Origin of the sequence: Enterococcus sp. DIV2379, from assembly GCF_050542965.1 — a bacterium.
Taxonomy (GTDB): domain Bacteria; phylum Bacillota; class Bacilli; order Lactobacillales; family Enterococcaceae; genus Enterococcus_D; species Enterococcus_D entomosocium.
On the sequence record NZ_CP172938.1, the window covers coordinates 1,231,856 to 1,622,500 of the forward strand.

The 390,645-nt window shown below is 41.9% G+C and carries 345 protein-coding genes, 1 tRNA gene, 2 rRNA genes, 1 pseudogene, 4 riboswitches and 3 other annotated features (2 of these 356 only partly in view); of the genes and pseudogenes, 269 read left to right on the forward strand and 80 right to left on the reverse strand.

From position 1 onward, the window contains the following. The 5 genes from IGI92_RS05740 to IGI92_RS05760 form a co-directional block, all read left to right on the forward strand. Positions 1-249 carry the end of a haloacid dehalogenase-like hydrolase gene (locus IGI92_RS05740; protein ID WP_430608260.1) on the forward strand. Its footprint begins 684 nt before the window's first position, so only the last 249 of its 933 coding nucleotides appear in the window; its start codon lies off the left edge, out of view; it ends in the stop codon at positions 247-249. Positions 250-346: 97 nt separating this feature from the next. After that, positions 347-1,042, forward strand: a complete 696-nt coding sequence (locus IGI92_RS05745) for a ThuA domain-containing protein (RefSeq protein ID WP_074536760.1) — start codon at positions 347-349, stop codon at positions 1,040-1,042. 107 nt (positions 1,043-1,149) lie between these two features. Further along, positions 1,150-2,274: a hypothetical protein gene (locus tag IGI92_RS05750; protein ID WP_005229492.1), complete on the forward strand. Its 1,125-nt coding sequence runs from the start codon at positions 1,150-1,152 to the stop codon at positions 2,272-2,274. Positions 2,275-2,551: 277 nt separating this feature from the next. Further along, a complete protein-coding gene (locus IGI92_RS05755) occupies positions 2,552-2,752 on the forward strand; it encodes a cold-shock protein (RefSeq protein ID WP_003126918.1) in 201 nt (66 codons plus the stop codon). Between the two features lie 109 nt (positions 2,753-2,861). Then, positions 2,862-3,494, forward strand: coding sequence for a YfbR-like 5'-deoxynucleotidase (locus tag IGI92_RS05760; RefSeq protein ID WP_081116204.1), 633 nt, complete (start codon positions 2,862-2,864; stop codon positions 3,492-3,494). A gap of 99 nt (positions 3,495-3,593) precedes the next feature. Here the strand turns inward: IGI92_RS05760 and IGI92_RS05765 are convergent, their stop codons facing one another. Continuing rightward, positions 3,594-4,364, reverse strand: coding sequence for an SDR family oxidoreductase (locus tag IGI92_RS05765; RefSeq protein ID WP_005236936.1), 771 nt, complete (start codon positions 4,362-4,364; stop codon positions 3,594-3,596). 212 nt (positions 4,365-4,576) lie between these two features. Between IGI92_RS05765 and IGI92_RS05770 the strand changes: the two genes are divergently transcribed. The 17 genes from IGI92_RS05770 to IGI92_RS05850 all read left to right on the forward strand — a co-directional run bounded on the left by IGI92_RS05770 (position 4,577) and on the right by IGI92_RS05850 (position 25,938). After that, positions 4,577-7,333: a helicase C-terminal domain-containing protein gene (locus tag IGI92_RS05770; RefSeq protein ID WP_430608262.1), complete on the forward strand. Its 2,757-nt coding sequence runs from the start codon at positions 4,577-4,579 to the stop codon at positions 7,331-7,333. Positions 7,334-7,381: 48 nt separating this feature from the next. Continuing rightward, positions 7,382-7,882, forward strand: coding sequence for a DUF5590 domain-containing protein (locus IGI92_RS05775; protein ID WP_005236934.1), 501 nt, complete (start codon positions 7,382-7,384; stop codon positions 7,880-7,882). A 50-nt stretch (positions 7,883-7,932) separates the two neighbouring features. After that, positions 7,933-9,126, forward strand: coding sequence for a pyridoxal phosphate-dependent aminotransferase (locus IGI92_RS05780; RefSeq protein WP_034872200.1), 1,194 nt, complete (start codon positions 7,933-7,935; stop codon positions 9,124-9,126). A gap of 43 nt (positions 9,127-9,169) precedes the next feature. After that, on the forward strand, positions 9,170-10,468 hold the full coding sequence (gene asnS, locus IGI92_RS05785) for an asparagine--tRNA ligase (protein WP_086332213.1): 1,299 nt from the start codon (positions 9,170-9,172) through the stop codon (positions 10,466-10,468). A gap of 264 nt (positions 10,469-10,732) precedes the next feature. Next, entirely contained in the window at positions 10,733-11,521 is a 789-nt protein-coding gene (locus IGI92_RS05790; protein WP_005229506.1) for a glycosyltransferase family 2 protein, read from the forward strand. Beyond that, positions 11,521-12,351 (forward strand): glycosyltransferase, encoded by an 831-nt coding sequence (locus IGI92_RS05795; RefSeq protein ID WP_430608263.1) that lies wholly within the window; start codon positions 11,521-11,523, stop codon positions 12,349-12,351. Before IGI92_RS05790 ends, IGI92_RS05795 begins: the two co-directional genes overlap by 1 nt. Beyond that, a complete protein-coding gene (locus IGI92_RS05800; RefSeq protein ID WP_430608265.1) occupies positions 12,348-13,052 on the forward strand; it encodes a glycosyltransferase family 2 protein in 705 nt (234 codons plus the stop codon). The genes IGI92_RS05795 and IGI92_RS05800 overlap by 4 nt, the downstream gene beginning before the upstream one ends. A 106-nt stretch (positions 13,053-13,158) precedes the next feature. Then, positions 13,159-14,025: a glucose-1-phosphate thymidylyltransferase RfbA gene (gene rfbA / locus IGI92_RS05805; protein WP_016621264.1), complete on the forward strand. Its 867-nt coding sequence runs from the start codon at positions 13,159-13,161 to the stop codon at positions 14,023-14,025. 15 nt (positions 14,026-14,040) lie between these two features. Continuing rightward, a complete protein-coding gene (gene rfbC, locus IGI92_RS05810; RefSeq protein WP_010749348.1) occupies positions 14,041-14,613 on the forward strand; it encodes a dTDP-4-dehydrorhamnose 3,5-epimerase in 573 nt (190 codons plus the stop codon). Between the two features lie 12 nt (positions 14,614-14,625). Next, positions 14,626-15,654, forward strand: coding sequence for a dTDP-glucose 4,6-dehydratase (gene rfbB, locus IGI92_RS05815; RefSeq protein WP_430608266.1), 1,029 nt, complete (start codon positions 14,626-14,628; stop codon positions 15,652-15,654). Positions 15,655-15,696: 42 nt separating this feature from the next. Continuing rightward, positions 15,697-16,548 (forward strand): dTDP-4-dehydrorhamnose reductase, encoded by an 852-nt coding sequence (gene rfbD, locus IGI92_RS05820; RefSeq protein WP_430608267.1) that lies wholly within the window; start codon positions 15,697-15,699, stop codon positions 16,546-16,548. A 16-nt stretch (positions 16,549-16,564) separates the two neighbouring features. Then, a complete protein-coding gene (locus IGI92_RS05825) occupies positions 16,565-17,731 on the forward strand; it encodes a nucleotide sugar dehydrogenase (RefSeq protein ID WP_430608268.1) in 1,167 nt (388 codons plus the stop codon). Between the two features lie 209 nt (positions 17,732-17,940). Next, positions 17,941-18,741, forward strand: coding sequence for an ABC transporter permease (locus IGI92_RS05830; protein ID WP_005229524.1), 801 nt, complete (start codon positions 17,941-17,943; stop codon positions 18,739-18,741). Between the two features lies 1 nt (position 18,742). Next, positions 18,743-19,984, forward strand: coding sequence for an ABC transporter ATP-binding protein (locus tag IGI92_RS05835; RefSeq protein ID WP_430608269.1), 1,242 nt, complete (start codon positions 18,743-18,745; stop codon positions 19,982-19,984). A gap of 36 nt (positions 19,985-20,020) precedes the next feature. After that, positions 20,021-23,092 (forward strand): rhamnan synthesis F family protein, encoded by a 3,072-nt coding sequence (locus tag IGI92_RS05840; RefSeq protein WP_430608270.1) that lies wholly within the window; start codon positions 20,021-20,023, stop codon positions 23,090-23,092. Beyond that, positions 23,092-24,663 (forward strand): DUF2142 domain-containing protein, encoded by a 1,572-nt coding sequence (locus IGI92_RS05845; protein ID WP_430608271.1) that lies wholly within the window; start codon positions 23,092-23,094, stop codon positions 24,661-24,663. The genes IGI92_RS05840 and IGI92_RS05845 overlap by 1 nt, the downstream gene beginning before the upstream one ends. Before the next feature lie 21 nt (positions 24,664-24,684). Then, a complete protein-coding gene (locus tag IGI92_RS05850; RefSeq protein ID WP_430608272.1) occupies positions 24,685-25,938 on the forward strand; it encodes a glycosyltransferase family 4 protein in 1,254 nt (417 codons plus the stop codon). 122 nt (positions 25,939-26,060) lie between these two features. Here the strand turns inward: IGI92_RS05850 and IGI92_RS05855 are convergent, their stop codons facing one another. After that, positions 26,061-27,356, reverse strand: a complete 1,296-nt coding sequence (locus IGI92_RS05855; protein ID WP_430608273.1) for an ISL3-like element ISEfa11 family transposase — start codon at positions 27,354-27,356, stop codon at positions 26,061-26,063. Between the two features lie 542 nt (positions 27,357-27,898). Next, on the reverse strand, positions 27,899-29,704 hold the full coding sequence (locus IGI92_RS05860; protein WP_430608274.1) for an LTA synthase family protein: 1,806 nt from the start codon (positions 29,702-29,704) through the stop codon (positions 27,899-27,901). Between the two features lie 241 nt (positions 29,705-29,945). Here IGI92_RS05860 and IGI92_RS05865 point away from each other — a divergent pair, with 241 nt between their 5' ends. The 16 genes from IGI92_RS05865 to IGI92_RS05940 all read left to right on the forward strand — a co-directional run bounded on the left by IGI92_RS05865 (position 29,946) and on the right by IGI92_RS05940 (position 45,330). After that, a complete protein-coding gene (locus IGI92_RS05865; protein ID WP_074535122.1) occupies positions 29,946-30,728 on the forward strand; it encodes a glycosyltransferase in 783 nt (260 codons plus the stop codon). Positions 30,729-30,748: 20 nt separating this feature from the next. Then, a complete protein-coding gene (locus IGI92_RS05870; protein ID WP_005229540.1) occupies positions 30,749-31,474 on the forward strand; it encodes a glycosyltransferase family 2 protein in 726 nt (241 codons plus the stop codon). Further along, a complete protein-coding gene (locus IGI92_RS05875; RefSeq protein WP_430608275.1) occupies positions 31,474-31,830 on the forward strand; it encodes a DUF2304 domain-containing protein in 357 nt (118 codons plus the stop codon). Before IGI92_RS05870 ends, IGI92_RS05875 begins: the two co-directional genes overlap by 1 nt. Further along, entirely contained in the window at positions 31,827-32,921 is a 1,095-nt protein-coding gene (locus IGI92_RS05880; RefSeq protein ID WP_074535124.1) for a glycosyltransferase, read from the forward strand. The genes IGI92_RS05875 and IGI92_RS05880 overlap by 4 nt, the downstream gene beginning before the upstream one ends. Continuing rightward, a complete protein-coding gene (locus IGI92_RS05885) occupies positions 32,921-33,919 on the forward strand; it encodes a glycosyltransferase family 2 protein (RefSeq protein ID WP_260668351.1) in 999 nt (332 codons plus the stop codon). Before IGI92_RS05880 ends, IGI92_RS05885 begins: the two co-directional genes overlap by 1 nt. A 16-nt stretch (positions 33,920-33,935) precedes the next feature. Further along, positions 33,936-34,835, forward strand: a complete 900-nt coding sequence (locus IGI92_RS05890; RefSeq protein ID WP_074535125.1) for a glycosyltransferase — start codon at positions 33,936-33,938, stop codon at positions 34,833-34,835. Then, positions 34,836-36,257 carry a lipopolysaccharide biosynthesis protein gene (locus IGI92_RS05895; RefSeq protein ID WP_142968285.1) on the forward strand — a complete coding sequence of 474 codons (1,422 nt, stop codon included), beginning with the start codon at positions 34,836-34,838 and terminating at the stop codon, positions 36,255-36,257. 76 nt (positions 36,258-36,333) lie between these two features. After that, the gene (locus IGI92_RS05900) at positions 36,334-38,661 is read left to right on the forward strand and encodes an N-acetylmuramoyl-L-alanine amidase (protein WP_074535127.1); all 2,328 of its coding nucleotides are present in this window, start codon (positions 36,334-36,336) and stop codon (positions 38,659-38,661) included. A 153-nt stretch (positions 38,662-38,814) separates the two neighbouring features. Beyond that, positions 38,815-40,089: an endolytic transglycosylase MltG gene (gene mltG, locus IGI92_RS05905; protein WP_373193034.1), complete on the forward strand. Its 1,275-nt coding sequence runs from the start codon at positions 38,815-38,817 to the stop codon at positions 40,087-40,089. A gap of 115 nt (positions 40,090-40,204) precedes the next feature. After that, positions 40,205-40,684: a transcription elongation factor GreA gene (greA, locus tag IGI92_RS05910; protein WP_005229556.1), complete on the forward strand. Its 480-nt coding sequence runs from the start codon at positions 40,205-40,207 to the stop codon at positions 40,682-40,684. Positions 40,685-40,836: 152 nt separating this feature from the next. Beyond that, on the forward strand, positions 40,837-41,568 hold the full coding sequence (gene liaF, locus IGI92_RS05915) for a cell wall-active antibiotics response protein LiaF (RefSeq protein ID WP_010749367.1): 732 nt from the start codon (positions 40,837-40,839) through the stop codon (positions 41,566-41,568). Then, entirely contained in the window at positions 41,565-42,632 is a 1,068-nt protein-coding gene (locus IGI92_RS05920; protein ID WP_005229561.1) for a sensor histidine kinase, read from the forward strand. Before liaF ends, IGI92_RS05920 begins: the two co-directional genes overlap by 4 nt. 3 nt (positions 42,633-42,635) lie before the next feature. Then, complete coding sequence (locus IGI92_RS05925) at positions 42,636-43,265, forward strand: response regulator transcription factor (RefSeq protein ID WP_074535129.1); 630 nt, start codon at positions 42,636-42,638, stop codon at positions 43,263-43,265. A gap of 86 nt (positions 43,266-43,351) precedes the next feature. Then, entirely contained in the window at positions 43,352-44,017 is a 666-nt protein-coding gene (locus IGI92_RS05930) for a potassium channel family protein (protein WP_005229566.1), read from the forward strand. 11 nt (positions 44,018-44,028) lie between these two features. Beyond that, positions 44,029-44,328, forward strand: a complete 300-nt coding sequence (locus tag IGI92_RS05935) for a HesB/YadR/YfhF family protein (protein WP_005229567.1) — start codon at positions 44,029-44,031, stop codon at positions 44,326-44,328. A gap of 57 nt (positions 44,329-44,385) precedes the next feature. Further along, positions 44,386-45,330 (forward strand): glycosyltransferase family 2 protein, encoded by a 945-nt coding sequence (locus IGI92_RS05940; protein ID WP_074535130.1) that lies wholly within the window; start codon positions 44,386-44,388, stop codon positions 45,328-45,330. A gap of 64 nt (positions 45,331-45,394) precedes the next feature. Here the strand turns inward: IGI92_RS05940 and IGI92_RS05945 are convergent, their stop codons facing one another. Together IGI92_RS05945 and IGI92_RS05950 are read right to left on the reverse strand one after the other, a co-directional pair. Beyond that, entirely contained in the window at positions 45,395-46,390 is a 996-nt protein-coding gene (locus tag IGI92_RS05945; protein WP_428217021.1) for a phosphoglycerate dehydrogenase, read from the reverse strand. 26 nt (positions 46,391-46,416) lie between these two features. Further along, positions 46,417-47,226, reverse strand: a complete 810-nt coding sequence (locus IGI92_RS05950) for a DUF1189 domain-containing protein (protein ID WP_430608276.1) — start codon at positions 47,224-47,226, stop codon at positions 46,417-46,419. A gap of 114 nt (positions 47,227-47,340) precedes the next feature. Between IGI92_RS05950 and IGI92_RS05955 the strand changes: the two are divergent. From IGI92_RS05955 to IGI92_RS06005, 11 genes and pseudogenes are all read left to right on the forward strand, one after another. Further along, positions 47,341-47,803, forward strand: a pseudogene (locus IGI92_RS05955) (GtrA family protein). Between the two features lie 76 nt (positions 47,804-47,879). Next, positions 47,880-48,485 (forward strand): superoxide dismutase, encoded by a 606-nt coding sequence (locus IGI92_RS05960; protein ID WP_430608277.1) that lies wholly within the window; start codon positions 47,880-47,882, stop codon positions 48,483-48,485. Positions 48,486-48,629: 144 nt separating this feature from the next. After that, positions 48,630-48,830, forward strand: coding sequence for a cold-shock protein (locus tag IGI92_RS05965; RefSeq protein ID WP_196044631.1), 201 nt, complete (start codon positions 48,630-48,632; stop codon positions 48,828-48,830). 257 nt (positions 48,831-49,087) lie between these two features. Further along, positions 49,088-50,113: an LCP family protein gene (locus IGI92_RS05970; RefSeq protein ID WP_430608278.1), complete on the forward strand. Its 1,026-nt coding sequence runs from the start codon at positions 49,088-49,090 to the stop codon at positions 50,111-50,113. A 407-nt stretch (positions 50,114-50,520) separates the two neighbouring features. Further along, positions 50,521-52,641 carry a peptidoglycan D,D-transpeptidase FtsI family protein gene (locus tag IGI92_RS05975; RefSeq protein ID WP_430608279.1) on the forward strand — a complete coding sequence of 707 codons (2,121 nt, stop codon included), beginning with the start codon at positions 50,521-50,523 and terminating at the stop codon, positions 52,639-52,641. A gap of 190 nt (positions 52,642-52,831) precedes the next feature. Then, complete coding sequence (locus tag IGI92_RS05980; RefSeq protein ID WP_008379625.1) at positions 52,832-53,113, forward strand: hypothetical protein; 282 nt, start codon at positions 52,832-52,834, stop codon at positions 53,111-53,113. A 3-nt stretch (positions 53,114-53,116) separates the two neighbouring features. Then, positions 53,117-55,153, forward strand: a complete 2,037-nt coding sequence (locus IGI92_RS05985) for a cation:proton antiporter (protein WP_430608281.1) — start codon at positions 53,117-53,119, stop codon at positions 55,151-55,153. Between the two features lie 204 nt (positions 55,154-55,357). Further along, complete coding sequence (locus tag IGI92_RS05990; RefSeq protein WP_430608282.1) at positions 55,358-57,265, forward strand: ABC-F family ATP-binding cassette domain-containing protein; 1,908 nt, start codon at positions 55,358-55,360, stop codon at positions 57,263-57,265. Between the two features lie 16 nt (positions 57,266-57,281). Then, the gene (locus tag IGI92_RS05995; protein ID WP_005236877.1) at positions 57,282-58,229 is read left to right on the forward strand and encodes a thymidylate synthase; all 948 of its coding nucleotides are present in this window, start codon (positions 57,282-57,284) and stop codon (positions 58,227-58,229) included. Positions 58,230-58,272: 43 nt separating this feature from the next. After that, positions 58,273-59,019, forward strand: a complete 747-nt coding sequence (locus IGI92_RS06000) for a hypothetical protein (protein ID WP_430608283.1) — start codon at positions 58,273-58,275, stop codon at positions 59,017-59,019. 5 nt (positions 59,020-59,024) lie between these two features. Then, the gene (locus IGI92_RS06005) at positions 59,025-59,513 is read left to right on the forward strand and encodes a dihydrofolate reductase (RefSeq protein ID WP_430608284.1); all 489 of its coding nucleotides are present in this window, start codon (positions 59,025-59,027) and stop codon (positions 59,511-59,513) included. Between the two features lie 63 nt (positions 59,514-59,576). Here the strand turns inward: IGI92_RS06005 and trhA are convergent, their stop codons facing one another. Continuing rightward, positions 59,577-60,230 (reverse strand): PAQR family membrane homeostasis protein TrhA, encoded by a 654-nt coding sequence (gene trhA, locus IGI92_RS06010; RefSeq protein ID WP_005236874.1) that lies wholly within the window; start codon positions 60,228-60,230, stop codon positions 59,577-59,579. 126 nt (positions 60,231-60,356) lie between these two features. On the opposite strand from trhA, the gene IGI92_RS06015 reads away from it, so the two are divergent. From IGI92_RS06015 to lepB, 7 genes are all read left to right on the forward strand, one after another. Beyond that, positions 60,357-61,199, forward strand: coding sequence for a DegV family protein (locus tag IGI92_RS06015; protein WP_034872242.1), 843 nt, complete (start codon positions 60,357-60,359; stop codon positions 61,197-61,199). 214 nt (positions 61,200-61,413) lie between these two features. Then, positions 61,414-62,400: an SGNH/GDSL hydrolase family protein gene (locus IGI92_RS06020; RefSeq protein ID WP_086317054.1), complete on the forward strand. Its 987-nt coding sequence runs from the start codon at positions 61,414-61,416 to the stop codon at positions 62,398-62,400. Continuing rightward, the gene (locus IGI92_RS06025) at positions 62,397-63,047 is read left to right on the forward strand and encodes a YpmS family protein (RefSeq protein ID WP_430608285.1); all 651 of its coding nucleotides are present in this window, start codon (positions 62,397-62,399) and stop codon (positions 63,045-63,047) included. The genes IGI92_RS06020 and IGI92_RS06025 overlap by 4 nt, the downstream gene beginning before the upstream one ends. Further along, on the forward strand, positions 63,047-63,568 hold the full coding sequence (msrA, locus tag IGI92_RS06030; RefSeq protein WP_430608286.1) for a peptide-methionine (S)-S-oxide reductase MsrA: 522 nt from the start codon (positions 63,047-63,049) through the stop codon (positions 63,566-63,568). The genes IGI92_RS06025 and msrA overlap by 1 nt, the downstream gene beginning before the upstream one ends. Continuing rightward, positions 63,561-63,782, forward strand: coding sequence for a YozE family protein (locus IGI92_RS06035; protein ID WP_005236867.1), 222 nt, complete (start codon positions 63,561-63,563; stop codon positions 63,780-63,782). The genes msrA and IGI92_RS06035 overlap by 8 nt, the downstream gene beginning before the upstream one ends. A gap of 76 nt (positions 63,783-63,858) precedes the next feature. After that, positions 63,859-65,289, forward strand: coding sequence for a S41 family peptidase (locus tag IGI92_RS06040; RefSeq protein WP_086299603.1), 1,431 nt, complete (start codon positions 63,859-63,861; stop codon positions 65,287-65,289). A gap of 32 nt (positions 65,290-65,321) precedes the next feature. Then, the gene (lepB, locus tag IGI92_RS06045) at positions 65,322-65,870 is read left to right on the forward strand and encodes a signal peptidase I (protein WP_008379649.1); all 549 of its coding nucleotides are present in this window, start codon (positions 65,322-65,324) and stop codon (positions 65,868-65,870) included. Between the two features lie 134 nt (positions 65,871-66,004). On the opposite strand, the gene IGI92_RS06050 is transcribed toward lepB, so the two are convergent. Continuing rightward, entirely contained in the window at positions 66,005-67,498 is a 1,494-nt protein-coding gene (locus IGI92_RS06050) for a helix-turn-helix domain-containing protein (protein ID WP_005236849.1), read from the reverse strand. 344 nt (positions 67,499-67,842) lie between these two features. Between IGI92_RS06050 and IGI92_RS06055 the strand changes: the two genes are divergently transcribed. From IGI92_RS06055 to IGI92_RS06125, 15 genes are all read left to right on the forward strand, one after another. After that, a complete protein-coding gene (locus tag IGI92_RS06055) occupies positions 67,843-71,418 on the forward strand; it encodes a SpaA isopeptide-forming pilin-related protein (RefSeq protein ID WP_430608287.1) in 3,576 nt (1,191 codons plus the stop codon). A gap of 54 nt (positions 71,419-71,472) precedes the next feature. Beyond that, positions 71,473-73,344, forward strand: coding sequence for a SpaH/EbpB family LPXTG-anchored major pilin (locus IGI92_RS06060; RefSeq protein ID WP_430608288.1), 1,872 nt, complete (start codon positions 71,473-71,475; stop codon positions 73,342-73,344). 22 nt (positions 73,345-73,366) lie between these two features. Further along, entirely contained in the window at positions 73,367-74,272 is a 906-nt protein-coding gene (locus IGI92_RS06065) for a class C sortase (protein WP_016613220.1), read from the forward strand. Between the two features lie 426 nt (positions 74,273-74,698). Continuing rightward, positions 74,699-75,565, forward strand: a complete 867-nt coding sequence (gene ylqF / locus IGI92_RS06070) for a ribosome biogenesis GTPase YlqF (protein WP_005229614.1) — start codon at positions 74,699-74,701, stop codon at positions 75,563-75,565. Then, entirely contained in the window at positions 75,549-76,313 is a 765-nt protein-coding gene (locus IGI92_RS06075) for a ribonuclease HII (RefSeq protein ID WP_016621295.1), read from the forward strand. Before ylqF ends, IGI92_RS06075 begins: the two co-directional genes overlap by 17 nt. Before the next feature lie 68 nt (positions 76,314-76,381). Beyond that, positions 76,382-77,260 carry a DNA-processing protein DprA gene (gene dprA / locus IGI92_RS06080; protein ID WP_430608289.1) on the forward strand — a complete coding sequence of 293 codons (879 nt, stop codon included), beginning with the start codon at positions 76,382-76,384 and terminating at the stop codon, positions 77,258-77,260. A 142-nt stretch (positions 77,261-77,402) separates the two neighbouring features. Continuing rightward, complete coding sequence (gene topA, locus IGI92_RS06085; RefSeq protein WP_016621297.1) at positions 77,403-79,481, forward strand: type I DNA topoisomerase; 2,079 nt, start codon at positions 77,403-77,405, stop codon at positions 79,479-79,481. A 152-nt stretch (positions 79,482-79,633) separates the two neighbouring features. Then, positions 79,634-80,935 carry an FADH(2)-oxidizing methylenetetrahydrofolate--tRNA-(uracil(54)-C(5))-methyltransferase TrmFO gene (gene trmFO / locus IGI92_RS06090; protein WP_005236828.1) on the forward strand — a complete coding sequence of 434 codons (1,302 nt, stop codon included), beginning with the start codon at positions 79,634-79,636 and terminating at the stop codon, positions 80,933-80,935. Between the two features lie 119 nt (positions 80,936-81,054). Continuing rightward, positions 81,055-81,480, forward strand: a complete 426-nt coding sequence (locus IGI92_RS06095; RefSeq protein WP_008379668.1) for a hypothetical protein — start codon at positions 81,055-81,057, stop codon at positions 81,478-81,480. Between the two features lie 13 nt (positions 81,481-81,493). Continuing rightward, positions 81,494-82,930 (forward strand): flotillin family protein, encoded by a 1,437-nt coding sequence (locus IGI92_RS06100; protein ID WP_005236824.1) that lies wholly within the window; start codon positions 81,494-81,496, stop codon positions 82,928-82,930. Positions 82,931-83,126: 196 nt separating this feature from the next. Continuing rightward, on the forward strand, positions 83,127-84,065 hold the full coding sequence (gene xerC / locus IGI92_RS06105; RefSeq protein ID WP_081487925.1) for a tyrosine recombinase XerC: 939 nt from the start codon (positions 83,127-83,129) through the stop codon (positions 84,063-84,065). A gap of 22 nt (positions 84,066-84,087) precedes the next feature. Beyond that, on the forward strand, positions 84,088-84,630 hold the full coding sequence (hslV, locus tag IGI92_RS06110) for an ATP-dependent protease subunit HslV (protein ID WP_005229630.1): 543 nt from the start codon (positions 84,088-84,090) through the stop codon (positions 84,628-84,630). Between the two features lie 14 nt (positions 84,631-84,644). Continuing rightward, positions 84,645-86,042, forward strand: a complete 1,398-nt coding sequence (hslU, locus tag IGI92_RS06115) for an ATP-dependent protease ATPase subunit HslU (protein WP_005236820.1) — start codon at positions 84,645-84,647, stop codon at positions 86,040-86,042. Positions 86,043-86,055: 13 nt separating this feature from the next. Then, positions 86,056-86,847: a GTP-sensing pleiotropic transcriptional regulator CodY gene (gene codY / locus IGI92_RS06120; RefSeq protein WP_005236817.1), complete on the forward strand. Its 792-nt coding sequence runs from the start codon at positions 86,056-86,058 to the stop codon at positions 86,845-86,847. 11 nt (positions 86,848-86,858) lie between these two features. Continuing rightward, positions 86,859-87,734: an aldose 1-epimerase family protein gene (locus tag IGI92_RS06125; RefSeq protein ID WP_430608290.1), complete on the forward strand. Its 876-nt coding sequence runs from the start codon at positions 86,859-86,861 to the stop codon at positions 87,732-87,734. 52 nt (positions 87,735-87,786) lie between these two features. On the opposite strand, the gene plsY is transcribed toward IGI92_RS06125, so the two are convergent. Beyond that, positions 87,787-88,425 (reverse strand): glycerol-3-phosphate 1-O-acyltransferase PlsY, encoded by a 639-nt coding sequence (gene plsY / locus IGI92_RS06130; protein ID WP_008379676.1) that lies wholly within the window; start codon positions 88,423-88,425, stop codon positions 87,787-87,789. Positions 88,426-88,709: 284 nt separating this feature from the next. On the opposite strand from plsY, the gene parE reads away from it, so the two are divergent. From parE to efp, 18 genes are all read left to right on the forward strand, one after another. After that, a complete protein-coding gene (parE, locus tag IGI92_RS06135) occupies positions 88,710-90,737 on the forward strand; it encodes a DNA topoisomerase IV subunit B (protein ID WP_034872209.1) in 2,028 nt (675 codons plus the stop codon). 11 nt (positions 90,738-90,748) lie between these two features. Further along, a complete protein-coding gene (gene parC, locus IGI92_RS06140) occupies positions 90,749-93,211 on the forward strand; it encodes a DNA topoisomerase IV subunit A (protein ID WP_005236805.1) in 2,463 nt (820 codons plus the stop codon). 270 nt (positions 93,212-93,481) lie between these two features. Then, on the forward strand, positions 93,482-95,710 hold the full coding sequence (gene pflB / locus IGI92_RS06145) for a formate C-acetyltransferase (protein WP_008379680.1): 2,229 nt from the start codon (positions 93,482-93,484) through the stop codon (positions 95,708-95,710). A 104-nt stretch (positions 95,711-95,814) separates the two neighbouring features. Continuing rightward, positions 95,815-96,570, forward strand: coding sequence for a pyruvate formate-lyase-activating protein (gene pflA / locus IGI92_RS06150; protein ID WP_005229643.1), 756 nt, complete (start codon positions 95,815-95,817; stop codon positions 96,568-96,570). 94 nt (positions 96,571-96,664) lie between these two features. Beyond that, positions 96,665-97,594, forward strand: coding sequence for a manganese-dependent inorganic pyrophosphatase (locus IGI92_RS06155; RefSeq protein WP_430608291.1), 930 nt, complete (start codon positions 96,665-96,667; stop codon positions 97,592-97,594). Between the two features lie 88 nt (positions 97,595-97,682). Next, positions 97,683-98,501 carry a DUF1803 domain-containing protein gene (locus tag IGI92_RS06160; protein ID WP_430608292.1) on the forward strand — a complete coding sequence of 273 codons (819 nt, stop codon included), beginning with the start codon at positions 97,683-97,685 and terminating at the stop codon, positions 98,499-98,501. Between the two features lie 188 nt (positions 98,502-98,689). Next, positions 98,690-99,136: a hypothetical protein gene (locus IGI92_RS06165; RefSeq protein WP_005236794.1), complete on the forward strand. Its 447-nt coding sequence runs from the start codon at positions 98,690-98,692 to the stop codon at positions 99,134-99,136. Between the two features lie 94 nt (positions 99,137-99,230). Then, positions 99,231-99,638, forward strand: coding sequence for a hypothetical protein (locus IGI92_RS06170; RefSeq protein ID WP_005236791.1), 408 nt, complete (start codon positions 99,231-99,233; stop codon positions 99,636-99,638). Positions 99,639-99,812: 174 nt separating this feature from the next. Then, entirely contained in the window at positions 99,813-101,747 is a 1,935-nt protein-coding gene (gene glgB / locus IGI92_RS06175) for a 1,4-alpha-glucan branching protein GlgB (RefSeq protein WP_016613231.1), read from the forward strand. Between the two features lie 42 nt (positions 101,748-101,789). Beyond that, on the forward strand, positions 101,790-102,932 hold the full coding sequence (locus IGI92_RS06180) for a glucose-1-phosphate adenylyltransferase (protein WP_016613232.1): 1,143 nt from the start codon (positions 101,790-101,792) through the stop codon (positions 102,930-102,932). Beyond that, a complete protein-coding gene (gene glgD / locus IGI92_RS06185) occupies positions 102,922-104,073 on the forward strand; it encodes a glucose-1-phosphate adenylyltransferase subunit GlgD (protein ID WP_016613233.1) in 1,152 nt (383 codons plus the stop codon). The genes IGI92_RS06180 and glgD overlap by 11 nt, the downstream gene beginning before the upstream one ends. Next, positions 104,070-105,503 carry a glycogen synthase GlgA gene (glgA, locus tag IGI92_RS06190; RefSeq protein WP_430608293.1) on the forward strand — a complete coding sequence of 478 codons (1,434 nt, stop codon included), beginning with the start codon at positions 104,070-104,072 and terminating at the stop codon, positions 105,501-105,503. The genes glgD and glgA overlap by 4 nt, the downstream gene beginning before the upstream one ends. A 117-nt stretch (positions 105,504-105,620) precedes the next feature. Further along, positions 105,621-108,074 (forward strand): glycogen/starch/alpha-glucan phosphorylase, encoded by a 2,454-nt coding sequence (locus IGI92_RS06195; protein ID WP_218193333.1) that lies wholly within the window; start codon positions 105,621-105,623, stop codon positions 108,072-108,074. Between the two features lie 81 nt (positions 108,075-108,155). Beyond that, a complete protein-coding gene (locus tag IGI92_RS06200; protein WP_035006818.1) occupies positions 108,156-108,917 on the forward strand; it encodes a hypothetical protein in 762 nt (253 codons plus the stop codon). A 410-nt stretch (positions 108,918-109,327) separates the two neighbouring features. Beyond that, positions 109,328-112,345, forward strand: coding sequence for a WxL domain-containing protein (locus IGI92_RS06205; protein ID WP_430608295.1), 3,018 nt, complete (start codon positions 109,328-109,330; stop codon positions 112,343-112,345). 342 nt (positions 112,346-112,687) lie between these two features. After that, a complete protein-coding gene (locus tag IGI92_RS06210) occupies positions 112,688-113,257 on the forward strand; it encodes a DUF2179 domain-containing protein (RefSeq protein WP_005229664.1) in 570 nt (189 codons plus the stop codon). A 104-nt stretch (positions 113,258-113,361) separates the two neighbouring features. Beyond that, positions 113,362-114,300: a cation diffusion facilitator family transporter gene (locus tag IGI92_RS06215; protein WP_034872243.1), complete on the forward strand. Its 939-nt coding sequence runs from the start codon at positions 113,362-113,364 to the stop codon at positions 114,298-114,300. 74 nt (positions 114,301-114,374) lie between these two features. Then, entirely contained in the window at positions 114,375-114,935 is a 561-nt protein-coding gene (gene efp, locus IGI92_RS06220; protein WP_005229668.1) for an elongation factor P, read from the forward strand. A 62-nt stretch (positions 114,936-114,997) separates the two neighbouring features. Here the strand turns inward: efp and IGI92_RS06225 are convergent, their stop codons facing one another. Beyond that, the gene (locus IGI92_RS06225) at positions 114,998-116,209 is read right to left on the reverse strand and encodes a chloride channel protein (protein WP_008379710.1); all 1,212 of its coding nucleotides are present in this window, start codon (positions 116,207-116,209) and stop codon (positions 114,998-115,000) included. Positions 116,210-116,303: 94 nt separating this feature from the next. Further along, positions 116,304-116,376, reverse strand: a riboswitch (Fluoride riboswitch). A gap of 231 nt (positions 116,377-116,607) precedes the next feature. Between IGI92_RS06225 and IGI92_RS06230 the strand changes: the two genes are divergently transcribed. Further along, the gene (locus tag IGI92_RS06230; protein ID WP_086338085.1) at positions 116,608-117,300 is read left to right on the forward strand and encodes a hypothetical protein; all 693 of its coding nucleotides are present in this window, start codon (positions 116,608-116,610) and stop codon (positions 117,298-117,300) included. Positions 117,301-117,383: 83 nt separating this feature from the next. On the opposite strand, the gene IGI92_RS06235 is transcribed toward IGI92_RS06230, so the two are convergent. After that, positions 117,384-117,662 carry a GIY-YIG nuclease family protein gene (locus IGI92_RS06235; RefSeq protein ID WP_005236776.1) on the reverse strand — a complete coding sequence of 93 codons (279 nt, stop codon included), beginning with the start codon at positions 117,660-117,662 and terminating at the stop codon, positions 117,384-117,386. Then, entirely contained in the window at positions 117,652-118,386 is a 735-nt protein-coding gene (locus tag IGI92_RS06240) for a tRNA1(Val) (adenine(37)-N6)-methyltransferase (RefSeq protein WP_005236774.1), read from the reverse strand. Before IGI92_RS06240 ends, IGI92_RS06235 begins: the two co-directional genes overlap by 11 nt. 137 nt (positions 118,387-118,523) lie before the next feature. On the opposite strand from IGI92_RS06240, the gene IGI92_RS06245 reads away from it, so the two are divergent. Beyond that, positions 118,524-119,159 carry a lysophospholipid acyltransferase family protein gene (locus IGI92_RS06245; RefSeq protein ID WP_430608296.1) on the forward strand — a complete coding sequence of 212 codons (636 nt, stop codon included), beginning with the start codon at positions 118,524-118,526 and terminating at the stop codon, positions 119,157-119,159. Positions 119,160-119,212: 53 nt separating this feature from the next. Here IGI92_RS06245 and IGI92_RS06250 read toward each other — a convergent pair whose 3' ends face one another. The 3 genes from IGI92_RS06250 to anmK form a co-directional block, all read right to left on the reverse strand. Next, the gene (locus tag IGI92_RS06250; RefSeq protein ID WP_005236769.1) at positions 119,213-120,304 is read right to left on the reverse strand and encodes a DUF871 domain-containing protein; all 1,092 of its coding nucleotides are present in this window, start codon (positions 120,302-120,304) and stop codon (positions 119,213-119,215) included. Positions 120,305-120,422: 118 nt separating this feature from the next. After that, positions 120,423-121,718, reverse strand: coding sequence for a PTS sugar transporter subunit IIC (locus IGI92_RS06255; protein WP_430608297.1), 1,296 nt, complete (start codon positions 121,716-121,718; stop codon positions 120,423-120,425). A gap of 21 nt (positions 121,719-121,739) precedes the next feature. After that, positions 121,740-122,900 (reverse strand): anhydro-N-acetylmuramic acid kinase AnmK, encoded by a 1,161-nt coding sequence (gene anmK, locus IGI92_RS06260; protein ID WP_034872212.1) that lies wholly within the window; start codon positions 122,898-122,900, stop codon positions 121,740-121,742. Positions 122,901-123,154: 254 nt separating this feature from the next. Between anmK and IGI92_RS06265 the strand changes: the two genes are divergently transcribed. From IGI92_RS06265 to IGI92_RS06275, 3 genes are read left to right on the forward strand one after another with little or no spacing between them, the layout of a single operon-like run. Further along, positions 123,155-124,276, forward strand: a complete 1,122-nt coding sequence (locus IGI92_RS06265) for an exonuclease SbcCD subunit D (protein ID WP_005236763.1) — start codon at positions 123,155-123,157, stop codon at positions 124,274-124,276. A gap of 2 nt (positions 124,277-124,278) precedes the next feature. Further along, positions 124,279-127,407, forward strand: coding sequence for an AAA family ATPase (locus IGI92_RS06270; RefSeq protein ID WP_430608298.1), 3,129 nt, complete (start codon positions 124,279-124,281; stop codon positions 127,405-127,407). A gap of 16 nt (positions 127,408-127,423) precedes the next feature. Then, complete coding sequence (locus IGI92_RS06275; RefSeq protein WP_086332239.1) at positions 127,424-130,588, forward strand: DEAD/DEAH box helicase; 3,165 nt, start codon at positions 127,424-127,426, stop codon at positions 130,586-130,588. A 47-nt stretch (positions 130,589-130,635) separates the two neighbouring features. Here IGI92_RS06275 and IGI92_RS06280 read toward each other — a convergent pair whose 3' ends face one another. Continuing rightward, the gene (locus IGI92_RS06280) at positions 130,636-131,370 is read right to left on the reverse strand and encodes an HAD family hydrolase (protein ID WP_034872213.1); all 735 of its coding nucleotides are present in this window, start codon (positions 131,368-131,370) and stop codon (positions 130,636-130,638) included. Positions 131,371-131,614: 244 nt separating this feature from the next. Between IGI92_RS06280 and IGI92_RS06285 the strand changes: the two genes are divergently transcribed. The 5 genes from IGI92_RS06285 to pepF all read left to right on the forward strand — a co-directional run bounded on the left by IGI92_RS06285 (position 131,615) and on the right by pepF (position 138,236). Continuing rightward, positions 131,615-133,351: an ABC transporter ATP-binding protein gene (locus IGI92_RS06285; RefSeq protein ID WP_086332240.1), complete on the forward strand. Its 1,737-nt coding sequence runs from the start codon at positions 131,615-131,617 to the stop codon at positions 133,349-133,351. 705 nt (positions 133,352-134,056) lie between these two features. Beyond that, a complete protein-coding gene (gene spxA, locus IGI92_RS06290) occupies positions 134,057-134,455 on the forward strand; it encodes a transcriptional regulator SpxA (protein ID WP_003127030.1) in 399 nt (132 codons plus the stop codon). Positions 134,456-134,607: 152 nt separating this feature from the next. Further along, a complete protein-coding gene (locus IGI92_RS06295; protein ID WP_005236753.1) occupies positions 134,608-135,258 on the forward strand; it encodes an adaptor protein MecA in 651 nt (216 codons plus the stop codon). 101 nt (positions 135,259-135,359) lie between these two features. Continuing rightward, on the forward strand, positions 135,360-136,358 hold the full coding sequence (locus IGI92_RS06300) for a competence protein CoiA (RefSeq protein WP_430608300.1): 999 nt from the start codon (positions 135,360-135,362) through the stop codon (positions 136,356-136,358). A 60-nt stretch (positions 136,359-136,418) separates the two neighbouring features. Continuing rightward, entirely contained in the window at positions 136,419-138,236 is a 1,818-nt protein-coding gene (pepF, locus tag IGI92_RS06305) for an oligoendopeptidase F (RefSeq protein WP_430608301.1), read from the forward strand. A 137-nt stretch (positions 138,237-138,373) separates the two neighbouring features. Here pepF and IGI92_RS06310 read toward each other — a convergent pair whose 3' ends face one another. Both IGI92_RS06310 and IGI92_RS06315 read right to left on the reverse strand, forming a co-directional pair. Then, positions 138,374-139,030: a DsbA family protein gene (locus tag IGI92_RS06310; RefSeq protein WP_034878650.1), complete on the reverse strand. Its 657-nt coding sequence runs from the start codon at positions 139,028-139,030 to the stop codon at positions 138,374-138,376. A 105-nt stretch (positions 139,031-139,135) separates the two neighbouring features. After that, positions 139,136-139,714, reverse strand: a complete 579-nt coding sequence (locus tag IGI92_RS06315; protein WP_005236734.1) for a CYTH domain-containing protein — start codon at positions 139,712-139,714, stop codon at positions 139,136-139,138. A gap of 196 nt (positions 139,715-139,910) precedes the next feature. Here IGI92_RS06315 and IGI92_RS06320 point away from each other — a divergent pair, with 196 nt between their 5' ends. From IGI92_RS06320 to mgtE, 4 genes are read left to right on the forward strand one after another with little or no spacing between them, the layout of a single operon-like run. Then, the gene (locus IGI92_RS06320) at positions 139,911-140,579 is read left to right on the forward strand and encodes a GTP pyrophosphokinase (protein WP_430608302.1); all 669 of its coding nucleotides are present in this window, start codon (positions 139,911-139,913) and stop codon (positions 140,577-140,579) included. A gap of 5 nt (positions 140,580-140,584) precedes the next feature. Next, complete coding sequence (locus IGI92_RS06325) at positions 140,585-141,382, forward strand: NAD kinase (protein WP_301280263.1); 798 nt, start codon at positions 140,585-140,587, stop codon at positions 141,380-141,382. Between the two features lie 4 nt (positions 141,383-141,386). After that, positions 141,387-142,286: an RluA family pseudouridine synthase gene (locus tag IGI92_RS06330; RefSeq protein ID WP_034872214.1), complete on the forward strand. Its 900-nt coding sequence runs from the start codon at positions 141,387-141,389 to the stop codon at positions 142,284-142,286. A 17-nt stretch (positions 142,287-142,303) separates the two neighbouring features. Beyond that, positions 142,304-143,668, forward strand: a complete 1,365-nt coding sequence (mgtE, locus tag IGI92_RS06335; protein ID WP_005229714.1) for a magnesium transporter — start codon at positions 142,304-142,306, stop codon at positions 143,666-143,668. Between the two features lie 59 nt (positions 143,669-143,727). On the opposite strand, the gene IGI92_RS06340 is transcribed toward mgtE, so the two are convergent. Then, the gene (locus tag IGI92_RS06340) at positions 143,728-144,564 is read right to left on the reverse strand and encodes an AraC family transcriptional regulator (RefSeq protein WP_430608303.1); all 837 of its coding nucleotides are present in this window, start codon (positions 144,562-144,564) and stop codon (positions 143,728-143,730) included. Positions 144,565-144,708: 144 nt separating this feature from the next. On the opposite strand from IGI92_RS06340, the gene IGI92_RS06345 reads away from it, so the two are divergent. Beyond that, positions 144,709-146,460, forward strand: coding sequence for an ABC transporter ATP-binding protein (locus IGI92_RS06345; RefSeq protein WP_061053974.1), 1,752 nt, complete (start codon positions 144,709-144,711; stop codon positions 146,458-146,460). Beyond that, complete coding sequence (locus IGI92_RS06350; RefSeq protein ID WP_005236718.1) at positions 146,447-148,228, forward strand: ABC transporter ATP-binding protein; 1,782 nt, start codon at positions 146,447-146,449, stop codon at positions 148,226-148,228. Before IGI92_RS06345 ends, IGI92_RS06350 begins: the two co-directional genes overlap by 14 nt. A 75-nt stretch (positions 148,229-148,303) precedes the next feature. On the opposite strand, the gene IGI92_RS06355 is transcribed toward IGI92_RS06350, so the two are convergent. Beyond that, the gene (locus IGI92_RS06355; protein WP_016613255.1) at positions 148,304-148,945 is read right to left on the reverse strand and encodes a copper homeostasis protein CutC; all 642 of its coding nucleotides are present in this window, start codon (positions 148,943-148,945) and stop codon (positions 148,304-148,306) included. Positions 148,946-149,047: 102 nt separating this feature from the next. Here IGI92_RS06355 and IGI92_RS06360 point away from each other — a divergent pair, with 102 nt between their 5' ends. Further along, a complete protein-coding gene (locus IGI92_RS06360) occupies positions 149,048-149,890 on the forward strand; it encodes a methyltransferase domain-containing protein (RefSeq protein ID WP_430608304.1) in 843 nt (280 codons plus the stop codon). Positions 149,891-150,143: 253 nt separating this feature from the next. Here IGI92_RS06360 and IGI92_RS06365 read toward each other — a convergent pair whose 3' ends face one another. Further along, positions 150,144-151,445, reverse strand: a complete 1,302-nt coding sequence (locus IGI92_RS06365) for an ISL3 family transposase (protein ID WP_430608306.1) — start codon at positions 151,443-151,445, stop codon at positions 150,144-150,146. Positions 151,446-151,756: 311 nt separating this feature from the next. Between IGI92_RS06365 and trmL the strand changes: the two genes are divergently transcribed. The 4 genes from trmL to IGI92_RS06385 all read left to right on the forward strand — a co-directional run bounded on the left by trmL (position 151,757) and on the right by IGI92_RS06385 (position 155,936). Then, a complete protein-coding gene (gene trmL, locus IGI92_RS06370; protein WP_008379765.1) occupies positions 151,757-152,260 on the forward strand; it encodes a tRNA (uridine(34)/cytosine(34)/5-carboxymethylaminomethyluridine(34)-2'-O)-methyltransferase TrmL in 504 nt (167 codons plus the stop codon). Between the two features lie 17 nt (positions 152,261-152,277). Beyond that, positions 152,278-152,931, forward strand: a complete 654-nt coding sequence (locus tag IGI92_RS06375) for a histidine phosphatase family protein (protein ID WP_008379766.1) — start codon at positions 152,278-152,280, stop codon at positions 152,929-152,931. Between the two features lie 20 nt (positions 152,932-152,951). Next, entirely contained in the window at positions 152,952-155,612 is a 2,661-nt protein-coding gene (gene recD2 / locus IGI92_RS06380; RefSeq protein ID WP_086372734.1) for an SF1B family DNA helicase RecD2, read from the forward strand. 96 nt (positions 155,613-155,708) lie between these two features. Continuing rightward, a complete protein-coding gene (locus tag IGI92_RS06385) occupies positions 155,709-155,936 on the forward strand; it encodes a cold-shock protein (protein ID WP_430608307.1) in 228 nt (75 codons plus the stop codon). A 99-nt stretch (positions 155,937-156,035) separates the two neighbouring features. On the opposite strand, the gene IGI92_RS06390 is transcribed toward IGI92_RS06385, so the two are convergent. Next, the gene (locus tag IGI92_RS06390; protein ID WP_008379771.1) at positions 156,036-156,659 is read right to left on the reverse strand and encodes a response regulator transcription factor; all 624 of its coding nucleotides are present in this window, start codon (positions 156,657-156,659) and stop codon (positions 156,036-156,038) included. Next, positions 156,656-157,765, reverse strand: a complete 1,110-nt coding sequence (locus tag IGI92_RS06395; RefSeq protein WP_005236702.1) for a sensor histidine kinase — start codon at positions 157,763-157,765, stop codon at positions 156,656-156,658. Before IGI92_RS06395 ends, IGI92_RS06390 begins: the two co-directional genes overlap by 4 nt. A gap of 86 nt (positions 157,766-157,851) precedes the next feature. Between IGI92_RS06395 and IGI92_RS06400 the strand changes: the two genes are divergently transcribed. Genes IGI92_RS06400 through IGI92_RS06410 form a run of 3 tightly spaced genes read left to right on the forward strand, consistent with a single transcriptional unit; the run spans position 157,852 to position 161,102 of the window. Beyond that, on the forward strand, positions 157,852-158,784 hold the full coding sequence (locus tag IGI92_RS06400) for an ABC transporter ATP-binding protein (protein ID WP_005236700.1): 933 nt from the start codon (positions 157,852-157,854) through the stop codon (positions 158,782-158,784). A 13-nt stretch (positions 158,785-158,797) separates the two neighbouring features. Continuing rightward, positions 158,798-159,943 (forward strand): ABC transporter permease, encoded by a 1,146-nt coding sequence (locus IGI92_RS06405; protein ID WP_430608309.1) that lies wholly within the window; start codon positions 158,798-158,800, stop codon positions 159,941-159,943. Further along, on the forward strand, positions 159,930-161,102 hold the full coding sequence (locus IGI92_RS06410) for an ABC transporter permease (RefSeq protein WP_430608311.1): 1,173 nt from the start codon (positions 159,930-159,932) through the stop codon (positions 161,100-161,102). Before IGI92_RS06405 ends, IGI92_RS06410 begins: the two co-directional genes overlap by 14 nt. A 52-nt stretch (positions 161,103-161,154) precedes the next feature. Here the strand turns inward: IGI92_RS06410 and IGI92_RS06415 are convergent, their stop codons facing one another. From IGI92_RS06415 to IGI92_RS06425, 3 genes are all read right to left on the reverse strand, one after another. Further along, the gene (locus tag IGI92_RS06415; RefSeq protein ID WP_430608312.1) at positions 161,155-162,126 is read right to left on the reverse strand and encodes a diacylglycerol/lipid kinase family protein; all 972 of its coding nucleotides are present in this window, start codon (positions 162,124-162,126) and stop codon (positions 161,155-161,157) included. Positions 162,127-162,587: 461 nt separating this feature from the next. After that, the gene (locus tag IGI92_RS06420; protein ID WP_005236692.1) at positions 162,588-162,836 is read right to left on the reverse strand and encodes a hypothetical protein; all 249 of its coding nucleotides are present in this window, start codon (positions 162,834-162,836) and stop codon (positions 162,588-162,590) included. A gap of 16 nt (positions 162,837-162,852) precedes the next feature. Beyond that, positions 162,853-163,365: a membrane lipoprotein lipid attachment site-containing protein gene (locus IGI92_RS06425; RefSeq protein WP_142425319.1), complete on the reverse strand. Its 513-nt coding sequence runs from the start codon at positions 163,363-163,365 to the stop codon at positions 162,853-162,855. A gap of 393 nt (positions 163,366-163,758) precedes the next feature. Between IGI92_RS06425 and bsh the strand changes: the two genes are divergently transcribed. Further along, on the forward strand, positions 163,759-164,733 hold the full coding sequence (gene bsh / locus IGI92_RS06430; RefSeq protein ID WP_005236690.1) for a choloylglycine hydrolase: 975 nt from the start codon (positions 163,759-163,761) through the stop codon (positions 164,731-164,733). Between the two features lie 58 nt (positions 164,734-164,791). On the opposite strand, the gene IGI92_RS06435 is transcribed toward bsh, so the two are convergent. Continuing rightward, on the reverse strand, positions 164,792-165,319 hold the full coding sequence (locus tag IGI92_RS06435) for an FUSC family protein (protein WP_016621330.1): 528 nt from the start codon (positions 165,317-165,319) through the stop codon (positions 164,792-164,794). Between the two features lie 367 nt (positions 165,320-165,686). Here IGI92_RS06435 and IGI92_RS06440 point away from each other — a divergent pair, with 367 nt between their 5' ends. Together IGI92_RS06440 and IGI92_RS06445 are read left to right on the forward strand one after the other, a co-directional pair. Then, positions 165,687-166,385, forward strand: a complete 699-nt coding sequence (locus IGI92_RS06440) for a hypothetical protein (RefSeq protein WP_430608316.1) — start codon at positions 165,687-165,689, stop codon at positions 166,383-166,385. A gap of 628 nt (positions 166,386-167,013) precedes the next feature. Then, positions 167,014-167,523: a QueT transporter family protein gene (locus tag IGI92_RS06445; protein WP_008379785.1), complete on the forward strand. Its 510-nt coding sequence runs from the start codon at positions 167,014-167,016 to the stop codon at positions 167,521-167,523. A gap of 83 nt (positions 167,524-167,606) precedes the next feature. Here the strand turns inward: IGI92_RS06445 and cbpA are convergent, their stop codons facing one another. Then, positions 167,607-168,245 carry a cyclic di-AMP binding protein CbpA gene (gene cbpA, locus IGI92_RS06450; RefSeq protein ID WP_008379786.1) on the reverse strand — a complete coding sequence of 213 codons (639 nt, stop codon included), beginning with the start codon at positions 168,243-168,245 and terminating at the stop codon, positions 167,607-167,609. Between the two features lie 155 nt (positions 168,246-168,400). On the opposite strand from cbpA, the gene rpmG reads away from it, so the two are divergent. The 4 genes from rpmG (at position 168,401) to IGI92_RS06470 (ending at position 171,018) form a co-directional block, all read left to right on the forward strand. Continuing rightward, positions 168,401-168,553, forward strand: a complete 153-nt coding sequence (rpmG, locus tag IGI92_RS06455) for a 50S ribosomal protein L33 (protein WP_005229764.1) — start codon at positions 168,401-168,403, stop codon at positions 168,551-168,553. Between the two features lie 12 nt (positions 168,554-168,565). Beyond that, positions 168,566-168,736: a preprotein translocase subunit SecE gene (gene secE, locus IGI92_RS06460; protein WP_005229766.1), complete on the forward strand. Its 171-nt coding sequence runs from the start codon at positions 168,566-168,568 to the stop codon at positions 168,734-168,736. Positions 168,737-168,855: 119 nt separating this feature from the next. Then, the gene (gene nusG / locus IGI92_RS06465; RefSeq protein ID WP_005229769.1) at positions 168,856-169,398 is read left to right on the forward strand and encodes a transcription termination/antitermination protein NusG; all 543 of its coding nucleotides are present in this window, start codon (positions 168,856-168,858) and stop codon (positions 169,396-169,398) included. A 129-nt stretch (positions 169,399-169,527) separates the two neighbouring features. Further along, positions 169,528-171,018 (forward strand): DUF1576 domain-containing protein, encoded by a 1,491-nt coding sequence (locus IGI92_RS06470; RefSeq protein WP_008379789.1) that lies wholly within the window; start codon positions 169,528-169,530, stop codon positions 171,016-171,018. 154 nt (positions 171,019-171,172) lie between these two features. Here IGI92_RS06470 and sdaAA read toward each other — a convergent pair whose 3' ends face one another. Then, a complete protein-coding gene (sdaAA, locus tag IGI92_RS06475; protein ID WP_430608317.1) occupies positions 171,173-172,045 on the reverse strand; it encodes an L-serine ammonia-lyase, iron-sulfur-dependent, subunit alpha in 873 nt (290 codons plus the stop codon). Positions 172,046-172,058: 13 nt separating this feature from the next. Beyond that, positions 172,059-172,724: an L-serine ammonia-lyase, iron-sulfur-dependent subunit beta gene (gene sdaAB, locus IGI92_RS06480; RefSeq protein WP_005229781.1), complete on the reverse strand. Its 666-nt coding sequence runs from the start codon at positions 172,722-172,724 to the stop codon at positions 172,059-172,061. A gap of 318 nt (positions 172,725-173,042) precedes the next feature. On the opposite strand from sdaAB, the gene rplK reads away from it, so the two are divergent. The 4 genes from rplK (at position 173,043) to rplL (ending at position 175,443) form a co-directional block, all read left to right on the forward strand. After that, complete coding sequence (rplK, locus tag IGI92_RS06485; protein WP_005229787.1) at positions 173,043-173,465, forward strand: 50S ribosomal protein L11; 423 nt, start codon at positions 173,043-173,045, stop codon at positions 173,463-173,465. Between the two features lie 100 nt (positions 173,466-173,565). Continuing rightward, on the forward strand, positions 173,566-174,255 hold the full coding sequence (gene rplA, locus IGI92_RS06490; RefSeq protein ID WP_005229790.1) for a 50S ribosomal protein L1: 690 nt from the start codon (positions 173,566-173,568) through the stop codon (positions 174,253-174,255). A 63-nt stretch (positions 174,256-174,318) separates the two neighbouring features. Next, positions 174,319-174,445: a sequence feature (ribosomal protein L10 leader region), on the forward strand. Between the two features lie 65 nt (positions 174,446-174,510). Beyond that, a complete protein-coding gene (gene rplJ / locus IGI92_RS06495) occupies positions 174,511-175,011 on the forward strand; it encodes a 50S ribosomal protein L10 (protein ID WP_005236672.1) in 501 nt (166 codons plus the stop codon). A gap of 60 nt (positions 175,012-175,071) precedes the next feature. After that, positions 175,072-175,443, forward strand: coding sequence for a 50S ribosomal protein L7/L12 (gene rplL / locus IGI92_RS06500; RefSeq protein WP_003127081.1), 372 nt, complete (start codon positions 175,072-175,074; stop codon positions 175,441-175,443). A 119-nt stretch (positions 175,444-175,562) separates the two neighbouring features. Here rplL and IGI92_RS06505 read toward each other — a convergent pair whose 3' ends face one another. After that, positions 175,563-175,736: a hypothetical protein gene (locus IGI92_RS06505; protein ID WP_005236653.1), complete on the reverse strand. Its 174-nt coding sequence runs from the start codon at positions 175,734-175,736 to the stop codon at positions 175,563-175,565. Positions 175,737-175,885: 149 nt separating this feature from the next. Continuing rightward, positions 175,886-176,905 (reverse strand): branched-chain amino acid aminotransferase, encoded by a 1,020-nt coding sequence (locus tag IGI92_RS06510; RefSeq protein WP_008381617.1) that lies wholly within the window; start codon positions 176,903-176,905, stop codon positions 175,886-175,888. A 210-nt stretch (positions 176,906-177,115) separates the two neighbouring features. Here IGI92_RS06510 and IGI92_RS06515 point away from each other — a divergent pair, with 210 nt between their 5' ends. Further along, positions 177,116-178,084, forward strand: a complete 969-nt coding sequence (locus tag IGI92_RS06515) for a pyridoxal-phosphate dependent enzyme (RefSeq protein ID WP_086332249.1) — start codon at positions 177,116-177,118, stop codon at positions 178,082-178,084. A gap of 95 nt (positions 178,085-178,179) precedes the next feature. Here IGI92_RS06515 and IGI92_RS06520 read toward each other — a convergent pair whose 3' ends face one another. From IGI92_RS06520 to IGI92_RS06540, 5 genes are all read right to left on the reverse strand, one after another. After that, positions 178,180-178,617 (reverse strand): helix-turn-helix domain-containing protein, encoded by a 438-nt coding sequence (locus tag IGI92_RS06520; RefSeq protein WP_008381614.1) that lies wholly within the window; start codon positions 178,615-178,617, stop codon positions 178,180-178,182. A 9-nt stretch (positions 178,618-178,626) separates the two neighbouring features. Beyond that, positions 178,627-180,177: an ATP-binding cassette domain-containing protein gene (locus tag IGI92_RS06525; protein WP_430608318.1), complete on the reverse strand. Its 1,551-nt coding sequence runs from the start codon at positions 180,175-180,177 to the stop codon at positions 178,627-178,629. 97 nt (positions 180,178-180,274) lie between these two features. Beyond that, positions 180,275-181,096, reverse strand: coding sequence for a TPM domain-containing protein (locus IGI92_RS06530; RefSeq protein WP_430608320.1), 822 nt, complete (start codon positions 181,094-181,096; stop codon positions 180,275-180,277). Continuing rightward, positions 181,093-182,214 carry a TFIIB-type zinc ribbon-containing protein gene (locus IGI92_RS06535; protein WP_430608321.1) on the reverse strand — a complete coding sequence of 374 codons (1,122 nt, stop codon included), beginning with the start codon at positions 182,212-182,214 and terminating at the stop codon, positions 181,093-181,095. Before IGI92_RS06535 ends, IGI92_RS06530 begins: the two co-directional genes overlap by 4 nt. Positions 182,215-182,230: 16 nt before the next feature. Continuing rightward, a complete protein-coding gene (locus tag IGI92_RS06540; RefSeq protein WP_086299567.1) occupies positions 182,231-183,457 on the reverse strand; it encodes an SPFH domain-containing protein in 1,227 nt (408 codons plus the stop codon). Positions 183,458-183,740: 283 nt separating this feature from the next. On the opposite strand from IGI92_RS06540, the gene dnaX reads away from it, so the two are divergent. The 13 genes from dnaX (at position 183,741) to IGI92_RS06605 (ending at position 194,217) form a co-directional block, all read left to right on the forward strand. Continuing rightward, positions 183,741-185,462: a DNA polymerase III subunit gamma/tau gene (dnaX, locus tag IGI92_RS06545; RefSeq protein WP_430608323.1), complete on the forward strand. Its 1,722-nt coding sequence runs from the start codon at positions 183,741-183,743 to the stop codon at positions 185,460-185,462. 20 nt (positions 185,463-185,482) lie between these two features. Further along, on the forward strand, positions 185,483-185,797 hold the full coding sequence (locus IGI92_RS06550) for a YbaB/EbfC family nucleoid-associated protein (RefSeq protein ID WP_430608325.1): 315 nt from the start codon (positions 185,483-185,485) through the stop codon (positions 185,795-185,797). Between the two features lie 14 nt (positions 185,798-185,811). Continuing rightward, positions 185,812-186,408: a recombination mediator RecR gene (gene recR / locus IGI92_RS06555; protein ID WP_005229813.1), complete on the forward strand. Its 597-nt coding sequence runs from the start codon at positions 185,812-185,814 to the stop codon at positions 186,406-186,408. A 20-nt stretch (positions 186,409-186,428) separates the two neighbouring features. After that, positions 186,429-187,076 (forward strand): dTMP kinase, encoded by a 648-nt coding sequence (gene tmk / locus IGI92_RS06560; RefSeq protein ID WP_005229815.1) that lies wholly within the window; start codon positions 186,429-186,431, stop codon positions 187,074-187,076. A 32-nt stretch (positions 187,077-187,108) separates the two neighbouring features. After that, complete coding sequence (locus tag IGI92_RS06565) at positions 187,109-187,438, forward strand: cyclic-di-AMP receptor (protein ID WP_005229817.1); 330 nt, start codon at positions 187,109-187,111, stop codon at positions 187,436-187,438. A gap of 14 nt (positions 187,439-187,452) precedes the next feature. After that, on the forward strand, positions 187,453-188,385 hold the full coding sequence (gene holB / locus IGI92_RS06570) for a DNA polymerase III subunit delta' (RefSeq protein WP_005236622.1): 933 nt from the start codon (positions 187,453-187,455) through the stop codon (positions 188,383-188,385). Between the two features lie 29 nt (positions 188,386-188,414). Beyond that, the gene (locus tag IGI92_RS06575) at positions 188,415-189,215 is read left to right on the forward strand and encodes a PSP1 domain-containing protein (RefSeq protein ID WP_430608327.1); all 801 of its coding nucleotides are present in this window, start codon (positions 188,415-188,417) and stop codon (positions 189,213-189,215) included. Positions 189,216-189,234: 19 nt separating this feature from the next. Then, positions 189,235-189,582, forward strand: coding sequence for a DNA replication initiation control protein YabA (locus IGI92_RS06580; protein WP_077452675.1), 348 nt, complete (start codon positions 189,235-189,237; stop codon positions 189,580-189,582). 74 nt (positions 189,583-189,656) lie between these two features. After that, entirely contained in the window at positions 189,657-190,517 is an 861-nt protein-coding gene (rsmI, locus tag IGI92_RS06585; protein WP_430608329.1) for a 16S rRNA (cytidine(1402)-2'-O)-methyltransferase, read from the forward strand. Between the two features lie 172 nt (positions 190,518-190,689). Beyond that, on the forward strand, positions 190,690-191,907 hold the full coding sequence (locus IGI92_RS06590; protein WP_005236611.1) for an ammonium transporter: 1,218 nt from the start codon (positions 190,690-190,692) through the stop codon (positions 191,905-191,907). Between the two features lie 16 nt (positions 191,908-191,923). Beyond that, on the forward strand, positions 191,924-192,265 hold the full coding sequence (locus IGI92_RS06595) for a P-II family nitrogen regulator (protein WP_005229830.1): 342 nt from the start codon (positions 191,924-191,926) through the stop codon (positions 192,263-192,265). Between the two features lie 150 nt (positions 192,266-192,415). Continuing rightward, positions 192,416-193,540, forward strand: coding sequence for a DNA polymerase IV (gene dinB, locus IGI92_RS06600; RefSeq protein ID WP_005236610.1), 1,125 nt, complete (start codon positions 192,416-192,418; stop codon positions 193,538-193,540). 20 nt (positions 193,541-193,560) lie between these two features. After that, positions 193,561-194,217, forward strand: a complete 657-nt coding sequence (locus tag IGI92_RS06605) for a DNA alkylation repair protein (protein ID WP_430608331.1) — start codon at positions 193,561-193,563, stop codon at positions 194,215-194,217. 136 nt (positions 194,218-194,353) lie between these two features. Here IGI92_RS06605 and nrdG read toward each other — a convergent pair whose 3' ends face one another. Next, the gene (nrdG, locus tag IGI92_RS06610; protein ID WP_005236608.1) at positions 194,354-194,950 is read right to left on the reverse strand and encodes an anaerobic ribonucleoside-triphosphate reductase activating protein; all 597 of its coding nucleotides are present in this window, start codon (positions 194,948-194,950) and stop codon (positions 194,354-194,356) included. 80 nt (positions 194,951-195,030) lie between these two features. Next, positions 195,031-197,226, reverse strand: coding sequence for an anaerobic ribonucleoside-triphosphate reductase (gene nrdD, locus IGI92_RS06615; protein ID WP_005236607.1), 2,196 nt, complete (start codon positions 197,224-197,226; stop codon positions 195,031-195,033). Between the two features lie 286 nt (positions 197,227-197,512). Between nrdD and IGI92_RS06620 the strand changes: the two genes are divergently transcribed. The 6 genes from IGI92_RS06620 (at position 197,513) to IGI92_RS06645 (ending at position 204,305) form a co-directional block, all read left to right on the forward strand. After that, entirely contained in the window at positions 197,513-198,277 is a 765-nt protein-coding gene (locus tag IGI92_RS06620) for an ABC transporter ATP-binding protein (RefSeq protein ID WP_005236606.1), read from the forward strand. After that, on the forward strand, positions 198,267-200,321 hold the full coding sequence (locus tag IGI92_RS06625; protein ID WP_005236604.1) for an FtsX-like permease family protein: 2,055 nt from the start codon (positions 198,267-198,269) through the stop codon (positions 200,319-200,321). The genes IGI92_RS06620 and IGI92_RS06625 overlap by 11 nt, the downstream gene beginning before the upstream one ends. A 135-nt stretch (positions 200,322-200,456) precedes the next feature. After that, a complete protein-coding gene (locus tag IGI92_RS06630) occupies positions 200,457-201,539 on the forward strand; it encodes a M42 family metallopeptidase (protein WP_008381585.1) in 1,083 nt (360 codons plus the stop codon). Positions 201,540-201,548: 9 nt separating this feature from the next. After that, positions 201,549-202,334: a DUF975 family protein gene (locus IGI92_RS06635; RefSeq protein ID WP_430608333.1), complete on the forward strand. Its 786-nt coding sequence runs from the start codon at positions 201,549-201,551 to the stop codon at positions 202,332-202,334. Between the two features lie 207 nt (positions 202,335-202,541). Continuing rightward, a complete protein-coding gene (locus tag IGI92_RS06640) occupies positions 202,542-203,282 on the forward strand; it encodes an MBL fold metallo-hydrolase (protein WP_005236590.1) in 741 nt (246 codons plus the stop codon). A gap of 18 nt (positions 203,283-203,300) precedes the next feature. Next, positions 203,301-204,305, forward strand: a complete 1,005-nt coding sequence (locus IGI92_RS06645; RefSeq protein ID WP_005236575.1) for a lipoate--protein ligase — start codon at positions 203,301-203,303, stop codon at positions 204,303-204,305. A gap of 47 nt (positions 204,306-204,352) precedes the next feature. On the opposite strand, the gene proS is transcribed toward IGI92_RS06645, so the two are convergent. Continuing rightward, a complete protein-coding gene (gene proS, locus IGI92_RS06650) occupies positions 204,353-205,786 on the reverse strand; it encodes a proline--tRNA ligase (protein ID WP_016621221.1) in 1,434 nt (477 codons plus the stop codon). A gap of 41 nt (positions 205,787-205,827) precedes the next feature. After that, positions 205,828-206,032: a binding site (T-box leader), on the reverse strand. 96 nt (positions 206,033-206,128) lie between these two features. Next, on the reverse strand, positions 206,129-207,970 hold the full coding sequence (locus IGI92_RS06655; RefSeq protein WP_254907491.1) for a hypothetical protein: 1,842 nt from the start codon (positions 207,968-207,970) through the stop codon (positions 206,129-206,131). Between the two features lie 178 nt (positions 207,971-208,148). Here IGI92_RS06655 and IGI92_RS06660 point away from each other — a divergent pair, with 178 nt between their 5' ends. Then, the gene (locus tag IGI92_RS06660) at positions 208,149-208,667 is read left to right on the forward strand and encodes a signal peptidase I (RefSeq protein WP_016613282.1); all 519 of its coding nucleotides are present in this window, start codon (positions 208,149-208,151) and stop codon (positions 208,665-208,667) included. 62 nt (positions 208,668-208,729) lie between these two features. Here the strand turns inward: IGI92_RS06660 and IGI92_RS06665 are convergent, their stop codons facing one another. The 4 genes from IGI92_RS06665 to IGI92_RS06680 are packed head-to-tail and all read right to left on the reverse strand — an operon-like array spanning position 208,730 to position 211,964. Then, a complete protein-coding gene (locus IGI92_RS06665) occupies positions 208,730-209,410 on the reverse strand; it encodes an energy-coupling factor transporter transmembrane component T (RefSeq protein WP_430608335.1) in 681 nt (226 codons plus the stop codon). Next, positions 209,337-210,749: an ABC transporter ATP-binding protein gene (locus IGI92_RS06670; RefSeq protein WP_430608336.1), complete on the reverse strand. Its 1,413-nt coding sequence runs from the start codon at positions 210,747-210,749 to the stop codon at positions 209,337-209,339. Before IGI92_RS06670 ends, IGI92_RS06665 begins: the two co-directional genes overlap by 74 nt. Continuing rightward, positions 210,746-211,348: an ECF transporter S component gene (locus IGI92_RS06675; RefSeq protein WP_005236560.1), complete on the reverse strand. Its 603-nt coding sequence runs from the start codon at positions 211,346-211,348 to the stop codon at positions 210,746-210,748. Before IGI92_RS06675 ends, IGI92_RS06670 begins: the two co-directional genes overlap by 4 nt. Next, positions 211,341-211,964: a YkoF family thiamine/hydroxymethylpyrimidine-binding protein gene (locus IGI92_RS06680; protein ID WP_005236559.1), complete on the reverse strand. Its 624-nt coding sequence runs from the start codon at positions 211,962-211,964 to the stop codon at positions 211,341-211,343. The genes IGI92_RS06675 and IGI92_RS06680 overlap by 8 nt, the downstream gene beginning before the upstream one ends. A 94-nt stretch (positions 211,965-212,058) precedes the next feature. Beyond that, positions 212,059-212,158: riboswitch (TPP riboswitch) on the reverse strand. A 323-nt stretch (positions 212,159-212,481) separates the two neighbouring features. Here IGI92_RS06680 and IGI92_RS06685 point away from each other — a divergent pair. After that, the gene (locus tag IGI92_RS06685; protein WP_430608337.1) at positions 212,482-214,020 is read left to right on the forward strand and encodes a metal ABC transporter solute-binding protein, Zn/Mn family; all 1,539 of its coding nucleotides are present in this window, start codon (positions 212,482-212,484) and stop codon (positions 214,018-214,020) included. Positions 214,021-214,084: 64 nt separating this feature from the next. Beyond that, entirely contained in the window at positions 214,085-215,095 is a 1,011-nt protein-coding gene (locus IGI92_RS06690) for a plasmid pRiA4b ORF-3 family protein (RefSeq protein WP_008381564.1), read from the forward strand. 93 nt (positions 215,096-215,188) lie between these two features. On the opposite strand, the gene IGI92_RS06695 is transcribed toward IGI92_RS06690, so the two are convergent. Further along, positions 215,189-216,304, reverse strand: coding sequence for an NAD(P)/FAD-dependent oxidoreductase (locus tag IGI92_RS06695; RefSeq protein ID WP_430608338.1), 1,116 nt, complete (start codon positions 216,302-216,304; stop codon positions 215,189-215,191). A gap of 118 nt (positions 216,305-216,422) precedes the next feature. Between IGI92_RS06695 and recQ the strand changes: the two genes are divergently transcribed. The 15 genes from recQ (at position 216,423) to IGI92_RS06770 (ending at position 236,097) form a co-directional block, all read left to right on the forward strand. After that, complete coding sequence (gene recQ, locus IGI92_RS06700) at positions 216,423-218,189, forward strand: DNA helicase RecQ (RefSeq protein WP_005236551.1); 1,767 nt, start codon at positions 216,423-216,425, stop codon at positions 218,187-218,189. 57 nt (positions 218,190-218,246) lie between these two features. Continuing rightward, positions 218,247-218,666, forward strand: a complete 420-nt coding sequence (locus tag IGI92_RS06705; protein WP_430608339.1) for a GNAT family N-acetyltransferase — start codon at positions 218,247-218,249, stop codon at positions 218,664-218,666. A 57-nt stretch (positions 218,667-218,723) separates the two neighbouring features. After that, positions 218,724-219,464, forward strand: a complete 741-nt coding sequence (locus IGI92_RS06710) for a MurR/RpiR family transcriptional regulator (protein ID WP_005236546.1) — start codon at positions 218,724-218,726, stop codon at positions 219,462-219,464. Positions 219,465-219,891: 427 nt separating this feature from the next. Further along, positions 219,892-220,257, forward strand: coding sequence for a hypothetical protein (locus tag IGI92_RS06715; protein ID WP_430608340.1), 366 nt, complete (start codon positions 219,892-219,894; stop codon positions 220,255-220,257). A 45-nt stretch (positions 220,258-220,302) separates the two neighbouring features. Next, positions 220,303-222,627 (forward strand): WxL domain-containing protein, encoded by a 2,325-nt coding sequence (locus IGI92_RS06720; RefSeq protein WP_430608341.1) that lies wholly within the window; start codon positions 220,303-220,305, stop codon positions 222,625-222,627. A gap of 303 nt (positions 222,628-222,930) precedes the next feature. Continuing rightward, complete coding sequence (locus IGI92_RS06725) at positions 222,931-225,075, forward strand: glycoside hydrolase family 3 N-terminal domain-containing protein (protein WP_430608342.1); 2,145 nt, start codon at positions 222,931-222,933, stop codon at positions 225,073-225,075. A gap of 223 nt (positions 225,076-225,298) precedes the next feature. After that, on the forward strand, positions 225,299-226,300 hold the full coding sequence (locus IGI92_RS06730; protein ID WP_008381553.1) for a LacI family DNA-binding transcriptional regulator: 1,002 nt from the start codon (positions 225,299-225,301) through the stop codon (positions 226,298-226,300). Between the two features lie 13 nt (positions 226,301-226,313). Beyond that, positions 226,314-227,231: an ROK family protein gene (locus tag IGI92_RS06735; RefSeq protein ID WP_008381552.1), complete on the forward strand. Its 918-nt coding sequence runs from the start codon at positions 226,314-226,316 to the stop codon at positions 227,229-227,231. Positions 227,232-227,288: 57 nt separating this feature from the next. Beyond that, a complete protein-coding gene (locus tag IGI92_RS06740; protein WP_005236531.1) occupies positions 227,289-228,236 on the forward strand; it encodes an ABC transporter permease in 948 nt (315 codons plus the stop codon). Positions 228,237-228,248: 12 nt separating this feature from the next. Further along, positions 228,249-229,124, forward strand: coding sequence for a carbohydrate ABC transporter permease (locus IGI92_RS06745; RefSeq protein ID WP_005236529.1), 876 nt, complete (start codon positions 228,249-228,251; stop codon positions 229,122-229,124). A gap of 18 nt (positions 229,125-229,142) precedes the next feature. After that, positions 229,143-230,786, forward strand: a complete 1,644-nt coding sequence (locus IGI92_RS06750; RefSeq protein WP_086332268.1) for an ABC transporter — start codon at positions 229,143-229,145, stop codon at positions 230,784-230,786. 15 nt (positions 230,787-230,801) lie between these two features. Beyond that, a complete protein-coding gene (locus IGI92_RS06755; RefSeq protein WP_005236526.1) occupies positions 230,802-231,380 on the forward strand; it encodes a hypothetical protein in 579 nt (192 codons plus the stop codon). Positions 231,381-231,544: 164 nt separating this feature from the next. Further along, entirely contained in the window at positions 231,545-233,173 is a 1,629-nt protein-coding gene (locus IGI92_RS06760) for a PTS transporter subunit EIIC (RefSeq protein WP_430608343.1), read from the forward strand. Continuing rightward, positions 233,173-234,504, forward strand: a complete 1,332-nt coding sequence (locus IGI92_RS06765; RefSeq protein ID WP_077453863.1) for a 6-phospho-alpha-glucosidase — start codon at positions 233,173-233,175, stop codon at positions 234,502-234,504. The genes IGI92_RS06760 and IGI92_RS06765 overlap by 1 nt, the downstream gene beginning before the upstream one ends. Before the next feature lie 219 nt (positions 234,505-234,723). Then, positions 234,724-236,097: a gluconokinase gene (locus tag IGI92_RS06770; protein ID WP_430608344.1), complete on the forward strand. Its 1,374-nt coding sequence runs from the start codon at positions 234,724-234,726 to the stop codon at positions 236,095-236,097. Positions 236,098-236,115: 18 nt separating this feature from the next. Here IGI92_RS06770 and IGI92_RS06775 read toward each other — a convergent pair whose 3' ends face one another. Continuing rightward, the gene (locus tag IGI92_RS06775) at positions 236,116-236,856 is read right to left on the reverse strand and encodes a MurR/RpiR family transcriptional regulator (protein ID WP_086299548.1); all 741 of its coding nucleotides are present in this window, start codon (positions 236,854-236,856) and stop codon (positions 236,116-236,118) included. Positions 236,857-237,006: 150 nt separating this feature from the next. On the opposite strand from IGI92_RS06775, the gene IGI92_RS06780 reads away from it, so the two are divergent. From IGI92_RS06780 to IGI92_RS06800, 5 genes are all read left to right on the forward strand, one after another. Then, on the forward strand, positions 237,007-237,759 hold the full coding sequence (locus IGI92_RS06780; RefSeq protein WP_016621204.1) for an IclR family transcriptional regulator: 753 nt from the start codon (positions 237,007-237,009) through the stop codon (positions 237,757-237,759). A 110-nt stretch (positions 237,760-237,869) separates the two neighbouring features. Then, positions 237,870-238,517 (forward strand): bifunctional 4-hydroxy-2-oxoglutarate aldolase/2-dehydro-3-deoxy-phosphogluconate aldolase, encoded by a 648-nt coding sequence (locus IGI92_RS06785; RefSeq protein ID WP_016621203.1) that lies wholly within the window; start codon positions 237,870-237,872, stop codon positions 238,515-238,517. A gap of 1 nt (position 238,518) precedes the next feature. After that, entirely contained in the window at positions 238,519-239,517 is a 999-nt protein-coding gene (locus IGI92_RS06790; RefSeq protein WP_430608346.1) for a PfkB family carbohydrate kinase, read from the forward strand. A 12-nt stretch (positions 239,518-239,529) separates the two neighbouring features. Continuing rightward, on the forward strand, positions 239,530-240,372 hold the full coding sequence (gene kduI, locus IGI92_RS06795; RefSeq protein WP_430608347.1) for a 5-dehydro-4-deoxy-D-glucuronate isomerase: 843 nt from the start codon (positions 239,530-239,532) through the stop codon (positions 240,370-240,372). 22 nt (positions 240,373-240,394) lie between these two features. Next, on the forward strand, positions 240,395-241,201 hold the full coding sequence (locus IGI92_RS06800; RefSeq protein ID WP_005229917.1) for a gluconate 5-dehydrogenase: 807 nt from the start codon (positions 240,395-240,397) through the stop codon (positions 241,199-241,201). A 258-nt stretch (positions 241,202-241,459) separates the two neighbouring features. Here the strand turns inward: IGI92_RS06800 and IGI92_RS06805 are convergent, their stop codons facing one another. The 5 genes from IGI92_RS06805 to IGI92_RS06825 all read right to left on the reverse strand — a co-directional run bounded on the left by IGI92_RS06805 (position 241,460) and on the right by IGI92_RS06825 (position 247,529). After that, positions 241,460-242,131: a rhamnogalacturonan acetylesterase gene (locus IGI92_RS06805; RefSeq protein ID WP_430608348.1), complete on the reverse strand. Its 672-nt coding sequence runs from the start codon at positions 242,129-242,131 to the stop codon at positions 241,460-241,462. Positions 242,132-242,141: 10 nt separating this feature from the next. After that, the gene (gene uxaC, locus IGI92_RS06810) at positions 242,142-243,530 is read right to left on the reverse strand and encodes a glucuronate isomerase (protein WP_430608349.1); all 1,389 of its coding nucleotides are present in this window, start codon (positions 243,528-243,530) and stop codon (positions 242,142-242,144) included. Between the two features lie 20 nt (positions 243,531-243,550). Further along, positions 243,551-245,062: a UxaA family hydrolase gene (locus IGI92_RS06815; RefSeq protein WP_430608350.1), complete on the reverse strand. Its 1,512-nt coding sequence runs from the start codon at positions 245,060-245,062 to the stop codon at positions 243,551-243,553. Positions 245,063-245,074: 12 nt separating this feature from the next. Beyond that, positions 245,075-246,478, reverse strand: coding sequence for a tagaturonate reductase (locus IGI92_RS06820; protein ID WP_430608351.1), 1,404 nt, complete (start codon positions 246,476-246,478; stop codon positions 245,075-245,077). Positions 246,479-246,548: 70 nt separating this feature from the next. Beyond that, the gene (locus tag IGI92_RS06825) at positions 246,549-247,529 is read right to left on the reverse strand and encodes a LacI family DNA-binding transcriptional regulator (RefSeq protein WP_061053994.1); all 981 of its coding nucleotides are present in this window, start codon (positions 247,527-247,529) and stop codon (positions 246,549-246,551) included. Between the two features lie 162 nt (positions 247,530-247,691). Here IGI92_RS06825 and IGI92_RS06830 point away from each other — a divergent pair, with 162 nt between their 5' ends. Continuing rightward, positions 247,692-249,905, forward strand: a complete 2,214-nt coding sequence (locus IGI92_RS06830) for an AraC family transcriptional regulator (RefSeq protein WP_430608352.1) — start codon at positions 247,692-247,694, stop codon at positions 249,903-249,905. Positions 249,906-249,967: 62 nt separating this feature from the next. Here the strand turns inward: IGI92_RS06830 and IGI92_RS06835 are convergent, their stop codons facing one another. Beyond that, entirely contained in the window at positions 249,968-250,855 is an 888-nt protein-coding gene (locus IGI92_RS06835) for a carbohydrate ABC transporter permease (RefSeq protein ID WP_008381527.1), read from the reverse strand. Positions 250,856-251,114: 259 nt separating this feature from the next. Here IGI92_RS06835 and IGI92_RS06840 point away from each other — a divergent pair, with 259 nt between their 5' ends. From IGI92_RS06840 to IGI92_RS06895, 12 genes are all read left to right on the forward strand, one after another. Next, positions 251,115-252,083 carry an ABC transporter permease gene (locus IGI92_RS06840; protein ID WP_008381525.1) on the forward strand — a complete coding sequence of 323 codons (969 nt, stop codon included), beginning with the start codon at positions 251,115-251,117 and terminating at the stop codon, positions 252,081-252,083. Positions 252,084-252,098: 15 nt separating this feature from the next. Further along, positions 252,099-252,776, forward strand: a complete 678-nt coding sequence (locus IGI92_RS06845) for a YesL family protein (protein WP_301388339.1) — start codon at positions 252,099-252,101, stop codon at positions 252,774-252,776. Between the two features lie 166 nt (positions 252,777-252,942). Beyond that, entirely contained in the window at positions 252,943-254,064 is a 1,122-nt protein-coding gene (locus IGI92_RS06850) for a glycoside hydrolase family 88/105 protein (RefSeq protein ID WP_301388340.1), read from the forward strand. Beyond that, positions 254,061-255,377, forward strand: a complete 1,317-nt coding sequence (locus IGI92_RS06855) for a glycoside hydrolase family 28 protein (protein ID WP_301388342.1) — start codon at positions 254,061-254,063, stop codon at positions 255,375-255,377. Before IGI92_RS06850 ends, IGI92_RS06855 begins: the two co-directional genes overlap by 4 nt. Continuing rightward, positions 255,374-256,264 carry a dienelactone hydrolase family protein gene (locus IGI92_RS06860; RefSeq protein ID WP_430608353.1) on the forward strand — a complete coding sequence of 297 codons (891 nt, stop codon included), beginning with the start codon at positions 255,374-255,376 and terminating at the stop codon, positions 256,262-256,264. The genes IGI92_RS06855 and IGI92_RS06860 overlap by 4 nt, the downstream gene beginning before the upstream one ends. Next, positions 256,225-257,142 (forward strand): pectinesterase family protein, encoded by a 918-nt coding sequence (locus tag IGI92_RS06865; protein WP_301388345.1) that lies wholly within the window; start codon positions 256,225-256,227, stop codon positions 257,140-257,142. Before IGI92_RS06860 ends, IGI92_RS06865 begins: the two co-directional genes overlap by 40 nt. Then, complete coding sequence (locus tag IGI92_RS06870) at positions 257,139-257,585, forward strand: DUF4064 domain-containing protein (protein WP_429961834.1); 447 nt, start codon at positions 257,139-257,141, stop codon at positions 257,583-257,585. The genes IGI92_RS06865 and IGI92_RS06870 overlap by 4 nt, the downstream gene beginning before the upstream one ends. Beyond that, positions 257,582-259,174 (forward strand): glycoside hydrolase family 43 protein, encoded by a 1,593-nt coding sequence (locus tag IGI92_RS06875; protein ID WP_430608355.1) that lies wholly within the window; start codon positions 257,582-257,584, stop codon positions 259,172-259,174. Before IGI92_RS06870 ends, IGI92_RS06875 begins: the two co-directional genes overlap by 4 nt. Before the next feature lie 3 nt (positions 259,175-259,177). After that, positions 259,178-260,671: an extracellular solute-binding protein gene (locus IGI92_RS06880; protein ID WP_430608356.1), complete on the forward strand. Its 1,494-nt coding sequence runs from the start codon at positions 259,178-259,180 to the stop codon at positions 260,669-260,671. A 149-nt stretch (positions 260,672-260,820) separates the two neighbouring features. Then, positions 260,821-261,654, forward strand: coding sequence for a sugar phosphate isomerase/epimerase family protein (locus IGI92_RS06885; protein ID WP_315038001.1), 834 nt, complete (start codon positions 260,821-260,823; stop codon positions 261,652-261,654). A gap of 165 nt (positions 261,655-261,819) precedes the next feature. Further along, positions 261,820-262,692 (forward strand): VOC family protein, encoded by an 873-nt coding sequence (locus IGI92_RS06890; protein WP_086317257.1) that lies wholly within the window; start codon positions 261,820-261,822, stop codon positions 262,690-262,692. Between the two features lie 64 nt (positions 262,693-262,756). Beyond that, complete coding sequence (locus IGI92_RS06895; RefSeq protein ID WP_005229963.1) at positions 262,757-262,984, forward strand: hypothetical protein; 228 nt, start codon at positions 262,757-262,759, stop codon at positions 262,982-262,984. Between the two features lie 92 nt (positions 262,985-263,076). Here IGI92_RS06895 and IGI92_RS06900 read toward each other — a convergent pair whose 3' ends face one another. From IGI92_RS06900 to IGI92_RS06915, 4 genes are all read right to left on the reverse strand, one after another. Continuing rightward, on the reverse strand, positions 263,077-264,348 hold the full coding sequence (locus IGI92_RS06900) for a hypothetical protein (protein ID WP_086338128.1): 1,272 nt from the start codon (positions 264,346-264,348) through the stop codon (positions 263,077-263,079). A gap of 144 nt (positions 264,349-264,492) precedes the next feature. After that, positions 264,493-264,840 carry an Ltp family lipoprotein gene (locus tag IGI92_RS06905; RefSeq protein ID WP_430608357.1) on the reverse strand — a complete coding sequence of 116 codons (348 nt, stop codon included), beginning with the start codon at positions 264,838-264,840 and terminating at the stop codon, positions 264,493-264,495. A 15-nt stretch (positions 264,841-264,855) separates the two neighbouring features. Further along, positions 264,856-265,728 carry an Ltp family lipoprotein gene (locus tag IGI92_RS06910; RefSeq protein WP_430608358.1) on the reverse strand — a complete coding sequence of 291 codons (873 nt, stop codon included), beginning with the start codon at positions 265,726-265,728 and terminating at the stop codon, positions 264,856-264,858. Between the two features lie 404 nt (positions 265,729-266,132). Next, positions 266,133-266,215 (reverse strand) — tRNA-Leu (locus IGI92_RS06915). A 196-nt stretch (positions 266,216-266,411) separates the two neighbouring features. Here IGI92_RS06915 and IGI92_RS06920 point away from each other — a divergent pair. The 4 genes from IGI92_RS06920 (at position 266,412) to IGI92_RS06935 (ending at position 271,007) form a co-directional block, all read left to right on the forward strand. Beyond that, entirely contained in the window at positions 266,412-267,524 is a 1,113-nt protein-coding gene (locus IGI92_RS06920) for a hypothetical protein (protein ID WP_144330947.1), read from the forward strand. Beyond that, the gene (locus IGI92_RS06925) at positions 267,521-268,735 is read left to right on the forward strand and encodes an ABC transporter permease (RefSeq protein ID WP_430608360.1); all 1,215 of its coding nucleotides are present in this window, start codon (positions 267,521-267,523) and stop codon (positions 268,733-268,735) included. The genes IGI92_RS06920 and IGI92_RS06925 overlap by 4 nt, the downstream gene beginning before the upstream one ends. Positions 268,736-268,745: 10 nt before the next feature. Continuing rightward, positions 268,746-269,621 (forward strand): ABC transporter ATP-binding protein, encoded by an 876-nt coding sequence (locus IGI92_RS06930; RefSeq protein WP_016613316.1) that lies wholly within the window; start codon positions 268,746-268,748, stop codon positions 269,619-269,621. 168 nt (positions 269,622-269,789) lie between these two features. After that, on the forward strand, positions 269,790-271,007 hold the full coding sequence (locus tag IGI92_RS06935) for a pyridoxal phosphate-dependent aminotransferase (RefSeq protein ID WP_005236450.1): 1,218 nt from the start codon (positions 269,790-269,792) through the stop codon (positions 271,005-271,007). A 55-nt stretch (positions 271,008-271,062) separates the two neighbouring features. Here IGI92_RS06935 and IGI92_RS06940 read toward each other — a convergent pair whose 3' ends face one another. Beyond that, positions 271,063-271,242 carry a hypothetical protein gene (locus IGI92_RS06940; RefSeq protein WP_005236448.1) on the reverse strand — a complete coding sequence of 60 codons (180 nt, stop codon included), beginning with the start codon at positions 271,240-271,242 and terminating at the stop codon, positions 271,063-271,065. Between the two features lie 160 nt (positions 271,243-271,402). Between IGI92_RS06940 and IGI92_RS06945 the strand changes: the two genes are divergently transcribed. The 5 genes from IGI92_RS06945 (at position 271,403) to IGI92_RS06965 (ending at position 278,709) form a co-directional block, all read left to right on the forward strand. Further along, a complete protein-coding gene (locus IGI92_RS06945) occupies positions 271,403-272,248 on the forward strand; it encodes a helix-turn-helix domain-containing protein (RefSeq protein ID WP_008381491.1) in 846 nt (281 codons plus the stop codon). A 68-nt stretch (positions 272,249-272,316) separates the two neighbouring features. Continuing rightward, positions 272,317-273,462, forward strand: a complete 1,146-nt coding sequence (nagA, locus tag IGI92_RS06950; protein ID WP_005236444.1) for an N-acetylglucosamine-6-phosphate deacetylase — start codon at positions 272,317-272,319, stop codon at positions 273,460-273,462. Between the two features lie 122 nt (positions 273,463-273,584). Further along, a complete protein-coding gene (locus IGI92_RS06955; protein WP_429960056.1) occupies positions 273,585-274,424 on the forward strand; it encodes an SDR family oxidoreductase in 840 nt (279 codons plus the stop codon). A 160-nt stretch (positions 274,425-274,584) separates the two neighbouring features. Further along, on the forward strand, positions 274,585-275,286 hold the full coding sequence (locus tag IGI92_RS06960) for an ABC transporter ATP-binding protein (RefSeq protein ID WP_008381485.1): 702 nt from the start codon (positions 274,585-274,587) through the stop codon (positions 275,284-275,286). Next, positions 275,287-278,709, forward strand: coding sequence for an FtsX-like permease family protein (locus IGI92_RS06965; RefSeq protein WP_430608362.1), 3,423 nt, complete (start codon positions 275,287-275,289; stop codon positions 278,707-278,709). A 44-nt stretch (positions 278,710-278,753) separates the two neighbouring features. On the opposite strand, the gene IGI92_RS06970 is transcribed toward IGI92_RS06965, so the two are convergent. Next, on the reverse strand, positions 278,754-279,353 hold the full coding sequence (locus IGI92_RS06970; protein ID WP_005236440.1) for an FUSC family protein: 600 nt from the start codon (positions 279,351-279,353) through the stop codon (positions 278,754-278,756). Between the two features lie 98 nt (positions 279,354-279,451). Between IGI92_RS06970 and IGI92_RS06975 the strand changes: the two genes are divergently transcribed. Next, positions 279,452-280,414, forward strand: coding sequence for an aromatic acid exporter family protein (locus IGI92_RS06975; protein WP_086332307.1), 963 nt, complete (start codon positions 279,452-279,454; stop codon positions 280,412-280,414). Between the two features lie 32 nt (positions 280,415-280,446). On the opposite strand, the gene IGI92_RS06980 is transcribed toward IGI92_RS06975, so the two are convergent. After that, a complete protein-coding gene (locus IGI92_RS06980) occupies positions 280,447-281,403 on the reverse strand; it encodes a Gfo/Idh/MocA family protein (RefSeq protein ID WP_016613320.1) in 957 nt (318 codons plus the stop codon). 123 nt (positions 281,404-281,526) lie between these two features. On the opposite strand from IGI92_RS06980, the gene IGI92_RS06985 reads away from it, so the two are divergent. From IGI92_RS06985 to purB, 9 genes are all read left to right on the forward strand, one after another. Continuing rightward, on the forward strand, positions 281,527-282,030 hold the full coding sequence (locus IGI92_RS06985; RefSeq protein ID WP_061054010.1) for a hypothetical protein: 504 nt from the start codon (positions 281,527-281,529) through the stop codon (positions 282,028-282,030). Positions 282,031-282,062: 32 nt separating this feature from the next. Beyond that, complete coding sequence (locus tag IGI92_RS06990) at positions 282,063-283,073, forward strand: M15 family metallopeptidase (RefSeq protein ID WP_016613322.1); 1,011 nt, start codon at positions 282,063-282,065, stop codon at positions 283,071-283,073. Continuing rightward, positions 283,070-283,675 carry a glycoside hydrolase family 73 protein gene (locus IGI92_RS06995; protein ID WP_005236425.1) on the forward strand — a complete coding sequence of 202 codons (606 nt, stop codon included), beginning with the start codon at positions 283,070-283,072 and terminating at the stop codon, positions 283,673-283,675. Before IGI92_RS06990 ends, IGI92_RS06995 begins: the two co-directional genes overlap by 4 nt. Positions 283,676-283,695: 20 nt before the next feature. Next, positions 283,696-284,373, forward strand: a complete 678-nt coding sequence (locus IGI92_RS07000) for a hydrolase (protein WP_008381475.1) — start codon at positions 283,696-283,698, stop codon at positions 284,371-284,373. An 82-nt stretch (positions 284,374-284,455) separates the two neighbouring features. Next, positions 284,456-284,553: riboswitch (purine riboswitch) on the forward strand. A 76-nt stretch (positions 284,554-284,629) separates the two neighbouring features. Next, on the forward strand, positions 284,630-285,211 hold the full coding sequence (locus tag IGI92_RS07005) for a xanthine phosphoribosyltransferase (protein ID WP_016613323.1): 582 nt from the start codon (positions 284,630-284,632) through the stop codon (positions 285,209-285,211). Next, complete coding sequence (locus tag IGI92_RS07010) at positions 285,211-286,515, forward strand: nucleobase:cation symporter-2 family protein (protein ID WP_016613324.1); 1,305 nt, start codon at positions 285,211-285,213, stop codon at positions 286,513-286,515. The genes IGI92_RS07005 and IGI92_RS07010 overlap by 1 nt, the downstream gene beginning before the upstream one ends. Before the next feature lie 331 nt (positions 286,516-286,846). Next, entirely contained in the window at positions 286,847-287,335 is a 489-nt protein-coding gene (gene purE, locus IGI92_RS07015) for a 5-(carboxyamino)imidazole ribonucleotide mutase (protein ID WP_005236418.1), read from the forward strand. After that, a complete protein-coding gene (purK, locus tag IGI92_RS07020; RefSeq protein ID WP_016613325.1) occupies positions 287,319-288,446 on the forward strand; it encodes a 5-(carboxyamino)imidazole ribonucleotide synthase in 1,128 nt (375 codons plus the stop codon). Before purE ends, purK begins: the two co-directional genes overlap by 17 nt. Before the next feature lie 13 nt (positions 288,447-288,459). Next, positions 288,460-289,758, forward strand: a complete 1,299-nt coding sequence (gene purB, locus IGI92_RS07025; RefSeq protein WP_034878615.1) for an adenylosuccinate lyase — start codon at positions 288,460-288,462, stop codon at positions 289,756-289,758. A gap of 48 nt (positions 289,759-289,806) precedes the next feature. Here purB and IGI92_RS07030 read toward each other — a convergent pair whose 3' ends face one another. The 3 genes from IGI92_RS07030 to IGI92_RS07040 form a co-directional block, all read right to left on the reverse strand. Continuing rightward, entirely contained in the window at positions 289,807-291,855 is a 2,049-nt protein-coding gene (locus IGI92_RS07030; protein ID WP_430608366.1) for a penicillin-binding transpeptidase domain-containing protein, read from the reverse strand. Between the two features lies 1 nt (position 291,856). Then, on the reverse strand, positions 291,857-292,462 hold the full coding sequence (locus IGI92_RS07035; RefSeq protein ID WP_430608367.1) for a DUF1054 domain-containing protein: 606 nt from the start codon (positions 292,460-292,462) through the stop codon (positions 291,857-291,859). 101 nt (positions 292,463-292,563) lie between these two features. After that, complete coding sequence (locus tag IGI92_RS07040) at positions 292,564-292,998, reverse strand: hypothetical protein (RefSeq protein WP_086332312.1); 435 nt, start codon at positions 292,996-292,998, stop codon at positions 292,564-292,566. 214 nt (positions 292,999-293,212) lie between these two features. Here IGI92_RS07040 and purC point away from each other — a divergent pair, with 214 nt between their 5' ends. The 19 genes from purC to IGI92_RS07135 all read left to right on the forward strand — a co-directional run bounded on the left by purC (position 293,213) and on the right by IGI92_RS07135 (position 318,588). Then, on the forward strand, positions 293,213-293,938 hold the full coding sequence (purC, locus tag IGI92_RS07045; RefSeq protein WP_016620872.1) for a phosphoribosylaminoimidazolesuccinocarboxamide synthase: 726 nt from the start codon (positions 293,213-293,215) through the stop codon (positions 293,936-293,938). Then, positions 293,929-294,201 (forward strand): phosphoribosylformylglycinamidine synthase subunit PurS, encoded by a 273-nt coding sequence (gene purS, locus IGI92_RS07050; protein ID WP_005230018.1) that lies wholly within the window; start codon positions 293,929-293,931, stop codon positions 294,199-294,201. Before purC ends, purS begins: the two co-directional genes overlap by 10 nt. After that, positions 294,198-294,875, forward strand: coding sequence for a phosphoribosylformylglycinamidine synthase subunit PurQ (purQ, locus tag IGI92_RS07055; RefSeq protein WP_016620871.1), 678 nt, complete (start codon positions 294,198-294,200; stop codon positions 294,873-294,875). The genes purS and purQ overlap by 4 nt, the downstream gene beginning before the upstream one ends. Next, complete coding sequence (gene purL / locus IGI92_RS07060) at positions 294,868-297,096, forward strand: phosphoribosylformylglycinamidine synthase subunit PurL (protein WP_430608368.1); 2,229 nt, start codon at positions 294,868-294,870, stop codon at positions 297,094-297,096. Before purQ ends, purL begins: the two co-directional genes overlap by 8 nt. Next, entirely contained in the window at positions 297,081-298,505 is a 1,425-nt protein-coding gene (gene purF / locus IGI92_RS07065; RefSeq protein ID WP_016613330.1) for an amidophosphoribosyltransferase, read from the forward strand. Before purL ends, purF begins: the two co-directional genes overlap by 16 nt. Positions 298,506-298,629: 124 nt before the next feature. Next, a complete protein-coding gene (gene purM / locus IGI92_RS07070; protein WP_005236392.1) occupies positions 298,630-299,676 on the forward strand; it encodes a phosphoribosylformylglycinamidine cyclo-ligase in 1,047 nt (348 codons plus the stop codon). Continuing rightward, the gene (gene purN / locus IGI92_RS07075) at positions 299,673-300,257 is read left to right on the forward strand and encodes a phosphoribosylglycinamide formyltransferase (protein ID WP_086317291.1); all 585 of its coding nucleotides are present in this window, start codon (positions 299,673-299,675) and stop codon (positions 300,255-300,257) included. Before purM ends, purN begins: the two co-directional genes overlap by 4 nt. After that, positions 300,250-301,785, forward strand: coding sequence for a bifunctional phosphoribosylaminoimidazolecarboxamide formyltransferase/IMP cyclohydrolase (gene purH / locus IGI92_RS07080; protein WP_430608369.1), 1,536 nt, complete (start codon positions 300,250-300,252; stop codon positions 301,783-301,785). Before purN ends, purH begins: the two co-directional genes overlap by 8 nt. Before the next feature lie 16 nt (positions 301,786-301,801). After that, on the forward strand, positions 301,802-303,088 hold the full coding sequence (gene purD, locus IGI92_RS07085) for a phosphoribosylamine--glycine ligase (RefSeq protein ID WP_430608370.1): 1,287 nt from the start codon (positions 301,802-301,804) through the stop codon (positions 303,086-303,088). A gap of 168 nt (positions 303,089-303,256) precedes the next feature. Next, a complete protein-coding gene (locus IGI92_RS07090) occupies positions 303,257-304,171 on the forward strand; it encodes an aldo/keto reductase (protein ID WP_005236385.1) in 915 nt (304 codons plus the stop codon). Between the two features lie 210 nt (positions 304,172-304,381). Beyond that, on the forward strand, positions 304,382-305,359 hold the full coding sequence (gene guaC, locus IGI92_RS07095; RefSeq protein ID WP_081487946.1) for a GMP reductase: 978 nt from the start codon (positions 304,382-304,384) through the stop codon (positions 305,357-305,359). Positions 305,360-305,481: 122 nt separating this feature from the next. Further along, positions 305,482-306,582, forward strand: a complete 1,101-nt coding sequence (gene wecB, locus IGI92_RS07100; protein ID WP_008381437.1) for a non-hydrolyzing UDP-N-acetylglucosamine 2-epimerase — start codon at positions 305,482-305,484, stop codon at positions 306,580-306,582. Between the two features lie 398 nt (positions 306,583-306,980). Continuing rightward, positions 306,981-307,152, forward strand: a riboswitch (M-box (ykoK) riboswitch). Positions 307,153-307,339: 187 nt separating this feature from the next. Next, entirely contained in the window at positions 307,340-309,931 is a 2,592-nt protein-coding gene (gene mgtA / locus IGI92_RS07105) for a magnesium-translocating P-type ATPase (protein WP_005236382.1), read from the forward strand. Between the two features lie 434 nt (positions 309,932-310,365). Beyond that, positions 310,366-311,475: a pyruvate dehydrogenase (acetyl-transferring) E1 component subunit alpha gene (gene pdhA / locus IGI92_RS07110; RefSeq protein WP_005231936.1), complete on the forward strand. Its 1,110-nt coding sequence runs from the start codon at positions 310,366-310,368 to the stop codon at positions 311,473-311,475. A gap of 2 nt (positions 311,476-311,477) precedes the next feature. Beyond that, on the forward strand, positions 311,478-312,455 hold the full coding sequence (locus IGI92_RS07115) for an alpha-ketoacid dehydrogenase subunit beta (RefSeq protein WP_005230047.1): 978 nt from the start codon (positions 311,478-311,480) through the stop codon (positions 312,453-312,455). Positions 312,456-312,480: 25 nt separating this feature from the next. Next, on the forward strand, positions 312,481-314,127 hold the full coding sequence (locus IGI92_RS07120) for a dihydrolipoyllysine-residue acetyltransferase (protein WP_005236379.1): 1,647 nt from the start codon (positions 312,481-312,483) through the stop codon (positions 314,125-314,127). Positions 314,128-314,134: 7 nt separating this feature from the next. Next, positions 314,135-315,541 (forward strand): dihydrolipoyl dehydrogenase, encoded by a 1,407-nt coding sequence (gene lpdA, locus IGI92_RS07125; RefSeq protein ID WP_005230052.1) that lies wholly within the window; start codon positions 314,135-314,137, stop codon positions 315,539-315,541. Between the two features lie 109 nt (positions 315,542-315,650). After that, positions 315,651-315,904 (forward strand) — a binding site (T-box leader). A gap of 50 nt (positions 315,905-315,954) precedes the next feature. Continuing rightward, positions 315,955-317,226 carry an O-acetylhomoserine aminocarboxypropyltransferase/cysteine synthase family protein gene (locus IGI92_RS07130; protein WP_430608371.1) on the forward strand — a complete coding sequence of 424 codons (1,272 nt, stop codon included), beginning with the start codon at positions 315,955-315,957 and terminating at the stop codon, positions 317,224-317,226. Positions 317,227-317,388: 162 nt separating this feature from the next. Next, the gene (locus IGI92_RS07135) at positions 317,389-318,588 is read left to right on the forward strand and encodes an MFS transporter (RefSeq protein WP_086332318.1); all 1,200 of its coding nucleotides are present in this window, start codon (positions 317,389-317,391) and stop codon (positions 318,586-318,588) included. A 72-nt stretch (positions 318,589-318,660) separates the two neighbouring features. On the opposite strand, the gene IGI92_RS07140 is transcribed toward IGI92_RS07135, so the two are convergent. Beyond that, on the reverse strand, positions 318,661-319,185 hold the full coding sequence (locus IGI92_RS07140; protein ID WP_005236373.1) for a type 1 glutamine amidotransferase domain-containing protein: 525 nt from the start codon (positions 319,183-319,185) through the stop codon (positions 318,661-318,663). Positions 319,186-319,373: 188 nt separating this feature from the next. Between IGI92_RS07140 and IGI92_RS07145 the strand changes: the two genes are divergently transcribed. From IGI92_RS07145 to IGI92_RS07240, 20 genes are all read left to right on the forward strand, one after another. Further along, entirely contained in the window at positions 319,374-320,279 is a 906-nt protein-coding gene (locus IGI92_RS07145; protein ID WP_005236371.1) for a hypothetical protein, read from the forward strand. A 207-nt stretch (positions 320,280-320,486) separates the two neighbouring features. Next, positions 320,487-320,759, forward strand: a complete 273-nt coding sequence (locus tag IGI92_RS07150) for a UPF0223 family protein (RefSeq protein WP_008381425.1) — start codon at positions 320,487-320,489, stop codon at positions 320,757-320,759. An 8-nt stretch (positions 320,760-320,767) separates the two neighbouring features. Further along, entirely contained in the window at positions 320,768-321,535 is a 768-nt protein-coding gene (locus IGI92_RS07155) for an inositol monophosphatase family protein (protein WP_086332319.1), read from the forward strand. 130 nt (positions 321,536-321,665) lie between these two features. After that, on the forward strand, positions 321,666-323,495 hold the full coding sequence (gene typA / locus IGI92_RS07160) for a translational GTPase TypA (protein WP_005236363.1): 1,830 nt from the start codon (positions 321,666-321,668) through the stop codon (positions 323,493-323,495). A 244-nt stretch (positions 323,496-323,739) separates the two neighbouring features. After that, complete coding sequence (rlmD, locus tag IGI92_RS07165) at positions 323,740-325,107, forward strand: 23S rRNA (uracil(1939)-C(5))-methyltransferase RlmD (protein WP_010749606.1); 1,368 nt, start codon at positions 323,740-323,742, stop codon at positions 325,105-325,107. Positions 325,108-325,529: 422 nt separating this feature from the next. Continuing rightward, complete coding sequence (locus tag IGI92_RS07170) at positions 325,530-327,191, forward strand: phosphoenolpyruvate carboxykinase (ATP) (RefSeq protein WP_429946643.1); 1,662 nt, start codon at positions 325,530-325,532, stop codon at positions 327,189-327,191. Between the two features lie 74 nt (positions 327,192-327,265). After that, the gene (locus IGI92_RS07175) at positions 327,266-327,694 is read left to right on the forward strand and encodes a VOC family protein (protein WP_086332321.1); all 429 of its coding nucleotides are present in this window, start codon (positions 327,266-327,268) and stop codon (positions 327,692-327,694) included. Between the two features lie 331 nt (positions 327,695-328,025). Next, the gene (locus IGI92_RS07180; RefSeq protein WP_430608374.1) at positions 328,026-328,856 is read left to right on the forward strand and encodes a prenyltransferase; all 831 of its coding nucleotides are present in this window, start codon (positions 328,026-328,028) and stop codon (positions 328,854-328,856) included. Between the two features lie 107 nt (positions 328,857-328,963). Further along, complete coding sequence (locus IGI92_RS07185; protein WP_086332322.1) at positions 328,964-329,656, forward strand: response regulator transcription factor; 693 nt, start codon at positions 328,964-328,966, stop codon at positions 329,654-329,656. Continuing rightward, the gene (locus IGI92_RS07190; RefSeq protein WP_086317327.1) at positions 329,649-330,632 is read left to right on the forward strand and encodes a sensor histidine kinase; all 984 of its coding nucleotides are present in this window, start codon (positions 329,649-329,651) and stop codon (positions 330,630-330,632) included. The genes IGI92_RS07185 and IGI92_RS07190 overlap by 8 nt, the downstream gene beginning before the upstream one ends. A gap of 93 nt (positions 330,633-330,725) precedes the next feature. Continuing rightward, the gene (locus tag IGI92_RS07195) at positions 330,726-331,484 is read left to right on the forward strand and encodes an ABC transporter ATP-binding protein (RefSeq protein ID WP_086332323.1); all 759 of its coding nucleotides are present in this window, start codon (positions 330,726-330,728) and stop codon (positions 331,482-331,484) included. Between the two features lie 3 nt (positions 331,485-331,487). Continuing rightward, complete coding sequence (locus IGI92_RS07200) at positions 331,488-333,461, forward strand: ABC transporter permease (RefSeq protein ID WP_086317329.1); 1,974 nt, start codon at positions 331,488-331,490, stop codon at positions 333,459-333,461. A gap of 302 nt (positions 333,462-333,763) precedes the next feature. After that, positions 333,764-334,447, forward strand: coding sequence for a M23 family metallopeptidase (locus IGI92_RS07205; protein WP_430608376.1), 684 nt, complete (start codon positions 333,764-333,766; stop codon positions 334,445-334,447). A 142-nt stretch (positions 334,448-334,589) separates the two neighbouring features. Continuing rightward, positions 334,590-335,126, forward strand: a complete 537-nt coding sequence (locus IGI92_RS07210; RefSeq protein ID WP_086372841.1) for a CDP-alcohol phosphatidyltransferase family protein — start codon at positions 334,590-334,592, stop codon at positions 335,124-335,126. 140 nt (positions 335,127-335,266) lie between these two features. After that, positions 335,267-336,250, forward strand: a complete 984-nt coding sequence (locus IGI92_RS07215) for a serine hydrolase domain-containing protein (protein ID WP_430608378.1) — start codon at positions 335,267-335,269, stop codon at positions 336,248-336,250. 283 nt (positions 336,251-336,533) lie between these two features. Further along, entirely contained in the window at positions 336,534-336,881 is a 348-nt protein-coding gene (locus tag IGI92_RS07220; RefSeq protein WP_430608379.1) for a hypothetical protein, read from the forward strand. A 171-nt stretch (positions 336,882-337,052) separates the two neighbouring features. Beyond that, positions 337,053-337,184: a hypothetical protein gene (locus IGI92_RS07225; protein WP_008381400.1), complete on the forward strand. Its 132-nt coding sequence runs from the start codon at positions 337,053-337,055 to the stop codon at positions 337,182-337,184. 231 nt (positions 337,185-337,415) lie between these two features. Continuing rightward, positions 337,416-337,880 (forward strand): hypothetical protein, encoded by a 465-nt coding sequence (locus IGI92_RS07230; RefSeq protein ID WP_008381399.1) that lies wholly within the window; start codon positions 337,416-337,418, stop codon positions 337,878-337,880. Positions 337,881-337,923: 43 nt separating this feature from the next. After that, on the forward strand, positions 337,924-338,403 hold the full coding sequence (locus tag IGI92_RS07235; RefSeq protein WP_430608380.1) for a DUF3788 family protein: 480 nt from the start codon (positions 337,924-337,926) through the stop codon (positions 338,401-338,403). Positions 338,404-338,696: 293 nt separating this feature from the next. Continuing rightward, complete coding sequence (locus IGI92_RS07240) at positions 338,697-339,110, forward strand: VOC family protein (protein ID WP_008381397.1); 414 nt, start codon at positions 338,697-338,699, stop codon at positions 339,108-339,110. An 87-nt stretch (positions 339,111-339,197) separates the two neighbouring features. Here the strand turns inward: IGI92_RS07240 and IGI92_RS07245 are convergent, their stop codons facing one another. Then, positions 339,198-340,082, reverse strand: coding sequence for a LysR family transcriptional regulator (locus IGI92_RS07245; protein ID WP_429961848.1), 885 nt, complete (start codon positions 340,080-340,082; stop codon positions 339,198-339,200). A gap of 341 nt (positions 340,083-340,423) precedes the next feature. Here IGI92_RS07245 and IGI92_RS07250 point away from each other — a divergent pair, with 341 nt between their 5' ends. The 3 genes from IGI92_RS07250 (at position 340,424) to IGI92_RS07260 (ending at position 342,621) form a co-directional block, all read left to right on the forward strand. Further along, positions 340,424-341,395, forward strand: coding sequence for an alpha/beta hydrolase (locus IGI92_RS07250; RefSeq protein ID WP_217808621.1), 972 nt, complete (start codon positions 340,424-340,426; stop codon positions 341,393-341,395). 124 nt (positions 341,396-341,519) lie between these two features. Then, positions 341,520-342,029, forward strand: coding sequence for a cyclophilin-like fold protein (locus tag IGI92_RS07255; RefSeq protein ID WP_016613361.1), 510 nt, complete (start codon positions 341,520-341,522; stop codon positions 342,027-342,029). A 22-nt stretch (positions 342,030-342,051) separates the two neighbouring features. After that, the gene (locus tag IGI92_RS07260) at positions 342,052-342,621 is read left to right on the forward strand and encodes a sugar O-acetyltransferase (RefSeq protein WP_005236324.1); all 570 of its coding nucleotides are present in this window, start codon (positions 342,052-342,054) and stop codon (positions 342,619-342,621) included. Positions 342,622-342,699: 78 nt separating this feature from the next. Here IGI92_RS07260 and IGI92_RS07265 read toward each other — a convergent pair whose 3' ends face one another. Together IGI92_RS07265 and IGI92_RS07270 are read right to left on the reverse strand one after the other, a co-directional pair. Beyond that, the gene (locus IGI92_RS07265; RefSeq protein ID WP_430608382.1) at positions 342,700-344,154 is read right to left on the reverse strand and encodes a flotillin family protein; all 1,455 of its coding nucleotides are present in this window, start codon (positions 344,152-344,154) and stop codon (positions 342,700-342,702) included. A 25-nt stretch (positions 344,155-344,179) separates the two neighbouring features. After that, complete coding sequence (locus tag IGI92_RS07270) at positions 344,180-344,725, reverse strand: NfeD family protein (protein WP_016613363.1); 546 nt, start codon at positions 344,723-344,725, stop codon at positions 344,180-344,182. Between the two features lie 411 nt (positions 344,726-345,136). Between IGI92_RS07270 and IGI92_RS07275 the strand changes: the two genes are divergently transcribed. After that, a complete protein-coding gene (locus tag IGI92_RS07275) occupies positions 345,137-345,265 on the forward strand; it encodes a hypothetical protein (RefSeq protein WP_005236316.1) in 129 nt (42 codons plus the stop codon). Between the two features lie 76 nt (positions 345,266-345,341). On the opposite strand, the gene spxB is transcribed toward IGI92_RS07275, so the two are convergent. The 3 genes from spxB to IGI92_RS07290 form a co-directional block, all read right to left on the reverse strand. Continuing rightward, on the reverse strand, positions 345,342-347,075 hold the full coding sequence (gene spxB, locus IGI92_RS07280; protein WP_430608384.1) for a pyruvate oxidase: 1,734 nt from the start codon (positions 347,073-347,075) through the stop codon (positions 345,342-345,344). A 127-nt stretch (positions 347,076-347,202) separates the two neighbouring features. Continuing rightward, positions 347,203-347,895, reverse strand: a complete 693-nt coding sequence (locus IGI92_RS07285; protein WP_430608385.1) for an N-acetylmannosamine-6-phosphate 2-epimerase — start codon at positions 347,893-347,895, stop codon at positions 347,203-347,205. Between the two features lie 175 nt (positions 347,896-348,070). Then, positions 348,071-348,556 (reverse strand): MerR family transcriptional regulator, encoded by a 486-nt coding sequence (locus tag IGI92_RS07290; RefSeq protein ID WP_430608387.1) that lies wholly within the window; start codon positions 348,554-348,556, stop codon positions 348,071-348,073. Positions 348,557-348,693: 137 nt separating this feature from the next. Here IGI92_RS07290 and IGI92_RS07295 point away from each other — a divergent pair, with 137 nt between their 5' ends. Then, entirely contained in the window at positions 348,694-350,172 is a 1,479-nt protein-coding gene (locus IGI92_RS07295; protein WP_034872230.1) for an MDR family MFS transporter, read from the forward strand. After that, positions 350,169-350,876, forward strand: coding sequence for a DUF4811 domain-containing protein (locus IGI92_RS07300; RefSeq protein ID WP_008381376.1), 708 nt, complete (start codon positions 350,169-350,171; stop codon positions 350,874-350,876). Before IGI92_RS07295 ends, IGI92_RS07300 begins: the two co-directional genes overlap by 4 nt. A gap of 154 nt (positions 350,877-351,030) precedes the next feature. Here the strand turns inward: IGI92_RS07300 and IGI92_RS07305 are convergent, their stop codons facing one another. From IGI92_RS07305 to IGI92_RS07315, 3 genes are read right to left on the reverse strand one after another with little or no spacing between them, the layout of a single operon-like run. Then, on the reverse strand, positions 351,031-352,185 hold the full coding sequence (locus tag IGI92_RS07305) for a pyridoxal phosphate-dependent aminotransferase (protein WP_375819664.1): 1,155 nt from the start codon (positions 352,183-352,185) through the stop codon (positions 351,031-351,033). A gap of 17 nt (positions 352,186-352,202) precedes the next feature. Further along, positions 352,203-352,925 (reverse strand): amino acid ABC transporter ATP-binding protein, encoded by a 723-nt coding sequence (locus IGI92_RS07310; RefSeq protein WP_005230134.1) that lies wholly within the window; start codon positions 352,923-352,925, stop codon positions 352,203-352,205. Continuing rightward, a complete protein-coding gene (locus IGI92_RS07315; RefSeq protein ID WP_005236308.1) occupies positions 352,918-354,399 on the reverse strand; it encodes an ABC transporter permease subunit in 1,482 nt (493 codons plus the stop codon). The genes IGI92_RS07310 and IGI92_RS07315 overlap by 8 nt, the downstream gene beginning before the upstream one ends. A 393-nt stretch (positions 354,400-354,792) precedes the next feature. On the opposite strand from IGI92_RS07315, the gene IGI92_RS07320 reads away from it, so the two are divergent. The 5 genes from IGI92_RS07320 to IGI92_RS07340 all read left to right on the forward strand — a co-directional run bounded on the left by IGI92_RS07320 (position 354,793) and on the right by IGI92_RS07340 (position 359,751). Then, entirely contained in the window at positions 354,793-355,455 is a 663-nt protein-coding gene (locus tag IGI92_RS07320; RefSeq protein ID WP_008381373.1) for a 2,3-bisphosphoglycerate-dependent phosphoglycerate mutase, read from the forward strand. A 103-nt stretch (positions 355,456-355,558) separates the two neighbouring features. Continuing rightward, positions 355,559-355,825, forward strand: coding sequence for an ACT domain-containing protein (locus tag IGI92_RS07325; protein WP_005236306.1), 267 nt, complete (start codon positions 355,559-355,561; stop codon positions 355,823-355,825). An 8-nt stretch (positions 355,826-355,833) separates the two neighbouring features. After that, on the forward strand, positions 355,834-357,183 hold the full coding sequence (locus IGI92_RS07330; RefSeq protein WP_086299497.1) for a PFL family protein: 1,350 nt from the start codon (positions 355,834-355,836) through the stop codon (positions 357,181-357,183). A gap of 173 nt (positions 357,184-357,356) precedes the next feature. Then, entirely contained in the window at positions 357,357-358,916 is a 1,560-nt protein-coding gene (locus IGI92_RS07335) for a TPM domain-containing protein (RefSeq protein WP_430608390.1), read from the forward strand. 217 nt (positions 358,917-359,133) lie between these two features. After that, positions 359,134-359,751, forward strand: coding sequence for an HAD-IA family hydrolase (locus tag IGI92_RS07340; protein WP_400450261.1), 618 nt, complete (start codon positions 359,134-359,136; stop codon positions 359,749-359,751). Between the two features lie 72 nt (positions 359,752-359,823). Here IGI92_RS07340 and IGI92_RS07345 read toward each other — a convergent pair whose 3' ends face one another. Together IGI92_RS07345 and IGI92_RS07350 are read right to left on the reverse strand one after the other, a co-directional pair. Continuing rightward, positions 359,824-361,266, reverse strand: coding sequence for a HAMP domain-containing sensor histidine kinase (locus IGI92_RS07345; RefSeq protein WP_430608391.1), 1,443 nt, complete (start codon positions 361,264-361,266; stop codon positions 359,824-359,826). Next, positions 361,256-361,924: a response regulator transcription factor gene (locus IGI92_RS07350; protein WP_086372848.1), complete on the reverse strand. Its 669-nt coding sequence runs from the start codon at positions 361,922-361,924 to the stop codon at positions 361,256-361,258. The genes IGI92_RS07345 and IGI92_RS07350 overlap by 11 nt, the downstream gene beginning before the upstream one ends. Before the next feature lie 170 nt (positions 361,925-362,094). On the opposite strand from IGI92_RS07350, the gene IGI92_RS07355 reads away from it, so the two are divergent. Continuing rightward, entirely contained in the window at positions 362,095-363,894 is a 1,800-nt protein-coding gene (locus tag IGI92_RS07355) for a penicillin-binding transpeptidase domain-containing protein (RefSeq protein ID WP_430608392.1), read from the forward strand. Positions 363,895-364,090: 196 nt separating this feature from the next. Continuing rightward, the gene (locus IGI92_RS07360; RefSeq protein WP_005236295.1) at positions 364,091-365,131 is read left to right on the forward strand and encodes a CAP domain-containing protein; all 1,041 of its coding nucleotides are present in this window, start codon (positions 364,091-364,093) and stop codon (positions 365,129-365,131) included. Between the two features lie 118 nt (positions 365,132-365,249). Here IGI92_RS07360 and IGI92_RS07365 read toward each other — a convergent pair whose 3' ends face one another. After that, the gene (locus IGI92_RS07365; RefSeq protein WP_155115770.1) at positions 365,250-366,275 is read right to left on the reverse strand and encodes an AraC family transcriptional regulator; all 1,026 of its coding nucleotides are present in this window, start codon (positions 366,273-366,275) and stop codon (positions 365,250-365,252) included. A gap of 167 nt (positions 366,276-366,442) precedes the next feature. Between IGI92_RS07365 and IGI92_RS07370 the strand changes: the two genes are divergently transcribed. From IGI92_RS07370 to holA, 6 genes are all read left to right on the forward strand, one after another. Next, positions 366,443-367,732, forward strand: a complete 1,290-nt coding sequence (locus IGI92_RS07370; RefSeq protein ID WP_430608394.1) for a PTS sugar transporter subunit IIC — start codon at positions 366,443-366,445, stop codon at positions 367,730-367,732. 19 nt (positions 367,733-367,751) lie between these two features. After that, positions 367,752-370,346 (forward strand): family 78 glycoside hydrolase catalytic domain, encoded by a 2,595-nt coding sequence (locus tag IGI92_RS07375; protein WP_430608395.1) that lies wholly within the window; start codon positions 367,752-367,754, stop codon positions 370,344-370,346. An 87-nt stretch (positions 370,347-370,433) separates the two neighbouring features. Further along, positions 370,434-371,075 carry a helix-hairpin-helix domain-containing protein gene (locus tag IGI92_RS07380; RefSeq protein WP_008381358.1) on the forward strand — a complete coding sequence of 214 codons (642 nt, stop codon included), beginning with the start codon at positions 370,434-370,436 and terminating at the stop codon, positions 371,073-371,075. Between the two features lie 93 nt (positions 371,076-371,168). Next, positions 371,169-371,666, forward strand: coding sequence for a ComE operon protein 2 (locus IGI92_RS07385; protein WP_005236270.1), 498 nt, complete (start codon positions 371,169-371,171; stop codon positions 371,664-371,666). Continuing rightward, the gene (locus IGI92_RS07390) at positions 371,638-373,881 is read left to right on the forward strand and encodes a DNA internalization-related competence protein ComEC/Rec2 (protein ID WP_430608396.1); all 2,244 of its coding nucleotides are present in this window, start codon (positions 371,638-371,640) and stop codon (positions 373,879-373,881) included. Before IGI92_RS07385 ends, IGI92_RS07390 begins: the two co-directional genes overlap by 29 nt. Before the next feature lie 31 nt (positions 373,882-373,912). Next, complete coding sequence (gene holA, locus IGI92_RS07395) at positions 373,913-374,932, forward strand: DNA polymerase III subunit delta (RefSeq protein ID WP_286088808.1); 1,020 nt, start codon at positions 373,913-373,915, stop codon at positions 374,930-374,932. Positions 374,933-374,984: 52 nt separating this feature from the next. Here holA and rpsT read toward each other — a convergent pair whose 3' ends face one another. Further along, complete coding sequence (rpsT, locus tag IGI92_RS07400; protein ID WP_005230162.1) at positions 374,985-375,239, reverse strand: 30S ribosomal protein S20; 255 nt, start codon at positions 375,237-375,239, stop codon at positions 374,985-374,987. A 236-nt stretch (positions 375,240-375,475) separates the two neighbouring features. Here rpsT and IGI92_RS07405 point away from each other — a divergent pair, with 236 nt between their 5' ends. Both IGI92_RS07405 and IGI92_RS07410 read left to right on the forward strand, forming a co-directional pair. Further along, positions 375,476-376,531, forward strand: a complete 1,056-nt coding sequence (locus tag IGI92_RS07405; protein WP_430608397.1) for an inorganic phosphate transporter — start codon at positions 375,476-375,478, stop codon at positions 376,529-376,531. A 12-nt stretch (positions 376,532-376,543) separates the two neighbouring features. Further along, complete coding sequence (locus IGI92_RS07410) at positions 376,544-377,167, forward strand: DUF47 domain-containing protein (protein WP_430608398.1); 624 nt, start codon at positions 376,544-376,546, stop codon at positions 377,165-377,167. 74 nt (positions 377,168-377,241) lie between these two features. Here IGI92_RS07410 and IGI92_RS07415 read toward each other — a convergent pair whose 3' ends face one another. The 3 genes from IGI92_RS07415 to IGI92_RS07425 form a co-directional block, all read right to left on the reverse strand. Further along, positions 377,242-378,075 (reverse strand): undecaprenyl-diphosphate phosphatase, encoded by an 834-nt coding sequence (locus IGI92_RS07415; RefSeq protein WP_005236259.1) that lies wholly within the window; start codon positions 378,073-378,075, stop codon positions 377,242-377,244. A gap of 148 nt (positions 378,076-378,223) precedes the next feature. Beyond that, complete coding sequence (locus IGI92_RS07420) at positions 378,224-378,928, reverse strand: histidine phosphatase family protein (RefSeq protein WP_005236258.1); 705 nt, start codon at positions 378,926-378,928, stop codon at positions 378,224-378,226. Between the two features lie 34 nt (positions 378,929-378,962). Then, positions 378,963-379,583, reverse strand: a complete 621-nt coding sequence (locus tag IGI92_RS07425) for an MBL fold metallo-hydrolase (protein WP_005236256.1) — start codon at positions 379,581-379,583, stop codon at positions 378,963-378,965. 98 nt (positions 379,584-379,681) lie between these two features. Between IGI92_RS07425 and IGI92_RS07430 the strand changes: the two genes are divergently transcribed. The 3 genes from IGI92_RS07430 (at position 379,682) to IGI92_RS07440 (ending at position 383,659) form a co-directional block, all read left to right on the forward strand. Continuing rightward, a complete protein-coding gene (locus IGI92_RS07430) occupies positions 379,682-380,095 on the forward strand; it encodes a GNAT family N-acetyltransferase (protein ID WP_244733589.1) in 414 nt (137 codons plus the stop codon). Positions 380,096-380,373: 278 nt separating this feature from the next. Next, entirely contained in the window at positions 380,374-380,910 is a 537-nt protein-coding gene (locus IGI92_RS07435) for a hypothetical protein (RefSeq protein ID WP_005236248.1), read from the forward strand. Positions 380,911-381,169: 259 nt separating this feature from the next. Further along, complete coding sequence (locus IGI92_RS07440) at positions 381,170-383,659, forward strand: ATP-dependent DNA helicase (RefSeq protein ID WP_196044658.1); 2,490 nt, start codon at positions 381,170-381,172, stop codon at positions 383,657-383,659. A gap of 91 nt (positions 383,660-383,750) precedes the next feature. Here the strand turns inward: IGI92_RS07440 and IGI92_RS07445 are convergent, their stop codons facing one another. Further along, the gene (locus IGI92_RS07445; RefSeq protein ID WP_008381345.1) at positions 383,751-384,242 is read right to left on the reverse strand and encodes a YajQ family cyclic di-GMP-binding protein; all 492 of its coding nucleotides are present in this window, start codon (positions 384,240-384,242) and stop codon (positions 383,751-383,753) included. A gap of 153 nt (positions 384,243-384,395) precedes the next feature. Here IGI92_RS07445 and IGI92_RS07450 point away from each other — a divergent pair, with 153 nt between their 5' ends. The 7 genes from IGI92_RS07450 to IGI92_RS07480 all read left to right on the forward strand — a co-directional run. Beyond that, on the forward strand, positions 384,396-385,331 hold the full coding sequence (locus IGI92_RS07450; protein WP_005236241.1) for a YitT family protein: 936 nt from the start codon (positions 384,396-384,398) through the stop codon (positions 385,329-385,331). A gap of 74 nt (positions 385,332-385,405) precedes the next feature. Beyond that, positions 385,406-385,735: a metal-sulfur cluster assembly factor gene (locus IGI92_RS07455; RefSeq protein ID WP_005231940.1), complete on the forward strand. Its 330-nt coding sequence runs from the start codon at positions 385,406-385,408 to the stop codon at positions 385,733-385,735. Positions 385,736-385,937: 202 nt separating this feature from the next. Next, positions 385,938-386,876: a dihydroorotate oxidase gene (locus IGI92_RS07460; RefSeq protein ID WP_430608399.1), complete on the forward strand. Its 939-nt coding sequence runs from the start codon at positions 385,938-385,940 to the stop codon at positions 386,874-386,876. 57 nt (positions 386,877-386,933) lie between these two features. Next, the gene (locus tag IGI92_RS07465; RefSeq protein ID WP_430608400.1) at positions 386,934-387,455 is read left to right on the forward strand and encodes a GNAT family N-acetyltransferase; all 522 of its coding nucleotides are present in this window, start codon (positions 386,934-386,936) and stop codon (positions 387,453-387,455) included. Between the two features lie 138 nt (positions 387,456-387,593). Continuing rightward, a complete protein-coding gene (locus IGI92_RS07470; RefSeq protein ID WP_005236216.1) occupies positions 387,594-387,779 on the forward strand; it encodes a hypothetical protein in 186 nt (61 codons plus the stop codon). Between the two features lie 542 nt (positions 387,780-388,321). Beyond that, positions 388,322-389,881, forward strand: a 16S ribosomal RNA gene (locus IGI92_RS07475). 229 nt (positions 389,882-390,110) lie between these two features. Continuing rightward, positions 390,111-390,645, forward strand: a 23S ribosomal RNA gene (locus tag IGI92_RS07480); it runs 2,380 nt beyond the window's last position. The 16S and 23S rRNA genes sit together here, the layout of an rRNA operon.

Below are 390,645 nucleotides of genomic sequence, written 5' to 3' on the forward strand. Positions count from 1 at the left end.
GCTGTTCAAATTGCCAAACAATATGACTTATTGACGATGTCAGCGATCGGAACGAGTCAAGAAAGCGCGCGTCCAGAAACGTTGCGACAATTAGCCATCATCAACAAAACTTGTGGGGTCGATCTGCAGCATATTGGTGATGCCGGCTATGGCGGCATGGCACCGACTGAAAATATTTTCGAAACATCGGTTGCAATTAGAGGCATGCGCCATACGATCAATCGTGTCGGGCGTTCAATCAACCGTTAAAATCAGAGAAAACTACTAGCGAAGGAAAACGAAGAATCGTTCTGCTTCGCTTTTTGCATTTTTTTCGCTAAGTTAGAAAGAAAGGAGGGAACACAAAATGAAACAAGCATTGATCATTTACGGAGGTTGGGAAGGACACGCCCCAAAAGAGACCAGTCAGTTTTATCAAACGTTGCTGGAGTCAGAAGGATATCAGGTGACACTCGCCTCAGATTTTGAACCTCTCTATCATAAAGAAGAATTAAAAAGGCTGGATCTGTTGATCATGAATTGGACACGAGGAGAATTGCCTGATGAGCCGCTGCAAAATGTCACTCAGGCTGTAGCAGAAGGATTGGGATTAGCAGGGGTTCATGGCGGCTTTGCCTCGGCTTTTCAAGCCAGTAAAGGCTGGTTGTTTCTGACTGGCGGCTGTTTTTTGGCACATCCTGGTGGATTGGAAACGACCTATAGCATCGATCTTACGACAGATCACTATATTACGGCAAATACTCAATCGATCCCTCAGTTGACGACGGAGCAATACTATTGTCTGGTTGATCCAGCCGTCACTGTGTTAGCTACCTCAACATTTGCCGCTAAAGATCATCCGAATGCAGCTAACCAAGAAGTCATACTGCCAATGATGTGGATCAAAAAATGGGGCAAGGGCAGAGTCTTTTTCCAATCCGTTGGACACAGTCTAAAAGAGCTAGAAGAGCCCACCATTCAGACTTGGACCAAACGAGGCTTTCTATGGGCCACCAGAAATACCTTGGCTGATCCGCTGAAAAATAGCCAGTATAGTGAGTAATCAGAAAAACGAATGAAGAAATAAACGCGTGCAATCGTTTTACTTTATGGAAGAAAATAAGCATGGTACACTTTATTTGTATTTGATTAAGCAGGAGGTAATGTGGAATGGGAAAATTTGGAAAAAGTTTTTTATCGCAGGTAATATCTGACGGAATCAAAGGACCATTTGTCACGATCATGCTCAATACGCATGTCGGCCACCAGAATGTCGAAAAGGATCAAATCAAATTTAAGAACTTTGCCAAAGATGCGAAGCGCCGCTTTGAAAAGAAATACCCAGAACATTCTTGGGATCTTTTTCAAACGAAAATTGATGAACTGCTTGCAGATCAATCATTTTGGCGTAACAGTACAACGAGTGTGGCGGTGATTATCACACCAGAAGATGTACTAGTTCATCGGTTAAGTATTCGTGTGGATGATCAATATTACGTAGGGGAAACCCCGTATGTATTAGCTGTCATCAAAAACGCACAATTTAATTACCCATTTTATCTCTTAGCGTTGAATCGCGATTCAATGCAAGTCTATCAAGTTGAAAACAATCAAGTGCGTGAAGTCGAGTTGCCAGAAGAGGCACCGACAACGATTGAAAAAGCGCTGGGGGAAGAAATCACTGGCGGCGGCAACTTTAATTACAGTGCCCAAGGTGGCCCTAACTCAGGAGGAGAAGGCGTCGCTTATCACGGCTTTAGTGCCAAAGATGAAGAAGTCGAGATCGATCACGTCAACTACTACCAAGCAGTTGATGCATTTTTTAAGAATGACTTTTCAAACGAAGAGCATTTACCAATGTATCTTTTTGCTTTACCAGAAAATCAAACGCTGTTTAAAAAAGTGGCAAAAACGAACTTTTTCAAAGCAGAACCAAGCATTTCCTCTTCACCAGCATCGTTATCTTTGAAAGAGATCCAAACGTGTACGCAAAAGCTGATTGCGGAGTTGACACAAAAAGAAGTTGGGGAATACGGCAAGCTGTTGGATCGGAAATTTATTGACCAATTGGTTGATATCGTACCTGCAGCTAAAGAAGGCAGGATCGCCAATCTGTTTGTAGCGACTTCCAATCTCGCCGATGGGTTTGGAGAAGATCCTGACACGGAATACGATCGTCGCCAAGTGTTAAATACGCTGGCAATCGATGTTTTAGAAAACGGCGGCGAGGTATCTATTTTGGAACAAAAAGATGCCCCAGGAGAAAAAAGTTTGACTGCGATTTTGCGCTACTAAACGCAGTTGCGTCCTTCGTAAATAAATCGTTTCCAAAAAAGAAAAGACTGTTGCAGATCTTTAGTGCAGCAGTCTTTTTGCGAATCAAAAAAAATAAAGGCGTTTTCATTTTTTTTGATTTTCTATTAGTCATAAAGAAGATAATGTGCTATAATACAAAGTGTAGTTTTTGTTACGGTAAATTATGGTAGCTTGTTTCATCTTAAACATCTTCCACATTTTCACCTTATACAAGTAATTGCAAAATATGTGTATAAACACAAGGAGGATTTTTATTATGGAAACAGGTACAGTTAAATGGTTTAACTCAGACAAAGGTTTTGGATTCATCACTGCAGAAAACGGTAACGATGTATTCGTTCATTTCTCAGCTATCCAAGGCGAAGGCTTCAAAACTTTAGAAGAAGGTCAAGCAGTGACTTTCGATATCGAAGACGGACAACGTGGCCCTCAAGCGACTAACGTTAACAAAGCGTAATTTGTGAATGCCTTTTAAGAGCAGCTTAGCTGCTCTTTTTTTTGTGCGCGTGATATTTGCTTGCGGAGAAAGTAGTTGTTATACTCTTAGAAAAAAAGGAGGCAAACTGATGGGATTGAATGAATTTATTCTTGGATTGGCTAATTTAGAAAAAATCCAACGAGCACCTGGATTTTTTAAGTTTACCGAGCACAGCGTGGCCGCTCATTCGTTTCGAGTAACCATGATTGCCCAGACCTTAGCCGATATCGAAGAACAAGCGGGAAACCAAGTCAATTGGCAAATTCTTTATGAAAAAGCCTTGAACCATGATTACACGGAACGTTTCATCGGCGACATCAAAACGCCAGTCAAATATGCAAACAAAGAATTGCGGGCGATGTTATCAACCGTTGAAGAAAAAATGACCGATGCTTTCATAGAAGAAGAAATCCCCCAAAGCTTTCAAGCGACGTATCGCAGACGCTTGGCGGATGGCAAAGACAACAGCCTTGAAGGACAGCTTTTGGCAATTGCGGATAAGATCGATCTTTTGTATGAGTCTTTTGAAGAGATCTCAAAAAGCAACCCCGACAAAGTGTTCAAAGAAATGTTTCGTGAAGCGATTTTGACGGTCAAAGCGTTTCAGCATCGTCCATGTGTGACTTATTTCTTTGAAGCCATTTTTCCCGAGTTATTGAATGCAGATTTTTATGGCAAGACTGCTTTTCTAGAAGAAATCGCAGCTTTGGTGGAAAAATAAACAAAAAGAAAAAACGAAAAATCAAGAAATGATCCATCTCACAGGTTTTACTTGAAACAAGTGAGGGGATCAGGTTTGATTTTTCGTTTTTTTGTTGGATTAAAGTAAAGATTCCGCTCCATCAATATAGACTTCCGTTCCAGAAATATTGCCGGCAGCCTCTGAAGATAGAAAAAGCACAAGGTTGGCGACTTGTTCTGGCACGCCTGTTTCTTGCTTTAATGGTCGAGAACGTTCTGGATATTTGACGGGGATCTCAACGCGAGCAACCTCTTCTTCAATTTCTGTGCTGGCATCGATATTCGTCGCGATCGCCCCAGGGCAGATGGCATTGACCCGAATATTATAACCAGAAAGTTCCAGCGCAGCCATTTTTGTAAAGGCGACTTGACCTGCCTTAGACGTACTGTAAGCAGTCGCACCAAAATTGCTGAAGATGCGGTTTCCATTGACTGAACTCGTAATGACAATGCTGCCACCGTTCGTTTTCATAAAGGGAATGGCTGCTTTGACGGTAATAAAGGTACTACGTAAGTTTGTGTTGATCGTCTGATCCCATTCTGCCACTGTCAGCTCTTCGATCGGTGTCCAGGTACCGTTGATGCCGGCATTGACATGGAGTACATCGAGACCGCCTAGTTCTTCTACAAGACCACTCATTGCTTCTTGCAGCTTATCCGCTTCAGTGACGTCAACAGCTCGATAATGGGCTTGTGCTTGATAGTCAGCAAGAAACTCCTGCAGCTCTTCTTCGTTGCGATCAATTAACCCAACAAGTGCGCCCTGTGCTAGAAATTGTTCTGCCACCGCTTTTCCAATCCCTGAAGCAGCCCCCGTTACAATCACTCGTTTGTTTTTGAAATCATTCATTTTTTTCGCCTCCTTACAGTAAATTATAAAAAAGATCCCTTTTTTTGTCGAAAAAAGCGATCAGCGAACAGCAACAAACTTCTTCAGCTAGGAAACGCCAATGGTTGGTTTTCTAATTTTACCTCCCGAGAACCCTCTTATCTAGTGGGAAAACAGATGTAATCGCCATTGATTTTGTAGTATAATGCAGACAGTGTGCAAGGAGGAATACAATGAAACCCATATACGCTGTGGTGGATCTTGAAACAACAGGAACCGATTCGACGATTGATCGAATTATTCAATTTGGCTGTGTCTTAGTCCAAGATGGCAAGATCATCAATCGTTTTGCCGCAGATATCAACCCTGACCGCAGAATTTCTAAGCAAATTCAACGATTGACACACATCACAAACCAACAAGTAAGCAAAGCGCCATATTTCGAAGACGTAGCTGATACGATCTATAACTTACTCAGCAACACGATTTTTGTGGCGCATAATATTTATTTTGATTATCATTTTTTAAGCAATGAATTTGTGCGTTGCGGGCTACCGCCTTTATCACTTCCCGGAATCGATACGGTGGAATTGGCGCAAGTGTTTCTACCAACAGAAAGCAGCTTTCGTTTAGGCGATCTGGCAGATAGCATCGGCTTTCGTCATGATAACCCGCATCAAGCTGATAGTGATGCAGAAGTGACCGCAGCTTTATTTTTGTATATCGAAGCGATCATGCGAGAACTGCCCCGAACGACCCTTAAACAAATTGCGCTTTTAAGCGGTCAAATGGGCATGCAAACGAGTGACTATATCCATGGAATCTTAAAAGAAAAAGGCCCAGAGTTGGCAGAAGATTTAGAAGTGATCGACGGTATCGTCTTGCGGAAAAAGACCGTCCCGCTTTTTGAATCTACGCATTTTCAAGAAACGTATCCGAAAGTTAAAACGGAAAAAGAACAGCGCTTTGGCCAGCACTTAGTCTATCGGAAACAACAAGCACGCTTGATGAATGCAGTGTATACGCATTACACCCAGCCAGAGAAAAATCTGATCATTGAAGCAGAAACAGGCATGGGGAAAACCATTGGTTACTTGTTTCCAGCCGCCTATTTAGTGACACCAGAAAATCCGTTGATCGTTAGTACCTCTTCAATTCTATTGCAAAATCAAATCATCAACAAAGACATTCCTTTGGTAAACCAAGTACTGCAGCAACCTTTGCAAGCAGTTTTGGTCAAAAGTCATCGTCATTACATTGATTTGCAGCGTTTTAAAGCGACCCTTGATCAACCGATAGAGCAAAAGCAATATGCGCAATACCAAATGGGGATCTTAGTTTGGCTAACTAAAACAGAAACGGGGGATTTCGATGAATTGAACTTGGTTCGACTTGATCATCCTTTATTTACCGACATCCGCCATCGCGGCGTTGCTTTTTTAGCCAAAGATCAACCCTTCTATGAACAAGATTTTGTCCGCCATTTATATCGGCGGATGGCGCAAAGCAATGTTTTGATCGTCAACCATGCCTTTTTGATGCAGGAAAACCGGCGAGCGCAGCCACTGTTGCCAACGAGTGATTACTTATTGATTGATGAAGCCCAACAGTTGCCGCAACAAGCAGAAGGCTTTAGTCAACATGTCTTTGACTCTGCTCACTTCAAGCGGCAGTTTTTACAGCTAAATGAAGAAGGGCTATTTGAAGAAATTGCCCAAATCATTACCGAGGATGACTTTCTGCAACGGATGTTCTCGTTGTATCGAAACGCGTTGTCGATCTTGGTCGAAACACAAGAACAGTATTTTCGCAGTTTGTCGATCGATGCGCCAGAGCTACAAGTCGTGCACCATGACGACCTCTATGATGGCACGTTAGAACAAGACAAGCTTCATCAGAAATTGAGCCTTTACTATCAAGAAATCAATGAGATCCAACAACAGTTGCGTCAGCGATTCGAGTTGACCAATGATCGGTGGTATGCAAGACAACGAATCGTGATTGCTCGTTTGTTTGATTTCTTTGGTCAAATGGAAACCCAGGAACAAACGGTGACCGCATGGTTGACTTGGTGGCATCCTCGTTACGTTCATTGGTTGAAAAAGCATCCCCAGTCAGGAAATGCTGTGATTGAATTAGCTGATCTAGAAGGGCATTCGATCGTGGAAAGCACGTGGTATCAACGCTATCAGCACATCATTTATCTTGGGGGGACATTGAAGATCCCAGGAAATAAAGAATATTTTGCCCATCAGATTGGCTTGACCGATGTGCCAGTCAAAACGATTCCCGCTTTTTATGACTACAGCAAACAAACTCGACTCTATGTAGTTAAAAAAGGACTCTCGATCCAACAAGCATCAGCTGCTGAATACGCGGATTATTTAGTCGAAGCGTTAGTCCCAATTTTGTTTGACAATCCGCAACCAGCGCTTGTGTTGTTTACGGCGCACGAAACTTTGAAAAATGTCTATGATCGATTGAATAAAAAAGCCCTGTATTATGGCAGAGAAATCGTTGCTCAAGGAACTGGCGGAACCCGTGAGAAAATCTTAAAGAAATTTTTATTAGCGGAAAATGGCATCTTATTAGGGACTAGCAGTTTTTGGGAAGGGGTCGACCTACCAGGTCAGGCCTTGAAGATCGCTGTGGTGACTCGCTTACCTTTTGAGAATCCTAAGCAACCAATGGTCCAAGCACGGCATGCCTTCTTGGAAGCAGAAGGCATCGATTCTTTCAAAGAAGATGCCTTACCTAAAGCGATTCTACGGCTACGCCAAGCGTTGGGGCGCTTGATCCGTTCTGAAGAGGATACAGGCGTGATGGTCGTCCTTGATCGACGCTTGTTATCAACGAAGTATGGCAAACGGATGGTCAAAGGTCTGCCTAAAAACTTACCTCTGATTGAAGCTAGTCCAACCGAAATTGCCGAAGATATTCAACATTTTTTTGCGCAAGAGGAAAAAGCGGCGGTTGATTTTGAAAAATGAGTCGAACATCTGATATAATGAGTTTTATTTAAGATTGGAGTACGAAGTGTGAAAACAAAAGACAAAGAACATCGGCGAGTGATTATTTTGCTGAGTGCGATCACGGTTTTACTGGTCGTTATTCTCTTCGCTTCTATTTTCTATCTCCGTTCTTCTCGTCCAATGCGGCAAGCAAGAAACGAAGCGATCGAAATAGCAGAAAGATACACCGATTTAGCAGAGGTCGAACAATTTTATTGGTTCACCCGTGAGGAAACATCTTTTAGCATTGTTGGAAAAGATACGAATAACAATGAGATCGTCGTGATCATTCCTAAAAGCGGCGAAAAGGTTTCCGTTTTTAATCAAGGGGATGGATTGACGGAAGCACAGGCCAAGGCCTTCGTTCGCGACAACCATCAAGGGCAGGAAATCCAAAAAGCAGCATTGGGTATTTTTAAAGGCGAGCCCGCTTGGGAAGTCATGACTAAAGACGACCAAGGCCGCTTGAACTATTATTTGATTGGTTTCAAAGATGGAGAAGAAATCAAAGCGGTCACTGAACTATAAAAAGGCGCTTTTGATAGACAGAAATTTGGATCGTAGGAAGGATGATAAACATGGTACTTTCAAAAAGAGCAGAAAAATTAGAACCCTCCGCTACGTTAGCGGCATCTGCTAAGGCAAAAGCATTAGCAGACCAAGGTGTAGACGTATTAAGTCTAACCGTCGGTGAGCCCGACTTTATTACCCCGAAGAACATTCGCCAAGCAGCGATTGCAGCGATTGAGAGCGGCAAAGCTAGTTTTTATACAGCAACTGCTGGGATTCCAGAGCTAAAACAGGCGATTCTTGCTTATATGAAAGAGTTTTATGGTGCTGACTATGATTCAAACCAAGTGATCGTGACAGATGGCGCGAAATTTGCCCTGTATACGTTGTTTCAAGCGCTTCTTGATGAAGAGGATGAAGTACTCATTCCAGTTCCTTACTGGGTCAGTTATGCGGAACAAGTCCGTTTAGCAGAAGGGACACCTGTGTTTGTTGAAGCTAAGCAATCAGCAGATTTTAAAGTTTCTGTTGCTCAATTAGAAGCCGCTCGTACAGAGCAAACGAAAGCCATCATTTTAAACTCGCCTGCCAACCCAACAGGGGCGATATACTCAAAAGAAGAATTAACGGCAATCGGCAACTGGGCAGTGGAAAATAATATTTGGATCATAGCGGATGATATCTATGGTCGTTTGGTTTATAACGGCAATACCTTTACATCAATCGCTAGCCTATCTGAAGAGATCCGCAAACAAACCATCGTGATCAACGGCGTTTCAAAAACCTATTCTATGACTGGGTGGCGGATCGGATTTGCTGTCGGCGATGCAAAAATCATCAAAGCGATGGTCGATATCGCTTCCCAAGCTACCAGCAACCCGCCGGCTGCTAGCCAATACGCAGCAGTTGAGGCACTGACTGGTAATCAAGAATCGATCGAAGTGATGCGTCAGGCCTTCGAAGAACGCTTGAATAAACTATATCCGCTAATTGCCGCTATTCCTGGTTTTAAGGTGACGAAACCCCAAGGCGCGTTTTACTTGTTCCCAAATGTCAAAGAAGCCATGACAATGTGCGGCTATCAAACCATTGATGCCTTCGTAGAAGCTTTACTAATGGAAGCCCACGTGGCAGTAGTGACTGGTGCTGGTTTTGGCACACCGGATTATTTACGGATCAGCTATGCAACTGATTGGGACACGTTAGCGGAAGCTACCAAACGAATCCATGATTTTGTTGAAAAGAAGCGCCAAAAAGCTTAAAATGCTCTATGGTGCCTTTATTAATTAGATAGGAGAGAATCAAGTGGAATCTATTCAAATTTTAGATGCAAAAAAACACGTTGGCGAAACCGTTCAAATCGGAGCATGGGTTGCTAACAAACGTTCTAGCGGCAAGATCGCCTTCTTACAACTTCGCGACGGAACAGCATATTTTCAAGGAATCGTTGTAAAAAGTGAAGTAGGGGAAGAAGTTTTCCAATTAGCGAAAAATTTAAATCAGGAAACTGCCGTACTGGTCACTGGGGAAATCAGAGAAGACAGCCGCTCAAAATTTGGCTATGAAATTGGCATTTCTGGTTTAGAAGTTGTCGGTGAAAGCCACGATTACCCAATCACACCAAAAGAACACGGAACAGATTTCTTAATGGATCATCGTCACTTATGGTTGCGTTCTTCAAAACAACATGCCATCATGCAAATCCGAAACGAAATCATTCGGGCAACATATGAATTCTTCAACAAGAATGGCTTTATCAAAATCGATCCACCGATCCTAACCGGATCAGCACCAGAAGGAACGACCGATTTATTTGAAACCAACTATTTCGATCAAAAAGCATATCTATCTCAGTCCGGTCAATTGTACATGGAAGCTGCCGCTATGGCGTTTGGCAAAGTCTTTTCTTTTGGACCAACTTTCCGTGCCGAAAAATCAAAGACACGTCGTCACTTGATTGAATTTTGGATGATTGAACCAGAAATGGCCTTTATGCACCAAGAAGAAAGTTTAGAAGTCCAAGAGCAGTACGTGGCATTCTTAGTGCAAAATGTGCTCGATAACTGTGCCTATGCGTTAGACGTCTTAGGTCGTGACCGTGAAGTCTTGAAAAAATACACCAAATTACCATTCCCACGAATCTCTTACGATGATGCAGTGGAATTATTACAAAAGAACGGCTTTGATGATATTCAATGGGGCGATGACTTTGGCTCACCACATGAGACTTTTATTGCCAATTCATTCGATCAGCCCGTCTTTATCTTAAACTATCCAAAAGCCATCAAACCTTTCTATATGAAGCCACATCCAACGAGAGAAGATGTCGTGATCTGTGCCGATATGATCGCACCAGAAGGCTATGGCGAGATCATAGGTGGTTCTGAACGTGCCATCGATCATGAATACCTCCTAGAGCAAATCCGCGCCCATGGCTTGGACGAAAACGAATACTCATGGTATTTAGACCTACGCAAGTACGGCTCAGTTCCTCACACCGGCTTTGGACTTGGACTAGAACGGACCGTTACCTGGTTATCAGGAATCGAGCACGTAAGAGAATCCATTCCGTTTCCACGGTTGTTGAATCGGATTTATCCGTAATTTAAACAAATTTTGTGCGAAAGCGTAAATGATTCACTCATCACACCATCCCTTGCTAGAAAGCCTAAGCGGGGCTGGTGTTTTTATCTGCTCTTGATGATGGATTGCTTCAGAAAAGAAGCTAGCAGCAATCCAACGGACGGGTGGGACTGATCAGAAGAAATCGCTTTGCTTACTCAAGTCTGCTTTTTTTACGCGCGGGGATGTGATATAATAACAAATTGACTAGTATCTCTCATTTTATAATATTAAGGACAATACACTATGGATAATAGAAAAACGAATAAAATAATCATCAGTATTGTGACACATAATAGTCGTGATATATTCAAAACATTGGATCATCTGGAGAAAGAGATAGGAGAGGATCCACGCTTTGAAGTGAAAATATTTGATAATAATTCGAAAGCAGAATACATTGCTAAAATGCAAGATTATCCATTTGTCACTGTCATCTCAGCCAATGAAAATCTTGGATTTGGTCATGGACACAATCAATTATTAATGAATGCAACGCAAGAATACGGATTTATTTGCAATCCTGATATTCTTGTCACGAAAGAATCAATTGAAGGATTATTAAAAAGAATTCAAGAGAATGAAGCAGCTGTCGTAGTTCCTCAGGTTTTGAACGAAGATGGCTCTATTCAGTATTTAGTAAGAAAACGATTAGCTGTATTCGATTATTTCTTGCGATTTATTCCGTTTCATTGGGTAAAAAAAGTATTTAAAAAAAGACTGTCTGCTTATGAGTGCCGTGACCTTCCACAAGATCAAACCAGTTATATCCGAATGGGCTCTGGTTGTTTTATGTTGGTAGAAATCGCTCGCTTTAAAGAAATCGGCGGCTTTGACGAACAGTTCTTTATGTATTTTGAAGACAATGATTTGTGTTTGAGATATGAAAAAGCGGGGTACCGCATTTTGTATACGCCCTTTGAAAAAGTCGTGCACTTATACGGTAAAGGAGCTCATAGAAGTGCAAAACTCTTTTTGGTGTTTATGCATTCGATGATGAAATTTTTTAATAAATGGGGTTGGAGGCTGTTTTGATGAACCGTTTATTTGTGACGATCGTAATGTATGAAAGAAGCTGGCAAGAAGCGTCGGCTTCACCGCTTTTGGAAAAAGCGGTGAAGAACCAGCAAATCCAATTGCTGGTTTATGATAACAGTCCACAAAGTCATGATGAGCCTTTTTTTCAGCATCCATTAGTGACCTATTTCCATGATCCAGCCAATCCCGGCCTCTCCAAAGCATACAATAAAGGGTTTAAGTCTGCGTCTAGGGGCGATTTTGATTTGCTGCTTCTCTTGGACCAAGATACGGAGCTGACAAAAGCCTACCTAAACTTTCTTATGGCTGAGACGATCGGAACTGAAATAGGTGCTGTTGTGCCGCTGATTTACAGTGGCACAACACAGGTATCACCGGTCTTAGCTGATCATTACATCAATCGAAATCTGGCCTATCCTGCTATCGGTGAGCAAAAACAGCGGATTATGGCAATCAATTCCGGCACCGCAGTCACTCTCGCGGCTATAAAAAAAATCGGCGGATTCAATGATGCTTTTCCGCTGGATTTTTTAGATCATTGGCTTTTTCTTCGCTTACATCAAGAAGGCTTTCGGTTTTTGATCGCAAACCAAAAGCTGAATCATGATCTTTCAGTCATGCATTATAAAACGATGACTAGGGAAAGATATGAGCAGATTCTTACCAGTGAATCGAAATTCTATAGGGATTTCGATAAAGAAAAGAAAAAGGAACATGAAAAACAGCTTTTTTTTCGAACAATAAAACAAGCACTTTCACCCAAAATGTGCCGATTCAGTGGAAGAACATGGAAAGAATACTTGTCATTTAGGAAGGATCATTTATGATATCAGTCTGTGTAGCCACTTATAACGGAGAAAAGTATCTTCAAGAACAGCTGGACAGCATTCTAATTCAACTTGCACCTGATGATGAGCTGATTATTTCGGATGACTTCTCTACTGACAAGACAAGAAGTATCCTCGATTCTTATCGCGCAGATCCCCGAATCAAACTTTTGGAAGGACCGCAAAAAGGCATTATCAAAAATTTTGAACACGCAATTAACCAGGCTTCAGGCGATCTGATTTTTTTGGCCGACCAAGACGATGTGTGGCTTCCCGATAAAGTTGCTGATACAAAAGCAAAATTTAATGAAAAAAAAGAGACACAGGTAGTCATTTCTGATTTGAGAATTGTCGATGAGCAGCTTGAACTGATTGAACCCTCCTATTTTGCCTATCGGAATGTGAAAGTCGGATTTTTACGAAATTTGCTTAAAAATAAATATATCGGAGCAGGCATGGCTTTTCGAAGAGAGTTGAAGCCATCTATTCTTCCTTTTCCGCAAGCAATTCCAATGCATGATATGTGGATCGGTGCAATGGCAGGCAACCGCATCGAACTTATCGATAAGCAGTTAACGTTGTATCGCAGACATGAAAAAAATGCCAGTGAAATCAATACATCCGCTTCATTTGGCCAGCAATTCGTGTGGCGCTGGGGTTTAATAAGAAGCCTGATTATGAGAAAGGTATTTGATAAATAAAAGTTACATTTTCATTTCAAAACTTTGAATTGAATGACAAAGCTTTCTAGAAATGAGATAATGCTGTGGTGAGAAATACAAGTAAATTATTTAAGGAGCGTAATGAATGAAAGGGATTATTTTAGCAGGCGGTTCAGGAACACGCCTTTATCCATTAACAAAAGCAACTTCTAAACAATTGATGCCTATTTATGACAAACCAATGATTTTTTACCCAATGTCTACATTGATGTTGGCGGGGATCAAAGAAATTTTAATTATTTCCACTCCTCAAGATACTCCTCGCTTTCAAGAGTTATTTGGCGATGGCAAAGACTTAGGACTGCAAATTGACTATGCAGTACAGCCAAGTCCTGACGGCCTCGCTCAAGCATTCATTATTGGGGAAGAGTTTATCGGCACTGATAGTGTTTGTTTAGTCCTAGGAGACAATATTTATTATGGCGGCGGTCTATCAAAAATGCTTCAACGAGCTGCTGCAAAAGAATCAGGCGCAACCGTTTTTGGCTATCATGTAAATGATCCTGAACGATTTGGTGTAGTGGAGTTTGATGATGACATGCACGCCTTGTCTATTGAAGAAAAACCTGAGAAGCCGAAATCAAATTATGCTGTAACAGGTCTGTATTTTTATGATAACGAAGTAGTCGAAATCGCCAAGAATATCAAACCGTCTGCGCGTGGAGAATTAGAAATTACCGATATCAATAAAGTTTATCTAGAAAAAAATAAACTTTCTGTTGAAGTCATGGGAAGAGGTTTCGCTTGGCTTGATACAGGAACACATGAAACATTGCTTGAGGCATCTACTTTTATTGAAACGATTGAAAAACGGCAAAACTTGAAAGTTGCGTGTTTGGAAGAAATATCATTCCGAATGGGCTATATCACAAGAGAGCAGTTGGTTGCTTTAGCTGAGCCATTGAAAAAAAATCAGTATGGTCAATATTTATTACGACTAGCTGCTGAATAAAGAGGAGACGCTTTGATGAAAGTTATAGAAACAAAATTGACAGATGTAAAACTAATAGAGATGGACGTTTATGGCGATCATCGAGGTTTTTTTACTGAAAGCTATTCAAAAGAAAAATTTTCAGCACAAGGAATTGACTTTGATTTTGTTCAAGATAACCACTCATTATCTGCTGAAGCAGGTGTGTTAAGAGGCCTGCATTTTCAAAAAGGTGAAGCAGCACAGACAAAATTGATTCGTGTGGTGACTGGTGCGGTCCTTGATGTTATCGTAGATATTCGTAAAGGCAGCCCGACCTATGGAGAGTGGGAAGGGTACTTGTTAACCGAACACAATCATCGCCAGCTATTAGTTCCTCGCGGATATGCTCACGGATTTATGACGCTTACCCCAAATGTGAACTTCTTGTATAAGTGTGACAACTATTATAATGCCGAAGCTGACGGCGGCATTGCATTTGATGATCCCGATTTGGCAATTACTTGGCCTATAGATGTGAAAAAAGCGATTCTATCAGAAAAAGATAAAAAACATCCAACACTGAAAGAATTTGAAATAGAAAATACATTTGTCTATGGTGAAGTATAAGGAGTGAAAGTGATGAAAAAAATTATTGTAACTGGTGGAGCAGGATTTATCGGCTCTAACTTTGTTCATTATGTGATCAATAATCAACCTGATGTTTTTGTTACAGTTTTAGATAAGCTGACCTATGCGGGAAATAAAAACAATCTTAATGGTCTTCCAAAGGATCGCTTTGAATTAGTTGTCGGCGACATTTCTGATCAGGAGCTGGTAGATAGATTGGTTCAGGGTACAGACGCTGTCGTTCATTATGCTGCAGAATCTCATAATGACAACTCGTTGAAAGATCCTTTTCCGTTTGTTCAAACCAACATTATTGGAACGTATACGCTGATAGAAGCATGCCGAAAGTACAATGTAAGATACCATCATGTTTCAACCGATGAAGTATATGGCGATCTTCCTTTGAGAGAAGATCTTCCGGGACATGGCGAAGGAGCGGGAGAAAAATTCACGGACAAAACGCCGTATAACCCATCAAGTCCTTACTCTTCAACAAAAGCTGGTTCCGATCTTTTGGTAAAAGCTTGGGTGCGCTCATTCGGTCTCCAAGCGACGATCTCCAATTGTTCTAATAATTATGGACCGTATCAACACATTGAGAAATTTATTCCTCGACAAATTACCAATATTTTGAGCGGCATCAAACCGAAATTGTACGGTGACGGGAAAAATGTCCGTGACTGGATTCATACAAATGATCATTCATCTGCTGTGTGGACGATTTTAACAAAGGGAAAAATGGGTGAAACCTATCTCATCGGTGCCGATGGTGAAGAGGATAATAAAGCAGTAATTGAACTGATTTTAGAACTAATGGATCAGCCCAAAGACGCGTATGAGCACGTAAATGATCGACCAGGTCATGATTTGCGCTATGCAATTGATTCGACAAAATTGAAAGAAGAATTGGGCTGGCAACCGGAATTCACCAATTTCCGAGATGGCTTAGCCGATACGATTGAGTGGTATCGCAACAACGAAGAATGGTGGAAGACAGAAAAAGAAGCGGTAGAGAAAAATTATGCTGCGAATGGACAATAAATAAAAGCGGGGAAACCTGCTTTTTTTGAAGGGATGAGAAATATGATTTTACTGACAGGCGGAAATGGGCAGCTGGGCACGGAGCTGCGACATCTATTAGATGAAAAAGGATTAAACTATGTCTCAACGGATGCCCAGGAAATGGATATTACGGACGAAAAAGCAACTCTTGCGTTTATTCAAGAATTAAAACCGACCGTTATTTATCATTGTGCTGCATACACAGCAGTAGATAAGGCGGAAGATGAAGGCAAGGAACTTGATGAGAAAATCAATGTCAATGGGACGGAAAACGTGGCGAAAGCGGCGAAAGCGGTAGGAGCAAAGTTTGTTTACATCAGTACTGATTATGTGTTCGATGGAACGAAAAAAGAGGGGGTCTACAAAGAAACAGATACGCCGAATCCTCAAAATGAATACGGTCGTACAAAATTGCTGGGTGAACAAGCAGTGAAAGACCTGTTAGATGAATACTTCATTATCCGAACTTCATGGGTTTTTGGTAAATATGGACATAATTTTGTATATACAATGAAACGTTTAGCGCAAACGCACCCGCGCTTAACCGTCGTTGATGATCAATATGGCCGTCCAACATGGACCCGAACATTAGCTGAATTTATGGTCTATATTATCGAAAACAATGCAGATTATGGGATCTACCATCTATCAAATGACAATAGCTGTTCATGGTACGAATTTGCCAAAGAAATTCTGAAAGAAACGGATGTTGAGGTTGCACCTGTCACTTCAGCAGAATATCCGCAAAAAGCAAAACGACCACAATACTCGGTGTTGGATCTTACAAAAGCAAAGAATACCGGTTTTGTTATTCCTACTTGGGAAGAAGCATTGGCTGATATGACTGCATCTTTTGAGAAAGAAGAAAACTAGAAAAAGAGGGATCATGATGAAAGTTTCCGTTTTTGGTTTAGGTTATGTAGGATTAGCAAACGCTTTGTTATTGGGGCAAAAAGAAGAAGTACTTGCTTATGATATTGTGGATGAAAAAATCGATCAATTGCAAAAGAACATCTCACCTCTTGAAGACAAAGAAATTCACCAGTTTTTGGAGCGGACAGACTTGTCCGTTCGTTTCACCAAAGCTTTTGATGAAGCAGTTGACTTTGGGGATGTATTAATTATTGCAACGCCTACAGATTACGATGAGCATAAAAACTATTTTGATACGTCGACTGTAGAATCGGTGATTGAAAAAGCGCTGGAGTTGCGTCCAGATGCTGTGTTTATTATTAAATCAACAGTTCCTGTAGGGTATACATTAGATCTTAAAGCACGTTTTAACACAGAGAACATTTTATTTTCACCTGAATTTTTGCGTGAGGGAAAAGCTTTATACGACAATTTGCATCCTTCGAGAATTGTTGTTGGAGAATGCAGTGAGCGAGCGAAAGAGATCGCCGAGATGTTCAAGCGAAATGCATGGGAAAATGAAATTCCCGTTCTTTTAACAAATCCGACTGAAGCTGAAGCAATCAAACTGTTTTCTAACACGTATCTGGCGCTGCGCGTGGCATATTTCAACGAATTAGATACCTATGCGGAAGTGAGGGGACTTGATTCACGACAAATCATTGAAGGCGTCGGACTGGATCCTAGAATCGGCTCCCACTACAACAATCCGTCTTTTGGATACGGCGGCTACTGTCTGCCCAAGGATACCAAGCAGCTCCTAGCTAACTATGATAAGGTTCCGAATAATATCATTCAAGCGATCGTCGAAGCAAATACGACCCGCAAAGATTTCATCGCGGAGCAGATCGTTGATCGACAACCAAAAGTTGTGGGTATCTATCGATTGACTATGAAAGCTCATTCTGATAATTTCCGCTATTCTTCCATTCAAGGAATTATGAAGCGGATCAAAGCCCATGGAATCAACGTAGTAGTATACGAGCCTTCTTTAAAAGAGAAATCCTTCTATAACTCTGAAGTGATTGATGACTTTGAGACGTTTAAAAAGATCTCTGATGTTATTGTAGCAAATCGTATGGAAGATGTACTGCATGACGTAGAAGACAAAGTATACACAAGAGATTTGTTTGAAAGAGACTAAAAACTTTGAGAAAAAGGAGGCCAAATTTCGTTCGTTGAATGCGGCTTTCTTTTTTTCGTTTAATCTGTCAATGAAACATTAATTTTTTTTCTCAATTTTTGAAATGATCTGCTAGAGGTTGAGAAAGAGGGGAATGTCGAGTATACTTTTTAAGGATAGCTTTAAAAAGTTTTATCGTAAAAAAGATTAGTGGAACCTTAAAGGAGAAAATGATGTTTGAGCGTAAAAATAGAATTTTATTGAAAGAATTAGTAAAAACCGATTTTAAACTAAGATATCAAGGAAGTATTATGGGCTATGTTTGGTCTGTTTTGAAACCATTGATGTTGTTTACTGTCATGTATGTGGTCTTTGTACGTTTTCTTAAATTTGGACAAGATGTTCCTCACTTTGAAGTGGCGTTACTTTTGGGAACCGTTCTATGGAGCTTTTTTAGCGAAACGACAAATTTAGGTATGTCATCAATCGTCACACGAGGCGATCTACTTAGAAAACTAAGCTTTCCTACACATATCATTGTTATTGCTGTATCGATCAACGCCTTAATCAATCTAGTAATTAGCCTTGTGATCGTTCTTTTATTTGCGATGATCAATGGAGCGGATATTTCAATCTATGCTTTTTTGGCACCGCTGCTTCTGATTGAACTCTATGCCTTTTCATTGGGTGTGTCTTTTATTTTGGCAACAATCTATGTTAGGTTTCGAGACATTGGACCGATCTGGGAGGTTGTCCTTCAAGCGGGTTTTTACCTTACACCGTTAATTTACCCATTGACACTTGTAATGAATATGGACGTGAACATTGCCAAACTTTTGATGATGAATCCAATGGCTCAAATCATTCAAGATATGCGGCATATCTTAACAAGTACAAGCAATATTACGGTATGGCAATTAATAAATACGAATTGGATCGTCGCAATTCCATATGTTTTGCCATGGATCGTATTAGTTGCCGGCTACATGATTTTTAATAAAAATTCGAAAAAATTTGCGGAGATTATTTAATATGAATAATGAAATAGCAGTGAAAGTGGATCATATAGGAAAATCGTTTCGACTTCCTACAGAAAGTACAACGAGTTTAAAAAGAACGATCGTTAATTATTTTAAAGGAATCAAAGGGTACAATGAGCAAAAAGTCCTAAGAGATATTTCGTTTGAAGTGAAAAAAGGAGATTTCTTTGGAATTGTCGGAAGAAATGGGAGTGGAAAATCAACCTTATTAAAAATTATCTCCCAAATTTATACACCTGAAAAAGGGTCTGTTGAAGTGAACGGAAAATTGGTTTCTTTCATCGAGTTAGGCGTTGGATTCAATCCAGAATTAACTGGGAGAGAGAATGTCTATTTGAATGGCGCTATGCTTGGTTTTTCCGAAAAAGAAGTGGATGGAATGTATTCCGATATCGTTGAGTTTGCGGAATTAACTGAATTTATGAATCAAAAATTAAAGAATTATTCAAGCGGCATGCAGGTTCGGCTTGCGTTTTCTGTAGCGATTCAAGCGAAAAGCGATATTTTAGTCTTAGATGAAGTATTGGCTGTCGGGGATGAAGCGTTCCAAAGAAAATGCAATGACTATTTCATGAAGGCCAAAGATGAGAACAAGACCATTATCCTCGTGACTCACTCAATGGAATCTGTTCGTAAATACTGTAATAAAGCACTGATGATCGATAAAGGGGAAGTAAAAATCATCGGGACCCCAGATGATGTAGCAAATCAATATTCTTTAGACAATGTTACACAGACGGGGGCCTCCACCGTTATTGAAAAGGAAGAGGTTTTAGAAGAACCACAAAAAGTTGAAACAAAAAGTAAAGAAGAGGAAACAATTCGAAACTTTACAGTAGATTTATTATCTGATGAAATGCTTACCGATGAGAATCGACGAGTAGAGTTTTTGATTTCTTATGAAGTGTTAAAAGATATGGAGACGTATATTGCTTTTTCAATGACAGATATCGATCGCAACATTTGGATGTACAACGACAATTCATATGATGAAATGACAAAAGGTATCGGTAAAAAGACTTTTAAATATGCTTGCGAGTTAAATCACATCAATGAATGCAAATTAAGGTTAGGCGTATCAATTCGAAACGCCGCGGACGAACCATTTGCTTTTTCAGATCAAGAAAATTCACCCGTAATAATCGTTTCTCCAAGAAAAAATCGATCAAAAAGCGAGCGGATCGCCTCAAGCGGTATTTTGACAAGCAATGGAAGCTGGCAGAAGCTTAAGTGATCAGAAAAATCTACTTATAGAAAAAGGTGAGTCGTATTGGAACCATTAGTTTCTGTGATTATAACTTGTTATAATCATGAAAAATATGTTGGTCAGTGTCTGGAAAGTGTATCTTCCCAAACCTATAAACATTTAGAATTAGTGATTATCAATGATGGATCGACAGATAATTCAGATCAGATTATTAGAGATTATTTATCACATGTTTCGCTAAAACATGAGTATTTGGTTCAAGAAAACCGAGGCGTTTGTGTGACACGAAATAAAGGACTTGAGCGAGCTGTCGGAAAATACCTATTATTTGTCGACAGTGATAATTATCTAGATAATCAATATATTGAAAAGCTAGTTGAAACTGCCGAAAAAGAAGAAGCAGATATTGTATATACTGATCTTGTAAATGTTGAAACAGGTGAGCTGTTTATGGAAGCCAAACCATTCCAATTGGAAGAGTTTCTTTCTAGTAACTTTATTGATAATTGCTCGTTGATAAGAAAAGAAATTGTTGGTCAGCTAACATATGATTTAGCGTTAAACAGAAAAAAATTAGTCGACTATGACTTTTTTATGCGACTGATTCTTACCAACCATGCGAAAGCTGTTAAATGTTCTTCCACAAAATTAAATTATCGAGTGCTACAAGAATCAATATCAAGGAAAGGGCAGCATGGGACCGAAAAATTTTATTATGAGATTTATCTTTATCTCCTGAGCAAGCATCAGGAACAATATCCACAACTGGTTCTTTCAGCAATTAAGAATAATATCATGCAACTGGAAGACCGAAACGAAGAATTAATCAATCATCTTGCAGATTTGACTAATTATATAAAACAACAAAACAAAGATAATGAATTATTGCTTGCAGAAATTAGTGAATTAAAAGTATCAGTGGAAGACTTAAACAATGAAAAACAGGCGATAGATCAGCGATTACTTGAAGAAAATCTTGAAAAAAATGACTTGCAAAATCAGAATTTATCTATGGCGCAATTAATTCAGTTGCTGGAAAACGATAAACAAGCGTTGATGTCATCTAAGTCATACAGGGTTGGCAAACTTATTGTGAAGCCTTTCAGTTATGGACTAAGATTTTTAAGAAATCCTAGTAAAGGATTAGTACTTGTTGATAAAGCAAAACAAAAGTTATTGGTTAAACTCAGAAAAATCCCTAATTTGCAATTTTTAGTTTTATCTAGCAAACGAAAAGCAACACGCAAAAAAAATGTTTATCAAAATCCAAAAAGAGTATTGGTATATGTTATCTATGAAAGCCAATCCCAGTTGCAAGAGTATAAACTCATTTTTCTTTCCTCTTTAGCAGATTTTTCAGAAAAAGTATTAATCGTAGTGAATGGTAAATTACCGGAGTCTGACTTAGAAAAGCTTCGTAAGTTTGGGGAGGTCGTTCTTAGATCTAATGATGGATATGATACGGCAGCCTTTAAACACGGTATCGATTTTCTTGGCGAAAAGGAATTAAGTAAGTATGATGAATTGTTATTGGTGAATGATACGAATGTTGGTCCAGTCTCAGATTTAACAGAAGCATTTAATAAAATGGCAGCTAAAAAACTTGATTTCTGGGGAATTTCTTATGGAGAAGAACAACCTGATTTTACCAAGTATAACAAGTATGGATATATCCCTATTCATTTACAGTCCTATTTTTTAGTAATTGAGAAATCAATGTTCCACGATCCATCATTTTATGACTATTGGAAAAATCTTGGAGATACGAACTCAAGAGAAAAAGCAATCGGAAAGCATGAAACGGTTTTTACAAAACATTTCAGCGACTTGGGCTTTAAACACGGGGCTTTAACCGAAAAGAATACGGATAGTCCAATGTATATCCATCCCCTTCAAATGGTTCGAGAGGGTGTACCTATCGTTAAATACACAGCTTTTGCAAACGATACAGACGAGAAATTTGCTTGGCAAGGACTTCAGAGGAAAACAGAAGTTCCTGAATTAATTGAATATATTAGAAATGAAACGGAGTATCCAGGTGCTGTGATCGATCAAATCATGGAGGATATCAAAAATAAAAAGCACAAAGAACATATTCTCATAATAGATGGTGTCGAAAATGCAATTCCGCAGTTAACAAAATACCGTGTACAAAATAAGATTGAACAGTTAAAAAACCTAGGCTTTGATGTCTGGCATGTTAATCTTTCTACATTTCAAATGGGATTAGCTGAGCACGCAAGTCATATCATTATCTACCGTGCACCATATGATGAGCGATTAGCAGAACTGATTCGTTTAGCAAGAAAGTACCATAAACCTGTGCTGTATGATATTGACGATTTAGTGATCGATACCAAGTACACGGATCAGTTGATGTACGTCCAAAATCTTACAAAAGTTGAAAAAAACAATTACGATAGCGGCGTTATCAGTTACAAAAAAATGATGCTTATGTGTGATGGGGCGATAGCTTCCACAGGTGTCTTAAAAGAGGAACTTCTGAATTATCACCAGAACGTACTGCTTAATCGAAATCTTGCGAACCAAGAGTTGGTGGCGATCAGTCATGATGCAGTTGAAAATAAGATGGAAGATAGTACAAAGGTGAAAATCGGGTACTTTTCGGGATCTATCACCCATAATGAGAATTTCGAATTGATTAAGCCTGCTATTCTAGAAATCTTAGAAACTTTTCCGCAAGTGGAATTGCATTTAGTTGGGCATTTAGATGTTCCGAAAGAAATGGAAAGGGTAGAATCCCAACTGGTCATTCATCCATTTGTTGATTGGAAAGAATTGCCGAAACTGATTTGCCAAGTGGACATTAATTTAGCACCGCTGGTACATTCGATTTTTAATGAGGCAAAGTCTGAAATCAAATGGATGGAGGCTGCTTTAGTGAAAATACCTACATTGGCAAGTGAAATTGGTGCTTTTAAAGAGATGGTAACGCACAACAGAAACGGCATACTCGTCAAGGATAATGAGTGGTTCAACCAATTAGAAAAAGTGATAAACGATAAGACTTTTAGAGAAACTATCGGTGAGAATGCTTATAATTACGTAATTGAAAATTGTACAACATCAGAGCATGAAGATGAACTAAGTGCTTTTTTAAGGAGTATCCATTAATGCTATTTATTAAAAACAATCTAATTGAACTAAAAAAGAATTACAAGCTGCTTATTCTTTTTCTATTCATTCTTTTGACTGCTCAGTTTTTCTTACAATATATAGAATTAACTTGGCCTAAACTGTATATTGTTTTGGCCTTAGCAGCTGCTATACTCTTACTGATAGTTTCAAGAATAAGTGATGAAACGAAAATCGCCAGAAATGCGTTTGTCTTAATTTTTATTGCTGGTACATTAAATGCACTGATTCTACCAATTCGACAAAACTATGACGAGAATACGCATTATTACCACGCATTAGAAGTAGCAGATGGAAAAGTCAGAAATCAAACAGATGAAAGAAATTTTCTTGCCATATCCCCGGATTTCTTAGCTATTACCAAATTACCTAGTAAACCCGAGTATGGAAATGAACTGAATACTAATCTTTACCACAAAGAATTCCTTGAAATTGAATCTATTCCCTCTACCTATAATGAAGACTGGCTTGAAAAAAGCGGGTTTAATAATCCCGCTTATATACCAAGTGCTATAGGCATATCCATTGGACGATTATTCTCGCAAAGAGTATCTGTTCACTATTATTTAGGGAGAATTTTTAATGTTCTGTTTTATGCATTGTTGGCTTTTTGGGCTATAAAGGTAAGCAAAGTTTATAAATTAGCGCTTTTCGTTGCAGCTACGACCCCATTTGCCGTATGGATCTCATCTGGTTTTACCTACGATAATCTTTATTATGGTCTAGTACTATTGATATTGGCTCAATTCACCAATTTTTTTGTTGGTGAACGCGAAGTTAATTTTCGAAAAATCATACTTTATATGCTTACTTGCCTTGGGCTGGTTTTTTGTAAGGCACCAGTGATTCTGTTGGCTGCACTGCCTTTATTTGTGCCTGCAAAATATTTTGATACGAGGAAAACAAAAAAAATTACGGTTTTTGCAGTACTTCTATGTTTTTCATTAGGCTTTTTATGGTTGATGAACGGTGCGATTTTCCATCTATTCGAGGATGTTCCTGCAGCTAATACTGTCGCAGTGGATGAAAATGAAGATGTTCTTTCGTATTTAATCAGTAATATTGGATACACAATTACTTTGTTTTTACGATCATATTCGGATGTAATTGCTTCTATCGGTTATTTTCTGAAGAATCCAATGCCATACTTTATGGCTAGTGAAGCCGCGGGGTTCATCAATTTGATAAACTATACTTTGATAATTACTCTTTCTGCTATGCTTATTAAAATCACTATCCCTAAGAAGACACGTGTGCTTACTTTGGCTACTTTTTTTGTGATTATTTCAGGAACAATCTTGGCAATAACAGGTGATCCACGAGTATTTTCAATTGGTGATTTAAGAGTCCCAGGTGTACAAGGCAGGTATCATTTTTATTTACTCGCATTCCTGCCGTTATTTCTAGGGCCTATTCTTAATAAAGTAGGCTTTGAAAGTGAAAAGGTAATGAGTCATTTGGATTCAAATAAAATTACTAGCTTTTGCGTTAAAACAATCTATGTCATTACATTTTTTAATTCTTGTGTCGCACTGTATGGCTATTTATAAGAATAAGAAAAGGAGATTTTAATGAGAAAAATATTATTCCTTTCACCAACTGGCACAATGGACAACGGGGCAGAAATTTCAATATTTAATTTAATGAAATATCTAGTTGAGCAAGGATATGAAGTAGTAAATATTGCACCGGTTAGTGGAGACGTCGAAGTAAATGACTACTCGCGAATTTTTGAAAGTAATGGGATCAAATGTTTTTTAGTTTCAAATCAACGGTGGTGGTGGGAGGATGCACCAGGAATGTTATTTGGAAGTGAAGAACAACGAGCGGCATCTTTTAGAAATACTATCGATCTCATTGCAAAAAAGATAGACGAGTTTGATATTGAGTTGGTAATCACAAATACAGTAAACATGTTCCAAGGTGCGATGGCGGCGGCTGTTCAAGACGTTTCTCATATCTGGTTAATTCATGAATTTCCTTCCGGCGAATTTGCTTACTACAAGGATAAAATTGAGTTTATAGAAGAATTTTCTGATGAAATTTTTGCTGTTAGAGGCGAGTTGAGCAATAATTTGCAAGAGCTGTTTACAAGGAAAAAAATTAAATCATTCGCTCCCTACACAGAGTTAGAACAAGTTTCCCTTAAAAAGGGAGATGTTCAAAGAATCGTTTCAGTAGGACGTATCAACCCAAGAAAAAATCAATTAGAATTAATTAAAGCATATCATCAGTTGAACAGGTACGATATTGAGTTGGTTTTTATTGGTGCATGGGATGATGAGTATAAAGAAAAATGTCTCGATTATATCAAAAAAAATCGTTTAAAAAATATAACTTTTCTAGGAAATGTAGACAATCCATGGGAGCATGTGACATCGAAAGATATATGCGTTTTTTCTTCAGCAATGGAAACATTCGGTTTAGTTTATGTTGAGGCTCTTTTAAACGGTGTACCAGTTATTATATCCAATAATCCAGGGCACATGTCAGCATATGATTTTTTTAATCACGGTTGTGTCTATCCATTAGGTGATATAGATAAATTAGTAGAAATGATCCGCGTTCGATTAGATAACTTTGATGACTTCAAAAGCGAAACAGTCAATTTCTCCGTTGAAGCAAAAGAGAAGTACCAGATTTATTATGTTTATCAAGACTTAATCGAAGCGATCGATTCCGTAACTGCTTCGCCAAAAGCGATTCGCCATATAAAATCTTTATTGACCTTAAATGAAAAAAAGAGCAAACTGGCGCAATTTGAGTATCAAACGAGAAGTTTCCTGCAAAGAGTTAAGTATAAAATAAGGAAAAGCTTTAAATAAAGTTCAAATGATTCTAAGTAAAAAGACAAGGCCGACAACAGGCTCTTTGTCAATAAGGACTGATGAGTTGTGCAAAATCAAATCTGGGTCAGAATGAACCACATTCTGGCTCAGATTTTTTGTTATCTTACATTGATTAATTGATTGATCAAAAAGATTCTAATTCTCATGTTCTCGAATGATTTAAATCCGTAGGATACTCGTTTCATTGTCTTTATGTGGGTATTCTTCGCTTCTATTTTTCCATTGGAATAAGGATAGATCATTGCGTTGGTGATGCCTTCTTCATAGGTCAGAAGGTTTTGAAGCTTCTCCCGAAAGCTGTCATCTAACGTTTCGGGAAGTTCTGTCAATAAGGAGAAAAATAAGTCAGGGTCTTTGTCTCGAAAGGCTTCAACTAACTCATGAAAAAAGGGATACGCCTCCTTCAGGGGCGTAGAAAACTCAAGCAATCGATCAATCATCATTGCTTCAGTAAGAAATGGGTATTTTGGTGCTCGGAAACTTTTCCATGTTTTGTATTCATAATGGTTGATGTTTGCACGATTTTTTAGCAAAAAGCGCCAGTTCTTTTTCAGTTTTTCTGCCTGGCTTTTCTGTCCGGCTTTACGAAGTTCATTCATTTCACGGATACGCAACTCATTGAAAGCTTGATTCATGTGTTTGACAATATGAAACCGATCAATCACTACTTTCGCATTTGGCAGAACACGTTTGGTGAGCTGGAAGTAGGCGGCGTTCATGTCTGTCACCAAGAATTCTACTTCTTCTGGATTGGTACAACCTAAGAAATAGCTTGTTAATCGAGGTAATTTACGCGTAGGCAAAACATCTATTAATTTTCCTGTTTCGCCATCTGCGCAAATAAAGCTCATTTTATCTTCTATGGAAGCATGCGAACGAAATTCATCAACCGTCAATACTCTGGGGAGAATCTTCTTAGATTGCTTTGGTAAATAGCTTTTAAACTCTTTCAATGTACGAATAACGGTGGTCAAAGATACCTGACAGCTTTTCGCAATAAAAGATAAAGATACTTTTTCAGTCAGTAAAGAAGCAATTTTATATCTAACATGATTTGCGATTGAATGTCTGGGTTGGACAAAATAACTTTGAGCAGTCCAATGGGTTCGGCAGTTTTTACAGGTATAGTGCTGCTTTTTTAGGCGCATAACCAAAGGCATATGATTGTATTGTTCAAAACGGACAATCGTTTCCTTCTTCCCATTTTTCACTATAATTGCTTTTCCGTTTCCATCTACCACAGTAGAACCACAACTTCTACAAGCACGAGGAGTAGGCGAGAGAACAGCATCGACGACCAACGTCTTTTTCTTCTGAAGGGTCTCGTAAGAGACCTCTGTAATCATCAAATCTTTCTCTATTATTCTCAGCATTTTTTTGATAGAATCATTCATATAGCATATCGTCCTCTCAGTTGTTTATTTTGTGGTGATTTAATCATACTAGAGAACGATATGTTTTTTAATACCTAAAATGAAAATGGGACTGAAGAATCAATTCTGATTCATCAGTCCCATAAATTATAGAGCCTCAATTCTGATTCATCAGTCCCATAAATTATAGAGCCCGACAACAAAGGCAACCTTGTCCTTTTTACTTTTTCAGTTAAAAGTTTACTATTTCACGGACCGCTTACCCCTAGAGATAGTAGGGATCGAGTATTAAAGCAAAAAATACAAACAAGGCTTTAAAAAGTTGTTTAATTCTATTAGCAATAAAAATAGCTTGATAGGTGAATATGTCAGAGATTTAATGCTATCATAAACAAAATGATCAGATTTTACGATATATTTATTGTTGAGTTGTTTCCTCGACCATATCAAATAGTGTCAGTAAAAAATAATTGAGTTTTTACTGACACTACTAAAAGACTGGTTAGTATATTCAATTATATAGTAAAAATTTATCGTAGTGATTGGTGTGATTTAGCAATTTATTATTTAACTTCAAGGTCTGATCCTTGCATAATCTGCTGATTGTAAAAGCTTGATGTCTTACTAAGTTCATTAGAGAATTCATCAAACCCTAATTTTTCCATTAGAGTCATTTCTTCTGAAAATAGATTTGTTCCTAAGCCTAATCGATTTCCCTCAATGGAAACACCTAATGCAGATAAAGTGGTCGGAAACAAATCCAATGTACTGAAAGAACGATTGGTATTATTCAAGGTTGTTACCGGTGAGTTAATAAAGAGATTGAAGACAGTTCGCTCATAGTCTTCAGGGATACCATTAAAAAAAGAGGGATCCATGCTTAGGTGGTCACCGGCAATTACGATAGTAGTATTATCATAAAAAGACTGTTGCTGAACCCATCGTATAAAATTACCTAACATATAATCTGAATAGTGGATGACATTACTATATTGCTGTTCAAAAAGTTTAGGTGTATTTTCGGTCATCAAACCATCTGGGAAGTGCATATCAGCTGTTAGAAGCGTTAAATTAAAGGGCTCTTCTGACTGAGAATCTTCTATAAGTATGTTTTTAGCAAACTCAAAAAGTTTCTCATCCTCATATCCCCACCAGACTTTATAGTCAGACGGTATCCATTGATTATCGATGGCATATTGATAATCTTTTATTTGGTAATTTCCATGTTGAGAGTAAAATTTATCTCTGCCGCCAAAGCTTGCATCGGAACCGATTAACAGTGTTTGATTGTATCCTTCTTGATCTAAAATGGTACCGATTGTGGTGACACCAGGCATAAAAGATGAAGTATTGCCATATTCATTTTCGTTATAGCCACCAGAGACTCTCAGAGGAACCCCAGAACTTTGGGCAACCATTCCTCCTACTGTAAAACCAACACCAGGAACTTGACGAGCACCGCCGAAAGTACTTTGGTGCGAAAAATTTAGTCCATCTGCATAAGCTGATTCTGTGAGATTTGGTAATAGATTGACTTCTTGCATTCCGCCAAGGTCAATGGATAAGTACGTTGATTCTAATGATTCGACGTAAATATAGATAAGGTTTCTTTTTTGGTCTGGAAAGGTAAGCGCAACATCATTCGGGTCCACATAAAAATCTTCGTAAATCGTTGATTTTTCAAAAAAATATGCTTTTAGTTCTGCATAGCCCAATGTTTGTATACCAAAGAAAAAACCGTATATAGTGAGGCTTACACTAATGAAGGAAAAAAAGAAACTCGTCTTTTTGGTTAACTTAATTTTCTGAAACTTTTTGTAAGATAGAGCATAGAGTAGCAAGTATAGGATTACTAGAAAACTAAGTGTGAGAATAATAGAATTTAATAAAGGACCCAAAATGAACGTATAAATTTGGCCCGCATCTGTTCCTGTCAAGGGTTGAGACAAAGTGTATAGAATTTCACTAATGCCTACATTACCAAAAAAATTTTTCGTCCAAACGGCACTGCTTCCCGCAAGTGCTCCAATGAATACTAGTAATGAAAAAATAAAAAAAGAAAGTTGAAGACGCCAGGTCAAGGATTGAAATATTCTGTCAATCAGACCTGTTTTTTTGATAATCAGTACCGTTGATAAGAGAAAAAGAAAAACAAGGATACTTACACCAGTGACAGCGGACTTGGTTGAAAGGAAACTAAAAGATAAGAGATTTTTTCTTAATTCAGTTAAGCCGAGTGATCGTGCAATAAATGCCGTGAATGAGAGATGAGAAACGGCACAAAATAGAGAAAGCGAAATTCGCCGATAAAAGCTTCTATTTGCTGTTAAAAAGAGTATGAGAATAAAAAGTAAGATTGAAAAAAGCATCCTGTACCTCCAAATACATATTATATATAGTATACTAGAATAATAACAAGTCTCCAAAAGAAAAACTTAAAAAAAGGCGTGGAATCCTTATTTTTTTTCATTTTTTGCCAATTAATGAGAGTTTGTCTTCTTTAAGTTTTTTTCGGGATTTTAATTTTTGTTGAGAATTACTAAAAAGTCGAGTATAATTTTTTAGAATTGGATATTTAAAACTCTTAACAATTCATGGAAAGGGATATTCATGCATACATTTGTTATTTGCGCTTATAAAGAGTCTTCTTTTTTAGAAGAATGTATACTTTCTTGTTTAAATCAGACAAGTATGAAAAAAGGAAAGTCCAAGCTGATTTTGTACACAAGTACACCAAATACTTATATAACAGATATTGCCAACTCTTATGAGATACCTATGTTTACTAGTTCAGGCGGAAGTATCGGACGAGATTGGAACAATGCATTGTCTTTTGTTGATACGCCATATGCGACGATCGTTCATCAAGACGACATCTATTTAAAAGAGTATGGTGAAAGCGTCATTGATGCGTTCGAAAATAATAATCAAACAAGTATTGTGTTTACGGATTATAAGGAAATCGATCAAGAAAGTCAAATTAGAAAAAGATCAATAAATCTTAAAATTAAAACGTTCGGTTTAAAAACAATGGGGTTATTACAATCAAAGTGGTATCAAAGGCGAATATATGCGTTTGGGAACTTTATTTGTTGTCCAGCTGTTTCATATAATTTGCGGGTGCTCAATGACTTCAAATTTAATGAACAGATGCGAATGGCAGTAGATTGGGATGCATGGGAACGAATCATGAAGCGGCCGGAAAACATTTGTTACATCTCAAAAAATGCAATGTATCATAGAATTCACGAAGAATCTGAAACAACTGCAACAACCCTGGATAAAACGAGAGAAGCAGAAGAATTGGAAATGTACAAACGTTATTGGGGGAAAACCATTGCTTCTTTTCTCATGAAATTTTACGTGAAAAATCAAAAAAGCAATCAATTATAAGAAAAGTTAGGGTGTAAATCGTGAATCCAAGAATTTTACTGATTATTCCAGCATATAATGAAGCAGAAGGTATTGTCCAAGTAATCGACAAGGTACTCGAGTATAGAAAAAAAACACCATATAATTTAGATTATCTTGTTATCAATGATGGGTCTACAGACAATGAGGAAGCGGTATTATTAGAAAACAATATTCATCATGTCGAGTTGGTGAACAATTTAGGTATTGGAGGAGCTGTGCAGACGGGATATCTGTATGCATTAGAACACGATTATGATATCGCAATTCAATATGATGGCGATGGTCAGCACGATATTGAAAGTTTAAGTCAGTTGGTTGAACCGATTATCAATAATCAGGCTGATTTTACCGTCGGATCCAGATTTGTAGAAGACAGCACGTCGACGTTTAAATCTACTGGTGCAAGACAATTAGGAATCAAGCTTCTTTCAGGACTTATTTACCTTCTGACAAAAATGCGCGTCAAAGATGTAACGAGTGGTTTCAGAGCAGGAAACCGGCAAGTAATCAGACAATTTGCCCATCGATATCCGAGCCAGTATCCGGAACCTGAAAGCTACATGCATTTAGTAGCCAAAAACATCCGGGTGAAAGAGATTGGGGTAAACATGTTCGAAAGAACGACTGGTCGCTCGAGTATTCATTTTTTCGACTCGGCAGCGTATATGGTTAATGTCTCTTTGGCTATTCTGATTGCATCTTTGATCAAAAAGGAGGAATCCTAATGCCTGTTCAATTACAAATTATTGCTATTTTTTTAGCATTAGGTTTTTTTGTCTTAACTGTTTATTTGATTCGTAAAGATCATGCAGAAGTACGTCAAATGAACAAATGGCTTTTACTGGGAATAATAATGTTGATCGGTGCATTATTTCCCAAAGTAGGGACGACGATTGCCCACTTTCTAGGGATCAGTACACTCACTTCTTTAGCATTATATAGTTTAACTGCCTTTTTATTGTTTATCACTTTAACAACTAGTATTGCATTGATAAATACGCAAAGACAAGTCAAAACTTTAACACAAGAGTTATCTTTTTTGGAAAAGGAAATTAGAGAAATGAAAGAAGGAGAAAAATGAAGGGTATTTATTTTTCCCAAGATTTAACGCATGCTGGTGGAATTCAAAAGAAGATCAGTCGGCAAATTGAAGAGTTTGAAAAAAATGGTTTTTCCATGAAACCCTTAATAAACCCAAAAAGGAATATAGGTCATTTGTTTGTAAACCTAGTTCCTTTTTTTTCAAGACAGTTTTTTTTAAAAGAGAAAATAAATTGGCAAGAGTACGACTTCGTTTACATTAGAAAAAGTGCGGTTTTTGATAAAAGTGTTATCGATTTATTAAAAAAAATCAAGAGAATGAATCCATCAATTATTGTCCTATTAGAAATTCCAACATATCCTTATATGAATGAATTTAAAGGAATTGTAAAATGGGACATTCAAGCCAAAGAACATCTCTGGACACCATATTTAAAACACTACGTTGATCGAGTTCTGACTTTTTCGGATGATGAAAGAATTTTTGATGTACCATGTATCAATCTTTCGAATGCATACGACTTTGCTAGTCCGATTGAAGGCAGTAATGAGGGAGATGGTGCAATCCGATTACTAGGGGTCGCAGCACTTTGTTTCTACCATGGATATGATCGCGTCATTCAGGGACTGCACGAATACTATAATTCATCTGATGTTAAGAGAAACGTCATGTTCACTTTAGTCGGGGATGGTCCTGTCTTAAAGGACTATAAAAAGCTGGTCTCTGATTACCACTTAGAAGAAAAAGTGAAGTTATTAGGCAGAGTAGAATTTTCTCAATTGGATCAGTTTTATCAGAATGCAGATATTGGGATTGACTCTTTAGCCCGTCATCGATCTGGAGTGACTTATAATAGTAGTTTAAAAGGAAAAGAGTATTTGGCGAAAGGGTTACCGATTGTTTCTGGAGTGAAAACTGATTTGGATAATTGTGATCTTCCGTTTTATTATCGTGTACCGAGCGATGATACACCAATCGATATTCCAAGCTTAATTGAGTGGTACGATTCGATGCTTGAAAATTCTTCAAAAAAGGAATTAAGCGCAGCTATTTTTCAATATGGTGTTAGTCATTTTACTTTTGAAAAAACCTTTAAGCCTGTAATTGACTATTTGAGGAGTACAAAATAATGGATGAGAAAATCAGTATAATAATTCCAATGTATAACGGAGAGAAATATATAGGTGAATGTCTCACTAGTCTTATGAATCAAACCTATAAAAACATAGAGATCATCGTTGTTGATGATGGCTCAACAGACGATTCAATAGAGGTAGTTAATGAAGTCATAAAGAAAAACACATCCAGAGTTATTCGATTAGTCAGTAAGAGTAACGGTGGCCAATCAAGCGCTAGAAACGCAGGAATTTCGTATGCCAGTGGCAAATTTATTGCTTTCATTGACTGCGATGATTTTGTTACGCCGATTTATTGTGAAGAATTGATGCATGCGATTAAAACATGTGATGTTCAAGTTGCTATGTGCAAGTTTACCAAAGAAGAAACCGAGTTGAACTTTGCTGTGGTCAATCCTCCTAAAATTGTTGAAGGGACATTTTTAAGACTAATTGACGAATTGTACGATTCTGATTTTCCAGCAGTTTCTCCAACAGTAAAACTGTATAACGTGGAACTTTTCAAAGACCTTTCATTCACTGAAGGAATCATTTATGAGGATGGGTTGTTTTTCTATGAATTGATTGACAGGATAACGAAGATTGCATTGGTTGATAGTAAAAGCTATTATTACCGAACAACAGAAAATTCAACTTTAACGAGTAAGATAAGCAAGAAGAATTTTGATGTGTTAAAGAAAAACAGGTTAACTGAGAACTTTTTTAAAGAGAAACATCCTGAAGCATTAGGGCACTTTTATCAAAAAGCACTGAATCTGAATGATTTTATTGCAGTAAAATGTATCCAGGATAAAACCCCTCTTTCTAATCAGTTGATTAGAGAAATATTTTCGATGAATCAAGAATATGCAAAAGAGAATGCCGTAAGACAGATTCTCTATAAAAACTATTTTCTTTATAAAGTCTTTCTCACTGCAGTAAGTATGATTTATAAGAATAAAGAGAATGGGAAAAAAAGTATTTTGGCAAGAATAATAAAAAAAATCATATAGAAGTAGGATCAGTGAAATGAAGAAAACAATAGGAATCTTAATTCTGAATTATTTAGCTTTTCAAGATACAATTGAGTGTGTGGAATCTTTAATGAATCAAACCTTTAAAGAGATAGATATCCTAATCGTAGATAATGATTCTCCGAATGATTCCTTCAAACGTTTATCAGATAACTATGAAGATTCAGAACAGGTAACCGTTGTACAGACGAAAGAAAATCTTGGCTTTGCAAGAGGAAATAATTTTGGTCTATCAATTTTTAGAAAGAAAGGAATTGAAAGGGTCCTGGTTATTAATGGTGACACTCTCCTTGAAGATAGAACTTATTTAGAAAGATTAGCTTCAATATCATACAACGAGGATATTGGAATGATTGGAACAAAAATTATCACCAGAGACGGAAAGAACCAAAATACGTTAAATGTCAACCTAAAAAAGAAAACGGATTTGATTCTCCCTAGATTGAAGTTATTTTTGTTGGAAAGTTCATTGAAATTAAATATCTATCAACACCTCAAAAAATTGATGCCAGATCAGAACAGCACGAATCAATCAGCTTCTTTTTCGGAAGAGCCCCAGGAAATACTAGATCCTTACGAGAAGACACTTCATGGTGCAGCAATCTTTTTTACCGAAAATTATTTGAGAAACTATGTTGGCTTTTACCCGGAAACATTTCTTTATTTTGAAGAAGATTTTTTGGCAATCCTTTGTCAGCGACTTGGATACAAGCAACTGTATATACCAGCGTTGAGTATTTACCACAAAGAAGATGCTTCGAGTGACCTATTATATAATGACAATCTGAAGAAATCATATCTTTTTAAGTTAAGATATTCAAAAAAGAACTTATCATTAATGAGCGGATTGTTTTCGTTATCAAATGAAGACTTAAAGAGAAGGATGAGTATCTAGATGAGAAATGCTTTTAGATCAGGTATGATTTTTACAGCAATCGGACAGTACAGCAATGTTTTGATCCAATTGCTGATAAACGTTGTACTGTCAAGATTAATACCAGTTGAAGAATTTGGGGTGGTAGCGAATGTTCAAGTTTTCCTAGTATTTTTCCAAATGTTTGTGACAGCTGGCCTAGGTCCGGCGATCATTCAGAACAAAGAGATGAAGGAAGAAGATTATGGCATTGTTTTTAACTATACAGTTCTGTTTGCGTTTCTGTTAGCTGTCGGTTTTGGGTTGTTCGGCCATTTTGTTGCGATTATCTATAATAATTCTATCTATAAATCGCTATTTTGGTTTATGTCGATCATTGTATTCTCAGAAGGAATGAACGTTGTACCAACGGCAATTTTAAATAAAGAATTGAGATTTCGAACCCTTAATTTGAGGCTCTTGTTCTGTAATCTTTTTGGTGCAATCTTTGGTATTGCCTCAGCTTTTGCTGGCTTTGGCGTTTATGCATTGATTTTAAGTGCCGCTATTCCTGCAATTGCTACGCTGTTTGCTAATTTTGCTGTAGTTAAGATCAAGTACACAAAAAGTTTAGACCCGCAACCTTTTAAAGTACTATGGTCATTCGCAAAAAACCAATTAGGTTTTACAATATTAAATTATTTTTCCCGTAATTCAGATAATTTACTAATTGGACGATTTTTAGGTCCCGTGCCCTTAGCAAATTATCAAAAGAGTTATCAAATGATTACTATGCCCAATACGGTATTTTTAGGTATTATTTCCCCAGTTCTGCAACCTGTTTTGTCACATCATCAAGATGATGTGAAGTTGATACGAGAAACGTTTTTAAAAATTGTCCATGTCCTAGGATTAATCGCATTTCCATTAACTATTTTTATGGTAATGAATGCTGAGGAAATTATCCTATTTCTCTTTGGTTCTCGCTGGTATGCCGCTGTCGTTCCTTTTTCAATATTGGCATTTAGTATATGGGCGCAGATGCTTACTTCTGCAACTGGAAGCATATTTATGGCAAGAAACCATTCAAAAACATTATTGAAAACGGGAATGATTTCAACTTTTTTGATTCTTAGTTTAACATTGGTTGGAATCAATTTCTCGAAGATAACTTATGTGGCTGCCTTTGTTTGTGCAGCGTATATCTTAAATTTTTTCACCTCCTACTGGATTTTAATGACAAAAGTCTTAGAAGGAAAACTTTCAGATGTTTTGAAGCAGCTGATCAGCCCAGTATGTATCAGTGTCGTTTTAGCAGCTGCTCTCTTTTTGTTCGATCATTTCATCACGATCGACACGAACTATTTCGTCTTACTGGTAATCAAAGGTATTTTATGGTTAATTCTATTGGTTTCATGTTTGTTGATTACAGGGGAAGTTAAAAAAATAAAATCTGTCTTTTAGATTTGCTATACTCAAGAAAATCTTGTGGTATTCAAATAAAAAATCGCATCTAATTAAAAAGGAGTGAGTAATTCATATGAAAAAAAGGTTGGCTAATTTCTTTCTGGTTCTAGTAATCCTTGCGAGCAGTTTCAGTCCAATCATTGGACTTGCTGAAACGAACGTTGTAGGACAAGAAATGACAAGTAACGTTTCAGAGAGTTTGACAAATGAGCAAACCAGCAGTACTGATTCAAATTATCAAAGCGAATCTACAGAAACGACGGAAATGTCGGATAGTACTTCTACAACAAATAGTGAAAGTACAAGTTCAACTTCAGTAAGTGACTCAAGTACGCAAGATATAACAGAATCATCTTCAAGTACGTTTGATTCTACGACAGAGCAGACGACGTCTTCTTCCAGTGAAGAGGATGATATTGAATTAAAATCCGCAAAAGGTTTACCCAACTTGAAACTAATGGTACATATACAAACAGATGGGGAAACACAAGTACCACCAGCTAGTAATGTTACTGGTGGTACAGTTGGACAAGCGAAGCGTTTGGAGGGAATGTCGCTCGCTATTGATCCAGACAGCACAGAACTTAAAGGTAGTATCGTTTATTCCACGCATGTTCAAACTTATGGCTGGGATTTAGGCGAAAAAAGAGATGGCGAATTTTCTGGAACGATTGGTGAAGCTAAGCGCCTTGAGGCAGTCAAAATTAATTTGACCGATGAGTTAGAGGAGGACTATGATATTTATTACCGCGTCCATTCACAAACGTTTGGTTGGCTTGGATGGGCGAAAAACGGGAATGAAGCGGGTACTTCTGGATTTGCTAAAAGACTAGAATCTATCCAAATTCAGCTAGTGGAAAAAGGTAGTCCAGCACCCGGGAACACTGATAAACCTTATGTTTCAACTGACAATGTAACCCAACCTTCGCTTCATTTATCTTCGCATGTTCAAACTTACGGATGGCAAGAGTCCCAATCGAGCGGTCTTGTTTCTGGAGGTGTTACTGGAGAAGCAAAGAGACTAGAAGCGATTCAGCTTCGTTTAGATAATAATATTTATGATGGAGATATCGAATACCGTGCACATGTTCAGAGTTATGGTTGGCAATCCTACCAAACGAATGGTGCAATTGCAGGTACAACAAATGAAGCTAAACGGATAGAAGCAATTCAGATCCGCTTGACAGGAACCTTGTCTCAATTATTTGATGTCTATTATCGGGTTCACATTCAATCGTTTGGCTGGTTAGGGTGGGCGAAAAACGATCAAATGTCGGGAAGTGTCGCGCTCTCACGAAGAGTAGAAGCAATTGAAGTTCAACTTGTGCAAAAAGGAACGGCGCCGCCAGGAGATAGTACGATGCCGTTTATCTCCTACGAAACAATTGAAACACCAAGTATTCATTTGAGTGCACATGTTCAGACTTTTGGATGGTCGACGACGATTAATCCGGGCCAAGCGAGTATTGGAACAGTTGGTCAGGCAAAACGACTGGAAGCAATCCAGCTAAGTTTAGAAAACTCACCAGTTACAGGTGGAATAGAATATCGTACGCATGTCCAAACCTATGGTTGGCAAGGGTATCAATCTAATGGGAGTACAGCCGGTACAACAGGTGAGGCGAAACGGATCGAAGCACTCCAAATTCGACTGACCGGCAATATCTCATTGCTTTATGATATTTATTATCGAGTGCATTCCCAGACTTATGGTTGGCTTGATTGGGCTCGAAATGATCAGCGGGCTGGAACGAGTTCGTTAGCAAAACGTGTTGAGTCTCTCGAAATAAAACTTGTGCCTAAAAATCAACCGGCACCAGGATCGACAACCAAACCGTATATCGAAATGCAAGAGTTTCTATTTGTAATGGGACACGGAGGGATTGACCCGGGAGCAGTGGGAAGCGGGACAAATGAGCGAGACTTTACAAGAAATGAATTGCTTCCATATTTGCGGAAGTATGCCAATCAATTGAAAGAAAGCAGAATTAATTTTTATGATGTGTCACGCGATATGTTTACTGACACTCGAAACGGACAAGGAGCACACCTTGTAAGTAATGCAATCACTTCAGTTACAGAATTTCATCTAGATAGCGGAGGTATCGGAGCTTCTGGGGGGCACGTCATAGTGAGACCAGGGGGATCCAATTCAGTTAATATCGGGCTAGCGAATACCATTCGGACCTATGTCGGCTGGCATCCTTCATTTGTTAATTCGAATGGGTTGAGTTTTAGACAAGACTTATTGAATTTAAATATTTTCAGATCTAGAGGGATTGAGTATCGCTTAATGGAACTTGGCTTTATCTCCAATCCTTCAGATGTTGCGAGAATAAGAAACAATTTGGACAATATCGCAAAAAACATTGTGCAAAACGTGACCGGTGAAAAATTATAAAAGTTTTAAATGAGCAGAATGCTTAAGTAAAAAAAAGAATGTCATTTCTTTCTGATGAGTTTTCATGTATAATGATACAAGTCAAAAAGAAGAAATTAAGGAGGAGTTGTTTTGTCTAAACAACATCCAGAAGATTCTTTTAAAGAGAAAGTTATGGAGTCTTTAAAAGAATCAAGTTCAAAAAAAGAATCGATATCTGAACACAGCTTCTTGGATGACGATTCTGTGGGATCTCGTAGTAATCATCTAAATAAAAGTAAACATATAGAAGAGAAACAAAATCATTCTGCTTCTTCAGAAAGTTTGCAAGAAACTGTTTCTGAAAAAAACCAACGCAGATTGCAGCGCAGCAAGGAAGACAAAATAGTTAATAAGATCGTGTTGATTGTTGTTCTTGTTTTCTTAGTAATCGGCGGAATATTAGGTTTCTCAGCTTATCGATATGTTACTTCAAGTTTGCAGCCATTAGATCCCGATGATACTGAGAAGGTGACGATTGTTATTCCAAGCGGTTCTTCGAATAAAGCAATTGGTGAAATCTTAGAGGATGAGAACATTATTAAAAGTGGAATGATTTTTAATTATTACACAAAATTTAATAATCTGACGGGCTTTCAAGCAGGAACATATCATTTTTCACCAAATATGACACTGGAAGCGATAAGTGAGCAGTTGCAAAATGGCGAAGGCTCGGTCACCTCTGATGCAAAAGTGACGATTCCAGAAGGATTTGATGTTGATCAAATCGGTGATGCTCTAGCGGAAGCAACGAATATCTCGAAAGACGATTTCTTAGCTTTGATGGAAAGCGATGAGTTCTTTGAAAAAATGAAAGAAACCTATCCTGAGCTTTTAGCAAGTGCCGGCGATGCGCAAGGTGTGCGTTACCGACTAGAAGGATACTTGTTCCCAGCGACGTATGACTACTATACAGGGAATACCCTAGAAGAAGTCGTTACCCAAATGGTGGATAAATCAAATTCAGTCTTGTCGAAATATTTCGATCAAATTGCTCAAAAAGAAATGACGGTTCAAGAAGTCCTTACTTTGGCTTCACTTGTTGAAAAAGAGGGTAGTAAGCTAGAAGATCGTAAAAATATCGCACAGGTATTCTTCAATCGCTTAGCGATTGATATGCCGCTGCAATCGGATATTTCGATTCTATACGCGTTAGGTGAGCATAAAGAGCTAGTTACTTATGAGGACACTCAAGTTGACTCTCCTTATAATCTCTATGTGCATACTGGCTACGGACCTGGACCATTCAACAATCCAAGTGAAGCAGCGATCCAAGCGGTCTTAGATCCAACACCGAACAACTACTATTATTTCGTTGCTGACATTCAAACCCAAGAAGTTTACTTTGCGGAAACCTATGAACAGCATATGCAATTAGTGGAACAATATGTAAACAATACCTCAAATTAAATTTTCATAGGTTTATAGTTTACATTTAAAAAAAAGCATGGTAATCTTTTGTGGACTCATCGCAAAAGATTACCTTTTGCGATTTATTAGAAGTTACTAAAAGGAGAAAAGAACTATGGTAGAAAAAGTTTACCCAATGACACTTGAAGGAAAAGAAAAGCTAGAACAAGAATTAGAAGAATTGAAAACGGTAAAACGCGGCGAAATCATTGAACGTATCAAGGTAGCCCGCAGTTTTGGCGATTTATCCGAAAACTCAGAGTATGAGTCTGCTAAAGATGAACAAGCGTTTGTCGAAGGCCGAATCACTACTTTAGAAAATATGATTCGTTTTGCAGAGATCATTGATAATGAGGGTGTAGACTCTGATGAAGTTTCCATCGGAAAAACAGTTATTTTTGTTGAGTTGCCTGATGGTGACGAAGAAGAGTACATGATCGTCGGTAGTGCTGAAGCAGATCCATTTTCTGGTAAAATTTCCAATGATTCACCAATCGCTCGTGCCTTGATTGGGAAAAAAGTCAATGATGAAGTGACGATCTCAACGCCAGGCGGAGATATGCAAGTAAGAATCACAGAAGTAAAGAAAAGCTAATTGCTTGATCACTCGATCAATCTAGTTGACCCTGTTGTTCATTCTCCTTTAGGGAATTTGATCAAACAGGGTCTTTTTTCGGACCAGCGACGGATGGACAAACCATTTTTTTCAGGTATGATAGAGTAGAATTACTAGGAGGAGGAGCTTGAATGAAAAGTCCTTGGCGTTTTTTCTTTATTGTTGAAGCGCTCTTACTGCTTTTTGCGGTATGGCAAATTTTATCTAATCCGCCATTATTATTTTTATTAATACTTGGTGTGACGTGCTTGGTCCTTGTGAACCGAAGTGAGCGCAAGAGCAATTTTAAAAATTTCTTGATGGTCTCAAGTTCCATTGCTATTTTGATCAGTTTGTTAAATAGTCCAGCACTGTGGCTGATGCTGATTTTTGCGATTTTATTTATTGGTTTAAAAGGAGTCGAGATTACCGGAATCGACTTAACTAAAAATTCATTCTGGCGCAAAAAACAAATGATTATCGTTGAAACTGAAGAACCCAAAGCTGATCATCCACTGAAACAAAAGCAGCAATGGTTAGGTAATGAACGGATCGGCAGTCAAGTCTATGAATGGGACGATATCAATTTAGATATCTTGACGGGGGACACTTTTATCGATTTAGGCAACACTTTATTGCCTAAGAAAGAAAACGTCGTGATCGTACGAAAAGGCTTTGGCAGAACTCGTATTTTAGTGCCTGCTGGTATAGCAATCAAATTAGAGCACAGTACTTTTATTGGCTCCGTTATCTTTGAAGGCGAAGAAACGAGCTTGAAAAATGAAAAAGTGACGATCTACAGCCCTGATTATGGCGAAAATAGTCGGCGTTTGAAAATCTTGACGAATACCCTTGTTGGTGATGTTGAGGTGATTCGGGTATGATCGGGAAATTTTCAAGAGGCATGATCGCTTTTTATGCAGGATTAGCAAGTTTTTTCACCATGATTTTGATGCTGTTTTCCTATTTGTATGCCAGTGGGAAAAATAATTGGCTGATAGAAGTCTTTCAAATCAAGCTCTTCTTTATCCCAATCGTCTTTCACTTACTTGTAATATCTGCATTGATTGCTTTAGCTGTCTTTTTACTGATTTCTTTTTTTCGCAACCGTCAATACGGTCCGGTGGAAGAAAAGTTAAGACTGTTAGCCAGCGGCTATATCGATAGCCCTTTATTGGAAACAAAAATCCCCCATGCGTCTGAAAACCATTTGATTGCGAATGTGGATCGTGATATTGCCAGTATCCAATCGAAGATGAAACAGATGTCGATGGAATTACAGCAATTGAATGCGAAACCGCAGTTTGTTGATGGTCAGACAAAAGAAGAGATTTTAGAAGCAGAAAGGCAGCGTCTGGCTCGTGAATTGCACGACTCTGTTTCTCAACAGCTGTTTGCCGCCATGATGATGATGTCTGCACTAAATGAGCAAGCGATTCGAACAGATGCGCCAGAAAGCCAAAAGAAACAGTTAGCTATGGTCACAGACATTATCAATGCTTCGCAATCTGAAATGCGGGCGCTCTTGCTTCATCTACGACCTGTTACTTTGGAAGGGAAGAGTCTAAAGCAAGGAATCGAGCAATTGTTAAAAGAATTAGAGACCAAAATCAAAATTCTATTGACTTGGGATATTGAAGACTTTACGATGCCTAGTTCGATTGAAGATCAACTCTTTCGTGTGATCCAAGAACTCTTATCTAATACACTGCGTCACGCCAAGGCCAATGAGTTGGAAGTTTACTTGCATCGTATTGATAATAACGTGTTATTGCGGGTGATCGATGACGGTGTTGGCTTTGATCCACAAGATCAAAAGGCCGGCAGCTATGGCTTGATGAATATCCGAGAACGGGTAAGTGCCGTTGGCGGAACGTTGAAAATTATTAGTTTTAAAAATCAAGGAACCAGTATTGAAATTAAAGTTCCACTGTTGAAGGAGGCATAAGGTATGATTAAAGTGTTGTTAGTTGATGACCATGAAATGGTTCGTCTGGGGGTCTCTTCTTATCTGTCGATTCAAGACGATATAGAAGTAATTGGGGAAGCGGAAAATGGTCGAGTCGGGTATGAAAAGGCATTGGAATTACATCCAGATGTGATTTTAATGGATTTGGTGATGGATGAAATGGATGGGATCGAATCTACGAAATTGATTTTAAATGATTGGCCCGAAGCAAAAATCATTATTGTCACTAGTTTTATTGATGACGAAAAAGTCTATCCTGCTATTGAAGCGGGTGCGGCAGGTTACCTGTTAAAGACGTCTACTGCTCATGAGATTGCGGAAGCCATTCGTGCAACCCAGCGAGGAGAGCGGGTCTTAGAACCCGAAGTCACCACGAAAATGATGGATCGTTTGACGAATCGGACACCGATCCTACATGAAGATTTGACCAATCGGGAACAAGAAGTGTTACTGTTGATCGCCGAAGGAAAGAGCAATCAAGAGATTGCGGATTCACTCTTCATTACGCTGAAAACAGTGAAGACACATGTGTCAAATATCTTATCAAAATTAGAAGTAGAAGATCGTACACAAGCTACGATATATGCTTTTAAACATGGCTTGATAAAATAAAATCTTAATAATCATACCTCCTCATGGCAAGCAGAGGAGGTTTTTGTTATACTAAATTATGATCTGGTAAAAAAGGAGCGTTTGTGGTGAAGCAAAATTATGCAATAATCGGTCTGGGCCGTTTTGGTGGCAGTATTTGTCGCACGTTGATTGAATCTGGACAAGAAGTACTGGCGATCGATAGCAACGAAGATCGTGTCAATGAGTACATGAATATCGCCACCCATGCGGTGGTCGGCAACGCACAAGATGAGATGACGTTACGTTCATTGGGTATCCGTAACTTTGACCATGTCATTGTTGCGATCGGTGAGGATATTCAAGCCAGCATTTTGGTGACCTTGATGGTCAAAGAAATGGGTGTTCCTAATATCTTAGCGAAAGCCCAAAACGAATACCATGCCCGTGTACTGGAAAAACTCGGCGCAGACCGTGTCGTTCATCCCGAACGTGACATGGGGATTCGCATCGCCCATAATCTAGTTTCCAAAAATATTTTAGATTATATTGAACTATCTGACGAATTTTCTCTAGCAGAGATTCGCGTGTCCAATCCACGCTTTTTCAATAAATCCCTGATTGAGCTGAATTTTCGACAAAAGTATGGTCTGACAGTCGTTGCGATTCGTCGGGGACCAGGACAAGTGATCGTTTCGCCTGATGCAGAGGCGATCGTGCGTGAAAATGACAATTTACTCGTGATCGGCAATACAGATGATGTAGATATACTTGATGAACATATGAATGATTAGGAGTGAAGAAAATGAACTTAACAATAAGTCCTGAAGCAATGCAATGGTTTAAAAAAGAATTGGTGGTAGACCAAGGAAGCGGGATTCGTTTTTTCGGAAAAATTTATGGCAAAACACAAGTGCATGACGGATTTTCCGTGGGAATGTCAGTGGATAAACCAGAACGTCCGATCGTCGAACAAACCATTGATGGCTTGCTTTTTTTTATTGATGAAGCAGACGAATGGTTTTTCAAAGGCTATGATTTAACTGTAGATTATGATGAAACGTTAGATGAACCGAAATATGATTTTAGCGAAGATAAAAAATAATGTGGATTCGGTCACAGCTGACCGATTTCCCACGATTGGCTCTAGGAGATGAAACCGATGTTATCAATTGTTGTACCTTGTTTTAATGAAGAGGCAAGCTTGCCGATTTTCTTTGAAGAAACAGAAAAAGTGAAGAAACACTTAAATATGCCTTTTGAATATATTTTTGTTAATGACGGGTCTTCAGATCAAACTCTGTCTGTTTTAAGAGACTTGTATCACGCCCACCCTAAAAGTGTTCGCTATCTATCTTTTTCGAGAAACTTTGGCAAAGAAGCTGCTCTTTATGCGGGGCTACAAGCTGCTAGAGGCGATTTTGTCACTGTAATGGATGCAGACCTGCAAGATCCCCCGACTCTACTGCCGGAAATGTTTGCGATGCTAGAAGCAAAACCGGAACTTGATTGTGTGGGGACCAGACGGGCAGATCGCAAAGGAGAACCGAAGATCCGCAGTTTTTTCTCAGATGCTTTCTACAATATTATCAATAAGATTGCCGATACCGAAATGGTAAACGGTGCGCGAGATTTTCGTTTGATGCGTCGAAATATGGTTGACGCGGTTTTACAGCTGTCAGAGTACAATCGCTTTTCAAAAGGGATCTTCAGCTGGGTTGGGTTTGACACTGAATACATCGCCTATGAGAATCGGGAAAGGGTAGCGGGTGAGACGTCCTGGTCATTTTGGAAGTTATTCCAATATTCGATTGACGGTATCGTCAACTTTTCAGATACGCCTTTGAATATCGCCTCGTTTATTGGTGCGCTTTCCTGTTTTGGTTCTCTGATTGCTTTGATCTTTATTGTGATAAGAACCTTTATTTTTGGAGATCCGACATCAGGGTGGCCTTCAATGGTCAGTATCTTCTTATTTGTTGGTGGTTTGCAATTGCTTTGTTTAGGGATCATCGGCAAGTATATTGGAAAAATTTTCTTAGAGACTAAAAATAGACCTTTGTACTTCTTGAAAGAAACCGAAAAAGACCAAGAAAAACTACGATAAAATAAAAGTGTACAATCTGAAGGGGCTGCCTTCAACTGTACACTTTTTTTGTGGAAAGAATTTGTTAGTATCCCTTATTCAAGTTTATCTCATTTTTTACAAGTTCTTGTTTCGTTAAAAATTGTTGGAAATTCGCTAAGAAAATATCCATAAATGCCTTTTGAAAATGGGGCGTGTGTCCTGAGATATGAGGAGTAATCAACAGGTTTTCGGTATGCCATAGCGGATCATTTTCTGGTAGAGGTTCCTCTTCAAAAACATCTAGTGCGGCAAATGCCAGCTGCTTTTTCTCTAAAGCCTTTGTTAATGCGGCAGTATCCACGCTAGGACCGCGACCGACATTATAAAATGAAGCGGAAGGCTTCATTTGTGCAAAGAAGGCTTCCTCATACAAATGTGTGGTTTCTTCTGTCAGTGGAAGAATATTGATGATGCAATCGGCGGTTTTTGCGCAAGCGTGTAAGTCAGATAACGCAAACGTTTTTTCAAAACCCGCCACCTCATGGCCGCTTGTATTAATGCCAATCGGATGTACACCAAAAAAGGTTAATGCTTTGGCTAATCTTTGGCCTATTTGTCCCGTACCAACGATCAAAATCTCTTGATCAGATAGCTTTGCATAAGGAATCGTATCCGGTGCCCATTGTTGTTTTCTTTGTTGTTGGATTGCTTGGAAAATCCCGCGGTTTTCCATAAAGAGCAAAGCCAATAAATGGTCTGTAATCGATTCTGCGTGGATGCCACTGCCATTTGATAAGAGAATGTCGTATTTTGCAAACTCTTTTAATGGCAAGGTGTCCACACCAGCCGAAATCGCTTGGACCCATTTCAAATTTGTTTTTTCGGTTAACAGGTGTTCGTTCCATGCTGGTTTCCAACCGATAGTGATTTCTACTTGTGACCAATCAATTGCTTGGTCCTTTGAGTACACGAGAAATTGATAGTCTTTTTCCATTTGTTCCACATAAGTGTCGCGAAAGTTGCGAGTGGCTAAGATTATTTTTTTCATTGCCAAGCCTCCTTGTATCTTAAGTGTAGCAAAGAATGAGAAAAAAGCCATGTTCAATGAATTGAACATGGCATAGATCATTTTTTTAATTGTATTTTTGGGGAATCTTTGACACCTTGTGTAAATAAGAATAGGGAACCAAACAAAATAAAGGTGGTAGCATCAAAGGAAGGCAGCGCTAGTTGTACAATAACACTAATGAGTGTAGGCAATGCAGCACAGACAATGAGAATCTTTAAATTTTCGAAAAAGGTATAAGAGAATAGCTTCAATTTCGTATAGATCGTTGCAATAAAGGTTCCCATGATTAAGGTGATCAGTAAGCTGACAAACGTGGGATATAAGGCGACAAAAAAGACAATGATTTTTATCAGCCATGGGATCGCTTGGTTGGATAAGGTTTCACGAATCGCCTGACCGTTAAGATTACGCAGTGCTGGTTCACTATAATCAAATTCTAATTGGTTTGAGTCTAACATAGACGTTGAGAAACCAGAAGAAGGGATACGAATGACCAGCTGATCTTTTAACAAACCTACTGCGATCACCGAGCCGGTGACATCAGATGCAATATCCGCTGGTGTACGATTGCCATCAGGATCAAAAGTAAAGATGATCGAATCGGTTTGATAGATGAATCCTTGCGTATTTGGAGCGGCAGAAAGCTGTCCATTTTCGATCGTGAAATCAGGAATTGTTTCTCCGATTTTTTGTCCATCTGCTTGCACATTGCGAAAGACACCTAATACATTGATGGTCATCGGTACCGCGATAAGCGCGGAGGCGCTTAATAGAAAAACGATTACTTTGGAAAATTCTGCTTTTTTGACAAATTTTAAATCAGGTATTCGGAAAAAAGCAATTTTAAATAGTTGGACGATAGTCATTTGCTGATGAACTCCTTTGTGGTATAACTAGAGTAATTGTAACGAAGGGTTCTTTGAATTACAAGGAATTCACAAAAAAAGAACCAATAATCGAATGAATGAATAAATAAAGAAATGAAAGTAGGCAAAAGAATGCAAAAGTACAACGAATACAAGCAGTTCTTGCAGCAAAAAAAGTTGTGGGAGCCGATTACGTATTTATTTTTTGGTGGATTAACGACTGTAGTCAACATTGTCGTCTATCTCATTTTTCGTGAAGGAATTGGTCTTTATTACCAGACAGCGAATGTGATTTCCTGGATTGCTTCTGTTTTGTTCGCCTACTTTACAAATAAGTTATGGGTTTTTGAAGCAAAAACCGAGACAAAGCAAGAGTCATGGGCGGCATTTGGGAAGTTCATTTTCTTTCGTGTCTTATCATTAGGCTTAGATATGCTTTGTATGTATCTATTTATTTCAATTTTGGCAACCGGCGATCTAGTTGCTAAGCTAGTCACCCAAGTTGTTGTTGTTTTGGCAAACTATGTGTTTAGTAAATTTTTGATTTTCAATACGAAAAAAAAGTGAGAAAAAGTAAGCATATTTTTTGAACAAAGTCTGATAGTCTGATAATGTTACTTATGTAAACATTATCATTGAGGAGGAATTTTTTTATGACTTACACATTACCAGATTTACCTTACGCATACGATGCATTAGAACCATACATTGACGAAGAAACGATGCATTTGCATCATGATAAACACCATAACACTTATGTAACAAACTTAAACGCAGCGATTGAAAAACATCCTGAATTAGGTGAAAAAACAGTTGAAGAATTATTAGCTGACTTTTCTTCTGTGCCAGAAGATATTCAAACAGCGGTCCGTAATAATGGCGGCGGCCATGCTAACCACACGTTCTTCTGGGAAATCTTAGGCCCAAATGCTGGCGGCGAACCTACTGGGGCTATCAAAGAGGCAATTGATGAAGCTTTCGGCAGCTTTGAAGACTTCAAAGAAGAATTCAAAGCTGCTGCAACCGGACGTTTTGGTTCAGGTTGGGCATGGTTAGTCGTTAAAGATGGCAAATTAGCTATCACCTCAACAGCGAATCAAGATTCACCATTGATGGATGGCCAAACACCTGTTTTAGGTTTAGATGTTTGGGAACATGCGTATTACTTGAAATACAAAAATGTTCGTCCAGATTACATCAATGCTTTCTGGAGTGTTGTTAACTGGGACAAAGTAAACGAATATTTCGCAAAAGCTTAAACAATTTACTAGAAAGAAGCCTGCTAAAAGGCTTCTTTTTTTGTGGATAGAAAGAACCGTTTTAATATTGCTAACGCTTACATAATCCGCTATAATAAAGGCGACGGAATCGTCGGATTATAATTATTGGAGGCTTTACACACTATGGAACATGGGAAAGTAAAATGGTTCAACAACGAAAAAGGGTTTGGTTTTATTACAGTTGACGGTGGCGATGATGTATTTGTTCACTTTTCTGCCATACAAGGAGACGGGTTTAAATCACTTGAAGAAGGTCAAGAAGTTGAATTTACGATCGTTGAAGGTGTCCGCGGGCCGCAGGCAGCGGAAGTAACCAAAGTCTAATTACCTAATTAAAGAATCGACTGAAAAGCCTTGCAGCTAAGCAAGGTTTTTTTTCGGTCTAGATAGTTTCTGGCAAAACCATGAAAGAAAAGAATGAGAAAACTGTTTCTTTCCTTCAAGGGAGGAATCCTTGCATTTTGTTTCATTTACATTACATTTTTATTAAAACAAATGTTTTATAACAAATGAGATTGCTCTATGATATAAATTATGCGAAAATTTAGTCGATTGTTATTTTTTATCGGACGAGGTGCAAGATGCGAAAATATCAAAGAATAGTAATAGGAATATTAGGGATTTTGGTCCTGGGAATTATCGGATTAACTGTGTACGGTTTGCAAGTTTATAATGATACAAGTTCAACTTTTGAACATATTTCTAAACCAGTTGATCGAAACACAAAAAGGCGTTCAGAAACTGTCAACATTGAAAAAAGAGAACCTTTTTCTATCTTGTTACTAGGAATTGATACCGGAGCTTTAGGAAGGACCGAGCAAGGTCGTTCAGACAGTATGATGATTGTTACAGTAAATCCAGAAAAAAAGCAATCTACGATCGTTAGCTTGGACAGGGATATATTTACTCAAATCATCGGGTATGGAACTTTAGACAAGTTAAATCATGCATACGCTTTTGGGGGAGAAGCCATGGCAATGGATTCTGTGGAAAATCTTTTGGATATACCGATCGATCATTATGTGACAATCAACATGCAAGGGATGAGAGATTTGATTGATGCAGTTGGTGGAATCGAAGTAACGAATGATATCGACTTTACGCTCGAGGGAGTCCATGTTCCGAAAGGAAAAATCACTTTAAATGGGAAAACTGGTCTAGCTTATGCACGTATGCGTAAAGAAGACCCAGAAGGAGATATTGGTAGGCAGAAAAGACAACGAGAAGTTGTAACAAAAATTTTAAAAAAAGTGATGAGTTTGGATGGAATCAATAATTATCAGAAAATATTAAAAGCTGTTGAAAAAAATTCAAAGACAGATCTAACATGGGACGATATGCTGGATGTCGCAAAGAACTATTTACCTGCTTTTACGACGATTCATCAAGAGCAGCTTCAAGGGGAGGGGCAAATGTTGAATGATGTCTACTATCAGCTTTTAGGGGTCAATCAGCTCTTACACATGCAAAATACACTCAGAGAACAACTGGCCCTCCCTCAAAACAATCAGCTCTCACAAGGAGATGAACATACACAAGGCTATGTCAACTATCAGTTCTACGATGACAGTGCAGTCTTTTCCGATGGCGAGGGTGCGAGTGAATAGATCCATATAGCTGTCTTTCGATCAATTGAGAGTGTGTCGGTTTGTACGTCTCCTTCAACTGTTTGATAGGATAGCGGAATCGATACATGGGCAACTGCTTGTGTGTCGATTTTTTGTTTATATGAAAGCTCCTCTCGCTTCAATCGATCTAGTTTTCCACAAAAAAAGAAATGTAAATCTTGTTTCACGAAACCATCAAATGAAAAAACATAAGAAAGCTTAAAAAAACAATTTTTTCATGAAAGAATGAAAATGAAACAATCAAACTGTGAAACATTTACTCGGATTCACGCTAATTTTTATAGTTTTTTCTAAGGATTAATGGATATTTTTTGTTTTTTCTGTTTGGAATCGAATTTTTTGGTAAAATAGGACAGTAGTCATTATAGATTGGAAGGATAGATGAGATGAAGAATTTGAAAGATAAAGTTGTCCAAGGGATACGCAAGGGGCCAGAAGAACCAAAGGCTAAATCGTATCGCAAATCTCATGTTCCATTTCGATTGAACTTTTTGTTTTTTATTATTTTTGCTTTGTTTGTGTCCTTGATCGTTCAATTAGGCTATCTACAGATCGTCAATGGCGACAATATTGAGCAGCAGTTGAAAGCTTCATCTGTAGTGGAAGTCAAAGGAAGCGCCCCTCGGGGAATGATCTATGACGCTTCTGGAAAAGCGCTGGTGGAAAATCAAGCCAATGCAGCAATCACATTTACCCGCGGAAACAAAATGACCGCTCAAGATTTGTTAGAAACGGCCAAAAAATTGAGCGAGTTGATCGAAGTACCTGTGGACAAAAACTTGTCTGATCGTGATCTTAAGGACTTTTGGCTGGCCGATGAAGAAAATCTTGAAGCAGCAACTGACCGATTGAGTGATGAAGAGCGTTCTTTAGGTACTTCTGAACAATATGCGGCAACCGTTGATAAAGTGACAGAAGATGAAATCAATTTCTCTGATGCAGAATTAGAAGCAGCCACGATTTTTAAGCGGATGAATAGCGCCCAATCTTTGAGTACGGTCTTTATTAAGACTTCGGATGTGTCTGACCGTGAATTAGCTATTGTTGCTGAAAACATGGTCGATTTACCGGGAATCTCCACCGGTACCGATTGGACGAGAAACATCGTTGAAGGAAGTTCTCTGGCTAGTTTGATCGGAACGGTGACCAGTGAAGAACAAGGAATTCCGGAAGAAGTTTTGGATGAATTTTTAGAAAAAGGCTATGCTCGTAATGATCGCGTTGGACGTAGTTATTTAGAGCAGCAGTATGAAGAAGTCTTACAAGGCACAAAATCCATTTCTGAGATTTCCCTTGATAACAATAATAATATTGAAAGTCAAAAAGAAACCTTTTCTGGGGCAAAAGGGGATAACCTTGTATTAACATTAGATGCTGAGTTTCAAGCGAGAGTTGATAAAATCTTGCAAGACAATTTCCAAAAACTGATTGATTCTGGGGCAGCAGAATATTCTCCAGGGGTTTACGCAGTGGCGTTAAATCCAAAAACCGGCGGCGTTTTGTCAATGTCCGGCTATCATCATGATACAGGTTCAAATGAATTGCAGGAAAATGCCATTGGTACCTTCATTAATTCCTTTGTACCAGGGTCCGTTGTCAAAGCAGGGACTTTGGCTGCTGGCTGGGAAAATGGGGTCTTAAATGGCAATGAAGTGTTATTGGATCAACCAATCAGAATTGGCTCCGATGTAAAAGCCTCAATTTTCAATCCAACTGGGGCAAATAATCGTAACCTTTCTGCGGAGCAGGCGTTGGAAGTTTCTTCTAACTCCTATATGATGCAAGTCGCTTTACGTTTGATGGGCATCAATTATCAGTCAGGTATCTCGATTCCAACAGTGGATCGTCAAGGGGATGTCTATGAAAAACTACGTTCATCTTTTGCCTCTTTTGGTATGGGAACTGAAACTGGGATCGATTTACCGGGAGAAGCGACTGGTATCAGCACATCGATCGATAATATGGACCCCGTCAGTGATGGTGGGAAGATCCTTGATTTGGCTTTTGGTCAGTTTGATACCTATACCACGTTGCAGCTGGCACAATATGCAGCAACCGTTGCTAATGGTGGCAAAAGATTGCAGCCTCATATCGTCGACGGTATTTACGGCAATGATGAAACTGGCGGTCTTGGCTCACTGATTGAAGAGATCGAACCAACGGTATTGAATGAAGTTGGTTTAACAGATGCTCAAATGCAAATTGTTCAAAATGGATTTTATGATGCAGTTCATGGAACGGATGCTTGGGCAACTGCCAAAGGCTTGGCTTCTGCGAAAATGGAGGTCTCTGCCAAAACAGGTACTGCCGAAACACCAATTGTGGATAGTAATGGCAATACCATCAGCTTAGTTAACCTAAACATCGTTGCCTACGGGCCAAGCAGTGATGCGGATATTGCGATTGCGATCGTAATGCCTCAATTAAAAGGCGACACAGATACCCATCCAAATATTCAAATCGCCAAAGAGATCATGGATGCTTACTACGACTTATATATGAAATAAGCATAAAAAATCGCAGTGAAGACTGCGGTTTTTTTGTTTTATAAGAAAACTGATAGAAAACCAACATTTAGTGAGAAAGACTTGCTATTTTTGAATGATTGGCTTAGAATACTAGCGGTCAAGAGATAATTTTGATTTGCACGTTAAATAAAAAGATAAACTGATGATAAAAGGGGTAAAAAACGTAATTATGAACAAGGAATGTTTAAGTAAGCAAGAACTAATGAAGCAGTTGGGACAATTTACACCAGCTGAAAAAAAGGAGATTCGGGATTATTTGCAACGGAAAAATCCATTGCTTTTCCGAAAATTTGAACGAATGAAACACGATTTATATCGCTTGGAATCACGGCGTGTCCAATGCGAGATTGAAAATAACGAAAAGGAGTTAGGTCTTCTAAACGACAAGATCCTTTTAAAAAAAGAAGATTTTCTTGAGCTGTTATTAGCCATTCGAAAGAAAAGAGGGTAATGGATGGAATTTATTGAACTCGTCATTATCATTGCAATTCTTGTCACATTATCAAATGTGGCGAGCAAAATATTGCCCTCAGTACCGATCTTTTTTATTCAAATCATCTTAGGAATTTTATTAGGTCTTACAGAAATGGGTCAAGAGATCGCCTTTGAACCGGAAATGTTTTTAGTAATGATCATTGGTCCATTGCTATTTCGAGAAGGGGAACGAGCAGATGTACCTGAGATCCTAAAAAACAGCAAGATCGTGCTGTTTTTGGCTTTTGGTGGCGTTTTAATGACGCTGTTTGCGGTCGGCGGAACCCTCCATTGGTTGATGCCGACGATACCTCTGGCTGCTTGCTTCGCTTTCGGGGCTGCGTTAGGACCAACTGATGCGGTGGCAGTCTCCTCATTAGCAAAGCGTTTGAAAATTTCCAAAAACATTATGCATATTCTTGAAGGCGAGGGCTTACTGAACGATGCTTCGGGGGTTACCGCATTACAGTTTGCTATCGTGGCTTTGACTACCGGGAGTTTTTCAGCAGCCAACGCAGGCTTCCAACTTCTTTTCTCTAGTATCGGTGGCGGGCTTGTCGGTTACTTGATCGTATGGCTGAAACGCCGGATTTTACGTTTTATTGAAAAAATCTCGGCACAAGATGTCACAGTATACTTATTGATTGAACTGCTCTTGCCATTTGCTGCCTATTTGCTGGCAGAAATGATTGGCGTCTCAGGGATTATCGCAGCAGTTGTGGCAGGTGTAGCCCAAGCCCAAAGAAAACGCCGGATCTCGTTGTTTGATGCAGAATTAGCGAACATTTCGGAAAGCACATGGTCGACCATTGTCTTTACATTGAACGCATTAGTGTTTCTCTTTCTAGGGATCGAGTTGTCACAAGTCTTTTCACCGATCTGGGAAAGCAAAAACTATGCAAACTGGCATTTAGTCATCACGATTTTAGTCGTCACAGCGGTGATTTTCCTCGTACGTTTTATCTTTTTGCTATTTTATTATTGGTTCTTACAGTCAAAAAAACAAGTATCCATGAATCAAGTCGCCTTGTTGACCTTTGGTGGCGTCAAGGGAACAGTCAGTTTGGCAGCCATCTTCATTTTACCGGTGATGGTGCATGATACACCGTTTCAGGAACGGAGCTTGCTCCTGTTTTTGACCGCCTGTGTAATTTTGCTGACATTGATCATCAGCGTGATGGTCTTACCTTATTTGGCAGATGGTGAAGCTGCCGAAAGTGTCGACTTCAATCACTTGCTGATCTTAGAAGACGTCATCGAACAATTGGAAGCAGAAGAAAAACAAGAGCTTTCTGATAAAGGTCGCTTAGCGATCGATGCTGTCATCAATTCCTATGAAAATCGTCGTTGGGAATTGTATCGCAATAGTTTGACTGATTCAGAAAAACAAGAAATCCAAGAAATTCAAGGATTGATCTTATCGATCGAACAAGACGGCTTGGATGAAGCTTATCGAAATGGGAAAGTCAGCCTAAATGGCTATCGTTTTTATTCACGCTTTATTTCTCAGCAGCAGCATTCCCTCGCAAAACAAATTCTCTCATTCTTTAGTTTTTGGCTCTTCTTTATTCAGCGCTTTATTCGTGTACTGATCCATCCACGTTTGTTTTTACAGCGGCAGCAGCAACTGAAAGATGCCTTGAAACAACGAGACATTTCTGAAGTACAAAAAATCTACTTAAAAAACAGCGAATACATTTTTCACAGTTTGAGAAATTTAGAAGATGTTTATGATTCCTCGCTGATCAATTTCTTTATTCGTCAACGAGAAATGAGCATCAAACGGTTTGAACATAGCAATTTCATTGAAACGATCATGATTGAGCAAGACCCGATTTTTGTTAAGAAAGTCCTTTGGGGCTATTATCTTGAGCGCAAGACGATCGATGAATATGAAGTGGCAGAGAAGATTTCAACGATTTCTGCAAATGAGTACCGACGCAATGTCAATCTGTTAGAATCGTATGCGATGTCTCGAGCGGAAGAACAACCGAAACAGCGGATGTTCCGCCGATAATATGTCTCAAAAGGCGCACAACTTGATGCACGTTTTATGGAGTGTCTCCGTCAGGTTATTCCTAAAAGATGATCAACATCGATGATCAGAGGGAATAAACTGACGAAGGCATTCTTTTTTATTGCAAAAACTGCTCCTTTCTCTCATCGTTTCCTCGGATGAAATGTGGTACAATGAGCGAAGAAAAAACTCAGGAGGGATTCTGTGAAAGAATTAAAAGTAAGTGAATTAACCAAAACTTACGGTGAAAAAACACTGTTTGATCAGCTTTCTTTTCTGATACATGAAAAAGATCGGATCGGTTTGATCGGTGTCAATGGCACGGGGAAATCAAGTTTGCTGCGAATCTTAGCAGGTTTGGATCGTGGAGATGGTGATCGCCAAACTGTTTTTGCCAGTCAAGATTATCGAATTGGCTTTTTAGCGCAAGACAATCAGCTACAAGAAGAATTATCCGTTGTAGATGCTGTTTTTCAAGGGACCAGTCCGCTGATCCGCGTTGTTCGCGACTATGAAAAAGCGCTGATTGCTTTAGAAAATAATGGTATGGATCAACAAACGCAGCGCAATTATCAATTGGCAGAAGAAGCGATGAATAAAGCCGATGCTTGGAACACAGATACAACAGCCAAAATTATCCTCCAAAAACTTGGGATCAGTGATTTAAAGAAAAAGGTCAGTGAGTTATCTGGAGGTCAAAAGAAACGAGTGGCTATGGCTCAAGTATTGATCGATGAACCAGACCTGTTGTTATTGGATGAACCGACTAACCACTTAGATTATGATGCGATCCAATGGTTGGAAGGCTATCTAAAAAATTATCGGGGTGCGTTATTGATGGTGACCCACGATCGCTACTTTTTGGATCGAGTCGTTAACCGGATCTTTGAATTGTCCTTTGGCAAGCTGCATGAATATCAAGGGAATTACGAGACGTATCTTCATGCTCGAGCAGAACGAGAACGAGTGGAGGAGACGCAAGAAGACAAGCGCAAGCAGTTATACAAACATGAGTTGGCTTGGATTCGCACCGGAGCGAAGGCCCGTACAACGAAACAACAGGCACGGATCGATCGTTTCGATGATTTAAAAGAAAACCTACATCAAGTAAAACGTAACGGCGAAGTGGCCATTGATGTTGCTACGACACGCTTAGGCAAACAAGTCTTAGAGCTAAAAGATGCGAGTTTCCAGATTGAAAACAAAACGATTTTGTCTCACTTTGATTTGTTGATTCAATCAAGAGAACGCTTAGGGATCACAGGAGAAAACGGTGCGGGCAAATCAACGTTGCTCAATATTTTAGCTGGTCACCTGCCTTTAGAAGAAGGGGAGTGTACGATTGGCGTGACTGTGAAAATGGCTTATTATACGCAAACGATTGAAGCGATGAACCCTGATCAGCGAATGATTGCTTATTTGCAAGAAGCAGCCGAGGAAGTGCAAAAAGTGGATGGCTCACAAGTCAGTGTCGCAGAAATGCTGGAACAGTTTTTGTTTCCGCGATCCATGCACGGCACTAAGATCGGCAAGCTATCTGGCGGAGAAAAACGACGACTATTTTTACTCAAGCTATTGATTGGACAGCCAAATGTTCTCTTGTTAGATGAACCGACCAACGATTTGGATATTGATACCCTGACGATTTTGGAAAATTATTTGGAAACATTCCCAGGTGCAGTGATCACTGTTTCCCATGACCGATACTTTTTAGATAAAGTTGCCCAAAAATTGCTGATCTTCGAAGGAGACGGCAGGATTAAGTCCTACTTTGGTTCCATTAATGAGTACTTAGCAGCCAATACCAATAAAGCTAGTTCAAGTGTACTAGAGCCAAAAGAATCAAAAAACGATTCGCTTTCTGCTGATAGTGAGGAGTCTGCTGCAGCGCCTGTCAAAAAGAAACTGAGTTATATGGAACAAAAAGAGTGGGCGACAATTGAAGATGATATCGCGGTGTTAGAAGAAAAAGCTGCCACTTTGACTGAAGAGATGAATCATCAAGGAGCTGACTTTACCAAGCTCCAAAAATTACAGCAAGAAATCAGCGAGGTTGAAACGCAACTTGCAGAAAAAATGGATCGTTGGGAATATTTGAGCGAATTTGTGTAGAGTAAAGGAGAGAACGATGGAACAAGCATATTTAGATCTAGGAAGAAAAATATTAGCAGAAGGCAATGATAAAAGTGATCGTACAGGAACGGGAACACGCAGTGTCTTTGGTCACCAAATGCGTTTTGATCTGTCCCAAGGCTTTCCATTGTTGACAACCAAGAGAGTTCCTTTTGGCTTGATCAAAAGCGAATTATTGTGGTTTCTAAAAGGAGATACCAACATTCGTTATCTCCTAGAACATAATAACCACATTTGGGATGAATGGGCGTTTGAGCGCTATATTAAAAGTGATGCTTACACAGGTCCTGACATGACGGACTTTGGCCGTCGTTCCCTAGTGGATGAAGCTTTCAATGAACAGTACCAACACGAGTTGAAACAGTTTTGTGAAAAAATCTTATCTGATGATACATTCGCTGAAACCTTCGGCGATTTGGGTCATGTTTATGGGTACCAATGGCGCCATTGGGAAAAAAGTACGGGCGGGTTTATCGATCAAATCAAAGAAGTGATCGAGATGATCAAAACAACGCCAGACTCTCGTCGTTTGATCGTCTCTGCTTGGAATCCAGAAGATGTACCGACGATGGCGTTGCCCCCTTGTCACACGATGTTTCAATTTTATGTTCATGATGGTCGCTTAAGCTGTCAGTTATATCAACGCAGTGCCGATGTCTTTTTAGGCGTTCCCTTCAATATTGCTAGTTATGCGCTATTAACGCACCTGATTGCTCATGAAACTGGACTAGAAGTCGGAGATTTTATCCATACATTAGGTGATGCTCATCTGTACAGTAATCATATAGAACAGATGAAGGAACAGTTGACTCGTTCAGTACGTCCGGCGCCAAGCTTACAGTTAAATCCTGAAAAACAGTCAATCTTTGATTTTGAAATGGAAGATATTACCCTGGCAGGGTATGATCCGCATCCAACAATCAAAGCACCGATCGCAGTTTAAGTGGTTGTTTGGTTTCATTTCATAAAGAAAGGAATGAGGCGTAATGGAAAATACCCACAAACGAGGCTTTGCGGCGACCTTTCATCAGAGACATGCTGGATCGATTCATGCATTGCTCATTGATCAATGCATTGATTTCTTGCATCAGCACTATGATACAGTTTGGCTATCCGTATCCGAGGAAACAGTGCCGGAGCTAAAAGAAGCCATTCGATCAAATCAGCAGTGCACTGCCCTTTTTATACCAGCAAAAGGGGCGGCGGATGCCCGCAGAAGGCTTATTTTTGCGGCACAGCATACTTTACCAATGCTGGATTCATTGCATATTTGTGATTTTGATCGCGTAGTGACTTGGATCGAGACGTATCCAGAAGAACTTGTGGCAATAAGCAAACAGCCGTTACCAGAGAATACGTATTGTATCCTAGGGCGAACTGCAAGGGCGTTTGCGAGTCATCCGCAAACGTGGCAAAGAACGGAGCGCTTGATCAACGAGATCGCAGCTGACTTTTTTCAAATACAAGAAATTAATGTCGCAGCTGGTAGTGCTCTCTTTCCTATCTCCCTGATACCGACCTTACTGAAAAACAACAACGCGCGTTTAAACGATGGGGAATGGCCGAGAAATGTCCAAAGAAGCGGCGGCACAATTGTTTACCAAGCCTGTGATGGCTTGCGCTTTGATGAACGCAACAAAGATCCATTTGAGCATGAATCAGCTTTTCAGCTGATGCAGCGGCTGCAGGTTGCTGCTACTATTTCTGAATCATTTTATACAGAAGGGATGTAATTTTTATGTTGATCGCACTTTGGGCACAAGATCAAAAGGGTTTGATCGGAGCGGATGGCACACTGCCGTGGCATTTGCCGAATGATTTGAAATTTTTTAAAGAGCAAACCATCAATAATACGATTATAATGGGGCGCAAAACCTTTGAAGGCATGGGAAAAAGATTACTGCCGCAGCGTACGACGATCGTTTTGACAAGTGATCCACACTATCAAGCCAACGGCGCGTTAGTGATGCATGACCGAGAGGAAATCTTAGCGTATGTGAAGCAACAAGAGCATCCCGTTTTTTTAACTGGTGGAGCGGGTGTTTTTGAAGAGATGATTGACGATTGCGATCAATTGTACCGTACAGTGATCGCTGCGGAATTTAACGGAGATGTGTATTTCCCAGAGATTGATTGGGCGCAATGGAAACTTGATCATGTGATCGATGGGATCGTCGATGAAAAGAACCGTTATCCCCATCAATTTGAATTTTATCATAGAAAATAAAAGAACAGGAAGCTTTCTGCAGCGAAAGTTTCCTGTTCTTTGTTTGTAAGCAATGCTTCATTTTTAGGTATACAACAAGACGGAGAAGTACATCAGTCCAGCACCTAACATAACGAATAAGTGCCAAACCACATGCATGAATCGAACGGATTTTAAACTATAGAATAGCGCACCCACAGTATAAGAAACACCACCGCTTGCTAGTAAAAATGTTCCCCAGTAGCCTAAATGTTCGATCAGAGGTTTAAAGGCGACGACACATAGCCAGCCCATGATGATGTAGATCAGGGTGGAGATTTTTGAGACAGTCTCTTTTTTATGAAGAGTCAGTGACTTATAAACGATGCCGCTAATTGCTAGTAGCCAAATCAAGACAAAGAGTGACCAGCCAAGCCAGCCTTGGATACTAAGCAAGCAAAAAGGTGTATAGCTTCCGGCGATCAGCAAGAAAATGGAGGCATGATCAAAGACTTGGAAGACCTTTTTTGCTTTGGTAAAAATCAAACTGTGAAATAAGGTAGAAAAGAGGAAGAGCAAAATCATCATCGACCCATAAATGGCATAGGAAACGATATGGATAGGTGACCCTAGATTTGCCCCCTTGATTAAGAGGATGACCAGTCCTGCGATACTCAGTCCTAATCCGATCCCGTGGGTTACTGCATTTAATACTTCATTGACGATCAAATATCTGCGACTAAACTTCATGTGCTGCATTCGGCACCGTCCTTTCGAATCGAAATTAGATGAAAAAAAATTTTCTCTCTGTTATACTTAGTATAAATGGTCTGTGGTTATTTTACCACGAAAAAAGACTTGATTTAAAGAGAGAGTGAATATATGATGGCAAATCTTAAAATTGTGACAGATTCTTCCAGTACGATGGAACCAAGTGTCCGTGATGCTTTGGCTATCCATGTCGTGCCTTTATCTGTAATGATCGATGGTGTCGTTTATCCAGATGATGAAACGCTGCCGGGAGAAAAATTTATGCAAATGATGGCGCAAGCCAAAGAATTACCTAAAACTAGCCAGCCGCCAATCGGTCATTTTGTAGAACTATATGATGAATTAGGCAAAGATGGCAGTGAAATACTATCGATTCATATGACCAAAGGGCTTAGCGGAACCGTGGAAGCGGCTCGTCAAGCCAGTCATTTATCAAAAGCCAAAGTCACCGTGATCGATAGTGACACGACAGACCAAGCGTTGGCTTTTCAAGTGATTCGGGCAGCAGAATTGGCTAAAGCCGGTAAGACACTAGAAGAAGTTTTACCAGAGGTGGATTTGGTGCGTGAGCATACGAAATTATTTATCGGCGTTTCAACGTTAGAAAACTTAGTAAAAGGCGGTCGTATCAGTCGCGCCAAAGGTCTTTTATCGAGTTTGCTGAACATGAAAGTGATTATGGATTTTGATCATTCAGAACTGATTCCAGTCGTCAAAGGACGTGGTGTCAAGACCTTCAATAAATGGTTTGAAGAGTTAAAAGCTGAACTGAAGAGTATGCCTAAAGTGACGAAAATTGGTATTTCTCATGCTGAAGGGTTAGAAATCACAGAACGTTTCCAAAAGGAATTAGCGGAACTATTCCCCGAGTTGGATATCCCCTTGTTGCACACGACACCGATCATCGCCACTCACACAGGTAAAGGTGCCTTTGCGATTACTTATAGTACGGAATAAAAAAGCATGTTTTCTTTCAGCGATTCGTTTAATGACGAATCGCTTTTTGGCGTATGACAAGCTGTCGGGAAGAAAAAACAAAAAAAGAAGCTGCCTTTGCTTGTCGACTCTTTGGCAGGTAGCTGTTTTCTTTCTTAAGTTTGAAGGATTGCGACTAGGAATTTTATGAGAATTTTGTTAAAATAGCAAAGATTACAAAGGAGTTCGAATACCTGTGAAATGGAAGAAATTAGTAACTTATCTACTCGTTGTGGGATTGATAGCTATTGGAACTGGCTTACTGTTTCATTTTACTGTTCCCAAAGCCCAACCCTTGCTGACCCCTGTGGACAAGCTAGCAGCCAATGATTCGAAAAAATCCGCCATTGAATATCTCGCTCTTGGGGATTCCTTGACAGAAGGGGTTGGTGATGAAACAGCTCGTGGTGGCTTTGTGCCCATTTTGGCTGGGGATCTAGAGGATCGCTATGATTTGAGCAATTTGGTAACTAAAAATTATGGGGTCGCTGGTGAAAGAAGCGATCAGATTTTAAAGCGAGTGAAAAACGATGAAGACTTACGCCAAGATCTTAGTCAAGCGGATTTGATTACCTTGACTGTCGGCGGTAACGACGTACTAAAAGTGATTCAGAGCAATTTCTTCGGCTTGAGCATTGAGACGTTTACGGAACCGATGGAAGATTACCAGGAACGTTTAAAAGACTTGTTTGCTCAAATCCGCGATTTGAATAGTGATGCACCAATCTATGTCTTGGGCATCTACAATCCATTTTATCTGAATTTCCCAGAAATCACGGATATGCAGACGATCATTGATAACTGGAATAAACAAACGGAAACGTTCGTCAATCAGCAAGACAATGCCTTTTTTATTCCTATCAACGATTTGCTCTATAAAGGGTTAAGTGATGAGGTCGGTATTGCTGATACAGAAGAAGGGGAATCAGAGAAAACTGCCGAATCATCGGACACAGAACGCTTATCTGATTCATCGACGACAGCTTCGGACGAATCACAAAGCAGTACTTCAACGACAACTGATTCATCGCAAACTGTCGGGAATAATATCACAAACAATGTTTTGTATGAAGGCGATCGCTTCCATCCCAATAATCTTGGGTATCAACTGATGGCGAATGCCGTTCGCGATGAAGTGATCAAAACGCAAAATTATTGGTTGTTAGAGGAGGAAGCAAAATGAAACCAAGCGAATCAACGAAGCAGCCGGAAAAAACAGCTGCAACGAAAAAAAAATCGATTAACTACTGGAAAATTGCTTTTCTAGTGTTGGTCGGTATCCTTTTAGGCACGACGGTTTTCTTTGTTTCAAGAATTTTTCAACAGCGAGAAACCGGCTTAAATGAAAGTGCTGAACTTGTTCAACGGGAGGGCAGTCCTGTTCTGACCGTTAACAGCAACAAGAGCCAGGTCAACCAATTGATTGATTTTTATCTGTCTGATTTTCAAAAAGATCAAGAGGTCAAGTATAATTTTGAGCTAAGAAATGAGGCATTGTTGACGGGAGAGTTTCAAGTATTAGGATTTCCTATCACCTTCTATCTCTATTTTGATCCTTACGTGACCGAAGAAGGTAACGTTCAATTGAAAGCCAAAAGCTTATCAATCGGCACCTTGGATCTGCCCACCAGTGAAGTAATGAAAATGATCAAACGTAGTTTTAAATTTCCTGATTGGATCGATGTCAATGCCGATGAACAAATCATTTTGATACGTTTGGATCAATTCCGTATGCAAAATGGCTTGTTTATCAAAGCCAACAAAATCAATCTTGTGGATGATGAAATTCAAATGAGTTTATATTTACCAGCTGAAACGGAGGATGAATAATGGAACGAGCAATTTTTGCCGGTGGGTGCTTTTGGTGTATGATCCAACCCTTTGATGAATTAGAAGGGGTGCATTCAATTTTTTCCGGCTATACCGCAGGACATACCGAAAATCCGACTTATGAAGAGGTCAAAAGCCATCAAACCGGGCATACAGAAGCAGTGGAAATCATTTTTGATCCTGAAAAAATCAGTTATGAAGACCTTTTGACGATCTATTGGCAGCAAACGGATCCGACAGATGCTTTTGGTCAATTTGAAGATCGCGGCGACAATTATCGTCCGGCTATCTTCTATTTTAATGAAGAGCAGCGGAAAAAAGCCGAAGCCAGCAAAGCAGCACTTCAGGCTTCCGGTCGATTTACCGATCCGATCGTGACCACGATCGAACCAGCCCAACCTTTTTATTTAGCGGAAGAAGAGCACCAAGAGTATTACAAAAAGAATCCTGAGAATTTTGCTCGCAATCACGCCCGTAGAGCAGCCTTTTTAGAAAATCATTGGGAGCAAGAACATGCGTAAAAGTTTTTATACCTATTTAATGGCAGTCAAAGGACCGAGTCATACAGATGAGGCCCAGATCTTTGCTACTCATGCAAGTCATGATATCCAGTTTCCGAAGCACAGCGATGACTATGATGAAGTCTCTTCTTATCTGGAACTAAATGTTGATTATTTGCCATCCATGGATATTTTTGATCGTATCTGGGCAGAGTATCTCGAAAATAACAAATAAAAAAACTATTCTTCGTTTTGTATGGTTGCACAAAATCCGCAGAACGGAGCTGTTTTTTCTCAGAGAGGTGTTGTGAATGAAAGGTTTAACGACGAGCCGATATATCGTTTCTCTCGTTTGTGTCGCAATTTTGTCAGGAGGCGGTGTCTATTTATGGCAAACGGCTCAGCAAAATCAGCAGACGACGCAACCGGTGACAGAAACGACCACAGAAGCCAGCGGAATGGAGAAAATCCAGTCGCTATATGACCAAATCCTTGCGAATTATTACCAAGAAGTTGATGAGGATGCCTTGATAGAAGGTGCCCTTCAAGGGATGACTGATGCGCTAGATGATCCTTATACGACGTATTTGAACCAATCAGATGCGGATAACTTAGAACAATCACTTTCTGGAAGTTTTGAAGGGATTGGTGCTACCTTGTCGATCGTTGAAGACTATCCAGAAGTCGCACAAGCGCCGATAAAAAATACGCCTGCTGAAAAAAGTGGTCTGCGGATCAATGACCGAATCGTCAAGGTAGACGGTGAAGATACGCAAGGACAGGAATTATCTGAAGTTGTGGGAAAGATTCGTGGTGAAAAAGGGACGAAAGTCACCTTAACGATTCAACGTGATCAGGACACCTTTGATGTGGAGATCACTCGTGATGTGATCCCAATCGAAACAGTCCATGGAGAAATTGCTGAAAATAATGACACAATCGGTCGTATCGATATTACCTCCTTTGGTGAAAACACAGCAGCTGAGTTGAAAGAAACCATCACCGAACTGCGAGAAGCCGGCGCAAAGTCGTTTGTTTTGGATTTAAGACAAAATCCTGGCGGATTGCTGGACCAAGTACAGATCATGGCAAGTATGTTTTTAGAAAACGGCCAAACGATCGTGAAGTTTGCCAACAATCAAGGGGTGGTCAGTGAGACCAAAGCGAGCGAAGCATTGGATGAAGGATTCAAAGTCACAGAGCCGGTCGTTGTTTTAGTCGACGGCGGCAGTGCCTCTGCATCGGAGATTTTTGCCGCAGCCTTGCAAGAATCAGCGGATATCCCAGTTGTTGGTACAGAAACCTTCGGCAAGGGAACCGTTCAGAACGTGAAGGATCTGGGGGATAATAGTGAATTAAAAATGACGGTCATGAAATGGCTGACACCGGATGAAAATTGGGTCAATGATCAAGGTGTGATGCCGGATTATGAAGAGGACTATCCAGAGTATGCGTATTTCCCGCCATTACCACGGGACAATGCCTTAAAAGCTGGACAATCATCAACGGCAGTCAATAATCTAAATCAATTTCTTAAAGCGTTAGGGTATGCCACTAGTGGTGATACCTTCAACGATGAGACGACAGCAGCAGTGAAGACTTTCCAAGAGGCTCATGATTTAAAAGTGACTGGGGAAGTCGATGCAGACACTGCCCAAGCGATCGAAAAAGAAGTAACGGAGAAACTCAAAGCAGAGGACCCAGCATATTTAAAAGCACTGTCCTTGCTTTCTGAAGAATAAACTAAGTGAAAAATTGGAGAGGAGGCAGACGTGTGGAGGCGAAAAAACTCTGGGTTGATCGTTTTTGGCTAGTAGTGAAATATGCGTTGATCGCTTTTGCAACAGCATTCTTGATTCGGGCATTCTTGTTGATCCCAGTTCCTGTTGAAGGAAATTCGATGGAAGGAACCTTAAAACAAGGAGACATGGTGGTCATTGAGAAGATTTCGCCCATCCAACGTTTTGATGTCGTTGTTTTCCAGTTGCCGGATGGTTCGACCTATATCAAGCGGGTGATTGGCTTACCGGGTGAGTCAGTAAAATATGTCAATGATCAGCTTTACATTGATGATGAACCGGTAGATGAAGATTTTCTAGTGAAGAACCGCAGCAATGATCACGAGTCTGTCTCTTACACCAATGACTTTGATTTGGAATCTTTATTAGGTGTTGAGAAGTTAGGGAAAGATAGTTACTTTGTCATTGGAGACAATCGACGTGCCTCCAAAGATAGCCGTTCCTTTGGACCAATATCAGGAGAGGCCATTTTAGGCAATGCTCGTTTTGTTTATTATCCATTGACTCATATTCGATTGATTTAGTTTGTGTAAAATCAATAAATAATTAAATAATGAATCCCCCCCTTGGAATTATCCGTTGATTCCAAGGGGGGATTTTGTCTAGCTTTTTATTCTTTTTCCAAAGGGAAATGGTTAGCATCGAAAGAAGCGTTTGCTTAGTCACTAATTGCTGTTAATTTTTTTATTTTTTCATTAAAAGCATTCGATAGTTTCTGACATAAATTCGTTTCAAAATCACGATAGCGACAAAAATCAATGATTGCCGAGTTTTCTTCGGTTGTAAAAGGGGGTAAAAGCTGTGGTGAGCTCAAAATATAAAAGTCAAAAGGTTCTTCAGTTGGCAGCGTGATCCGTTCAATTTCAACGTAGGGCAACCGTTCACATATATTAAAAACTTCCATGGAAACCAAGTAGTTAGATACATAGACAAAAGCAACTTTAAGTTTATATTTTTGTTCCTTTTCAATGTAAATGGGATAAAGCAAACAGGCTTGATAAAAAGCAAGATCGGTATAACAGGTTTTTAACCACTCATAACCTTTACGATTTGCTATTTTACGCCAAAAACTTTGAATGGTATTTGTCAAAATCGTATGTAATGGGTATTTATCCTTAATGACATTTGCTTCGAAAAAATTTGAAAGGGGGACTTTTTGCTTAAATATACAGAACTTCAGCAACGTAAGATATGTATTCATATAAAGGAACGACTGATGGTCGAAGTCAAAATCACAGAGAAATTTTTGGCAATGTTCTTCAAACTCAGTCATCAGCTCTTTTAATTCTAACTTTTCGTGATTGTAACAATCCGCTACAATCGGAAGACGCACATCTTTGGCAGAAGTCAGCATCGGCCAGTAATAAAAAAGAAAGAACAAAGAATTGATCTCAAGAATGTCTATTGCTGAATCAATGATCATAAAGAAAGCAGAGAAGAAATCAAGCTTTTCACCACTGGGGATAAATGATCGGTTCGTTAACTGATAAAGATTTGTCTTGTGACCATCCTTTAAACGAAACAGACAAATCTTGCAATGAAGTAAGGCTTCTTTTTTGCCAATTTCATACTTGCTTTTGTATTTCGTTCCTTCATAGGTAACAAAAAGCTCTTCGATCTCTTGGTCAAAGGCCTTCACCAAACTATCCCCTAAAGAAATGTGCCAGATAAAATTAAACAATAAGATGCGAATCACCATCTCTGAACCGATAAGCGTCATGGCGGATTGATTTAAGGTTACGTTGAATTCCTTTAAATGATCCTGAAGCTTTTTAGTTTGTCGGAAACAAGTCGAACGACTGATATAGTTTCTTTGGCAAAATGCCAGCAAACTTTCATCTTGGTTGGTCAAGATACTTAACAACATTTTATAAGAAATACTTTCTTGGGCTAAAAACTGTTGATATTGATTGTATTCAATCAAATTTTTAGGGAGACTAAGGGTGTTTTTATGTAATGAAAGATTTACTGGGGAGAGGTTTTGCAGGTCCTCTTGGATCGAGGAAAGTAAACTTTTCAATCTCGTTGCACTTAAATGGGTCAGATTTTTCACGAACTCTATGTTGTATTCACCCGGAGCAATTGATAGTAGTTTTCCGTAGAGTCCGATTTTGTCTAATGCTCGGGTATCTAAGAGTATTTTTTCAATCAAATGATCACCTTCTTATTTTATTAATAACTTATTTATATTACTGTGTAAAGACACGTCTCAAAACTTTTGCTTTTTTTTAGAAAAACTGAGACAAATTTTTGCCAGAGCTGTCTCATAAAGAACAAAAATAGAAATCGCATGTGAAAAACGCTAGTTTTTTTTAGTTATTAAATAACGTTGGTTAATTGGTTCCGCTTTGAAATAAAAAACTTTGTTTTATTTATGGATAACTACAGATGCGTAAATTTTTCCTGTTTTTCAGAAAATAAAAAAAAGAGGTGTCTTTCGCTTCTTTCTTGTATCATCAGCTTGTAATTTTTGATTCTTTGAAAGGAGGTCTTTTTATGTTTTTGACAAAGAGACACCACTGGTTCTCTTTCATTTTCTGTATGTTAGGGGGGATATTATTTTTTATTTATTCGAGTTTGCAAACAAATGGGACAGCAAGTGCACAAGAAGAAAATACGATCGCTATTACCGAAACGGAGCAGATCAAGCTGACAGGTCAACGGGAGGGCAATCAATTTACTTTACGATATCAGCTATCACAAAAAAACAAACAGCAACGCATCTGGCTGCAATTATATGCACTTGATGAAACAAAAGAACAACCGCTAACGAAAACGAACAACAAAGAGGTGGTTTTTATTGAGGATGAATCCGCGCAGTCTTGGCTAACAACACAAGACTTCTTGAAAACACCCTGTGAACAAGAAGTAACGTTTCAACTACCTAATGAAACAAAAAAACTGAAGTTGGCGATTCAGATTGAAGAATATGATCACGAAAATCAAGAATCGCACAAATTGGCGTCTTTGGATGAATTGATAGTTGACATTCCGCTTGCGACAGAATCTGCTTCCTCAGATAGGGTGGAAGTCAGCTCAACTGATTCACAAGCTGCAGAAACCGGCACGGAGTCAACTTCGGAACAAGTGTCGAATGAAGACTCAAAAGGTGTTTCGAATGAAGAAACGCAGGAAGAGACAAAGGAAACAGGAACAACGACAAGTTCTTCTGAAGACGAAACACTCATTGAACCGTTTAAACAAGAACGTCTTTATCAAAAAACGACCGTTTCACAGGCTTTTGCTTCGATTGAACCAGATTATACGACAGACCAAAGCGGGACGTATCCTTCGGCTAATTGGACAATTGATGAAAAGAGCAATGTCTTAAATCATCAGGGGAACAAAGATGCAGGCGAAACCTGGGATGGCGTAACTACATGGAATGGTGATCCAGAAAATTTGACCAACTCGTATATTGAGTATGGTGGTGTGGGAGATGAAGCGGATTTTGCTTTACGGAAATTTGCAAAAGAGACGAATACTCCAGGACTGTTTGATGTCTACCTAAATGTACGAGGGAATGTTCAACGCCAAATTGATCCGATTGATGTTGTGTTGGTAGTGGATTGGTCAGGGAGTATGAATGAGATGGGACGCATCACTGAAGTAAAAAAAGGTGTGGATCGCTTTTTGAATCAAATTGAAGGAAGCGGCATTCAAGACAGTGTCTACATGGGCTATGTCGGTTATTCCAGTGATGGTAACAATTACCAAAACAAAACCTGCCAGTTAGGAAAATTTTCTGAAGTCAAAGAGACGATCCGAACGATGACGCCAGAAACAGCAGCTGGGGGGACCTTTACCCAAAGAGGGCTGCGCCAAGCTGGGGATATGCTATCAACGCAAAATGGACATAAGAAAGTCATCGTTTTGCTAACAGATGGCGTGCCGACCTACAGTTATCATGTATCCAAAGTGCATACACAAGCAGATGGTAGTTATTATGGAACCGCCTTTTCTCTTTCTCAAGACCAGCCGATGAATACTTCACATCTCTACAACGGGTATTTTGCATCTGATCAGTACGGTAACTCTAAATGGATCAACAATACGTTTGTCGCCACGATCGGTGAGGCGATGGCGTTAAAAGAGCGCGGGATTGAGATTCACGGATTGGGGATTCAACTGCAAGGGGATCAAACAGCTGGGTATACAAAGGCCGATGTTGAGAACAAAATGAGACAGATGGTTTCTGCTGATGAAGAGGGGCATCTTTATTATGAGTCAGCCAATGAAGCAGCGGATATTGCCGACTATCTCGAGAAAAAAGCCCTTCATATTTCGGCGACAGTCACTGATGGAGAGATTACTGACCCCATTTCGCAGCCATTTTTATACGAAGAAAATAGCTTGTCCATCAAAAGTGTCGGTTCTGCTGCTCTAACGGTGCAGCCTGAGGTCACGATATCTGACAATACACTCAATGCTTCTGGTCTTTATTTAGGCGAAGGACAGGAACTGCAAATTCATTATCAAGTGCGGATTCAAACGGAAGCAGCGGATTTTAAACCAGATACTTGGTATCAAATGAATGGAGAAACGGTGTTTTATCCGAATCATCAGTCCGATCAAAAGGCATTGTTTGGTGTGCCTTCTGCCAAAGCACCTGGGAAAGAGTTGACGATCAAAAAAGTCTGGGAGGAATACGATGGCGATACGTCAAGTCGCCCAGAATCTGTCTATTTTGAAATAAGCAGAAGCCCAGTTACTAGCAAGGAGAGCTGGCAAACAGGATATCTCAAACTTACTGAGACCGATGCACAAGATCAGACAAGTTGGGAACGAAGCAAGGTTTCCGCGGTTTCTGAAAAGGATGGAACGGATTACGAAGAAACCCGGCTACTGCCGCTTTATAACAATCAAGGAGAAACGTTTAATTATCAAGTCACAAATGAACTGGCAGTATCAGGCTACGAATCGACAAGAGTGGACGTTTCTACATGGAAAAACACAAAGACGTTTGTGCCCCTCGCATTAAATCTGATCAAAAAATCCGCTGTAGGAGAGGTGAAGCTGACAGGTGCTGTTTTTGAATTGACGGGCGCTGGAAAGACAGTAACCCTTGTGGATCAAGGGGATGGAACGTACGGGCTGCCAGCAGATACTACGTTGCAAAAAAGTCAGACGTATCGTTTAAAGGAAGTCACTGCACCGGCGGGACATCATTTGGCTAAGCAAACAGAGTGGCTGATCCATATTGATGAGCAAGGGCATGCGACGATTGATGGACAACCTGTCACACTGGTCGAGCATACGATTACCCTGGAGATTACCAATCCGTTTAAAGAAATTCCAGTCGCTATTCGAAAATATACGTTGCAAAATGAGCAGCAAGTATTGTTAGCAGGCGCTGTCTTTTCTCTTCAACAAAAAACAGCAGGAGGGGATTATCAAGAAATCGCCTCAGAAACGTCGGATGATGTTGGGATGGCTGAATTTACGATCCTTGAGCCTGGCGCTTATCGTATCTCAGAAACAGCCGGTCCGCTCGGATATGATACGGTTGCCGGTGACTATGAATTTGTCGTTGGTACAGACGGAAAAATCCAGTATCAAGGGGAAAATGTCGACGGGGATGCCAACTGTTGGACCCTTACCCATGGCAATCAGTTAAAACCTTTTGATTTGGTGGTCAATAAACAGGATGAACTGGGACAAGCACTTGAGGGGGCAAAATTCCGGCTAAGTGGAAACGGACGGACTGTCGAACTGCCTGAAAACGGAGAAGCACTAGCGGTATTTCACTTCCAAGATCTCACACCCGGCAGCTATACCTTGGAAGAAACTGGTACACCCGCAGGCTATGCAGGTTTAACAGCACCTGTCCAAGTCAAGATTGAAGAGGATGGTCAGGTCTTTATCGATGAAGAACGACTACCGAATCTTCTTGTTTCTGGAGAAAAGAACAATCAAATAGAATTGATCGTAACCAATCAAGTGAAAGTGTCTCTTCCTGAAACCGGAGGGAATTGGCATGGATGGATGGTCATTCTTTCAGCAAGTCTGCTAGTCCTTTTAGCTGGTAGCTATTTGCACGTTAAGCGCAAAGATAAGCCTTCATTAAAGTAATTTTTCCATTCGCGAATGAAAAACGAAAAAAAATTTAGAAGAGAGGAAAGAACAATGAAAAAGATTTTTAATCATACGAAAATGGTTTGTCTCCTATTTTTACTTTTGCCATTTGTCTTTTTTGGAACAAAAAATCAGCAAGTGTCTGCAGAGAGCAATTTGGCACAGATCCATCTCCATAAAAAGAAAATGGTCAATCTGCCAGGTTCATTGATTCAAAATAGTGGGACTGAGATGGAAGAGTTTGATCAATACCAAGGCTTAGCCGATGTCACTTTTTCTGTCTATGATGTGACAGCAGCATTTTATGAAAAACGATCTGCAGGGGCATCCGTTGAAGAAGCCAAGCGTCAAGTCCAAATCTTGACGTCTGGTTCCCCTATAGCTAGCGGGAAAACAGATGCAGCCGGTGATTTGGTTTTTGAATTGCCGAAAAAACAAGCCGATCGGGATGCAGTTTACACCATTGTAGAAGCCCCTAAAGACGGCGTTACAACTGCTGAGAATATGGTGATCGCCTTTCCCGTATATGAAATGATCCAACAAGCTGATGGCTCATATGTTTATGGAGAAGAAGAGCTAGACACGATTCATCTTTATCCGAAAAATATCGTCACAAATGAAGGAACGCTCCTTGTGAATAAGCGAGGAACGGGGGAAAACGAACCACTGAATGATGCGGAATTTGTTGTTTCAAAGCAAGAAGGACGCGAAAATACCAAGAAATACATTTTAAGTGCAGCCGATGGACTTTATACATGGACAACTGACAAACAGGCAGCGTATCGTTTTTTGACAGGCAAACAATATGCTTCTGGAGACGCTGGTATCGATGTGAGTGAGAACCAAAAAGGACAGCTAAAGATTGCGCAACTAGAAACAGGCGCCTATCAATTAGAGGAAACGAAAGCCCCAAGTCAAGCCGCCTTAATCGAGGAAGAAAGAATCAAGGATTTCTCGATTGATTCAGGAAATAACGTTACTGTTGAGCTAACAATCAAGAATGACACAACAAATGTTACAAAAACAACACCACAATTAGACGGCAAAGACGTAGAGATCGGCGAAAGAATCCAATATCACCTAACGGTCAATATCCCATCAGGTATTCAAGATAAAGTAGGATCAGAAAATAAATACAAACATTTTCAATTGATCGATGCCCATGATCCAGCATTAACTTTTGAAAATACAGCTGAAGGAGAAACGGGCTATGCGTTGTATGATGGAGAGCAGAAAATCGATGCGACGAATTACCAAGTAACGGAAAAAGAGCATGGCTTTACGGTAACTATCAATCCAGAATTCGTGCCGCAATTAACGCCGGGAAATCAATTGCGCTTTGTGTATTATATGTATTTAAATGAACAGGCTATGCCTATCAATGGCTTTACGAATGAAGCAAATGTAGAAACGGATTTCATGACGGATCAAACGCCTCCAAGCGTGGAAGTTTTGACAGGGGGCAAACGGTTCTTAAAAGTCGATGGGGCTGTGACCGCTACCGAAGCATTGGCAGATGCAGTTTTTGTTGTACGGGATCAAGACCGTGATGATGCCAACTACCTGAAAATCGAAGAAGGAACCAAACAGGTATCTTGGGTGCAAACAGCGGATGAAGCGACGAAATTTACCACAGGGACAGATGGATTAGTTGATATCATCGGGTTAAAATTTGGCACCTACTATTTGGAAGAAGTAAAAGCACCAAAAAATTATGTACTGCTAACAAATCGGATCGCTTTTGAAGTACATGAAACGTCTTATGGAACGAAAGAGCAATTGGGAGATCCAGAAAAAGTCCCTAACCGCCGCAAAGGAACCTTACCGGCAACTGGTGGTGCCGGCACGTATTTAATGGGCGCCATCGGAGTGGTGATCGTTGGTTTAGCTGGGTGTTATTTTGTTAAACGGAAAAAAGGGTAAGTAAATGAGATGAAAATGCACGATGACAATCAAAAGGAAAAGAAATGGCACGAAAGTACCTACTCAAAAAGTGACTTTGTTGGATGTTCTAATGGGTATTCTGCTGCTGCTAGGTGTTCTGATCATCAGTTATCCTTTTGTAAGTAATCAGCTCAACACCTTTTTGGATCAACAGTTGATCAGCTACTACCAAAGCCAAGCTAAAAAAATGAGTGAAATAGAAAAACAACAAAAAAGGAACCAGTTGGAACGAGTAAATCAAGAGCTGGCACAGCATCCCAGCAATCCTGGAATCAAAGAAACGCAAGATTTATCAGAAACAAGGGACTCAGAATCAGGCGATACACCTGATTACTATGAACGACATACGATCGGCGTTTTAAAGATCCCCGTGATTGGTGTCGCTCTCCCGATTTTTGATCAAACCACCGATACGTTGTTAAAAAGAGGAGCAACATTATTGGAGGGCGCTTCGTATCCAATAGGTGGTGAAGATACCCATGCAGTTCTGTGCGGACACCGTGGGTTAACGAGTGCAACCCTCTTTACGGATCTGCCTAAGCTGCAGATCGGCGATGAGTTTTATATCGAAACGTTTGATGATACGTTGGCGTATCAAATAGATCAGATTAAAACGGTCGCCCCTGATGATACCGAAGCACTAAAAATTGTCAAAGGCAGTGATTATGTCACCTTACTAACCTGCACACCCTATATGGTCAATAGCCATCGTTTATTGGTTCGCGGCAAAAGGGTTCCTTACAATGAAGAAAATGAAACAAATGCCGCAAAAAAAGCAAACCAGCAGGATTTGTGGGTGCTGCTAGTTGTAAGCACCACACTATTACTACTCCTGCTGGTGATTAGCAGAATCAAAAGAAAAAAACAGCATGATTTGATCACTCCCAGTGATAAGAAGCAAAGATAGCAGGTTTTCCTCTAGATCCACTAGAAAATGACTTGTTAACCTTACTCAGAACGAAACATGTCGTGTGAAATATGGTACAATAACGAAGATAAAAGGTAGTAAAAAACAGTCGGTCTAATGGTAAAGGTGTCAGAAAAAAGGAAGAATGAGTGGGTAGACAAGCTTTTTTTCAACCACTTCCCCAAAATTAAAAAGCGAGAAAGCGCGTATGACGCATGAGAATCGCGCTGAAAGCTTTACCTATGCACGAGGTTGGAACAAGAACATTGTCCTAAAGCAATTTTAGCAAAATGCCCAGTGTGACTAGTTTCTCTGATGGTTTTAGAGCAAATAGTCCTCGTTCTTGTTAGGTATATACTGCATGGATTTAGACACTACTGTCTTTTTTTACCAATTCGAAGAAGTACCAAGGAGGAAAACGTTCAAATGACCATTCAATGGTTTCCAGGCCATATGGCGAAAGCCAGACGTGAAGTAAGTGAGAAATTAAAATTCGTGGATATCGTTTTTGAACTCGTGGACGCACGCTTGCCGATCTCATCCCGCAACCCCATGCTGGACCAATTATTACAGCAAAAACCACGATTGATCTTGATCAATAAAGCGGATTTAGCAGATCCCGTTCAAACCAAAAAATGGGAGCATTATTTCCAAGCACAAGGCTATTTAGCCTTGGCGATCAACGCCCAAGACAATCAAGGCGTCAAAGCCATTGTCCCGACGGCTAAGCAAGTCTTGAAGGAAAAAATCGCTCGTGACAAAGCCAGAGGATTGAAGCCCCGTGCGATTCGAGCGATGGTGATTGGCATTCCGAATGTCGGAAAATCAACCTTGATGAACCGTTTAGTAGGGAAGAAAATTGCTCAGACGGGTAATAAACCCGGCGTGACCAAAGGACAGCAATGGCTGCGTTTTGGGACTGATCTAGAGCTGCTAGATACGCCTGGGATCTTATGGCCAAAATTTGAAGATCCTGAGATTGGTAAAAAATTGGCATTGACGGGGGCTATTAAAGATCAGCTGATCCATTTAGATGATATCGCATTGTATGGACTTGATTTTTTTGCCCGCTATTATCCTGAAAGAATCGCCAATCGTTACCAACTAAAGGCGGAGGAAGAGGCGTTGTTAGCGCCGGACCTGTTGATGAAAATCACTGAAAAACGTGGGTATAAAGATAACTATGATCGAGGAAGCGAGCTTGTTGTCTTTGACATTCGGCAAGGAAAATTAGGCCGTTATACACTAGATCGAGTGGAGGAAATGGAAAGCCAAGATGAAACAACCGATTAAGACAATCAAAGAGCGATTATTTGATCCAACCTTTAATGACCCGGCATTTTTGCAGGAATTGCTAGCAGATGAACGCGCAGGGGTCCAAAAGCTGTTGCAACGATATGAGAAACAATTAGTCAAACAGCAGCTATTGCAGGAAAAATACGAAGAAATGATGCGTTTTGAAAACGAAGCATTTCAACAAGGCGCCCGTTTTATCGCCGGTTTAGATGAAGTGGGGCGCGGACCTTTAGCAGGACCCGTGGTGTCAGCTGCGGTGATTCTGCCTAAAGAATGCCAGATTTTGGGGTTAAATGATTCAAAACAGCTTTCTGCGAAGAAAAGAGAAGAACTGTTTATCGAAATTCAAAATAAAGCCGTTGCTGTCGGTATCGGTGTGGTTAGTCCTGAAGAAATCGATCGGATAAATATCTATCAAGCGAGCCGCCTGGCGATGAAAGAAGCTTTGATCGACTTAGCGGTCAAGCCGGAACATTTGCTCATTGATGCGATGACCATCGAGACCGACATCCCTCAACAAAGCTTGATCAAAGGCGATGCCCGCTCCATTTCGATTGCCGCAGCAAGTATCATTGCCAAAGTCTATCGTGACAATTTAATGAAAGATTTTCATGATGTGTATCCTTTTTATGGGTTTGATCAAAATGCTGGGTATGGGACCAAAGTTCATTTAGAAGGGTTAGCTGCCCATGGAATTTGCCCTATTCATCGAAAAACCTTTGCCCCAGTTAAACAATACCTATAAATTTCATCCATCCCTCTTTTTTTAGCGAATCTTATAAGTAAGATCACTAAGAAAAGAGGGCTTTGTTTATGAAATATCAACAAGCAACAGATTTTGAAAAACAGTTGATAAAACTGTACTACTGTCAGGGAATCGGTCTGCAAGGTTGCTGGAAGATTATTTGGCATTGGCTGGAAACAAAAGAAATGCGTTGTTCGTTGGAAGAGATGATTGCCATCGGCGTCCTTCCACAGCATAGGATGGTCTTTCGCCGATCGTGGGAGCAAATGACAGAAGAGCATATCACACAAAAGATGGGGGGACAAAACTACCTCACCTTCTTTTCAGCGGAGTATCCGATGCTTTTAAGACAAATTGCGGACCCACCATTATTACTATTTTACGAAGGAAATCTGCAATTGTTGCAAACGCCCATGATTGGATTTGTCGGCGCAAGAACAGCTTCTCGCTATGCGCGTAAAGTTTGCGAAAAGCTGATCCCGCCTTTAGTGACAGAAAACTATACGATCGTCAGTGGATTAGCAAATGGCGTCGACAGTTTTGCCCATGAATCAGCCATCAGAAATCGGGGACAAACCATTGCCGTGATTGCTTCTGGTTTGGAACATTGTTATCCTACTTCTGCGTATCCGTTGTTCCAGCAGATTCGTCAAGAACATCTAGTACTGAGTGAATATTCTCACGACACCAAACCGGAAAGACATCACTTCCCCTTACGCAATCGCATCATTGCCGGTATTTCAAAAGCGATCTGTGTGATTGAAGCTAAAGAAAGAAGCGGTTCTTTGATTACGGCACAATTAGCAATGGAAAATGGCCGAGAAGTTTTTGCAGTGCCTGGTGAAATGATTTCCGATCAGTCAAAAGGTTGTCACCACTTGATTCAAGATGGCGCAAAATGTACGATTAGTGTGTCAGATATTTTACAGGAGTTAGCCTTTTTTTGATTTTTCCAATCAACCTTCCTTGACAAACCTTTTCTTGAAAGCTATGATAAGCTACGATTTGTATGTTTCATCTGCATACGATAGGTTCACTGATTGATAGAATATAATAGTAGGAAAAATTCAGGAAGGAGCCATTCTTTATATGGCATATAAATATTTAGTAATCGTGGAATCGCCGGCAAAGGCGAAAACCATTGAAAAATACCTTGGACGAAATTACAAAGTCGTCGCAAGTGTCGGTCATATTCGTGATCTTCCTAAAAGTAAAATGGGAATTGATGTCGAAAATGACTATGAACCGCATTACATTTCGATCCGTGGCAAGGGCGATGTGATCAAAAGTCTCCGCTCAGCTGCGAAAAAAGCCGAAAAAGTCTACCTCGCAAGTGACCCGGATAGAGAAGGAGAAGCTATTGCGTGGCATTTAGCTTTTCTACTAGGGTTAGATTTAAAAGATAAAAACCGAGTCGTCTTTAATGAGATCACTAAGGATGCGGTCAAGGCAGCTTTCAAAGAACCAAGAACGATCGATGTAGATCTCGTTGACGCTCAACAAGCGCGCCGGATTTTAGACCGATTGGTGGGGTATTCATTGAGCCCAATCCTTTGGCGTAAAGTGAAAAAAGGATTGAGTGCTGGCCGTGTTCAATCGGTGGCGCTTAAGATTATTATAGATCGTGAAAAAGAGATCCGTGAGTTTGTTCCTGAAGAATATTGGAGCATCGATGGGAACTTTAAAAAAGCCACGAAAAAATTCAAAGCCAATTTTTGGGGCCTAGATGGCAAAAAGAAAAAATTACCGAATGCTGAAAGCATAAAAGAAATCACCGATCGTCTTTCTAGTAAAGAGTTTCAAGTGACGAAGGTTGAAAAGAAAGAACGCAAACGCAACCCGGCGGCACCGTTTACCACCAGTAGCTTGCAACAAGAAGCAGCCCGTAAACTGAACTTTCGAACGCGGAAAACCATGATGGTCGCACAACAGCTCTATGAAGGGATCGCTCTTGGTAAACAAGGCACCGTTGGTTTGATCACCTATATGCGTACCGATTCGACCCGAATCGCAGACACAGCCAAAGGCGAAGCGGCAGAATTTATTGAAAGTACTTATGGTTCAGAGTTCTCGGCGCACGGTGGCAAAAAACGCGCGAATGCACAAGGGGCACAAGATGCCCATGAAGCGGTAAGACCAACAAGTGTGATGCGTACGCCAGAAGCCATGGAGAAATTCTTAGACAAAGACCAACTGAAACTGTATCGCTTGATCTGGTCTCGCTTTGTGGCTAGTCAAATGACGCCGGCGATTTTGGATACAATGAAAGTTACCTTGGATCAAAATGGTGTCATCTTTATTGCCAATGGTTCAAAGATCAAATTTAAAGGGTTTATGCAGGTCTATGTGGAAGGGCGCGATGATGGCAAAGAAGACAAAGAGAACATTTTGCCAGAGTTAATTGAAGGAGATGTGGTCCAATCCGTATCGATCGAACCAAAACAGCATTTCACTCAACCACCTGCCCGCTACAGTGAAGCCACCTTGATCAAAACCCTTGAAGAGAACGGTGTGGGTCGTCCTTCAACTTATGCACCAACGTTGGAAACAATCCAACGACGTTATTATGTGAAATTGACACAAAAACGTTTTGAGCCAACTGAACTTGGTGAGATCGTCAATTCATTGATCGAGGAATTCTTCCCGCAAATCGTTGATATGCATTTTACTGCTGAAATGGAAAATAGCTTGGATAGCATTGAAGCTGGGAAAGAAGAATGGGTCAAAGTCGTCGATCAATTCTACCGTCCATTTGAAAAAGAATTGACGACCGCAGAAGAAAGTATCGAAAAAATCCAAATCAAAGACGAACCTGCAGGCTTTGACTGTGATCTTTGTGGCCATCCAATGGTGATCAAATTAGGTCGCTACGGAAAATTTTATGCCTGTAGTAATTTCCCTGACTGTCGCAACACGAAACCAATCGTCAAAGAAATCGGCGTTGAGTGCCCGGTCTGTCACCAAGGCCAAGTTGTTGAACGCAAATCGAAAAAAAATCGGTTGTTTTATGGATGTACCCGTTATCCGGACTGTGACTTTACTTCTTGGGACAAACCTGTAGGCCGTAATTGTCCGAAATGTGATAATTACTTAGTCGAGAAGAAAGTCAAAGGCGGCAAGCAAGTCGTGTGTATCAATGGGGACTATGAAGAAAATGTGCAAAAATAACTAGCAGGATTCCCTGTTAAAAAAAGAATCGGCGCATTCTTTTGAACGGTCAGCCTTGATGTTGGCTGACAAAAGAAAGTGCCGGTCCTTTTGATTAATACAAGCAGTTTCTTATGACAAGAGGCGAGCTTTTGAAATAAAAGGAGAGCACTATGAAAGAAATCAATGTTATTGGTGCCGGTTTAGCCGGAAGCGAAGCTGCTTGGCAAGCAGCGCAAGCAGGTGTCGCAGTAAAGCTTTATGAAATGCGTCCTAAGAAATCGACAGAAGCCCATCATACAAATAATTTTGCCGAGCTTGTTTGTACGAATTCACTACGAGGCAACAATTTAACAAATGCGGTCGGTGTTTTGAAAGAAGAGATGCGTCGCTTAGATTCAGTGATTATTACCTCTGCAGACAAAACAGCGGTTCCAGCAGGTGGTGCTTTAGCTGTTGATCGTGATGATTTTTCAGAGTTAGTCACCAAACGTGTCAAAGAACATCCTTTAGTCACTGTCATCGAAGAGGAGATCACTGAAATTCCAGATGGGATCACCGTGATTGCAACTGGACCTTTGACTTCTGAACCTTTATCCAAAGCGATCCAAGCTTTTAACGGATCAGAAGGATTTTATTTCTATGACGCAGCAGCACCGATCGTCGATAAATCCACCATCAATATGGATAAAGTTTATTTGAAATCACGCTATGACAAAGGCGAAGCAGCCTATCTGAACTGTCCAATGAACGAAGAGGAGTTTTATGCGTTTCGTGAAGCTTTAGTCAATGCGGAAGTGGCCCCTTTGAAAGAATTCGAAAAAGAAAAATTTTTTGAAGGATGTATGCCAATCGAAGTTATGGCTGGCCGTGGACCGAAAACCATGTTGTTTGGTCCGATGAAACCAGTTGGATTGGAAGATCCGAAAACCGGCAAACGTCCCTACGCAGTGATTCAGTTGCGTCAAGACAATGCGGCTGCTTCTCTTTACAACATCGTTGGTTTTCAAACACATTTAAAATGGGGCGAGCAAAAACGGGTTTTCCGTATGATCCCTGGTTTGGAAGAGGCAGAATTTGTGCGCTACGGCGTGATGCATCGGAATAGTTTTATGAATTCACCAGAGTTGTTACAACAAACGTACCAATCGAAAAAACGTGAAGACCTCTTTTTTGCTGGTCAGATGACAGGCGTTGAAGGGTATGTTGAAAGTGCAGCCAGTGGATTGATGGCCGGGATCAACGCTGCCAAACTTGCAAAAGGGGAAGCGCCGATCATTATGCCACAAGAGACGACAATTGGCAGTATGGCGTATTATATCACTCATGCAGAAGGCAAACACTTCCAACCGATGAATGCCAACTTTGGTTTGCTGCCAGAACTTCCAGAACGAATCAGAGATAAAAAATCTCGTTATGAAGCATTGGCAAACCGGGCATTAGCTGCCTTAGAAGAAGCCAAAGAACAACTATAAGAGCGATGAGTCATCACCTTCTTACTAATAAATGGTAAGAAGGTTTTTTTTTAATTTGTCTTGAAACTTTAATCAAGGTGACTTATGATAGACAGTAACAATGACAGAAGGTGGTGAAGATGGTGATTGGAGAATGGATTCATTTGATTCAAAACTATTTACAGCGTTTTCCTACAGTAATTCAATTTTTAGGATGGCTGATCCTTTTGGTCGGGGTCATTTTCGTTGTCTTTGTTTTATTTAGTTTGCTGTTAGGTCCCATTATGTGGCTTTACAATCGCATCACAGACAAAAACCGCAGCAATGTCATTAGTCGCAATGATTTTGTGATCGGTGAACTGACGGAAAAGATTGTCGGAGATACAATCGGCGAAGTCATGGAGATAGGGAGTCAAGGTGCACGTTCTGTTTATCCTGCACGTTTTTTTCGGGAAGAAGATCGTGAAAACAATGTTCGATTGCCAGTCGGAACCAAAGTCATCATTGTCGATTTTGATAAAAAAGGGATCGCGTTGGTGGTGGAAAGTAAAAATTTTATAGAATAGGAAGTGTTACGTTATGGTGGATACAGGATCAGCAGTAGATTTTTTAAGTAATCCGATTTTATGGGGTGTTGTCCTCGTTGTTTTATTGATCGCTTTTTTGATGATACGCTATCGCATTGGGAAACCCGATGAAGCATTGATTGTTACGGGGTCGTTTTTAGGAAAAGAAGGCATCAAAATCTTAAAAAACAGTGGGACGTTTGTGATTCCTATTGTTCAAAAAGCCCATAAATTAAGTTTATTGACCCACAAGTTAGAGATTGGGACACCAGAAGTTTATACGGAACAAGGCGTACCGATCAAAGCCAGTGCGACGGTGCTTGTAAAGGTCGGCAACAGTACCGAGTCGATCAAGACAGCTGCTGAGCAATACTTAGGCAAATCCACAGGTGAATTGGAAGATGAAGCCCAAGAAGTCTTAGAAGGTCACTTACGGGCGATTCTAGGAACGATGACGGTAGAAGCCATCTATAAAAACCGCGATGATTTTGCGGAACAAGTGCAAGAAGTTGCCTCTACGGACTTGAAGAAAATGGGGTTGGAGATCGTTTCGTTTACGATCAAAGATGTCAGCGACAGCAATGGCTACTTGGATGCGTTAGGACGCCCTCAGATTGCTGAAGTGAAAAAAAATGCCGAAGTAGCGGAATCCAATGCCTTAAGAGAAACTCGAATCAAGCAAGCTGAGAATGAGCAATTGGCACAGCATGAAGAGATCCGTCGCCAAACAGAAATCGCAGAAGCGACAAAAGATATGGCATTGAAACAAGCACAATACAAACAAGAACGCGAAGTTGCGGATGCGAAAGCGGAACAGATCGCAGTCGGCGAACAAATGAAAGTTCAATTGATCGAACAAGAAAAAAATATCGAGATTCAAGAAAAACAAGCGGAATTGACGGAAAAAGAATTGAATGCAACTGTCCGTAAAAAAGCCGAAGCGGATAAATATGTGGTTGAACAAAACGCTTTAGCAGACAAAGCAAGAGAAATCGCACGAGCACAAGCGGAAGCGGAAAAAGTCAAATTAGCTGCCCAAGCAGAAGCCGAACGAATTGAAAAACTAGGTAGTGCCGACGCGGAACGGATCGCAAAAGTCGGTCAAGCCGAAGCGGAAAGCCGTGAAAAGATGGCGATTGCTTTGACCAAACTGAACGAAGCTGGTATTTTGATGGAGTTCATCAAAGTGCTGCCTGAAATCGCGAAAGAGGTCAATGCGCCACTGAGCAATATTGATAAAGTGGTTAGCTTTGGCGGCAATGATGGTCTTCAATCAATGGGGGAAGCTGGTTTAGCGCGAACCTTTGATACGATCAAAGAGACAACCGGATTAGACTTAGTTGGGTTAATCAATGACACGATGTCCACAAAACAAGGAAACAAAGAGCTAGTTCAGGCTGTATCTGAAAGCACTGGTTCGCATCAGCCAACAACTGATCCAATCGAATAAAAGCAAATAAGTGGAAACGTATCAGTCCCTCTTTCTTTTGAGGAGAGGGACTGGTACGTTTTTCTGGCGCATTTAACGGATCTTTCTGAACAAAGATAAGAATCTTACGTAGATTCTTAGAAAGTTTTCACAATTATGTCTAAACTTTGAAATATTGATTAAATTCTGACAATTCATTTGTTTTTTTTTGTGGTCTATGCTAAAGTTATTTCGAATCATGAAAAGGGGGGTTAATTTGCAAACAGATCAGTTTCAAGAAGAGTTTTTTCGTTATCTTATTGTTGAAAGAGGGTATTCGAAAAAGACAAAAAAAGCGTATCAAGAAGATATGGGCGATTTTTTTCACTTCTTAAAAGAGTCTGGCAATGAAGACCCATTAGCAGTGGAATACCGCGATGTTCGCGTCTATCTAAGCTATTTGACGGAACGAGAGTACAGCCGTAATTCCATCAGTCGTAAAATGGCTAGTTTGCGATCTTTTTATCAGTTTCTAACCAAGCATGAGATCGTCAAAGAGAATCCTTTCGCCTACATTCATTTAAAAAAGAAAAACGCCAAATTGCCGCGTTTTTTTTATGAGAAGGAAATGGATGCTCTCTTTCAAAGTGTTGTTGGCGATGAGCCACTACAACAGCGCAATCAAGCATTGTTAGAAGTCCTTTATGGTTCAGGTTTGCGGGTCAGTGAGTGCAGCAGTCTCACACTGGGGGCAATCGATTGGGAAAGTGGCGTATTACTGATCCATGGGAAGGGGAATAAGGATCGCTATGTTCCTTTCGGTAGTTACGCACAAGCAGCAGTCAAACGCTATCTTTCCTCAGGACGCAAACAGCTGATGGAAAAGCAGAACAAGGAACACGAGATCCTTTTCGTGAATCATCTTGGTGACGGGATCACTGCAACTGGGATCGAATATGTTTTGAATCAAATCATTCGAAAAAGCAGTTTAGACAGTAAAATCCATCCTCATATGCTTCGGCATACGTTTGCAACCCATTTATTAAACAACGGCGCCGATATGCGGACCGTTCAAGAATTGTTGGGGCATGCCAATCTATCGACGACACAGATTTATGCGCATGTCACCAAAGACAGTTTACAAAAAAATTATCGCCAATTTCATCCACGCGCGTAAAATTGGTACAGGAGGAACATAAATGAAGTCAGAATTTCATTCAACCACCATCTGTGCGGTTGAAAAAGATGGGAAATTTGCCATGGCCGGTGACGGACAAGTAACGATGGGAGAACAGGTCGTTATGAAAGGAACCGCTCGGAAAGTCCGTCGAATTTACAACGGTGAAGTGATCGTTGGTTTTGCCGGCAGTGTGGCAGATGCCTTTACCTTGGAAGAAAAATTTGAAGGAAAACTAAATGAATACAACGGAAATTTGCAACGAGCTGCAGTAGAATTGGCACAAGAATGGCGGACTCAGCAGTCGATGCAAAAATTAGAGGCGATGCTGATCGTCATGAATGATAAGGAGATGCTTTTGGTCTCTGGGACAGGCGAAGTCATTTCGCCAGATGAAGGGATCTTAGCCATCGGTTCAGGTGGAAACTATGCATTAGCAGCAGCCCGTGCGATGAAACGTTATGGCGGTGAACTATCTGCCAAAGAAATTGCTGAAGGTGCCTTGAATATTGCCGCAGACATTTGTGTCTTTACGAATCACAATATCATTGTAGAAGAGTTTTAAAGAGGGATGACGATATGACAAACCAAAACAAATCACCACGAGAAATCGTGAAAGAATTAGATGAATACATCGTTGGACAAACCAACGCCAAAAAATCAGTGGCTGTTGCTTTGAGAAATCGCTACCGCCGGCTGCAATTAGATGAAAAGATGCAACAAGATGTCACACCAAAAAATATTTTGATGATCGGACCAACAGGGGTTGGTAAAACGGAAATTGCGAGACGCTTAGCAAAGATCGTTGATGCACCTTTCGTTAAGTTAGAAGCGACGAAATTCACGGAAGTCGGCTATGTCGGTCGAGACGTAGAATCGATGGTACGTGACCTCGTTGAGAATGCGATCCAAATCGTGAAAAAAGAACAATATAAAAACGTGCGGATCCAAGCAGAGAAAAAAGCCAACCGTCGTTTAGTAAAAGTCTTAGTTCCTGGTATTAAAAAGGAACAGAAAAAGAATACCAATCCTTATGAACAAATGATGAATATGTTCAACGCCGCACAACAACCAGAAGAGCCAAAAGAAGAATTGACGGATGAGATTCGCAGCAACCGTCAAGCCATTTTTGAGCAATTAGAAAAGGGCCTTTTAGACAACCGGGAAGTGACGATCCAAGTCGATGAGCCGAAAAATCAAGCACCGATGATGAACAATGGCTTAGAACAAATGGGGATCGATTTGAATGAAACCTTAGGAGCATTGAAACCGCAAAAGAAAATTGAACGCACAGTAACCGTAAAAGAAGCACGAGAATTGCTGATTCAAGAAGAATCCTCAAAACTGGTCAACGACGCGGATATTCATAGTGAAGCATTACGTTTAGCAGAATCTAGTGGCATCATTTTTCTAGATGAAATCGACAAAGTATCTTCGAAATCACAGCAGTCAGGAGAAGTTTCTCGTGAAGGGGTGCAAAGAGATATCTTGCCGATCGTTGAAGGATCGCAAGTCAATACGAAATACGGAACCCTACAAACAGACCATATCCTTTTTATTGCTTCTGGGGCATTCCACCTGTCGAAACCAAGCGATCTGATCCCTGAATTGCAAGGGCGTTTCCCGATTCGTGTGGAACTAGATGATTTGACAAAAGAAGACTTTGTTAAAATTTTAACGGAGCCCAACAATGCCTTAGTCAAGCAATACATTGCCTTGTTAGGAACCGAAAATGTCAAAGTAGTCTTTACGATGGAAGCTATCGAGAAAATTGCCGAAATTGCTTATCAAGTGAATCGCGATACCGACAATATTGGTGCTCGTCGTTTGCATACGATTCTAGAGAAACTACTTGAAGACTTATTATTTGAAGCATCTGAGATGCAAATGGGTGAAATCACCATCACAGAAGCGTATGTGGAAGAAAAACTTGCGTCCATCGCAAAAGATGAAGACTTAAGCCGGTATATTTTATAAAGGGAGCGGACCAATGAAAACATTATTAGAAAAGACAAGACAAATCAACGAATTATTGCAGCAAAAAAACACCTTTAATTTAGCTTCTGATTTGCCTTACGACAAGATGGCTGTCATTTTAGGAAACATCCTAGACAGCAATGCGTATATTATTAGCATTGACGGTAGCGTGTTAGGTTTTGTTGAGAACCATGATGTCAATAATGAACGCATCAAAAAAATGTTTGTTGAAAAACAGTTTCCTAAAAATTATACAGATTTAGTCGATCACCTGACTTCCACAGAAGCTAATGTGCCAATCAGTGATGATATGACCGCTTTTCCTGTAGAAGGCCGTGAGCTGTATCCCAACGGACTAACGACCATCGTACCGATTTACGGTGCAGGAGAACGTTTAGGTACGATCATTCTTTCCAGAATCGATAAGTCCTTTGATGACGACGATTTGGTATTAGCGGAATACAGTGCGACAGTTGTTGGTATGCAATTCTTGTACCAAAAATCCCGCAGTATCGAAGAAGATGTTCGCAGTACCACAGCTGTTCAAATGGCAATCAACACCCTTTCTTATAGTGAGTTGAAAGCTGTTCAAGCGATCTTTGAGGCATTAGAAGGAGACGAAGGTCGTCTGACCGCGTCAAGTATCGCTGATCGCATTGGAATTACACGGTCGGTGATCGTAAATGCTTTGCGTAAACTAGAGTCTGCCGGCATTATAGAATCCCGCTCTTTGGGGATGAAAGGCACCTATTTAAAAGTGCTTAACAGCCGCTTTAAAGAGGAATTGACGAAACATCAATATTAGGAGATGAGACTATGACAGTTACCATCACGGCGGGTCATCTGCAAGCAAAAATTGCAGAAAGAGGGGCTGAGCTACAAAGCTTAGTTGATACAAGCAATGACCTTGAATATATTTGGCAAGCTGATCCAAACCACTGGGGAAAGCATGCACCAATCTTATTTCCGATTGTTGGCGCCTTAAAAGAGGACACCTATCAGCATGAGGGCAAAAGTTATCATTTGCCCCGTCATGGGTTTGCCAGAGACATGTTGTTTACTGTCGTTGAAAAACGTACAGACTATGCCTTGTTTCTATTAGAAAGTTCAACTGAAACCAAAGCGAAGTATCCGTTTGATTTTCAGCTGTATGTCAGTTACGAATTAGGCGGTGATGGCTTAGTCGTCAAATATCAAGTAAAGAATAGCGGTCAAAAAGAACTATTCTTCTCCATTGGAGGACACCCTGCATTCAACGTCCCACTTGAAAAAGGGCTGACATTTGAAGACTACTACCTTTCTTTTTCTCCAAAGAAATCACGAGTGAAATTGCCATTAAAAGGCAATTATATTGATTATGAACAACGCACACTCGGTCAAACGAATACGGATTTGCGCTTGACCCACGATATGTTTGCAAATGATGCGCTGGTTTATGAAACGAAAGGATTGCATTCCTACTCGATTCGCAGTGAGAAATCGCCTCATAGTGTTACGTTAAGCTACAATAATATGCCGTATGTCGGTTTTTGGTCCACGTATCCCGTAAAATCGCCGTTTCTATGTATAGAACCATGGTGCGGTATCGCAGATACACTGGAAGCTTCCGGTGAGCTTTCAGAAAAATTGGGTATTCAAGCACTTTCGCCTGAGGAGTTATTTGAAACAAAGTACTCGATCACAGTCAAATAAAAGCAGGCAAAAAGAAGCTGAGAAAAGTCATTGCACTTTTCTCAGCTTCTGCTTATTTGTTCGCTTGACGCTTATTCAGACCAAACGGTACCCGACTTTCAGTCCCGTCTTTAATACGTGAAATATTTTCGCGATGGCGAATAAAGATAAAAATCGTTACGCCGATCGCGATGAAGGTCAGCAACCAGTTTTGCTCAGGCAATATCGCAGGGGCGATAAAAGGCAAAACGACCGTCGATAAGGTGATCAAACACGCCGCGATCATACTGGTCAGGCTTACCATACTTGTCACATAAAGACAGATAACAAAAATCAATGAAGAATAAATGAAAAAGAGCGGATTGTATCCTAAGAGCATCCCAGCACTTGTCGCCACCGCTTTGCCGCCTTTAAACTTGGCAAAGATCGGAAAGGTATGACCTAAGATCGCGCAGACCCCAAACCAGAGCGGATTGACGGTATGGAGACCAAAGAGGACAGGCAAACTGGTTGCCAAAGTTCCTTTTAAGATATCCATCAATAAAACAACGATCCCGGCTTTCTTTCCTAAAACGCGAAATGTATTGGTCGTTCCCGTATTGCCGCTGCCGAATTGGCGAATATCTTTTTTGAAAAACAATTGGCCAATCCAAACACCCGAGGGGATCGAACCTAAAAGGTAAGCAACAATAAATAAAAGAATCGTATTCATAATAACCAACTTTCTTTGCAAGGCTAGGGCAATTTTAGCATGAAAACGCCTTTCCAACAATAAGAAAATCTTTCGCTAGTCAGGGAAAGAAGAAAACCAGCTTTCCTCGGAGCTGTGAAACACAAACAAGCCATTTTGTGACTCTAGCTTGTGCAAACAAAGGAAAAAGGATAAGATAGTTTAGAAAAATGTTCGCTTGAAAAAAGCGTATTTTGTGTTAAGATTTTTTTTGCAGTCCTTTCAGCAGTAAAAAAGGACTGATCAAGATTAAAGGAGCGGTGGGTTTGGCAAAGAAAACCACAGAATATAATGATGCTTCCATTCAGGTCTTAGAGGGCCTAGAAGCAGTAAGAAAACGGCCAGGAATGTATATCGGCTCGACCGATAGCCGCGGCTTACATCACTTAGTGTATGAAATCGTCGATAATGCGGTTGATGAGGCACTCTCTGGATACGGCAATGAAATCGATGTTACGATCCACAAAGACAATAGTATCAGTGTTCGAGACAATGGGCGAGGAATGCCGGTCGGGACACATGCATCGGGAATCCCTACTGTTGAAGTGATCTTCACAGTGCTACATGCCGGCGGGAAGTTTGGCCAAGGAGGCTACAAAACTTCTGGCGGCCTTCATGGGGTTGGTGCCAGTGTTGTAAATGCTCTATCCAGCTGGCTGGAAGTAGTCATCGTTCGTGATGGCATCGAATACAAACAGAGCTTCAAAGACGGTGGGAAACCAGCTGGTACTTTGAAAAAAATCGGCAAAACTCGTAAACCAACTGGAACCACAGTCACCTTTAAACCTGACGACACGATCTTTTCAACAACCAAATTCTCCTATGAAATTCTCGCAGAACGTTTAAGAGAATCGGCTTTCTTGCTAAAAGGGGTCAAAATCTCCCTGACGGATGAACGTGGGGAAGAACCAATTCATGAAGTTTTTTTATATGAAGAAGGCATCAAAGAATTCGTTGATTATTTAAATGAAGAAAAAGATACCTTGACCCAGGTGGTTTATTTTTCCGGTACCAAAGAAGCAATCGAGGTAGAACTTGCCTTTCAATACAATGATGGCTATTCGGAAAATGTCTTGTCCTTTGTCAACAATGTACGTACCAAAGATGGTGGTACCCATGAAGTTGGGATGAAAACATCAATGACGAAAGCTTTCAATGAATATGCCCGCAAGGTCAATTTGTTGAAGGAAAAAGATAAGAACCTTGAAGGTAGTGATTTTCGTGAAGGCTTAGCGGCCGTGCTGTCGATCCGTGTTCCAGAAAATCTTTTGCAATTTGAAGGACAGACCAAAGGGAAATTAGGAACACCCTTAGCAAGAAATGCTGTAGACAATGTGATTGGCGAGCAACTAGGCTATTACCTGCAAGAAAACAGTGAAATGAGTCAAATGCTGGTTCGTAAAGCGATCAAAGCAAGAGAGGCCCGTGAAGCTGCCAGAAAGGCGAGAGAAGAAAGCCGCACAGGAAAGAAACGCAAAAAAGGTGAGTCACTGCTTTCTGGAAAATTAACGCCTGCTCAGTCTCGTAATCCTAAGAAAAATGAATTGTATTTGGTGGAGGGGGACTCAGCCGGCGGGTCAGCGAAGCAAGGCCGTGACCGCAAGTTCCAAGCGATTTTACCGTTACGAGGCAAAGTTATCAATACAGAAAAAGCCAAGATGCAGGATATTTTGAAAAATGAAGAGATCAATACCATGATCTATACTATCGGTGCCGGTGTTGGCCCAGAGTTTTCGATTGAAGACTGCAATTATGACAAAGTCATTATCATGACCGATGCGGATACCGATGGGGCGCACATCCAAGTGCTGCTTTTAACGTTTTTCTACCGGTATATGAAACCTTTGATCGAAGCGGGAAAAGTATACATTGCTTTGCCACCTTTGTATAAAGTGTCTAAAGGGTTAGGGAAAAAGGCAGTAGTCGAATATGCTTGGACGGATGATGAACTAAGCAAACTGACCCAAAAAATCGGTAAAGGCTATATGCTTCAGCGCTACAAAGGGTTGGGGGAAATGAATGCCGATCAATTGTGGGAAACGACGATGGACCCAGAAACGCGGACGCTGATTCGGGTAAGAATCGATGATGCGGCTCAAGCAGAACGTCGCGTCACCACTTTGATGGGGGACAAGGTAGAACCTCGTCGGAAGTGGATCGAAAGCCATGTTCAATTCAGTTTAGAAGAAGATGGCAGTATTTTGGATAAAAAAGAAGATACGGTACCGGAATTAGTTGATGAAAAGTTAATGGATACCGAACAAGCAGAAAGCAAACATTTAGTTAAGGAATAGGAGGTGGTCTCTTGGAACACAGAAGCAATATACAAGAATTGACATTGGAAGAAGTGATGGGAGATCGCTTCGGTCGATATTCCAAATACATTATTCAAGAACGGGCATTGCCAGATATTCGTGATGGGTTAAAACCGGTTCAGCGGCGCATCTTGTTCGCCATGAACCAAGACGGCAATACGTATGACAAAGGCTTCCGCAAATCAGCGAAATCAGTCGGGAATATCATGGGGAACTTTCATCCCCATGGTGACTCGAGTATTTATGAAGCAATGGTCCGCATGAGCCAAGACTGGAAATTGCGTCAGATTTTGATTGAAATGCACGGAAACAACGGGAGTATGGATGGTGATCCGCCAGCTGCCATGCGTTATACCGAAGCACGACTTTCAGAATTAAGCGGTGAGCTGTTAAAAGATATCGAAAAAAACACCGTCGAATTGGTGTGGAATTTTGATGATACCGAAAAAGAACCAACTGTCTTACCAGCAAAATACCCAAATCTGTTAGTCAATGGCTCAACTGGGATCTCAGCTGGGTATGCAACGGAAATTCCCACCCATAATTTAGGGGAAATCATTGATGGAACGGTCTATTTGATCGACCATCCGCAAGCTTCTTTGGATCAGCTGATGAAGTATATTCCCGGCCCTGATTTTCCAACAGGAGGGATTTTACAAGGGAAAGAAGAAATCAAAAAAGCCTATGAAACAGGCAAAGGCAAAGTGATCCTGCGTTCGAAAACCAAGATCGAAGACATCAAAGGTGGCAAGCAGCAAATCGTTATCAATGAGATTCCCTATGAGGTCAATAAAGCCAATCTAGTCAAAAAAATGGATGAGATTCGTTTGAATAAACGGATCGACGGGATTGCTGAAGTGCGTGATGAAACTGACCGTACTGGTTTGCAGATCGTTGTCGAGCTGAAAAAAGAAGCAAATGCACAAGGAATTTTAAATTATTTATTTAAAAATACCGAATTGCAGATCAACTACAACTTCAACATGGTGGCTATCGACAATATGCGCCCCCAACAAGTCGGTTTGAAACGGATTTTAGAAAGCTACATCAAGCATCGGCGTGAAGTGATCGAAAAACGCAGTCGTTTTGAACTGCAAAAAGCCCAAAAGAGACAGCATATCGTCGATGGGTTAATCAAAGCTTTATCGATTCTTGATGAAGTGATCGCCACCATTCGCGGCAGTAAAGACAAAAAAGATGCCAAAAACAATCTGGTTGTTCAGCACGGTTTTACGGAAGAGCAAGCAGAAGCCATTGTGAACTTACAGTTGTACCGCTTGACCAATACGGATATCACACAATTGCAAGCAGAGGCGAAAGAACTTGCTGAAACGATCGCTGAATTGACAACGATTTTAAATGAGGAAAGTGAATTACTGAAAGTGATCAAAAAGGAATTGCGGGAGATCAAGAAAAAATATTCGACACCGCGATTGACTGAGATCGAAGCCGAAATTCAAGAAATCAAGATCGAAACACAAGTTTTAGTCGCGCAAGAAGAAGTCGTCGTGACAGTCACAAGAGACGGTTATGTCAAACGCAGCAGTTTGCGTTCTTACGGTGCCTCAAAACCAGAAGAGATCGGCATGAAAGAAGGCGACTCTTTACTTTACAGCAACCAAATGAATACGTTGGATCATCTGTTATTGGTAACCAATAAAGGAAACACGATCTATCGTCCGGTTCATGAATTGCCTGATTTAAAATGGAAAGATCTAGGCGAACATATTTCGCAAACGGTTATGACACTGGCGCAAGATGAAATGATCATTGGGGTCTTTGCCTACAAAGAGATCGATCCGTTGAAAAACTTTGTGCTGATCAGTAAAAACGGCATGATTAAACAAACACGAATGACGGAATTTGAACCTTGGCGCACCTATAAGACACGGCCAATGACGATCATGAAGCTGAAAGATGAATCAGATGAATTAGTCAATGTCTTTTTGACTGATCAAACAGAAGAAATGGATGTCTTTTTAGTCAGTCATCTTGCCTTTGGCTTACGGTATTCGCTTAATGAAGTGCCCGTTGTGGGACCAAAAGCAGCTGGGGTCAAAGCGATGAACCTTAAAGCGGATGATTATCTTATCAATGGGTTGTTAGTTTATTCAGAAGGGGATACACCGATCGTTCTGATTACCCAACGTGGCGCAGCAAAACGCATGCTAGCCCAAGAGATCACCCAATTAGGACGGGCGAAGCGTGGATTGATGGTCTTACGGGAATTGAAGAAAAACCCTCATCGCGTAGTCTATATGGGGAATGGAGAGAACCAGCAGCTACTGGTAACCAACCAAAAAGGACAAGCCTTTGAAGTCATCACGAATCAAATCCCGATCAATGATCGGACCTCCAACGGCTCATTTATCATGGATGAGAAAACAGGGGGGCAAATCTACGAAGTGAAAACACAAATCAGTCCTGCAATCGCAGAGGATTCTGTACTATAAATTATAACAAAGCAACCATTCTGTACCAGTACAGAATGGTTGCTTTTTTGCCTCTTAATTAATCTTTCACATTAATAAAAAACGCACTTTAATAAAAGATTCACATTTGATAAATGCTTATAAATCAACGTTTTTAATAATAAAAATCTTAAAAAAAACTAAATTGTTCAAAATAATTCTTGAAAACACTTGCAATCATTAGGGTGTGTGTTATACTGTTCACGTAAAGCTGTTACATTAGTGAACAGAAAATTTAAGGAGGTCCATCAGATGGAACAATGGAATGGATTTAAAGGAAAAACTTGGAAAGAAGAAGTAAACGTACGCGACTTCATCCAAGAAAACTACACACCTTATGACGGAACAGATGAATTCCTAGCAGATGCTACTGAAGCAACGACGAAGCTATGGGATCAAGTCATGGAACTGAACAAGCAAGAGCGTGAAGCTGGCGGCGTATTGGATATGGATACAAAAGTCGTTTCAACGATTACTTCTCATGGACCTGGCTACTTAGACAAAAACTTAGAAACAGTTGTTGGTTTCCAAACGGAAAAACCATTTAAACGCAGCTTGCAACCATTTGGCGGCATCCGCATGTCAGAACAAGCAGCAGAATCTTACGGCTATGAAATCGATGCGGAAGTTTCTCACATTTTCCGCGACTACCGTAAAACACATAACCAAGGGGTATTTGATGCCTATACACCTGAAATCAGAGCAGCTCGTCGTTCTGGTGTAATCACAGGTCTTCCTGATGCATACGGCCGTGGCCGGATCATTGGTGACTACCGTCGTGTTGCATTATACGGAGTGGATTTCTTGATCAAAGAAAAACAACAAGACCTATTGTATTGCGGAAACGGAACCATGTCTGAAGACATTATCCGCCAACGTGAAGAATTAAGTGAACAAATTCGCGCTTTAAGCGAATTGAAAGAATTAGGAAACATTTACGGATTTGATATTTCTAAACCAGCTCAAACGGCGAAAGAAGCATTCCAATGGTTATATCTTGGTTACTTAGCAGCCATCAAAGAGCAAAATGGTGCGGCAATGTCATTGGGACGTACGTCAACTTTCCTTGATATTTATGTTGAACGCGATTTGAAAAATGGCGTGATCACTGAAGAAGAAGCACAAGAAATCGTTGACCATTTTGTCATGAAACTACGTCTTGTGAAATTTGCTCGGACGCCTGATTACAACGCATTGTTCTCTGGTGACCCAACTTGGGTAACTGAGTCAATCGCTGGTATGGGTGAAGATGGACGCCACATGGTAACAAAAAACAGCTTCCGTTTCTTACACACGCTAGCAAACTTAGGTCCAGCACCAGAACCAAACTTGACTGTTTTATGGTCAACACGTTTGCCTCATAACTTCAAAACATTCTGTGCGAAAATGTCGATCCAAACATCAGCGATTCAATATGAAAACGATGATGTGATGCGTGGACATTGGGGCGATGATTACGGAATCGCTTGTTGTGTATCCGCAATGCGCATCGGGAAACAAATGCAATTCTTTGGTGCTCGTGCCAACTTAGCGAAAACATTGTTGTATGCAATCAACGGTGGGGTCGATGAAAAATCAAAAGCACAAGTTGGACCAAAATTCCAACCAATTACTTCTGAATACTTGGATTACAACGAAGTAATGGAAAAATATGACACAATGATGGACTGGATTTGTGATCTGTATGTGAACACATTGAACATCATTCATTACATGCATGACAAATATTCTTATGAACGCATTGAAATGGCGCTCCAAGATACAGATATTCTACGTACGATGGCTACTGGTATCGCTGGTTTCTCTGTTGCAGTTGATTCATTATCAGCGATTAAATATGCCAAAGTTCGTACGATTCGTGATGAAAACGGCATTGTTGAAGATTACGAAATCGAAGGCGATTATCCTAAATACGGAAACAATGATGACCGTGTAGATGATATCGCAGTCAACTTGTTGAAAGCTTTCATGAAGAAAGTAAAACGCACAAAAACATATCGTGATGCAAAACATACAACTTCGATCCTTACAATCACTTCTAATGTGGTTTATGGGAAGAAAACAGGGAACACGCCTGATGGACGTCGTGCAGGTGCACCATTTGCTCCAGGTGCAAACCCAATGCATGGCCGCGATACGCATGGTGCATTAGCAAGTCTTTCGTCAGTTGCGAAATTACCATATGATTACTCATTAGATGGTATTTCAAACACCTTCTCAATCGTACCTAAAGCATTAGGTCGTGACGATGAGACACAACAAGAAAACCTAGCAACAATGCTAGATGGCTATGCAGCAAAAGGTGGTCACCACTTAAATATCAACGTATTTAACCGTGATACATTACTTGATGCGCAAGCTCACCCAGAAAAATACCCACAATTAACGATTCGGGTTTCTGGTTATGCGGTTAATTTCATTAAATTAACCAAAGAACAACAAGATGATGTCATTGCTCGTACAATGCACGAAGCAATGTAATAAGCAACAACTTCAGGCGGCGGACGGGAAAATCCGCCGCCTCTTGTTTTGAGAGTATCAGACGGAGCATGGTCATCCGTCGTTTCGAAGAAAGGAAGAGCATTATGGCAGTAACAGGACAAGTACATTCAACAGAAAGTTTTGGATCAGTAGATGGACCAGGTATCCGTTTTATTGTATTCATGCAAGGATGCCGCATGCGTTGCCAGTTTTGTCATAATCCAGATACTTGGAAGATTGGCACGGGTGTCGAACGAACGACCGATGACGTCTTAGAAGAGGCGTTGAAATATCGCGAATTCTGGGGACAAAAAGGTGGGATCACCGTTAGTGGCGGGGAACCGTTACTTCAAATGGACTTTCTGATCGATCTGTTTCGTAAAGCCAAAGCAGAAGGGGTCAGCACAACATTGGATACTTGCGGAAAACCATTTACACGAGAAGAGCCTTTTTTCAGTAAGTTTCAAGAGTTGATGACTGTGACCGATTTGCTGTTGTTTGATATCAAACATATCGATAACAAAGCCCATAAAGAGCTAACCACGCAATCCAATGATAATATTTTGGATATGGCGAATTATCTTTCAGAGATCAATCAACCTGTCTGGATTCGTCACGTCCTGGTTCCTTTTAGAAGCGATTATGATGACTTCTTGATCCGTTTGGATGAATTTATCAAGACGTTGAAGAATGTCGATAAAGTTGAGATCTTACCTTATCACACGATGGGGAAATACAAGTGGGATGAGCTAGGCTTGAAATATCCCCTTGAAGGGATCGAACCACCAACCGAAGATCGGGTGAAAAATGCCAAACGTTTGCTCCATGTAGATGACTATAAAGGCTACTTAACCCGTTGATCAAAACAGGAAAGAAGAGATTGCTATTGCTTCTTTCCTGTTTTTTTACTATGATTAGAAAGTGAATATCAATTGAAATAGGAGCGATGAAGAAATGTCGAAAATATTAGTATTCGGTCACCAAAATCCTGATACCGACGCTATTGGTGCAGCGATTGCCTTTGCAAACTTACAAAATCAACTTGGGAAAGACTGTGAAGCGGTGGCGCTAGGTACACCGAATGAAGAAACACAATTTGCACTAGACACCTTTAGCCTGCCTGCTCCTCGTGTAATCGATTCAGTAACTAAGGAAACACAAGAAGTAATGCTGGTGGATCACAATGAGTTTCAGCAAAGTGCGGCAGATATCGCTGATGTTACAGTGTTGGCAGTGGTTGATCATCACCGTATTGCTAACTTTGAGACAGCCAATCCGTTGTTTTATCGTGCAGAACCTGTTGGTTGTACCAGTACGATCGTATTGAAGTTATACAAAGAAAATCAAGTGGAAATTCCAAAAGCGATCGCAGGAATCATGCTTTCAGCGATCATCTCCGATACATTGTTGTTCAAATCGCCAACATGTACCGATGAAGATGTAGCGGCAGCAAAAGAATTAGCGGTTTTAGCAGGTGTTGAACTGGAAGCATACGGATTGGATATGTTGAAAGCCGGCACAAATCTTGGGACGAAATCAGCCGCAGAATTGCTGGATCTTGATGCAAAAAGCTTCCCAATGGGCGGGAAAAACATCCGTATCGGACAAGTCAATACAGTCGACCTAAAAGAGGTCTTTGACCGTCAAGCAGAATTGGAAGCTGCCATGAAAGAATCAATGTCAGCAAATGGCTATGATTTGTTCTTGCTTGTTGCTACTGATATCTTAGACAGTAATTCTGAGCTATTAGTTGTTGGTGAACCAATTGCCCCAGTAGAAGCAGCGTTTGAAACGACATTAACGAACCATCGTGCCTTTTTACCTGGCGTTGTTTCTCGTAAAAAACAAATCGTTCCTCAATTAACAGCGGTTTTCGAAGGATAATAAGGATAAATGTCAGAGTGCTGGTGAGATCTGTTTTGGTAGATCAAGCCAGCATTTTTCATGATTTTTTTAATAAGGAGTACACACAGTGAAATTTTTTTATAGTCCCCATTATCGTTCGTTGCAACCGATAGTGGCATCTTCTGAATTCCATGATTTGGTTCATGTGCTTTTAAGCTGTCAAGAACCGCCGACACTACGAGAGCTAAAAACGAAGTTTCCAGAGGTGTCATTTGATAAAACCCTTGACCGTCTGATCGCATCAGCTTTGATCATCCGCCAAAATCGACGCTATTTTTTAGGTTTTCCTGTTTATACTGAAGAAGATCAAAAGCAGCTGCAAGAAAGTGACGGTTTTTATCAAGATGCCCTTGATTGGTCAACACAAGAAATCGCTGGTTTTCTCAAAAACTTTGCGACATTAAGTAATGAAAAAAAATACTTCTATGGTTGTTTGCAGGAGGTGGAGCAGGGGATTGTTTATTCCTTGGCCCATGAAAGTTTTCAGATGATCTCATACGCAGAAGCGCCATGGCCACCAACGCTGCCGGCTTTTTTTGAAGCAAATCGCCAGCTGCAAAATCTATCGGTTTATGACGAACTAATAGATTTGATCGGCGATGTCGATCCGGTCTATTACTTAGATCAAGTAAGTGTCATCTTTGAACGTATCCGTAAAAACAAAAAAGTGCGTCCGAGTATTTTTCTAGAATCGCTTCAACAGTTGAAAATCGTTAGTTCCGAGCTAGATTTCTTGCTGGAAGAAATAAATTGTGATAATCTAAAAAACGGCCGTTATCCATCTGCTGAAAAGGATATTTTCTTGCAACGATCAGTGCTCGCTCACTTAGCGAAAAAAGCAGGTTCATACAACACGTTTTTTTTCAATGATAATTTAGATTTCTAATAATTATGTTATTTGTTTTAAATTTCCTGAATATTACAAAGCTGTTAGATGTTATTCTAATAGCTTTTTTTCTTGTTCACTAAAATGATAATTTGATGAATAAAAATTAAAATATAACGATCGTTTTGTTTGGAGATTTGATTTCTTGATGATATGATGATTTTAGAACGTTGAAAGGGGATATAAAAATGGAAGGATATAAAACGGTTGATTTTGAACAGTTGGAACGGAATAAAACGAAAGCAGAAATGATTACATTCGTATCAATGTCAGAGATAGAAGCGGCACGGCAAGCAATTACAAATGCGGGGATCGATGAAACGCGTTTTTCTGATGGAGATCTCATTCTCGCATTAAAGCAAAAGGAACGATTTGGGGCAAATACGATCGTTTCAGTGGTTATTGATTGGCTAGTGAATCAAAACTATTTAGTGAATCCCGCGAATGCCCTTCGTTATTTGGCGAAAAAAATGGCAGATGGTCCATTAACGAGTTATAAATTATTGAGTGAGGGAGAGTTTGACTGTGATGGCAATTATTACTTAATTGGTCACGCAGACAAGTCCTTGGCAGTAAATAAAGCCTATAAAGTTTACACCGATGGGCAAGTAAAAGAGCTTTGGCAAGCAAAATAATTGAAGGTGATTTCGGCTCTAGCGAAGAAGGGAAACGGCTGTAGAAGCAGTTGTTTTCGTAAAAGGATCGAAGATTGAAGGTTGTGAAGGACGCGTGAAACTAAACATTCGAATCAGCTTAGCTGGCAGTCATCTTTTGATTGGTGCATTCAGTTTGATCGGTGCATTGCTGACGCTTTATAAAGTACCAACTAGTTTTGGTACGATCCAAGTCATGTTAGGTGAAATTTATTATACCGATACGGTATTTGACCGATTTACTCAGCTTTTCTTATTGGGGATTATTAGTCTTTATACCGTAGTGACGAGTTTTTACGGGTTTCGATTCTGGTGTTTTTGCTCCGCCTCTTCTGCATTTGGGACACTGCTGGCATATGTTGAATTAACTGAGACATTTCCGGTGATGGTTGTTTTCATCCTGGTTTTGGCAAGTTTGTTTCAGTTAAGTGTAGTCACATACTTCATTTTCCAAAAGCTAAAAAGTAGAGCTGAAACAGGTTGAACAGATACGTTCAAGCTGTTTTTTTCTGTCCTGAATAATTCGTTCGTATCATAGGGTTATTAGGTTACTAGAATTTTATTTTATGCTATGCTAACAGTAGAGATCGTTTGGTTGCAAATGCTTCTCTATTAAAAAATGGGACAATGATCGATCGTTAAAGAATAAGCGATCAAGATGAGTCGAAGGAGGACTGATGAGAGAGTGGTTACCAAACAACAGGTACTGACTGCAGAAAAGGACTTTCTGAGCGGTGAAAATTTTTATGTCCAACATTTCTTAGGAGCCCATCAAGCGGATGATGGCTATGTGTTTCGTGTTTGGGCACCAAACGCTCAACAAGTTTGGCTGGTTGGTGATTTCAACCAATGGACAGACACTTTGCCAATGAATAAAAGGGCAGAATCTGGGGTCTGGGAGATTGAGACCAACCAAGTAAAAGAAGGACAGCTTTACAAATACAAAGTCAAACAAGCAAATGGACGAGAAGTATTGAAGATTGATCCTTTTGCTGTCCATTTCGAAGCTCGACCAGGAACTGCTGCCGTGTTGCATTCGATCCCACAAAAAAAATGGCGGGATGGACTATGGCAAGGCCGCAAAAAAAGACAGAAAACATTTAATCGACCTCTAAATATTTATGAAGTTCATGCCAGCTCGTGGAAGCACCACGAAGACGGCACCCCTTATCGCTTCTCTGAATTAAAAGATGAACTTATTCCTTATGTGAAAAAAATGGGTTATACCCATATTGAATTTATGCCTTTGATGGAACATCCATTAGGTACCTCGTGGGGCTATCAGCTGACAGGTTATTTTGCGCTCAGTTCCTATTATGGGACACCAGAAGAATTTCAAGACTTTGTAGAGGCATGCCATTTAGAAAATATTGGTGTCTTTGTTGATTGGGTACCAGGACATTTTTGTGTCAATGATGACAGCTTAGCTTATTATGACGGCACGCCGACATTTGAATACATGGATGAAAACCGTGCCAAAAATGTTCGCTGGGGTGCGATCAACTTTGATCTCGGCAAACCACAAGTCCAAAGCTTTCTGATCTCAAGTGCCTTGTTCTGGATCGAATTTTATCATATTGATGGTATTCGGGTAGATGCCGTTTCCAACATGATCTATCGCGATTATGATGAAGGTCCATGGGAACCAAATCACGAAGGGGGCAATCGCAACTTTGAAGGCTATTACTTTTTACAGAAGCTTAATTCTGTTATCAAGTTAGCCCATCCAGCAGTGGTCATGATTGCAGAAGAAAGTACGTCTGAAACCAAAATAACAGGAATGGTCGAAGAAGGCGCGTTAGGATTTGATTATAAATGGAATATGGGCTGGATGAACGATGTCCTGCGTTTTTATGAAATGGACCCGATTTTCCGTAAAGATCATTTAAATCTGCTTTCTTTCTCTTTCATGTATCGGATGCAAGAAAATTATATCTTGCCACTTTCTCATGATGAAGTCGTTCATGGTAAAAAAAGTTTGATGCATAAAATGTGGGGGGACCGCTACAAACAGTTTTCACAACTACGAAATCTCTATACGTACATGATGATGCATCCAGGGAAAAAATTGTTATTCATGGGTAGTGAATGGGGACAGTTTTTAGAATGGAAATATGATCATGGGCTTGAATGGGTCGATTTAAACGACACATTAAATGCAAAAATGCAGTTCTTCACCCAGACCTTGAATGAACTATACAAAGAAGAACGAGCCCTTTGGGAATTGGATGATCAAGAAGATTCATTGATGGTGATCGATGCAGACAACTTAGATGAAACGACATTGACTTTCTTACGACAAGGAAAAACGAAAAAAGATTTCTTGATCGTTGTTGTCAATCTGACACCAGTGGAGCGTCACGATTTTGCGATCGGCGTGCCATACGAAGGAACGTATCGAGAGATTTTAAACACTGAACGGGATGTATTTGGTGGAACTTGGGTGGCTAATAACCAAGACTGCCAGACCAGTAATGCCCCTTTTAAACAATACGACTATCAAATCAAAACAATTTTGCCTGCACTTGGGGCTTTGATTATCAAACCAGAAAAAATCAAAATGACTCGTAAAAAAGCAGTAAAGAAAGCATAAAAAAAGAGTAGAGGGGGAACGGTGAGTAGATCACCAAACAAAATGAAAACAGAAATGTTAGCAATGATCCTCGCAGGAGGACAAGGGACTCGTTTAGGGAAACTAACAAAAAATATTGCCAAGCCAGCAGTTCCGTTTGGCGGCAGGTATCGGATCATCGATTTCACGTTGAGTAATTGTGTCAATTCTGGAATCAAAAATGTGGGTGTAGTCACGCAGTACCAACCTTTAGCACTGAACAACCATATCGGCAATGGCGCCAGTTGGGGATTGGATGGAATCAGTACCGGTGTGACGATTTTACAGCCATATTCAAATTCAGAAGGCGAAAAATGGTTTGAGGGAACTGCCCATGCCATCTATCAAAACATCGCCTATATCGATGAGATGGACCCGCAATACGTCTTGATTTTGTCCGGCGACCATATCTACAAAATGGATTACGAAGAAATGCTGGAAAAACACAAAGAAAATGATGCTTCATTGACGGTTGCAGTTCTCGAAGTTCCGATGAAAGATGCTTCTCGTTTCGGAATCATGAATACTGATAAAAATGACCGCATCATCGAATTTGATGAAAAACCAGCCGAACCAAAAAGCAATCTTGCTTCGATGGGGATCTATATATTTGATTGGAGTCGTCTACGCAGTATGCTATTGAGTAACTACACAAAAGACGGCGAAATGGTCGATTTTGGGAAACATGTCATTCCTTCTTATCTAGAAAGCGGCGACAACGTTTTTGCCTATCGCTTCTCTGGCTATTGGAAAGACGTAGGAACGATCGATTCCTTATGGGAAGCCAACATGGAATTTATTGATCCAGCCATGGAGTTGAATATCCGGGATAAAAGCTGGCAAGTGTTCTCCAAAAACCCAATCGCACCGCCGCACTTTGTAACTGAAACCGGTGCTGCTAAAAATTCGCTTGTGATGGACGGCTGCTATGTTGCTGGGGAGATCGAGCACAGTATTTTATCAGAGAACGTGCAAGTGAAAGAAGGCTCGACTATCAAAGATAGCGTGATCATGCCTGGAGCGGTGATTGGCAGAAATGTCAAATTAAATCGAGTGATTGTTGGGGAAAATGCAGTGATTGGTGACGACGCAGAGATCGATGGAACAGACGAAATTGCCGTAGTCGGCTATTCTGAAATTTTAGGGGTGACGATTGATGAGAACTAATAAAATGTGTGCAATTTTAGGGAACCTACAGCGATACCAAGACTTGATGCCATTAACGGAGAATCGTCCGCTGTCGACCTTGTTGTTTGACTGCAAATATCGCTTGCTGGATTTCAATCTTTCAAGTATTGAAAATGCCAACATCAAACAAGTCTACATGATTTTCAATGAAGGAGAGACTCAGTCGGTCTTTGATCATATCGGCGGTGGAAAAGAGTGGAACTTGGACGGTGTTCAAAACCGGTTCTTTATTCACTTATTTCAAGACTCATTGAAAAAGCAAGCCGAAGGGCAAGAGTACTACTATAACGTCATTGACTATTTGGAAAAATCGAAATCAGATCACACTGTATTTATGGGCAGCAAAATCTTATGCAACATCGATTTGCGCGCTTTGCTGAAAATTCATCAACTACAAGGCAATGAAATGACTGTGGTGTATAAACGCATCGGCAGTGACAATGTTTCTGAAAGTGACTTGTTGTTTAATGTTGACAGTGAAGGACACTTAGAAGAAGCGATCCAAGCGAAAAAAGGGGAAGTTGGCTCCCTAGTCAACTTGTGTACGGATATTTTTATCATTCAAACGGATCGTCTGATCGCGGCTCTTAAAGAAGGGCAAAAAGTTGGCGCAACGGCAGATCTCGGTCAATTTTTACGAGAGATGATCTCTGTGGAGAACACTGGCCTATATGAGTACACTGGTTACTTAAGTAACATTTATGATATCTCTTCTTATTATCAAACAAATATGGACATGCTAGATGTGCATAAATTCACTTCATTGCTTTATTCGAATCAAAAAATCTATACCAAATTGAAGAATGAAGTACCAACCTATTACTCGGAAACGTCTGAGGTGAAAAATAGCCACTTTGCTTCTGGTTGCATCGTTGAAGGCTCTGTCGAGCAGTCACTGGTTGCTCGCCGTACGAAAATCCATCCTGAGGCAAAAGTCAAAGGCGCGATCATTTTCGGAAATAACGAAATCAAAGCAGGTGCCGAAGTCTCTTATGCGATCTTAGATAAAAATGTAACCATCGCAGAAGGTGTAAAAGTGCAGGGAACCAAAGAAACGCCGATTGTCATTAAGAAGAATTCTCATGTGACAGAAGATGTAATCGGAGGAGCAAGCGCATGAAGGTTTTGTTTACAGCAGCAGAGTGCGCTCCGTTTTTTAAAACAGGCGGGTTAGGGGATGTTGCAGGTGCATTGCCAAAAGAGTTGGTCAAAAAAGGCGTCGAGACAGTTGTCGTCTTACCTTATTTCACGAAAATGCCTGCCGAATACCAAGACCAAATGGAAGATTGTTTTTCCTTTGAAGTGGCGGTCGGCTGGCGCAAGCAATATTGTGGAATCAAAAAATTAGTTCTAGGCGCTGTGACTTATTATTTCATAGACAATCTCTACTATTTTGGTCGCGAACGGCTCTATGATTTTTATGATGATGGGGAACGCTTTGCTTTCTTCCAATTAGCCGTGATCGAAATGATGGAACGCATTGAATTTATTCCAGACGTCGTACATGTCAATGATTACCATACGGCGATGATTCCGTTCTTGATCAAAGAAAAATATCATTGGATCCAAGCGTATCAAAACATACGCACCGTTTTGACGATCCATAACATTGGGTTTCAAGGGTGGTATAGTCGCGATATTTTACCGGATCTTTTTGGGATGGGTACGGAAAGATATGATGATGGAAACTTGCGTTTAAACGATTGCTTGAACTTTATGAAAGCAGGAATCTTGTATGCGGACCGCATCACGACCGTCAGTCCTTCCTATAGTGAAGAAATCAAAACAGCTGAGTTTGGTTGTGGTCTTGAAGTCATTTTACGCATGGAAAGTGGCAAGCTAAGCGGTATCTTGAATGGAATTGATTATGAAATGAATGATCCAGAAACCGATCCTCATTTGGACTATCCTTTCAGTGTCGAGGATTTATCAGGAAAAGCTAAAAACAAGCGAGCGCTACAAGAACAGTTTGGCTTGCCAACTCGTAAAGAGGTTCCGTTGATTTCCGTTGTCAGTCGTTTGACCACTCAAAAGGGGTTCCATTTAGTTCTTGAAGAAATGGAAAACCTCTTGCAGTTTGATGTCCAGTTTATCCTATTGGGAACCGGTGAGCATGATTTTGAAGAAGGCTTTCGCTACTTTGCGCAGAAATATCCTGACAAATGTGCTGCCGCGATTTCTTTTGATATTGCACTGGCGCAAAAGTTATACGCAGCAGCGGATCTCTTCTTGATGCCTTCGGCTTTTGAACCATGTGGACTATCGCAGATGATCGCGATGCGTTATGGTACATTACCGATCGTTCATGAAATCGGTGGCTTGAAAGATACGGTGGATTCCTATAATCCGATCACGAAACAAGGAACCGGCTTTGGCTTCCAAGAGTTTTCACCTTTTTACTTGATGAATGCCTTAAAACAGGGGATTGAATTATATGAATCGGATCCGACAACATGGACGGCATTAGTCAAGCAAGCAATGAAAAAAGATTTTAGCTGGAATCAAAGCTCAGATCTTTATGTTGAGTTGTATAATAATATCAAAGTTTGATTGTTTTAAGACAGAAGAATCCTTGTCTGCAACAGAGCGGCTAGTTGTATGACTAGCCATTCTGGCGGCAAGAATTCTTCTTTTTTATAAACGGTTAGCATAAAGGAGTGTAACCCTATGACAAAAGAACGATTGCGTGATCTATTAGAAACCAACGTGCACGAACTGTTTGCGATAGAGATCGATGAAGCATCACCGCAGGAATTGTTTCAGGCGCTAGCCAATGTCGTGAAGCAAATGTATTCAGAAGACTGGCGCCAGACCAGAAAAAATCTCTTGTTGGAGGATCAGAAACAAGCGTATTATTTTTCAATCGAATTTTTACCCGGCAAAATGTTAAAGAGTAATCTGTTAAATATGCAGCTGTTGGAGCAAGCGGAAGCCGTTTTTGAAGAGTTAGGGGTTTCACTTGACGATGTTGCAGAGACGGAAAAAGACATGGCTTTAGGCAACGGGGGACTCGGTCGCTTAGCGTCTTGTTTTATGGATTCATTGGCTTCTTTAGGTTTGCCGGGAAATGGCAATGGGATCCGCTATCGCTACGGATTATTTAAACAAAAATTTATTGACGGTCATCAAGTAGAGTTGCCCGATGACTGGTTGCGTTCGGGGAATGTTTGGGAAGTCCGCAAAGAAAGCAAGGCGGTGCCTATTCGTTTCGGGGGCCATGTCTATCTCGTTACCGGAGAGGACGGGAAATTAGCCCCAGTTTATGAAGGTGGCTTTACCTGGCGGGCGGTTCCTTATGATACAGCAATGGTTGGCTACCAAAATCACCATCTCAATACCTTGCGTTTATGGAGTGTTGAGGTTCCTGTCGAAGATGAGGCGCACTACGCGACACTAGAATCGCGGCAAGCATTGGAAAATCTGACAGCGGTCTTGTATCCCGATGATTCCAATGAGACAGGCAAACGGACCCGGCTGATGCAAGAATACTTTTTTGTGTCTGCAGGGATCCAAAGTATCGTCCGTTATTATAAAAAATTGAATTTACCTTTGGCCATGATGAGTGAACGAGTAGCGATCCACATCAATGATACGCACCCAGCCCTTTGCGTCCCAGAACTGATGCGCATTTTAGTTGATGAAGAAGGTCTTGCTTGGGAACAAGCGTGGTCGATCACCGTGAAAGTCATGAGTTATACGAACCATACGATCATGGCGGAAGCCTTAGAAAAATGGCCCGTGCGCATGATTGAAGAAGTTTTGCCGAGAATGGATCAGATCATCAAAGAAATTGATCGCCGTTTTGTGGAAACGATGCAAGGGGTCCATCCGCAAGCCTTACTGGAACGGACGCGAATCATTATTGATGATCAAGTCCATATGGCACATCTCGCGATCATCGGCAGCCACAGTGTCAATGGCGTAGCCAAGCTCCATTCTGATTTACTAAAATCAGTGGTACTCCATGACTTTTATCTTATTTATCCTGCCCGTTTCAACAATAAGACCAACGGCATCGCGCAACGGCGTTGGCTTCAGCTAGCCAATCAACCGTTAGCCAAAGTATTGGATCAGTCCATCGGTACAAGCTGGCGCAATGATCCATTAGACCTGCAACTACTCAAAAACTATTATGAGGACGAAACTGTTCTCCAACAAATTGCCGACGCAAAAATGAGTAACAAGCGTGCACTGGCACAGTACATTCAAAAAGCAACGGGCATCACAGTAGATCCGACGGCAATATTTGATGTGCAGATCAAGCGTCTGCATGCATACAAACGACAATTACTAAATCTTATGCATATTCTAAAGCTCTACTTTGAGGTCAAAGACGATCCAACTGCTGCGTTTCATCCAAGAGTCTTTCTCTTTGGTGCCAAAGCCGCACCAAGCTATCACTACGCAAAATCGATCATTAAAGTCATCAATGAAGTGGCGAATCTGATCAATCATGATGAAACCATCAATGATAAAATCAAGGTTGTTTTTTTAGAAAATTACAACGTTTCTTTAGCAGAAAAAATTATCCCAGCAGCGGATGTCAGTGAACAAATATCATTGGCCTCCAAAGAAGCTTCAGGGACAAGTAATATGAAGTTGATGCTAAATGGGGCAGTAACGATCGCCACTTTAGATGGTGCCAATATTGAGATTCGAGATGCAATCGGTGATGAAAACATCGCGATCTTTGGGCTAACCGAAGAAGAAGTGTATCAGTATTACGCCCAGCGTAATTATTCTGCCTATGCGTATTATGAGTCAGATCCACTACTACAACGTGTAGTCAATGCCTTTATTGACGGGACAATCCCCAATATCCAAGTAGAAGGACGCGAGATTTTTGATTCACTTTTGAAATACAATGATGAGTACTTTTTATTAAGAGATTTCCACGCCTATTGTGATGCACAGCATCGGGTGGATATTGCTTATCAAGATACTCATCGCTGGCAAAAAATCAGTCTAATGAATATTGCGAATGCTGGGAAGTTTTCGGCGGATGAAACGGTGCGAAATTATGCAGCAGATATTTGGCAGATCGATCCATTATTTGCCCATATCAAAGAACCAAATGCGGCAAGCTTGACGGAGTCAGTGCCTCCAAGGGGAGATAATTGAAGCGACTTCGGTTGAAATGGCGCAGTCTTTCGTGAAATTCTCTTTTATTTGTGGTATGATGAAAAAAATGCATGTAAGAGGATGAGTACAGTGGCAAATTATTTAGATGTGAAACGAAAACACTTCCGTTTTCCTGCTTATGATGATACAGACGGTGTGAAGCTTCAATCCGAGCATCGCCCCGCATTCAGTAAAGCAGATGATTGGATTTTAACCGAAATCAAAGATCCCGTGAGTCATTCTCACAAGGAAGAAAATCAATCTTTGCAGCGTAAAGTGCAGTCCAGCCAACGCGATCGAGGGCACAATGTTCGTCAAAAAGAAGAGCTTGCCAATCACCGTGCCAACTTGCCTCAGTACGGAAAACGTCCGGTGAAAGAGCAGATGCCGACAGGAAAAACCAATTTTTTTGGCAAAGAAGCGAACCATTCTTCTTATCAAGTGACTAGTAAGAAGGAAAAAGCTGAGGTTCCTGTTTCTTCGAAAAAAGAATATTCGGGACGCTCTTACTTCGTGCCTAAATATATTCCTGCATCAATTATTCCAGATGAGCAAAAACCTGAAATTACGCCGAACGATTTGATGGATGCAATGGCAAAAAAACAAGAAAGTTATTTGTTATTTGATACTGAACCAGCAGCTTATCAAGTCAAAGAAGAAAGCGATCCAACCGTCAAAAAATTCAATCGCCACCCCTCTGTTGGGATGACACGCAGCGAGTTTCGAGCCAACAATAAAAAAAATGGTGAGAAAAAACGGTCCGTTTTAGATCGATCATTAAAAGGAATGATTGAAGACGATCAACAAGAAGAATCTTCAAATGGCTATTTTCGTTCTAAATAGTAGAGACAGTTACTCTTAATAGAAGTAGTCCTTTGAGCATAACGATGAATGATTTCAGCTAGATGGCGAACATCTAGCTGTTTTTTTTTGTGTGCTGAAACTGCCGATTTCACAAAATACTTAGTCGAATTACATTTTTCACCGACTGAGGAATATTCTGATTTTACTAAGCAATAGCGTGGGCTATAGAATAAAGTGAAACGGTCAAAACCATCGTTATTTATAATGTTTGTTATTTTAATTGGCGATTTCTTTTGTCATTTAAAATCGATGGCAGGATTGTGGTTTTCTGATCAGCCGTAATTGAAAAAAGGAAGCAAGCGTCCTGATGGTTATAGCTGCTCTTTGGGAAGGACTGATCCATGATCGATTTCAAGGGAAAGATACGCTGAAAGGTGGGGCATCAACAAATGAACAAGAAAAAGAGAAAGGTATATTTCACCATCATTATTGGCTTACTTGGAGGACTCTACTTTTTTTCAACCATGAGTGTGTTTTCTTCAAACATTTTCTTTGCTGCACAGCTGGAGGAAGAAACGGTTGCGAGTGACCCATTCGAACCGATACGAGAGAAAGAGGCTGAGGGAAAAGTTGCCATTTATTTTGATGAATCAACGAAAGCCGGGACTGTAGGAGACATGTTACTAGTTGCGTTTCATACGGGCCGTCCCATTAGTGAAATAGCGATCCGGTTGCCGCAATCTGCGGTTTTTGTTGAAGAGGAGTTGCCAAAGGGAGTCAAAATTACGTCCACCACTGAAGAGAATGGTTGGAAACTAACGACTGATATCCCTAGAAGTGATTTTTTGGTTCCATTGGTAGTTGATACAGCAGGGGCGTTTCCATTTGAAGTAGCAGAATCAATGATAATACTTGAAATAAAGGAAGCACGGGAGACAAACCCTACGGATACACAAGAGGATGCGCTAACCGATTCGAGTGACTCCACTGATCAATTCGATCAAGAGGACAAAGAGGATCAATTACCAAAAGAGAAGGAAATAGAAAGCCAGATTCCTGACGAATCAGAGTCAGATCCTGGTAATCTGTATCTGTTAGGCGACGACGTAAAAAAGAGAGGGGTTGCTAACTGGGTCGAATTTATGGCTGCAATGGTCGATCCGACGGTCAATTATATTTATTTGACAGCCAGTTTTCAAACGAACGATAATCCTCGTTTAGGCATTACGGGAATTGACGGCTGGAGCAGCAGCGCCAATCCTAATGGCGGATTAGCCTATGTTTATATCAATGCCTCGAGAGTTTCAAGAACGTTAATCATCGATGGTCTCGACACCTTTCAGATGGATCTTAGAGCCGTAGCAATCTGTTTTCGCGATTCGAGTGTCAATCCTGATTCCCCATGGGACATTACTTTGCAAAATTTGGAACTCTACCATGGAAACTTTTGGGGGGCAATTGAATACCATGATTTGAATATGTCAAATCAGCAGCGTTCAATCATTCGGTACCACAATCTCAACCATACGGGCAATCAGTTGTTTTACGGGTTGCACTCTCGAGCCAGCTTTTCTGGACATTCTGTTTCACACCAAACGCCTAGATATACATCAGACTTCAATGCTTCTTGGATGATTCACACAAATACTCAGGCGAATTTTGAAATCAACCAAATCGAGCTTCGTGAGGGAGCAAACGTCGAAATGTCGACGATCAGCTCAGGAAATCTTGATTTTTATAATATAAATGCGCGTCTCGTATTAGGGGATAATGCCCGACTATCATTAAATGCCAACGGTTCAGCTGGTGAAGCAGGCGGTGCTAATATTCGCTTTGTCGCTGGCAATGGACGCATTGAGTTAGGAAAAGGCGCGGAATTGACACTAAATACACAAAACAACAGCCCAGCAGTCATCACATCAGGCACGCCCCATGATATTCGCTTAATGGAAAAAAGTCGCTTGTCGGTTGCTGCTGCAAACCGAACGTTGTACAGTCATATTTTCTGGTTAAGTGCCAATACGCATGTCACCTTAGAAGACAGCAGCACCTTAGAGGTTGAAGCAACAAATCAAAATACAACCGCAAATATCTTCCACTTCTCTGGCACGACTGGCAATCTCAACGTGGGCAAAGATGCTACCTTAGATATTCGTTCGGACAGCCCACAAGCTGTCCAACGGCTACTTTTCTTTACCGGTGCCAACAATCCCGCAAGATTGACGATCGACGATGCCAAGCGTGTCAATTTGCAAAGAACCCGCCCGATAACGACCACAACAAATGGTCTAATTGAAGGGGGAGGAATCACTGCAAAGAATCAGGCGATTCGCCAGTGGCAGCATGGAAATACAGGAGATCCATCTGATTTTCAGTGGCAACCGATTCTGTCCATGACTGCGGCGATTTCCGGAACCAACACCAATGTGACCAATGTATCTTCACTGAATGAGGAAACAAGTCGAGGGTTTGCCGCGCAGTTTGCTTCTCGTTCACAACGTCTATTATTTGAGAGAATCCCAGACATCACGGTGACCATCGATCCTTTGACAGAAGATAGAATCTTACCTAATGCCTATACGATTTCGGGAACCGCCAATCCTGGTAGCTACCTTCGATTTCAAAGAGAGGGGCTGATGCCAGAACCGACGCTTGAAACGCCAGTCGATAGTGCCGGTAATAGCGAGTACTTTCACACACAAGCGGGTGAAAATGGGCACTATTTACTTGATCTATCTGATTTAGAACCTTTCCAGTATTTTACACAAGGTGAGGTGGTCACCGCTCAGGCATTTCTTGATGGTAAATGGGCAGAAGCATCAACCACTGTGGAACCCATTGGTGACGTTGACCCAAAAGATCCCCTTGATCCTGATCAACCGATTCTACCTGAAAATCCACCATTGATACCAGAAAATCGCGGGTTTATCAGTATAGACTTTGTTTCACAATTCGATTTTGGTACAGTACCGATTCGCTCGTCGACAAGCCGCTATCCGGCGCGTCCGCAACGAATTTCTTCAGTGGATGATCATGAATCAACCGAACGACCAAATTATATTCAGGTTTCCGATCGTCGATTTCTCCCAAATGGCTGGACCTTGAGTGCCCGATTATCTGAGGAAGGGTTCGTCAGCACGGATGCGTTTAAGCACTATTTAAAAGGAGCGAGTGTGCATTTGAATAATATTGAAATGGTCACCTCTAAAGAAAATCCCTCTGAAGCACCAGACTACTTTGAAGCAATTGAGCTAGGACCGCAGAACCAAGTGATTGCACGTGCCAATGAAAATCAAGGGGCGGGTACTTGGATTCAACGCTATGGAAACGAGCATACCATGCAAAAAAGTGTCGAGCTGGAAATCCCTATTGGCGCGAGGCCGCAAGCAACAAGTTATCAAGGAACCCTTCATTGGGAGCTGAGTTTCGTACCTGGTGCTGACGAAAAAACCTTGGAAAACAAGTAAGCATGTTCTGCAATCGTGAATATGATCGAACACTGTAAAAGTTGCTCAGACAAAAAGAAGTCCAGTTGCCATTGGACTTCTTTTTGTTTGAAACAGACGAGCGGTGGTTTAAACTGCTTTTCCCACTCTGGTGGATATGCTTTTCGATCAATAGAAGAGAGTGAAACCACAGGCAATGGATCAATGAGCAAAATCATGACATGGTAGTGATCAATGAAATCACTTAAGCACTATATCTTCACCAGTATAAATTTTATTTAGCTATTTTAGTAATTAAATCCTGCTCAAATATTTTAATTTTCTCTTGCCTTTTGATATGCTAAGAACAAGGGGGAATCAAAGATGGAAGTTGATCTACAAATGCTGGCGATGATTTTCTTTATCAATCTCGCCTATGTTACATTGAACACACTGCGATTTTTATTGACAATGAAAGGGTATCGCGTGATTGCCCCATTAGTGAGTATGATCGAAATCACGATCTATATTTTAGGCTTATCTATGGTATTGGATCGTTTGGATAACCCGCTGAATCTCTTGTTCTATGCATTAGGTTATGCTGCAGGAGTCAGTATTGGTATCAAAATCGAAGATAAGCTGGCTCTGGGCTATACAATGGTCACAGTGATCCTACCTAGTAATACGGATGAGGAAAAGAGTTTGCCGAAGATTTTGCGACAAGAGGGGTATGGTGTGACACAAAGCTTTGGTGAAGGATTGGAAGGCCCGCGACTGATTTTAGAGATTCTTTCCCAAAGAAAAAGTGAGAAAAAGCTCTATCAAACCATCAAAGCGGTGGAAGAACGAGCGTTTATCATCAGCTATGAACCCAAGTATATCTCAGGTGGATTTTGGACCAAAAAAATCAGCCGCCGAGAAGCAAAGTTGAAAAAACAAGCACCTGTTGATTGAAGAGACTCAGTCAGCCGTGATTCATTCGAGAAGAATAGCAGAGTAAAAGACAGGGAATTTATTGATGAGAGGAAGCGTAAGGTGTGGAAAAGAAAGCAAATGGTATGATGGCGGTCATCGCTGCCCTGATCTCAAATATTTTGGTGGCTATTAGTAAGTTTGTCGGTTATGCACTAAGTGGCAGTGCAGCCATGTTGAATGAAAGCATTCATAGTGTCGTGGATTGTAGCAATCAAATCTTTTTATTGATCGGGGATAAACGGGCAACAAAGGGCCAAAGTGAACTGCATCAGTTTGGAGAAGGTCGGGCGAAATATTTTTTTAGCACGATCGTTGCGATGATGCTCTTCTTTGGTGGGGGCGCACTCGGTGTGATGGAAGCGGTAGAAAAGCTGCTGCATCCTGCCCATGAAGTTGGTAACGCTTGGTTGGTGATCGCTATTTTGATTTTCGGGATGATCGTTGAAGGAAGTTCGTTGTGGATCGCGATCAAGGAGATCCGCGAACTGAATGTGGAACGTCAACCAATCTATCGTTTTTTGAAAGAAAGTCGGCATAGTGAGATTCTGATCATTTTCACAGAAGACTTCTGTGCAATGATCGGCCTAATGATCGCACTATTTGGTACGATTTTAACCATGATTACGGGTAACGCATTTTTTGATGCCTTCAGTGGTTTATTGATTGGTCTTTTATTGATGGTAGCAGCCATTTTCTTAGCCCGCGAATTTTACAGTCTACTGATTGGCGAAAGTGTCACAAAACGGGATCTAGCAGTGATCAAAAGAGCATTTGAACGGCCAGATGTTGATCGCTTGATTGATGTTAAAACGGTGCATTTAGGACCATCAGAAATTTTGATTGCGGCAAAAGTTGATATTGCCTCGAAACAAGAAGAGGTCGGCTATGAGATCATTAATGAGATTGAAGCCGAGATTCGACACCAGATGGCAGATAAAAAAGTCTATATTTATATTGAGACAGATGAGTATGACCCTCACTATATGGAGAAACGCCGTAAACTTGTGCGACCTTCCCACTGATTTAGCTAGAATAAAGCAGCTTTTTTTGATACAATAGACAAGGATTATCACATAGTGAAGGAGATTTCAAAATTATGATCAATGCAAGTGACTTAAGAGCTGGAATGACATTCGTTCAAGACGGCAAACTTATCAAAGTATTAGATGCTAGCCATCACAAACCAGGTAAGGGAAATACGGTTATGCGTATGAAATTACGGGACGTTCGGACTGGTTCGACTTATGATACAACCTTCCGTCCAGAAGAAAAATTTGAAAAAGCGCATATTGATACGAAAGCTGTACAATATCTATACACAATGGATGATACAGCATTCTTCATGGATCTGGAAACCTATGAACAATATGAAATTCCAGTTGAAGTGGTAGAAGAAGAAATGAAATTTATTCTTGAAAACATGGAAGTAAAAATCCAATTCTTCGGCAGCGAAGTAATCGGCGTTCAACTACCATCAAGCGTAATCTTAAAGGTTGTTGAAACACAGCCGTCGATCAAAGGGGCGACTGTGACTGGTTCAGGCAAGCCAGCAACGATGGAAACTGGCTTAGTTGTCAATGTTCCTGACTTTGTTGAAGAAGGCGAAATGCTAGAAATCAATACAGCTGAAGGTACCTACTTAAAACGTGCGAAATAAGAAAAAAACCGCGACTTGTTCGCGGTTTTTTCTTTTGCTCTGGAGGAGGGATCAAAAGTGAATCATTTCCCGTCTGCCAATGATTTTTGTAAGGGATAAATACTATAGGGTTTACTGATAAAGTAGGCGACGGAGCAGACGATCACAAACAAGGGCAGATTTTCAAAGCCAAAGACTTCCCCACCGATAAAGATCGGTGCAAATAAAGTGCTAGTAGCACTGCCAAAGACACTGGCATAGCCTAGGGCTGCCACCAGTTCGATAGGCAGTCCGAAGAGCGGTGCCAGCACGACGCCCAAAGAGGCGCCGATCGCAAACAAAGGGGTGACTTCTCCGCCCAAAAAACCAATACTGATAGTCAGTACAGTTAACACCATCTTAAGCAGCCAGTCATAAGAATAGATTGGTTGATTCGTGAAACTAGCGCTGATCAAATTCGTTCCTAAACCTGAATAACGACCATGATACAAAAGGACAAAAAGTAAGACTAGCACGAGTGAACCGATGCCAATGCGCCAGAGAGGATGAGGAAAGCGTCGTTTCATGATCCGTTTCATCGTTTCTAATAATCCCGCAAAGCTGCCACCAACAATACCAAATAGTAAGCCAATCAAAAGTAATTTCAGAAAAACAGCCAAAGTCAAATCGGGGGACGGTGACAAAGCAAAACTAAATTTTTCTAATCCTAACAATTGAGAAGTCGTACTAGCGGTGAAAGCAGCCAGCAAAGTTGGTAATAGTGCATGATGACTGAATTTACCGATGACAAGTACCTCCAGTGCGAAGAACGTCGCAGCGATCGGGGTTTCAAATAAACCAGCAAATCCCGCAGCCATCCCAATCATGATCAGGGTGCTGGCGTACTTTTCTAGTCGCAGCCATTTTCCTAAGCGATTGGCGATGGTGGCACCTAACTGAACCGCAACCCCTTCTCTGCCAGCGCTTCCTCCAAATAAATGCGTCAGCCAGGTTCCCACCATTACAAAAGGAATCAAGCGCAACGGAATGTCTTTTTCTTCTTCATGTCCGACTAAAAACACTAAATTCATTCCCTGAGGACTTCGGTCACCGTACTTTTGGAACAGATAAGTAAAACAAATGCCGATAATGGGTAAAAAGAGAATCAAGGGCAAAAAATGACTATCACGAAAGGCGCTTAAGGAAAGTAGGATCTTCCCAAAGAAGGTGTCGACGGCTCCAGCGAATACGCCAATAACCAGACTGACCACACCTAAAGCAGTCAGTTCCCAATTAGTTGTTTTTTGTTTCATCATTTCTATCACGATCCTTTAAAAAGAATATAGGAACAATGCTCCTGCAAATACGACGACCTAGTGAAAATAAAAAAATGACTGCTACACACTAAAAAAAGTGGTAGAAGTCATTAGCAAAATTGCGGTTTCAGTAAGAACTGAGGGAGACATTCATTCCCGATTAGCATCAATATTATCTGATAAAACCCTCCTTTTGTCAATGGATGTTTGTTGTGAAAAGCAATTCATCTAACACTTATCTTTTCTACATAGTTATGGTAAAATTAATCTCATAAGAACTTATATGGGAATTGAGCGCCTTGAGGATAATTGGCATGAAAAGGGATGAAAGGACGATCCTTCTACTGTTTGACCAAGGGTAAGACAGTGAGTAGTGAGGAATCGAAGAGGAATAAAAAATGGTTGCATTTATGACGAGCGAAAAATGGCTGCAAAGTGAGCGTTTTTATTATGTGATCCTACCAATTCTCATGGTAGTTGGTCTGATTGCGTTATTAGGGTTCCTGATGGTTCTGCTTTATCGAGAAAACCGCAACCCAAAAGTGACGCTATTGCTTGGCGGCATAGTCGTTACGTGTCTATTAGGTTTTTTTATTGGGGATCAAGTGTATGGTGAATTCAAAACGTATAATGCGCTGATCACACCGAATATCCGAGATCGCGAAAAGATGTTTCTAGGCTATAAATATTACGAATCTGATACTACAGCAATTTATCAGCGCATCCAAAGCAATGAAGCGATTGAAACTTTAGGAATCTATCAAGCAATACCGGTGGAACGGGAGATTGAATTTCTTGGTTCTGCTCATAACTCCGTATATTTTAAAATGGGCGCCCAGGTTTACTATGCTCGCTATCAACCGACTTTTGTGGATGAGGAAACAACTGCTAAACTGCAGGGGGTTCAATACCATTTGACTGATCCTTCCTTTAAAACAATTGGTTTCTATTCCGAAACCAACAACTATTTAACGGCAATTACGATTCCAAAGTCCCAAGAAACCCTCGAATATCAATCCGTTGATTCTGTGATCCCGAAAGAATTTGGGAAAAGTCAAACCCAATGGGCGTTACCGAATAGGAATGAATAACGATAAAAAAACTACCTAAGTCACGAAAGAAAGCTCCCTCAAGAAGGAAACTTCCGTGCGCAGGTAGTTTTTTGCATGCTTGGTCAGAGAACATTGCTTTTCCTATGACTGATCAGGTAGTCCTCTTTCTTTTTGCGAGGCAATTTTTTGAAGGCGGCTTCTGCTTGAGTGGCTTTACTGCGAGTGGAAAAGCTTTCCGCATGGATCATTTGCAAGGGTCTGCGACTAGCGGGACGGGTATATTTTGCCCCGATCCCTTTGTTATGCTCTAATAAGCGGCGACTCAAATCGGTAGTATAGCCGCCGTAAAAGGATTGGTCGTTGCAACGTAAGACATAAAAGTAATGGTTGTCAGCAGCCATAGAGCATCGCCTTCACTTCTGGACTATAAGAGCCCGTTTCATCATAGGTAATGAGAGGAGAATCAATTTTAAACCCTTCCGCCTTACCATCCTTGATTCCTTCAATCAATAAAATATTGGCCTCTTTGCCTACTTTCGGATAGACGAAGCGGACTCGTTTTGGCGCGATTCGATGGGTGCGCATATGGTCCAAAATATCGAGAAAGCGATCCGGGCGATGAACCATCGCAAACCTTCCATTCATTTTTAACGCTTTACTGGCGGTTTGGATCACTTCATCTAAATTTGTGGTGATCTCGTGCCGGGCGATCGCTAAATAGGGATTCGGGTTTTTGATCGCCGTCGGTATATTTTTAAAGTAAGGCGGATTGCAGACCAAAAGATCGACGGAATCAGGTTTGATTTTTTGAAAGAGATTCTTCAAATCCATAGGATAGACCGTCAGCTGTTCTTGCAAGTCATTTAATTCGATACTGCGCTGCGCCATATCCGCTAAGCGTTCCTGCAATTCGACCTGATAAATATGAGCAGTCGTTTTTCTGCTGATAAATAAACCGACTGCGCCATTCCCTGCACAAAGGTCAACGATCACACCTCTTTTTGGTACTCTAGCGTAATTGGCTAATAAGACAGCATCTAATGAAAAAGAAAAAACTTCGGAACTCTGAATGATCTTGATGTCATCGGCATACAATTGGTCAATGCGTTCGTTCGGTTGCAACATGAAGCATACTCCTGTTCTAAATTCATTTCAATGTATTATACTACGATTAAGAATAATGGGAAACGCTAAAAAAGGCTTGTCATTTAAACCGTTTTTTTGCATACTTGAATAGGAGAGAAATAGAAAGGAAAATGAGTATGTTTTTTCGCTTTATGCGCGGTGTGGTTCGCGTAGTATTATTTTTGATCAACGGCAATGCTCGTTATCAAAACAAAGAGGTTTTACCTAAAAATGAAAACTATATTTTAGTGGCTCCTCACCGAACCTGGTGGGATCCATTGTACCTAGCAGTGGCTGCTCGGCCAAAGAAATTCAGTTTTATGGCGAAAGAAGAGCTGTTCAAAAACCCGATTTTACGGTTCATTTTGATTCATGCCAATGCTTTTCCAGTCAAACGGGACAAACCAGGACCGAGCGCGGTAAAGACGCCAGTCAAAATCTTGAAGGAAACCGATCTTAGCTTGATCATGTTCCCAAGTGGTACGAGACATGCAACGGCCTTAAAAGGTGGCATGGCGTTGATCGCGAAAATGGCCAAAGTCAAGATCGTTCCCTCTGTTTATCAAGGACCGCTGACATTAAAGGATTTATTTAAACGCAAGCGAGTGACTGTCCGTTTTGGGGAGCCAATCGATATCAGTGACATCAAAAAGATGGACAAAGAGGGCTTGTCGGAAGTGGAACGGCGCATACAAGGTGCATTTGACACACTGGATCAAGCGATCGATCCGTCATTTGTTTATCAAATCGATGAGTCCAAAAGAGAAGATTAATACCTAAGAAAAGCCGTTGATCCTTTTGTGATCAGCGGCTTTTTTCTAATGATTTAATCCAACAATTCGAAAGCAAATTTGGTCCATGGTTTCAAATATTCCAACAAAGGCAACTCCTCTTTTGGGATAGCACCGACTTTGTTTTTTCGGGCGTCTTGGTGAGGGGTCAAAACGATCTGCAATTCGTTTTTGTACTGACCAAAGGTATCATTGCCGATAACGATGTCCCCATAAGCAAACGGTTCTTGGTTTGTATGAGGGAGGTTTTCGATGGGACGGTATTTCACCCGTGATTGTGTGGAACGAGCGACTAACGCATTACTGTCACCGCGACGAAAATGATTGGTTTCAGCTAATATCCTCCGTTCGATTTCGCTGGCTTCTGCTTCTACGGAAACGCCAAAGGTCAGTTTGTAGCGATCGATCGCCGCCAGAGCTTTCAGTTCTGCATCCGACGCATAGGCATTGCCAATAATCACCGTATCGATCAACCCAGAAGCAAAAAGCAGCTTTCCTTGCAACGCCAATGGTAAATCGCGACAAGATTCTAAGGTTGGCAGGCCATCATTGACTTCCCAAGGGCCAATTTTGGCTGATTGACTAGTGATGAAGGCGGCTGTTTTCAACCCATATTTTTTAAAACGTTGACTGCAGTTGCGGAAAAAAGCCTCCGTTAAGCCTGTGCCTCGTTGGGGGTAAAAATTGTGGCAGCCATATAAAAAAGGTTCATTGGCTTGATAAGAAAGGATATTTTCTAAATAGTTCACATCATTACTCATATTCAATTCAATCGCCAAGCCGAATGGATTGAAGGTCAGTTGGGCTTCTTTGCTGCCATCAAACCCTTGATCCAAGCGGATACCGTCCGCACCTAATTCTGCAAAGAAGCTTAGATCGTCATAAGAGATCGCCAGATCACTAAAAACAGCTGGGGAAATATCTAAAATCGTTTCAAACCCAAGGTTCTTGGCAAACCCGATAATCGAAGAGAATTTTTTTCTGACGGTCTCTTTGCCTTCACTGACTTCTAGCATACTCATAAATAAGCGAGAGTAACCAAGGGCAGCAGCTTTTTTTAAATAGTCTTGATCCAGTAAAGGATCGCTATGGTCGGGGTAAATCGAAAGGCCAATTTCTCGTTTCAATGGTTTTCCCTCTTTCTAAAAAAATCGTACGAAGCACCTCTTAGTATCGAAAAATGCTGCTGAGGAGCGCTTCTTCCGATTGTCTTGATGGGTGCTTCGTCCGACCTTTATCAACAAATTATTGTGTGACTGGTTGAATTTCTTTTTCCAATTCGTTTTTGTCATAGATTTTTACGAATGGGTAATAGATCAGAATCGATAAAAGAATCAAAAGAACATTCAGCACGATCGCACGCCAATCGCCGCCAGTCGCTAAGAAAGCACCAATTGGTCCAGGCAATGTCCAAGGGGCATTGACCGTGACGGCATTGACTAAACCTGCTGAGGTGGCGACCCATGCAATGACACCATTGATTAAAGGCGCAATGATGAACGGTGGGATCAAGATTGGATTCAAGACGATCGGTGTACCGAAAATCAGTGGTTCGTTGATGTTGAAAATAGCTGGAATTAAGGCTGTTTTTCCTAGTTTTGAACCGAATTCCGATTTTGTGCGAAAAGCTAACAAAATAGCCAAACCAATCGTTGAACCAGCCCCACCAATCCAGATGAACCATTGATAAAATGGTTCGGCTGCAATATTGGGAATCATATCTCCCGATGCAAGCGCTGTTGTATTTCCTTCTAACAACTGTAACCATAATGGACGAGCCAGTGAACCAACGATAGAAGCACCATGGATCCCGAATGACCAGAAGAAGGTCGTCAAGAAGGTGATCAAAAGCACACTTGGCAAGGTATCTGCGGCACTGACTAAAGGATCGACGACTTTTGCCACGATCGTGTGCCAGTCAAAACCGATATAGTAAGTGATCGCGCCCATTCCTAAAATGATCACTAAAGTGGGAGTCAAGGCTTCAAAAGAGCGAGCGACTGCAGGTGGGACTTGTTCTGGCATCGTGATTTTAAATTTCGATTTGTCCGTTAACCGATAGATTTCAACGGCAAGAATCGAGGTGATGATCGCCACGAACATACCAGCACTCCCTAAATTGGCCATTGGCAAGACAAAACCGACCGTTCCAGCTGCATCCAACGCTTCTGCTGGGATATTGACCGGGGTGAAGGTCAGTAAGAAGGCGGTCGTTGCTAAGATCCCGCCTGAAAGACCATCAAGCTTATAAGAGCGAGAAAGACTGTATCCGATCCCGAATGCAGCATACAAGCTCATAATGTACATCGTCATTCGATAAGGCAATAAGATGGTTGTGGCATTGCTAGACAAGAATTGATAGATGCCCCAACTTTGAGGCAGCGGTGGAAAGGCTAAAATCATAAAAAACGAACTGACGATAATCAATGGCAATGTTGAAACGATCCCGTCACGAACCGCTCGCAAATGACGCTGGCTGCCAAGTTTTTCCATCGGTCCTGCCAGATGGCGTTCGATGAACTGAGTGAATTTATCTAACATGGTTTATCCTCCTAAGATGTTTTACATTTTTGTTTCCCATGGATTCGGAATGATTTTTCCTAAAATCACGCCTTGGGCTGCCCCGGTTGCTGCAGGGGCATTGTTGACACGGCTGTGAAGGGTTTCATTTCCTAAGATGGCGAAAGCCACCGCTTCTTTGGCATCGTTCGAACCGCCAATGTCATCTTGTGTTACAACGGCTACTGTTTCGGGTAAATAGCCTTTGATCATCTCAATCAGCAGATGGTTATGGGCGCCGCCACCTGAAAGAATCACTTCAATATCATTTGTTCCCAACTGAGGGAAAATGAACCTTTGGTAACTGTCAGCAATGGAAAATGCGGTGAAATCGGTTAAAGTCCTCACCAAGTCTTCCGATGCTACTTGGGGATATTCGGTCATTAGCTGCTGCACAAAATGTTTGCCAAATTGTTCACGTCCAGTGCTTTTCGGCGGTTGCTGGGACAAATAAAAATGAGTTCTTAATTCCTTTTGCAAGGTGGGTATAATTGCTCCCGCTCGGGCTGTTTCACCAAACGCATCATAAGGCTGACCGAATAGCTGAACCATTAGTTCATCGATGACCATGTTTCCTGGACCTGTATCAAAAGCATATAATTCGCTTAAGCCACCATTTTTAGGCAGAACCGTAACGTTGCCGATGCCGCCAATATTTTGCAATAAGCGATTTTTATCGTCTGATTGATAAAGCAGATAGTCCGTATAAGGTACAAGGGGCGCTCCTTGCCCGCCAGCAGCCATATCCATCACTCGGAAATCGGCGACGACTTTCGTTTGTAAGCCATAAGCAATAATCGAAGGTTCGCCAATTTGCAAGGTGCTGTTTTTCGCTGGATCAGCATCGGGGGAGTGCCAGATCGTTTGTCCGTGGCTGGCAACAAAATCAATGCTTTTTTCTTCAATACCGGCTTTTTGGCAGAGGATTTGACACGCTTTCAAAAATTGATACCCTAATTCAGTATTTAATTGGCAGATGAGGGGAACATTTGATTCCACCGGATCACAAGCAGTTTTTATTCGTTCCTTCAATTCTTCACCAATGGGCAGTGTGAGCATTTCCATCAGCTGGACGTCAGTTTCGGTACCGCAGCCGTTGATTTTTACTAAAGCAGCGTCGATTCCATCCAAACTGGTTCCTGACATGAGTCCTATTGCAAGCATATCGTTTCTCCTTTCTTTTAGAATAGTGATGAAAGCGATTGTTGAATTCGATTTCACACTCATTGTAAATGAAGTGTAATTATATTTCAAGATATAAATTTATAATTGAAAAAACATTTCAACATAATGATGTTAGGTGTTCGCTATTTTTATCAAAAATGGGTGGTAAATGAAATTTCGCTGGAAGAGAGATGTCTAACGATCAGGGAAAGTGGTATAATGATTGGAAGGATATTTTTTAAGAAGGTGAAGAAATGCGCTTTATACATACAGCTGATTGGCACATCGGAAAAAAACTACATGGCTATGATCTGCTGGAAGACCAACGAGCAATCATTGATCAAATCATAGCGCTAGCAAGAGCAGAAAAGGTCGATGCCATCGTCATTGCGGGGGACCTTTATGATCGTTCGGTTCCTGCTGTTGATGCAGTCAAATTACTAAATGAAAAAATCGCTGAAATCAATTTAACGAATGAACTGCCATTATTGGCTATCTCAGGAAATCATGATAGTCCAACTCGTTTAGAAACCGGCAGTCAGTGGTTTCAACAAACACGCTTTTACCTGTCCACCAGCATCGAACAAAGTTTGCACCCGGTTGAGTTTGACGATACACAATTCTTTTTACTACCGTATTTCGAACCCATCGAGGCCCGCTTGTTTTTTGATGAACCATTAATGAAGATTTCTGATAGTGTCCAAAGAGTCATTGAGGAGATGACCAAGAACTTTGACTCGTCCAAAAAGCAAGTGCTAGTGACCCATTTTTTTGTGGCGGGTTCTAGCCAAACAGATTCAGAAACAAAAATTCAAGTTGGCGGATTGGACAGCGTACCGACCACCGCTTTTGCGCCTTTTGATCGGGTTGTTTTAGGCCATTTACATGCCAATACGGCTCTCAAACACCCAAAGATCGGGTACAGCGGCTCACCACTGAAATTTTCCCTTTCTGAACGGACGAACCAAAAAGGGATCTATCTTATTGATACCGTAAAAGATACCAATGAATTTATTCCACTGACACCAAAAAGGGATATCCAGCAGCTGACGGCGTCCTTTGAGGAGTTGATCGATCCGGTTTTTTACCGTGATCTGGATCGTGAGGCGTTTTGGCATTTTCTGCTGACGGATCGTGCTGTGATTCCAAATATGATGAATCAGTTGCGAAAAATCTATCCATTTATTTTGTCTGTCGAACGGTTGAATGGACGAGAACAGACGAAAAAAAGACAGCTAACGACACGAGAAACCGACCCGCAGACCTTGATCAGTCATTTTTTTCAAGAAATGACGGGAGATTCATTGCTCGATTCACAAACCAAATGGATCGAACAAGGATTAAATGAAGCATTTGTCGTGGAAAAGAGGGAATAGTCATGCAACCGAAGTCTTTACAAATGAAAAATTTTGGTCCATTCATTGATGAAAAATTGGATTTTAGTCAGCTGCAAGCTGGCGGGTTGTTTTTGATCAGCGGTAAAACTGGTGCAGGAAAAACGACGATTTTCGATGGAATGACGTTTGCCTTGTTCGGTGAAACATCGGGGAATCTGCGCTCAGGCAAAGAAATGCGATCGATGTTTGCTTCACCAACCGAAGAGACCAGCGTCACGTTTACTTTTGAACATCAGCGTTTTACCTACCAGATCCAACGGAAACCGGAACAGGCGTTAGCAAAAAAACGTGGTGACGGTGTCACTAACCAAACGGCAAAAGTTCAATTGACGATTTTTGACGCCGATGGCAAAGAGAAAAAGCAGATCAGTAAACGCACAGAAGTTGATGCATTTATCAAGGATCTGCTGCAGCTGGATGCCAAACAGTTTTTTCAAATCATGATGTTGCCGCAAGGAGAATTTCGTAATTTTTTGATTGCCAGCAGCAATGAGAAAGAACGCGTTTTACGGAATTTATTTGGCACGGAAATGTATCAACAATTTAATGAATGGTTGAAAGAGCAAGTCAAAGCACAAAGTAAAAAGCTTGAGCATCAGCAGCTGCTCGCCTCGCAAATCATGGAGCGCTTTGAATGGGAAGAAGCGCAGGAGGTTTTAACGGTTGCGGAAGGTCTTACTTTGTGGGCGCAGGATTTAGAAAAACAACAGGCGCAGCTTCAGCAGTTATTGCACAAAAAAGACCAAGCGATCCAAGAAATGAAAGCTGCGCAAGACGCTTTTTACCGTGCAAAAGAAATTGAAAATGCACGGATCGAATGGCAAGGTCTACAAGAAAAAGCCCGAGAGCTGCATGCTAAAAAAACCGAGATCGCTCAGAAAAAAGCACAGTTGAACCAGTTGGTGTGGGCGCTTGAACATCAAGAAATCATGCAGCAAAAAGAAGAACGAGTGAAAGAAGCACAGCAAGCTACTCAGCAAATCAACGAAACAAAGCAGCAGCTGCAAGAAATTCAGCAGCAACAAGTAAGCTGGCAAGACCAACGAGCGTTGATTGACGGCATCAAGAAAAAACAGGAAGCTGCTAGTCAAAAAGTTCAACGAATCCAGCAGCAGATCCCGCTAGCACAGCGCACACAAGCGCAGCAAGAAGAAGTGGTGCAACTTGAAAAAGCCGCACAAAAACAGACCACCGAATTAACGAAGATAAACCAAGCGCAAGCAAGTGCCAAAGCGCAAGCGCAGCATCTGGCAGAAGAAATCGAAGCATTGCGAGGGTTTCAAGCAGAAGCGGTGAAATTAGTAGAAACGCAGGCTCTGGTAGAAAAATGGCAGCAAGCAAAAGCGCAGTTTCGTGAAGCCGAGCAAAAAGCAGGGGAACAGCAACAAATTCATTCGGAGTTGGTTCTTGAACAACAGCAATTAGCAGCATCCTTGCTGGAGCTGCAAAAAACGTTAAAACAAGAAACCAGTCAAAATGCTCGAATGCAAATTGCTCGGCTTCGTCTTTTGCTGGAAGAAAATGAACCCTGTCCGGTTTGCGGATCATTGGATCATCCGAATACACAGGAGCACACGACCTATCGCATCGAAGACATCATTGCCAGTGAACAAAGACTTGAGCAAACACAAGAAAAATTGACGAAGATCCAGCAGCAAGTATCGGCAAATCAAACGCTGCAGGAGCAAGCCACATTGCGAATCAGCGAATGGCAAGCCACCAGTGTTGCTGCGCAGAAGCAAGTGGCATTCGCTTGGACTGCAGTTCAACAGGCATTTGCTGCCTTGCAGCCGATAGAAAACCAAGAGACGATTACCGAGGAAACGGCGGTAGCGGAACTAAAGAAACGGCAATCTTTCAATCAACAAAAAGCCGCTTCTTATGAAGACGCGCAGAAGAAACATCAGGCAGTAAATGAGAAATTAGCAACGTTAAATGAGTCCTATCAGCAAGTCAGTGAGCAAGCGAAAAAAGCCCAAGAAGCGCGCCAGCTTGCGGAGGGGAAATTGGCTTCTTTACAGGAACAACTTGCAGGCGCAACGTATGAACAATTACAAGCCGATTTAGCAAAAACCAATGGTTTACTGAGGGAATATACGCAACAAATTGAGGCTGATGCCCGACAAGAAGCGCAGCTAAACGAACAGCAAGCGATTCTTTCAGAGAAGCTGAAAAATCTGCAGCAATTTTTTGAACAAAAGCAAGCGGCTAAGACAAAAGCAGAACAACGACTGACGCAGCGACTTCAAGAAGCTGGTATGACTGAGGAAACGATGCGGGAATTGATTGCCCAAGCCGCTCAAACAACCGTTCTCTCAGAAGAAATCAAAACCTATGAGCAAGAAACGGTGTTTGTTCAGCAACGGCTAGCATTGTTAGATGCACAGTTAAAAGAGCAAGCTGCGATTGATTTAAACCAATTGGAAGCTGACTACCTTCAGTTGCAGACCGTGATGGAGGAACTACAGCAAGAAACAGTTCGCAAACAGGAGAAAGTCAACGGCAATCAACGGTTGTTTGACGAGCTGCAGGTCATTTATCAGCAAAATGTCGAAGAACTGGCCCAATTAGGCCAACTTCAGCAGTTGGCAGAAACCATCAACGGCGAAAACGTCAAAAAAACCAGCTTGGAACGGTATGTACTGCAGCAATTTCTGACAGAGATCTTAGAAGTCGCCAATGAACGCTTGGCTCGGTTGACTCGTGGCCGCTATCAATTTGAATTAGCGGATAAAGTTGGGAGCTATCGAAGCTCAACAGGCTTAGAAATTGACATCTATGACGATAATGCTGGTCAAGTCAGAAGAGCACATACACTGTCAGGCGGTGAAAGCTTTATTGCAGCCTTAGCGTTAGCAATCTCTTTAGCAGATGTGATCCAGCAACGAGCTGGCGGGATTGAGATCGAAGCACTTTTCATCGATGAAGGGTTTGGCTCGCTTGATGAAGAATCATTAGAAATGGCGATGGAAGCATTAGAAATGATCGAAAATGAAGGGCGCATGATTGGGATCATCAGTCATGTTCGAGAACTGCGGGCAAGGATCCTGCAGCAAGTTTTCGTAGAAACCAACGGCAGCGGGCAAAGCCGGATCCGAATAAAAGAATAAGGAGAGGAGGGCTCTTATGAAGTGGAGTATTCCAGAAAAAGTAATCGAGCGGGGGAGAACGTATCTTAATGAAGGCCGTGTCCTGTCTGTCACCCCGGATAAAGAAAAAAATGTGTGGCATGCAGAAGTACTCGGAACAGAATTGTATTTAGTTACTTTGGATGCTACTGCCAAAGAAGTGGATTATTGCCAATGTCCCTATTGGGAAGAACATCATTATTGCAAACATACGGTGGCCGTCGAACTCTATTTACGCCAACAAGGAAAAACACGGAAAATCAATGAACAAACCCCCATCAAAAAAGCCTTTTCTGCTTCAGAGATGTTTTCCAATGGTTTTGCTCGCTTAGACAGCGAAAAGGAAGCGAGTAAACCATTACAGATTGAATTTCGGGTAGATACGATTGCGACAAATCCTTATCACCAAGAGATGGATATTTTAGGGGTCTCTTTGAAGGTCGGGCATCGCGGCACGGCCAGGACCTATGTCGTCAAAAACATTTATAAATTTTTACAGATGTATCAAGAGAACAAGCACTATGCGGCCAATAAGCAACAGACCTTTTTGCTTTCTGCGGATGCCTTTGATGAGAAAAATCGAGCTTTATTGAATCGATTGACAGGAATCGCGCAAACCCAACAATTAATGGGGCAAGCGGGCATTCAAATCAATGGCAAACTTGATAAAAAATACTTGCTTCTGCCCGTTGAATTCGGCAAGGAACTGCTATTGCAATTCAATGATGTCTACACGCAAATCACCATTGGTGAAACCAAGGTCAGCCAAGTAGACTTCCAATCGGGGGAACCATTGACGTTTTCAGTTACAAAAGAAGCGGATCATTTTCCGCTGCAGTTCGTAAAAGACTTCGACCACTTACTTAGTTATTATAACTGGGGGCTGTTGGACGGAACATTTTATGAATTGACTGTCGAGCAAAAGGAGATCTATGTCACGATGCAGCAGCTGTTTAAACGTTTTGAACAGCCAATCATTGATTATCCAAAAGAAGAGCTGGCGAATCTCTTTATGAAAGTTTTGCCTTATTTGCGAAAAATTGGGCGTGTCCAAGTGGCTCCTGAGGTTCAAAATGACATCGAAGAATCTGAATTGAAAGCAGTTTTCTCCTTGCGGAAAATCAAAGGTCAAGTAGATCTACAAGTTGATTTTACTTATGGAGAAGTCGTTTTTTCAAGTGATGAAAAACATCAATACATGCCAGAAAATCATCCAGAGATTTTACGTGATTTCCAACAAGAAGCACGGATCGAAGCCATTATTGAAACCTTTGGCTATCAAGCCAGCAGCAAAAATTGGCAAAAAAATCTACCGCTAGGTGAGCAACTCTATACCTTTTTTACGAGAGAGATCCCGGTCTTGAGACAATTAGGGGAAGTGCGGATCGGCAAGAAGCTGAGGGAACTCTACCTTGATGCCCAGCATCATCGACCAGAAATCGTGATTGAAGAGAATGGTTCTTGGTTGGATATCAAGTTTGATGTTAGCGGCATTCAAGAATCAGAGATCAACGATGTTTTGCGGAGTCTGTTGCAATCTGCGCAATTTTATACCACAGAAAATGGGCAAGTTCTTTCGCTGGAGTCGGAAGAGTTTCAAGAAGCAAGTGCTGCCCTCAAAAAATTACGGCTATCGTTAGATACGAAAAACGGGGCAATCCAAGTCCCATTGAATCAAGGGCTATTACTGCAAGAACAGTTTGCCGATCAAGCGAGTTTTAGTACAGGCTTTCAGCAAATGACGGAAGATTTGATCCATCCAGAAAACTTTGAGGCACAGTTGCCAGACAACTTGCATGCTGAGTTGCGGCAGTACCAAGAAGTTGGCTTTCGTTGGCTAAAAATGTTGAGCCATTATCAATTTGGCGGCATTCTTGCTGATGAAATGGGGTTAGGGAAGACCGTCCAAACCATTAGCTATTTGCTTTCTGAGAAACAAGAGCATCAAAAATTGAATGCGTTGATCGTGGCGCCAGCCAGTCTAACATTCAACTGGCAGCAAGAAATCAAACGGTTCGCACCTTCAATTTCAGCGACTGTCATCAGTGGAACGAAAGAAGAGCGAGAAGCGCAGATGGCGCAATCAGCGGACGTCCGAATTACTTCTTATGCAAGCTTGCGTCAGGACATTGATGCCTATCAAGCACTAGAGCTATCGTGTTTGATTTTAGATGAAGCACAGATGGTCAAAAACAGCGCGACCAAAACGGCACAGGCATTGCGATCCTTGGAAGTTCCGCAGCGGTTCGCCCTCAGTGGCACACCGATCGAGAACAATTTAGAAGAATTGTGGTCCTTGTTCCAAATGATTATGCCAGGCTTTTTCCCCAACAAGCAGAAATTTAAGGAACTATCTACACAGGAAATTGCAAAAATGATCAAACCCTTCATTTTGCGAAGAGATAAAAAATCTGTGTTACATGATTTGCCGCAAAAGCTGGAAACAAATTATTACAGTGTCCTAACAGAGGAACAAAAGAAAATTTATTTGGCGTATTTGCGACAAATGCGAGAAGAAATCGCGCAAATGGATTCTACGTCTTTCCGCAAAAATCGGATCAGTATTTTGGCTGGCTTGACTCGTCTACGGCAAATCTGCTGTGACCCTCGATTATTCGTGGAGGACTACGGAGGGTCTTCTGGGAAACTTGAACAGGTCAAAGATTTACTCTTAGCAGCCAAAGAAAATGGCCGTCGTGTCCTGCTATTTTCTCAGTTCACCAGTATGCTTTCGATCATTGAAGAAGAATTAGCCCAGGAAGGGTTTGAATCCTTCTATTTGCGTGGCAGCACACCGCCGCAAGATCGTTTGACGATGGTCAATGCTTTTAATAGTGGCGAAAAAGATGTCTTCTTGATCTCATTAAAAGCAGGAGGAACTGGACTAAATCTGACTGGTGCAGATACAGTGATTTTATACGATTTATGGTGGAACCCGGCAGTGGAAGAACAAGCCGCTGGACGAGCCCATCGGATCGGTCAAAAAAATGTAGTCGAAGTCTGGCGAATGATCGCCGAAGGAACCATTGAAGAACGAATGGATGCATTGCAACAAGAAAAGCGTGAGCTTTTCCAAAAAGTGATTCAAGGCAATGAAACCCAGCTTCAACAAATGACCGAAGAAGATATTCGCTTAATTTTGAGTATCGGCGAAGAAAATTAAGCATTCAAAAAAACATGGACCCGCTTGAAGCGAAGGTCCATGTTTTTTTAGTTATAGGCGTATGCAGGAAGCTGCAAGAGGGCGTCAATACTTTCTTGGAGCTGCGAGAAAGCAGTGATCGACACATCGGGTAAATCTTCCAATCCATTAGGCGCCTGACGAAGACGATGATTGAACCACAAGGCTTGCCAACCGGCTTTTTTGCAGCCCACTACATCATTATCAAAGTTGTCACCTACGTACAGTGTTGTTTCTGGATCAAGAGCAAAGGCGGTTTCTGCCAATTGGAAAATTTCTAGCTCTGGTTTCTGATAACCGGTTGCTTGTGAAATGATCATATGCTCTGGTTTGATCCATCGAGTCAGTTGCAACTGATTCAACTTCTTTTGTTGGTGGTCGGTGGGACCGTTAGTAATAATTCCTAATTTGATTGGCAATTTGGACAAATAACTCAAGGTTGACTCAACTTCCGGATGTAGCGTGATAGCATCTAGTTCTTGTTCATAGCACAGCTGAAACTGGCAGCTCTCTTCCATAGTAATAGAGAAATAACCTAAGTCCGTTAGAGAATGAGTCAGCCGGTAATAACGAAAATGCTCCAGCGTCCATTCATTCGCCAATACCCTTCCAAACTGTTCATCGCTATGTACGCGAAAACGCAAATAAAGAGCGGTTAGGTCCTTGCGGGCAATTTGTGGAAAGCATGAGGTTATGGCATTACGAAATGGTTGTTGCTGGTCATATAAGGTATCATCGACATCAAAAAGAATACTAGTGATCAAAAGAGACACGCCTTTCAAAGTTAGTGAAAATTTTCAGTTTGTTTTCGAATCAATCATAAGCCATTATGACTCTAAAAAAAAGAGGGAAAACCTTGTGAAATAAAGGTTTTATTTACTGTTTTTAGAAATCCGCGTCTTGATACGTTTTCAAAATTATAGTGAATTTTACCCATTTTCACATGTTTCTCATTTTGCATTTCTTCAAAGAGTTGCTTATAATGAAAGCTATTGAGGAGGGGGAAATGTGTTAAAAAGGTTTTTTCGTTATTATCGACCGTATCGGTCACTATTTATGCTAGATTTTACTTGTGCGGTATTTGCTGGTTTATTAGAACTGGCCTTTCCCGTTGCCGTCAACCAAGTAATCGATAAGATCATGCCCCAGAACAACTTTCGCTTGATACTATTGGCTTGCTTAGGCTTGTTCTTGTTTTATGTGATCAATACTGTGTTGCAATATATCGTGGTTTTTTATGGTCATAAACTTGGGGTCAATATTGAGACAGATATGCGTCAAGAACTGTTTCGACATCTGCAGACCCAATCTTTTGAATATTATGACAATCAAAAGACCGGCAAGCTGATCAGTCGCTTGACCACGGATCTCTTTGAAATCTCTGAAGTCGCTCACCATGGGCCAGAAGATGTTTTTATTACCATCATGACTTTGGTGGGGGCATTCCTATTGATGTTGAATATGCACGTTCAATTAGCGATAGCGACATTTGCGTTGATTCCATTGATTACGATTGCCTTGGTTTTTTTCAATAAGAAAATGACCAAAGTCAATACACAGATCTATGACAACCTCGGTGAGTTCAACGCCGGAGTGGAAGCATCTGTTAGCGGCATTCGAGTGACCCAATCGTTTGCTAATGAAACGTTCGAACATAAACGCTTTGATGGATTGAGCGAAATCTATCGGCAATCGAAGATCCTTTTTTATAAGGTAATGGCGATCAGTTCAGCGTATAATTACTTTCTGATTCGCTTGATCAACTTGTTTGCTCTGATTTTTGGTGCTTACTACGTGATTCGTGGTGAACTGACGAATGGCCAGTTTGTTGGGTTTATTTTATTATCGAATGTCTTTGTTAGACCAATTGAGAAGGTCAATACGATGATTGAAAGCTATCCGAAAGGCATCGCTGGCTTCAAACGATTGACCGAAGAATTGGATAAAGAACCGACGATCAAAGACAAACCAGGGGCACGGGCTGTTCAATCATTAAAAGGGGATATCGTCTACCAAGATGTTTCTTTTTCCTATGCGGATGCGACGAAAGTCTTGAATCACATCGATTTATCGATCAAAGCTGGCGAGACGATCGCCTTCGTCGGGCAAAGTGGCTCAGGGAAAACCACGTTATGCAACTTGTTGCCGCGTTTTTATGAAGTCACTGAAGGCGCCATTACGATTGACGGCATCAATATTCAGGAGATGACCCTGGCTTCTTTACGTCAGCAGATTGGGACTGTGCAGCAAGATGTCTTTCTTTTCCCGGGAACGATTCGAGAAAATATTGCTTATGGCAAACTTGATGCAACAGAAGAAGAGATTTTAAAGGCAGTCAAATTAGCACACTTAGAAAAGGTCATCGATCAAATGACGGATGGGTTAGATACGGTCATCGGTGAACGAGGAGTCAAATTATCCGGTGGTCAAAAGCAGCGGGTAGCGATTGCTCGGATGTTCTTAAAAAACCCGCCGATTTTGATATTAGATGAAGCAACATCAGCGTTGGATACGGAAACCGAGCAAGTGATTCAAGAGTCATTGAATTCTTTGGCAGATGGCCGTACAACCTTGATCATTGCCCATCGCCTCGCAACGATCAAACATGCGACACGCATCATTGTCGTTAGTGATAAAGGCATCTTAGAAGAGGGGACCCATGAAGATTTGATGGCGAAAAAGGGACATTATCGCGCATTGCATGATGCGCAATTCGCTCGTGATGGAGAACCTTCTCTCCCTTAGAAGAAAGAAATGAACGATCAATCCAAGAAAACACTAGTCTTTTTATACTTTGTCAGGAAAAAGCATAAAAGACGGGTTTCTTAGGTTGATCTTTTTTCACTAAATTTTTGTGAGAAACCCTTTTCATTTATAAGCAGATATTCATTTCTCCTACTGTTTTATTGTCGATTATGACAGAAATGCTTGTATGGTTTTCTGATTAAAAAGGAATGTGATACAATGGAATCAAGAATGAAGACATTGGTTGAGAATCTTCTCTGGAAAAAATAACATATATTTTTATTGTAGCCCTGTCGTTTCCAAGGCAACAAGGTATCGTGAAATTTTTCCTTTGAAAACGATTGAGCCATGGACTTGGTTTTTTTCTCCATTTTTTTGATTACACATGTAATTACAGAGGGGAAATTAAAAAACGCGGGATTCAACTAAAAGAGTATTTTAATATTCTGACATCTTTTTGATACACCTTTGACACACTGTTGTATAAAAGAAGTAATATTAAAAAAAAATTTGATTTTTCTCATTTAAAAATAAACTTTTTGAGTGAAACCTTTTGCCTAAAAGGTTTCGCTTTTAATATAACTTTCGAGTTTTATTAAAAAATATGAGATTTAGACTAGATTTTTTTTAGTTAAACCTGTATAATTGAAATCAAGCGAGGGAACAGGACTTGCTTGATTGAAAATTAAAAAGGAGAGATGCACGTTGTTGACACTATACACTTCCCCAAGTTGCACATCTTGTCGCAAAGCTCGTGCGTGGTTACAAGAGCACGAAATCCCTTTTGTTGAAAGAAATATTTTTTCAGAACCGTTAAATATTTCTGAGCTTAAGGCAATTCTACAAATGACAGAAGATGGCACAGAAGAAATTATTTCCACCAGATCCAAAGTATTCCAAAAGTTGAATATGGATCTAGATGACCTGCCCCTAAAAGATTTATTGACACTTGTTCAAGAAAATCCAGGATTATTGCGTCGGCCAATTATGATCGATGAAAAACGATTGCAAGTTGGGTTTAATGAAGATGAAATTCGTCGGTTCTTACCTAGGGATGTTCGCCAACTGGAACTAAGACAAGCGCAATTAATGGCAGGCTTATAAATTTGACTTCATCGACTCGCTTTCTCGTAGAAAGTGAGTCTTTTTTTGAGTTTTTACGTTTTTCTTAAGAGGATATTCGTTTTCTCTTTACTTTTTATCAGGTTTCGATACAATGAACCTATAGTGAGTAGCAAAAGTGAGGTGTAGCTAATATGGAAATGGAACATATCAATGAGAACACCATTCGTGTATTGATCAAAAGTGAAGACTTAGCTGCGAGAGGCATCACTTTTCTTGACCTTCTAGGAAATCACAATGAAATTGAAAACTTCTTTTACAGTATTCTTGAAGAAGTTGATATTGACGAAGAATTTAAAGGCAGTGAAGCTGTAACTTTCCAAGTCTTGCCTAAAGGCGATGGGTTAGAATTGTTTATTAGCAAAAATCTTCCACCAGAAGGAATGGAAAATTTTGATGAGATGAACGATGAAGCGAATGAAGACATTACCGATATGTTGAAAAAACATGTGGCGGCTCAATTACAAGAGTCAGAGCAAGCAGAAGAAATCGGCAATCGTTTTGTATTCGAGTTGTTGCGATTCGAAGATATGATTCAATTGGCATCCGAAGTATATTTGGATTCCGTTGCAACCAATCTTTACCAAATGGGCAATCATTATTATATTGAAATTCGATTTATGGATGCAGATATTACTGATATTGAAGTGGAAAATGCACTTTCTTATTTGATGGAATTTGCCCAAAGGACTTCAGTGACGCCCGAAGTTTTATCAGAATACGGTGAGTTGATCATGGAAAACGATGCACTTGAATTGACTCGTTTCTATTTCAAGAATGATTAATGAATGAAAATCATTTCCAGCCAAGGACATTTTGACAATGTTCTTGGCTTTTTTTAATTGTGTTTGACGAATCTGGCGTACCTCTTATTGAGGTGAGCCAGATGTTGAAAGCGTTGAACCAAAGAAAAGAAGTCATCCTAGCGAAAGGGGCAAAGAAATCCTCGGGCCCTTTTTATTGCCCAGGATGTCAGAAAGAAGTGATTTTGAGGCAAGGACCTAAGCGACAGTCCCACTTTGCCCATCAAGCCACCACTGATTGTCAGACATACAGTGAAGGGGAGACGAAGGAGCACTTGGAAGCAAAACAACTTTTGTTTGAATGGTATCAAGAGATGGATATTGAACTTGAAGACTACTTGCCGCAACTTCAGCAGCGACCTGATCTCTGTTACAAAAATATTGCCGTTGAAGTCCAGTGTTCTTCACTCAAGTTTTCACGATTTCTGGAACGAACCAGCACTTATTTAGCAAATGGTTATCAGCCTTGGTGGATCCTAGGGACCAAAATGTATCCGAAACGCCATTGGTCGCTTTTGGCAAAAGCCTGCTGTACTTATCAGTCTACTGGCTTTTGCTTGTGGCTCATTGATACGCGAAATCAGGCATTGGTGCGGCTGCACCAAATCAAATGGCACTATCAAGAAGGGGTAATCAGTCGACGAAGCGCTATACAAAAAGGGGAGCCATACAGGAAAGAGACACTTCGACCTTTGTACGAAGCAGATGAATCAGATACCCACCATTCTATTGAATGGGTAGCGGTCGATTATCGTTTGTGGGTGATTCGAAAACTGCGAAACAGACTGCCTAAAATCAGAGAGATTCAAGAAATAGTATACCCGTTGAATGGGAATGTCTCACAGTTGCCTCTTTGGTGCTATTGTGAAAGTCGGTTTGGCTTTTTATTTGAACACCACATACTGATTTTTCGCTTTCTCTATTTAAGTGAATGTCCCATTAGTTTTGAACAGTGGTTGATTCAATTGAGGAAGCTGCATTGGCAATGGTGCTTTCCTTTGCTTGATCAAAGAGAAATACTGAGAGAAATCTTTCAAGAATGCCAATATTTAGAAAATTCGGTTTTTTTTTCAAGCCAATGATTTGGTTTCGTTGAAAAGTGTGATAAGATATTTTTAACCAATGAACAAGGAGTGAAGGGAATGTCAGAAACAAAACAATTACCAGCACGTGAATCGATTCCAGTCGAAAAAACGTGGGACTTAACGAAAATCTATGCCGATGATGCGGCTTTTGACATAGAATTTCAAGAAATCCAAGCACAGCTCAAAGAAGCTAGCAGTTACCAAGGCACTTTAGCAGAGGGGCCACAAGCCTTCCTATCCGCTTTAGAATTTGTCTTAGATCTTTCTCGCCGTTTAGAGAAACTGTATGTTTACAGTCATTTGAAAAATGATCAAGATACCGCTAATACGACTTATCAAGGCTTATATGCGAAAGCCAGCAGTTTAGTTGCGCAAGTAAGTGAAGCCGTTGCTTGGTTTGATCCCGAGTTATTGACGATGTCCGATGAAACGATTTGGGGCTATTTCGATCAAGAACCGAAACTAGCTGTTTATCGTCATATGATCGAAAAAACTATTAACGAGCGGCCCCATGTTTTGCCTGCCGATCAAGAAGCGCTATTGGCCGGAGCAGGCGAAATTTTTGGAGCATCCGGCAACATTTTTTCTGTTTTAAACAATGCTGATTTGGATTTTCCAGTAGTTGAAGATGAAAACGGGGAAAAAGTACAGCTATCTCATGGTGTATACGGTGAGTTGATGGAAAGCACGGATCGGTCTGTTCGGGAAGCGGCCTTTAAAGGTCTCTATGGCGTTTATGAGCAATTCCGCAATACCTTTGCCCAAACCTTAAGTACGAATATCAAAGCCCACAACTTTAAAGCCAAAGCCCGTAAATACGACTCGGCACGCCAAGCCGCTTTGAGTGCCAATCATATTCCTGAAAGTGTCTATGATACCTTAGTGGACGTCGTTAATCAGCATTTGCCATTATTACACCGATATATGGCATTAAGAAAACGCCTGTTGGCTGTCGACACGCTTCATATGTATGATGTGTACACGCCGATTTTAGGGGAAGCACCGATTCGCTATACCTATGAAGAAGCAGTCGAAAAAGCGAAAGAAGCGTTAAAACCATTAGGGGAAGAGTATCTAGCTGTAGTTGAAGAAGCCTTCAGCAATCGGTGGATCGATGTCGTTGAAAACAAAGGCAAACGCAGTGGTGCCTATTCTTCAGGTGCTTATGACACACTGCCTTATATCTTAATGAACTGGAATGATCGATTGGATCAACTCTTTACCCTCGTTCATGAAATGGGACACAGTGTGCATAGTTACTTCACACGGAGTAACCAGCCTTATGCCTATGGGGATTACTCGATCTTCTTAGCAGAAATCGCTTCAACCACGAATGAAAATATTTTAACGGAATACATGCTTCAGACTGAGACTGATCCGCGGGTCAAAGCCTATGTCTTGAATCATTTTCTTGATGGCTTCAAAGGAACGATTTTCCGTCAAACGCAATTTGCCGAGTTTGAACACTTCATGCACGTGGAAGATGCGAAAGGAACGCCGTTGACCAGTGAATTCTTAAGCGAGAACTATGCCGAGTTAAATGCAAAATACTACGGACCATCAGTTGAAAAAGATCCGGAGATTCGTCTTGAGTGGTCACGCATTCCGCATTTCTATTACAATTACTATGTTTACCAATATTCAACTGGTTTTTCGGCAGCTTCTGCTTTGGCGAAGAAAATCTTAGCTGGCGAACCTGATGCCTTAACTAACTATTTGAACTATTTGAAAGCCGGACGTAGTGATTATCCAATCGAAGTCATGAAAAAAGCAGGCGTAGATATGACGAAAGCAGATTATATTGAAGATGCAATGAAAGTATTTGAGCAACGCTTGAATGAATTGGAAGAACTCGTAAAAGAAATCGAAGCATAATTGAAAAGAGTACAAACCAGTCCGAAAAGGATTGGTTTGTTTTTTTTTGTTCCTCCCGCAATGAAAAACGCTGCGCAGCGAGCCAAACACAAGATCATCGTTTGGCTCGCTGCGCAGCGTCGCTATTGAATAGGGTTTCATAAAAGAATCAACCCTCGATCAATTTCATGAATAGTGGAAAGTTTTGGTGCTTTCAAAGACTGAGCTTTTTGCATAAATGTATCGAGTTCTGTTGCTGTACCACAGACGAGAGGAAGACTTCTCAGTTCCTCTGATCCTTCTAAAAGGACCCCATATTCTTCTTCACTTGAAAAATCATACACCACAGCAGAAGGTGTGATCGTGATGCCCATGTCTTTCGCTACCCTCTGATCGGTGGCAAAGTTCTTTTTCACTAACTCAGATGTACGATCTTCTAGGAACATCTCTAAATCACCATTCGTTTCTGAAAATAGATCTTTCACTAAGGTGTCACAATATTCCTGGTTTTCGATCCCTATCCGTTGTTGCAATTTCAATAAGAAATCCCGAGCAATTTTTTTTCCTTGCAACTGGGCTGCTTTATAATCCAATGACGCAGCATAGATTTGGTTGGTCTGTTCATTTCGCAAGACCAAATCCGCCTTATTCATGGACAAATAGTCCATTGAAACACCTACGGAAAACAAGTTAACGAAAGGCAGGATCTGTAAATGGATTTTTTTGCGGCTCGTGTTTAATTTGTTGAGAATCTCTTTTTCGATATCATAACAAATAGGCCCAATCGGATTAATAAATAAAAAAAGTTCGATCATTTGAATCTCTCCCCAATTAAGATTCTTGAGTAACTTGAAAAACAAAATAAGTATGTTTTATTAAATATAGCAAAAAAACGCGAAAAAAGTAAGCAAAAGGGCATCCTACAATGATTTTTCTTCAACGGCTCGAATGATCTTGTTTTTTGCTGGTCGGTAAGGAACACCAAAAGAATGCAATAACGATTGAAAGGCAAGTTTTCCTTGAATTGGCTCACTGACTTCTAGCTCTAACTCATAATCATGCTGTTGACCATACCAGCTTTCATCCAAAGCAAGTAATCCTTCATTGATCGGAAATTCCGCCCGTTTCGTTTTTAATGCTGCGATCATGTGTAATGAATCAGGTTCGATATTCGCTGCTTTTAAGCGTTGAGCAACCACACCTGTTTTTAAAATTTTTTCTGACGCGATCAATGACGCTGCGGTTTCGATTGTCAAAGGATCAGTCGTTTCTAACAGACCGTGTTCAATGGGGGTCTTTAGCGTTAATTCTGCATTGGTAGAAGTTGTGCGAATGCGTAAGCCAAAATGCTTTTCTCGCAGTTTATAGTCTTGCGTATCAAAGTAATAATTGGTTTGCGTCTTGAAGGCTTTTTCTGACAATTTGTAATAAGCAAGCAACTGGTGGTATTCTTTTTCCGTCAACATTGTTTTATATTCAATCTCTACTTGTTCGACCAATGATTTTCACTCTCTTTCTATTGCAAACATAGTGTACGCTGTTTCAGCTATTCCGTCAAAGAAACTAAACAAAGAAAAGCGGAAACGATTGGGGCAGACAAAAAAATCTTTTGCTTCTGCACTTCTGTCCATTCAGTTTTATTCCAAGAGTATGGTAGAATAAGAGGTATGTTATGAACAGAATCGAGGGAGAAGAATGATTCGAGATTGGGAAGAATTCTTAGCGCCTTATGAACAGGCGGTTTCAGAATTAAAAGTAAAATTAAGAGGCATAAGAAAACAATATCGGGAACAAAACAAACATGTTCCCATTGAATTTGTCACGGGGCGTGTCAAGCCAGTAGATAGCATTTTAACAAAAAGCAAATTACGAGGAATCGCACTGGATCGTCTTGAAGAAGAAATGTCTGACATCGCCGGTTTGCGAATCATGTGTCAGTTTGTGGAAGACATTCACCAAGTCGTTGAACTGTTGCGGACACGTAAAGACATGAAAGTCATTATTGAACGTGACTATATTACCAATAAAAAAGTCAGTGGTTACCGCTCGTATCATCTGGTGATCGAGTATCCAGTTCAATTGATCGATGGAGAAAAAAATATCTTAGCAGAGGTACAAATTCGTACACTGGCGATGAACTTTTGGGCAACGATTGAACATTCATTGAACTACAAATACCAAGGGGAATTTCCCGATGAAATTAGCGAGCGACTACGACGTTCGGCAGAAGCAGCCTACCAGCTAGATGAAGAGATGTCTAATATTCGTGAAGAGATCCAAGAGGCACAGCGGTTGTTTTCTCATGGGAAAGGCAAACGCGGCGGACATGACACGCCCAAGTTGCCGAAGGAGGAATCAGAATGAAAGGCATCCGCGTGGCAATCGTCCATAATCAAGAAAGCAAGTCAGTAGAAGTGACGAAGCGTTTAACTGTCCTCCTGGAGCAGTCTGAAAACAAGATCGATCAAGAGAACCCTGAATTAGTGATCTCTGTTGGTGGAGATGGTACGCTTCTTTCTGCTTTTCACTTGTTCAACCATAAGTTAGACCAAGTACAATTTTTAGGGGTCCATACGGGACACCTCGGCTTTTATACAGATTGGCGTGACTATGAATTGGATGAATTGGTAGAGTCTTTATGCAATGACCATCAAAAGAGTGTCAGTTATCCTTTATTGGATGTCCGAATCACTTATGCAAATGGCAAACCAGACAAGCATTTCCTGGCATTGAACGAATCAACGATCAAACGCGGCAATCGCACCATGGTTGCCGATATTTCTATTAAAGAAGACCTCTTTGAAAAGTTTCGCGGGGATGGCCTCTCGATCTCAACGCCAACCGGCTCAACTGCCTATAACAAAAGTGTTGGTGGGGCAGTATTGCACCCAAGTATCAATGCGTTTCAATTAGCAGAGATTGCTTCTTTGAACAATCGCGTCTTTCGGACACTTGGATCACCGATCGTCGTGGGTCATCACGAGTGGGTCAAAGTGCAACTGCAACAAAGTACCGACTATTTAGTGACGATTGATCAATTTACCATCGAGCAAGAAGAAATCGACGCAATCTATTACCGGATTGCCGATGAACGGATTCATTTTGCGTCTTATCGGCATATGCATTTTTGGAATCGTGTCAAAGATTCCTTTATTGGAGAAGAATAAACTCATGGAATTTACGTATCAATATACCGGACAAGGGCAGCAAGTCAAATATTTTTTGAAGGAACAAGGAGTATCCAAAGGTCTGCTAGCGAAAATAAAATTTCAAGGCGGAAAGATATTTGTGAACGACCACGAGCAAAACGTCTTGTTTTCTTTGGCGCAAAATGATAGGGTAACTATTGTAATTCCTCCTGAAGGGGAACATGAAACGATGCTGGCTGATCCGACACCTATTGAGATTGTGTATGAAGATGCCCATCTGTTAATCGTGAATAAGCCGGCTGGCATCTCATCGATTCCTGCGCAATATCATCCGACTGGCACGATGGCCAATCGAGTCAAGGCCTACTATCAAGCGCAACACTATGAAGATCAAGTGATCCATGTAGTGACTCGCTTAGACCGTGACACATCAGGATTGATGCTTTTTGCAAAACACGGCTTTGCCCATGCGAAGCTGGATAGCCAGTTACGGAAGAAGCAAGTTGTTAAAAAATATCAAGCCCTCGTTGCGGGAGATCTTTCCGCATTATCCGCCCATAGCGAGATCGATTTGCCTATCGCTAGGGACCTGACCTCGCTTTTGAAACGCAAGGTCAGTGAAGAAGGAAAAGAGGCACGTACGGAGTATTGGCTAAAACAGCGCAATTCAGATTGCGCATTAGTCGACATTCAACTACACACAGGCCGGACACATCAAATAAGGGTCCATTTTTCTGCGATCGGTTGTCCCTTACTAGGAGACGAGATGTATGGGGGACCAATGGCTTTTGGGATCAGACGACAGGCACTTCATTGCTGTCAGCTGCAATTCCAGCATCCCTTTACGAATGAACCGTTGGCTTTTGAACTGCCTTTACCTGCAGACATGGCCGCTGTTTGTTCAGCTATCGATAAGCAATAACAAATGAGGTGAAGAGATTGGATGAAAATCAAGAATTAACCGAACGATTTGATCAACTGAATCAAGCACTAAAAGACAATGATATCCAGGGATTTCGTGAGGCATTCTTGGATCTGCATATCTACGAGCAGGGTCAATTCTACCAATCTCTAGAAGCAGACGATCGACAAATCGTCTATACGTATCTATCGCCGAAAGAATTGGCAGACATGTTTGACGTCATTGAAGAAGACGATGAAAACATGGTGGACTATCTTTCAGAAATGCGGCCGGCATATGCTGCAACGATGTTAGCAGAGATGTATACCGATAATGCTGTCGATCTACTGAATACATTGGACAAGAAACAAACGGCCAAATATTTGAGTCTGATGACTGCTGAAGCCGCTAGCGAGATCAAAGAACTATTGCATTATGAAGATGAAACAGCTGGATCATTGATGACAACCGAGTTTGTTTCCATTGTTGCCAACCAAACGGTTCGTTCAGCGATGTATGTCTTAAAAAATGCCGCAGATGTTGCTGAGACGATTTATTATATTTACGTCGTGGATACCGACAACAAACTTGTGGGCGTTATTTCTTTAAGAGACTTGATCATCAATGATGAAGATACCATGATTGCTGATATTTTGAACGAGCGGGTGATGTCGGTTCATGTTGGAGATGACCAAGAGGATGTCGCTCAGACCTTCCGGGATTATGACTTTCTCGCATTGCCAGTCACCGATTATGACGATCACCTATTAGGGATCGTGACCGTCGATGATATCATCGACGTTATCGATGATGAAGCAGCCAGTGATTACTCGGGTTTGGCAGGGGTCAATGTAGAAGAAGTCAGTGAGAACCCGATCAAAGCTTCTTCGAGAAGGTTACCTTGGCTCATCACCTTACTCTTTCTCGGAATGGCAACCGCCAGTTTAATCAGCCATTATGAAGAGTTAGTTAGTGAAGCAAGTATTCTCGCCGTCTTTATCTCACTGATCACCGGAACTGCCGGCAATGCCGGTACCCAATCTTTAGCGGTAGCCGTACGCCGCTTGGCGATCAATGATGACAAAGAAAATAGCTTTATGAAAACAGTGGTCGGTGAGGTGCTTACAGGACTTTTCACAGGAGCTATTACCGGATTGACGATTTTTGCTATTGTGGCTGTCTGGAAACAAAATCCGATTCTAGGGTTTGTGATCGGGATGGCTATGATGTGTGCCATCACAGTAGCCAACTTAGCGGGTAGTTTGATTCCGATGCTAATGGATAAGCTTGGGTTTGATCCGGCAGTGGCGAGCGGTCCGTTTATTACGACCCTCAGTGATTTGACCAGTGTTTTGATCTATTTCAATATTGCCAGTCTTTTTATGAACTATTTTATTCAATGAATAAAAAATAAAAGCAAGCCGATGATTTTTCTTCGAGTGAAGAATCATTGGCTTGCTTTTTAATTTTTTGGTTTTGGCAACACCCCAGAAGGAGAGATGCCATAAAGTTTTTTAAAAGACTTGCTAAAGTGATAGGCATCTTGATAGCCAACTGCAGAGGCGACTTCCTTGATCGTGAGGTTGTCATTTTTTAGCATGTCTTTGGCACGTTTTAGGCGGATTTCTATCAAATAGTTAATGGGGCTGACCCCTGTCGCTTCTTTAAAAATCTTGGAAAGGTACGTCGGGCTGAGAAATTGATCTTGTGCCAGTTTTTCCAAGGTGATTTCTTCTTTATAATGATTTTCCAAATAATAGACGGTATAGTTGACGATTTGTTGTTGTCTTCTTTGGCTTTTGGAAAGGTAAGGAACGACATTGATGTGGTCTTCATTTAGTCCGCGTAAAATATAGACGAGCATCTCCATCAAGACAGCTTTTTGCATCAACTGAAACTCATCCCGCTCTTCACTGCTTTCTCGCACCAACTGCCACGCTTTTTCCAAAACTTGATGATGGTATTTGCCTAATTCTAACAATGGGTGCTTGTTGGGGAAAAAATTTCGCTTGAATCCTTCCAAGGAAATATTCTTCAGTCCAATATGCAACTGGTGGGAGCGAGTGCCTTTAGGCTGTAACTCGCAGTGGTCGACACCAGGATTAAAAAGCATGACACTGCCAGCACGAATTTTCTTCGCTGGTTCTTTTTCAAAATAATACGTACTTTCTCCTTCTAACAAGACGCTGATTTCTAAAAAGTCATGATGGTGCATTTCTCCATGACTTTCTGCTTGCGTCCATGGGTCAAAGAGATAGATGATTTCGGGATTGAAGGTTCGAGGGTTAACTAAATTCATGGCTGATTCACTCCAATTGGGTGCCCATCTCCGATAAAAAAAGGGAATGGTGCTTCTTACTAATATTTTACATCAAAATGAGTAAGAAAAACCATTCAAATCGCTTTTCAAAACGCTAAGCTTAACAACGAGAGGGGGAATTAGATGAGTAATACACAATGGATCTGGCGCTATGCCAAAAAGAACCGCGGAAAAATCATATTGGCGATCCTGTTTTTAGTGATCAATGCAGCGCTGATCATTGTTAATCCGTACTTGGGAGGAATGGTGATCGATGATGTCATCAATCAGCAAAAAACGCACTTATTGATTCCATTACTGTTGATCATGATCGCAACGACCGTCATTCGCACCATTGTCCGCTATAGTTATCAAATTTTATTTGAACGGGTCGGACAAAATACGCTATACGATTTACGGGAAGACTTGTATCAGAAACTGCAGGAATTGGATTTCGACTTTTTTAATCACACACGGGTTGGAGATATTATGGCACGAATGACCGGGGATACTGATGCCATACGCCACTTTGTTTCTTGGGTGACCTATAATATCGCTGAATGTATCTTGTGGTTCTTTTCTGCGGTGGTGGTCATGAGCTTTATTGATTGGAAATTGATGTTGGCATTGGTGGCTGTCACACCGATCATTTTTCTGTTGACGAATCGCATGTCTAAAAAAGCACACCCACTGTTTTTTGATATTCGTGAGAGCTTTTCGCGCTTGAACTCAATGGTAGAAGAAAATATTGGTGGCAATCGGGTGGTGAAAGCTTTTGCTCGTGAAAATTTTGAGATCGAAAAATTTCGCTCCTACAACGAAGATTTTAAGACCCGCAACATGGCATCTGCCAAAGTTTCCCGCACTTATCTGCCATGGCTTGATGGCTTAGCAGGAAGTTTGTCAGTCATTGCCTTAGTCTTAGGCGGAATTTTCGTAATCAATGGGGAGATGACATTAGGTGATCTCGTTGCATTTAATGGCTATCTATGGATGTTGAATAACCCTATGCGTATGAGCGGTTGGTTGATCAACGATGTTCAGCGATTTTCTGCAGCTTGTATCAAAATTCGACAAATGCTAGCACAAGAATCGAAAATACCGGTTCACCAACAAGAAAAATTAGAACCGATCAAAGGGTTTGTGGAATTCAAAGATGTCTCGTTCCACTTTTCAGATGACCCGGATCAAAATGTGTTGGAAAACATCAACTTCACCATCGGGCCAGGACAAACGTTAGGGATTTTAGGCGAAACTGGGTCTGGGAAAACGACCTTAGTGAATTTAGTCGGTCGTTTTTATGACCCGACTGAAGGAGAAGTATTCATTGATGGGAAAAATGCCAAAGAGTATCCTGTGCGACAAATGCGGGAAAACATTTCAATGGTGATGCAAGATGTCTTCTTGTTTTCTAATACCATCTCTGACAATATTGCTTTTGGAAATCCTTTAGCAGATGAAGGCTTTATTCGGCAAATGGCGGTAGTCGCCGATGCAGATACCTTTATTTCTCGAATGCCTCAAGGCTATGAGACGATTGTCGGTGAAAGAGGCGTCGGACTTTCTGGTGGTCAAAAACAACGGATCTCCCTCGCACGGGCTCTAGCGAAAGATCCATCGATCTTGATTTTGGATGATACGACATCTGCCGTCGATATGGAAACAGAATCGAAGATCCAACAAGAACTAACGAAATTAACTGGAGAGAAGACAACGTTTATCATTGCGCATCGCATCTCCTCCGTTCGAGAAGCCGATCAGATCTTGATGATGGAAAAAGGGCGGGTCGTTGAACAAGGCACCCACGAAGAACTTGTCAAACTGCGAGGTAAATACTATGAAGTGTATCAAAAACAATTAGGTTTGTCAGGAGGTGAAGACGATGGCGAGAAATAAATTTGATGTGGATGAGGAATTAGACCAGGAATTTAGCTGGAAGGATTTCAAGCGTTTGTCCCAATACGTCGTACCGTATAAAAAAAGCATTGGGAAAGTACTATTTACGATCATCCTGGCAAACTTAGCAGGAATGCTGGCGCCCGTTTTCACGAAGATCGCCATCGACTCATCGATTCCTGAGAAAAATGTCAATCAATTGCTGCTTTTAGGAGCTGCCTTTCTAGTGACCTTGATCGTTATTGGCGTCTGCATGCGTTATCGTATTTACCATATCACGAATATTGGGCAAGATGTTTTGAAGGATATGCGCTTTGATATTTTTGAACATCTGCAGCGGCTGCCGTTTTCTTATTTTGATACAAGGCCCCATGGCAAGATCTTGATCCGCATCGTAAACTATATCAATACACTGAGTGACCTGTTGAGTAATGGCCTGATCAATTTGATTTCCGATGTTTTCAACGTCATCATCACCTTGATCTTTATGTTTGCAATCGACTTCAAATTGACCCTATATTCCCTTGCGTTGCTGCCAATTTTGTTCATCATGGTGATGGTAATCAAAAATAACCAGCGCAAAGCCTATCAGGAGTTGAGTAATAAACAGTCCAATTTAAATGCTTACATTCATGAAAGTATTGCCGGCATCAAGATTACCCAATCCTTCGCACGGGAAGAAGAAAATGCAGAGATTTTCCAAGAAGTCAGCAATGATTATCGGACTTCCTGGATGAAAGCTGTCAAAATTCAGTTTCTCATGTGGCCTGGGGTGCAAAACATTTCAGTCATTACGACTTGTTTGATTTATTTTGTCGGCATTCGCCAAATTGGTGTCGCTGTCAGCACAGGTACTCTGATCGCTTTTATCAGTTATATCAATAATTTCTGGAATCCAGTCATCAATATCGGGAATTTTTATAATTCTTTGATTACAGCAACAGCCTATCTTGAACGGATTTTTGAAACGATGGATGAAGTCCCAGATATCGAAGACAAACCAGATGCAAAAGTATTGCCGACGATGAAAGGGACCGTTGATTTTGAACACGTGACCTTCCGATACGAAGAAGGCAAAAACATTCTTTCTGATGTCAATTTCCACATCGAACCCGGGGAAAGCATTGCCTTGGTTGGCCCTACTGGTGCAGGGAAGACCACGATCATCAATTTGCTGAGCCGCTTTTATGATGTCAATGAAGGCAGTGTTAAAGTAGATGGGATGGACGTTCGTGACGTGACGCTGGAATCGCTGCGTTCACAAATGGGGGTCATGCTGCAAGATACTTTTATTTTCTCAGGAACGATCATAGAGAATATTCGCTATGGAAAATTAGATGCAACAGAAGAAGAGATCATCGAAGCAGCGAAAATCGTCCGTGCTCACGACTTTATCACGGAGTTGAAAGACGGCTATCAAACCGTCGTCGAAGAACGAGGAAGCACTTTATCTGCAGGGCAACGGCAACTGATTTCCTTTGCCCGAGCGTTGTTGGCTGATCCAAAAATTTTGATCTTAGATGAAGCGACCTCAAGTATCGATACGAAGACAGAAGAATTGCTGCAAGAAGGATTGTTGAAGCTGTTAGAAGGCAGAACCTCCTTTATCATTGCTCACCGGCTGTCCACGATCAAAAATTCTGATCGAATCTTTTACGTGGCGGGGGGAACGATCGCTGAATCTGGTAACCATGATCAGCTAATGGCACAAAAAGGCTTGTACCACCATTTGTATCAATCACAATACGACTTACTGCAAGCCATATAAAAAGAATCCCCACAAATGATGCGTTACCATCGTTTGTGGGGGTTTCTTTGCGTGATTCTTTTGTGTCCCTCAATCTCAATCGTTAAGGTCAACGATTCTGGTTCCATGAACTTCTTTTACACCTAGTATATCAGCAACTTGTTGGGCATTTTCATAGGAAATGCCACCGCCAGGTAAGATCGTTAAACGCTCACCAGCATAGGCGATCAATTCTTTCAGACGATCGAAATTTGCTTCGATAGGGGTGCCTGCAGTACCACCATGGGTCAAAATCCGCTGTACGCCATGCTCAGCTAACCAATCGATCGCCTTGAATTGACGCGCTGCAGGAATCGCGTCGAATGCCATGTGAAAAGTAACCTGCAAGCCTTCTGCAGTTTCTAACAATAGCTCCAATGCTTCTTCGTCCAACCAACCGCTAGGTGTTAAGCAACCTAGAACAACGCCGTCTGTTCCTAATTTTTTTGCTTCGATCAAGTCGGTATGCATGATTTTCAATTCTGTATCATTGTAAACAAAATCACCGCCTCGAGGTCGAATGATCGTCATAACGGGTATTCCTTTTTCGCCAGCATATTGCAGGACTTCTTCTTGCACGCCGGTACTTGGTGTTGTTCCGCCGACTGCTAAATTATCACAGAGTTCGATGCGTTGGGCACCTCGGGCGATTGCTAAGGGAATATTGGTATAATTTTCTGCACAAAATTCTTTTAACATGATTTACCTCCAATAGATGGGTGTTCAATTGATTTGTTATTCTATCCACTAGCATTCTACCACAAGAATATGCTAAAGTAGAGCAGAGATGAGGGAAGTTGAATGTTAAAAAAAATCGATCGCGGGCGCCTTTTTTTAAACGCCCATTATCACTTATTTGAATGTCCGTTGTGCCGCCAAGCATTTTTCCCGACCGAAAATGGCTTGGTTTGTCCAAATCGTCATCGATTTGACTTATCAAAGAAAGGCACACTTTTCTTTTTGGATCATCAAGTTAAAGCAGATTATGATCAAGCACTGTTTTTGCCGCGTCAACGTATGATCGCTAGCGGCATGTATGCACCAGTCCTTGAGACCATCAAAGCAGCTTTGGGGGATGCTGAGTATCTTTTAGATGTCGGTTGCGGTGAAGGCAGTTTCCTTGCACAGATGGTCAATGAAAAGACCCAAGCGGCTGTCGGCTTTGATATTGCCAAGGACGGAGTCTATCTAGCAACCAATCAAAACGTACCAGCTTTTTGGTGTGTGGCTGATCTGACCAACTTGCCGTTTGCTGAAGCGAGCTTTGATACGATTTTCAATCTGTTTTCACCGTCAAATTACGGGGAGTTCAACCGCATTCTAAAAAAGGGTGGCCAGTTGATCAAAGTCGTCCCAGCAGCGGATTATTTAAAAGAACTACGAGCCGCTTTTTATCCTGATGACGAAACAAAACAGCAGTATTCGAATGAACGGGTCGTTAGCAAATTTTTTGAACACTATCCCACCGCATCCCGTCAAAGAGTAACGCATGTTTTTGCGATTCCTGAAGAAAATCGGCAAGATTTACTTGCCATGTCGCCGTTAGAGTGGGGGGCTTCGGAGGAAAGGAAAGAAAAGCTGCGTCAAACCCCTTTGGCACAGATAACTGTTGATGTTGAGGTGTTGATTGCGAAAATTTCCTGAAAATATTTTGAACTTTTTTGTTATTTACTCTTGCAATCATGCCATGGGAGTGATATATTGTTCTCAAGTCATTTTTCATTGGTTTTTATCAGGTTCCTGTTCTGATAAAAGTTAGTGAAAAGAGCTTCACTAACGTAACGACTCGCAGTGATCGACACCGAGTTGGTACGTTTTTTTTTATGCCCAAAAAAGCGGCTCTTCGACATTTAGTGTTGGTAGAGAAAAATACAACTGAAAATTTAGTCATAACCAGTTAGGCAGCGTGCTTAACTGGTTTTTGTTTTACTTGGAAGATTAAGCCTTGAATGAGATAAATTCTTGCTCGAAAGTTGTGGAAATTTCGATAGCCGTAGGCTACTCGTTTTATCACTTTTATCTTGTTGTTTGTTCCTTCTAATGCCCCATTACTATACCTGGTTTTTAAAGCATATTGAATCCCTGATTTGTATTTATTTAAAAACGTCAGCTTCTTACAAAACCATTGTGGGAGGCGTTGATCTAAGCTGTTGATCGTATCGAAAAAGCTTTGGCTGTCCTTGTGTTTAAAGTGATAGAGGAGGAGCTGACAAGTCTCGTAAGCCCTTGTTAATTGCTCGTCATAACTCAAAAGTTCATCGACGATCGCTTTTTGCGTCATTGGTCTACGAAAGGATCGATCATATTGATAATTGGAACTATCCAGATCATAGGCATGCTTAAGGAGTAATTTCCAGAATCGCTTCAATCGTCGATACTTTGTCGGTTCCGTTTTTTGAAAGCTGTTCATTGTTTTAATTCGCAACTGGTTTAACGCACGAGTGATTTGTTGGACAATGTGAAAGCGATCGGTCACGATTTTTGCGTTTGGGAAGACCGCCTTTACAAGTTCAAAATAAGGGGCATTCATATCCATCACGACGTATTTCACGTTCGCTCGTGCTTTTCGGGTGAATTTAAGGAAATATGGTTTTAAGAATGCAAGGCGACGATTCTCCAATACACCGATCAATTGTTGGGCCTGCCCATTCATAAAGACAAAACTCATTTTTCCGCTGCAGGACTTCATTGATTTGAACTCATCAAAACAAAGGACCGAAGGTAACGTATCAAAACGAGGATGATACGTTTTTAAACAGGTGTGTAGGACACGCAGAACGGTTACGTCAGAGACAAAATAGCGATCGGCAATTTCTTTTCTTGTTGTATTCTTGGCCAGCTCCAAGGCGATTTGAATCTTTAATTCTTTTGAAAGATAGCAGTTTTCATCCACCAAGTTTGTCTGAGCATTGAATGTCGACTGACATTCTTTACAGTAAAAGCGTGTACGTACCAAGCGTAATTCTGTTTTTGTTGCTCGATAAGGCAAAAGTTGGACTTTTGTTTTGTGTGAGCCATTCTTGATGATTTGTCCTTCATTTTTGATGCCACATTTACGGCAATGGCTTGGTATATAGCTAAGTTTGGCATGGATAAGATTGGTGCGAAACCCCTCTTCTTCTATAGTCTCTAACCATTCTTCTTCGAAGAATAAATTTTCATCTGTTAAACCTAACAATTTTCTAGTACAATGATCCATGGAGATATCCTTTCTTGGTTTGGTTTTGTTTTAGACGACTAAATTCTACCAGTTAGGCTATCTCTTTTTCTATCTTTTTTTACAAAAAAAGTGTTGGTAGAAAATCCGTAGATTTTCCACCAACACTAAATATTGTAGAGCCAAAAAAGCACACAAAAAATGTTGTTTCTAGAAAAACAAGTGTGCCAAAATATGGTACTATAGAAGTTATTGAAGAAGCTATTGAGAATGAAATGGAAAACGTAAGGTGTAAAAACACAAATCAATGCGAGAACCGATCGGCAATATCCGATCGAAAGGAGTTTTTATCTATGAATCACATCGTTCTTTTTGAACCTCAGATCCCGGCCAATACGGGGAACATTGCACGTACTTGTGCAGCAACAAATACTCATTTACACTTAATAGAGCCACTAGGCTTTTCAACGGATGACAAGCAATTGAAGCGGGCAGGACTTGATTATTGGCATGATGTCAATATCACCTATCACAAAGATTTGGCTACTTTTATGGACTTTTTAGGAGAGCGTCCGTTGTACCTGATCTCGAAATTTGCCAATCGCGTGTATTCTGACGTCGATTATACCGCAGATGATGATCAGTTCTTTATTTTTGGGAAAGAAACGACGGGGCTTCCGGAAAGCTTTATGCGTGAGCATGCCGAAAAATGCCTACGCATTCCGATGAATGATGAGCATGTTCGTTCCCTAAATCTATCAAATACGGCTGCTTTGATCATTTATGAAGTTTTGCGGCAGCAAGGCTTCCCACAGCTGGAATTGACACACCATTATGAGAACGACAAACTAGATTAAGAAACGAGGCTTGTTCGATGCAATTATACTTTACCCGTCACGGAAAAACAGAGTGGAACCAAGCGCGCCGCTTTCAAGGGATGCTAGGGGATTCACCGTTATTGCCGGAAAGTCATGAAGAGATCAAACTGCTCGGTGATCATCTGGCTGCTATTCCTTTTGAGAAGATTTATTCAAGCACGTCTTTACGAGCAAAAGTAACTGCCCAAGAGATCCAAACAAGGCTCCATCACCCTGTTGAAATTATTTATAATGAGAACCTGCGTGAGATCGGACTTGGTGAATTAGAAGGACGTTCTATCGATGAAATGCATGAGAAGTATCCTCAACAATTGACTGATCTGCGTAATCATCTTGATCGCTACGATCCCAGTGCCTTTAAGGGAGAGCCGATCCAAGAAACATTGAGCCGGATCGAGACCGTCGTCATGGATGCGGTGATGCAGCATGAAGGCCCATTATTGTTCGTCGGTCATGGGGCATCCTTTACGGCTGCTATCCAGTGGCTTGCAGGCAAACCATTAGCCGAATTAAGAGAGCAAGGTGGACTAGTCAACAACAGCTTAAGCCTTTTAGAGACCAATGACCAAAAAGTACTGCCTTTTGAACTGAAACTTTGGAATGAAGCAAGCTTTTTAAGCAATCAGGCAGGGTTAGACGCTTTATTGTAAGCCATGAAAGGAGCGGCACCATGATTCCAGAAAGAACGTTTTTTGTCGGCCATGTTGCCGCCATCTTTTTCCAGAATCCCAGCAATTTTTATAAAGTACTATTAGTTAAAGTCACTGAGAATAATGCCGACTACAAAGACTCGGAGATCGTCGTTACTGGTAGTTTCGGCGAGATCCAAGAAGAGGAAAAGTATCGGTTTTTTGGTGAGCTGGTCAATCATCCCAAGTATGGCGTCCAGTTGAAGGCTGAGAGTTACCAACAAGAACAACCGACCTCTGAACAAGGATTGATTGCCTACCTTTCTGGTGAAAAATTTCCGGGCATCGGCAAAAAGACTGCTGAAAAAATCGTTGACCTGTTAGGAGAAGAAGCGATCGACCGGATGCTGGAAGAACCGGCATTGTTGGAGCAGATTCCAGGGTTAAATGAAAGTAAGCAAAAAATGATTTTAGATACCGTTCGGCAAAACCATGGGATGGATCAAGTAATCGTTGGCTTGAGCCGTTATGGTTTTGGTAGTCAGCTTTCTTTTGCAATCTACCAAGCCTACAAAAATGAGGCGCTATCCATTATTGAGGAGAATCCTTACCAGCTGGTGGAAGACATTGAAGGCATTGGCTTTAAACGCGCAGATGGCATCGCTGAACAGCTGGGGATCGAAGCTTCGTCACCGCAACGGTTTCGAGCGGCGGTCTTGCATCAAATCTTCGCCCAGTCCTTGCAGACGGGCAATACCTTTATCCACGCCCAAGATTTGTTAGAGCAGACACTGCGCCTATTAGAAACGAGCCGCCCCATTGAGATTGCGCCTGACGATTTGGCATCAACGATCATTCATCTAGTGGAAGAAGGAAAGATCCAACAAGAAGAAACCCGTTTATATGAAAATAGTTTGTACTTTTCTGAATGGGGAATTGCCAGTTCCATCGAACGCTTGCTTTCCCGCAAAAAAGAAATCGTCTATCCTGAGAAAAAAATCAGTAAAACGTTACGTAAAATAGAAAAGCACTTAGGCATCACCTATGGTTCCTCGCAAGAAGAAGCGATCAAAGAAGCAATCCGATCGCCATTGTTTATTTTGACAGGTGGCCCAGGTACTGGGAAAACAACAGTGATCAATGGGATCGTACAATTATTTGCTGAGTTGAACGATTTGGACTTAGAACCATCAAAATACAGCGACGAAACCTTTCCGATTCTCTTGGCAGCACCGACTGGTCGAGCCGCCAAACGGATGAACGAAACGACTGGTTTGCCAAGTGGTACGATCCATCGTTTGTTAGGATTGAATGGCCGTGAAAAAGCACCATCGATTAGTCCCAAAGAGTTAGAAGGCGGTTTACTGATCGTCGATGAGATGTCAATGGTCGATACGTGGTTGGCGAATACGCTCTTTAAGTCGATCCCTACAAACATGCAAGTGATTTTTGTGGGGGATAAAGATCAGCTTCCTTCTGTGGGACCAGGACAAGTCCTTCATGATTTGCTAGCGATCGATGCGATCCCGAAACAAGAATTGACGGAAATCTATCGTCAAGGAGATGGATCAAGTATTATTCCACTGGCCCACGCCATCAAAAACGGGCAGCTGCCTGCTGATTTTACACAAAACCAAAAAGATCGTTCTTTCTTTGCGTGTGATGCGTACAAGATCGAACCGTTGATCGCTCAGATCGTGAAACGGGCGAAAGACAAAGGTTATACGCCGCAAGATATTCAAGTGTTGGCGCCGATGTATCGTGGGGCAGCTGGGATCGATGCTCTGAATAAAATGATGCAAGAGATTTTTAACCCCAACGATGGAACCAAAAAAGAGGTCACCTTCAATGATACGGTGTATCGTATCGGCGATAAGGTCTTGCAGTTGGTAAACTCTCCTGAAGATAACGTGTTTAATGGCGATATGGGCCAAATCGTTGGGATCACTCTAGCCAAACAGTCGGAAGACAAGGTTGACGAACTGGTCATTCAATTTGATGCCAACGAAGTGACCTATAAGCGTAATGAATGGAACAAGATCACATTATCCTACTGTTGTTCGATCCATAAATCCCAAGGTAGTGAATTTCAAATGGTTATTTTGCCGATGGTTCATCAATACCAACGTATGCTGCAGCGCAATTTGCTATATACCGCTGTGACTCGCAGCAAAGAGATGCTGATTTTACTTGGTGAACCGCAAGCCTACCAAACCTGTGTCAGTCACGAATCTGCCACTCGCTTAACGACATTAAAAGAACGTATCAATGGCACGGAAGAAATGACGCCGCTGCAACGGGCGAAATTGGCTCAGTTTGAGGAAGCCGATGATCCGTTTTATAATGATTCCTCTGAGAACACGAAGGCAAAAATGGTAGCTTCGAAGCCAAAGGAAAATCCCAGCACTGAAGCTGCTGCTAACCAGCAAGCGACAGAAAAGTCACCAGATAGTGGGTTGGACTTGTTTGCTTTTGCCGAGCCTGAGCCGTCGGCATCAAATCAGACAGAAACGGCCAAGCCTCTGTCAGGGGATAAGGTCCTAAGTGAAGGGACTACGGGGGAAGAAGCACTCATCGAAGAAACGCAAAACGATGGTGTGCTGACCTTAACGATGGTCAAAAAGCATTTAGTAGATCCAATGATTGGGATGAAGGACTGTTCTCCGTACGACTTTATGCCCGTAAAAAACGAGGGATTATAACGATGAGAAAATGCTAAAAATGGGTTGTTAGTGAGCGCTTTCTTTTGGTTTTTCAGCTTCTTATGCTAAGCTGAAATCAAAAGGAGGCGTTACATTATGGCGAAAGAAACCGAAGACAAATTAGCAAAACTCGCAAAAGAATCTGGCAACGACTTTAAGAAATTGGATGAGATGGAAAAAGAATTTAAATTAGATGAAAGCCCTGATGCAGAACGAGGCGAACGGGAAGAATCAGGATTAGAAAAAACGTTAGATAAGGCGCCGATTTTCCCGCCTAACACACCAAATAACCCAACGAATCCTGGCAATCCTGGAAATCCATGATTTTCTACCAAGAAGAAACCAACTGTTGAATAATCGAATAGAAAGAAACCTGAAGAATGCAAAGGCGCATTTCTTCAGGTTTTTTGTGTCTAATGAGACTCACTGTAAATGCTGATAAAAATAGATTGCTAATTGCGTGCGATCCCGTAACCCCAGCTTTTCTAGTAATTGGCTGATGTAATTACGAACGGTTCCATCACTCAAATACAAGGCATCGGCGATTTCTTTATTGTTTTTACCCGCTGCTACTTCTTTGATGATCGCAAATTCACGTTCGCTAAAGGAAGCTTGATTGTCAATTGATGGTTCGTTCTTCATTAGCTGCGTGAAGGTCTCAACGATTTCATTCCCAAAGACAACTTGGCCATTATAAGAGGCTTTGACAGAAGGGATGATTGCCTGTAAATTCTGTTTGATCAAATAACCTTTCACACCGATGGAAAAGGCTTCTCGAATGTATTCTTCATCTTTGAAGGTAGTCAATAGCAAAAGGATCGCGTGGGGAAATTTAGCCAGTATTTCTTTGGCAGCATCGATCCCAGTTTGTTCCGGCATGCGGATGTCCGTCAGCAAAACGTCAGGACGATGAGTTTCATAGAGGTCAATGGCGTCTTTGGCACAATGACCGATGCCTAATACACGAATTTCTTCTGTGCTTTCTAAAATGGTTTGCAACGAGGTCGTCACAAACGGATCATCGTCAATAATAACTACAGTAATCATTGGTGTTCCTCCTTTGGTAAAATGATCGTCAACTGAAAGCGTTGGTTTTCTTGTAAGATATGAACTTGTCCTTGTTGTTCTTGGACCCGTTGACGCATCGTTTTCAGACCGATTCCAGTTTTAGCAATTTGAGATCCGCGGACCCCATCATTGGTGATTTGCAAGCGGAAAAAAGCAGGCAGTGTCCGAAAATGCAAGACAACGGTTTTGGCATGACTGTGTTTGATGCTGTTGGTCAAGGCTTCTTTGATCACCATTAAGAAACAATTTTGCTGGGCTTCGTTCAATCCTTCAAATAAGGTTCCTTCAATCGTGACTGAAGATGGAAAATCAGCAATCAGAAACTCTAAGGACTGTTGGAAAGTAATCGATGTCTCATGGAGATCATGAACGCTTTGGCGGATACGATCCATCCCAGTGTGAACCGTAGCACTCAAATTTGCTAAGGGCTCATTTAGTTTTGGTTCTTGATTGATCATTTCAAGTGCGCCAATCTGCAAAATGGCACTCGACAGCAGATGGCCAACATTGTCATGGATATCTCGCGCGATTCGATTTCGTTCTTCGGCAATTTGTAAGGCCAATTTTGTTTCTTGTGATAAGGCTAGTACTTTGTTTTGCTGCGATAATTGCTGCTGTTTTTCCCAATGAGTATCTTTTGAAGCGATGTACTTTTTCTCAAGAGCAGACATTCGCTGTTCTTTTTTACGTAAGTAAAAAGCAAAAAGCAACAAAAGGATGACAAAGGCGATCTTGGAGGGGGATTGATTGCCAACTGTCGCGATCAATAAAAATCCTAATAAAGATAGAATGTCATCTTTTCTTTCTTCAGGAGCGATCACCCGCATCATTGCAGGCAGAAAGAGGGCAAGCTCTGGCCAAAAAGTACATAGAAGCAATAGAATAACTTGAAAAAACCAGCTTGCTTTCCTAGGCAATAAATAACTGACACCAGTGAAGAAAATAGCGATCAGCAAAAAAATGACTTGTACGGCAACAAATCCTTGATTTACCAATAGAAGCAACGAGATTGCGAGTAGAAAGCCAGCTTCGCTGAGTAGTCGAGATTTGGACATGGCAGACTCCTTCATTGTGACAAATGTCATAGTTGATTTGGTCAATCGTCACTAGTTTCTTTTCTTAAACTTTATTATAGTCAGATTAACAAGAAATTTGGAAGGAGTTTTTCATCATGATTATTGAAATTGATAAATTAGTTAAACGCTATGGTGATTTTGTGGCATTGAATCATTTTGATCTGCAAGTACAAGAAGGGGAAGTTTTAGGATTATTGGGACCAAACGGTAGTGGGAAATCGACTGCTATCAATTGTATGCTCTCTTTGCTAAATTATGACAAAGGCACCATTAAACTGTTTGGATCAACCATGACCCCTGAAAACTATGCCGTTAAAGCAATGATCGGCGTCGTTCCTCAAGATGTTGCCGTCTTTGAAGAACTAAGTGTACAAGAAAATATCGATTATTTTTGTGGTTTATATGTTGCTGACAAAGAGAAACGGCAAGCATTGATCGAAGAAGTCATACAATTAGTGGGATTGGAAAATTTCGTGACTTTCCATCCAGGTGAGCTGAGTGGTGGCTTGAAACGACGGTTGAATATTGCCTGTGGGATCGCTCATAAGCCACGCTTGATTTTTTTAGATGAACCAACAGTCGCCGTCGATCCCCAAAGTCGTAATAAAATTTTGGAAAGCATCAAAGAGCTGAATCGCCAAGGAGCAACGATCGTTTATACGACCCATTACATGGAAGAAGTGGAAATTCTTTGTGACCAGATCGTGATTATGGATCAGGGACAGGTGATTGCCAAAGGGACCAAGGAATCTCTGAAAGACATGGTACGCACGGCAGATCGTTTGACCATCGACATCCCCTTACTGCCAGACCATGTATTGGCTACAATTCAAACCACCATTACTGCTGACGGGATCGTTTATAAAGAGGGACAGCTCCAAGTAACAACGACGGAACTCAATACGGTCTTGCTCCCCATTTTGACGCTCTTACAAGCAGAGAAAATCAGTTACGGAAAAATTGCAACCAAAGAAGCGACCTTAAATGATGTCTTTTTAGAGATCACGGGCAAGGAATTGAGAGACTAAAGGAGGGGAAAACATGTTTTGGCATTTTTACAAATATCGCACAAAAGTGCTGTTGCGAAATAAATCCATGCTGTTTTGGACGTTGGCGTTTCCCATTCTCTTAGGCCTAATGTTTATGGCGGCCTTTGGGGAGATCGATCAAGCAGGAAATTTAGAGACAATCACGACGGGAATCATAAAAAACGGGGATCAATCAGCGCTTTCGGAAAATTTTTCCGCGGTCCTTGAACAAGTGGAAATCAATGAAAAACCATTATTTGATCTTAAGGAACTATCAGAAGCAGAGGCAGTTGAAGAGCTGAATGCGGGTGATTTAGCTGGGTTTTATCTGATAGCTGACGAAACGATTTCACTCCATGTGGGGCAAGCGGGCATGAGTCAGACGTTGATGAAAAATGTAATGGATCAATTTTTACAACGTACAGCGATTATTTCTAGTAAAGCAGCAGAACTTGAAACGCTTGATCTTGCACCAATTATGGCCTCGTTTGAACAGGAAGCGACTTTTCAAGAAGTGAATGCTGATCGTGACATGAGTGTTAAAAGTTTTTATTTCTTTACTTTGATTGGGATGGCGATCCTCTATGGGACGATGTGGGGTGTTCGCAATGTTCAGGATCAGCAAGCCAATCAATCCGCGAATGGGATTCGGCTTTCCTTGATACCAAGAAAACGCACATTGGTTTCAAGTGCGAATTTAGCGGCGAGTTTTACGATTGTGTTAGTAGAAGTCTACATTATTTTAGCGGTTTTTCGTTTTGTCTATCAAGTAGACTTTGGTGAACGATGGCAGTGGCTACTACTGGTTGCCGCGTTGGGATCATTGTGTGCGATTTTGCTAGGAACATTGATTGGAAATCTGACGCCAAAAATGAATCTGGTGCAAAAGGATGGCATTTTGATTTCCGTGACGATGGCGATGAGCTTTTTTGCCGGGATGATGGGCTCGGAACAAATCAAGTATTGGCTTGATCTACATGTGCCGATACTGGGGCAAATAAATCTCGTCAATTTGATCAGTGAAAGTCTCTATCAATTATACTACTATACAGATCTGGCTAGCTTTTATACCAATCTTTTATGGTTGACTGGCTTTATCGTCCTTTTCGCAATTGGAAATACTTGGATCGAAAGAGGGGTGCGCTATGACGCTTTATAAAACGATTTGGACTTTACTGAAGGCCAATAAGTCGAACTTACTAATTGGAGTACTGATCACTGTGGGAGTTACATTCTTTTATGCACAAAGCATCGACGTCGAAAACACCTCTTTACAAGAAGCCAACATTGCTTTGATCAGTGAAGAGGAGTCGCCAGTCGTTGACGGTCTTCTGGACTACTTGAAGGAGAAGCAGACCTTGGTCACTTTGGAGGGTACCTCACAAAAAGAAATTGATGATGCCCTTTATTTTAATCGCATAAACATCGTCTTGCATTTACCAGTAGATTTCACGGAACAGGTGGAGGCCGGCCAGATGCCAGCAATCGAGATTCAAAGCCGGCCAGATGCTTTCTCTAAAACCATTGTCACCCAGCAAGTGAACACGTACTTACAGACGCTTTTGCTTTTTAAAGAAGAAGGTAAAACAGTTAGTGAGGCGATAGAACAAGCACAAACAGCGCTAGCCGTCACTGGGCAAGTTGAACTCAGTACAGAATATAGTCAACGAATGAAAAAAATGTTAACAGGCATGACCTTTAACTTATTGTCATATGGTCTCTTTCTATCAATATTTAGCGGGTTTGGCGTGATCAATATGGCCTTTAATCGCAAAGCAATCAGCAAGCGAAACCAGAGCGCCCCTCTTGCTAAACGTGTCTTACAGCGGAAAATCCTGTTAAGCTTGATCAGTTATTCGCTGCTCTTAACTTTCGGCTTTTTATTACTGATGGTGTTATTAGTGATCCGCACGTCTTGGGATACAGCAGCTTGGTACCACATTTTGAACACGTTCTTGTTTTTATTACCAGTCATCAGCTTCTCGGCGTGTGTCACTTCCCTGGTGAAAAATTCAGAAGCAATCGGCGGGATCAGCAATATCTTTATAACCGGCAGCTGTTTTATCGGTGGTGTCTTTGTATCAGCTAATTTCCTGCCAGATATTGTCAATAAAATCGCGGCGTTTACACCAACGTATTGGTTTGTTCAAAACAATACCTTGATTAGCGAGACCCTCACGTACAATCAAGGGTTTACTGAATCGTTTTGGTTCAATGGCTTTGTCTTGGTTGCATTTGCAGCAGTATTTTCAATGATCCAATTTGTTTTGGGAAAAGAAAGAAGTCCTCGTTGGCAGTACAACTCAGCGAAAAACTAACAGGTACACAGAAAAAAACGATACAAATCGTTGCTGATTTGTATCGTTTTCTTTATGGGCACCAAAATAATTGATTGGCAATAGTAAAGGTAATATCAAAGGGACGTTGGCCCATTTCTTCGCCATCTTCTTGTCCATGTTGGGGCACGGTAGAGATAATTCTCAGCTTCGACGTGGAGAGATGATGAAAGTAGCGTGAATTCATGTGTTTCTTACGCATCAGTAAACCGATCAGCCAGAAAATCTTGAAAATCGACACACGCTCAACGAGTACGAAATCAAACTTTTTCTCTCTGACTGAAGCGGTTGGGGCGATTGCAACACCGCCGCCAAAGTAAGGATGATTGGTCGTGGTGCACAAAAAAGCTTTTTTATAACTGAATTGTTGCCCATTACACTCGACTAAGATCGGAAAACCTCTTTGAAGAAACAAAACGCGGATAATTGCAGCGATATAGGAAAAGGAGCCGAGGTTGAACTTATTAAGACTGCTTTTTGCCACAGAGTGATTGGTGGTATAGACGATTGCCGCATCAAGACCAATACCCACATTATTAAGAGCGATGCCGTTTTCCTCTTGGATCTGCTCTTCATAGCGGATAATGGCCAATTCTTGGGGCTTAGTAGTACCGGCAATTTTCCAAAACGCTTTTTCCGGCTCTCGTGGAAGATCGATACTTCGCGCAAAATCGTTTCCCGAGCCAGCGGGGATGTAAGCAACGGGAATTTGTTGTTGTTCAAGTTGTAACTCTGATACTACTTGGTGCAGCGTTCCATCACCGCCGATAACCACCAATAATGGATAAAGCATCTCGCCATTTTCTAAATAGACATCATCCCAAGGTAAAAGGCGTTCTTTTAAGAGTTTTCTGGTGATGTTCCGTTCGTCGCCGGGTGATTTGGTTAGGTAGATTTGATGGGGGAAACGATGTTTTTTTACGATTCTTTGCACACGTTCCGCCGCTTTTTTTCCTCGTCCACTACCTGAAGCAGGGTTTACGAGGAAGTGATAATAATAGTTCATTTTATGAATAGCTCCATATCGTTTTTTCGTTCAATGCGGTTAATTATAGCATGTTTCGACAGAAGGCGGGGAGACGATGCCTGAAAAAAGAGCAAAAAAATAGATTCGACGATTGTGCTTTCTGGGTTTTCAAAGGTTCTTATGTCCACTTTGATCCTCAGGTAATGATGCCCATCGCCGAATCCTATTCAATTAGTAAGGAGTAACTCAAATTCCCACATCCTTTGTCTTTTATTCTAAGTTGACAACAATTCTTTTCTTGCAGAACCTGCTTCGTCTGCTTTACTGGGAATCCTTGCTCCTTACACTTATAGTATAGCACATTTTTCTCTTTTAGCAATCGCTTACATGATTTGGTTGTTGTCTTTTAGATAAATTTAAATAGTTTAAATAAAAGATAAAGGAAAAGCAAAACCGAGTTTTCATACGATTTTGCTTTTATGTCTTTTAGAAAGTAGCAGTCATTCTTTTTTTGGATTTTTCACAAAAATTAAAATCAAAATTGGAACCACTAAAAATATAATCGCATTATTGATTATCAGCACATCGTAATTACTAAAATTAAACGGATTATTTTGCCATGTTTGAAACATAAATCCCAGTAAATTTTGAGTATGGGCAAGATAAAATAAAGCAGAGGTGCCTAGTATGTTAAGGATTATTGTGATCACACATAAAATCCGTACTAGCTTAATTAGTACTTTTTTCATAGGAGAGCCCCTTTAGTTATTGCTGCATTTCTGGTAGATTGGCGAAGGCTTCAGTTAGTTTCACAGATTCTTCTAAAATATCCATATAGATATCGTAGTAAGCCCAGCCGTCACCTAGATCAGCCGCTTCAATTGTCTCAGTGGTTGTTTGAAATTCTCTCATCAAATCAGTGTAGCTACGCATAACAGAAGTGTAAGCGGACAAATCATAAGTTTCAGGATTGGCAATATACCCTTCAACTTCTGCGATCAGATCAGCGTACGTATCAGATAATTTTTCAAGTTGTGCTTCCAATTCATCAGAAGCTTGCTCATTCGCTTGGCTGTCAATTTCTTCTCCTGAGCTCTCATTAGTTTCAATCTCTTCTTCTTCAGAAGCAGCGACATCCTCAGAATCTTCGGAGCTTTCCATTGTTGTTTCAGTTGTTTGTTGTGACGATTCGACAGTATCACTTTCCACATCTTCACTAGAGCAACCAGCCAGGAATAAAGTGGATACTAGTACAAAACCAAATAAAATCTTTTTCATTTTTAAACCCTTTTTTTCAAAATAAATTGTAATATTTTGCTTATATTATAATTTATGAAGAAATATTTTTTTGTATCTAAAAAAGAACATATCCTTTCTTTTTTAGATACTTTATTTATTTTACCTTGAAAAGCCTCACGAATAAAGAAGTATCTGGTTATTTTAAACATTATTTAACTATGATTATGCGTATTGTTATAAATAGTGATAAAAAAAGCGTTTTTTTATTTTGTGTAAAAATTCGAAAGGTTTGCATTTTATTGAGAAAAGATATTAAAATAACTATAATATATCTAATTATTTTTTTATTATTATTTATTGCTTTTTCCTTGTTAAAAAAAAGCGATAGGAGTAAATTAGAAGTGTAAAAAACTTATTTTAGGAGGAAGTATTATGTGTACTGCGTTAACTTATGTAACGAAAGATCATTATTTTGGCAGAAATTTTGATTATGATGTTTCTTATAAAGAAGTAGTGACCATTACTCCGAGAAATTATCCATTCAAATTTCGCAAAGTAAGTGAAATAGATCACCATTACGCAATGATTGGGATTGCTGCTGGTGTCGCTGAGTATCCACTGTATTATGATGCGGTCAATGAAAAAGGTTTAGGTATCGCTGGATTGAATTTTCCAGAAAATGCTGTCTACAATGAATTTCAAGAAGGAAAAGAGAATGTTACGCCTTTTGAGTTCATCCCATGGCTCTTAGGACAATGCGCTACTGTCGAAGAGGTAAAAGGGCTATTAGCCAATGTCAATCTCGTTCGGATCAATTTTAGTGAAGATTTGCCTCTATCGCCTTTGCATTGGATGATTGCTGATAAAAAAAGTGCCATCGTTGTGGAAAGTATGAGTGATGGCCTTCATATTCATGAAAATCCGGTGGGAGTTTTGACAAATAATCCACCATTTGACTATCAATTGTTCAATTTGAATAATTACCGTGTGTTATCATCGAAAACTCCGGAAACTCATTTTTCTGACAAGGTGGATTTTGATGAATATAGTCGTGGAATGGGCGGCTTAGGTCTGCCAGGAGATCTTTCTTCGATGTCTCGCTTTGTCAAAGTAGCTTTTACCCGATTGAATTCCGTTTCTGGAGAATCTGAATCCGAAAGCATTAGTCAGTTCTTCCATATTTTAGGTTCGGTTGAGCAACAAAAAGGACTTTGTGACATAGGCAATGAGCGCTATGAGTACACGATTTATTCTTCTTGCTGCAATACAGATAAAGGAATCTATTACTATCGTACGTATGAAAATAGTCAAATCGTTGCAGTTGATATGAATAAAGAAGATTTGGAAGGTAATGTACCGATTTCTTATCCATTAATTGAAGACCAACAAGTTCTTTTCAGTAACTGATCCATTCTTAAAAAACCATCTCAAAGCTGTTTTGAGATGGTTTTTTTCTTTTTCATTTTTAAAATGAATCACTCTCATTTGTTGTCGTCTTCGTCCCTGCGGTACTTTTATTCGGAAATGGAAAAAAGCGGTTCACCAATATTGCAATCGTCATGCCGATAAAACTATCAACAATTCGATTAAAAGCATACAAGTAAGATTCAGTTTGAGGAATCATAAATAAAATCGTCAATAGTGTGGCACAAGCACCAACTGTTCCCTCGGAGTAATCAAATTTGACCAATAAAGCGATCATTAACATGATCACTAAAGGGATTGCAATCATTTGAATAAAGGACGAATGTCCGAAAAAGTTAAATATCGCAATACAAAATACAGAAGCGATTGCGCCGAAGCTGTTACCGGCAATCCGATGTTTCCCGTATTTGACGGTATTCTCATGATCTTCTCTTAATGTGAAAACAGCTGTGATCGTTGATACGACGTAGGTTTCACGATTCAAAAGAACACTAACCAAAATACAGAGGAATACACTGATTCCAGTTTTTACATTTCTTAAGCCAAAGGTCAATCCAAATAAGTTCAATCATGCCATCCTCTCAAAATAAATTTCAACGAAGTCGATTATACCACATTGCAGACGGTCAATTGCTTAGATTTTCAGAAAAATGAACAACGATTCTTTCATCGTACGTTGACAGGCAAATTTTATCAGTCGTCGAGAAGCTAGCTTGATACCATGCAATTTTGAACTTTGAGTGTTGAAAGGAATACAATAAGTGACCCCAACCCTAAATGAATTGACTTTCGTTGCCATCGCTTAAGACTCCTTTTTTTATTTCTCAGTCTGTTCAACGTTTAAATAAGTGTTTTGATAAAAAAATATTTATTGTTCATAAAAAGTTTTTTTTTTAGATATTATATTGAGATAATCAAAATAAGGAGGGTTTAAAATGAAAAAAGTGTCCATACTATTTGTTCTTTTACTTGGCTTTGTTGTTTTTCCGATGACAGTTTTTGCTGCATCTTCACCAAGTGTGAGCTATCAAACAAATATCCAGTCTCAAGGGTGGCAATCATGGAAAACAAACGGTCAGACGTCAGGGACCACAGGGAAAGCCAAGCGACTTGAAGCAATCAAGATAAAAATTACTAACGAAAAATACAAAGGGAATATTGAATATAAAACCTCCATTCAGAAACAAGGCTGGGAAAAATCGTTTAGAAAAAATGGGACTCTGTCTGGTACAAGTGGAAAAGGACAACGGTTGGAGGCGATCCAAATCAAACTCACCGGTGAGATCGCTAAGTATTACGATGTCTATTATCGAGTCAATGCACAACAATTTGGCTGGATGGGGTGGGCGAAAAACGGACAGTCTTCAGGAACGTCTGGCTTTGGTTTTCAACTGGAAGCAATCCAGGTCAAACTGGTGAAAAAAGGTGGGAAAGCACCTGGAACGACGAATGATGCATTTAGAGATGGACTGAAAAAATATGTAGACAAACGGGGCAAAGGGCTGATCAAAGGCTCCAAACAAAAGATTTATCATATACCGAGGAGTCAATATTATAATAAAACGACCAGTCCAATTCGGATGTTCAAGACAGAGGTGGAAGCCTACAAAGCGGGCTTTCGACCAGCTAAATAGAGGTGTGGCAGGCATTCGCTGAGTAAACATCTATGAGAAATTGCTTTACCAAAAAGGTAACGAGGCAACGAGAAGAAAGCTATTTTTGATCAAAAAGTAACTGAATCGTCTGATTCATTCTAAACATCCCTTTCCGTTAGCGAAAAGGGATGTTTTACGTATTCAAGATGATTTCTGTGCGTAGATCCGACGAATCTTAAAGTAATTCAGCACTTAACCTTTCATCACGAGATGCGCCTTGATTTAGCGAGGTTTCAACACAAAGCCACCATCTTCATCGTTCATTTCTTCGGTAGGCGTAAAAATAATATTTTTCCCATCTCTTTCAAGGGTAAAGATTGAATCACAAGCCATTAGGAAATCTGACGATGGATGATTCATTGATAGTCGAATAGGGCTAGAAAATGAAAGCTGCGAAGTGTTTCTTTGAATCAACGGATGAAGGAATAGAGGGAGCAATTCCATCTGCATAAAGTTTTGTCAGGTGATTTCGAGATGATTTGAGGATTAAATGGCCGGTTTAACATTGATATATGGCTATTAATGTGTATAATAAGTACTTGTGCGAAGCGCACCGCGGTTCATCAACCATCCCGCGTAATCAAAACTCGGAGAAAGTAGGGATCAAATGGAAAAATCAACAAATCTAACCAATCAACGTTTGCGTGTCGTCGCAGCCAATGGGATCATTATGGCACTTTATGTTGCTGTAACGGTTCTAGTCTCACCCGTTGCCTCAGGAGCGATTCAATTTAGGATATCTGAAGGATTGAATCACTTGGTCGTTTTCAACAGAAAATTGATGTGGGGTGTCGTTGGCGGGGTTGTAGTGTATAACATGTTCTTTGGAATGGGGATCTTGGATGTCGTATTCGGCGGTTTCGGAAGCTTCTTGGCTTTAGGAGCAACTGCATTGGTATATAAGAAGATTCCAAATGTTTTCGTAAGACTGGCATTTAATACCATTGTTTTTTCATTAAGTATGTTCCTGATTGCGATTATGCTAAATATCACCTTAGCATTGCCTTTCTGGCCAACATTTGCAACAACGGCATTGAGTGAATTTATTGTAATGACGATTACGGCACCGGTGATGTATATCATCAATCGTGCCGTTCGCTTCGATAAGCGCGTGTAAAAAAAGCTTGTTTTTTGCTTTGATGGTTCTCAAAAAACAAGAAAAAAGATCATTCCTAAGAAATGAAGGAATGATCTTTTATTTTATTCTGCTTTTAAGTCTTCGATCTCCACAACTTTGAAGTTTTTCGCTTCTAGTTGCGCCACGATCTTGTCGCATAATTCTTTTGATGTGTTTGCTGGTAAAGTGATCATCGTACGACGAATAAATTCGTCTTTACCGATGTCGAGAGTGATACAGCTAGCGATACTGCTGTATTTTGCGATTATTTTTGAGATAACCGCTAAGTCGCCTTGTTGACCTGTTGATGCGATCGTCAACACATAGCTTCCTTGTTCGACGCTCCATGATTGTGACAACATATTCAATAAGGAACTATGAGTCAAGATGCCGTAAAATTGATTGTTTTCATCTAGTACCGCAATATAAGGCAATTCTTTGATTGTAAAGAAAACCTTAAAAAATGAAGAGTTGACATAAATGAACTTCGTCGCATTTTTTAGCAGATAGGTGACGGGTAAAGTCATGTCACCGCCATTTGCTTTATGGCGATAGATGTGCATTTTATAAATATTTCCTCTAAAAATCTTTCCTGATTCATCTAGGATAGGCACACAACGATAACCAGACTCTTCTAAAATTGCCAGCGCTTCTTCTAAGGTAGCTGTTTCCTTTACCGTTGTTAAATCGCGTTTTTTGTAAACCATTGTTTTTAATAACATAATTTTCCCTCCCAAATACCCATTTAACACCATTATCATACCACAAAATCAGCAGAAACTATATTTATACGACAGAAAATCAAAAATTGACACAATCTTAAATAAATGGTATTTTTAGTGTTGGAAAACTTTATAAAAAGGGGGAGGACACTAAGATGGCAACGAAAAAAGCTGCTTTGGCTTGTTCTGTCTGCGGATCCCGCAACTATTCAAAATCAGTCAGTGAAGGTAAAAAAGGCGAACGCCTTGAAATCAACAAATTTTGCAAGTATTGCAATCAATATACTTTGCATCGTGAAACGAAGTAAGGAGGGAATCGAATGAAATTTTTGAAAAATGTTGTTGAAGAAATGAAAAACGTTTCTTGGCCATCAAAAAAACAATTACGCAAAGATACATTTGTGGTGATTCAAACAACCATTATTTTTGCATTGATGTTCTTTGTGATGGACACACTGATTCAAACGGTCTTCAATTGGATCCTAAAGTAACACTTCTTACTGATAGCGCTAGTCATTTATCACAAATCGTGCTATAATCGCTTTGAGGAAAAACTTCGGTGCAGCTGAGGTTTTTTTATTTTACAAAAAAGATGGGGAGTCCGAAAAAAATGGAATCTTTTGAAAAAAATTGGTATGTACTACATACGTATTCTGGCTATGAAAACAAAGTAAAAGCGAACCTAGAGTCACGTGCACAAAGCATGGGGATGGGTGATTATATTTTCCGTGTCGTCGTTCCCGAAGAAGTAGAAACAGAAGAAAAAAACGGCAAAACCAAAGAAATCGTTCATAAAACATTTCCTGGCTATGTATTAGTTGAAATGGTCATGACGGATGAATCTTGGTACGTTGTACGTAATACTCCTGGGGTAACAGGTTTCGTTGGCTCTCATGGTGCAGGAAGCAAGCCAGCGCCTTTATTACAAGAAGAAATCAATTCAATTTTACGTTCGATCGGTATGAGTACTCGGACAGTTGAACTGGAAGTCGAAATTGGCGAAACCGTCAAAATCATCGAAGGTGCGTTTTCTGGTCTAGAAGGACAAGTAGCAGAAATCGATGAAGAAAAACAAAAACTAAAAGTGAACATCGATATGTTCGGTCGTGAAACCAGTACAGAACTTGATTTTGAGCAAGTAGATAAAATTTAACTGCTGGATAGACTAGCATGAACGGCTCATTTACGGTAAAATAACAGTAATGAGAATAAAGTGGACCAATTCGTTGGCCCACTTTTTTTCCTCAAAATGAGTAAGCGCTTTATAAGAGGAAGGGGTCTTATGTCAAAATTATTTGCTTTTTTTAGAGTAAAGTTTCACAATGATTTTCATCCCCATACTAAAGGGATGATCTCTGTACATAATGGGTATAGCTTGTTGTTTCTTTTTAATTTGCTGCTGTTTTTCTTTGCCATGTTGTTTTTCGATCCAAGGGTGGCAGTCGAAGAGCTCAAGTTGATTTTATTTTCGGAAAGTCATCTTGTGACAGATTATATTGCTATGACTTCTGTAGGGTCGGCTTTATTAAACAGCAGTTTGATGACGTTTGTAGCGATCTCGATTTGCTATCATTATCGGGTGCCGATCACAGGAGGCGCGGTGTCTGCTATCTTTATGGTGACTGGGTATGGTTTTTTTGGGAAAAATCTACTAAATTTTATCCCGATATTTTTAGGCGTCCGTCTGTATTCGTATTTTATGAATGAACCATTGAAAAAATTTCTGTTGATTGCATTGTATGGATCGTCGGTTTCTCCAATCGTCAGCTATTTTGCATTCAATGACTCACTACCGCCTTATTTTAGCTTGGTGATGGGGTACGGTATTGGAATTTTTACCGGTTTTTTGATGGTTCCCATGGCCTTATATTTTCAAGGACTTTTTCAAAGCGTCAGTTTATACAGTGCTGGATTCACTTCAGGAATGTTGTGTACATTAGTCGCCGCTATCTGTCGGATGTTTGGCCTAACGATTGAGCTAAGAACATTGGTGTCGCAAGAACAGCAGCCGCGTTTGATTCTCATGATGCTGGTTTTAGGAAGTGTGTTCGTAGGCTATGGGTCGCTGATGGCAATCAAGAAAAAACGATTGAATATGCGAGCGATTTGGTCTCATAGTGGCAAAATCGAACGAGATATCTTACGTGATACCGGCGTTTATAATACGATGATCAACATGGGATTGATGACGTTTTTGCTTGTGGCATATGTCGTCAGTATTGGTGCGGTTTTAAATGGACCAGTTATCGGTGCGATCTTTTGCGTCATCGGCTTTTCTGCTTGTGGCTCTCATGTCTTTAACTCGCTGCCTTTATTGGCAGGGGTGACGATTGCCAATCTATTGAGCGTATACACCATCAACGAGACGGTTACAGTCACGTCAGCGATTTTTGCGATGATGCTCTGTGCAGTAACAAATGCCTATGGCTGGAAAGGCGGCTTGGTGGTCGGTTTTGTGCACGCCTCAATGGTACTGAATATTGATTTCTTACATGGAGGTTTGAATCTGTATAACAATGGTTTTTCTGGCGGGCTAGTCGCCATGATGATCATTCCCTTATTGGATCTCAGCAAACAGCTTTGGCAAAAATCAGCCGATCAGGCGCAAGCTACCAAGGATGAAAAACCACAAATGGACTTGAAAGCACAAGAAAGCGAGCAGCCATTGGTCCCATTGGATCAAACAGAAGGAAAACCTAAATTTTCCGAGCCTGTGAAGGTATTAAAACCCGTTGCCCAAAAGAAACACTATAGGGTAGGCGAGTGGGAGTAGAAAAACCGCCAATGTCATTTGTTACTTGTTTAACAAGTAGGGAGTGCTTGCCTTTTCGTCGTTGGAAATAATGGGAAAATGAAAACCAACCAAGAACAAGCAACGATTGGTTGTTCTTGGTTGGTTTTTATTCGTGTTCATTTCTAAAAAAACATCAACGATTGGCTTCTAAGATTTCTGCCTGTAGGCGTTGGGCAGTCGGCGTCATGGCTAGACCGCCTTCAGCCGTTTCTTTGAAAATGCTAGGGATTTGCCGACCGACTTGATACATCGCTAAGACCACTTCATCAGGTGGGATGACACTTTCGATTCCTGCTAATGCCATGTCGGCAGAGATAAAGGCCTGGGAAGATCCCAGGGCATTGCGCTTCACGCAGGGGACCTCGACTAAGCCCGCGACAGGGTCACAAATCAAGCCCATCATATTCTTGAGGGTGATCGCCACCGCTTGAGCCGCTTGGTGGGGGGTGCCACCTTTTGCACAAACCAAAGCCGCCGCTGCCATTGCGCTAGCAGAACCGATCTCTGCTTGACAACCGCCTTCGGCACCGGAAATCGAGGCATTGTTGGCAATCACCAGGCCAAAGGCGCCGGCTGTAAACAAAAAGTCGACTTGTTGCGCTCGAGTCAGTGCCAAACGCTCACGTACGGCCATCAATACACCAGAAACAACACCCGCACTACCGGCAGTCGGTGTTGCACAGATCAAGCCCATTTTCGCATTGACTTCGTTGACTGCAATGGCATTTTGGACCGCTTGTAGAATGGTTTCTCCGCTTAAAAAATCACCGGCAGCAAGGTAGTCGTTCATGCGAGTCGCATCGCCGCCGGTCAATCCCGTCACCGATTTTACACCAGCGACACCTTCAGCGACTGATTGTTCCATAACAACTAAATTCTTTTCCATGATTGCAAGGATTTGTTCGCGACTACGACCAGTATTTTCTGCTTCGATCGCAATCATCATCTCTGCAACGGAAGGATAATTTTTACTTTCTATTACTAACTCTTCTATTGTATAGAACATGTGCTTATCTCCTTTAATCAAAATACGCAGCGCTGTAAACGTGCGGCAAAACTTTGATTTGTTGCGCCAGCTGATCATTGCGCTGATCGACTTCGATGATCATGATTGCTTTATCACCGACAGCTTCTCTCGTAACGGTCATCGTACCGATATTGATTTGAGCCTCTGATAGTAAATTGGTTACTTTCGCAATCATTCCCGGAACATCTTGATGGACGATCACATAAGTAGGGGTACCCAGTGTCAGAGAAATTTTGAAGCCGTTAAGCTCTGAGATTTGAATGTTGCCACCACCTATCGAGATGCCAGTGACAGATAGTTTGTGGCTACCTTTTGTCAAAATCATCTTGACCATATTCGGATGTTCCGCTTTTTCTTTTTTAGGGACGAATAAGACTTCGATCCCTTTCTCATAAGCGATTTTTAAAGAGTCCGCTAGGCGAGCATCATCTGGCTCCATGCCTAAGAGACCGCCAACTAACGCAATATCGGTTCCATGACCGCGATAGGTTTTAGCAAACGATTCATACAACAGGATATCTACACTGTCTGGCTGTTCGCCAAAAATACTGCGAACGATTTTTCCGATCCGGGCAGCACCGGCGGTATGAGAACTGCTGGGACCCACCATGATGGGTCCGATTATGTCAAATACACTGCGGTATTTTAATTGTTCCATTTTTTTCACCTCGATAGTAGTAAACGAATAGGGAAGAATTCCAGTAGTAGTGTAGCATAAAAAAATGAGAGAATGAAAAAAGCAGACCAAAAGCAAGTGATTTTTATTTCTTTTTTTAGCGATGGACTAACGAAAAGCGCTGGTGAGCATTTTTTCAAAAAAATCAGCTGAAAAACCTTGAATTATTCCATAAAGATGCTATAATATTCCAGTGTGCTTTCGTCACACGTTTTTTGTGTGTGCACATGAATCACCAAAGTGGGAGGAGAAATTTGGATCTCCAATTAACCACATCACGGACTCAAGGAGGTATGTCTCGTGGCAAAAAAAGTAGAAAAAATCGTTAAATTGCAAATTCCTGCAGGTAAAGCAACACCAGCTCCGCCGGTAGGTCCTGCGCTAGGTCAAGCGGGTATCAACATCATGGGATTCACTAAAGAATTCAATGCTCGTACAGCTGATCAAGCAGGTTTGATCATTCCAGTAGTGATCTCTGTATACGAAGACCGTTCATTTACTTTCGTTACAAAAACACCACCAGCAGCAGTATTGTTGAAAAAAGCAGCAAACGTTGAAAAAGGTTCAGGCGAACCAAACAAAACAAAAGTTGCAAAAGTTTCACGCGATCAAGTAAAAGAAATCGCTGAATTGAAAATGGAAGACCTAAACGCAGCTGACGTTGAAGCAGCAATGCGCATGGTTGAAGGAACTGCACGAAGCATGGGGATCACTGTAGAATAATTACAGCCCTAAGGAAGTAGCTTCTCAGTCGGCTTCATATTGAAAAATATGGGACACGTGGGAGGTTCTACCGTTATAACCACATCAAGGAGGAAACAAAATGGCTAAAAAAAGCAAAAAAATGCAAGAAGCATTGAAAAAAGTTGATGCTACAAAAGCTTATTCAGTTGAAGAAGCAGTAGCTTTGGCAAAAGAAACAAATATTGCAAAATTCGACGCAACGGTTGAAGTTGCTTACAAATTAAACGTAGACCCTAAAAAAGCGGATCAACAAATCCGTGGCGCGGTTGTATTACCAAACGGTACTGGTAAAACACAAACAGTTTTAGTTTTTGCTAAAGGCGATAAAGCCAAAGAAGCAGAAGCAGCTGGTGCTGATTTCGTTGGTGACGACGATATGGTTCAAAAAATCCAAGGTGGCTGGTTCGATTTTGACGTTGTTGTTGCAACGCCTGACATGATGGCTACTGTTGGTAAATTAGGTCGTGTATTAGGCCCTAAAGGTTTGATGCCTAACCCTAAAACTGGTACAGTAACAATGGACGTAACAAAAGCAGTTAACGAAGTAAAAGCTGGTAAAGTTACTTACCGTGTTGACAAAGCTGGGAACATCCACGTACCAATCGGAAAAGTTTCTTTTGAAGATGACAAATTGATTGAAAACTTCAAAACGATCCATGAAACATTGTTGAAAGCTAAACCTTCAGCAGCAAAAGGGCAATACATGAAAAATATCTCAGTTACAACAACATTTGGTCCTGGAATCCATGTAGAACAAGCTTCTTTCTAATTTAATACAAAAATTCAAAACTTTTATTGACTTGACTACCTTATCTATGGTAAGGTAGTCAAGGTTAAAAGTTTAACTGTACCGAAGACAGTAGGTGGCATTTGCCTTAATTTCCTACCGAGGACGTTTATTGAGAATCTTCAATAGTCCCTCTATGTCTACGGTGGCATAGAGTTTTTTTATTGTCCTTTATAGGACAAAGGAACAGTTTGTTTCGAAGAAACTCTTCCATCAAAATCAGGAGGTGAAATATAAATGAGTGAAGCAGCTATCGCTAAAAAATCCGCGATCGTTGATGAAGTGAGTGCAAAATTCTCTGCAGCCGCATCTGTAGTCGTTGTTGACTACCGTGGACTAACTGTTGATGAAGTAACTCGCTTACGTAAACAATTGCGTGATGCAAACGTTGAGATGAAAGTTATCAAAAACTCAATTCTTTCTCGTGCTGCTGAAAAAGCTGGTCTAGAAGGTTTAGGTGAAGTATTCACTGGCCCTACTGCCGTAGCATTCAGTAACGAAGACGTTGTTGCACCTGCAAAAATCATTAACGATTTCGCAAAAGACGCAAAAGCTTTAGAAATCAAAGGCGGTATCATCGAAGGCAAAGTTTCTTCATTGGAAGAAATTACTGCATTGGCGAAATTGCCAAACCGCGAAGGACTTCTTTCTATGTTGCTATCTGTGCTACAAGCACCTATCCGCAACGTGGCTTACGCTGTCAAAGCAGTGGCAGAAAAAGAAGAAGATGCAGCATAATTGCCGCATAATTTTTCAGTATTAAAAACTAAACTACTTACTTAAATGGAGGAAAACAAAATGGCATTGAACATTGAAAACATTGTCGAAGAGCTAAAAGGCGCGACAATCTTAGAATTAAACGATTTAATTAAAGCTATCGAAGAAGAATTTGGCGTATCTGCTGCAGCTCCTGTAGCTGTAGCTGGTGGAGCTGGCGATGCTGGTGCTGCTGAAGAACAAACTGAATTCACTGTAGAATTGACTGCAGCTGGCGATCAAAAAGTTAAAGTTATCAAAGCAGTTCGTGAAGCAACTGGCTTAGGCTTGAAAGAAGCGAAAGCAGTCGTTGACGGAGCTCCTTCAGCAGTTAAAGAAGGCATCTCTAAAGACGAAGCTGAAGCATTGAAAGCAGCTTTAGAAGAAGTTGGCGCTTCAGTAACAGTTAAATAATTTTTCTTAGTGTCAAATCTTTTCGTATGAAGGGGTTTGGCGCTTTTTTTGTTAGAGGCTGAGATTCCTAAAAAGTAATAAGCAGCGATCCTCGTTTTTTTATGAGCGAGGATCGCTGCTTATTTTTTTCGAAATTGTTGGAATAAGAACACGAAAATAAAAAAGAAAAATGCTTCCCACAACGTTGTGGTCCAACTAAAGCTGCGGTTAATACCAAAAACGAGATTACCAATATTGGAAACCACCAAATACAAGGCTGTTGCTAGCAAAGAATAGCCGAATCGTTTGCCCATCATTACGCCTCCCTTTGCTATGATTGTAACAAGTCAAAAGAGTTGTGGCAATCAATTCTGATGCAGTGATGATAAATTGATCGATAGAAAGAGAAAAACCGAACGGTCCGTAGTGATCGTTCGGTTGAAGAGGATGTAGCCCGGTTCGCTTAATCCAATGGAACATCAAAGATCCAACCGGTTGGTGCCGAAATATCGCCGAATTGAATGCCGGTCAATTGGTGATACAATGCTTTTGTTTGTGGACCAACTTCCGTTTCGCTATAGAACACATGGAAATCCTCGCCGTTTTGGATCCCGCCGATCGGGGAAATAACAGCAGCTGTTCCGCAGGCACCCGCTTCGACAAAACGATCCAGCTCATTGAGATAAACATCACCTTCCACAGGGGTCAATCCTAATGAATGTTGCGCTAGATGCAGCAATGAATATTTTGTGATACTTGGTAAAATAGAAGGAGATTTTGGTGTCACAAATTCATTAGCAGCCGTGATCCCGAAAAAGTTGGCAGAACCGACTTCTTCGATTTTGGTATGCGTTTCTGGATCAAGGTAGATGCAATCGGAAAATTTCCGTTGATGGGCTTCGTATCCAGGTAACAAACTCGCCGCATAATTTCCACCAACTTTGGCTGCGCCAGTACCATTTGGTGCCGCGCGATCATAATCAGAAACAATGAAATTGGTTGGTGTCAATCCGCCCTTAAAGTAAGGTCCGACCGGCATACAAAAAACCGTAAAAATATACTCTGGTGCTGGGCTGACACCGATATTTTCTCCGACGCCAATCAATAGAGGACGAATATACAAGGTGGCGCCGCTGCCATAAGGCGGAACATATTCCTGATTTGCTTTTACTACTTGTTTTACCGCATCTAAGAAAAAGGCCTCAGGAACCTCTGGCATACGCAGGCGATAGGCACTGCGGTTCATCCGTTTGCTATTTTCGTCTGGACGGAACAAATTGATGCCGCCATCTTTTCTTCGGTAGGCTTTTAGTCCTTCAAAACATTGCTGTCCATAATGAAGAGCGGTTGATCCCTCGTGGATATGCAGATAATTATCCTCGGTAAGTTCGCCTTCATTCCAAGAACCGTCTTTCCATGTTGCCAAAAAACGCCATGGCGTTTTGATATAAGAAAACCCTAAATTTGACCAATCGATTGTCATTCGTTCACACCCTTTTTTAATTTTTCTAAGTATAGCACTTCAGAAAAGAAATGTCATTATTTTCTGAAAATTCTTCTGTAAGAATATTTGGTGACAGTGACGTGTAAAGAAAGGGGAACCGATCTTTGCTTGTACGAGTTCCCCAGATTGTTTTTCTACAAGTTCTGTGCTTCAATGAGAGTATAAAAAAACAAAAAAGGGGGAACGTTTGTGATTGAGGAAGTGTTGACGGACAGTCTGGGGATCGCTGCTGCGTATCGACGATTGAAACCAATCATGATCCATACACCACTTGCACCAAGTAATATTTTAGGCAAAGAAAAAGAGGGCACGATATTTTTGAAATTAGAAAATCTACAGCGTACCGGCTCCTTTAAAGCGCGGGGGGCGTATAACAAACTCGCGTCATTGACTGATGCAGAAAAACTTCGCGGTGTCATTGCCTGTTCTGCAGGAAATCATGCGCAAGGTGTTGCTCTCGCCGGATCGTTACTGGGGATCAATGTCCGAATCTTTATGCCATTAACGGCTGCCAAAACAAAAATAGAGGCGACAAGAAGTTATGGCGCACAAGTCGTTTTAGCAGGAGAGACGTTTGATGAAACCAAACAACTGACACTAGACGCCATGAAAGATAGTGGCGAAGTATTTGTCTCCCCCTTTGATGATCGTGCAGTAATGGAGGGGCAAGGAACGATTGCGATCGAACTGTTGGAGGATCTTCCAGATGTTGATAATGTCATTATTCCCATCGGCGGTGGTGGGTTGATTGCTGGGATTGCTTTAGCCTTAAAAGAACTTCGTCCAGAAGTCAAAATCATCGGCGTTCAATCCTATGGCGTTTATGGCATGATCGCCTCACTTTGGCAGCAAAAGCTAGTAGCCAATCGCCGCAGTAGAACGATCGCCGATGGCTGTGATGTTGCATTGGCAGGGGAACTGACCTATGATGTTTTAAAGACCCGTATCGATGAAACGGTCTTAGTTGAAGAATCCGATATCGAACAAGCGATCCATTACTTAGCATTGAAGGAAAAAGTCATCGCAGAAGGGGCTGGTGCATTAAGTACGGCGGCGATTTTAAGCGGACAGATCGATCATTTGCTTCGAGGAAAGAAAACTGTGGCATTGGTCTCCGGCGGCAATATTGATTTCTCTGTGTTTAAGGAAATCATCTGAGTGCAACAAGCCTTCCAAAAAAGAAAGAAGAGACCTGATTAGACATTCTCCTAATTGGGTCTCTTCTTTTAAATTCAAAGCAGGCGCTCAGATGATTACTTTGGGAGAGAAAGTATTGTTTCGATCCACTGTCCAAAGGTTGTTACATATTTCAACGGTCCGACCAATGTAAATCGTGCCATCGTTGGGTTGATTTTTTCAAAGTAAAAACGCCGACTTTCCCCTGAGTAAAGTGCATTGAACTCATCAATAACGATTTTTTTTTGCTGTTGTAGCAATTCCTCTGATTCAATAAAGAAATCAATGGCAAGTAAGCTTTCGGGTATCTGTTTTTCTGAACGTATTGAAGCAAAAGAAAGCAGGGGATCTTCAAATGGTTCGCCCATCAACGAAGCCACATCTTTGTAAGAAAAGCGCCACTGCCCGCCAATTTTTGTCCCTTTAAGTTGGTTGGTCTTTTGATAATTTCGGATGGTTCGAGTCGTTACGCCCAGTTTTTCAGCGACTTCTTCAACGGTATAATAATCTTTCATCGGTTCCTCCTACAAAGCGATTGTACGATCACAAAAGCGTTGCTCCTCTTTCTTATGACTAGTATAGATGATAATGCGTTTTTCTGCATGTTTTTTTAAACACTTCATAATCTTTTCGGCAGCTTCATCATCAAGGCTGCTGGTAGCTTCGTCTAAAAGAATGATTTCGGCATCACTTAATAATATGCGAGCTAGAGCGATTCTTTGCTTTTCTCCTCCAGACAAGTCGGCACCATTTTCCGTAAGCCTGCTAGTCCATGAGCGCTGTTGAAAAATGGGCGCTAAAATACCAGAGGTTTCGATAATTGTTTTTTCTTCTCCCGTCATTTTTCTTCCCCATACAAGATTTTCTTCAATTGTCCGAGAGAGAATCGTAGGGTCTTGAGCAAGGTATAGGGTTTTATCTGTTTCAGGGTTTCTTGGCTTGATGCGTTTACTCTTCGTTGAAAGCGAAATTCCTTCTGATGGATAAAGGCCAGCAATTGCCTTTAAAAACGTTGATTTTCCTTTTCCTGAAGCGCCAGCCAAGTAAATATGTTCACCAGGTTTCAAGGTTTCTTCAATGGGAAAGGAAAAGCTGTGGTTGCCAATGGATACGACAGGGTGGTCGAAAGTAAGACTCAGAGTAGCTTCACACGTTTGGTTCCAGCGGTCATCGGGAGCAGCCAATTCTTCGTTAACAAAACGTTGATTGGTCCTCAGAGTAGCTGTATCAAGATTGATTTTCGTTAAACCACTTAATGCAGAAAAGTAAATGGGTAATAGCACGCCAATCAAAATCAACGCAGAGGTTGGCAGTTCATCTTGTAATATTCCTTGAATCATAAACAAATAGACGCCGATCTGGGCGATCTGATTGATCGCATTAAGGACTAAACTAGTCTTTTGGGCAAAAGTATTGGTGTTTGCTAATGTTTGATACATCGATGTCAATTGAGAGGAAAACAGCTGCTCAAGAACAGCGTCACTCCATTGCTTCATTGTATCAATATGGGACAATGTTGTTAACATTTCCTTATTGCTAAGAGCAAATGCTTCTTGCATATTTTTCATCTTAATACTCAACTGTTGATTGATCCATCGAAACCCAAAAACATTGATGGGAAATAGCGATAGTAAAATGAAACCCAGTAAATAATGCAATTGGAAACACAAAAAAAGTGGGATCAGCAATAAGAAAAAGCAGCGAATGGCTTCGCTAAAACTACCGCAAATAAACAAGTATAAGGAATCAACAACGCCAAAGATGCGGTTTAATAGATAAGTGGGCTCCTTTTCAGAGAGTTCTACATAACTCTTCCTTTTCATTTTTTTTAACAATTCTAAGAGATGGCGAACATTCATCGAAGCTGCATAGCGCTCTTTCATCACAATCAATAAGAATTGCGCGCAATAAGTGATACTTAATATGAACGCTAATAAGCCGACGAGATGATCAAAGCGCAGTGCGTGATCTTCTTGTAGAAGTAAAGGGAAAGCGAGGTTTGTCAGGACAGTCAAAAAAACTAGCAAACTACTCAAACTGATAAAAAGTTTATTGTTTCTAATAATTTCAAACATAAAATCAACTCACTTCCTATATTTTCCTAAATGGTAGATGTTTTTATGAAAATTGTCAACAAAAAAAGAGTTCCTGATTAAAGGAACTCTTGAAAAATCAAAAGCTGCGTCCGCCGCCGCCGAATGTTCCGCCACCAGAAGAGTGGGTCGTACTGCCACCGCCGCCGCCAGAAAAACCGCCACCACCGCCTCCACCATTATTCGAAGGACGGGGGATGCGTCTGGTTGTGACAAAGGAATTGACTAAGCGATCTTCTTTTTGGGTCAGATCAATACTTGATTTTTCTAGATAGTTAAATTTGTAGCCGCCCATTTTTAATTGGTAACGGGATTTAACAATGATGAAAAAAGCGATACTGATCACTGCCGCGATCGCTAAGCAAATAGCAATTTCTAGTGGCGTTATCACTTTGTAATAAGTAATTTTTCCGGTATCACGATCGATACGATAATGATCGGCAGGAACACCTGCTTCCACAAAACCCTCTGCTTTTTGCAGATAGACCAATGCAGCTTGATAATAATTTCCCTCTGCCATCTGGTCAAATACCGCATCAAGTAGCTTATCTAGACGTGAATCGGTAAGATAATCGATCATATTTCCGGAAGTCGAAACGTGAAATTTCCGTTGCGCCATATCGATCACCAATGCCGAACCGTTGTTGTCGTTGCCGATCCGTCTTGAAAGATATCGATCAGTGTACAACTCGATATCTCCCGTATTGCTGTTTGTTGTTTGAATAAAAATTTCGCCTTTGATCTTTGCATTCAGCGCTTCTGCTTCTTCGTTCAACTTCTGGATCTCTTGTTCGGTAAAGAGTCCAGCGTGGTCTGCGACTGTCTCTTCGGCTGCGAAGGCGGGCAGGGCGGTTAAGAAAAAACCAACCAGCAGTAACAACAAATAAGATAGTTTTTTCATAAGAAATACGCTCCAATCAATGCGAGGATGGTCGTTGCCGCGAAAATTGCGCCACTGACGATTCCCAAGCGCTTGTAACTAATCGGTAAAACACCGCTGACTTTTCCGGTTTGCCCATTCATCGCATAATAAAAGGCACTCTTGTTTTCATCATCGGCTCGATAGGTCACTAGCCATACAGGAAGCAAAACGTAGTTGTTTTCTTCTTTTGTTAGATTGATGGAACGATTGTTGCGTTTAAAACTAGTATAGCCATTGACGGTACCTGCTAGCAGATTTTCAGCATAACCCGATAATTCGTTTTTGACTTCGTCAGAAAGATCAATGTATTCAATGTCTCTTTTTTCTGCTTGGAAGCCGGCTAAATATTGACTGCGAAAATTAACAGCTTTTTCAAGGGGAAACGGCTGAACGCCAGTCACCATTTTTTGCTGAACGTTTTTTGACAGCGCATGCTTGAGCAATTCATTCACCTTGATTTTTCCTCGTCGCAAGACATCGTATTGTTTGTGCTCAGTATATTCAATATCACCAACGCGCCAAATACGCAAAGAGGTACCCATACCTGAAAGCGAGCCATTCATCTCAGCATCGACGACCCAATAAGGGAAGTACACACCAGTCAATTTCTCTACTTGTGCTTGATTGAAGAAATCCCGTGGCACAAATTTTTTCTTTTGCGCCCATTCTAAGAATTTCGCAGTTGCTTCTTCCTTTTCGATGGCAAAAGGGAGGACTTTGTTAGGTAAAAATTCTCCTGAAAGCCGTCCCGACAAAACGACCGGGTTATGGCAAAAGTAGCAATAGGTTGCGGCTGTAGTCGCATCCGTCACGATTTCAGCACCGCAGCTGGGGCAGGTGAAAAGGTCCATCTGCCCCGCTTGTGCATCGGCTTGCTCTCTAACTTCTTCTTGAAGGGACGGTTCAGTCTCGGTCGCTGCAGAAGGATCTGAGACAGGAGTATCGGCCATCTGCGCTTCTTTTTGCTTTTCTTCGAAGGCAGTGACTTCGTCTTCAGTAAAAATACTCAGACAAAATGGACAATGAAATTTTTGATCACCAGGTTCAAAGGTTAAAGCGCCCCCACAATTGGGGCACTTATGTGTGATAACATCCATCAGCAATCCTCCTCAATTAGTCTACTGGGACACCTTTGAAAGGTTTGCCGCAATTCGGACAGAATTTTGGAATGCCGTTGGCTAAATCGATCACTTCACCACAATCGCTGCATTTCATTTTCAGGCTTGGTCCATCGCTCGTTGGTTTTGGCGTCCCGCAATTGCTGCAGAATTTACCAGTATTAGAGGTGCCGCATTGTGGACAGTCCCAATGATCTGCGTTGTTTTGTGCAGAAGCCTGTTGCTGCATTTGCTGTTGGTTGTTTTGTGACGCTTGGTTCAAATAACCGCCACCAGCGTTCATCCCCATGCCCATGCCAACAAACCCAGTCGTAGCCCCAGCGGCATTGCTACCGGCAGATTCCATACCACGAGCAACCGAACCTTGAACATAGCCTTCACGAATCGAAGGGTCGCCTAACATTGCCCCTTGGTTCCGCATGTTGATCAGTTTTACGGAATCATCCGTATAAGAGATGCTTGCGACGGCAACAGAAACGATTTCCATGCCGCGGAGTTCTCGCCAGCTGTCATCAAGAACCGTTCCCATATATTTGCTTAATTCCATGCTCTTAGATGGAACGTAAGAAATTCGTTCGCCATCAGCGGACATTTTGTTGATCGCTGTTTGTAGGGCGGTCAAAAATTCAGCTAAGTACTGCTCATTGATGTCGTTGATATCGACTTGACTTTTGTTTTTTGGGATCGCATTCGTATAGAACAAAATTGGATCGGTAATTCGTAAGGAATAGTTTCCGTGCGCCCGTAAGAATAGTTCTGCGTTATAAAAGTTGTCAAAATAGTTCAAAGGCGATGAAGTACCGAAGCGAATTCCTTTGATTTCTTGAAGATTGATATAAAAAACTTGTTGTTTTTGTGGTGTAACGCCGCCAAACTTAAAGCGGTCGAAGGTTTCAGAAATCGCATCTTTCAGTGAACCGTTCAACATCGAAGGCGCTAATTCATTTTTGACGGTATAGTAGCCTTCTTCAGCGGTATAATCGATGATTCGCCCGCCATCAACTAATAACATCATCATATTCGGATAGACATGGATCACTGACCCATCAGTGATGACATCTTCCGTGCCTTTTCTGTTAGAACCGCGTTTGTCATTACGCCGCACTTTGACACCTTTTGTCATTACTGTCGAATCGCTCATATTGTCAGGCTCGATCACCTCTAGCCATTGATCTGCTAATCCGCCGCCAATTGCGCTTGTTGCCGCTTTGATAATACCCATTTTCAGTCCTCCTTTAAATTGTTTTCATCACAATAGATGAACGTAGATTCATTATACCATAGGAGGTGAGATTTACGTTATCAGTCTAAAGTTGGAGAAGAGGAATGGTCTTTTTTCTTGAAAATAGGGAGGAATAAAAGGATATAGTGAGTGAAAGCGCGCGGAATGGCTCTTCGAATTAAATTTCCATTTCTTTTGAGATTCCACCACGCAAACGGTGGTTTTTTTAGCTGATATTACGTATAATAGAAGGTAGCGAATTTTGAAATGAGTGTGGAAAACTATGGCCTATCAAGCATTATATCGTGTTTGGCGTTCTCAGCGTTTTGATGATGTTGTCGGACAAAAAGCAATTACCCAAACCTTAAAAAATGCAATCGATCAAAATCAAATCTCGCATGCTTACTTGTTTACGGGCCCTCGAGGAACCGGGAAAACAAGTGCAGCGAAAATTTTTGCCAAAGCCATCAATTGTCCGAACCAAGTCAATGGCGAGCCTTGCAATGAGTGTGACATGTGTCGCTCAATCACAGCAGGAACGCAAGAAGACGTGATCGAAATCGATGCGGCAAGTAACAACGGTGTAGAAGAAATTCGCTTTATTCGTGATCGTGCGAACTATGCACCGACCCAAGCAGAATACAAAGTTTATATCATTGATGAAGTGCACATGCTGTCAACAGGCGCATTTAATGCATTACTAAAAACATTGGAAGAACCACGGAAAAATGTTGTCTTTATTTTGGCAACAACAGAGCCCCATAAGATTCCAGCAACGATTATTTCCCGAACCCAACGATTTGATTTCAAACGGATCAATACGCAAGACATCGTGGGTCATTTGGAAACGGTCCTTACTACTAGCGAGATCAATTACGAAGCAGAAGCTTTACAGATCATTGCGCGAGCCGCAGAAGGCGGTATGCGGGATGCCTTGAGTATCACCGACCAGGCGATCGCTTTTAGTGATGGAACCGTAACGACCCAAGATGCTTTAGAAGTGACGGGCAGCTTGTCCTATGAAATGATGGACCGTCTGATGCAGGCTTGTTGGGAAAAAGAAGTTGCCGATGCGTTAGCGACCTTGCGGGAGTTATTAGCCTCTGGTAAAGAAGCCCGCCGTTTATTGGAAAACTTGTTGGTTTATTGTCGAGACTTGCTGATGTATCAACAAGCGCCGCAGCTGCTATCTGAAAAGTCTCTGCAGTTGACTGAAGCGTTTCAAACACTGGCAAAAATTACCCCGCCAGCAAAAATCTATCACTGGATCACGGTCTTAAACGATACGCAAAATGAAGTACGATTTACGAACAATCCTACGATCTATTTGGAAGTGGCTGTGGTCAAATTAGCCAATGATCCAGAAAGTGCTGCTGTTGCCAGCAATTCAGCTGACAATAGTCAAGAAGTGGCGCAGTTACGTCAAGCACTGCAAAAACTTCAGGCAGAGGTGCAACGACTGCAAGAGAATCGACCGACAGGTGCCGTTGCTGAAACCACCGCGCCAGTGAAGAAAACCAAGGCGACCACTACGTTCCGTTTACCAAAGGAACGCGTGTTCCAAGTGCTGAAAAGTGCAACGAAGAAAGACTTGGCAAATGTTCGTAATGTTTGGGACGATCTTTTGATGTCTCTTTCCGTGACGCAAAGAGCTATGCTGCACTCCAGTGAAGCAAAAGCTGCCAGCGAATCGGGCGTCGTGATCGCTTTTGACTATGAGATCTTATGTCAGCGAGCAAGTAACGACCAAGAGTTTCAATTGATGATCCATAATCAATTGTCCCGTATGATCAAAGACTACGCCCCACAGGCTGTCTTTATTACAAAAGAAAGTTGGCCGACGCTACGACAAGAGTTTTTGGCTGGCGGTCAAGCAACGGAAGAGTCAGAAATTGAAGTAGAGCAAGAAGAGACCGAAGCCGCTCCTGTCGAACCAGAAAATGACGACTTAGTAACAAAAGCGCAAGAGTTATTTGGTGAATTAACCAGCATTGAAGAAAATTAATGAATATGGAGTGATGAATAATGATGCGAGGCATGGGAAATATGCAAGGCATGATGAAACAAATGCAAAAAATGCAAAAAGAAATGATGAAAGAACAAGAAGCACTAAACAGCAAAGAATTTATCGGCGAATCGACAAATGGCTATGTCAAAGCGACCTTTACTGGCGATAAGACGTTACAAGACATTGCTATCAATGAAGCAATCGTTGATGCTGACGATGTGGAAATGCTGCAAGATATGATCACTTTAGCTATTAATGACGGATTAAAGAAAATTGAAAAAGAATCGGAACAAACAATGGGCAAATATACAAGAAACATTCCGGGTCTATAAAAGGAGAAATGACGGTGCAATATCCTGAACCGATCGCCCGATTGATCGACAGTTACATGAAACTGCCGGGAATTGGACAAAAAACCGCAACACGTTTGGCATTTTATACGATTGATATGAAAGAAGAAGTCGTCAATGAGTTTGCTAAATCGTTGCTTAGTGTTAAACGAGATTTGCACTTTTGCAGTATTTGCGGAAATATAACGGAAGAAGATCCTTGTGAAATCTGCAGTGATCCCACAAGAGACAAAGAAACGATTTTAGTAGTTGAAGAGCCTAAAGATGTCATGGCATTAGAAAAAGTCCGCGAGTATCATGGACTTTATCATGTGCTGCATGGTGTGTTATCCCCGATGGAAGGGACAGGTCCAGAAGATATCAACATTGCATCCCTGATACAGCGGCTGCATGATGATCAGGTCAAAGAAGTGATCATTGCGACCAATGCGACCACGGAAGGCGAAGCGACGGCGATGTATATGTCGCGTTTGATCAAGCCTGCCGGTATTAAAGTCACGCGTTTGGCTCATGGCTTATCTGTGGGCAGCGATATTGAATACGCGGATGAAGTGACCTTGCTAAAAGCAGTAGAAGGTCGCCGAGAATTATAAAGATATTGGAGGCAATTAGGGTGAATGGATTGTTTATAACCATCGAAGGACCGGATGGTGCTGGAAAAACCAGTGTGATCGAAGAATTGTATCCTCGGTTACAGCTTGAAGCAACAAGAAAAATCGTTAAAACAAGAGAACCTGGCGGAGTTAAAATCGCTGAAAAAATTCGTAAAATTATTTTAGATCCGCGAAATGAAGAAATGGATGAGCGGACCGAAGCCTTACTTTATGCAGCGGCACGCCGCCAACACTTGATTGAGGTTGTCCTGCCGGCATTGAACGCCGGACACATCGTGATCTGTGACCGCTTTGTTGACAGTTCGCTTGCCTATCAAGGAGCTGGACGTCGCATCGGGATTCCTGAGATCGCACGGATCAACGAGTTTGCGACGGAAGGAACGACCCCTGATTTTACCTTGTATCTAGATGTTGACTCTGATACTGGCTTGCGTCGCATCCAAGAAAATCGTGCACATCAATATGACCGACTAGATTCGGAAGGATTGGAGTTTCATCAACGGGTTCGTCATGCGTATCTAAAGCTAGCGGAAGAAAATCCTGTACGCATTCATAAGATTGATGCTAGAATGGGGTTACAAGAAGTTGTTGAATCCAGCTATTCAGCAATCGTTGAATCGTATCCTGCTTACTTCAAATCAATCTAGGGTAGGTTGGATAACACAAAGGAGATGGTCCCATGAAATTAATTATGGCAATCGTACAAGACAAAGACAGTAATCGTTTGGCAAATGAGTTTATTGATGCCAATATCCGTGCTACAAAATTGTCATCAACGGGTGGTTTTTTAAAGGCTGGTAATAGTACGTTTATCATTGGTATTGAAGATGACCGTGTGCAAGATGCGTTAGAATTGATAAAAAAAACCTGTCAATCAAGAAAGCAATATGTCTCGACACCGATGTCACTAGATATATCCTTAGATGGTCAAGTTCCTTATCCAGTCGAAGTCGAAGTCGGTGGCGCCACCGTATTCGTGCTGCCAGTTGACGGATTCCACCAATATTAAAAAAGGAGCATTTCATGGAGGAGTTATTTCTACAAGAATACCAGCCTCTTGTTTTTGCCCAACTAAAAAAAAGTATCAAGCATGGGCGCATTGCTCATGCTTATCTTTTTGAAGGGGACAAGGGGACTGGCAAGCATGAACTAAGTCTATGGCTCGCAAAACGCCTTTTTTGTGCCAATGTACAAGAAGAAGCGCCATGTGGTGCATGCAGCAATTGTCTACGGATCGCCCAAGGAGAGCATCCTGACGTTATCCAAATTGAACCTGATGGTCAGATGATCAAAGTCGACCAGATTCGACAGCTGCAAGAGGAGTTCTCAAAAAGCGGCTTTGAAAGCCGTTTGAAAATCTTTATTTTGTCTCAAGCTGACAAAATGAACAACAGCGCTGCCAACAGTTTACTAAAGTTTTTAGAAGAACCAGTGGGAAACTTTCTGGCGATCTTAGAAACGGAGAGCCTTGGTCGTATTTTGCCAACCATCCAGTCTCGCTGTCAGATCATTCATTTCTCTCCTTTGTCAAAAGAAAAACTGCAAGAAAAGTTACAAGAAGAGGGACTTTCTAAAGAGACAAGCCGACTTCTAAGCCACTTGACCAATAGTTATCATAAAGCAGTTGAAATCTCGCAAGATGAATGGTTTAATGAAACTAAGGATGCTGTTAAGCGTTGGGTGAATTACCTTTTGAAGAAAGACCCGCAAGCATTTATTTTTGTTCAGAAAAAATTATTGGGTCTAGCAAAAGAAAAAAATCAGCAATCAGAAATCTTTTTGCTCTTGTTATTTTACTTTCAAGAGGAGCGGGATCGATTGTTGGGGCAAGGTTTATGGGGAAAAGAGATCAATCGTGCCATTGAAGCCGCATTGCAAGCACAAAAAAAGTTGCAAGCCAATGTGTCTTTCCAAGGTGTGGCAGAACAATTTTCCGTGAAAATCATCTATGGATAAAACGCAGCAGCCGGAAAAGGAGACCAGAGATGATCGAAGTTGTCGGAGTGCGTTATCATGACGTAGGCCAGATTTATTTTTACTCACCGAAAAAACAGACCTATACTATAAATGACCAAGTCATCGTGGAATCACAAGATGCTAAATGTCTTGCTACAGTCGTCACCAAAAGCAGAGAAATGAATGAGAGCGATTTGCCACAGGTAGTCAAACCTATCTTACGTCGGGCGACGAAGAAAGATTTGGAACAGGCAGCAGCCAATCAAAAGGCGGCAGATGAAGCGTTAAAAATTGGAAAAGAAAAAATCCGCGCACATCAGTTGCCAATGAAACTGATTCGAGTAGCCTATACCTTTGAGCGGACAAAACTGATTTTTTCGTTTACTGCAGAAAGCCGTGTTGACTTTCGCGAATTAGTCAAAGACTTGGCAAGTGAATTTCATACCCGGATTGAACTGCGCCAAATCGGTGTCAGGGATGAAGCGAAGGCACTAGGCGGAGTTGGGCCCTGTGGTCGCAAACTATGCTGTGCGACGTTTTTAGGGGATTTTATCCCTGTATCCATCAAGATGGCTAAAGATCAAGGACTTTCCTTGAATCCTGCGAAAATCTCAGGATTATGCGGTCGTTTGATGTGCTGTCTTAAGTATGAAAGTGAAGAATATGAGCGGGCGAAAAAAGAATTGCCGGATCGCGGCAAGGAAGTTGAAACGCCAGATGGCAAAGGACGTGTGGTTGGGCTGGATCTGTTGAGCCGAGTGATCAAAGTCCGTTTGCATGATCGGCAAACACCAATCGAATATGATTATGAAGAACTAGTGACAAAATAAGTAGGTGACCATAATGAGCATGGACAAACGATCAATATATGACGGATTGAATCAGTTAGAATCGGAGTTGCAAAATTCCTTAAATAATCTAGCGGAAATGAAGCAGTCTTTGCAAGAAATCGTCGAAAAAAATACGACATTAGAATTGGAAAATCAACGCTTACGTGAACACATTCGTGAGTTGAACCAAGTGGCAGATGCACCCGCTGAATCGGTCAAACAAGAACTTTCTAAATCACGAATGAATTTAGAAAAGATTTACGAAGAAGGATTTCATGTTTGTTATGACTTATACGGTTCTCGCAGAGAACATGATGAACCTTGTGCATTTTGTCTAGAAGTGATCTATCGTGAAAGCGGCAAATAACTGACTGACAGTCTAATAGGTTCGTTAGAAAAAAGATCAGTTTCCACTGGTCTTTTTTTCGAAAGGAGCAGTACATGCAAAAGCAACAAAGTTATAAACAAGACACTGGAAAACTGTATCTTGTTCCGACACCGATCGGGAACTTGGAAGATATGACGGTCCGCTGTGTCAAAATTTTAAAAGAAGCGGACCTGATCGCAAGTGAAGATACTCGCAATACCCAGAAATTGTTGAATCATTTTGAGATCTCGACACCGCAAAAAAGCTTACATGAACACAATTATAAAGAGCGAGTTCCGCATTTGGTAGAACAGCTGCAGATGGGCAAGACCATTGCCCAATGCAGCGATGCTGGTATGCCCTCCATCAGTGATCCGGGGCATGAATTAGTCAAGGCCTGTCTAGCTGAAGGAATCGCGGTGATTGCGCTTCCGGGACCTACGGCAGGTTTGACAGCGTTGATTGCTTCAGGCTTATCGCCGCAACCAAATCTTTTTTATGGCTTTTTACCTCGTAAGAAAAAAGAACAAAAACAAGCCTTGAGTGAATTAGCGACCCAGAAAGCAACGATGATTTTTTATGAGTCACCCTATCGAATCGCAGCGACGATTGAAACAATGCTAGAGGTATTTGGTGAACGTCAGGCAGTCATTTGCCGAGAATTGACAAAAATCCATGAAGAATACTTGCGAGGGACCTTTTCTGAATTGATCGACTATTTAGAGCAGCAGCCAATCAAAGGAGAATGCTGTCTGTTGGTGGAAGGCTCTTCTGAAATACATGAAATTGTTTATGAAGGAACTTACGCAGAACAAGTAGCTGCCTTGATGGAAGAGGCCGAAATGTCCTCAAAAGAAGCAATCAAAGAAGTGGCTAAACGTAATCAAGTAAAGAAACAGCTTGTCTATCAAGCGTATCACCAAATAGAAGAGTAATCATACCGAGACTTCTCTCGGTATTTTTTTGTATCACACGCTTACTTATGTGATATTACCTAACATATAAAGTCAGCTATTTTCAGAAAATTCATGTTTTTCTCAGAAAAATCTAGATTATTCGAAAATATGGTGTTAGGATAGCTAACATATAGAAAGGGAGGCGTGTAAAATGGATACAGGGAATATTGCATTTATTTTAATTTGTAGCGGTATGGTTTTTCTAATGACTCCAGCATTGGCATTTTTTTATGGAGGATTGGAACGACGCAAAAACATCCTCAATACCATGATGATGGTGATTTGTACGATGGGCTTGGCGTCCGTCCTCTGGGTCGCTCTAGGGTATACATTATCCTTTAGCGGGACAGGATCATTTATTGGCAATTTAGACAAAGTCTTTTTCAATCATGTTTCGATGTCAGAAGGAGAGGGAATTCCAGAAGGGTTGTTTGCTGCCTTTCAAATGATGTTTGCTTTGATCACAACGGCGATTATCACTGGATCAGTCGTTGGAAGAATGCGGTTCTCTGCTATTTTTCTATTTATTGGCTTCTGGCTGGTTTTCGTGTATTTTCCAATGGCGCATATGGTGTGGGGCGGTGGCTTCTTAGATGCGATCGGCTCGATCGATTTTGCAGGAGGCAATGTCGTTCACATCAGTTCGGGAATCAGTGGGCTAGTCTTAGCGATCGTTGTCGGTAAGCGACGAGAATTTCATCAAACCGAATATCGTCCTCATAATATTCCCTTTGTTGTACTAGGTGCCGGTCTTTTATGGTTTGGCTGGTTTGGCTTTAATGCTGGCTCTGCGTTAGCAGCTGATGGTCTAGCGATCCACGCCCTAATGACCACGAATACAGCAGCAGCCAGTGCGATGCTTTCTTGGATGCTGATCGAAAAAATCGTCGTGGGAAAACCGACAATCGTCGGTGCTTGTACAGGTGCAGTGGTGGGCTTAGTTGCCATCACACCAGGGGCGGGGTTTGTCTCCCTTTGGTCTTCCTTTATCATTGGCGCTTTAGTCAGTCCGTTTTGTTACTTCTTTATTTCCGTCATCAAACATCGATTAGGGTTAGATGATGCATTGGATGCCTTTGGTTGTCACGGGGTAGGCGGAATCTTCGGTGGTTTGATGACCGGGATCTTTGCCGATCCCGCTGTTGGCGGACATTCAGGATTGCTTTATGGCGGTGTTGATCTTTTTATCGCACAAGCCGAAAGTATCGTATTTACGATTTTGTTCGCTGGTATCCTATCCTTTGTCATAATTACCTTGATCAAATGGGTGATGCCGATTCGCGTATCTCAGCAAGAAGAAGCGGTGGGGATGGATCGGATCGAACATGATGAAACGGCCTATCCTACCTTTATGGGGTTAGATTCTTAAGAGTGGAGGAGCAGTCATGAAAAAAGTTGAAGCGATTATTCGCCAAGAAAAATTAGAGGAGCTAAAAGCCGCTTTGGATCAATCGGATCTGATCAGTGGGATGACGGTCAGTCAAGTTCTCGGGTGTGGCAATCAAAAAGGGTTAAAAGAGTTTATTCGTGGCCAAGAAGTGATCACGACTCTTTTACCGAAAGTAAATGTCCGCTTTGTTTTGGCAGATGAAAAAGTCGATGCCGTGATTGAGCTGATTGTATCGATCTGTCGGACAGATGAAGTCGGTGATGGCAAAATATTCGTCTACCCTTTGGAAGAAGCGATTCGGATTCGCACCAATGAACGAGGAGAAGCTGCCTTATAGCAGAACTTCTTGGGTCATGAACCGTGCAGCAAAAGTAGCGAACGTATAGGGAAGGGCCAATGAAAATTGGTCCTTTTTGCGTCTTTGTCTTGATTCCTTGCTTGATAGGGAACTTCTGTTCGTTTATAATAAGAAGCGAGGTGAGCAACGATGTCGGAACTGCAATTTCCCTTAAAAAATGATACGAGCCGCAAAATTATTCATATTGATATGGATGCTTTTTTTGCTTCGGTGGAAGAACGGGATGATCCTGAGCTGGCCAAGCATCCCCTTGTCATTGCCCGTCACCCAAGTGATACCGGCGGCCGAGGAGTGGTCACGACAGCGAATTATCTGGCGCGACAATATGGCATCCATTCGGCAATGAGCGCACAAAAAGCCTACGAGCTTTGTCCGCAAGCGATTTTTAAACCGGGGAATCATCAAAAGTATCGTGAAGTGTCCCAGCAAGTCAGAGAAATTTTTCACCGATACACCGACATCATCGAACCAGTTTCAATTGATGAAGCGTATCTGGACGTCACAGTGAACAAAATCAACTGTCCTTCAGCAATTAAGATCGCTCGTCTGATTCAGCGAGACATCTGGCATGAGACCCATTTGACTTGTTCGGCAGGCGTCAGTTACAACAAGTTTTTGGCAAAATTGTCCTCGGATTATCATAAACCACGAGGGTTAACAGTGGTGATGCCGGATGAGGCAGTGGCCTTTTTACAACAACTACCCATCGATAAATTTCATGGGATCGGGAAGAAAACTGTCCCCAGGATGCATGAGTTAGGCATTTTTACAGGAGCAGATCTATACGCTTGGAGTGAGATGGCGTTGATCCGCGAATTTGGCAAAATGGGGTATTCTTTGTATCGTAAAGTTAGAGGAATCCATGATTCACCAGTCAGTGTGACCAGAGAACGAAAATCAGTCGGTAAGGAGCATACATACGGCAATCCATTAACGAGTGAAGAACAAGTCTTAAGTCAATTACGCGCCATCGCAGAAGAAGTTGAGAGATCACTAAAGCGCACACAGAAACATGGCAAAACAGTCGTGTTGAAAGTCCGTTACAGTGATTACTCTACGATCACTAAACGAGTGACTTTGCCGATTTACGTTCATAAAAAAGAACAGTTATTTTCGGAAGCCAGTCTCATTTGGGAAGAGATTTTAGGTCTTGAAAAAGGCATTCGTCTTTTGGGAATCACCGTCACAAATCTCGATCCTCTGACCTATGAAAATATCGTACTGCCTTTATGGCAAACATCTGACGATCAGTAGACCTAAAAAGGAGGACCAATATGACGATCTATCAAGTATATGAAACGATGATTGCTTTGGCTGATGAAGAACGAAGTGAAAAAATGGCCGCCTATATGCGGCATCAGTTTGAGTTTTTAGGCATCCCTACACCGTTGCGCCGTCAGCAGGAAAAAGCAGCCTTTAAAGTAGCAAAACAAATGAAACGAATCGATTGGGAATTTATCGATCAATGTTGGCAAAGCAGCTATCGGGAACACCAGTACCTTGCGATTGATTATTTAGTGGCGCTGGAGCCCTTTTTATCAGCCGTTGATCTAGCAAAAATTGAACAGTTAGTCATAACGAAATCTTGGTGGGATAGCGTGGACGCACTAAGTGAGGTCGTCAGAAAGCTTATTCGCCGACTGCCAGCGTTAAAGGCTGAGATGCTTCGTTGGAGTCTTGAGGATAATCTTTGGCTACGGCGAATGGCGATTCTTCACCAATTGTTGCAAAAAGAACAGACGGATCGACCATTCCTTGAAGAGATCCTTGTCAACAATTTGGGGAGTTCTGAATTCTTTATCAACAAAGCCATTGGCTGGAGCTTGCGAGACTATGCCAAGACGAATCCTCAGTGGGTCCAAGATTTTCTTCTACGCCATCAAAAAAGTCTGGCGCCTTTGACGGTTCGTGAAGCAAGTAAGTACCTTTAAAAAGCTTGGTCATTGATTTTTATATAACAAAAAAAACACCGTGCATCATCTTTGAAGGAAGATGTGGTGACCCCAAAAGTTCGATTTTTTGGTCTAACTTTTGGGGTCATCTCAAGATGCACGGTGTTTTGAGTCGTTAAATTTGTTTTTTGATTTGTTCGTAACTTGCTTCAGCATCTTTGCACTTTGCCCAGATAACCGCTTTTCCTTGTTCTCGAGATGCAGCAAGATCAATGATTCGTTGATTGCTGCTACCACGAAACTGCAAGTTTAGGTTTCGCTTGCTGAGTTCAAAACGGCCGTCCACCAAAATATCAATTTTGGATAAAAGTTCTAGTTTGTCAGGGGTCTCCAAGAGCAGTTCTTCGTAAGTGTAGCCTGACCAGCTCCAAATGTCCTTGCTATGACCAAATTCGGCGCGAACGCGATCAACAACTTTCAGACAGACCGTCGTGTTCAAGAAAGGTTCGCCGCCTAGGAGGGTCAGTCCTTGAACATAGTCATGTCGCAGATCCTCAATGATTCGATCCTCTAGCTCTTGGGTAAAAGGTGTGCCGTAGCGAAAGTTTTGGACGGCTTTGTTGAAACAGCCTTCACAAGCAAACAGGCAGCCGCTCACATATAAACTATTTCGGATGCCTTCACCGTCCACAAAGTTGAAGGCTTTGTAATCAGCGATATAATTTTGACTGTACTCGTTTGCTTTCCATTCTTGGGGCTTAGGATTTCTCATAAGAAAACTTCTTTCTATTGTGAATTACAGGGGTTGTTCGATAAAAGGAGTGTAGAAGAAATCTAACACTCCTTTTATGATTATTCTTGCAAATGTTTGACCCGAGCAGAGATTTCTTTGTGACGACCGTTGACCATCGGGCGAGCTTGAGGATTTCCAAGATACCCGCAGGTTCTTTTGACAACATCACAACTTTTTGGATCGTGATTGCCACATTGTGGACATTCAAAGCCTCGTTCGGTTGGATTAAAGTCTCCTTCATATCCGCACTCGTAACAGTGGTCGATAGGGGTATTTGTTCCAAGATAAGCGACCCGATCATATGCGTAATCCCAAACTGCTTCTAACGCTTTTGGATTTTGCTGCAAGACTGGATATTCACAGTAATGAATAAAGCCACCAGAACAGTATTTTGGATAGTCCTTTTCAAAATCAAGTTTCTCAAATGGTGTCGGATTTTTCCGCACATCATAGTGGAAGCTATTGGTATAATATTCTTTGTCGGTAATATTTTCAACTTCACCGAATTTTTCGGTATCTAAGCGACAGAAACGATCGGTCAAGCTTTCACTAGGGGTCGAGTACACACTGAAATGATAGCCGTATTCATCGCCCCAGGCATCGGCATGAGCTTTCAATTCTTTCACGATCGCCATCGTAAAGGCCTTTGCTTCTGGGTCTTGTTCCCAAGTTCCACCGTAAAAAGCCGAAGCAGCTTCGTATAAACCAATGTAACCAAGCGAAACAGTGGCACGTTTGTTTTTGAATAATTCGTTGACATTGTCTTTGCGATCCAAACGTTCACCGAAAGCCCCATACATATAAAGGATCGGCGCATTGGCGGGACTCGCTTCTTTACAGCGTTCCACTCGATAGACAAGGGCATCTTTAACGATTTGCAGACGGTCCTCCAGCAGTGACCAGAATTTTTCTTGATCGCCATTTGCTTCTAAGGCGATCCGTGGAATATTCAATGTCACGACACCTAGATTCATCCGACCGACATTGATTTCTTCACCACGTTCGTTTTTCCAGCCTTGCAAGAAAGAACGACAGCCCATCGGCACTTTAAAGCTGCCAGTCAATTCAACCAATTTATCATAATTCAAAATATCCGGATACATCCGTTTAGTGGCACATTCTAAAGCCAGTTCTTTAATATCATAGTTCGGATCGGTAGGTGCCAAGTTGACCCCACGGCGAATACTAAAAATCAATTTCGGGAAAATAGCAGTACGCTTTTCACTGCCTAACCCGTTGATGCGAATTTGGAGAATCGCTCGTTGAATTTCCCGTTCGAACCAGTTGGTTCCTAAACCAAAGCCAAGGGAAGTGAACGGCGTTTGTCCGTTAGAGGTGAATAACGTATTGATTTCGTATTCTAGACTTTGCATTGCATCGTAGATATCTTTGCGGGTTTTGCTCTTCGCGTAAGCTTCCCGACGTTCGGGTGTCTCAATCCATTCTTCGGCATCTTTTAAATGTTTTTGGTAATTCAACTCAGCAAAAGGAGCCAATAATTCATCTGTTCGATCAGCAGAACAGCCACCATATTGACTCGATGCTACATTTGCAATGATTTGTGAGATTTGAGCGGTGGCCGTTTGGATCGATTTTGGCGATTCCACTTCGGCGTTCCCAATTTTAAACCCATTATTTAGCATGCCTTTAAAATCGATTAGGCAGCAGTTAGTCATTGGGGTATATGGATGATAATCCAAGTCATGGTAATGAATGTCGCCTTTTTGGTGGGCATTTGCCACGTGAGGAGGCAGCATTTTCAAACCAATCGATTTTCCTACGATCCCAGCGGTCAAATCACGTTGTGTGTTGAACACGTTACTATCCTTATTGGCATTTTCATTGACGACCGATTGATCTTTATTCATCAATTTATTGATCGTAAAGTTGATGTCTGTTGCTTTGCTGCGTTCGAAATCACGATGGGTCCGGTAGTTGATATATTCTTCAGCCAAGGCATACTCGTTCTTTGCTAACAAGATATGCTCGACGATATTTTGGATCTCATAGATTTTTACATTTGTACGAAAACGTTCCGCGATCTCGTGATCGACACTGTCAACGATCTCGGTGATTTTTTCGTGGTCGATGGGAGAAAGCTCACCGTTGATTTTTCTCAGGGCTTTCACTAACGCATCATAAATTTTTTGATCATCAAAATCGACAAGCCGTCCATCACGTTTTACGATTTTTAACTGACGCAAAGCGGACTGTCTTTCCAACCCTTGCTCAGGATTTCTCTTAATGTTCATCATTTCTACCACTCCTTATCTTCCACAATATAATAAAACAAATTGTAGAAATGAGCAACTATATATAGTAGTCGAAAAGGGTTTGTGTTTTGGATATACACAATATATGGTGTATATTCATTTAGGTGTTTCCGAGAAAACTTGATAAGATTAAGGATTTGGTTGTTCCATGTTTCACATAATGAATAAAAACTTTTTTAAATTTATTTTTTCTCTGTTTTGAAGCAGAAGTATTCAATGATAAAGTATGCTACCATAAGGAGAGAATTTTTTTAAAGGAGGGTTCTGTGTGAAAAATATGATCGATGTGAAGCATCTGACAAAAAGTTACGGCACCCGTTTCAATCAAACCAAAGTATTAGATAACCTTTCTTTTGCAGTGGATCAAGGAGAATTTGTTGGGGTCATGGGGCCAAGCGGTGCTGGGAAAACGACCTTGATGAATCTTTTGTCTTCAATCATGCGACCTAGCTTAGGCTCGATCTATATCGATGGCAAAGACATTACCCGAATGTCGGAAAAAGCCCTCAGCGATTTTCGCCGTCAGCAGATTGGCTTCATCTTTCAAGATTTTAATCTTTTAGAGACATTGACAGCCAGAGACAATATTTTGCTGCCTTTAGCGATTGATCGCTTGCCCGTGAAGGAAACCCAAGTACGTATCGAGGAGACGGCCAATTTGTTAGGGATCGAACACTTGTTGGATCGCTACCCAGAAGAATTGTCTGTAGGGCAAAAACAAAGGGTCGCTGCTGCTCGGGCGATCATCAGTCGTCCGGCGGTCCTTTTTGCTGATGAACCCACGGGAGCCCTTGATTCAAAAGCGGCAACAGAATTGTTACGGTATTTAGCGCAAATCAATCAACAAGAAAAAACGACGATCTTGATGGTCACCCACGATCCTTTTACCGCCAGCTACTGCAATCGGATTCTGTTCATTCGCGATGGTGTCTTCTTTGCGGAAGTTGTCAAAAAAGGCAGCCGTCAGGAATTTTTCGAAAAAATCATCGATATGCAGGCTACGATTGGAGGCGGTCCGCGCCATGTTGTTTAAAATCGGCTGGCGGAGTTTTTTGCGGCAGTTTCGCAATTATATGGTGTATTTTATTTGTATGATGACCGCCGTGATGATTTTTTATTCCTTTAACGCCTTGATGAATGATCGTCTGCTGAATCAACGGGTCCAGCAAGACATCCGCATTGAAGGGGTTTTAGGATTCGGCAGCAGTGTGGTTGCCTTTGTCGTCTTGTTTTTTATGCTGAGTGCCAATCATTTTTTTCTTAGTCAGCGACAAAAAGAAATCAGTGTTTACCAGCTTTTGGGGTTGCGGCAAGGTCGTCTTGCTTGGCTGTTGCTACGGGAAACGTTTTTACTAAATTTTTTCTCTCTAGTGACCGGTATCTTTATGGGAATTATTTTTTCAAAATTCTTCTCAATGATTTTGATTCGGGCGATGGGCCTAAATTTGACCAGTCATTTCTTTAATTCACCGCAATCGATTTTTTCGACGGTCTTTGTCTTTATCGCCGCAATGATTATATTGAGTATTCAAGTGATCCTTTTTGTTTGGCGTACCCCAATGAGTGAATTGATCAAGACCGAATACCGCTTACCGATCAAAAAAATGAAAATGACTCCGTTTCGTACATTGATGGGGGTCCTAGGTCTGATTTTACTTGGGGTAGGGTATTATCTGTCATTGACCCTAAGGGAAACATGGACCAACTATATCACGTATACGCAAGATTTTTCAGCGATTCTATGGATCCCTTTACTGATTCTATTTTGCTGTATAACGGCAACCTATCTCTTTTTTGATTGTTCCTTGCCAGCACTGTTGTATTTTTTGAGTAAACCAAAAAAACGCCTTATCAAAGGGGCGAAGTTGATTGCTTACAATAACGTGCGTGCTTACTTGCAAAGGACGTGGAAAAGCTACGCCCTTTTGACGATTATCACTGCAATCGCGATTTCATTGATAGGGGGAACAATGGGGGTCATCTCTTTGAATTACCAAGCAACGAACCGTATCTATCCAACTTCCTTTCAGGTGTCAGGAGAGCAGGCAGGGGCCTTGCGTACCCTTTTAGAAAAGTCGGATGTGCCAATTACAGCGGAACAAGCAATTCCCTACAAAATGACCAATATGACGGTGCAGACACGCTACCTAGGAGAGTTGCAAGATGAAAGTGTCGAAAATATGATGGTGAATCTGGTGGCACTTTCGGATTATCAGCGTCTGCGAAAACTGGTTCCGGGTGCTCCTGAGATTCGACTGAGTACTGATAAGCAAGCTGTACTTTTTGACAGTCAATACGACGTAACTCGCTCATTTATCACATATCGCGATGAAGTCAAAGTCGGCAGTCAGCATAATTTTAAACTCATTCAAGCCGAACAAGATTATTTTGGTGATAGTGCTTTACGCTATTCTTTACCCAATGTCCTTGTCATTCAAGATGAGGCGTACCAACAAATCAAAGGATTCACCTATACCATTGCTTATTTACAGACCGAAAAGGTGCAAACAGACGCGCTGACACAGTTGTTGGATGAAGAGCTGCCAATCGAGTGGGCGCATCCATTGACCTATGAATTTAGCGACGACCAAAAAAACGTACGCTTTTATCCAGAGACCGCTCGGGATTCAAGTAGTGATAGTGGTCAGACGACCGCATATCGGCTAACGTTAGCCAATCGCTTTACAACAATGCGCGGGGTGCGACGACAAGCAGGAATCATTTTGTTCGTATCGCTATTTGTTGGGGTGATCGTTTTGATCACCACGTCTAGTAGTTTGATCGTTCGGCAATTTTCTAACACGGAGCGGGAAAAGTACAATTACCGACTATTGACAAAATTAGGCTACACCCGTAATGAAGTGCGCAAGTTGGTGTACTGGCAAAACATTTGGATTTTTATGCCTGGCACCTTATTGGCGATTTTGCATGCGGTATTTGCCATCAATACTTTCACACAGATCATCGATAGTCCCGGGTATTGGGTTGCTCATTTGTTTGCAGCAGTGGCAGCAGTCGTCTATCTGTTTGCCTATTTGATTACCGTCAAGCTGTGTCTGCGGATTATTGAAACTTGATCTATTTATACGATAAAACGATTCTAGGAAACTAGGATCGTTTTTTTTCGTTTAACCAATCTTTTTGTATTTCCCTCTGGCACCAGATTAAGAGAATGGTATAATCATAATCAATGAGACAAAGGAGGAAGCAAGATGGAGAAAAAAGAAGAACAGCTTTTAATAGACCTAACGACTGCACGTGGGGTTCCTGGGAATGAGGAGGAAGTGCGTGAAGTCTTTAAAGAATATGCCAAAGACTTTGCTGAAGATATCTTTTTTGATGGTTTAGGAAGTGTCATTGCCAAACATGTTGGTGATGGCGGCGGTCCGAAAATTTTTATTTCGGGACATATGGATGAAGTCGGCTTTATGGTAACAAAAATCACAGAAAAAGGCTTTATTGAATTTCAAACCCTTGGGGGCTGGTGGGGGCAAGTGATGCTGGCACAGCAAGTGGAGATCAAAACCAATGAAGGCAAAGTGATCCACGGTGTCGTCGGCTCAAAACCACCCCATGTGTTGAGTCCAGAGACTCGAAACAAACCTTACGATATCAAAGATATGTTCATCGATATTGGCGCGTCAAGCGAAGAGGAAGCCAAAGGCTGGGGCATCCGTCCTGGAGACATGATCACCCCTTATATCCAATACAAACGGATGAACGACAGCAAATTTTTGCTAGCAAAAGCTTGGGACAATCGAATCGGTACGGCGGTATCACTGCGGGTATTAGAAACCTTGGCAGCAGAAGGACATCCAAACTGCTTGTTTGCCGGCAGTGACGTGATGGAAGAAGTTGGCCTAAGAGGTGCGCGAACAAGCACTCATTTAGTGAATCCTGATATCGCTATCGCCCTAGATACTGGTACTGCTGGGGACACACCTGGAATGACGCCAAAAGAAGCGGATTCTGTGTTAGGGAAAGGCCCACAAGTCTTGATTTTCGATGCTTCCATGATTCCTCACAAGAAATTATTGAATTTTGTGATCGATGTCGCCGAAGAGATGGAAATTCCTTTCCAATATACCGTGATCACTGGTGGAGGAACCGATGCTGGTCAAATGCATTTGACTCGTGATGGGGTCCCTTCGATCGCTATTACCGTGCCCGTTCGTTACCTGCATTCTCATACTTCTGTCATTCATGAGGATGACTACTTCAATACAGTCAAGCTTGTAACGGAAGTGGTTCGCCGCTTAGACGATAAAACCGTTAAAGCATTGCGCAGTTATTAAGGTGAGCTTATGAGATCAAACACAATGATTCGTGAGACGGCTAAAAACTCCTTGCGCGGATTCTGGGGAATGTTCGTCTTAAGTATTTTAGCGACGGTTGCCGTACAAGCGGTGGTCAGCTCGCTTTTTAGTAGTATTGGGACTTCTTTTGGTGCAAACAATGCAGAGAGCTGGATCGATCTGATCTTGGACAATTTTGTCTTCTTTGCGTTTTCGGTAGCATTGAGTATTATGGCACTCTATCTAGTTCGTGGCAGAGGAATCCAGGTGGCGGATATTTTTCTAGTCTTTGATAAGCGTCTGTATGTACCGTTTTTGCTATTAAATTTAGTGAGCGCGCTTTTAAATTATCTTTTGAGTTTTGCGATTTTCTTGCCGCAGTTTGTCTTATCAGGACTCAATCAGTATTTGGACTTGGTATTCAATTTTAATCGGGGAATCTCTGTTGATGTGGCTATGTTTAATGGTTCGGTCGCTTTTGTGATTGGGACCTTTCTCTCCATCATTTTGTTCTTCTTTTTGTCACAAGTCGTTACTGGTGTGATCCAATTAGCAATCTATCTGCGCTATGATCAACCGGAATTAGGGGTTCTTCAGTCTATCAAAGTAGCCTTTGCTCTCTTACGGCCGCATCTGGGGCAATACATTTGGCTGCAGTTATCACTGATTGGTTGGTTTATTCTGGGTTTCTTGGCGCTTTTGATCGGGATGTTGTGGGCAAACGCCTATGCGTATGCGGTCAACGCAGCATTCTATGAAGAATTGATCAATGAACAACGAGCGCTGATCAGATAAGCAAAAAAAGACGACGTACCATTGGAATGGTTCCTTAAGGATAGAGTTGAACACTCATTCAAGGGATTCATCAATAGACGTCGTTTTTTTCTGATTTTCTTGATCCTTTTTCGCAAAAAAATTGGTCGGATTTTAGTCAAATCAGCTGAGATGTGATAGCATAAAAGAAGTAGAAAATCAGCTGGAGCCAAAGAGGAGGAAACACATGTGAAAATAACTGTCTTAGGTTGTTTAGGTGCCTATCCGTATAATGGTGAAGGGACTACTGGCTATTTAGTAGAGTCAGATGGCTTTCATTTGCTGCTTGATGCGGGAAGTACCACCTTGGTCCAATTAGAAAAGATCCTTGATCCCTTAGACTTAGATGCAGTGATTTTGACACATTACCATCACGATCATATTGCGGATCTGGGGGTATTACAATACTATTGGCAATTATATCCCGAAAACGAAGAACGGCAGGTTTTGCCGATCTACGGTCATGGGGAGGACAGGGTTCATTTTGAAAGTCTGACGATGCCGGGAGTGACCCAAGGATTTGATTACCTTCAGTCTGAGTCGTTGGAATTGGGCCCTTTCACCATTACCTTTATGAAAACGATCCATCCAGTCACTTGCTATGCCATGCGATTTGTTGAGAAAAGCACGGGCAAGGTCTTTGTTTTTACTGGAGACTCTGGCTATTTAGAATCTTTCGTTCCGTTTGCTGAAGGGGCTGACTTATTCTTGGCAGATACCTATCTTTTTGCAGGAAATGAGCGGCACAAGGCTCATTTTACTTCAAAAGAAGCAGGGGAGATCGCCCATGCAGCGCAGGTGAAAAAATTAATGTTGACGCATTTGCCGCAACATGGTGACTTAGAACAGTTACGAGAAGAGGCTGCACTAGCTGCCAATGGAATCCCTGTTGAGTTGGCGGCTGTTCAAAAAATAGTAGAAATCATCTAATTAGGAGGAACAAATAGTATGCTTTTTGTACCGAATGAACTGAACGACCCACGCATCAATTTAGCCATCGAGATTTTTCTTCTTCAAGAAATGAAAGTGGATGAACCCATCTTACTTTTTTACATTAATGAACCATCGATTATCATTGGACGCAATCAAAATACGATCGAAGAGATCAATAAGGAATATGTGGATGAACATGGGATTCATGTCGTTCGTCGTTTCAGCGGCGGCGGTGCAGTCTATCATGATTTCGGAAACTTGAATTTCAGCTTTATTATGCCTGACGATGGCAATTCTTTCAGAGATTTTGAAAAACTGACCAAACCAATCGTCCAAGCCTTGCATGAGATGGGGGTTGAAGGGGCGCAACTAAAAGGGCGCAACGATCTTGTGATCAATGACATGAAGTTTTCTGGGAATGCGATGTACGCAACGAATGGCCGGATGTTTGCTCATGGGACGATCATGTTTGACAGTGACATCAATGAAGTGGTCAACGCCTTGAAAGTCCGCAAAGACAAAATCGAATCAAAAGGCATCAAATCGATCCGCTCAAGAGTGACAAACATCAAACCATTCTTGCCAAAAGAGAAGCAAGACATGACGACTGAAGAGTTCCGTCAAGAAATCTTATTGAAGATTTTTGGTGTCGATTCCGTGGAAGAAGTCAAAACCTATGAACTGACTGAAGAGGATTGGGTCAAGATCAATGAGATTTCCGATAAGTATTATCGCAACTGGGATTGGAATTACGGTAAATCTCCAGCTTTTGATATTGAACGCCGTCATCGCTTCCCAATCGGCTCCATCGAAGTTCGTTTGAATGTGGCAGAAGGAAAAATCACGGATGCCAAAATCTTTGGCGACTTTTTCGGACTAGGGGACATTGCAGATGTCGAACAAGCCCTGATCGGAACTCGTTATGCCAAGGAAGATTTGGCACAAGTCATCGCCAACATTGATGTTAAAAAATATTTTGGCAACATCACGCCTGAAGATTTTCTTTCATTGATTTATTAATCAAAAAACGAAGCAGCCTTTTCAATCTGGCTGCTTCGTTTTTTCTATTAGTATGCGCGGGCGATCCAAACGGTATGCTTGGCAGGTTTGCCACTGACGATATCGACTGTTTTTTCCATTGGTGCTTCAAACGGAATGTTTCGGGTAGTAAAGCCGGTTTCTTCTTTGATTTTCGCTTCCGTTTCTTCCGAGCCGTCCCAACCGATCAAAACAAAGCCAGTCACTTTGTCTTCTTGTTTGCACGTTTCGATATGGGCTTTTAGTTCATCCAATGTATCGATGTTGGTGTACTCATTATCTTTGTTACGTTCCTTCGCAGCTGCCAATAAGCGTGGGGTCATTGCTTGCAGTTCTTGATCAACGAAGGCTTCCAAGTGCTCAAGGGCGACTGTTTGCTTGTCAGCCAAGTCGCGGACTTTGACCATCACTTTGCCAGCTTCTAAATCTCTTGGGCCACATTCGATTCGCAAGCAAGCGCCTTTTAGTTCCCATTCATTGAACTTATAGCCAGGTGAGTTATCAGAATCATCCAATCGAACACGAATGCCCTTGGCTTTAAAGTTGGCATACAGTTCTTCTAATTTTTCTAAGATGGCTGGATTCTTTTTCCATGGACCGACTGGTAACAACACAACTTGGGTTGGTGCAATGGTTGGTGGGAAAACTAACCCATTTTCATCGCCATGGGTCATGATCAAGGCCCCCAACAAGCGGGTAGAGACACCCCAAGAGGTTGTGTGGGCATGGACATGCTTGTTTTCTTTCGTTAAATACGTAATATCAAATGCTTCAGCAAATTTTGTCCCCATGTAGTGGCTGGTTCCTGCTTGGACTGCTTTGCCGTCTTTCATCATCGCTTCGATCGAATAAGTATCAACTGCTCCAGCAAAACGCTCAGAAGGGGTTTTTTGTCCGCGATAAACAGGGATCGCTAGGAATTCTTCGCAAAGGCGGGCATATTCATCCAAGATTTTCATGGTGCGTTGACGTGCATCTTCTTCGTTTTCATGAGCGGTATGGCCTTCTTGCCATAAAAACTCTGAGGTACGCAAGAAAGGCAATGTTTTCTTTTCCCAACGAAAGACGTTTGCCCATTGATTGATTTCATAAGGCAGGTCACGGTAGGAGTTGATCCAATCAGAAAAGGCAGAGCCGATCATGGTTTCTGAGGTTGGACGCAAGGCCAAAGGTTCTTCCAATTTTTCATTGCCGACTTCTGTGACCCATGGCAATTCAGGCGCAAAACCTTCAATATGATCGGCTTCTTTCATAAAGAAATTTTGCGGAATCAGCATTGGGAAGTACGCATTACGAATGCCCTCTTTTTTCAAGAATCGATTGAACTCTTCTTGGATATGCTCCCAAAGTTCGAAGCCGTCAGGACGGAAAATAATGGAGCCTTTCACTGGGGAGTAAGCCATCAATTCGGCTTTTTGGATCGTTTGGATATACCATTCTGTAAAATCATTTTTTTGTGTCATTCTTTTTCCTCCTTAAAAAAATAAAAAAGCATCTCGTCCTAAAAAAGGACGAAATGCTTGGATTTCGCGGTACCACCTTTGTTGATTATCTATCGGGATAATCCAACTCGTAAAGGATAAGGCCTTTCCACCGACCGTTTTGCGGTCATTGCCATTGGGTAGGTTCATTTTATCAGTGGGTGTCGATTTTTCAGCTGCCATCGACTCTCTAAGACCATCATAAAACTACTATTCCAATGCTTGTTGCTGTTCTTTATCATGCTAAAGCGAAAAAGCGAAAAAAGCAAGAGTTTTTTCGCTTTTTCTTAAAATCGCTCCTTTAAAACTAATGTAGCAAGACGGTCAGTCGAAAGACAGCGGATCTATTTTCGCCCTAAGTGTCAAATGCAAGAGGTGAAGCCCGTCAGTTTCTTCAATCCGGATACTTCCTTGGTAGGCTAAACAAAGTTGTTCTAGCATTTGCATGTCAGCCTGCATCGCCTGTCGTTTGGTTTCATTGTTCTGTAGTTTTTCTGCTTCTTCATTTGAGAGAAGCGGCATTTGGCAGTCGATATGCAACTGGCCCTTCGTGTCATTCACCCTCAACGCGAGTCTTCGCTTTTGAGGATCAGTGACCGCACAAGTGTATCGGATGGCGTACTCTAGGCAATGAGCGATCAAGGATAGACGATCATTTTCCGCCAATTGTTCCAGTGGTTCTATGATGCCATCACAGGCAAAGGTGATCCTTTTTTGAGCAGCTGTGTGTTTATAATTAGCAAGCAGCATCGTCGTGAGTGATTCTTTTTCAACGGAAGGACTCGTTAACTGCTGCTTGATCTGTTCTTCAATCTCACTAAGGCCTTCATAGGCCGCTGCCAACTGCTGATCTTCTAACATATCCTTGACGGTATGGGTTCTTTGTTTGATGGTTCGTAAAACTTGCTGCCATTTTAACGTTTGTTCAGGGCTGATCGCTTGTTGGTTCTCATATAAACGCACTTTGATGTCTGCCGTATCGATCTGCTTATTTTTACCCTCGCTGGCAAAAAAGAGTTCAAGGAAGCCGTAGCAAGTAAAAATGATAATTAATAAGAAAAAGATGATCGAACGCCAATTGATATCAGATTGTGGCAAAACTAAAATATCCTGAATATACAAGAAACAATGACCAATAGCCGCAATCACGATCCAAGGCGCACAAATGACATAAAAAGGATTTTTTTTCAATGCTTCATAAATTGCTGCAAAAGAAGTAACGAAGGTACTGGTAATATTCAACAAGAACATATAATTCATGATGACGGGCAAACTTTGTGCTTGGAAAAGTGCGAAAAGTATCGCTAACAGACCGAATGAATAGTGGAAGTATAACCATTTCTGGTAGTACTTGCGAATAAAATGCATATTCGTGCAGTAAAAGCCGATCAAAAACATTGGTGTAATAATAGAAAGAATATTTAACATTACAGAGTTGACGATTGGGGGAAACAGTAGTCCACCAAGCATATCGCTGAAGCCCGCTTCCAAGCCTGCTGTTAAGGCAAAGCCGCTGAATAAGAGAGAAGATATTTTCAGCCTTCGTTGATTGATAAAAGAAACTAAGATATAAAATAAATTGATGATACAAATAAAACCAGTAAATAAAAGAATGTAAATATTTAAAATTGACAGACTGAAGACATAGCCGATCAGTGCATTTGCAGGGCCAAAAAAGACTTCTGCTGGGAAGCCAGAATAGGTGTCAAAAGGACTAGTCACGTATATTTTCAAGGTTTTACCAACATAATCCTCAGGCAAGGTGATAAAAGACAATGTTTTGCCTGGATGATTGAGAGTCAGTGGATCATTGGGCTCATCGTTGGTGTAAATTTCTTGGTCATCGAGATAGACAGTCATGTGTTGATGATCGCCAATTAGTAACATTGTAGGGTATTTATAATCGTTGGTCATTTTTCGCTTCATCACAAAACGATCATTCGCTTTTACACTAGGTAAATGTTTCACATAACGGCTAATAAAAGTAGATTCGGGATTGTCCTCAGCATAGAAAATCCAGTCTTCCTTTTTCTCCACTGCATGGATATCAGAAGTTGGGAATAAAAAAAGAACGAGAAAAAAGACAATACTTCCCAGTAAAAATAGGACCAGAAGGATGAAGGGAATCCAACGCTTTAAAAAAAACTTGTTATTTAAAAAAGGCATACTTTTTCTCCTCTGTTTTTTAATCGCCTTTAGCATAATATAAATAATTAAATAAAGTCAAATAATAATCGAGTAATCTTCGTATAAAAATTCAATGAAACGTTTTTAAATATTTGAAAAAAATAGAGTTATGTTATAGAATCATAAAAGAAACTGAGGTTTAGAAGGAGAATAGAAAATGAAGCTTTTTCCAAAACAAAGTATCATGCTCTCACTTTTTGTACTGATGTTCATGCTGCTGTCTGTACTAATTGTGGTGATCCCACATGCGTTTGGTTTCACAATGGCTATTGTTGCTAGTGATGCAATGGAACCGACATATTCTGAAGGGACACTCCTTTTTGTAAAAAAAGCTTCTGAAGATAATTTAGTGGTTGGCAACGAAGTAACGTATTATGTTGATCAAGGTAGACAGATGCGGACGCGGCGAATCGTTGCGGTTGGGGAAAATCAATCGGTGCTCTACACCATTGGCGACAATCAAAATCAGATGGAACCAAACGAAATTCAAAAAAGTCAATTGATTGGCCAGCCGATATTTTATATTCCCAAAGTAGGGGCCTGGTTGAACCAAACGACGATCCAGCTGTTTAAAAACATGTATCTTCTTTTCGCCTTGTATATATTAGCAACGACGATGTTTGTTACGTTTTACCAAATCAAATCTGGTTCAGTAAAAAAGACGATCACTTCTTAATAAATCAATGAAAAAAGACAAAGAAACCCTTACGTTTCTTTGTCTTTTTGTCTCTTTCCCCTTTATAGGATGAGTGTTCCGCCAAGTCCCACCATCAAACATAAGGATAAAAACAGCGTATCCATAAAAGTGATTCGAAATGTCTTGGCATAAGTTCGCTTTCCTTCACCGTCGAAACCTCTTGAAAGCATTGCCGTCGCCAAAAGTTCGGACCAGCGAATGGATTTGACGAGTAAAGGAATCAACATTTTGAAAGAAAACGAATTGACTGAGATTCCTCTGGAACGCATGCTATTGCGGATGTTTTGATACTCTGCTGGAATGATCGGAGCAATTTGAAACGCAGCGAGCAGACCGTACGCAAAAACGGCAGGCAGGTGCAGCTGTTGCTGCAGCGAATAAATCAATTCATTGATCGTGGTCGTCACACTGAAAGAACTTCCCAGAATACCGAAGCAGTAGATTCGGCTCGCCATGTCAAGCCCATAGTGAATAGCTGCCGTTGAGGAGGGAGCGCCTTGATGGTCTTGATAGTAAAGGAGACCAGTGAAAAAGACCCCTACAGCTACCAGTGTTAATGCAGAAAAGAGCAAAAGACTTTTTTTCAAGGAGCGCTCTTTTACAGTAATAACGAAGAATAGGACAGAGAGCAATAAATTCAATCTGAAATTATTTTGAAAAGAAACCACTAAGGCGAGTCCTAAAATGGCGAATAACTTGACTGTGGGATTGAGTGTACGCATCTGCGACCTCCTTTTGATAGCAATTGAAATCAATGATTTGCGAGCAAAACTGTTGCAACAATAAGACATCGTGACTAACGATCAAAACTAACGTGCCAGTGGTTGCTTTAGCAGCTAATAGCTCCATGATCTGCCAAGCTTGTGTGACATCTTGACCATATGTCGGCTCGTCTACTAGCAGTAGGTCGACCGGGCGCTGCAGTAAGGAGGCAACAGCCAAGCGCCGTTGCTGTCCTTGACTCAGTAGAAAAGGCGACTGGGCACTCTTGTTTTGCAGACGCAATTTTTCGAGTAGTTTGTCGCTCTCGGTCGGGGCGCTTCCTTGGCTAAGCTCTTGCGCAACGGTAGCTGCCAAAAATTGGTCTTGCGGATTTTGCATGATCCAACTGATGGAGCGAAAAGGTGACGGATACTTCTTGATTGGTTTACCTGCCAAAAGAATATCCCCTTTATAGGCCTGCTGCTGTAAAATAGCTTTTAAAAACGAAGACTTGCCGCTGCCGCTACGTCCAGTGATTCCAATCAGTGAGCCCTTATCAAAGGCAAGATCTGGGAAAACAATTTCATGGTTTCGGATGGGTAATCGGAAATTTTGAAATGAAAGCCGTTTTTCGTTAGAAGTCGATTTAATGTTCACAAGCGGCAGCGACTTGCGTAGGTGCTGATCAAGTTGGCGGAGCGCTGCTTGATTGATCGTTCTGAATTCCTTTTCAATCAGCAGCCACTCATCGACCCAGTTAGCGGTCTCTTTGATTTGATGATCGATCAATAAAATACCAAGAGCATTTTTGTGTTGGATTTGCTGCAGTTTTCGTATGACTTTTTGACTTGTGTCCGAATCCAAATTGGCAAAGGGTTCGTCCAAAAGCAAGTAACGACTTTTTAATATCAGACAACAAGCCAATGCGGCTAGCTGTTTTTCACCACCAGACAAGGTCGTGAAAGGTTGATCAGCAAGGTGGGTAATCTCGCAAAATGCCAAAGCTTCAGCCACTTTGTTTGGCATGTCTTTTTGGGGTATACATTGATTCTCTAAACAGAAAAGCAACTCTTCTCGAGGTGTTGCCATGCAAAATTGCATATCAGGATTTTGAAACAATAAGCTGACGGACGTGCTTCTTTCCCGGATGGAAAGCTGGTTCATCGTTTGGCCGTCAATCGTATACGTCCCTCCATCAAACCCCTTCTCATTTAGTCCCGCTAAGAGATGGAAAAGGGTGCTTTTTCCTGTTCCTGAAGCACCATAAATCCCTTTGGTTTCACCAGGGGCCAAAGACAGAGTCAATTCAAGTCGCTTTTGATCCACCAAAAAACTGCCGTTTTTTACCGACAGGCTCATGCGGTTTTCCGTTTGACGATGACCGTTTGATCTTCAGCAATGGGGTAACTGTTGAGGACCCCCATCCGTGTCAAGTGGTCACAGACGATCTTCACTAAAAAGGCTGAAAAGAATAACGAAGAAAGCAAGCGAATAAGAAAGATCGCCAACAGCAACTGCCATTGTAGGTTAATGAAATTTGACCGAATGATTCCCCAAAGAAAACTCGTGATCGTGGCGCCCACGGCTCCAGTAACTAAAGGGAACCACCCGTAGCGTCGGTAGCGGCCTAATGCAAAGCCGGCTTCTGTTCCGATCCCCTGTACAAAACCGCTAATAAAAATGATAGGTCCATAAAAATTTCCCATAAACACTTCTAAAAGAGCCGCAATCATTTCAGTGATCGTAGCTGCTCCCGGCTTACGTAGCACATATCCGGCAAAAGCTGCCGCCATGAACCAAACACCAAAGATAAACTCATTGGCTAAGACAGATAAACCAAAGGGCGTTAGAAGCGTACCTAACAACAATCCGAAATGGACAGCCCCAAGATAGATCACGCCAAAAATCAACGAAGCAATTCCTACCATGATGACATCTTTCAAAGCCCACTTAGTCATGTGGCATCGCCTCCTTTTTTGAAGGGCTATTGACCGAAACAGTCGCTTCCAGAACATAGTGGGGGAGATGGTCATGGGCATAAGCTAATGCGGCTTCAAAATAAGCAAAGAGTTGGCTTGCTGATCCGGTCAGCATCGTCACATAGTGAGCGGAACGAGGGCTCAAGCCATGAGTCTCTGCCAGTTGGACGATCGTGGCGATTTCTTCCATATAATGATTTTCGCCAAATACGTAAAACGAATATTTGCAATCAACCAAAAAGTCACCATTCGCAAGGTTCTTTCCTTTATTGGGTTGCGCCTGTTCGCCATTCAAGAATGTGTCACCCGCAGTGTCTCCGGGACAGCCTTTGGAAAAAGTAAACTCACCCACGAGGTGTGTCTTTGATTCGTAGGCGTTGATAAATAGCGCCTCTGCTGCGTCTATGACACTAGGCGCTTCCCCTCGAAAAAGGGTACTGAACAGATCGGTCTGCTGCCAAACAGCGCTCGTATTCGTTTTTTCGATACTTGTTAAAATTTGTTGCGCGAAATGGTCTTTCATTGGGTACAAGCTAACTCGGCACCCCGTGATATCGATCCCATCTGCCGCACAGGCGATTGGTTCATTTGTCATTTTTCTCTTCTCCTCTCGATGGTTTTTCTGTCTACAAAAAAAGCGTTCCTCCTTTTTCTATCCACACGTAGACAGAAAAAATGGGAACGCGAAAAATCATGCGCTGCCACTTCCCTACGTTGGTACTAACCAAATCAGGTTCTAAGGGACCAGACATACGTCTATCTCAGCATAAAGCGCCCCTAGTGGATAATCTTGTATTCAATTACCCCTCGAGTGTAGCACAGGAGGCGACAAAGGACAATAGATAGCGATTTTCGTCATTTGCCGATTGTTGCCGAATCAACCGATCCATTCAGTAAGTTAATAATGATATCAGCAGTGGTACATATGAAAGTTTTTACATATAAAAAAACATCTTGAAAAGCTGTTGACAAGGGGTAAATAGTTGTGTAAAGTAGAAAACCGATGGTAAAACGTAAACGTTACGTTTTGTTTTTATAAATTGTAATTGATTTATCAGTGTTTTGCCGAGGAAAAGGAAATATGGAAAAATAAAAAGGAGTGTATTTTGAAAATGAAGAAGTTTTTTAAAATAACGATGTTATCAACAGTAGCCCTAGCTTTGGCGGCCTGTGGACAAGGAGGCTCTGATGCAACTGAACAATCAGGCAACGCTGCTTCTGATAATGAACAAATTCAGGTCATGGCTACGTTTTATCCGATGTATGATTTTACTCGTCAAGTTGTAGGGGATGAAGGGGAGGTTGAATTATTGATGCCCGCGGGCACTGATTCCCACGATTATGAACCTTCTGCAAAAGATATGGCAAAGATCCAAGATGCGGATGTTTTCGTCTACAACAATGAGAACATGGAAATGTGGGTTCCTTCGATTGAAGCCACGTTAAATGACGGGGATGTGACAGTGGTTAAAGCCACAGAAGGAATGGTCCTGTTACCCGGTGACGATGACCACGATCACGATCATGACCACGGCGATGATGGTCATTCTCATGAATTAGATCCCCATGTCTGGTTAGCCCCAAGCTTAGCCATGAAACAAGTAGAGGCGATCCGTGACCAGCTGAGTGAGGCTTATCCAGCGAAAGCGACAGCCTTTGCTGAAAATGCGGCAAATTATTTAGCACAATTACAAGATCTTCATGAATCGTATGAAGAAGCATTTAGCAATCCGGCGCAAAATCATTTTGTAACGCAGCACGCCGCTTTTGGTTATTTAGCTTTAGAATACGGATTGACCCAAGTTCCGATCTCCGGTCTTTCACCAAGTGAAGAGCCTTCCGCTTCACGGATCGCAGAACTAAAAGAGTTCGTTCAAGAAACAGGCATTCAGACAATCTATTTTGAAGAAAATGCCAAAGACAGCATTGCCCGGACGTTAGCGTCAGAAGCAGGAGTTGAATTAGCTGTTTTGAACCCATTAGAAGGCTTGACCCAAGAGCATATGGATAACGGGGAAGACTACATTTCAATTATGGAGCAAAACCGCGATGCCTTGAGAAAAACCACCGATGTAGCAAATGACAAAGAAATGGCTGAAGCCGAAAAAGAAAAAACAGTTTATAACGGCTACTTTGAGGATGCCGATGTACAAGACCGTCCTTTATCTGACTGGGCAGGAGACTGGCAATCCGTTTACCCATTTTTACAAGACGGAACATTGGATCAAGTGTTTGATTATAAAGCAAAAATGGACAAGAAAATGACAGCTGACGAATACAAAGAGTATTATACGACAGGGTATCAAACGGATGTTGCTCAGATCAAGATCACAGACAATACAATGACATTTATTTTTGATGATGGTACTGAGAAAGAAGCTAAGTATGTGTATACTGGCAAAGAGGTTTTGAACTACTCAGCTGGTAATCGTGGCGTACGCTTCTTATTTGAAAGCACCGATGAAGATGCGGCGTTCAAATATATCCAATTTAGCGACCATATGATCGCACCAGGTGCTTCACATCATTTCCATATCTACCTTGGCAACGAGAGTCATGAAGCGTTACTAGAGGAAATGGAGCATTGGCCGACCTATTACCCAACGGGGATGAGCGGATTAGAAATTGCACAGGAAATGCTCTCCCATTAAAAAAAGATTGACAATCCTCGCTCTTTTCGTCAAAGTAAACTTGATAGGAAGGAGCGAGATTTTTTTGGAAAAAACATTGAAGAAATTAGCGAAAGTGATTGACCGGATGATGGATCACGTTGATTTGTATGGCGGACCCAGTGTGGTTAGTGACGACGATCTTGAGCATTACTTAGATCCTGTTTTTTACTTGATCTTTTGCGCGGAAACAGATGGCGGCATGACCAAACTAAAAGACAAAGTCTTTGTTGAATGGGTATATACTGAAATGCTGCCTCAAGAAGTACCGTACAGTCTAAATTTTCTTCCGTTTGCCAAAACAGCCATTGAAGACTTTTATTACTGCATGTATAAAGAAAAGCATATTACCAAATCGCAATACCTAGAAATTGCCTTTGTATTGGCTGAAAAACAACCTATCTTTTTCGCTCGGATGTCCAAACCACAGTTTTGGTCAGCTGAAAAGAAAGAAGCGATGTTAGCAATGATTAAAGACACCGATCCCGAAGAACATGATCTATTGCCCGTTGATGACCCACGGATTGCTGCAATCTCGCCAAAAATCGTCCCATTTCCAACAAAACATACGGCCTTTGATGACGCAGCAGATACGCCGGTCGCCTATCAGGTCCGTATTGATTTAGAAGGATACCGTCCGCCAATTTGGCGTCGTTTGATTATTCCTGCAGGGCTGACCTATGAACAGCTACATATTTTGATCCAGATTGCCTTTGAGTGGATGAATCAACATTTGTATTTGTTTATTGCCGGCTCGAAATCGATCGGCTTAGGCAATTCCGTTCCAACGGATGCGTCCGCTATTGACCAAGATTTTCAGTATTGTAAGTCCATGACCTATATTTATGATATGGGGGCAGATTGGACACATAAGATCAAGATTGAAAAAGTGTTGACAGCAGAGGATCATCCGAATCCGGTCGTCCCGGTTTGTATCAAAGCTGTGGGCGATGTCCCGATCGAAGATGCCTTTGATGATGATATCCGTGAACCACTGGATCGTGAGATCATTAATGAAGTTTTACTCGATTATTGGGAAACAGGAGAATATGTTTAACTAGTAGTTAGGAAATTGTCCGTAATTTTACAAGAATCAAACAGCACAACCACCAGGCCGTAACGGTTCTGGTGGTTTTTTAGTGGTTTCCTATCAAAGGCGCTTTTTGATATACTCTGTCATCGGTTTGGTGTAGGACGAGAAGTCTGTTGGTTGCGCATGTACCTCATTGATCCGATTTGCTAGAAGATAACCGATGTAAGGTCCCGTCGTTAAACCGGAAGAACCTAGCCCGCTGGCGGCGAACAAATTCGTTTCATCAGGCACTTCCCCAAAGAAAGGCGCAAAATCAGAGGTGTAAGCGCGTGTGCCGACTCGCATAGTCATTGGGGCAGCAAAGAGTGCTTCGGGGTCTTCAAGGAAAGCACCGATTCCTGTCATCAATTGCTGTTGGGCTGCTTCAGTAGGTGTCAAATCCCAACCAGCATCATTTTCATGAGTAGCGCCTAATAAAATTTGACCATTAGAGAAGGGAATCAAGTCGCCTTCGCCTTCTAGCATGGCGACCGGCCAACTGTTTGTCGGCAGGTTGGTGGCAAAAGAGAGCAACTGGCCTTTTTGCGGACGGATATCAACCTGATACCCTAAAGGTGATAACAAGTCTAGTAATCCCGGTCCAGCTGTCAGGCAAAGAATCTCGGTTTCAAGAAAGTGATCCTTGGTTTTGATTTGCCAATGGTTGTCGGTTCTGACGATCTCAGCTTTTTTTTTAATAAAAGTCACTTGCTGCTGCTGAGCGTTTGCTTTTAAGTGGGCAAGATAAGCCTGACCATCTAAGCGGCCACCGCCTGTGATTCGTAAAGAGGGCATTTCTTTTAGTAATGGCAATACCTCTTTGGTTTGTGAGCCCGTCAGTAAGTCGATTTCGCCGATTCCTGGTGCCTCCTTACGTCGATTTTCAGCTAATTCTGCCAGTTCTTGAAGCGCCTTTTCTGGTCGCACTACTAAAGTGCCACATGGGGCATAGATGGATTCATCTAAAGCAAAATCCCGTACCAATTTCGGGAAGAAAGCGGCTCCGTCTTGTGCTAACTGGTACCATTTTTTATTGCGGCGTTTGGATAACCAAGGGGAAATGATGCCAGCGCTGGCAGATGTTGCTTGACCGATGAGGGAATCAATGACAGTCACGTCAAATTTGGTTTTATCAAGATAATTGGCGAGGGTCAAACCGATGATCCCACCGCCGATAATCATAACTTTTTTCATAGTAGAAGACTCCTTTGTTTGATTTCATTGAAAAGCGAATAAAAAGCGAAAGTTCTCTTAATGCCGTTTTCTTTGCGTACTTAATTGCGTATAATAAGGAAATGGAAAAGAGGGTATTATGCAAACTATTCAAACAGTCTTAAAAGAACATTTTGGCTATTCACAGTTTCGTGAAGGTCAAGAAACGATTATTCAATCTATTTTAACACAACAAAATGTTTTGGGAATCATGCCCACAGGTGGAGGGAAATCCATTTGTTATCAATTGCCAGCGCTCTTGCTGGATGGAGTGACCTTGGTCATCTCCCCTTTGATTTCATTAATGAAAGACCAAGTAGATAGCCTCGTTGATATGGGGATCCCAGCAGCGTATATCAATTCTTCCTTGACAGGAGCACAGATCAATCAACGCTTGCAAGAAGCACGCCAAGGGCGAATCAAACTGCTTTATGTTTCGCCAGAACGCTTAGACTCAGAATCTTTCCGCTACTCATTGCGGCAGATGCCGATCGCTTTATTGGCCGTTGATGAAGCCCACTGTATTTCCCAATGGGGACATGATTTTCGCCCGAGCTATCTGCGACTCGCCGAAACGATCGAAAACTGGGAGCAGAAGCCAACGATCGTTGCCCTTACCGCGACAGCTACACCCAAAGTTGCCGAAGACATCGAAAACTTACTTTCAATTCCGGCAGAAAATCAAGTCAAAACCGGGTTTGCTCGGGAAAATTTGGCTTTTCAAGTCGTCAAGGATCAAAAAGATACCTACATCACAACGTATTTGAAAATGAACCAAGGACAATCAGGTATCATTTACGCCAGTACCCGCAAGGAAGTGGAACGGATCTATCACCTGTTGAAACATGAACGCGTGTCCGTCGGGTATTACCATGGCGGACTTTCAGAAGAAGAGCGCTCATTTTTCCAAGAAGAATTTCTTTATGACCGCCTGCAAGTGATGGTAGCGACCAATGCATTCGGGATGGGAATCAACAAAAGCAATGTCCGTTTCGTGATCCATGCCCAGATACCTGGAAATTTGGAGTCTTATTATCAGGAAGCCGGGCGTGCCGGACGAGACGGCGAACCCAGTGATGCGATCTTACTTTATGCTCCACAAGACATGCAGATTCAGCAATTCTTTATCGATCAATCCGAATCAGATATTCTTTATCGCCAAAATGAATACTTGAAATTGCGGGAGATGAGCCAATATGGACATACCCAACTGTGCTTACAGCGCTATATTTTGCGTTATTTTGGAGAAGATGGACCCGATTGCGGTCGTTGCAGCAATTGCCTTGATGAAAGAGAACAAGTGGATATCACAGTGGATACACAAAAAGTGTTGTCATGTGTGAAACGAATGGGCGAACGCTTCGGGAAAGCCTTGGTGGGGAAAGTGCTAACGGGCTCTGGCGACCAAAAAGTCAAACAGTGGGGCTTTGAAAAGTTACCAACTTATGGATTAATGAAAGATTGGTCTCAAAAGGAAGTCAATCAGCTGATCGATTATTTAACAGCATCAGGGTATCTTTTGCCGTCAGAAGGGCAATACCCTTTGTTAAGTGTGACCAATGCGGGGATTGATGTGTTGCTTGGAAAAGCAAAAGTTTATAGAAAACAAACCAAAGTCAAACAGTTAGTGGTTGATGATGAACTGTTCGATCAACTGCGCACCTTACGATTGAATCTCGCACAAGAACAAAATTTGCCGCCGTATGTCGTTTTTTCTGATAAAACACTGCGAGAATTGGCGGAAGTTCAGCCAAAAACGCCGATCGATTTTTTACAGATCAAAGGGGTTGGCCAAAACAAATTGGATAAGTATGGCGATGCCTTTTTAGCATTGCTTTCTGAATACGAAAAGACGGAAAGTGATTAAAAAAGACCATTTTCTCTACGATAAGACAAAAAAACAGCAGGAAGGGACGAAAAATCAGTGATTACGATTCGACCGGCAATAGCTGCAGATCAAGCGTTTTGGTTTTCTTTGGATACTCACTTACCAAAGGAAGTCTTCGCCAAAAAGATAATGGAAAAAACTGCTTATGTAATAGTTGCAGACGAACAGCCAGTAGGGTTACTGCGCTACAATTTTTTCTGGGACACGATTCCTTTTTGTACCATGTTAGTGATCGCAGAAGCGCATAAAGGCAAGGGACTTGGGAAACGGTTGGTTACTTATTGGGAACAACAGCAAAAAGCAGCCGGCCATGCTCTTTGTTTGACTTCCACGCAAGTCGACGAGCAGGCACAGCATTTCTATCGCAACCTTGGTTACCAAGATGCCGGTGGGTTACTTTTGACAAGTCCTGGATTTGAACAGCCGATGGAATTATTTCTTATCAAACAATTGTGATGTTTTTGCTAGCTTGTGGTACATTGATAGGAGAATGAGAAAATAGGAGCGTTTACTATGTCTTTTTTTGGAAAAATCGATTTCAATGAGTTATCAGAGACCGATCGTGCGATTTATCATTATATGTCGAGCCAAAGTGATAAGATTCCCTATATGCGGGTTCGTGAGATCGCGCTTGAATCCCACACCTCAGCTTCTTCTGTTATGCGCTTTATCCGTAAATTAGGGTATGAGAGCTTTACAGAATTTCGTACCCAGTTCAAAGCACCTGAGTTAGATGCTGTCAGTTTTTTTAGCAGTATGACCGTTTTGGATCCGGAACGCTTCCCGCGAGACATCGAAGGAAAAATCCGGCGAATCGCTGAACGAATGCTGGAATGTGAGAATATTATTTTTTATGGCATCGGTGCGTCAGGTTCAATGTGTGAATATGCTGCCCGCCGTTTTGCGACGATCGGATTTAACAGTTATGCTTTGGTGGATAATACCTATCCAATCTTTGCGAAGCTGAAACATACTTCAGACAATATGATCGTGGTCCTTTCAATCACCGGAACGACCACCGAGATCATTGAAGTGGTCAATGGCTTTCGTAATAATCCTGACTTCACCACTGTAGCAATCACCAGTGACGCCAACAGCACACTGGGGCGAATGTCCGATTATGTCTTAGACTATTCAGTTGATGTGAAACGCATCAACAAGTATGAAGATTTGACGACGCAAATTCCTTGCCTTTTCTTAGTCGAAGCGTTGTCGGAGACGGTTCGTCAGTTTTCTTTATCCGCAGGGGAATAAGCTACATTTTTCCTTAAATAAATGAAAAAAACAAACAGGTTTAATGGATCAAGAGACTTTTCTTTTGATGACTTTTGGACCTGTTTGTTTTTTTGCATTTTAGCAAGCTAATTACGGTTCAGTCTTGTTGATAGAAAATGAGAGGGACGCCTGACATGAAGCGTCGATTCAAGGTGTCGAGGATTAAAGGAATAACGTAATCTAAGATCATTGAGCTTTTTGTTGTATAAAAGGGAGATGGCAAGTTTCTAAAATAGTTGCAACAATAACATATGAATGAAACGTATGTTTTTTTTAACTTCATGCAGGATATTCATCGATCGAGGAATATCGTGAATTTTATTCTAAGTAGAACATCGATATAATTAGTATGACATGTTTGAAAACCATCGTTTTCGAAATGAACAACTCACAAGGAGGAGGGAGAATGGATATCAACGGTGCATCTATTAGAGGAAGGGCTTTGAAAGTATGTTTGGTCTTATTGTTCGCTTTCGGGTTTACAAGAACGAGTTTTGGCGAGGAGAGACGTTCAACGGAAACGGAGGGGACAGTGGGGTTTACCGGGATTTATGAGCCTTTGGATCAACCAGAACCATCTCCACCAACCGGTCCTGTTCCGCGTCCACCGCAAGACACGGGTAAACCCGGCGGGCAGCTGCCCCAGACAAACTTCATTCAACGGTTGGATTGGGTGATTCTTGGAAGTCTCTTGCTGATCACCGCACTTAACATATACGTAGTAAAACAACTTATCAAAAAAGGGAAATCAACATCCCTTAAGTGGGACTAGATCCCATGGGGAAAATAAGAGAAATGACATTTAGGAGTGAATGCGATGAACTCATTTTTTCGCAAAAAAAATAAGTGGTTGCTGGTTCTACTTGCCTTACTCCCACTGATTACAACATTAACAATCATGAATGCCGAGACGATTTTTTCGTGGACACCAGAGGAAGAACAAGAGGAGAAAGCAGACGATGAAGTGAGTGGAGAAATCTCCTTTGCGGAGGAACTGATCCAAGGCGAGGTCGAGCACGTATTAGATTTTATTTTCTACTCAGAAGTTGCCCTCGAAACGGTGAACATCACGTTGCCTCAGGAAGTAAGCATTGATCAGGAAGCTTTGAACGATGAGCTAACGGTGGTAGCAACAGACTACGAAGGTGTGTGGCAGCTGAACAGCGAGACCCCACAGACGACTTTTGTCTTACCGATTCTTGTGGATACGATCGGAGAATATGAGATCATCGTTGCCGAGACTGCTACACAGCGCCTGCTGATCTTAGATCATACGGAGGCCGAAGACACTGATTCGACGGAAGAAGAGAATGACTCTGCGGAAGCAGATCAAGCTGCGGATGCGGAAGCGAGAGAGCCAGAAGCTGATGATAGAAGTGGACAGATGGTCGAAGTGACAATTAACAAAAACAATTTTAGAGAACACTTTGCTATCGAAGGTGACGAAAATACTGCTACTTACAATGATGAAACTGGGCTATTAGTACTAACAGAAGATATAACTGGGTCAGTCGGTTATGTTACCTTAAAAGACAGAATTAGTCTGGATCAGCCATTTACGCTTAAAGGTAAAGCCAATATTGGGTCTAAACCACTTGGTGCTGATGGGATGGCATTTGGCTTTCACAATTCTGAGACCAATAGAATAGGTTATGAGGGCAATGCGTTTGGAATCGGAGGTTTGAGGGATGCTTTTGCTTTTAAACTAGACAATAACTATAATGCTACTCGAGGTTTTTTTGACCAGAATAGGTTTATCGTTGAAAGAGACCCTATAGCTGTCAATGGAGCGCCCTTTGCTGGCTTTATCTATCATAGGACACCATTATTACTGGAAACATATATGGGAGATGATGCTCGAGCAGCAACTACGGGTGCTAGAAATGGAGCAGATGACCCGATCCTGATTGAATATCAGCCAAATAATGAAGGTCGCTGGTTTAAAGTTACTTATAGAGGTATGACTTGGGAACGTGACATCAGTGATTGGCAGCCATCAGATATTTCTGCAATGGCATTTATTATATCTGGTAGTACAGGTGCGAGAAGTGATCGTCATACCTTTTATTTTGAAGAGATGAATTATTACATTGGTACCGGAACCGTCCATGTGAATTATCGAGATCGAGAGACAGGGGTGGATATTCTACCAACTGAAACATTAGAACTACCATTACGTTTCCTTCATACCCTTGACCCCAAGAACCGAGAGAGCGATGAACCCTATCAGTTAGGGTATGACTATTATGGGGTTGAGTTTGACACAGAACACTTTGACCCAGGTACATTTGATATTATGCCGCAGCCTTTCCATCAGAATGTTACTTTTTTATTTGATCGCGTGCCATCGAACATCAAGATCAATCACATAGATGAAGAAGGGGTAGCATTGAGGGAACCAACCTATCAAGGAGAATTCGTAAATGAATCGGTTGATATCTTGCCTTTGACAATTCCTTATTATCAATATCTTTACGAGCGGGACGGTCAGCCGCTGGAAACAAGAGTCACCCGAGATGAACAAGAATACTGGCTGGTTTATGGTTTGGAAAGTACTCCGCAACCAGTAGACCCTCTTGATCCGGATACGCAAGTAAATCCTGAGAATCCGCCTGAGATTGATGCAGAACAAGGGTTTGTCAGCTTGGATTTTGTTTCCCAATTCCAGTTTGGGACAGTTGGCATTCGGTCAGAAACGACGACCTACGATGCCCTGCCGCAAAAACTCCTTCAGCCGGCTGATCCAAATGATAATCTATGCCCTAATTATGTGCAGGTTTCAGATCGGAGGCGGGAAAATTCCGGTTGGACCCTCCGTGCAACCTTACGAGAGCCTTTTGAAAGTGATGAAGGGCATCAACTGACTGGTGCTAGAATTTTATTAGACAATATCGATGTAGTAACGACTCGAGAAAACGTGTCTGAGCCACCTACTCATAAAAAGCAAGCAGCACTGACTGTTGGAAATGCGGAGATAATCGCACAAGCAGGTGCCAACCAAGGCAGAGGCACTTGGGTCCAGCGCTTTGGCGATCGAGAAACAATGGATCAAAGTGTCAAACTTGAGGTGCCAATTAGTGCGACTCCTCAAGCCACGAGATATTCAGCAACCATTCTTTGGGAACTTTCATTTGTTCCTTAACAATAAACAAAAAGAAGCTGCAGCGAATTGCAGCTTCTTTTTGTTAGCATCGGAGAAAACACAATGTCGGATGTATCAGGGGATTTGGTGTTATCCATTATTTATGGTACACCTTGTACCATGATGAAGATTTTTCCTTTTTGCCATGAGTTGCACCAAAGTATGAAGACCGTCTTTTTTTGAAAACGTTTTTAATTATACTGAATGAAAGGAATCGGCAACATGTTGCTTCTGCTAAGAAGGAGCAAATGCCGCAAGTTCGATAAGCAAAAGAATAGAGCCTAATGATTGGAGAGAATAATAGTGGAAACCGTAAAACTAAAAGAACTGATTGACCAAATGACTGTAGCTGAAAAAGTGGGCCAGTTGGTCCAATTGACGCCAGATTTTTTTGCGCAAGGAGGAGAAATCACCGGTCCGATGCAACAATGGCACATGAGTGAAGACCAATTATTTTCGATTGGTTCTGTGTTGGGCACTCATACTGCGGAACAAGTGTATGCCATCCAAACGTCTTATCTTGAGAAAAGTCGCTTAAAGATTCCTCTTGTTTTTATGGCAGATGTTATCCATGGGTATGAAACGATTTTCCCAATTCCACTGGCATTAGCATCTTCCTTTGATGCGCAGTTAGTGGAAGAGGTTGCTAAAGCTTCAGCAAAAGAAGCGGCAGAAGCTGGTGTCCATGTCACGTTTTCACCGATGGCGGATCATGTTAAAGACGCGCGCTGGGGGAGGGTCTTGGAAAGTAATGGGGAAGATCCGACCTTATCTGCGGTGTTGACGGCTGCTTATGTACGAGGGTATCAAGGAACTGCTTCCCTTGCAGAAAATAAACAGCGAATTGCTGCTTGTGTCAAACACTTTATCGGCTATGGCGCTGCAGAAGGCGGCCGGGATTACCATACTGTCGATTTGTCTGATCTGGAGCTCTACCAAAATTATCTGCCCGCGTTTCAGGCGGCGATTGAAGCTGGTGCAGAATTGGTCATGACTTCTTTTAATACGATCCATGGTGTGCCGGCCACAGCCAATCAACCATTGTTGCAGGAAGTATTGCGAGAAAAGCTTGGGTTTGATGGCTTGATCATCTCAGATTGGGCAGCGGTGGCGGAATTGATGGCGCATCGTGTAGCTGCTGATCGAAAGGAAGCCGCACAGAAAGCTTTTACTGCAGGTGTCGAAATGGATATGATGAGTGATTGCTATTTGAACGCACTAGAGCAAATCATTCAGGCAGATCCTGCTATGAAAGAGCAGTTGAATAAGGCGGTTTTTCATGTGCTACATTTAAAGAACAAGCTAGGCCTTTTTGAAGACCCTTATAGAGGGTTAGCACCGGAAAACTTAACGCCTAGACTCCTAAAGGAAACCCGTCTTCTTTCAAGAGAAGCAGCAAAGCAAACAACGGTTCTTCTGAAAAACCAGGCACTGTTGCCTTTGCAGAAAAAACAAAAGGTCGCGCTGATCGGTCCCAAAGCAGATTCAAAGGATCTTTTGGGGGCTTGGTCGTGGATCGGCAAACCAGAGGCTGCGGTCTCCTTAGCGGAAGGTCTTTCTCAAAAAGAAATTGACTTAACTGTCTTATCGTACCCTGATGGGGAAATGTTGACGAGCGCCTTTCTTGATGAGGCGTGTAAAGTCGCTAAAGGAGCTGAGGTCGTTTTATTGGCTCTGGGGGAAACCAGCGAGGAAGCGGGAGAAGCGGCAAGTCTGACCAAACTTTCTTTATCAAGAAAGCAAGAAGCATTGATTGAAGCAGTAAGTCAGGTCAATCCTAGGATCGCAACGATTCTTTTCTGTGGCAGACCACTGGTTTTGACCGCCATCGAGCCTCTTTGTCAAGCCATCATGATTGCCTGGTTCCCTGGATCAGAAGGCGGTAATGCATTGGCAGATTTGTTGATGGGCGAATCTGAACCGCAAGGACGTTTAGCTATGAGTTTTCCAAGGGCAGAAGGACAGTTGCCGTTGACTTATGCTCAACTCTCTACAGGTCGGCCACTGACAGAAGAGAATAGTGATCAAAAATATATTTCGCGCTATATGGATGAAAAAAATGAGCCGTTGTTTTCTTTTGGCTCGGGGATAGGCTATAGTAAATGCACGATTACCCACACCCAAATCATTATTCCTCAGGAAAAGGGAGCGCCATTTGAGATCAGTTGCACACTGAAAAATGAGGGCGATGTGCCGCATACAACGACATTGCAACTCTATAGCAGAGACGATGTTACGGAAGTAGCACGACCGATGAGGGAATTGAAACAATGGCAAAAAATCCATCTTGCTGCAGCCGAAGAAAGGCAGCATTCATTCTATGTTACACCAGAGGATTTTGCTTACGTTCATTCTGATTTCTCGACAAAAAGTGATCCTGGTACGATTTCCTTATACCTTGGCTTTGCTGCTGCCTCAGCGAAGTTGATTGGTACGCTCACGATTTAAAAGCCTTTCGAGGCTTTTTTTTTCGGGTACAACTTGTACCAAAGTGGCACAGGTTTCAAGGTGCTGGTACATGCGCCAACTAGTCCTAGAACCATTGTGGGTGAAAACGTTTTTATATATAGTTGGTTTATCGGATGGCCAACCTTAGAGTGGTCGTTGATTTTTTCAGCAAAATAAAAACGTTTTTATTTTTGGGAAGAATCCTTCAGGAGGGGAGAATCATTTGACAAATCGAATCACGATTCGGGAAGTGGCAAAGGAGGCAAACGTGTCGATTGCGACCGTGTCTAAAGCATTAAACGGTGTCGATGTTGTTCGGCCCGCAACGAAAGAACGTGTGATGGCTGCCGCGCAGCGGTTGCATTATGTCCCAAATTTGATGGGCAAACAATTAAAAAACACGAAAACCAAGATGCTTGGTTTTTACACCACCAGCATTAAGGGCCCCTACTTTAGCGTACTAGTTGAAGCCATTGCCAGAGAGGCAGAAAAACATGGGTATGCAGTCAACGTGTTTTTATCTGCAGATAAGCGCGTTGTCCTCAATAGTATTTTAGGTGGTGTTGTTGATGGCATTATTGGATTTGAAGATTTTTTAACGAAGCAGGATTTGGCTGCGATGGAACGAGAACAAATCAAAGCCGTCTTTATCGATCGAAACATTCAAGAGAAGAACTTCGGCAGTGTAGTCTTTGATTCTTTCGAAAAAGGGAAAGCAGCCACCGAGTATCTTTTGTCACTTGGCCACAAAAAAATTGCCTTTATCAGTGGTATTACTGGTGTTTATGATAGTGATGAGCGTTTAAGAGGGTATTTAGAAGCATTAAACGAGGCAGGGGTTTCTAAACGGTCGGACTATCAATTGCAGGGGTTCTTTGAAGAAGAACGAACGAGAGTCCGCGTGCAACAGTTTTTGCTAGAGCAGAAAGATTTACCCACAGCGTTTCTGGCGGGAAATGATCTTAGTGCGATCGGAACGGTCAAGGCGATCCATGAGACCAAGTGGCGGGTGCCGGATGATTTCAGCGTAATTGGCTTTGATGGCATCGATCTCTTGGACTATTTCATGCCTCGGTTGACGACTGTGAAAAATCCAATCCAATTGCAAGGGGTCACGGCAGTAAACCACTTGATCGAAATGATTGAGGAAAATGCATGTGGTGTCTCCTACGTTTTACCAGGAGAATTGAGTATTAATCAATCGACAAAACAAGTAAATGAATAATGAGGGTGAAGCAATGTTTATTGGAATTGATGTTGGAGGAACGGCTATCAAATATGGTGTGATTTTGAGAACGGGTGAAATTGTGAAGAAAGGACAGATGCCAACCATTCATGAAAAAGAAAAATTTTTGCAATCCATCACAGCATTGATCGAATCGCTGCAGCAAGACGCAATGATCGAAGGTGTCGGTATTAGCGCACCGGGCATCATCCAAAAAGATGGCACGATGATCACGGCAGGATCAATCAAACCGCTTTATGGAATCAACCTAAAGTTGGAATTAGAGAAACGTGTCAAGCTGCCAGTCCTTGTTGAAAATGATGCCAATGCTGCAGCGATTGCTGAAAAATGGCTTGGGCATGCACAGGCTTGTGAGAACTATCTTTGTCTTGTTGTGGGAACTGGTATTGGTGGCGGGATCATCGTCAACAATCAGCTCTATCGAGGCAGTCATGGCATGGCAGGTGAATTTGGGTGGATGCTGATCGACACATTGCCTGAACAGGGAAATCTAGAGTCAGTTTCCTTGAATCAACGAGCAGCCATCGTGGGTGGTCTTTGCCATCAGTATCAACTGGCACTTCAGCAACAAGGGCGAAGTGATCTGCCTCAAGATGCAGTCGAGATCTTCCAGAGAGGAGAACAAGGAGAAGTAGTAGCGAACCAAGTGATTGCTCAATTTTTCCAAGATTTATCAGTGGGCTTACTGAATTTGATCAGTACATTTGATCCCGAGCTGATTTTGGTTGGTGGTGGGGTCAGTGAAAATGATGGTTTCATGACAAGGCTTGAAGAGACCATGAGCCAGCTAAAAGCTCGCCATGAAAGTATTGGTTATTTAGAAGGTCGCACGATTGCACCGATTCAACGAGCAAAATTAAAAAATGATGCTGGTATGATTGGTGCGGTCTATCAATTGATGAACCAATAAAGGAAAGCATGTATTTCCTTTGGGTGAAAAAGTAAGCGTTTTAGAAAGGGTGGAAAAATGGAATCAAAAGGTGTCATGCTAAAAGCAACCCCACAGAAAAGGTCATTTTTGCAAAAACTAAAAAGCCAAAGCTTTTATCAAGCGATGGTTTGGCCAGGTATTATCTTGATGATTATTTTTAATTTTATCCCATTGTATGGGATCGTTATCGCGTTTAAAGATTACTCAGTTCTTGATTCGATCGCAAATGCGGAGTGGGTCGGTACTCAATATTTTCAAGAATTTTTTAGTGATTCAATGTTTTGGACGGTGATGAGTAATACATTGGGCATCAGCTTTTTTAAACTACTGATTGGCTTTCCAGCGGCGATTGGTTTAGCGGTATTGATCAATGAAATCGTTCATGTGCGCTTGAAGAAGGTCGTTCAAACGGTGTCTTATTTGCCGCACTTTCTTTCTTGGGTCATCTTAGGTGGCATGTTTATTACGTGGTTGTCTGATACCGGTCTGGTCAATAATTTACTGTTAGGTTTTGGGTTGATCGATGAACCGATCCGCTTCTTGACCGATCCCGAAAAATATTGGGCGATTGCAGTCATTTCCGATATTTGGAAAGAAGTTGGCTGGAATACGATTTTATACATCGCTGCTATGACGGGGATCAATCCAGCTCTTTATGAAGCAGCTAGAATGGATGGCGCCACGAAGTTCCAGCAGATCACGCGGATCACGATTCCTTCGATCCGTCATATTATCGCCTTGACATTTGTTTTGTCAGTGGGGGGGTTATTGGGTTCAAACCTCGATCAGACACTCGTCTTACAAAACCCTGTCAATTATCAGTCCAGTGAAGTCATTAATTCATTTGTCTATAAAATGGGGATCCAACAAGGAGACTTCTCCTATGCGACCGCCGTTGGCCTGTTTGTGTCGGTTGTTTCTTTGATCCTCGTAGTAGGAAGTCATCTTTTGACCAAAAAAATCAGTGATGAATCAGTCTTTTAGAGGAGGAAAAGTATGAAACAAACATTTTCAAAAGATGAGAAGATCTTCAATACCGCCAATGTGATTTTCATGGTATTCTTTTTAGCCATCATTGCGTTGCCATTATGGAATATCGTCGCTTTGTCGTTCAATGATGCAACCGATGCCGCAAGAGGGGGGATCTATTTCTGGCCACGGGAATTTTCACTAGAAAGTTACTACACCGTTTTTGAAGATTCTGCGATCTATAAAGCTTTTGTTATCTCAGTTGCAAAAACAGTGATTGGCGTTGTTTTGCATACGGCATTAACGGCGATGGTCGCCTATGGGATGAGTCGCAGAAACTTAATGGGACGGAAAATCTACATGAACATGGGGATTTTAACGATGTTCGTTTCCGGAGGAATGATCCCAACCTTTCTCTTATTCAAAGAATTAGGGTTGTTAAATAATTTTTGGGTTTACATCATTCCTGTCTTATTTTCTTTTTACGATATGGTGATTTTGATGAATTTTTTCCGGAGCATTCCATTTTCGCTGGAAGAATCTGCCATGATGGATGGCGCCAATCCTTTTATTATTTTCGTGAAAATCATTTTGCCATTGTCCCTTCCAGTTTTGGCAACCATTGCATTATTCCACGGCGTCTTTCAGTGGAACGACTACATGACCGCCAATATCTATGTGGATGATCGCAGTTTATATCCTTTACAAATGCTACTATTTCGGATCGTTTCGGAAAATCTATCGCCTGCAGTGGCGACCGGAACCAATGTGGTCAGAAATACGACTTCACAGTCATTGCAATTAGCAACCATGGTCGTCACGACGGTTCCTGTCGTCGTCATCTATCCATTTTTACAAAAGTACTTTATTCAAGGGATGACTCTTGGATCAGTAAAAGAATAGACAAAAGGAGAGAAAAAAATGAAAGCAAGCAAATTATTTTTAGGGATCGGTCTCGCACTTACGTCAACCATAGTATTAGGAGCCTGCGGCAATTCCAATAATGATTCCAAAGGGGCCGCCGTCGTAGAAGATCTGCCAGAAGCCCGCTTTGAAGCAGATAAAGACACGCCTAGCTGGCAAAAGGACACCGACCATGAAGCTACTTTGAAATGGTATGTCAATTTTGATTGGTATGCTCAGCCGGGTTGGGGCAAAGATACTGTGACGCGAAAAATCAAAGAAGATATGAATATCAATGTCGAATTTATTTCAGGAAATGACGAGAACCTTAATACGATGCTAGCTGGTGGCGATCTTCCAGATATCATGACCTTCGATAAAAACCTGTCTGCTGCAAATGAAGCGACAAAATTTGCCTTGCCATTAAATCTTTTGGCAGAAAAATATGACCCTTACTTCTTAGAACATGCAGCGAAACCGGAATCTGTTCAATGGTTTACTTTAGAAGATGGCAACATTTATGGATACCCAAGCTTTTCCACGACTGCACAAGATTATGAGGACGGCAATGTAGTAGGAGACCAAGTTTTCATTGTCCGCAAAGATATTTATGAAGCATTAGGGGAACCCGATATGTCGACGCCAGAAGGATTTTTAGATGCGTTAAAACGGGCAAAAGAAGCATTTCCGACAGCAGATGATGGTGCAGCTCTAGTCCCATTTGCTTCGACTGCACTAGATATTTCCAATGGTGGGGATGGCGCCTATGGTGGTACTTTGCAAGACTTTCTCAGTATCGCACCAAGTGTAGACGGTCAATTCAATGATCGTGACGCTGATGAGGAGTACATCACTTGGATCGAGACATTTAGAAAAGCGTACAATGAGGGATACATCAACAATGACCAGTTTTCAGACAATGACAACACGATGAAGGAAAAACTAGGACAAGGGCGTTATTTTGCTTACCTGCATACGAATACGAAGGGACTCAATGAGTTTATGTCCGATAATAATGCCCGTAATCCTGAGCAAACCTATATTGCCGTCGATGGTCCGAAAAATTCGAATGGCGATGATTCCACTTTTACTGGCGGAAATATTGGTGGATGGACACAAACCTTCATCACGACGTCGACAAAAGAACCCCAAAAAGCCATGGAACTTTTGACGTATTTAGCAAGTGAGTATGGCACGATGGTCACTACCTTTGGTATCGAAGGGGAAACATACAATCTTGTGGATGGCGTGGTTGAGTACTCAGAAGAAACAGAAGCGTTACGAAATTCTGATATTGCTCGCTTTGATAAGGAAATTGGTTTAGGTTCTTATTGGTTTGTTGGCAATGACAATTACGCCATTCAAATGGGACAAAAACCAGCAACATCGATTCGGCAGATGGTGGAATGGTCGCAAGACAAATTGGCGCCGCGTTTTGAGATCGAAGACATTGATCCTCGCACCGGTTCTGAAGCAAGAAACCTCACTTCCATCAACACAGCAAGAGTGCAAGCGTTGGTCAACTTTATTCAAGCAGACTCGGAAGAAGCGGGCCGTCAGATTTGGGAAGACTACCTAAAAGAACGAGAAAACAATGGATGGTCAGCAATCGTTGATTACCGAAATGAGAAAATCGCTGAAAATATTGAAAAATTAAACTAAAGGTGTGTGAGTGTGATGTTTGCTTTAGAGAGTCGTTTTTATCGTCTTTGCGAAATCGTTTTTCGTATGCTGGTATTGAATCTCTTGTTTTTAGTGGTATCGTTTCCGATCATCACGTTTCCAGCCGCTTTGCGAGCAGTGGTCGATGCTTACGAACATCCTGAAGCAAAACTGCTAAAACCCTTTTTGAAAAATAGCAAAAGCGCGTTATTGAAGACTCTGCCACTAGGGGTCTTCAATCTCTTCTCATTTTTATGCGGACTCAGCTTGTGGCGTTCTGCTACTTTGACGAATTCATTGTTTTTCTCTTTTTTGACCATCATTTTTCTTACTTTTTTGTTGTCCTACAACATTAACCTGTATGTGATGCAATCAAAAATGCAAGATCGGCAAAACTTGTTTGACCTTTTTCGTAGTAGTTTTTTCTTTACGATGATGCACTACCATAAAGGGATCGGAATCTTAGTCCTAGCAGCGATCGGCTATTTCTTCACATGGCAATCAGCACCAGGTATCTTCTATCTATTTTGTCTGTCTGGGCCCTTGTATTTCTATCAAAAAGTGTTGCATCTAAACAGAGTGGATCAATCTTGATTCACTCTTTTTTTGTTGCTTGTATTCACCACTAGCAAGGAAGTAAACAGGATGAAACACATTCCAATCTTTGAAACGCATTGAATTGAAAACGTTTGCTATTCTATTAGTAACAAATGTTTCCTATAATGAACCTACAAATCAATTACAAAGGAGTTTCCTCAATGAAAGAAAAAGTGATGGATGCGATGCAGAAATTCTCCAAGGCAATGTTTGTGCCCGTCTTGATTTTGCCGATCGCAGGGATATTGATTGCCGTTGGGAATGTGTTTACAAATGTCCGCTTGCTTGAGCAGTTTCCCTTTTTGGATAATCCGATAACCACCGGTTTTGGTAGTATCTTGTCCGCTTCCTTATTACCGATTTTAACCAATTTGGGCATTATTTTTTGTGTCGGGATTGCTCTAGGGTTAGCTAATAAGAAAAAAGCTGAAGCGGGATTTACCGCGTTGTTAGGTTATTTCGTCTTCTTGAATGCCATGAATAAATTCATGGAACTTCGGGGGATGTTGGTTCCAGCCGATGCCCTTCAAGGTTCAGGACAAGCGATCGTTTTAGGAATCCAAGTGTTGGATATGGGGGTCTTTCTGGGGATCATTTTAGGGATCGTCGTAGCATTGATCCATAATCGTTTTATCGATACGACCTTTAACAACGCCTTTCAAGTTTATGGCGGCGCGCGCTTCGTCTTTATTGTCTTGATTCCGGTCGTCGTGTTATTAGCCATCGTTTTCACGTTTATATGGCCAGTAATACAAACTGGCATCGACGGTTTAGGCGGCATCATTCAACAAACGGGCAACTTTGGCATCTTCTTGTACGGTATGTTGGAACGCTTATTGATTCCAACTGGCTTGCATCACTTGATCTACACGCCGTTTTTGTATACTTCATTAGGCGGTGTCGCAGAAGTTGGCGGTCAAGTCTTTGAAGGGGCACGAAACATTTATTTTGCGGAAATTGCTGACCCAGCAGTCCGCGTATTATCGCAAAGTGTCATTTGGGACGCTCGTGGGATCTCAAAAATGTTTGGACTGATTGGTGCCTGTTTGGCGATGTATCAAACGGCAAAACCAGAAAATAAAGTCAAAGTCAAAGCCATTTTGATTCCAGCTGTCGTCACTTCCTTTATTGCAGGTGTGACTGAACCAATCGAATTTTCTTTTATGTTCGTGGCACCTGTTTTGTTCGTCATTCATTCTGCACTTAGCGGCTTGAGCATGGTGGCGTTAAATCTCTTTGGTTCTCGCGCCATCGGACCGAATGGCTTCATCGACTTTCTTTTGTACAACTTGCCCTTAGGGATCGAGAAAACTCGCTGGCCAGTGTACTTGATCGTCGGAGTCGTCTTCTTCTTTCTTTATTACTTCTTGTTCCGCTTTTTGATCACGAAACTGAATTTGAAAACGGTCGGGCGTGAAGAAGATGGGACAGAGACCAAACTGTATTCGAAGAAAGAGTACAAAGAAAAACAACTTGCTGGAGCAGGTGTCGGGGTCATGGCGAGTGACCAAGCCGCCATTAGTCCGATTGGTGAAACAAGTATCTCAGAAATCATCACCAAAGCGCTAGGTGGCGATGACAATATCAAAACCATCGACAACTGCTATACCCGCTTACGTTTAAAACTAAAGGATCCTGAACTCGTGGATGAAGCGCTACTAAAAGACGAAACACAAGCCAAAGGCGTGATCAAAAATGGTGAAAATGTCCATGTCGTTTACGGGTTGACTGTGCCGAAAGTGCGGGAAGAATTAGAAAATTATCTTGGAAGAGAAGGAGAGATTGAATGATGAAAAATTTTTCAGTAGTGATCGCAGGGGGCGGCAGTACCTTTACCCCGGGAATCGTTATGATGCTGCTTGACAATCAAGAACGCTTTCCTTTAAGAAAGCTGAAACTATACGACAATGATGAAGCACGCCAAGCGATCCTTGGTGAAGCCCTAGCGATCTTATTAAAAGAACAAGCACCGCAAATCGAATTTTCGTTTACGACGGATCCTGAGGAAGCCTTCAGCGATGTCGATTTCTGTATGGCGCATATCCGAGTAGGAAAGTATGATATGCGGGAAAAAGATGAAAAAGTCCCCTTGCGTCATGGCGTCTTTGGCCAAGAAACCTGTGGACCAGGAGGGATCGCTTATGGGATGCGCAGCATCACTGGTATGCTGGAGATCATTGATTACATGGAAAAGTATTCCCCCGATTGTTGGATGCTGAATTATTCCAATCCAGCTGCAATCGTAGCTGAAGCATGTCGAGTCTTGCGTCCTAAATCAAAAGTTCTGAATATCTGTGACATGCCCGTGGGCACGTTGCGTCGGATGTCGCAAATCATTGGCAAGCAGCCAGAAGAGTTAGAAGTTCGCTACTTTGGCTTGAATCATTTTGGCTGGTGGACCAGCGTCAAAGACAAAGAAGGCACGGAGTACATTCAAACCATTCGGGACTACGTGGCAGAACACGGTTATTTGACACAGATCGAAGTGGATACCCAACATACAGACCCAAGTTGGCAAGACACCCACAAAAAAGCCAAAGACCTCTTGGCGCTCACACCAGAATATCTGCCAAATACGTACTTGAAATATTATTTATACCCAGATTACGTCTACGACCACATGAAAGAACATCCAGAGTATACGCGTTCCAATGAAGTGATGGAAGGACGGGAAAAACGAGTGTTCGATCATGCCAAAAAGATCACGGCACAAGGATCTGCTGAAGGGATCGCTTTTGAGATTGATGCCCATGCAACCTTTATCGTTGATTTGGCACGCGCCATCGCTTTTAATACGCATGAGCGAATGGTGATGATTGTGGAAAACAACGGCGCGATTGCGAACTTCCCAGATGATGCCATGGTGGAAGTGCCATGCATCGTGGGTTCTGATGGACCAGAAGCCCTCGCTCAAGGGAAAATTCCTGCCTTCCAACAAGCGCTCATGTTCCAACAGGTGACTGTGGAAAAATTAGTGGTCGAAGCATATGTGGAAAAGAGCTATCAAAAAATGTGGCAAGCGTTAAGCCTTTCCAAAACGATTCCTAGCGCAAAAGTAGCCAAAGAGTTACTCGATGATTTGGTCTCGGAAAATGGTGATTACTGGCCAGGATTGTCTTGATTTGTTTCACATTTGCGAAACATTTGCTAATTGGCTAACTGGAAAGAGGAAGATTCTCCAAGAATCTTTCTTTTTTTATTTTTGCTGTGGAAGGATAATTCTCTGAAGAAAATCATCACTAAACGTCTTCTCAACAAAACGATCAGACAGGTATGCTAGAATATGCCACTAACTATGGTAGAATAAAGCTAATTGAATCAGATGAGAGGGAGCAATGCGATGTTTTTAGGGATTGATATCGGCACAACAGCCATAAAATTTGGGGTCATTGAAGATCGGAAAATCATTTACTCACAGTCATTACCAATCAAAACCCATAGCCACGGGTTAAAACAGACCCAATCAGCGACCCAGATCAGTAGCCAATTAATCAGTGGTGTCACAACGATTCCCGCTCAATTAAAAGCGGCAATCACAGTGATCGGGTTCAGTACCGCCATGCACAGTTTGATGCCAGTGGCTGGTGAGACAGCTGAAGAGATTTACATTTGGTCAGACAATCAAGCGAGTCAAACGATGACGGCCTTTCGTCAAACGGATCTGGCGGCAACGTTTTATGAAGAGACAGGGACACCGATCCATGCAATGTCTCCCTTTGCGAAACTGGCTTATTTTCAAACAAGTGGTTCATATTCCAAAGAGACGAAATGGTTTGGCTTAAAAGAACTAGCAATGGCGTTGTTTACCGGACAAGCACGGATCGATTATAGTACCGCATCAGCGACCGGTCTTTTTTCTTTGAAAGAAAAGCAATGGAGTCAAAAGATTCTTAACTATTTATCCCTTTCAAAAGCCCAGTTAGCGCCTTTATGTGCACCGACTGATCGTTTTTTGATTACCGAGGAGATGGCGCAGCGGTGTGGCTTGAAGCCTGAGGTAGAAGTGATGTGTGGGGCTAGCGATGGGTGTTTAGCAGCATATGCTGGCTATATTTCTACAGGGATCCGCAATAGCTTGACGATCGGAACCAGTGCGGCGGTTCGTAAAGTAAGTGAGACCACGGTCTTTGATCGCCAAAAACAAAATTTTTGCTACTATCTGCAAGATGACCTCTATGTCGTAGGGGCACCTTCGAATAATGGTGGCTGTGTCCTTGCTTGGGCAAAAGAGGCCTTATCAGAAGATCCTGATGGGTTTTATCATTATCTGCCGCAAGTCATGGAGGAATCACCGATCGGCAGCAACGGCTTACGTTTTTTCCCCTATTTAAACGGAGAGCGGGCACCCTTTTGGACGAATGAGATCACAGGCGGCTTTTCTGGCTTGACTCTGAAACACAATCGCTCAGATATGTTACGGGCAGTCATCGAAGGCATGCTGATGAACATCGATTTATTAAAGCAAATGGCGCAGTTGGAAGGGGCAGTCACTGTAAGTGGTGGTTTCTTTCAAACAAAACTTTTAGGTCAAATGACCGCGGATGTGTTGGGACTGACCTGTTATCTTTCCGATGAAAATGAGCCAATATTCGGCTTGTATGATTTATATAAAAGCTCTGTTGTGCGGCAAGATCAGCCAGCTGAAAAATTTGTACCTGATCCGCAGAACCAAGCGCTTTATCAAGAACTGGCAACAACGTACTTTCAAGCATAAGCAAAAACCAGCAATCCACTAGGGTTGCTGGTTTTCTTTTTCAACACGGGTAAAAGCGTCGACGATATATTCCATCAATAAGAGCAGTTTACCAAAGAAGCTAGTGTACTGGATGTTTTGGGTGTCGTAGGGACGTTCATCTGTCACTTCAAAGGAAAAGGTCGCTAGTTGATTGGCGCGATGCTCACCGTTCCCACAAAACAAAACAGTTGGTATGTGATGTTCATTGGCTAATGCCATCTTTTCCAGCACTTTTTGTGTTTCGCCAGATTTAGAGATAGTAATCAACATACTGATGTTCTCGATGTTGTTACTAATGATCCCACCTGAGTCAGAAGCACTGACTAATAAGGTTTTGATGCCGTTGACAAGCATTTTTTTGTGTAGGTATTCTGCCACGATCCCCGAAAAACCTGTGGCATAAATCGTAATAAACTTGTTCTTGTTTTGTCCATAGATTTCTTTGATCGCGTCGATCGTATCTGCAATACTGGCAGCGTCAATTTGGTAATCGATGGCGGCTTCAGTGATCGTCTGATTTTTCAAGCGATTCTTTAAGAAGTAAAGCAGCTCTAGATAGCCAGAAAAACCTAGTTTTTGCGCAAGCCGCACGATGGTTGCTGGGGAAGTGTAGATCGCTTTAGCGATTTCTCTTAAGGGCAGTCCATCGATCGCAGCGGTATTTGCAAGCAAATAATCAAGAATTTGCAGCTCATTGTCAGTCAATTTTTTTCCTTTGATCAATACATTTAAGTCCATTGTTCGGCACTCCTTTGTCTTGCCTTCATCATACAATGAATAACGACAGAAAGTAAAATAGGAATCGCGTCATGCTTTTATAGAGGAAAAAGATTGTGCATTTCCTAAAAAGATATTATAATTTCTTATATAGAAAATAAAGGTGGAGAAATGATGACACAAAAACCATATGGAACCGTACTACTAAAAGCAGCAACCATTTTAGATTATCTAGCAGAAGCGCCAAGTAAACCATTGCAAGAAATTTCAGAAGCAACGAAACTGACCCCATCCACAGCTTTGAAAATATTGGAAACGCTACAAATGATCGGCTATGTCAAACGCGACAAAGAGAAGAATTATCGCTTAGGGTCTAAGCTGATCAAGTATGCGAATCAAAACATTCAAGAGCTTGATTTAGTGGAAATCAGCTTGCCATACTTGGAAGCATTGCAGAAAACGGCGGATGAAACGATCCACTTAGGGGTCTTGACTGCCAATGAGATTCTTTATGTCAATAAATTGGAGCCTCAGAATCAAACGATCCGCATGTCTTCAAAAGTAGGAATCACAAGACCGTTGTATAGCTCTGCCATGGGGAAAGCCGTTTTAGCGGAGTTTGATGCCCCTCAAGTAGAGGAGTACTTGGCAGCAACGCCTTTAACCGCTTATACCGAAAATACCATTACAAATCAGTTGAAGTTGAAGAAAGAATTGGAACAGGCAAAAGCGAACCAAGTAGCCTTTGATGATGAAGAAATGGAACAAGAAATCTATTGCATCGGCGCCTCACTGATAAAAGATCAGGAGATCGTTGGGGCGTTTTCTATCAGCCTACCGAAATACCGCTTGACCCCAGAATACAAAACGACATTGATCGATGCGATTATTGCGACAAAACAACAAATTGAACAAGCGTTATAAACTTTTTAATGGAAAGCCCTTGCAAATAAAAACGAGAACGGTATAATGAACGTGTAAGTTTCTTTATAATAAATACCATTTTCCGAATAGGAAATAAGTGGAGGGTCTTAATGAAAAAAGTAGCGAATTTAATGAAACTAAAGGAAAGCGGTGTGATCGCTGTTGTACGTGGCGCTTCAAAAGAAGAAGCACTACAAGCAAGTAAAGCGATCGTTGCAGGGGGGATCACCGGCATTGAGTTGACTTTTACAGTGCCTCAAGCGGCGGATGTAATCGCTGAATTAGTAGCAACCTTCAAAGAGAATCCAGAGGTAGTTGTTGGTGCGGGGACCGTTCTTGATGCAGTGACCGCCCGCTTAGCGATCATGGCAGGAGCAGAATATGTCGTCAGCCCAACCTTTGATCAAGAAACGGCTGAATTATGTAATTTATATCAAATCCCGTATCTGCCTGGTTGCATGACCATTTCAGAAATGAAGGACGCCTTAAAAGCAGGCGCAGATATCATTAAACTATTCCCGGGTAGTGCGTATGGACCAAGTATCATCTCGGCCTTCAAAGCGCCATTGCCACAATTAAACATTATGCCGACCGGTGGTGTCAGCTTAGACAACATGCAAGAATGGTTTGCAGCGGGTGTTGTAGCCGTTGGTGTAGGGGGGAATTTGTTAGCGCCAGCAGCAAGTGGGGATTTTGACAAAGTAACAGAAGTAGCGAAACAATATGCGGCAAAATTAAAAGAGATTCGAGGAAAGTAAGATGGCAAACATTCTGACACTAGGAGAAATCATGTTGCGTCTATCGACAACGTTAGGCGACCGAATCGCCCATAGTTCGACGTTTGCTGCCCATTATGGTGGCGGGGAAGCCAATGTTGCGATTTCCTTGGCAAATTTTGGTCATCACGTTTCTTTTGCTAGTAAAGTGCCGGAAAATGCTTTAGGAGATGCCGTTTTTCATCATTTACGAAGCTATGGCGTCGATTGTCGTCACTTGCTTCGTGGCGGTTCCCGACTAGGTACTTACTATATTGAAACCGGTATCGGGGAACGAGCAGCGCGAGTGGTTTATGATCGCGCAGGCTCTAGCTTTGCTCAAATGAAAGAAAATGAGTGGCAATATGACCTTTTTGATGGGGTTGACATTGTTCACCTTTCAGGGATCACACCAGCTCTTTCAACGACTTGGCAGACACTTTTGCTGACGTTGATCAAAGAAGCGAAAGCAGCTGGTTGTAAAATCAGTTTCGATATCAATTATCGTGGAAAGCTGTGGACGACCGCTGAAGCGCGCGACTTTTTGCAAAAAGTGCTCCCCTATGTCGATTATTGCTCGGCGGGACAGTTAGATGCCCAAGTCTTTATGGATGTATCAGCTCCAACAGATGAAGTCGAAGATGACTACTATTATCAAGAAATGCATCGGAAATACCCAAATATCCAGCTCTTTTATTCAACTAGTCGTCAGGTGCTCTCAGCAAGTCACAATCAATTGACAGGGAGCCTATGGCATAACGGCAATTATGTCGTTTCTGCTACCCATGAGATCAATCCAATCGTTGATCGCGTCGGAGGTGGCGATGCCTTTTCAGCTGGTATCCTACATGGTCTTGTCACGAAGAAACAAGACCAAGAAATCATTGATTTTGCAACTGCCGCATCTGCTTTGAAACATACGATCCATGGCGACTGTAATCAGTTTAGCGCCAATGAGATACAAGAATTTATTGCAACAGGTTCAGGAAAAATTATCCGATAGGAGGAATAAAACATGCAACACATGGAAACACGCTATACCCATAGTCCACTTGATATTCGTCACTATAGTACCGAGGAATTACGCAGAGAATTTTTGGTAGAGAAAATTTTCACACCAGGACAAATCATGCTGACCTATACCCACAATGATCGGATGATCTTTGGCGGAGTGACACCGACAGAAGAAGCGTTAGAAGTGCAATTAAGCAGCGAATTAGGGGTGGAATACTTCTTAGAACGTCGCGAATTAGGCGTCATCAATATTGGAGGACCTGGTGCGATCACGATCGATGGCCAAAAAGAACCAATGAAAAAACAAGACGGTTACTATATCGGCAAGGAAACCAAACAAGTTTTGTTCCACTCAGATGATCCAGCAAATCCAGCGAAATTCTATCTATCTTGCGTGCCAGCACATAAGAAATACCCAAATGTAAAAATCAGTATCGATCAAGTCACACCAATGGAGACTGGCGAAGGCTTGACATTAAATGAACGGAAAATTTATCAATACATTCACCCAAATATTTGTGAAAGCTGTCAATTACAAATGGGGTATACGATCTTAGAACCAGGCAGTGCTTGGAATACGATGCCAAGTCATACCCATGAACGTCGGATGGAAGCATATGTGTATTTTGATTTTGCCAACGAAGACACAAAAGTGTTCCATATGATGGGCAAACCAGATGAAACGAAGCATTTAGTCGTTAGTGAAGAACAAGCCGTTATTTCTCCAAGCTGGTCTATCCATTCGGGTGTTGGAACCAGTAACTACTCTTTTATCTGGGCAATGTGTGGCGAAAATATCACCTATACCGACATGGATATGGTGGCAATGGACGACTTAAAATAAAAAGAAAGAGGGTTTATCAATTATGGATTTTTCAATGGATCAATTTCGTTTAGATGGTAAGATCGCCTTAGTGACAGGAGCTGTCTATGGGATCGGTTTTACGATCGCTCGTTCACTAGCAGCAGCAGGAGCAACGATCGTTTTTAACAACTTGGATCAAGAATCAGTGGATAAAGGATTAGCAAACTATCGTGAAGCAGGGATCGAAGCCCACGGTTATGTCTGTGATGTAACGGATGAAAAAGCAGTCAACGAAATGGTCAAGCAGATCGAAGAAGAAGTTGGCGTGATCGATATCTTAGTCAATAATGCTGGGATCATCAAACGAATCCCGATGTTGGAGATGTCTGCTGAAGACTTCCGCCAAGTCGTTGACGTGGACTTGAACGCTCCATTTATCGTTTCAAAAGCAGTCTTACCGTCAATGATCAAAAAAGGACATGGAAAAATCATTAACATTTGCTCAATGATGAGTGAATTGGGAAGAGAAACGGTGGCTGGTTACGCAGCGGCTAAAGGCGGCTTGAAAATGTTGACGAAAAACATTTGTGCTGAATTTGGTTCAGCTAACATCCAATGTAATGGGATCGGGCCTGGTTATATTGCAACACCGCAAACCGCACCATTACGAGAGATCCAACCAGACGGTTCTCGTCACCCCTTTGATCAATTTATCGTAGCGAAAACACCTGCTGCCCGTTGGGGTGAGCCAGAAGATTTAGCAGGACCAACTGTTTTCTTAGCTTCTGAGGCATCAAACTTTGTCAATGGCCATGTCTTATATGTAGATGGCGGTATCTTGGCGTATATCGGGAAACAACCTGAATAAAACAATCAGTAGTAAGGATGGGGACGATTGCAATCGTTCCCATTTTTATGGTGCAACACCTAAGAAATGCAGGGCTTTAAAAGGTAGCTTGGCGATAAATGGGTTGAAGCAAAGCAATTGCAAACAAATCTTTTAAAAAGAAGGAAAAGCAAAACGCTGTGAAGGAAAATGTTCTTCGCAGCGTTTTGCTTGAGTTGCTCTTTTTAAAATCAGGTAGCGTATTTATGTTAGGGGAAGATTCAACACGAACAATGAGTTTCAATCTAAAAGAACTTGTTGTGCAAGCGGTAATGGAGAATTTTTCAAACATTCTGCAACTAATTTGGCAACGGCTGTAGCACCCAGGTCATTCAAATGCGTGTTATCCGTAATGCCGGCTGGATATTTGGGGTGCTGATTTTTTTCTAAATGAAGAAAATAGGTTTTCGCCTGTTGTGGTTCCAGCGCTGAAAAGAACCGTTGTGTTGCGGCAAAAAGATCCAGACAGACCACATCCAAGGAGGTAGCCAAAGCACGCATTGCTTCTGGGTAAGGACCGACTGCCAAAGGATCAAGTTGTTGTTGGTCCACGTAATGCAAACGAGTGATCGAGGTCAATAGGATCGGTGTCGCTTGCTGCTGGCGTGCCGTTTGCACGTAGGTTGCTAAATTATGCTGATATTCAACAGGTGTCGTGCCGCGACCATCTGTTTTTTGATCATTGTGTCCAAATTGAATCAAGAGATAATCACCAGCATGTAGTTCTTTTTCTGCCTGCAACAAGTGTCCTTCTTCAATGAAGCTCTTGGAGGAACGCCCATTTTTTGCCAAGTTGACGATTTGATGCTGGGGTAGATACCGTGAGATTTTTTCTCCCCAGCCCGTTTCTGGACGAGCGCTAGGCTCTTTGATCGATGCGGTGGAATCACCGACGATGACGATTTTTACCATTTGCTTTCTCCTAAAATTTGAAGTAGTTGTTGGCGTTTTGATAACAGACATTTTCTACTAATGGTTTTAGCTGACGAAGATCAGCAGGTGCTTCACCACGTACAACGATCTCAGCAAGCCATTCACAAAAGACGCGTCGGAAATATTCATGACGGGTGTAAGACAGAAAGCTTCTTGAATCCGTCAGCATGCCGACAAAGTTAAAGATCACACTGCCGTCTGCGAATTTCGTCAATTGGTGACGCATGCCTGCGCGGGTGTCGTTATACCACCAGCCAGATCCTAACTGCAATTTATTATTGCCTTCTTGCTGGAAGCACCCCATCAAAGCGACGAGTGCATCATAGTCATTGGGATTTAAGGAGTAGAGAATCGTTTGAGGCAAATGGTCTTGCGCATCAGCAGCGTTCAATAATTTCTGCAAGTTTTGAGTCAGTGGTTGATCATTGATGCCATCGTAGCCCGTATCTGGTCCCAAGCGCTCAAACATTCGTTGATTGCAGTTACGGTACGCATGGACATGCAGTTGCATTGTCCAACCATGTTCGTGATACAGCTTCATCAGTTCAACTAGAACATTGGTTTTGAAGAACGAGACTTCTTTTTCCTCCAAAGATTCTCCAGCTAATGCTTTGGCAAAAGTTGCTTCAAGGGATAACTGTTCGTCCGCAGCATACACTAAAGTATCCAGCGCATGGTCAGACAAGCGGCAGTGAAGCTGGTGAAAGTAGGTTACACGGTCCCGCAAGGCTCTCAAGAAAGCATCGTAGGTAGTGATCGCGTTCTCGACACTCTTTTCGAGTTTGGTAACATAGGTAAGAAAATTCGGATGGTCGATTTGTAACGCTTTGTCAGGTCGAAAGGTCGGCAAGACACGAAAACGTTGTTCTGTTTGGCTTAATTGGTGATGATAGTGAAGATCATCGACTGGATCATCTGTGGTGCAAACGATCTCGACGTTACTGCGAGCAATCAAAGCTCTTCGGGTAAAGTCTTTTTGCTGCAATTTTTCGTTGCATAGCCTCCACAAAGTTTCGGCATTTTCTTCAGTAACGGGAAGATCGATCGCAAAAAATCGCTTTAACTCTAAATGGGTCCAACTGTAAAGGGGATTTCCCACCAATTTTGGCACTGTTTGACACCATGCCAAAAATTTTTCATAATCACTGGCATTGCCTGTAATCGCTTCTTCGGGTACGCCACAAGCGCGCATCAATCGCCATTTGTAATGATCACCACTTAGCCAAGCCTCGGTGATAGTTTTAAAGGGACGATCCTCATAGATTTCTTTTGGGTCTAAGTGGCAGTGGTAATCAATGATCGGCAGTTCTTTGGCATATTCATGGTAAAGGGTTTGAGCAATTTCATTTGGCAGTAAATAGTTTTCATTTAAAAACATGTCGAACCTCTTTTCTTTGGTTATAGTGTCACACCATTTTTAAAGATGGCGATCTCACGAACGTTGTTGGCTTCATTACGCGTCGGTTTTCCACTGGCAGTATCGATGATCGCTTGAATAAAGTCTTCCAGCACGACCTCCATCGGCTCTTCCAACAAGCGACCGGCGTTGAAATCCATCCAGTGGGGTTTCTTATGATAAATCTCTTGATTCGTGGCAACTTTCATGGTCGGCACATAGGCACCAAATGGCGTGCCGCGACCAGTAGTAAATAAGACGAGTTGGCAATCGGCAGAAGCCAGTGCAGAAGCGGCAACAAGGTCGTTTCCTGGACCTTCCAGCAGGCTTAAGCCTGGCTTACGGAGTTTTTCCCCATATTTTAAGACATCGACGACAGCGGAAGTCCCAGATTTTTGGGTACAGCCTAATGACTTATCTTCTAGCGTAGTGATGCCGCCTGCCTTATTGCCAGGAGAAGGATTTTCATAGACTGGTTCACCGTAAGCAAGAAAATAATCTTTAAAGTCGTTGATTAGATGGAGGATTTTTTCAAAGGTTGCTTCATCTTGTGCACGCGCCATCAAGACTTGTTCAGCGCCAAACATTTCGGGTACTTCCGTCAAGACCGTGCTGCCACCTTGAGAAACTAAAAAGTCAGAAAATGCCCCTAACAAAGGGTTGGCGGTGATCCCAGAAAACCCGTCAGAACCCCCACATTTTAACCCGATCTTTAGCTCACTCAAGGGAACGGCTTCTCGTTGATCCTCTTTTGCTGCTTCCAGTAATTCTTCTAATAAGCTTTCGCCGACCGCAATTTCATCGTCGCTTTCCTGTGCCACCATAAATTTGACGCGCTTTGGATCGTAGTCACCCATGTTTTTCTTAAACTCGGGAACGGTGTTGTTCTCACAACCTAAGCCAAAGACCAAGACGCCACCGGCATTTGGATGATGCACCGCATCAATTAAAATTTGACGGGTGTTTTGATGATCTTGGCCTAACTGGGAGCAGCCGTAGGGATGTTTAAGGATCGTAATATGATCAAAAGTGCCAAGATCTGGATGATTCTTCTTGAAATTTTCAACAATGATCTCAGCGATACCATTGATACAACCAACTGTTGGCACGATCAGTAAATCATTACGAATCCCAACTTTGCCATTTGCCCGCCGGTACCCTTGGAACGTCGCAGCCCTTTTTGGATAACGGACGGGATGCAAATCAGGGGCATAGGTGTATGCTAAGGTACCAGAAAGGTTGGTTTTGACATTGTGGGTATGCAACCATTGGCCAGTTTTAACATCAGTTAAGAGATGTCCAATGGGGTAGCCATATTTGATCACGTCTTGTGATTGTGCTAGATCTTTGAGGGCGATTTTGTGTCCTTGTGGAATATCCTCAAAAAGGGTGATCGTTTGGCCTTCAAATGCAAGGGTCGTTTTAGCAGCTAGTGGTTTTAATGCGACTGCGACATTGTCTTTAGGGTGCAATTTCAATAGTTGCGCGGGTGTTTCTGTTAATGTGCTGGACATAAAGATTCTCCTTTATTTCAAACTTGGCTCAGGGGTGTCAATCGACGCAAGTAACTGGCGGGGTCCGTCTTGTTTAAGGCATGTGCACATTTCATTGATTGTCTCTGTCATAAAGCTCAGGTCTGCATGCCAAAGTTGCTCATTTTTTAATAGAGTGGCGATCTGTTCTTCTGCTGGTAATTGTTTCACTTGCTGAAATATGGTTGTCACTAGCTCATCATCTTGAAAGGGTCGTGTGAGATAGAAAGTCAGCAATCCTGCCAGTGCGGCAGTGATTCGTTTTGGTACCTGCTGGTTTTGTTGGACATAACGAGTTAAGACTGGTTGAAGACGCGCACGGAATTTTGAGACGCTGTTTAAAGCGATCGATTGCAGCTGATGCTTCACATAAGGATTTCTGAAGCGCTCTTTGATTTGGTCCGCATAAGCTGCAAGCTGCGCTTTAGGCAAATCAAGCATTGGAATCAACTCTTCCTGAAAAAGACCATCCAAAAAGGCTGCAAAATCACGGTCGTTCATTACTTCTTCAACGGTTTCTAAACCAGCTAAAAGACCGAGTGGAACCATCGCCGTATGAGGACCATTTAATAAATGTACTTTTTGTTCACGATAGGGGGTCATATCTTCTGTCACGATCACATTCAACCCAGCTTCTTGCAAGGGAAGCTTTTCGGCTACGCCGCTTCCTTCGATCACCCAGAGCATAAAGGGTTCCGCAGTGACCATTACGGCATCCTCATAGCCAAGAATCTCTTGGTATTGTGCCACTTTATCGCGAGGATATCCTGGAACGATCCGATCGACTAAGCTGCAGCAGAAGGTGTTTTCTTTTTCTAACCAGTTGACGAAGTCTGACTCCAAAGACCATAATGCGGCATATTGTAAGACGATCTCTTTTAGTTTTTCCCCATTCCGATCGATTAATTCACAAGGAATGATCAAAAATCCCGGTTTTTGTCGTTGAAAACGACGATACAAAAGAGCGGTCAGTTTTGCAGGGAAACTGTGGGGAGGGGTATCGTGTAAGGTATCCTCTGGGTGAAACGCAATACCTGCTTCCGTCGTATTAGAAACGATGATCTCGAGTTGCTCATCTTCGGCTAAAGCAAGATAGTCTTCCCATTGCTGATAAGGATTCAGCACTTGATCAATGGTGGAGACGACTTCAAATGTTTGAGATAAAGCGCCATCGACAAGTCCTTCTAAGATAACGGTGTAGAGATTTTCTTGTTGTGCCAACAGCTCTTTCAAGCCGTGATCAATCGGCTGTACCACAACGGCACTGCCACTAAAAAGCCCTTGTTTGTTCATTTGCTGCAGCTGCCAGTTAAAAAAGCCCCGCATAAAATTGCCTTCCCCGAATTGAATCACTCGGGCTGGATAGGTTTGATGGGGTTGTTCGGTAATTTTTTTCATAGAATCCTCCTTAAAAAATAGTTATGCACACGTTAACATTTTTGCGTAAGCGCTCTTGAAAACAAGAGGCTTACAGCGATTGACGAATGATTAACGAGGTATCAAAGAAATGTTGTTTCTCAACTACTTGATTGGCAAATGCTTGCAACAGCAGAGTTGCTGCCAATTGACTCATTTCATAGACTGGTTTGCGGATCGTTGTTAATGGGGGATACGTATAGGGAGAAAAAGAACTATCATCAAAACCGATGATACCGATCTCCTCTGGGATCTTTCGTCCTGCTTGATGACAGGCATTGATCGCACCGATCGCCATATCATCATTGGCGCAAAAAATCACTTCAGGTGGTTCAGGTAAAGCGAGTAGTTGCTGGGCACCCAGCTGACCACTTTCCAAAGAGAAGTCGCCAGCAACGAAGTATTCTTTCGGGCAGACAAGCTGCTTTTCTTGAATCGCTTTCATAAATCCTTTGCGACGCTCTCTAGCGGAACCAAAGGAAGCGATCCCTTCGATCATGGCGATCTTTCGAAAGCCTTGTTCAAGCACATAGATGATCATTTGATAGACCCCTTGGGCATCATTACTAGTGACATTCATCAAGGTTGCATCCTGCAATTGACGATTCAAAACGACGATGGGAATGTTTTTCTTTGAAAGAGCAGCGATAAAGCCGTCATCACGATCACTTTGACTCATCACGATCGCTCCATCTAGGCGATTCGGCTCTTCATCAAATGTATCGGATTGCAATAATTCATGAACCGCCAAAGTATATTCGGATGGTAGGGTATCACTGATTCCTTTGATCACTTCGACTAAAAAGCTATCGGAAGTACCAATGGATAGATGAGAAAAATAAAGACCAATGATATAGGATTTTTGATTCACCAGACTTTTGGCATTGACATTGGGCACATAATGTAAAGATTCAGCGATGGCTGCGATCTTCTTTTTTGTTTCTGGCTTGATTAATGGGCTATCGTTTAGCGCACGAGAAACAGTTGTATGTGAAACACCAGCGACTTTGGCGATATCTTTGATCGTGACCATAGAAAACCTTCTTCCTTTTTGCTTGATTCAAGCATAGCTTGTTCCCACGAGAATGTCAATACACCAAGGATGCACACGTGAAACATTTTTCAAAATAACATAGGAACTTTTTCTGGGATGTGCTAGTATAAAAGAAGATAGTTAGGTAATGGGAGGGAGTCTATGAAATTCTTTTTAAGCTATCATCAAACGTCCAACTTGTTTTATAAAATATTTATTTTGATTTTTCTAATTGGTAGCGCTTTAATCCTTGGGTTTAGTGGGGTCATTTATCATCGAACGTATCAAAACATTCAAGAAACGTTTTTGCAAAGTCAACATAATTTGGTCAACCAAGTCAAAGAAAATCTGGATCAAAAAATTCAGATGGTAGAGTATGCCTTTTCTACATATAGCAGCACGCAAAGCTTTTCCGATACGATGGAACAGCCATTTTCCGTGACGAATTATCGACAAGTGCGCGAGATCAATTCGCAACTGGCTTACATTGGTGTGATGGGGATCGAAAACGCCAGCTACCAATTGGTGAATTTGAATCAGCATTGGAAAATCGAAGAAGGCTCCTTAAAACAGATCGATGATACTGAATTCGCTGCTTTTCAAGCGTTGATTGACAACCAACGCTACTTGTATTGGTTGCCAGAAGATGGCTATTTAAAAATGGTGATGACGCTGCCTGTGTTTCGACAGGAAACCACTGCTTTGGGGATCGCTGAAATCCAAGACCATACCATTGCACAGTTGGTGGCAGATCATGACGATTCCTTTTTGAATATATTTCATGCGGACGGACAACTACTTTTCGATAATGGTGAAGTGATCGATTCTGACTTACACGAAACAATGATCGCAGCTGCCCACGACGATGGCATCTTCACTGACAAAGAAAACAATAAGTATGTGGTCACACAATCGGATTACAATCAGTGGTATCATGTGATCCGGCTGGCACCTGCCAGTGTTTCGCAAGCAATCCGTGAATTAAGAAACGGTTTGATCGTGATTGGCAGTCTTTTGATCATCCTCTTTTTATTAGTATCCTATCGCATTGCGATCGTGGCTACCTCACCCATCAATCGGATCGGTGAGCTTTTAAAGCCCAAAAAACAAGGTCAGAAATTAGAAGTCAATCAGTTGATTTCCGATATCGACCAGGTCTTACATCAAAACCACGATCTCGCCGTCAAAGTTGAACACCAAAAGCCCGAGTTAGAATCCTTGTTTTTATTAAACTTGTTTCGCGGCTGTATCTCAGAAGCAGATAGTCACTTAAAACTGTCACAATTTGGGTATGAAGTATCCGAAACGGAACACTATGCCGTATTACTGATTCAAATCGATGATTTGTGTGGACGAGAAACAGCGACTATTGATATATTCTTGCTTGCCATCGAGAATCTCGTTTCTGAAATCATTCCGGCGAATTTGCGTTTTCAGCCAATCATCTCCAGTCAAGAAACCCAAGGAACAATTTTAAAGCTTCCTGAATCAGTTGACCAAAAACAAGTATTGACCTATTGTCAAAAGATCCATCAAGCGGCAAAAGATTACTTGAAAATCAAAATAAGTTGTGGGGTCTCACAATCCTACGACCGCCTCGTAGAAACCAAATTAGCGGTTGATAACGCTAAAGAAGCCTTGCACTATCGAATGAATTTAGGGGAAGAAGTCATTATCTTTTTTGACGACATTGCGGCACAATTAGACAATAACGCGATCGTTCAGTACCCTAGAGAAGCAGAAAGCACCTTTTTGGATGCAATGCGTAGTGGGGATCTAGCGACCATCAAAACGAGTTACACAGAAGTCGTACGCGAAATCATTCATGAAAACAAAAATCCGTTGACGATTGAAAGTGCCTTGTTTAAGTTGATCAACAGTATCGTTCAGCTAGGGCAACTCCTAGGAGCAGATCATACTAGCTTGCAGAATAGTCGTAAAGTCTATCAATCCGTGCTCAACCAAACCAGTTTGTTCAAAGTTGAGCAAATCATCTATCAAGAGTTAGTTTTACCTATCGTTGAAACGACACAAGCCAAAACAGATCGAGAAATTCGCTCCTTGTCTGAAAAGATGGTCTTGATCGTACACCAACAATACGACCAAGATCTCTCCTTAGATAGCATTGCTGAACAGTTGCATTATAATGCCAATTACTTAAGTAATGTGTTTAAAAAGGAATTATCCATCAATTTTGCCGATTACTTACAAAACTATCGATTGCAAGTCGCGAAAAAGTGGTTAAGAGAAACCGATTTGACCATCAAAGAAATCGCCGCCAACCTACAATATACCAACTCTCAAAACTTCATCCGCTTTTTCAAAAAGAAAGAACAGATGACGCCCGGAGAGTATCGCAAACGATCCAAAGATTAAAAGAAAAAAAGCGTTTTTTGATCAACGATCAAAAAACGCTTTTTTTCTTTGCTGCCTGTTGGCTACCCTTTGACGGAACCAACCATGGCACCTTTCACGAAATACTTCTGGACAAATGGATAGGCGATCAACATTGGCAAAGTCGCAACGACGATCACGGCCATTTTCACGGATTGTGCTGGGGGGACAACATCGACACTAGCGGCATCGGCGTTCATCCCGCTGGAGACAATCACGATTTGTCGAAGGAGCACTTGGATCGGCCATTTCGCTGAATCATTGATGTACAAAATCGCTGATTGATAAGTATTCCAATAACTAACAGCGTAGAACAAAGAGATCGTCGCAATCGATGGTAAGGAAAGAGGTAAGATGATACGGAAAAAGACGCCCCAATCAGAGCAACCATCCATTTTTGCTGATTCCTCTAAACTATCAGGAATCCCTTGGAAAAAGTTTCTCATAATGATCATATTATATGCACTGATGGCGCTCGGTAAGATCAGTGCCCAGAGAGAATCGATCAAGCCGAGGCTTTGTACCAAAATAAAACTTGGGATCATCCCTCCGCTAAACAACATCGTAAATACGACAATAAAATTGAAGATGCCACGTCCATGCAAATATTTTCTTGAAAGAGCATAGGCCATAAAAGAGGTCAAGATCATTGAAAGAACCGTTCCGACGATGGTCACAAAAAGGGAAACACCAATACTCGTAAAAATCGTGGGAGTCGAGAGAATATACCGGTAAGCATTTAAGCTAAATTCACGTGGGATAATGATAAATGTTCGTGTCGCAATCTCAGAAGAAGAAGCAAAGGAGCTTCCGAGAATGTTCAGAAAAGGCAAGAGACACATTAAGGTAAAGAGTAGTAGAAAACCGATAATAAATCCTTGAACAACCCGTTCACTCTTCGGGCGGTTCGTTTTTTTTAGGGTTTGTTGCATAGGAAAAACCTCCATCTTTTTTTACTTAAATAGGTATTTCCAACGTATCATGAGGCGGGGACAACGTATATAATCACTTTTACATGTTAAAAAAATCACAATCATGATAAACGTTGATAAATCAATGGTTTTCCAATTCGACTGAGAAATAATCCTAAAAAATGTATGCCTTTCCAATGCTGAGAAAATGATTATATACGTTATCTTTCTTACACGCTACCATGGGACTATCAAATCAAAAAAACTCGGAGGAACAAGTATGGAAACAAAAGTTGATAATTACTTCTCACCACTTACTGAAGAAGAACAGCGACTGCGGTTGAAAAAGAAAAAATGGGCGCAAATCAGAAAAAATCGTGCGCTCTATATTATGGTATTGCCAGGTATTTTATATTTTATTATCTTTCGTTACATTCCAATGGGCGGTTTAGTCATCGCTTTTCAAGACTACCAGCCATTCTTAGGAATCTTAGGCAGTCCCTTTGTTGGGTTTACTCATTTTATTCGGCTCTTTACTGAAGATACTTTTGTGATGTTGATGCGCAACACGCTGATCATGTTTTTCTTAAATATCACGATTTCCTTCCCTTTTCCTATTTTATTGGCGCTTATGTTAAATGAAGTAAATAACCGTCGCTTGAAAAAAAGTATCCAGACGATTATTTATTTGCCTCATTTTATGTCGTGGGTGATCGTAGTTTCAATCTTCTACGTCCTGTTGACGACTGAAGGCGGTGTGATCAATAACATGATCGAAAGTCTTGGTGGGGAACGTATCCCATTCTTAACTAGCCGTACTTGGCTACGTCCAATGTACATTTTCCAAGATCTTTGGAAAGGTGCCGGTTGGGGGACGATCGTCTATCTAGCCGCTATTACCAATGTTGATGAACAGCTTTATGAAGCTGCGGATATGGATGGGGCTGGCAAACTACGTAAAATGTGGCACATCACGTTGCCGTGTATTCGTCCGACGATTGTGACCTTAATGATTTTAAAAATCGGTTCGATCTTAGATATGGGCTTTGAGCATATGTTCCTATTAATGAACTCAATGAACCGTGAGGTTGCCCAAATCTTTGATACCTTTGTCTATACCGCCGGGATTCAAAATGGTCAATTGAGTTACTCGACAGCTGTTGGGCTGTTTAAAGGTCTTGTAGGTTTGATCCTCGTTGTTTTTGCGAATCGTTTGGCGAAAAAAATTGGGGAAGATGGTATCTATTAAGAAAGAGGGGATCATATGACGATTGAGAAAATCACGAAAATCAACGATGGGCTAACCGCGTTTTTGACCCTGATCGCCCTTCATTTTCTTTGGCTAAGTGTGACACTTCTGGGGGGAATCTTTTTGGGAATCGGACCAGCCTCGTATGCCATGATGAAATATTATGATCGCTGGCTTCGTCTTCACGAACGACCGCCTTTGATCAAAAGTTTTTTCTACTATAGTAAAGAACGGTTCCGACAATCGGTGCTGATCAGTTGGTTGTTTCTCATCATCGCAGCAATCGTGATCACCAATATATTTGCGCCATTTCCATGGTTTATCCAAGTAGCGAATGTCCTCTTTTTGATTGCGTTTCTCTTTCTATTCATGCACGTGTATACCGTCATGGCAGCCACTAACTTTGTGACCGTGTTTGAGATCCTGCGAGGGAGTGCGTTGTTAGGTTTAGGCTATCTGCATTATTCGATCATTAGTTGGTCGATTTTGATCGTTGGCTATTTAGTTCTTGGCAGCTATTTCTTGATCGGCCTCATTTTGATGGGGAGCAGCTTAGTTGGTGGTGTTTTTGCCCTTGCTGGTAAAAAAATTCTTCAAGATATCCACCCAATTGAAACAGATAAGGTGGTTTCAAAAACGGCATCGACTACGGAGCAAACCGTTGCCAGTAAAGGAGATGAGGTCATTATCTAAAGAAAACGGCTCAAAGACTTTTACTGGTCCGTGAACAAAACGGTCACTAGAAAACACCTGAAAAATAGCAGAACAAGCTGAACCCTCATGAAATACAGCCAGTAAAACGGATTCATTGAAACAGCTCTATGAATTGAGGAGACTACAATAAAAGGAAGTATCGTACATGAAGAACTATTCGGAAATTGCTTTGAACACATTATTTGAGCGCTATGACTACTTATGCAAAGAAAAAATTTATCACGGAAAATGGTCCTATGACATCGGGGTCGTTTTGCAAGGCGTGAAAGAAGCCTATGAACAGACTGGTGACAAACGCTATTTGGACTATATCCAAAACACGATGGATGTTTATATTGACGAAGACGGTCGTATCAAAAACTATCAGATGGATGCGATGAATATCGATTACATCAATAATGGCAAATGTTTATTCTTGCTATACAAAGAAACAGGAGCGTCAAAATACAAGATCGCCTTGGACACGCTGTATCAACAATTACAGCAGATGCCAAGAACGAGCGAAGGCGGGTTCTGGCATAAAAAAATCTATCCGTATCAAATGTGGTTAGATGGCTTATATATGGGGGCCCCATTTTTGACAGAATACGCACTGACATTTGATAAAGAAGAAGCATTGGCAGATGTAATCAAGCAATTCACCTTATGCTTTACGCATACCCTAGATCCAAAAACGGGTCTTTTGTATCACGCGTGGGATGAACAAAAAGTCCAGCCGTGGGCAGATCCCAAGACCGGTTGTTCAAAAAATTTCTGGGGACGGTCAATGGGATGGTTCATGATGGCTCTCGCCGATACGATGGTGCTATTAGGGGAATCAGAGCAGAAGAATCCATTAGAAAAAATGTTTGTCTCCTGTCTAGAAGCTCTTGCTAAAGTAAGAGATCCCCAGAAAAAAGTGTGGTATCAAGTCTTAGATAAAGGCAGGGAGCGTGGGAATTATTTAGAAGCATCCGCTTCTTCAATGATTTGTTACGCAACAGCAAAAGCGGTCAAAGCAGGGATCATCGATCAAAAATGGCAAGTGTTTGCCCAAGAGACCTATCAAGGATTGTTGGATGAGTTTGTCTTTTTAACAAAAGAAGGCTGGTTGAATCTGATCAGAAACTGTGAAGTTGCTGGTCTTGGTGGACCAGATAATCGGGATGGTACGTATGTTTACTATATCAGTGAACCCGTTATCACGAATGATTTCAAAGGATACGGTGCCTTTTTACAAGCGAGTTTACTGCTTCAACCATTAACGGAGGAAGGAAGCAAGAAATGAATATCCAATTGACTACAGCTGATTTACAAGGAAAAGAAGGTCTGTTGACAGAAGCGATTCAAGAAAAAATTGATGAATTGCATCAACAAGGAGGAGGCAGAATCACTTTTTCAGCAGGACGCTATCCGACGGGTGCGCTCTTTTTAAAAAGTAACATTGAACTGCACCTACTATTGGGGGCGACCTTAGTATTTTCTGATGATCCCAAAGACTATCCCGTCGTTTTGTCTCGCTGGGAAGGGGTCAAACGGGAAGTTTATGCCTCTTGTTTATATGCCGAGAATGCGGAAAATATCGCTGTCACAGGACTAGGAATGCTTGATGGGCAAGGGCAAAGATGGTGGAAGACCTTTCGGGAAAATCGTGAACAGCTTGCTTATCCACGACCAAAATTAATCAGTTTTGACTCTTGCCAGCAAATTACGTTGAAAGATATCCGTCTTGTCGATTCACCCAGTTGGACCGTCAATCCGATTCTTTGTCAAAATCTAACGATCGATAATCTTCGCATCAAAAATCCAGCGGATTCGCCAAATACGGATGGGATCGATCCTGAATCTTGTAAAAATGTCCGCATCAGTAACTGTCATATCGATGTTGGCGATGATTGCATCGCCATCAAATCAGGAACGGAGGACACTAAAGAACGGGTCGCTTGTGAGAATATCACGATCGTAAATTGCCATATGCTTCATGGGCATGGGGCCGTCGTTCTAGGGAGTGAGATGAGCGGCGATATTCGTAATGTCACTATTAGTAATTGTATTTTTCAAGATACCGATCGTGGGATTCGTTTGAAATCACGTCGTGGACGTGGCGGAACGATCGAAGATATTCGAGTGAATAACATTGTGATGGATAATGTCATCTGTCCATTCACTTTAAATCTTTACTATTTCTGTGGACCGAAAGGCAAAGAAAAGTATGTTTGGGATAAAAATCCGTACCCGATCACCGAGGAAACCCCTCATTTCCGGAGAATTCATTTTGCAAATATCTCGGCTCGGAATGTCCATGCGGCCGCTGGGTTTGTTTATGGCTTGGCTGAACAATTTATTTCAGATATCACTTTCCAAGATATTGCCGTCTCTATGGCTGAGCACCCAATTCCAGGAAAGCCTGCGATGATGACAGGTATCGAAGAGATGACAAAACAAGGTTTTTATATTGGCTGTGGACGGAATATTCAGTTTGATCGTATCAATTTGGAAGGCGTAACTGAAGCGTTCCATATCGAGAATAGCCAGGAAATCACCGTCACACAGTCATTTGAGAATCGTCAGCCTCTGGCATTTCAAGGAGATTTTTTGTGAGAAATCCTCAATTACTTCAGCTGCTAGGTCCTGATATGAAAGTTGCACCACAAGTGGTTCAGCAAACAAAAGAGCAGGTGCAAAATTATACCTTGGAACATTTACTTCTACGATTAAATCAAGAAGAGGATGTCCCTGCATACTTTGCTTATCCCAGCTCTCAGCAACTTGCTCCACTCGTTTTGTTCAATCATTCTCATGGCGGCGACTTCACGATGGGGAAAGAAGAACTGCGACAAAGTCCGCCGTATATGCAAAAAGAAAGCCTATTCGCTGCATTTATGAAGCTGGGCGTCGCCGTTGGAGTGATCGACATGTGGGGCTTTGGCGAACGAAAAAACGGTGAGAATGATAGCTACAAGCGGTTTCTGTTGCAAGGCAAAACATTATGGGGACAACGAATCTATGACAATCAACAGTTTTTAACCTATCTTGCTTCCCGTAAAGAAGTGAAACATTCCGCTATCGCCACATTGGGACTTTCTATGGGGGGCTTGATGAGCTGGTGGTTGGCAGCGCTAGATGAACGGATATCAGTGGTGGTGGACATGGCAGTACAAGTGGACTATCAAGCATTGATCAAAGAGGACCGGCTAAGCAAACATGGGTTTTACTATTATGTTCCTAATGTGTTGAAAGACTTTACGACTGCGGCGATCCAAAAACAGATCGCACCACGCCCGCGTTTGAGTTTGGTTGGCAAAGAGGATCGTGGCTGCCCCTCAAGCGGCGTCGCTCGTTTGGATCAGCAGGTCGGGCAGCATTATGAAGCAATAGGCTACAAGGAGCATTGGCAGGCGTGTTGCTTGCCAGGTGGTCATGAAGAAACCAAGGAGATGAGAGCGCAGTGGATCGAATTTCTAAAACAACACCTCCTATCAAGCTAAAGGTTAGTAAAGAGCCGCAAAAGGGTGATTTTATGAGTATCCAAGCAGCCGTGTTGGCTGCTGAAGCCTTAAACGCACCTTGTGAGATCACGATCGCCTCTGGCGTGTATCAAGAACAGGTGAAAATCTATAAAAACCAGCTTACGTTGATCGCGGAACCCCACACGTTCTTATGCTACCACTTGGCTGCCGAGCAAACCGATGAAAATGGGCAAAAAAGAGGAACCTTTCAAACAGCGACGCTCTTTATCAATAGCCGAGAAGTCTTTGTAAAAAACCTGACCATCATCAATGACGCAGGGTATGGGCAAGCAGTCGGGCAAGCAGTTGCCGTCTATATCGAAGGGGATGACATTCGCTTCGAACGCTGTCATCTCGATGCTTTTCAAGATACCTTGTGTCTGGGTCCATTGCCAAAATATACCAAAGAAGGCGAACCAATGATCAGTCCTTGGCGAAAAACAATCTTTGACCAACAACAGAGTTTGTTTTTGCATTGCAGGATCAGTGGAACAGTCGATTTTATTTTTGGCGGTGGTTCCGTCACCTTTGAAGAGTGTCGCCTGCATTGTAAAAATACACCACAAACGAACTACGTAACTGCTGCCTCAACTAGCAAACAAGCAAGCGGGTTAACCTTCGATCGGTGTCGGGTGACAGGGGACAAAGCCTATTATCTAGGCCGCCCTTGGCGTAATGACGCCAAAGTCACCTTTTTATCCTGCTGCTTTGATCAACAGCTCGCCCCTTGCGGATGGTCTGATTGGGGAAAAACAGCAAGCCACCAAACGGTCGCGTTCACGGAGCGAATGTGTTGTTACCAAACAAGCCCCAAACGTCCTGAATGGGTGACTTTCGAAGGAGTGATAGAAAAATGAGCAAGGCAAAATGGTCTGGCTGGATCGGGATGGTTCTCGCTCTGGTGTTGATGGGCGGCTTTTCCTTGGCGATCAATCAAATGACTGTCCAGCAGTTCGAAGAGATCTTTCAACGTGTGTTTCCCACTGTACTGAATCAAATGACGGCAGAAGCAGCATTGGCGCAATTTCAAACACTCGGTGCTTGGTTTGGCTTCACGCTGTTGGCACTCCTGATATTGGTTTCAGTGGCGACGATGCTTGTTCGCTATCGTAATTATCGAAAGCAATCTTGTGCTATTTATTTTTTGACTGGTGTCGTGACATTGATTGGTAGTCAAATGATCGCTTTTCCGATTGCCTTTTGTTTCTTTTTAGCGGCGGGTTTTTGTTTTCTCCATCGCGATGACCGACACAACAAAAAAACAACGGACACAGTCAGCAAACAAGGAGGGGTTGCATGAAGGCAATGATCAATAATCCGATTTTAAGAGGGTTTCATCCTGATCCGAGTATTTTAAAAGTCGAGGATACTTATTATTTAGCGGTTTCTTCCTTTGAGTGGTTGCCAGGAATTCGGGTCTACTGTTCTCGAGATCTAGTCAATTGGTCCCATGAAACAGATATTCTGACCAATCAGGTGGATTTATTAGGTAACACAGCAAATTGCAGCATTTGGGCACCGCAAATCAGTTACGCAAACGGACAATACTATTGTGTTTATACAAATGTTCGCAACACGACACGTCCCTTCAAAGACTGTCGAAACTATCTCATCACGGCTCCTACGATTCATGGGCCATGGAGTGAGCCCATTTACTTAAATGGTAGTGGCTTTGATCCGTCCTTGTTTCATGATCAAGAGGGGCGTATCTGGTTATTGAATGCGCTTTGGGATTATCGTAAGGATACACCAAATAAATCGGTGGGGATCGTGCTCCAAGAATACTCTGAAGTACAAGGCCGATTGATCGGTGACAGAGTGCCAATTTTTTCTGGAACCCAGCTGGCGAAGACTGAAGCACCGCATCTTTATTACCACAGTGAGTGTTATTACTTACTGACGGCAGAAGGAGGAACGGGTGCAGGTCATGCGGTAACGGTTTGTCGTAGTAAAACCATCACTGGGCCTTATGAAGTAGATCCGCATTTTCCTATGATGCGTGCCTATCAGCGCGAAGATTCCCCTTTTCAATGTACAGGTCATGGCAGTTTGACGATTGCACCATCAGGAGAATGGGTCATGAGCTATTTGATGACTCGGCCAGTAGAAGAGGCAGCGATCCTTGGACGAGAGACGGCACTCCAAACCGTCTATTGGGATCACGAAGGATGGCTGCGTCTTAGCAATGATGATACGATCCCAGATCAAACCATCAGACTCGCTAGCGACGCTCAGAAGCAAAGGGCATCACCTGCTGTTTTTATGGATGATTTTAAAGGATCATTGCAAAAAGAATGGAACGGTAGGCGATTGCTGCCCAATGAAGAGTGGTGCAATCTGAGTAAGCGACCAGGGTATTTGCGATTGATCGGCGGAGAATCGATGCAATCGAACTTTCATAAGCACTTATTGGCGATTCGTCAACAAGACTTTTGTTTTGAAGCTGAAACAGTGATGGAATACCACCCCCAATCGTTTAATCAGATGGCTGGATTGTCGCTGTTCTTAAACGAAGAAAACTATTTGTTTTTCTATGTGACTTATGATGAAAAAGACGGCAAGATCCTTCGTCTGATTCGGTGTTGTGAAGGAGAATTTCACTTGTTCCCAGATAAATTGCCACTCGTTGCTTCAAGTGAGCCGATCGGATTGAAAGTAGTCGGTTCTTATCTAGAAGCAGAATGGTTCTATCGGCAATCACAAACGTGGCATCCCTTTAAAAAGCAAAACATCCAGTTCTTGTCTGGTGGTTTTACAGGGAATTTCATTGGAATCAGTGCCCATGATCTAGATCACTTTGCTGGAAGCTATGCCGATTTTACGTACTTTAAGTATCAAGGGAAAGATCCGCTCGATGATGATTCCCTAAAAATAGAGAAAGAAGGGTAACGAATGAAAAAGTTGAAAGTAGCAAGTTTATTATTATGTGCAGGACTGTTTTTAGCAGGCTGCGGCGATGGCGGAGGTTCATCTGATGGACCAGAAAGTGATGAAAAAACAAGTATTTCTTGGATGGCGATGCTGCATACCGCTTCACCTCCATCTGGGGATGTAACACAAAAGTTAGAAGAATATACAGGGGTCGAGATCCACTTTACATGGGTGCCGGACGCATCAAAAACAGAACGCTTGAATGCAGCATTAGCGTCAAATTCTTTAGCAGATATCGTAAGTTTGACAGAAATCAATAACACAACCGTCCGTAGTTCGCTAGCATCTGGAATGTTCTGGGATGTGGAACCCTATTTAGAAGAGTTTCCGAATCTGGCAGAAATTTCTGAGGATCGCTTAGAATCTTCTCGTATCGATGGTCATATCTATGGTGTACCGTTTCTAAAACCGATCGCTCGTTATGGTGTCCTCGTAAGAAAAGATTGGTTAGACAATTTAGGGTTGGACGTGCCATCGACTTTAGAAGAATTATCAGCTGTGGCACAAGCCTTTACAGAAGGAGACCCAGATGGCAATGGGGTAGATGACACGGTCGGATTCGTTGAACGTGATGAGTCCTTTAATGTTGGGTTCCGTTCACTTTCAGGTTACTTTGGTGCAGACAATTGGTTTACGATCACGGATGATGATGAAGTGATGCCATCCTTTATGCAACCAGAATACAAAGAAGCAATGGAATGGTTCCGTAATATCTATGATAACGGCTGGATGAATTCTGATTTTGCGGTAATGGCGAAAAATGATCAGAAGAACTATATCGTTCAAGGTCGTGGTGGGATTGTATTGAGTGGTTTGCAAGAAGTACGTAACTACATTGATGATGCAGCTGGTACTGATGAAGAGCATATGGAATGGGTCTTGATCAATGATATCGTCCATGAAAATGTGGAACGTCGTATCCTTTCTGATACCAATGGTGGAATGGGCGGTTGGTTAGCCATTCCGAAAAACAATGTTGAAACCGAAGAAGACTTACGTGTTGTTTTGAAATTTATCAACGATTTGATGGACGAAGAGCCGTTTACCTTGATGACGCAAGGGATCGAAGGGGTCCATTATGAAATTGATGATGAGGGTGTCTATGTCCGTTTAGATGATACGAAGTGGCAACAAGAAGTACAACCATTTTCTTCGTCTCGTCCATCAGAATTAGTAACAGTTTTCCCTTCAAGCAACCCATATGTCAACTTAGCCAATGAAAAGATTCGGGAAAATGAAGAGTTTGCGGTGATCAATCCTGCACAATCGCTGACCTCTGAAACCTATGATCGTTCATGGTCAAGCTTGATTGAAGGAATCTCAGACGCTTACTACCAATATATGACTGGGGAAATCGAGATCGATGGGTTTGATACAGCGATCGAAACCTTCTTAAGAAATGGTGGACAGCAAATCATTGATGAGTTCACGGAAGATTATCGTTCACAACAATAAAGGTCACAAAAGGTTCTGATCATCTGTTGAGAAGGAATGGATGAAATGAGGAGCCGCTACTGCTGAATGATTGGAAGACCAAGACCAGTTGAAGTGATTCGCTGCTTGGTCTTCTTTTTGCTTCAAAAGCAATGAAGAAAGGAGAAGCTATGTTTCAACTAACTGTTCGGGGGCATGATTTAAAGAATTATGGGTCCCCAGAAGAATTAGCGCAAAAAATTGCCGCCAAAAACATTCATAACATTCAATTTGCATTAAATAAATCCTTCCCGCAATGGGCAGAGCCAGAGCAATTAAGCCCTGGTTTAGGCCGCTTTTTTAAACGTGTTTTTGGTCAATCTCATGTTCAGGTCGCTTTATTGAGTTGTTATAGTAATCTGATCCATCCTGATCTGGAAAAACGGGAAGCGATTTTATCCAGATTCGAGACCTTTCTCGCACATGCCAAATACTTTGATGCAGCTATGGTTGCAAGTGAAACTGGTTCGGTTTTGCCAAATATGGGGTATACCGAGGAAAATTTCAGTGACGTCGTTTTCGATGATTTGGTTCAGGTGATCAAGCGTTTGGTCCAAGTGGCTAAGAGACATCAAGTGATGCTAGGGATTGAAGCGGGCTTGAATCATCCACTATCATCGATCGATCGAATCGAAGAATTGCTGGAACGAGTACCGTCTGACTATTTAGGGATCATCTTTGATCCAACCAATCTGATTACGGCGAAGAACTATCAAGAGCAAGTCGCTTTGACAAGGGAAGCTTTTTCCCGCTTTGGTGATGCCATCGTTTGCTTGCACTTGAAGGACTATCAAGTAATCGATGGTAAAATCAAGGTAGTGCCATTGGGAGAAGGAAGGATTGATTATCAACAACTATTGGCCATCACCGCTGAATACAAGCCGTTTTGTTATGTTGTGTTAGAAGGGACGACCGAAGAAGCGATGCAGCCGGCCATTTCACTGATTGAAGCATTGCAAAAGTGAGCGAGCTGTCTTTGATTGTGACTGATGAGGAAAAGCTTTGTTACAAGGAGTCACGGGAGATCAAGGAATCCTTTCCTCAACAAGCAGATTTATTTACTTACTAAAAGTTAGTGTTATACTTAAAGGTACAAGTGAACTTAACTGTTTAGAAAAGAGGAAATAGCGATGACAATGATTCAATCAACCTATCAAATCGATGCAACAGCCGCAATTGGCAAAGTCGTTTTAAAAGTAGCGAATATGGAAAAAATGAGCCGGTTTTATTCGGACGTGATTGGCCTAACTTTATTGGAGCAAAGTGTAGATCACGCGCGATTGGGCGTGGGGACACAAGAGCTTTTAGTCCTAGAGAAGGTAAGTGATCCGTTGCCTTTGACACGGAAAACAGGCCTTTTCCATACGGCGTTTCTTTTGCCTAGCCGTAAAGACCTAGGAAATATGCTGATTCATTATTTGGAGGCCAAAGCCCCTCTGGATGGTGCTAGCGATCATGGGTATAGTGAAGCGTTATACCTGACCGATCCAGAAGGAAACGGGATCGAAGTGTATCGTGACAAACCGAAGAGTGAATGGGATATTCGAGCAGACGGTGAGATCGTGGGCGTTACTATCGAAATGGACGCGCAAGGCGTGCTGGGAGCCGCTGACCGATCACAAACGACTTTTCCAGTTGGCACCACGGTGGGGCATGTCCATTTGAAAGTGGCGGATCTGGCAAAAACAGAAGAATTCTACACCGAAGTTTTAGGCATGCGTTTGACTTCAGATTTTGGTAGCCAAGCAAAGTTTTTTGCTGCTGGTTCGTATCATCACCATATCGGATCGAATATTTGGATGGGAAGAAATGTTCCAGCTATGGAGGAAAAGGATCTAGGCTTAGCGTACTTTACGATCGTTTTGCCAGCTTTTGCTTTTTCTACGTTACGAAGTCATCTAAAGGCAAGTGGCGTTTCTTATGAGTTAGAAACAGACAGCCGCTTGCATTTGACTGATCCGAATGGGATCAATCTGATCATCGAAAGAAAGAATCAGCCTTAAGATGGAGGTTTTTTCATTCATGAAATGAGAGAATAACCTATAATCAAGTAAAAGGAGAGCAAGCATGAAAAAAAACGGGGCGGGACAATCACTATTTCTAGCATTATTGATCAGCATGGGCTTATTTTTCTTTGTCCAAGGGAAACAATTAATAGAAAGTGGGGCGTCTCCTGTGATTTTTATTGCTTTTTCGGCTTTTGCAGGAATTATCGGAGTTGGTGTCTATGGTCTTCAAGCAATAATGAAACAGCATCGGCGCAAAGCCATGGTACCAATCAAAACCAAAAAATAAAGAAACCGGCCAATCTTAAACAGGAAGATTGGTCGGTTTTTTGTTTACGCTAAGAAAAAATGGGGAATGGGATCTGTCTCGTCCACTACATACTAATTTTCCATGTTTTCAATCGCAAATTCGATCTCATCAGGTAAGAAGCCGTTCCCTTCAAGATGAGCGGCCATATTTCTTTGACGGATCCCTAACACCCGGCGGGATTGATTGGCGCGCCCTAAAGCATGGCGATACCAATCTACGTCAAGGGTCTCTAGTGCCCATTGTGTTTCCTCCGCAGTGAAACCTTCTGTTTCTAACAGTTCTGCCATCTCTTGTTTTGAATAAAAGCGACGATTTCCTTGCGCTCTAACGAGGAAAAAGGCTTCACGTTCTCGTTCTGTCGCATTGTTTTCGCGCTCATAGCGTGCTGCTACAGTCGGGGCGAAATGAAACCCTGCTAAAATCGTTTCCTCGGTCACTTCGTTATCAAACACGTAGGTTCTAAATTGAAAACGATTGTCGTTTTCCAGTTCAAGCCATAGTGATTCAACCAGAAATCGATAACCGACTGGAATCGTTTCATAAACTGCATCGGCAATTTCGTAAAAATAAGCGGAAACGGCTTCGTAAGGAGTCATTATCTCGGGAACGATTTCCGTCGTTTGCCCATTAAACAAAGTGATTGCGGCAGGGTATTTTTCGCCAGCATTCGTAAATGTGAGAATCTCCACTGGCTCATGTTTTGTTGAAAAGACATTCATGGTCACGCCGTTCACCAAATCAATAGTGGTCTGCCACTCGATATCTTGGTCGTCGCTTTGTTGGTGTAAACGTTCAAGTGTATCAGGCGTCAAACCAAGCTTTTCTCGTGTATCTTCATTGAACGCTTCTTCATCGGCAAATGGAGTGTTTGCCCTAGCTGTCACTAGTGCCAAATCCTCTTCATATTCTTTGAATAATTCTTGCAATTTTGCTCGTCTACTGACGATGATCGGGCTTTCCTCATGGATGGCAAGTAAGGCTGCGATACGACCATTCCGAGCGGCAACCCAACTGGGCATATCCAGATAGCGAGCTTCGATCGCTTCTTGGGCGAGTTGAATCATTTTTTCCGTGTTTTCAATGAATGCCGCCTTGTGTTTTGAGTTGCTATTGACCTGTTCTAGAAAGGCCAATTCTGCTTCTTTGCCTCGAATCATCAGTTCTAAATTTTCAATACTTAACTCATAAGTAAGCTTTTCTGCATGATAGGTATGTTCCCAACCTGCATCCAAAGCGGCGCCGATGCGCTCAGAAAGTTCCTCAGGACTTGCTAAATTTATCGTCCCACATCCTGAAATCAGGGATAGTATCAGTAATAATGGCAACAAAACTTGTTTTTTCATTTTTCTCCTCCTCGGGGACTCTGGTAAACTTCGCCATTTTGTTCGAATGAACGCATCAGATCGAGCACTTTCTTGGGTATAAAAAATAGCAACAATATAAGGGCTATCATAAAGGCATCGCGATGTCCTTTTGTTCGCTAGTTTTTAGTTACCCATGTTTGTCATCGCGTAGTCGATTTGTTCTTCTGAAAAGTCTTCGGAAGCCAATAACCGGCGAATGTTGTCTGGAGGAAGACTCATCAAGGAATGGTAACTACTTGCTTTCTTCAACGCCTGCTCGTTCCAATCAATCGTGAGCTGATCAACTGCCCATTGCGCATCATTATGGGTAAACCCTTCAAATTCTAATTGTTGGATCAATCGTGCACGTGAGAAAGCCATGAGGTTCGTATAGGATTCGGCACGTGCGATCGCTCGTCTTTGTTCTGAAGCTCCTTCATTCTCGGTCTGAGTTTGTTCGTCCTGGTTTTGCTGGCTTTGCTCTTGCTGCAAAGCCGTAGCTGCTTCTTATTTTGCGTTTGCTTCTTGAAGCTGTTGATACACGGTAGTGACCATGTCTTGATCAATGTCATGATCAAAGCCATAGGTCATCACCGCCAGCTGATATTCATCTGAAGATTGATCGAATCGATTCATAAACATCAACGATTCACGAGGAATATTTACGACCAGCCCTCGTAAAATCGTTTCATAGAATGCAGCTTTTTGCTCGTCGGCAGTTTCCCGATTAAGAACAGTAAATCCAGATGCGTACTCCTCTTCGGGCTTCGAAAAAACGAAGACGTCAACATTCGTTTCACTTGTGTGGTAAACAGTGGCGGTGAGTTCGTCGTCAAGTTTGATCCAGCGATGAAGAGTTAGCTCATCTTCGGTGAGCTGCTGAAGCTGCGCAATATCGTCTGCCAAAAGCCCCAGCTTTTGACGCGGGTCGGCTTCAGGAATCGTTTCGTTTGCTACCTCCAGTAGACGGTTGAGGTTGTCATGATTACTGAGAATGATAGGGCTCCGTTCATGAATCGCAGCCAGAGCCTGGCTATAACCAATGCGGGCAGCAAACCAAGCAGGGACATCGATCCGACGCTCCACTAACGCTCGTTCAGCGGTTGCAATCAAATCAATTGTGTGGCTGATTAACTGATAAAGATCTTCGTCGGAAGAATCAAGCTCTTCCAAAATAGCCAATTCGGCTTGACTGCCGGCAATCAACAACTCTAAGGTTGCTGGGTGATAATAGGCCCAGCCCGTTCCGGATTGGTTTGTATATTCCAGTCGTGCGTCGATGCCAAGTGCAACGGTCTCTGACAGTTCTTCATCTGCCTTTGCGCAACCGATAAGCAAAATAACGAATGACAATAGGGTGATCAGTACTCTTTTTTTCATTAGGCTCCTTCTTTCTATCGAAAGTAACTGAGAAAACGGTCGGAAGAGGTTTGTTTATCTGGGGGAAGGAGGAGAGAGGGTGAATGGGAAAAATGCTGAAAAGATTTTTCATCACCAGTAAATTCAGGCAACTGTTTCTGATCCGCCAATAAGAAAAAGCGGAGCATCGAACCAGCTTTCGAGAATAATTGTTATATTATTCATTTTATATGAAAAATAGTGTGAAATGCAATGATAAAAGAGTTTTTATCGATTTTTACATTTTGGAAAGGAAGCTTCGTATCAACTTTCTAGGAGTAGACGCTCAAGATCAAAGCGATCGAAAGAATTCATCGAAGGATCGCCATGGGGAATCTTTTGAGCAAACAAAAAAACAGCTTCCCATAATGGGGAAGCTGTAAGGATGCGGAAAATGGGATTTGAACCCACACGAGCGATTGCTCACAAGACCCTCAATCTTGCACGTCTGCCATTCCGTCATTTCCGCAAATACTATAGAAGGAAACGCAGGCTGAGGTAGTTCTGTCACGCCGCGTCTAGAAAATATCTTACCTGATTTTCAACAGGTTTGTCAATAACTTTTCCTAATGCTATTTGAAAGAATTTTCAGACTTTAGATTGCATTTTCTCCCATAAAAGGTATGCTAAAAGAATGAATAATTATTTTTTTGAGAGGAGAGCAAATGAACTACTTTAAAAACCAGTTAGCCAAATCTGTCAAACAGAAAACGTTCCTCTTCCTGCTCATTGGTGCCTTTAGTTTAGGTTGCTGTTTTTCCATTTATTTGAAGCTGATGGAACCCATCAACTTACCCGCCACGATCACTGCAGAAAAAGCGGAAGCCTCACGGCTTGTTGATCGCTACCAAGCCAATCAGTCGGGTTCACCTGCTGAACAAGAGGTGTATCAACTTTTGCTTGAAAACAATACACTGACTTCGCGACAGTTATCCAACTTGATTATGGAAGAATACGAACGATTTAATCAAACGAGTATTCAAATTGCAGAACTAAAAAAGCAGATTTGGGCGTCAGAAGTTGATGACAAAGGATTTTTGCCACCTTTATGGGCAATCGAACAAGATCAGAAGGTCTATCAAGCTTTAGTCGAGCAAGAAAAAGAGCCGGTCCTCACGGCTGCCAATGCCCAGACCGCTGTCGCTTTGGCAATAACCTTTTTGCTGAATTTTGGCTTCTTCTTTTGGGCTTTTTTTGCCAGTGACAATTTGATAGAAGAAAGAGAACACTTCTCTTTGATTCGCTCGTACCCGCAGATTTTTCCGATTCGGATGTTAAGTAAAATTGTGGTTAAAGGGATTACAAATTTAGGCGTTTTGATTGTGTTCTTCTTAGGCGTCTTTCTTTCAATGAGCCTTCTGTGGGAGTTCGGGGATTGGCAGTATCCAGTAGCCGTCTATCTCAATGGGGATTGGGTAGCCTTACCTTTTTGGCAGAGCGTTTTATATAGCCTGGTTTCTTTTGGCTTGCTGATTGGTTTGATCGAATGCTTAGGGTTTGTCATGAACATGATCGCAGCCAATCGATACGTCTCTTTCTTTTTGCTGGTGCTTTTTTATGGGCTCGGCTTGATTCCGATGCTGCAAAAGATCCCACTGTTACCAGTTCATATAGCTGCTATGGATAAATTTTATTCGGGCGCCTTTGCATCGGGTTCTGGTACTTCTTGGGGAGTCTATGCTAGTTGGCTGCTGACGGTGGTGTGGATCTTCCTTTGTATAGCTTTGATGCTCGTTGCGGATAAACAGAATCGCTTGTTGAGAGGGGGCAAAGGATGAAAGACTATTTTTTATTTGAATTACGACAACTCTTAAAGAGCAAGAAAACTATTGGTCTTTTTTGCTTGCTTCTTATCTATAGCGGCGTTTACAGTTTTTGGCAAAAAGATTTTCGCCCGATTGAACGAGTAGATAAAACAGAAATGCAACAACGCTATACTGTGCGACAAGTTTTTCTTGATCAACAAGCAGCCAATCCTTCTGACCATTGGTCGGCAAGCTTAGCAGTTGAAATGTTTACCCCATGGAACGAAGCGGAAAAACAACGATTAGATGCACTAGTTGATGAAAACTGGCAAGCTTATGCACGAGGAACAACTACGTGGTACCAGTTGGCGTTGCAGTTTACCGATGAACGAAATGTTTTTTATACACCGGATTATTATACGTTTCAAAATTACTACGCTGCCTATGACGGTCGCTTTGGTTATGCTTCAACCGCTAAGCTTATGGAAGCCTTCAGCCAGTTGCCGAATAAGAAACTCTCGCAAGCAGTCATGGAGCAAAAAACGGGGATACAGGCATTGCAGCGAAGTTTTACTGGATATTTACCGATTCTATTGCTTGCTGTTTCTTTATTTTTGGCGATCGATTGCTTACCAAAAGAACGAAGACATAAATCCCTATTTCTTTCACTGCCATTATCGTCAGAAGAGATCCTTTGGAGCAAAACGGCAGTATTGATGGTCGGTTCTGCAATTGCAACGCTTGGGACCATGTTCTTTCTCTGGTTGGGTTCTGGTATTCAATTCGGCTTTGGTTCCCTGGAACTACCGGTCACGATTTTATCACCGACCTTTGATGCCCGCTACCCGATCACAGATTTCAACGCTTTTCAAACACAAGCCATCGGTCTTTTTATAGGCCAATGTTTTCTTGCGACGCTTTTCTTGCAGTTTATTTATTGTCGCGGCATCTTGTTGTTCAGTGCCCTGTTTCGCTCAGAACTGGTTAATTTGCTTTTGGCTGGTTTTTGCTTGCTTTCACCCTATATTTTCCAAAGACGTTGGTTCAGTGCTTACCTTGATAAAACGCTGTATGTCTATCTGTATCAAAATGTGGGACAAGTCCTTTCAGGCTGGACACGTTTTTATTTTGGTTCTGCAGGGTTTACGATGGAAAAAGGGTTGCTTTTATTAGGAGGCGTTTGGCTTCTGATCGAAATGTGTTTCTTCGTGACGATCCAACGCAAAAAATTTCATTTGGCATAGGAGGAACGATATGTTAGAACTGAAAAATGTGACGGTCACGTATACGAGAAAAGTATTGGATCAGCTTTCCATTGCCTTTTCTCCCGGGGAAATCGTCGGGTTAGTCGCCCCTAACGGCACCGGGAAATCCACGCTATTGAATGTGGCGATGAATTTCATCCAGCCGAATGAAGGCGCAGTATTTTTGAATGGCAGTCAAGTATATGTGACCAAAAAATCAGAAGTGGCAGCGCATCAACAAATTTCGTTTTTTCCTGACCAAAATGATTTGTACAATGATTTGAGTGGTTTCGAGCATCTCAAGCTGTATCAGCGAATGTGGCGTTCAGAGGAACACTTAGTGGAAGAAACGATTGATCGTTTGCGGATGAGTGACTATATCAAACGTCCTGTGGGTACCTATTCGCTGGGCATGCGGCAACGTCTTTGTTTTGCGATGCAGATCGTGACGGATACGCCTTATATGCTGATGGATGAAGTCATGAATGGCTTGGATCCGACCAATGTGGAATTGATCTCTAACGTATTAAAAGCCTTGCGAGCGCAAAAGAAAGCGATCGTGATTGCTTCGCATATTTTGACGAATTTGGATTCCTACGCGGATCGGGTCTTGTTTTTAAAAGACGGCAAGATCATTCACGAATACTTTGGTCGCAAGTCGTTAGTCAATCAACCGTTGTACTTAAAAACGGACTCGGCAGATTTTTTGGTGGCTTTTCCAGAATTAACGACGGTGACCATCGATCTGCAAGGACGGATCTATCTGGTAGAAATCAGCGATCCTCAGCTACCGCAACGGTTTATCGCTGCAGGGATCACTGATTTTTCTGTGGGGCACTTGGCACTAAATGAATTGTATTTGACGTATTTTCCTGAAAATCACTGACTGCCGCACTATTTACGAGATGAGAGCGGGACAAGCACAGATGAAGGAGAAGCAAAAAAATTTCGCCATAGGTAAAAGTTTTTTGCTATAATAGGTTCAATCTGAAAAGAGATCAACGACGAGAACCAATAACCTGACGTTGACCTATGGTTAAAGGAGAAATGGAATATGAAGAAATTTTCGAAGTCGTCAAAACTTGAAGGGGTCAGTTATGATGTGCGCGGCCCAGTTTTAGAAGAAGCCGATCGGATGCAAGAAGAAGGCATCAGTATCTTGAAATTAAATACGGGGAATCCCGCGCCTTTTGGGTTCGAAGCCCCAAATGAGATCGTTAGAGACCTGATTATGAACGTGCGAGAATCGGAAGGATATTCTGATTCGAAAGGGATTTTTTCTGCCCGTAAAGCGATCGAACAATATTATCAATTACAGAAATTTCCTGATGTGACCATCAATGATATTTACACAGGTAATGGTGTTTCCGAGCTGATCACGATGTGTATGCAGGGCCTATGTAACAATGGGGACGAAGTGCTCGTGCCGATGCCTGACTATCCTTTGTGGACTGCTTCGATCTCATTAGCTGGCGGAAAGCCCGTCCATTATATTTGTGATGAACAAGCAGATTGGAATCCTGATATCGAGGACATCAAAGCTAAGGTCACCAGCAAAACCAAAGCGATCGTCATTATTAATCCGAACAATCCAACAGGAGCCGTTTATCCAAAAGAAATTTTGGAGCAAATCGTCGACGTTGCTCGTGAGCATGACTTGATCATTTTCTCTGATGAGATCTATGACCGATTAGTCATGGATGATTATGTCCATGTGCCGATTGCTACATTAGCGCCAGATCGATTCGTTGTGACGCTAGGTGGCTTGTCTAAGTCTCATCGAGTGGCAGGTTTCCGTGTGGGCTGGATGGTCCTCAGTGGCGACAAGTCCCATGTGAAAGACTATATCGAAGGCTTGAATATGCTATCTTCGATGCGACTGTGTTCGAATGTCTTATCGCAACAAATCGTTCAGACCGCATTAGGAGGCTATCAAAGTTCTGATGAGTTACTATTACCAGGTGGTCGTATTTATGAACAAAGAGCGTTTATCCACAAGGCAATCAATGACATTCCGGGATTGTCAGCGGTGAAACCGAAAGCCGCCTTTTATATTTTCCCTAAAATTGATATTCAACGCTTTAATATCACCAATGATGAACAATTTGTTTTAGACTTTTTACACGAGCACCACATCTTGCTGGTTCACGGCGGTGGGTTCAACTGGCAACAGCCAGATCATTTCCGAATCGTTTATCTTCCTAATATGGAAGACTTAAAAACGACTGCTGAAAAAATGACAGAATTTTTGGCGTCCTATCGTCAGAAATAAGAATATAAAAAAGCACCGCTCCTTCAACAACCGTGAGGGAGTGGTGCTTATGTTTTTATTCGGCAACTGGTTGACAAATTTTTTTGCTCACAATCATTCGATTGGTAAATTTATCCAGCATTTCAGCACTAGGATCGGTGACTTGAACCAGAACAGAGTTCTCATATTCTCGTTCGATGATCCCTTGATACTTCTTGCCATCCCATGTAAAAAAGATCGTACTGTCGATCGTCATCTTAACACCTCATTTGAAATTGTGGAAAAATAACAAGACATTCTTGAAATTGCTTTCCTTTTTGTCATTATGTGCTAAAATAAAGAAAATTAAAAATGCGAATTCGCATTTTTGACAAGAAACGTTCGGTTTTTATAAGAATTCCCCCTGGAGGACGATTATGAAGAAAAAAGAAGAATCTTTTGGTCAAAATATCCGTTCGATTCGGTTGAAACGAAAGATGACACAGAAGATGTTAGCGGAAGATATTTGTTCGCAAAGTGTTTTAAGCCGTATTGAAAACAACGAAGAGTTGCCGAATGTCTGGGTGATGTACCAAATCTGCCAACGCTTAGGAGTCACCTTAGATCAAGTAATGATGCTTCATTCGGAAGAGATCAACAAAACCAATCAAATCTTTGCCGAAATCGAATCACATTTTGTCCATAAGCAGTTTCAAGAAATGCGGGAAAAAATGGAAGATAAGGCGATCAAGGATTATTTGTATCTGGATTCAGATATGCAAATGTATTACTACTATCTAGGCAGCTGTGATTATTTCCTCGATCAAAACTATGATGCCGCCCTTGAGGCGCTGAAAAAAGGACTGGCCTACTCCTATCAACAGGATAAGACCAATGTTTCGGTGATGGAAATTCGTATCCTGAGCTGCATGGGCCGCGTCTATAGTGATTTGCTGCAACTGGGTGAGGCTCGTTTTTACTTAGAAAAAGCCTACGATGCCATGCACGCACTGCCGCCGGAACGTCTCTCCACATCATTGACCAAAATTTACTACAATTATGCGGTCTTTTTAAAGGAGCAACAAGAAGATTGCCTCGCGCTAAAGGTAACGAACGAAGGCATTTCATTAGCCAGAGAAAAAAACAGTTTGTATTTTCTAGAAGAATTGTTTGAACTGAAGGGACACTTACTTTATAGACTGAAAGAAGAAAATGCAGCCGAAAAAAGTTTTCAGCTGTATCGTGCTGTCATGGATATTCGCCAATCTGACAAAGTGGTGTAGACCTTTCTTGACTTCTTCCCTAAATAAGAGTACTTTTAAGGAAGAAAAGAAATAGAGGAGCGATCAAGATGAATAAATATATTTACGCAGACAAATTCTTTCTAAAATCAGCGGTTCATGGCCCTGGTTACCTGGAGGTCAAAGAGGGGAAATTCGGAGCGATCGTCGATGAAGTCCCTTCTGGTGCAGACGTAGAAGATTATTCAGGCAAATGGGTAGCACCGGGTCTTGTGGATACTCATATCCACGGATTTATGAACCATGATGTGATGGACAACGATGCAGAAGGCATTAAAGCCATGTCGGAAGGCCTTTTATCATGTGGTGTGACTTCCTTCTTGCCAACAACCTTAACATCCAGCAAAGAACGGTTGCGGGATGTTGCTGAAACCGTTGGGAAAGTCAAAGACGAAGTTACAGGAGCAAAAATCCAAGGGATCTATTTTGAAGGCCCATTCTTTACTGAAGAACATAAAGGTGCACAAAATCCAATTTATTTTGGTGATCCTGATATCGATACCTTCCATGAATGGCAAGAAGCTTCTGGTGGAATTATCAAAAAAATCGCCTTGGCTCCTGAGCGAGAAGGTGTGAGTGAGTTTGTTTCGCAAGTGACGGAAGAAGGCGTAGTGGTTGCTCTAGGCCATAGTAACGGTACATTACAAGAAGCGCAAACAGCAGTTGAAGCTGGTGCTAGCGTTTTTGTTCATGCATTCAACGGTATGCGCGGATTAAACCATCGCGAGCCTGGAATGGTTGGTGCCCTACTTTCATTAAAAGAAGTTTTTTCAGAGTTGATTTGTGATGGCCACCATGTGCATCCTCAAGCAGCTGAGATTTTGATGGAAAAAGCTGGTCACGACCATGTTGCCTTGATCACTGACTGTATGATGGCTGGCGGCATGCCAGATGGTGATTATATTTTAGGTGAATTTCCAGTAGTGGTGAAAGACGGAACGGCTCGAATGGAAACTGGCAATCTTGCTGGTAGTATTTTGAAACTAAAAGAAGCTGTGAAAAATGTAGTAGACTGGGGAATCGCTACTCCTCAAGAAGCGGTCATGATGGCTAGCTTGATTCCAGCAATCAGCTGCAAAATTGACCATGCTTGTGGCATGATCAAACAAGGTCGCCCAGCTGACTTTATTGTTTTGGATCAAGAAATGAATGTGACAGCCACCTATTTAGATGGCGTCTGCCGCTATCAGGCGTAAAATAAAACAATCTGCTTAAAGAAACAAGAAGAGAGCTTCTCTTGATCTGTTTTTTGAGCAGATTTTTTTGTTTTCAGTTATGATGAAAGAAAACGACATCCTATGAAGGAGATGATGGGGATTTGAAGACGATTTTAGTTACCGGCGCCAATGCCGGTATGGGCTTTGCAACAGCCAAACAGTTAGCAAAAGCAGGGATACATGTGATTTTGTATTGCCGTTCTGCTGAACGAGGACAAGCAGCACAACAACGATTGAAGGAAGAGACAGGAAATTCAGCGATCGATCTAGTGATTGGTGATCTGGGGTCGTTGGCTAGCGTACGCAAGTCAGCCGCTGAAATCAACGCCCGCTTTGAGAAATTGGATGTACTGATCAATAATGCGGGCATCGTCAATTTAAAAAAAGAGCGAACAGCCGATGGATTTGAACAAATGCTGGGCGTAAACTACGTGGGGCATTTTGAACTGACCCGTCAGTTATTGCCGCTAATAAAACGTGCCGATGCCGGCAGGATCGTCAATGTGTCATCCGGCGCCTACAAATTTGTAAAGAAAAAGGATCAGCGCTTTTTCGATGTACCGGATTTTTTCCCTTGGCGGGAATATGGCCGCTCAAAAAAAGCCCTGATTTTATTTACGGATGCGCTTGCGTTTCAGCTACGCAATACGACTGTTACTACTAATTCCTTGCATCCGGGAGCTGTGGCGACCAGCTTAGGGGTCAGTCGACAAACAGGATTTGGTCAATCTATTTATAAAATGTTGACGCCTTTTTTTAAAACAGCCGAAGAAGGGGCAGATACAGCGATTTACTTAGCGCTAAGTCCAGACGTTGCGGGTATCAGTGGCCGCTACTTTGTTGATCGTCAAGCAGTCCTAACCGAGATCCCGAAGGAGCAGCAACAAGCACAGAAACTATGGCAAGAAACGCAACAAAGAATTGCGGACCACACAAAATGATTTGTTTTGCTTTTGCCAATCTGGAACACTTTGAATAAATGACTTGTTTTTTAGCAGCACGACCTTGTGCTGCTTTTTTGCGGTTTCTTTCAAGGGAAAAAGTGTGATACACTGTTAAGCGAGAAAGCGCATGCGGCGCTGGAATTCTTGGAGGAATAAAATGAGTTATATTGAAGTAGTGAAAGAAGTGAAGAAATACACAATGGGCGATACGGTGATTGCTGCCAATGATGGCGTCTCTTTTTCCGTAGAGAAAGGCGAGATCGCGCTGATCCTTGGTCCTAGTGGCGCCGGTAAGTCCACCGTTTTGAACATACTAGGCGGGATGGATCAATGTGACAGCGGCCAAGTGATTGTCGATGGAACGGATATTGCTGGTTTTGATGCTAAACAACTAACGACCTATCGTCGCAAAGACGTCGGATTTGTCTTTCAATTTTACAATTTGGTGCCGAACTTGACGGCTAGAGAAAATGTGGAACTGTCGGCACAAATCGTACCCGAAGCACTTGATGCAGCTGAGATTTTGACCCAAGTTGGATTAGGTGATCGCTTGGATCACTTTCCTGCACAATTGTCTGGCGGTGAACAGCAAAGGGTCACGATTGCTCGTGCCATAGCCAAGAAGCCCAAACTGCTGCTTTGTGATGAACCAACTGGGGCACTTGACTATGAAACGGGAAAACAGATTTTGGCTATTTTAGAAAAAACAGCTCGCGAGACTGGGACGACCGTTTTGATCATTACACATAACAGCGCATTGGCTCCCATGGCTGATCGTGTGATCCATATCAATGATGCAAAGGTTCGCAAGATGGAAAAAAATACTCATCCGATTCCAATTGCCTCTATTTCTTGGTAAATGCCTATGAAAAAAACATTATTACGTTCCAGTTTACGTGAAATTAGGCAAGCACCCGGGCGGTTTTTGTCCATTTTAGGCATTATCTTTTTAGGAGTCGCTTTTTTTGTCGGGATCAGCGCCACCGGCCCTAATATGAAACAAGCTGCTGAAGATTACTTTTCTCGCCAACAATTAGCCGACCTTACAATTGCTTCAACTTTGGGGTTGTCGGATACCGATCGGCAAATCATTGAGGAAATGCCTGGCGTCACAGCGGTTGAGACGGAGCAGATCGCTGATATCAATGCCGAAAATCATCGTGCTGTGATTCGTGTCTTCTCTCTTTCAACTGATCGACCTGTCAATCAATATGAGGTGACTTCTGGTCGATTGCCGCAAAAATCAGGGGAAATCGCCTTAGATCAAGCGGCACAAAATAGTGGTGGTTTCGAATTAGATGAATCCTTTGAGTTGCCAGAAAGTGGCGAAAATCAATTAAAAACCCATACCTTCACGATCGTGGGCTTTGTCAATAGTCCTGAATATATTGAGAACTTTCATCGGGGGAACAGTACCGTTGGTAATGGGACAGTGGATTACTTTGCGGTGATTCCTGAGGAGGATTTTAAAGAAAGTGCGTACGCCCGATTTTTAGTTCGCTTTGATGACTTATCTCAAATGGAAAGCTATTCAGTGGCGTATCAGACGAAAAGAGATCAAATAAGTGCTGAAGTTGAGAAAAAGTTGGCTCCTCGGGCGCAAGGACGCAGACAAGAGCTGATCGATGAAGCACAACCAGCCATTGACGAAGCCAAAGAACAGATCCGCAACGGAGAAACGGCTCTGCAAGAAGCACAAAGGGAACTCGACGACGCACAAGAAAAATTAGCGCAGGCGCACCGGGAACTGACGGAACAAGAAGCAGCATTCCAAACAGAAATTCAAGCTGCCCAAGAGCAGTTGAATAGTGAAGCACAAAAAATAGCTGAGGGTAAGCAATCGTTGGCGGAAAACCAACGACTGCTAGATCAAAGCGAACAAGCGTTGCTTCAGCAAGAAGCCCAAGTAAAATCAGCCCAAGCCCAGTTAGCGTCCATTTCGGCACAAAAGTCAGAACTACAAAGTGGCATCCAACAAGTGGAGGAGCAACTTGCGCTGGCATACCAAGGCATGGATCAAATCAGAAGTGTGGGTCAACTTTCTGCAGAGGAGCAAATGGCCCAGCTGCCTACCGTCTATGCACAAGTAACAGCCGCTCTGGCACAGTTGAACCTATCGACAGATGTCCTTGGTCCGATTCCTGATCTGGAGGAAATCGATGAAACGATGATAGCTACTATGCTGACGGCAGCTGAAGATACATTGAATCCACTCATTGCTGAAGGTGAGCAACAACGTGCCCAATTAAGCGGACAACTGGCTGCAATCAATGAACAAGAAGTGCAACTTCAACGGGCGCAACAGCAAGTCAACGCTGGCTGGAGCCAGGTCAGTGCCGGACGCCAAGAATTGGCACAGGCTCAGACCCAGATCACTCAAGGAGAATCGCAGCTGAGTGTTGCTCGTGAGACTTTAGCTTCTGAGCAAGCTAATGGTCAGTCTTTGCTAGACAAGGGCTGGCTGGAATACCGAGAAAACGAAGCAACCCTTCAAGAAAAGCTAGCCGAATTTAAAGAAAGAGCACCAAAAGAACGCGAAAAGCTTGAAGATGTCAAAAAAGAAGTTGCGGAAAAAGAGCAGGAATTGTTGGAGCTAAAACCGGCAGTTTATCGTGTCGCGAACCGCGATGCGAATCCTGGTTATTCAGAATACCAAGACAATGCGGAACGCGTTTCTTCGTTAGCGACGATTTTTCCAGTCATTTTCTTTTTGATCGCAGCCTTAGTGAGTCTAACCACTATGACGCGGATGATCGATGAAAAACGCAGTGAGATCGGAACGTTGAAAGCATTAGGCTATCGTAACTGGGAGATTGGACAGAAATTTTTGCTTTATTCCTCTGCAGCAGGCATCACAGGTGCTGTATTGGGTCTAGCAGTCGGCTTTTCCTTTTTTCCAGCAATCATCATTCAAGCTTATGGACCGCTTTACAATCTCACGAAGTATGACACCCCATGGTATTTGCGGCTTTCATTGATTGCTGTGGGAGTCAGCTTGCTTTGCACCATCGGTATCGCGTTGCTGGTTTTACGTTTTGATTTAAGACAGTCATCGGCTTCATTGTTACGACCAAAGGCACCCAAAACAGGAAAACGAATTCTCTTAGAAAGAATCACCGTTATATGGCGGCACTTAAGTTTTATTCAAAAAGTTACAATGCGAAACCTGTTTCGCTACAAGTCCAGAATGCTCATGACCATCTTAGGGATCGCGGGATGTACCTCCATGATCTTGACCGGATTTGGTCTAAGAGATTCTATCAGCAATATCATTCCTTTACAGTTTGAGAAAATCTGGCAGTATCAGGCGGTGATCACCTTTGATGATGAGGATTCGGAAGCAATGAGTGAAACAAAAGTCGCCTCAGAAGATATTGAAGGCTTTGAATCAGGGTTATTCTTGCATACGGAAAGTCTGACGTTGGCTCAATCGGGGGTCACGCAGCAAGAAGTAACCGTCACCGTGCCAGAAGATCCTGCGGCTTTATCGAGATTTGTCCACTTGAATGATCGGGTTTCAGGAGAAGCTTACGAGCTAGAAGAAGAGGGCGCCATCATCAATGAAAAGCTTGCTAAGTTGTTTGGAGTATCGGTGGGTGATACGATAACGTTGACGAATGAAAGCGGCGAGGAATTTCAACTGAAGGTAGCTGCCATCGCAGAAAACTACACGGGGCATTTTGCTTATTTGACACCTGAAATGTACGAAAAAGTCTTTCAGGAAACGCCTTCTTACAACAGTGAATTATTGAAATTCAATCAGCACTTAAGTAAAACAGAAGAAGAAACGATCGCAGCTGACCTGATGGCACAAGACAATATAATCAATGTTTCCTTCCTTTCAGCTTCAGCAGATGCCTTGGATGACACGACAGCAACCTTGAACATCGTTATTTGGATCTTGATCTCGTCAGCAGGAGCATTAGCCTTTATCGTGTTGTATAACTTGAACAACATCAATATAGCGGAACGCATTCGAGAGTTGTCGACTATCAAAGTATTAGGCTTTTATGATCGAGAAGTGACGATGTACGTCTTTCGTGAGAATATCTTTTTAACGATTTTCGGTATTGGTTTTGGCTTGTTATTAGGGGTGCTTCAGCATCAATTTGTCTTACAGACCATCGAAGTTGATATCGCCATGTTTTCACCGACAGTCGAACCAATGAGCTATGTGTATGCAGCGGGATTGACCTGCTTGTTTTCAGGCGTGGTAGGGATCGCGATGTATTTCAAGTTGAAACATGTCAATATGATCGATGCCTTGAAAGCCAATGAGTAACAAAAACAGCCTTTTTTCAGAAGCATTCTGGAAAAAGGCTGTTTTTATTTTTCTTGTTTTTCTTGCTCAGAGATTTCCCCTTGGACTTCTTCTAGCATGGCTTTTAGTTCAAGCTCTTTTTGCCTTAGCACGACCAAATCTTCTTGAATCTCATCTTTTTTCTCTTCCTCAGGTGGTCGAATAACAAAATTGATTGACAGGGCAACTAAGGTACCGATAAAGGTATCAAGCACACGGTCCAATGCAAAGATGATCGATTCCCCTTGTGGGACACTGGAAGTGATCAACAGCATCGTCGCAATGGCAGAGATGATGCCAGAATTGTTATTGATGCCATCTGAAAAAACGATGACAAAGATGACCAGTGCGGGCAGGACAAACAATTCGATCAGAAAATCATTTTGAAAATATTGCTTCGTCAAAAAATAAAAAATGGCTGTACCGCCGCCGATCGTATTTCCTAACACCCGTGATTTCCCAAAAGAGATTGTTGTTGTCAGGTCTTGTCGCAATGAAAAGACAGCAGACAAGGCAGCAATCAAAGGCTGGCCGCGATCAAGGAAATGAAAGAGCAGAATACAAAGCATGACAGCGATGGCTGTTTTTATCGTTCGCATACCTAAGCGAAAACGCCCCATTTTCATGGTAGAATGCCCCCTTTACTTAATCATACCCAATGCTGTTGAGAAATTCTAGTCTTATTCCTCACAATTTAGTATACTTTTCAAAGGAGGTGACAAAAATGAAAATTGGATTGAGAACAGTGAAGACAGCAGTTGCTTCCGGTTTGTCCATGTTTCTTGCTCAGCAGATCGGTCTATTGTATGCACCAGCCGCAGGGATCATCGCAATTTTGAGTGTTGGGAATACAAAGAAAACCTCTCTCTTTACAGGAATCGGTCGCTTGGTTTCCTTGGCGATCGCGACGCTCCTAGCTTTTGTCAGCTTTCATCTTTTAGGCTTTGGTCCGCTGGGCTTTGTTCTTTTTCTCTTCCTATTTATTCCGACGGCAGTCTATTTCAAATTAACCGATGGGATCGTGGTCAATTCGGTCTTGGTGACCCATTATATGATGGAACGTTCTTTTGCTTGGCCATTGATTGGAAATGCTTTTTTGTTGATGAGTATTGGCATCGGCTTTGCACTTTTATTTAACTTGTATATGCCAGACGGCGAACGGGCATTGAAAGAAAAACAGCAGTTGGTGGAAGAAACGTTTAAAAGTCTTTTAAAAGACATGTCGATCGCGTTAACAGAAAAAGAAAAGGCGACGCTCCCTCATGTTTGCCAAGCATTGTTAGGAGAAATCAAGCAAGGCAAACAGCAAGCGATGGTTCATAGTGAAAACCAGTGGCGAGGAGAAGCCTCTTATTATGAAGAGTATTTCACCATGCGGCAAAGTCAAGCGCGCTTACTCTTGGAAATGGTTGATCTATTACAATTGTTTTGGGTAGAAGAAGCCTATACAAATGCGTTTCAAGAGCTGCTATCCTTTACCGCCCAGTCCTTTCATGAAAATAACGATGGAAAAGAGATCTTGGCAAAAATTGCAGCTTTATACGAAGATTATCGACAAAAACCATTGCCGCAAACAAGAGCAGAATTTGAAAATCGGGCCCAGCTGTTTCAGTTTCTGCAAACCTTTAAAAGTTTTATTGAAATCAAAGCCGACTTTTCTGAACAGATTCAGACGATGGAGCGCTAAAAAAAGACTCCTGCAAAGGAGTCTTTTCACTTTTACTGTTGTTCCCAAAAAGCTTGCATTTGATCAAGAACGTCAATGACATCGGTGGTCAAGTGGATTGATCCTTCGATATCGCCATTGATGGCTTTGATCATATTGGCAATTTCATAATTAAGGGCTTGATTACTGTCACCAGCTTCAATGACCTCATTTGACCCATCGCGGAAATGAATCATGGCTTTGTCCGCACGAGGATACTCATCCACCGTAATGTACCCTTCTTCAAAAGCAACGATACCTGTTTTAGGCATTTTCGCTTGGAAAGTCAGCGTGACACTAGCCATTTCATCAGCTGGATTTTGGAGGATCGTTACAGATTGTTCGTCTACACCAGTAGAGAAGGGCTTCATGCTGCTAAACGCCACTTCTGGCGTATCCGTCATGAAAAAGCGAGCAAATGAAACGGCATATGTGCCAATATCCAGTAACGCACCGCCACCTAAATCTGGGTTGAAGAAACGATTGGTGGGATCAGGATCTTTATAGCTGCCAAATGGTGCTTGGATCATTTTTAATTTTCCTAAGCGTCCAGCATCGATCTCTTCTTTCAAACGTGCATAAACCGGCATATTGAAGATCGTCATAGCTTCTTCTAAGATCAGATTTTTTTCTTTGGCTAAGGTCAATTCTTCAGCTAATTCATCGGCACTGGTCGTAATGGCTTTTTCACAGAGGACATGTTTTCCGGCCATTAGAGCTTTCATAATAAATTCGTGATGAAGATCATTAGGTACTGCAATGTACACAATATCAATTTGCGGATCTTCCAGCATAGCATCTGTGCTTTCATAAGCATGGGGGATAGCGTATTTTTCGGCAAAGGCCTGGACTTTTGGCAAACTGCGGGCGCTGACTCCATACAGTTCACTTGCTTCATTGGAAAAACCAGCGGCAAATTGCGTCGCGATGTCTCCAAGTCCAATCATTCCCCAACGGTATTTTTTCATCATTGATCATCTCCTTCATATTTAGTATAACAAAAGAAATGAATTCTTTAAAATAATCAAAAACAATCGCAAAAAGTTTCCATTACGGCTGACTTTCAGTAAAATATAGAAGAGGAGGGATAACATATGCATAATGTATCAATAGCCATTATTTTAAATACGATTATCGAGCAATACACATCAGAAAAACAGTTTTATGAGACACATTTAGGAATCACTGAGGAGCAATGGGAAGCTTGGAAAAACGGCACAATGAGTTTATCGCCTGCTGAAAATCAGAAAGTGAAACTGCTGTTTTCGGATTATGAATGGATGCTGATCCAAAAAATCATTCGCCAGACCGTCATTTATCCAGAAAAACGCAATCAAGCGGTCGTCGAGTTCAAAAAAATGAAAACCCAAATCGCCAGAACGTGGCTAGCTAGCGATTTAGCAAAAGTCGAATTGTTAACAGAATCTGAAGAAACAGCCCAATACCTTGATTTGAGAGTCAGTATTACGTATGATGAGTGGGGTTATGATGATATATTAAACTTCCGATTGCCCGCTGTTGTTCAGCAGCAGATCCGCAATGAAAAAATCGAGTTGTTAGAGTGGGTTAAAGAAAATCTGGAAGAAACTTATAATTAAAGGTAGGGTATTTTTTGAAAAAGTATTATGGAATGGCTGCGGCAGCAGGATTCTTGTTTTTGGTTCTCCTAACCATACAAGTGAATCGAGTGACCGCAGTCACCCCAATAAAGAATCTAAGTATCGCTCGTTCTACTACTCAAACAGTGACGAGCGCAACAACTGAATCCAGCAGTCAAACTTCGACGGAATACTCAGAGGATGCGCAAGAACAAGCAGCTGTTAGTGATGAAGTGAACGAAGATGATTTCCCAACTGTCTCATTGAATGATTGGTCATTGGCTCTGGTAGGACCAAAAAATAAAATCGTCAGCGAAATCGCGCAAGAAGATTTAGGGAAATTATCAAATGGCTACCTTGTGGACAAGCGAATCGTTTCGGCATACGAAGAACTAGCTGAGGCAGCAAAGGTGGCTGGACATCCTTTAGTCATGGTCTCTGCTTACCGTTCGGTAGAGTATCAACAGGAAATATTCGATGCCAATGTCAATAGCTTGATCCGCCAAGGGAATACAAAAGAAGAAGCAATTCGTATCACGAAACTGACCTTTACTGAACCGGGATATAGTGAGCACCATACCGGTCTTGCGATTGACGTAATCGATGAATACTGGTATCAAAATCATACAGGCGAACTTCTCAATGAGGGGTTCGGCGTTACAGACGGTGGAAAATGGCTACAAGCCCATGCGAGAGAGTATGGGTTCATCATCCGTTATCCGAAAGGGAAACATGACATTACCCAAATCGATTATGAACCATGGCATTTACGCTATGTAGGCGTCGAAGTGGCGACATATATTGAAGAACATGAGGTAACATTCGAAGAGTTTCTTGATGAGGCAAAAGAACACATCACTCGTAAAGAAGCAGAACTGTCGTATCACGAATTGGCAGATCCTTTGCAGGAGGACTGGATCTTTACTAATTCTCTTACTAGAAATCAAGAAAATAGTCAACGAGCACAAGAAGAGTTGTTGATGAGTGGAGGCGACTTGTTCGCTAAGAACGTGTTTAGTCAGACAAAGGAAGTGAAAAAATGAGCGCAAGACGAAAAAAACAGAAGACTCGTTTCCCATTAGTCTTTCTAGGGTTATTCTTAATTGGGATTGCTTTTATTTTTTCCTTAAATAGTTTGGCGGATCCTCTTCCGAAAGAGGAAGAAACAAATACTGAAGCGATCTCTCATGAAGAATTTATCGATCGCATTGCTCCTTACGCGCAAGAACTGCAAAAAGGCTATGGGATTTTACCAAGTATCATTATAGGTCAGGCGATTCTTGAATCAGATTGGGGCCAGAGTTCTCTAGCCAGCAAATACAATAATTTATTTGGCATCAAGTCATTTGGTCATTCAAAAAAGGTGACATTAGATACCCAAGAGTTTTATAATGGAGAATGGGTCACGATTCAAGGAGATTTTCGTGTCTATGATACTTGGGAAGAATCAATGGATGATCATACGATGTTGTTTGTAAATGGTGTTGATTGGAATCCTGCGCTTTATGTAGATGTCTTGACAGCAAACGACTACCGCAGTGCCGCACAAGCCTTACAAGATGCAGGGTATGCAACGGATCCAGATTATGCCAGCAAAATCATTCAAGTCATTGAAACCTACCAATTGAATCGATTTGATCAATAAGAAAAGAGAGTTGGCTGCTTATGGAAGAAAAATATATGCCAAAAATCACCACTGATTTACGCAAAGATATCGTCAAAGTGCCTAAAGTTATTCGAGAGGCTAGCGGCATTCAAATATTTGGGAAACAAATCCGCTCCATTATTTTTACTACGGATATTGCGATCATCCGTAATACAAATGCGGACGCTGTGATAGCGGTCTATCCTTTTACACCGCACCCAGCAATTACGAAAGCAATTATCGAAGCAGCAGATATTCCAGTGTTTTCTGGTGTCGGCGGCGGCTTGACCCAAGGATTCCGCTCTTCTTATATGAGCATGTTTGCTGAAGCTCAGGGATCGATCGGGGTCGTCTTAAACGGACCCACGCCATTGAAAACTGTGGAGCAAGTCTGTAAAGTCGTGGATATTCCCGTTATCAGTACCGTAACGAGTAAGTATACTGAAATTGATGCCAAACTTGAAGCTGGTGTGAAGGTCATCAATATCAGTGCCGGCAAGGACACAGCGGATACCGTGGCTTTCTTCCGTAAAAAATATCCGAAGCTGCCGATCATTGCAACGGGTGGTCCAACTGAGGAGAGCATCTTAGAAACGATTGAAGCAGGTGCGAATGCGATCACTTACACGCCGCCTTCCAACGGGGAGCTTTTCAGTAAAAAGATGGAGCACTATCGTGATATGGAGAAACCAGAGTAGCAAATGATCCACAAATGAGAATATTTTTATTTATAAAGGGCATTCCATGCTTGTGTTTTTAATCAAAGACAGGCATAATCGAATCTATCATTTAAAAATTACTTGTATATCGTCGAAATATGGTCGACAGTCTCTACCCGATACCGTAAATATCGGACTATAAGTAAAAATCGTGCCTGTTAGACACTTTTTTTGCTTTGGCAAAAAGAGTGTCTTTTTTTTCAGGATGGAATAGAAAGGAACGAGGAGAGCTAGGATGGATAAATTAGTTGAGCGTATCAAAACACACGGGAACGTCTTGGGTGAAGGGGTTCTCAAAGTGGACCAGTTTTTGACCCACCAAGTGGATTATGAGTTGATGAGAGAAATCGGTACAGTTTTTGCAGAACGATTTCAAGAAAGTGGGATCACCAAAGTAGTGACCATCGAAGCTTCAGGGATCGCACCAGCACTTTATACTGCAGAAAAGTTGCAGGTACCAATGATCTTTGCTCGAAAAGCAAAGAGTCTGACGATGGATGAAGAGTTGTTGACCGCATCGGTCTATTCCTTTACTAAGCAAGTGACCAGCCAAGTATCGATTTCTAAGAAATTCTTATCTTCAGATGATACGGTATTAATAATTGATGATTTCTTAGCAAACGGACAAGCTGCAAAAGGATTGATCGAATTGTGTCAGCAAGCAGGAGCAAAAGTCGTTGGCATTGGGATCGTAATTGAAAAATCATTCCAAACTGGTCGACAATTGCTTGAAGAAATGGGAATCCCCGTTGTTTCCTTAGCACGAATCGCCTCATTGTCGGAAGGCCAAGTTAGCTTTTTAGAAGGAGATGCCTAATGAAAGAGACGAATAGCCGTTCAGCAGTTTTAGGCTTGCAGCATTTGCTAGCGATGTATGCAGGAGCTGTTGCCGTCCCTTTGTTGATTGGAACAGGCCTCGGCTTTAATGAAGCGCAGATGACGTATTTGATCTCGATCGATATTTTCATGTGCGGAATCGCTACGCTTTTGCAATTAGTCGTCACCCGCTTTTTTGGGATCGGCCTACCAGTCGTTTTAGGTTGTGCCATCCAAGCTGTCTCCCCATTGATTTTGATTGGCACCAAATCAGGAATCAGTGCGATTTACGGAGCGATCATTGCTGCTGGGATTTTCATTGTCTTGATCGCCGGCATTTTTTCGAAAATCAAAGTTTTGTTCCCTCCATTGGTGACAGGAACGGTGATTACCGTCATCGGCTTGACCTTGATTCCAGTCGCCATCACCAAAATCGGTGGAGGGGATGCCGCAGCTGCTAACTTTGGTGATCCAACGAATTTATTGTTAGGCTTTGTGACGATTGCTCTGATCATTGGCGTGCAAGTGTTTGGCAAAGGCTTTATTCGCTCGATTGCCGTACTGATCGGTTTGATCGGTGGGACTATTTTAGCAGCATTATTAGGCTTGGTTGATCTTTCTGCCATCACTCATGCACCTGTGTTTCATTTGCCTCAGCCTTTTTATTTCGGTTTACCAACCTTTGATCTGTGGTCGATCGTCTTGATGATCATTATTTCCATCGTTAGTTTGGTAGAATCCACAGGCGTTTATTTTGCATTGGGAGACATTACTGAAAAACCGATTACAGGCAATGACTTAAAGCGCGGCTATCGTGCGGAGGGCTTGGCGGTGATCCTTGGTGGGATCTTCAATACGTTTCCTTATACTGGATTTTCACAAAACGTAGGTTTGGTTCAACTTTCAGGCATTAAGACTCGCCGTCCGATTTTCTTTTCAGCAATCTTTTTGATCGTATTAGGGTTGTTTCCAAAAGTCGGTGCCATCGCACAGATCATTCCAGAGGCAGTGCTTGGCGGCGGCATGTTAGTGATGTTTGGCATGGTGGCTGTTCAAGGGATGAGAATGCTGAGCAAAGTTGATTTTATGAATGACAAGAACTTGTTAGTGATTGCAGTATCAATCGGTTTTGGTTTAGGGTTCAATATGATGCCCACTTTATTCAGTCAAATGCCTGAAACCGTTCAAATGTTTACAGGCAATGGGATCGTCATGAGTAGTTTGACTGCCATTGTTTTGAATCTGTTCTTTAATGGGCTGCCGAAAGAAACAGACGAAGTGACGGAATTGCGCTTGCAACAGTAAGTTTATTTGATCCAGACGAGGATTTGTCTGGTTTTTTTGTATTGTTCCTTTATTTGTCTTATTATCGGATATCTGACGTGTTGAATACATATCTTTGAGATAAAAGCGAACAATGGAAAGTAAAATTTGTTAATAGTTCGAAAATATTTTGACATTGCTCGGGCAACTCGTTACTATTTAGAGGTGAAAGTGAATGTTAGCAGAGCCATGTGACTTTGGGATATCTCAGACGTAGCTTCAAAAGGTTGCTAACAAAATGATTTTCGTAAGAAAAATACTTCTGAGGTTTATTCAGAAGAGAATCGTAAAAAATCAGTGGAGGGAAAATTGAATGAAACCAGCAGTTGCAGTGATTATGGGAAGTCAATCAGATTGGGAAACAATGAAGGAGTGCTGCTTGATTTTAGATGAGTTAGCGATACCTTATCAGAAAAAAGTCGTTTCGGCACATCGTACACCAGATTTGATGTTCGAATTTGCAGAAACAGCCCGAGAAAAAGGGATTAAAGTCATTGTTGCAGGAGCGGGTGGCGCTGCCCATTTGCCGGGAATGGTGGCAGCTAAAACAACATTGCCGGTCATTGGTGTTCCCGTCCAATCACGCGCATTAAACGGTTTGGATTCCCTTTTATCGATCGTGCAAATGCCGGGTGGTGTACCAGTAGCAACAACGGCGATCGGAAAAGCTGGCGCAACTAACGCAGGACTACTTGCAGCCCAGATGCTTTCCATGTATGATTTAGAGATAGCGGAGAAATTAGACGCACGAAGAAATACATTAAAAGAAATCGTATTGGAAAGTAGTGATCAACTTGATTAAACCTTTAATGCCCAACGCAACGATCGGAATCGTTGGCGGAGGACAGCTAGGTCGTATGATGGCAATGAGTGCCAAAGAAATGGGCTTTCGGGTTGGCGTTTTAGACCCTACTGCCAATTGTCCAACAGCCCAAGTCGCTGATTGGCATATTGTTGCTGCCTATGATGATGTGTTTGCTTTAGAAGAAATGGCTCGACGTGCCGATGTAATCACCTATGAATTTGAAAATGTCAGTGTTGAAGCATTGAACTCTATTTTGCCTTACTCACATATCCCTCAAGGCACCGATCTGTTAGCAATCACTCAAGATCGTTTGTTAGAGAAGTCATTTTTAGAGGCAAACAATATCGTGATTGCACCTTATGCCACGATCATCAGCCCGACAGACATCCAAGATGCCATCGATAGCATTGGTTACCCTTGTGTATTAAAAACCACCAGAGGCGGCTATGACGGAAAAGGACAGCACGTGCTTTACAGTACGGCTGATTTGGCGCCTTCCATGAATTTACTTCGCGAAGGAACTTGCGAATTAGAAGCATGGATTCCTTTTGAAAAAGAATTATCGATTTTAGTTGCCGGCAATGGAGAAACCTTTACCACTTTCCCAGTGGTAGAAAACATCCACCGCAACAATATTTTGCATCAAACGATTGCTCCTGCGCGCATTGATCCAGAAGTTGCCGAAGAAGCCAAACGGATCGCTCATATTATTGCGAAGGCATTGGATCTGCAAGGCGTTTTAGCCATCGAAATGTTCCTGACCAAAAGCGGCGGCTTGTATGTCAATGAATTGGCGCCACGTCCGCATAATTCGGGTCACTATTCGATCGAAGCTTGTTCCATGAGTCAGTTTGACGCTCATATCCGCGGCATCTGTGGCTGGCCGTTGCCGGAAGTTTCTTTGCTTTCACCTGCAGTCATGGTCAATGTCTTAGGAGATGAATTGACAGAAACCTATGAGTTGATTGCCACAAAACCTGCTTGGCAATTTCATTACTATGGCAAAGAAGAAGCAAAAACCGGTCGCAAAATGGGACATATCACTATTTTGACGGAAGATATTGCAGAAACCACTGAAGAAATCTATCAAACCAATATTTGGGATTAAAGGAGATAAAAACATGTTAGAGCGTTATACAAGACCAGAAATGGGTGCTATTTGGACCGATCAAAATCGCTACCAAGCGTGGCTAGAAGTCGAGATTTTAGCTGACGAAGCTTGGGCGGAATTAGGAGAGATACCGAAAGAGGATGTTGCATTGATTCGTGAAAAAGCATCCTTTGATATCGACCGTATCTTAGAGATCGAAGCGCAAACGCGACATGATGTAGTTGCTTTTACACGAGCAGTCTCTGAATCTTTGGGTGATGAAAGTAAATGGGTCCACTACGGCTTGACGTCAACGGATGTTGTTGATACGGCGTATGGCTACTTGATGAAACAAGCCAACGATTTGATTCGTGAAGATTTGAACCGTTTCGTGACGATCATTGGCGAAAAAGCCAAAGAATACAAGCATACCGTGATGATGGGACGTACCCATGGTGTTCATGCGGAACCAACGACCTTTGGCTTGAAATTAGCCTTGTGGTATTCAGAAATGAAACGCAATGTCGAACGTTTTGAGCGGGCTGCAAAAGGGGTCGAAGCGGGCAAGATCAGTGGTGCCGTTGGAACCTTTGCAAATATCCCTCCGTTTGTCGAAGAGTATGTCTGTGAAAAACTAGGGATTCGTGCGCAAGATATTTCCACGCAAGTATTGCCTCGTGACCTGCATGCAGAATATTTCTCAGCAATGGCATTGATCGCAACCAGCATTGAGAAATTTGCCACCGAGATCCGTGGACTACAAAAATCAGAAACGCGGGAAGTCGAAGAATTCTTCGCCAAAGGACAAAAAGGTTCTTCTGCTATGCCCCATAAGCGTAATCCAATCGGTTCTGAAAATATGGCCGGACTTGCACGAGTCGTTCGCGGTCATATGGTGACGGCTTATGAAAATGTCTCCCTTTGGCATGAACGGGATATCTCACATTCATCGGCAGAACGGATCATTATTCCGGATACGACGATTTTGATCGATTACATGCTGAATCGCTTTGGCAATATCGTCAAAAATCTGACCGTTTTCCCAGAGAATATGAAGCGCAATATGAATGCGACCTTTGGATTGATCTACAGCCAACGAGTGATGTTGAAATTGATCGATCACGGAATGACAAGAGAGCAAGCCTATGACTTGGTTCAGCCAAAAACAGCGCAAGCTTGGGATGAACAAATGGATTTCCGTCCATTGTTAGAAGCTGATCCAGCAATCACGGATGTTTTGACCAAAGCCGACTTGGACGATGCGTTTGATTACAACCATCATTTAAAACAAGTTGACACGATTTTTGAACGTGTCGGTTTAGCCGAATAAAAAAAGCCGCAACCTTGAGACATCCGTCTTAAGGTTGCGGCTTTTTTTTTAATAATGTTCAGCTAAATAGGTCAATAGATCAGGGGCTAAACCAGTTGCTGATTGGTTATCCTGGCGATCTTCTAACATGGAAACCATCAGAAATCCTTGATCTTGCGAATCGAAGGCGAATAAGAAGCTGTTTTCTTGGCCTTTTTCATCTTGCTTTTCTTTGATTTCAGCAGTTCCTGTTTTGGCAGCTAGTGGAATGTTCAGCGCTGCCAAAGAGTGTGCCGTTCCGTTGGCATCTGAGACAACCGCCGTTAAATCTTGATTGATTTGCTCAATCGTCTCTGCTTTAAAGACTTCTTTGTCCTTTTGTTCTGTCTCTTTCAATAAACGAGGATAAACCAGTTTTCCTTGATTGGCAAAGACCGAATAAGCAGCAGTTTGCTGAATGGGATTCAGTAACAGTTCTCCTTGTCCATAGCCGGTATCTGCCAGTAAAATCTCTGAGTTGAAGGAGTCTTCATTGGAAATTTGAGCAGGATTCATCGCAATCGGTAAATCCAACGTTTCACCAAAAATCAATTTCGACAAACCGTTACGAAAAGCATCTTCACCCATAGCTAAGGTTTGTTGTGCCATATAGATGTTATCAGAGTAAACCAGTGCATCTTTTAGATTGACAGAAGCTACGTCGCTGACTCTGGTGACAAAGTAGTCCCCCCACGAGCTGTCTTTTTGCCACTTCAATCCATCGATCGCAATACTTTGGGTAGGGTCGATCGTACCATTTTCTAAGCCAATCGCTGCCGTGATGGTCTTAAAGGTCGAACCTGGTGCATAGGCCGTAGCAAAGCGGCTGATGAAAGGCAAGTCTTCGTTTTGTTCATACGCATCGTAGTCTTCTTGGGAGATCCCTTGGGTCATTTTATTGGGATCATAACTCGGTGAGCTGGCTAATACCAGCAGATCACCGGTTTTTGGTTCTGTGACGACCGTGGACCCCGCCTGATTTTGTAAGGCGTCAAAAGCTGTCTTTTGGGCTTGTGCGTCAATGGTCAGTTGGATATCTTTACCATCTGCCCGTTCTTTTTCTAAAAGAACCGATTTTTCAGCACCGTCTTCATCTGTGATGGCGATTTTTCCGCCATTTTCGCCCCGCAACTCTTTGTCAAAGGCAGCTTCCAGACCACTACGACCAATTTGTCCGTTGCTTGCTAGCGTTTCATCCTTTTCGATATCTTCTGCAGTCACGTTCCCTAGATAACCAATCAACTGGGCAGCGGCTTCTCCAAGAGGATAAGTCCGTCCCGTCGTTTCTTTTAAACTTGTTCCAGTTGGCATTTCATCGGTTGGTTCGATAATCTTTAAGGGAACGAACAACTCATCTTGGACCCACGATTGCGCCAATGCTTGATCGATCGCATCTTCTGTTAGGTCAAAACGTTCCGCGATTGCTTTGATATTGGCGGTTTTTTCGTCTCCCGTACCCAGCTGCCCCGGAATGACGCCTAGTTGATAGAGCGTGCCATTTTCTGCTAGCGGTTCATTATTTCGGTCGAGGATTTCTCCGCGTGTGGCATTATCTACCGAGATACTGATTTTGTCTTGTCCTTCCATTCCCGGAAAAATCAATTGAGGCGACCAATCGATCTTGGCTTGGTCATCAGTCAGAGTAATCGTGCCACTATAAGACAGCTCTGTTAATTCACCTAACGAGGTGGTTAAGGAACCGTTGTATTGGAAATTGAATTGATCGGAATCCTTATCATCGGGCGTTACCTCAATTCCTGAAGCTTTAAATGATTCGGCACCGATACCAGTGAAAATCGCTTCGTATTTTGCTGAGACTTCGTCTGCGGTAAAGCCGTTTGATTCCAAACTTTCTTCGGTCAGTAAAGCAGATAGATCGCTGTACTTCTGATCAGATATAGCATCGATAAAGGAATTGAGGACTTTTTTTGCTGCTGCTTCTTCTTGCCGATTTTGATAGACCGTATAGCCATAATAACCGCCACCAAGTACTAATAAGGCGGCAGGTAGTGCCAGCCAGACGAAACGCTTAGGTTTTTTCGCTGGTTTTTCGTTGCGAGACCGCCGATTTTCTGACATATTATTGTTCCTCCTTTAGTGCCGACAAACGGGCGTGATAAAGCGGCAACAGCGTTTGATAAACTGCTAAAATATCCGCCATCTCAACTTCTTCGATCATTTCTTTTGGAAAGATCTTGCCAAATTGAAGTTCACTTTTTTTGACTTTCTGTAATCGTTCTAAGTAGGTTGGCCATTTAGCGATTGGAGAGTGGTCATACTTGGTATGATCAGGAGATAGCGTAAAGTCTGCTGGCAAGTGATCAAATAATTCTTTTTGAGCCAGCCAAGATTCCGCGATCGTTGCTTGATTTTTCGGTTGATCGATCACACTGAGCCAAACAAAGACATACGCTTGATTGATTCCAATTTGAAAGTGGGCATCCATTTTATAACCACGCTTGTTAGGGCCGATCCCCGCCCACGTTTCGGCAGGAGGGTAGACGGTTCTACGCCGATGCTGTGCGATATGCAAATAAAAAGGGTCTTGACAGCTTTCTTCAAATAATGGGATCGCTGCCTCGCCGATGGTTTGGAAAACCGGCTGGATCTCTGAACGGATTTTTTCCATTCTTTCTTCTAATGTTTCTAAAGCAAAAGCATCAAATGACTGTTTTGTAAATAGCATAATCGTGTCCTTTCTTTTGTCTGAAAACAGTATAACAAAAAAAGCCCGTAAAATTTCGGGCTTTTGTTTATTTTATCTTATTTTTATTTAGTGATTACCCGTCAGTGCGTAGCGTGACTTAAGTTAAAGGTAGGGGCTTGACTTTGTTCCTTCAAAAGATGCAAAAGATCGTCTAAAAAAGAAAAGTCCGTTTCTTCTAAATTAAAATAAATACGGAAAGAATACGTATGTTTAAATAAGCTTTGACGATGTATCTGGTGAATGATCAATTCGTCATTGCGGCCATTTTGAAATTGTAGAACTCTTTTTTGTTCTTCTGCATAGTGAGGACGTGCCCCTTTTTTGAAGGGACTGAATACATAGAAACTCGTTTGTTGGTTAATGGAAAGGATTTGCTGCACGGCCAATAATTCGTTATGGAGCTGTTGTTTTTCTTTGTCTGTTAAATGAGCTAAAAAAAGTTCAGCACGATTCTTTAGCGACCACATATAGTACTCCTCCTTGAATGTAGCTACAATACGACCTAAATATAGCATGAAAATAGAATGTTGTAAACGCTTTATAAAACCCTTCGCCAGTCAAACGGGAGAGGTAAACTTGTTTGATGGGGTAAAAAACGAACATTCGTGTTTATTAATGTATAAATGTACAGATAATCGTTGACCCGCTTTTTCAGCGTTGTTAGAATAATAACCAAATAAAGATGTGTGTCATCGCTATGTGAAAAATAATACTTAACTGAGGTGGAATATGGAATCAGAAGTGCTTCTTTATGAAGGAAAAGCCAAGAAATTGTTTAAAACCAACGAAGAAGATGTGTTGAGAGTCCTTTATCTGGACCAAGCAACTGCGCTGAACGGTTTAAAGAAAGATGCAGTCGCAGGGAAGGGTGCCCTAAACAATCAGATCACTGCGCATCTTTTTCAGCGTTTAGCTGATAAAAATGTCCCAAGTCACTTTCTTCAATTAGTGTCTAAACACGAACAATTAATTCGAGCTGTCACCATGATTCCTTTAGAAGTCGTTGTTCGCAATACGGCTGCTGGTAGTTTTTCAAAGCGCTTGGGCATCGAAGAAGGAACCAGACTGCCAAAGCCGATCGTGGAGTTTTACTACAAAGAGGATCGCTTAGATGATCCGTTTATCAATGACGATCATGTGTTCTATCTGGGTCTTGCCACAAAAGAGGAACTGGACCAGATCAAAAAACTGGCGCTACAAGTCAACGCTGCGTTACTGGAAATCTTTGCAAGTATCCAGATTCAACTGATCGATTTTAAAATCGAGATCGGCAAAACCAAGAAGGGCGAGTTGCTCCTGGCTGATGAGATCTCACCAGATACTTGCCGCTTATGGGATATGGGTACAAATGAACATCTTGATAAAGATGTCTATCGTCGTGATTTAGGGGACATCGTTCCTGTTTATGAAGAAGTTTTAAATCGTTTAGAAAAGGAGAATTCAACATGTATTTAGTCAAAGTTTACGTCACTTATAAGGAATCTGTTTTGGACCCTCAAGGAGAAGCCGTCAAAGGAGCTGTTCATCGCTTAGGATATCAAGATGTCAGTGATATTCGCATCGGGAAATACTTTGAAATCAAAGTGACACCTTCCAACAATCAAACACAAGCAGCAGTAGCAGAGGAGATTGAAGCGATCTGTGACAAACTTTTAGCAAACGTCAATATGGAAACCTACCGTTATGAAATAGTTCAAATGGAGGAAGCAGCCCTATGAAATTTGCAGTGATCGTCTTTCCTGGATCAAATTGTGATGTTGATTTGATGTGGGCAATCAAAGATATCATGGGTGCAGAAGCAGAATATGTGCGCCATGATGCAGAAAGCTTAGCCGGTTTTGACGGTGTTTTGCTCCCAGGAGGATTTTCCTATGGTGACTATTTGAGATGCGGTGCAATCGCTCGTTTTTCAGCGATCATGTCAGAGGTCATTCGTTTAGCAAATGAAGGCAAACCTGTCTTTGGTACCTGCAATGGGTTTCAAATTTTAACGGAAGCGGGCTTGTTACCAGGGGTTTTACAAAGAAATGAATCATTGCATTTTATTTGCAAGCCGGTCCGTCTGCAAGTGAATAATCAAACAGCTTTTACTTCTGAATATGAAACGGATCAAGTCATTACGCTTCCTGTCGCTCATGGTGAGGGCAATTATTATTGTGATGAAACGACTTATCAGGAATTGGTTGCCAACAATCAAATCGTTTTCCGTTATGAAGATAACGTCAACGGCAGTCTACACAATATCGCTGGTATCTGCAACAAAGCAGGCAATGTCCTAGGCATGATGCCTCATCCAGAACGAGCGATGGAAAGTTTATTAGGCTCAGAAGATGGCAAGAAGTTTTTTGCTTCATTATTGAAAAATTTTGGGAAGGTGCCGGTAAATGGATAAAATGATCGTAAAAGAACCTACACCACAAGAAATCAAAGACACGAAATTATACGAGCAATGGGGATTGACCCAAGAAGAATATCGGATGATCTCAGAAGATATTTTGGGACGTTTACCAAACTATACCGAAACTGGACTCTTTTCAGTGATGTGGAGTGAACATTGTTCTTACAAAAATTCCAAACCTGTTTTGCGGAAATTCCCGACAGATGGGCCGCAAGTACTGCAAGGTCCGGGAGAAGGTGCGGGTATCGTGGATATCGGCGATGATCTAGCTGTCGTATTTAAAGCGGAAAGCCATAATCATCCTTCTGCGGTGGAACCTTATGAAGGAGCAGCAACTGGTGTTGGTGGAATCATCCGCGACATCTTCAGTATGGGAGCAAGACCGATTGCTGTTTTAGACTCCTTACGATTTGGTGAGTTAGATAATCCAAGAACGAAATATCTTTTGGAAGAAGTCGTTGCTGGGATCAGTGGCTATGGCAACTGTATTGGGATTCCGACCGTCGGTGGTGAAGTGGCATTTGATCCTTGTTATGAAGGCAATCCATTAGTCAATGCCATGTGTGTAGGGATCATTGCTCACAAGGATATTCAAAAAGGGCAAGCCAAAGGTGTTGGAAACACCATCATGTATGTCGGCGCAAAAACAGGACGCGACGGGATACACGGGGCGACTTTTGCATCGGAAGAATTTGTCGAAGGAGAAGAACAACAACGTTCCGCCGTACAAGTCGGTGATCCTTTTATGGAAAAACTCTTGTTGGAAGCTTGTTTGGAATTGATCGTGGATCATTCGGACATTTTAGTCGGGATTCAAGATATGGGCGCTGCTGGATTGGTTTCTTCTAGTGCCGAGATGGCATCAAAAGCCGGATCAGGTTTGCGCTTAACGTTAGATGATGTCCCACAGCGAGAAACCAATATGACGCCTTATGAAATGATGCTGTCAGAATCCCAAGAGCGAATGCTGATCTGTGTCAAAAATGGGCATGAAGCTGAAGTGGAAGCCCTCTTTAAGAAATACGATCTAGAAGCAGTCGTGATTGGTGAAGTGACGGATGATGGCAACTATCGTTTGTTCCATCATGGACAGGAAGTCGCTAATTTACCAGTGGATGCTTTAGCTGAAGATGCACCGACTTACTACAAAGAGATGGCAGAACCAGCACGGATCAAAGTGTTTAAGGAAACACCGGACTTTGTTCCAGTGATTCATTCAGCAACGTCTGTATTTGCGGATCTGCTGCAGCAGCCGACGATCGCTTCGAAACGCTCGATTTTTGAAACCTACGATTCGCAAGTTCGTACCAATACCGTGGTAGGACCCGGCAGTGATGCGGCCGTTTTACGAATCAAGGGAACCAATAAAGCCTTGGCGATGACGACTGACTGTAATGCTCGTTACCTTTACTTAGATCCTGAAGTCGGTGGACAGATCGCAGTTGCAGAAGCTGCTCGAAATATCGTCGCTTCCGGTGGGCGTCCATTGGCGATCACTGACTGCCTTAACTTCGGCTCGCCAGATAAACCAGAAGGATTCTGGGAGTTATCTACGGCTGCTGACGGGATCTCAGAAGCTTGTCGTGTACTAGAGACACCAGTAATCTCTGGGAACGTCTCCTTATACAACGAAACGGACGGACAATCGGTCTATCCAACGCCTGTAATTGGGATGGTCGGATTGATCGAAGAGCTGGCGCATATCACGACGCAGCATTTCCAAGCAGCAGGGGATGTGATCTATGTCCTAGGGGAAACCCATGCTGATTTCAATGGGTCTGAATTGCAAAAACTGCAGACAGGAAAGATCGCTGGGCGTTTAATGTCCTTTGATCTTGAAACAGAAAAAACAAACCAACATTTGGTTATCGCAGCGATCCAAGCAGGTCTTGTTCAAAGTGCCCACGACTGTGCCGAAGGTGGTTTAGCGATCGCTTTAGCCGAATCCGCTTTTGACAAGGGCTTTGGTCTAAATGTGACCGTGTCATTGCCAGCAGCACAATTGTTTTCAGAAACCCAATCCCGTTTTGTGCTTTCAGTCGCACCTGATAAGCAAGCAGCTTTTGAAGCACTGGTAGGTGCTGCTGCAATAGCGATCGGGGAAGTGACTGCTGATGGCCAGATTCGCATACAAGCACAAGATGATACGATCGAGATGCCCCTTACTGAGGCGAAATTGAAATGGGAGGAAGCCATTCCATGTTTAATGAAGTAAAGAGCCTCAACGAGGAATGTGGGGTTTTTGGTGTTTGGGGTCATCCAGATGCCGCTCGTGTCACCTACTTCGGACTACACAGTTTGCAACATCGCGGCCAAGAGGGTGCTGGGATCGTCACGAATGATGCGGGAAAACTCAATGGTCACCGTGATTTAGGGTTGCTAGCGGAAGTGTTTTCGGATGAACGTGTCCTCCAGCGTCTGACAGGAGATGCTGCCATTGGTCACGTTCGTTACGCAACTGCTGGTAATGGTAGCGTTGATAATATTCAACCATTTTTATTCAAATTTTTTGATCAGCAGATTGGCTTAGCTCATAACGGCAACTTGACGAATGCGAAAAGTCTACGGAAATCATTAGAAGAGGCTGGTGCGATTTTCCACTCGAATTCCGATACAGAGATTCTCATGCACTTGATCCGTCGCAGCGAAGAACCGCTTTTTATGGATCGGGTCAAGGAGGCATTAAATCAAGTTAAAGGTGGATTTGCGTACCTTTTACTGACGGAAAATGCCATGATCGCAGCACTAGACCCCAATGGCTTTCGGCCATTGTCAATCGGGAAAATGGTCAATGGTGCTTATGTGGTGGCTTCAGAAACCTGTGCGTTGGAAGTCATCGGTGCGGAATTTATTCGTGATGTCCGACCGGGCGAAGTCGTGATCATTGATGATGCAGGCATTCAAATCGAGCAGTATACCCAAGAAGTACAACCGGCGATTTGTTCGATGGAGTTTATTTATTTTGCCCGTCCTGATTCCAACATCGCTGGCGTCAATGTTCATCGTGCCCGTAAAAATATGGGCCGTCGCTTGGCAAAAGAGGCGCCGATCGAAGCGGATATGGTCATTGGTGTACCGAATTCATCCTTATCTGCTGCCAGCGGGTACGCAGAAGCTTCAGGTATTCCTTATGAATTGGGCTTAGTAAAAAATCAATACATTGCACGAACGTTTATTCAACCGACACAGGAGTTAAGAGAGCAAGGCGTGCGAATGAAGCTCTCAGCTGTTCGTGGCGTAGTCGAAGGCAAACGAGTGATTCTAGTCGACGATTCGATCGTCCGAGGAACCACCAGCCGCCGTATCGTGCAACTGCTAAAAGAGGCAGGTGCCAAAGAAGTTCATGTGCGTATCGGTTCGCCGCCTTTGCGCTATCCATGTTTTTACGGGATCGACATTCAAACGAGGAAAGAATTGATCGCAGCCAAATATACGGAAGCTGAGATTTGTGAAAAAATCGAAGCAGATTCTTTGGCCTTTTTAAGTGAAGACGGGTTGATCGAAGCGATCGGTTTAGATTTCGACGCACCTTACTCAGGATTGTGTATGGCCTATTTCAATGGCGATTATCCAACCCCTTTGTATGATTATGAAGAAAACTATCTCGCGTCTTTAGCTGAATAAGCTGAATAAATAGTAGGCAAAAATGGTTTTTCAAACGAAGCAGTGAAGGACCGCTGGTTTACTTGCGTTAACGACGAATGAGCTGAATGAAGAAAAGCGGATGAATGATTGAGGAGGAACGAACGTGGCAAATGCATATGCAAAAGCCGGTGTCGATGTCGAAGCCGGTTATGAAGTAGTCGAACGGATCAAAAAGCATGTGAAACGAACAGAACGGCTAGGCGTGATGGGGGCAATCGGGGGCTTTGGTGGCTGTTTTGACTTATCATCGTACCAATTGAAAGAACCGGTACTCGTTTCTGGGACAGATGGTGTAGGAACCAAGCTTTTGTTGGCGATCCAACAAGAACAGCACACAACGATCGGCATTGATTGCGTCGCGATGTGCGTGAATGATATCGTCGCTCAAGGGGCAGAACCTATCTACTTCCTTGACTATGTTGCAGTTGGTAAAAACGATCCGGCAAAGATCGAACAAATCATTGCTGGTGTCGCAGAGGGCTGTGTGCAAGCGGGGGCTGCCCTGATTGGTGGGGAAACCGCTGAGATGCCGGGGATGTATCAGCCAGAAGAATATGATCTTGCTGGTTTCGCCGTAGGGATCGTCGAAAAAAGTCGCTTGATCACTGGAGAAACCATTAAAGAAGGCGATGAGCTGATTGGTTTGCCTTCTTCAGGCATTCACTCCAATGGGTACTCTTTAGTCAGAAAAATCTTTTTTGAACAGCATGGCTATACAGGAGCAGAAACGTTTGCGGAACTTGGTAACCAAACGCTTGCAGAAAGTTTATTGACGCCAACGAGAATTTACGTTGATGCACTGAAACCTTTATTGACAGAAGGATTGTTAGCTGGAATTTCTCATATCACTGGTGGCGGCTTTGTTGAAAATATCCCACGGATGCTGCCTGAAGGTCTGGCGGCAGAAATCGCCTTAGACACTTGGCCGCAGTTGCCAATATTTGATATGATCGCTACTCATGGCGCGATTCCTCATCAAGAAATGTTCGAGATTTTCAATATGGGTATCGGTATGGTCTTAGCCGTTGCGCCAGAAAATGTTGCGGCTGTGATGGCACTTCTATCCGCCAATGAAGAACAAGCATACCGGATCGGTAAAGTGACCAAACGTAACAACGAAGCCGTTTGCTTCAAAGAGGCAGTCCGATGAGGATCGCCGTCTTTGCTTCTGGAACGGGCAGCAATTTTACAGCAATCGCCGATGCGATCCAAGCAAATAAAATCAAAGGAGCGCAGATCGGGTTGGTCTTTTCCGATAAACCTACAGCGCCAGTAATAGAAAAAGCCCGCGCGAGAGACTATGAAACGCTTGTCATAGAGCCAGCGGCATTTGCATCAAAAGCAGCCTTTGAAAATAAATTGATCGAAGAATTGCAGGATCATGCCATCGATTTTATTGTTTTAGCAGGGTATATGCGAATCATCGGCAACACTCTATTATCCGCTTATGAAGGCAGAGTCATCAATATCCATCCCTCCTTGTTGCCGAGTTTCCCAGGTAAATCTGGGATCGCCGATGCCTTCGCTTACGGCGTGAAAGTGACGGGAGTGACGGTTCATTATGTCGATGCCGGCATTGACACAGGGCCAATCATTGCCCAAGAAATCGTTCGGATCGACACCGACGATACATTAGCAAATGTGACAGAAAAAATTCATCAAGTAGAACATCAAATCTATCCAGCTGTTTTAGCTGAAATCGTGGAAAAGGGGCTATCGAATCGTGAATAAACGTGCATTAATCAGTGTGTCTGACAAAGAAGGACTCGTACCATTTGTCCAAGAATTGACCAATTTAGGATTTGAGATTATCTCAACTGGCGGGACAAAAACGGCCTTGGAACAAGCGGGGCTTCAACCGATCGGCATCGAAGCGGTCACAGAATTTCCTGAAATGATGGATGGTAGGGTCAAGACGCTACATCCACGGGTGCATGGTGGTCTGTTAGGACGGCGTGATCTGCCTTCTCATATGGAGGCAATGGCTGAGCATGGCATTTTACCGATCGACCTTGTTGTCGTCAATCTTTATCCATTTAAAGAAACCATCAGTAAGCTTGACGTCACAGAAGCCGACGCAATCGAAAATATCGACATCGGCGGACCAAGTATGCTACGTTCTGCGGCGAAAAATCATGCCTCAGTAACTGTTGTCGTTGATCCCGAGGATTACGACTGGGTTTTAACTGAGCTGAAGGAAGGCAATACGACGTTGGCATCAAGAAAGAAATTAGCTGCCAAAGTCTTCCGCCATACCGCCGCTTACGATGCCTTGATTGGTGAATACTTGACCAAAGCGGTGGCTGAAACAGAAACAGAGACCTTGACGAAAACCTATGTTTTGAAACAAACATTGCGTTATGGTGAAAATAGTCATCAGAAAGCTTCCTTCTATCAAGATGCATTACCCGTGCCCTATTCGATTGCCAGCGCAAAACAAATCCACGGCAAAGAATTGTCTTACAACAACATTAAAGATGCTGATGCTGCCTTGCGGATCGCAGAAGAATTTACAGAGCCGACTGCGGTAGCCCTCAAGCACATGAATCCATGTGGAATCGGAAGTGGAGAAACGATTGCTGAAGCTTTCCAAGAAGCTTACGAAGCAGACCCAGTGTCGATTTTTGGCGGGATCATTGTTTTGAATCGTCCAGTTGATGTGGCAACTGCGGAGCAACTGCAGCGGATTTTTCTTGAGATCATCATTGCACCTGCATTTGAAGAAGAAGCACTAGAAATCTTAACGAAGAAAAAAAATCTGCGCCTGCTGGTTGTTGATTTCGAAAAAGCAGTCAAACAGCCAGAAGTTGTCTCTGTCCTTGGGGGCTTATTGGTGCAAGAACCAGATGATCAAATGGAAACACCAGAAGATTGGACCGTGGTGACAAAGAGAAAGCCGACACCAGAAGAAATCGCAGCTTTGGCATTTGCTTGGAAAGCGGTGAAACACGTGAAATCTAATGCCATCGTTTTAGCCAATCAACAGCAAACCGTCGGGATCGGCGCTGGTCAAATGAACCGCGTGGGTTCGGTGAAAATCGCCGTCGAACAAGCCCGTGAAAACAATAAACTGGCTGGTTCAGTGCTGGCAAGCGACGCCTTTTTCCCAATGGATGACAGTGTTGAATATGCAGCGCAACAAGGAATCAAAGCGATTATTCAACCTGGTGGCAGTATCAAAGATCAAGAGTCGATCGACATGGCAGATAAATACGGTATGGCGATGGTCTTTACTGGTGTTCGTCATTTTAAACACTAAGAAATAGGAGAAGACGATGAAAATACTTGTTATTGGTAGTGGCGGTAGAGAGCATGCCGTCGCAAAAAAGTTTCTGCAGGATCCTCAAGTGGAAACAGTCTTTTGTGCGAAGGGCAATCCCGGTATGCGAAAAGACGGGATTAAGACAGTCGCAATTGAAGAGTCCGATCATGAAAGTCTAATTGCTTTTGCTCAAGAGCAGGAGGTTGATTGGACCTTCGTTGGTCCGGAAGTTCCGTTGCTAAATGGCATCGTAGATGATTTTCAGGGGGCGGGCTTGGAAATTTTTGGCCCCAATCGCCAAGCAGCGATGATTGAAGGATCAAAAGAGTTTGCCAAAGAATTGATGCGAACCAATCACATTCCAACAGCAGACTATCAAAGCTTTACAGATAGTGCCCAGGCAAAAGCCTATATCCAACGTAAAGGTGCGCCAATCGTCATCAAAGCAGATGGTTTAGCGGCGGGCAAAGGCGTGGTTGTCGCGGAAACCATTGAAGAAGCAAACGTAGCAGTCGAAGCGATGCTGGAGCAAAATGCTTTCGGTGAAAGTGGTGCAAAAGTGGTGATCGAAGAGTTTTTGGCTGGCGAGGAGTTTTCGCTATTGGCATTTGTGAAGGGCGAAGCCGTCTATCCAATGGTCATTGCCCAAGACCATAAACGTGCCTTCGATGGCGATTTAGGTCCGAATACAGGAGGTATGGGGGCTTATACGCCGGTACCGCAGATTCCGCAAGAAATGGTCGATCAAGCGGTAGCAGAAGTTTTACTTCCTGCAGCAAAAGGGATGATTCGCAACAATACACCGTTTACGGGGATTCTCTATGCAGGTCTGATTGCTACCAATGATGGACCGAAAGTCATCGAATTCAATGCGCGTTTCGGCGATCCAGAAACACAAGTCGTGTTAAGTCGTTTAGAAAGCAGTCTAGCCCAGATCATTGATGATCTCTTACAGGACCAAGTACCTACGATCCAATGGAATCAATCGGCTTCGATCGGTGTCGTGATTGCCTCTCAAGGATATCCAGGCAAGTATCAGCAAGGAATGCCTGTCCCAAGCCCTGAAGGAGAAGGAACGCAATTCTTTTATGCAGGAGTGGATGAAGCTGCCGACCAAGGTGGTTTGACGGCAGCTGGTGGGCGCGTTTTTCTTGTGGAAGCATCAGCTGAGAATTTAGCTGCTGCACAAAAGAACGTCTATGAAGCAATCAGCAGGTTGTCTTTATCTGGCTTATATTACCGAAACGATATCGGCGATAAAGCCTTGCAATATAGCAACTCATCAAAGGCGATGAAGTAAAGAATATTTCTGTGCATAACACAAACTGAAAAAAAGGAGGGCTGCCAGTAGAACCAATCGGTTGTGCTGGTGGTTTTCGTTTTATGGGAGGTATTTTTGACGTTGGTATAGCGTTTTCATCTTGTTGTGATAAAATAGGAATGTAGTTTAAATAAGGAGGAACTTTACGTGAAAAAAATTAAATTCGGTCCCACTGATTTAGAAGTATCCAGCGTGATTTTAGGATTGATGCGAATCAACAATGCTAAAGATCCTGTGAAGGTCTTGACGACTGCGATTGAAAATGACATTACCTTCTTTGACCATGCGGATATTTATGGTCGCGGTGAATGTGAAACGATTTTTGCAGAAGCGTTAGCAAAAACGGCAGCTAAAAGAGAAGATTTGTTTATTCAATCAAAATGCGGCATCGTTCCAGGTGAAATGTTTGATTTTTCGAAAGAGCATATTATCTCTTCTGTGGAAGGTAGTTTGCAACGATTGAAAACTGATCATTTAGATGCATTATTATTGCATCGCCCTGACACTTTGTTTGAACCAGAAGAAGTGGCAGCAGCCTTTGACCAATTAGAAAAAGACGGTAAAGTGAAATACTTCGGTGTCAGCAATCAAAAACCTGGTCAAATCGAGCTATTGAAAAAATATGTTTCGCAACCTTTAGTAGCGAATCAACTGCAATTCGGGATCATGCATACAGGGATGATCGATCAAGGGATTCATGTCAATATGACGGATGCTGGCAGTATCGACCATGATGGAGAAATTTTGGAATATTCTCGTTTGCATGAGATGACGATCCAAGCTTGGTCTCCGTATCAGTATGGTTTCTTTGAAGGGGTCTTTATCGGCAACGAGAAATTCCCAGAGTTAAACGAAAAATTAACCGAACTAGCGAACAAGTATCAAACAACGCCGACTGGCATCGCATCTGCGTGGATCTTACGTCATCCAGCAAATATGCAAGTGATTGCCGGAACGATGACCCCGCATCGAATTGAAGAAATTGCGCAAGCTTCTTCGATCGTATTGACCCGCCATGAATGGTATGAAGTGTATAAAGCAGCAGGGAACATCTTACCTTAATTTATACGTAAATTCCGTTTTATTCAGTTGTTATAAGGATGAATGTTCGCGAAAGACGAACATTCATCCTTTTTTTTCAAAAAGTATTTCTAAAAAGCTTGTATTTCATTTCCAGGTGGTTTAAATTGTTGTGGGCGTTAAAAATAGGCTGATGCCATTTGATGCTTGCTTCACTCTTAGTAAGATTTGGAGGATATTTTTATGTTTGACATGAAAGTTTTTGATTACGAAGATATACAACTGATTCCTAACAAGTGTATCGTGAACAGCCGTTCAGAATGTGATACCACGGTGACATTAGGCGGACACTCGTTTAAAATGCCTGTTGTTCCTGCAAATATGCAAACAATTATTGATGATTCAATCGCAGAATTTTTAGCTGAAAATGGCTATTTTTATATTATGCACCGCTTTGATGAAGAAGCACGGATTCCATTCATCAAAAAAATGAAAAGCCGCGGCTTGATTGCTTCTATCAGCGTAGGTGTCAAAGAAAATGAATATGCCTTTGTAGAAGAACTAGCTGAGAAAGAGCTTGTTCCTGATTTTATCACGATCGATATTGCCCATGGTCACTCAAACGCCGTGATCAATATGATTCAACACATCAAGAAGCATTTACCAGCAACGTTTGTGATCGCTGGAAATGTTGGAACGCCAGAAGCAGTTCGTGAATTGGAAAACGCTGGCGCAGATGCAACAAAAGTCGGTATTGGACCAGGGAAAGTTTGTATCACAAAAATCAAAACTGGTTTCGGGACTGGCGGATGGCAATTGGCAGCATTACGCTGGTGTGCCAAAGCTGCTCGCAAACCAATCATTGCAGATGGTGGCATTCGGACACACGGCGATATCGCTAAATCTGTCCGCTTTGGTGCAACCATGGTCATGATCGGTTCATTGTTTGCTGGGCATGAAGAATCACCAGGGGAAACCAAGGTAGAAAATGGCGTTGTAATGAAAGAATACTTTGGTTCTGCATCAGAATTTCAAAAAGGTGAAAAGAAAAACGTAGAAGGAAAGAAAATTTGGATTCAATACAAAGGTTCTTTAAAAGATACGTTAGTTGAAATGCAGCAAGACTTGCAGTCATCGATCTCTTATGCAGGTGGAAAAGATTTAGAATCGATTCGTAAAGTGGATTACGTAATCGTGAAAAATTCGATTTTCAATGGAGATACTATTTAAGCTGGATACTGAAGAAACGGCCTTTTAGCGGTCGTTTCTTTTTTTTGTTGGAACAACCATTTTGTTTTTCTGTTTTCTTCGTTATAATAGAAGCAATGAGAAGTAGAGGAGCGGGTGACCAAATGACAATCAAAGTGATGTCTGTGTTCGGTACCAGACCGGAAGCCATCAAAATGGCGCCACTAGTAAAGGAATTGGAAAACGACCCGCGTTTTGAATCGATCGTTGTGGTGACGGCGCAGCATCGAGAAATGTTGGATCAAGTTTTAACGGTTTTTGAAATCATTCCAGATTATGATCTGGATATTATGACTTTAGGGCAAACTTTGACAGGAATCACCACCAAAGTTTTGCTGGATCTGGAACCAATCTTGCAAAAAGAAACCCCTGATATCGTACTCGTCCACGGGGATACGACCACAGCTTATGCAGCCGCGACGGCAGCTTTCTATCAGCAGATTCCTGTGGGGCATGTGGAAGCCGGTTTGCGTACATGGAACAAAAAATCTCCTTATCCGGAGGAAGCCAATCGTCAGCTGATCGATGTATTAGCGGATTTTTATTTTGCGCCAACTGTCCAAAGCAAAGAAAATTTATTAGCGGAAAATCGCAATAAAGCTGCAATTTTTGTAACGGGAAATACCGCCATTGATGCGATGCGTTATACGATCTCGGAGGACTATCAGCATCCAGAACTTTCTGCAGCAGATCAAACCATGATTCTTCTGACAATGCACCGTCGCGAGAACTTAGGTGTTCCGATGCAGCAAGTCTTCCGCGCTTTAGCGAAGATCGCTAAGGAGAAACCAACCATCAAAGTGGTTTTTCCTATGCATAAAAATCCTCAAGTCCGAGGGATTGCTTTGGAGATACTTGGGGAACTAGAAAATGTCACGCTGATTGAGCCTTTAGATGTCATTGATTTTCACAATGTTGCCAATCAAAGCACATTGATTTTGACGGATTCTGGTGGTGTCCAAGAAGAAGCACCGTCGTTAGGCGTTCCTGTTTTGGTCTTGCGAGATACAACAGAGCGCCCAGAAGGAATTGCTGCAGGTACGTTAAAACTGATCGGTACGTCTGAAGCTGCGGTTTATCAAGAAACGAAGCGACTACTAGAGGATCCAGAAGCTTACAATGCCATGGCACATGCAGAAAATCCCTATGGCGATGGGAAAGCTAGTCGGCGAATCTTGAAAATTTTAGCAGATCATTTTTCGTGAGAGCTGGATCGAAAGAATATAGAAAAAATCATTTTTCAGAATCGGATATGAAAGAGAAATAGGCAGCTGTTTATTTAAATGGCTGTCTATTTTTTATTCGAGTTTGGAAATTTATTACATTCTCTCCTTCAATGAGATAGCCGAAGTGACTTGATGGATTCTGGGTTTTGCTTTGAGAGGATTTCTCTCTATCTGTTCGTGTAAAAAAAGTTTTGTCACATATAAAATCACACCAGTTCTTTAACGTTGTTATTTTATTGTAAGACCTTTCATTTGAAAACCAACGAAAATCTATGAAAAAAGGGTGCTTTTTTCCATTGTTGCGGTTGACATTGACTAGGATAGCAGTTATTATGTGGGTAGTTGGAAGATAGACTTCCGGCGAACTGACATTTTATACAAATAATTGTTAGGTGAGGCTCCTATATGGACACAAGCTGCTGCCGCAAAAGTATCGAGAGATACTTAGTTGGTAGGACAGGTCTAATCGTGAAGGTTAAACCCAAAGTAGCTGATAGCAGATTTGCTATCTACGCCCTATAGTGCTAAAGCTCTACAATGATCATGAGTTTTTTACGCATGCTTATTGGGAGCGTGCGTTTTTTTGTGTCTTTTACGCATGTTCCACAGTGACTTACCTAATAAAAAGAAAGGAAGATTCACATGGAATACCCCAGTCCCCAGATGAAACAGCGGAGTAATTATCGAATCGCTAGGGGTGGCGTAAGCAACTCCTAAGTGCTAGGAGGAAAAAAAGATGTTAAAAAAACTATCGAAAGATCAAGAACTAAAATTACTGGCAAAATTGACCGAAAGAGAACTGCTGATGGAAATGCGGACATCCTTCCAAGGGTTATCGGAAGAAGATGCTGCAGAACGTTTGGCAGAGTATGGTCCAAACAAAGTAGATGCGCAAAAACCAACACCTGCTTGGTTGATGATCCTAGGTGCTTTCAAAGATCCTTTTGTGTTAGTTTTGGCATTATTAATGGTTATTTCTTTTGTAACAGGCGATATTGAAGCAGTGATCGTGATGGGAATCATGATTTTAGCCAGTGTCATGATTACTTTCGTCCAAGAATACCGTTCCCAAAAAGCAAGCTTAGCGTTAAAAGAACTTATTGAAAATACTTGTTCCGTCACTCGAGATGGAATCACGAGAGAAATTCCAATGGATGAAGTCGTTCCAGGAGACATCGTCACCTTAGCAACCGGCGATATGATTCCTGCGGATGCGATCTTGATTTGGACCAAAGATTTATTTATCAATCAATCTTCATTAACAGGCGAATCAATGCCAGTTGAAAAATTTGTCGATGCTGGGATCAAAGAAAGCGATGAACAAATTTCTGCACTAGATATGCAAGATCTTGTTTTCATGGGTACCGATGTCTTAAGTGGTCAAGGAAAAGCCATTATTTTGAAAACCGGTCAAAGTACTTTCTTCGGTGATATTGCCAAAAATGCGACGACGAAACGGGGTAAAACAACCTTTGAAGATGGCTTAACAAAAGTCAGCAAGCTATTGTTGCGAATGGTCATGGTTCTTTTCCCAATCGTTTTACTGATCAATGGTTTGACCAAGGGTGATTGGGGCGAAGCGTTGTTCTTCGCGATTGCAGTAGCAGTTGGTTTGACGCCAGAAATGCTACCAATGATCGTCACCAGTAACTTAGCCAAAGGGGCGATCTCTTTATCAAAAGAAAAAGTGATCGTCAAAGAATTGCCTTCGATTCAAAACTTAGGTGCAATGGATGTACTATGTACCGATAAAACGGGTACGATCACCGAAGATCGTGTTGTACTGGTACAGCATTTAAACCCATTTGGCGTAGAAGATAAACAAGTCCTTGATATGACGTATTTAAATTCTTACTATCAAACAGGGTGGAAAAACCTGATGGATATTGCTGTCTTAAACTACTATGAAGAAGAAGGCTTGGCAGCGCCATTTAACGATGTGACAAAAATCGATGAGATTCCGTTTGACTTCTCACGTCGCCGCTTGACGGTTGTTGTCAATGCAGATGGTCATCAACTGATGGTCACTAAAGGTGCCGCCGAGGAAATGGAACAAGTCTGCAAGTACGTAGAAGTTGATGGCAAAGTGATGGAATTGACTCCTCAATTGAGAAAACAATTGCGTCAAGTGAATTTGCGCTTGAATAAACAAGGAATGCGCGTGTTGACTGTTGCTGTAAAACGAGATGCCCACGCAGATGCCGTTTATTCTGTAGAAGATGAACAAGATATGATCATGATTGGCTTTATGGGCTTCTTAGATCCAGCAAAAGAAACAGCAAAAACAGCGATTGCTTCTTTACACGGTCATGGCATCAATGTCAAAGTGTTAACGGGAGATAATGCGATCGTTGCGCAAAAAGTTTGTCGAGATGTTGGTATTGATGCAGATGAATACTTGTTAGGAACCGATATAGATCATCTGTCAGATGAAGAGTTAGCAGAGAAAGCTGCAAAAACTAATCTGTTTGCAAAATTAAATCCAATGCAAAAATCCCGAATCATTGAAACCATTCAAGCGGCAGGCCATACGGTCGGCTTTATGGGAGATGGCATCAACGACGCGCCTGCTTTACGTACAGCAGATGTTGGTATCTCGGTTGATACCGCAGCAGATATCACCAAAGATGCCAGCTCGATCATTTTATTAGAAAAAAGTTTGAATGTCCTTGATAAAGGGGTCATCGAAGGCCGCAAAGTATTTACCAATATGATGAAGTACATCAAAATGACGTTGAGTTCGAATTTCGGGAATGTGTTCTCGATCTTAGTTGCTAGTGCCTTTTTACCTTTCTTACCAATGTTGTCCATTCAACTGTTGGTTCAAAACTTGGTGTACGATATGGCCCAATTGACGATCCCATGGGACAACGTAGATAAAGAAGAGTTAGAAAAACCAGTTAAATGGCAAGTGGGTGGACTATTGAAGTTTACCGTCGGCATTGGACCTGTCAGCAGCATCTTCGATATTTTGACTTTCTTTATGATGTGGCATGTCTTTAGTGCAAATACCATCCAAGAGCAAGCCTTGTTCCAAGCAGGATGGTTTATGATTGGCTTGACGACACAAACCTTAGTCGTTCACATGATCAGAACGAGAAAATTACCATTTATCAAAAGTATCGCATCACCTGCAGTTTTGATTTCAAGTGTTCTAGCGATTGCAGTTGGCTTCTTGGTCATCTTGACGCCATTGCATACCGTCTTTGATTTTGCAGCACTGCCATCAAGTTACTGGCCATGGTATGTCGGTATCAATCTAGCTTATTTAGTAACAGTTGAGTTTGCGAAACGCATTTACATTCATGTCACGAGAGAATGGATTTAAAAAAACAGGTCGGCGTTCTTCCTAACAGGGGGAGAATCGCCGATCTGTTTCTTTTTATCCGTTCTCTGTATTATTTTTTTCTCATATTAAGAAATTTCTCTTTGATTCAAGTCGAATCCTTCACAAGTGATAAAAGGAGGTTAATGATAAATCTGTTTAGCGGAATGGTGGATGCTGTACTATTCTTAAATAAAAAAAAGAATCTGAAAAGAAAAAATTGAAGAAAGCGATTGCTTTAATGTGATTAATTTCACTAATGTTTTCTTAAGAGTTGCTACAGTGGGAATTCTTTTATTAAAAAAAATACCCTTTTCACTTGTCATTTTCGAAGTTAAATGATAATTTATAAGAGTAAATGAAATTTCGATAGTACAGATTTAAACCCTGTTACATACGAAAGTGAATTTTTATATCAGAGAGGAAAGTGTGTCAAGATGGCAAAAAAACAAAAAGCACTTGATTTCCAAGCGATTTTGGAGCAAGTCAATGCGGATTTTCCAACTTACCAAGCTTTGGACAAAGACGGGAAAATTGTAAATCAAGAGTTAGTACCAGATTTAAGTGACGACGAATTAGTTGAATTGATGACTCGTATGGTATGGTCTCGTGTATTAGACCAACGCTCAACTGCGTTAAACCGTCAAGGTCGTCTAGGTTTCTTCGCGCCAACTGCTGGACAAGAAGCAAGCCAATTAGCAAGTCAATTTGCTTTTGAAAAAGAAGACGTTTTATTACCTGGTTACCGTGATGTACCACAATTGATCCAACACGGTCTGCCATTGAAAGAAGCTTTCTTATGGTCACGTGGCCACGTTGCTGGGAACCTTTATCCAGAAGATTTAAAAGCATTGCCACCACAAATCATTATTGGTGCACAATACGTCCAAGCAGCCGGCGTTGCTTTAGGATTGAAAAAACGCAACAAGAAAAATGTTGTATTCACTTATACAGGTGATGGCGGTTCTTCACAAGGGGACTTCTATGAAGCAATCAACTTTGCAGGGGCTTACCATGCAAACGCTGTATTCTATATCCAAAACAATGGTTTTGCGATCTCTACACCTCGTGAAGTACAAAGTGCGGCACCAACATTGGCACAAAAAGCTGCAGCAGCTGGGATCCCTGGTATCCAAGTTGACGGTATGGATCCATTGGCAGTGTACTATGTTTCTAAAGCAGCTCGTGAATGGGCAGCAAACGGCAACGGTCCTGTATTGATTGAAACCTTGACTTACCGTTACGGTCCACATACATTGTCTGGTGATGATCCAACCCGTTACCGGTCAAAAGACATGGACAGCGAATGGCAACAAAAAGATCCATTGGTACGTTTCCGTACTTACCTAACTGAAAAAGGACTTTGGTCTGAAGAAAAAGAAGAACAAGTCATTGAACAAACAAAAGAAGAAATCAAAGCAGCGATCGCTGAAGCGGACCGCGTGCCAAAACAAAAAGTTTCAGATTTCTTGAAAAACATGTTTGAAGTACAACCACAAAACATTAAAGAACAAATTGCAACTTACGAAGCGAAGGAGTCGAAATAGTCATGGCACAAAAAACAATGATTCAAGCAATTACAGATGCCTTAGCTGTTGAAATGGAAAATGACAAAGAGATTTTAGTCTTTGGTGAAGATGTCGGTAAAAACGGCGGGGTTTTCCGTGCAACAGAAGGTTTACAAGAAAAATTCGGCGAAGATCGTGTCTTCGATACCCCTCTTGCTGAATCTGGTATCGGCGGCTTGGCTTTCGGTTTAGCATTAGAAGGTTTCCGTCCAGTTCCAGAAATCCAATTCTTTGGTTTCGTATTTGAAACATTTGACGAAATCGTTGGTCAAATGGCGCGTACTCGTTACCGTATGGGTGGTACACGTAATTTACCAATCACTATTCGTTCACCATTTGGTGGCGGTGTGCACACACCAGAATTGCACTCAGATAACTTGGAAGGATTGATCGCTCAATCACCTGGTATCCGTGTCGTTATTCCATCAAACCCATATGATGCAAAAGGATTATTGATTGCTTCTATCCGCAGCAATGACCCAGTTGTTTTCTTAGAGCACATGAAACTTTACCGTTCATTCCGTGAAGAAGTGCCAGAAGAAGCATACGAAGTTCCTTTAGACAAAGCAGCAGTAACTCGTGAAGGTTCTGATGTTTCAATCATCACTTATGGTGCAATGGTTCGTGAAGCAATCAAAGCTGCTGACAACTTAGCGAAAGAAAACATCAACGCTGAAATTATCGACTTGCGTACAGTTGCTCCTCTTGATGTTGAAACGATCATCAAATCAGTTGAAAAAACTGGTCGTGTGGTTGTCGTTCAAGAAGCACAAAAACAAGCAGGTGTTGGCGCTCAAGTCGTTTCTGAAATTTCTGAACGTGCGGTTCTATCACTAGAAGCTCCAATCGGACGCGTGTCTGCACCAGATACGATCTTCCCATTCGGTCAAGCTGAAAACATTTGGTTGCCAAATGCAAAAGACATCGAAGACAAAGTGAAAGAAATCGTGAACTTTTAATAGTTGAAGAAGGGAAGAATAGAAAATGGCATTTCAATTTAAATTACCGGATATCGGTGAAGGAATTGCAGAAGGCGAAATCGTAAAATGGTTCGTCAAAGCAGGGGATACCATCAATGAAGATGATACCTTACTAGAAGTTCAAAATGATAAATCAGTGGAAGAAATTCCATCTCCAGTAACAGGAACAGTGAAAAACATCGTTGTCCCTGAAGGTACAGTCGCAAACGTTGGAGATGTCCTTGTTGAGATCGATGCACCAGGACATGAAGACAACGAAGGCGATGCAGGTGTAGCAGCAGAGTCTCAAACACCAGCAAAACCAGCAGCAGAACCTACAACGGAAACGGCTGAAGCATCAGCTGGTTCTTCTGAAGGCGCAGGCGTTTTCCAATTCAAATTACCAGATATCGGTGAAGGAATTGCAGAAGGCGAAATCGTAAAATGGTTCGTTAAAGCAGGAGATACCATCAATGAAGACGATACGTTGCTTGAAGTTCAAAACGACAAATCAGTCGAAGAAATCCCATCTCCAGTAACAGGAACAGTGAAAAACATCGTTGTTGCTGAAGGAACAGTTGCAAATGTTGGTGATGTTTTAGTTGAAATCGACGCACCTGGTCACAACAGTGCGCCTGCTTCATCAAGCGCACCTGCAGAAGCACCAAAAGAAAAAGTGGAAACTTCTGGTTCAGCAAGTGTTGTTGAAGCAGCAGATCCTAACAAACGTGTCTTGGCTATGCCTTCTGTCCGTCAATTCGCTCGCGAAAAAGATGTGGATATTTCCCAAGTATCAGCAACAGGTAAAGGCGGACGTGTAACAAAAGAAGACATCGAAAACTTCCTATCAGGTGGCGGACAAGCTGCAAAAGCTGAAACTCAAGCTCCTGCGAAAGAAGAAACAAAAGCTGCAGCAACTGAAAGCAAACCAGCAGCTCCAGCAAAAGCCTTCAAATCAAACTTAGGTGATTTAGAAGAACGTGTTGCCTTAACACCTACACGTAAAGCAATCGCTAAAGCGATGGTAAACAGCAAACAAACAGCACCTCATGTAACCTTGCATGATGAAGTTGAAGTAACAAACCTATGGGATAATCGTAAGAAATTCAAAGAAGTTGCTGCTGCAAACGGCACAAAACTTACTTTCTTACCATATGTTGTAAAAGCATTGACTGCAACAGTGAAAAAATTCCCTATCTTGAATGCGTCGATCGATGATGCAAAACAAGAGATCGTATACAAAAACTATTACAACATCGGTATCGCAACAGATACTGACCATGGGTTGTATGTACCAAACGTAAAAGATGCAGATCGTAAAGGCATGTTTGCTATCGCTGATGAAATCAACGAAAAAGCAAAACTTGCTCATGACGGCAAATTGGCTGCAGATGATATGCGTAATGGTACCATCACAATCAGTAACATCGGTTCAGTTGGTGGCGGCTGGTTCACTCCAGTAATCAACTACCCTGAAGTAGCTATTTTGGGTGTAGGTACAATCGCGCAACAACCAATCGTAAACGCTGAAGGCGAAATCGTTGTCGGACGTGTGATGAAACTTTCATTAAGCTTCGACCACCGTATCGTTGATGGCGCAACAGCGCAACAAGCAATGAATAATATCAAACGTCTATTAGCTGATCCAGAGCTATTAATGATGGAAGGATGATTAACAAATGGTAGTTGGAGATTTTGCTGTTGAATTAGATACAGTTGTAATCGGTGCGGGACCTGGCGGCTATGTAGCTGCCATCCGCGCTGCTGAAATGGGACAAAAAGTAGCAATCATTGAAAGAGAATACATCGGCGGTGTTTGTTTGAACGTTGGTTGTATCCCTTCAAAAGCCTTGATCGCTGCAGGTCATCATTATCAAGAATCTTTGGATTCAACAATGTTTGGTGTAACAAGTGAAAATGTTTCCCTTGATTTTACCAAAACTCAAGAATGGAAAGACAACAAAGTCGTTAAAACATTAACTTCAGGTGTTGGTTTCCTATTGAAAAAACACAAAGTAGAAACGATTGAAGGAGAAGCTTTCTTCGTTGATGATCACACATTGCGTGTCATCCACCCAGATTCAGCACAAACATACTCTTTCAACAATGCAATCATCGCAACAGGTTCTCGTCCAATTGAAATCCCTGGTTTCAAATTCGGCGGACGTGTTCTTGATTCAACTGGCGGATTGGCATTAAAAGAAGTTCCTAAAAAATTCGTTGTTATCGGTGGCGGTGTCATCGGTTCTGAACTAGGTGCAGCTTATGCAAACCTAGGGGCAGAAGTAACGATCCTTGAAGGCTCTCCTCAAATCTTGCCAACCTATGAAAAAGACATGGTCAAATTGGTTGAAGAAGACTTTGCGAAAAAAGGTGTAACAGTCGTTACCAACGCAATGGCGAAAGAAGCAATTGACAATGGCGATAGCGTAACTGTGAAATATGCCGTAGATGGTAAAGAAGAATCAGTTACTGCTGATTACGTGATGGTTACTGTTGGTCGTCGTCCAAATACTGATGACATGGGCTTAGAACAAGCAGGTGTTGAAGTAGGCGAACGCGGATTGATCACGGTTGACAAACAAGGCCGTACCAACGTATCAAACATCTACGCAATTGGTGATATCGTACCTGGTGCTGCATTAGCACATAAAGCTAGCTACGAAGCAAAAATCGCTGCTGAAGCAATCTCTGGTAAAAAAGTTGCCGTTGATTACAAAGCAATGCCAGCAGTTGCCTTTACTGATCCAGAATTGGCTTCTGTCGGTATGACGATTAAAGATGCCAAAGATGCTGGAATTGAAGCAAAAGCATTCAAATTCCCATTCTCAGGTAACGGTCGTGCGTTATCTCTAGGAAAAACTGAAGGATTCATCCGCTTAGTAACAACGGTTGAAGACAATGTGATCATCGGTGCGCAAATTGCTGGTCTAGGAGCAAGCGATATGGTTTCAGAACTTGCTCTTGCTATTGAATCTGGCATGAACGCAGAAGATATCGCGCTAACGATCCATCCACATCCATCTCTAGGTGAGATCACAATGGATGCTGCTGAGTTAGCTCTAGGATTACCAATCCACATTTAAGCTTTGTGAAACTCGTTCATCATTTGGTGAACGAGTTTTTTTATCACCAAAAATAAAACGATCTGGTCTATTGACAGAATCTTCTGGAAATGATACGATGCTCTTAATATTTCAACCGTTGATGAGGAAAGTAAATTGATTTGGCAAGCGTAGAGAGTCTTCGTAAGGTGCAAGAAGAACTTGTAGGATCAATCGAAAATGGCCTCAGAGGTGATCTTCTGAACTTGTACGAAAGATAAGGAGATCCGGGTGCGCCCGCTATCGCGTCAGAGTATAACGACGTTAATTTGTCGCGTACTTGCTGAGAAGCATGCTGGAAAGTCTGCTTGAATAAAGGTGGTAACACGTAAACACGTCCTTTGATATCTCGATATCAGAGGGCTTTTTTATTTGCATTATTAAGGAGGAATAGTATGACAGAAAGATTTGAGACGATTCAATTACACGGAGGACAAATACCAGATCCTACCACAGGAAGTCGCGCCGTACCCATTTATCAAACCACATCCTATGTGTTTGATGATGCTGACCAAGCGGCAGCGAAATTTAGTCTTAGTGAGAGCGGCAATATCTATACCCGTATTACCAATCCGACGACCGCGGTTCTAGAAGAACGATTAGCCCTATTAGAAGGTGGTGTCGGTGCGTTAGCTACGGCTTCTGGCTCAGCAGCGATCACCTATGCAATTTTAAATCTCGCGCAAGCAGGAGATCATATCGTTTCTGCCGCTTCAATTTATGGCGGTACCTATAATTTGTTCGCCCATACATTGCCAGATTTTGGCATCACCACAAGCTTTGTCGATAGTGAAGATCTACCAGCACTAAAAGCAGCCATCCAAGAAAATACCAAAGCAGTTTTTCTAGAGTCTTTAGGCAATCCAGATATTGATATTGCCGACTTTAAAAAGATTGCAGCGATCGCTCATGAAGCCGGGATTCCCCTCATCATTGACAACACCTTTGCGACTCCCTATCTTTTTCGAGGGTTTGAGCATGGTGCGGACATCATCGTTTATTCCACGACAAAATACCTCGGTGGTCACGGGGCTGTTTTAGGAGGGGCTATTATTGATAGTGGCAACTTTGATTGGACAAACGGCAAATTTCCCAAGCTGGTCGATCCCGATCATAGTTACCATGGAATTTCATGGGTAGAAGCCGCTGGTAACGCTGCCTATATCACTCGGGCCCGAACGATTCTTTTACGGGATACAGGTGCTGCGATTTCTCCCTTCAATTCATGGGTGTTGCTTTTAGGCATCGAGACCCTCTCGTTGCGGATGGAACGTCATGTAGAAAATGCGCAACAAGTTGCTGAATTTTTAGCCAAGCACCCGGAAGTTTCTTGGGTTCATTTCCCAACCCTGCCGGACAGTCCTTATTTTAAGCGGGCGCAGGAGTATTTCCCCAAAGGGACCAGTTCGGTCTTTTCCTTCGGATTAAAGGGTGGGGCAGAAGCAAGCAAAACCTTTTGTGGCGCAACTAAGCTCTTCTCGCTACTGGCGAACGTTGGCGATGCAAAGTCCTTGATCATCCATCCAGCTTCGACGACCCATTCTCAGCTTAGCGTAGAAGAACTTGCAGCAGCCAAAATTCGTCCAGAGACGATTCGCTTATCCATTGGATTGGAAAACATCGACGATCTATTGGAAGATCTCACGCAAGCCTTCCAACAGCTCTAAATAGTTGAAGCAGTAGGAAAAGCGCAGGATACTATGCTGCGCTTTTTTGTTGTGGGTTAGTGTTTCAAATAAAACTGCGGTTTCTGTTTATAGAAGGATAGTAAATCCATCGGTTCTATGCTATATTTAGTTGCTAAGGAATATGGATAAGGTGGGGGATGTATGCGTAATCATGCAAGTGACAAGAGGATTCGGTTTTACTACACAAGTTTGCAATTTCTTTATTGGATGATGTTTTGCTCAATCTATGGCTTCGCGACACTCTTTTTGATTTATTTCAAGGTCGATCCAGCAAAAATTGGCGGTATTTTAGCCCTAGTCAATATTGCGTCTACGATTTTGCAGCCCTTCATCAGTCAAGTCATTATCAAAAAAAGCAAAGTACCACTGATCGTTGTCTTGAAAACGATGACAATCGGCGTGGTCGCGGTGCTCTTAGCAGGTGTGATTGTCCCTGCATTATCAATACTGACCTATGTTTTAGGAGGGGTTTTGCTCGTTTCCATGCAGTCCTTTCTCAACGCCTTGGCGTTTGAATACACGAATAGCGGCAACAAAATCAATTTTGGCTTTTCGCGTGCCGGTGGGTCACTAGGATTTGCGGGTACCTCCTTTTTACTGGGGCAGCTCTTAGAGGAGTTTTCGGCAGCCCTTTTGCCAATGATCGCTATCGGGCAAGCCGTTTTGTTTCTCATTATTTTGCTTTTGCTGCCAGCGATCAAGAAGCCAGAAATGCCCGTGATGCTTACAGAACAAAGTCATTCAGGTGCCTTTTTGAAAAAATATCCTTTTTTGCTCTTTCTCTTTGTCGGGTTTAGCTTTCTCTTTAGCTTCCACACGATGATCAACAGTTTTTTGGCACAAATTTTTGCCGATATTGGCGGTGGCAGTAAGGAAGTTGGCATCGCCCTGATGATTGCGGCGTTATGCGAATTGCCGGGTATGATTTTCTTTGAACAGTTAGTGAGGATACGGTCTAGCCGTTTTTGGCTGTTGCTGTCCAGTGTTGCCTTTGCCATTCGTGGGGTGCTGATGCTGTTGATCAGCTCCATCATCCTGATGGAAATTAGCCATTTGATGCAAGGGGTTAGTTTTGCCTTGTTTATTCCTGCTTCTGCTTATTTGTTCAACCATAGTTTGGCAGATGAAGACCGGGTTTTTGGACAAACGATCATCATTATCGCTACCACGATCGGTGGCGTGATCGGCAACCTTTTAGGGGGGATGCTGATCCAAAGCTTCGGTGTCTGGGAAATGCTTTTGATTGGGACTGGGTTTGCCGTTTTGGGTGCTGCATTGACCTTTATCGGTGTGAAAAAAATCCCTAAAAGCAACAAAAAATTAGCGATCATAAGCGAATGATCGATAGGTAGAAAAAAGAGTTGCGGCCGTATTTCCTTCGGTCGCAACTCTTTTGAATCTGATCAATGGGTACTATTTCTTTTCTAAAACAGCAATAAATTCCCGCATATAGTCTGGTAGATCTGGGGGACGGCGGCTGGAAACGATATGTCCATCCGTAACCACAGGTGTATCGACCCATGTGGCTCCAGCATTTGTCATATCATCTTTGATGCCTGGTGTACTGGTAACCGTCTTGCCTTGCAGGATATTCGCAGAAATCAAGACCCAGCCTGCATGACAGATTTGTCCAATGATTTTTTGGTCTTTGTCCATCGTTCGCACGAAAGAGATGACCTCTGGGAAACGCCGTAATTTATCAGGTGCCCAACCACCCGGAACTAAGATGGCATCGTAGTCATCGGCGTGAATATCAGAAAAAGCATAGGCTGATTCTGCGGGTACACCATATTTGCCAATATACGTTTTATGCGCTTCTTCACCGACTAAATCGACTTGTGCGCCTTCTTCCCGTAACCGATGGACCGGATACCAAAGTTCTAAATCTTCGAAATCATTGTCGACTAAGGCAATGATTTTTTTGTTTTCTAAACGCAAGAGAATTCCTCCTTTTTCTTGTTATTCTTACTGTAACATCATGCCAAGGGAAACACCAAAAGTATGCTTCCTGAAAAATGCCAAGAAGCTATTCTGAGAATGGTCGTTCAGAGAAATGATATTGATGTAAGCGTTGTAATCATTAGGGGAGTAAGCGATAATAAAAGAAAGCCAAAGGAGGCGAAGATATGGAAGCATTCGAAAAAGCACGAAAATTTATTTACAAAAACGCGCGCCCTTTAGACCTTGCTCGTTGGCAGTACCATTTTGAAAATGGATCTCGCGAGGCTGTATTACAGGCGTTACAAGTCTACCAAAATGAAGATGGTGGTTATGGGCATGGTTTGGAACCTGATTATTGGAATCCCAATAGTACACCGATTGCAGTGTGGGAGGCATGTCGAATTTTACGAGAGCTTGAATGCCTTCATTCGTCAAATCCACAAGTCCAAGGGATTCTAAGGTATTTAGCTAGTGGAAAAGAATTTTCTGAAGGGAAATGGCTCAACCAAGTGCCGTCAACGGTATCCTATCCGCATGCGATTTGGTGGGAGAGTCCTGTGGGCGTGCCAGCAGACAACCCAACGGTCAGTCTAGCTGGTACGATCTTAAGAACAGGGGAAACGACCCTCTATCAAAAAGCACAAGAAATCGCCGAAACAGCAGTTGCAAGTTTTCTTAAGGAGCCAACCAGTGAAATGCACACATTAGTCGTCTATCTAGAATTATTACAAGACTGTGAAGAAATCCAGTATCAGCCTGTTTTAGCAAATGAACGCTTTCGCGAGATCTTATTCTGGCAAATTCGCCATGCAGTCTCAAACGAGCCAGAAGAGTGGTTCACATCTTATGTCAGCAAACCTTCAAATTTTTTCTTTACAAGAGAGCAGCTGCTTGGGATTTTTAGTGAAGAAATATGTAAAAAAGAAGCCGAAGAAATTTTAGAACACCAACAAGCAGACGGATCATTTGTCATTCCATGGCAATGGGGAACAGATTACCCAGAGTTTTTCATTAGTAAACAGTGGTGGAAATCAATTGCTATCATTAAAAATTTTTTGTTTTTGCGGGCTTTTCTAGACGAACCTTTTTGAAGTCGGTCATCTTTTAATCAGCGATCTCGTTGAAAGAACAAAGGAATTTCCTTCTTATTTGAGATTCATGGAGTTCAGCTTCTAGAAATCCAAATAGTTTGTAAACCAGAGGTACATTCATTGCCAGAATGTACCTTTTTTGCAGCGGAGGCTCTGACCTATTTTCAATTTTGTGGTACACTGAATAAGATGAATAGGAGTGGTAATATGCGGGATTATCAATATCCTCTGGACTTAGATTGGTCGACGGATGAAATGGTCGTCGTCATGAAGATGTGGGAACGGTTAGAACAAGCCTATGAAAAAGGCCTTCCTAGCAGCACGTTTCTTGAGGCGTATCAAGCCTTTAAGAAAGTCGTTCCCAGCATTGGCGAGGAACGCCGTTTAGGTAGAGAATTTGAAGAACTATCAGGCTATTCGTTATACCATGCCGTGCAGGCAGCGAAAAAGACTGAGGGAAAACTAAAAATGAAAGGGTAGATCAACGAATGCATGAAATCGTTAATGAAGTTCGCCAGTGGATGATCGCTGCAGGCGAAAGGATCAAAGGCAATTTAAATAAAGAAGACTTGGTGGTCGAGACAAAATCAGGACGGAAAGACTTAGTGACAGAATTGGATAAAGCCACGCAAGATTTTCTGATTGGTAAGATCCAATCCTATGATCCGGATGCCAAAATTTTAGGTGAAGAAAACGGACTGGATACACTTGCCGACATGAGTGGACGGGTCTTCATCATTGATCCGATCGATGGAACCATGAATTTCGTGTTGGAAAAAGAAAACTTTTGTATCATGATCGCGATCTACGAAGAGGGCAAAGGGCGCTTTGGTTTTGTCTATAATGTCATGAAAGATGAATTCTTATGGGGGGGTCCAGAGATTGGTGTTTATAACAATGGCAAGAAGATCGAACCGCCGAAAGATATTGCCTTATCCGAGGGTCTCGTTGGCTTGAATTCACCCATGTTGATCCATAACCGCCACCACGAAACTGAAGTCAGTGACAAAGCATTAGGCATTCGTATGACTGGATGTGCTGGGGTAGAGTTGATCGCCCTCGCTAAAGGACAAAGAGCAGGCTATCTTTCTCATCTTGCGCCATGGGATTATGCGCCAGGGGGCGTTTTGTTAGAAACCCTTGGATTAAAAATGGCAAACATCAAAGGAGAGCCGCTATCCTTGAATGGACGGGAATTGTTTATCGGCGGTACACCGAAAGCTTTTGAAGAATTATTGGCGATCGTTAATCAATAAGAAAAAAACCAGATATTTTATTAATATCTGGTTTTTTCTGTAAAAATGAAAACTTTGCACTATATTTCAGAAAGAAATTCTGGTATAATGGCTTGTCGAGTGCAATGTCACCAAAAAAGGAGTTTATAAATTGAATATTAGAAATGATATCCGCAACGTCGCTATTATTGCCCACGTTGACCACGGAAAAACTACATTAGTTGATGAATTATTGAAACAATCCCAAACGTTAGATAGCCATACCCAATTACAAGAACGGGCGATGGATTCAAATGCGATCGAAAAAGAACGTGGCATCACGATCTTAGCGAAAAATACAGCGGTTGAATACAACGGTACAAAAATCAATATCATGGATACCCCAGGACACGCGGACTTTGGTGGTGAAGTAGAGCGGATCATGAAAATGGTCGATGGTGTTGTTTTGGTTGTTGATGCTTATGAAGGAACGATGCCTCAAACACGTTTCGTATTGAAAAAAGCGTTGGAACAACACTTAGTGCCAATCGTAGTTGTCAACAAAATCGACAAACCATCTGCTCGTCCTGAGCATGTTGTCGATGAAGTCTTAGAACTATTTATTGAATTAGGTGCCGACGATGACCAATTGGACTTCCCAGTGATCTACGCTTCTGCGATCAATGGAACTTCAAGTGAATCAGATGATCCTGCTGATCAACAAAAAACGATGGCACCATTGTTTGATACGATCATCGAACATATTCCAGCGCCAATCGACAACAGCGACGAACCATTGCAATTCCAAGTATCATTGCTTGATTACAATGACTACGTTGGACGTATCGGTATTGGCCGTGTCTTCCGCGGATCAATCAAAGTCGGCGACCAAGTTGCATTGATGAAATTAAACGGAGAAGTTAAAAAATTCCGTGTGACGAAACTTTTCGGTTTCTTCGGTTTGAAACGTTTGGAAATCCAAGAAGCCAAAGCCGGTGATTTGATTGCTGTTTCTGGGATGGAAGATATCTTCGTTGGTGAAACTGTTACACCAATCGATCATCAAGATTCATTACCTGTTTTACACATTGATGAACCAACTTTGCAAATGACCTTTATCGTGAACAATTCACCATTTGCGGGTCGCGAAGGAAAATTCGTAACCGCTCGTAAAATTGAAGAACGCTTAATGGCGCAATTGCAAACAGACGTTTCATTGCGTGTGGATCCAATCGGACCTGATTCATGGATCGTTTCTGGACGTGGCGAACTTCATTTGTCAATTTTGATCGAAAATATGCGTCGTGAAGGCTTTGAATTGCAAGTTTCTCGTCCAGAAGTTATCGAACGCGAAATCGATGGCGTGAAATGCGAACCATTTGAACGGGTGCAAATCGATACCCCAGAAGAATACATGGGATCAGTAATCGAATCATTGGGAATGCGTAAAGCAGAAATGCAAGATATGATCAATACAGGGAATGGACAAGTACGGATCATTTTCTTGGCACCAGCTCGTGGCTTGATCGGTTACACGACAGAATTCCTATCAATGACTCGCGGCTACGGCATCATGCACCACACCTTCGATCAATATTTGCCAATGATCCAAGGACAAATTGGTGGCCGTCATCAAGGCGCACTTGTATCGATCGATACAGGAAAAGCAACGACTTACTCGATCATGAGTATTGAAGAACGTGGAACGGTCTTCGTTGAACCAGGTACCGAAGTGTACGAAGGAATGATCATTGGTGAAAACTCTCGTGACAAAGACTTAACGGTCAATATCACGAAAGCAAAACAAATGACCAACGTCCGTTCTGCAAACAAAGACCAAACCTCAGTTATCAAGAAACCTCGTATTCTTTCTTTGGAAGAATCACTGGAATTCTTGAATGATGATGAATACTGTGAAGTAACACCAGAAAGCATTCGTTTAAGAAAACAAATCTTGAACAAGAGCGAACGGGAAAAATCACAGAAAAAGAAAAATAACTGATAACTAAAACAGTGATCAAAAGTTTTAAACACTTCTGATCTGTTCGATTTTCCGAAGGATGGAAAAGGGATTGCTCCTGTGTTGCAGCGGCTCTTCGCCGCAGGACCCAGAAAAAGCAATCAGCCGATTTCCCTCCTTCGGTTCTTTTTTGCTCGAAGTCAAGTTGAACCGTTAGAATAAACACCGCTTGCAATTTCGGCCATTCCTTTTTAAAATGAAGAAAGCAAGCACAAAGGAGAAATCTATGAAAAATTATCCTGTTAAAAAGAATCAGGAACTTGAAGTTGATATTTTGGATCTTTCCCATGAAGGAAATGGGATCGCCAAAGTCGATGGGTACTTATTATTTATTGAAAACACCCTGCCAAATGAACGTGCCTTAGTCAAAGTGTTGAAAGTCGGCAACAAATTTGGTTTTGCCAAAGTGATGAAATTGTTGCAAGCAAGTCCTGATCGGCAAGAATTGCCGAATGAAGCATTGTTGCGCACCGGGATCGCTCCATTGAGTCATTTGAGCTATGACAAACAATTAGCCTTCAAACAGCAGCAAGTAGAGAATGTTTTGGCTAAAATCGCCAAATTGCCTGAAATCACAGTCAATGCGCCAATCGGAATGGAAAAACCATTTGGTTACCGCAACAAAGCGCAAATCCCTGTGCAAAAAATCCATGGGGAATTAACGACTGGATTTTACCGCAAAAACAGCCATACTCTGGTACCGATCGAAGACTTTTATATTCAAGATCCAAACATCGATCAAGCAATCATCAAAGTCAGAGATATTTTGCAGCGGTTCAATGTCAAAGCCTACAATGAAGAAGCCCATGAAGGGTTCTTACGCCACATTGTCGTTCGTCGTGGGCATCACTCAGGTGAAATGATGGTCGTATTAGTGACACGTAAACCGAAATTCTTCAAAGGAGAAGAAATCGCGGAAGTGATCCACGAAGAGATTCCAGAAGTTGTTTCTGTCATTCAAAACATCAATGAAGAAAAAACCAATGTGATCATGGGGGAATTCGAGCGTGTGTTGTATGGCAAGTCATCGATCGATGATCAATTATTAGGTAAAACCTTCCAAATCTCAGCGAAATCTTTCTACCAAGTCAACACAGCGCAAACAGAAGTCTTGTATCAAACCGCCTTCGAGATGGCGCAACTGTCTGAAAATGATGTCGTTGTGGATGCTTATGCAGGAATCGGAACGATCGGGATTAGTTTGGCTGATCGCGTGAAAGAAGTGTTAGGGATGGAAGTCATTCCTGAAGCAGTGAACGATGCCAAAGCCAATGCCAAAAGAAATGGTGTCGAAAACGTGCATTACTTTATCGGTAAAGCCGAAAAAATCATGCCGCAATGGCTACGCGAAGGCATTCAACCGACAGTCGTCTTCGTTGATCCACCTCGCAAAGGTTTAGATGCTAGCTTTATCGAAACGACTGCTGCGGTTAAACCAGAGCGCATCGTCTACATTTCCTGCAATCCAGCAACTTTGGCTCGTGACCTCGCGTTATTTGCGGAAGAAGGGTATGTGACAAAAGAAGTCCAACCTGTTGATTTGTTCCCACAAACGACCCATGTAGAGTGTGTCGTGTTGTTAGAACGTGGTTAAGAAACAACAAGTTTTTTCAGCAATTTTGATTTTGAATTCTTTTTATGGTAAATGTCATAAAATCTTACGATAGCAAAGTTACTAGAGAAAGCAAGTCAATTGAGAAATAAGCAACTAAAACCCATCTGTCTATCTAGTTACGTCGATTGTGACGTTTAGAATGGATGAAATATAAAACCAGAAACTGGAACTGAAAGATACTCTTTCTGTGCCAGTTTTTTTGTTCTTTCTCACTATTGATGAGCGGGGAAAAAATCAATGCAAAAAGCAGTGAAGCTTCAAATATGCAGAGATCCAAATCCTTTAACAAAATGGTTTATCGGCAATTTATAGTTAATGTGTATAAAAATATGGCGTGTGGTGATTAGAAAGTATTATAATAAACGTAGTGAATAGAAAATTTTTGTTAGGAGGGATTACACATGGCAACGATTCGTGCATTTTCACACAAAGAGATTACACCGCAGAATACGCATTTGTCGAGTTTTAAAGTGTTGATAGAGTCAGCTTTTTATGGGAACAATGTCACTTGGATTCATGATCTAGCCACGGCCTATCGCTTAGCAAAAGAATCTTCTGGCGCTATTCTTACGGATATGCCGGTCACACACACCAAGGAGTTAGGACTACCGGAGGATGCTAAAGTCATCGTGTTTAATGACGGAAAAGTTGTTGGACGGACAGCGGCAGCTCGACGCATCATCGGACATCCCGGGATTGATCGAAAATTGTATGAAGGGATTTTAAGAGATGCTTTATTTCAAGGGACACGTAAAAAATTCTATGGCGGTGAAGTTGTTGTAGGGTTAGACGAAGCGTTTATGGTCAAAGCACACCTGTTGCTACCAGAGTACTATGAAACCAATTTTTATTCTTATTTGTTGAATTTTCAAATGCTGACGAAATCATGGCAGGAAAGGTATCAACATTCCAAGAACTATCCAGAGACAGATATTTTCTTGTACGCTGATCCGGACTGGACACATCCTGATTTTCCTTATGGGCTGTCTCTCTTTGATCCTGAACACAATGTTGCGGCAGTCTTAGGCTTAAACTATTTTGGTGAATTGAAAAAAGCGACATTAACTTTGGCTTGGGCTACCGCGCATCGCAATGGCTTTGTGGCGTGTCATGGAGGAATGAAGCAATATCAGCTACCGAATCGAACATTTACGATAGCTGCTTTTGGTCTTTCAGGATCAGGAAAATCGACCATTACATTGGCAGAACATGATGGCAAATATGATATCAAGGTTCTGCATGACGATGCGTTTGTGATCAATCAAACAAATGGTGCGTCCACTGCTCTGGAGCCTTCTTATTTTGATAAAACGCAAGACTATCCATTAACCAACCCAAATGTCCGCTACTTTATCACCTGTCAAAATGTTGGGGTTACTTTAGACGAGGAAGGAAAAAAGGTCATCGTCACCCAAGATATTCGTAACGGGAATGGTCGAACCGTCAAATCACGGTATGTCACACCTAACCGGGTGGATCATTTAGATTCGCCGATCGATGCAGTATTTTGGATCATGAAAGATGACACGCTACCTCCTGTAGTAAAAATTGACGATCCGATTTTAGCCGCTGTTTTTGGTTTGACCTTAGCTACGAAGCGCACGACAGCTGAACATATTGTCGAGACCACGGATATAGATAAACTGGTCATCGAACCTTATGCCAATCCATTTAGGGTCTATCCTTTAGGGGAAGATTTTGCCCATTTCATGCACTTGTTTAAAGAAAACCAAACGGCTTGTTACATTCTAAATACAGGCTTTTACAAAGGCAAGAAAGTCACGCCTGAAGTCACACTAACATCGATTGAAAAAATTGTGGAAGGCGAGGCTGAATTTAAAAATTTCGGTGGGATCACCGAAATGAGTTTCCTGCCAGTAACAGGCTTTAAAGTCGATTTTCAAGATGCCTCCTATGTTTCTCATTTAAGAGAGCGGATGCAAGGACGGCTGGACTTTATTTTGGCTCAAGAAACAGAAAATGATGGCTATAATAAGTTGCCTAAAGAGGTAGCAAAGGCAATGGAAAATGTGATTTCTACATTAAATGAGTTTCCTAGCTAATTCCATTGAATCAAACTTCCGCAAGCGGCTTTTCTTCCTGAAACACTTACTTTGTTAGCCAGAAAGGAGCGATTATGAACATTCAGTTTCACCATATCCAAATCACAGTCAATGATGTAAAAAAAGCAGAAGGTTTTTATGATCAATTATTTGCACTATTAGGTTTCGACCTTCAGAAGAAATATTCTGGGTATTTAGAACATGCCGAGATGGAAGTAGTAGAATATATAGGGGATTCATTTGATTTCGGTATTTGTTCCCCACGAAAAGAATGGAAGAAGGAGAAAATCGATTCAAGAAAACCTGGCTCGGTTCAGCACATGGCGTTTAAGGCGGAAAGCCGCGAAGTAGTAGATGCGATCTTTCCCAAAATAAAAACCTTAGGGGTAAAGATCCTTCACGATCGACCAATGGAGTACAAAGAGCGCATCGCTCCTAACTACTATGCCTTATTCTTTGAAAGCCCAGAAGGCATTCGTTTTGAGCTATTTCATTATGCCTGATTCCTTTAACTAGAAGAGTGTGGCATTAAATTATTGCGTGAGCGCGTTCTTATTAAGGTGATCTTTCATTAAGGGGCTAGCATAATCAGGCGAGTTTAGAGAGAAACTTTTTTAGAACCTGTCATCAGGAAAATCTGTACACTCTTGTTTTAAGTACGTCCATCCTGAAAAACTCGTTGGTTCCTAAAATTTATTTGGACAATTCGAATACAAAAATCTAACTCATGTGTTGAAAAACGTCGATTTTATCATTCTAGAAGCTGTTGCATTGTGGGTCAATAAGGATTGTTGCGTTGATTGCAGGGCACTTAAGAAATGGAGGAGGAACAATATGGATCAGACGGTTCAGCAAGATATCGAAGCGATCATTTCCCGTCAATATGATCATGGCGCCGATTTATGGTCGACGCCAGACCATAAATTACTGAAAGGAGCACCCTTTACAACCTTAGAGTGTCCTCATTATTTGCTTGAACTTGGTATGTCGCCTGAGGAGAACTTATTAAAAGAGACCGCTGCATTGATCTTTCAAGGATGGAGAGAAGATGGCAGATTTAAAATTTCGCCATCAGGGGGGATTTATCCCTGTCATACAGCGCTGGCTTTGCGAACGCTGTGTGCTCTTGGTTACGCAAGGGACCCGCGGCTACAACAGACCTTTCACTATTTTCTTGATACTCAGGAAACAGATGGCGGCTGGAAGTGCAATAAATACAGTTTTGGTCGCGGCCCGGAGACCCGCTATTCAACCCCGATGACGACGTTAACGGTCCTTGATGCCTTTCGATATACTCATGATCGTGAACAGATGGAAACACTTAATCAAGCAATCGAATGCTTGCTTGCTCATTGGGAGATTCGTCAGCCAATCAGTCCCTGTCATTACGGAATGGGCACATTGTTTATGCAGACAGAATACCCCTTTAGAGGGTACAATCTTTTTTATTATCTGTATGTCTTGTCTTTTTATCCTTCTGCCAGAAAAGACGCACGGTTTCTGGAGGCTTTGCAGCAGTTTGAATCGAAAGTTAAAAATGGCAATGTTATTGTAGAACGGGTTGTACCAAAACTGGGGAAACTGAATTTTTGTAAAAAAGGACAAATTAGTTCCTTCGCCACCCGACGGTACCAAGAAATCCTTGCTCACTTGGCAGAAGATTAAGGAAAAAACAGTCCTTTGGAATGTTCCTCCATCTAGACGATTCTTTTTCTTTTCTGGTACACTGTCTCTAAAGAACCGACCGAATAATCAACAGAGGGGAGAAAGACATGCAAAAAATCTATCTGGTTGAAGATGATGCGACGATCGTCTCTGTTTTAGCCGATTATTTGCAGCAGTGGGGATACGAATGCCATTCGGCCAAGAATTTTGCTGAACTCTTGCAAGAGTTTCACGACATCAAACCTGATCTCGTTCTTTTAGATATCTCCTTGCCTTATTACAATGGGTATCATTGGTGCCAAGAAATTCGCAAGGAGTCAGAAGTACCGATCATTTTTCTTTCGTCGATGGATCAGCAGATGAATCAAATCATGGCGATGAACATGGGGGCGGATGATTATTTAACAAAACCCTTTGATTTAGCCTTCGTTTTGGCAAAAATCCAAGCGTTGCTACGGCGCAGCTATCAGTATAGCCACCAACAAGCGCTGACCTTTGACATAGGGCAAGTAACCTTTTATCCAACAGAAAATGTATTAAAAAATCAGGGGGAACAGTTGCCGCTTTCTCCAAATGAAGCTCGGATTCTTTCCTTGCTTTTGCAGCATCGAGGGAAGATCGTAGCCAAAGAGACCATCATTGAAATGCTCTGGAATAGTGAAGAGTTCATCGATAACAATACATTAGCAGTCAATATGACTCGTTTGCGAAAAAAATTGAGCCAGATCGAACTATCCGATTTGATCCAAACGGTAAAGAATAAAGGCTATTTGATAGAAAAGGAACACGCCTATGACTAATGTGAAAGAATATTTCGTGTTGTATGGAAAGTTTTATCTCGTTTACCTGCTATTTAGTGCGGGTCTACTAGGGTTATTCTTTCTTCACAGCCTTCCATTAGAACCCTTCATTGACTATGCGGTTTTTTCAGGGGTGATTTTAGGAGGTCTTTCCCTTTTTCATTATTTTCGTTACGCACAAAAAAGAAAGCAGCTACAGCATTTATTAAGAAAAGAACGTATGACGGAAGCGGCGTTGGCGTTCTTGCCGACCACTCGAAATCGGCTAGAAGACGAGTATCAAACGCTTCTTAGGCAGATGGCAAAAGAAAAAACTCTGTCTGAATACAAAGCGACCGTGAAAAATGAAGAAATTTATGAAGATTTCGGCTTGTGGCTTCATCAAATCAAAACGCCTCTAGCGGCGTTGGATCTTTTGGTTCAAAGCGATACCCTGTCACCGACGGAGGTCAAAGCGGAATTATTTAAGGTGAACGATTACTTGCAAATGATGTTGAATTATTTGCGACAAAATTTAGCGAATGATGATTTTGTCTTTGAGTCGATTGCTTTAGAGCCCCTTGTTCGTCAAACAATCAAAAAGTATGCCTTGTTTTTCTCGAAAAAGAATCTGCAACTGGATATGGCAGTGGATTTGACGGTGACATCTGATCGAAAGTGGCTCATTTTTATTTTTGAACAGGTTCTTTTCAACAGCTTGAAGTATACTGAAACCGGTGGCATTAATGTTTTCACTAAAGACAATGCCTTAGTGATTCAAGATAGCGGCATTGGTATTCGTAAGGAAGACTTGCCAAGGGTGTTTGAGAAAGGATATACGGGACAAAATGGTCGCTTTCAGCAACGAGCGAGCGGGCTAGGCTTATATATGAGTCAACAAGCGGCTGAAAAAATCGGCTGCCGTTTAGCGATTGATTCTGAAGTGGGACAGGGAACCATCGTCACACTTCATTTTCCCACCACAAATAACCGATAGCCGCAAACTTTCAACACTGTAAGTTTGCGGTTTTTATTGTAAGTCGCTTTTTTCTGCCAGTCAGCTTATTCTAAAAAGGAAGGAGGGAACAAGATGACACTTTTAAACATTCAACAAGTAAAAAAAATCTATCAAAGCCAGCTGAATGGGCAACCCGTCGAAGCGTTGAAGAATATCACCTTTAAGGTAGAAGAAGGGGAATATGTAGCCATCATGGGGGAATCAGGTTCGGGGAAGAGTACGCTACTGAACTTGATGGCGACGTTAGACCAACCGACAGCGGGTGAGATGCAGCTGAATGGCATCGATTTGACCACCATCAAAGAAAAAGATGCAGCAAGTTTTCGACGGGATCACTTAGGCTTTGTCTTTCAAGACTTTAATTTATTGGACACTTTTACGGTAAAGGACAATATTTTATTGCCATTAGTTTTATCGAAAGTTTGCGTCAAACAAATGGAATTGCAGCTTCAGCCTATTGTACAAACTTTAGGGATCGCCGATTTATTGCAGCATTACCCGTATGAATTGTCTGGCGGACAAAAGCAACGTGTTGCCGTCGCACGAGCGATCATCACAAAACCAGAACTGCTATTAGCAGATGAGCCAACCGGAGCGCTGGATTCGAAAACCTCTGATCAACTACTGACATTATTTCAGCAGATCAATCAAAACGGACAGACGATCGTGATGGTCACCCACAGTTCGATCGCAGCCAGTCGCGCACAACGCGTCTTGTTTATCAAAGACGGGTATGTATTTCACCAGTTGTATCGAGGAGAACGGAGTGATACCGCTTTTCTAGAAGCAATCGCCGAAACAATGACTGCTGTTTTTGCGAAGGAGGAGTAACGAATGTTCTTTCAAAAAATCGCCTTCTCCAATTTACGTAAAAATGCCAAAGCCTACACACCCTTTTTAGTATCCATGAGTTTCTTGGTAGCTGTTTTGATGATGACGCAAATCATCGTGAATAATCCGGGGATGAAGGAACTTCCTAGTAGTCAAAGCGCCATTTTCATGTTTCATTTAGGAAATATCATCCTGATGATCTTTGCGGCGATCTTTTCCTTTTACACCAATAACTTTTTGATCAAGCAGCGAAAAAAAGAATTTGGTCTCTACAATGTTTTGGGACTAGGAAAACGCGAGATAGCCTTCGTGGTCTTTTGGGAACTCTTTTACAGTTTTCTTATTAGTCTTGCGGCCGGGTTGATCAGCGGCTTATTGTTTGCACGATTAGGATTTTTGATTCTGAAGAAAATCTTAGCCGTAGGTGAATTCTTTGTTTTTAAACTTTCATTTGAGAGCATTGGATTTGTGATCCTCTATTTTATGTGCGTGTTTGGTTGTCTATTTTTATTTGACCTGTTGCAAGTACGCAAAACCAATCCACTTCAATTACTACAGGGAAGCAAGCGTAATGAAAAAGAGCCTCGCGCGAAAGGCATTTTAGCACTATTAGGTGTCCTTTGTTTAGTGGCGGGCTATACGATCTCTGTGACGATCAAGTCTCCCATCAGTGCCTTAGGCCTGTTCTTTGTCGCCGTCATCCTCGTAATCTTGGCTACCTATCTGTTGTTTATTGCTGGTAGTATCAAAGCATTGCAGTTTTTAAGAAAACGAACGACCTATTATTATCAAACGACCCATTTTATCAATATCTCTACCATGCTGTATCGGATGAAGCAAAATGCGGCTGGTTTAGCAAGTATTTGTATTTTATCAACGATGGTGTTAGTGACAGTTGCTACGACCGCCAGTCTTTACTTTGGACAAAAGAATGTGATCGAAACTCGTTTTCCATACGATGTTCAAATTGAGTCAGCGGCTGATTCCCAGCAAATCAACACAGTGATTGATGGACTTGAAGAGAAGCTAACGATCAAAGAGCGCCAGCAAGTCACTACAACAAGACCATTGCTTTTTACCTTTGAGGGCCTAAACTTTGTTCCTTCAACCACTTTTGAAGAAAATAGTGATAGTTTAGATAAAGCCGTGTACCTTACTTTTCTTACCAGGTCTGAATACCATGAAATCAGCGGGAAAACAGGACCTGCTGAAGATGAATTATTTGTTTTTCCCGCAACTTGGACCCAACAAGCATTACCAGAAAAGACCACGATCGATGATCGTCAATTTCGTTTGCGGGAATTGAAGGAACTGCCAACATTCACGAAAACAGAAAACCCGGTTCAGCATCTTGTTCTTGTGGCGGATGATCAGTGGCTTACTGAAAAGCTAAGCTCTTGGTATCAAAAAGAAGATTTTCAACTTTACCAGCAACCAATGACAACAACAGTCTTTAATTTTCAAGCAGCAGAAGCAAGCGATCGCGAAGCGATCGCAAAAGAGATTCGCAGCGAACTTCTGGCAGCAGATGCTCATGCGAGTGTTCAGTCAAAAGATCTTTTTGAAGGTGAGACCAAAACCTTTACCGGCGGCTTCTTCTTCTTAGGCTTGATTTTTGGTGTGGTCTTTATTTTAGCTGCCGCATTGATCATTTATTATAAACAAGTTTCCGAAGGGATGGAGGACAAAGAACGCTTCGAGATCTTGCAAAAAGTTGGGTTAAGCCATAAGGAAGTCAAACAAGTGATCCAGCAGCAAGTCTTGATGATTTTCTCATTTCCATTGGCGGCAGCGATCATCCATCTCGCATTTGCTTTGCCGATGATTCGGAAGTTGTTGCTTCTTTTTGGTCTGACAGATCGCAACTTATTGATCACGGTATCGATTATCTCTGTTCTGCTGTTTACAATGATCTATTTAATGGTGTATTTCATCACTGCAAGAGTCTACTACCGACTTGTGGAGCGAAAACAATAGCCGTTAAAAAAAGTTAGTCGAACGAGTCGTCACCGACAGGACCTACAGTAAAATAGAATGTGAGAACGCCTCATCCATGAAGCGACTTCTAGAAGTTAGAATTTTTGATCTAACTTTTTGGAATCACTATATGATTGAGGTGTTTTTTTTTAGCTACTCCTATTAGCCCACTTTTTTAGAGTTGAAAAAAAGGCTTAGGTGACCTATAGTGAAAAGGAGTAAAGCACAGGTATAGATTGCCGCGAGGCTGATAGTCATTTCCAAATAAAAGAGATCATGTGATCCAAAAAGGAGAAAGTCCTATGAAAGAGCAGCCGATAACCATTGAATTTCCCTTAAGAGGTGAGTGGCTTGCGCCGACTACACCAGCCAAGAAGATTCCTAGTCATGGCACCGATCGAATGGGGTTACGTTATGCGTTTGATTTTTTACAAGTCGATTTTGAGGGGAAAACAAAAGCTTTTCACGACCGAAGCTTTCTGCGCTATTTCTTCTTAGGAGTTCCCCTTGAGAACTGTTATTGTTGGGGCAAAGAAATCTATTCACCCTGTTATGGTGAAGTGATTGTTGTAAGAGAGGGCTATCGGGAACGCAAAGTCGTTCATTGGGTTGTAGATTTTTCGATTGCTTTAAAAAATGGCTTGTTTTTTAATGAACAAAAAGATGAGTATCAACAAATAGCTGGCAACTACATTGTGATAAAAGCTTCTGAGGGCGTATATATGGCATTCGTCCATTTGCAAAAAGGATCCATCAAAGTTTCCGTAGGACAAAAAATCACCAAAGGGATGGTGATTGGCAATGTCGGTCATTCCGGCAATTCGACTTCGCCTCATCTGCATTTTCAAGTGATGGACAGTAACGATATCGCCCATGCAAAAGGGCTGCCTTGCCGCTTTGAAGAATACGAGGTTTACCGAGCAGGACGATGGATAAAGGTTCGGAATCAGATACCAGATAGTACAGAACGGATACGATTTTTATAGGAGCATTAGGGACTAGCTGTGAGACTTTGATAGGGGGCATCTCCGAAATGCTTAGAAGAAAGAACATTTTAACGTTTCTGAGCTTCTTTAAAAAACTTGCAACAATCTTAGGTATTCAGAAAATGTATCTCAGGGGGAACAAATGAAGCAATTACCCAATATCATTACTACTTCTCGACTGATTCTAGCACCACTTTTACTATTCCTTCAGCCAATGTCTGGCTGGTTTTGGCTGCTTTATTCCTATTGTTTTTTAAGTGACCTTGTCGATGGGCTACTAGCAAGAAGGATGAACCTCACGAGTGAGGTCGGTGCCTTACTAGATAGTTTCGCAGATGTAAGCTTTTTTCTCGCTGTCTTTCTTTCTTTTCTACCGCAGCTTTTGGAAACCCAAACGATCATGGTTTGGATCTTGGTGATCGCTATCATCCGCTTCGTCAGTTATCTGATTGGCTATGTAAAATTTCAGTCTTTTAGCAGTCTGCATACATGGCTCAACAAAGCAGTCGGATTTCTTTTATGTATTTTTCCATTGCTGCTCATCGTATTCCATGAAAGAATTGTTGTCTTGATTTTGGGGACCATCGCCACTATTTCGGCATTAGAAGAATTGTTGATAACGATCCTCGCAAAAAAACTGGATAGAAATCAAAAATCGATATTCGAAAGTTTTAAGTAAGGTACCTCTGTCACTGAGGCCTTTTTTTGTTTATCCATCGCTAGTAGTCTTTTAAAAGTCCTTTCAAAAACAATTTTAAAAATAACATTGAAAACAATTTTTAATGGTATTATGCTTATCTTTGAAAGGAGACTTCACAAATGAACAGACAAGAACTGCATGCATGTATCAGTAAAAACCAGCCCAATATTTGCCAAATTTCTGCCTACCAAAATGGAAAGGAAGTTTACTCGGATGAATGGCATGAGTATAAGCCAGACGATACTTGCCACCTTATGTCCGCTACGAAAAGTATCGTTTCTCTACTAGTCGGAATAGCGATAGATCAAGGCCTCATCAGGAGTGTCAATGACAAAGTACTCGATTATTTTCCAGACTATCCCGTAAAACGGGGCGAAAAAACGATTCACGATATTACCATCAAACACCTATTAACGATGCGAGCCCCGTATAAATGCAAAGGTGATCCATGGACAAAGGTTTGTTCGAGCGACGACTGGACCAGCGCCTCCCTTGATTTATTGGGAGGAAGAAAAGGAGTGACAAATGAATTCAATTATCAAACCGTTTGTCTGCAGATCCTCACTGGTTTGTTAGCGAAAGCTTCTGGAATGACGACCGTTGATTATGCGAACCATTATTTATTTCGCCCTCTTGGTGTAGCCGAAATAACCAATTATTATGCGGAAACGGCACAAGAACATAAGCACTTTACAATGAGCAAGGCACCAAAAAAACCAGTTTGGTTTTGCGATCCTTTAAATATTGGGGCAGCAGGTTACGGGCTATGCCTTTCAGCAAAAGATTTAGCCAAAATCGGTGAGCTATGCTTGAACCAAGGCATCCATCAAGGGAAACAAGTGATTTCCTCACAATGGCTCACTGAAATGGTCAATCCGCTAGAGACAAACACAGAGAAATTTCAAAACATGAGTTATGGATATTTGTGGTGGATTTTGGAAACTGAGAAAAGTACCTATGCCGCCATCGGTAATAGCGGAAATGTCCTTTATATTGATCCCGAATCAGATTGCGTCATTGCTATTACGGCTTATTTTAAGCCAACTGTCTTTGATCGAATCAACTTTATCGAGACAGAGCTTAAACCATTTCTATTTCAATAACGAGCAATAAGTAAAAGCAGTCCGCTGTCATAAGCCGACTGCTTTTTTGTAGGTAACAGCTTTATGAATCCTTTCTTGATCGCGACAAGCAGGGACCTATTGAGAAAACTTGGCTACTCGTTTTATGAATTTATAATCTAGCAATTTGGTACCACATATAGGTGGCTAAATGAATAATAAACGGAAGATAAATAAGAAATGAATAAAATGACCAAACAATCACCGTCGTAAACTTGGTATACTATAATTGAGAAGAAAATCACAAGCGAAAGGAGCGGTAGGAGTGTTTTCAGAAATCAGTATCTATCAAGTGAAACCAAGTGAAGTCGATACCTTTGAAGCAATCATGCAAGAAGCAACAGAGGCAATGAAGGCCATGGAGGGAGCTATGTTCTTTCGATTAATGAAACGAACCCATTACATCAAAGAAATGAGTACCATCAAGGAAGGTCGCCTGCCAGATCCATTGACAAGAGTCATAAAATGTGTGAAATATGCCCACTATTGGGAGTTTGATAGCGAAGAAAATTATGGCAAAGCCCAAAAAAGGCTGTATGAAAGCTATTGGAAAGCAATCGAGAAATGTTTGATCGTTCCCCACGACAAGCTTTTAGGGGAAGTGATTGAGTGATCGTTTTAGTATCGGATGCTCTTCAGATGAACGGACTTTTTGTTACAACTGTTTAGAAATTATAGGGAAAAATACAACGGGATGTTAAAAAGTCATTCGAATGTTGAATCGACGACTATTAGTTGTTTAAATGCTCTGTTTCTTGAGGGAATCGGAAAGGAGGAACACACGATGGGACAGGTTGCATTTCATAACTTATACAAATTAATAAAAGGTGCTTCAACAGCAGAATTTGTTCCAGTCGTTGAACAATTCAACCGTGAATACATTTTCAAACAAAGAGGATACCTTTCTTTTGAATGATTAGTAGATTGAGAAACTTGGGCTGACATCACCAAGTTCGAAACGAAAGAAGATGCGGAAACATTTGACCAATGCGGTATCCCAGATGCCTTTGCACAAATGTTTTTATTCATTCATCAATCGAAACAGTTGCAGCTCTCACCTATGCACGATTGAAAAAATGTTCCAATAACCATTCAGCATGGAATGGACAACGCTAAAAAACAATTCATATGAAAAGAGGAACTTCTTATGACAAAAACAGCAGAATGGTATCAAGGAAAAGCTGGGCGGGCAGAACATTTGGTCTATTTAAATAAGGAAGCCAAAGAGCTTGAGAAACTGATTCATGGCGACAAAACAATGATCATTCGGGGGGCAGCTGGCAGAAAATCACCCTTAGGAGGAAGAGCCAAAATCAACGATCTTGTTTATTTTGTGGAGACCGGCGGCGATTTGACCATCACTCATCGGGGCATCATTGCCAATGTGACTGAATCTGAAAAGATGACGAAAGAAGAATCCATAGATTTTGTAGAACGCTATGAAAAAGAGTTGAATCTATCGAAAAAGCAAGTCGATCGTTGGGCAGGGAAAAAGTATCTAGCGGTCTATGAAATCGCTGAATTAGAAGAAATAACGCCATTTCAGTACAATCGTGAAAAAAATATGGACGATTGGGTCATCACAGACGATATCAACAAAATCAAATTGTAACGTAGCAAAAACCTAAAAAAAGCGCAAGGAGTTGAGCGAAAGGATGGAAGGCAAAGAGCAATTGTTTCGAGACAAAAACGTGAAACCAACAGAGCAACTGATTGCGGAATCACTGGGTGAGGGATATGCCATTTATCAACGTTTTGTCGAAACGCTTGAAAACGAGGGCATCTCTCTTATGGATTGGCGCTATTACCAAGATGGAAAAGCGTGGTTGTCCAAAGGTGAATACAAATGGACAACGACTCGTGGGACGAATAAAGTGAAACCAATTTTTTGGCTCTCGATGTGGGAGGGCTTCTTCAAAGTCTCCTTTCACTTTAGCGAGAAAGTCCGAACACAGTTATTGTCTCTACCAATCAGTGATGACACAAAAGAAAGGATTCATAAGGCGCCGACCAATGGCACGAAAATGAAGTTTTTTTCTGTGATTTTTGATGTCGCTAATCCATCACTCTTTGAAGATATCACCGAATTGATCGTGTTCAAAAAAATAAATAAAGTAATAGTAAGATTTATTTAACTTGGATAGTCTGATTTTATTGCATCTATCAAAAAGGAATCTTTGTTATAGTTTACCCATTTTTAGGTTTAGAAAAGTAAAAGTCAATCAGAAGACTTTAAGTTTATTACATTTCATCTGATTGATTTTTAATATAAGTAACTATTGGGAAAACCAACGCTAATTTTGATTAGATTATCGAAGGGAATTCACAATACAATAAATTTTATTCGATAAATATGCTATTATGGTTAACATATGCTTTAATTACTTTAAATAGATGAAAGACACATTCGAAAAGGAGAAAAGACAAATTGACCATTCAACGAATCACAGCTTGCGTTCAAGTCAAAGGAGACTATCAGAAGTGTTATGAATTTTATACGGAAAAAGTCGGCTTGGTACCAACTTATGGCGATGAGTCAGGTCCTTATACAAGCTTTGCATCGAAGAAAGAGGAGGCGCCTTTTTTTGGTATGTTCCAAGTGGATGCCGTGATCGATCAAATGGAGGGCTACCCGATTTCAGAGAATCGGATTTCATCTGATACGCTTTCGGCAACATTTCATACTACGGATTTTGAAGAAGATTATACGAGAATGAACAATGCTGGTGTAGTGTTTGAAGTAAGTAAAACCGTTTTGGGGGAAGGGGACCAAGCTTTTCATATTGCTTATTTCCGCGATCCAGAAGGAAATTTGCTAAGCTTGGAGGATGGCGGTGTCTAAAGAGTTCACATCCAAAATGAATCAGAAAAAACGTAAAGAAAGATTTATCTCATAGTTGTTTTGAGATAAATCTTTTTTTTTTTGAAATCATTCTACTGTAAAGCGTTCCTTCATCCGCTCCAAGAAAAGTCCAGAAGCTTTTGAAAAAACTTGAGTGTTTTTCCAAATGACGTCAAGGTTTGATTCCAGTGCTGGGCTCAATTTTCTAAAACACAATTGGCTATCTGGGGCGAAGTTGACTAATTTATCTAGAGTCAAGCCGTAACCGACACCTTCTTCTACCAGCTTTGATGCATTGTAAACTAGGTTATATGTGGCGACGACCGTCAATTTTTTCAGGTCTTTTTTCAACCATTTAGAAAGTTCACTGCTGACCAAACTTTGTCGCGAAGTAATCAAGGGAACGTCCCAGAGATCTTTTGGGGTAATGACTTCGTTGACAGCTAGAGGACTGTCTTTTCGCATCAACACGCCCCAGGTATCTTTGGCAGGTAAGCGTAAGGAATGGTACTTTTTGACGTCTGCTGGACTGATTACGACACCGAAATCCAACAATCCTTTATCCAATCGTTCTTTGACCTCATCGGCGTTGCCGCTATAAAAGTGAAATTTGATGTTAGGGTATTCAGCTTGGATTTCTTTGATGATTGCTCCTAGCAACTGAATCACATAAGTTTCTCCAGCTCCGATCGATACATTGCCGGCGATCGTATCTCGAGGCGACAAAAATTCTGAGCGGGTCTTTTCTAATAATTCTACGATTTCTTCCGCCCGTTTACGAAACAACAGTCCGTCTTCTGTTAGTGTGATTTTGCGATTGCCTCGGGTGAACAACGTCACGCCTAATTCTTTTTCTAGCTCCATCAATTGTCGGGACAAGGAAGGTTGAGAAAGATGCAGATGTTTTGCGGCAGCCGAAATTGTCTCTTTTTCTGCAACTGCTAAAAAGGTGGTCAGATTTTTTAATTCCATTTAAAATGCTCCTCTTACTATTCGTATAATGAATAGTTAGGTATTTGATATTGATATTTTACATGGAAAAGACCGCGAAGTACAATAGATTTAATCCGAGAATCACTCTTTTGATCTATGAGTTGCTGGTAACAAACAAAAGATCAAAAGAGAAAAGGAGTTGTATATGTCGCCCTAAGGTACAGGATGATTGACCATGAAAGAAGGCGAATGAAATAAAAAATTGGCAAAAAAAGGCACTTGTATCACTATTGATGCTAGCACCACTTATTTTAGGTGCTTGCAGCAGCAATAACGAGGCGGCAAACGAAGCAACACAAGCCAGTTCAGGAGGAGAAACGATGACAGAAAATGTTTCATTTACAGATGAATGGGACAAAGTTTTCCCAGAAAGTGACACGGTGAATCACCGAAAAGTAACTTTTGAAAATCGCTACGGCATCACTTTAGTTGCTGATCTTTATGAACCAATTGATGCGCAAGGACCACTTCCAGCAATCGCGGTTAGCGGACCCTTTGGGGCAGTCAAAGAACAGACATCTGGTCTATATGCCCAAACGATGGCTGAACGAGGTTTTGTTACGATCGCTTTTGATCCTTCATACACAGGCGAAAGCGGTGGGGAACCACGCTATGTGGCATCACCAGATATCAATACAGAAGACTTTCAGGCAGCAGTCGATTTTTTGTCAGTCCAAGAAAATGTAGATGAAGAAAGAATCGGCTTGATCGGAATTTGCGGTTGGGGCGGGATGGCATTGAATGCCGCAGCCATTGATACCCGTGTGAAAGCGACGGTTTCCGCCACGATGTATGACATGTCGAGAGTCAATGCTCAGGGGTATTTTGATGAGATGGGGGCTGAAGGACGTCATGAATTGCGCCAACAGCTGAACGCCCAGCGGACAGTTGATTTTGCTAACGGTAGCTACGAAAGAGCAGGTGGAGTGCCAGATACACTACCGGAGGATGCACCGGTCTTTATGCAAGATTATTTTGATTACTACAAAACGGAACGCGGCTATCATGAACGTTCGTTAAATTCCAATGACGGTTGGAACGTGACATCATCGCTGTCGTTCTTAAATATGCCGCTCTTGTCGTATATCGATGAGATCCAAAGCGCCGTTTTATTACTCCATGGAGAAGAAGCCCACTCTCTTTACTTCAGTCAAGACGCCTTTGAGCAATTACAAGGCGATAACAAAGAGTTGACGGTCATTCCTAATGCTTCGCACGTTGATCTATATGATCAAACAGACGTAATTCCTTTTGATCAAATGACCCAATTCTTCCAAGAACATTTGAACTAAATAGCCACAACGATCTTCACGACTGTTCGGTCACTCTGCCTCTGCTGAGCAGTCGTGTTTTTTTGAAAATACGCATTCAGTTGCCCGTTTCTACATAGAATCATCACCAGAAAGGAGCGAAGAGATGCTTATAAAATTGATATCCGCTATTTTGCTGTTCTTATTAAGTGCCTGTGGGACAAGCGAAACAGAGAGAACCAATATGCAATCCGCTAACGAAACTTCATCGGAAGCTAGCCAAGAGAATGTCCAGCAGTTTTCAGCAGCAACAGCTGTTGTCATTACGGTTGGTCAACAGAATTTTCTAGCGAAGTTTTATGAAAATGAGGTGTCTGAGCACCTAATGAATCAAATGCCCTTTACGGTGACAATGAGTGATTTGAACAACAACGAGAAATATTATCGTTTTTCTGAGAATTTGCCAGAAATGACTACAGAACGGCCGGAGATCATTCACGAAGGAGAAATCATGAGCTGGAATAGTCATACGTTGGTGCTGTTTTATCAGACCTTTACCAATTCTTATGGTGGCTATAATCGTATCGGTGTCATTGAAGATCCGACGGGGTTAAAAGAAGTACTTGGGGCGGAAGACGTAGAGGTTATTTTTTCGTTAAGAAATCCTCGTGAATAACAAATGAATAGGAGAAAAACACATGACGATCGATCAATTAAACAAACTCATGGCAAGTGGCGAACCCTTACTTGCCGGTTCGCAAGCTTCCAAACAAATGGTAGCTCTGAGTGCTAAGGCGAGAAAAATCACGATGAAAATCAATACAGTCTACCATGAGTCTGATGAGTTACAAGAACTTTTTGCCCAATTAACAGGAAAACCAGTTGAGCCGACTTTTTCGCTGTTTCCACCCTTTTATACAGATTATGGCAAGAATATCAGCATTGGCAAAGATGTCTTTATCAATGCGGGTTGTCATTTTCAAGACCAAGGAGGGATAACGATCGGTGATGATACCCTAATTGGGCATAACGTTGTTCTAGCTACCTTGAATCATGGCCTTCACCCTGAAGATCGTAGCACGCTTTATCCAGCCCCCATTACGATTGGGAAGAATGTCTGGATTGGCTCAAATGCAACGATCGTTGCCGGTGTGACCATCGGTGACCATGCGATCATTGCTGCTGGGTCGGTGGTGACCAAAGATGTCGCTGAGCGCACGATCGTGGCTGGTGTACCTGCAAAATATGTCAAAGAGGTTACTGAGTAAGCATAATAGCAATGAGTAAGAAAAAAACTGCTGTTCGCCTTGTCGCTTGTAAAGCGATGAAGACGAACAGCAGTTTTCTTATTCTTGAGGCGGCTCGCACGTAGTGGAACCGGCGAAGTTTTCAATCAACGATTTCACATCAAGACCGAGGGTTTCTTTCAACGTTTCTTGTGTGGTCGATAAGAGATTGGTGGCGTAATTGGTGACACGATTGGCACCGCCACCTTCACCTGATCCTGTATCAACGACTGAAATTTTATCGATATTGCCTAATGGTGCGGCTGCTTCTTTGACTAATTGTGGCAGGATCTCGACGATCATGCTCAGAATGGCTGCTTCATCGTATTTCTTGAAGGCTTCAGCGACTTTTTCTTTCGTTTCGGCTTCTGCCGTTCCTTTCGCCAAAGTGGTTTCGGCTTCTGCCAAACCGATCAAACGAATCTTATCGGCTTCGGCTTTTGCCAAGGACTCTGTTCGAAATTGCTCGGCTTCAGTGGTAGCTAAGGCAGATGCTTTTTTGGCTAGCGCTTCTTGTTCAAGCGCATAACGATCCGCATCGGCTTTTTTCTTGATCTCTGAATCAAATTGCTTCTCACGACGCAAGATTTCTTTTTCTTCCAATTCGATTTGTTTTTGTCGTTCAACGACTTCGACTTCAATCTCTTGTTCTCGGACTTTTTGTTTCATGATGGCACTTTGTAGATGATAGGCTTGATCGGCATCGGCTTTGGCGATGTCTTGTTCTTTCTTATAAAGCGCCAGCTTCAATTCTTTTTCCTTCAATGCTTCAGCGATTTCGGTCATGCGTTTTGATTCCGCTGTTTGCGATTCTTGTTCCGATTGGGCTTTTTTGATGCGGGTTTCTTTCAGTGCTTCAGCTTCCGCAATTTCAGCATCCCGTTTGACTTGGGCGATTCTAGGCTTTCCAAGAGAATCCAAATAGCCGTTTTTGTCTCGTACTTCTTTGATCGTAAAGGAGACAATGATCAAGCCCATTTTCGCTAGATCGACAGAGGCTACTTCTTGCACACTTTGGCTGAATTTGTCGCGATTTTGATAAATTTCTTCCACAGTCATCGAACCAAGGATCGAACGCAAATGGCCTTCTAGCACTTCCCGCGCTTCATTTTCTAATTCTTCACGGGTTTTTCCTAGAAATTGTTCCGCTGCCGTTGCAATTTCTTCCACGGATGAGCCGATCTTAATAATGGAAGTTCCGTCACACATCACGGGAACCCCTTGTTCAGTGTAGACTTCCGGCGTTGAGACATCCAGCTTGCTGGAGAGCAAACTGATTCGATTCGATCGTTGAAACACTGGCAAAACAAAGGCTCCGCCACCACGCACGATTTTGATTTTGTTGTTGCTTTCATCGGCGTGTACATTTTTGCTACCTAGATAGCTTCCGCTGATGATCAATGCTTCATCGGGCTTGGCTGTTTGATATTTCGTGACAAAGACGATCAAAAGCATTAATAAAATGAATGCCACGATGGCGATCGCGAAAACGATTGGTGATAATAGAATATCCATAGATACACCTCTTTAGTGATTTAGTTTAGTTATCCAAAAATTTTTTTGTGTAAGGAACGACGTAGCAAACTCGTTCTTTGACTTCAATAATCAAAACCTTCGATCCAGCTGCTAATGGTTCATCGATTGGTTGGAAAGCCGTAGCTGGTCGATTGCTTGAACCAGTGACACTTGTGAGTTGAATTTCGCCCATTCCTTCACAAGGAATCGGCGTCAGCACCGTTGCGATGCGACCTTCAAAATCTTTCTCAGAACTTGACAGTGTCGCTTCCGCATTTCGCATGGGAATCAGCACGTAAAAATTCAAGAGAAAAACGAGCCCTGTAGCAAGGCAGCCGCTAATGACGAAAAGTAGGAGCGAATAGCCAGATAGAAAAGTTTCTCCTAAGTAACCGAAGAGACTTGTAAAGGCAAACCATGGAATAATTAACATCGGATCGACTGGTCCGTCGAAATCGAAGATATCCCCAAACAGAAGCAGCAAAAAGGCTAAAATAGCACAGCCAATCAAAACATACAAATAAATTTGCTCAGGTGCATAAGTGTGCAGCACATATCCACCTCCTTTCAAATAGCGTGATTTGTGAGAGCGACGAAAGTTAGGAGACAATCGGAAGAAGAACGAAGGAAACAAAAGAAAGGAACAGAGATTCTATTATAATTATACCAATAAATAATAAAAATATTCGATTTAATTAGATAAAATGATAAAATAATATAATAAATGGTGGTTTGTTATTTGGGAGAAGGCAACAAAAGCACATGGTTTTTTCAAGAGCCATTGACAAACAATCAAAATCAAAGTAGATTAAATCAGGGTAGTAAAAATGTCAAAAGGAACTGCTGACTCTAGACACGTAAATAGGCAGCGTTTGTTTTCTAACCCAATCGAAATAAAGTAGTTGTTCGCAAACATAAAAGAAGTCAGGAACACTTCTTTTCAACCGACAGATCGTATTGCTAAGAAATAGAGGTGGAATCGATGGATCAAAAAGAAAAAATGTTAGAACTAATCAAGAAAAAACAAGGCGGCGGACGTTCAAAAAAGATGGAATCCCCAAAAAATGATCGGAAAAACATGCGTAAAGGCCCGAAAATTTATAATAAGTAAGGCGATGGATTATTAATACGAAATGAGCGATTAAAAAAAGAGAAAAGGACAGGGTTGCTGTCTTTCTCTCTTTTTTTTATTCCTCAGAATTCACGTACAACTCACTCAAAGCTGGCAGATCATGGACTTGGTATTTTGCTTTAAACGTTGCGATTTCTTCAGCACTGAAGCGTTTAGGATCCAGTTTCAATTCTTCGACGGGAAGAGGTCGTTCGTTAGCGATCTTGACATCGATCACGACGGGGCCGTGGCTTTCTTTAGCTTGTGTAAAGACGGATGCTAATTCTTCTTCCTTCGTTACCGTGAAGCCTTTCGCACCTAATGCTTCCCCAACTTTACCAAAATCAGCACCGGCTAGTTGCACACCGAACTTGGTTTGCTCGGTATCTTCTTGCTCCGCTTCGATGAAGCCGAATGAGTCATTGGAAAAGACCACGTTGATGATTGGCAAATCATATTTCACTTGAGTAAGGATGTCTTGCATTTGCATCGCAAAACCGCCATCCCCACTAAAGGTAAATACTTGGCGATTCGGATAGCTCAATTGAGTGGCGATCCCACCAGGTACACCATTGCCCATTGTCGCAAACCAGCCAGACGTTGTGAAACGCTGTTCACCCGTCATTTCTAAATGACGGATACTGTGGATCGTCACATTACCAACATCTGTGACAAACAGGGCATCAGGAGCTGCGATACGGTTGATTTCTCGATAGACAGGTTCAGGACGCAAAGGCTCTTGCGCATCATGGTCAAAACTATGGCGCCATGCATGCCAATTCCGAGCGTTTTCTTGATTGGCTTTTATCCAGGCATCTGCAGGACAAGGGGCTGCCACCTCTGTCCATTTTCTAAGAGCGGTCGCACCATCTCCTAAAACGGAGACATCCGTCTGATGACGACGACCAAATTTCGAGGCGTCGATATCAACTTGGACAAAGTTGGCATCAGGATTGAAAAAGCGGCGTCCAAAAGGGAAGTCACTGCCGACAAAAACGATGAGATCAGCTTCTGCCAAAGCTTCATTGGCTGGTTTTGTCGCAACCCGTCCGGCAAATCCAAGAAAGTTTTCATAAAGATCAGGCACGATGCCTTTGGCTAAGACAGAAGCCGCTACAGGCATTGAGAAATGCTTCGAGAAAGCATCGATGGCATCAAAATGACCAAAGAGACCTTGTCCGATATAAAGGACAGGTTTTTTTGCTTGTTCAAAATAAGAAAGGGCAGCTCGTAAATCGTCTTCATCCGGCTGGAGAACACCCGTCTTATGATTTTTGGCGGTTGCAATCTCCTGTTCGTCGATTTCTGCAAACCCGTAATCGACCGGGATCGTTACTACAGCAACGCCTTTAAATTTATAGGCGGCTTTAATGGCTTCATCCACCACGTGGGGCAAACTTTCAGGGGACATGACCGTGCGATTGTAAATACTGACATCTGCGAACATCGGATTTTCATTCATTTCTTGAAAATCATTGTAGTTCATCGAACTTGAAGCCACTTGTCCTAATAAGGCAACGACAGGCACATTATCCATTTGGGCATCATATAAGCCATTGATCAAGTGGGTGGCACCTGGACCAGCAGAACCGAAAACCGCACCGACTTTTCCCGTTAGTTTGGCATCAGCCGCCGCTGCCAGCGCACCCGCTTCTTCATGACGTACTTGAACATATTTGACCGATTGCCGTTCATGGTACAAAGCATCCATCGTTGAGTTGAAAGATCCACCGGGGATTCCATAGATATGGTCGATGCCCCACGCTTCAAAAATCTTGATCATTGCTGTACCAGCATTGATTTTTGTCATTTTCTTCACTCGCTTTCTCTGTTGTCATTCGTTCTCTTTTAAGTATAAACGTTTCTCAAAAAGACAACAAAGAATGCGCCTTCTGTCACAAGGCGCATAGAAAGACTTATTTTAGGAAATGAACGACTCAGTTGCGAAGCTCTTGCACGAATCGACTGGCGATCTCTTTTGGTCGGGTGATGGCACCACCAACCACGATACCGGTCACACCCATATCCTGAATTTTTTTTGCTTGTTCCGGGGTGTGGATCTTGCCTTCGGCTATTACTGGAACCTTCGCCGCAACCAATTGCTGGATCAACTGATAATCCGGTTCGTCATTGGTAGGACTATTCGCCGTGTAGCCGGACAAAGTTGTACCAACAAAATCGACACCCGCTTCAAAGGCATTGATGCCTTCCTCATAGGTGGCGATATCTGCCATGAGTAGTTGATGGGGGTAAAGAGCTTTGATTTGCTTGATAAAGGCATTGATCGTCAAGCCATCATGACGTTTGCGCAAGGTGCAGTCCAAGGCGATCACCGCAATATGTAAAGCTGCTAATTCGTGTACCTCTTTGATGGTTGCTGTGATAAATGGTTCTTCCGGTGGATAGTCTTTTTTGATGATTCCGATGATCGGCAAATCAACAGCTGCTTGGATCTCGCGAATATCGCGAACGGAATTGGCACGGATGCCAACAGCACCAGCTTCTTGAGCTGCTTTTGCCAATAGGGGCATGACACCGCCGTTTTCGGTATATAGGGGTTCTCCAGGCAATGCTTGACAAGAAACGATCACTCCGTCCTTGATTTGTTGGATAAAAACTTCTTTTTCCATGTATATGACACTTCCCATTCTTGTAAAGGTTCGTTTCTCCCTTCGACTATATCATGAGGCTTTTTCCTTGTAAATGAAACGACACCTTCTTTAAAAGGAAAGCGAACACCAAAAAAGAAGCAAGCACCGTCATCAAGGGTGCTTGCTTCATTAGGAGGTGAGGATAGGGAATCCTTTATTCCGCTTGTTTTGACGTGCATTGCTTGAACTTCTCAAAATCGATCGTTTGATTAGCAGACAGCACTTCGTATTGCAATCGTTCTGTTTCTTCATCGTGAATGATATGGAGGATTTTTCCGTCTTCGTCTACTGGTCCCAGACTGATGATCGTAAACCGTTCATTGATGACTTCTAAATTCTGTAAAACCCCAGAAAACACTTTGCGAATATGATGGGCGGTCTTGATTTTTTTGTCTGCTTTTTCAACAGCCTTGGCTAACGTAAAGCCTTCATCTAAAAACGTTTTGATCATTTCCACTTTGGCGACCGTGGGCAGTCGGTATTTTCGTGGGGCATTTTCTTCTTGTGGGACCGATTGAATAAATCCTTTTTGTTCCCAATAACGCAATTGGCGAGGGGAGATATCACACATTTGGCTAAGTTCGCTGATGCCGACCAACAAGTTTTCATTATCAACGAGTTTTCGAAAAAGATGAGACATACGGACTCCATTCTTGTAAAGGTATTTGTTAACATTGTAACTTGTTTTACTTTTATGTCAAGTAGGTTGACAAATGTTAGGGAAAGATTTAAAGTAAAGAAGGTTTTATGAAAAATATACTGAAAAGAGTGTGAAATATGTCAACGAGTCGTCCTTTAGATATCTACGGCAAACCTTACAATCGTTCCTTACTGGTTATGGTTTTGCTGATCGGTACGTTTTGTACTGTTTTGAACCAGACATTGTTAACAACGGCTTTTCCAACCTTGATGGATGCCTTTGACATCTCTGCATCTGATGTCCAATGGCTAACCACCGGTTTCTTGCTGGTCAATGGGATCATGATCCCGATCACCGCATGGCTGATCAACAAGTTCAGCTCAAGAAATCTTTACTTAACCGCAATGAGCATCTTCCTGGCTGGAACGATCGCTTGCTTTGCTGCACCGAACTTTTCTACATTATTGATTGGCCGCTTAGTGCAAGCTGCTGGTGTAGGGATCTCCATGCCGCTTTTGCAAAATATCATGTTGTCGATCTTCCCACCAGAAAAACGCGGTTCAGCCATGGGTATGTCCGGAATCGTTATCGGGTTGGCACCAGCCTTAGGCCCAACGTTATCTGGTTGGATCATTGATCATTATGACTGGCGTTATTTGTTCGGAATGGTCATTCCGATCGTCGTTTTAGTCTTAGTCTTAGCGCTCTTTCTAATGAAGAGTGTGATTGAATTGTCGCATCCGAAAATCGATCTGTTCTCAGCGATTTTATCAACGCTTGGTTTTGGTACATTGCTCTATGGCTTTTCAAGCGTCGGTGACAAAGGGTGGGGCAGTATTGAAGTAATCGGTTTTCTTGCAGCCGGTGTCTTTTTCATTGCTTTCTTTGCATGGCGTCAATTGCACATTGAGCATCCGTTCTTAGAGTTGCGCGTGTTCAAATCAACGACCTTTACCTTGGCATCGATCCTTTCAGGGGTCACGAATATGGCGATGATCGGTGCTGAAATGGTTCTCCCATTGTATATCCAAAACATTCGTGGTGAATCAGCGTTCCATTCAGGATTGATGTTATTACCAGGTGCGCTGATCATGGGGATCATGATGCCGATTACTGGTGCGATCTTTGATAAGTATGGTGCAAAACGTTTAGCCATCACCGGGATGTTTATCTTGACCGCCGCAACCTTACCATTTGCTTTCCTAACAAAAGATACACCGATTTTGCATATCATTATTCTTTATGGGATTCGGATGTTCGGGATCTCAATGGTGATGATGCCAGTAACGACTTCAGGAATGAATGCCTTGCCTGGAAACTTGATCAGTCACGGTACCGCAGTAAACAATACCTTCCGTCAAGTAGCCAGCTCGATTGGTACAGCTATCTTGATCAGTGTCTTAACAAACGTGACTAAAGGCAATTTGCCAAGTGATTCTTTGTTGGATAAAACGCCTTTGGCCTACAAAGACCAAGCAATCGAAGCGACTTTATCCGGCTACCATGCCGCCTTTTATGTGGCAGCGGTGTTTAGTTTCTTAGGTTTCTTGATCGCCTTCTCCTTAAAGAAAAAAGAACCACGATTGACGGTTCTTGAAGGAGGTGCGGACAAATGATCTTGCTTTTGATCGTTCTTAGCGTGTTAGGATTTGCGGTATTGAATGTCTTTGCCAAAAATAAGCGGCAAACAGGTTTATCATTGGTCTTAGGTCTAGTCTTCGTAGCTAGTGTCGTCGCATTGATGGCCAATTTGACTTACCATTTTGGAATGGAAAAAGAAACGACTGCTAAAACAACAGCACTGGTTTCTAGTGCCGATAACGAGAATTTTGATTTGCTATTGTATCAGCCATTAGGAGATGGTACGGAAAAAATCTACCTGTATAAAACGGATGCTGATCAAGAGGAACCAAAACAAACCGGTACTGATAAAGTGACCAATGTCGTGGAAACAGGGGCTGATTCAGCTCAATTAGAAACAAAAACGACGCGCTGGGTTTATAAAAGTGACCTATCACGCTTCTTGTTCGGAATCGCTGATAACGATGGCCAATATGTCAGCCGTACCAATACGTTCTCATTACCAGATTCATGGGAAGTCTTGAGTGTGGATCAAGCAAAAAAACTGGCTTCTTTAGCGAAAGAACAAGCGGACACCATGAAAACACAAGGACAAGCGTATGTCCAAGAAAAAATGCAAGCTGCATTAATGGCTGATCCAACTATGGACGAGGCAGCCCAAAAAGCAAAAATCGCTGAATTGACAGAAGCTTATCAAAAAGAAGCGATGGCAAAACTGCTTGAAGAAGCAAAAAAGTAAAAACGAGTAGATAGTCATGGGATGGAAGAATCAAATCGGATTCTTCTGTCCCTTTTTCTACATGAAACTTGTGATTTAGCTAATCAGCTGCTAAATGTTGGTCGTGTCCATCAACAATAAAAATCCCACACACTAGTAGTGAGTGGGATTTTCTTTATTCAAATGAGCACGCGGCAATCCGGTCGAAAGCTTCTTTTAACAAGTCCAACGATTGGGTGGCAGCTAAGCGAACATAGCCATCGCCGGTCGTTTCTCCAAAGGCTTTCCCAGGGATCATCAGCACACTGGTTTCCTTTAATAATTTCTCTACAAAGCTGACAGAGTCCAACCCTGTTTGTTCAATGTTGATGAAGGCATACATGCTTCCTTTGACAGGGGATAAGGAAAGGAATGGGATCTCAGCAACCCGTTGTTCAATGTAAGTCAGTCGTTCCTTAAAGACAGCAACCACTTGCGGCACGAGGGTATCATAGTGATTCAATGCGTAAATACCTGCCCGTTGTGAAGGGGTTGGTGCCGAATAGGCGATCGCCTCATTGATCAGTTTTGCCGTAAGATTGATCGATTCAGGTGCGATCATGTAGCCGATCCGCCAGCCAGTCATGGCAAAGGCTTTTGAGAAACTGCTGAATGTGATGGTGTTCTCAGGTGCGAAGGCTGCCATCGGTACAAAGGTATCATCAAAGCAAAAGGCTTCATAGACTTCATCCGAGAGGATCAGCAAGTCATGGTCAATGGCAACTGCTGCGATTTTTTCAAAAGTTTCTGGAGAAAAAACAGCACCAGTAGGATTGTTTGGTGAATTGATGATGATCGCCCGAGTTTTCTCAGTAATGGCGGATTTTAAGACCTCGACATCGATTTGAAAGCCATCTTTTTCAAAGGTCGGGATAAAGACCGGCACACCACCGACTAGTTCGACTTGTTGTTTATAAGGTGAAAAGTATGGTTCATGAATAATCACTTCATCACCAGGATCAATGATGGCAGCCAAAGCTAAGTACATGCCATGCAATGCACCGACAGTTCCTCGTACTTGGCTAGGAGAAAAAGTAAGCTGGTATTGCTTTTGATAAAAATCAACGACAGTTTGGATAAAATCAGCACTGCCGTCTGAAGCGGTGTATTTTGTATGACCCGCTTTGACGTCAGCAAAAGCTGCTTCAATGATCGTCGCATCTGTAATCAAATCAGGATCACCAATCGACAAATCAATCAAATTTGGGGTTTTCTTCGCAAGAGTGGCGATCTCCATTAAAAGATTTTCTTCTGGTTGTAAAAAACGTTCTGCAATCAACGGACGGTTCATTTTGTCATCTCCAATTTCTATAAAACTTTGCTTAAAAAATCCTGTGTCCGCGCATTTTGCGGATGCTCAAAGATTTGTTCGGGTGTTCCTTGTTCTTGAATGATACCGTCAGCCATAAAGATGACACGATCGGCAACTTCTTTAGCGAAGCCCATTTCGTGGGTAACGACCACCATCGTCATGCCTTTTTCTGCTAAAGCTTGCATGACCGTCAACACTTCTCCGACCATTTCTGGGTCCAATGCTGAGGTTGGTTCGTCAAAGAGCATTACATCAGGATCCATTGCCAACGCTCTAGCAATAGCGACCCGTTGCTGCTGCCCGCCAGAAAGGCTAGAGGGGTAACTATCCGCTTTTTCAGCTAAGCCAACTTGCTCCAGCAATCCTTTCGCTGTCTCTTCGGCAGCGGCTTGCTCTTGCTGTTTGACTTTGATCGGGCTGATAGTCAGATTTTCTAACACCGTTTTATGAGGGAATAGATTGAAGCTTTGAAAAACCATTCCCATTTTTTGACGAATCTGATCGATTTTCACCCCTTTTGCCAATAAATCATTGCCTTCGAAGGTGATTTTCCCGCCGGTCGGCTGTTCAAGAAGGTTCAAGCAGCGTAAGAAAGTACTTTTTCCACTTCCTGATGGTCCGATGATCACAACGACTTCACCAGGTGTCACTTCAAGATCGATTTCTTTTAAGACGGTATTCTCGCCAAATGTTTTCACTAATTTTTCAACTTTAATCACTAGTTTTCATTCTCCTTTCAGCAACACCCAAGAGACGTGAGAGGGCGAAGGTCAATACAAAGTAGATCAATGATACGATAACGTATGGTAAAAACGGTTTGAAGCTGGCCCCTTGAACGACGCCTGTTTGGAAAATCAGTTCAGACACACCGATCACCGATACGACCGAAGACTCTTTAATGACCGTGACAAATTCATTTCCTAGAGCAGGCAAGATGTTTTTGATGGCTTGCGGGAAAATGATGAAGCGCATCGCTTGGATCTGATTCATTCCTAATGAACGAGCGGCTTCCAGCTGTCCTTTGTTGACGGCATTGATCCCGGCACGAATGATTTCTGCCACATAGGCGGCACTGTTTAGTGCTAAGGCAATACAGCCGGCAGCTAATTTCGAAAGCTCTAAGCCTAACACGCCTGTTCCAAAGTATACAATAAATATTTGTACTAACAAAGGTGTTCCTCGAACATATTCAATATAGACAGCGGCAATGACTTTCAGTGCTTTTGATTTAGAAAGCTTCATAAAGGCTAACAAACTGCCACCGATAGAGCCGAATAATACCCCAACCAAGGCTAGGAAGATGGTATAGCCAGTTCCGGTGATGTAAAAAGGCAGATATTTTTCCCAAAAGCTTTGCTCTTCATCGATCGTGCCATCTTCGGTAAACATCAATCGATAGGCATCTTCTTTGTATTGGCTTAAAAGATCATTACTAATAATGGTTTCAATGGAGGAATTGAGTTTTTCCAGTAAAACCGGCGCTTCTTTCGAGATGGCGATGGCGGTCTCCTTCACACCGTTTTCAAACGTGACATTTTCGGCTAATGCCAATGTATCATTCGCCGTCACATATGCTTCGGCAACGGGACCTTCCATCACGATCGCATCGATCTTGCGTGATTTTAGATTGGTGATCAAATCAGGCACCCTTTGTAAAGAGGTGACGGTCGCGCCAGTCAATTCTGTATTTGCCAGCTCTTCTTGGGTGGTTTGTCGTTGTGCACCGACAGCCACACCATCAAAATCAGCTGTCGATTGGAAACGATCCGCGTCTTCCGCTCGAACCAGAACAGTTTGTTGGACTTCCATATAGGTGTCAGTGAAATTGACTTCTTTGCGGCGCTCATCCGTAGCAGCCATCCCAGAGATGACGACATCAATTTTGCCTGTTTTTAACGCCCCTAACAACGCATCAAATCCAAGTTCCTCGATTTTCAGATCGACCCCTAAGTCATCTGCAATCTTTTGGGCAATGGAAATATCGATTCCCACGATTTCATTTTTTCCGTCAACATTGGCACGGAATTCATAAGGTGCATAATCGGCAGATAAACCCACGACTAATACACCATTTTCTTTGACTTTTTCATAGATTGGATCAGTTTCTTCTGCATGTGCTTGTCCGACAAAGAAAAACGGCAGCAATGCTGTGATGATCCCTAATAAAACAGTACCCTTACTAAACCTTTTCATGTAAACGCCCCTTTAACTTTTTCTGCGCATCTATTAAAAATGCAAATAATAACTAATAAATGTATAAAAATACATATAAGTGATAGAAACTATAATAGCATAACATCAGTTGAAGTCAATAAGTCAGAGAAAAAAAGTCAAAAAATGTTGTAGAGCGTAAAACCATTTATTCAATTTTTTTGCAATCCAACCAAGAGCAATGTGAAGAAGGCACAGCGTCTTTTTTCTAAACATATATATTCGATCTTTCACTTTGAAAAAAACCGATAATAAAGAAATGTGACCACACTGAATGAACAAATGGCAAATGGTCTCAGAAGAAGCCAAAAAAAACGAAACATAAGACATTTTTTTGATTTCTTGCGATAATAAAAGTGAAGAGGAGGCGGTAGGATGAAGGTCGTATTGATTCGACACGGAGAAAGTGAAGCAAATTTCGAAAATTATTGGACAGGATGGCTGGATGTTTCGCTGACCGAGAAAGGCCGGCAACAAGCATGGGTAGCAGGGGAACAGATCAAAGCAATGGGGATTACTTTTGATTTTGCCTTTGCATCTGTGCTTCAACGAACGATCATCACGTGTGATGCCGTTTTGGAAGCTAGCAATCAGCTTTGGGTCCCTGTACACAAAACATGGCGCTTAAACGAGCGTCATTATGGGCAACTGGTTGGGGTCAATAAAGATGTGATGGTGGCACAATATGGAAAAGAACAGGTGCAAAAATGGCGTCGAGGATATGATGAACCGCCTTTATATGTGGAGGAAAATGATTTCGATCGACGCTACGATTCTTTGGATCCTCGCTTGATTCCTAAGGGAGAAAATCTGGGAATGGTCGTGGCCCGAGTGGTTCCATTTTGGCAAGATCAGGTGGTTCCGTTACTTAAAGATCATAAGAATATTCTCATTACTGGTCATGGGAACAGTTTGCGGGCGTTAGTCAAATACTTGGAGGACGTGCCCAAAGATGACATGGATACGATCGATATTCCTAACGCACAGCCGATCATTTATGAGTTTGATAGCCAAGCAAACTTGATTGAACGGGCGTAATAACGAACATTTAAAGAATAAACCACATTTTCGTTTGATGTTACATCGAAAATGTGGTTTTGTTGTGCTATAATAAGAAAAATTTAATGAAAGGCGGGAGAATATGAAAGCCGTATTAACCGTTATTGGAAAAGACAAGGTTGGGATCATCGCTGGTGTCAGCCAGAAATTAGCAGAATTAGAAATCAATATTTTAGATGTGTCCCAAACGATCATGGAAGATTACTTCACGATGATGATGCTTTTAAACATGGATGCCAATCAGGATTTTGACGGTGTTCGTGAGGAGCTTCACCAAATAGGTCAGGCATTAGGTGTGAAAATCAGCATTCAAAATCAAGAGATTTTTGATACCATGCATAAATTATAGGAGGCACTATGGAGACAAATCAAATACTTGAAACCATTCGCATGGTGGAAGAAGAAAACTTAGATATTCGTACGATCACGATGGGGATTTCATTATTGGATTGTATCGACGCCGATATTGATCGTACCTGTGAGAAAATTTTTCAAAAAATCACGACAAAAGCCAAAGACCTCGTCAAAGTTGGTGAAGAAATCGAAAGTGAGTATGGTATTCCGATCATAAACAAGCGGATTTCGGTTACGCCTGTAGCGATCGTAGTAGCAGCTTGCCAGCCGACACCTCGAGACTGTATCAAAGTTGCGAAGACATTGGATCGAGCGGCGCAAGAAGTCGGGGTCAATTTCATCGGCGGCTATAGTGCGCTAGTAGAAAAAGGCTATCAAGGCGGTGACCTTGCATTGATCGAATCGATTCCAGAAGCCTTGGCACAAACCAATTTTGTCTGTTCGTCGGTCAATATTGGATCAACGAAAGCTGGGATCAACATGGATGCAGTGCGTCTGATGGGAGAAACAGTCAAGAAGACTGCCGAAGCATCAGATATGGGCTGTGCGAAGCTGGTCGTTTTTGCCAATGCTGTGGAAGACAATCCCTTTATGGCGGGGGCTTTTCATGGAGTCGGTGAAGCTGATGTGGAAATCAACGTCGGTGTCAGCGGACCTGGTGTCGTCAAACGTGCCTTGGAAAAAGTCAAAGGCGAGTCCTTTGATGTCGTGGCGGAAACAGTTAAAAAAACAGCTTTCAAGATCACGCGAATGGGGCAATTGGTCGGGCGCGTGGCTTCAGAGCGCTTGGGCGTTCCATTTGGGATCGTCGACCTTTCGCTGGCACCAACTCCTGCTGTTGGTGATAGTGTGGCATTGATTTTAGAAGAAATGGGCTTAGAATCTGTCGGTACCCACGGAACGACAGCTGCTTTGGCATTGTTAAATGATGCAGTCAAAAAAGGCGGCGTAATGGCCTGCAACCATGTTGGTGGTCTGTCGGGTGCTTTTATCCCCGTTTCTGAAGATGCAGGAATGATCAAAGCAGTAGAAGCTGGTTTATTGAATTTAGAAAAACTTGAAGCCATGACGGCGATCTGCTCTGTCGGCTTAGATATGATTGCGATTCCGGGAGATACTTCGGCTGAGACGATCGCCGCAATGATCGCGGATGAAGCAGCGATCGGTGTCATCAACCACAAGACGACAGCTGTCCGAATCATTCCAGCGAAAGGCAAAGAAATCGGCGATCGCATCGAGTTTGGTGGGTTATTAGGGACAGCGCCAGTGATGAAAACCAATCCTGCGAAGTCTACTGATTTCATTTTGCGTGGCGGCCGTATTCCCGCACCGATCCATTCATTTAAAAACTAGCTCGTGTTCATTTTGTAAGAAAATATGATAAAGTGACCTTTAAAAGACTAATCAGAATGCTGTCTTTTAAAGGTTTTTTGGTCCTGTTACTATTTTTTTCATTCCTAAGGCGGATGTTTTTTTGTTTGGAATCGAATACAATAAAAGATAACACGATAAAAAGGGGTGGTAAAATGAAGAAAATCTTCCAACTTGGGATGTTGGTTTTTGTTGGTTTGATGGGATTTTTTGTCCTTCAACCATCAATTGCCTTTGGACAGACATTTGTTCGCGATGATGCCGGGGTCCTTTCACAAGAGACGATCGAACAGATCGATGCCTTGAATAAAGAGGGGTTCCAATCATTGACTGGCGCGCCAGAATATGCTGTGATCACGATCCCTTCCTTAGATGGGCAATCGATTGAAGAGCGTAATTTGGAACTGTTCAATGAATATGGTTTAGGAAATCCAGAGGACAATAATGGACTATTGTTTCTCTTTGCCATTGATGATCGTGAATTTCGTCTGGGTTATGGCGATGGACTATCTTATGTCTTCAGTGAGCTATCGGAAGATGATTTAGTGGATGAAGATGCCAAAGACGCATTACGAGATGAAGATTATGATACAGCGATATTGGCAGCTTCTAATGAAGTCTATCAGCGAATGAAAGAAGCGGATGAAACGATTGGATTAGGGACGATTTATCAAGATGGCAATCAAATGTTAGCAGAAAAACAGGCACAAGAAGCAGAAGCCACTAAGCAAATGTGGTTCACTATTGGAAAAATCGTCAGTGGTGTCGTAGCGGCAGCAGCTGCAGGCCTTGTCGGGTTCATCAGTTTTCGCCATCTTAAAACCAAACGGCGATTTGAAGAGCACCTGCCGTTGCCGAAACATCTGTTAGAAGATAGTCACTTCCAACAGAAAGATTTCTTGAAATGGGCTAGCAATAGAAAGAACTATCAGCGTTACCATCAGTATCAGACAGCAAAAGATTGTCAACAAGCATTTACGCAGTATGTGACGAGTACTTACGTGCCAGCGAAATTGAGTTCGATCACCGGATTGTCGACTGCGGATAAACGAGTTATCCAACATGCCTTGACGAATCCAGCAATTGGATCTTATTTTTCAAACTTGCTGATGAAGAAAAAAACCACGGTCAAACATTTCGGTCAGGTGATCCTTACACAACATGACACCTTAAAAACCTATGAAGCCCAATTAGGCAGGGAAGTGTCTGAACGGATGGCAGACTATGATTTATCTGATGCGGTGTTACCTGAGAATTTGCCTTTAGCAGATGCGTATCGAGCAGAAATAGCTAAGCAAGCCAAAGAAGAGATCAGAAGACGCAATGAGCAGGGGCGTTATTTAGCGCAACTTGTGACGGAAAAAGCGACCTATCCTGAGATGGTACAAGCCATTCCGAAAGAAGTTTCTAATGTTATAGCGGAAGTGAAAACAGATGCCTTGTTCCAAGTTGACTTGAAACAGGTTTATCAAAATCACCCAGATTTAGCAAACAAATTATCCTCATTTGATGCTTCTGATCGAGCAGCAGTTTTAAATAATGCTCGCCAAGAGTATGACCCGCATGGGATGAATATGGCGTTGTTCTTTGTGATGATGAATAATCACGTGTCCCATCAAGAACAAGTCATTGCCGATACACAAAGTTCTTCGAATGATTTTGGCGGTTTTAGCGGAGGAAGCAGCAGCGGTGGCGGTGTTTCTGGTAGCTGGTAATTTTTTCGTAAGGAGGAACGTTCATTGTTCTGCAATACATTCGCTTGCATGTAGGTTTGTGCAAGCGGAAGGATTGTATGGTCAATGGCGTTTTTTCTTGTGGAGGAAATCCCTTGATAAATAAGACAAACCAAACAAAGTGTGGTAAACTTTTTAGAGTTACAGAAAATGAATGGAAGTTTCATTCATTTGAAAAAGGGAGAAAACGAGGGATATCATGTACCAATCTTACATATGGGATTTTGATGGAACACTTTACGACAGCTACCCAATCATGTTAAAAGCTTTTATTAAGACATTGAAGGAGTATGGCTTCGATCCAGATCCAGCGGAGATTTATTATATATTGAAAGATTCATCTTCCAAAAAAGTTGCTGAAAAATACAACTTAGATTTTCAAGAGTTCACTAAAGCATTCAAAGCAAATGAAGCGCTGGATGATCGTTTGCCGTTTTCCTTTGTAGGAACCAAAGAAACATTAGAAGCCGTGGTTGCTGCTGGTGGCAAGAACTACATTTTGACCCACCGCGATGTCGTTTCAACAAAAGAGCTGTTAGAAAAAGAACAGATGGCAGACCTGATCGTTGAGATCGTAGGACCGGAAAACAACTTTCCCCGTAAACCTGATCCAACTTCATTGATTTATCTTGTCGAAAAATATCATTTAGACAAAGATCAGACCGTCATGATCGGCGATCGTACGATGGATGTTTTTGCAGGACAAGGAGCAGGTGTCAAGACGATATTTTATGATATAGAAGGTATCTTAAAAGATGTATCCGCCGACCATACCGTCCAATCCATGGCTGAAATACAAGAAATCATTAAGTCTTGAGAAATCAAGGCTTTTTTTGTGCAAAGAAAGTAAGACATTCATTACTTATGATGAACGGTATAAACGTGGTTCTCATTGGTCTTCTAGTCTCGGCACAACAAACCAAAAAGAAGTCACGCCATTTTTCGACTCAGCGCCATAATCGAAGGCGTGAGAAGTCAAAATGGTTTTCACGATCGCTAAGCCGATGCCGGTTCCTTCTTTATGTCCTGCTTGATGTTGGACGCGTTGGTATCTTTCCCAAATGAGTTCGAGTTGTTCTGGAGGGATATCTTTTCCGGGATTGATGACAGCAACTTTTGTTCTTGTAGATGTATTCGTTAATTTGATCAAAAGACGCTCGTTTTTAGGTGTATGGTTGATGCCATTGTTTATTAAATTACGCAAAACCTGTTCCATTTTGATGCGATCAAAAAGAGCAATTCCATTCTTACTATCTGCTTCAAAATCGACAGTGATGTCATATTGATTGGCAATCCCTCTTGCGTAGGCAACGACGGAGGAAACCACCTCATATGTATTCCAGATTTCATTTTTAAGTTGTGTATAGCCTGCTTGCATGATAGAGAAATCCATGATGTCATCAACCATGGCACTCATACGGTGGGCTTCGCTGATAATTAGTTCCATATGTTCTTTTCGAAGGCGTTTGTCACTTCCAGAAACATCACGTACCATCTCCCCATAACCCGTGATCAACGCGAGGGGGGATCGTAGTTCATGAGAAACATTGGCAATCACTTCTTTTCGCAACACGTCTACTCGCTGAAGTTCTGTACTTAAGTCCGCAACAGATTCAGAAAGTGTACCTAATTCATCGCCACGGTTTAGTTTGGGTACGGAATAAAGCTCTCCGTTGGTTAAGCGGATGATGGCTTCTTTGATGGTTTTGATCGGGCGAATAAAATGCTGTGCTAAAAAAAAGGAGATCGTTGATGCAAAAATTGTTAATATGATGGTGAATAGAAAGAGTTGCTGTCGATTCATGCTTTGAAGCGCTTCGATTTGAGTGATCGTATTGGAGAGCAAAAGGGCAGCTGGGCGTTGGAAAAGAGTCGTAGGAACGCCAATAAGAATGGCAGAAGACTTTTCAAAGTCTTCTACAGCACTAAGGCTCTCACCGTTAAGGACAGTGGGTGCATGAGATAACAACCAGCTGTATTCGTTGCTCAACCCATCTATGTTTAATTGTTGTCCATTGTTAAATGCCGCCAGAATTTCGCCATACTCGTCGACTAAAAAAAGAGTCCCAACGATCGTTTTACTGAGGAAAAGCAATGGATCTTCTGGTAAATCATCTGGATCTACTGCCATTTCTTCAACAGCGGCAGCTGTTTCCTGAACTGTTTCTAAAAGTGATTCTTTCGTTACATTGATATAATTTGGTTCAAAGAGCAAAATTTGAACAGTCCATAAAAAAGCAATGCCAATGATGACCAGCAGCATATTGGCGGACCAAAGCCGCACGAGTAATTTACTTTTGATGTAAGTAAAACCTAACCGACTAGTCTTCATAATCAAATTTATACCCAACGCCCCAAACCGTTTGGATCAACTCTCGGTAATCCCCTAGACGCTCTCGCAAGGACTTGATGTGTGTATCCACTGTTCTGGTATCACCGAAATAATCGAAGCCCCAGACACCTTCTAAAATTGATTCTCGGCTCAAAGCAATATGATTATTTTTTGTCAAATAGACCAGCAGATCGAATTCTTTTGGCGTAAGCGGCAGAGGATTCCCTTTGATCGTTACAGTATGAGAAAAAACATTGACTTCGAGATCGCCATAAACGATCTTTTCGAACTGAAATTGACTACTTCGTTTCAACACAGCTTTGATGCGAGCCATCAGCTCTTTAGGGCTAAATGGCTTGGCGATGTAATCATCGGCACCAAGATTGAAGCCAAAGAGTTTGTCATACTCTTCCTTTCGAGCGGTAATCATGATGACTGGCGTGTTACAGCTACCTCTGATTTCCGAAAGCGTCTGAAAGCCATCTTTTCCCGGCATCATGACATCTAGGAGAATCAAATCGAATGAATGATTGGTTAATTTTTCCAAAGTTTCTTTTCCATCTGATGCTTCAAAACATAGATACCCTTCGATCTCCGCATAAGTTTTCACTAGGGCACGCATATGAGTGTCATCATCGACAATCAATATTTTTCGCAATTTTATTCACATCCTTAAAAATAATTTATATTTTTTAAAGTATATCACAGCATAATCGCTGAATTAATAGGAAATTGACTCTTTGAAAAATAATTGTTCTTTCCCTCACAAGATCATCACAAATACCCAATACTATAGAGGTATATTCGATCGAAAGGGGCGCTTTGGCGATGTATGACTATCATATAGTCAAAAAGAAAAAAGCGAAGAAAAATCGTAAGCTAGTCGGTCATTGGTTATACATAATCAGTCTTGCGCTTTTTATGGGGTTTTCTGCACGTTTGATTTACATTGTTCAAGTCGGTGTGATTGCTGGCGTCTCTTTGTCTGAAAGAATAGAAAATTTGTATTATAGTTCACGATCCATCGAAACAAGTCGAGGGGCAATTTTTGATCGGCAGGGGACAGTGATCGCACAGGATATTCTTTCCTATACTGTTCGAGCGGTTCTTTCTGAAGATTACATTGATAATGGCCGACCCATGTATTTAGACAGAGAGCGCTTTGAGGAGACCGCAACGATTCTTTCGGAGTATTTACCTATTTCTAACGAGCAAGTTTTGTCTATCTTGAAAGACGGTGCGAATCAAATAGACACGCCTGTCTTTCAAGTGGAATTTGGCAATGTTGGCAGTGGTCTAAGTGTGACCACTCGAAATCAAATCGAAGCGGCGTTTGATGCAGCTGGAATCAATGGTATCTATTTCGATGCTCGTTCAAGTCGCAGCTATCCGAATGGCATCTTTTCTTCACATTTGATAGGGACAACGTCAGATGATGATGAAATTCGAGTCGGAGTTTCTGGATTAGAATATGTACTGAACGACTTTTTGAAGAATCAAAATGGGCGAGAGTCTTTTCAAGTCAATGCTTCAGGGAATCCTGTTCCTGCAACCAATCAAATGGTAGAAGAAGGCGTAGATGGGAACGATGTTTGGACGACATTAGATGCTCATCTGCAGTTATTCACTGAATCAGTGATGGATGAGGTTATGGAACAAACACGACCAGAGAATCTGACGGCTTTATTAATGGATGCGAAAACTGGAGAGATTTTAACGATGGCTCAAAGACCTAGTTTTCATCCAGAGACCCAAGAAGGAATTGCGGATGAGCACTTTATTTGGCGTAATCTTTTTACGGAAGAGATGTATGAACCAGGTTCGACCTTGAAGCTGGCAACCGTTGCGGCAGCGATTGATGAAGGTGTTTTTGATCCGACGGAACGCTACAATCCTGTGAGTATGCAGATTGAAGATCGAGTCATCAACGACCACGACTCAGGAGCAAATGGTGAGTTGACGATGCGGCAAGCGTTAGCTTGGTCAAGCAACACTGGGATGGTTCGACTTCAGCAACGGATCGGTTTTGATGCATGGGCGCAGTATTTAACTGATTTTGGACTAGGGAAAGTTACAGGAAGTGAGCTTCCCGGTGAGGTGCCTGGTATCTTACCTTCAAGAAATCGGGTGGATTATGCCATGAGTTCTTATGGCCATGCGATTGGGGTCAATCAGATGCAGATGATGCAGTTATTTAGCGCATTTGCCAATGGTGGCGAGATGATTCGTCCGCAATTGATTCGGCAAGTGGGAGAAGAGACCCAAGTTTTTCCAGAAGTCGTTTCTCAGCCTATTTCACAAACAGCGGCTGATGCTGTATTGGAATACATGACCGATGTAGTGACGGATGAACGCTATGGCACCGCTTATGATGTATACCAACTGACGAACCATGAGATTTCTGTCAAAACTGGGACTGCTCAGATCGCCAATGAGAATGGTCAAGGTTACATGACAGGAGAGTTTGATTATATTTATTCGGCGGTCTCGATCTATCCAACGGATGATCCACAGTTTATTCTTTACCTCACTATCAAGCGACCAGAAGAATACGATCGTCATACCTTAGCTAAAATTGCCAATCCTTTGATGGAGCGCTCGATGGCGCTGCAAAGTTTTCGTGAGTAAAAAAGTTTCTTAACAGGAGCTTAAAAAGACATAGACCATCTAAGAAGTTTCATGCTGCAGCTGGTCAATTTTCCACAGGAATGATAGTCTTTAGAAAAGGCAGGACGGGTTATCAGCGATCCAATCTAGGGATGAATGAGTGGATAAACGATCGCGCTACAGCTAACACATAATGATTCATTGACGGAGGTGTCATATGAAAAAAATAAAATTCTTAATCAAAAGCATTTTTCTCATCGGGCTTCTTTATTTTGTGAGCCAGATGATTACATGGCAAGACGGGCGCTTGGCATTTCGGGATGCTCGACTCAACGAGATCACTCAATCTCTCTCGTCCCAATTTTCTCCTTCACAAGACACTTCAGCCAGGCCATCGGCAGAAACACCTGCCCAGACATATTTATATAATGAATCACGACAAGTGATCGAAGAAACCTTTGGAGAAGCGATCAATGAATCAGCGAATAGGTATGGACTGAACTGGACTTCCTATCACGATGATTTTCGTAACTTCATGATGGTGATGTACGATGAACATGATATTGCGCAAGGGATCTATACGAATCAAGACACGATTCTTATCAATGACACGCTAGGTATCGGGTCTTCAAAAGCAAGCGTTCGTAATCAGATGGGTACGCGCCAAGAAAGTCTACAACGAGGATCAAGACGGTATCGCATCGATTCCGATGCCGACTATGATCTGTTCTTACAAGACGATCAATTGATTACTTTTTTCTATGATGTTCATGCCGAAGATACAGTGACTGCGATTCAAATCATCAATCGCTCGCTAGAAACACGCCATGCGAATGATTTTCGCCAAAATCAAGCCGCCATTTTAAGCGGCTTACGAACACAGTTATTTGAATTAACGAATGCCACCCGAGTGAAATTTGGTTTGTCGCCCCTTGGATTCAGTGAAGCAACCAGTGAGACTGCCGTGAAGCATAGCCAAGACATGGCAGAACATCGATATTTTGACCATATTGGGTTAGATGGATCGACTCCATTTGATCGGATGCAAGAAGACGGGATCAGCTTCACTGCTGCAGGGGAGAATTTGGCATTTGGCCAAGCCAGCAGTATTTACGCCCATCAAGGTTTAATGAATTCAGAGGGACATCGGGCAACGATTCTAAACGATGAGTATCAATTTCTCGGGATCGGTATTGCGATCGATACCAGCGAACAGCCATATTATACAACGTTGTATCACCGAGGATCGGCGTCGTGAATTCCTGAATTGCTTGAAATTGATTAGTTAAAAAACACTGCTCATTTGAGATTGTTGCGTTAGCAGCATCAAGTGAGTAGTGTTTTTTTGTCGATAAAATGGTGTGCAGCAGTATTGTTTAGTTTTGACGGTAGGCATGAGGAGAGCACTGATACTTCTTTTGAAATAGCTTATAGAAGAATGAGACATTTTTATAACCGACTTGGTGTGCGATTTGTTCCACAGGAAGAGAAGAGCTTCTCAACAATAAACTGGCTTGATTGAGTTTTAATTCTTGAAGGATCGTCACAAAGGATCGACCAAGCTGCTGACTGATACGGCGACTCAAATAGCTCGGGTTGTATCCAAATGCCTCCGCAACCGAAGCTAGTGTGCAAGTAGCGAAATGTTTCTCCAGATAGTCCAACACTTCTCCGAGGTACAGTTGGTCACTTTTTTGCGACTCGATCCGTTGTTTTTCTTGGAAGTTACGAACGAGTTCGGAAAAAATAATGATCATATAGGAATGGATGACCTCATGAGAACCGAAGGAGGGATTGAAGAACTGGGCCAAGACCCCAAAAATCGCATCAATCAAATAGTCGTTGTTACTCGTTTCAAACACTAGGTATTGATTGTGCTTTTGGCTTTCAGATAACGCATTGATGGCAAAATCGGCGATCATGCTATTGGATGCCAGCCGACTGAGCATCTGGGTGGAAAAGTACTCTTTGCTGATCAAAAAGTTAATAACAATGTCGTCTTGATTTGTTTCGATAATTTGGTGGATCACCCCTGTATCTAGTAAGCAAAAGTCACCTGCCTTTAGGATCACTTTTCTCTCATTGATCATAATCGTGACTGTTCCAGAAAAAACATAATTCATTTCGATAAAATCATGCTGATGTAGTGGCGTAGAAGAAAAGCGTGCATGTTTTAAAATCAAGAGCTGGCTTGTCTTAAGAAATCCGCTATCTTGCGGCCGTTTTCGTATGAGACGAGAAAGGTGTTTTTCGAATGTATATTGGTAGATTGGCTCATTTTTTTCAGTGTAGACTTTCTTAAAATCCTCATAATTGTATGGAAGGGATTGCGTCTTTTTAAGGGCTATTTCTTCGGTAGTCGTCAATTGTTGTAACTGCTGCAGAATGTTCTGTTTATCCATCGCTTTCTCCTTAGGTAAAAAATAGTCAATGAAATAGTAGAGTATCGTCATTGAAGACAGGTAGAGATAGTATATAATACTTGTATGATAGCGTTATCAATTATCATAATCCGGATGATAATAATAGTCAATAGTACCAGCAAATTCGAAAGAAATGGGGAATCACCATGAACCACGACAAACCATCATTTGGGGATAAGATCCAAAGTACCCTTGGTCCATTTGCAAGTAAAGTTAATGGGAATATTTATATTACTTCAGTTAGGGATGCAATGTTAGCTTACATGCCATTCACCTTTATTGCGTCGATCTTTTTAATTATTGCTTTTTTTCCGATCCAACAAGTGACCGATTTTATTACTATGGTGTTGCGAACAGAAGATGCTAGTGTCTGGCAAGAGAAATTGCTCTATGTCAACAATGCCACACTCGCAGTCGGTGGTTTGCTAGTTGTCATTTCCCTCGCAAAATCACTCGCAGAAAAACTTGAAACAAACGTTTTGCAATGTGTCTTAACTGCTTTTGTTTCCTTTTTACTATTAACACCGTTGGATGCAATGGAAGCAGGGACTTTTTTAGATATCACCCGCGTTAGCGCGCAATCGATGTTTTTAGCGATTATTGTCGGTATTTTTAGTACAGTTCTTTATAAAAAAATTGAGGGTAAAGGAATCAAAATCAAAATGCCAGCAGCGGTACCACCAGCTGTTTCTGGTCCATTCGAATCGGTGATTCCATCTTTTCTTGTCATCACGACGATTTGGGTCATCCGACTCATCATCGAAGCCTTATTTAACAGTGATGCCATGACGTTGATCAATGGGACCCTTGGGATTCCATTAACTATGTTAGGTGGCTCCCTAGTTGGAATGGTCGTTGTGAAAATTTTCGAGCAATTCCTATGGTTTTTTGGCCTTCATGGAACCTCGATCATTCAAGCAGTGATGGACCCAATCCATCAAGTCCTTGAAGACCAAAATCGTGTGGCATCAGTGGCGGGAGAGATTCCAACGAATATTATCAGTATGAGTTTTCGGAATCATTTTGCTTCGATTGGCGTCGTTGGTGCGATCATTGCTATTTTGATCGTAGCAAAAAGTAAACAGTACAAAGAGGTTGGAAAAATTGCTAGTGTTCCTTATATTTTCAATATCGGTGAACCAGCGTTGTTCGGGATACCGTTGATGTTGAATTTCAGTTTTATCATTCCTTTTGTTTTTGCAAATGCCGTCACAACGATCGTCGCTTACTTTGCTTTTTATTTCGGGCTAGTCCCGATCCCAACTGGGCTTGCGCAAATTCCGTGGACGACTCCGCCGATCATTAGCGGCTATTTTGTCACTGGTAGTATCATGGGCGCATTGTTACAAATCGTCTTGATCGTGATCGCAACGATGATTTGGTTGCCATTTATCAAAGTTGCTGATAAGCAGATCTGTGTTGAGGAAGCACAATAACCTACGAAAGGAGCAGCTTATGAAAGAAACGATAACCATCAACGGAATGACAAAGCCATTAACAGTGGATTTAAATGATCCGATCCTTATTGAATGGTCGATGACCAATCACCAAGGCTACCGATTGCAAATTTTCAATGAACAGCAGCAAGCAGTGTATGACGTTTCCAACATAGCCGCTTCTGAGAATAAAATGGCGGTCCACTTGCCACAGCATCCGCAGCGAAAAAAATATCAAGTCAAATTGACCGCCGGAGCAGGAAACGATGTCACCAGTTACAGTAGTGTGTTTTTCACGATAGCAAAGCGTGAGAAACCTAAAGAAACTATGGGCAAGTGGATCACTCGCTTAGATGATCCTATTAAAAAAGAACGTTTTTACTTTTCAGAAGAGAAAAATAGCTGCTTGTCTCGCTCTTTCACACTGGAAAAGTGTCCTTCCTATGCAGTGATTGATTGCTGCGGGCTTGGTTTTTATCACTTGTCAGTTAATGGAAAAACGGTATCAGATGTTTATTTAAACAGTGATGTAACGAACTATGATCGAGTCGTCTACTATGATACTTATGAGTTAACTGATTTTTTACAGGAGGGAGACAATCGGATCGAAGTTGAACTTGCGAATGGCTGGTACAACCCTGCTCCGATTGAGATTTTAGGTCGGTATAACATCCGCAAACAACTAGCGATCGGCAAACCCTGTTTCTGGGGGGAGCTTCAGTTAAATGATGGAGGAGAGAATCGCTACATTTACTCAGACAATCAGTGGCAAAGCAGTTTTGGGCCTTATTTGCAAAACAATCTTTATATAGGAGAAATCGTTACCGATGTACCTGATCCTCGACCAGAAGGAAAAACGGTACAAATTGCTGGACCCGCGGGACGTTTTAAGCCAAGCTTTATTCCAAAAATCAAGCGCACACAATCGATCGTTCCCCAAAAAATGACCGAAACTGCAGCGGGACTGTTCATTGACTTCGGTCAAATCATCAGCGGTCAATTTGCTTGTACTCTTGAGGAAGATTTCATTGGTCAGATCAGAATCAGCTATGCAGAAACATTAGACGAGCAAGGCAACCCTGATTATACGTCTACGATCAGTGGAACTTATGGCGTCTACGATCCCTATGAAGGGAAGCAGCCAGATGATCCTATCGTTCAACGAGACATCATTGAGAAAACGGCAGCGAAGACGTTCGTTTTTGAAAACCGCTACACGTATCATTCCTTTCGCTATGCGTTGATCGAGACGAAACCTGCTGACAACCTTCAATCGATTGTAGGAGCAATCAAAGCCTATCGCTTGCATACGGATGTGAAATCGTTGGTGACACTTGAAACCTCCGATCCTTTCTTGGATCAGTTATGGGCGGTTGGACAAGCCACGCGGTTGAACAACATCCACTCGTATTTTGAGGACTGCACTCGTGAGCGCTTTGGTTATGGTGGGGACATCGTTGCGTTACTACCAACGCAGATGGCAGATCTGGCGATTGAGCCGTTGTTGGAAAAAGTGTTGTGGGATTTTGCCTACGACCAACGACCGGATGGTGCAATGACTGCAACTGCACCATTTGTAGGAATCATGACAAATGGTCCATCAAATGGTGGTGGTGCGTTAGGGTGGCAATTGGTAGTTCCAGAGCTTGCTTTGGCCTTGGTGAAGACCTATGGGAAACAAGCAGCGGTTGCCAAGCTGCGTCCACAGTTGGAACGGCATCTCAACTATTTACTCGCTTTTGATTTTGATTATATCGCCCAGTGCTGTCTCGGCGATTGGGGAGCAATTGATGAAACTCGGCAAAACGAGGTTATTACTTCGCCAGATCAGTCCTTTTGCTCTGCCTGCATGTATCTGCTTTTACTACAGCGTTACCAAGAATTGATCGACTTGAGGATCATTGGTAAAGAGGACTATTGTCAACGAGTGACAGCAGTGATCCAGTACACGACACTGCAAATCAAACAGAAGTTTTCTAAAGGAAATGAGCAATACGGTGCGGGCACCTTGTCTAGCATGATCTTTGCAATGAAGACAGGACTCAGTGAGAAAAAACGAATATTGCCAAAACTAGTACAACGGATCAAGCAGCAAGAGGGTATTTTCTCTTTCGGCATCTTCGGGATGGCATGGAGTTATCAGTTGCTGGCTGAAGCTGGCTATAATGATATTATTTTTGATTGGTTAACGAGGAAATCTGCGCCTAGTTATGCAGCAATGCTGGCAAGCGGAAACGGCACTTTGATGGAACATTTTCCAACGCCGCAACATTCAGCCACTTACGAGGGTTCGTTGAATCATGCCATGTTTGCTTCTTATGGGTATTGGTTTGTCCGTCATTTATTAGGCATTCAGGTGACAAGCGCTGGGATACTGATACAACCAGCCTTCGATGTACCTATAGCCCATGTCAAAGGCTCCTTACAAAGTACGTTTGGATTAGTAGCTTTAAGCTGGGAAAAGACTGATCGTACCGTTCGCTTAACGGTGGAGTTGCCACGAACATGTGGCTATGAAATCAGTCAGATGAAAGGTTTTAGAATAGTCAGTGAGAAAATAGAAGATGAGGGGGGGCGAAAAAAAGTTTCCTGCCTATATACGATTACTACTTAGCTAGTGAAAAAGTCGACACGTGGAAAGTGTTGACTTTTTTTCTGTCGTTTACTATCTTTTGCGTATTTCATCTATGAGGTGGTGAAAATGGATCGATGGAAGCTGTTCAAAGACTATTGGCGATTTGCAGTTGGTGGTGCTGTTTTGATGGTGTTGCTGATCATCTGGTTTGTACCGTTCTCGCAAAAAAAAGAAACAAACTGGCATTCAATGGCAGATGCAGCAGGTCAATCGTCTGAAATGGGGGAAGGTGGAGCCCTTCAAGAAGATAGTCTTCACGATGAAGAGTATGAGATCGTTATAGATGTCAAAGGGGAAGTGCACCAACCGGGAATTTATCGCTTGAAATCAGGTGCGCGGATGTATGAATTGATCGAACAAGCAGGTGGTCTGACAGAAGAGGCGTTAGAAACAGCCATAAACTTAGCACAAGTGCTGCAAGATCAACAGATGGTGATCGTCCCTCATAAAGAGGATCAAGCGTTTATGGAGATGAATGCTTCAGGAGTAGGTGGCAGCCAAACAGCAGTGACACAAATCAATCTGAATCAAGCCAATGCGCAGCAACTGCAAGAACTGCCAGGTGTGGGTGCCAAAAAAGCAGAAGCAATCATCGCTTACCGAGAAGAATATGGCTTTTTTAAACAGATTGATGACCTAAAAAAGATCACAGGCATCGGAGAGAAGACCTTTGAGTCCTTGAAAGAGATGATTACAGTGGCGGACTGAACCAAATAAATGTAAGAAATACTAAGAAATGACGGTTGAAAATTCAAGAAATTCGATTAGAATAGAACTAATCAATGACAAAGGAGCAAACGAATGAGCAATACGAGAATTCCATGGGACCAGTATTTTATGGCACAAGCTGTATTACTGTCTTTACGCAGTACGTGTTCCCGACTTGAAGTCGGCGCTACATTAGTCAAAGATCGCCGAATCATCGCTGGAGGCTACAACGGGTCCGTCAGTGGCGATGTACACTGCATTGACGATGGCTGTTATGTTGTCGATGACCATTGTATTCGGACGATTCATGCAGAAATGAATGCCTTATTGCAATGTGCAAAATTAGGGGTGTCAACAGACAATGCGGAAATCTATGTGACGCATTTTCCCTGTCTTCCCTGTACGAAAGCAATTTTGCAAGCAGGGGTCAAAAAGATCCATTATTTGAATGACTATCGCAACAATCAGTATGCAATGGAACTGATTCAACAAGTAGGTGCTTCCGTCCACCAAGTTGAACTCGATCCGGTGTATTTTGAAAAACTTTCGTTTGGTGTGCTGAATGATGCACAACCAACAAAAAAGAACTGATTCATTTTTATTTCTTAGTATTATTTTTGCTTGTTCGGTGACTGCTTACTATCGGCAGTCCATCTTACTGGGACTCATTGCACTTTATTATTTCGGGATGCTTGTCTTAAAACGACAAGCATTTTTGTGCATGATTTGTTTTGTCGGACTGTTGCTGTTAAGTGTCCGCGTTTCTCTTTCTCGGACTGGGAACATACAAGAAGGTGAGTATCAAGGGGTAGTCAATGTGCTGCCAGACACGATCAAAATCAATGGCGATCTACTTACATTTGAAGCAAAATCCTCTGCAGGTAAAGTGATTGGCCGTTACACAATTTCTTCAGAGACTGAAAAACAGCAATGGCAGGATCGATCCGATTGGGGGAGAAAGCTGCTGGTGAAAGGATTTTTTTCTCTTCCTGAAAAACCACGAAACCGCCATGGATTTGACTATTCTGCCTATCTGGCTAGTCGATCAATTATTGGCACAGTCCATATCGAGCAAATGGTAGGTATGGAAGAAGCAGATGCAGGCTTTTCACTTGCAAAAGTTCGAGCAGATGTTATTTCTTCTGTTCAACGAATCTTTCCTGAACGCTCAGCTGCCTATATCAATGCATTGCTCTTTGGTTTTAAAGACCATAGCTTTCAAGAAGTACGTCAAATGTATCATGCTAGTGGCTTATTGCATTTCTTTACGATCTCAGGAATGCATGTCGTCTTATTTTTCAAATGGTTTCGCGGATGCTTCTGCCGATTGGGGTTTACGCAAAAAGAGATGCTGTTGCCAATGGGGGTCTTTTTCTTAGCCGTAATTGGTCTTTGTGGCGGCGGCACTAGTGTCTGGCGTGCTGTCTTGGCATTATCGGTTACTCAAGTAACAACTCTTTATCAACAACGGCTATCGGCAAGTGATCATTATGGGATCGTCTTAACGACTCTTTTATTCGTTGATCCCAAAGTATTGCTTCAAACATCGGGGCAACTAAGTCTTTTGATGACCTTCCTGATAGTAATGCAGCAACCGATCAAATTGACGTGGTTTTGGCGTAGTCAGTTCCTCACGGTGCTGGCTGCGCCTGTCATTGCCTCGCTCTTTTATGAATTCCCATTATTTGGGGGCTTTTTGACGTTTGTCTTTTTACCATTTTTTCAAATGGTTTTGCTGCCAGCCTGTTTCTTAATGTTCGTTACTGGGACTCTTTTTCCAACCATCAGTGGGCTGATTGCACTTTTTGAAGGGCTTTTGCTGCTTATGGAAGTTGTCGTGGGCGCTGTAGGAGGCGTATCGATAACGGTGGGTGCCGTTCCTGCAGGATTGGCTGGCAGTTGTTGTTTGTTCAGCATGCTCTTTTACCAAAAGAAAAGGTGGCTGCTGGTGATCTGTTTTTCGCTTGTTGTACCAATCGTCTTTCAGCAGAATCGCGTTTTATCCACCATTAGTTATGTCGATGTTGGTCAAGGCGATAGTATCGTTTTGCAGGCAGAAAAAAATCGCGAAGTTTATGTGATCGATACTGGAGGTTCTCTGTCTTTTCCGAAAGAAAACTGGCAAGAGCGCAAACGACAAGCTGCTGGGGAATCTACATTGATTCCTTTTTTGAAAGGGGAGGGAGTCAGGAAGATCACCGGTTTGTTTCTAACTCATGGCGACACGGACCATATGGGAGATGCGCTAGCATTGATGAAGGCGATCCCCGTTGAAACGTTATATCTCGTACCAGGAAGTGAACAAGATCACCGCATCGCCAAGCTTTTAAACGAACTGCCTAAGCAGACAAGCGTTGTTTGGACGACGGTTGGCCAAGTAGTGGGTGATTTCCTTCAGTTGCAAGTATTGGCACCAGAATCAGGTGCAGGACAAAACGAAGATTCGCTGGTGATTAAAACCAAGGTAGGGGATAAAACATTTTTATTTACTGGCGATCTCGAACAAGCAGGGGAAAAAAAGTTGATTCATGATTATCCGAATCTTAAAGTTGATGTATTGAAACTAGGGCATCATGGCAGTCGAACCTCGACGGCACCTGAGTTTGTTGCGGCAATCGATCCCCAATTCGGGATCGTTTCAAGTGGACGGAACAATCGGTACGGGCATCCTCATGAAGAGGTGCTTGAAACGTTGGTAAATCAGACCGTTTTGCGAACCGATCAGCAAGGCATGATCCAATTTATTTGGTCTGAAAAACAACAATCATTTTTGATAAAAACGCTGCTAGACTATCCGATTGACTAATGGTAGGATAAGAATGAAAGCGGGGGGAACGATGGAATTACAAAAAGCGTTGCAAGCAATTCGAACCAAGGAGTTGCAATCGATTTATCTAGTCATCGGCAGTGAAATGTTTTTACAAGAGCAAGTTCGCACGGCCTTTTTGGAGCGTTTTTCCGTTGGGAAAGATGATCTGAATTTTGCTTCCTTTGACATGGAGAAAGATCCCCTTGATATGGTGATCCAAGAAGCTCAATCGTTGCCTTTTTTTGGCGATCAGCGATTACTGTTTGTTGAGCGGCCATTTTTCTTAACGGCTGAAAAAAAGAGCAATGCACCTGAGCATGACCTAGATGATTTTTTGAATTACATCAAAGACCCATTGGAATCATCGGTAATGGTGATTTTTGCAGATGTCGATAAATTAGATGAACGGAAAAAAATTACTAAGCAATTGAAGAAAGCCGCAGTTGTGATTGATGTCGCACCTATGAAAGAAGCCGACGTGCGTCAGTATCTCCAACAGTCGTTGGCAAATGATGGCATCGAAATGAGCCGAGAGGCGTTTGATTTGTTTTTACGGTTAACGGATCTGCAACTATCAAAAGCGATGCAGGAGTTACAGAAACTACGGCTGTATGCAGGAAATGGCAATAAAATTACGAAAGAGATCGTCTTGCAGTTGATCCCTAAGACGTTGGAACACAATGTCTTTGAATTAACCAGCGATGTCTTAAAGGGGAACGTATCGGATGCGTTGCGCTTGTATGACGATCTATTATTGCAAGGGGAAGAGACGATCAAGATCAATGCTATCTTGATCAGCCAAGTCCGTCTGCTGTTACAGGCGGCGATTTTGATGAAAATTGGCTACCAGCAAGCCAATATCGCAGAAACGTTGGGGATTCATCCGTACCGAGTGAAGTTAGCGATGCAGCAAGCTCGGGGGTTTGGAGAAAAGCAATTAGCGGCACTATATAGTGAATTGATCGAAAATGATTACTTAGTGAAAAGTGGTCAGATGGACAAAGAGTATTTGTTCCAGCTATTTGTTTTAAAACATGGCAAACAGTAAGTCAAAAAGAAAGGCGCAGCAATCGATGATTGCTGCGCCTTTCTTAATTTGCTTATTTTGCAATTTTTTTACTTAAACGAGATTTGTCGCGACTAGCTTTGTTCTTGTGGATCAATCCTTTAGTCTCAGCCATATCGATTGCTTTAACAGCATCTTTATATAACGCATCTACGTTATCAGCACCAGCTTCAACAGCTTGATCAAATTTTTTGATTGCTGTACGCATTGTGCTTACTTGAGATGAATTCTTAGCATTAGCCGCTTCGCTTGTGCGAACACGTTTGATTGCAGATTCAATGTTTGGCATGTATTTCACCTCCGAAAAAAAAGTTCAATTACGTTTAGAAAACGTATAAATCAACACTAGTCATTATACCTAATGCCAAGAGTGATTGCAATAAAAGTTGTAAAGAAATTTTACTTAACACAAAAATTTGTTTTTTGGCCGTGCTATTTTTTGCTTTATGGTTTTGAAAAATGCTTCTTTACACATTTTTTACTGAATAGTTATAAAAAGTTTACACAGAAAGAGCTTTCTATGCTATGATTACTTCGGAATTTTTAAATGGGGGAATCTATGTGAATATCGCTTTGTTTCTAACGATTGTCTTGTCATTAGGGATGATTTTCGTCAACGGGTGGACGGATGCGCCGAATGCTATTGCAACCGCTGTCTCCACGAGAGTCTTACGCCCGAATATCGCCATTGGCATGGCAGTCGTCATGAATTTCTTAGGTGTGCTGGTGATGACGTATTTTAATGCGCAAGTTGCAGAAACCATCAGTAATATTGTGACTTTTGACTCAGGCGGGAGTTTTCGGGTCTCACAGATCGCATTAGCCGCTGCCTTGTTTTCAATTGTTGTTTGGACGGTCGCAGCTTGGTATTTTGGGATCCCAACCAGTGAATCTCACGCATTGATTGCGGGATTGACAGGGGCTGCCATGGCTCTGGGTGGTTTACATGCAGTCAACGGTGAAGAATGGATGAAAGTCTTAATCGGTCTCGTTGTGTCTACGTTAATGGGGTTTATTGGTGGATTTTTGATCATGAAACTGATCGTATGGCTCTTTCGCGATACCCAACGGCGAAAAGCCAACAAAATTTTTACGGTTGGTCAAGCCATCGCGGCTGGTGCCAATGCCTTCTTGCATGGTGCCCAAGATGGACAAAAATTCATGGGTGTGTTCATGTTAGGCCTTTTTTACAACAATCTTGCTGAAAAGACCGGCAATGGCTTTGCCATCCCACTGTGGGTGATGGTTCTTTGTTCCTTGACCATGGGGATCGGTACATCGGTCGGTGGGATGAAGATCATTAAATCAGTGGGGATGGATATGGTAAAACTGGAAAAATACCAAGGCTTTTCTGCAGATGTTACTGCAGCAATCTGTTTGTTCTTGTCTTCCGTATTTGGTATCCCAGTTTCAACAACGCACACGAAAACGACCGCTATCATGGGCGTTGGAGCGTCTCGGCGTTTTTCTAGCGTTGATTGGCGCATTGTAAAAGAAATGATCTATGCTTGGATTTTAACCTTTCCTGGCTGTGGATTGATTGCGTTTCTAATGGTCAAATTTTTATTGCTAATTTTGTGAGGAGAGAAAGTAATGGCACGAAAAAAAGGATTCGATTATTTTGCAGCAATGGAGCAGTTGGCGACGAACGGCCATTTAGCTGCCAAACGTTTTTCGCTTTTGATCAACGATTATTCTGAACGAGCATTGACCGAAGCAGCAGCTGAGATTCATGCTTTGGAAAAAGAAGGGGATAAAGTGATCGCTGAGCTAACCAATGAGTTATATGATTCATTTATCACCCCTATCGATCGCGAGGACATCCTAGTCATTTCAGAGCGTCTAGATGATATTTTGGATGGCATTATGGGACTGACTTATTTATTTGAGAATTTGGTCATTACGAAGATCCGCCCTGAAACCAACATATTTGCTGGAATGATCGTTCAAGCGACACAAGGCGTTGAAACGGCCTTAAAAGAATTTCCTAAGTTCAAAAATTCAAAAACATTGCGTCAAATGATTAATGATGTGAATACGATTGAATCAGAAGCAGACCGTTTGTATTCAAAAATGAAAAAAGCGTTATTCACAGACGAAACGGACGTTCTTGAAATCATTAAATGGAAAGATGTTTATGATCGTTTTGAATCAATTATCAACGACACCGAAAGTGCGGTGGATATTATTGACGGTATGGTAATCAAAAACACGTGAGGAACTAGAGACCTTTCAAACAAAAAAAGAGCAACTCTTGGGCAGGTAAGTGCCAAAAGAGTTGCTCTTTTTGCTTATAATTGGATCAGCCAATAGCCGATCAAAATGATTCCTAAAACGATACGATACCATCCAAATACGGTAAAATCGTTACGCTTGATGTAGTTCATCAAGAAACGGATCGCGATGATCGAAACGATGAATGAGACGATGGTTCCTGTTAATAAGATGACGGTTCCTTGGAAATCAAAGGCATTGCCATCTTTCAAAAACTTGAAGATTTTCAAGGCACTGGCACCAAACATGGTGGGAATACCTAAGAAAAATGAAAATTCAGCAGCAACATAACGAGAAGCGCCGATCATGATAGCACCTAAGATAGTAGCACCAGAACGAGAAGTTCCTGGGATCAATGCCAATACCTGGAACATGCCGACAATCAAGGCCGCTTTGTAGGTGAATTTGTTCAAATCGGTACATTTCGGTGCTTTATTCTTGTTTCGTTTTTCAACTACGATAAAGCCGATCCCATAAACGATCAAGACGATCGAAACGGAGAAAAAGTTGTAGAAGTGCGCATCTAACCAATCATCTAACGGCAATCCGATAATAACCGATGGCAAGACCGCAACAATAACTTTAAACCATAACGTCCACGTATCTTTTTTCTCTATTTCATTTTTTTGTGGGGAAAAAGGGTTCAGTTTATGGAAATATAAGTAGACGACTGCTAGTATCGCGCCCAATTGAATGACAACATTGAACATCGTCATAAATTCGGGGGTAACATTCAAACCGATAAATTCGTCGGCAAGAATCAAGTGACCAGTGCTGCTAATTGGCAGCCATTCCGTGATCCCTTCAATGATCCCAAATAAAATCGCTTTTATAAAATTTGTAAAAAACATTGGTCCAGTCCTTTCTATGACAAAATACAACTCTTAGTATACCGTTTCCTGATTCGAATACCAATCTTTTTCCTAAAAAAAGAGGGCAGTTTTTAAAACAAAAACTGCTCCTTTCTTGAAGAAATTGATTAGCCGTCAGAGGTTTCTCTTAGGACAAAAGCTCTTGAGAGAGCGCTAAGCCTTTTTTGATGTATTCTGTGTTACCAACTTCGGCGATGGTAAAGCTGCCGTCTTCGTAGATCAGTCGAGTGACCGAACCATTTTCAATATCCATACGAACATTGTTCTCATCATTGATCAGATGCAAAAGAAAAGCGATCGTTAAGCCGTGAGACACAACTAACGCATTGCCGCCGCCTTTTTTCTCAACGCGATAGGCGATATCTTCAAACCCTGTTTTGACACGTTCGGTCAAAACATCAAAGGTTTCCGCCCAATTGGCTGTATCGGCGTGGTAGATCGCATTGGCGATCGCCTCAAACGTGACATGATTAGCAATCATCTCATCATAATCAGGAAAATCAAGAATCCGCGGCAGAACGCCCCACATTTCTGCATCATAGGCCCCTTCAAGTGAGCCAAAGCACCATTCACGAATCCGTTTGTCGATGTGATAAGGGATCTCCGGTCCTCTGACATGTTCACCCAGTATCAGACGCATGGTTTCAATCGCTCGACCGCTGTCACTGGATACTGCTTCTACAAAATCCACATCGCGTAACCCAAGGCCTAAATAGTGGATGCCTTGTTCACCGGTTCGAGTCAATGGTGTGTCACACCAGCCTTGCACCCGCTGCAATGTGTTAAACATTGTTTTTCCGTGACGCACGACATACAATTCCGTCTTTGCCATAACTAGTTATTCCTCCTTTTGATTCGTCATACGTTTATGCGTTAAAAAACGGATTGGTCCGTTTCTCAATTTCGATCGTTGTTGGTTCTCCGTGGCCAGGATAGACCGCCATTTGATTCGGTAAAACAAAGAGTTGCGTTTGGATGCTGGTCAGCAATTGTTCCAAATTTCCGGTTGGCAGGTCTGTCCGACCAATGCTACCTTTAAATAAGGCGTCTCCGGAAACGACAAAATTGTCAAAAATAAAACTGACGCTGCCAATGGAATGACCCGGGGTTGCAACAACCTTAAAGGACATGCCAGCTATCTCGTACTCTTTCAACTCTAGCTCGAATTCAGCTGGACGTGCGGTGATGGTTCCTAATTCAGGATGACGGCCAGAAAGGTTTTTCATAGGATCACTTAGCCATCCTTGCTCAAGCGGACTCACGTAAACGGGGATCTGATAATAATCCCGCAAATGGTCAACTGCGCCGATATGGTCATAATGAGTGTGGGTCAATAAAATCGCTGCTGGTTTTGCGCCTGTTTTTTCGATCTCAGCGATCAATCTCGCTGCTTCTGCTCCAGGATCAATAATCAACAAAACATCTTCTTTCCAAATTAGGTAACAATTTTCTTGAACGGGTCCTGTCACTAAACCAATGATTTTCATGCTAAAACCTCCTAGGATCACAAATACTTGTGTCTGACTATAAGTATAGCTTAAAGTATAAGAGGAAACAAAGAAAGGTTTTTAGGAGTGAAAAATTAATGATAAAAACGATAAACGCAGAAGACAATCGTCAGGCAGTCTGTCAATGGCTAAATCATTCAACGAAAAAAACAGAGGCAGTGAGTGCCTTTTCCGATCAAGAGCAGCTTTCATTTGCTTTTTTTGACAATCAGGATCAACTTGGTGGGGTGATTGGAAAACGGACAGGCAATACGATCCATATTCAATTGTTAGCAGTTGATCCAAGCCATCAGAATCAGGGGGTCGGGAAACAATTGATAAAAGCACTTTTTGATCACGGTAAAAAAGCGGGGTGTCGTTCCGTGACGGTTACCACCCAAGACTACCAAGCGCCGCAATTCTACCAAGCAGTCGGCTTCGAACCGTTTGCTGTGCTTACGGATACACCTGTGCTTGGCACGGATAGGCTTTACTTCGTGAAGATGCTGTGATCAACCTTTGGCAGGCAGGTGATAAGGATAACCAATAGTTTGATGAGAGAAAAGCTTAGAATTATTGTGGGAATTCGAAAATTTTTCTAAGAAACCGCATTAGCAAAAAACTGCTGTTATACTAATTAAAATAAGAAAGCGTTGATTCGTTTGAAACGGGTCTAGTTTTTGACGAAAGCATGAACATTCTTCGTGACCAACTTCGAGGAAAGTGTGTGATCTGTATCTTGCGTTAGTTTTGATTGGTATACCTCAACTCTTTGTAAGAAGGTGTTTTTATGAAAAAATCCCTGCAATTTTTTTTCACTCTATGCTTCGCCGCGCTCGCTTTAGTGAGCTGTGGCCAAGAGGAGCTAACCATCAACGATTCGAAAGAAGTTTCTGAAACTGTTACTTCCGCCTCAAAAACGGTTGAAAATGGCGACCTTGATTTGATGCTGATCCAAGATGAGAGTGTCATCTTTCCGCAAAGCCAAGGGGTTTATGATTTTCATGAGAATGAGTTGACGATCGTTAAGCAGTATTTGCCGATGGCAGATTTAGAAGATAGTTCAGCCAGCTTTAGTGATGTTGCCTTGTATGAAGGACAAATCGAAAGTGATTTTCAGCGTCATTTTTCCCATTCAGAGGTACAGTTGTCCAACGACCCTTATCAAATTTATGAGATCACCTATCAAGATGCATCATACACGGTTGAAGGGAAGCATTTGACGATCAAAGCAGATGGACGGACCTTTGAGTTCACCTTAGATCTAGACAATCAACAAGCTTTTGACCAAAATGGTGTCAGTTATGATATTCAAGTCGATCAATAAATATCTTTCAAAAAATAGCCCTGCTTTACTTGCTTAGGTGAGTAGAGTAGGCTTTTTTGTAAATCCTTCGCCAAACCCATTTTCTGGAAGAAAAAATGAAGTCAATTATCTGATGAGTAGGTGTTTTGTTGCAAGTGGTTTTTTCATGGTGATAAAACCTGTTTGGATAGGATACTCTCCGCAGAGGATGAAAAGCTGTTTCTGTTCGCTTTTCCAAAAGTAATCTATCCGCTATAATGGCAAATGAGAAGGTGAACACGTGTATAAAGGAAAAGTTGCGGTTAGAAAAATCGTAGAATTTATTTTGCGCCGAGGCGATATTGATAGCCGCAAAGTCAGTAATCATACCGCGCAAGAAGGCGCCCGTATCCATCGCCAACTACAAAAAGAGGCTGGGGATGCGTATCAAAAAGAAGTCTTTTTCAAACGAGAAAGCCAAATTGAGAAAGATTCGATCACTGTCGAAGGACGTGCCGATGGTCTCTTTTTTGATGCAACTCTTAATTCTTGGGTGATCGATGAGATCAAAACTTCAGAACCAGCGTTCGAAGATATCCCTGAAGATCAAATCGATTTGTTTTTTGCCCAGGGAATGGTTTATGCTTATTTGTTTTTACTACAAGAAAATGAACAAGCAGCGCTTAGTGACAGTGAAAATCAAGAGAAACCAGAAGCGGAACCTACTGCTGAAGGTAATGATCCGAAGAGACCCATCGATCGAATCGCCGTACAATTGACTTATTATCAAACCACTGAAAAGCTGACCACCCGTACGAGAAGAACATTTCAGTTTTCAGAATTAGCTGTTTTTTATGAAGAATTACTTCAGGAATATCATAAATGGTTAGTTTTTCAAGAGAATTGGCGCCGTGTCCGCAATACGTCTTTGCAGCTGCTGTCTTTTCCCTTTGAAACCTTTCGCAAAGGGCAGCGAGAGTTAGCAGCAGCGGCGTATAAAACACTAAAAAATGGCAAGCGACTTTTTGCGGAAGCGCCAACTGGAACTGGAAAAACCATGTCAACGCTGTTTCCCGCATTAAAAGTGCTAGGGGAAGAAGGGGCTGATCGGGTCTTTTATCTGACGGCGAAGACGATCACCAGACAAGTGGCTGAAGATGCACTGAGCAAGTTAGCAGACAACGGTAGTGAAACCAAAAGTGTCACGATTACCGCCAAAGACAAAATCTGTTTTTTAGATGAACGAAACTGTACGCCAGAACACTGTGCGTATGCGCAAGGCTATTACAATCGAATCAACGAAGCATTATGGGATCTGTTGCATCACGAGAATCAAATAACCCGAGAAGTGATCGAGACCTACGGAAAGAAACATACGGTCTGTCCCTTCGAGCTTTCACTGGATGTCAGTGTCTTTTGCGATGTCATTATTGGTGATTATAATTATTTGTTTGATCCCACCGTTTATTTGCGAAGATTTTTTGAGGAGCCGGATGAAGAATATTTCTTTCTAGTGGATGAGGCCCATAACTTAGTCAACCGTTCCAAAGAAATGTATTCGGCAACCATTACCCGGCAGCCATTTAAGGAATTAAAGAAGAAACTATCCAATGACCAGCAAAAATTAAAACGCGCCCTAAACAAAGTTGACAAAGAATTTGCGGCTATTGCTCAAATAGCAAAAGAGGAAGAGTGGGAATACCACCATCAAGCAGCTCCCCATGAAACGATGGTCAATCAGCTATACAAAGTAGCTGAATTGATGAAGGAATGGTTGCCGGCAAATCCTGAGCATGAATTGCAAGAAGAAGTGCTGCAAGTGTATTTTGAAGCTAACCATTATTTGAAGATCAGTGAATTTTATGATGATCACTACGAAACGACGGTGGAGATCGACCGCTATGATATCAAACTACGGCAATTTTGCATCGAACCAGCGCCGTTTTTGGAATCTGTGTTAGATAAGGGCAAGGCCAGCCTGTTGTTTTCTGCGAGCTTTACTCCTTTGTCGTATTATCAAGAGGTATTAGGAGGCGGCAATGAAGCTTTGCGCTATCGCCTGCCAAGTCCTTTTGATCCGAAAAATCAGGGGATTTTTATTGCAGACTATATCCAAACAACGTATCGCCAACGTGAAGCCAGCATTCCTGCAATCGTTGATGCAATCCAGCAAATGACCGCAGCGAAAGCGGGAAACTATATGGTCTTTTTCCCTTCTTATCGTTACTTGGATGATGTGGCGGCAGCATTTTCCCAACAGGCGCCAGAGGTGGAGGTCTTGATTCAGGGGACAGCCATGAACGAAGCAGAGCGCGAGGCGTTTCTTGCACAGTTTCAATCTCTTGAGCGGCAACGGTCATCCTTGCTAGAAACAAGTCAAGACGGACAAGAGAGCCAGCCAAAAACATTAGTGGCATTTTGTGTCCTTGGTGGAATTTTTTCTGAAGGGATCGACTTGAAAGGCAATCGCTTGATCGGTGCGGCAGTGGTAGGAGTCGGACTGCCGCAAATCAATCACGAGCAAGAATTGATTCGGGAATATTACGATGAGAAAAAAGCAGCTGGTTTTGCGTATGCCTATCAGCTGCCCGGGATGAATAAAGTCCTGCAAGCAGCCGGTCGAGTGATCCGGGATGTCAGCGATCGCGGCGTGGTGTTATTGCTGGATCAACGTTTTCGGACACCGCGTTACCAAGAACTTTTCCCACTGCACTGGCAGCATGCCTTAAACATTCGTCGGCCGCAAGAGTTATCAAAGGCATTGACTCATTTTTGGCAAGAAAAAAACTAGAAGCAGAGCTTTCAGGAGAGGTTGTGCAAAATCAGCAGATAAAGCTGATTTTGCCTAACCAACACGTTAGACTCTGTTCTAGTTTTTTTGATTAGCGATAATTTGTAAACTGTAAATCGATCGTCAAGGGCAGTTTACGCAACAATTGGATCACCTCTTGCAGATCGTCACGACTTTTGCCTGTTACCCGAATTTGATTATCTTGAATTTGGGTTTTAACTTTTAGCTTGGCGTTTTTGATCGCTGTCGTTATTTTTTTGGCGTTTTCTTTATCGATACCATTGATCAATTCTGCCGTTTGACGAGCTTTTGCCCCCAAGGCATGCTCCGTTTCGCCAAATTGAATATTTTTCGTTGGTACATTCCGTTTGATCAGCTTCCCAAAGAGCACATCCTTGATTTGCTCCAGCTTAAATTCGTCATCCCCGACAATCGTCAATTTGCCCTCAGCCATCTTGATTTCTACCGTGGAGCCTTTAAAGTCAAATCGGTTTTTCAATTCTTTTTCCGCCTGTTGAATGGCGTTTTTTACTTCTTCTGTGTTGATCTCAGATACGACATCAAAACTTGCTTCTTTTGCCAAAATCAATCACTCCTCTCATCTCTTACCTATGATTTTAACATGGAGGCGAACGATGCGGGAATGAAAAGTAAATTTTTGCAAATAATTGTTTCATTTTTTCACACAAACTGCTATTCTTTGGAAGGAGATTTTTAGTGAAGGAGCTAGATCATTGTGAGTAAGTTATTAACGAAGCACGAACAATCAGAACGATTGAAAAAAATAGGGGTTATTTTGCTGTCAGGTATCACCGCAGCCATTGCTTTAAATTTCTTTTTGATTCCCGCAAACGTTCTTTCTGCTGGGATGAACGGGGTCGCCCAATTGATCGTGGCACTTGCCTTGGAACATTTTGGCGTTCACCTTAGTACAGGGCTGTTTATTTTCCTCTTAAACTTGCCTATCTTTGTTCTCGGGTTCATCAAACTCGGGAAATCATCGACACTATTGAGCTTTATCAATGTCGTTGTCGTTTCTGTCTTAACGATAATCCTTCCACAAGGAGCAATCACTGACAATATTTTGGTTAACGCTTTGCTCGGTGGCGTACTGTTAGGCGTCGGCGTTGCGTTTTCACTGAAAATGGGTTTTACCACCGGCGGAATGGATATCCTTTCGTTGATATTATCAAAAACGACTGGAAAAACGGTCGGTAAATATATGTTTATTTTAAACGGCATCATTGTCATGGTCTCAGGTTTCGTCTTTTCTTGGGAAAGTGCCTTGTACACGATCATTTCGATTTTCGCAATGAGCTACGTGGTGGACATGCTGCACACAAGTCATCAAAAGGTAACGGCGATGATTATTACGACCAATGCGGAAGCTGTTGGGAAAAATATTTCTAAGCATGTGTTTCGCGGCATGACTTTGTTCCCCTCAGTCGGAGGCTATTCAGGCGTACCAGGCAATATGATCATGATGGTCGTGACCCGCTACGAGATCTACGATTTAGAACAAGCCGTTTTAGAAGCAGACGGCAATGCGTTTATTAACTTTGTGCCGACCCAATCGATCACAGGTCGTTTTGCGACAGATGATGAACAACGGACCTTTAAAACGACTGGGGTCTTCCCAGAACTGAAAATACACAAGAAAAGCCGTCCATAATCAAGGATCGTCCATTTACAAATCTTGCAAAAGAAGGTATTATTTGAAACAAGAATTAAAGGAGGTCTTCAACCGTGGCATATACTGAAGTAGAAGCAGAAGCAATCAAAGAGCGTGTCTTGGCTGCCTTGGAAACCGTGATTGACCCTGAGTTGGGGATTGATATAGTGAATCTAGGCTTAGTTTATGAAGTCGAATTTGATGCAGAAACAGGCAATACCGTAATCAAAATGACCTTAACAACAATGGGCTGTCCCTTAGCCGACGTATTGACTGAATCGATACACGAAGCATTAAGCGATATTCCAGAAGTCAAAAATCCAGAAGTAAAACTAGTCTGGTATCCCGCTTGGACGACTGATAAAATGAGTCGTTATGCACGGATTGCTTTGGGGATTCGTTAAGGATTTTATCGTAGAAAATAAATGTCTTAGGCTCTTTTATCAGCTGAATAAAGTTGATAGAAGAGTCTTTTTGGATTTAAGTTGGATGCTTGTCTTTAACTATCTTGCTTTTAGTCAGTGCTTGCAGAAAGTTTGCGAAGATTGCATTGCATTTTCAGAAATGAAACGGTAAACTAGTTGAAAAGATTGGAGGAATGAATCAATGTTAGCTACGAATTTTGGGAAATATACATACAAAAATCCGTTTATGAACGCCTCAGGAGTCCATTGTATGACGATCGAGGAATTAGATGAATTAGCAGCGTCACCAGCTGGGTCATTTGTCACGAAGAGTGCAACACTAGAAGCGCGTGCCGGAAATCCAGAACCACGTTATACCGATTTACTGTTAGGAAGCATCAATTCGATGGGCTTACCAAATCTAGGGGTGGACTACTACTTAGACTATGCCATCAAAAAACAGCAGGAAGTGACCCAGCAAGCGCCCTTCTTTTTCTCTGTCGCTGGTATGAGCGTGGCTGAAAACATTGAGTTATTGAAGAAAATCCAAGAAAGTGATTTTGAAGGAATCACAGAGTTAAATCTTTCTTGTCCAAACGTGCCAGGAAAACCCCAAGTTGCCTATGATTTTCCTTTGACCGATCAAATTCTGGAAACAGTCTTTGGTTTTTTTACAAAACCTTTAGGTGTCAAATTGCCGCCATACTTTGATTTGGCGCACTTTGATGAGATGGCTAAGATATTGAACAAGTATCCGTTAACTTATATCAATTCAATCAATAGTATTGGGAATGCTTTATTCATTGATCCTGCTACTGACTCAGTAGTTATCAAACCAAAAGATGGTTTTGGCGGTTTGGGAGGCGAATATGTGAAACCAACGGCATTAGCCAATGTGCGGGCTTTCTATACACGTCTCAAGCCAGAAATCAAAATTATCGGTACTGGTGGGATTCGTAATGGTCAAGATGCGTACGAACATTTGTTATGTGGCGCTTCTATGTTGCAGATCGGCACAGAGCTGCAAAAAGAAGGACCGGTGATCTTTGAACGATTGACGAAAGAATTAGCAGCGATCATGAAAGAAAAAGGGTATCAATCAATCAGTGAGTTCCAGGGGAAATTAAAAACGATTGATTAAGAACGACTTTGAATGCTTTACTATCCGCTTCTTTTTATAGAAGAAAGGTGGTTTTTAATGGAGAAGTTTCGTAAAACAACGGAGGATGATCTGGTTGAGTTGATGGCGCTTTTTGAAGAAGGCATTGCTTTCTTAAAAGCACAAGGATCTCCGCAATGGCAAGATGGGTACGGTCCTAAAGAAAATCAAATCAAAGCAGATATTGCCAATGGTGAAAGCTATGTGTTGGTGAAAGATGGAAAAATCGCAGCGTCTGCAGCGTTGGTTTCTGGTGATGATCCTGTCTACAACGCAATTACCGGCGCAGGGTGGGATGGAAACGGTCCATATCTATCCATTCATCGCGTCGTTGTCAGTTCTCATTTTAAAGGGCAAAAGTTAAGCGCCAAATTGCTGCAAGCTCTTGAAGTGGTTGCATTAGAGCAAGAAATCGTTGATTTACGTATCGATACGTATAAAGCTAATATTGGTATGCAAAAGAATATCCAAGCAGCTGGCTACCAATACAAAGGAGAGGTAACATTCCCTTTTCCGAACGGAGAGCGATTGGCTTTTCAAAAACGTTTGACCGCAAGCTAAACATTTTATTCCATTAGTGTCACTTGGCTGAATTAATGGAATAGTTGTGTCAAAGTGAATTTTTGGTATGAAAATGCGGATAATGGTTGTCAGAATCCTTTCGGCTTGCTAAGATAAGCACGTAAAGGACGGTGCCAAATGAAGAAAAGAATCAAAAAGAAAAAAGCGTATAAAAAATATATCCATGATATTTTTGCGGGTTATGAAGAAATGCTTGAGAATCCAGCGATCAATGAGAAGAAGTTTTCTTATCTGAAAGAAGAAACAACCTTAAAACGAGACGATCAAAATCAGATCCGTTTTCGTACGATCGATATTGATTAAACTACCTATTTTGGGTAGTTTTTTTGGTTATCTCGACTTAGTTGAAAATATTTCAGAAAAAAGCTTGCTCTTTCATTCTTAGAATGATAAAGTATTCAACGTTGGCAATTGAGCCAGCAGGTCAAAAAAGCTTTTGAAAAAACTTCAAAAAAGACTTGACCAAAAATGAAACAGATGATATTATAACAAAGTCGCAATAATAAAACAGTTAATCGATGTTGATAAATCAACAAAATTAATTAAAAAAAGTTGTTGACAAATAACAAATCATTTGTTATTCTAGTAAAGTCGCTGAGACAGCCGCTGCGAAGTTGAAAAATAACGAGCGAAAAAAACTTTTAAAAAAGAGTTGACAATCAATTGTCGCTCTGATATGATATAAAAGTTGCTAACACAGCACTGTAGACCTTTGAAAACTGAACAAAGCAAGCAAACGAACCAATGTGTAGGACGTTTCAATTTATTGAAACAAATACATGCAAGCAATAGCTAGCGAAGTTAATTTTTATGAGCTTAATGACCGTATGGTCATTCAAACAAATCATTATGAGAGTTTGATCCTGGCTCAGGACGAACGCTGGCGGCGTGCCTAATACATGCAAGTCGAACGCTTTTTCTTTCACCGGAGCTTGCTCCACCGAAAGAAAAAGAGTGGCGAACGGGTGAGTAACACGTGGGTAACCTGCCCATCAGAAGGGGATAACACTTGGAAACAGGTGCTAATACCGTATAACACTATTTTCCGCATGGAAGAAAGTTGAAAGGCGCTTTTGCGTCACTGATGGATGGACCCGCGGTGCATTAGCTAGTTGGTGAGGTAACGGCTCACCAAGGCAACGATGCATAGCCGACCTGAGAGGGTGATCGGCCACACTGGGACTGAGACACGGCCCAGACTCCTACGGGAGGCAGCAGTAGGGAATCTTCGGCAATGGACGAAAGTCTGACCGAGCAACGCCGCGTGAGTGAAGAAGGTTTTCGGATCGTAAAACTCTGTTGTTAGAGAAGAACAAGGATGAGAGTAGAACGTTCATCCCTTGACGGTATCTAACCAGAAAGCCACGGCTAACTACGTGCCAGCAGCCGCGGTAATACGTAGGTGGCAAGCGTTGTCCGGATTTATTGGGCGTAAAGCGAGCGCAGGCGGTTTCTTAAGTCTGATGTGAAAGCCCCCGGCTCAACCGGGGAGGGTCATTGGAAACTGGGAGACTTGAGTGCAGAAGAGGAGAGTGGAATTCCATGTGTAGCGGTGAAATGCGTAGATATATGGAGGAACACCAGTGGCGAAGGCGGCTCTCTGGTCTGTAACTGACGCTGAGGCTCGAAAGCGTGGGGAGCGAACAGGATTAGATACCCTGGTAGTCCACGCCGTAAACGATGAGTGCTAAGTGTTGGAGGGTTTCCGCCCTTCAGTGCTGCAGCAAACGCATTAAGCACTCCGCCTGGGGAGTACGACCGCAAGGTTGAAACTCAAAGGAATTGACGGGGGCCCGCACAAGCGGTGGAGCATGTGGTTTAATTCGAAGCAACGCGAAGAACCTTACCAGGTCTTGACATCCTTTGACCACTCTAGAGATAGAGCTTCCCCTTCGGGGGCAAAGTGACAGGTGGTGCATGGTTGTCGTCAGCTCGTGTCGTGAGATGTTGGGTTAAGTCCCGCAACGAGCGCAACCCTTATTGTTAGTTGCCATCATTTAGTTGGGCACTCTAGCGAGACTGCCGGTGACAAACCGGAGGAAGGTGGGGATGACGTCAAATCATCATGCCCCTTATGACCTGGGCTACACACGTGCTACAATGGGAAGTACAACGAGTTGCGAAGTCGCGAGGCTAAGCTAATCTCTTAAAGCTTCTCTCAGTTCGGATTGTAGGCTGCAACTCGCCTACATGAAGCCGGAATCGCTAGTAATCGCGGATCAGCACGCCGCGGTGAATACGTTCCCGGGCCTTGTACACACCGCCCGTCACACCACGAGAGTTTGTAACACCCGAAGTCGGTGAGGTAACCTTTTTGGAGCCAGCCGCCTAAGGTGGGATAGATGATTGGGGTGAAGTCGTAACAAGGTAGCCGTATCGGAAGGTGCGGCTGGATCACCTCCTTTCTAAGGAATATTTCGGAAGACTACACATCGTTTGCCTTTGTTCAGTTTTGAGAGGTTTACTCTCAAACAAAATTTGTTCATTGAAAACTGGATATCGAAGAAAAAATCAAAACAAGTAACACACACCGAGTTGAAATGTTAAAAGAGTTTTTTAATAAGTTCAACGCTTATTTTCTTGAGCAACCTTCTATCGCTAGAAGAAGTACTCAAAACCGACCGTAAGGTCAAAGGTTAAGTGAATAAGGGCGCACGGTGGATGCCTTGGCACTAGGAGCCGATGAAGGACGGGACTAACACCGATATGCTTTGGGGAGCTGTAAGTAAGCTATGATCCAGAGATTTCCGAATGGGGAAACCCAGCATCTTTTATAGGATGTTACGTCTGCGTGAATACATAGCGCAGTCGAGGTAGACGCAGAGAACTGAAACATCTAAGTACCTGCAGGAAGAGAAAGAAAATTCGATTCCCTGAGTAGCGGCGAGCGAAACGGGAAAAGCCCAAACCAACAAGCTTGCTTGTTGGGGTTGTAGGACTCCGATATGGTAGTCTATTCAGATAGTCGAAATACTTGGAAAAGTATGTCAAAGAGGGTAAAAACCCCGTAGGCGAAATTTGGATAACACCTAGGAGGATCCTGAGTACGGCGGAACACGAGGAATTCCGTCGGAATCCGGGAGGACCATCTCCCAAGGCTAAATACTCCCTAGTGACCGATAGTGAACCAGTACCGTGAGGGAAAGGTGAAAAGCACCCCGGAAGGGGA

Excerpts from the sequence above, each read along its gene's own strand:
- IGI92_RS05745 (WP_074536760.1), top strand. The coding sequence starts at position 347 with ATGAAACAAGCATTGATCATTTACGGAGGTTGGGAAGGACACGCCCCA.
- IGI92_RS05750 (WP_005229492.1), top strand. The coding sequence starts at position 1,150 with ATGGGAAAATTTGGAAAAAGTTTTTTATCGCAGGTAATATCTGACGGA.
- IGI92_RS05755 (WP_003126918.1), top strand. The coding sequence starts at position 2,552 with ATGGAAACAGGTACAGTTAAATGGTTTAACTCAGACAAAGGTTTTGGA.
- IGI92_RS05760 (WP_081116204.1), top strand. The coding sequence starts at position 2,862 with ATGGGATTGAATGAATTTATTCTTGGATTGGCTAATTTAGAAAAAATC.
- IGI92_RS05765 (WP_005236936.1), bottom strand. The coding sequence starts at position 4,364 with ATGAATGATTTCAAAAACAAACGAGTGATTGTAACGGGGGCTGCTTCA.
- IGI92_RS05770 (WP_430608262.1), top strand. The coding sequence starts at position 4,577 with ATGAAACCCATATACGCTGTGGTGGATCTTGAAACAACAGGAACCGAT.
- IGI92_RS05780 (WP_034872200.1), top strand. The coding sequence starts at position 7,933 with ATGGTACTTTCAAAAAGAGCAGAAAAATTAGAACCCTCCGCTACGTTA.
- IGI92_RS05790 (WP_005229506.1), top strand. The coding sequence starts at position 10,733 with ATGGATAATAGAAAAACGAATAAAATAATCATCAGTATTGTGACACAT.
- IGI92_RS05795 (WP_430608263.1), top strand. The coding sequence starts at position 11,521 with ATGAACCGTTTATTTGTGACGATCGTAATGTATGAAAGAAGCTGGCAA.
- IGI92_RS05800 (WP_430608265.1), top strand. The coding sequence starts at position 12,348 with ATGATATCAGTCTGTGTAGCCACTTATAACGGAGAAAAGTATCTTCAA.
- rfbA (WP_016621264.1), top strand. The coding sequence starts at position 13,159 with ATGAAAGGGATTATTTTAGCAGGCGGTTCAGGAACACGCCTTTATCCA.
- rfbC (WP_010749348.1), top strand. The coding sequence starts at position 14,041 with ATGAAAGTTATAGAAACAAAATTGACAGATGTAAAACTAATAGAGATG.
- rfbB (WP_430608266.1), top strand. The coding sequence starts at position 14,626 with ATGAAAAAAATTATTGTAACTGGTGGAGCAGGATTTATCGGCTCTAAC.
- rfbD (WP_430608267.1), top strand. The coding sequence starts at position 15,697 with ATGATTTTACTGACAGGCGGAAATGGGCAGCTGGGCACGGAGCTGCGA.
- IGI92_RS05825 (WP_430608268.1), top strand. The coding sequence starts at position 16,565 with ATGAAAGTTTCCGTTTTTGGTTTAGGTTATGTAGGATTAGCAAACGCT.
- IGI92_RS05830 (WP_005229524.1), top strand. The coding sequence starts at position 17,941 with ATGATGTTTGAGCGTAAAAATAGAATTTTATTGAAAGAATTAGTAAAA.
- IGI92_RS05835 (WP_430608269.1), top strand. The coding sequence starts at position 18,743 with ATGAATAATGAAATAGCAGTGAAAGTGGATCATATAGGAAAATCGTTT.
- IGI92_RS05845 (WP_430608271.1), top strand. The coding sequence starts at position 23,092 with ATGCTATTTATTAAAAACAATCTAATTGAACTAAAAAAGAATTACAAG.
- IGI92_RS05850 (WP_430608272.1), top strand. The coding sequence starts at position 24,685 with ATGAGAAAAATATTATTCCTTTCACCAACTGGCACAATGGACAACGGG.
- IGI92_RS05855 (WP_430608273.1), bottom strand. The coding sequence starts at position 27,356 with ATGAATGATTCTATCAAAAAAATGCTGAGAATAATAGAGAAAGATTTG.
- IGI92_RS05860 (WP_430608274.1), bottom strand. The coding sequence starts at position 29,704 with ATGCTTTTTTCAATCTTACTTTTTATTCTCATACTCTTTTTAACAGCA.
- IGI92_RS05865 (WP_074535122.1), top strand. The coding sequence starts at position 29,946 with ATGCATACATTTGTTATTTGCGCTTATAAAGAGTCTTCTTTTTTAGAA.
- IGI92_RS05875 (WP_430608275.1), top strand. The coding sequence starts at position 31,474 with ATGCCTGTTCAATTACAAATTATTGCTATTTTTTTAGCATTAGGTTTT.
- IGI92_RS05880 (WP_074535124.1), top strand. The coding sequence starts at position 31,827 with ATGAAGGGTATTTATTTTTCCCAAGATTTAACGCATGCTGGTGGAATT.
- IGI92_RS05885 (WP_260668351.1), top strand. The coding sequence starts at position 32,921 with ATGGATGAGAAAATCAGTATAATAATTCCAATGTATAACGGAGAGAAA.
- IGI92_RS05890 (WP_074535125.1), top strand. The coding sequence starts at position 33,936 with ATGAAGAAAACAATAGGAATCTTAATTCTGAATTATTTAGCTTTTCAA.
- IGI92_RS05895 (WP_142968285.1), top strand. The coding sequence starts at position 34,836 with ATGAGAAATGCTTTTAGATCAGGTATGATTTTTACAGCAATCGGACAG.
- IGI92_RS05900 (WP_074535127.1), top strand. The coding sequence starts at position 36,334 with ATGAAAAAAAGGTTGGCTAATTTCTTTCTGGTTCTAGTAATCCTTGCG.
- mltG (WP_373193034.1), top strand. The coding sequence starts at position 38,815 with ATGGAGTCTTTAAAAGAATCAAGTTCAAAAAAAGAATCGATATCTGAA.
- greA (WP_005229556.1), top strand. The coding sequence starts at position 40,205 with ATGGTAGAAAAAGTTTACCCAATGACACTTGAAGGAAAAGAAAAGCTA.
- liaF (WP_010749367.1), top strand. The coding sequence starts at position 40,837 with ATGAAAAGTCCTTGGCGTTTTTTCTTTATTGTTGAAGCGCTCTTACTG.
- IGI92_RS05920 (WP_005229561.1), top strand. The coding sequence starts at position 41,565 with ATGATCGGGAAATTTTCAAGAGGCATGATCGCTTTTTATGCAGGATTA.
- IGI92_RS05925 (WP_074535129.1), top strand. The coding sequence starts at position 42,636 with ATGATTAAAGTGTTGTTAGTTGATGACCATGAAATGGTTCGTCTGGGG.
- IGI92_RS05935 (WP_005229567.1), top strand. The coding sequence starts at position 44,029 with ATGAACTTAACAATAAGTCCTGAAGCAATGCAATGGTTTAAAAAAGAA.
- IGI92_RS05940 (WP_074535130.1), top strand. The coding sequence starts at position 44,386 with ATGTTATCAATTGTTGTACCTTGTTTTAATGAAGAGGCAAGCTTGCCG.
- IGI92_RS05945 (WP_428217021.1), bottom strand. The coding sequence starts at position 46,390 with ATGGCTTTTTTCTCATTCTTTGCTACACTTAAGATACAAGGAGGCTTG.
- IGI92_RS05950 (WP_430608276.1), bottom strand. The coding sequence starts at position 47,226 with ATGACTATCGTCCAACTATTTAAAATTGCTTTTTTCCGAATACCTGAT.
- IGI92_RS05960 (WP_430608277.1), top strand. The coding sequence starts at position 47,880 with ATGACTTACACATTACCAGATTTACCTTACGCATACGATGCATTAGAA.
- IGI92_RS05965 (WP_196044631.1), top strand. The coding sequence starts at position 48,630 with ATGGAACATGGGAAAGTAAAATGGTTCAACAACGAAAAAGGGTTTGGT.
- IGI92_RS05970 (WP_430608278.1), top strand. The coding sequence starts at position 49,088 with ATGCGAAAATATCAAAGAATAGTAATAGGAATATTAGGGATTTTGGTC.
- IGI92_RS05975 (WP_430608279.1), top strand. The coding sequence starts at position 50,521 with ATGAAGAATTTGAAAGATAAAGTTGTCCAAGGGATACGCAAGGGGCCA.
- IGI92_RS05980 (WP_008379625.1), top strand. The coding sequence starts at position 52,832 with ATGAACAAGGAATGTTTAAGTAAGCAAGAACTAATGAAGCAGTTGGGA.
- IGI92_RS05985 (WP_430608281.1), top strand. The coding sequence starts at position 53,117 with ATGGAATTTATTGAACTCGTCATTATCATTGCAATTCTTGTCACATTA.
- IGI92_RS05995 (WP_005236877.1), top strand. The coding sequence starts at position 57,282 with ATGGAACAAGCATATTTAGATCTAGGAAGAAAAATATTAGCAGAAGGC.
- IGI92_RS06000 (WP_430608283.1), top strand. The coding sequence starts at position 58,273 with ATGGAAAATACCCACAAACGAGGCTTTGCGGCGACCTTTCATCAGAGA.
- IGI92_RS06005 (WP_430608284.1), top strand. The coding sequence starts at position 59,025 with ATGTTGATCGCACTTTGGGCACAAGATCAAAAGGGTTTGATCGGAGCG.
- trhA (WP_005236874.1), bottom strand. The coding sequence starts at position 60,230 with ATGCAGCACATGAAGTTTAGTCGCAGATATTTGATCGTCAATGAAGTA.
- IGI92_RS06015 (WP_034872242.1), top strand. The coding sequence starts at position 60,357 with ATGGCAAATCTTAAAATTGTGACAGATTCTTCCAGTACGATGGAACCA.
- IGI92_RS06025 (WP_430608285.1), top strand. The coding sequence starts at position 62,397 with ATGAAACCAAGCGAATCAACGAAGCAGCCGGAAAAAACAGCTGCAACG.
- msrA (WP_430608286.1), top strand. The coding sequence starts at position 63,047 with ATGGAACGAGCAATTTTTGCCGGTGGGTGCTTTTGGTGTATGATCCAA.
- IGI92_RS06035 (WP_005236867.1), top strand. The coding sequence starts at position 63,561 with ATGCGTAAAAGTTTTTATACCTATTTAATGGCAGTCAAAGGACCGAGT.
- IGI92_RS06040 (WP_086299603.1), top strand. The coding sequence starts at position 63,859 with ATGAAAGGTTTAACGACGAGCCGATATATCGTTTCTCTCGTTTGTGTC.
- IGI92_RS06055 (WP_430608287.1), top strand. The coding sequence starts at position 67,843 with ATGTTTTTGACAAAGAGACACCACTGGTTCTCTTTCATTTTCTGTATG.
- IGI92_RS06060 (WP_430608288.1), top strand. The coding sequence starts at position 71,473 with ATGAAAAAGATTTTTAATCATACGAAAATGGTTTGTCTCCTATTTTTA.
- IGI92_RS06065 (WP_016613220.1), top strand. The coding sequence starts at position 73,367 with ATGACAATCAAAAGGAAAAGAAATGGCACGAAAGTACCTACTCAAAAA.
- ylqF (WP_005229614.1), top strand. The coding sequence starts at position 74,699 with ATGACCATTCAATGGTTTCCAGGCCATATGGCGAAAGCCAGACGTGAA.
- IGI92_RS06075 (WP_016621295.1), top strand. The coding sequence starts at position 75,549 with ATGAAACAACCGATTAAGACAATCAAAGAGCGATTATTTGATCCAACC.
- dprA (WP_430608289.1), top strand. The coding sequence starts at position 76,382 with ATGAAATATCAACAAGCAACAGATTTTGAAAAACAGTTGATAAAACTG.
- topA (WP_016621297.1), top strand. The coding sequence starts at position 77,403 with ATGGCATATAAATATTTAGTAATCGTGGAATCGCCGGCAAAGGCGAAA.
- trmFO (WP_005236828.1), top strand. The coding sequence starts at position 79,634 with ATGAAAGAAATCAATGTTATTGGTGCCGGTTTAGCCGGAAGCGAAGCT.
- IGI92_RS06095 (WP_008379668.1), top strand. The coding sequence starts at position 81,055 with ATGGTGATTGGAGAATGGATTCATTTGATTCAAAACTATTTACAGCGT.
- IGI92_RS06100 (WP_005236824.1), top strand. The coding sequence starts at position 81,494 with ATGGTGGATACAGGATCAGCAGTAGATTTTTTAAGTAATCCGATTTTA.
- xerC (WP_081487925.1), top strand. The coding sequence starts at position 83,127 with ATGCTAAAGTTATTTCGAATCATGAAAAGGGGGGTTAATTTGCAAACA.
- hslV (WP_005229630.1), top strand. The coding sequence starts at position 84,088 with ATGAAGTCAGAATTTCATTCAACCACCATCTGTGCGGTTGAAAAAGAT.
- hslU (WP_005236820.1), top strand. The coding sequence starts at position 84,645 with ATGACAAACCAAAACAAATCACCACGAGAAATCGTGAAAGAATTAGAT.
- codY (WP_005236817.1), top strand. The coding sequence starts at position 86,056 with ATGAAAACATTATTAGAAAAGACAAGACAAATCAACGAATTATTGCAG.
- IGI92_RS06125 (WP_430608290.1), top strand. The coding sequence starts at position 86,859 with ATGACAGTTACCATCACGGCGGGTCATCTGCAAGCAAAAATTGCAGAA.
- plsY (WP_008379676.1), bottom strand. The coding sequence starts at position 88,425 with ATGAATACGATTCTTTTATTTATTGTTGCTTACCTTTTAGGTTCGATC.
- pflB (WP_008379680.1), top strand. The coding sequence starts at position 93,482 with ATGGAACAATGGAATGGATTTAAAGGAAAAACTTGGAAAGAAGAAGTA.
- pflA (WP_005229643.1), top strand. The coding sequence starts at position 95,815 with ATGGCAGTAACAGGACAAGTACATTCAACAGAAAGTTTTGGATCAGTA.
- IGI92_RS06155 (WP_430608291.1), top strand. The coding sequence starts at position 96,665 with ATGTCGAAAATATTAGTATTCGGTCACCAAAATCCTGATACCGACGCT.
- IGI92_RS06165 (WP_005236794.1), top strand. The coding sequence starts at position 98,690 with ATGGAAGGATATAAAACGGTTGATTTTGAACAGTTGGAACGGAATAAA.
- glgB (WP_016613231.1), top strand. The coding sequence starts at position 99,813 with ATGAGTCGAAGGAGGACTGATGAGAGAGTGGTTACCAAACAACAGGTA.
- IGI92_RS06180 (WP_016613232.1), top strand. The coding sequence starts at position 101,790 with ATGAAAACAGAAATGTTAGCAATGATCCTCGCAGGAGGACAAGGGACT.
- glgD (WP_016613233.1), top strand. The coding sequence starts at position 102,922 with ATGAGAACTAATAAAATGTGTGCAATTTTAGGGAACCTACAGCGATAC.
- glgA (WP_430608293.1), top strand. The coding sequence starts at position 104,070 with ATGAAGGTTTTGTTTACAGCAGCAGAGTGCGCTCCGTTTTTTAAAACA.
- IGI92_RS06195 (WP_218193333.1), top strand. The coding sequence starts at position 105,621 with ATGACAAAAGAACGATTGCGTGATCTATTAGAAACCAACGTGCACGAA.
- IGI92_RS06200 (WP_035006818.1), top strand. The coding sequence starts at position 108,156 with ATGAGTACAGTGGCAAATTATTTAGATGTGAAACGAAAACACTTCCGT.
- IGI92_RS06205 (WP_430608295.1), top strand. The coding sequence starts at position 109,328 with ATGAACAAGAAAAAGAGAAAGGTATATTTCACCATCATTATTGGCTTA.
- IGI92_RS06210 (WP_005229664.1), top strand. The coding sequence starts at position 112,688 with ATGGAAGTTGATCTACAAATGCTGGCGATGATTTTCTTTATCAATCTC.
- IGI92_RS06215 (WP_034872243.1), top strand. The coding sequence starts at position 113,362 with ATGATGGCGGTCATCGCTGCCCTGATCTCAAATATTTTGGTGGCTATT.
- efp (WP_005229668.1), top strand. The coding sequence starts at position 114,375 with ATGATCAATGCAAGTGACTTAAGAGCTGGAATGACATTCGTTCAAGAC.
- IGI92_RS06225 (WP_008379710.1), bottom strand. The coding sequence starts at position 116,209 with ATGATGAAACAAAAAACAACTAATTGGGAACTGACTGCTTTAGGTGTG.
- IGI92_RS06230 (WP_086338085.1), top strand. The coding sequence starts at position 116,608 with ATGGTTGCATTTATGACGAGCGAAAAATGGCTGCAAAGTGAGCGTTTT.
- IGI92_RS06235 (WP_005236776.1), bottom strand. The coding sequence starts at position 117,662 with ATGGCTGCTGACAACCATTACTTTTATGTCTTACGTTGCAACGACCAA.
- IGI92_RS06240 (WP_005236774.1), bottom strand. The coding sequence starts at position 118,386 with ATGTTGCAACCGAACGAACGCATTGACCAATTGTATGCCGATGACATC.
- IGI92_RS06245 (WP_430608296.1), top strand. The coding sequence starts at position 118,524 with ATGTTTTTTCGCTTTATGCGCGGTGTGGTTCGCGTAGTATTATTTTTG.
- IGI92_RS06255 (WP_430608297.1), bottom strand. The coding sequence starts at position 121,718 with ATGTTAGATAAATTCACTCAGTTCATCGAACGCCATCTGGCAGGACCG.
- anmK (WP_034872212.1), bottom strand. The coding sequence starts at position 122,900 with ATGCTTGCAATAGGACTCATGTCAGGAACCAGTTTGGATGGAATCGAC.
- IGI92_RS06265 (WP_005236763.1), top strand. The coding sequence starts at position 123,155 with ATGCGCTTTATACATACAGCTGATTGGCACATCGGAAAAAAACTACAT.
- IGI92_RS06270 (WP_430608298.1), top strand. The coding sequence starts at position 124,279 with ATGCAACCGAAGTCTTTACAAATGAAAAATTTTGGTCCATTCATTGAT.
- IGI92_RS06275 (WP_086332239.1), top strand. The coding sequence starts at position 127,424 with ATGAAGTGGAGTATTCCAGAAAAAGTAATCGAGCGGGGGAGAACGTAT.
- IGI92_RS06295 (WP_005236753.1), top strand. The coding sequence starts at position 134,608 with ATGGAAATGGAACATATCAATGAGAACACCATTCGTGTATTGATCAAA.
- IGI92_RS06300 (WP_430608300.1), top strand. The coding sequence starts at position 135,360 with ATGTTGAAAGCGTTGAACCAAAGAAAAGAAGTCATCCTAGCGAAAGGG.
- pepF (WP_430608301.1), top strand. The coding sequence starts at position 136,419 with ATGTCAGAAACAAAACAATTACCAGCACGTGAATCGATTCCAGTCGAA.
- IGI92_RS06310 (WP_034878650.1), bottom strand. The coding sequence starts at position 139,030 with ATGATCGAACTTTTTTTATTTATTAATCCGATTGGGCCTATTTGTTAT.
- IGI92_RS06320 (WP_430608302.1), top strand. The coding sequence starts at position 139,911 with ATGATTCGAGATTGGGAAGAATTCTTAGCGCCTTATGAACAGGCGGTT.
- IGI92_RS06330 (WP_034872214.1), top strand. The coding sequence starts at position 141,387 with ATGGAATTTACGTATCAATATACCGGACAAGGGCAGCAAGTCAAATAT.
- IGI92_RS06340 (WP_430608303.1), bottom strand. The coding sequence starts at position 144,564 with ATGAATTTAGTTAACCCTCGAACCTTCAATCCCGAAATCATCTATCTC.
- IGI92_RS06345 (WP_061053974.1), top strand. The coding sequence starts at position 144,709 with ATGAGTAATACACAATGGATCTGGCGCTATGCCAAAAAGAACCGCGGA.
- IGI92_RS06350 (WP_005236718.1), top strand. The coding sequence starts at position 146,447 with ATGGCGAGAAATAAATTTGATGTGGATGAGGAATTAGACCAGGAATTT.
- IGI92_RS06355 (WP_016613255.1), bottom strand. The coding sequence starts at position 148,945 with ATGTTAAAAGAATTTTGTGCAGAAAATTATACCAATATTCCCTTAGCA.
- IGI92_RS06360 (WP_430608304.1), top strand. The coding sequence starts at position 149,048 with ATGTTAAAAAAAATCGATCGCGGGCGCCTTTTTTTAAACGCCCATTAT.
- IGI92_RS06365 (WP_430608306.1), bottom strand. The coding sequence starts at position 151,445 with ATGGATCATTGTACTAGAAAATTGTTAGGTTTAACAGATGAAAATTTA.
- trmL (WP_008379765.1), top strand. The coding sequence starts at position 151,757 with ATGAATCACATCGTTCTTTTTGAACCTCAGATCCCGGCCAATACGGGG.
- IGI92_RS06375 (WP_008379766.1), top strand. The coding sequence starts at position 152,278 with ATGCAATTATACTTTACCCGTCACGGAAAAACAGAGTGGAACCAAGCG.
- recD2 (WP_086372734.1), top strand. The coding sequence starts at position 152,952 with ATGATTCCAGAAAGAACGTTTTTTGTCGGCCATGTTGCCGCCATCTTT.
- IGI92_RS06385 (WP_430608307.1), top strand. The coding sequence starts at position 155,709 with ATGGCGAAAGAAACCGAAGACAAATTAGCAAAACTCGCAAAAGAATCT.
- IGI92_RS06390 (WP_008379771.1), bottom strand. The coding sequence starts at position 156,659 with ATGATTACTGTAGTTATTATTGACGATGATCCGTTTGTGACGACCTCG.
- IGI92_RS06395 (WP_005236702.1), bottom strand. The coding sequence starts at position 157,765 with ATGACATTTGTCACAATGAAGGAGTCTGCCATGTCCAAATCTCGACTA.
- IGI92_RS06400 (WP_005236700.1), top strand. The coding sequence starts at position 157,852 with ATGATTATTGAAATTGATAAATTAGTTAAACGCTATGGTGATTTTGTG.
- IGI92_RS06405 (WP_430608309.1), top strand. The coding sequence starts at position 158,798 with ATGTTTTGGCATTTTTACAAATATCGCACAAAAGTGCTGTTGCGAAAT.
- IGI92_RS06410 (WP_430608311.1), top strand. The coding sequence starts at position 159,930 with ATGACGCTTTATAAAACGATTTGGACTTTACTGAAGGCCAATAAGTCG.
- IGI92_RS06415 (WP_430608312.1), bottom strand. The coding sequence starts at position 162,126 with ATGAACTATTATTATCACTTCCTCGTAAACCCTGCTTCAGGTAGTGGA.
- IGI92_RS06420 (WP_005236692.1), bottom strand. The coding sequence starts at position 162,836 with ATGAAAAAAGTACTAATTAAGCTAGTACGGATTTTATGTGTGATCACA.
- IGI92_RS06425 (WP_142425319.1), bottom strand. The coding sequence starts at position 163,365 with ATGAAAAAGATTTTATTTGGTTTTGTACTAGTATCCACTTTATTCCTG.
- bsh (WP_005236690.1), top strand. The coding sequence starts at position 163,759 with ATGTGTACTGCGTTAACTTATGTAACGAAAGATCATTATTTTGGCAGA.
- IGI92_RS06440 (WP_430608316.1), top strand. The coding sequence starts at position 165,687 with ATGAAAAAAGTGTCCATACTATTTGTTCTTTTACTTGGCTTTGTTGTT.
- IGI92_RS06445 (WP_008379785.1), top strand. The coding sequence starts at position 167,014 with ATGGAAAAATCAACAAATCTAACCAATCAACGTTTGCGTGTCGTCGCA.
- cbpA (WP_008379786.1), bottom strand. The coding sequence starts at position 168,245 with ATGTTATTAAAAACAATGGTTTACAAAAAACGCGATTTAACAACGGTA.
- rpmG (WP_005229764.1), top strand. The coding sequence starts at position 168,401 with ATGGCAACGAAAAAAGCTGCTTTGGCTTGTTCTGTCTGCGGATCCCGC.
- secE (WP_005229766.1), top strand. The coding sequence starts at position 168,566 with ATGAAATTTTTGAAAAATGTTGTTGAAGAAATGAAAAACGTTTCTTGG.
- nusG (WP_005229769.1), top strand. The coding sequence starts at position 168,856 with ATGGAATCTTTTGAAAAAAATTGGTATGTACTACATACGTATTCTGGC.
- IGI92_RS06470 (WP_008379789.1), top strand. The coding sequence starts at position 169,528 with ATGTCAAAATTATTTGCTTTTTTTAGAGTAAAGTTTCACAATGATTTT.
- sdaAA (WP_430608317.1), bottom strand. The coding sequence starts at position 172,045 with ATGTTCTATACAATAGAAGAGTTAGTAATAGAAAGTAAAAATTATCCT.
- sdaAB (WP_005229781.1), bottom strand. The coding sequence starts at position 172,724 with ATGGAACAATTAAAATACCGCAGTGTATTTGACATAATCGGACCCATC.
- rplA (WP_005229790.1), top strand. The coding sequence starts at position 173,566 with ATGGCTAAAAAAAGCAAAAAAATGCAAGAAGCATTGAAAAAAGTTGAT.
- rplJ (WP_005236672.1), top strand. The coding sequence starts at position 174,511 with ATGAGTGAAGCAGCTATCGCTAAAAAATCCGCGATCGTTGATGAAGTG.
- rplL (WP_003127081.1), top strand. The coding sequence starts at position 175,072 with ATGGCATTGAACATTGAAAACATTGTCGAAGAGCTAAAAGGCGCGACA.
- IGI92_RS06505 (WP_005236653.1), bottom strand. The coding sequence starts at position 175,736 with ATGGGCAAACGATTCGGCTATTCTTTGCTAGCAACAGCCTTGTATTTG.
- IGI92_RS06510 (WP_008381617.1), bottom strand. The coding sequence starts at position 176,905 with ATGACAATCGATTGGTCAAATTTAGGGTTTTCTTATATCAAAACGCCA.
- IGI92_RS06520 (WP_008381614.1), bottom strand. The coding sequence starts at position 178,617 with ATGAAAGATTATTATACCGTTGAAGAAGTCGCTGAAAAACTGGGCGTA.
- IGI92_RS06525 (WP_430608318.1), bottom strand. The coding sequence starts at position 180,177 with ATGTTTGAAATTATTAGAAACAATAAACTTTTTATCAGTTTGAGTAGT.
- IGI92_RS06530 (WP_430608320.1), bottom strand. The coding sequence starts at position 181,096 with ATGAAAAAACTATCTTATTTGTTGTTACTGCTGGTTGGTTTTTTCTTA.
- IGI92_RS06535 (WP_430608321.1), bottom strand. The coding sequence starts at position 182,214 with ATGGATGTTATCACACATAAGTGCCCCAATTGTGGGGGCGCTTTAACC.
- IGI92_RS06540 (WP_086299567.1), bottom strand. The coding sequence starts at position 183,457 with ATGGGTATTATCAAAGCGGCAACAAGCGCAATTGGCGGCGGATTAGCA.
- dnaX (WP_430608323.1), top strand. The coding sequence starts at position 183,741 with ATGGCCTATCAAGCATTATATCGTGTTTGGCGTTCTCAGCGTTTTGAT.
- IGI92_RS06550 (WP_430608325.1), top strand. The coding sequence starts at position 185,483 with ATGATGCGAGGCATGGGAAATATGCAAGGCATGATGAAACAAATGCAA.
- IGI92_RS06565 (WP_005229817.1), top strand. The coding sequence starts at position 187,109 with ATGAAATTAATTATGGCAATCGTACAAGACAAAGACAGTAATCGTTTG.
- holB (WP_005236622.1), top strand. The coding sequence starts at position 187,453 with ATGGAGGAGTTATTTCTACAAGAATACCAGCCTCTTGTTTTTGCCCAA.
- IGI92_RS06575 (WP_430608327.1), top strand. The coding sequence starts at position 188,415 with ATGATCGAAGTTGTCGGAGTGCGTTATCATGACGTAGGCCAGATTTAT.
- IGI92_RS06580 (WP_077452675.1), top strand. The coding sequence starts at position 189,235 with ATGGACAAACGATCAATATATGACGGATTGAATCAGTTAGAATCGGAG.
- rsmI (WP_430608329.1), top strand. The coding sequence starts at position 189,657 with ATGCAAAAGCAACAAAGTTATAAACAAGACACTGGAAAACTGTATCTT.
- IGI92_RS06590 (WP_005236611.1), top strand. The coding sequence starts at position 190,690 with ATGGATACAGGGAATATTGCATTTATTTTAATTTGTAGCGGTATGGTT.
- IGI92_RS06595 (WP_005229830.1), top strand. The coding sequence starts at position 191,924 with ATGAAAAAAGTTGAAGCGATTATTCGCCAAGAAAAATTAGAGGAGCTA.
- dinB (WP_005236610.1), top strand. The coding sequence starts at position 192,416 with ATGTCGGAACTGCAATTTCCCTTAAAAAATGATACGAGCCGCAAAATT.
- IGI92_RS06605 (WP_430608331.1), top strand. The coding sequence starts at position 193,561 with ATGACGATCTATCAAGTATATGAAACGATGATTGCTTTGGCTGATGAA.
- nrdG (WP_005236608.1), bottom strand. The coding sequence starts at position 194,950 with ATGAGAAATCCTAAGCCCCAAGAATGGAAAGCAAACGAGTACAGTCAA.
- nrdD (WP_005236607.1), bottom strand. The coding sequence starts at position 197,226 with ATGATGAACATTAAGAGAAATCCTGAGCAAGGGTTGGAAAGACAGTCC.
- IGI92_RS06625 (WP_005236604.1), top strand. The coding sequence starts at position 198,267 with ATGTTGTTTAAAATCGGCTGGCGGAGTTTTTTGCGGCAGTTTCGCAAT.
- IGI92_RS06630 (WP_008381585.1), top strand. The coding sequence starts at position 200,457 with ATGGAGAAAAAAGAAGAACAGCTTTTAATAGACCTAACGACTGCACGT.
- IGI92_RS06635 (WP_430608333.1), top strand. The coding sequence starts at position 201,549 with ATGAGATCAAACACAATGATTCGTGAGACGGCTAAAAACTCCTTGCGC.
- IGI92_RS06645 (WP_005236575.1), top strand. The coding sequence starts at position 203,301 with ATGCTTTTTGTACCGAATGAACTGAACGACCCACGCATCAATTTAGCC.
- proS (WP_016621221.1), bottom strand. The coding sequence starts at position 205,786 with ATGACACAAAAAAATGATTTTACAGAATGGTATATCCAAACGATCCAA.
- IGI92_RS06655 (WP_254907491.1), bottom strand. The coding sequence starts at position 207,970 with ATGCCTTTTTTAAATAACAAGTTTTTTTTAAAGCGTTGGATTCCCTTC.
- IGI92_RS06660 (WP_016613282.1), top strand. The coding sequence starts at position 208,149 with ATGAAGCTTTTTCCAAAACAAAGTATCATGCTCTCACTTTTTGTACTG.
- IGI92_RS06665 (WP_430608335.1), bottom strand. The coding sequence starts at position 209,410 with ATGCGTACACTCAATCCCACAGTCAAGTTATTCGCCATTTTAGGACTC.
- IGI92_RS06670 (WP_430608336.1), bottom strand. The coding sequence starts at position 210,749 with ATGAGCCTGTCGGTAAAAAACGGCAGTTTTTTGGTGGATCAAAAGCGA.
- IGI92_RS06675 (WP_005236560.1), bottom strand. The coding sequence starts at position 211,348 with ATGACTAAGTGGGCTTTGAAAGATGTCATCATGGTAGGAATTGCTTCG.
- IGI92_RS06680 (WP_005236559.1), bottom strand. The coding sequence starts at position 211,964 with ATGACAAATGAACCAATCGCCTGTGCGGCAGATGGGATCGATATCACG.
- IGI92_RS06685 (WP_430608337.1), top strand. The coding sequence starts at position 212,482 with ATGAAGAAGTTTTTTAAAATAACGATGTTATCAACAGTAGCCCTAGCT.
- IGI92_RS06695 (WP_430608338.1), bottom strand. The coding sequence starts at position 216,304 with ATGAAAAAAGTTATGATTATCGGCGGTGGGATCATCGGTTTGACCCTC.
- recQ (WP_005236551.1), top strand. The coding sequence starts at position 216,423 with ATGCAAACTATTCAAACAGTCTTAAAAGAACATTTTGGCTATTCACAG.
- IGI92_RS06710 (WP_005236546.1), top strand. The coding sequence starts at position 218,724 with ATGTCTTTTTTTGGAAAAATCGATTTCAATGAGTTATCAGAGACCGAT.
- IGI92_RS06715 (WP_430608340.1), top strand. The coding sequence starts at position 219,892 with ATGGATATCAACGGTGCATCTATTAGAGGAAGGGCTTTGAAAGTATGT.
- IGI92_RS06720 (WP_430608341.1), top strand. The coding sequence starts at position 220,303 with ATGAACTCATTTTTTCGCAAAAAAAATAAGTGGTTGCTGGTTCTACTT.
- IGI92_RS06735 (WP_008381552.1), top strand. The coding sequence starts at position 226,314 with ATGTTTATTGGAATTGATGTTGGAGGAACGGCTATCAAATATGGTGTG.
- IGI92_RS06740 (WP_005236531.1), top strand. The coding sequence starts at position 227,289 with ATGGAATCAAAAGGTGTCATGCTAAAAGCAACCCCACAGAAAAGGTCA.
- IGI92_RS06745 (WP_005236529.1), top strand. The coding sequence starts at position 228,249 with ATGAAACAAACATTTTCAAAAGATGAGAAGATCTTCAATACCGCCAAT.
- IGI92_RS06750 (WP_086332268.1), top strand. The coding sequence starts at position 229,143 with ATGAAAGCAAGCAAATTATTTTTAGGGATCGGTCTCGCACTTACGTCA.
- IGI92_RS06755 (WP_005236526.1), top strand. The coding sequence starts at position 230,802 with ATGTTTGCTTTAGAGAGTCGTTTTTATCGTCTTTGCGAAATCGTTTTT.
- IGI92_RS06760 (WP_430608343.1), top strand. The coding sequence starts at position 231,545 with ATGAAAGAAAAAGTGATGGATGCGATGCAGAAATTCTCCAAGGCAATG.
- IGI92_RS06765 (WP_077453863.1), top strand. The coding sequence starts at position 233,173 with ATGAAAAATTTTTCAGTAGTGATCGCAGGGGGCGGCAGTACCTTTACC.
- IGI92_RS06770 (WP_430608344.1), top strand. The coding sequence starts at position 234,724 with ATGTTTTTAGGGATTGATATCGGCACAACAGCCATAAAATTTGGGGTC.
- IGI92_RS06775 (WP_086299548.1), bottom strand. The coding sequence starts at position 236,856 with ATGGACTTAAATGTATTGATCAAAGGAAAAAAATTGACTGACAATGAG.
- IGI92_RS06780 (WP_016621204.1), top strand. The coding sequence starts at position 237,007 with ATGATGACACAAAAACCATATGGAACCGTACTACTAAAAGCAGCAACC.
- IGI92_RS06785 (WP_016621203.1), top strand. The coding sequence starts at position 237,870 with ATGAAAAAAGTAGCGAATTTAATGAAACTAAAGGAAAGCGGTGTGATC.
- IGI92_RS06790 (WP_430608346.1), top strand. The coding sequence starts at position 238,519 with ATGGCAAACATTCTGACACTAGGAGAAATCATGTTGCGTCTATCGACA.
- kduI (WP_430608347.1), top strand. The coding sequence starts at position 239,530 with ATGCAACACATGGAAACACGCTATACCCATAGTCCACTTGATATTCGT.
- IGI92_RS06800 (WP_005229917.1), top strand. The coding sequence starts at position 240,395 with ATGGATTTTTCAATGGATCAATTTCGTTTAGATGGTAAGATCGCCTTA.
- IGI92_RS06805 (WP_430608348.1), bottom strand. The coding sequence starts at position 242,131 with ATGGTAAAAATCGTCATCGTCGGTGATTCCACCGCATCGATCAAAGAG.
- uxaC (WP_430608349.1), bottom strand. The coding sequence starts at position 243,530 with ATGTTTTTAAATGAAAACTATTTACTGCCAAATGAAATTGCTCAAACC.
- IGI92_RS06815 (WP_430608350.1), bottom strand. The coding sequence starts at position 245,062 with ATGTCCAGCACATTAACAGAAACACCCGCGCAACTATTGAAATTGCAC.
- IGI92_RS06820 (WP_430608351.1), bottom strand. The coding sequence starts at position 246,478 with ATGAAAAAAATTACCGAACAACCCCATCAAACCTATCCAGCCCGAGTG.
- IGI92_RS06825 (WP_061053994.1), bottom strand. The coding sequence starts at position 247,529 with ATGGTCACGATCAAAGATATCGCCAAAGTCGCTGGTGTTTCACATACA.
- IGI92_RS06830 (WP_430608352.1), top strand. The coding sequence starts at position 247,692 with ATGAAATTCTTTTTAAGCTATCATCAAACGTCCAACTTGTTTTATAAA.
- IGI92_RS06835 (WP_008381527.1), bottom strand. The coding sequence starts at position 250,855 with ATGCAACAAACCCTAAAAAAAACGAACCGCCCGAAGAGTGAACGGGTT.
- IGI92_RS06840 (WP_008381525.1), top strand. The coding sequence starts at position 251,115 with ATGGAAACAAAAGTTGATAATTACTTCTCACCACTTACTGAAGAAGAA.
- IGI92_RS06845 (WP_301388339.1), top strand. The coding sequence starts at position 252,099 with ATGACGATTGAGAAAATCACGAAAATCAACGATGGGCTAACCGCGTTT.
- IGI92_RS06850 (WP_301388340.1), top strand. The coding sequence starts at position 252,943 with ATGAAGAACTATTCGGAAATTGCTTTGAACACATTATTTGAGCGCTAT.
- IGI92_RS06855 (WP_301388342.1), top strand. The coding sequence starts at position 254,061 with ATGAATATCCAATTGACTACAGCTGATTTACAAGGAAAAGAAGGTCTG.
- IGI92_RS06870 (WP_429961834.1), top strand. The coding sequence starts at position 257,139 with ATGAGCAAGGCAAAATGGTCTGGCTGGATCGGGATGGTTCTCGCTCTG.
- IGI92_RS06875 (WP_430608355.1), top strand. The coding sequence starts at position 257,582 with ATGAAGGCAATGATCAATAATCCGATTTTAAGAGGGTTTCATCCTGAT.
- IGI92_RS06880 (WP_430608356.1), top strand. The coding sequence starts at position 259,178 with ATGAAAAAGTTGAAAGTAGCAAGTTTATTATTATGTGCAGGACTGTTT.
- IGI92_RS06885 (WP_315038001.1), top strand. The coding sequence starts at position 260,821 with ATGTTTCAACTAACTGTTCGGGGGCATGATTTAAAGAATTATGGGTCC.
- IGI92_RS06890 (WP_086317257.1), top strand. The coding sequence starts at position 261,820 with ATGACAATGATTCAATCAACCTATCAAATCGATGCAACAGCCGCAATT.
- IGI92_RS06895 (WP_005229963.1), top strand. The coding sequence starts at position 262,757 with ATGAAAAAAAACGGGGCGGGACAATCACTATTTCTAGCATTATTGATC.
- IGI92_RS06900 (WP_086338128.1), bottom strand. The coding sequence starts at position 264,348 with ATGAAAAAACAAGTTTTGTTGCCATTATTACTGATACTATCCCTGATT.
- IGI92_RS06910 (WP_430608358.1), bottom strand. The coding sequence starts at position 265,728 with ATGAAAAAAAGAGTACTGATCACCCTATTGTCATTCGTTATTTTGCTT.
- IGI92_RS06920 (WP_144330947.1), top strand. The coding sequence starts at position 266,412 with ATGAACTACTTTAAAAACCAGTTAGCCAAATCTGTCAAACAGAAAACG.
- IGI92_RS06925 (WP_430608360.1), top strand. The coding sequence starts at position 267,521 with ATGAAAGACTATTTTTTATTTGAATTACGACAACTCTTAAAGAGCAAG.
- IGI92_RS06930 (WP_016613316.1), top strand. The coding sequence starts at position 268,746 with ATGTTAGAACTGAAAAATGTGACGGTCACGTATACGAGAAAAGTATTG.
- IGI92_RS06935 (WP_005236450.1), top strand. The coding sequence starts at position 269,790 with ATGAAGAAATTTTCGAAGTCGTCAAAACTTGAAGGGGTCAGTTATGAT.
- IGI92_RS06940 (WP_005236448.1), bottom strand. The coding sequence starts at position 271,242 with ATGACGATCGACAGTACGATCTTTTTTACATGGGATGGCAAGAAGTAT.
- IGI92_RS06945 (WP_008381491.1), top strand. The coding sequence starts at position 271,403 with ATGAAGAAAAAAGAAGAATCTTTTGGTCAAAATATCCGTTCGATTCGG.
- nagA (WP_005236444.1), top strand. The coding sequence starts at position 272,317 with ATGAATAAATATATTTACGCAGACAAATTCTTTCTAAAATCAGCGGTT.
- IGI92_RS06960 (WP_008381485.1), top strand. The coding sequence starts at position 274,585 with ATGAGTTATATTGAAGTAGTGAAAGAAGTGAAGAAATACACAATGGGC.
- IGI92_RS06965 (WP_430608362.1), top strand. The coding sequence starts at position 275,287 with ATGCCTATGAAAAAAACATTATTACGTTCCAGTTTACGTGAAATTAGG.
- IGI92_RS06970 (WP_005236440.1), bottom strand. The coding sequence starts at position 279,353 with ATGAAAATGGGGCGTTTTCGCTTAGGTATGCGAACGATAAAAACAGCC.
- IGI92_RS06975 (WP_086332307.1), top strand. The coding sequence starts at position 279,452 with ATGAAAATTGGATTGAGAACAGTGAAGACAGCAGTTGCTTCCGGTTTG.
- IGI92_RS06980 (WP_016613320.1), bottom strand. The coding sequence starts at position 281,403 with ATGATGAAAAAATACCGTTGGGGAATGATTGGACTTGGAGACATCGCG.
- IGI92_RS06985 (WP_061054010.1), top strand. The coding sequence starts at position 281,527 with ATGCATAATGTATCAATAGCCATTATTTTAAATACGATTATCGAGCAA.
- IGI92_RS06990 (WP_016613322.1), top strand. The coding sequence starts at position 282,063 with ATGGCTGCGGCAGCAGGATTCTTGTTTTTGGTTCTCCTAACCATACAA.
- IGI92_RS06995 (WP_005236425.1), top strand. The coding sequence starts at position 283,070 with ATGAGCGCAAGACGAAAAAAACAGAAGACTCGTTTCCCATTAGTCTTT.
- IGI92_RS07000 (WP_008381475.1), top strand. The coding sequence starts at position 283,696 with ATGGAAGAAAAATATATGCCAAAAATCACCACTGATTTACGCAAAGAT.
- IGI92_RS07005 (WP_016613323.1), top strand. The coding sequence starts at position 284,630 with ATGGATAAATTAGTTGAGCGTATCAAAACACACGGGAACGTCTTGGGT.
- IGI92_RS07010 (WP_016613324.1), top strand. The coding sequence starts at position 285,211 with ATGAAAGAGACGAATAGCCGTTCAGCAGTTTTAGGCTTGCAGCATTTG.
- purE (WP_005236418.1), top strand. The coding sequence starts at position 286,847 with ATGAAACCAGCAGTTGCAGTGATTATGGGAAGTCAATCAGATTGGGAA.
- purB (WP_034878615.1), top strand. The coding sequence starts at position 288,460 with ATGTTAGAGCGTTATACAAGACCAGAAATGGGTGCTATTTGGACCGAT.
- IGI92_RS07030 (WP_430608366.1), bottom strand. The coding sequence starts at position 291,855 with ATGTCAGAAAATCGGCGGTCTCGCAACGAAAAACCAGCGAAAAAACCT.
- IGI92_RS07035 (WP_430608367.1), bottom strand. The coding sequence starts at position 292,462 with ATGCTATTTACAAAACAGTCATTTGATGCTTTTGCTTTAGAAACATTA.
- IGI92_RS07040 (WP_086332312.1), bottom strand. The coding sequence starts at position 292,998 with ATGCTATATTTAGGTCGTATTGTAGCTACATTCAAGGAGGAGTACTAT.
- purC (WP_016620872.1), top strand. The coding sequence starts at position 293,213 with ATGGAATCAGAAGTGCTTCTTTATGAAGGAAAAGCCAAGAAATTGTTT.
- purS (WP_005230018.1), top strand. The coding sequence starts at position 293,929 with ATGTATTTAGTCAAAGTTTACGTCACTTATAAGGAATCTGTTTTGGAC.
- purQ (WP_016620871.1), top strand. The coding sequence starts at position 294,198 with ATGAAATTTGCAGTGATCGTCTTTCCTGGATCAAATTGTGATGTTGAT.
- purL (WP_430608368.1), top strand. The coding sequence starts at position 294,868 with ATGGATAAAATGATCGTAAAAGAACCTACACCACAAGAAATCAAAGAC.
- purF (WP_016613330.1), top strand. The coding sequence starts at position 297,081 with ATGTTTAATGAAGTAAAGAGCCTCAACGAGGAATGTGGGGTTTTTGGT.
- purN (WP_086317291.1), top strand. The coding sequence starts at position 299,673 with ATGAGGATCGCCGTCTTTGCTTCTGGAACGGGCAGCAATTTTACAGCA.
- purD (WP_430608370.1), top strand. The coding sequence starts at position 301,802 with ATGAAAATACTTGTTATTGGTAGTGGCGGTAGAGAGCATGCCGTCGCA.
- guaC (WP_081487946.1), top strand. The coding sequence starts at position 304,382 with ATGAAAGTTTTTGATTACGAAGATATACAACTGATTCCTAACAAGTGT.
- wecB (WP_008381437.1), top strand. The coding sequence starts at position 305,482 with ATGACAATCAAAGTGATGTCTGTGTTCGGTACCAGACCGGAAGCCATC.
- mgtA (WP_005236382.1), top strand. The coding sequence starts at position 307,340 with ATGTTAAAAAAACTATCGAAAGATCAAGAACTAAAATTACTGGCAAAA.
- pdhA (WP_005231936.1), top strand. The coding sequence starts at position 310,366 with ATGGCAAAAAAACAAAAAGCACTTGATTTCCAAGCGATTTTGGAGCAA.
- IGI92_RS07115 (WP_005230047.1), top strand. The coding sequence starts at position 311,478 with ATGGCACAAAAAACAATGATTCAAGCAATTACAGATGCCTTAGCTGTT.
- IGI92_RS07120 (WP_005236379.1), top strand. The coding sequence starts at position 312,481 with ATGGCATTTCAATTTAAATTACCGGATATCGGTGAAGGAATTGCAGAA.
- lpdA (WP_005230052.1), top strand. The coding sequence starts at position 314,135 with ATGGTAGTTGGAGATTTTGCTGTTGAATTAGATACAGTTGTAATCGGT.
- IGI92_RS07130 (WP_430608371.1), top strand. The coding sequence starts at position 315,955 with ATGACAGAAAGATTTGAGACGATTCAATTACACGGAGGACAAATACCA.
- IGI92_RS07135 (WP_086332318.1), top strand. The coding sequence starts at position 317,389 with ATGCGTAATCATGCAAGTGACAAGAGGATTCGGTTTTACTACACAAGT.
- IGI92_RS07145 (WP_005236371.1), top strand. The coding sequence starts at position 319,374 with ATGGAAGCATTCGAAAAAGCACGAAAATTTATTTACAAAAACGCGCGC.
- IGI92_RS07150 (WP_008381425.1), top strand. The coding sequence starts at position 320,487 with ATGCGGGATTATCAATATCCTCTGGACTTAGATTGGTCGACGGATGAA.
- IGI92_RS07155 (WP_086332319.1), top strand. The coding sequence starts at position 320,768 with ATGCATGAAATCGTTAATGAAGTTCGCCAGTGGATGATCGCTGCAGGC.
- rlmD (WP_010749606.1), top strand. The coding sequence starts at position 323,740 with ATGAAAAATTATCCTGTTAAAAAGAATCAGGAACTTGAAGTTGATATT.
- IGI92_RS07170 (WP_429946643.1), top strand. The coding sequence starts at position 325,530 with ATGGCAACGATTCGTGCATTTTCACACAAAGAGATTACACCGCAGAAT.
- IGI92_RS07175 (WP_086332321.1), top strand. The coding sequence starts at position 327,266 with ATGAACATTCAGTTTCACCATATCCAAATCACAGTCAATGATGTAAAA.
- IGI92_RS07180 (WP_430608374.1), top strand. The coding sequence starts at position 328,026 with ATGGATCAGACGGTTCAGCAAGATATCGAAGCGATCATTTCCCGTCAA.
- IGI92_RS07185 (WP_086332322.1), top strand. The coding sequence starts at position 328,964 with ATGCAAAAAATCTATCTGGTTGAAGATGATGCGACGATCGTCTCTGTT.
- IGI92_RS07190 (WP_086317327.1), top strand. The coding sequence starts at position 329,649 with ATGACTAATGTGAAAGAATATTTCGTGTTGTATGGAAAGTTTTATCTC.
- IGI92_RS07195 (WP_086332323.1), top strand. The coding sequence starts at position 330,726 with ATGACACTTTTAAACATTCAACAAGTAAAAAAAATCTATCAAAGCCAG.
- IGI92_RS07200 (WP_086317329.1), top strand. The coding sequence starts at position 331,488 with ATGTTCTTTCAAAAAATCGCCTTCTCCAATTTACGTAAAAATGCCAAA.
- IGI92_RS07205 (WP_430608376.1), top strand. The coding sequence starts at position 333,764 with ATGAAAGAGCAGCCGATAACCATTGAATTTCCCTTAAGAGGTGAGTGG.
- IGI92_RS07210 (WP_086372841.1), top strand. The coding sequence starts at position 334,590 with ATGAAGCAATTACCCAATATCATTACTACTTCTCGACTGATTCTAGCA.
- IGI92_RS07215 (WP_430608378.1), top strand. The coding sequence starts at position 335,267 with ATGAACAGACAAGAACTGCATGCATGTATCAGTAAAAACCAGCCCAAT.
- IGI92_RS07225 (WP_008381400.1), top strand. The coding sequence starts at position 337,053 with ATGGGACAGGTTGCATTTCATAACTTATACAAATTAATAAAAGGTGCT.
- IGI92_RS07230 (WP_008381399.1), top strand. The coding sequence starts at position 337,416 with ATGACAAAAACAGCAGAATGGTATCAAGGAAAAGCTGGGCGGGCAGAA.
- IGI92_RS07235 (WP_430608380.1), top strand. The coding sequence starts at position 337,924 with ATGGAAGGCAAAGAGCAATTGTTTCGAGACAAAAACGTGAAACCAACA.
- IGI92_RS07245 (WP_429961848.1), bottom strand. The coding sequence starts at position 340,082 with ATGGAATTAAAAAATCTGACCACCTTTTTAGCAGTTGCAGAAAAAGAG.
- IGI92_RS07250 (WP_217808621.1), top strand. The coding sequence starts at position 340,424 with ATGACAGAAAATGTTTCATTTACAGATGAATGGGACAAAGTTTTCCCA.
- IGI92_RS07255 (WP_016613361.1), top strand. The coding sequence starts at position 341,520 with ATGCTTATAAAATTGATATCCGCTATTTTGCTGTTCTTATTAAGTGCC.
- IGI92_RS07260 (WP_005236324.1), top strand. The coding sequence starts at position 342,052 with ATGACGATCGATCAATTAAACAAACTCATGGCAAGTGGCGAACCCTTA.
- IGI92_RS07265 (WP_430608382.1), bottom strand. The coding sequence starts at position 344,154 with ATGGATATTCTATTATCACCAATCGTTTTCGCGATCGCCATCGTGGCA.
- IGI92_RS07275 (WP_005236316.1), top strand. The coding sequence starts at position 345,137 with ATGGATCAAAAAGAAAAAATGTTAGAACTAATCAAGAAAAAACAAGGC.
- spxB (WP_430608384.1), bottom strand. The coding sequence starts at position 347,075 with ATGACAAAAATCAATGCTGGTACAGCAATGATCAAGATTTTTGAAGCG.
- IGI92_RS07285 (WP_430608385.1), bottom strand. The coding sequence starts at position 347,895 with ATGGAAAAAGAAGTTTTTATCCAACAAATCAAGGACGGAGTGATCGTT.
- IGI92_RS07290 (WP_430608387.1), bottom strand. The coding sequence starts at position 348,556 with ATGTCTCATCTTTTTCGAAAACTCGTTGATAATGAAAACTTGTTGGTC.
- IGI92_RS07295 (WP_034872230.1), top strand. The coding sequence starts at position 348,694 with ATGTCAACGAGTCGTCCTTTAGATATCTACGGCAAACCTTACAATCGT.
- IGI92_RS07300 (WP_008381376.1), top strand. The coding sequence starts at position 350,169 with ATGATCTTGCTTTTGATCGTTCTTAGCGTGTTAGGATTTGCGGTATTG.
- IGI92_RS07305 (WP_375819664.1), bottom strand. The coding sequence starts at position 352,185 with ATGAACCGTCCGTTGATTGCAGAACGTTTTTTACAACCAGAAGAAAAT.
- IGI92_RS07315 (WP_005236308.1), bottom strand. The coding sequence starts at position 354,399 with ATGAAAAGGTTTAGTAAGGGTACTGTTTTATTAGGGATCATCACAGCA.
- IGI92_RS07320 (WP_008381373.1), top strand. The coding sequence starts at position 354,793 with ATGAAGGTCGTATTGATTCGACACGGAGAAAGTGAAGCAAATTTCGAA.
- IGI92_RS07325 (WP_005236306.1), top strand. The coding sequence starts at position 355,559 with ATGAAAGCCGTATTAACCGTTATTGGAAAAGACAAGGTTGGGATCATC.
- IGI92_RS07330 (WP_086299497.1), top strand. The coding sequence starts at position 355,834 with ATGGAGACAAATCAAATACTTGAAACCATTCGCATGGTGGAAGAAGAA.
- IGI92_RS07335 (WP_430608390.1), top strand. The coding sequence starts at position 357,357 with ATGAAGAAAATCTTCCAACTTGGGATGTTGGTTTTTGTTGGTTTGATG.
- IGI92_RS07340 (WP_400450261.1), top strand. The coding sequence starts at position 359,134 with ATGTACCAATCTTACATATGGGATTTTGATGGAACACTTTACGACAGC.
- IGI92_RS07345 (WP_430608391.1), bottom strand. The coding sequence starts at position 361,266 with ATGAAGACTAGTCGGTTAGGTTTTACTTACATCAAAAGTAAATTACTC.
- IGI92_RS07355 (WP_430608392.1), top strand. The coding sequence starts at position 362,095 with ATGTATGACTATCATATAGTCAAAAAGAAAAAAGCGAAGAAAAATCGT.
- IGI92_RS07360 (WP_005236295.1), top strand. The coding sequence starts at position 364,091 with ATGAAAAAAATAAAATTCTTAATCAAAAGCATTTTTCTCATCGGGCTT.
- IGI92_RS07365 (WP_155115770.1), bottom strand. The coding sequence starts at position 366,275 with ATGGATAAACAGAACATTCTGCAGCAGTTACAACAATTGACGACTACC.
- IGI92_RS07370 (WP_430608394.1), top strand. The coding sequence starts at position 366,443 with ATGAACCACGACAAACCATCATTTGGGGATAAGATCCAAAGTACCCTT.
- IGI92_RS07375 (WP_430608395.1), top strand. The coding sequence starts at position 367,752 with ATGAAAGAAACGATAACCATCAACGGAATGACAAAGCCATTAACAGTG.
- IGI92_RS07380 (WP_008381358.1), top strand. The coding sequence starts at position 370,434 with ATGGATCGATGGAAGCTGTTCAAAGACTATTGGCGATTTGCAGTTGGT.
- IGI92_RS07385 (WP_005236270.1), top strand. The coding sequence starts at position 371,169 with ATGAGCAATACGAGAATTCCATGGGACCAGTATTTTATGGCACAAGCT.
- IGI92_RS07390 (WP_430608396.1), top strand. The coding sequence starts at position 371,638 with ATGATGCACAACCAACAAAAAAGAACTGATTCATTTTTATTTCTTAGT.
- holA (WP_286088808.1), top strand. The coding sequence starts at position 373,913 with ATGGAATTACAAAAAGCGTTGCAAGCAATTCGAACCAAGGAGTTGCAA.
- rpsT (WP_005230162.1), bottom strand. The coding sequence starts at position 375,239 with ATGCCAAACATTGAATCTGCAATCAAACGTGTTCGCACAAGCGAAGCG.
- IGI92_RS07405 (WP_430608397.1), top strand. The coding sequence starts at position 375,476 with ATGATTACTTCGGAATTTTTAAATGGGGGAATCTATGTGAATATCGCT.
- IGI92_RS07410 (WP_430608398.1), top strand. The coding sequence starts at position 376,544 with ATGGCACGAAAAAAAGGATTCGATTATTTTGCAGCAATGGAGCAGTTG.
- IGI92_RS07415 (WP_005236259.1), bottom strand. The coding sequence starts at position 378,075 with ATGTTTTTTACAAATTTTATAAAAGCGATTTTATTTGGGATCATTGAA.
- IGI92_RS07420 (WP_005236258.1), bottom strand. The coding sequence starts at position 378,928 with ATGGCAAAGACGGAATTGTATGTCGTGCGTCACGGAAAAACAATGTTT.
- IGI92_RS07425 (WP_005236256.1), bottom strand. The coding sequence starts at position 379,583 with ATGAAAATCATTGGTTTAGTGACAGGACCCGTTCAAGAAAATTGTTAC.
- IGI92_RS07430 (WP_244733589.1), top strand. The coding sequence starts at position 379,682 with ATGATAAAAACGATAAACGCAGAAGACAATCGTCAGGCAGTCTGTCAA.
- IGI92_RS07435 (WP_005236248.1), top strand. The coding sequence starts at position 380,374 with ATGAAAAAATCCCTGCAATTTTTTTTCACTCTATGCTTCGCCGCGCTC.
- IGI92_RS07460 (WP_430608399.1), top strand. The coding sequence starts at position 385,938 with ATGTTAGCTACGAATTTTGGGAAATATACATACAAAAATCCGTTTATG.
- IGI92_RS07465 (WP_430608400.1), top strand. The coding sequence starts at position 386,934 with ATGGAGAAGTTTCGTAAAACAACGGAGGATGATCTGGTTGAGTTGATG.
- IGI92_RS07470 (WP_005236216.1), top strand. The coding sequence starts at position 387,594 with ATGAAGAAAAGAATCAAAAAGAAAAAAGCGTATAAAAAATATATCCAT.